A 359,074-nucleotide genomic window follows, 5' to 3' on the forward strand; every position below is an offset into this window, starting at 1 on the left:
CGTGCGCGTAGTGACGAGTCGGGGTGTCATATTCAACGTGTGAAGTGTTGATGGTGATACCACGAGCTTTTTCTTCTGGTGCGTTATCGATCTGGTCGAATGCACGTGCAGAACCGCCGTAGGTTTTAGCCAGAACGGTAGTGATTGCTGCAGTCAGGGTAGTTTTACCGTGGTCAACGTGGCCGATAGTACCAACGTTAACGTGCGGTTTGTTACGTTCAAATTTTTCTTTAGACACGGCTATATTCCTTACTCTTGTGCTCTCCCTTCAAAGAGAGAGCACGGGATCATTGTGTTTAAACCAGTGGCTTATTTGCCACGAGCTTCAATAACGGCCTGGGCCACGTTATTCGGCGCATCATCATACTTCAGGAATTCCATGGAGTAAGATGCACGGCCTTTGGTCAGTGAACGCAACTGAGTCGCATAACCGAACATTTCGGAAAGCGGAACTTCAGCATGAATCACAACGCCAGTAGCGTTAGATTCTTGGCCTTTCAGCATACCGCGACGACGGCTAAGGTCACCGATAACGTCACCAGTGTTCTCTTCCGGAGTTTCTACTTCAACCTTCATGATAGGCTCAAGCAGAACTGGTTTCGCTTTCTTAAAGCCATCTTTAAAGGCGATAGAAGCGGCCAGTTTAAACGCCAGCTCAGAGGAGTCAACGTCATGGTAAGAACCGAAGTGCAGACGCACGCCCAGATCTACTACCGGATAACCGGCCAGCGGACCTGATTTCAGCTGTTCCTGGATGCCTTTGTCAATCGCACCGATGAATTCACCAGGAATTACACCGCCTTTGATTTCGTTGACAAACTCATATCCTTTCGGATTCGTGCCAGGTTCTAATGGATACATGTCGATCACAACGTGACCATACTGACCGCGACCACCAGACTGCTTAGCGTGTTTACCTTCAACATCAGTAACTTTAGCGCGAATCGCTTCACGATAAGCAACCTGCGGCTTACCGACGTTAGCTTCAACGTTAAACTCACGACGCATACGGTCAACCAGGATGTCCAGGTGAAGCTCACCCATACCTGCGATGATTGTCTGACCAGACTCTTCATCAGTCCAAACGCGGAATGATGGGTCTTCTTTCGCCAGACGGCCCAGAGCCAGACCCATTTTTTCCTGGTCAGCTTTGGTTTTTGGTTCTACCGCAACGGAGATTACCGGCTCAGGGAATTCCATACGCTCCAGAATGATCACATTATCTGGATCACACAGAGTGTCACCGGTAGTCACGTCTTTCAGACCGATCGCTGCAGCGATATCGCCTGCACGAACTTCTTTAATTTCTTCACGCTTGTTCGCGTGCATCTGAACGATACGACCCAAACGTTCACGCTGTGATTTCACTGGGTTAAATACAGTGTCACCTGAGTTGACAAGACCGGAATAAACACGGAAGAACGTCAGGTTACCCACGAATGGGTCAGTAGCGATTTTGAACGCCAGAGCAGAGAACGGCTCAGCATCGTCAGAATGGCGAACTGCCGGAGTGTCTTTACCGTCATCCAACAAACCGTTGATAGCTTCAACGTCGGTCGGTGCAGGCAGATACTCAACAACAGCATCCAGCATTGCCTGTACGCCTTTGTTTTTAAACGCAGAACCACAGGTAACCAAGATAACTTCATTGTTCAGAACGCGCTTACGCAGAGAAGCTTTGATCTCTTCTTCAGTCAGCTCTTCGCCACCAAAGAATTTCTCCATCAGCTCATCAGAGCCTTCAGCAGCGGACTCAACCAGTTTCTGACGCCATTCTTCAGCCAGTTCTTGCATATCAGCTGGGATCTCTTCGTATTCGAAGGTCACGCCCTGATCGGCTTCGTTCCAGTTGATTGCTTTCATCTTCACCAGGTCAACAACACCGGTGAATTTCTCTTCCGCGCCGATCGCCAGTTGCAGAGGCACCGGAGTTGCGCCCAGACGTTTTTCAATCTGATCAACAACTTTCAGGAAGTTAGCACCCATACGGTCCATTTTGTTAACGAACGCGATACGTGGAACTTTATATTTGTTTGCCTGACGCCATACGGTCTCAGACTGTGGCTGAACACCACCAACAGCACAGTAAACCATTACCGCACCATCAAGAACACGCATAGAACGTTCAACTTCGATGGTGAAGTCAACGTGCCCTGGGGTGTCAATGATGTTGATGTGGTGTGGTTCGAACTGCTTAGCCATACCTGACCAGAAACAGGTAGTCGCAGCGGACGTGATGGTAATACCACGTTCCTGCTCCTGCTCCATCCAGTCCATGGTGGCTGCGCCATCATGAACTTCACCGATTTTGTGGTTTACACCGGTGTAGAACAGAACACGTTCGGTAGTGGTTGTCTTACCGGCGTCGATGTGAGCACTGATACCAATGTTACGGTAGCGCTCAATGGGTGTTTTACGAGCCATTTGATTCCTCTATAACTAGGACGTTCAAGTTCAGTTAACCCAAGCGGGTTGGCTTCTTGAAGCGCCCGCTTGGTTAGCATAACTACTGCGAAGTGATTACCAGCGGTAGTGGGCGAACGCCTTGTTGGCTTCAGCCATACGGTGAACGTCTTCACGTTTCTTAACTGCAGTACCTTTGTTCTCTGCAGCATCAGAAAGTTCGTTCGCCAGGCGGAGAGCCATGGATTTATCACCGCGTTTACGAGCAGCTTCAACGATCCAACGCATTGCCAGAGCATTGCGACGAACCGGACGGACTTCAACTGGAACCTGATAAGTTGAACCACCTACGCGGCGGGACTTAACTTCGACAGTCGGACGAACGTTGTCCAGAGCGACTTCGAAAGCTTCCAGGTGGCCTTTACCGCTACGTTGAGCCAGGGTCTCAAGAGCAGTGTAGACGATTGCTTCTGCAGTAGATTTTTTACCATCTACCATCAGAATGTTGACGAATTTTGCCAGCAGTTCGGATCCGAACTTAGGATCTGGCAGGATTTTACGTTGACCAATGACGCGACGACGTGGCATGGAAATACTCCGTTGTTAATTCAGGATTGTCCAAAACTCTAAGAGTTTATTTTGACAGTAAAGTGAAAATGTTTGGCCTTACTTAACGGAGAACCATTAAGACTTCGGCTTTTTAACGCCGTATTTAGAACGAGATTGCTTACGATCCTTAACGCCTGAACAGTCCAGTGCGCCACGGACGGTGTGATAACGCACACCTGGCAAGTCTTTTACACGACCGCCACGGATCAGGATCACGGAGTGTTCCTGCAGGTTATGACCTTCACCGCCGATGTAGGAGGTAACTTCAAAACCGTTAGTCAAACGCACACGGCAGACTTTACGCAGTGCGGAGTTTGGTTTTTTAGGAGTGGTAGTATATACACGAGTACATACGCCACGTTTCTGCGGGCAAGCTTCCAGCGCTGGAACGTTGCTTTTAGCAACCTTCGTAGAGCGTGGTTTGCGTACCAGCTGATTAATTGTTGCCATTAAAAAGCTCCTGGATTTTGGTTCATAAACTACTTTGTAAACGCGTGATAAATCGCCCCATAAAAAGCATTAGCTAATATGGGGACGCAGAATTTTAGGGCTGACCTAAGAGGGTGTCAAGAAATATACAGCACATCGATGTTTCACCATGCTGTTTGCTGGGCATGTTTCTCAGTCAGCGCGACGAAACCAGTATAGTCGATCAACGTGATTTTGTGTGAAATTTGACCAACCAAACCGCGAGCCGCCAAATCTTCGCTTAAAACATAAATAGACTGCACATGATGACTCATCAGGTTGCATGCCTCACTGCCATCAAGTGCGGCCAGTACACCGTCCTGCATCAGCAAAAGCGCATCGTCTTGGGTGATCATATTAATAAGCAATGCAAAATCACAATGTTGCGGGGAATTGGCAAGCGTAAAAAGCATAGGATTTCCTGATTTAAAACGTCATGACCACATCATAATCAGCCAACCGCTGGCGAATTTCAGCAACGGGTAACGTCTCAACATTCAGAACCCATTCATGACCAGCAGACAGGCCCCGCGTCTTTAAAGACTCTTCACAAACAAAACACTGATCAACATCGTAAAGAGATAACACGCCGAACGTGGCAATATAATTACGCGCTAAAATTTTTTCCGGTTGCTGCACTGGCATTAACTGGAAAACACCGTCAGACATGAAAAACACACCGATGCTTTCAGTCAGCGCTGAGGTCGCCAGCAAAGCATCCAGCCCTTCCCGCCCTGCGGACGTTCCGTGTGGGCCCTGCGTGAATACAAACGCTATCTTCTTCATTCTTGCTCCCTGTATTCACACATCAGAACTGTACCAGACGATCACAGGTCAGCGAAGCTTCAGCCAGACTGCCCAACCCGGTCAGGGTAAAACCTGGTTGTAAGTTAGTCTGCCCATGCCCCTGATTATGGGCTTCCGTTTCATCTATCACACCGCGACGCAACGCGGCGGCCACGCACACATTCAGCGCCACCTGATAATCTGCGGCCATACGCTGCCAGGCCCGGACCAGATCGAATTCATCGGAGGCCGGCGCGGAAAGCAAATTACCATTAAGCACACCTTCGCGATAAAAAAATACGCTGTCGAGGTGATGGCCGCTGGAGATCAGCGCCAGTGCAAACTGGTACGCGGCGCTGGCTTGCTGAGTGCCGTATGCAGGGCCGGTGACCAGCAGGCAGTAACGCAGTTTCAACGTTCGTTCCCCACCAGCTCACCGCTTTTAAACTGGCGGATATACAGGTAGACCGTATGCTTGGAAATGTTGAGGCGATCAGCAACCTGATTGATGGCATCTTTGATATCAAAAATACCTTTTTCATAAAGATTCAGTACAACCTGACGGTTTTTCGCATTGTTCGACACATTACGATCAGCATTGACTTCTTCAATCGTAAATTCCAGCGTTTGGGCAACCAGATCATCCACGGATGAAGCGAAGTTAACGGACGAGGCAACTTCCTGCGTCTCCGGCGGCATAAACGTCTGAATAATTTGCGAGAAAGGTACGTCAAGATTCATGTTAATGCACAGCAGGCCAATCACACGCTGCTCACGGTTGCGTATGGCAATGGTGACAGATTTCATCAGCACGCCACTTTTCGCACGGGTGAAATAGGCTTTGGACACATTACTGTCAGCACCGGTCATATCATGCAGCATGCGCAGTGCCAGATCAGTAATCGGCGAGCCGATTTTACGACCAGTATGCTCACCATTAGCAATCCGAACCGCTGAACATTTCAGGTCTTCCAGAGAATGCAGAACAATTTCGCAATGCTCACCAATCAGCATTGCCAGCCCATCCACCACAGCCTCGTAGGAAGACAAAATCTCGTGATCAACCTGGCTGAAAGGACGTTGGTCCAGCAAATCCAGTTCGCCGGTTTCGCCAGTTATAAGCGAATTAGACATTGAAGCTACCACCCTCTATATCGCGCCTTCCAACGGGAGTCAGGACGCATTATTCATCAATTCAGGGGCGTTACTGTATCAAAAATACAGAATAAACGGCCTGACGATTATATGGATCTGTGACGTTATGCCGGGGAGACAAAAGCGTCAAGTTATCATCATAGAGTAACCGCAATAAAAAGAAGGGCTGGTTCAAATAAAAGTCACATGCCAAAAAAAAACCGCCGCGTTAAGCGACGGTTTTTATGCAGTAACTCAGCACGACTTAGTTTGCTTTTGGTGCAGCTTCTGCTTCAGCAGGTTTTTCTGCAGCTTTTGGATCAGCTTTAGGCGCGGCTTTCACATCCAGCAGTTCAACGTCGAACACCAACGTGGAGTTAGCCGGGATCCCCGGAACGCCAGTTTTGCCGTAAGCCAGTGCCGGAGGGATGACCAGCTTGATTTTGCCGCCTTTCTTGATGTGCTTCAGGCCTTCGGTCCAGCCAGGGATAACACCGTCAAGACGGAAGGACAACGGCTCACCACGGGTGTAAGAGTTATCGAACTCAGTTCCGTCCGTCAGCGTACCTTTGTAGTTAACAACAACGGTATCGCTGTCTTTAGGTGCTGCGCCGGTACCTGGTTTTTCAACCTGATACAGCAGACCTGATTCAGTCTTCTTCACGCCTTTTTCTTTGGCGAAATCAGCACGGAATTTGTCGCCTTTGTCAGCGTTAGCTTTGGCATCCTGCTCCATCTTAGCCTGCGCGGATGCTTTCACACGACCTTCGAAGGTTTGCAGAGTCTGCTCAATTTCCTGATCAGACAGTTTGCTTTTATTTGCAAACGCATCCTGAACGCCAGAGATCAACTGGTCTTTATCCAGTTTGATGCCCAGCTTTTCTTGCTCTTTCAGGGAGTTGTCCATGTAGCGACCCAGAGATGCACCCAGAGCATAGGCAGCCTGCTCGTCATCACTTTTGAATTTGGCCGTGTCTGTTGCTGCCGGAGCAGTTGCAGCAGGGGCGGCGGCTGGCGCAGTTGCAGCAGCGGCCGGTGCTGTGGCTTCAGCAGCCATAACCTGAGTGGCATTCAGGGCGATCGCCATGGTGGTTGCCAGCAGAGTTACTTTAAACAGTGATTTCATCCATTTCTCCAAGACCAGAAGTGTATGACCTCTGGTAATAATTACGAAAGTTCGGCGGTTACTATAACTGTCCGTCTCACGACAAAACAATCTCTATACACGTCATTAGCGTCTTATTCCGACCTTTTTTGCATCAATAAGTTTCGTCACAGGATCGGCATATACGGATAAAGCGTCAGGGAGGTCAGGTAATCCTGTGGCTTTACGGGTAGAATCGCCGGTCTACAATACAGGATGAGGTTCCGGTCAATGCTCAACATGATCAACGTGGGCCACACAGTGAGGTAATGATGATGAACTCAAACACCGTTGAACAACGTCTGGAGATGCTGGAAAACAAGCTGGCTTTCCAGGAGATTACCATTGAAGAGCTGAACATGATTGTCACACAACATCAGCTGGAAATGAGCAGACTGCAAGATCACCTGCGTCTGCTGACCGACAAACTCCGTGCCAGTCAGCCATCAATGATTGCCGATCAGTCGGAAGAAACCCCTCCGCCGCATTATTGATGCTGATTTCAACGTAGCAAAAAGGCGCCCGGGGCGCCTTTTTCTTTAACTGCTAAACGTGCAACGCGATTAATGACAACCGCAACCGCCGTTTCCGCCGCAACCACCTTTCTTACCGTGATCATGACCGTGGTCGTGATCATGGTCGTGGCCGTGACCACCGCAGCAACCTTCACCATGTTCATGATCATGATCATGATCGTGGCCGTGTTCGCCGTGAACGTGGCCGTGAGCCAGTTCTTCTTCGGTTGCTTCACGGATAGCGACAACTTCAACGTGGAAGTTCAGATCCTGACCGGCCAGCATGTGGTTTCCGTCAACCACAACGTGGTCACCGTCAACTTCAGTGATTTCAACAGGCACCGGGCCCTGGTCGGTGTCAGCCAGGAAACGCATACCGACTTCCAGCTCATCAACACCCATGAACACGTCTTTAGGCACGCGCTGAACCAGGTTTTCGTCGTAGTTGCCGTAAGCATCGTTCGCACCAACATGCACGTCAAAAACGTCACCAATGGCATGGCCGTCCAGCGCTGTTTCCAGACCGGAGATCAGGGAACCATGGCCGTGCAGGTAATCCAACGGTGCGCTCACCGGAGATTCATCAACCAACACACCGTCTTCTGTACGAACCTGATATGCCACGCTGATGACCAGGTCTTTTGCTACTTTCATGATAACTCCTACCGTTGGAAACTCAATTTGTTGTCTGCGGGCGTTTCGTAACGCACGCAACTTCGCTTAAGGCTAATTCAGTGACGGCCACTTTTCGATGAGATCATCCTGAAAAGCGCGACCGGATAAATTTGGCGAAGAGTGTAGCGGAAATCCGCGTCTCTGTACTAACAGCATAAAAAAACACGAGCCATAACGCTACTTCGGATCGAAAATACCAATCACCTGCTCTTCCGGCCGGAGCTTTTTGCTGACCTGCGCATCCGTCTGACGCTGATGGTGTCCGCACTTCACACACTCCACCACTTCCACCTGATCTTCCTGCCATAAAGCCAGCGTATCCATCGCCTTACATTTCGGACACACCGCGCCAGCGATGAACCGTTTACGGGTTATAGCCATATTACTTCTCCAAAAATTGCCGACATTGCGTCCGGTCAGTTTTCGATCAACAACCGAATTTTTTTCGCTACCGGACTATTCATCATCGTCCCAGCCATCAAGCTGGCGGCGTTCGTTATGCATTTCGCTCTGGAAGATATCTTCCAGTTCGCGCCGGGCTTCTTTCACACGGGAAATTTGTGCCACATCGCCACGGTTTTGCGGCACCAGTTCGCGCAACATACGCATATCGAGACGGCGAAAATGCTGTTGTGCACGGTACGCACTGTGCGGATGCATGCCCAGCGTCACGAGCGCTTTCTTACCTAACTCCAGCGCACTGGAAAACGTCTCGCGGGAAAAATTCACGACGCCCGCCTGCAAAAGCTCATGCGCTTCAACACGTCCGCGGGCACGCGCCAGAATATTCAGATGCGGAAAATGTTGCTGGCATAAATGCACGATCGCCATCGTATCCTCCGGTTCATTGGAGGTAATAACGATTGATTTTGCTTTTTCCGCACCGGATGCCCTGAGGAGTTCCAGTTCGGTCGCATCGCCGTAATACACTTTGTAGCCGTAAGTGCGCATCAGCCCGACGGCGCTGATATCGCGCTCCAGCACAGTAATGCGCATTTTGTTGGCCATCAGCAAACGCCCGATCACCTGTCCGAAACGCCCGAAGCCAACAATAATCACCTGCGGCTCGTCATCCTGCACAAAGTGTTTTTCATCGCTCTCTTCGCCGTCGTTATAACGCTTCACCAGAATCCGGTCGACCCACTGCATCAGCAGCGGCGTGGTCATCATGGATAACGTCACCACCACCAGCAACAACGAAAGTTGCGAGGAAGAAATGACTTTTTGCGCACCCGCCGCTGAGAACAGCACGAAAGCAAATTCCCCGCCCTGACTGAGAACGGCAGAGAATTGCAGCCGGACCGAAGTACGTAAACCAAAAATACGGGACAGCCCGTACAACACGCCGGTTTTAACAGCCACCAGAATAATCACACCCGCCAGCACCAGTAAAATGTGGGTGTAGAGCACGCCCAGATTCAACGCCATACCGACAGAAATAAAGAACAGCCCGAGCAGTAAACCCTTAAACGGCTCGATGGCGATTTCCAGTTCGTGCTGATATTCGCTTTCCGCCAGCAAAATCCCGGCGATAAATGTCCCGAGCGCCATCGAAAAGCCCAGCGTATCCATAAACAATGCCGAACCGAGCACCACCAGCAACGCGGCGGCGGTAAACACTTCCCGCACGCCGGAGGCCACAATCAGCCGGAAAATAGGTCGCAGCAGATAGCGTCCGCCGATCAGCATCCCACCAAACGCCAGGACTTTCAGGCCAATCATTTCCCAGTTATTGCTGCCTTCGGAGCTGCCAGCCAGAATCGGAATCAGGGCCAGTGCCGGGATCACCGCAATATCCTGGAACAGCAGCACGGCGAAACCGAGCTGGCCGCCTTCATTACGCGTCATGCCTTTATCACGCATCAGTTGCAATGCCATCGCCGTCGATGACATCGCCAGCCCGATACCGCCAATCACCGCCGCCTGCCAGGAAAACTTCGTGAGATACAACAGGCCGCCGAGCACCAGCGCGGTCAGGATCACCTGCCCGGCACCAACGCCAAAAATTTGCCGCCGCAGCGCCCATAATTTTCCGGGGTTCAGTTCCAGGCCGATGATAAACATCAGGAAAACCACACCCAGTTCAGAGAAGTGCAGGATTTCATCCACGTCACGGATAAAACCTAAGCCCCACGGACCGATGGCAATGCCAGCCAGCAAATAGCCGAGCACCGCGCCGATACCTAAACGTTGCGCCAGCGGCACCGCGACCACCGCAGCGAATAAAAACAGCAGGATTGCCGTAGGTATATTTGAAACATCCATCAGACGATCCCTCCGTGCGGTAACGGGGATCGCAGCCATTCACCGTAGGCTTCAGCGTGGCTTTGCAACACATCAGGTTTCTGACGTCGTGCCCAGTAAATAATGATTGGCGTCATCCAGTGCATATGACACATCGCCGAAGTCAGTTCAAACGGGCGCATAATGTCGGACATCGGATAGCGGTTATAACCGCCTGCACGGTATGCGCCTTCCGGCTCACCGGTGGTGACGACCGAACGCCAGTATTTGCCGTTAAGTGCATTCCCGCCAGCACCGCTGGCAAACCCCCGCGCCAGCACGCGATCCATCCATTCTTTCAATAATGCCGGGCAGCTATAAGTATAAAGAGGGTGCTGGAAGACGATCACTTTGTGTTCGCGCAGCAACTGTTGTTCACGGTGGATATCAATAAAAAAATCAGGATAGTGAGCGTATAAATCATGCACGGTGACATGTTCAAGCTGCTGTGCCTGCTGTAACAAAACGCGGTTGGCGACTGAATCGGGTGATTCCGGGTGGGCGTAAAGCAGCAAAACCTTTGGTGGCTGCGACATCAATACCTCCAAAGCGTCGTCAGGGTGCGGTTTTTCCGTTACCATGCTTCGCAAAGACAAAATGGGACGCGATACGTCTTGTTTAAATCATTATCATGACAATTTAACATACTCTCAACACGGCGCTTTATGATTGTTTTCTCCTCCTTACAAATCCGACGCGGCACTAACGTGCTGCTGGACAACGCGTCTGCGACCATCAATCCCGGCCAGAAAGTCGGGCTGGTGGGCAAAAATGGCTGCGGTAAATCCACCCTGATTTCACTGCTTAAAGGTGAAATGAGCGCCGACGCAGGCAACCTGACTTTTCCGTCCAACTGGGCACTGGCCTGGGTCAATCAGGAAACACCGGCTCTGGACGAGCCTGCAATAGAGTATGTTATCGACGGTGACCGCGAATTCCGTCAGCTGGAAGCACAATTACAGCACGCCAACGACCGCGATGACGGCCACGCCATCGCCACGCTGCACGGTAAACTTGATGCAATTAACGCCTGGACCATTCCGGCGCGTGCGGCGAGCCTGCTCAGCGGGTTGGGATTTACGCAGAATCAGTTACAGCAGCCGGTCAAATCCTTCTCCGGCGGTTGGCGCATGCGTCTCAACCTTGCGCAGGCGCTGATTTGTCGTTCCGATTTACTGCTGCTTGACGAACCGACCAACCACCTGGATTTAGACGCGGTGATCTGGCTTGAAAAGTGGCTGAAAAGCTACACCGGCACGCTGGTGCTGATTTCTCATGACCGTGATTTTCTGGATCCTATTGTCGATAAAATACTGCATATCGAACAGCAGACGCTGAACGAATACACCGGTAACTACTCGTCTTTCGAACGCCAGCGTGCGACCAAACTGTCGCAACAGCAGGCTTTGTTTGAAAGTCAGCAGGAAAAAGTGGCGCATCTGCAAAGTTATATCGATCGTTTCCGGGCGCAGGCGACCAAAGCCAAACAGGCGCAGAGCCGTATTAAAATGCTGGAGCGCATGGAGCTGATAGCCCCGGCGCACGTAGACAATCCTTTTCATTTTAGCTTCCGCTCACCGGAAAGCTTGCCCGATCCGCTGCTGCGGATGGAAAAGGTCAGCGCCGGTTATGGCGACACCACGATTCTGGAGTCGATCAAACTGAATCTGGTGCCGGGTTCACGTATCGGTTTACTCGGCCGTAACGGTGCAGGTAAATCGACGCTTATCAAACTGCTGGCCGGAACCATGCCGCCGCTTCACGGGGACATTGGGCTGGCGAAAGGCGTCAAACTCGGTTATTTCGCTCAGCATCAGCTGGAGTTCCTGCGCGCAGAAGATTCGCCGCTGCAACATCTGGTGCGTCTGGCGAATAAAGAAACCGAACAGCAATTGCGCGATTATCTCGGCGGATTTGGTTTCCACGGCGATAAAGTGACGGATCCTACCGGGCGGTTCTCCGGCGGTGAAAAAGCGCGCCTGGTGCTGGCGCTGATTGTCTGGCAGCGCCCTAACCTGCTGCTGCTTGATGAACCGACCAACCACCTGGATCTCGACATGCGTCAGGCACTGACCGAAGCGCTGATCGACTTTGAGGGTGCGATGGTTGTCGTGTCGCATGACCGCCACTTATTGCGTTCCACTACTGACGATTTGTATCTGGTACACGGCGGCAAAGTGGAACAGTTCGACGGCGATCTGGAAGATTATCAGCAATGGCTGGTGGACATTCAGCGTCAGGAAAGCCAGCAGGATGCACCGGCTAAAGACGGCGGCGTTAACAGTGCGCAATCGCGTAAAGATCAGAAACGTCGCGAAGCCGATTTCCGCAACCAGACTCAGCCACTGCGCAAGCAAATCACCAGGCTGGAAGCACAGATGGAGAAACTGGGTACCGAACTGGCAGCAATTGAAGCCCGTCTGGCCGACTCCGCCATTTATGACATCAGCCGTAAGGCCGATCTCACGGAGTGTCTGCAACAGCAGACCAAAGTGAAAGGTGCGCTGGAAGAGACTGAAATGACCTGGCTCGATGCCCAGGAACAACTGGAAGAAATGTCTAAAACTTTTGATATCGACAGCTGATCGTATGCTCACAAACGGGAAAGGAGCCGTGATGGCTCCTTTTTGGTCTGTAAATTAATGCCAGATTAACAGCACACAGGCGGCGGTCAGAATACCCATCGCAATGTTAAAAGTGTACCACGCACGCTTGCTGCGCAGCAGGCGACCAATCACCGTGCCGAAGCCAAGCCAGATAATGCCCGATACCAGGTTCACCAGGAACATCCCAAGGCTGATACCGGCAATCGAAGGATTATAGGCGGCGCCCGCCAGACTGAAGCTCGCGACCGCACCCAGTCCCATCAGCCAGGCTTTCGGATTAAGAAATTGCAGCAACCAGCCCTGATACAAACGGATCGGTTTTGGCGGCGGCGCACCGGTTTCCAGTTTTTCATAGGCAGACGTTGCAATCTTCCACGCCAGCCACAGCAGATACAGGCTACCGGCGATTTTGAGAAACAGGTGTAACGCAGGATAAATCGTGATGAGACCGCCGACACCAAAGGCCACCAGCAGCAAAATACTTTGCATACCAAGCATAATGCCGACCATCAGCCAAAGTGAACGGAAGAACCCAAAGTTAGCGCCAGACGTGGTGAGTAACATATTGTTCGGGCCGGGGGTAATGGCGGCGACCCATAAAAATCCAAGCATCGATAAAAATAAACCAGGTTCCATTTAATTTGGGTTCTCCGACCCGAAAGATGTGCGATAGCATTGAAGCTAACAGCGTGATATTGATCGCACAAGAGCCTCTTAAGAGAAATTTATTCATCTTATGGTTGAAACCTTTCGCCCCTTACGCGGGGCCAGTAATCCGCACATCCAGACGCTACTCCCGCGACTGATAAGACGGCATGCAACACTTAAACCTCACTGGCAAAGGCTGGATACGCCGGACGGCGATTTTCTGGATTTAGCCTGGAGTGAAGATCCGGCACAGGCGCGACATAAACCTCGCATGATCCTGTTTCACGGCCTGGAAGGCAGCTTTTACAGCCCGTATGCGCACGGCTTATTGCAGGCGTGGAAAGACAAAGGCTGGCTTGGTGTGGTCATGCATTTCCGCGGATGCGGCGGTGAACCTAATAAGCTGCTGCGTATTTATCATTCCGGTGAAACCGAAGATGCCCGCTTTTTCATTCACTGGCTCAATGAGACCTATGGCGAAGTCCCGACCGGCGCGGTAGGTGTGTCACTCGGCGGCAATATGTTGACGTGTTATCTCGGGCAGGAAGGCGAAAATTGTACGTTGAGCGCCGCCGTGGTGGTCTCCGCACCGCTGATGCTGGAACCTTGCGCTTACCGGCTGGAACGCGGTTCATCACGGATTTATCAGCACTATCTGCTCGGTCAGCTCAAAGGCAATGCCTCGCGTAAGCTGGCAAAATACCCTGGGACATTGCCCGTCACGCTGGCGCAACTGAAAGCCATGCGTCGTCTTCGTGAATTTGACGATGCTATTACCTCAAAAGCGCACGGATTTACCGACGCGCTGGATTATTACCGCCGGTGCAGCGGTCTGCCGTTACTGGCACAGGTCAGAACCCCCCTGCTGATTATCCACGCCAAAGACGATCCGTTTATGACACCCGACGTCATCCCGAAAGCAGAAGATTTACCGGATTGCGTGGAATATCAGTTAACGGAACATGGCGGACATGTCGGCTTTGTGTCCGGCAGCATACGTAACCCCCAAATGTGGCTGGAACAACGCATTCCGGCCTGGATCGCCCCCTATTTAGAAAATAAGACTAAGGAAAAAACAGAGTGATTATTCCCTGGCAGGAACTGGATCCTGAACTGCTCACCAGCGTGGTGGAATCCTTCGTATTGCGCGAAGGCACCGATTACGGCGAGCAGGAAAGATCGCTGGAACAAAAAGTCGATGACGTGAAACGTCAGCTGAAAAGCGGTGATATTGTGCTGGTATGGTCAGAGTTGCATGAAACGCTGAATATTATGCCACGCGGTCAGTTCCGCGCCGGGCAGGAAGAAGTGCCGCAGGACGGGTAGAGCCGCTCGAAAGCAGGTTGTGACAACCTGTCACTTCGCGAATAAATATGGTAACAATAGGCTTAATTATGCGCAGCACGGCACTACATTTTCAACCACAGAAAAGACCGCGTCACGCCAGCCTGTATCCCCTTTCTGGAGAAAAGCATTTATGTCAGCCAAACATCCTGTTATTGCCGTTACCGGTTCGAGCGGTGCAGGCACCACGACCACCAGCGTGGCGTTTCGTAAAATATTTCAACAGCTTGGCTTACGCGCTGCGGAGCTGGAAGGCGACAGTTTTCACCATTTCACCCGTCCTGAAATGGATGCGGCGATCCGTAAGGCACGCGATCTCGGGCGCCACATCAGTTATTTCGGGCCGGAAGCCAATGACTTTGGTTTGCTGGAAAAAAGCTTTATCGAATATGGCAAAACCGGCACCGGCCGTTCACGTAAGTATTTGCATACTTATGACGAAGCGGTTCCCTATAATCAGGTGCCGGGCACGTTTACGCCATGGCAGGCGTTGCCGGAACCAACGGATATCTTATTCTATGAAGGCCTGCACGGCGGTGTAGTGACAGACAAAATTGATGTCGCCGCCCAGGTCGATTTGCTGGTCGGCGTTGTGCCTATCGTTAACCTGGAGTGGATCCAGAAACTGGTGCGCGATACCGGGGAGCGTGGCCATTCACGTGAAGCAGTGATGGATTCCGTCGTGCGTTCGATGGATGATTATATCAGCTACATTACGCCGCAGTTTTCCCGCACCCACATCAACTTCCAGCGTGTGCCGACTATCGACACCTCAAACCCGTTCGCAGCAAAAGCCATTCCGTCACTGGATGAAAGCTTTGTGGTGATCCATTTCCAGGGACTGGACGACATCGATTTCCCCTATCTGCTGGCAATGTTGCAGGGGTCATTTATCTCGCACATCAAAACGCTGGTGGTACCAGGTGGGAAAATGGGGCTGGCGATGGAGCTGATCATGGCGCCACTGGTGCAGCGCCTGATGGAAGGTAAGAAAATCGAGTAAACTTTATTCCGCTGCAATCACTTCAAAGCTGTGGGTGATGGTGGCCGCTTTACCCAACATCAGAGACACTGAACAGTATTTTTCGGCAGAAAGGCTGACCGCACGTTCAACAATCTTATCGGTCAGATCCTTACCGGTGACGATAAAATGCAGATTGATATGCGTGAACAGACGCGGCGCTTCTTCGCGGCGTTGTGAAGTCAGCTTCACTTCACAATCACGCACGTCATTACGGCCTTTCTGTAAAATAGATACCACGTCAATTGCACTGCAGCCGCCTGCGGACATCAGTAACATTTCCATCGGGCTTGGGGCTTTATCGCCCGCGTTACCATCCATTGAAATCTGATGACCCGACGCTGACTCACCTAAAAAGGTCAGCCCTTCAACCCATTTGACACGTGCGTGCATGAACTATTCTCCCGGTGAATAAACTTTTAGAAATCTGCTCTCAGAGTACCCTTTAGACCAAAATCTGGCAACGTAACCCGATCGCCATCATGCTGAAGCGAGACAACAGAAGACAGCATCTCAAACCTGTGCTACAAACAAAGCCGAAACATACTTTCCAGTAAATTGCGGTGACGGTTTTTGCGGTTTAAGAACAGAACCCACGGTGTTAACAGCAATAAACAGGCTGTTGCACTCCGACATCCGCTTGCAGCATTTCTGGGGAGTTATATGCTGAAAGGGCGCTTTGGATTTGAAGTGCCATACAGGGAACTCTGAGCCCTGTGATTTTGGGCAGCGATAACAACAGAGGATAATAGCTAATGGTTCTCGGCAAGCCACAAACAGACCCGACTCTTGAATGGTTCCTGTCTCACTGTCATATACATAAGTATCCTTCTAAAAGTACGCTGATTCACCAGGGTGAAAAAGCCGAAACGCTTTACTACATCGTGAAAGGGTCAGTTGCTGTCCTGATTAAAGATGAAGAAGGCAAGGAAATGATACTGTCCTACCTTAACCAAGGTGACTTCATCGGTGAGCTGGGACTCTTCGAAGAAGGTCAGGAACGTAGTGCCTGGGTACGTGCTAAAACTGCCTGTGAAGTGGCTGAAATTTCGTATAAAAAGTTCCGCCAGCTGATTCAGGTTAACCCGGATATTCTGATGCGTCTCTCCGCGCAGATGGCCAACCGTCTGCAAGTGACGTCAGAGAAAGTCGGCAACCTTGCCTTCCTCGACGTAACCGGTCGTATCGCTCAAACGTTGCTCAACCTGGCTAAACAGCCTGATGCAATGACCCATCCGGACGGGATGCAAATCAAGATTACCCGTCAGGAAATTGGCCAAATCGTCGGTTGTTCACGTGAAACAGTCGGACGAATCCTCAAAATGCTGGAAGATCAGAGCCTGATCTCCGCACACGGGAAAACGATTGTCGTTTACGGCACACGTTAATCCCTCGAAAATTGGCGCGGCAGAATACTGTCGCGCCTTTTTTATGGGCTAAGCTTTACCCATGACGTTATGGCGAAAACTGTTTTACCATCCTGAAGTGAATTACGCGCTGCGCCAGACGCTGGTGTTGTGCCTGCCTGTTGGCATTTGCTGGCTGTTTGGCAACTTGCAAATGGGTCTGCTGTTTTCCCTCTGCCCGGCCTGCTGTAACATCGCCGGTCTGGATACCCCGCACAAACGCTTTTTCAAACGTCTGATCGTCGGCGGTTCACTGTTTGCCGTGAGCAGCATTCTGCTGCAACTGATGCTGGAAAACTGGTACGTTCCGCTGCCGCTGATCATGCTATCGCTGGCGTTATTGCTCGGCGTTACCGGTGAAATCAGCCCGTTACATGCGCGCCTGTTACCCGGCGCGCTGGTAGCCACTATTTTCACGCTGAGTATGGTCGGTGTGCGCCCGATGTGGCAGGCACCGGTGCTGTTCGCAGCAGGCACAGCCTGGTACGGGGTGTTTAACTGGGTGTGGTTTCGTATTTCGCAAGAACAGCCTATGCGCGAAACGCTCAGCCAGCTTTATCTGCAACTCGCGGATTATTTCGAGGCCAAGTACAGTCTGCTGACGCAACATACCGATCCCGAGACGGCGTTGCCGCCATTACTTACCCGTCAGCAGCAGGTTATCGATCTGATTGCCCTGCTTTATCAGCAATTACACATGCTGCCACAACACGGACATCATCATCACCATAAGCGACTGTTTCAGCTTTTTCAGGTTGCTCTCGATTTGCAGGAGCACATTACCGTCAGCCTGCATCAGCCGGAGGAAGTACAGAAACTGGTTGAGGAAAGCCATGCAGAAGCGGTAATCCGCCGCAATGCGCAGGTGATTTCCACCCGTCTTCGGGTGATTGCCGGCGATATTCTTTATCACCGTTTATCTGAGCGCTTTACCATGGCCAATGAGCTGGCTGCGCTGGAGAAAATCGCCGCGCGTAACCCGGACAATCCGGTTGGCCAGTTTTGTTATTACCATTTCAGCCGCATTGCGCGCCTGCTGCGGACCCAGCGCCCGTTATACCGGCGCGATCTGATGAGCACCCAGCCACGTCTGCCCTTCTGGACTGCGCTAAAAAGCTATCTTTCTTTCAAATCCGTGGCCCTGCGTAATGCCGCGCGTCTGGGCATTATTTTAGCGATTGGCAGCAGCCTGGGGCTGTTCTTCAATTTGCCCAAACCGTACTGGATTTTGCTGACTATCATGCTGGTCAGCCAGAACGGCTATAACGCCACGCGGGTCAGGATCCAGCACCGTGCGCTCGGTACGCTGGCCGGTTTGCTGATTGCTTCAGGATTGTTAAAACTGGCGCTACCGGAAAGCACCACGCTGCTGTGCATGCTGCTGATCACCTTGTTGTCCTATACGGTTTTACGCAAAAATTACGGGCTGGCGATGGTCGGCATGACGGTGACGGCAGTGTATACCCTGCAACTACTGGCGATGAACGGTGTGCATTTTCTGATACCAAGACTGGTCGATACGCTGCTCGGCTGTGCGCTGGCCTTCGGTGGCACCCTCTGGCTATGGCCGCAATGGCAAAGCGGTTTGCTGCGCCAGAACGCGCATCAGGCGCTGGAAACGTATCAGGACGCTATCCGTCTGCTGCTTGAGGAAAACCCCGACACCGCAAAACTGGCGTATACCCGTATGCGGGTCAATCAGGCGCACAATAAGCTGTTCACTTCTTTAAACCAGGCGATGCAGGAGCCCGGCTTTAACTCGCATTATCTGGCAGACATGCGGTTATGGGTGACACACAGCCAGTTTGTGGTCGAACATATCAACGCGATGACAATCCTCGCACGCGAACATTATATGTTGCCGGAAAAACTGGCGACGGAATATTTGCAGACCTGCGAAATCGCACTGCAAAGCTGCCAGCAACGACTGCTCTATGACGGGCCGGGCAGCGAGAATAATCTGTTTAATGCGCCGGAACTTCATCCGGATATGCCGCTGACCGAAATGGAACGCCACCTGCGGCGCGTGATTTCACATCTCAGCGTAATGCATACGATCTCGTCACTGGCGTGGAAGCAACGACCACATCATGGGATCTGGCTGACGCGGCGGGCGTGAAAGGGGAGACACCTTTCAAATCCCCCTTTTTACTGGCTTGCAGCCAGACTGCTTTTTGAAATGGAGAAACTTTCGGCTTTTCAATTGCCGTGATCGCTTAACTCACCGCGCCGAAACCGACCAAAGAGGGCTAGTCATAGCCCTCTTTGGTCGGTTTCGGCGCAAGAGACCATGTGATAAATGTTAGTGGGAAACCGAAATTTTCTCGATCAAGCGTTTAAAGACGGGGCCGTGGGGATCACCCCCCACAAACTTTCCCCACCGCCTTCTCAAACCTTTCCATCCCTTCGCTGATGTCAGCGAAATCAATCACCAGTGAAGGCGCAAACCGCATCACGTTTGGTCCGGCGACCAGCATCATCAGCCCGGCTTCTGCGGCGGCGGCATGGAATTCTCCGGCACGGTTTTTATACGCATCGGCAAGCTCGGCGCCGATCAGCAGCCCCTGACCACGGAACTCGTTGAAGATGTGATATTTCTGATTGATGGCATCCAGCGCGCTGATGAATTTCTCGCGGCGTTCGTTGATGCCAGCCAGTACATCAGGTGTATTGATGATATCCAGCGCAGCTTCAGCCACCGCACAGGCCAGCGGGTTGCCGCCGTAGGTGGTGCCGTGTTTGCCCGGCTCCATAACGGAAGCCACTTCTTCAGTTGCCAGCATGGCACTGACCGGGAAACCGCCGCCGAGCGCTTTGGCTGTGGTCAGAATATCGGGCGTCACGCCGTAGTGCATATAGCTGAACAGCTTGCCGCTGCGTCCCATACCGCTTTGTACTTCATCCAGAACCAGCAGCGCCTGATGTTTGTCACAAAGCTCGCGCAGGCCTTGCAGAAACGCCTGGGTAGCGGGGGTAACGCCGCCCTCCCCCTGCACCGGCTCAACCACAATGGCGCAGGTGTGGTCGTCGATCACCGCCTTTACGGCATCCAGATCGTTGAACGGCACATGCACAATGTCAGCGGGTTTCGGGCCGAAGCCGTCGGAGTATTTCGGCTGGCCACCCACGGAAACTGTGAACAACGTGCGACCATGGAAGGCGTTATGGAAAGCGATGATCTTACTTTTGTACGGGCTGTGACGGTGTGAAGCATAGTAACGCGCCAGTTTAAAAGCCGCTTCGTTGGCTTCAGCGCCGGAGTTAGCGAAAAATACACGGTCGGCAAAAGTGGCATCGATCAGCTTCTGCGCCAGTCGCAGGGCGGGTTCATTGGTAAATACATTACTGACATGCCAGAGGGTTTCGCCCTGCTCATGCAACGCTTTCACCAGTGCCGGATGGCAATGCCCGAGCGCTGTCACAGCAATACCCCCTGCGAAATCAACATATTCATTCCCTTGCTGATCCCAAACGCGACTGCCTTTACCTTTCACCGGAATGAATTTCGCCGGTGAATAAACCGGTAAAATGACTTTATCGAATGTACCCCGATCTACCGCTGATTTTTCTGACATTACTCGTCTCCCCACTGCCATTAATATGAAAATATAATCACAAAATATGCATAAAAAATCACAGACAGGCAAACGAAAATCGCACCCGAGGCGGAAGTAATTTTTTCAGCAATATTAACTGATTAGATTTTAAGGAAATTATCCAGAAGCTGGTGCCCCTGCTCGCTCAGAATGCTTTCAGGATGAAACTGAACGCCATGCAGGGGCAAGGTTTTGTGCATGATGCCCATAATGTCGTCGCGATCACCACTACGTTCTGTCCATGCCGTGACCTCAAAACAGTCGGGCAGCGTCTGTGGCGCGACCACCAGAGAATGGTAGCGCGTCACGGTCAGCGGATTATTCAGCCCGGTAAAGACGCTTCTGCCGGTATGGCGGACAGGTGAGGTTTTGCCGTGAATGGCCTGCCGCGCACGGACGATTTTCGCGCCGAACGCCTGCGCCATCGCCTGATGCCCGAGGCAAACGCCAAGAATCGGTAAACGGTGGGAGAAATGGACAATGGCGGGCAGGGATATGCCCGCCTGATCAGGCGTACACGGGCCCGGAGAAATCACCAGATGTGAAGGAGAAAGTTGTTCAATGTCGGAGAGGGTAAGCTGATCGTTACGCATTACTTTCACTTCTGCGCCCAGCTCGCAAAAATATTGATAGAGGTTGTAGGTGAAGGAATCGTAATTGTCGATCAGCAGCAGCATAATATACCCGGTAAAAGTCGCAGAATTTACCGGGCAATTCTACGCATTTTTCAGCGCGGGCTCAGTATTTTGTCGCTTAATGTTCTTCCGGGATTTCACTGACAACGGCATTAAAAATTGCCACCAACCCTGATTCATCACCAAATACCGCTGTTTTATTGGCTGCCAGCCAGCTTTCCCGATCCACTTTAGACCAGTCAATGTCGTAGCCAGCATGAATGACCAGTTGCTCGATAAAAATGCGCAGCGCACGACCATTCCCTGTGCGGAACGGATGCAGCAAATTCAGCCCGGTATAATAATGAGCCAGTCGCTCAGCAAGATTATCCAGCGGTAAGCCGATCAGAAATTTCTCCTCTTCCAGTTCCTGCATCAGCGCATTGCCCTCTTTTTCAATGTATTCGAAATGGCAAAACGGCGTGTCATCCTTATAAATATCAATCTCACGGAACTCGCCTGCCCAGGTATAAATATCCTGGAACAAGGACAGATGCACCGCACACAGATGCGGCAATCCCATCACTGAAGGCCCAAGCGGCATCGCTGACGCGCGCAGGGCAGTAAACGCCAGTTCAGCCTGCAACAGCCGATGCTCTTCACGTATTTCCAGCCGGTTTTTGAGCACATTGATGCCGGGATAATAATAAGGGTCGGCACCGGCCACGAGTTTATCGTTCATAGTGCTTCCTCAGTTCGGTGAGACGTTGTGAAATTTGTTCGTTGTCTAACGTGATAACCTCAACCTGCAAACCATCAAGCGCACTGCTGGCCTGAAAGTTCTGCCGCTGACGTTCGCGAAAAAGTTTTTCCTGCTGCCTGAGTGTCAGTTTCTTCGCCATCATTTCCTCCCTGGGTACAGCTATTCGGGTATATACCTGGTGGAGTTAAGTATAGACAGAGAAAAAAGGGCGCCAGCCTCAGCGCCCTAAACTCGGATTATTCAACAGCGATAGGGGTCTCGTTCACATCTGTTTTATGATCTGCCTGAAGTGTTTTCACCCGATCCTCAAGCTGTTTCACCGCCTGCGCATCCGGCAGAAGTGAATATTTCAACTCAAAGACCGTGCTCTGGCCGGGTTGCAGTTGTTTCACGCGGCCTTGTTTACGTTCGATAGTCACCGGATAGGCATAGTTAGTGCCCGGTTCGATACCCGTAACGTAACCCTGCTTCAGGGTGTCGGTATTTTTCCACAGCGTCAGCAGCGGCAACTGATGGGTATCGAATTCAATCGATGCGCCCTTGTTCCCCGCTTTGTTCACTACGCCGGCAATCGTTTTACCCTGCGCATCCGCCAGCGGCACCATGTTAAAGACCATCTCATCAAAGCCTTTGGTCGGCCCGGCGTAAGTCTGCCAGTCTGCTAAACCTTTTTTGGCGTAATCATTGAACGGAGAGATTGATTTCAGCGGCGCAATGAAACGGGCACCCTGCTCAAGGATCGGCTGACCGAAATTACTGTGATAAATAATCTGATAGTCGTGCGGATAATCCGACTGGTTAGTCAGGGTGTCGTGAATAGTCCACGAATGGCTACCCGGCACGTAACGCAGTTCAGTCCAGGTTTCCAGCTTGGCTTTCTTAAAGGTATCTTCTTTCAGCAAGCCACGCACTGTGATTTCATGAGGGGCTTTATCGGCGATCTCAACCACCACTTTCGAGGCGGGTGTATTGCCTGCCCGGCCGTGCAACGTATAAATCATGCCGTCGGCAGTAACAGGATGTCCGGTCCATTCAAAGCCGCAACGCACCATCATTTCGTTGAAACCTTCCAGCCAGCCCACACCGTTACGGCTTTCAAGATTGATGTACGCAGGATTGACCACTTCCTGAACCGGAGAATCCCAGCCTAAGCGAATGTTATCGCCGGTCACGTGCAATAAATCCATCCCGCGCGTCGGGCTGAGAGCGATGGTCAGTCCCTTGCTGGTAATGGTAATAACTTTTGACCCTTCCTGTTTGCCACCGTGTAACACTTTTTGTTCGATGCTGAAATCGGTTCCCGCAATGTTCAGCTTTTTGCTATCAGTCTTCCAGTTTCCCAGTTCTGTACCGGCTTCAGCATCCGTCAGCACGATAGTTTGTGCAGCAGCTTGCCACGAAAAAAGCCCCAGAACGATCCCGGTTGCGAGTAATTTTTTCACAATAACCCCTTTTTGCTGAATTGATTTAGCCCAAAAGCAATTCAGCCTACAAACTCCGTCAGGCGAAAAATGTGACAGCCTTCAAGTTGAGCGTTTTTGAGGCTAAATGGCAGATGGTAACGTGCCCGGCCTCGCAAAAATTGTTTAGTTGAGGGAAAATTTGCACATGAAATTGAGATCTGAAACAAGAATGAAGGTTCATAAGCTGATGCGTTTCAGCTTAAGCGTGTTAGCAGACAGGCAATAAAAAGCCCCCGGAACCGGAGGCTTAGAAAAACAGTATTCTGGAAGAAAGGCTGAGAAATTAAGGCAGCACTTTCGCAGACAGGATCACAATCGGCGTCGTCGGCACGTTCTGATAAGGCCCGACATTATTGGTTTTGACCTGAGACATTTTGTCTACCACATCCATCCCTTTGATGACTTTACCGAATACGGCATAGCCGAAATCACGCTGACCGTGATCGAGGAAGGCGTTATCTGCCACATTGATGAAGAACTGGCTGGTCGCGCTGTCTTTATCGGCAGTACGCGCCATGGCGATGGTGCCGCGCAGGTTGCGCAGGCCGTTATCCGCTTCGTTCTTGATGGGCTCTTTGGTCGCTTTCTGCTGCATGTCAGCCGTAAAACCGCCCCCCTGAACCATGAAACCTGGGATCACGCGATGAAAAATGGTGTTGTTGTAATAGCCGCTCTGGGCGTAATCAACGAAATTCTTTACAGAAACCGGTGCCTTCGCACTGTCGAGTTCCAGTTCGATATTCCCTGCTGAAGTGGTCAGCATGACGTGGGTTTGAGCGGCCGCAAGAACGGGCGACATTGCAGTCAGGGATAGCAGCGCAGTGAGGGCCACTAAAGTACGTTTAAACATGACAGTTCCTTTCTCCAGAATACAAACAACAGATCTTACTGATTCTAAAGAGCCTTTACGCTCAGCGCCAGACCTTTACTTTTATTTACGCTTGAGAATAAATATTCTAATTATTTCAAAATATTACACCCTGTTTTTAACGGTCTTAACTGTTGAAATCTACAGGGTAATCTTCATGAAGATGGATGACCGTTTTTGCGAGCTGTGTTTGCGCGATCAGTACCCCTTCGCGCACGGAATATTGTACCGGCGTCTGGCGGCGTACGGCATCAAAACCACTTTGCGCCGGCAGGATCACCAGGCTGGCAGCATTGCCGCTTTCAAGACCATAACCTTCCAGATTCATAGTCCGGGCGCTGCAGGTGGTGATGAGCTTCAGCCCGTCATCAATTTGCTGATATCCCATTAACTGGCAGACATGCAGCCCCATATGCAGTACCTGCAACATATTCGCGGTACCAAGCGGATACCACGGGTCAAACACATCATCATGCCCGAAACAGACATTGATCCCCGCCTCCAGCATTTCCTTCACACGCGTTATACCGCGGCGTTTCGGATAAGTATCAAACCGCCCCTGCAGGTGGATATTGACCAGCGGGTTGGCGACAAAGTTGATACCGGACATTTTCAGCAAGCGGAATAAACGCGAGGTATACGCCCCGTTGTAGGAATGCATTGCCGTGGTATGACTGGCGGTGACGCGTGGGCCGATATTTTCCCGCAAGGCCAGCGCGGCCACGGTTTCGACAAAACGCGACTGTTCATCGTCAATTTCATCGCAATGGACGTCGATCAGCTTGTCGTATTTTTTCGCCAGTTCGAAGGTTTTATGCAGTGATTCAACGCCGTATTCGCGGGTGAATTCGAAATGCGGAATAGCGCCTACCACATCCGCGCCCAGCCTCAGCGCTTCTTCCAGCAAGGCCTCACCGTTCGGGTACGACATAATGCCTTCCTGCGGAAACGCCACAATTTGCAGCGTGATCCACGGCGCGACTTCGGCTTTCACTTCCAGCATGGCGTTGAGCGCCGTCAGCGTCGGGTCAGACACATCCACATGAGTGCGCACATGCTGGATGCCGTTGGCAATCTGCCACTTCAGGGTTTGCCATGCGCGCTGTTTAACATCTTCATGCGAGAGCAGCGCTTTGCGTTCAGCCCAGCGCTCAATGCCTTCGAATAACGTGCCGGACTGATTCCATGCTGGCTGACCGGCAGTCTGGGTGGTATCAAGATGGATATGCGGTTCGATAAAAGGGGGGATTGCCAGCCCGCCTTCAGCATCAAGGATATGTTTGCCGTAATCGGCATTGTCCAACTGGGGGACAATCTGGCGTATCACGGTGTCGTCGATGTCTATCTGCCATAACCCTTCACGGCCAGGCAACCTGACATTTTTAACGGTACGCAAAAGAGTTTTCTTCACGCATTACCTCACCATTTTTAGAAAGACTGTGTTGTGGTTTTTTAAAAGCCAATCCTAGAACAATAGCCTGAAAGTGTTTATAAATCGAAAGGTTACACAAAAACCCAATGAAATCAGTTAAATACCCCCTAAGGAGTATATTGGGATCGGCTTGATTTGCATCAATACCCCCTGTTACGCGCGGGTTATGTTTAGCCTCAGAAAATCAATATTGAGGCAATTATGAGCAAAGTCAGAATCGCGATGATTGGCAACGGCATGGTCGGCCATCGCTTTATCGAAGATTTACTGGATAAAGCAGAACCGGATCAGTTCGATATCACGGTGTTTTGTGAAGAGCCGCGCGTGGCCTATGACCGCGTCCATCTTTCCTCTTATTTTTCCCACCATACTGCGGAAGAGCTGTCACTGGTTCGCGAAGGATTTTACGAAAAGCATCATGTCAATGTGCTGATTGGCGAAAGGGCAATTACGCTCAACCGCAGTGAAAAAGTCATTCACTCCAGCAGCGGTCGCACGGTGTATTACGACAAACTGATTATTGCTACCGGCTCCTACCCGTGGGTGCCGCCGATTACCGGTTCTGATGGTCAGGATTGCTTCGTTTACCGCACCATTGAAGACTTACATGCCATCGAGGCCTGTGCCCGTCGCAGTAAACGCGGTGCGGTGGTCGGGGGCGGTTTGCTCGGCCTCGAAGCAGCCGGGGCACTGAAAAACCTTGGCGTAGAAACGCACGTTGTCGAATTTGCGCCTGGCCTGATGGCGGAACAGCTTGATACACAGGGTGGCAGCCAGCTTCGTCAGAAAATCGAAAGCATGGGCGTACGCGTTCATACCGCCAAAAATACGCGCCAGATTGTTCAGGGCGGCAGTGCTGCCCGTAAAACAATGGAATTTGCCGACGGTACTTTCCTCGAAGTCGATTTCATCGTGTTCTCCACCGGTATCCGACCGCAGGACAAACTGGCACGTCAGTGCGATCTGCAGATCGCCCCGCGCGGCGGCATCGTGATTAATGATCAGTGCCAAACCAGTGACCCGGACGTCTATGCCATCGGCGAATGTGCCTCGTGGAATCAGCGGACTTTTGGACTGGTCGCGCCGGGTTACAAAATGGCGCAGGTCACCGCCGACCATTTACTGGGTCGCGATAACGCTTTCACGGGTGCCGACATGAGCGCCAAACTGAAACTGTTAGGCGTCGATGTGGCCGGTATCGGCGACGCCCATGCCCGTACGCCAGGCGCGCGCAGCTATGTCTATCTGGATGAAACCAAAGCATTGTATAAACGCCTGGTCGTCAGCGAAGATAATAAAACGCTGCTTGGCGCAGTGCTGGTCGGCGACACCAGTGATTACGGCAATCTGCTGCAACGGGTACTGAACAGTATTCCTTTGCCGGAAAATCCGGATGCGCTGATCCTGCCCGCTCATGCAGGCAGTGGCAGCGCAGTGATGGGCACTGATGCCCTGCCGGAAAGCGCACAAATCTGTTCGTGTTTTGACGTCACCAAAGGCGATATCATCAAAGCAGTTCAGGGTGGCTGTCTTACCGTGGCGGCGCTGAAATCAGCAACGAAAGCTGGCACTGGCTGTGGCGGCTGTATTCCGCTGGTGACGCAGATACTGAATGCCGAACTCAGCAAACAAGGCATCGAAGTTAACCATCATCTTTGCGAACACTTCGCGTATTCGCGGCAGGAGCTTTATCACCTGATCCGCGTTGAAGGCATCCGCTCATTCAACGATTTGCTGAATAAATACGGCAAAGGCTACGGCTGCGAAGTCTGTAAACCAACCGTCGGCTCGCTGCTGGCCTCCTGCTGGAATGATTATGTGCTGAAATCGCAGCACACGCCGTTGCAGGACACCAACGATGTGTTTCTCGCCAACATGCAAAAAGACGGCACCTATTCCGTTATACCGCGTTCGCCGGGTGGTGAAATCACGCCGCAAGGCTTGCAGGCAATAGGTGAAATCGCGGCTGAGTACAATCTCTACACTAAGATTACCGGTTCACAGCGTATCGGCATGTTCGGCGCGCAAAAAGACGATTTACCGGCCATCTGGCAGAAACTGATCAGTGCCGGATTCGAAACCGGTCAGGCGTACGCCAAAGCCCTGCGCATGGCGAAAACCTGCGTTGGCAGCACCTGGTGCCGTTATGGTGTGGGCGACAGCCTCGGTTTCGGCATCAGCCTGGAAAACCGCTACAAAGGCATCCGTACCCCGCATAAAATGAAATTCGGCGTATCCGGCTGTACCCGTGAATGCTCTGAAGCACAGGGCAAAGATGTCGGGATTATCGCGACAGAAAACGGCTGGAATCTTTATGTCTGCGGCAACGGTGGCATGAAACCACGGCACGGTGATTTACTGGCCGCCGATCTGGATAATGACACCCTGCTGCGTTATCTCGACCGTTTCATGATGTTCTACATCCGCACCGCCGATAAGCTGCAACGCACCTCGGTCTGGATGGATAACCTCGAAGGCGGTATCGGCTACCTGCGCAAAGTCATCATCGATAACAAACTGGGGCTTAACGATCAACTGGAAGCCGAACTGGCACGCCTGCGTGAATCGGCCGTTTGCGAGTGGCAGGAAACCCTGAACGACCCGGCTGCGCAAACCCGCTTCAGCCATTTTATCAACAGCAGCCAGCGTGACCCGAACGTGCAGTTTGTCGGTGAGCGTCAGCAGCATCGTCCGGCGCGTCCCGACGAGCGTATTCCGGTGAGACAAATCGCCGGCGGGGAGGAAGTATTATGAACCAGTGGTTAACACTTTGTTCCGTCGACCAGATCTTACCCGCCTGCGGTGTATGCGCGCTGGCAGGCGATCAGCAGGTTGCGCTATTCCGTCCTTACGCTGATGAGCAGATTTTTGCCCTGTCGAACATTGACCCGTTTGCACAGGCCAGCGTGCTGTCACGGGGGATTATCGCGGAACATCAGGGCGAGTTGTGGGTCGCCAGTCCGCTGAAAAAACAGCATTTTCGTCTGACCGACGGAGTCTGCATGGAAGACGAACAGTATTCAGTTCCGGCTTACGAGGTCCGTGTACAGAACGGCAATGTGGAAATCAATACCGCCAGCCTTCAGTCTGTAGCCGGCTAAACTGCACGCCTTCCACGCCGCCTCCGGGCGGCGTTATTATCTGTTCCGCCACATCAGTTTGATAGAGAAGCGTCCATGGATTATTTGCCCCTCTTTTGTCAGTTAAAAAACAGAGCCTGTTTACTGGTTGGTGCCGGTGATGTTGCTGAACGTAAAGCGCGTCTGCTGCTGGAAGCTGGCGCAGAACTGACGGTGAATGCCCTCACCTTTACGCCGCAATTTCAGATGTGGGCAGACGAAGGTAAAGTCCGCCTGTTACGCGGTGAATTCTCACCACTGCTGGTGGATGAAAAATGGCTGGTGGTCGCCGCGACCAATTCCGACCTGGTAAATCAGGAAGTCAGCGAAGCCGCAGATCACCGGCGCGTGTTCTGTAACGTGGTCGATGCACCGGAAAGTGCCAGCGTGATTATGCCGTCAATCATTGACCGGTCTCCGCTGATGATCGCCGTGTCTTCCGGCGGCAATGCGCCGGTGCTGGCGCGTTTACTGCGCGAACGTCTGGAGTCCATTCTGCCGCAGCATCTGGGCAAACTGGCGCAGATTGCGGGCGGATTGCGGGCGCGGGTCAAGACATGCTTCCCTGATGCCTCCGAGCGCCGTCGCTGGTGGGAAAAACTGTTTAACCATCATCGCCTGGCGCAGTCGCTGGCGAATAATGACACTGCGCAATCCCATGAATATCTTGAAGCATTATTCCATGAACCCGTGGATAAACATGGCGAGGTCATTCTGGTCGGTGCCGGACCGGGCGATGCCGGATTACTGACACTCAAAGGCTTGCAGCAAATGCAACTGGCCGATGTGGTGGTTTACGACCGTCTGGTTTCCGACAGTGTGCTGAATCTGGTTCGTCGTGACGCAGAGCGGATTTTCGTGGGCAAGCGCGCGGGACATCATTGTGTACCGCAGGAAAGCATCAATAAAATCCTGCTGGAACAGGCCCAGATGGGCAAACGCGTTGTCCGGCTGAAAGGGGGCGATCCCTTTATCTTTGGTCGTGGTGGCGAAGAACTGGAAGCGCTGAAAGCCGCAGGCATCGCATTTTCCGTGGTGCCGGGCATCACGGCGGCCTCCGGTTGCTCCGCTTACAGTGGCATTCCGCTGACCCACCGCGACCATGCACAAAGCGTGCGGCTGATCACCGGTCATGCGAAGCAGGACGGCATTGTGGACTGGGCCTGCATGGCGCAAAGCCAGCAAACGCTGGTGTTTTATATGGGGCTCACGCAGGCCGGAGAGATTCAGCGCCGTCTGCTGGAAAACGGTCTGGCTGCAGAAACACCTGTCGCACTGGTAGAAAACGGCACCAGCCAGCAACAGCGGGTGGTGACAGGGATGCTCACAGAGCTCGATAAGCTGGCGAAAGAGGTGCGCAGTCCCAGTCTGATTATTGTCGGCAGTGTGGTGAGCTTACGTCAGAAACTTAACTGGTTTGCCAGCGAAACCGTGGTGGTACAACAGAATTGAGCACACCGCTTTCCTGAGGTCTTAAAGCAAAAAACCACGTCCGCAGACGTGGTTTTGATTTAACAATCGAAGTAGAAATTATGGAAGCGTGACGAAGCCAATCGCTTCATAAGCTTTCTTCAGTGTCACGCTGGCACGGGCACGGGCTTTCTCAGCGCCCTCTTTCATTACCTGTTGCAGATAAGCCTCGTCGCTGCGGAAACGGTTAAAACGTTCCTGCACGTCGGTCAGCATGCCTGAAACCGCTTCGGCAACCGCACCTTTCAGATGACCATACATCTGGCCTTCGAATTCCGCTTCCAGCTCCGGAATGCCTTTGCCGGTCACACCGGAAAGAATATCCAGCAGGTTAGAAACACCCGGCTTGTTTTTAATATCGTAACGGATGACAGGCGGCTCTTCAGAATCCGTCATCGCGCTTTTAATCTTCTTGGTCACCGCTTTTGGATCTTCCAGCAGGCCGATCACGTTTTTACGATTGTCATCCGACTTAGACATCTTCTTGGTCGGTTCCTGCAATGACATAACCCGCGCACCGGATTTCGGAATAAACGGCTCCGGCACAGTAAATACATCGCCATACAACGCGTTGAAACGGCTGGCAATATCTCGGCTGAGTTCCAGGTGCTGTTTCTGATCTTCACCGACCGGTACCTGATGGGTCTGGTACAGCAAAATATCCGCCGCCATCAATACCGGATAATCGAACAGACCAGCGGTAATGCTTTCGCTGTTGGATGTCTCATAGCGCGCAGATTTATCTTTGAACTGCGTCATACGGCCCAGCTCACCGAAATAGGTATAGCAGTTCAGCGCCCAGCTTAGCTGGGTATGTTCAGGAACATGAGACTGCACGAAGACAGTACTTTTCTTCGGATCAATACCGACCGCCAGATACAGCGCCAGCGTATCGAGGGTTGCTTTACGCAACTTCTCCGCATCCTGACGTACGGTGATCGCGTGCAAATCGACGATACAGTAAATGCATTCGTAATCGTCCTGCATTTTGACCCATTGACGCAGCGCACCCATGTAGTTGCCAATGGTCAATTCGCCGGAGGGCTGTGCGCCACTAAATACGATGGGTTTACTCATTTTATGCTTCCTGATCTTTTAAAGATGACAGCCCTAACGTGGGCAAAAGGTCGGCGAAATTATCCAGTACGCGATCGGGTTTGGTCAGCGCGATAGTTTCACCGTAGTTATAGCCATAAGTCATGCCCACACACGGACAGCCAGCGGCTTGTGCAGCGTGAATATCATTGCGGGAATCCCCCACAAAGACCATTTCACTGGCACGCAATCCAAGCAGTGCCAGCGTCATATAGACCGGCGCCGGATGCGGTTTTTTCGCCACGACATCATCACCGCCAATCACGACCGTGAAATAGCTGTCGATGCCTAACGATTGCAGTAAAGGCGCAATGAAAGGCGTCGGTTTGTTGGTCACCAGCCCCATGGGCATGCCTGTGGCTGCCAATGCTGCCAGCGTCTCTTTGACTTGCGGGTATAAGCGGCTGCCACCTGCGGCGGTATCGGCATAATAATGATCAAATTTATCGCGCACCGTCTGCAGGAAAGCTGGCGATAAATCGCCTCCGGCCCAGCGGACGGCACGTTCTACCATGACATCAGCGCCATTGCCAATCCAGGTACTAAGACGCTCAACGCCTGCGGCAGGTAAACTGAAATCACGCAGCGCCATATCCATCGCTTCGGAGAGACCCGGCGCGCTATCGACCAGCGTACCGTCGAGATCAAAACCTAAACCGCGCGCCTCAAGGAGCTCAGACATGCGAGACCTTAGCCAGTTCACTGCGCATATGGTCGATCACCGTACGGTAATCCGGCTGATTAAAGATAGCGGAACCGGCGACAAACATATCTGCACCCGCTGCGGCGATTTCACCGATATTTTCGGCCTTCACTCCGCCATCAACTTCCAGACGAATGTCATAACCGCTGGCGTCAATGATCTTGCGAACCTGACGCAGTTTATCCAGTGTGCCCGGAATAAACGACTGACCTCCGAAGCCTGGATTCACCGACATCAGCAGGATCACGTCGAGTTTATCCATCACGTATTCGAGATAGCTCAGGGAGGTCGCCGGGTTAAACACCAGACCGGCTTTACAGCCATGGCTTTTAATCAGCTGCAGTGAGCGGTCAACATGTTCAGACGCTTCGGGATGGAAGGTAATGTAAGAGGCACCGGCTTCGGCAAAATCCGGGATCAGGCGATCAACCGGTTTAACCATCAGATGAACATCAATAGGTGCGGTAATGCCGTAGTTACGCAACGATTTAAGAATGGCTGGCCCCATCGTCAGATTGGGAACGTAGTGGTTATCCATCACATCAAAATGGACAACATCTCCGCCCGCTTCCAGGGCTTTGGCTGTATCTTCACCCAGACGGGCAAAATCAGCAGACAGAATGGACGGTGCAATCAAAAACTGTTTCATCCGCTTCTCCAAACGATAGGTTTACCCGATGATCACCGGCTGACCGGCCATCAGCGATATAGCGCTAAAAGTTCATTCACCATGCTGCGCTGGGCAACTTTACTGCTGATAGTACGGCGCGCTGACACACGGTGCAGCTGTTTCGCCTGAGCGTACCATTCCAGCGTCAGAGGTGTTTCGTGGTTGGAAATCAGCACCGGCACATCGTTCTCATTAGAAAGCTGATACGCCAGACGAGCCAGGTTGCGCTGATCATCCATGCTAAAACTGTTGGTGTGGTACGCCGTAAAATTTGCTGTCGCAGAAAGCGGGGCATAAGGCGGATCACAATAAACCACCGAGCCAGACTGTGCTTTCAGCAAGGTGTCCTGGTAATGCTCACAAACAAATACCGCATGCTTCGCTTTTTCAGCAAACCAGTAGAGTTCTTCTTCAGGGAAATACGGCTTTTTATAACGCCCGAAAGGCACATTAAACGCGCCACTGAGATTATAACGACACAGGCCGTTGTAACAATGGCGGTTAAGATAGAGGAAAAGTACCGAACGACGATAAATATCGCTGCTGGCATTAAACTCAGCCCTCAGGACGTAAAAACGATCTGATTCGTTAAACTCTGGCGTGAACAGCACACGTGCATCACGCACGAATTCTTCAGTGCGTGTCTTCACAATGTTGTAAAGATTGATCAGGTCGTTGTTGATATCCGCCAGAATATAAGCGTCATACTCGGTATTCAAAAATACCGAGCCCGCGCCAACAAAAGGCTCAATCAGACAATCTCCCACCGGAAGATGACGTTTGATGTCATCAATCAGCGGGTATTTGCCGCCAGCCCACTTCAAAAACGCGCGGTTCTTCTTCATGCCGTCAGTTAGCTACTTATACAATTCACAGCCGCGGATTGTATCCTGTTTTTAGACAGCAAATCGCGTTGAGATCAGTTTCATTTTTTCAGGTCTTGCTGTACCTGATGTACAGGTTTGACCCACGGTTTTTTAGCCTGAACTTCCGCAGGCAGACTGGAAATAGCACGTTTGGCCTCTGCAGAAGAAGCATAGTTACCACTTACCAGTACAAACCACGGCTTCCCTTCGCGGGCGGTCTGATAAACCAAATAATTTTTCAGGCCCTGCTGTTTTGCAAACGCATTCAGTGTATTGGACTGAGAAGCACCGCTCAGTTGCAGGGTAAAGTGCGTACCTGGTGCAGACTTAATGCCCGACATGCTACCAGAAGCTGCGGCCGGTGCAGATGCAACCGGAGCAGATGACGCAGTGGACTTCGTTACCGGCGTTTTCGCTGTATGCGATGCCGTAGCGGCTGTTTTATGCTCAGCAGGCTTCGAAGTATGAGCAGGTTGCGCATTTCGCAAAGCTTGCGCAGGACGTGTATGGGTGGCTGACGGCTGAGAACCTGCCGGGGCCTGAGTACGTGCAGAACCATTAACGGTTGCGGGTGCGGTCGGCAAAGAAGTCAGTGACTGAGCTGCGGGTGCCATGCTGCCTTGTGCCACACCATCGACCTGATTTTGCTGAGAAGAGAGCGCATCACTCATATCACCCGGCAAATCGACACGTTCTTTCGCCTGACCATTATCCGGAACAGGCTGAGCTTCGGTTGGTGTCGGGGAAACTGGCGGTAAACCGATACTCTTCGGTTGCTGGCCATCGGCTGGCTGCTGACCGTCTATAGCTTGCGCTGTATTGGCCTGAGCCTGAGCAGAAGGCTGAGCAGGTGCCGCCGCATCATTACCCGCGAGACTAATGTCTTTCGGACCATTGTTCTGCTGAGCAGGCTGGCTGGAGGAAGATGACTTCATGGCAGAGCCGATACCGACAATCAGCAATACCAGCACCACAATACCGATGCCGATCATCACGTACTGACGGGATACCGCAACTTTTGGAATGGAAGGAGACGGTTTGCGCGCGCGCGGTGGGCGGCGATCGCTGGTGTCTGGTTTGAGATCGTCTTCCGGTGTTAAATCATCCATCTAAAACCTCCAACCCGGCAAAAGCCTCAAGAGGCTTTACGCGGAGCAACTATCCTGACTAAAAATATAAAGCTTTGCTGGCAAACGTAAAATCGATCGTTATGTGGCCACCATGATGACCACTGTCTTAACGGCAATCTTCAATCGAAGCCAGCACCATTTCATGCGATACGCCGGAGCGTACTTCCGACTGACCTATTGCTTTCGGCAAAACCAGACGCAGCTCGCCAGCCAGTACTTTCTTATCACGCATCATGTGCGGCAGATAGGACTGCGCCTCCATAACTTCAGGGCCGGTCACAGGTAAACCCGCACGGGTCAGCAAAGTTTTTACCCGGGCTATGTCACCCAGACTGAACTGCCCAAGGCGATGGGCCGTATAACAGGCCATCACCATACCGGCTGCCACAGCTTCGCCATGCAACCAGTTACCGTAACCCATTTCGGCTTCAATAGCATGGCCGTAAGTATGGCCCAGATTCAGCAAGGCGCGCATGCCGTTTTCACGTTCATCGGCGGCCACAACCTCGGCTTTCAGCTCGCAGCAACGGCGGATGCAATACGCCAGCGCATTCATATCCAGCGCCAGTAAAGCTTCCATGTTGTCTTCAAGCCAGACAAAGAAATCAGCATCCAGAATAATGCCGTATTTGATAACTTCTGCGAGACCCGAAGACATTTCACGGGCAGGCAGCGTTCGCAGACAGTCGAGATCAACCACTACCGACGCAGGCTGATAAAACGCGCCGATCATGTTTTTTCCGAGTGGATGGTTTACCGCCGTTTTACCGCCAACGGAGGAATCAACCTGAGAAAGCAGCGTGGTTGGCACCTGAACAAAGCGCACACCGCGCTGATAACTGGCTGCAGCGAAGCCGGTTAAATCACCGACGACGCCACCACCAAGGGCGATCAGAGTCGTATCACGTCCGTGCGGCTTTTTGAGCAACGCGGAGAACACATCATTGAGAACAGTCAGGGATTTGTATTGTTCACCATCAGGCAAAATAACCTGATCAACACGAACGCCTGCCTGCTCCAGCACTGAACGAATAGCGTCCAGATAGAGAGGGGCCAGGGTTTCGTTGGTCACTATCATGACCTGATCGCCTGCCTTTACCGGCATAAAAGAAGCCGGATCGTGGAACAATCCGGCAGCAATCGTAATGGGGTAGCTACGCTCCCCTAACGTTACGGTAATCCTCTCCATGTCGTGCTCTGTGACCTTCTTTAACTGACACCCTCAGGCAATGATGAACACCAATAATCAGTTACTTTCCAGCATATTGATAATCTGGTTGGCAACGACTTTGGCACTTTGATCATCGGTACGAATAGTGACGTCGGCAATCTCTTCATACAAAGGATTGCGTTCTCTCGCCAGTGCTTCAAGCACTTCACGTGGCGGAGCACTCACTTGTAATAATGGACGTTTTTTGTCGCGTTGTGTACGCGCCAGTTGTTTTTCGATAGTAGTTTCAAGATAGACGACAACGCCACGCGCTGACAAACGGTTACGGGTTTCACGTGATTTCACGGAACCGCCACCAGTCGCCAGAACAATGCCTTGTTTTTCGGTCAGTTCGTTGATCACTTTTTCTTCGCGGTCGCGGAATCCGTCTTCGCCTTCCAAATCAAATACCCAGCCCACATCAGCTCCGGTACGTCGCTCAATTTCGTGATCGGAGTCAAAAAACTCCATATTGAGTTGCTGAGCTAACTGTCGACCAATAGTGCTTTTGCCGGCACCCATAGGCCCAACCAGAAAGATATTGCGTTTCTCTGCCATGTTTTTCGGTATTACTAAGACAATTCGTTGATGATAACCCGCCCCGCCAATCAAATTAGCGGCGGGACCTAAACTGAAACCTCATGAGCGATATAGTGCGAGATCAGAAAAAAATTATCTCAACACTCTTGGTAGTTTGGCAACCGAATAAATCACTTTGCACGCCGCAGGAGGGAAACCGTACGTTTTTATCGGCGTGTCTGTCGTAATAAAAAGATCACGGTGCTCAATTCGGTAACCCTTGTAAGCTAAATCGACGGCAGCGTCAAACTCAGAAGCCTCTTGCGACACAAAAAGTTGCATACGCTCAACGTTATTGTGCAATTTACAGAGCGTCAGAATGCCCTTTTAACGGGTAAGGATTAAGGTCGGGGTGATGAAAATCACCAACTCACGCCGCTGTTCATGGGTGTACTGGTGTTTAAACAAGGAACCGACCCCGGGAAGGTCGCCGAGGACAGGCACTTTTGTGTCCGTTTTTTGGTTTTTACGCTGAAATATCCCGCCAAGCACGATAGTTTCTCCGTCTTTTACCGTAACCTGAGTTTTGATTTCCTGCTTATCAATCGCCAGCGCCTCACCTTCGGACTGCTTAATGCTCCGGCCCGGCATGTTCTGGCTAATCTGCAATGCCAGCTGGATACGACCGTCACGCTGAATTTTCGGCGTAACCTCCATTCCCAGCACCGCTTCTTTGAATTCAATCGACGTGCTGCCACTCGCCCCGCTGGAAACCTGATACGGGATTTCCGTACCCTGTTTAATGCTGGCAGTCTGCATGTGCGCCGTCAGCAACCGCGGGCTGGCGATAATATCGACCTTGTCTTCCTGCTCAAGCGCCGTCAGTTCAAGCTCAAGGATCCGCCCGCTGATATGTGCAAGATTAAAACCCGCAGTAAATATCGGATTTTCGACCGGCATGCCCATACTAAAATTATTCATACGCACGGCTTTTGTAATGGGTTCCTCACCGGTAAACCCCCAGCGCACACCCAGTTCGCGCAGGCTTTCACTGTTCATTGTGACTATATGTGCTGCCAGTTGAACCTGCTGAAGAGGTAAATCCATTTCCTTTATCCAGGGTGCCACAACATCCAGCGCAGCCTGCGTGTCACGTAATAAGAGTGTATTGGTGCGGGGATCTGCAGAGGCATTACCTTTTGAAGATAACAGCGAGCCTTTCTGCGCGTTCAGGCTAAGCGCCGTCTCTTTCGCATCTGCGTATTGCAGAGGAACGGTAAGGCTGATCAGCGGGCTGTGGAGCGCCTGCAGGTCGGCTGCCTCTTTCAACCGCTGTTGTACAACCTGCGGATCTTGTTCAGGCGACACAATTAAAACGTTGCCCTGCAACTGGCTGGTGAGATGGTTCATTTGCAGAATAATGTCGAGCGCCTGCTGCCACGGCACTTCTTTGAGCTTCACACTCATCTGCCCTTCAAGACCCGGTGCAGTGATCAGATTCAGTTGCCGGAAATCTGCCAGCGCCTGTAATACCAAACCGACCGGAGAGGACTGAAACTCCAGCGAAATCAAGGGTGGTACATCAGCTTTCACCGGGCTGAGGTATAAACACAGCAAACACAGTACAATCCGCTTAGTCACGTATTTCATTATTTCCCTTTCCCTGGAGAATCCTTGCCTTTACCCAGCCTGATAATCTGACGCAGTACACCGCAACGCGCATCACTGAGGCTGAGTTCAACCTGCGAACTGCTGAGTGCTTCAACCGTCCATTGCGGCACTCCAAATTGCGTACCCGTTTCGACTTTACTCCAGCGCCCTTGCGGTGAAAGCAGCCAGCCATAACGCTCCCCGCCGGCATCTGAAATCCCGCTAAGGCGCCATTCAGATACCGTAGAAAAATCAGCACAGGACGGCGTCTGTGGCACACTAAACGGATCACGTACGACATTCGGCGCGACGGCAGCGGTAAAAAATCCTGCCGCTGACGTGGTTTGAGTCAGTAACACTGAGGCTTTCATCCCGGCATCACCGGTGGTGTGTAAATTCAGCTCGCTGAATGCAGGCTGCCCGGGACGTTGCATCAGCGCATAAAGAAAATCCATCAGTCCGGCAAAAGTCACCTGCAATTGCAATTCACCCTGTGGTTCTTGTTTCGGTTGCAAAACTGGCTTCCAGCGAATCAGTACGGCCTGGGCGTCTTTCAGCGGCCGGGAAAACGCTTGCTCAAGCGGCAGGATTTCGTGTTGCAATGTCGCATTGCCGGCCAGTTCCTGCTCCAGGCTTTCCAACGGAACCCTGAGCATCAACGCCCTCTGAGCCTGGGAAAGGGTCTGCCGTGCGGTGTAAATCTCCCGTTTCAGTGTGTCGTGTTGCTGCCATAACCCGCGCAATACAAGCTGATACAGCGTCAAAGCCAGAATGAGCAGACATGCAGTCAGTATGCACACCCGCTGCCAGCCGGGTTTTTCCATCAGCGGATCAATATGCTCTGCCAGTAAACCGGTCATTGCACTACTCCCGGCGCAGGCAGGGCTTTTTCAGGGCGAAACTGCGTTTTCATCACGAAACTCAAGTTATTGTTGGGTTGCTGCTGTACATCAGAAAGACTGACTTTACTGAGCAACTCTCCTGCTGACAGCATTTCGCTCAATGCCACAATGTCGTGATATATCCGCCCTTCGCCTTTTAACGTCATCATTCCCTGATGCTCCGTCAGTTCCGTCAGCCAGAGTTCTTCGGGCATCTCTGACGCGAGTAACACCAACAATTGCAGATAATCCCGACTCCGTTGCACACGCTGGTGGCTTAAAAGACGCGATTCAGCCAGAACCTTTACCTGTTCCGATGCTGCCTCCACACGACGCTGACGGAGCGTAATCTTTTGAATATCTGAATGTAACGCTGACAGTTTCACCTGTAACAGCGCCCGTTCCTGCACCAGAAAAGTGGCCAGAAGCAAAGCACCGGCCACCACAGAGACAGGAACAGAAATAAAAATTTTCAGCCAGAAACGCATCAGCTTTTGACGGCGCAACTTTCGCCACGGTAATAAATTGACCTGTAGCATCAGTTATCTGCCTGCCGGATAGCCAGCCCGACGGCAGGCGCGAATGCACCGGGATTTGCCGGCAAAGGCGCGGACAATTGCACGATCGCGCTTAATGGCGACCAGCATTGCATTACCGCAGAGGACGATTCACCGCTGTAATAGTCCTCCGCATGGCATAACGCAGCCGCGCGATACTGTGTGCGAATCTTCTGAGAGACCGTGTTTTCAGCGCCGGCCTCTGCATAATCCAGCATGCCAAACTGGAACGGCAAACTGTGCGGCGAAGCCCAGAGAAAGAGATCATCAAGGGGATGGATCAGCAATGCATCACCCGGAACGCCTGCAGCACAGGCCGCCATCTGAAGGGCGCAGGGAGTCAGCTCAATAGTGTCCGGGAACAACCGGGCCTGCGCCATGCAGTGCATCCACTGTTCGATTTCCTGCTGCCTTGCCGCCGTAACCACCAACTGATTATCGCCCTGCGGGTCAGCCCGGTAGTCCATCACCAGATGCTCCATAGCCAGAGGAAACTGTTTTGCCGCGTTAGCGAAGATAAACGCACTGCGCTGCGGCTCACCCAAACGGGCATCGGGCGCGGCCATGCGTTGTTGCATAATACGTTGCGCAGGAAGGCTGATTCGTAATGAAAAAGACGTCGGCAGCGTTTTTCGCCAGCACGATAAAATGGCGATCAGCGGCGCGCTCTCATGTAATATCCCCTCCCGCAATGTGAAAGGAGGCAAAGGATGTTGCCACCAGTGACGTAATTGCCAGCCATGACGCCGCCGCTGAACGGCGATCGCACGGGCAAAACCGGCTTGAATATCCAGACCTACCTGCCATGCTTGTAGTCGCATTTTCGCCCAATCTCCATATCGTCAGGTAAATAAAAGAACGTATCCATGTTGCTGGCTTGCCTTTATACTACCGCGCGGTTGTTTATAAACTGCCCAATTGACACTTAATGGGAAATCTCAGGTGAAGTTCGTAAAGTATTTATTGATTCTTGCAGTGTGTTGCATTTTGCTGGGAGCCGCCTCGATCTTCGGTTTGTATAAATATATCGAGCCTCAGTTACCCGACGTCGCCACGCTTAAAGACGTGCGCTTGCAAACACCGATGCAGGTTTTCAGTGCCGAGGGTGATTTAATTGCCCAGTATGGTGAAAAGCGCCGTATCCCACTGAAACTCGACCAGATCCCACCGGAACTGGTGCATGCGTTTATCGCGACTGAAGACAGTCGCTTCTATGAACATCACGGTGTGGATCCGATCGGTATTTTCCGTGCGGCTTCCGTTGCGATGATGTCAGGCCACGCCTCACAGGGCGCGAGCACCATTACCCAGCAGTTGGCTCGTAACTTTTTCCTGAGCCCTGAACGCACGCTGACCCGTAAAATTAAGGAAGCATTTCTGGCCATCCGCATTGAGCAGATGATGTCCAAAGATGAAATCCTCGAGCTGTATCTGAATAAAATTTATCTCGGTTATCGTGCTTATGGCGTCGGTGCCGCTGCACAGGTTTACTTTGGTAAAGATGTCAGCCAGCTAACGCTCAGTGAAATGGCAGTGATTGCCGGGCTGCCCAAAGCACCGTCAACCTTCAACCCGCTGTATTCGCATGACCGTTCTCTGGCCCGTCGCAATACCGTACTGGCACGTATGCTGGATGAGAAATACATCACGCAGGCCCAGTATGATCAGGCGCGTGCTGAGCCGTTGGTCGCCAATTATCATGCTCCGCATATCGAGTTTTCGGCGCCGTATCTGACCGAAATGGTGCGTCAGGAAATGGTGAAACGTTATGGCGACAACGCTTATAACGATGGCTACATGGTTTACACCACCATTACCAAAAAAACCCAGCTTGCTGCCCAGGAAGCCCTGCGTACCAACGTGCTTAATTACGATATGCGCCACGGTTATCGCGGTCCGTCAAATCAGCTATGGAAAGTAGGTGAACCGGCGTGGGATCAGAACAAGATTGTCCAGTCGCTGAAAACGCTGCCGGTATATGGTCCGCTGTTCCCGGCCGTTATCACCGCAACGGATGATGCTCAGGCCACGGCGACGATGTCGAACCGCGCGGTTATCAGCCTGCCGTTCAGCGGCATGCGCTGGGCGCGACCTTATCGTAATGACAATGCTCAGGGCCCGACCCCGAAAAAAGTCACTGACGTGGTACGTCCGGGTCAGCAAGTTTGGGTACGTAAAGTGGGTGATGACTGGTGGCTGGCGCAGGTGCCTGATGTCAACTCAGCCATTGTTTCGCTCAATCCAAACGACGGTGCCATTGAAGCGCTGGTTGGCGGGTTTGACTTCAACCAGAGCAAGTTTAACCGCGCCAACCAGGCGGTTCGCCAGCTCGGTTCGAACATCAAGCCTTTCCTGTACACAGCAGCAATGGACAAAGGTCTGACCCTGGCGACCATCCTGAATGACATGCCAATTACCCGCTGGGATGCCGGTGCCGGTACTGACTGGCGTCCGAAGAACTCACCGCCAACGTATTACGGTCCGATTCGTCTGCGTCAGGGGCTGGGTGAATCCAAGAACGTGGTCATGGTACGTGCTATGCGTGCGATGGGAGTGGATTACGCAGCTGAATATTTGCAGCGTTTTGGCTTCCCGGCTGCGAACATTGTTCATTCCGAATCACTGGCGTTAGGTTCTGCTTCATTCACCCCGTTGCAGGTTGTGCGCGGTTACGCCACCTTGACCAACGGCGGTTATCTGGTTGACCCGTATTTCATCACCAAAATTGTGGATGAATCCGGTCAGGTGCAGTTTGAAGCCAAGCCTAAAATCGCCTGCCGTACCTGTAATATTCCCGTTATTTATGGTGATACGCAGAAATCTGCCGTACTGTCGGATGACAATGTAGAAAACGTTGCCACATCCACCACCAATAATAATACCAGTGTGCCAACGCCACAGCTTGAGCAGGTTCCACCGAACTCGCCGCAGGTTGATGCCGCACAGCAATACGCGCCACATGTGATCAGCACACCGCTGTCATTCCTGATCAGTGATGCGTTGAACTCCAACATCTTCGGCGAGCCCGGCTGGATGGGAACAGGCTGGCGCGCAGGACGTGACCTGAAACGTCACGATATTGGTGGCAAAACCGGTACAACCAACAGCTCGAAAGATGCCTGGTTCTCCGGATATGGCCCTGACGTGGTGACCTCAGTCTGGATTGGCTTTGACGATCACCGTCGTGATTTGGGTCGCTCAACGGCTTCCGGTGTGATTGCGGATCAAATCTCCGGTGCCGAAGGCGGCGCGAAAAGTGCTCAGCCGGCCTGGGATGATTACATGAAAGCCGTGCTGGAGGGCGTGCCGGAACAGCCGCAGACCCCGCCTCCTGGTATTGTGACGGTGACTATCGATAAGAGTACCGGTAAGCTTTCTGACGGCGGTGGCAACAGTCGCCCTGAATACTTTATCGACGGGACTCAGCCGACAGAACATGCTGTGCATGAAGTCGGGACAACCATCATGGATAACGGTCAGGAACACGAACTGTTCTGATGCCTGAGCTGTAAAGCAAAAAGCCGGTCTGCGAAATGCATGACCGGCTTTTTTAATAGTGTTTACCGCGGGATCAGCGGGCGTTACGCATCAAAAAATCATGCGCCAGGAATAATGCACTCACGTTGCGGGCTTCGCAAAAATCCGGATGCTGCAGCAGTTCCATCATACGTGACACTGGCCAGCGAGTTTGTGGCAAAGGTTCCGGTTCGTCACCTTCCAGACTTTTCATATACAAATCTTTGGCAATGACGATATTCATGCGGCTTGAGAAGTAAGAAGGCGCCATGGTCAGTTTTGCCAGCACATCAAAGTGCCGCGCGCCATGCCCCACTTCTTCCATCAGTTCACGGTTCGCCGCCTCAAGTACGCTTTCACCCGGGTCGATCAGTCCTTTGGGGAAACCCAGCTCGTAGCTTTCAATGCCTACGGCATACTCCTGAATTAACAGCAGTTCATCATCAATGATCGGCACAATCATCACTGCTTCACGATCGGAAGGACGCATGCGTTCATACACGCGTTCGACGCCGTTGCTGAATGTCAGATCAACAGATTCGATGGTGAATAATCGCGAACGGGCTACGGTTTCCACCTTCGTAATTTTCGGTTTTTGCAGGTGTTGTGTCATCTTATCCCCAACTTATTATTCACCTGACCAGAGGTGTTCTAATGGGTTCGTTTGTCTGTTCAAAGGCCACTAACGGTAGTCATTGTGCGTTAATGAACGCCAGCATCGCAATCTTTACTGAAAAACTGTCTTTGTCCCGTGTATTTTTCGGACAAAATATCATTAAAAAATCACCGTTATTCGCGCAAAAAAAACACGTTACCTCATGGCTGTCACATTTTTGCTTTAACAAAAACACTCTCACTTCAAAATAGGATTATACCGATACCCGCCGATTCCCAAATGCAGGTATTCTCTAGCATGGTATTTTTATGCGCACGATTCAGGCAAACAATAATAAAATTCCTATCAAAAAGGCGTTCATGCGCAAAATGTGCATTTCGTTTATGTATAATACTTTCACAGAGTTGACGTAAGTCACCCACGTCTGAACGGGGATCGGATGAGCACAGTAGTCGTGACACTGGTGTTGTTGTGTATCGCAATTATTGCTACAGCGTCTTATTTTTGGCTTGTATTGCGTCGCCGCCAACGCGACGAGTCCGTCGTGCGTTTCTCCACACCGAGTCAGCGCAAACTCTCTCAGAAAGAACGCGATGCAGTTGAACGCTATCTGCGGCAAAATGAAGGCCTCGGCCAGACGCCAATTACCCACCGCAATAATCTGATTATCCTGCGCGATAAACTGACGCTGACCACTAAAAGCGAAAATGTTTATAGCCTGACCCGCGCAATCACCCGCTATGGTGTAGCGAGTGAAGATCCTAACAAATGGCGTTACTTCCTCGATTCTACTGAAATTCACCTGCCGCCATTCTGGGAGCAATACATTGCTCAGGAAAATCAGGTCGAGCTGATCAAAACGCAGAGCCTGCCGCTGGTCATTTCACTCAACGGCCATACCCTGACCGACCACGTTTACGAAGGCCCCGCGCCGGTTTCAGCGGTGATACCTTCGCAGCCGCAAAATGCGTCTATCCGGCACGAAGAAAGCGAGCATATAGAACTGGTCAAAGTGCGCCGCGAAACGCGTGAAGAGCATGCGCTGACCCGGTCGAACGGCGTAAAAGAAGCGGTGGCCGTTTCCGCCATTCTGCTGCTGCTTTTTATCACGCTGCAAAGTCCGGTGATATTTCTACCCTGGTTGCTGACGCTTTCGGCAGGGTTAGCTGTCTGGGTTATCTGGCGCTTAGTGTCCGAACGTTTAGGTAAAAATCGCAAGGAAATCCATTGCCTGCGTGGCTTACCTAAACGCTGGGGTTTGTTTGGTGAATCCAAACAAGGGGATATCAGTAATATTTCACTCGGTGTGGTAGACCTGATTTATCCGCCTCACTGGCAGCCCTATATTGGCCGTGATCTCGGACAGCCTACGGATGTAGAAGTCTATATGAACAGCCACGTCGTGCGTCAGGGGAGTTATCTGACACTCCACGAGGAAGTGAAAAAATTTCCCCTCCAGCAGTGGGGAAGAAATCTGGTGCTCGCCACCAGCGCCTTCCTCCTGCTGCTGGCGTTACTGGTTTATGTGCCGCTTGGCCTGCCGCTCAAACTCAGCGTTGCCTGGTTGCAGGGAGCACAAAGTTCGCAGGTTAACAGCGTACAGGAACTCGAAAAGGCGGCTCTGCGCGTCGGCGATACCTTGAAAGTTCAGGGTTCCGGGATGTGTTATGTGCCACCGTCGGGCAGCCGTTCCGCAACGGGTTTTATGCCTTTTGATTGTTCAGCGATTTACTGGAATACCGCGACGCCTCTTCCGGTTCCGCAGTCAGAAATTATTGATGCCGCTACGGCGCTGCAAACAACGGTGAACAACCAGCTGCATCCCGGTCAGAACCAGACGCCTGAGCAAAACATTAATCCGCAGCTGGCCACCGCCATCGAAAAATCCGGGATGATCCTGCTTGATGATTTCGCAGATATCGTGCTGAAAACCGAAACGCTGTGCGGAAACAGCAATGATTGTGTTCGGCTGAAAAACGCGCTGGTGAATCTGGGCAATTCGAGCAACTGGAACTCACTGGTGAAGCGGGCACAGGCGGGCACATTGCAGGGGATTAACGTTCTGCTACGTCCGGTCAGTGCGCAATCGCTGAGCGAACTGGTGAATAACGCAACATCTTCTTTCTTTGTTCAGGAGACCCGTCGTGCTGCTGACAGGCTTAACAGTCCGCCACCGGGTGGGTTCCTGATAAGCAATGATGAAGGACGTCAGCTGATTGAGATGCCAGCTCCTCCGGTGAGTGTATTCGCTAACCCGCCGCAGGAACAGTGGAAGCAGTTGCAACAGTTATCAACACTCTTGCTGCATACCCCTTTCAGTGCGCAGGGCGTGATCACCAGTATCAGTATCGATGCTAACGGAACCCGTCACATTTCGCTGCACAGCGAGCCGGATATCTCAACGCTCTGGCGTTATCTGGGCACCAGCTTATTACTGTTATTGTTGATCGGTGTTCTGGTGGTTAATAGCCTGCTGTTTATCCGCCGCTTCATCAAAGATAAGCGCCGGATAGACGATATTCAGCAATACTATAATGCCTGCTTTCATCCCACGCTGATGCCCATACCCGCGCAAAAACTGGGTTGAAAAGCACCGGGCGTCCCTGCGTCCCCCGGTCAGATTATGCTACCCTGACGCCCTTCCCTGCTTTCATATATTTGTCCCTGCGGCTTCTCACAGCCGCAAGAACATGGAGTTTTCATGTCCCCTGATTTTGACTGGCAATGCATCGATACCGTTTTACTGGATATGGACGGTACATTGTTGGATCTGGCTTTTGACAGCCAGTTCTGGTTGCAGGATGTCCCGCTGGCCCTCAGCCAGCAGCGTGCGATCCCGCTTGAAAACGCACGCCAGTTAATTCATAACGAATACCTTGCCGTTCAGCACACCATGAACTGGTATTGCTTCGATTACTGGAGCGAAAAGCTAAGCCTGGATATCTACCAGATGACGACAAACATCGGCAAAAATGCGCGGCTTCGCGACGATACACTGCCTTTTTTAGCTCATCTGCGTGAAAGCGGACGGCAAACAATTCTGCTCACTAATGCACATCCGCACAGCCTTTCCGTTAAAATTGAACATACCGGATTAGATCAGCACCTTGATTTACTCCTTTCCACCCACACATTTGGTTATCCGAAGGAAGATCAGCGGTTGTGGTATGCCGTTCAGCAGCAAACGGGCTTTAATCCCGACAGAACCCTATTTGTCGATGACGGTGAACCTATCCTCAATGCGGCAAAAACCTTCGGCATCCGCTATTGTCTGGGTATAGAAAACCCAGATTCGACCATGGCAAATAAGTCATTTGAAGGACATCCTTCCATCAATGACTACCGCAGCCTGTTGCCTGCAATTCACCCTGTAACAGGCCCGGCGAAGTAATACCGGTATGCTCAGGGGAGGGTTATGAAAGGTAAAACGCAAGACGACGATAATGCAGTGCGCCTCGATAAATGGTTGTGGGCGGCTCGTTTTTATAAGACCCGTGCGCTGGCACGCGAGATGATTGATGGCGGCAAAGTGCATTACAACGGTCAGCGGGGGAAACCCAGCAAGCTGATGGAACTGAATGCCGAAATTACCTTGCGCCAGGGAAATGATACAAAAACGATCATCGTTTTGGGGCTCACCACTCAGCGCCGCAGTGCGGAAGAAGCACAGAAACTGTATCAGGAAACCGGTGCGAGCATTGCCAGCCGGGAAAAAATTTCCGAGGCGCGCAAAATGAATGCGATGCCGCACCCGGACAGACGTCCGGACAAAAAGGAACGCCGCAACCTGATCAAATTTAAATATGGCGATACTGAATAAATCTTCAATCTTTCGATGAAAGAGGAAGGATTTACGTTCGCTAAACAGAGAGAAAACTATGTCTAATCACGACCAACTGCATCGCTACCTGTTCAGTCATCACGCCGTTCGCGGTGAACTGGTCTCACTCAAAGAAACCTTCCAGCAGGTTATTGCCGGTCACGAGTATCCGGCCGAAGTGCGTACTCTGCTGGGTGAAATGTTGGTGGCGACCAGCCTGCTGACCGCCACCCTGAAATTTGACGGCGATATTACCGTGCAGTTGCAGGGCGATGGCCCGCTGAAACTGGCCGTGATCAACGGTAACAACAAGCAGGAATTGCGCGGTGTGGCACGTCTGCAGGGTGACATCATCGAAGGCAGTACACTGAAAGAGATGATTGGCAACGGCTACATGGTGATCACTATTTCTCCGACCGTTGGCGAACGCTATCAGGGCGTCGTGGGGCTGGAAGGCGAAAACCTGGCAGAATGTCTGGAAAACTATTTCATGCAGTCTGAACAGCTACCCACCCGCATCTTCATCCGTACCGGTGAAGTGGAAGGCCAGCCTGCTGCAGGTGCCATGTTGTTACAGGTTCTGCCAGCGCAAGATACAGACCCGGAAGAGTTCAGCCATCTGGCACAACTGACCACCACCATCAAAGCGGAAGAACTGCTGACTCTGCCGGCAAATGAAGTGCTTTATCGTCTGTATCATCAGGAAGAGGTCACGCTGTATGAGCCACAGGATGTGTGTTTCCGTTGCACCTGCTCCCGCGAGCGTTGTGCCGCCGCGCTGCTGACGCTGCCGGATGAAGATATTCACGAAATGCTGGAAGCTGATGGCAAAATCGAGATGCACTGCGATTATTGTGGCGCAGACTATGAATTTGATGGGATGGATATGGCGACGCTGAAAGCCAGCGGTGATGTCCATTCCGGAGATGATCACATTCATTGATCGTTGATACGCTCAGCCTGAGGGACTTTTCACTGAAAGGTCCCTTTTTTATTGCTTTTTCATAACCTCGCTTGCACACCTTTCGGGTTTTTCATCACAATTCTGGAAAAACATTCACATCTGCCGTTATTCTTTGAGACCTGTCGCGGCACAAAAGCGATATATACCTACAATAACAACTGATTTATCCCTATTGACGGGATCCAAGTTCAGCAAGGAGCAGGGAAATGCCAACCACTATCGGTATCACCGCCGAAACACTCTCCCAGTATGGGATCCACCAGAATAGCGAAATTGTCTATAACCCTGATTACGAAACTCTTTTTGCAGAAGAGACAGCCCCGGGCCTGGAAGGTTATGAACGTGGGCAGGTGACAGAGCTTGGCGCCGTGAATGTCGATACCGGCATTTTCACCGGCCGCTCGCCGAAAGATAAATACATCGTCCGTGATGACACCACCCGCGATACGCTCTGGTGGGCTGATCAAGGCAAAGGAAAAAATGACAACAAACCGCTGTCGCAGGAAATCTGGACATCATTGAAGACGCTGGTCGGCAAACAGTTATCCGGGAAACGTTTGTTTATTGTCGATGCATTCTGCGGTGCTAATGCTGACTCCCGCCTGAAAGTACGCTTTATCACGGAAGTCGCCTGGCAGGCGCATTTCGTCAAGAACATGTTTATCCGCCCGGAAGCGGGTGAACTGGAAAATTTCGAACCTGATTTCATCGTGATGAACGGCGCCAAATGCACCAATCCGGACTGGCAGACACAGGGCCTGAATTCTGAAAACTTCATCGCCTTCAACCTGACCGAGCGCATCCAGCTGATCGGCGGCTCGTGGTACGGCGGCGAAATGAAGAAAGGCATGTTCGCGGTCATGAACTATCTGCTGCCGTTGCAGGGTATCGCGTCAATGCATTGCTCGGCAAACGTGGGCGAAAAAGGTGATGTAGCGGTATTCTTTGGCCTCTCCGGGACAGGTAAAACCACCTTATCCACCGATCCCAAGCGTAAGCTTATCGGCGATGATGAACACGGCTGGGACGATGACGGCGTGTTTAACTTTGAAGGTGGCTGTTATGCCAAAACCATCAGACTCAGCCAGGAAGCCGAGCCGGAAATTTTCGGTGCGATAAAACGCGATGCCTTGCTGGAAAACGTGATGGTCAGCGAAGACGGAAAAATCGATTTCAACGACAGCAGCAAAACCGAAAATACCCGCGTCTCTTATCCGATTTATCATATTCAGAATATCGTAAAACCGGTATCGAAAGCCGGCCATGCCCGCAAAGTGATTTTTCTGACGGCCGATGCTTTTGGCGTACTGCCGCCGGTTTCACGTCTGACACCTGCGCAAACGCAATACCACTTTCTGTCAGGTTTCACCGCCAAACTGGCCGGTACCGAGCGTGGTGTGAATGAGCCTACCCCCACCTTTTCTGCCTGCTTCGGTGCAGCATTTCTGATGTTGCACCCGACGCAATACTCTGAAGTACTGGTGAAGCGTATGGAAGCCGCAGGGGCTCAGGCTTATCTGGTTAATACCGGCTGGAACGGCACCGGCAAACGTATTTCGCTGAAAAATACCCGCGCTATTATCGATGCGATCCTCAACGATACCCTTGATGAAGCGGAAACCTTCACGTTGCCGCTGTTTAATCTGGCAGTGCCGGTGGTTCTGCCAGGCGTTGACACGCACATTCTGGATCCGCGCAATACTTACGCCAGTCGTGAGCAATGGCAGGAGAAAGCCGAGCACCTGGCACAGTTGTTTATTAATAATTTCGATAAATACACCGATACTCCGGCCGGAGCTGCGCTGGTCAGTGCAGGGCCGAAACGTTAAATTTCAGACACTTTTAACAGGCGCGGGCTCCCGCGCCTTTTTTATTGCAACCGGCACCGCCGCATTTCAGAATAACAGTATTGCTGACAGAGGAGCCTGTTATGGCGACAATTACCGTTCGTAACCTGGATGATGAAGTGAAGGAATTACTGCGCATCGCTGCAGCCAGAAAAGGCCATTCGATGGAAGAAGAAGCACGTTTAATACTGAAACAGGCGCTGACCACTGCGGTGCCTGGTTTTGGTCTTGGCAGTCAGCTTCGACAACGTTTCTCTTCCCTGAGCGTGGAACACCTGGAACGACCACCGAAATGATTATCCTCAATACCGCCGTCATCCTTGAGATGATTAGCCCCGGACCGCAAAAGAACGTGCTGCAATGGCTGGATGCGCAGGACGCAACACAACTGTACCTGACCAGCCTGAACGTCGCGGCGCTTTTCACCTGGGCGGATAATCTGCCGGAGAACCAGCCGAAGGCCGCACTTTCCGATGCCTTACTGGAGATGTTAAACCAGGATTTCGCCGGGCGTCTGCTGTCATTTGATGCTGCCAGCGCACTGTATTACCCGGAGGTGCTGACATTATCAAAGGCGGCCAATATCGTGATGTCGGAGCGTGATATGCAGCTTGCGGCGATTTGCCTGCACCATCAGGCGAGGCTGGCTACGGATCACACGGAAGTGTTTGCCCATACGGGCGTGGTGTTAGTTAATCCGTGGGATACAGCGGAGACGCCGAGATGGCGGGAAGAAGCGGCAGAGTATTATGTGATGAGCAGGAAGAGTTGAGGGGTGGATTGCCGGCACTGGCCTTTCACTGCACGCTTCGCCCGCTGACTTTGCTTCCGGTGCTGCAGCGACAACCGTAAAACGCCCTCCCTGCCTCCCCTTCGCAGGGGGAGGAGCACAACTGCCTTTGAATTTAAGATCGTGCGGGCGGTTCAGAAACGTTCTGAATGACAGGTTGCAGACTTGAGGCTGCAATCCCGAATTAAGAAACCGAAACTTTCACCTGTCTGAATAAAAGGGACTATTAAGGCCCCCCTTAATCAAACCGGTTTCTGCTGAACCGCCACCGCTTTCAGCATCTCCACCGGCAACGGCAAATATGCGCGAATCCGCAATCCTCCCCGGTCACTTTTCCCGATATCCAGCGTGCCCGAATGGGCATCAATAATGCGCTGAACAATCGCCAGACCGAGTCCGGTTCCGCTGGTGGTTCGCGCACTTTCACCACGCACGAAGGGCTGGAACAAATGCTTAAGCTGGTCAGGTTCAATGCCCGGACCATCGTCTTCTACCTGGAACCAGGCCCGCTGCAGTTCGCGGCCACTGCTGACTTTAATCCAGCCGTCGCCATATCGGGCGGCGTTGACCATCATATTGACCACCGCACGTTTGATGGACAGCGGATGCACATTAACCAGCAATTCACCGTCGGCCAGATCAGAATCTATTTCACGCTCATACCCGCTTTCCGTCGCGATCACTTCACCCAAAATACTGTTGAGATCGGTGATTTCTGTCGGCATCTCCTGGCCGGTGCGCAAATAATCGATGAACTGCTCGATGATGGCATTGCACTCTTCTATGTCTTTATTGATCGACTCAGCGAGATAGCTATCATCATCACCCATCATTTCTGTCGCCAGACGAATACGCGTCAGCGGGGTACGCAAATCGTGGCTGACACCCGCCATCAGTAAAGTACGGTCATCAGCCAGCAATTTGACACCGGCTGCCATCTGATTGAAGGCTCGCGTAACAGAACGCACCTCAGACGCACCGTATTCACGCAGTGGTGGCGGAATAATACCTTTACCGACCTGCAACGCCGCATGTTCCAGCTCGACCAGGGGTCGGTTCTGAATACGGATAAACAGCCAGGCACCACCAATCGCCAACAACATAATCGCCAGCGTATAGCGGAATAACGGAGAGAAATCGCCCTGATGGATTTCGGTTAGCGGGACACGCACCCAGATGTCAGGCGACAACCAGGTTTTCAACCACACCACCGGGGTATTTTTATTGACCTCGACGCGCACGTCGGTAGGGCCACCGAGCTGCTGTGCCATCTGCTGACTGAGGAATTCGTAATGCTGCGCCCAGCGCAAACCACTCTCCTCTGCCGCAGAGTTGGTATAAAGAGAAATGCCCAGTTCGCGGTAGATTTCGCGACGAAATGCCGGTGGCACAGCCAGCAACGTCCCATCCTCCAGCTGCAACCGGTCGGTCATCAGCATACGCACTTCGTATGCCAGTACCTTATTGAACTGTTGAAGGCTGGGCAGAATGGCGAAATTCAGCACCACCAGATAGGTCGTCACCAGGCTGACGAACAGCAAGGTGACGATTAATAACAGGGTTCGGGCAAACGAGCTACGCGGTGAAAAGCGTATTCGCTTCATGCCTTACTGCCGTCCGGTACAAATACATAGCCCAGGCCCCAGACTGTCTGGATATAGCGCGGATGCGCCGGATCTTCTTCTACCATGCGGCGCAGACGGGAAATCTGCACATCGATAGAACGTTCCATCGCACTGTATTCACGGCCTCGCGCCAGATTCATCAGCTTGTCACGGGACAGCGGCTCACGCGGATGGCTTACCAGCGCTTTCAACACGGCAAACTCGCCACTGGTCAGCGGCATAGGTTCATCTTCGCGGAACATTTCGCGGGTACCGAGGTTCAGTTTGAATTTACCAAATGAAATGACCGCTTCTTCCTGAGAAGGTGCGCCTGGCAGTTCATTGGCCTGACGGCGCAGGACAGCACGGATACGGGCCAGCAATTCACGCGGGTTAAATGGCTTAGGAATATAGTCGTCGGCACCAATTTCCAGCCCCACGATACGGTCTACTTCTTCACCTTTTGCCGTAACCATAATGATCGGCATCGGGTTGCTCTGGCTACGCAGGCGACGGCAGATCGACAAACCATCTTCACCGGGCAGCATCAGATCCAGAACCATCAGGTGGAATGATTCACGGGTCAGTAAACGGTCCATTTGTTCAGCATTGGCAACGCTACGCACCTGGAAGCCCTGTTCAGTCAGATAACGCTCAAGAAGTGCGCGCAGACGCATATCGTCATCGACCACCAGAATCTTGTGATTTTCTTGCATTTAAATCTCCCAAAGGCGTGAATGCCTGAAGCTTGTATTGTTAGAAAAGTCAGCTAAAACAGACAGCGTTTAATGGTATATATTCTAGTCGAAATTGTAACAATGATTATGGATTTCCTAATTTATCAACAATATCAGAGGAATCTTCCGCACGCGAAGGATGGTTTGTTACCGTTTGTCCCCCTCATCCCCGTTACCGCTCCTGCGCTGGGTTGTTCACTACCTGACCATTTATGGCAAAAAGCCCCCTTCCGGATGACTTCAGTAAAGAAATTTGCGGAAATTTCATAGAATCTAATCATTCGTTTAATTAATAATAAAGAACTTATAAATAACACTCCCTTTTAAAAGCCGATCAATTAATGATCAATTGATCAAGGAAATAAATCAATCAAACATTAATGATCATTAATAACTATATATCCGCAGGGAAAATAAAAGTGCTTTAAATTCATAAGCCGCCATCCTCTATTCAATGGATAAAACTGTTGATAGAATCCGACGAGAAAAGGTGAGTCATAGGTTTTATTAAAATCTATTCAACTTATCTTTTGTTAACCTTCACTTTTTATTTCAGAATGGATGCAAAATGAAAACTAAGCTCAAACTCTTAGCGGGTGGGATATTTATGGCTATGGCAGTCAATAGCTATGCGATCGATGGTGCTATCAACTTTACAGGGGCGATTGTTGAAGAGGCCTGTGAAATCAATGGCGGTGAAGAACTCAGTATACCTTTAGGGACTTATTCAGCCGCACAGTTCCAGGAGATTGGTGATCTCTCACCAAAAATTCCTTTCACTTTACCTCTTGATAACTGCCCTGTCCCTTCAGAGTCTAATCCAACCCCTCATTTCCGTATATGGCTGGAATCCGATACCGTTACGGACACCACGGATTTGATTGCGCTTGGCAATGATTATGGCGATACCATGTCAGATGGCGTCGGTATCAGGATTGAGGATGCTAAAACCAATCAGATAATGAAAATCAACGGGTTACCAGACATGATCTATCCTATCCCCGCCAAAATCATGAATGTCGACCTGCTCGCATATTATGAGTCGTATAAGTTGCCAGGCGATATTACTGCCGGTGCGGCAGATGCACGTGTAAAAGTCACGCTCGATTACAGATAAGCAATTTTAATTTTGCCCTGTAGGAAAATACTTTTACAGGGCATTTTATTGAATGCTCATCTAATTACCGTATGAATATATTGGTACTGTAAGGATTTATACTTGCATGGGTAAAAAAAATTCACTCACATTGTTTTTCATTATAATCTCATTGTTCACATCACAAGCATCTTATGCTGGTGGTATTGTCGTGGGGCGAACCCGCGTTATTTACGATGCAGATAAAAGAGAAGCAAGCCTTTCTGTAAAAAATAATTCAGAAAGCAATCCTTTTCTAATACAGTCCTGGGTTGATGCTGACGGAGAAAAAAAACGCGGCCCCTTTATCATTACTCCCCCGCTATTTAGATTGAATGCCCAGCAGGAAACTAATCTTCGGATTTCCTATAACGGAACATCCCTTCCTGCTGACAGGGAATCCGTTTTCTATGTCAACGTTAAAGCGATACCTTCAACACCTAAAAATACAAAAAACGAATTAAAACTGGTGGTGAACACGCGGATAAAACTCTTTTACCGGCCAACAACACTGTCAGGAAAATCGTTTGAAGCACCCAAGATGCTTACTTTTACAAGAAACAACGGCCATCTCATTATTAAAAATCCAAGCCCTTATCACGTTGTGTTCAGTTCACTGAGCATTGGTCCAACCTTTTTAAAGGAAGTGGCGATGATTTCTCCTTTGAGCCAGTTGGATGTCGTGTTGCCAGCAAATACCTCAGGAAACAGCGTGAAATGGGATGCAATTAATGACTATGGCGGAACGACGGAACGATATGAAAAACCTTTGTAAACAGACCAATAAAGCCACGCCATAACAAACAACAACTTCCTAATAACAACACTCTTAAGTACGAGAAAATTATGCTCACGGATGATAAATTTTTACAGACGCGTTTCACTGGAAACGTTAAAAAACACTCAGCACCGCTCGTACTTAAATTGGGTAGCCTGCTTGCCAGCACGGCTTTAGGATTACTCGTCTCTCAACCCGCCCGCTCGGAGAATGTTTATTTCGATCCTCAGTTCATTGAGCGAAAAGCGGGTGATGTGGGGGTCGTGGACCTTTCTTTGTTTGAAAACAATGATCAGGCACAGTTGCCGGGGGACTACGACACGGCGTTGTATGTAAATACAAAACTAAAATTCCGTCATTCAATCAGTTATTTAGCAAAACCTGATGGCACCCTTGAACCCCAAATTACGCCTGAAATACTGCGAGCGCTGGGCGTCAATGTTGATGCTTTTCCAGCATTAAAAAATCAACAGCCGGATACCCCGCTGGGTTCACTGGCACAGTACATTCCTGCGGCGGATGTTAAATTTGATTTCTTCCTCATGCAGCTCAACTTCAGCATTCCACAGGCAGCGATCGTTCATAATGCTCAGGACTATATTGACCCTAAAAAGTGGGATGACGGTGCGCCGGCCCTCTTCTCAAACTATTCATATTCGGGCGGTCAGCGTAGCAATCGAAATGGCAGCGATGATTCCAGTCAGTATCTCAATTTGCAAAACGGTTTAAACGTGGGTCCGTGGCGCCTACGCAACTACACCACCTATAGCAACACCGGGGACGAGAAACGTTGGGATACCATCTCAACCTACGCAGAACGGGATATAAAAACCTTAAAGTCAAAATTCCAAATCGGCGAAAATTCTACCTCCGGGGAAATCCTCAGCAGTGTCCCTTTCTCAGGGGTTCAGCTTTTTTCCGACGATAATATGCTGCCAAACAGCCAGCGGGGTTTTGCACCCACAATACGGGGAGTGGCAAACACCAATGCTGAGGTCACTATTCGGCAGAATGATCACATCATTTATCAGTCCTTTGTACCACCGGGTGCCTTTGAGATTAACGATCTTTATCCTTCATCCTATAGCGGAAATCTTGAGATAACGGTGAAGGAAGCCGACGGCACGGAGCGTCGCTTTAATCAGCCGTTTTCCGCTATTCCGATCATGCAACGTCCGGGACGTTTGAAATATACCGCAACCGCAGGCGTTTACCGTGCAACCAATGCCGATGAAAAGGAGCCCACTTTCGCTCAGGGCACCGCTATCTATGGTTTTTCCAATACCGTCACTACTTATGGTGGCTCAGTGGTATCAGAAGATTACTTTTCAGCCCTTTTCGGGCTTGGTTATAACCTCCAGTGGCTAGGCGGTATTTCTGCCGATTTTACGCATGCCCGTACGACTCTCGACGATAATCAGACCACATCGGGTCAGTCGTATCGCATTCAATATTCGAAGAATATAGAAAAAACCGACACCAATTTCAGCCTGGCAAGTTACCGCTATTCGAGTGCCGGTTATTACGACTTTGACGAATCGACGCAGCACATTGATAAAGGGAGTACGTCTGGTCTGGATTACCACAAGCGCAGCAAAATCCAGTTCAATATCAATCAGACCTTATGGGAAGGTGCGAGCTTATATCTGTCAGGTTATGAGCAGGACTATTGGAACGACAGCGGCAAAGAGAAAAACCTCTCGCTCGGCTTCAACCACAGTCTCTTTGGCATCAGTTATAACCTGAGCTATTCCTACAGCAAATTACAGGGTGAGGATGACGATCAGCAGATATCTCTGAACGTACGTGTTCCTCTCAGTCGCTGGTTGCCTCAAAGCTGGGCTACTTACAATGTTTCTAACCAGAAAGGTGAAGGGACGCGTCATCAGGTTGGATTGAGCGGAACTGCGCTTGACGATCGCCGACTGAGCTATTCGCTACAGCAAAGTTATACGGACCGGGATAGTGAAAGTGGGAGCAACCTGTATTCATCCTATCGTTCTTCCTTTGGCAATCTCAATGCCGGTTATAACTACAGTCGCGACTCTCAACAATTGAGCTACGGCATTGCCGGGGGCATCGTGGCGCATTCTCATGGCATCACACTGTCTCAACCGCTTGGGGAGTCGTTTGCATTAATAGACACCAATGGTGCCAGTGGTGCCCGCCTGCAAAATCTTCCCGGCGTAAGAACTGACTGGCGCGGTTTTGCTGTAGTCCCCTATCTGACAGCGTATAACGAAAACCGCATCGCGATGGACACGACAACTTTGCCGGGTGATGTGGACCTCGAAAATACCTCTGCAGTCGTGATCCCCAATTCTGGCGCAATGGTTACCGCACACTTTGATGCCCGAGTGGGTGCGAGGGTATTGGTGACACTTACCCGTATAAACGGGACGCCCGTACCTTTCGGTGCCATCGCTGCGACTGAAAATCAAAGCAATATCGTAGATGAAGGCGGTGTCGTGTATCTGTCGGGTATTCCGTTAGAAAAAAACGTAATGCTTCATGTTAAATGGGGAAATACCGCCTCCCAGCAATGTCAGGCTCAACTCACCATTGCAGCTTCCACCTCTCAGGTGAACTCGCTGACGGCTCAGTGTATTTAAGGATTATTTATGCATACTAAAAAACAAACTCTGCACAATCTGGTACCCCTTATCAAGCTCTCACTGTTGGGTATCATCATGAGTAGTTTTTCATCCCTTGCACAGGCAGGGTCAGCCATATGCTCGCCAGAAGATGGCGCAGGCGCGAATTATGAGAATTTCCTGCACGAAGATATTCCCGCATCGGATAACGAGAGAGGGAAAAAGTATGAACGAAACATGAACGGAAGCATGCAGAATTACACCATTACCTGCAATTGTACTGACAACGATGCCAGCAGCAGTGGCGGTGTATTACTGATGTACACTGTAAAAACGGCCCTGCCTAAGGGAACTGAGCCGGGATATTACCAAATTAACGATCATATTGATGTCAAAGCACTGCTCGATCTGCCTCCGGCAACCGGTGTTACTGTACCAACAACGAAAACACTGGGTGATGCCACGCACCACACCGATGCCAATAATAACGGCGTATGCGCTCAGCAAAATACCCGTGCCAGCTTCGATGTTGGTGCAAAAGGCTCATTATCTTTTTCTATTACCACACCTTTCATGGGCGAACTGGACATTCCCCGAACAGAAATCGCTCAGATTTATTTATCCTCAGGTACTGCCATCGTGACCGCCCCCCCGCTTGGCCCGCCCGTTGCCCGTGTCTACATAAGCGGTAAACTGACCGTTCCCCAAAGTTGTGAAATCAATAAAGGTGAAACCATCACGGTCAATTTCGGTGCCATCGCCGCCAATAAATTTACCGCGCTTGGCCAACCGCCTAAGGGCTATATTCCTTCAACGTTCGACATCACTTATAACTGTACAGCACATGGATTGCCGCAGATCCCGACAGGCACACAACTAGCCATGCGGTTGAAAGGTGACGATCTGGCGGATCAGTATACGCTGGTAGCAAGGCGCCGCACTTCTGATAACAAAGCTGACATCGGTATTCGTGTTGAAAATGCTGCCGGCACCGCTATCCCGTTTGAATCAGGAAATCTCCCGATGAATCAAAATGGTGTCGGTAATATAGCCATGACAGCCTATCCGATTAACCTCATTGGTGGAGGACTGGATACCGGTGAGTTCAGTGCCATGGCAACGTTGAAAATAGATATCCGATAAGCAGCCACGTTCTTCAGTTCACAATCTCTATATTCACTAACCGGCTGTCCGCCCTTCCATGATCGTCGACCGCACGGATACGGTACTGGCCGTTATTGATGGGCCGCCAGTTAATAGCAGATTTGCTGGCAGAGCTGCCGAGGTAGATGTCATCGACAAACCAATACACCGTTTTACTGTCCGCATCCGTGACCGCATTAAAGGCAATCCGGTCACGACCTTGCAGTGACTGCCGCAGCGTGTAAGTGGTATTTTTCAGTGGTGATGTGATGCGCGGAGGATTACCGCTGACATCCACCCCCTCATCTTTGCAGTGATTGACCGGGGGTTTGCGTTTTGGCAGGCCTGCCTGTGCAAACACATTCGCCAGATCCGATGGCCAGAACTCAAACACTTCCGTACGGGTTTCGTCTTCCTCATAAGGTGGGCAGGCCACCTCACCGGTGAGTTTATCGAGACGTACCGGCCGGTAAACCGTATCAACTTTGATCGGCGACTTGCCCGGAATAAACCAGGTTTTCCCTTTTTGCTGGCACCACGGGGTTGGTAAATCACCACTGGCGAGGCAGATATCAACCCGCTTCAGCCGCTTCGGAAACGGGCGTTCAGGCTCCTGCAAATCAGGATAACTGGCGTTAATGTTGTCGATAATATTGAAAAATAACGGCGCCGCCGCCTCTGCGCCGACAAACACGTTGTTGCCTTTACTGTCAAAATTCCCTTCCCATACGACTAACACATAAGGCCCGAAAACCCCCACGCTCCAGGCATCACGAAAGCCCCAGGAGGTGCCGGTCTTCCAATAAACCGGCAGCGAAGACGGCGCCTGTGCCAGCGTATCGCCAGGTCGGCGGTGCTGGCGCAGCATGTCGAGTGTCATAAAACTGGCTTCCTCACTCAGCAAACGCACTGGCACCGTCTGGCGTGGATCGGACTTTTGCATCCGCAGTGGTTGCAACACACCCCGGTTCGCCAGCAGGGCATACAGTTTTGCCAGTTCCTGCATCGTCACCTCCCCGCCGCCCAGCACCAGCGACAAACCGTAGTGATTTTCGCCGGACATATTGGCGATGCCGGACAGACGCAGGAACTGATAGAACGTTGGCTGGCGAAGCTGTGACGCGACATAGACGGCAGGAATATTGCGACTGAAATTCAGTGCATCAGTTGCGGTCACCGGACCGAGAAAGCGGCGATCAAAGTTCTCCGGCGCGTAGGCACCAAACGCGGAAGGCACATCCTTCAGGATAGTCATCGGGTGCAGGACACCCTGTTCCATGCCCAGCGCATAAATGAAGGGCTTGAGCGCTGATCCCGGCGAGCGTTTGGCATTGGTGCCATTTACCTGCCCCTGAATCGCACGATTGTAATAATCCGCAGACCCAACCAGCGCACGCACACCCATATCACGGGTGTCGACCAGTAAAACGGCGGCATTGTGAATACCACGGTTTGTATTGCGGGTGATAAATGCATTGACCTGACGCTCGGTCAGCCGCTGCAAACCCGCATCCAGGGTAGTATCAATTCGGGTATCCGTGCGGATAACCTGCGGGTTTTGCTGACGTAACTGTTCAATGAAATGTGGGGCAATGTATGGCATCCGCTCGGGCTGGCGCATGGCCAACGGCAATCGGAATAATGAAAGCTGGCTGCTGTCTGTCGCATAATGCGCCTGCCAGCGCAGGAAAAGCCGATTACGTGCCTGCGTCAGCGCCGCACCGACAACACCGGTTTTAGGGTCGATACGGTTGCTCGGCGATTGCGGCAAAACTGCCAGCGTCATGGCTTCCGGTAACGTCAGGTATTTCGGGGCTTTGTTAAAATAGATCAGGCTGGCCGCGCCAATACTTTCAATATTTCGTCCGTACGGCGCGTTGTTCAGATAGGCTTCAAGAATGTCATGTTTGGAATAACTCAGCTCCAGTTGCACAGCACGCAACACCTGCATGAATTTACCGGATGGCGTGCGGGTATTCAGATGCCAGCGCATTCGCGCGAGTTGCATTGTGATGGTCGAGCCGCCCTGCATCTTTCCGCCAGCGATATAGCTGCGCCAGAAACCCCGCATCAGGCTGAACGGATTGAAACCGGGGTTATAATAGAACCCGCGATCTTCGTGCAGCAACAAGCTTTTCACCGCCAGCGGAGACACCTGTTCCAGCGGCGTCCACAGCCGGTAGCGATCATCGTTCGCCAGCGTGATACGCATCAGCGTGCCCTGCCGGTCATAGTAAACGGTGGAAAAAGGTTGCCCTTGCGAAAGAGGCGGATGCGGCCAGAGGCGACATGCCACCATAATCAGCACCAGTAAAAAAACCGCCATTGCTATGTTTTGCAGCTGACGTTTGGCTGTTTTAGAAAATGCGGGAAAGGTGATCATCTTGCTACTCAGAACAGGTTACGCCCCGCCGTAAACGACGGGGCTCTGCGTTTTGTTATTTTTCAGCCACTGCTGTGTCATCCGCCGGCACGACCACCAGTTTTTTATCACTGACGGACAAAGCCTGGACATCACGATTGTACATCGCCTCACCGTAGGCTGGCGGAATGAGGAAGCTGCCGGTATTGGTGGCTTTAATCTGATACACAAACTCCTGCACATCGGTACTGGCGCTGCCATAAATCACCACGCGATCTTCACGAATATCGCTGTAATCCGGTGTCCATGTCGAACCCGATGCCGCCAGTGGTGACTGCCAGGACGTAGAAGCCTCTGCGCCACTGTTTTCCTCATCACTGTCAGATTCCGGCTCCGGTGATGTTTGCTGCACCACTTCAAAACCACCCGGCAGCAAATCAACAATCGCCAGATTACTTTGTCCTTCCTGCGAATTAGCGCGAACTTTCAGATGTACATTGATCTTCTGCCCCAGCGTAATCTGCGTCACCGGCTTACCCTGCTCATCGGTGTAATCGCGGGTGATTTCCAGACCACGGGAAATGGCTTTCTCCGGCGCGGCCAGATCGTAGCCCGCCTGCGTCACCACATACCAGGCTGGCGCATTGTTGCTGTTTTCTACCCGGATAGCCTGCGCGTCAGCAGTGAAATTCGCTTTCGCAAACAGCCCCTGAACCTGAGAAATCAGCTGCGGTTCGACGTTTTTCGTTTTGCTGATCTGCGTGATTTTCAGCGCATCCGGTGCTGTCGCCTGCGCCGCCACCTGTGTGGAATAACTCTCCAGCGCCAGAATGCTCATCGCCGAGGAATACGTCGTATAGCGCTCTTCTTTCAGCGCTTTAACCATATTTTCCAGTACCTGCGGCGGAATGGCCGACACTTTTTCCGGGAAGTGACGGGTGATCAGATACAGCCGCGTCGCGTCCTGCACCAGCGGATCAAAATAACTTTGCGTCCACCAGGCTGTGTCATACGCCTTGCTCAGTTGCTTCCAGGTTGGCTGTAACAACGTATTCGCCTCATCATCCATTTTCAGCAAACGGTATGACGACGCCAGATACATCGCGCTCAGATCGGTTTCCCAGCTCTGTGGATAACGCTGCTGTAATGTGTCCTGCACCGAGGCCAGTAAACTGGTGGTGATTTCACCCTGACGGGTTAGCAGATATACCGCCCATGCCCGCAGACGCAGGGTATACAAATCATCGTTCTGATTGGCTGCCAGTTCGCGCAGCGCCGAATTGGCCTCTTCCAGCATGCCGGCAGGCAACGCGATGCCCGCCGCTTTGGCTTCCAGCAAATATTGCACCACGTACGGTGTGACAAACGGATCGGTTTGCGGCGATGAACGCCACAGGCCAATTGCGCCGCTGTCGTTCTGACGTGAACGCAGCACCGCCATCATGTCTTTCAGTTGCTTGCTGCTGTCCGCCGGACTGAGATTGCCGCGCATTTCCGGATGCATTGTTTCGAGGATCAACGGCACGGAGCGGCTGACAATCTGCTCAGAACAGTAATACGGATAATCCGCCAGATATTGGGATAAGCCGCGGGTCAGCACTAACGGCGAGTTGGATACCGCTGCCGTGCGCACCGCATAAGCATCAAACATCTGGCGCAGGTTATCGACGTTCTGACTGCTGCCGCTCATACGCCCCATCACTGACTGCGTGCGGAACGGCATCGCCGGGCGCACCGACGTACTGATCGTCCGGCGGCTGGTTTTATCTGCATACTTCGCTACAAACACCAGCGGTGCATCGCCCGGCAACGCTTTGGCGCGCAGGCGGAAGTTAATCACGCCTTCGCGTTTTTCTGCCAGTGACACGTTTTGATCGGCGTTACCCACCACTTCAAGCTGCGGCGGTACGGTCAGGTGAATCGCAACCGGGATGCTTTTGCCGTTCAGCCCTTCGAGGTTATTGCTGACCCCCACGCTGACATCAAACTCATCGCCCGGTGCCACCATCGACGGCACGTTTGGCGTCATGATGAAGTTGTCGCGCACGGTCGCCGAGGTCTGCGCTTTCCCTATTTTGTCCGGCGTGACGGAAATCGCCATCACGCGGATTTTACCGTTAAAGTAATCCGGCACCGGATAATTAAACTGCTTCTCACCGTTCACGTCGGTAATACCCGACCAGTACGCAACGGGCTTATCGCGCTTACGTTTGAACGGATTGACGTTCAGATCCAGCCCTTCACCGGCATCGCCGCCCGGCGCGGCGGCCAGCTGCATCAGCTTGCTGAATTCCGGCAGGATAAGATCCAGAATCTGCGCGCTTTCCACACCCAGTTCGCGTTTACGGAAGAAAAACTCCAGGGGATCTTTCAGGCGATAACGCGCCACCTGCAAGATACCTTCATCCACAGCAAACAGCGCCACCTGTTGCGGCCCCTCGGTTTTCACCGTCATGACCAGATTTTCGCCGGGTTTAATCACTTCAGGCGCGTTGACTTCAAGACTGTTCTGCCGTGCTTTGGTGCTGATTTTGAACGGCATCACCCCGTAGCTCAGCGGACTCATGAAGATTTCATTGGAATTCACATCACGCACGAACTGCACGTTAATGTAACCGTTGCCTTCCATTCCCGCCGGTACGCGAATTTTCTGCACCGAACTGGTGGTGTCGGTATGGAACCACTGCCAGCTGTACACTTTATCTTTCTCAATAGTGATCAGCCCGCTGCCGGTGTACGGCGCGTTAACGGATACCTCGATTTCCTCACCTGGCTGATATTCCGCCTGATTGAGTTTCAGCTTCAGTTCAGCATTTCTGTCCAGCGAACGGCTGAGATTGGCGTTACCGGCCACGGTATAGCCAATGCGGTTCAGCACATTGCCTTTCGCATCTTCAATGACCAGCACGAAATCACCGGGTTTATCCGTCGCCAGCGTCAGATTGTTGCCCTGCGCCGTCAGCGAAAGCGGTTGTTCCGACAACGGCACTTCCTTCATTTTCGACTGATATTTGTAAACGCCGGAATCCTGTTTGGTCAGCACTGAAATGTATTTCTGTTCAATCAGCGCGACTTTCAGGTCCGGCAGCGCAATCTGTTTTAGCGACGGGTCGATCGCAATAACGTTCAGATGTCGTGCGGCATCGCGGTTTATATAGCCTAAATCACCGTCGGCTTTTACGCCGATCAGAGAGTCATATGGCGATACCAGCACCCGCGCCGTCGCAGCCACGGAACGGCCACCACCGGCCACAAACGCCTCGGACAGCAGTTGCAGCTGGTACGTCGCGTCAGCATAAGATTTCAGATCCAGCGGGATATTCGCCGCGCCATTTTCGTCGGTCTTGCGGTCTTCCAGCTCGGTTTCAAAACCGTCGCTGTTCTGACGGTTCTCGTAAAAAGCGTAATCCGGGAATTGATCGAAGCTCGGATACATCGGGCGCAGCGTCAGTCTGGAGGTCACACGCCTGTCCTGCGCGGGCGTACCGAACAGGTTCTGTACGTCGATACTGGCCTGCAATTCTGACGGTTTCACCCAGCCCTGCCTGCGGTCCGGCGTCAGTTGCAGTTTCACCTTCAGTTGATCCGGCTCGAACTCTTTGACGTTGACCGAGGTATGGCCCAGCAAAGTGGAAGAGGCATTGTCTTTGCCAATCAGATACAAATAGATGTTCCATTCACCGGTTGGTGAATTATCGTCAGTGGTATAACTCAGCTCATTGAAACCGCTGGCACCGAGCGTCAGCGGAATAGTGCTCATCAGCTTGTCGCGCGGATCGTGAATTTCAGCCCGCACCGGCACACCCGCCAGACCGTTGCTCCAGTCGGCGGCGCGGGTAATCAGTCCGATATTGAAGGTGTCCCCCGGACGATAAACGCCACGATCAGAGAACAGATAGCTGCTCAGCGTGCGCGGGTCGTTCGGCGTGATTTCGCCATCGACATCAAAACGGGAGAAGTCGAGACCGCGATCGTTATTCCGGTCCGCCGGCAGGAAGGAGACATCGCCCTCCTTTTCCACCAGGAACATCACCGGCTGGCGTTCAAGGGTATAAACGTCCAGCGCAGGGAAGCGCACATGACCGTCAGCACCGGTGGTTTGCGTCAGAAGGGTAATGCCGTTTTTGGCAATCACGGAAACTTTCGCGTTCGCCACCGGCGCACCGCTGTGGATCGACTGCACAAACACATCACGTGTTTTATCCTGTGAACGCTTGGCAATAATCCCCAAATCGGTGACGACAACAAAACGTGAGTCGCCGACCGGTGCTTCTTCTTCGCCCTGCCCATCGTCCTGATAGACATTGCCGTCGTCATCGGTTTCCGGTTTATTTTCTTTCTTCTTCGGATCCCATTCCGACAGCGTCAGCAGGAATACGCCACGATGTGACGCCGGATCAGTGGAGAGGTAACGCGAAAGATCGACGCCCTGAAAATTCACGTCGCCCGGTTTGTCGTTATTGACCGCCGTCTGATAGGTAAAGTGCTCGGTAAAATATTCGTCATTCAGGCGGTTAAATTCCGCCGATGAATACTCACGGCTTTTGAATGACACAATGTGTTGCAGCTGGCTTGGGATCACCCGTTTTATGTCCAGACGCAGGCCCGGCACGTTGCGTGCCGCCACGCTGATTTGTTTGTCACCGCTGACCGATAACAGCGAGCCCTGCGACATAAATTGCAGGGATTTCGGATAATCCGGAACCGCGACGATGCGGTACACTTTTTCCGGCATTTTGTAGCCACCGGAAGAGGTCAGAATATTGTCAATTTCCACCAGCATGGCGCGGCGGGCAGGCGCATCGAAGCGGAAGCTGAACTGCGGCTGATAATCGCTTTCCGCATCATTAAGCTGGATATTCAGCGGCGTGGACTGCGCGAGTACATTGTTTTCGACGCTGTCAACGGCCCAGCTGGCATAATCATCCGGGCCTTTGGCCTCGTACTGATCATTTGGATTGTGCTGTGGCAATAGCCAGACTTTGACTGCCTGGCGGATATCTTTATCTTTCACCGCGTCGCTGAAACCGACGATCAGCGCCCGCTGACCTTTCGCCCCATCGGCATCCACCACCTGCGCACTGGCTTCATTCACCGCCAGGCTGTAAAGCGTCGGCACAGACACCACGGCATTTTTAGTCTGCGCAGTCGCATTCGACGGCACGGTCGATGTAATGCCTTCGCCAAGGATGACACGCACCGAACCGCCGTGATCGAGCGGTTTCAGCGGCTCGGAATGTACCCAGGCGTTGAGTTTTTTCTGGTCATAGACCACAGAGTAATTGAGTTTCGACTCAGTTTTCGCTTTACCTTCGGTCAGGCCAAGCGAAATCTGTTTTTCGAAACTGGCAACATCCACCGGTGCATTGAATTTAACGTTAAAAATCGCGCTGCGTTTTTGCGGGTCCTGGGGATCCTGATAGTACTCAGCCTGCCCCAGCTGATAATCGAACGCAGGGGCGGTGAATTCATAACGGGTTTTCGCCAGCTTGATTTGCGGCGCAAGCAGGACATCAGGCGTAAAATTCACGTCATATTTTCTGCCCATCGGCAGCGGATTTTTAGGGATGAAAATCAGCGTGTAGCCACTCACCCATTTCCATTCACCTTCGGCGGCAGGTTTCAGGGAAATTCCTTTTTCAACCACTTTGCCAACATCAGTTACGGGCGCGGCAGAATGGCGGAAATTGAAAATCACCTGCTGTGATGCAGGTTTTTGCGCGGCGTAATTCACAGCTTCAGGTCCGCTGACACGCACGCTGGTGTCCTGATACACCCTCGGGGCCGGGTCGATAGGCTGCGGGCGGCTGAGCCACCAGTGCCAGCCGTAAACGCCCGCCCCTGCGGCGCACAGCAAAACAAGAATCGCCAGGCTGATGGTTTTCGGGTAGTGATCTACGCCATTTTCCATGCGCGTAACACTGCGCTTAAGCCAGCCGGAAGTGGCTGCCCACCAGGCAGGCGCACGCCAGTCGATATTGCCGACCACCGGTTTGAAGACGCGACCCAGCAGGCTCAGTATAAAAGCCAGCACGCGGAAAAAACCTTTTATCAATATAAAAGGCAGACGAAGTAAGAATTTTAATAAATCCATTTGCTGCTGTACCTCTAATCCCTGTGAACTATCGCCAGAAGTGATATTTTTATGTGAATCAGGACTGTTATTAAATTCAACGCATTGCGCCGCAGGATAAAGATTATTTGCCCGCAAAGCCATCAGATATAGCGTAGCAGTAACGCAGAATTTCCGGCTGATTTCTGCGCTGCCAGCGGCGCCATTGTATGAAACAATAGCCGGAGAATGTTGAGGAAAGCGACAGGTGACATGAAAACCAAACTGATTACCCGTGAAGGCTACGACAAGCTCAAAACTGAACTGGACTTCCTGTGGCGCGAAGAGCGACCGGAGGTGACCAAAAAAGTCACCTGGGCCGCGAGTCTGGGCGATCGCAGCGAAAATGCTGACTATCAGTACAATAAAAAGCGGCTGCGCGAAATCGACCGCCGCGTGCGTTATCTGACGAAATGTCTGGAGCAACTGCGCATCGTCGATTACTCACCACAGCAGGACGGAAAAGTGTTCTTTGGCGCGTGGGTGGAGGTGGAAAACGACGACGGCGACATCAAGCGCTTCCGTATTGTCGGCTATGACGAAATTTTTGGCCGCAAAGACTACATTTCTATCGATTCGCCGATGGCGCGCGCCCTGCTGAAAAAAGAAGTGGGCGACAGTCTGGTGGTGACCACGCCGGTCGGCGACGCAACCTGGTACGTCAATGAAATTGAATACGTGAAATGATCAGCTAACTCCCAAAACACGCAGGTGGATGGCCTGATGACTGGCATTTTATGTCTTCAAACCGTATAACTGTGCCCTGCTTTTTTAAACGAAAAAACTGATACCAGACCTATGAATGATCAACTGAGCCGCATTATCGCAAGTGAATTGCAGGTTCGCCCGGAGCAGGTTGCTTCCGTGGTGCGTCTGCTGGATGAAGGTAATACCGTGCCGTTTATTGCACGGTATCGTAAGGAAGTCACCGGTGGGTTGGATGATACCCAACTGCGTCAGTTGGACACCCGTCTGGGTTATCTGCGGGAGCTGGAAGACCGTCGCCAGACCATTCTCAAATCCATTGAGGAGCAGGGAAAACTCAGCGACGATCTGGCGAAAGCCATCAATACCACGCTGAGCAAAACCGAGCTGGAAGACCTTTACCTGCCGTTTAAACCAAAGCGTCGCACGCGCGGACAAATCGCCATTGAAGCCGGACTGGAACCGCTGGCCGAACTGTTGTGGAACGCGCCGCAAAATGAGCCGGACGCTGCTGCCGCAAAATTTGTCGATGCAGACAAAGGCGTAGCGGACGCCAAAGCCGCACTTGACGGCGCACGTTATATTTTAATGGAACGCTTTGCAGAAGATGCCTCGCTGCTGGCAAAAGTCCGTGATTATTTGTGGAAAAATGCCCATCTGACCTCCCGGATGGTGGAAGGTAAAGAGCAGGAAGGCGCGAAATTTCGCGACTACTTCGATCATCACGAACCGATTTCCCAGGTACCTTCGCACCGTGCGCTGGCGATGTTCCGTGGCCGCAACGAAGGTATTTTACAGCTGGCGCTGAATGCCGATCCACAGCATGACGAACCGCCAAAAGAAAGCTATGCCGAACAACTGATCATCGACCATCTGGGTTTGCGCCTGAACAATGCGCCTGCTGACGTCTGGCGTCGCGCCGTGGTCAACTGGACATGGCGTATCAAAGTCCTGCTGCATCTCGAAACTGAACTGATGGGCACCGTACGTGAACGCGCAGAAGATGAAGCAATTAACGTTTTTGCCCGTAATATGCACGATTTGCTGATGGCCGCGCCGGCCGGTATGCGCGCCACCATGGGGCTTGATCCGGGTTTACGTACCGGTGTGAAAGTCGCCGTTGTGGATAACACCGGTAAACTGGTGGATATCGATACCGTTTATCCCCATACCGGTCAGGCGGCAAAAGCCGCGCAACAGGTTGCCGCGTTGTGCATCAAACACAACGTCGAACTGGTGGCGATCGGCAACGGCACCGCGTCGCGGGAAACGGAACGTTTCTTCCTCGAGCTGCAAAAACAGTTCCCGGCGGTAAAAGCGCAGAAAGTGATTGTCAGCGAAGCCGGTGCATCGGTGTATTCCGCTTCCGAGCTGGCGGCACTGGAATTCCCGGATCTGGACGTTTCTATTCGCGGAGCCGTCTCCATCGCACGTCGCTTGCAGGATCCGCTGGCTGAGCTGGTAAAAATCGACCCGAAATCCATCGGTGTCGGTCAGTATCAGCACGACGTCAGCCAGAGCCAGCTGGCGAAAAAACTCGATACCGTCGTGGAGGACTGTGTGAACGCCGTGGGTGTCGATCTCAACACCGCTTCCGTTCCTCTGCTGACCCGCGTGGCGGGCCTGACCCGCATGATGGCGCAGAATATTGTCAGCTGGCGCGATGAAAACGGTCAGTTCCGTAACCGCGGGCAGTTGCTGAAAGTCAGCCGTCTGGGGCCAAAGGCCTTTGAACAATGCGCGGGCTTCCTGCGCATCAACCACGGCGATAATCCGCTCGACGCCTCGACAGTTCACCCGGAAACCTATCCGGTCGTGGAACGCATTCTGGCAGCGACACAGCTGGCACTGAAAGATCTGATGGGTGATTCCAATGTGTTACGCGGCCTGAAAGCCAGCGAATTCACCGATGAGCAGTTCGGTGTGCCAACGGTCACCGACATTATCAAAGAGCTGGAAAAACCGGGGCACGATCCGCGTCCTGAGTTCAAAACCGCCACCTTTGCCGATGGCGTCGAAACCATGAACGACCTGATGCCGGGTATGATCCTCGAAGGTTCTGTCACTAACGTTACCAACTTTGGTGCGTTCGTCGATATTGGCGTCCATCAGGACGGTCTGGTTCACATCTCATCGCTTGCGAACAAATTCGTCGAAGATCCTCACACAGTGGTGAAGGCGGGTGACATCGTGAAAGTCAAAGTGATGGAAGTCGATCTGCAACGTAAACGTATCGCGCTGACTATGCGACTGGACGAACAGCCCGGCGAAGCACCGGCACGGCGTCCTTCCGCACCGGCGACAGATTCCCGCGATAATCAGAAGCGTCATTCACCGGGCAAACCGGCGGGGCGCAATGCGGCTCCTGCCGGTAACAACGCGATGGCCGATGCGCTGGCAGCTGCACTGAGTAAAAAACGGTAATTTTCCTTTTGCTCCTCTCCCTGTGAAAGCCGCTGATAATCAGCGGCTTTTTTTACGCCTCTTTTTTCGACACTTTTTAAACTCTCTCCTAATGAATCAATCACTGAGGTAAATCAATAAAACGCACATCCCGCAGGCATAGGATAGCGACGCGGTGGAGATACCCGCGAAGAGGCCCACCTCTTTTCTTTTGTCTCCATACGCGTACTAATTATGATAATTATTCTCATTTGTACTTCTTTGTGTATTCAGTGCACCGCCAGTTTCAGGCTGGCCATTTCGCACCAGGGACAATTTCAGAGCAATATTTTTAGCAACATAAATCGCCAGTCAGTGGAACCACCGGGCAAGGACGCACGGCGCAAAATCACTAAAACGCCGTCATCCATTAATGCCTGATCGCCTCGCGAGGAATTATGCAACTTCAGTCAAAACGTGCTTATAAAATTACCGGCTTTTCACACGAAATCAGCCCGGCTTACCGGCAGAAACTGCTGTCACTCGGGATGTTGCCGGGTTCATTTTTCAACATAATCCGCGTGGCGCCGATGGGCGATCCGGTACAAATTGAAACCCGCCGTACCAGCCTGGTGGTCCGCAGAAAAGATCTCGATCTGCTGCAACTCGAGATGATGGCCTGATCCCCCGTCAGGCCGGTGACAGTACATTTTTCGCGGCGGGCCTTGCGCTTGCATATTCACCTTTTCTCACACGCAGACTTTAACGTATGAAACCATTAACTATCGGCCTGATTGGTAATCCGAACTCAGGTAAAACCACCCTTTTCAATCAGTTAACCGGTTCCCGTCAGCGTGTCGGTAACTGGGCAGGCGTCACTGTCGAGCGCAAAGAAGGTCAGTTCGCCACCGCAGAACATCAGATTACGCTGGTGGATTTACCCGGTACCTACTCCCTGACCACCATTTCCGAGCAAACCTCGCTCGATGAACAAATTGCCTGCCATTACATTCTTAGCGGCGACGCGGATCTGATGATCAACGTCGTGGATGCCTCAAACCTCGAGCGTAACTTGTACCTGACGCTGCAACTGCTGGAGCTGGGCGTACCGTGCATCGTGGCGCTGAACATGCTTGATATCGCCAAAATCCAGAACATCAATATTGATATCCCTGCGCTGTCTGCCCGTCTGGGTTGCCCGGTGGTGGCGCTGATCTCTACCCGGGCCAGTGGCATCCAGGAACTGAAAGTTGCCATCGACGCATTGCCTCAGGTGGCTGCGCTGGAGCGTGTGCAATATCATCCGCTGCTGCAACAGGAAGTCGATGTGCTGGCCGCCGGCATGCCGCAAGACATGTCGCTACAACAACGCCGCTGGCTGGCGCTGCAAATGCTTGAAGGGGATATTTATAGCCAGACACACGCAGGCAACGCGCACGCTTTATTGCCGCAGGTGAAAGCCCGGCTGGCTGAGCAAAAACTGGAAGACCCGGCGCTGCTGATTGCCGATGCGCGTTATCAGAGTATCGCGACACTCTGCGCGGAGGTCAGCAATTCTCATCTCACGGCACCGAATAAACTGACGCAGGTGCTCGATCGGGTGATCCTCAACCGCTTTCTGGGCGTGCCGGTTTTTCTGCTGGTGATGTATCTGATGTTCGTACTGGCCATCAACATCGGTGGCGCGCTGCAACCTATTTTCGATATCGGCTCAGCTGCGATTTTCATTCAGGGTATGCAGTGGATAGGCTTTACCCTGCATTTCCCGCAGTGGCTGACCATTTTTCTGGCGCAGGGGATAGGCGGCGGTATCAACACCGTGCTGCCGCTGGTGCCTCAAATTGGCATGATGTATCTGTTTCTGTCATTCCTTGAAGACTCCGGTTATATGGCGCGTGCCGCGTTCGTCATGGACAGACTGATGCAGTCACTGGGTCTGCCGGGCAAATCCTTCGTACCGCTCATTGTTGGCTTCGGCTGTAACGTGCCGTCTATTATGGGCGCCCGCACGCTGGATGCACCGCGTGAACGTCTGATCACCGTGATGATGGCGCCGTTTATGTCATGCGGTGCACGTCTGGCGATTTTCGCGGTGTTCTCCGCGGCCTTTTTCGGACAGGACGGCGCATCCGTAGTGTTCTCGCTCTATCTGTTAGGCATCGTGGTCGCCATCCTGACCGGCCTGCTGCTGAAATACACCATCATGCGCGGCGAAGCCTCACCGTTTGTGATGGAACTGCCGGTGTATCACGTTCCGCATCTGAAAAGCCTGCTGCTGCAAACGTGGCAGCGTCTGAAAGGTTTCGTGTTGCGGGCCGGTAAAGTGATCGTCATCGCCAGTGTTTTCATCGGTGCACTGAACAGCTTCTCGTTCAGCGGCAAGGCGGTGGATAACATCAATGACTCGGCGCTGGCGTCAGTCAGTAAAGTCCTGACACCGGTGCTCTCACCGATGGGCGTCCATCCTGACAACTGGCAGGCGACCGTGGGGCTGGTGACCGGTGCCATGGCAAAAGAAGTGGTGGTCGGTACGCTGAATACGCTCTACACCGCCGAACACATCACCCATGAAGGTTTCGATGCGGCCAGTTTCAATCTGTTCGATGAACTGGGCGGTGCGGTGAAAGCAACCTTGCAGGGCCTGAAAGACACCTTCAGCATCAGCGTGCTGTCAAACCCGATCGAAGCCAGCAAAGGTGACGGCGAAATGGGCGTCAGCTCGATGGGCGTCATGAGCACCAAATTTGGCTCGGCGATTTCGGCTTACAGCTACCTGATCTTCGTATTGCTTTACGTGCCTTGCGTCTCGGTGATGGGGGCGATTGCCCGTGAAACCAGCCGCAGCTGGATGACGTTCTCCATCTTCTGGGGACTGAATGTGGCGTATTCGCTGGCCACGCTTTTCTATCAGGCGGCGACGTTCAGCCGTCATCCGGCACACAGCGCCGGTATGATCCTGAGCGTGCTGATTTTCAATGCCATCGTCTTAACCGCCCTGCGCAAAGCCCGCAGCCGGGTCAGCATCCATCTGCATCCGCGCAATGTGGCGGCCTGCTGTAAACCCGCTACCGGCAGCGACTGTCACTAGGAGATAAAATGACCAGTCTGATTCAGGTTCGCGACACTCTCGCACTGGCCGGACGGGCAGATGCCCGCCAGCTCAGCCATCAGCTTAATGCCCCACAGCCGCTGGTGCAGGCGATGCTTGAACGGCTGGTCGCCATGCACAAAGCAAAAGTCATCGAAGCCGATGACAACTGCCTGAGCGGCAGTTGTAAAAGCTGCGCCGACGGCAAGAAGTGCCTGACAATTTCTTACACCCTCATTCCCTGATACCGGCCTTTCCGCCCTTCCTGAATAGTCGCCCGGCGGCTATTCAGCTATCATTTCAGACCGCAACGGCCTACAACGCGCCGCAGGAGCCTGCATGATCGACAGTGAAATCACCTTCCGTAAACTCGAAATTTTTCTCGCCTATATGGAAAAGCAAAACATCACCCGCGCTGCCGAACAACTCGGTCTGAGCAGCGTCAGTGTGCATCGCGCCCTGCATTCACTGGAAGAAGGCTTGCGCTGCCCGTTGTTTATCCATCGTGGCCGCAATTTGCTGCCGCTGCCTGCCGCTGAAGCGCTGCTGGAGCACGCGACGCAGGTCATTGAGCAAATGGAGCACGGGATTCTGGCGACCCGGCGTGCCGCCGGTTATGGCGATAAGCGGCTGAAAGTCGGCACGTTATATTCACTGACACTGGAAACCATTCCGCGTCTGATCATGGGGCTGAAACTGCGCCGTCCGGAGCTTGAACTGGAGCTGGTGATGGGGTCCAACAATGATTTACTGCACAAGCTGGAAGACGGTCAGCTGGATGCCATTCTGATTTCGACCAGTGATTCCAACGTTGATGCCCAGCGTTACGATCAGTTGCCCCTGTTTCAGGACGATATTTTCCTCGCTGCCCCGGCCAGCGCTGAGCTGGCTTCAGAAGGCACAGCAGACTTACGCGATTTCAGACAGAAGAAATTCGTGTCGCTGGCCGAAGGGTTCGCCACCTATCACGGCTTTCAGGAAGCCTTTCAGGTCGCCGGTTTCGAGCCGGACATCGTCACGCGGGTGAATGATATTTTCTCGATGCTGAGTCTGGTGCAGGCAGGGGTTGGCTACACCCTCATTCCAGGCAGAATGAAAGGCGTGTATGAAAATACGGTGAGATTACTGCCACTGGCAGAAGCCTATCAGATGCGCCAGACCATCTCGCTGGTCTTCCCGCACAGCCGCGAGCACGACCCGAATTTGCTCGCCCTCGCCGCTGAAAGCCGGATGTATGCGTTAACGAGCAGAAAACGCTGACAAGCGCTCGCTGTTTTGCGCAATCAGCACAAGCGGCCAGTGCGTTTTATCAGGATGGTGGCTCCAGATAGCTGATTCCGGAATGCTCACGCCGTCATAACGCATTTTCGAACCGTCATAAGGGTAAAACTGTCCTTTTTCCGTATCATGTTGTTGAATCGTATTTCAAACCGTCTGGTCAGAGTGGCTGGACTGTACGACCTTTCAAGCACGATCATTTGCGAATCCCCGCGAATTAAAACTGGCATGATATCCCTTCATTCAGAGTGGCTGGACAATAGCACGTTGCACAATAATCAAACAATGCAATGTGTTTTCATCACCAACCTGTCATGCCTTTACTCAGCGTTCGTTTTCCCGTAACCGTGTTGCGAGACGTGCCGCAACCTGCGTGCCCGACTGACAGACAGACAGCGCTTCGCCCTGCTCCATCGCACGGCGTGTCAGGCCGGTCAGCACTGAGCCCGGCGGCATTTCTATCGCCAGCCGCACATCATGCTGGTAGGCCGCCACCATGGCATCCCGCCAGTTAACGGTACGCGCCATGTTCATTGCCAGATCGCCGGCGATTTTTTCCGGCTGCCAGTACACACGTCCGGTCGTTCCGCTGAGATAACCGCAGGCCGGACGGGAAAGATGAATCTGTTTAAACGCCTCCGCCAGTTTTGTCGCAGGCTCATCGAGCAGCGCACAGTGTGACGGCACACTGACCGCCAGCTGATGTGTTTTCTGCGCGCCCCGTGTTTTGGCGAGCTGCATCACCTGTGCCATGGCGGCATCGCTGCCCGCAATCACCAGTTGATCTTCCGCATTAATATTTGCCAGATACACCGGTGATGTGGCGCTGTTGACCTGAGCCACCAGTTCCTCAATCTGCGCCTGACGCAGGCCGGTGATCGCTGAAAGACCAAAGCCATGGGGATAAGCCTGCTGCATCAGTTCACCACGCAATGCCACCAGCCGGACGGCATCACCGAAGCCTAGCGCACCGGCAATCACCGCGGCTGGAAACGCGCCAATCGACAGCCCGCTGCAAAAATCCGCCTCAATCCCTTCGGCCTGACATTGTTTCGCCCAGACCACACCGGCAATCAATAAGCACAGTTGTACCGCACGGGTGGAACGCAAAGCATCGGTGCTGTCGAGCAACAGGACGTCTTCACCCAGTGCGAGACTTGCCTGTTCGATAAGAGAATGCGTGAGCGGATTATCCGGCAGGCGATGCAGCATCTGCGGCACCTGCGGCCCTTGTCCGGGGAAAGTAAATAAGATTTTCATCGTGCTCCTTGCTTCTTTTGGCCGGTATCACTCTGCCGGCAATTGCCACGGGTCGCGCACCAGCAACGGGCCGGACGCCGTTTTCAGCATGATGTCACCGCCACGCAGCCATTCGCTGAGCGCAAATCCACCCCGTGGTGTATTGATCTGAACATCGGCGCGGCAGGGCAGCCGCTGAAGCTGGTCGTAAAAATCAGAAAACTGAGAGGGTTCTGCCGGCGTGTCGCAGCGCACCAGTAAATCGAGATCGCTGTCGGCGTGCATCACCGGGAGATCACTCACCAGCGCATACGCACAACTGCCTGTCACCCCCCAGACGAAGGGCCATTGCAGACTGCACAACGTAATCAGCGCCTGCACCGGTTGCTGAGACACAAACGGCGAGTGTAAAAGCGCGTTGACGTCGCTGATCAGGGATTCCGGTGTGACAACCCGCATCACCGCCGCCGGATCAATCCAGGCGGCGGTCCGCTGAATGCGGGTCAGCCCGCGAATACCCACCGGAACCGCACCGTCAGCACGCTTATCGCGACGCACCACCAGCGGCAGCGCCGTGCGCCAGCAGGTGTTCACCCATTCGGGTAAACCGCCGTCGTTCTCAAGCGCTGAACGGTCACTGATCCAGACAAAATCATGGGCACGCGGGTCAGACATATTCAATCCTTGTTTAATGCAGGGCTGCCGTTAACGAGATAAACAGCGGCAGGGTCACGATACACAAAACGGAACTGATCAGCAGTGAGGCTTCAGCATCCGGAGACTGCACGCCGAAACGGTTACCGAACACGATACCGAAGAAACCGGCAGACAACGCAATCATCAGGATAGCGGTCACCGCAACCTGACCACTCAGGCCAAACGCCAGAACCAGACCCCAGGCGATGAACGGCTGGATCAGATTTTTCGCCACACAAGATAACAGCACCGGACCGTTAATTTTCAGTTTACGGGCTGACAGAATCACACCGGTCAGGAACAGCGCAGACGCGGTCGCTGACAAACCCAGCGGCTTAATCGACGCCAGGAAGATTTCCGGCATTTTAATGCCAATCGCTGACAGGATCACGCCCAGCAACGGTGCCCAGACGATCGGTTTTTTCACGGAACGCCACATCAGAACCGGCAGCAGTGTCAGGGAAGACCCCTGATTTTCACCACTGAGACGCGCTTTTTCACGTTCCAGAATCAGCAGGCAGAACGGTGTCATCAGCACGGAACCGCAGGCGATAGAGACCGCAACGGACAACGATGTTGATGGCGCATCACCCAGCACGCTGCTCAGAATAGGCAACCCCAGCGCCGCATAGTTTGGCAGGGCTACGGTCAGCGTCAGAACGGCAGCGTCCTGCGGCGATTTTTTAAAGACTTTGGTGCAGATAAAGTAAATCGCCGCATAGGTGATCCACATGGCCAGAACCAGCACCAGAATCAGCGGTGACTGCTCCACAATGCCTGACCACGGGGTCTGTACGGTGGCGGCAAACAGCGCAGCGGGTAAAGCAAAATCCATCACGAATATATTCAGTAAAGAGACATTCTGGTTATCCACCATTTTCGCTTTCCCGGCGTAAAAGCCGAGGATCATGATGACGAAAATAGGGGCAAGCGCGTGCAATATTACGTAAGTCATAGCGTTTTTCCTGAGGCAAACAATGATTGCTCAGTCGGCGCCGGTGCGATGGTTTTTTTAGTATGACAGTCCAGTAGCAGACAACAGCAGGCCCTCACCCTGACGGATATGTCAGGGCGGGAACCCGCAATGCGGCTGCGTCACGCTGTTTGCAGGTGCGTTACCGGTTGAGACTGAAAGTGTTAAAGAATTACCATTCCTGACGCATCTGCTGGCGAACGCGCTGCGAACTTGCGCGGTTTTCTGCACCCAGACGGTTGCTGAGGCTAACGCCTTCTTTGCGTGCGTCCTGGATATTTTGCCAGACAGCGTTTTCTACGCTGCTGATGTCATCGGGTGTGGCGTTGTCCGGGTCAGCGATGTCGAGTAATTGCGACAGCAGACCCAGCGTGGCGTAGTTTTCGATGTCGTAAGCCATCGGCGGGATGGTGGCAGCCAGTTTTTCCAGGGCATCCACAGAACGCAGGGTGATACGTGCGGCAGATTCTTTGCCCATTGCATGGATCATTACGCCGTTGTTTTTGAAGGCGATCAGTTTGTTGGCCTGATAACCGTGCGCCAGAAATGCGCCTGACATCGCTTTGCCGACAATCAACCCTACCACCGGATGTCCGGCCAGACGGGCTTTGGCATAAGCGCCTGCAGCACCGGCCAGCGCCTGATGGATCCCGAATGCTTCTTCGCGACGACCATACGCCTGACTTGGCACGTCAATCACCGCCACAATGGCACGTTTGGTACTGGCATTGGCGTCAGCGTCAATCACGTTGTTGACCACTTTTGCCAGATTCCAGCCTTCAAGCAGACCGACCTCGCCGCCCGCTGCACGCGGATACTGATTATTCTTGTCCGGTACCACGGCGATAAAACGCACGGACTGGTCATTTATTTTGCCGTCTGCCGCTTTCACGGAAGGGCAAAGACCGCTGACCGGAGTGGCGTCTTTGGTCAGTTCAGCGAACCAGTAATCACCCCGACTGGCTGCGTTACTCTTTACATTGCTCATGCGCGATCCTCCCGGTTAAACAAGGCTTCCGTCACTTCACGGCTGGCCTGCTGTGTGGTGTCAAAACCGGTCAGTTTTGGCAGGTAATAATCATATTTATCAGAACGATGACTCACCGGAACGCCTTTTTTGATGAAGGCCAGCATGCTGTCTTTCACCTCAGCGAGGGAGTCTTTCACCAGTGCATCAACAAAACCGCTGTGATAACGCACTTCGCCACCGGTCATGCTCCAGATGAACGGGCGGTCACGGGAATCGTATTCATCGATACCGGCTTCCTGTTCAATTACCTGCGGACCGTTCAGACCCAGGCGGGCTTCACGGGTGACAATCAGATAGCTGCACAATGCGGCGGCAATCGACATGCCACCGAAGCAGCCGACGGTACCGGCAACCACGCCGATCACCGGCGTATAGCGGCGTAAATCAACAATAGCAGCATGAATATCAGCGATGGCGGCAAGGCCCAGATTGGCTTCCTGCAAACGCACACCGCCGGTTTCAAGCAGCAGAACGGCCTGCGTCGGGATACCATTACGGTTATCTTCTGCCGCCATTTCCAGCGCAGCGGCCATTTTGGCCCCGGACACCTCCCCCATGCTCCCCCCCTGGAAGCTGCCTTCAATTGCCACAACCACCGCCGGCTGACCGTTAATCTGGCCTTTAGCAACGACCATGCCGTCATCGGCCTGCGGCACGATACCCTGCGGTTCCAGCCACGGTGACATAATGCGTTCAAACGGCCCGAGCAGTTCGCGGAACGTTCCGGCGTCCAGCAGTTTACGGGCGCGCTGACGGGCGCTCAGTTCGATAAAGCTCTGATCCTGAACGGAAGTATCAGTTGGCATGTTCAGCCTCCTCAAAGACCTGTTCGATACGCAGACGGGCCACCCCTGGTGTAGCGCCAAAATCATTGATGTCGAGATGGCCTGCCGGTAATTCACGCAGTGCGTTCAGACGGTTAAAAAAGTTCTGCCATAAGGTATGGCTGCCGTCGACGGACGTGGTGACGATAATTTTCAGCGTATTGGCTGTGTCAGGTTCATACAGCGCTTCTAAATCGCCGGACCCTACCACGCCTGCTTCGGCGCGGCCTGCCAGCGGTTTTGCCGCCGGGTAGTTAAATTCAAAACGTTCCATAACACCTCTTTGTACTGATGTTAGTTAATGCGTATCCGGTTCAGACCACGCTCACGCGGTCCAGGAACAGCGTCGCGGCCAGTAAATCAGCAGCACCGCCGGGAGATGTGTTGTCTGCCAGCATCCGGTGTTCGAGATGACGCAACAGCTGTTTACCTGCCAGTGTGCTCATCCCACCCGCTTCCAGCACGGCACGCGCACCCTGATGCATCGCTTGCAGGGCAGGCAAACCACCGCGGGACAATACGCAGGTATCTGCCAGCGAGGTCATCACCGCCAGTAAGGCATCGACCTGTGCTTCGCTTTCGCTCGCACCACGGGCCCGGCTGTCATGAAGCTGCGGCAGTGCACAACCGATAATGTGCGGGAAACCGCTTTGCGCCTCTTCGCGTGCACCCGGCACCTGATAACGCTGCACGGCGTGCGAACCTTTACTGAATTTTTTCGGACTGAAAGCATCGGGCAAGGCCGCAATTTTCGCGGCGCGCTGCGCAATATGCCCCGGCAGTAAACTTTCCGGCTGCATGGCGACGGCGCTGACCAGCAAGCCCATCGCCCAGATAGCGCCCCGGTGAGTGTTCACGCCGCCGGTTTCCGCCATCATCCGCGCTTCTCCCGCCCGGCCTAAACGTCCCACTTCCTGACGCAGGGCGATATCCGCCGGACGCTGCCAGCTGTGTAAGGCCAGCAAAGAGAAAGTGGACGTCAGGCTGCGTGCCGAACGCACCATCAGATTTAAACTTAAATCCTGATGAGCCCCGGCACTCCGGCTGTCTACCAGACCCGGTTTCGGACTCAGCCGCGCTTCGTCGATCAGCGCCTGCGTCGCCGTTTCTGCCAGCCTTTCGGCCAGTTCTTCCGCTGTCAGCACAGCGCCAATCGCTAAAGTTTGCGGCATCGTGATCACCAGCTACGGAATTTGGCTGGCGGGTTATACAAACCGCCTGACCAGTCAACCAGTTCGCTCACGCTGCCAGCCGCCAGTAAAGAGCGGGTGGCGTCAGTGCGGCGAATGCCCATGTCTTCCGGGAAGACCACCAGTTCCTGACGGCGCAGATCGGCAACGCGTTTGGCGTCAACACCCAGACCGATATCAGTGATACCGGCGACTGCCGCCACCATCGCACGGCGCTCTTCGAGAGAACGGGCGCGGTAAAGATAGGCGATGCCTTCTTCGGTCAGCACGTGGGTCACGTCGTCGCCGTAAATCATCACAGGTGCCAGAGGCATTCCGGATTCTTTACCCACATCGACGGCTTCCAGTTTCTCAACAAATGTCGGTTTACCACCGGCCTGGAAGGTTTCCACCATCTGTACAACCAGTTTTTTACCGCGTGCCATCGGGTCCGGCTCTTCAATCATGTCGAGCCAGGCTGGCGTGGAGTGACGACGACCGTGCGGGTCATGTCCCATGTTAGGCGCACCACCGAAACCGGCCAGACGACCACGGGTCACGGTGGAGGAGTTCGCCAGGCCATCAACCTGCAAGGTGGAACCGATGAACATATCTACGGCGTACTGACCTGCCAGCTGGCAGAACGCGCGGTTAGAACGCATGGAGCCGTCGGAGCCAGTGAAAAACACGTCAGGACGGGCGCGGATATATTCCTCCATTCCCAGCTCGCCACCGAAGCAGTGAACGGTTTCCACCCAACCGCTTTCGATGGCCGGGATCAACGTCGGATGCGGGTTCAGTGTCCAGTGTTTACAAATTTTGCCGCGCAGACCGAGCCGTTCGCCGTAGGTTGGCAGCAGCAGTTCGATGGCTGCCGTGTTAAAGCCGATACCGTGGTTCAGCGACTGCACGTTGTGCTTCGCGTAGATGCCTTTAATGGCCATCATGGCCATCAGCACGTGAACCGGTTTAATCAGACGCGGGTCACGGGTGAACAACGGTTCGATGAAGAATGGCTTGTCGGCGACGACCACAAAATCGATCCAGTCACCCGGGATATCCACGCGCGGCAGGTCGGTATCTTCATCAACCAGTTCGTTAACCTGCGCAATCACGATGCCGTTTTTGAAGGCTGCGGCTTCGACCAGCGCCGGGGTATCTTCCGTACTTGCACCGGTATACAGGTTGCCTTTGCGGTCAGCTTTGAAGCCCGCGATCAGGGCAATGTTCGGCACCAGATCAACATACAGGCGGGAATACAATTCGATGTAAGTGTGGATCGCACCGATTTCCATCTGACCGTCTTCCAGCAGTTGCGCGATACGCAGGCTTTGCGGGCCAGAGAAGGCGAAATCGAGCTTACGGGCGATACCGCGTTCGAAGAGATCCAGATGTTCAGCGCGGCTGACGCTCGGCATGATCATATGCAGGTCATGCAGCTTTTCAGGGTTCACTTTCGCCAGTGAGCGGGAAAGGAAGTCAGCTTGTTTTTGGTTGTTACCTTCCATCACCACGCGGTCGCCGGAGGCAATCAGCGTTTCGAGGATAGGGATGATTTTATCTGTGGGTAATACTTTACCCTCGGCCACGGAACGGACACTGTCGATACGCCGTTGTTTTTCATTGCGGCGGGTGTCCCACACTTTCGTGGTCTGCGGATGTTGCGGCATGCCAAACCTCCCTGGGTTGAGCTTGCTGAATGCTTCCCGGCGTGATGAAACGAGACGATGTTGGGAAGTTCAGTCAAGTGGCGGTTGCATCACATTTGACCTGTTTTGATAGCCTGCTAAGTGTAAGCAGCGAAGAATATTCCATCAATTAAGCGGCCTGACACTTCATTACCCTGAGAGTAACGATCTGCCGTATTTCTTTAAAAACAAATTGATACCGGACAAGGAAAGAGAAGGAGTGCACAGAAAATGAGAAATAAAAAAGGGATGCCCGCAGGCATCCCGGAAATCAGAACAGCTCAAAAGGGATTATTTGAAGACTTCAGCCGTTGCTGTGATTTTCTTCTTCTCCTGAGCCGCAATCACAACATAGTATTTGCCACCCTTTTCATCAGCCAGTTTGGACAGCTCTTCTTTCGCATCCATCGGCGCGGTGTATTCATTGCTGGTCGTGATCACGCCCAGGCTGGTGTAACCTTTATCTTTGGCTTCTTCTTTCGAGATCATCTCAGCCGCCATTGCGTTGAGTGAGAATAACCCCGTCAGAATTGCCGCAACGATAATTTTATTTGATTTCATGACTTTACCTCTAAATTGGATGAATAGTTCTCAAAGAAAGCAGTCAACATATGAACAGCAGGTGCATCTGCGCTGGCATGACCTTCATGGTTAAACACCAGTAAACTCCCCAGAGACGCAAACAGGCTCGCGCAACAATTTACGCCCGCCTTTCACCCCGTCATCATCGGCTTAAGTATTAGTCACCCTTGGGAATTAGCCAGAAAATTGAAAAAAATATTTACATTGGTTTTCAATCTGCAATCAGGAACCGCCCGACAATTTCACAAAACGTTTCCGGGTGGGAGATAAACGGCGCATGCGCGGCCTTTTCGATAATTTCCGAACGGGAACCGGGCAGAATCGCATCCAGCAGGGGTACCATTTTGCGGGGCACCAGTCCGTCCAGCGCGCCGTAAATCCGCAGAACAGGCAACGTCAGTACAGTCATCGGCTGGCGTAAATCCACATTGCGTAAGATCTCCAGCCCGCCATTAAGCACATCGACAGAAGGCACCGGCTGACCCAGCACAATGGATTTCAGCAGGCGCGCATCCTGACGTGCGCTGTCGCTGCCGAGCGTCTGCAGTGCCAGAAAGCGCTCGACCGTGCGCTGAAAATCTTCGCTCAGCTGATGCTGGAACCCCTTCAGCACATCGGGGCGGATACCCGGCCAGTCTTCATGAGCCGTAAAACAGGGTGATGACGCCACGGTAATCAGTTTTTCCACACGTTGTGGCACACTCAGGGCTATCTGGCTGGCCACCAGACCGCCCAGTGACCAGCCCAGTAATGAGGCTTTTTCCGGCATGGCGGTGAGCACGGTTTCTGCCATGTCTTCCAGCGTCATCGCCCCGAATCCCTCACTGCGGCCATAGCCCGGCAAATCAATCAGATGCAGACAAAAATGCGGCGCAAGTCGCTCTGCCGTGTAACGCCACACTTCGGCATTCAGTCCCCATCCGTGAAGCAGCACAAGATGGCGATCTCCTTCGCCGATAGTCTCCCGATAAAGCGTATTCATAGCGTATTGTCCGTGTCTGTCTGTTTGGCAAAAGGAACCCGCCACTATGCTAACAATTGCCAGCCGCTGTTGGCTATGCCAGTGTCCGCTGCATCTCCCGGTTCAGGGTATTTGCAGCCTGTGCATGAAACATCTGCCGGTTGCCCCGCCCTGCTGTCTTCGCTGCGGATTGCCTTCCGCCGGTGGCAAAACCGATTGCGGACGATGCCTGTTGAAACCGCCACCCTGGGACGCGATGATCTTCGCCAGTCCTTATGAAATGCCGCTGAGCGGGCTGGTTTTGCGGTTCAAATTCTCAGGACAACCGGAACTGGACACCACGCTCGCCCGTTTGCTGTTGTTACGCTGGCAGGAACGCTACCGGATCAGCAATCTGCCCAGACCCGATGTGCTCCTCAGTGTACCGCTGCATCAAAAACGCTATTTTTCGCGCGGGTATAATCAGAGTGAATTGCTGGCGAAGCCGCTGGCACGATGGCTACATTGTAAATATCTGCCCAATGCCCTGAGCCGTGACCGGCGTACACCGCCGCAACAAAGCCTGAGCGAGCGAGAAAGAAAGTGGAATCTGCGTAAAGCATTCACCTGCCATGTCAGCCTGCGCGATAAGCACGTGATGTTGCTTGACGATGTGGTTACGACCGGCAGCACGGTGCGGGAAATCAGCAAAATTCTGCGCAATCAGGGCGTTGCTTCGCTGCAAATAGCTTGTATTTGCCGGACTTTACAGGCTTGAGCACGTGCTGCTAACACACTGGCAACGTGAAGGGTGACGGGTAAAAACAAAGGGCGTATTATAACCAACCAGAGTAGTCAACTATTGAGCGAATGTTATGATCCTTATTACCGATGCTGCCCAAGAGCACTTTGCCAAATTACTGGCAAACCAGGAAGAAGGCACCCAAATCCGCGTATTCGTGATCAATCCCGGTACGCCAACCGCAGAATGCGGTGTCTCTTATTGCCCACCTGACGCCGTGGAAGCGACGGATACCGAACTGAAGTTCGAAAAACTGTCTGCTTTCATTGATGAATTAAGCGCGCCTTATCTGCAAGACGCCGTGATCGACTTCGTCACCGATCAGCTCGGTTCCCAGCTCACGCTGAAGGCACCGAATGCCAAAATGCGTAAGGTTTCTGATGATGCACCGCTGATGGAACGTGTTGAATATCAGCTGCAATCGCAGATTAACCCGCAGCTCGCCAGCCATGGTGGCCGTGTTTCCCTGATGGAAATCACCGATGACGGCATTGCCATTTTGCAATTCGGCGGTGGCTGCAATGGTTGTTCAATGATTGATGTCACACTGAAAGACGGCATCGAGAAAGAACTGCTGCAAAACTTCCCTGAGCTGAAAGGCGTTCGCGACCTGACCGAACACCAGCGCGGCGAACACTCGTTCTACTGATCGCCTGAGCACATTTCAGTCTCCATCATCAAGGGTTCAGCACTGCTGAGCCCTTTTTATTGCCTGTTTCCCCCTTCCGGATGTGCCCTTGATGGTACAACCAGACCCGCTGTCAGCGCCTGCGGATTGCGCATAAAACAGAGGCAGGGGAAAAGGAATCGTGTAATACAACACGTCTCAGACCTGCTTTTTGCCGCAGGCGTCAGGCACGGAACACACACTTCCCCGGATGTCATTTCTAAGGAAATCACTGTCTGTCCGGAGTCTGTTATGAAAAAAATCTTACGCGTTTTAGTGCCTCTCGCAGGTCTGTTCGCCCTGACACCGCTGGTGTCTCATGCGGCGTCCGGCCAGTCGAACGTCTCCTGTTCCTACAGTCACACGCTGGGCGACGATGCCATTCTGATGTTTGGTATGCCCAATCATGCGATGCTCCATGACTTCTTCGGTAACACCAGCACGGATGCGTATTCCACCTACGATACGTTGCAGGCAAAACCGGAAACCACCTGCGACAACAGGGCAGATTCCACCGCCTATTGGGCACCGACCATGAAACTGCCTTCAGGTGAAGTGGTGAAGCCGTCGTATCAGAAAACCTACTATCAGGCTAACTCGGTAGAAAAGTATCCGCTGACGCCTTTCCCAAAGGGGTTACAGTTGCTGGCAGGGGATCACGTGGGCACCGCACCCAATCCGCACGTCAGCTTCTTGTGTGCCAATGGGAACGGCTACACAAACACCGCCGATCAGGTCTGTGGTTTGCGCTCAGGCGGGGATGCCGTGCAATTCAACATCGGCATTAACTTCCCTAACTGCTGGGACGGCGTTCATCTGATACCGGTAAATGGACAAGCGAATGCCACGTATGACTCAAACAATGTCTGTCCTGCGGCTTTTCCGGTGAAAATACCTAAGGTCAACATGAACATTGCCTACGTGTTGCCGCAGATCACCTCACTGGATACCAGCAAAATACAGCTTTCGCTGGACCCTGAAATGGTCGGTGATCAACGCATCGAGAAGTGGGGCAGCATTTACACCGCCCATGGAGATTTTGTGAATGGCTGGCCTGAACAGTCAGCGAAATACATGACCGACTTGTGTATGAATCTGGCTTTCGATTGCAGTAACAGTATTCCTTTCAGTTACGAGCCTGCACTGGAAGACACGGTCGTCAGCAGTACCAACAGCAGCACCAATTACGGCACCAGCACGTTGCTGACCGCCAGCGACAACTGGAAAAACGGCGGTCATGCCAGTAACCCGGAAAGCCTGATCCTGTTTAAGTTTAAAATTCCTGCACTGCCGGAAGCCATCCCGGCCTCTGAAGAGGGATTGTTCGTCTACCGTCTGCGGGTGTTTGGTGGCAATGCGGCTTCCAGCGCCACCGGCAAGCTGAATGTCTACAGCACATCCACGGACTGGGATGGCAAAACAGTGAACTGGGATAACCATCCGGCAACGGATTACCAGTCAGCTGGCACCATCTCGATGAATAATAACCGTCAGTATCGCGACGCTATCGTGGATACGGCTGTTCGCCAGGCGCTGGCAGAAGGCAAAACGGAAGTCGCTTTCTACCTCGGTGGTGACCAGAATGGCGGAACCTATACCTTCGATTCCACCGAAACCAACCATCCACCGTTGTTGATCGTGAAAGGCTACAAGGCGGTAACAGAGAATTAATCACAGCGGCCTGAGGAAACTCAGGCCCTTTTCTGCCTCCTGGATTACCCCTTTCGCCGTTTGCTCAAATCGGCCAGCAGCGCATCAATATGCTCATCACCAAACATCTCCTCCAGCGTCCGCGACAACTTGCGTCGCCAGTTGGGGTATTCGGTATTGGTGCCCGGCACGTTCACTGGTGTGGACATGTCCAGCCAGTCTTCCGGTTGCAGGCCCAGTAATGCGCTGGCACTGCCCGCCAGGTAACGTTGTAAACCCCGGTTGAGCAGCGGTGTCATCGGCATATTTTCAGCACTGCGGCGGGTCGATTTCGGTACACATTGTTTCAGATGCAGCGCATTAAGAAGCCCCTGCTTGCTACGTTCGCGCTCCCCGCGCAGTTTTTCCAGCACGTGCGGATCCGGGTATATCCCCAGAGATGCGCCCAGTGTTAAATCACCGCCTTCCCAGTAGCCCCGCAACGTGGGTAAGTCATGCGTGGTCACGGTCGCCATCGCTTGCGAAACATAGTCTTCCGGCGGGTGGTACCGGAAGTTTTTATCGTGTTCGAAATACAACACCTTGTAGGAATACACGCCGCTGTCACGCAGACTGGCGAGGATTTCTTTCGGCACGGTGCCCAGATCTTCACCAATCACCATGCACCGATGCCGCTGGCTTTCCAAAGCCAGTACGCCGAGTAAATCCTCCAGCGGGTAACGGACATAGGCACCGCTGCCCGCGTCCTGGTCAGCAGGTATCCACCACAAACGCAGCAACCCCATCACATGATCGATACGCAATGCGCCGCATTCCGCCATATTTGCCCGTAGCAAATCAATAAACGGCTGATAGGCACGGGCTTTCATTTCGTGTGGATCAATGGGTGGAAGCCCCCAGTTTTGCCCCTGAGGTCCGAGAATATCGGGCGGCGCGCCGACCGTGGCATTCAGACAATACAGCGCCGGATCGGACCAGGTTTCCGCACCGCCTTGCGCCACGCCCACCGCCAGATCGCGGTATAAACCAACGGGCATCCCCAGCTCCACGCTGCGCTGATAACATTCAGACAGCTGCGTATGCGCCAGCCATTGCTGCCACTGATAAAACGCAATTTCACCGGCGTAACGCTCACTGAATTCATGTACGTCTGCACTTTTCGCATCGCGATAGGCATCCGGCCACACCGGCCATCCCCACTCGCCCAGCCCCTGATCCCGCAGATGCACATGCAATGCATCGAACAGTGCTTGTTGCCGCAGACTGTCACCGCCTTGCGCCACGAACTGACGGAAATCCTGCTTACGCGTACTGTTTTCCGGCAGCCCGCAAAACAGCCGCCATGCCAGTTTCAGCGCCGCCAGTTTCAGTTCCATCACCCGCGGATAATCAACAAACCCGGCGCTGCGCACCTGCAATAACGCATCACGCGTCTCAATAGAATGCCACCAGGTTTGTGCCTCGCTGCTGCTGGTAAATTCCTCCACGGCACTGACATCGATATAGGTCAGATTCAGCCAGCGGCGGGACGAGGGACTGTACGGGCTGGCACTTTGTGGATTCGCCGGGTAGAGCGCGTGTATCGGATTCAGTCCGACGAATGCCCCGCCGCGCTGGCCGACTTCTTCGACCATTTTTTTCAGGTCACCAAAATCGCCGACGCCCCAGTTATTCTCCGAGCGCAACGTGTAAAGCTGAACGGTCGCGCCCCACAGTTTTTTTCCTGCCAGCAATGCTTCAGGCTCATAACAGCGCGGCGGCACAACGATTATCCGGCAGGGCCAGACGTTGCCGTTTTGCGATAACGTCAGCAGGTGATAGCCGGCAGGCAGCAACACACCGAGATCCAGCGCCTTGCCTGCGGCGATCTCACCCTGTGTCTGGCTGCCATTTTCCTGCGTCAGTTGCCAGCTAAATACACCACTGACTTCCGGTGTCACCAGCACTTTTTTGCCTTGCGTAAATACTTTAACGGGCGGCACAGGTGTAACCTCCGGCACATAAGCCGGATCACGCCCCATAGCGGCCAGCAAGGCGACACGCGTGTCATCGGACACTATTTCCACGTCATCCGTCATATTAATGAAACTGTCTACAATGCCTGCCCGGCGCGCGGCCTCAGCAAGTTGCTTATTCTCCATATCGGCTCCTATCTTTTAGCCTGCCAGATGCGTTGCTGGTAATCGCGGACGGAGCGGTCGGCGCTGAACATACCTACGCGGGCCGTGTTGAGCAACGTACGGCGTGTCCATTCATCGGCATTACGGTAAAGCGTATCCACTTCTTTTTGTGCCTCGCAATACGCGGCAAAATCCGCCAGCACCAGATACGGATCACCGCCATCGAGCAGACTGTTCAGCATCAGATCGAAGGCTTTTTTGTCACCATTGGCATAAAAGCCGCTGGCAAGCTCATCGAGAATCGATTTGAGATGTTTGTCCTTTTTGACCCACGCTTTCGGCTTATAGCCTTTTTTCAGCTGCGCTTTCACTTCATCGACCGTCAGACCAAAGATAAAAATATTGTCCTCACCGACCTGTTCGGCAATCTCGACGTTTGCGCCGTCGAGCGTACCGATAGTCAGCGCACCATTCAGCGCCAGTTTCATGTTGCCGGTGCCGGAGGCTTCCTTACCGGCAGTTGAAATCTGTTCCGACACATCCGCCGCCGGGATCATCAGTTCTGCCACTGAGACACAATAATCGGGAATGAACACCACTTTAAGACGATCGGCGACGATCGGATCATTGTTGATCTTCTCCGCCACCTGATTGATCGCATAGATAATGTTTTTTGCGAGGTAATATCCGGGCGCAGCCTTCGCACCAAACAGAAAAACGCGCGGCACGATATCCAGCTTAGGGTTATCGCGTAACTGGCGATACAGCGAAAGAATGTGCAACAGATTGAGATGCTGACGTTTGTATTCGTGCAGACGTTTAATCTGCACATCGAAAATCGCCTCGGGATTAAGCCTGATGCCCATGCGCTGCCAGACATATTCCGCCAGCCGCACTTTGTTATCGTGCTTAATTTTGCGGTACTGTTTGCAGAATTTTTTGTCTTTGATGCCGTCTTCCAGACCTTTCAGCAGGTCAAGATTGTTGACCCAACTGTCGGTTTTCAGCCGTTCATCAATCAGTGCCGACAGCGCCGGATTACACTGTTTCAGCCAGCGGCGTGGCGTGATGCCGTTGGTCACGTTATGGAACTTTTCCGGCCACAACTGGTAATATTCCGGGAACAGATCTTTGACCACCAGATCTGAATGCAGCGCCGCAACACCGTTTACGGCAAATCCGGCAACCACGCACAGATTCGCCATACGCACCTGTTTGTCATGATGGACAGCAAGCTTCGCCCAGACCGCCTCGTCGCCGGGCCATTGTTTGCTGACCCGTTTCTTAAAGTCAGCATTAATCTGTTTGATAATCTGAAAATGACGCGGCAGCAGACCGCGCACCAGACGCTCGTCCCAGGTTTCCAGCGCTTCCGGCATCAGCGTATGGTTGGTATATGCGAAGGTACGGCTGGTGATACGCCACGCGTCATTCCAGCTCAGCTGATGTTCATCGATCAGTACGCGCAGCATTTCAGGAATGGCGATAGTCGGATGTGTATCGTTGAGCTGGATAACTTCATAATCTGGCAGCTCGCTGATTTTACGACCCAGGAAATGGTGACGCCGCAGGATATCGGCCACCGAGCAGGCACACTGGAAATACTGCTGCATCAGTCGCAGACGTTTACCGGCCTGATGGTTGTCGTTCGGATACAGGACTTTGGTGAGTTTGGCGGCATCGATACCCTGTTGTTCGGCTTTCAGAAACTCGCCGTCATTAAACTTTTCGAGATCAAACGGATGAGGGTGCGTGGCTTCCCACAAGCGCAACGGTTGCGTGATGCCGTTGCGATAACCCATCACCGGCAAATCCCAGGCTTCACCGCGCAGGGTAAATTCCGGTTCCCAGCGTGAAACGCCCTGCTCATTCTTTACAATTTTACCGCCAATACCGACATTTACCGCCAGCGAGCTATTATGGCGGAACCACGGATATTCGCTGCGATGCCAGTCGTCCGGTGATTCTTTCTGTTTACCATCGACAAAACGCTGGCGGAATAAACCGTACTGATAATTCAGGCCGTAACCGATACCAGGTTGCCCGACCGATGCCATCGCATCGAGATAACAGGCCGCCAGCCGCCCCAGCCCGCCATTGCCCAGTGCCGGGTCGATTTCTTCTTCCAGCAGATCGGTCAGGTTGATATCAAAAGATTCCAGCACAGTGGCAATTTTTTCATACCAGCCGAGATTAATCAGGTTATTGCCGGTCAGACGGCCGACCAGAAATTCCATCGAAATATAGTTAACGTGGCGGGTGATTTTTTTATTCTTACTGCTGACCGGCTCGCTTTGCGGGGGAAGTTGCTCAGCAACGGCGGCACTGACGGCATGCCACCACTGGTGACGGGTCATATCAGAAGCTGAAGTAAGTCCGAACGCTTGCCACTGGCGGGTGAGTGCTGACAAAAAAACATCTTGCTTGAACGTGATCTTCGACATAGGGCAGTCTCTTTTCTGTCTGAGGGGACGGAATACTTCCGTGAGAAAAAGCCTGATTGCAGTAAAAAGCGTGATCCCAATATCTATGTATAAACCCTATGCTGGAAAAATGCTCACTGCGGGAGAGGGGAAAAATGCATGAAATCATGTCGAAGGGGTGACGGAGATACCATTAATACCCCCTCCCTGCCTCCCCTGCGAAGAGGGAGTTGAAGTGGAGTTTTAATGGCCTCTCAATAGCTATTATTTCTGCCCGTAATACGCATCCGGCCCATGTTTACGGCTGAAGTGCTTGTGCAATAAATAATCGTCCATCGGCAATAGGTCGCGCCGGATTGTACCGGTGATCCACGCCATTTTAGCCACTTCTTCCAGCACCACAGCGTTATGTACCGCCTGCTCCGGCGTAGTGCCCCAGCAGAACGGACCATGCTGGGCAACCAGGATGCCCGGCATATGCAGCGGATCGGTGCCGGTCAGCGACGCGGCGATCACCTTACCGGTTTCCAGTTCGTACTCTCCGCCGACCTCCTGACGCGACAATGGTCGTGTGCACGGAACGGCACCGGCAAAATAATCCGCGTGCGTGGTGCCGAGCGGCGGGATGGCGATCCCGGCCTGCGCCCATGACGTCGCATAGGTCGAATGGGTATGCACAATACCGCCCAGCTGCGGAAAACGGGCGTACAGCTCAAGATGCGTTGCGGTATCTGAAGACGGTTTGTAATGCCCTTCCACGATGCCACCTTGCAGGTTCAGCACCACCATGTCACGGGCCTGCATTTTCTCATATTCCACACCGCTCGGTTTAATGGCAACCAGGCCGCGTTCGCGGTCGATACCGCTGACGTTGCCCCAGGTAAATGTCACGAGGCCAAAAGCCGGTAGCTCCATATTGGCTTCAAACACGCGTTGTTTCAGGGCCTCCGTCATAAGGTGTCCTCCATGTTCAGCCCGGCTTTTTGCATTTTATCGATCACCCAGGCGCGGGCGTTGCGCACTTCCTGTATCGGATCGGCAGCGGTTTCACTCCACATTTCGATAAGATACGGCCCGCGATAACCGCTTTTTTGCAACGTCGCAAAGCAGCGTTCGAACTCCACCACACCGCTGCCGAAGGGTACGTTTTTAAATATGCCGGGCTGCGTGTCTTTAATATGTACGGCAACGATATGCCCCGCGCCACTTGCCAGTTCCATCTGCACGTCGTTATCCCATGCCGACAAGTTGCCGATATCAGGGTAAAGCTGAAACCACGGATTGTTCAGATAATGTGTGTAGCCGAGCGCTTTGCTGATCGAATTCATCAGCGGATAATCCATGATTTCCATCGCCAGCGTGACCTGCGCACGGCTGGCCATTTCAACCGATGTCTGTAAGCCATCACGAAAACGTTCACGGGTATTTTCATTAGCCTGCTGGTAATACACGTCATAACCGGCAAGCTGGATCACGCGGATGCCTAAATCCTGCGCCAGCACGATAGCCTTGCGCATGATTTCCAGGCCCTGATTGCGGGTTTCATCGTCTTCGGCACCAAGCGGAAAGCGTCGGTGTGCGCTCAGGCACATCGACGGAATGCGGATGCCGGTATGCGATATTGCCTCCACCACCCGCAAACGTTGCCCGCGTGACCAGTCAAGCCGTGCCAGCCGGTTGTCGGTTTCATCCACCGACATTTCAACGAAATCGAAGCCCAGTTCTTTCGCCAGTGTCAGGCGCATCAGCCAGTCTTCGCCCGCAGGCAAGGCTTTTTCATAGATACCGAGCGGAACGGCTTTATGCATCATGCGGTGTTCCTTAGCCCCAGAGCTGGCGAATGGATTTTTTAAACTGACGTGCTGCATCAACCGGATCTTTGGCGTCGCGGATGCTGCGACCGGCGATAAAGACGTGCACAGGAATGTCTTTAAACAGCGGCAAATCTTCCAGTGCCAGTCCTCCGGTAATGGTCACTTTGAAACCCATGGCAGAAAGATGTTTAATCGCCGTGATATCAGCATCGCTCCAGGCCACACCGGCGGCCTGCGCGTCGCGGCTGCGGTGATAAACCACCTGCTGAATGCCTGCGTCACGCCATTCCTGCGCCTGCTCCCACGTCCAGTAACCGGTCAGTTCAATCTGCACGTCGCCGTTGAATTCTTTCGCCACTTCCAGCGCACCTTTGGTGGTGTTGATGTCAGCACAACAAATGACCGTCACCCAGTCAGCATTAGCTTCGAAGCACATCCGCGAGAGAATTTTTCCTGCATCCGCGATTTTGGCATCGGCCAGCACAATTTTTTCCGGATACAAAGCCTTAAGGTCGCGTACCGCACGCACACCTTCGGCGACGCACAAAATAGTACCGACTTCGATGATGTCGACTTCACCGGCGATCAGACGCGTGGTCTTGTAAGCGTCGTCCATTGACTGGTTATCCAGCGCCACCTGCAACATAGGTAATGAATGAGACATAATGAATTCCTTCTCTGCTAATGAATTAGTGAACCGCCGTGGCGGAGGTCAGGTCGATCAAATCCAGTACCTGTTGCGCGGTGGTACAGGCGCGCAGGCGGTCAAAATTGGCTTCATCATCAAAAAGGTTTACCACCTGCATGATGCCAATCTCCTGATGTGCGTTGGCATCCACTGCGGCCAGAGTGATAAGAATATCCACCGGATCGTTATCTTCGTGGTTGAACACCAGCGGTTTTTTCAGTGTCACCAGCGCAAAGCCAGTTTTAATCACACCTTCTTCCGGGCGACCATGTGGCATGGCAAGCCCGGGTGCGATCACGAAATACGGTCCGAAACGTCCGACACCATCCAGAATCGCCTGGTAATAACGCGGCTCAACCACACCCGCGACGACCAGCATATCGACGCCAATTTTCACCGCGTCCTGCCAGGTTTCTGCCTCAGCATTCAGGCAAATCGAGTTATTTTCAGCCAGTGAATCTCTCAGTTTCATGGCATGTTCCTTATTTTCTCAGATCAGCAGAAAAATGAGCGTTGATGACGGCCATCACTTTCGGGCCGAAGTCCGCCGCCGACAGCATATTGCGGACACCGACCACATATTTATTGCCGCTGACAGTAATTTCATCCGCCACGTGGGTAGACGCGACGATAATGTCCGCACTGCCCAGCTCTGATTTGTATTCACCCACCGCGCAACTGTTCATGGTGTGGTCCACACCCTCCTGTGTCAGGAACTGACCGATTTTCATCTTCATGATCATCGAACTGCCTTGCCCGCAACCGCATACCGCCAGAATTCGTACTGTCATGGGAACCTCATTGGTTTGTGAGAAGTCATTAGTGAGAAGGGGATTGATTAAGGGTTTGTTTTTCCGCGTCTTCTTCAGCGCGCAGTGCGCGACCGGCAAAAAACATATACAGCAGTGCGATCACCACGATAATGCCCATAAAAGCAATGCCGATACTGAAGAAGCCCTGCATCATTGGCGGTGCCAGAATCGACCAGTCGGCCATGCCCATCCAGGCACTCAGGCCGGTGAGTTTAATGGCCCATACACAGCCGAAAATTTCGATCATTCCCATCACCAGACAGATTTTCAGCGCTGCGCGCCAGCCGCCGAAGTGGTTGGCAAACACGCCGATTGTGGCGTTGGAGAAGAACATCGGGATAAAGCCGGGAATAATCATGATCGAAGAGCCCATGCCGAACAGAATGCCGACGGCAATCAGCTGGCCGATAGTGCCCCACATAAAGCCCCAGACCACGGCGTTCGGTGCAAAGCTGTAGATGGCCGCACAGTCGATGGCCAGAACGGCACCGGGAATTAAGCGTTGAGAGATGCCGTTAAAGGCTTCGGTCAGTTCAGCGACGAACATCCGCACGCCCTGAATGATGATGAAAATCGCCACCGCAAACATCAGACCGGTTTGCAGAATGTAGATGGTCCAGTGAGTTTTTCCGGCCATTTGCTGCAGGGTGTCGAGGCCGAAGGAACACAGGATGATGCCAAAGAACACCGTCATCACGATGGCGGTGGAGACGATATTGTCATGGAAGATATTCAGCCAGCCGGGCAATTTGAGGTCTTCCACGCTGTCTTCTTTTTTACCGAGATATGGCGCGATTTTATAGGCTATCCACGACGCAAATTGCTGCTGATGACCTATCGAGAAACCGCTGTTTTCAGTCACCGCCTGCGTCGGTTTGTACATCATGTTTGAGGTGATGCCCCAGTAGAGCGACACCAGAATGGCCGTTGACCAGATGGTCGTCCACATCGGATAGCCCATGATGAAGAAGAACACCGCAATCAGCCCCGCCTGCTGGAACATGATGTGCCCGGTGAGCATGATGGTGCGGATGCCGGTGATACGGCGGAATATCACCATCAGGATATTCAGTGCAAGGGCGATCAGCACCGCATATCCGACCCAGCTGTAAGCCTCACCCATGCGTTCGACTGTTGCCATCATTGAAGCGTAGGTGTCTGAAATGGCACCATTAATGCCATACACTTCCGAAATTTTCGCCACCACCGGTTTGAACGTCCCGGTCAGAATGCCGGAACCTGCCTGTAGCAACATGAAGCCGATGATGGTCTTGATCGTGCCCTTGATGATCACCGTGGCGCTCTTTCTGAGCAGGATGTAACCGAGCATGGTCACAATACCCAACAGCAGCGGCGCGTTGGTCATTACCTGATTAAAAAATACGGTGAAGATGGTGTAGAGGAATTCCATAAGACTCTCCGTCTGACCTTGTTTGATCTCTTCAACGCGCTCACACATCAAACTTCGCGCTAAAAAGTGAGGGACAGACGCACTCTAATGCTCACATCGAATCAGATAAAGATTCACAATGATTATTTGTGAGCAGTCTCGCAAGATATCGTCATGAGCATGAATTTATTTATGCATCCGAAACTTTATATTTATTCGATATTTCAGTTATATAACTCTATAAAAAACATCTCATCATACCCTAGATCCGGTCACTCCCCCTGCTGGCAGGCATTTCTTGCCATGGAAAAACCCGCTTTAAAATCATTGTCACAATGAATTTTCAATGATAACTTTCGCACAAATAAATCACATTTAATCATTAAATGATTTATTGTGATTCGATTTTCAAAGCAAATTCAAATGAGGAAATATTATGAGCAAAGTAGAAACGATCAGCCGCGAGTCCTGGATCCTCAGTACCTTTCCGGAATGGGGCACCTGGTTAAACGAAGAAATCGAGCAGGAAAAGGTCGCACCGGGCACGTTTGCCATGTGGTGGCTGGGCTGCACGGGGGTCTGGCTGAAATCAGAGGGCGGTGCGAATATTTGTGTCGATTTCTGGTGCGGCGTCGGCAAGCAAAATCACAGCAGCCCGCTGATGAAAACCGGCCACCAGATGCAGCGCATGGCCGGTGTGAAGAAGCTACAGCCGAATCTGCGCACCACGCCGTTTGTGCTCGATCCCTTTGCGATCAGGGAGATCGACGCAGTGTTATCCACTCACGATCACAATGATCATATTGATGTGAACGTCGCCGCTGCCGTCATGCAAAATTGTTCTGCCGACGTGCCCTTTATCGGCCCGCAAACCTGCGTGGACTTGTGGATGAGCTGGGGCGTACAGGCAAACCGGTGCATCGTGATGACACCGGGCAAAGTGGTGAGAATCAAAGATGTGGAAATCCATGCGCTGGATTCTTTTGACCGCACGGTGCTGATCACCCTGCCCGCCGGCCAGAAAGCTGCGGGCGTATTACCCGATATGATGGATCAGCGTGCAGTGAATTATCTGTTCAAAACGCCGGGCGGAAACCTGTATCACAGCGGCGACTCGCACTATTCCAACTACTATGCCAAACACGGCAATGAGTACCAGATTGACGTGGCACTCGGCTCGTACGGCGAGAACCCGCGCGGCGTGACCGACAAAATGACCAGCGTCGATATGCTGCGTATGGCGGAATCACTGAGAACCAAAGTGGTGATCCCGTTCCATCATGATATCTGGTCTAATTTCCAGGCCGATCCCCAGGAAATACGTGTGCTGTGGGAGATGAAAAAAGACCGTCTGAAATACGGCTTCAAGCCCTTTATCTGGCAGGTAGGCGGCAAATTCACCTATCCGGATGATAAAGATAATTTCGAATATCATTACCCGCGTGGTTTTGACGACTGCTTTAGCACAGACACGGATTTACCGTTCAAATCCTTCCTGTAAGACATCTTTCTAAAAGGCGGAGGCAACAGACTCCGCCTTTTTATTAACAATGTAATTGCCATTACTGCTCGTTTATAATCACGCGGTAATCACCTATTTACCTGCGGAGCCACCATGACTGAGCCACAACGCCACAATGCCATTCTCGATCTGCTACAACGCCAGGGGCAGATTTCCGTTGCCGATGTGATTGATCAATTTGATATTTCACCGGCCACGGCGCGTCGTGACATTACCAAGCTCAATGAACTGGGGAAGTTGCGTAAAGTGCGCAACGGCGCGGAAGCCGTTAATCAGCCACGTCAGAACTGGACACCGCTGAATATTCACCAGACGCACAATCTCAACGAGAAAATGCGTATCGCTAAAGCAGCAGCCGAACTGTGCCTGCCGGGTGAAAGCGTGGTGATTAACTGCGGTTCGACGGCATTTCTGCTGGGCCGTGAAATGTGCGGAAAAGACATTCAGGTCATCACTAATTATCTGCCGCTGGCTAATTACCTGATTGAGCAGGAGCACGACAGCGTGGTGATCATGGGGGGGCAGTACAATAAAAGTCAGTCCATTACGCTGGCACCTCAGGACGGCGACGCCAGTCTGTATGCGGGGCACTGGATGTTTACCAGCGGTGCCGGGCTGACCCCCGACGGCCTGTACAAAACTGATATGCTTACCGCAATGGCCGAACAGAAGATGCTCAATTATGTGGGAAATCTGGCGGTGCTGGTCGACAGCAGCAAAATCGGTCAGCGTGCAGGCATGTTGTTCAGCCGCACCGAACAAATTGATGTGCTGATCACCGGCAAAGAAGCGAATGATGAAATCATCGGACAGTTACGCCAAAAAGGCGTGAAAGTGATCCTGGTTTAACTTTATCCCTTCTCTTTGTCTGGTCTTAGTTGTGCCATTATTGGGTAGAATGTGGGCATCACCTTTTATGAGGCACGACCAGAATGGAACAATTTGAAGCAATCAGCGTAGAACAAGCCCGTAACCGCCTGACAGCTGGCGAAGCGGTGATGGTCGATATCCGCGACCCGCAAAGCTTCGGCGCAGCACATGCACCGGGTGCCTGGCATCTGAGTAACGACAGCCTGCCTGAATTTATTCAGCAGACCGATGCCAAAACACCGGTGCTGGTGATGTGCTATCACGGTATCAGCAGCCGGGGTGCCGCACAGTTTCTGATCTCTCAGGGTTTCGAATCGGTCTACAGCGTTGACGGCGGTTTCGAAGCCTGGTCAAAAACTTTTCCGCAAGATATTGAAGTCTGATCCTCTCTTTATTTGTCCCTGGCGCAAGCTATAGTCTTTATAACCAGGCTATCGGGTTTGCGCCGAAAATATTCTTAAGCCGAAAAAGCTACCTTTCTCCAGTGTTGATATAATTTCCGCCTACTATCGACAGGATTTCAAGATGAAAAATCTGAACACTTCACGTTCTTTAGGGTTGCGTACGCTCGCCGTTCATGGTGGACAGCAGCCCGATGCTCTGACCGGCGCCATTGCCACGCCAATCACCGCCGCATCGGCATTTTCATACCCGGATTTCGACAGCGGCGCACGCCGTTTCAGCGGTGAAGAACCGGGCTATATTTACAGCCGTTTCGCCAATCCGACCGTGGCCGTTTTCGAACAAAAACTGGCAGCGCTCGAAGGCGCAGAAACCGCCGTTGCCTGTGCCAGTGGCATGGCGGCGATCAGCGCCACGCTGTTTGCCCTGCTGGTTCCCGGCGATGAAATCATTCATATCGGCACGCTGTACGGCGGTACCGAAGGCGTAGTGCGTAATTTGCTGCCGCGATATGGTATCAAACCGGTTCACGTTGCGAATGTGAATGAACTGGAAGCCGCATTCACCAAAAATACCAAAGTGGTACTGGTGGAAACTCCCGCTAATCCGGGGCTGGATATCGCCGATCTGGCAGAAATCGCGCGTCTTTCCAAAGCGGCCGGTGCGGTCAGTGTGGCGGATAACACTTTCGCCACGCCGTACCTGACACGTCCGCTGGCGCTGGGTATTGATATCGTTCTGCATTCCGCGACCAAATACATCAGCGGTCATGGCGATGCGACCGGCGGTGTGGTGGCCGGTTCGGCGGCGTTGATCACGCCCATCCGTACCCTGAGTCTGAAACAATTTGGCGGTAACCTGAGCCCGTTCGAAGCCAGTTTGCTGATCCGCGGCCTGAAAACACTGCCGCTGCGCGTCGAAGCCAGTTCGCTGAGCGCACAGGCGGTGGCGGAATTCCTCGACAGCCACAGCGCGGTAGATACCGTGTTCTATCCGGGGCTGAAACAGCATCCGGGACACGCCACCGCCTCACGCCAGATGAAACTGTTTGGCGGCATCATGGCGATTGAGCTGAAAGGCGGGCTGAACGCCGCACGGACTTTCCTTGATAAGCTGAGCATTATCACGCAGGCGGTCTCGCTCGGCGACACCGATTCGCTGGCCTGCCATCCGGCATCCACCACGCACAGCGCCGTCGCGCCGGAAGTCCGCCGTCAGAGCGGTATCACCGACGGGCTGGTGCGCATCAGCATCGGTATCGAAGACACCGAAGACCTGATTGCTGATCTGCAACAGGCGCTTGAAGGGCTTTAAGGGCTTGATTTTGCAACACCGTCATCCGGCGGTGTTGCAAAAGACTTCGATCCTCATCACATCACTATAATTTTCTATTCGCAGATAACCGCACAGCATGCCTAAATTCCCCTCCTTTATCCTTCTGACGTTATAATCGACATCCCCCACGCTGGCAGATAAGGTATTGCCCTAAAATGACGGCAACAAATCAAACAATTAGGGAAACCGCTTAACGCTATGGTGCGCATTCTTAATCTGAACAACCCCCGCCTCGCTCAGGCTTTTGTCGATTACATGGCAACGCAGGGTTTTACGCTGACGATGAAACATGAAAGTCAGGAAGTGCAGCTCTGGCTGGAAGATGAATCCCGCCTGGAAGAAGCCGAAAAGCAGGTGGCGCTGTTTGTGCGCGATCCGCTGCATCCGCGCTATCAGGAAGCCAGCTGGAAAACCGGCAAGGCGCAGCCCAATTTGCGGATGTCACATACACCTTTTCTGAAAACCCTGCGCAGCCGCGCCGGCCCCCTGACGATTGGCATGATTGTGCTGAGTCTTGCAGTGTTTATCCTGCAACAGATGGTCGGCGACGAACTGGTGATGAACTGGCTGGCCTGGCCGGACAGTTCACGCGTTTTCCAGTTATGGCGCTGGTTCACTCCGGCTCTGATGAACTTCTCCTTTATTGCCCTGCTGATTAATCTGGCCTGGTGGTGGTATCTCGCCAGCCAGATTGAGATGCATCTGGGCAGCGGCAAACTGTTTACCGTGACTCTCATTTCAGCCCTGATCAGCGGCTGGGGCCAGTCAATGGTCAATGGTTCGTGGTTCGGTGGTTTGTCCGGTGTGGTTTACGCGCTGATGGGTTACGCCTGGCTGACCGGCCAGCTGAAACCGGAAAGTCGTCTGTACGTCCCCGGCGGATTACTGGTCATTTCGTTGATTTTCATGTTCATTGGTTATGCAACCGGCGGCGCGGCCGTGTCGAATGCCGCCCATGCGTTTGGTCTGGGTCTCGGCCTGGTCATGGCATTTGTTGATACGCGCACTCCGCGCAACAAAAAAAGTAAGTAGGGGATTCGGGTGAAACAAACACAACGCCATGATGCCATTATCGATTTAGTTCGCCAGCAAGGCTATGTCAGTACCGAAGAACTGGTGGAACATTTTGCAGTCAGCCCGCAGACTATCCGCCGTGATCTCAATGATCTGGCTGAACAGAATAAAATTCACCGTCACCATGGCGGCGCGGCCTTGCCGTCCAGCTCAGTGAATGCGGCATACAACGATCGTAAAGTGATGTGGTCGGAAGCGAAAGCGCGTATCGCCGAACGCGTCGCCAGCCAGATCCCTGATGGCTCAACGCTGTTTATTGATATCGGTACCACGCCGGAAGCCGTGGCACACGCACTGCTTAACCATAAAAATCTGCGCATCGTGACCAATAATCTGAACGTTGCGACACTGCTGACGGCCAAGGAGGATTTTCGTTTATTCCTCGCAGGCGGCGAAGTACGTGCCCGCGATGGCGGTATCATGGGCGAAGCAACGCTGGATTTCATCTCACAGTTCCGCCTTGATTACGGCATTCTCGGCATCAGCGGCATTGATATGGACGGTTCACTGCTCGAATTCGACTATCACGAAGCCCGTACCAAACGTGCCATTATCGAAAACTCCCGCTGCGTTATGTTGGTAACCGACCATTCCAAATTTGGTCGCAATGCGATGGTTAACCTCGGCAAAATGGATCTGATCCATTATCTGTTCACCGACAAACAGCCGCCGGACAGCGTGAAGCAAATCATCGATAAGTACGACGTACATCTCGAACTCTGCTGATTTTCCTGGATTTAGGGAGCGTCGCTCTGGCGCTCCTGCTTTTCTTCCCCCCATCCGCCAGACCAAAACGAACAATTTCGAAAAATTCCACGCGTAGCAGCGTTCGGTTTAGTCCTCCCTTTACCATTTTGCTCGAAACCGCCACAAAAATGTTACCTCCATCACGCATAATTGTTTTTATTTGGTTAACGCTTGGCTTGTATGTCGATTCTCGATTACAATCATGAGCGAAAACGAACATAAAAGAGCTATTGCGAACATCTGGAGGAAGATGACGTGGAAACCAAAGACTTGATCGTAATTGGTGGCGGTATTAATGGTACCGGCATCGCAGTAGATGCAGCTGGCCGCGGGCTGTCTGTTCTGCTGCTTGAAGCGCAAGACTTGGCCTGCGCGACCTCTTCGGCCAGTTCTAAACTGATCCACGGTGGCCTGCGCTATCTGGAACATTACGAATTCCGTCTGGTCAGCGAAGCGCTGGCCGAACGTGAAGTGTTGTTGAAAATGGCACCGCATATTGCTTTCCCGATGCGTTTCCGTTTACCGCATCAGCCGCATCTGCGCCCGGCCTGGATGATCCGCGCCGGTTTGTTCCTGTACGACCATCTGGGCAAACGCACCAGCCTGCCGGCCAGTAAAAGCCTGAAATTCGGCAGTGATTCTGTGCTGAAGCCAGAACTGACCAAAGGTTTTGAATACTCGGACTGCTGGGTTGACGACGCGCGTTTAGTGGTCGTCAATGCCCAGGAAGTGGAAGCGCGTGGCGGCGAAGTCCGCACACGTACCCGCGTGACCCGTGCATGGCGTGAAGACGGACTGTGGATGGTGGAAGCCGAAGAGATCGATACCGGCAAAACCTTTACCTGGCGCGCCAAAGGTCTGGTGAACGCCACCGGTCCATGGGTAAAACATTTCTTCGACGACGGTCTGAAGTTGAAATCACCCTATGGCATCCGTCTGATCAAAGGTAGCCATATTGTGGTGCCGCGCGCGCACAATCAGCCTCAGGCTTACATTCTGCAAAACGAAGATCACCGCATTGTGTTTGTGATCCCGTGGATGGATGAATTCTCGATCATCGGGACAACCGACGTGGAATATCACGGCGATCCGAAAGAAGTAAAAATTGATGATAAAGAGATCGGTTATTTGCTGAAAGTTTACAACGATCACTTTAAGAAACAGCTGACCACAGAAGACATTGTCTGGACCTACTCCGGCGTGCGTCCGCTGTGCGATGACGAATCAGATTCACCGCAGGCCGTCACCCGTGATTATACCCTCGACGTTCACGATCAGGATGGCAAAGCGCCGCTGCTTTCTGTATTTGGCGGCAAGCTGACCACCTACCGTAAACTGGCGGAACACGCACTGGAAAAACTGGTGAAGTACTATCCGAAAGCCGGCCCGGCGTGGACCAAAACGGCAATACTGCCTGGCGGGAAACTCAATGGTGACCGTGATACTTACAGTGCTAATTTACGTAACCGTTTCAAATGGTTACCGGAACCTCTGGCTCGCCGTTATGCGCGCACCTATGGCAGTCAGACAGAGTTGCTGCTGAATGGCGCAACCAGTCTGGCGTCGCTGGGCGAAGATTTCGGTCACGGATTCTACGAAGCAGAACTGCGTTATCTGGTGGAAAAAGAGTGGGTTTCACAGCTTGATGATGCCATCTGGCGTCGCACCAAACTGGGCATGTGGCTGGATAAAACCCAGCAACAACGCGTTGCTGAATGGCTGGAAACACACAAACAGCAGAAGAAACATTTGTCGCTGGCTTCTTGATTTAATCAGCTCCCCCCCTTCGCAGGGGGAGGAGCTGAAAGTCCCACCTTTATTCCCGTTCTACAACTTCACCGGCTTAATGTTCCAGATCTCATCGGCGTATTCCTGAATGGTACGGTCCGAGGAGAAATAGCCCATATTGGCGATGTTATGTAACGTGCGTCGCGTCCACTCCTCCGGCAGTTTATACAGCTCATCGACTTTATCCTGCGTATCGACATAACTGCGATAATCCGCCAGTACCTGATAGTGATCACCGAGGTTGACCAGCGTATCGAACAAATTGGTATAACGCTTCGGCTCGGCCGGACTAAAGACGCCAGTGGCGATTTGCGTCAGCACCTGATGCAGTTCGGCATCCTGCTCGAAATAGGTATGCGGGTTGTAGCCCTTGCGGCGTAATTCCTCGACCTGTGGCGTGGTGTTGCCAAAGATAAAGATATTCTCCTCACCCACATGTTCGAGCATTTCGACATTGGCACCGTCCAGCGTGCCTATCGTCAGTGCGCCGTTAAGGGCAAACTTCATGTTACTGGTGCCGGATGCTTCAGTGCCCGCCAGCGAGATTTGCTCGGAAAGATCAGCTGCCGGGATAATCAGCTGGGCCAGACTGACACTGTAGTTCGGAATGAAAACGATCTTGAGTTTGTTAGCCACACGCGGATCGTTGTTGATCACCGCCGCCACGTCATTGATCAGCCGGATGATCTGCTTCGCTGCGTAATACGCCGAGGCCGCTTTACCGGCAAAAATCACCGTGCGTGGCACCCATTCGGCGTCCGGTTCTTCGAGGATACGGTTATAGCGGGTGATGACATGCAACACGTTCATCAGCTGACGTTTATATTCATGGATGCGCTTAATCTGCACATCAAAAAGACTTTTCGGATCAACCACGATGTTCAGCTTCTGGGCAATATACAGCGCCAGCCGTTTTTTGTTGTCCAGCTTGGCCTTACGGATTGCCTGCAGGAAGCTCGGATAATCCAGATTCTGCTCCAGTTCCGCCAACTGGCTCAGATCAGAACGCCAGGTCTTGCCGATAGCATCATCAATCACCGCTGACAGCGGTTTATTGGCCAGCGCCAGCCAGCGGCGCGGCGTGACGCCATTGGTTTTATTACAAAAACGGTCAGGATAAACACGGGCGAAATCGGCGAACAGCGATTGCACCATCAGCTCGGAATGCAGTTCGGAAACACCGTTAACTTTATGACTGGCGATCACCGCAAGCCACGCCATTCGCACTTTACGACCGTTGCCTTCATCGATAATCGAGACCCGTGACAGCAGGCCATTATCATTGGGGATCTTTTCCGCCACTTCTTTCAGGAAGTGATCGTTAATCTGGAAAATAATCTCCAGATGACGTGGCAGGATCTTACCGATCATGTCTACCGGCCAGGTTTCCAGAGCTTCACTCATCAGCGTGTGATTGGTGTAAGAGAAAACGTGACACACAGTTTCCCACGCGGCTTTCCACTCGAATTTATGCTCATCGATGAGCAGACGCATCAGCTCAGGGATCGACAGCACCGGATGCGTGTCATTGAGGTGAATGGCGATTTTATCGGCCAGATTGTCGTAAGTATGGTGCGTGGTGTAATGCCGGTTGAGGATATCCTGCACGGTTGCCGACACCAGGAAATACTCCTGCCGCAAGCGCAACTCGCGACCGGAGTAGGTCGAGTCATCGGGATACAACACGCGGGATACGTTCTCAGAGTGGTTTTTGTCTTCCACCGCCGCGAAATAATCACCCTGATTGAATTTACCCAGATTGATTTCATTACTGGCCTGCGCGCCCCACAAGCGCAGCGTGTTGGTGGCGTCGGTATCGTAGCCGGGAATGACCTGGTCATAGGCGCAGGCAATGACTTCTTCCGTTTCCAGCCAGCGGGTTTTGATGCCTTCATGTTGCACACGTCCGCCGAAACGCACTTTATAACGGGTGTTATAACGCTGGAACTCCCACGGATTACCGTATTCCAGCCAGTAATCCGGCGCTTCTTTTTGCTCACCGTTGATGATGCTTTGCGCGAACATACCATATTCATAACGGATGCCGTAACCACGCCCCGGCAGCGCCAGCGTTGCCAGTGAATCAAGGAAACAGGCCGCCAGCCGCCCGAGGCCGCCGTTACCTAAACCGGGATCATTTTCTTCCCCGATCAGTTCTTCCAGATCAAAGCCCATTTCATCAAGCGCGTTTTTCAGGTCATCGTAAATGCCCATCGCCAGCAGCGCATTGGAAAGCGTCCGTCCAATCAGAAACTCCATCGACAGGTAATAAACCTGTCGTACGTCCTGTGAGGTTTGCGCCCGGTTAGAACGCAACCAGCGTTCCACCATACGGTCGCGCACCGCAAACAATGTGGCGTTCAGCCAGTCGTGTTGTGTCGCAATAGACGGATCTTTGCCGATGATAAACATCAGTTTATAGGCAATAGAATGCTTAAGCGCTTCGACACTGACTGTCGGTGAGTTGTAATTAAACGGTGAAGTCATAACGTTACATTCCCGATCAAGTTAGCTGCGTTCAGGGTCAGGACAGCAGGCGGTTGTACAGGGCAATATATTCCTGTGCAGCCACCTTCCAGCCGAAATCAATACCCATGGCGTGTTGCTGGACGTGTCGCCAGTGTTTCGGTCGGCTCCACAAAACAAATGCCCGGCGGATCGCATTTCCCAGCGATTTCCCCGTTGCTTCTTCAAAGACAAAACCACTGGCTGTTCCGTCGGCCAGATTTTCCAGCGCACAATCGACCACCGTATCAGCCAGCCCACCGGTGCGGCGCACCAGCGGTAATGTGCCGTATTTAAGGCCATACAACTGGGTTAAACCGCAAGGTTCAAATCGGCTTGGCACCATAATGACGTCCGCCCCACCGATAATACGGTGGGAAAACGCTTCATGATAGCCAAGTTGCACGCCAACCTGCCCCGGATTATCTGCCGCTGCCGCCAGAAATGCCTGTTGCAGCACCGCGTCACCCGCGCCCAAAAGCGCTAACTGGCCCCCGCGTTCGAGCAAGTCCGGTAAGGCTTCAAGCACCAGATCCAGCCCTTTCTGGCTGGTCAGACGACTCACAACCGCAAACACCAGACGCGAATCATCAACATCCAGTCCCATCGCCCTTTGCAGATAGGCTTTATTGACCGCTTTGGCGCGTAAATCCTCCGCATCGTAGCGTGCCGACAGCAACACGTCATCACGTGGCTGCCAGATGGCTTCATCGACCCCGTTAAGGATCCCCGTCAGTCGCCCCTGCATTTCACGTTCCAGCAGCAAAGATTCCATGCCGTAACCAAATTCGGGACGGGTGATTTCTTTTGCATACGTCGGGCTGACGGTCGTCACGTGATCAGAATAGAACAGACCGGCTTTCAGAAAAGATATCTGGCCATAGAATTCCAGCCCGTGCATCTGAAAGAACTCGCGCGGGATATACAGCTCATCGAGATGATGTGCACCAAACAATCCCTGAAACGCCAGATTATGTACGGTGAAAATCGTCCGAACGGGCGCATTGCGGGCGCGGATATAGGCGGAACACAGCCCGGCGTGCCAGTCATGAGAATGGACAATGTCAGGCCGCCACTGCGGATCGAAATTCAGGGCCAGTTCACAGGCCATCCAGCCCAGCAGCGCAAAGCGCAGATGGTTATCCGGATAGGCGAACGACGATTGATCGTGATACGGGCTACCGGGACGGTCATACAATCCCGGTACATCAATAATATAAATACCCACGCCATCAAAATAACCCAGTGAAAGGGTGACATCCCCGGCAAAGGTGGCCAGCGTACCAATCACCTGCGTTTCCCCCAGCCCTTTTTTGACGTCAGGGAAAGCCGGAATGAGTACGCGGACATCCGCGCCCTCCGCAATCTGAGCGGCGGGTAATGCACCGGCGACATCCGCAAGGCCGCCTGTTTTTAATAGCGGAAACAGCTCAGAACAAACATGTAAAACCTGCATTCGCGCTCCTGATTATCCCGGTCATCCCGGCGCTCACCAGGATGACGAAAATTCGTATTAATATCGTCTGTTTAAAGCTTCGCCAGCATTGCGCGGGTCACCAGCACTACGCCACCTTCCGAACGGTAGAAACGCCGGCTGTCTTCCTCGGCATTCTCACCAATCACCATGCCTTCAGGGATCTGACAAGCGCGGTCAATGACGCATTTGCGTAAACGGCATGAACGACCGACATTCACATCCGGCAGGATGATGGCCGAATCGATATTGCAGAAAGAATTGACCCGTACCCGCGGGAACAGTACGGAATGCACCACCACCGAACCGGAAACAATCACACCACCGGCTACCAGTGAATTCATGGTCATGCCGTGACTGCCGGAGCGATCCTGTACAAATTTGGCGGGCGGCAGCGGCTCCATATGAGTCCGGATCGGCCAGTCGCGGTCATACATATCCAGCTCCGGCGTGACGGAAGCCAGATCCAGATTGGCGCGCCAGTAAGCCTCCAGCGTACCGACATCACGCCAGTACGGCGGTGCCTCATCGTTTTGCGTGACACAGGAAAGACCAAACGGATGCGCACGGGCAACGCCCTGACGGGTCAGTTTGGGGATCAGGTCTTTGCCGAAATCATGGCTCGACTCTTCACTCGCCATGTCTTCTTCAAGCATGCGAAACAGATAATCTGCATTAAAAATGTAGATGCCCATGCTCGCCAGCGCCATATCGGGATTGCCGGGCATCGGCGGCGGGTCTTTGGGTTTTTCAACGAAACTGGTGATGTGATAATCCTCAGTGACGCCGATAACACCGAATTCACTGGCTTCGGCGCGCGGTACTTCCAGGCAGGCGACGGTACATTCACCGCCTTTCTGCACATGGTCGATCAGCATCCGTGAGTAATCCATTTTGTAGATATGATCGCCCGCCAGGATCACCACAAATTCGGCCTTGTAACGACGGATAATATCCAGATTCTGATAAACCGCATCGGCAGTCCCTTTGTACCAGTGCTCGGTACTGTGGCGTTGCTGCGCCGGGAGTAAATCCACAAATTCGTTCATTTCTTCATTGAGGAAAGACCAGCCACGCTGGATATGCTGAACCAGCGTGTGTGACTGATATTGTGTGATTACGCCGATGCGGCGGATGCCAGAGTTCAGGCAATTTGACAGGGCAAAATCAATGATGCGGAATTTCCCGCCAAAATGAACGGCGGGTTTTGCCCGGGTTGCGGTCAAATCTTTCAACCTTGAACCCCGTCCCCCGGCAAGGATTAATGCCACGGATTTCAGCGGCAACTGTCTTGCCAGCATGACCGGGTCCCGGTTATCTAATGTCGCCATATCTGACTCCTTCATTTTTATAATGACCGGCTCTGTGGAGTGAAATCTTGTAGGACACAGAGGGTTTTTGCTGCCGCCCGCCATTGCGAGCCTTCCATGACACGCCGGGGTTCCTCATCAAAAAGCACGCTGTTGAACGGTGCCACCGGCTGCCAGTTTCCCGACGGCAGGTGCAAATCTACCTCGTGCAGTGAGGCATTAACGATAACCAACCAGCGCTGTGACAGGCAGATTTGCAGCCACTGCTGCGGACCCTGCTCCCAGTCACCGGGACTCATTGGTTGCCCTTGTTGATTCAGCCATTGCACCTCCCCGCTGCCCTCCTGCCACCAGCGGTTTTGCGTCAGTGCCGGAATTTTCCGGCGCAGCGCAATCAGTGCGCTGGCATAGGCCATCAGGCTTTCATCAGCGCTTTCCCAGTCGAGCCAGGTCATCGGATTGTCCTGGCAATAAGCATTGTTATTACCCGACTGGCTATTACCGAGTTCATCACCGGCCAGCAACATCGGTGTACCCTGTGATAAAAACAGCGTCGCCAGCAAGGCCCGCTGGCTGAGACGGCGCTGCTGTAATATGTCATCAGGCGCCTCCAGCCCCTCCTGACCGTGGTTTTGGCTGAAATTTTCGTTATGGCCGTCGCGGTTTTCTTCACCGTTAGCCTGGTTATGTTTGTGGTTAAAACTGACAAGATCGCGCAACGTGAAGCCGTCATGTGCCGTCAGCATGTTGATGCTGGCGTAAGGTTCACGCTGTGCCGGGATGAACGTGTCGGCAGAGCCTGCAAAACGCCCGGCAAACCGACCGAGGGCAAGATCGCCATGCAGCCAGAACTGACGCATATTGTCGCGCCATACATCACTCCATTCGGCAAACGGTGCCGGGAAATTCCCCAGCTGGTAACCGCCGGTACCGATATCCCACGGCTCAGCAATCAGTTTGATTTTTGAGAGAACATCATCCTGCTTAATGGCCATGAACAGCGGTGACTGAGCGGAAAACTCCGGCGTTCTGCCGAGAACTGTCGCTAAATCAAAGCGGAACCCATCAACGTGACATTCGCGTACCCAATAATGCAGGCTGTCGATTGTCCAGGCGATCATCTCCTCATCCACCAGCCGCATTGTGTTACCGCAACCGGTCATGTTGTTGTCAGAGCCGTCGTCGTTGAGCCAGTACAGGCTGGCGTTGTCGATGCCGCGAAAAGAAATAAACGGACCGTCGATATCCAGCTCGGCGCTGTGATTAAACACCACGTCCAGGATCACCTCGATACCCGCCTGGTGCAGCGCTTTGACTGACGATTTAAATTCATTCAGCGCCGATACACCGCCCAGTCCGCTGGCATAACGCGGATCCACAGCGCAAGGCGCCAATACGTTGTAGCCCCAGTAATTGCTCAGTCCGAGGCGTTGCAGGCGCGGTTCGTCGGCATGATGCTGCACCGGCAACAGTTCTATTGCGGTAATGCCCAGATGCTGCAAGTATTCAAGCATCACCGGATGTGCCAGCCCGGCATAGGTGCCGCGTATGGCGGCCGGAATATGCGGATGCTGGCGCGTCAGGCCGCGGACATGTGCCTCGTAAATCACCGTTTCGCCCCAGGGTTTCGCCGGGGGTTTATCATCACCCCAGTCGAAATTTCCGGCGACCACCACCGACTTAGGCGCAACCACGGCGCTGTCTTTCTCGTCCGGAGCACCGGTGCCGCCGGTGAACCGTGCGTTGTCGAGCAGTACGCCGTCAATCGCGCGGGCGCTCGGGTCAATCAGCACTTTTTTCGGGTTAAACCGGTGGCCCTTTAGGGGATCGAATGGCCCGTAAACGCGGTAACCGTAGCGCTGCCCGGCTTTGAGATCTGGCACAAATCCATGCCAGAGGTTGCCGGTTCGCCCGGTCAGGGGCAGATGCTGCTCACTGCCGGTCTCATCAAAAAGACATAACTCCACTTTTTCCGCATGTGCGGAGTACAGGCAAAAATTGACGCCGTTATCTCTGAGATGCGCACCAAAAGGCGCGGGCAGACCGGGACCGGGCTGTTTCATTACGCCTCCCTTCGCAAATAAACCGTCGCCAGCGGTGGAATGGTCACGCTGATCGAATGGTCACGCTGATGATGGCTGATATTCTCACTGTAAATATCGCCGCCGTTGCCGACATTGCTGCCACGGTAGTAATGCGAATCTGTATTGAGGATTTCGTGATAGCGACCCGGACGGCTGATACCGATGCGATAATGCTCGCGCGGGACCGGCGTAAAGTTACTGATGACGATCACTTCACCGCCTTGTTCGTCACGGCGGGCAAAGGCGAAAATCGAGTTTTCATGATCGTCGACCACCAGCCATTCGAAGCCACGGGGATTGTAATCCAGCTCATATAACGGCGCGTTAGCCTGATAGACCAGGTTCAGGTCGCGTACCAGATGCTGTACGCCGCTGTGCCAGCTGGTCGGATCGTCGAGCAGGTGCCAGTCGAGGCTGGCGTCGAAATTCCACTCACGCCCTTGTGCAAATTCATTGCCCATAAACAGCAGTTTCTTGCCCGGGTGCGCCCACATAAAACCGTAGTAGGCACGCAGATTAGCGAATTTCTGCCAGACGTCGCCGGGCATTTTATCCAGCAAGGATTTCTTACCGTGCACCACTTCGTCGTGCGACAGTGGCAAGATAAAGTTCTCGCTGTAGGCGTAAAGGACGCCGAATGTCATGAGATTGTGATGATATTTGCGGTGAACAGGATCAAGCTGCATATAGGTCAGGGAATCGTGCATCCAGCCCATATTCCACTTGTAATGAAAACCCAGCCCGTTGGCATCCGGTGGCATGGTGACGCCAGGATAATCGGTCGATTCTTCTGCCAGCGTCACCGCACCACCGAGTTCGCGTCCGATGGTCTGGTTGGTGTATTTGAGGAAAGAAATGGCTTCCAGGTTTTCGCGTCCGCCGTAATAATTCGGGATCCACTCTCCGGGTTTACGGCTGTAATCGCGGTAAATCATGGAAGCCACTGCATCGACACGCAGGCCGTCGATACCAAATCGCTCAATCCAGTAAAAACCATTGCCTGCCAGGTAGTTACGCACTTCATGGCGACCGTAGTTATAAATCAGCGTATTCCAGTCCTGATGATAGCCTTCACGCGGATCGGCATATTCGTACAGCGCGGTGCCGTCAAACTGTGCCAGACCGTAGGCGTCGCTTGGGAAATGTCCCGGCACCCAGTCAAGAATCACGTTCAGCCCGGCGTTATGCGCCGCATCGACAAAGGCTTTAAATTCCATGGGCGTACCGAAACGACGGGTCGGCGCGTACATACCAAGCGGCTGATAACCCCAGCTTCCGTCGAACGGATGTTCATTGACCGGCATCAGTTCAATGTGCGTAAAGCCCATCCATTTAGCATAAGAAACCAGTTGCTCGGCCAGTTCGCCATAGCTCAGCCAGAAATTATCATCAGCATGACGACGCCATGAACCCAGGTGCACTTCATATACCGAAACCGGCTGATTCAGCGCATTGGCTTTCTTTCTGCTTTCTGAATGCGGCACGACGTCGGGTAATTTCCGTACGCACGAAGCGGTGTCCGGACGCATCTGCGCCTCGAAAGCATAAGGGTCGGCGCGCAAGCTGACCTGCCCGCGGCAGTCGATAATTTCGAATTTATACAGCTGACCTTCGCGGACAGCGGGAATAAAGAGTTCCCAGATACCGTTTTCGCGGCGCTGACGCATCGGGTGCCGGCGGCCGTCCCAGAAGTTGAATTCACCGACCACGGAAACCCGCATGGCGTTCGGTGCCCAGACGGCAAAACTCACCCCCTCGACGCCGTCCAGCGTTTGCAGATGCGCGCCGAGTTTTTCGTAAGGCCGCAGGTGTGTGCCTTCTGCCAGCAGCCAGATATCCAGTTCCTGCAACAGCGTGCCGAAACGGTACGGGTCATCAATCACCTGGAGATTCTCGCCCCAGCGGACCTCCAGCTGGTAACGAAACGCATTTTTACGGCGTGGGATCAGGCCGACAAAGAAACCGCGGTCGTCGTAGCGACGCAGTTCTGCCACCTGTTTACCTTTTTCTACATCAATGACCCAGACCTGATCCGCATCCGGCAACAGGGCACGAACTTCCAGCCCGGCAGCCACAGAGTGCATTCCCAACAGAGAAAAAGGATCAGCGTAGTGGCCAGATATGATTTGATTAATGACGTGCTGATCGGGAAGTACAGACATGTATTACGTCCTATGATTAATTAAATCAATAAATCCAATAAAATCAGTCAAGTATTCAATGCGAAACGTGATCCTAGTGTGCTCCCCTTTTTATCGCCGCTTTGTGATCCGGCTATGTTTCAGTTTTGCCAAAAGGTGCGTGATCACGCTTACGGTCACAATTTCCAAATAAGTGCTTATTTCAGCTTCTCAAAGAGGCAGAGCTCTTCTACTAAGCATAGACAAAGGTTCGAAAAATCAGCGTGAAGAAACCAATGAATTTTTCACAAAATGAAATTCAGAGAGTTGCGCTGGAAAAAGGCGGATAAAGGGGGAAGAGAATGATGGCAGAATTAAAAACGGGACACCGTGCTGGTGTCCCGTGAGAAGTCATCGTGAAGAAAACAGGGCAGTTTTCAACCTGGCGGCGGATTACAGAAGAATTCGCAACATACGTCGTAAAGGTTCTGCCGCGCCCCATAGCAGCTGGTCACCGACGGTGAACGCTGAAAGATATTGCGGGCCCATGTTCAGTTTACGCAGACGGCCGACCGGCGTGTTCATGGTGCCGGTGACTGCCGCTGGCGTCAGTTCACGCATCGATAATTCGCGGTCATTCGGGATCACACGAACCCAGTCGTTATGCGAAGCCAGTATCTGTTCGATTTCCGGCACCGGCACGTCTTTTTTCAGTTTCAACGTAAACGCCTGGCTGTGGCAGCGCAGCGCGCCGATACGGACACACAGCCCATCTACCGGAATAATGCTGGAAGTGCCGAGGATTTTGTTGGTTTCCGCCTGACCTTTCCACTCTTCTTTGGTCTGGCCATTGTCGAGCTGTTTATCGATCCACGGGATCAGACCGCCCGCCAGCGGAACACCAAAGTTATCGGTTGGCAACGTGCCGCTGCGGGTCAGCGCCGTTACGTTACGTTCGATATCCAGAATGGCGGAAGCCGGGTTTTCCAGCTCTTTCGCCACGCTGTTATGCAGCATTCCCATCTGGGTCAGCAGTTCGCGCATGTGCCGCGCACCGCCGCCGGAGGCCGCCTGATAGGTGGCGACAGACGCCCATTCGATGAGATCATGAGCGAACAGGCCGCCGAGCGACATCAGCATCAGACTGACGGTACAGTTACCGCCCACAAAGGTTTTGATGCCTTTATCAATGCCCTGACGGATCACGGCGTTGTTGACCGGGTCGAGGATGATTATCGCGTCATCTTCCATTCTCAGAGAGGATGCTGCGTCAATCCAGTAGCCAGACCAACCGATTTCACGCAGCTTCGGATAGATTTCATTGGTATAATCGCCGCCCTGACAGGTGATTATAATGTCCAGTGCGCTCAGGGCGTCCAGATCATAAGCATCCTGCAAGGTTCCGGACTGACCCGTGAAAGAAGGCGCGGCCTGACCGTGCTGAGAAGTGGAGAAGAATACCGGACGGATAGCGTCGAAATCGCGTTCTTCAATCATGCGTTGCATGAGTACAGAACCGACCATTCCACGCCAGCCAACGAAACCTACATTTTTCATAATATCTGTCCTGCCCTGAGGGTGATAACTGCTTAAAACGGCTTGAACGCGCGTTTGCACTCAGTGAGTGCCTGTTTTGATGCACTGCGCCCCATTAACGCGCGGGTCTACCACCTTACAAAATGTAGTAGAAGTGGCAAGTGAATTTAATCAATAGTGCGGCTTTTAATAGCAGCGCAACTTATACCCTCAATAATTCGAGTTGCAGGACAAAAGTTTCCGCTTTTGAACAGCGCTTGCGCTGGCCCTGCGAGTAACGCGACAAGCTCAGGAAGCCTGGGGAGCTTAGACAACTAAGTGACCGGCGTGAGTGAGCGCAGTTAACGCATCTGCGACTTGAAGTATGACGGGTATATAACTGGCATTTTTTCTGAGGTAGTTATGACCGAAATGATTTCAGCAACTATTTTGCTGTTTTTAATTATGGATCCGCTGGGTAATTTACCGATTTTTATGTCGGTATTAAAACATCTCGACCCGAAACGTCGCCGTGTGGTGTTGATCCGCGAAATGCTGATCGCACTCATCCTGATGCTGATCTTCCTGTTCGCCGGTGAAAAAATCCTGTCGTTTCTGAATCTGCGCACTGAAACTGTGTCGATTTCCGGCGGTATTATCCTGTTCCTGATCGCCATCAAAATGATTTTCCCGTCGGAAGAGAAAAGCAGCAGCGGACTGCCTGCCGGTGAAGAACCCTTCCTCGTCCCGATGGCGATCCCGCTGGTCGCCGGTCCGTCGATTCTCGCCACGCTGATGCTGCTTTCGCACCAGTATCCAAACCAGATGAGTCACTTAACGCTGGCGCTGTTTATCGCGTGGGGCATGTCGATGGCAATCCTGTTGCTCTCAAACCTGTTCCTGCGCCTGCTGGGTGATAAAGGCGTCAGCGCCCTCGAACGCCTGATGGGCCTGATTCTGGTCATGCTCTCGACGCAGATGTTCCTCGATGGGATCAGGGCGTATCTGAAGATTTAGCGACAGAAGAAATGAAAAAGGCGAGCCATCTGGCTCGCCTTTTTTACGCTATCCGTTTGCCGTCAGACGACCATCGACAGCAGCAGGCATCCCGCCAGACCGCACAGGGAAATGATGGTTTCCAGCACCGACCAGGATTTGAAGGTTTCGACAATGCTCAGGTTGAAATACTCCTTGAACAGCCAGAAGCCCGGATCGTTGACGTGCGAGAAAATCACGCTGCCGGACCCGACGGCGATCACCATCAGTTCAGGACTGACGCCGGTCGTGGCGATCAGTGGTGCGGCAATACCGCCCGCCGTAATCGCGGCCACGGTGGCAGAACCCAACGCGATACGCAGAACCGCTGCGATAGACCAGGCCAGCAGGATTGGCGACAGGTTGCTGCCGTGCATCAGAGCCGCGATGTATTTTTCAATACCGCTGTCCACCAGCACCTGTTTGAACGCCCCGCCACCGCCGATAATTAACAACATCATCGCGATGATTTTGATGGAGTCGGTCACAGTCGCCATCACATCTTCCATCTTGCGGCCACGGTTCAGACCAAAGGTAAAGATAGCGATCAGCACCGCAATCAGCGTTGCCATCACCGGGTCGCCGAAGAATTCAGCATACGCCAGCACCGGATGGCCTTTCGGCAGGATCATTTCGCAGAGCGCGCGAAACGCCATCAGAATGACCGGCACCAGGGAGGTGGCGACACTGACGCCAAAGCCCGGCATCTCTTCTTCCGTGAAGGTTTTCGGGTTAAACAGACCTTCCGGCACCGGTTTGTCGATACCTTTCAGGAAACGCGCATACACAGGACCGGCCAGAATAACGGTCGGCACCGCCAGCAGTGAGCCAAACAACAGCGTTTTACCCATATCCGCATGGAAAATCGTCGCAATTGCCGTCGGGCCAGGGTGCGGAGGCAGGAATCCGTGTGTGACGGATAACGCGGCCGCCATCGGAACGCCGACATACAGCAAAGGCAGACGCGCTGCCGCCGCCACAGTGAAGACCAGTGGCAACATCAGCACGAAGCCAACTTCATAGAACAGGGCAAACCCGACGATGAAACCTGTCAGCACAATCGCCCACTGAATGTGCTCACGGCCAAACTTTTCGATAAGGGTGGTCGCGATACGTTGTGCACCACCGCAATCTGCCAGCATTTTACCGAGCATGGCACCGAAGCCCATGATCAGCGCAAGACTGCCAAGCGTGCCACCCACCCCGTTTTTGATTGAGGTGATAACTTTATCGACCGGCATTCCCTGCATAATCCCCACCGCCAGCGCGACAAGAATCAGTGCAATGAAGCCATTAAGCTTAAATCGGATCATAAGTAACAACAGCAGTGCGACACCCACCGCTACAATAACTAATGGCATATTCTTCCCCTTATGCTGTCACTCAGGTATGGCTAAAAACCGGGTGATGCATTATTTTTAGTTTTCAAGATGTTGTAGGAATTAACAGTGCAACGGGTACAGACCGCGACCGCTAAAACAGCAGTGCATTCCTTTGTGATATTAGTCACATCTCCATTTGTTACCGGTATCATGATACCGGTAACATGCTAATATTAGGACTCACTACGCAGTCAAAATGTTCATTTTGGGATAGAGATCATACTTATGGCAGGACAAAGCATCATTCTGATGGGCGTGTCAGGCAGCGGTAAATCCACCGTCGGCGCGGCACTGGCCCGTGAAATTAACGCGAAATTTATCGACGGCGATGATCTTCATCCCCGCGCCAATATTGAAAAGATGGCCAGCGGCACGCCACTGAACGACGATGATCGTGCACCGTGGTTATTACGCCTCAACGACGCGGCTTACAGCCTGCGCCATAAAAATGAAACCGGCATCATTGTCTGTTCCGCACTGAAGCGCCGTTACCGCGACGCCCTGCGTAAAGACAACGAAGGCATGGTATTTATTTACATGAAAGGCAGTTTTGAGGTGATTGCCGAACGTCTGAAAGCACGCGCCGGACACTTCATGCCGACCGATTTGCTGCGCAGCCAGTTTGAAGCACTCGAAGAACCCGGCGAAGACGAGCCGGACGTGTTGCGCGTAAATATCGATCACAAGTTTGAAGGTGTGGTAGATCGCTGTATCGCGGCTTTGAAGACGGTACAGAAGTAAGACTTTCCCCTGCGAAGGGGGATGTTTAGACCGGAGAAGTCGGGAGTGGGCTTAATGGCAGCGCTGTCATCCGCAAAACCAACACCCCATCCCAGCCATCCCCTCGTGAGAGGGGAAGGCGCAAAGAAATCAGATACTTCCGCCCGCAGAAATCGTAAACCCTACATCCACCATTCTCGGCACCACTTCTTCGCCGCGAAGTCTCGCCAGCAGGCGTTCGGCGGAGATTTGCCCCATTTTTTCACGCGGCGTCAGGACGCTGGCGAGCGGTGGCTCCATCGTTTGTCCCATGTTGTGTCCATGAAAACCGGCAATCGCCATTTGTGAAGGAATTTTCAGTCCCTGACGCTGACATTCAAAGAATGCACCTGCCGCAAGGTCATCGTTGGTACAGAAAATACTGTCGATTTGTGGCCAGTCTTTTTGCGCCTGTCGCAATAACTCAGCACCACCACTGTAACTGGAAGAGCGGCTGGTCATCACACTGTAAGGCTCCAGACCGGATTCACGCATCGCCTGCTCGTAACCCTGCTGTTTAATAAGGGTACGTTCGTCCTGACGTGCGCCGAAATACACCACATGACGATGCCCGCGCGCGATAATTTGCTGGGTCATCTGCCGTGCGGCTTCAAAGTTGTTGAAACCGACCGCCAGATCCACGCAAGGCGATACGCAATCCATCATCTCTACCACCGGAATACCGGCTACTTCGATCATCTTCAGCGTACGCGCGGTGTGATGCCGCTCGGACAAAATCAGTCCGTCGATATTGTAGGAGAGTAACGAGGTCAGACGCTGTTCTTCACGTTCCTGGCTGTATCCGTAGTGCGCCAGCATGGTCTGATAGCCATGAATATCGGTCACGCTCTCAATGCCGCGCAGCACTTCCGCAAACACCTGATTGGTCAGCGACGGCAGCAGCACGCCGATAGCGCGACTTTTAGCGTTAGAAAGAATGTCAGGGGCGCGGTTGGGGATATAACCCAGCTCATCGAGTGCTGCTGAAATTTTTTCCTGCAACGCGCCGGAAACCTGTTCAGGATTACGCAAATAGCGGCTGACCGTCATTTTTGTGACGCCCACTTTGTCGGCAACATCCTGGAGTACGGGTCTTTTTTTCTTCATATTCATCAATGAGATGGTGCCGCTGAAAAGGTTAAAGGATCAGAGAGTGATGTTAGCAAACATTCGCGCAGGCGGATATCCGTTGCTGCGCGACATGAGAGGTTTGTCAGGAAGGTAAAGAGAGCTGGCCGCGAACCGGCGCGCTGATGTTGGCGGAAAACTGGCCGGTCAGCAGCGCCATCGCCCGTTGTGCCAGCGTTTCCAGCGGATAGGCAATGGCCGGAACGGCAGAAACACCCGGCGGCAACGTACTGTCGAGGCTAAACACCATCACGTTTCCCGGCACAGTGCGCCCATGATGCATCAGCTGACGAAGTGCGTCCTGTGCCGACGAGTCATCCGGCACCAGCAGGGCATTGAACGGCACATTCTGTGCCAGCAGTTGCGTCAGTGCATGTGAGCCGCTGTGAACCAGCCGGCGGTCGTAGGGCAGCAGGAATTTCTCCAGCGCCAGATGATATCCCTGCAGAATTTGACCTGCCGTATCATCATTTTCCGGGTTAATCAGGGCAATCTGTCTGCGCCCTTGTTTCAGCACATACTGACAGGCGGTTTCGGCCGCAAAGCTGCGGTCAAAATGAATACTGCGTGCAGAATCCGCATCCAGACAATCAATGGTAATGACGTTGTCGGGCAGCGTTGGCAAAGGAAAGCGTGCGCCGATCACAATCATCGCATCGCACAGGCCGCGCCCAATCTCGTCCACAGAATGCCTGAGACTTGCCGCGTCGGTGGCAAAACGCAGCAGCAGATACTTCTGATTCAGCCGCAGTTCTTTTTCCAGCGCGTGGAGATAACCGGTCGACTGATTGATGTTTTCGGTCGCGCAAATGACCCCGATACAACCGGTGGACTGCGTGGACAGCGACTGCGCGATCACACTTGGCTTGTATTGCAGTGTTTCAACCGCCTGCATCACAGCCAGGCGGCTTTCTTCTTTGACACCGCGGCTGCCACTCAGGACACGGGACACCGTCGCTTTCGAAACCTTCGCCAGCCGCGAAACGTCGTTAATGTTTGCCATGTCTTTCCTTGTGTTAGTCGAAACCGTTATTTTTAGAAACTGCTGCAAACCATTCGCCGCTTTTCTTCACCGTACGTTTCTGCGTTTCCAGATCCAGCTGGATGAAACCATACCGGTTTTTATAGGCATTCATCCATGACCAGCAGTCAATAAATGTCCACATGTGATAGCCGAGACAACCGCTGCCTTCCTGTAAGGCACGGTGCAACCATTTCAGGTGCCCGCTGACAAACTCGATGCGGTAATCATCATCAATCCGCCCTGCCTGTTCAAAGCGCAGTTCATTTTCCACACCCATGCCGTTTTCGGAAATGAAACAGCGCGGATTACCGTAGTTTTCCCGCAGATTAGTCAGAATATCGTAAATGCCCTGCTCATAGATTTCCCAGCCACGATGCGGGTTCATTTTACGCCCCGGCATGACGTAGTTATCAAAGAACCATTCCGGCATAAACGGACTTTCAGGATTAACCATACTGTCGCGGCACTGAATGCGGCGCGGCTGGTAATAGTTAATGCCGAGCAAATCTACCACGCCCTGTTTCAGCAGTTCTTTATCGCCCTGCTGACAGGCCGGAAGCTGACCGTGTTTTTTCAGCAATTCCACCAGTTCCTGCGGATATTCACCTCGCAGCGCCGGATCAAGGAAACTGCGGTTAAACATCAGATCAGCAATATTCGCGGCTTTCAGATCAGCCGGATTCTGCGAACGTGGATAAGACGGCGTGAGGTTAAGAATGATACCGATTTCGCCACCGGGATCACGGGCGCGATAAGCTTTTACCGCCAGGGAATGCGCCAGCATGGTGTGATACGCCACGGTGGCGGCACGTTTGAAATCCACCACATTCGGATAATGGAAATCATACAGATAACCACCTTCCACCGGCACCACCGGTTCGTTGAACGTAAACCAATGCTTGACCCGGTCACCAAACAGTTCAAAACAGGTATCGGCGTATTTTGCATACGCCTGCACCACGTCGCGGTTTTCCCAGCCGCCGATTTCCTGCATCGCCATCGGCATATCGAAGTGGAACAGATTGATAAACGGCTGCACACCCTGCGCCAGCATTTCGTCGATCACCTGATTATAAAACGTGACCGCTTCCTGATTCACGTCGCCACGTCCGTTGGGAATTAAACGTGCCCAGGAAATCGACGTGCGGAAGGTGTTGTGATTCAGCTGTTTCAGCAGCGCGATATCCTCGCGCCAGTTTTTATAAAACGTTGAAGTATCCTGCGGGCCGACGTCATTGTGAAAGCGTGTTGGCTGCTGTGAATACCAGTGATCCCACACCGTGGCACTTTTCCCGTGGCTCAGGGATTCACCTTCGGTTTGTGGCGCCGAACTGGCACTGCCCCACCAGAATTCTTTTGGAAATGCGTATTTCATCGTTATCCTCGCTGTCCGTTAGCTGTACGTTTTAACTGATATTTAACTGTTTGCCGGCACGGCATTGCCCGCCGTTTGTGCCGTGGCTTTTTCCGCTTCCTGTTTCAGCAACGTACGTTCATAGGCTTTCAGGAACGGGTAGTACATAACGGCTGATAACACCATACAGAACAGGCACATAATTACCGGACTGAATGCCCAGTTTGCGGCCCATGACGCACCAATCGGTGCAGGTGTTGTCCAGGGTGTGAGCGAGACCACTTGCGCGACCCAGCCGAGTTTTGTGGCGGTGTAAGCAAAAATAGCATTCAGCATCGGCACCAGCGTAAACGGCAGGAAGAATACCGGATTCATGATAATCGGCGTGCCGAACAAGATAGGTTCGTTAATGTTGAAGAAGCTCGGTACCACCCCCATCCGGCCAATAGTACGCAGATGCACGGCCTTGCTGCACAGCAAGAGAATCGCCAGCGGTAAGGTCGACCCTACGCCACCAATCAACAGATAGTGATCCCAAAATCCTTGCAGGTAAATATGTGGCAATGGCGCACCGGCCTGTAACGCCGTCTGGTTAAGCGCCAGATTGGTCATCCAGAACGGGTTCATGATGCCAGTGACAATCAGTGCGCCATGAATCCCTGCAAACCACAGCACCTGGCAAATAAACACTGAAATTAAAATCGCCGGCAGCGAATCCGATGCAGAGACCAACGGTGCCAGCAAATGCATGATGGCTTCAGGAATAATCATGCCGGTGGTGGACTGAATAAAGAGATTCAGCGGATGCAGCGTGGCGACAATCACCACCACCGGGATCAGAATTTCAAATGAACGTGCCACACCGGTCGGCACTTCTTTCGGCAGGCGGATGGTGATGTTGCGGCGTTTGAGCAACGCATACACTTCAGCGGCATAAATCGCTGTCAGAATGGCGGTGAAGATACCTTCGCCGGAAAAATATTGCGTGGAGATTTGTTTGTCATGATACGGCGCGGCCACCAGCAGAAACGCCATAAATGCCAGTAAACCGGTCATGATCGGGTCAAGCTTATAGTGCTTACCGAGGCTTGCACCGATACCTACCGAAATGAAAAACGTCATGACGCCCATGCTCAGATACCACGGCAACATCAGTTGTTCGCGGTATTTCAGCGACAAGTCCAGCCAGCCGCGCGCGAAGCTCATGGTCGTGTCCGGCGAGAAAGGCGGGAAGATAAAGACCAGCATGAACGAGCCAATAATCATAAATGGCAGCGCTGCGATAAAGCCGTCGCGGATGGCAATCACATGCCGCTGCTGACCGACACTGCCCGCCAGTGGCGTGATATGTTTTTCGATGACGTTAACCATCGCCTGATAGAGGCCACTCATACGCGGCTTCCTTCCTGTGCGATCAGACCAAAGGCAAAGTCGAGCACGTTATCACCGCGCTGCATGCCATAATCCATCATGTTGATGGTCTCGACCGGAATGTTGAATTCTGCCGCTCTGGCAGATAAATCAGCCTGCATGTAACGCACCTGCGGACCGAGCAGCACCACCTGATAATCACGGAATTTTTCATCAAACTCGCTGGCACCGAATGCGTCAATCTGCACCTCTTCTCCGCGTTCCGCCGCCACTTCTTTCATCTTCCGCACTAACAAACTGGTCGACATCCCCGCTGAACAACAAAGCATGATTCTTTTCATTTTGCTTCACTCCACGATGATTTATGTTCTGCCCGTTTTAACCTGCTGAGGGTATTTGAGGTGTTATGGAAACCGGTTTCCATCGCTATACCCTCGATGTGCGAACAGGCTCAAAATTTTGACGGGGGATTTGTTGCAGGTGTGAATGGCGTCACGAAGCGCAAAATTAAACAATGCAAAAGCGGGGAAAGAGGCTAAGGGAGAGAGCGGCATTGATACAAAAGAAAAAGGCGACCGGAGTCGCCTTAATAACCGTGAATCCTCAGACTGGCGGCAGATCGAACAACAAGATTTCGCTGTCTTCATCTGCATGAACGGACAATGCCGTTTCATCCCAGACAGCCAGTGCATCACTCTGCCCGGCTTTCTTACCGTTGATGGAAACGGTGCCTTTTACCACCTGGATCCACACGCGGCGATCAGCTTGTATCTGGTAAACCGACTGCTCATCTTTTTTCAGTGCCCAGCGGGACAACTCCATATCCTGGAACACCTTCAGCGAACCCTCGCGGGCATCCGGTGAAAGCACTAACTGGCGGCCCTGCGGCGCATCGAACATGCGCTGTTCGTAACGCGGTTCCAGCCCTTTCTGATTTGGGATAATCCAGATCTGATACAGGTGCAGCTTACGGTCGCTGTTACCGTTGTACTCCGAGTGCGTCACCCCGGTACCGGCGCTCATAATCTGGAACTCACCGGCCTGGATTTGTTCTTTATTGCCCATGCTGTCCTGATGTTCCACGGTGCCGTCGAGTACGTAGGTCAGAATTTCCATGTCTTTATGCGGATGCTTACCAAAACCCTGCCCCGCATCGATGAAATCTTCATTGATTACCCGCAGCGCGGAGAATCCCATAAAGTTCGCATCGTAATAATCGGCAAAAGAGAAGGTATGCCAGCTTTCCAGCCAGCCGTGACTTGCGTGACCGCGTTCTTGTGCTTTGCGTAAGTAAATCATGTTCAACTCTCCTCAATGTTTTCTCTAGTCTAGCCAACGGCTGAGAATAAGAAAGCGTAAAAACTTCACCCCTCTGTTCAAAAAATATGAACAAATGCAGGCGGCTCATTCCAAAGGATTTGTGGGAGATGAGGCAAATTTTCTTATGCCGGTTGCTTAATTGCCTATCCGTACAATACTCAAAGAATAAATTCCTTAAGGTAAATTAATGTGACTTCTGTTCCCGGAAATTATCATGATTAAGCGCTGCAAGTTAATCGCAGGGATCACCGGCGGTATTAATCATTATCAGGCGCATCACGTGATATTCACGCACGGTAAGCGGTTATTCACAGATAAGGCATTTTCCCGTCCGTCTTATTTTATTGAACAGAACAATATCATGATAAATACCACATCCGTTGTGCCAGGCCGTACAGGGCCACATATTGTGGTTGAAAATACGGAGATATAACAAAGTAAAAAAGCTCACCCTGAGCCTTAAAAGGATCCGCCCATGAAAACGTTAAATCGTATATCGGCACTGAAGGATTATAAATTACGGCAAGATCATAATGTCTTCGTTAATGGTTATTTTCAGGCCGGTGACGGCGGTGGCGGCCATTATTACTGGGACAAAAACTGCGTTCTGTCCGCCAATAACGGCACCGTCATCCGTTCTGATCACTCGGACACTGGACGCTGGCTGCTTATCCATCAGGGCGTGGGCGATTTCCGCACTTTCGGTGTTCTCAATGCTGATCAACCCGCCGACGATGCGCTGGATGCATTAGTCAATGACCCGGCCATCAGCCAGATCTTCGCTTTTTCAGATTTGCTCTTTCAGCGCCGTCATCGCTTCTCACGTTCAGACCTCGTTCTGGATTTCCAGAACAACCGAATTTTCACCACAGGCATTGCCAGCGCACCGGCCAATGACCCCTTTGCTGCTGTGCTATTTTTCCAGGGCACGTTGACCGGCATGCCTGTCACCTTCACGCAGACGGAAACGTTACAGGAGCAAACAGATATTTTCCCGGTAGCGGATTCGTCAGTTTTTCAGGTGGGCGACTGGTATGCGGTTCAGGTGACGGCGGTGAAAGGCGCGGCAGAACGGGAACTGCAAAAGCTGGTGGAAATTATCGCCATTCCTGACAGCACACATATTCAGATTGATTATTACAACGGCTGGGAATTGCTGGCCGGCAGGATAATCAGCTGGCAGAAAGTCGAACCGGTCAAATTCGTCACCGTCAAAAATATACAGTTCTTTGGGGCGGGTGCTGATCAGATCACCGGCAGCCATCCGGTGGCGTTTGAATACGCGGTGTATGCCAACGTCGAAGGTATCCATTCGACGGGCTCCTTCTGGCCGGTGGTAATGCGCCGCTGGAATACCCATTATCTTACGAAGCAATGTTCTCTCATCAATCCGCCGAACACAGCTTTTGGCGGTGCCGGATACCTGACCCAGCAAATCTATTGTCTTTACGGCCAGGTCAGTGATTGCAGCGTCGCCAACGCGCGGCATTTAAATGATTTCACGGCGTCGGCGTATTGTCTGGTCGAAAATTGTCATGCAAGCGGACAAAGCGCGGAAAAAGGGCCGTTTGTGACCCACGGTCAGTACGAACATGATCTCACCTATACCGGCAACTCAGGCCTGATGACTTTTGCCAATTCCGGTGCGACCTGGGGAGGCAGCGCCAAACGTATCAATGTACGTAAACACGTCTGCCCGTGGTTTGTCGCACGCACCGGCGTGAGTGAACTCACGCTGGAAGATGTTGTGGTGATGGCTAACGACACTATCCCGCAGTCCGGGATGTTGTGGGTGAATGCCGACGGTTTGCAGATGACCGGCTGTACCGCTGACCGCACGCTGATTATCAGTCAGGCATCGCAACGCGCTGCGCGCCCGAATGTCATCCGTCAGTGCCAGTTTTCTCTGCCGGAGGACGGCGCACCGGTAGTACAAAGCAACGTCACCGCCGCCCTCACCTTTACCGATACAGTATTTAACGACATCAACGGGCAGGCTTTTGACAGCACCGCACCGCTGAATTTTGTCCGCTGTACGTTTAATGCCACCACAGAATTTGCACCGCTCACCCTGAAATCCTCCACGCTGTCGGTTCAGGCATCACAGTTTAATCAGGCCGGTTTCGTCCTTTCCGGCACTGAGGCGAAGCAAATTGATATTCTTTCCTCGACGATGGTGCAGGCTACATTGGATTTCACTGCTTTCACCTCACAGCCCGCCGGTTCACTGATGTTTCTTAACAACCGCCTGTCAGGCAGCGCTGTCATTGCACAGCCTCCCGCCGGAGAACGGGTAATATGGCAGCAGAATATGATTTTTGCCTGAAACAGGCTCGCCAGAAATATGAAAGGTTTTTCGAAATAGTTTGAGTTGTGGAAAGGCGGCCAGCGAGCGAATCCCCGGGAGCATACACAAGTATGTGACCGGGGTGAGCGAACGCAGCCAACGCATCCACAGCTCAAAATATGAAGAAAAAAAAGCCAGCACCCGGCTGGCTAAGTAATACTGGAAGCAATGTGAGCAATGTCGTGCATTCATGGGGACCCGTTTGACCTTGGTGTGAGGCCATCCCCGGAACGCATGGCAATAATAATCATTATCATTCGCACTTGTAAAGCTTTATTTTTATCCAACATTCGATTGACACTTTTCCTAATCCTGATAAATCTGGTGGATATTCAACCGGTAACCACCATAAGAGGAGTGTCGCCATGAGCGAAATAGTCATTCGTCACGCTGAAGCCGCAGATGCAGAGGCGCTTCATCACCTATACGCTCAGGTTCCTGTTTACAGCGACACGCTACAACTCCCTTATCCATCTGCCACGCTATGGGCAGACAGGCTTGCTAATGCCACACCGGGTCGGTTTGCGCTGGTGGCGTGCATCGACGGCAAACTGGTGGGCAACCTCACCCTGATGGTCGAGCAGCCCTGGCGCCGCCGCCATGTGGCAACTTTCGGCATTGGTGTGGATACACAATTTCAGGGAAGAGGCGTCGGCAGCAAGCTGATTGCCGCCGCCCTTGAGTTGTGTGACAAATGGCTGCACGTGATCCGCGTCGAGCTGACGGTTTATGCCGATAATGATGCCGCAATCGGGCTGTATAAAAAGTTCGGTTTCAGCGTTGAAGGCCTTAGCCCGAGCTACGCAATGCGCGACGGCGAGCTGGTGGATACGCTGCACATGGGCCGCATCCGCCGCATCCCGCAACCGGCTTAACCGGCAGAGGCGCTGGTTTCATGTGCGGGCTGACGTAACAGCAACCGCACTACCAGCGCCATTGCCATCAGCACCAGTAACGCCGAGCCAGGATAAATCGCATCAATCCCGGCCTGTGCCATCAGCATTCCGGCCAGCGGGCCGGTAATCCCCAGTGATAAATCAAGAAATGCCGAATAAGTCGCCAGTGCGCTGCCCTGATTTTCCTGCGGCAACTTTTTGACTGCCACCACGCCCAGCGCCGGATACACCAGCGAAAAGCCTACGCCGGTAATGAAAGCACCGGCCATCGCTGCCCACGCTGTCGGGGCGAGAAATACCATCATCAGCCCGATAATTTCCACCACAAAACACACCAGCGCTACGCGTAATCCGCCAAAATGGTTGATACTGTTGGGTAATAACAGCCGCATACCGACAAACGCCACACTGAAAAATGTCAGGGAAAACGCTGCGCCCGGCCAACCTTTCGCGGCGTAAAACAGGGTGATAAAGGTGGCAATCACGCCAAACCCGGTCGAGGCCAGCGCCAGCATCATGCCATAAGGCAATATTTTCCCCAGCACCTGCCGGAACGGGATTTGCGTTGAGGCTTTCGCGACCACCGGCGGCTTGCGCCACGCGGTGACCAGTGCCGTCAGCGCCACCAGCATGATGCACACCGACAACAGTGTCAGGCCGCCGAAACTGAAAATCAGTACGCCAAGCGGGGCGCCAATCGCCATCGCGCCGTACGTCACCACTCCGCTCCATGAAATCACTTTGCCGATATGCAGGGAGCCGACCACGCTGATCCCCCACAATGTTGAACCGGTTCCGGCAAAACTTTGTCCGACACCCAACATCACGCGGCCGAGACATAATAACGCCAGACTGACCGCCGGCGCGTCGTCAAATCCCAGCGCCAGCAGATAGCACACGCCGCTGAGCAGACAGCCGCTCAGCCCGAACATCACCACCCTTTTTGGCCCGACTTTATCCGCATAACGCCCGGCATACGGACGGCTCAGCAACGTCGCGAAATATTGCAGGCTGATCACCAGTCCCGCCCAGAAGGCGCTGTAACCGAGATGCTCGTGCACATAACCCGGCAGGATCGCCAGCGGCAGGCCGATGGTCAGATAATTGGCAAAATTAAATACCAGAATGGAGAGAATTCGCAGCGTGGTCTTTGCCGGATGGGTGGCCGTTAAATCAGGCGAAGCAGCGTCAGGCATGGAAATTTGCATCTCACGAAAAGAGGGTTCAGGCATGTTACGAAGCCGTAAAGGAATATTTGACTTTATTAGTAATAGCGTCCTTTCGCAACAAATTGAACCGCTGTTTTACTCAGGCTTCCCGGTACTGCCATCAAAGTGACACATCACTGTCATGCGCGCTGATTATGGTCGGTAGACTTCAACCGGAGGACATCCTATGTTCAGCATGGATACCCTGTTTCAGGATCTCGACCCGCAGCATAAAACCCCTTCCTGGCAACGCCGTCTGTTAAAAATCCTGTTCCGCGAAAAAGAATTCCACCGTTTTGCCGATCAGTATCCGCACCTGAAAGGCATTGATATGGCCGAGCAGGTGCTTGAGCATTTTAATATCCGCTGTGAACTGACAGAGCGCGACCGGGAGCAGATCCCGAGCTACGGCCCGGTGGTTATCGTGGCGAATCATCCGATTGGCACGCTGGATGGACTGGCGATATTGCATGCGGTGGCGTCGGTGCGTCCGGATGTCAAAGTGGTGGCAAATCAGTTGCTGTCACTGGTGTCCTCACTCGGCAGCCTGATGATCCCGGTGGATAATATGGGCAACCGCACACGGCGCAATCAGGTCACTCAGATGCAGGAACATCTGGAAAATCAGGGCGTGCTGATTGTCTTCCCGGCGGGCGAAGTCTCGCGCATGAGTTCGAAAGGTGTGCGCGACGGAAAATGGCACACCGGTTTTATCCGCCTCGCCGCCAAAGCCCGTGCGCCGGTCGTACCGGTGCATATCAGCGGCAGTAACAGCATGCTGTTTTATATCAGCTCCATGATTTACCGCCCGTTCAGTACGCTTTTACTGGTGCATGAAATGTTTGGTCAGCGTGGCAATAGCCTGACGCTTAAAATCGGGGCGCGCATTCCTTATACCAGCTGGCATGACGGACAAATGCAGGCGGGCGATCTGGCGGCGCGTTTTCGTAAACATCTTTACCGCCTCGGCGCCGGCAAACCGGGTTTGTTCCATACCGAGACGTCGATTGCCCGCGCGGAAGACCGTGCAGTCTTGAAACACGCCCTGGAAGCCAGCGAAGTGCTGGGCAAAACGCCGGATGGCAAAATGATTTACCTGTATCGCCGCCACGGTGAAGACACTGTGCCGATTTTGCGCGAGCTGGGGCGCCTACGCGAAATTGCGTTCCGCGCCGTTGGGGAAGGCAGCGGACGCCGTCGTGATCTCGACGGCTACGATGACGATTACTATCATCTGGTTTTATGGGATCCGCAGGCGCTGGAAATTGTCGGCGCATACCGGTTTATCCCGACCGCAGAACAAGTCGCCAGCAAAGGACTGAACGGGATCTACAGCCAGAGCCTGTTTCAGTACGGCCATCAGATGGACCCGATTCTGGCGCAGGGTATCGAACTCGGGCGCAGCTTTATTCAGCCCGCCTACTGGGGTAAACGCGGGCTGGATTATCTGTGGCTCGGTATCGGGGCGTATCTGGCGAAATATCCGCAGACACGCTACCTGTTCGGACCGGTATCGATTTCCGGCGGAATGCCGCTGCCCGCCCGTGATTTACTGGTCGCGTTTTACCGCCTGTATTTCTCTCCGGCCTTACCGCTGGCGACATCCCGGCGCCCCTATCCGGCGTCGTTGCCCGACGTGTTAGCCCAGTTTTGCGGTGATGATTATCAGGAAGATTTGCAACGCCTGAAACGCCTGCTGGCAAATCTCGGCTGCAGCATTCCGGCGTTGTATAAACAATATTCCGAACTTTGCGAAACCGGCGGCGTGCAGTTCATTGATTTCGGCAGCGATCCTGAATTCAATAACTGTATCGACGGGTTAGTGCTGGTGGATCTCAGCCAGCTAAAACCGGCGAAGTTTGAGCGTTATATTGCGGTGCATCAGATAAATGAAACGCATGCAATGCATGAAAATTTATAGGAAGGCATCACGCAACTTCTTGATTTGATGTTTGGCAGGCGATCAGTCGTTACTGTATTATTCCCGGGCTGCGGCACATCCGCAGTCCGGGAATTGCAGCCCGGCTTGGAAAACAACAGTGCGATAATATATAGCTATCCTCTGTTGCAGCCTTGTCACATCCGTCGGAAATTATCTGATGTTCTATGGTGGCTCAGGCGGGGCTGACTTCGGTCAGACCGGGGTCCAAGCCGGTACTGCAATCTCCGTCTGGGCTACCACCCAAAAGAGTATTGCAGCTCTTCTTAGGGGTAGTAATCACTGCTTAACTTGGACAAGCAACATGAAACATGTTTCTCATAATCCTACCTTTCTACCGTTCCCCGATTGCTCAACGAGCCCGAACATTTGGGGAGGTGTGCAATGAAAACCTACCAATATGAAGATTGGCATTCCGCCGATATCATCGCCGGGCTACGTAAAAAAGGCACCACACTTGCCGCCGTTTCACGCGCCGCAGGTTTATCTTCCTCTACACTGTCCAACGCACTTTCCCGCCCATGGCCGAAAGGCGAATTATTGATTGCAGAAGCACTTGGCCTGGTGCCTGCGCAAATCTGGCCGAGCCGATATTATGATCACAGAGGCGCAGAGATCAGGAAAGTGCTCAGAAAATAAAAAATGAAGTCATTAAATAGTCGGGAGCGGCATTCCGGCGCTGTATAAACAAGACTCCGAACTTTGCGAAACCGGCGAAGTTTGAGCGTTATATTGCGGTGCATCAGGAGATGCAGAAAGCGTAATTCCCCTTTCGGAAGCCGGCTTAAAACCGCCAGTATCGTATGCCTCCCCGGCACCGGGGAGGCATTTTCGTGCAACACCCCCTGCCGTTTAATACATCCATCGAATCAATAAATAATTAATTTTTATTCACAGGGGATATTTAATTATTTTTTACAATGACGCAGACGTTTTTCTAGCAGGAAACTCCATTCCCCTCGAGCAATTTTTGCATTAGCCTTAATTCTTGTTTATAAATATAACGTAGCGGGTCAGCACCACCAATAACGTTGTGGGAGTCAACCAATACCAGGCATGGAAATGATCTGGGCGCGGCTTCAGAAAGAACACATGCCAATTCCTCATCAGTAAAGATAGAGGAATTCAGGGGATCGTTATTAATATTTAAATAATCTTTTATAAACCATTTTTCAAATGAGGCGTTATCAGTAAGGACTTTCATAAAACCTTTTCTGCTCTGTTCAGTGAATGCCATTATTAGGCCGCCCTCTGAGTTCATACACAATAGAAATTTTTAAAAATCGTGATTTGAAATATTTTGTGACCTACATCATGTATTTGATTAAAAGGATAATAATACTCTTGTGAGCAATAAATTTGACTATAATTTGATCAAAACTCTGGTCCTGGTTTATGAAACCAAAAGCATGAGTAAATCGGCGAAAGCACTGGGGCTTTCTTCCCCAACGCTGACCTATGCATTAAACAAATTGCGTGATTACTATAACGATCCGTTATTCATCAAATCCTCCAGAGGGCTTAAAGCGACGCCCGTTGCCAATCAGCTATATCCGAATTTCAAGAAAATTGACGAAGACATTGCGAACTCTGTGATGATAAGCGGCAAAAATTATCCTGAGGTTGCTGATGTTATCATCAGAACTAATACTATGGTTGAATATTTCCTGATGGATAAACTGCTAAAAAATAATAAATTGCGGGAAGGTATTAATTTCACGTTTAATAACCGGATCATGCTTGAAGAACAACGACTCACCGCACTGGTCTCACGGGAGGTGGATATTGATATTGGCTCGGCCATAAAGCATAACCACTCGTTTATTTCTACCCGTATCGCACAATCAAAAATTATTGGCTTATGCCGTCAGGGACATCCGCGGATTAAAGAAAATTTAAGCCTGGAACAGTGGATGAAAGAAGAGCATGCCGTACTCAGTTCTGCTGAAACACACGCCTATCTGCCGGAGAAATTATATGCAAATTTCCATCAGCGAAATATCCGTTACCGCTCAAACTCATTGCTTAATATGCTGCATTGCATAGAGAAAAGCGACTTTGTTATGTTCTTCCCGGAGTTCCTGCTGAAACATATTCCGCACTATTTTAATTTGCAAACGGTTGCTATACCCTGGATGGAAAAAGATACGCTGGATGTTTATGCCTATATTCATAGCAAGGCAAAAAATGACGAACGACTGCTGCATATAATTGATTTACTGAAAATGTAGAAGTGAGAAAACTCACCCTTGCGCGCAAAAACGGAAGGGATTCTTTGTTATTTCACCGCCTCTTCCGTCACCGGCAACGGCCTTTGAAATCGTCCGCCATTGCCATCTTCAGTAACAAATCATGGCCAACATAATTGCTCCAGTTGAAGGAATTTTGTAGAACCACTACCGCATTTTTATGCTTTTTATCGAAGCCAATATAACTGGAATACCCACCGATATAGCCGACCTGATAAGTAATAATCTGTCCATCTTTATAATCTGTGACCCAGGCGATGTTAGCGGCTTCCATTTCTCTCTGGAAATAAATCTTTTCCGTGGTCTGAATAGCGGCACTGAGAGCCGCAGATTGTGAATCATCAATATGCGCCCGCAAATATTTCAGCAAATCATCAGCATTACTGTAAAGGCTGGCCGCCGCCACCATATTGTTCGAGAAATGCCAGTCAGGCACCACGTCGCCACGGCGGATAAGTTTAGGCTGATCCCCTGCATGACCAATCGCGCGGTACGGATAGGCTTTTAACTGGCTGGCATAAAAACTGGTGTTACCCATTTTTAAGGAATCAAAAATAAAGGTATAAGATAATTGCTGAATATCTTCACCGGTTTTTAATTTCAAAATATAACCGAGCAGTGCATAGCCTAAATTAGAATATTGTGGCTGACGTAATAACGGCCTTTTAAAAGACGACAGGTCATCGACCACGGCATCGCTGTCCAGCTCATGATAGAAATTGTCGCCGGTATATAAATACTTAAGGAAACTTTCCAGCATATCTTTGGTCATGTTCTGACGGGGCAAACCCGAAGTGTGCGTCGCCAGTTGCAACAGGGTGATTTTTTTGGCGTCCTCGCTCAGCGGGGTATTTTTTGGCAGGAGATCCACCAGTTTGTCATCCCACTTAAGCTGTCCTTTATCGACCAGCCCCGCCACCACTTCTCCCGTCACACCTTTACTGACCGAACCGAGTGCAAACAGGGTTTCGCCATCAATCCTGTAACCGTTCACCGCGTTGGTATAACCATAGCCCCAGGTTCTGGCCGCGCCGTTATTTCTGATGATCCCGATCGCCATGCCGCTGGATTTTTCTTTGTGCAGGTACCGCCGGGCTACGGTATCCACCACGTCGTCAAGATTTTGGCCACAGGCCAGTTGCTTCACTTCATGCGGATTTTCTTTAACCTGCATATCGGAAAGTGTGCCGCACGCTGTCAGAAGCAGTGGAAGCATGATACTTAAGCCCGAAAACCGTCCCGTGATTCTTTTCATTTTATTGATTTATAAAGATAAATAGCACGGTGGCAATTATGCATAAACATCAGGTGACCTTGTGACAGAGAAAGAGACATGCCGGTTGGGCGTGGGCAGGTCGCAGACTGTGTTATTTCCTCGCGCTTTTCAATGAGAAATTGCCGTGTTCCTGATGTTCTTTTTAACAACCTTCCTGATCCGTCGGAAATGATTCAAAAACCGATCCAATGAGAATGAAAAATCTCTTTAGATGCATAAAAAATCATTCGCAACATTATTTATGAACATTTTATTAACGTAAATTATTGAATTAGATCGGTTTAATTAACGTTAACGCAATTTTTGCCGATAACCGTGATTCACATCCTGTCTTTTTCCTGAAGGCGGGACTTTTAAAATCAGGGGAAAATATGAACATCACACAACGTCTTTTACTGACGTTCTCGCTGCTTTCTGCGGCCCTTATCTCAATGGGCGTCGTCGCAATCATGTTGATTTCGGGTTTCCAGGACCGGTTTGAATATGTTCAGGTCAATACGATCCCTTCAATTAAGGATCTCAATAATCTTATTGATCAAAGCAATAAGCTTTCTCTCACCCTCTATAAACATCAGAGCCAGACCGATAACGGTAAAATGCCTGAAGTAGAAACCCGCATTCAGCAGCAGATTGCCGGGCTAAAAACGCTGACGGATTATTATCTGCAGCACAACATCTCAGATGCTGAAGATGAAAGGCTGACACACGTGGCTTTTGACAATATTCGTAAAGTGGAAGAGAAACTTCCCGCCTTTCTGACCTCTTCACGAGCGCATCAGGACGATGTCACTCTGGCAATGATTGAGGGCGACGACAGTATCGGCGGGGCTATCCGTCAGCTCATCGCCGATTATCGCAAACAGCTTACCTTAAATATCAACATCGGTGAGGGGCTGCGGGCCATCAACCACAGCATTTTCAACACCACATTGTGGGGAATGGGCGGCAGCGTGACGATCATTATTCTGCTGTTGGGATCCTTCGCACTGGCCACCATCCGTCGGGTACGAAAAAGCCTGCTGGACATCGGCGGGATTATGGCCGTCGCCAGCGAGCGGCTGGATCTGACCGTAAGCGCCGATGACAGCCGTCATGATGAAGTGGGCAATATGGCCCGCGCGTTCAATAGTCTGATGCAACGCGTATCCGGAGCGCTGCTGTCTGTGAGCGCGGCTTCCCAGTCCGTCAGCAGCGCCTCGGCACAAATCGCGGCCGGTAACGAAGATCTCTCCTCGCGCACCGAGCAGCAAGCAGCTTCTCTGGAACAAACGGCCGCCAGCATGACCGAGCTGAGCGAGACGGTTCGCCAGACGGCTGACAACACGCGTCAGGCCAGCCAGCTGGCGGGTAACATGAATGCACTGTCGGAGAAAAGTGCATCATCACTTGAGACGATGCTGGGTACGATGGGTGATATCCGCAGCAGTTCACGCAAAGTCACTGAGATCATCACGCTTATCGAGGGCATCGCCTTCCAGACCAATATTCTGGCGTTAAATGCCGCCGTGGAAGCGGCACGTGCCGGTGAGCACGGTAAAGGCTTTGCTGTTGTTGCCGGAGAGGTCAGAAATCTTTCTCAACGTTCGACCACCGCCGCGCGTGAGATAAAAGAACTGATCGACCTTTCCTACAGCCTGATCGAAGCCGGTGCCCATCAGGCGGGCGATGTCGGCGAGAACATGAACTCCATGGGTAATGCCATCCGTCAGGTGACTGATTTGGTCAATGAGATTGCCGCTGCGGCAACAGAGCAGAGTCAGGGGATTTCTCAGGTACATCAGGCGGTCAATCAGATGGATGACGTGACTCAGCAGAACGCCGCGCTGGTAGAGGAAGCCTCTTCAGCCTCACGCTCGTTGCAGGATCAGGCTGACGGCCTGGCGAGACTGGTCGGCGAATTCCGTCTCAGCGACGCCACGGCTCAGCATCAGTCCCGGGCAAAACCAGCGCGGGCACTAGCCGCCCTTCCACGCACGGAAAAACCGGGTGCGCACTCCACAAATGAGTCCGACTGGCAAAGCTTCTGATCAGGCTTTTGCCGTCGTCTCGTTACCGGGAGAACGTCATTATGGAAAATCTTCAGGAGCATGCCGGCCATCTGGAAAAACACAGGGCGCTGATCGAGAGCTTCGAACAGATGGCGGTGCTGGTGAATCAGCTTGCTACGGGAGAATACCGTTCACTGGATTTGTACATTAATAACTGCCGACATTTTCGCGATCGCAGTCTGGAAGTTCAGGCGGTGCTGGCAGATAAGCGTTTTGAAACCTACCTGATGCGCAATGATATTACGCTGTATTACAGCATTCACAGCGTAAATATGGCCTTCGGCATGATGACCAATATGCTGGAAAATTTGAAAGGTTTTTTGTCCTGAGAAGGTGTTACCGGGGGACTCCAAAACGCCAGTCAGGCTGCCGTTCACGACAGGAGACTATGAGTTCACAGTGACCGTATCCTAAAAGTACGTTTTAGCTGACCCCGCTACCTCAGAAAGGGTGCCGGGGTTTCTTGTGGTTCGTATTATTGGGTTTTACGCGTAGACTGCCCAACCTCACAAATCCGCTGTGATTATCCCGTAATAAAAACAATACCGCCCACAGGCGGCATTAGAACATCTGGACAGATAAACGCGGCAAGCCGCTAGCCTGCTTATGCAACCCAGCGGCCTTGCTCGCCGGCGTGAACCGCTCGCTAAACACGACATAGGGTCTGTCGGTCAGTGGCGACCACTACCCTATGTCGTGTTTTTCTGCTTTTGAGGGGGGGAGATTTTCCTGTTTGACATCAAAATTAGATTTTTTGTCGAGGTGCTCTGGATCACGAACTTTAATGTCTCAAATGCAGGTGAGATCACCAACTATTTATTCAGATCATCATTTTTATTATTGCAAAACACCATCAGATCCTGCGCACAGGCCCACGCCGAACTCCACGCCCACTGGAAGTTATATCCACCCAGCCAGCCGGTGACATCCACCACTTCACCGATAAAATACAAGCCCGGCACCTTAGCGGCGGCCATGGTTTTGGACGACAACTCTTTGGTATCGACGCCGCCAAGCGTCACTTCTGCCGTGCGGTAACCTTCGGTGCCGTTGGGCTGAACCTGCCAGTTTTGCAGTTGTTCAACCAGTTCCGCCTGCTGCGGCACATTCAGCTGTTTCAGCGTGACGTCCGGCAACTGACCCAGCGTTTGCAGGCACTCCACCAGACGTTTCGGCAGTTGCATCGCCAGCGTATTTTTCAGGCTCTGATTCGGGTGTTCCTGACGCTGCGTATTCAGAAACGCCGCCAGATCCACATCAGGAAGTAAGTTAACGCTCACAAACTCACCCGGCTGCCAGTAGCTCGAAAGCTGTAAAACTGCCGGACCGGACATGCCACGATGGGTGAAAAGAATGCTTTCACGGAAAACCGTGCCGTCTTGCGCAGTCAGAACCGCAGGCACTGACACGCCGGAAAGCGTCTGCAAATGATCGAGCAGCGGTTTGTGCAGGGTAAACGGCACCAGACCGGCGCGGGTCGGCAGCACTTTCAGGCCAAACTGTTCCGCCAGACGGTAACCGAAGGGTGTCGCGCCCAGCCCCGGCATGGAAAGCCCGCCGCTGGCAATAACAAGTGAGTGAGTGCTTACAGTTGAGCCATTCACCTTGATGACAAAGCCATTTTCGGTTTTCTGCACATCGGAAATCTCGCTGCGCAGGCGTACATCGACATTGCCCAGCTCGCATTCTTTATCGAGCATGCTGACGATTTGCTGTGCCGAGTCGTCGCAGAACAACTGCCCGAGGGTTTTCTCGTGCCAGGCGATGCCGTAACGGTTGACCATATCGATGAAATCCCACTGGGTATAACGCGCCAGCGCGGATTTACAAAAATGCGGATTTTCGGAAAGATAGGCAGCGGGTTCAGCATAAAGGTTGGTGAAATTGCAGCGTCCGCCGCCTGACATCAAAATTTTGCGTCCGGTTTTTTTGCCGTTATCCAGCAGCAGAACCCGGCAGCCACCTTGTCCGGCCTGCGCCGCGCAGAACATGCCTGCCGCACCTGCACCAATGACTACCACATCAACCTGTTCCACTTTCGGCCTCTCTTTTACGGAAATTCAACTACGTTTTACATAAGGTTCGCCCTGTTTACCGGGGCGTTGAGCCGCGGATTGTAAGGGACAGGCGCCTGTTAAACCAGCCAACAGACCGTTTCCTGAACGTCGTAAGTAAATGTTTCAATCACCAAAGGAGGAATAACTTTTTGATAAATAAAAACTTAACCAAATCCAGGGTAGATATTGGACTGTTTTTAGTCAAAAAAATGTCATATTTTCCTTTTCCCCTCCCCCTGTTCTCGCAGATAATGCGCGGCGTTCATGACCACTAACTGGCGTAACAATTATGCTGCATCTATTTGCCGGATTGGATATTCATACCGGTTCGTTATTGATTCTCGCGTTACTGTTTGTTCTGTTCTATGAAGCCATTAACGGCTTCCATGATACGGCCAACGCAGTGGCAACCGTCATCTATACCCGGGCAATGCGTTCGCAATTAGCGGTCGTGATGGCAGGGGTATTTAACTTCTTTGGCGTCCTGCTCGGTGGTTTGAGTGTGGCTTATGCCATCGTTCATTTACTGCCAACTGATTTGCTGCTCAACGTGGGTTCTGCTCATGGCCTTGCCATGGTGTTTTCTATGTTACTGGCGGCGATCATCTGGAACCTTGGCACCTGGTATTTCGGCCTGCCGGCGTCCAGTTCCCATACCCTGATCGGCGCCATCATTGGCGTAGGGCTGACCAATGCATTAATGACTCACACCTCTGTGGTCGATGCGTTAAACATCCCCAAAATGATCGGTATTTTTGCCTCACTGATCGTCTCCCCGCTGGTCGGGATGATTATGGCAGGTACCATGATTTTCCTGCTGCGCCGTTACTGGAGTGGCAACAAGAAACATGCACGTATCCACCTGACCCCTGCTGAACGGGAAAAGAAAGATGGCAAGAAAAAGCCGCCATTCTGGACACGTATCGGCCTGATCCTGTCGGCTATCGGCGTGAGTTTCTCTCATGGCGCTAATGATGGTCAGAAAGGTATTGGCCTGATCATGCTGGTTCTGATTGGTGTGGCTCCGGCGGGTTTTGTGCTGAACATGAGTGCAACCGGTTACGACATTACCCGTACCCGCGACGCCGTGACCCACCTCGGACAGTATTATCAGCAACATGCTGATGCCGTACCGCATGTGGTAGCACTGACACCGATAGTGCCTGCACCTGATGTTAATATCGCACCGACTGACGAGCCCAAAGTGTTCCACTGCGACAGCAGCCACGCACTTGACGCCATTGGTCGTGCGCAAAGCCTGCTGACTAATCTGCAATCTTATAGCGACCTGTCACCGGACGAACGCAGCCATATGCGTCGCCTGCTGATGTGTGTTTCTGATACTGCGGATAAGGTGGCGAAGCTGCCGGAAACTTCCGCCGCAGATAAACGCTTCCTCGGCGAGCTGAAAACCGACATTCTGCAAACCGTCGAATATGCACCTATCTGGATCATTATCGCGGTAGCGCTGGCGCTGGCGCTGGGTACCATGATTGGCTGGAAACGTGTTGCGACCACCATCGGTGAGAAGATTGGTAAGAAAGGCATGACTTACGCACAGGGGCTGTCAGCACAGCTTACTGCGGCAGTGTCCATCGGCGTGGCCAGCTACACCGGCATGCCAGTTTCCACCACGCATGTATTGTCGTCTGCCGTCGCGGGCACCATGATTGTCGATGGCGGCGGTGTGCAGTCGAAAACCGTGAAAAACATCGCGATGGCGTGGATATTAACCCTGCCGGTGTCGATTGTGCTTTCCGGTGTCCTGTACTGGATTGCCCTGAAGCTGATCTGATGCTTGTCTGACAGGCAGTAAAAAGGCGACCTTGCTCAGCAGGTCGCCTTTTTTGTTTCCTTATTCACTCATCCTCCCTCACGTTTCTTTCAGTTGCTAATACCAGATCAGCATCGCTAACATACTGATTAATATTAAACCGACCAGTGCCGTAGTCAGGATAAACTGACCGCGAACCCGCTCACAACGGCGAATAAACTCAGGATCGTGATGTTCAACGTAGCGCTGAGCATAAATATAGCGTACCAACCTTATTTGCTTGCCAGGCTGACCGTGAGCCGTAAAAAACCCTCCGCCATCGACGTACTGATACAACAGCGGATCGCACCCCCGCAGAACCACCAGCAATGCGCGCAAAGAAGAGTAATAGCGCAGCATATTCACTACACATACAAAACATAAAGCCCAAAACAGCGCAACGGGACTGATCATGATTCCCCCTCAAGGCGAACTGACACCGCGCAATGCGCCCGTCATGCTGGCACACACCCGGCGTTTCGCCCTGCCTTTCCGCAATTTCACACCCCCGGGCTACCTTCGCCCGCCCTCTTTTCGTACCACAGAAGATTGCCAAAGCAGGAGACGCCTGCATTATTGAGTGTAGGAAACGAATCCGAAACTGTTCATATTATTTATATCTATGGATTCTCAGATAAGGAAATGGGATCTGTATGCTTGATTTATTTAACCATTTTGGCGCTATACTGACGTCATGACATCCGCATGATGCTGATATTGCTATTAACCGACTTATGGAAGGAGTTTTCTTATGGCTTACAAACACATACTTATTGCTGTGGACCTGTCGCCGGAGAGCAAAGTTCTGGTCGAGAAAGCCGTTTCCATGGCGCGCCCGTATAACGCCAAAGTGTCCCTGATCCACGTTGATGTGAACTATTCAGACCTGTATACGGGTCTTATCGACGTTAACCTGGGCGACATGCAGAAACGTATTTCCGAAGAAACCCATCACGCGTTGAACGAACTGTCGCAAAATGCCGGCTATCCGATTTCGGAGACCCTCAGCGGCAGCGGTGATCTGGCGCAGGTGCTGGTAGATGCCATCAACAAATATGGCGTGGACTTAGTGCTGTGCGGCCATCATCAGGATTTCTGGAGCAAGCTGATGTCCTCAGCACGCCAGTTGATTAACACCGTTCATATCGACATGCTGATCGTGCCATTGCGCGATGAGGAAGAAGAAGCGTAAGAGGCGTTGCTGTTAATATTGTAAACAAGCCCGCTGGTTTTCACCTGCGGGCTTTTTTTGTCTTTTTGCCTGGAGAATACGGGTCGATTCCTGAACAAAGGATTAATCTGTATATACAGAATAGGTGATTATCAATATATAAATCACATCCCTCTGTTAATTATGAAGAATATTCAAACAGTATGGGTATATACGGAAGATGTTTTCATACAGGATGTATTATGAAAATCCAGTTTTCACCGGCAGTGAAAGAGAAATTGTTCGTAAAATACAATGTTGTGGAGAAAGAGGTCTTCGAATGCTTTGCTAACCGCGAGGGGCATTATCTGAAGGATACCCGCGAAAAGCTGGCAGCAACACTCCCAATTTAGAGGAAGATATTATGACGACCCGCCATGACGCTCAGGATAATGCAGAAATGTGGGATAATCGCGAGCTCGGAGCATCGGAGGAGCATGCAGAGGCAGTTAACCCTTCTCTGGCCGCTGAATTTGATGACATGATGGAGCTTCAGGCCATCTCAATAAGGTTGCAAAAATCGCTGCTGAATAACCTGAAAACCATCGCGGCACATCACCAGATTGGATACCAGCCGATGGTCAGGGATTTACTGACGCGTTTTGCGGAAGCAGAAATGAAAAAGATCCTGATTGACCAATTAAACAAGATCGACGAAACACAGCGGGATCGCGAAAAAACGGTGCCGGTTACTGAGTTTATTGAAGATTTGCGTAATCAGGCATGAAAATAAGAAACCAGAACGTATGTGCAGTGCTTTCTGGTTTCTTTTTCATCACCGTGCTGCCTTATAACGGCAGTTTCTATAATGACAGTTCTACAACGGCGTATAGATATCAAACCGGTGACTTTTGGTCACGACAGCGGCCTGGGCGGCGATATCAGCCATCGGCGGTGCGTAGTCCGGGCGTTTGACCACAATACGTTTAGTCGCTAAACGGCGTGCCGGTTCCAGCAGGCCATCCGCATCTTCATCCGGGCCGACTAATCCCTGAAATACCCGCATCTCTTTCTTCACCAGCGCACTTTTCTGTTTATGCGGATACATCGGGTCGAGATACACCACTTCCGGTTTTGGCGATAGTGCAGCCAGCGCTGTCAGGCTTGAGGCATGCAGCAACGTCATACGCTCGCGCAGCCACGGGCCGATTTCTGCATCGCGATAGCCGCGCGCCAGCCCGTCATCGAGCAGTGCCGCCACTACCGGATTGCGCTCCAGCATCCGCACCTTACACCCCAGGGACGCCAGTACAAACGCATCACGGCCCAGCCCTGCGGTGGCGTCAACGACATCCGGCAGATAGCTGCCTTTAATGCCGACGGCTTTGGCTACTGCCTCACCGCGTCCGCCGCCGAATTTGCGACGATGCGCCATCGTGCCGCCGACAAAATCGACATAAATCGCGCCGAGTTTTGGCTCGTCACGTTTGCGTAATTCCAGACGTTCAGGCGTCAGCACCAGCGCCATTACGGCATCCGGGTCAGACGTCAGATCCCAGCGCTGCGCCAGAACAGATAAGGCGCCTTCATCGGCGCCTTCTTCACACAGTAAACACACACTCACAGGCAGAGGTTATCCTTTGATTCCGTAGTGGCGCAGCATAGCATCCAGCTGCGGCTCACGCCCGCGGAAGCGTTTGAACAGCTCCATCGGCTCTTCGGAACCGCCACGCGACAGAATGTTATCCAGGAATGACTGGCCGGTTTCGCGGTTGAAAATACCTTCTTCTTCAAAGCGGGAATAGGCATCGGCAGACAACACTTCCGCCCACAGATAGCTGTAATAACCCGCCGCATAACCGCCCGCAAAGATGTGGCTGAAAGCGTGCGGGAAACGTCCCCACGACGGTGACGGTACCACGGCCACCTGTTTTTTGATTTCTGCCAGCGTTTGCAGGATTTGCGCACCTTTGGCCGGGTCGTACTCTGCATGCATACGGAAATCGAACAGACCGAACTCCAGCTGACGCAGGATAAACAGCGCCGCCTGATAGTTTTTCGCCGCCAGCATCTTATCCAGCATCTCTTTCGGCAGGGGTTCGCCGGTTTCAAAATGACCGGAGATAAACGCCAGAGCGTCCGGCTCCCAGCACCAGTTTTCCATAAACTGGCTTGGCAGTTCGACAGCATCCCACGGTACACCGGCAATACCGGCAACCCCCGGCGTGTCGATGCGGGTCAGCATATGATGCAGTCCGTGACCGAATTCATGGAACAGCGTGGTGACTTCGTTGTGCGTAAACAGTGCCGGTTTGTTGCCCACCGGACCGTTAAAGTTACAGGTCAGGTATGCGACCGGTTTTTGCAGTTCGCCGTCCGCTTTGCGCATACTGCCCACGCAGTCGTTCATCCATGCGCCACCGCGCTTGTGTTCACGGGCATAAAGATCGAGATAGAAGCTGCCGCGCAGGTCGCCGGTTTCATCGAACAGATCGAAGAAACGCACATCTTTGTGCCAGGTTTCCACATCTTTGCGCTCTTTGGCGGTGATACCGTAAATACGTTTCACCACTTCGAACAACCCTTCCAGCGCACGCTGTTCAGGGAAGTAAGGCCGTAACTGCTCGTCGTTAATGGAGAACAGGTGCTGTTTCTGTTTTTCGCCATAGAACGGCAAATCCCAGGCTTCCATCTCATCCACGCCGAAATGTTCTTTGGCGAAAGCACGCAACTGCGCCAGTTCCTGCTCGCCCTGCGGACGCGCACGTTTTGCCAGACCGCTCAGGAAATCGATCACCTGTTTCGGGCTTTCCGCCATTTTGGTGGCAAGCGACATATCCGCAAACGAATCAAAACCTAACAACTGGGCCAGTTCGTGACGCAGCGCCAGCTCTTCGGCCATGACCTCACTGTTGTCCCACTTACCGGCATTCGGCCCCTGATCGGAGGCACGGGTGGCAAACGCACGGTACATCTCTTCACGCAATTCACGGTTTTCGCCGTAGGTGATCACCGGCAGATAGCTCGGGATATCCAGTGTTAACAGCCAGCCTTCCTGCTCTTTAGATTCTGCCAACGCTTTTGCAGCGGCCAGTGCGCTTTCCGGCAGACCTTTCAGGTCATTCTCATCAGTGATGAGTTTGCTCCAGCCCATGGTGGCATCGAGCACATTGTTACTGTAGGTCGAACCCAGTTCAGACAGGCGCGCGGAAATTTCGCCGTAACGCTTTTGTTTGTCCATCGGCAAGCCAATGCCGGACAACTCAAAATCACGCAGCGCGTTATCGATGGCTTTTTTCTGAGCCACGGACAGTGTGCTGAAATGTTCGCTGTCTTTTAAATCGCGATACGCCTGATACAAACCGGCATGCTGCCCGGTCCAGGTGCTGAATTCAGACAGAATTGGCAGACATTGCTCGTAAGCTTCACGCAATTCCTGGCTGTTTTTTACGGCGTTGAGATGCCCGACCGGCGACCAGATGCGGCTCAGGCGATCGTCACTTTCGGCCAGCGGCTGACACAGGTTTTCCCAGGTATAAGGTGCGCCCTGCGCAACAACGCGTTCAATCGTCTGACGGCTTTCTTCGATAGCGGATTTCATCGCAGGGACAATATGTTCGGGCTTGATCGCAGAGAAAGGTGGCAGGGAGAACGGTGTTAAGAGCGGATTCGACGCATTTTGCTGTTCAGTCATAGGGCCAGTCCTTCGTAATAGCGTTTGGGGCTGATGCGCCTGTGGCGCACCACGCCGTGAATTCGGGTCGTCTTAAAGATGACGTAACTTCTAACATGCGGTCAAGTTACGGTGAAATCAATGGGTGGCGGCGGGATAGTCTTTAATGGATAATGCCGCGAAGCCGCAGGAGAAGCCGCACATGTTGAGTTACCGCCACAGTTTTCACGCAGGCAACCATGCCGACGTACTGAAACACACCGTTCAGAGCCTGATCATTGAATCTCTGAAAGAAAAAGAAAAACCCTTCCTTTATCTCGACACCCACGCGGGTGCCGGGCGCTATCAGCTGAGCGGCGAGCACGCCGAACGCACCGGCGAATATCTGGAAGGCATCGCGCGCATCTGGCAGCGGGACGATATTCCTGAAGAACTGGCGGCATATATGTCGGTCGTCAATCACTTCAACCGCAATGAAAACCTGCGTTATTACCCGGGTTCGCCGCTGATTGCCCGTCAGCTGTTGCGCGAAGATGACAAGCTGCATCTGACTGAACTGCACCCGAGCGATTTCCCGCTGTTGCGCAGTGAGTTTCAGAAAGATGACCGCACCCGCGTTGCCCGCGCTGACGGTTATCAGCAACTGAAAGCCCAGTTGCCACCGCCTTCACGCCGTGGGCTAATCCTGATGGACCCGCCGTATGAAATGAAAACCGATTATCAGGACGTGGTAAAAGGCATTCAGGAAGGCTACAAGCGTTTTGCCACCGGCACTTACGCGCTGTGGTATCCGGTGGTGATGCGTCAGCAAATCAAGAAAATGCTGCGTGATCTCGAAGCGACCGGCATCCGCCGTATTCTGCAAATCGAGCTGGGCGTGCGCCCGGACAGCGATCAGCGCGGCATGACCGCTTCCGGCATGATCGTGATTAACCCACCGTGGAAACTCGAGCAGCAGATGAACAACGTGCTGCCGTGGTTGCTCAAAGTGCTGGTGCCTTCCGGTACCGGTCACACCACGGTTAACTGGGTTGTGCCTGAGTAAAAGCCTGCATAAATTGCCGGAGCCTTTTTTCAAAGGTTCTGGCTATCAAACCTATCACAATCATTGATCCAATCTTTTCCACAACACGTTAAACTCTTAGCCAAATTTTGAGATTAATGACGCTGTATCAGTGTCTCCATTTTTCACAACTTACGGATAAAACGATGACCAAACATTATGACTATCTGGCAATTGGCGGCGGCAGCGGCGGTATCGCATCAATCAACCGTGCAGCCATGTATGGGAAAAAATGTGCGCTGATCGAAGCTAAAGAGCTTGGCGGCACGTGCGTCAACGTGGGTTGTGTTCCGAAAAAAGTCATGTGGCATGCCGCGCAAATCGCAGAAGCGATCCGCAACTACGGCCCGGATTACGGTTTTGATACCACCGTTAACAGCTTCAACTGGAAAACGCTGGTCGCCAACCGTACCGCTTACATCGACCGTATCCACACCTCGTACGACAACGTACTGGGCAAAAATAACGTGGATGTGATCAAAGGTTTTGCCCGTTTCGTTGACGATCATACCGTTGAAGTGAACGGTGAGCAGATCACCGCAGATCACATTCTGATCGCCACCGGCGGACGTCCGAGCCATCCGGATATTCCGGGTGCAGAATACGGCATCGATTCAGACGGTTTCTTCGATCTGACCGAAATGCCAAAACGCGTTGCGGTTGTCGGTGCAGGGTATATCGCGGTGGAGATCGCCGGTGTGATGAACGCACTGGGTGCCGAAACGCATCTGTTCGTGCGTAAACATGCACCGCTGCGGACTTTCGATCCGCTGATCGTCGAGACGCTGGTAGAAGTGATGGAAACCGAAGGTCCGGCACTGCATAAAGAATCCATTCCGAAAGAAGTGGTGAAAAATGCCGACGGCAGCCTGACGCTGAAGCTGGAAAATGGCCAGGAATTTGTTGTCGACAGCCTGGTCTGGGCGATTGGCCGCGAACCGGAAACTGACAACTTCAACCTGAAAGCGACTGGCGTGAAAACCAACGATAAAGGTTACATCGTCGTCGATAAGTTTCAGAATACCAGCGTAAACGGCATTTACGCCGTGGGTGATAACACCGGTGCGGTTGAACTGACCCCGGTGGCTGTTGCCGCGGGTCGTCGCCTGTCAGAACGCCTGTTCAACAACAAGCCGGACGAACATCTGGATTACAGCAACATCGCCACCGTGGTGTTCAGCCACCCGCCAATCGGCACGGTCGGGCTGACCGAACCGCAGGCGAAAGAGCAGTTCGGCGAAGACAACGTAAAAGTCTACAAATCAGCCTTCACCGCCATGTATACCGCCGTCACGCAACACCGTCAGCCATGCCGCATGAAGCTGGTATGTGTCGGTAAGGAAGAGAAAATCGTTGGCATCCACGGCATCGGTTATGGCATGGATGAAATGTTGCAGGGCTTTGCGGTCGCACTGAAAATGGGCGCAACCAAGAAAGACTTCGACAATACCGTCGCTATCCACCCGACCGGTGCCGAAGAGTTTGTGACCATGCGCTGATAGCGTCATGCTCTTGCCGGAAAAGTGTTATCTCCGGCAAACAAAAGGCTGAGGATCTTATGATCCCCGGCCTTTTTTTATAGCGCTATTTACACTGCAGGAAGCAAAGAACACAGCCGGTTATCACCGTAGTGATCTCAGTCCAGCAAAATCACTTTCGGGCTGTCTGCCTCGAATAAAGGTTTGCAGAGGATTTTATAACTGTCGCGGTCAAAATGCGGCACAGCAGTATCAAAGGCTTTGGCGGCTTCCAGCGTTTTCACTGTCCCCAGGTAAAACCAGTGATTAATGACGTGATAATCGGTCAGTCCGTTGGCTTCTTCGGCGATGGCAATCCGTCCCGGATACGGCCAGCTACGAATTTTCAGGGCGCTGAGTGCTTCCCGCAAACGTGCCTGATGGGCCTCCTGTGATTCTTTGCCACAACAGACTCCGGCGCATTTGCCCAGTGAAAAGCGGAAACATGCGCGATTTTTTGACAGCTTTTCCAGCCCCAGCGCGCCGTAACATAGCTTTTCCTGATCGGCGATCTCACGGATCTTTTCGACTGCCGACATCCTGGTTTTAAACAACCCAAACAGGTCTTCGCTGTGCGAAAAATCCACATCATCGCTGAAAACGATGCTGGCCGTCAGCCCCTGAAGCCGGATGGAACACAGCTTACGGGCAGTGCGCAGACGCTTATTAAACAAAGGTCGCCGGGTTTTGATCAGATCAGATTCCAGCAATAAGGCGCCGACTTCCCCGATCGTTTCAATAAATTCAATATCACGGGTCATATGCAGGAGTTTGGCTTCGCCAGGATTGCGGAAGTGCGACATGACCCGGCTGCGGATATTCACGCTTTTACCGATATACAGCGGAAAGGCATTATCATCACCGTAAAAAATATACACGCCGCTGCGGTTGGGCAAATTTTCTAAGGTATGACGAAGATGCTCAGGGTACTGATAGAGCTCGGTAAAAAGCTCTTTCTCGGGATTCCACAAAATAGCTGACCTGTTTTTCTCTGATAACTTTTCTCTGACACCTTTTTTGAAACTTTTCTAAAACAAAAAATGCCGTATAAAAAACAGACGGATAATACTGGTGATTTATACAGCCTTCAACCTTTGTAGGAAAAATCTTGTGTAAATATTGAACGTCAGGATTTACGCCTGGGTACGCAGCTCTATATATTCCTGACCATTCAGCAGGTTAGCTAAGGTTTTTTCACGGTTTTCCCGCTGTCCGGATTGTATCCACTGGTAAAGATTATCAATGTTATCGAAACGGACCAGCACGGTGTAGATAGTTTCCCCATGAACCGGCCGCAAGATTTTTACACTTTGGTAACCGGTAAAACTTGCCGCATCGGCCATCAGTTTCTCCAGCCAGGATTCATATTCCGTCAGCTTATCCCGCCGTACGCCATGGGTTATCACCAGAGTAATGTGGTCAGGTTGGTGCGGATAAGTCATCAGATATTCCTTCTCATTAACCGTTGTTCTGGTTAACTGAATGTTGCGTTATATTCATGAACGATACGAAATCAATACAGTCATTCATAACGGAAATATTTTGGGTTGTTGTTAAACAATTTTTGGGGTGGGGAAAATAATGCGATTAAGCCTTGAAGCGCTGCTGATCCTGGATGCGCTGGACAGACACGGCACTTTTGCCGCTGCGGCTGCCAGACTGTTTAAAACCGCTTCTGCACTGAGTTATACCGTGCAGAAAATGGAAAGTGATCTGAATATCAAGCTTCTGGACCGCTCAGGCCACCGCGCGACATTCACACCCACTGGCCGTCTGATGTTGGAAAAAGGCCGCGTACTGCTGCGGGCCGTCAGTGAGCTGGAACAACAGGCGCAGTACGTCGAAAGCGGCTGGGAAAGCAAACTGACCATCAGCGTCGATGCTTCCGTCCCGTTCGCGCTGCTTGCGCCGCTGATCGACCGTTTTTACGCAGAACATCAGCACACCCAGTTATTGTTCCGCCACGACGTACTGGCGGGTTGCTGGGAAGCGCTGAGTTACGGCGAAGCCGACATCGTATTCGGTGCCGTGCAGGAGCCGGTGACGCGCAGCGGCATTGAATACCGCCCGATCGGCTGGCTGGAATATGTGTTTGCAGTAGCAAAGCATCACCCGCTCGCCTCACTGCCGGAACCGCTGGTGCGTGAGCAAATCCGTCAGTATCGCGCGGTGGTGGTTCACGACACGTCCCGCCACGGTACAGGGGCTGATTTACGCGTGCTTGATGAACAGAAAATGCTGAGCGTTCATGATTTTAACGCCAAAGTTCACGCACAAATTGCCGGGCTGGGTTGTGGCTATTTGCCACGTTATCTGGCCACGCCGCATCTCGAAAGCGGTGTGCTGGTGGAGCGTCGTCTCGATACAGAAACCCGTCGCGATCAGGCTTTTATGGCCTGGAACGAAAATGCCACCGGCAATGCCGCCATGTGGTGGCGCGAAAACTTACAGAATTTCGACGGTATCGCAGCGGTGTATAGCCTGGAATAAAAAAAGCCGCATTATGCGGCTTTGTACTGCGACTAACGTACCGAAAGGTAATGATGTACCTGAGGTTTATTTTCTCCACGGTGATAACGTGTCACTTCGCTTTGCAAATCGGCATCGGCATGCGACACACGCTGATGCTGACGCAGATGCTCTTGCCAGGATTCCACCAGGAACCATTCCACCAGACGCAACGGATCATCGCTGTGCTCGGTGATCCCCCACGCATAAGCCCCGTCACGGCGGCGTGCCAGCGAAAGTTTGCGGATTTCAGCCAGAAACGCCGGACGATCTTCCTGTGCAATCATATATTCAATCTGGATCATCACCGGACCGCGATCGCCCTGCACATCCCCTTCCACGACCGGATTATCCCAGTGCCCGGCAGGTTGTAAATCCGCCTCGCCAGCGGGCAATTTCAGCCGCCAGCATACCAGCGCGGCGATAACTAATCCGCTGCCGGCGAGTAACAGCGCCCCGACCAGACCGGTTTCCCGGGCAATTAAACCCCAGAACAAACTGCCCGCTGCCATCGCACCGTTAAACACCATCAGGTACACCGCCAGCCCGCGGCCACGCACCCAGTCAGGCAGTACCGCCTGCGCCACACCGTTCATGGAGGTCAGCGCGATAATCCAGCCAATCCCTAATACCACCATCAGCACCACGGCCAGCCATTTTTCCGGTGATGTTGCCAGCAGCAACATGACGGCGGCGGACAGTAAGGCGGAAAGCAGCACCAGTCCGTCAGCGCTCAGTTTCCGGCGTAAACGGGGCAACAGCAGCGCACCGAAAATCGCGCCGACGCCCACTGCGCCAAGCAGAACACCGTAGAATCCGGCAGTACCGTGCAACATATTGCGGGCAATCAGCGGCAACATCGCCCAGATGGCGCTGGCGAAAGCGAAGTAAATCGCGGCACGCAGCAGCACGCGGTGAAGTTCCCGGCTGGCTTTGACATATCGCAGCCCTGCACGGAACGCACCCAGGAAGTGCTCCGATAACTCATTTTTCGCTTTAACCGGACGTTTCCACCACAGCAATGCGCCGATGACAAAAACATAGCTCATGACATCTGCGCCGTAAGCCGCACCGGCACCGAGGCTGGCCAGCAGCAAACCTCCGCCAGCGGGACCCACCGCCCGGGCAATGTTAATCCCCAGTGAATTCAGCGCGACGGCATTTCTCAAATCTGAACGGGGCACCAGTTCCGGCACAATCGCCTGCCAGGCAGGCCCCATCAGCGCGGCACCGATACCGCCGATAAAGGTCAGTGCTACCAGGTATTCCACGGTCAGCAAATTATTGTGTGACAACAGAAGCAAGGTTCCGCTGACGCCTGCCAGCAACAACTGAACAAAAATCAGCAGGCGGCGACGGTCAAGAATATCGGACAGCACACCCGCGGGGATCGCCAGCAAAAAAATCGGCAAGGTTGCTGCGGTTTGCATCAGCGCGACCGCCGCAGGGTTTGATGACAGCCCGGTGACTAGCCACGAGCTGGCCACATCACGCATAAAACTGCCGGTATTACCGAGAATGGTTGCCACCCAAATCGTGGCAAATAATCCTTGTTTCAGCGGTGAAAAAGCGCCGCCGGTCGCAACAGCATTCTGGCTCATACCCGCCCCTTAAGGTCATCCCAGGCAACATAGATAAAAGCGCCGGCCAGCCCGATATGCTCGAAGAAACCGTTCATCATCATGGCGCGTTCCTGTCCCGACACCTGCCAGAAGGCATTTGCCATAAAATTGGCGCTGAAAGTGAACAGCGCCAGCGCCAGCGCACCCGCCCGGCGAAAGCGTCCGGTAAGAATCAGTGCCGAAGCCGCCAGTTCCAGCACAATCACCGCAGCGGCCATGGGCGCGGCCGGTGACAAACCGAAATGTTGCATCTCGGCAATCGCGCCGGGAAAATCGAACAGTTTGACGATGCCACCCTGCAAATACGCGGCACATAAGGCCAGCAGGGCCAACCAGCGGATGACCGCGAAAGGGATAACAGGTGCCGACAGGCGGGAAACAGGGGCATGACGCATGATGTCTCTCCTGCCGGAACCCGCCTGAGCACGGTTCCGGCTTAATGGATAAATGAAGAAGGTTACGCTTTACGCTGCGGGGCTTTGTGCACCATGGTGTAGGCGTAATCGACACCCATACCGTAAGCACCGCTGTGTTCACGCACCAGATCCATAACAGCGTCGTATGTCTCTTTACGTGACCAGTCGCGCTGGTATTCGAGCAGAACTTGCTGCCAGGTCACCGGCACTGCACCAGCCTGCACCATACGGTCAATGGAACGTTCATGAGCGTCCACGCTGGTGCCGCCGGAGGTGTCGGTCACCACGTACACTTCATACCCTTCTTTCAGCGCCATCAGTGCCGGGAATGTCAGACACACTTCGGTCCACAGGGCGGAGATGATCAGTTTTTTGCGGCCTGTGGCTTCAACGGCTTTCACGAATGCTGCGTCTTCCCAGGAATTCATTGAGGTACGCTCAATCGGTTTCACATCCGGATGCACCGCCAGTAATTCCGGCCAGATATAACCGCTGAAGCTTTCCGTCTCGACCGAGGTGTAAATCACCGGCACGTTAAAAACTTTGCCCGCTTTAGCGAGAGCGACCGTATTATTTTTAAGCTGCTGGCGATCGATATTCGCAACGCCGAAGGACATTTGTGGCTGATGGTCGATGAAAATCAGGGTGGAGTTCTGTGGGTCCAGCAGATCGAATTTAGACATTTTCATTTCCTCTCAGAGTGTATTGTTAGATTGAGTGTTTGTATTTAACGTCGTGCTGTTGTGCTGCTGGAATTAACAATAGGTCAGGACATGAAAAGCGGATAGCGGAAAGAATTTGGCAACTTGTTCAGATTTTTTTGACAGGTATTACCCTCTCTATATGCCCGATAATACCCATTAATTTCAGCGCGATAGGAACAACAAAATCCTTTAACAACTTATCAAAAATATCCTGTTATCAATATTTCCCTGCCACGCCTAATGTTGTTTTCAACACAACACACGACCCGTATAAAACCTGCAAAATAATCGCTGAGGAAATCTATAAATGAGCACATTCAATACACAAGACGGCACTCAAATTTATTTTAAAGACTGGGGTAAAGGTAAGCCGGTATTATTCAGTCACGGCTGGCCGCTGGATGCTGATATGTGGGACAGCCAGATGAATTTCCTGGCCGATCGCGGCTACCGGGTTATCGCTTTTGATCGCCGTGGTTTTGGCCGTTCAGAACAACCATGGGAAGGTTACAACTACGACACTTTCGCCTCTGATATCAATGATCTGATTGAGCATCTCGATTTGCAGGACGTGACGCTGGTCGGCTTCTCCATGGGCGGCGGCGACGTCACCCGTTACATCAGCCGTTACGGTTCAGAACGCGTCACCAGCCTGGTCCTGCTGGGTGCGGTCACACCGCTGTTTATTAAAACGGATGATCATCCGCAGGGTGTGGATAAATCCGTATTTGATGGTATCAAAGCCGGTTTACTGAAAGACCGTGCACAGTTCATCAGCGATTTTGCGACACCGTTCTACGGCACCAATCAGGGGATGACCGTTTCTGATGGCGTGATGACGCAGACGCTCAACATTGCACTGATGGCGTCGCTGAAAGGAACTGTTGATTGTGTTACGGCCTTCTCTGAAACGGATTTCCGTCCGGACATGGCGAAAATTACCGTACCGACGCTGGTTATTCACGGCAGCGCGGATCAGATAGTACCGTTCGAAGCCACAGGCAAACTGGCAGCAGAAATGATTAAAAACGCAGAGCTCAAAATCTATGAAGGCGCACCGCATGGTTTTGCTGTGACGCATCAGGATCAGCTGAACGACGATTTACTGGCATTCCTGACCGGTACTGCTCAGCGGTAAACAACGTCATCCGCAGAAACGAAAAGGCATTCCCGCAAAGGAATGCCTTTTTCTTTTGAGCCTGTTTTAAGCACTTCTTTTAACAAAGCAGCCGTCAGACTACCGGCAGTCTATCCAGAATCGCCTGTGCGGTATTCACGTCCGTCACTAATGAATTAATCATGCCTGAACGCACGGCACCGATAATCCCTGCCGCTTTTTCCGGCGTTGCCGCCACGCCGATAGTCAGCGGCGTTTTGCGCAACTGTTCAACCGAGGCCGCAATCATTCGCTCCTCGCCTTCCCAGTGCAATAACTCGCCCGTTCCCGTGAAGTAATGGCGCAGCACATCGCCTGCGGCATCGCTCAGCGCCTGCTCGCCGGGTGTCGCGGTGGTGGATTCGCTCGGCTTCGGCGTATGCGTCAGGCCCACACCGACAATCGCCGCATCGAGCCTGTCCCACAGTGAAATGATTTCCTGCACACTCGGGTCCGAGAGAAACGCATCACGCAATTCCGCAGAAGAAAGATAAGGGGCATGCAGGAAATACGGCGTGCCTTCCATCTGTTCCGCCGCGCGGCGCACGAACTCGGTTATCTGAAAATGCGGCGCAGATTGTTGCATACCGCCGTTGAGCGCCACGGTCATGATCCCCGGCAGACGAGGCATACCGGCCAGCGTGACTTCGCGCACCGCCCTTCCCCAGCCAATACCGAGCACCGATCCCGCCCCTAAACCGGCGTCCTGTAAAAGAGAAGCCAGCGGCGTCGCCAGTGCGCCGAGCACATTGCCCGGCGGCGCATCCACAACATACGCCTGTTTGAGCCCGAGACGTTTTATCAGATCTGCCGTCATGTCTTCCGGTGACGATAATCCCACCACTTCGATGCGCACAATCCCCGCCGCGCGGGCTTTATTCAGCAACCGGGAGATGGTTGCCGTCGACACATCCAGCTTGCGTGCAATCTCCACCTGAGACATATCAGACTCGTAATGCAGCTTCGCTACCAGATGCATCATGGCACGCGTTGCTGCAATATCTTGCAAAATTGGCTCTTTCAGCTTGAAATTCCTTTCAGTAATGAATTACACTCAAATCGTCGATTGAGGGATTATTGCGCAACACCTGTAAAAATGCAATGTGCCGGATCGGGCTTCAACCCTTGTAATACGGCATGTTACGCGATTTTCCACCCCGTTTATCCAGGGGGTAAACACAGAACGTCCAGTGTAATCGAGATTTTTTCATCTGTAATAAATTTCACGCAAAGGAGAGTTCCATGTCAAAAATGTCCACCTCAGAATTACGCAGCTATCAGCAGATTTGCGGTAAAAATGGCGCAATGATGGTGATCGCCTGTGACCAGCGCGGCGCCATGCGCAGCCTGCTCGCCAGCGATCCGCAACAACAATCTGCCATTTCAGAGCACGAACTCGGGCTGATTAAAGCCGACATCACGCAATATCTTGCCAGCAAAGCCTCCTGCGTACTGGTCGATCCGGTCTGTGCCGTGCCGCAACTGGTGGACAACGGCATCATTGCCCGCGACACCGCGCTGCTGATTGGCCTGGATGCATCAGGCTGGGATAATTCGCCGGAAGGTTATCGTCTGTCACGGCTGGTGGAGAATGTCGATGCACGTCGTGTGCGTGAACTCGGCGCGACCGGCGGTAAAATCATGGTGTATCTGCGTTCCGATCAGGAAGCGGCAAACCGTCATAACATTGATATTCTGCGCCAGTGCATTGAAGATTTCGCCCGCGAAGACCTGCTGCTGGTGGTGGAGTTCCTGACCTATCAACTCGACAACGAAACCGGGGAAGAATATAAAGAAAAAGTCCCGTCTCTGATTTATGGCGGCACGAAGATTTGTCTGGAATGCGGGGCTAAGGTGTTGAAACTGCCCTATCCTGGCTCAAAACAAGCCTGTGCTGACATCACGAAACTCGCGGGCGACGTGCCGTGGGCCGTGCTTTCTGCGGGCGTTGACCATTCCACCTTCCTCAAACAAGTGGCGGATGCCATGAGCGAAGGCGCATCAGGCGTTATCGCAGGCCGATCATTGTGGAAAGACTGCATCTCACTGGACCGCAACGCGACAAAATCCCGTCTGGAATCGCTGGCTGTACCGCGTCTGAACGAACTTCAGGCCGTCATTGAGCAGCATTTCCATGCACCGGCACACAACCAGACACAACAGGTGGAACATGTCTGAAAACAGAAGCGCCTCACGAAATGGCTTTACCGGCAAACGCGTCATCCTGGTGAACGGGATCCCGGCGTCAGGTAAAAGCCGGCTCGCCGTTGAGCTTTCTGCATACAGCGGCTGGCTGCAACTGTCGCTTGATGGCATTAAAAACCCATTTCTTCAGCGATTAGAGAATGTTGACCGTCCTTTTAACCGCGTGCTCGGGCTGGCAAGTTATCAGGTTATCTGGGACATCATCGGCGGCGCGCCTCAGGGCAGCACTTTTATTGTCGATGCGTGGTTTGGTTTTCAGCCCAAAGAGGTATTGCAGGATTATCTGCAACGGGCGGGCGCATCACAGGTTGTGGAAATCTGGTGCCAGATTGATGCTGAACGTGCGGCCGAACGATTTTCCTCACGACTGGGCGAACGTTTACCGGGACATGTCGGGGCAGAATATATTCCCGAATTAAAAATTCTCGCCGGAAATGCACGACCAATAACCTCAGGGCCAGTGTATTCTGTGGACCAGAATGTTATCGGACAAAATAAGCCTGTGAACATTGTTGATATTCATACGTGGATAATTAATGCATTCCACACACAACTCCAATAAATACCTGAACAAAGGAAATATTTATTTACTGAAAAAGTAAGTTAATTCTGATATCGGGATATTGTTAACCCTCTACTATCATTCATTCTTTCAGGTTGTTTGAAATTATTATCGTTCATTGATGGCTAATAGGATTGGACAGATCACAGTTTTTATTTTAATTAAATATCATACTGAGAAAAGACCCTATTCATATGAAGAGGTATTATGTTAAGCGACTGGATTAATGAAAACAACACGCAAATCATTAGCAAAACAGATGACTGGAAAAGTGCAGTAGCAATTGCCGTACAACCGTTAATTGATTCGGGCGCAGCGGAAAATCGCTATCTTCAGGCTATATATGATATGCACCGGGAGATCGGACCTTATTATGTTTTGGGCGAAGGTATTGCGATGCCACACGCCCGGCCTGAAGAAGGGGTTAACCGGACGGCACTGTCTTTGGTCATTGTTTCAGAAGGCGTTGAGTTTGGCAGTGAAGGTAATGATCCGGTTTACGTTATCTTCGCGCTGGCCGCGGTGGACAGCCATTCGCACATCGAAATGATTGCCAGCCTTTCCCATCTGTTCTGCGATGACGAGGCAGCGGAACGATTAAAACGCAGTAAAAACAAGCAGGAAGCATTAGAGATTATCCGGCAGTTTTAGACGTGAAGTGAAAAAGATAAACATAACCCTTTATGAACACCTACAAAGAACGTAAGGAAAAATGATGAAAAAGCTATCAATCCTGGCGGTATGCGGTGCGGGTCTGGGCAGCAGTTTTGCCTGTGAAATGAGTATCGAAGCGGCACTGAAGGATCTGGGTGTGGAAGCCGATTTATCACATTGTGATATTTCCAGCGCCACGTCTTCAAGAGCTGACATTATTATGACCGGCGAAAATTTCAGATCGCAATTTCAGCATTACACCATTAGTGCCAATATTATTTATCTGAAACGACTGGTGGATAAAAATGAAATAAAGACCAAGCTGACGCCTATTCTTCAGGAGATGGGGCATCTGGCCACGTAATAACATGCCGTCTTAATTCACAATACGTATAAATTAAATCAACAGAACAATTACCGTGAACTCTACAGGGGACGCTTATGTCTTTCCTTCACTTTATTGTCAATGATGTATTAGGCCAGGCATCAATATTAATATCACTGATCGCCATGATTGGTCTGATAGCATTAAAGAAAAGCACCGGGCAAGTTATTACCGGCACATTAAAAACGCTTCTGGGTTTTTTGGTTCTGCTTTCCGGTGCAAGTATTATTGTTAATGCCCTGACCTTTCTGGGTGAAATATTCCAGAAAGGGTTTCATATGCGCGGGATTGTTACCGACGTCGGTTCTATTGCCGGTATCGCACAGCAAACCCTCGGGCGTGAAACCGCATTAATTATGGTTCTGGCGTTTATCGTCAATATCCTGATTGCCCGCCTGACCCGTTTCAAATATATCTTTCTCACCGGACAGGCCTCCCTGTGGATGGCCACGGTATGTTCCGTTATCGGGTATATGGGCGGTTTGCGCGGTACGGAACTGATCCTGACCGGCGGCATTATTGCGGGCATTATGGCCGTCGGGATGCCGGTGCTGGCTCAGCCGATCGTGCGTAAAATCACCGGTTCCGATGACATTGCACTCGGCCATTTTTGCACCATCGGTTATATCGTGCAGGCGGGTGTGGCGAAAATCACCGGCGATGTCAGTAAAAGCACCGAAGATTTCGAGCTGCCGCAATCTTTCTCTTTTCTGCAGGACACCTACCTGTCGATGATGGTGGTGATGATCCCGATTTACCTGATCCCGGCGATTGCCGCAGGTCCGGAAGTCGTCGCGCCTTACGCCAATAACGTCAACTATCTGGTCTATTCGTTCCTGCAATCCATTCAGTTTGTGGTCGGCGTTTATGTTCTGCTATCAGGTGTCCGCCTGTTGCTGGCGGAAATCGTACCGGCATTTCGCGGCATCGCCCTGCGCATTGTCCCGAACGCCATTCCGGCACTCGATTGCCCGGTGCTGTTTCCGTATGCACCGAACGCCGTCATTATCGGCTTCATTTCCACCACCATTGGCTCCGTCATCGGCATGTTCCTGTTTCCGAGCCTCGGGCTGGCGATGATTTTACCGGGCATGCTGACCAACTTCTTCGCGGGTGGCACAGCGGGTATCTTCGGCAATGCCGTCGGCGGGCGGCGCGGCGCAATTATCGGCGGCATCTTCCACGGCCTGTTTATCACCCTGCTGCCTGCGTTGCTGCTGCCGCTGCTGGGTAAGTTCGGCTTCTCGAACGTGACGTTCAGTGACTCAGACGTCATCAGCGTCGGGCTGGTATTCGGCCACATTCTTAACTTCTTCCACTAAGCGAACCGGAGAGCCTTCTTATGGATAAAAGTTTGGACACACGCATCGGACAAATTTTAGCGCAACAGATGCCGCCGCAGGCGTCGGCGAAAGCACTTAATGAACTGGGAAAACAGTATCAGGAACAGCAGGATCTGGACGCGGCCATTGCCTGCTGGGAGCAAAGCATGGCCTGTTATGGCAAACCCGGGTTTGCCCAGGCTCAGTTGATGAAAGCCTACAATGCCCGGCGACGTCAGTGCTCTGAAGCCGGTGACGGCAAAGGGCTGGAGCAATATTCTGAGAAAATCGATGCGCTGATGCAGCAAAGTAAGGATGCAATCCGCTACGGATTCTGAGGGAGCCAAAAGCCAGAACAGAGGTTCCGGCTTTTGTTTTTCACGTCTTTATTCTTCTCAATCCTTCCGTAGAATAGATTTTGCCCCCGTCGTGAGGGCCTAATAACGAAGGATTTACTATGCCGATGATCCGTTTGGAAATGTTGCCGGGCCGCACTGCTGAACAAAAACGCGATTTTGCCCGTGAAGTGACCCGCCTGGCGGTAGAAACGCTTAACTGTAAGCCTGAAAGTGTGGATGTGATAATCACTGAAATACCAAAATCACATTGGGCAAAAGGGGGCGTATTACCGGAAGAATAATAGGCGGGATTAAACGCCGTCAGCCAGCACAGAGAATGTGCTGGCTGAGCCGATAAAACGGCCAGAAACGTGATTACTTTTGCAAAGATTTCGTCCGCTGCGCAAAGCTCTTGCGCAATTTTTGCAGTTTCGGCGGGATCACCGCCATGCAGTAACGGTTCTGCTGTCCTGCGCCATCCCAGTAATTCTGGTGATAACCCTCGGCCACGTAGACTTCACCGAGCGGTTCAATGCTGGTGACAATCGGATCACTGTGATCATGTTGCGCACGCAGTATTGCCGCTTCCGCCTCTGCTTTTTGCTGGTCGTTAGCCGGGAAAATCGCTGAACGGTATTGCGTACCGACATCATTCCCCTGGCGGTTAAGCTGGGTCGGATCGTGCGTCGCAAAATGGATATCCAGTAAATCGCCGTAGGTCAGTTTTTCCGGGTCAAACCCTACACGGATGGCTTCCGCATGGCCGGTCGTGCCGGTGCAAACCTGTTCATAATTCGGATTCGGACGACGCCCGCCGGTGTACACACTTTCCACCGACTCCACGCCGATGACGTCTTTGAACACCGCTTCCGTACACCAGAAACAGCCGCCACCGAAAATAGCGTATTCGATTGTCATACAGACTCCTTCACTGAGGGGGTAGAAGAAATATGGGGACGAATAGCATTGAGATAAAGGTATGGCATTAAAAAAACAGAATGTGAAATTTTATCCCCGGTAAATGATATTATTTTGCACCCGCTTATTTCCCTGTAAATAGTGTTGATATTTCGTCTGATTGATCTGGCTTTTTTTTCGTGGCAGACTCACTGGCATTGAAATACATGGAATTCCCCTATGAAAGACGTCATTGAAGGTTTCCTCAGATTCCAGAAAGAAGCGTTTCCGCAACGCTCTAACTTATTCAAAAAACTCGCGTTAAACCAAAATCCTAAAACCTTGTTTATCTCCTGTTCTGACAGCCGGCTAGTGCCGGAATTGGTCACGCAGCGTGAACCGGGCGAACTGTTTGTTATCCGTAATGCCGGTAATATTGTGCCGCCATTCGGGCCGGAACCGGGCGGCGTTTCCGCCACGGTAGAATATGCCGTCATGGCGCTGGGCGTGAAAGATATCGTGATCTGCGGGCACTCCAACTGCGGCGCAATGAGCGCCATTGCGAACTGCACCTGTCTGGATCACATGCCGGCAGTCGCCCACTGGCTGCGTTATTCCGATGCCGCGAAAGCCATCAATGAATCCGTCGAACACGAAAACCCTGAGGCCCGCGTCAACGGTATGGTGCACCAGAACGTCGTTGCCCAGCTCAGTAACCTGCGCACACACCCTTGCGTTGCCGTCGCGCTGGCGAAAGGGGAAATTACCCTGCACGGCTGGGTTTATGATATTGAATCGGGTTCTATCGAAGCTTTCGATGCGAAAAGCGGCGCTTTTATTTCGCTGTCTGATAACCCTGAAGTCAGAGCCAGTTAATTAAAACATCCGGAACATTTGTAAATAATGTTCCGGATGATAAATCATCGACTTAAGTCTTATTATAGTGTTGTCTTCACCTCTGCCGTAATATCCCCCTGCCTGAACGACAGTTAACCGATTTCTCTTTTACGCCACAGCGAGAATAATTGATGTCTGTTATTACGTTAAACCGTCTGGCCAATTGTCCTGCCGCACAGTGGGATGCGCTGGTGCCTGCGCAGCAGCCTTTCCTGAGTCATGCATTTTTATCCGCGCTGGAAGACAGCGGCAGCCTGGGGCCACATTCCGGCTGGCGTCCGCAGCACCTTCTCTGGCAGGAAAACGGCGAAATCTGCGCCGCCATTCCCGGCTACCGCAAGCACCATTCTTATGGCGAATATGTGTTTGATCAGGGCTGGGCAGATGCCTGCCAGCGTTCAGGCATTGCTTATTACCCGAAATGGCTGGGCGCCGTACCCTTCAGCCCGGTGACCGGCGCAAGGTTGCTGGGTGAGGAATCGGCGGTGATCAATCTGTTACAGACATTGCCTGATTATCTGGAAGAGAATGGACTGACCGGTGCGCATATTAATTTTACTGACGAACGCGCCAACCGGCTGATGGGCGATCAGGCGGTCTGGCAGCACCGTCAGGGCCTGCAGTATCACTGGCAAAACCGTGGCTACCGGGATTTTCAGGATTACCTCGACGCGCTGACGTCGCGTAAGCGCAAACAGTTTCGCAAAGAGCGGGAACAGGTGGCGTCACAAGGAATCAATTTTGTCTGGCGGGAAGGTGCGCAGGTCACAGAAGCGCAATGGGATTTCGTCTATGCCTGTTACAGCAATACCTATGCAGTTCGCGGCCAGTCGCCGTATCTGACCCGCACTTTTTTCAGCCTGCTGGCGGAAAGAATGCCGCAGGCTATCCGCGTGGTGTTTGCTCAGCAAAACGGCCGCGACGTGGCGATGGCCTTCAGCTTAATCAGCGGCGATACGTTTTATGGCCGCTACTGGGGATGTGTAGCGGAATTTGACCGGCTCCATTTCGAGACCTGTTTTTATCAGGGAATGGAATATGCGATTGCCAGCGGACTGGCGCGTTTCGACGCGGGGGCACAAGGGGAACACAAGCTGCTGCGCGGTTTTGAACCGGTGATCACCGACTCCTGGCACTATTTACGGCATCCGGGTTTGCGCGATGCCGTGGAGGATTTTCTGGTGGAAGAACGTGCCGCCGTGCAGCGCTGGGCCGATGAAGCCCGTGAAGTGCTGCCCTACCGGCACGACGTCTGTTAAGTGCGGCCTTAATCCATACCGACAAAACCGCCGGTCTGGTGTTGCCATAAGCGCGCATAAAGACCACCGTGCGCCAGCAGCTCGGCGTGATTGCCCGTCTCGACAATCTGTCCTTTTTCCAGCACCACCAGGCGATCCATTTTGGCGATGGTCGATAAGCGGTGTGCAATCGCAATCACCGTTTTGCCGCCCATCAGCGTCTCCAGACTTTCCTGGATTGCCGCTTCCACTTCGGAATCCAGCGCCGACGTGGCTTCATCCATGATCAGGATCGGGGCGTTTTTCAGTAATACACGGGCAATCGCAATACGCTGACGCTGCCCGCCGGAAAGTTTAACGCCGCGTTCGCCGACATGCGCATCCAGCCCGGTTCTGCCCAGTGAATCATAAAGCTGCGGGATAAATTCATCGGCACGCGCCTGACGGATTGCCCGCTGCAACTCTTCTTCCGTCGCGCCCGGCCTGCCATAAAGCAGATTATCGCGGATTGAACGGTGCAACAGTGAGGTGTCCTGCGTGATCATACCGATTTGGGCGCGCAGGCTTTCCTGAGTGACCTCCGCAATATTCTGCTGATCAATCAAAATACGGCCACCGTCGATGTCATAAAGACGCAACAGCAGATTGACCAGTGTGGATTTCCCCGCGCCGGACGGTCCGATCAGACCGATCTTCTCGCCGGGGCGAATCGCCAGATCCAGATTCGGGATCACCCGGCCACCTTTGCCGTCATTCTCTTTTCCATAGTTAAATTCAATATGATCGAAATGGATCGCACCCTGATCCACTTTCAGCGCTTTCGCCTGCGGAATATCCGTTACCGTCAGCGGCCGCGCAATGGTGTGCAGGCCATCCTGTACCATGCCGATATTTTCAAAAATACCGTTCACCACCCACATGATCCAACCGGACATATTCACGATACGAATAACCAGACCCGTCGCCAGCGCGATAGCCCCGACGCTTATCAGCGACTGCGTCCACAACCACAGAGCCAGACCGGTGGTGCTGACAATCAGCAACCCGTTCAGCGTGGTGATCGACACATCCATCCCCGTGACCAGGCGCCCTGCCAGCTGGGTTTTCTCGGTCTGTTCAGTGATCGCTTCGCGCGCGTATTTCTGTTCAAGATCCGTATGGGCGAACAGTTTAAGCGTTGTGATATTGGTGTAACCGTCAACGATACAACCCATCAGCTTTGAACGCGCTTCCGATGATTGCACCGAGCGTTGTTTCACGCGCGGCACGAAATAACGCAGACAGATACCGTAGCCAAAAATCCAGATAATCAGCGGGATCATCAGCCGCCAGTCCGCCTCGGCAAACAGGAATAACGCACTGGCGGCATAAATGACCACATGCCAGATGGCGTCCACCGCCTGCACCGCCGAATCGCGCAGCGAGTTACCGGTCTGCATAATGCGCTGGGCAATGCGTCCGGCGAAATCGCTCTGGAAAAAGTTCAGGCTCTGTTTGAGGACATACTTGTGGTTCTGCCAGCGGATCATGCTGGTCATGCCCGGACTGATGGTCTGGTGAACCAGCAAATCATGCAGCCCGATAAATACCGGCCGCAGGATCATCGCGACCGCCGCCATCCAGAGAAGCTCGCCCCTATGGTCGGTGAAAAAACTGCCCGGCGGGGTGTCCTTGGTCAGGTCGATAATCTGGCTGAGATAGCTGAACAGCGAGACTTCGATCAGCGCACCGATCAGCCCCACCACCAGTAAAATAGCGAAACTCGGCCAGACCTGGCGCAGATAATAAACATAGAAAGGCAGTACCTGATCCGGCGGCTCAACGGCCGGTGCCTCACGGAAGATGTCGATCATTCGCTCGAAACGGCGAAACAGCATAGCGGATCCCCTTTATGATATCCCTGTCGGCGTTGCTGGTTTCCATGCCATTTCAACGCCGTAAAGGGCAAAGCTTAGTGCAAATCACGGGGAGTATGGCCGGTTATTTCTTCAGCACAGCATCTTTTTGTAACAGCGACAGGACAAACGCCAGCACCATCACGCACGCGGCTATCAGATACACCGAGTGCAGCGCCGAGCCAAAGGCCTGCAAATAATCAGCACGGATGGCGGCCGGTAATTCCTGCACCGCCTGCGCACCCAGCGAGCGCGGAAGCACCGTGCCTTCGGGGATCAATGCCCCCAGCTGATCACGCAGCACATGGGTAAAAATCGCACCAAACATTGCCACGCCGATGGAACCACCGATAGAACGGAACAGCGTCACCCCGGATGTTGCCACCCCCATCTGCTTCATCGACACCGCATTTTGCACCGCCAGCACCAGCACCTGCATCACCATGCCCAGCCCGAGACCGAGCACACCGATATAGAGATACAACATATGCACCGGTGTGCTGACTTTCAGAAAGCCCAGCAACACCATGCCGGCAAAACTCAGCAACGTCCCGATAATCGGGAAGATGCGGTAGCGCCCGATGCGGCTAATCAGACGTCCGCTGATAACCGAGCTGACCAGCAGCGCGGCCATCAGCGGCAACAGTTGCATCCCGGCTTGTGACGGCGACGAGCCTTTCACCACCTGCAAATACAGCGGCAGAAAGGTCATCGACCCCATCAGAGACATACCGATAATAAAGCTTATTGCACAACTCAGCAGGAACGTACGGTCACGGAACAGGCCCAGCGGAATAATCGGCTCTGCCGCCAGCGTCTCTTCATAAATGAAGCCACCGAGGGTCACAATACCGAACGCCAGAATGCACCACAGCTGCGGATCTGACCACTGATACACCGTGCCCCCTTCGCTGGTGAACAAAATAATGCAGGTCAGCGCCGCCGCGAGATAACCCGCACCGAGAAAATCAATTTCATGGCGGATACGCGCGGTCTGCGATTTCAGGGCCACACCAATCACCAGCAGGGCGAAGATCCCCAGCGGCAGATTGATATAGAAAATCCAGCGCCATGAAATATGCTCAACCAGAAAACCGCCAATCAGCGGCCCGATAACTGTCGCAAGGCCAAATACGCCGCCGAATAACCCCTGATATTTACCGCGCTCTGCAGGCGGAATCACATCACCGACCGCAGCCATACTGACCACCATCAGCCCGCCGCCGCCCAGCCCCTGTAAAGCACGCATCAGGATCAGCTGAGTCATGTTCTGCGCCAGTCCGCACAATACGGAACCGAGCAAAAACACGATAATCGCCGTTTGCAGCACAACTTTGCGGCCGAGCAGATCACCAAACTTACCGTACAGCGGCACCACAATCGTGGAGGCCAGCAGATATGAGGTCACCACCCACGAGAGCTGTTCCATCCCGCCGAGTTCACTGACGATGGTCGGCAGCGCAGTGGAGACTATGGTCTGGTCAAGTGCGGCCAGCAACATCACCAGCATCAGCGCAGAGAACAGCAGCTTTATCGAAGGCTTCTGTTGCACTACCTCGCCTGGTGCCGAATTTATTGTCGTCATGAATGAGATCCTGACTTGTAATTAATTAACGATATAATTAATATTGAAGCATCAAACTCATCTGGTCAATGGATCATCTTTCTTATGGCAGACAGAAAAATCTCAGAAACGCCAGGATCTGCAAAAAAAGATCCCACGGCAGCCGCGCGTCGTCCGGGTCGTCCCCGCAGTGGCAAAAAAGGCGCAGACAAGCGTGAACTGCTGCTGGACGCCGCCCTGAAACTGTTTGCCCAATACGGCATCGCCGAAACACCGCTGAGCATGATCGCCAAAGAAGCTGGCGTCACTACCGCCATGCTGCATTATTATTTCAAGACCCGTGAACAGTTGCTGGACGTGATGATCGACGAACGTTTTCAGCCGGTGCGTGCCGGATTTACGGACATTTTCGAAACGCATGCCGATGACCCGCTGATGGCGATCACCAACATGGCGCAATGCATGATTGATGCGGCAGAAAAATACCCGTGGGTAGCACCGCTGTGGGTACGCGAAGTCATCAGCGAAAGCGGTATGCTGAAAAAACGCATGGAAGAACGTAACGGCGATAAAAACCGGAAAATCGTACAGGAGTGCATTATCCGCTGGCAGGCAGAAGGACGGCTAAACCCGGATCTTAATCCGGCATTGTTGTTCATTTCCCTGTTCGGCCTGACGCTGTTCCCGATGGCTTCAATGAAAATGAGACAGGGAGGCGTATCGCCCATTTCCCCCGACATGTTGCGTAAACACGTCACCCTTTTGCTGTTCCACGGCGTTGCACCGCAGAAGCCGTAAGCCGGATCACGATAAGCGCGGGTCAAGCCGCGCAACTCTCTTAATTCCCTCTTTTTTGTAATGAAAAAAACTGTGCAGACTGTTTTATGATGTAAATAAAATGTTGCTGTTAATCAGGGAATACCGTTCAACATGAAGGGAATGCCACCGTTAATTCTTGCTTTGCTCGCCAGTTCGTTAGTACTCACTATCGGGCGTGGTGTCACGCTGCCGTTTATTACTATTTATCTGACCGAGCACTATCATCTGCTGCCCAAAAGCGTCGGAATTATTCTCGGTGCCAGTCTGGCGATAGGTATTCTCAGCAGTCTTTACGGTGGCTATCTGGTGGATAAGTTCAATCACCGGACGCTGATTACCGCCTCAGTCAGCCTGTTCGGGCTGAGTTTTTTGCTGTTGCCGTTTCTGCCGGATGTGACCGGCGTACTGCTGGTTCTGGCATTGCTGAATGCCTCTTACGCCCTGCTCAGCATTACGCTCAAAGCCTGTATCGCCAGCTGGTTACCGGTGGAAAAGCGGGTGAAGGCCTTCTCAATGAACTATACGCTGGTGAACGTCGGCTGGGCTGTGGGCTCATCGCTGGGTGTCTGGCTGGCGGGTTTCAGCCCGATGCTGCCGTTTGTGATTTCCGGCATGCTGGCACTGGGTACTGTGTTGTCCCTGACGTGGGGGCTACGTAATATTCCCCATAAATCGCCACAAGCAGAACAGGAACAGCAACCCCTGCCGAAACCCAACCTTCGCCAGACACTGAGCATTCTGGCTCATGACCGTCGCCTGATTTACTTCACACTGGGCAGCACACTGGGTTCGGTGGTGTTCGGGCAATTCGCCGGTTACCTCTCGCAGTATCTGATTCTGGTGACCAGTGCGGCCTTCGCCTATAAAATTATCGGCGCGGTGATGATCACCAACGCCGTGATTGTTATCGTCTTCCAGTACGCATTAAGCAGCAGGATGAAACAAAACAGTCTGCTGAAATGGCTGCTTCTCGGTACTCTGTTCTTCATCATCGGTCTGACCGGCTTTATGACTGCCGGACAATCGGTGTTGTTCTGGGTGGTCGCAATGGCGATTTTCAGTTTTGGCGAACTGATTGTTATCCCGGTGGAATACATGTTTATCGACTTTATCGCGCCGGAAAACATGAAAGGCAGCTATTACGGCATGCAGAACCTGAGCAATCTGGGTGGCGCGATAAATCCGGTCATGTGCGGTTTGCTGCTCAGTTACGCCGCCCCGCCGGTGATGTTTATCGCGCTGATCGCCGCCTCCGCTGGCGGGCTGATATTCTTCTGGATGGGGCACAGGCTGGCGGCTAATACAACGCGCGCGCCTGCTGTTTGAGGTTCTCCATCAGCCCGATATAAGGGTGCGGGCCATAGCTTATCCGGCTGACACCCGCCGCCGTGAGATCAGCCAGCGGCGGGGTCAGGTTGCTGGTCATAATATTCACCGGCAGCGCTGATACCTCACAGAGTTCGGCAATCAGTGTCAGGTCGCTCAAACCGGGAGCAAAAAAACCGCTGGCACCCGCATCCTGATAAGCGCTCAGCCGCTTTTTGGCTTCGGCCATCAGTGCAGGATGCCGTGACTGATCACTTTCCTGTAAAAAAATATCGGTTCGTGCGTTGATAAACAAAGCAATTCCCTGAGTTTCCGCCACCTGACGCAGTGAGCTCAGCATCCCGCATTGTTCACGGATGCCGTTCAGTGCGGATAATCCCATTCGCTGATCTTCAACATTAATGCCCACCACACCGGCCTGTAAAAGTGCGCTCAGATTATCGCGACGGTCAGCACCATAACCCGTCTCGAAATCCACCGTGAGCGGCAGACTGACAACACAGGCAATACGTTGCACCGTCTGCAACAAACGGGCGAAAGGCATGGCTTCGCCATCCTGATAGCCCTGCGCTGCCGCACACGACCAACTGCCGGTCGCGATGGCTTTTGCCCCCGCCTGTTCCACAGCCAGCGCACTTCCCGCATCCCAGATATTGTATAAAATGACCGGATTGTTTTTGCGGTGAAGCTGTGAAAATGCCAATGCCTGACGTTGCTGACTCATACTCTGCTCCTCATTTAGCGCCTCAGCGCCATTCTTCTTTCGTGTTCAATCAGCCACCGCTTTCGCCATAATCCGCCGCCATAACCGGTCAGCGAACCGTCGGCACCCATCACGCGATGACAAGGGATCAGAATTGAAATTTGGTTAGCGCCGTTAGCCCGGGCGACTGCGCGGCAAGCCGTTGACTGCCCGATATCGGCAGCCAGCGCGGAATAACTGCGTAACTCACCTGCCGGAATAGCTTTGAGCGCATCCCAGACTTTGCGGGTAAACAACGAGCCGAACTCCGCCAGCGGCGTGACGAATGTGTATTTTTCGCCTGCGAAATACGCCTTCAGTTCGTCTTCAACCTGATCAATTAGCGGATTACGGCCAAAAATGATTTCAGATGACGTCAGCTGTTTCAGCCGCTCGATTTCATTGGGCAATGCCGGACGATCAATAAACTCCAGCAGATACAGCGCATCCCCGCTGGCAATCGCCAGCATGGAACCGATCGGCGTATCCAGCCAGTCAGCTTTCAGAAACTGATGCTTTCTGGCCTGGCTGGGATTCAGCCCGATTTGCCGGCTTATCGCCGCACGGAATCCGCTCCCGGATTCAAAACTGGCATCCAGCTGGGCGTCAATGACCGGCTCACCGCCGGCCAGCGCATCGACACCTTTGCCGATCCTGCGCAAGCGCGCCATTTCCAGAAAAGTGATGCCAAACTGTCGTTTAAAGGCCCGGCGGACAGTGGAAGGATCAACGTTCATTGCCTGAACATCCCCTTCACTCCACTTTCTTTCCGGTTCTTTCTCGAGTGCAGCAAGCAATTTCAGCACCAGCGGGTCTTTTTCTCCGCCCTGCATCAGCGGCCTGCAGCGTTTACAGGGACGAAATCCTGCTTCCATCGCGCTGACCATCGACGGGTAAAATACCGAGTTCTCACGTTTAGGCTTTCGTGCCGGACAAGTCAGACGGCAGAAAATACCGGTGCTTTTAACGCCGACAAAAGCAAAGCCGTCATAGGCCGGATCACGGGCAATCAGCGCAGCATAAAGCACATTATCGTCAGGCAAATCGAAAAGCATGATTTCACTCACAGGCGGGATACGTGAGGAAAAGCATAGGGGAATTTCAGCAGAGGAAGCGACGTTTTTCGGGCGTTGATTTAAATATTTATGACAAGATAAACCATGCCCGGCCTGATACCGGGCATGGCCATGTTTACTCCTCCAGCCCGCGATTTTTCAGCATCGGTTCAATCGACGGCGCTTTGCCACGCCAGGTTTCGTAGAGTTTTTCCAGGTCTTCGCTGTTGCCGCGTGAGAGGATCTGATCACGGAATTTCTGACCATTCTCCCGCGTCAGTCCCCCCTGTTCGGTGATACCCGCAAAGGCATCATCGGCCAGCATTTCGGTCCACAGATAGGCGTAATATCCCGCCGCATAACCGTTACCCCAGATATGCTGGAAATAGCTGGAACGGTAGCGCGGTGGCACATACGCCAGATTCACCTTGTCTTTCGCCAGCGAATCCGCTTCAAACTTATCAACATCCTGCTGCGGTGCGTCCGCGCTCAGGCTGTGCCAGTGCATATCCAGCAGCGCGGCCGCCAGAAGCTCGGTCATGTCATAACCTTTGTTGAACTTACTGGCTTTCTCGATTTTGTCCTGCAAGGCCTGCGGCATCACCTGACCGGTCTGATAATGTTTGGCGAAGTGAGTAAATACTTTCGGATCACTCGCCCAGTGCTCGTTAAACTGCGACGGGAATTCGACAAAATCACGCGGCGTCGCCGTGCCGGAAAGGCCCGGATATTCCTGATCGGCAAACAGGCCATGCAGCGTGTGGCCAAACTCGTGGAACATCGTAATCACGTCATCCCATGACAGCAATGCCGGTTGTCCCGCAGCCGGTTTCTGGAAATTCGCCACGTTATATATCACGGGCTTGTTACCCAGCAGTTTCGACTGATCGACGTAATTACTCATCCACGCGCCGCCACCTTTATTATCGCGCTGATAGTAATCGGCGTAGAACAACGCCATCGATTTGCCATCCTTATCGAATACCTCAAAAACCCGCACGTCAGGGTTATATACCGGCAGGTCTTTGCGTTCTTTAAAGCTAATGCCATACAGCAGGTTAGCGGCATAAAACACACCGTTTTCCAGTACATTATTCAGCTCGAAATACGGTTTGATCTGCGCGTCGTCCAGATCGTATTTTTCCTTACGAACCTGCTGTGCGTAATGCTGCCAGTCCCAGGCAGCCATTTTGAAGCCGCCGTTCTGTTTATCGATTTCCGCCTGGATATCAGCGGCCTCACGCTGCGCACGGGCGGTCGCTGCCGGCACAATCTTATGCATAAAATCCAGTGCAGCCTGAGGCGTTTTCGCCATCTGGTCTTCCAGCTTCCATGCCGCATAGCTCGGGAAGCCCAGCACCCGGGCCTGCTCCGCACGCACTTTTGCCAGCTTCGCAATCAGTTCACGGGTGTCATTCGCATCGCCTTTTTCAGCACGATTGACGGAGGCTTCATACAACGCTTTACGCGTTTCACGATTATCCAGCGACTGCAATAACGGCTGCTGGGTGGTATTTTGCAGCACCAGAAGCCAGGCGTTATCCAGCTTGCGGTCTTTGGCGGCCTGCGCGGCAGCCGATAATTCGGCATCGCTCAGCCCGGCCAGCTGCGCTTTGTCTCTCACCGTCAGCCCGCCTGCTTTGGTCGCGGCCAGCAATTTGTTGGTGAACTGCGTGCTGAGTGTCGCGGCCTGCTGGTTCAGCGCCTTAAGTTTATCTTTATCCGCATCAGAAAGATTAGCGCCTGCCAGTTCGAAATCCTTAAAGGTCACCTCAATCAGGCGCTGTGATTCAGGAGAAATTTTCAGACTGCTGCGCTGATCATAGACAGCTTTCAATCGGGCAAAAAGCTTGCTGTTAAGATGGATGCTGTCATCCATTGCCGCCAGTTTTGGCGAAGTCTCTTCATCAATTTTTTGCAGCGTGTCGTTGGTGTTCGCACCGGTCATCGCACCAAAAACATTCAGCACGCGCCCGAGCATAACGCCGGATTTTTCCAGCGCTACGTAGGTATTTTCAAAGGTTGGTGGGGCAGTATCACTGGCGATTTTATCGACTTCAGCGAGTTTCTGCCGGATACCTTCGAGGATCGCCGGTTCGTAATCGCTGTCTTTATAGAGATTAAATTGTGGCGCCTGATATTCCAGCGGGCTGGGCTTCAGAAACGGATTATCGGCACTGATGGTGTTTTTCATGACGTGCTCCTGCGTTGATACCGGTGCAGATGGGGATTGTTCAGCGGACGCGTATTGGCCGTATGCCAGAGTAATAGCCAGAAAAAGAGGAGAAAGACGCATAGGGGATTTTCCTTTACCTGAGTTCCTTTAAGTCTTTGAGCATAGTAACAGGCAGGGGATTGGGCAAAATTAAGGGGGAGAAATTTACAGATAACCTTATGTTGCCCAATAAGAATGTACTTTATTCCCCCCGCCTCAGCCGGCAGCAGACGATCAGTCTTCAGCCCCTGAGTCGTCGGATCCGGAACTTAAATAATCGAGATCAGAGTCTTCATCAATCCCGCTTGAACTTAAGCTCCTGACTTGTGGCTTGTAATACTCATTGTTTATCGTGTATTGCTCAGATTGGATACCCACCATTTTCGGAACGCGAATTTCCGGCCGGTAAAAACTGTTAACGACGTTAGAAAGCTGGGCATCACTTCTGGCAGAAAGGATAATTTCCTGGTCAGTTGGCGGCAAAGTTCTGTTAGTGAGAATAATAGAATAAGCCAGCCCCAAAACAGAGAACATTTTCCCGTTAAAAATTATCGAAAGGCGGTTAAAGTCACGGGCTTCTAATAATCTGATCGCTTCCCTGCTCAGAGCCGGAATATGACACCTCGGCTTCACCAGAGCCACCTGGTCAGTTAAAACCAGCGACGAATTCCGAAAAACAGGATGAGAATAGGCTATTTTATAAAAAATACTGCCAAAGCGACTTGAAGATTTCAGTAAGGGTAATCCAACTTCTAAAGAAAAAAACACATAGCCATCATTTCCCAACATGGAAATATCGATAGGCTGAGTGTTGCGGGTATTAAACCTGATCCCCTTGCCCGTTAGTTCCTTCCTGGAATATAAAATCAGATCACCCGCCTTATTAACCACATCGGGGGAATTTGTACAGTGAACGGCATAGAAAGAGGACTGTGTAAGTACATTGAAAAAAATCTGCTCCTGAACGGTCAGTTTCCCCAGAGCAATACGTAATTCGTGGTAATTATGCAAGGAATAGCCATCGAGTGTTTTGTTACCTGACTTCCATAAAATGCCATTGCGCATCATGCTCTCACTCGTCTGAGAAGACCATCGGTTGCGTATATTATGTAAGAGCTTTTTGCCTGCGGCATTCTGAGTGAGAATTTTATTATCCGGCGTAAGCATATATTAACACTCCATGTTAAACAGAAAATAATAAACACTTTAAAATAAAAAAATATAATTAACCACTTACATAATCATTAACCACGCCGAAAATTCTATAGTAAACCTGAGCACAGCCGGAAAAATTATTATACGGAACTGAGTATTTCTGATAAATTATTCATAAACGAAATAAGAACTATAGGGATTGATAATGTTCACCAATCAACTATTTACTGACCAGCGTTTTAGCATGAAGCAATTTACCGGCGAAACGCTGGAGAACTGCCGTTTTTATCGCTGCCGTTTTGACAGCACCGATCTGTCGGAAACAGCGTTTGTCGATTGTCTGTTTTACGATGATGAAGAGCAAAAAGGCTGCTCTTTCCAGCATGCCAAATTGCAGGATGCCAGCTTCAAACGCTGTGATCTGACGATGGCTGATTTCAAAAACGTTCAGGCTTTAGGCTGTGAAATCCGCGAATGCAAAGCTACCGGCGCAGATTTCAGCGGCGCGAGTTTTATGAATATGATCACTTCACGTACCTGGTTTTGCAGCGCGTTCATGACCAAAAATAACTTCAGCTACGCCAACTTCAGCAAAGTCATCCTGGAGAAATGCGAACTGTGGGAAAACCGCTGGACGGGCGCAAATGTGCAGGGCGCAAACTTCAGTGGCTCCGACCTTTCCGGTGGCGAATTCACCGAATTCGACTGGAACAATGTCAACATCACCCATTGCGACCTGACGAACTCCGATCTGGGCGAGCTGAACATCCGTAAGGTCGATCTGGATGGCGTGAAAATCGATGACTGGCAGCAGAGTCATCTGCTGGAGAAATTGGGGATGATTGTGGTCTTTTCAAAGTGAGAGTATTCGAAATAAATATTGTTGACCGCGTTACGCCCGTTAATCTTTTTTCTTCTGTAAACGCTTTTCGAGTTGATCCGGTTGTTCCCGTTCAATCCGCTCGTTTTAAAATCGGCTGATCGTTGAAACTGATGCGCCTCTCCCCCGCCCTTCATCAGAATTTCACCGTAATATGCTATAACAGACATTCGCTTTAGCCACTAAATTAACCTCATGAAAAATAATGGCATTTATTCTCCTCAGGCGGCTGTCCCTGAGAAATCACGGGTGCTGGGCTGGCCTGATTTATTCTCACTGTGGTTCTCGCTCGGTATGGGTCTGATGGTGTTGCAGGCCGGTGCTATTCTGGCGCCGGGCCTCGGGCTGGCGGGCTCGCTGGCAGCTGTTGTGCTGGGGTCCGCCGTCGGCGTTGCCCTGCTGGCGCTGGCCGGGGTGATCGGCGGGCAGACAGGTATGTCATCAATGGCATCGCTGAAGCTGAGTCTGGGCAAGCGCGGTGTAGCGCTGCCGGTGCTGTTTAATCTGATCCAGCTGATCGGCTGGGGCGCATTCGAAATTGTGGTGATGCGCGATGCGGCCAGTCTGCTGGCGAAACGGGCATGGGGCGACGGCAGTTATTGGGCGAATCCGACGCTGTGGACGTTTATCTTCGGCGCCGTTGCCACGCTGCTGGCGGCCAGCGGGCCGCTGGCGTTTATCCGTCTGGTGCTGCGCCGCTGGGGGATCTGGCTGCTGTTGGCCAGTTGTGCGTGGCTGACCGGTTATCTGTTCCTGCATGCGGATTTATCGTCGCTATGGCATAAAGCCGGAGACGGTTCGATGCCCTTCGCGCTGGCCTGCGATATCGTGGTATCGATGGCGTTTTCGTGGCTGCCGCTGGTGTCGGATTACACCCGCTTCGGCAAATCTGCGCGGCAAAATTTCTGGGGGACTGCCTGCGGGTATTTCCTCGGCAGCGTGTGGATGATGGCTCTTGGCGTCGCGTATACGCTGGCGTTTGTCAGCACATCGGCAGATGCCAATGCGCTGCTGCTGGCACTCTCAGGCGTTGCGCTGGGTATTCCGCTGCTGCTGATTCTGGTGGATGAACACGAGAACGCCTTTGCGGATATTCACTCGGCAGCGGTTTCTGCCGGTACTTCAGTACCCGTCAGCGTCGGTAAACTGACGCTGGGTATCGGCCTGCTGTGTACGCTGATCGCCTGGTCGGTGCCGCTGACGCAATACGAGAATTTCCTGCTGCTGATTGGTTCGGTATTTGCGCCGCTGTTCGGCGTGGTGCTGACGCATCATTTTGTTCTGCGCAGGCAGAGCCACGAGAATCTGAATATCCGTTCTGTCGCGGCCTGGTTTACCGGCATTGCGGTTTATCATCTGATGGCAAACCTGCTGCCGGATATCGGCGCGACTATACCTTCACTGCTGGTGGCGGGGCTGGTGTGCTGGGGATTAGGGCGTAAAGCCTGAGTTAACACCAGAAAAAAACCGCTCACCTGAGCGGTTTGTATTTTCAGAAATCAGAACTTACAGCGCAGAACTTATAAAGCAATATTCGCAGGCTGTTTCGGCTCTTGTTTCGCGTGGGTATCGAGCGGACGCAACTGAACCACATCGGCCACCGGTGTCGTGTTCATCGACGGCGTTTCCAGTTGCAGAATACGGCTGGTTTCCAGCAGTTCTTTTTCGGTCGCTTCCACATTGCCGTTCAGTTTGGTGCCATAAGACGGGATAATTTCCCGGAATTTGGCCTGCCATTCTGCACTGGCTGCGCGCTCCTTAAAGACGGTTTCCAGCAATTTCATCATGATCGGTGCGGCGGTTGACGCGCCCGGTGATGCGCCCAGCAACGCGGCGATACTGCCATCTTTCGCGCTCACCACTTCGGTGCCCAGACGCAACACGCCGCCGTGCCTGCCATCTTTTTTGATGACCTGCACACGTTGTCCGGCGACCCAGCGTTTCCAGTCTTTCTGTTCGGCTTCGGGGAAAAATTCTTTCAGCGCGGCATGACGGTCTTCATCGCTGAGCATCACCTGCCCGACCAGATATTTCACCAGATCAAAGTTACCCATGCCGACATGCGTCATCGGTAACAGGTTCGAGCTGTTGACGCTGCCAAACAGGTCCCAAAGGGAACCATTTTTCAGGAATTTACTGGAAAAGGTAGCGAATGGCCCGAACAGCAGAACCTGTTTGCCATCGATAATACGGGTATCGAGATGCGGAACAGACATCGGCGGTGCGCCCACGGCCGCTTTGCCGTACACCTTCGCCAGATGACGTTTCACCACATCCTGATTCTCTGTCACCAGGAATTCCCCGCCGACCGGGAAGCCGCCGTATTCACGCGCTTCCGGAATACCGGATTTTTGCAGCAGCGTCAGAGACGCCCCGCCCGCGCCGATGAACACGAATTTCGCATTCACCACATGGTGTTTGTGGCTGTGTTTGAGATCGGTAATGGTGACGCGCCAGGTTTTGTCCGGATTGCGCTGGATATCACGCACTTCCTGACAGTTTGCCAGCGTGAAGTTGGATTGTTTCTGCAACGCCTCGACCAGCTGACGGGTCACCTCACCGAAGTTTACGTCGGTGCCTGCCGTGGTGCGGGTTGCTGCCACTTTTTGCGCCGGATCACGGCCTTCCATCACGGCCGGGATCCACTGTCTGATTTGTTCCGGGTCTTCTGAATATTCCATCCCGCGGAACAGCGTGCTTTCCTGCAGCGCAGCAAAACGTTTGCGCAGGAAATCGATGTTGTCATCGCCCCAGACAAAGCTCATATGCGGCACGCTGTTGATAAACGAGCGCGGATTATTCAGCACACCTTTCTTAACCTGATACGCCATAAACTGACGGGAAACCTGGAAGGCTTCGTTGATCGCCACGGCCTTGGTGATATCGACAGTACCGTCCGGCATCAGCGGGGTGTAGTTCATTTCTGCGAGCGCGGCGTGGCCGGTCCCCGCATTATTCCAGCCGTTGGAGCTTTCCTGCGCCACACTATCCATGCGTTCGATCATATGGACTGACCAGTCCGGCTCGAGTTCCTGGAGATAAGTCCCCAGGGTTGCACTCATAATTCCGCCGCCGACCAGCAATACATCAACGGATTTTTCGTCTTCTGCGGCCGCAGGCTCGCTGGCACCCAGTGAGTCACGGTTGAGAAGCATACCAAGTATCTTTCTCATGACGTCTGTTTCTCTAAATGTTCAGTTTTGTTATGAATCGTTGTTGTGACTATCGAACAAGAAATTAGCAAAAAAACACGCGGGATCGTTACTGAAACTTCATTTTTTCAAATCATGACTAAGAATATAACATTATCACTACAAAAATTAAAAAAGGATTTAACGTTTCAAAAAAACAGGCAAACGGGATGTCGGATAGCGCTTCAGGCCGCATCACAGCTGGATTTGAAGGGGATTGGCAAGGTCATTCCGGGGGCTTTCAGACGGTCAAAGAACGCGCTATTCGTGCTAAATCGGGTTTTGTGGGGAAAGCGAGATGTTAAAAAGGCGCGGTTGCCCGCGCCTTTGAAGGGTGGAGTGACGATACGGCTTAAAGCGCGACGTCAGCCACCACTTTTTGTTCTTTCTTCGGTGCAGAAGCATCCGCAGCCGGTGCCGGCTCTGCAGCTTTCGGTTGCGGATTGTCGAGCATCAGAACGCGGCTGGTGTCGCCCAGTTCTTTCTCGGTCGCCGCCACGTTGCCGTTCAGTTCGGTGCCATAAGACGGGATGATTTGCTTCAGCTTAGCCTGCCATTCCGGGGTGGCAACTTTGTCTTTAAACACTTTTTCCATCAGGTGCAACATGATCGGTGCTGCAGTAGATGCGCCCGGCGAAGCGCCCAGCAGCGCGGTAATGCTGCCGTCTTTCGAGCTGACCACTTCGGTGCCAAGACGCAGAACGCCGCCTTCTTTCTCATCTTTTTTGATGATCTGCACGCGCTGACCGGCTTCCCACAGACGCCAGTCTTCTTTCTTCGCATCCGGGAAATATTCACGCAATGCATCGAAACGGTCATCGTCGGAGAGCATCACCTGACTGACCAGATATTTCACCAGATCAAAGTTGTCGATGCCCACATGGGTCATCGGCATGATATTGGAGAAGTTGACGCTGCCGAACAGATCCCACAGGGAACCGTTTTTCAGGAACTTGCTGGAGAAGGTGGCGAAAGGCCCGAACAACAGAACCTGTTTGCCGTCCAGAATACGGGTATCAAGATGCGGAACGGACATCGGCGGGGAGCCGACTGACGCTTTACCGTACACTTTTGCCAGGTGGCGTTTCACCACGTCCGGGTTTTCGGTCACCAGGAACTCGCCGCCTACCGGGAAACCGCCGTAGTTATCCGCTTCAGGAATACCGGATTTTTGCAGCAGTGTCAGGGATGCGCCGCCTGCACCGATAAAGACAAACTTCGCTTTGATGACACTTTCTTTATCACCGTTTTTCAGATCGGCAACGGTTACGTTCCAGGTGTTATCCGGGTTACGTTTAATATCGCGGACTTCATGGCCGAGGCTCAGGGAGAAGTTAGGTTTCTTCTGTAATGAGGCCACCAGCTGACGGGTGATTTCACCGAAGTTCACGTCAGTGCCGATCGGGATACGGGTCGCCGCCACTTTCTGTGCCGGGTCACGTCCTTCCATTACCAGCGGGATCCACTGCTTGATTTGCGCCGGGTCTTCTGAATATTCCATGCCACGGAACAGCGTGCTTTGTTGCAGCGCGGCAAAACGTTTACGCAGGAAGTTGATGTTGTCGTCGCCCCAGACAAAACTCATGTGCGGCGTGCTGTTGATGAAAGAACGCGGGTTGTGTAACACGCCGTTCTCAACCTGATAGGTCCAGAACTGACGGGAAATCTGGAAGGATTCGTTAATTTCAACCGCTTTGGAGATATCGATGCTGCCGTCAGCTTTTTCCGGCGTGTAGTTCATTTCTGCCAGTGCAGAGTGACCGGTACCGGCATTGTTCCAGCCATTCGAGCTTTCCAGCGCCACGCCGTCCAGGCGCTCCACCATGTCGACTGACCAGTCTGGTTCTAATTCCTGAAGGTATGTCCCCAGCGTCGCGCTCATAATGCCGCCGCCGATCAGTAACACATCAACGGGCTTTTCATCTTCTGCGAACGCTGACTGGCTGAAAGCAACCACGTTAAGGCAGAGGATCATGGCGAGTATCTTTCTCATGACGTCTGTTTCTCTGAATGTTTAGTTTTAATTTTGCAGGTGAAAGCTATCCAGATTTCCCCTGGATAAACGAAATCAACAACCCGTTGCGGTGGGAAATAAACGATTATTTCCACAAATGATGAAAGGACAATAATGGGGAGTAACGAAAACCGCGGCTAAAAACGACAAATCAACCACATAAATGTTGCCGAATACTCATATTATTGAGATTTCGTAAACAATTTAACATTGTCGTTACGTGCATTAAAAATAGTTTAATACTTTAAATAATTACATAAGTTAGTGACGTGACGAAATTACTCACACCAGATTCGCCTGTAAAGCTGCGGCATGCGCGGCCAGAGTCGTTGCCGGGCTGTGGCCGATCAGCATGAAGTTGTAACCGGCAGTACGCCAGTAAACCACGTTCATACCCCGGCGTATTTCACGCTGCAATGACGTATTTTCAACGCTTTTGCTGCGCGTAATACACAACGCCATCGGGCCGTAACGCGCGTCAAGATAGGTAATTTGCGCAATATCATCATCGTCATAATGCAGCATACGGGCATCTTTAAGATCCGCGCCCTGCACCGCCAGCGCCGCAGGGCTCAGCGGGATCCCTAAGGTGTTTTGCACCCGCGCGAGCTGTATTTTTTGTTGCCCGGCAGAATCATAAACATCGGCCAGCGTCTGCGCGGTATACAGCGACATATAATCCGCCACGCGCGCCCGCCAGTTATCCTCAGAAGTAAAAAGTGTGGAGTAGCGTCCGGCCAGCAGCCCGACAGCCAGAAAACTTAACGACGCCGCAAGCAATGCGCGGCGGCTTAATCCAGGCGAACCGGTACCCCGTGCGTCAGGGATCGCATCGAGTGCGGCCTGCAATTTCCCGACCGGCGCTTCCTGCAACATCGCGCCAAACGCATCGTGGAACGGTAAATTGCTGCGTGACATCTGTGCCAGCCGCCGCGTCAGCACGTCATCCTGGCTCAGCTGTGCGTCAAACTTCGCGCGCTGAGATTCACTGAGCTGGTTATCGAGATAGGCAACCAGAACTTCATCAGCATAAGGCGCAGGCGCGATTTCACGGGTCATTTTTTCTCTCCCTGCTGCGGTTGAGTGGCGAGGTCTGCGTCTTTTGCCAGCGTCAGCCGCGCGGTCGCCAGACGGCTCATGATAGTACCGGCGGGCACAGACAGCGTCATCGCCGCCTCCTGATAGGTGAAACCTTCGACATACACCAGAAATACCGCATTGCGCTGGGCTTCAGGCAGGCGGTTCACCCGCTGCATCACCTGCGTGTGCCAGTGACGCTCTTCGAAAGACAGCGTATCAGCGGGGGTTTCCGTTTCGCTGACATCGGCAAAACCCTGTCCCTGACGGACGTGCTGCGCCCTGAGTTCATTCACCCATATGGAGTGCAGTATAGAAAAGAGCCAGCGGTCCGTGCCGGTGCTGTCCTTAACCTGCGCGCAGCGTTCCAGCGCCCGCACGCAGGTGGATTGCACCAGATCGTCTGCCACATCGTGCTTGCGCGACAATACCATCGCGTAGCGCCACAGACGTGACAGGCACTGGCTCAGTTCAGAACGTAAGTCTGCCGGTGAGATTTATCGTTTCTCCGTGATCAGGATTCCGGATGGCCGTCGATGGCTGCGCTCAGATCGCGATATTCTTCGCAGCCGGTTCCGCACAAGCCTTTGATGGTCGCCAGCTGGGCTTTGGCGAGATCAGGACGCCCTTTAATCATATAAGCCTCGCCGAGATATTCCCGGACTTTGGCGTAATGCGCGTCAAGGGCAATCGACTTATGATAGTAGCTGATGCCTTCGTCGGTACGCCCGAGTTTACGCGTGGCGTAACCACGATAGTTCCAGGCCTCTTTGGTGTTCTGATCTTTGAGCGTATCCAGCACCGTCAGCGCTTCCTGATAACGGCCGGTTTTCGCCAGATGATAGGCGTACTGGGTTTTATCCTGATCGGAGATCATGCTGCCTTTATCCACCATGCAGCTTTTGGTTTTGCTGTCGTAGATTTGCCCCTTCGGGCAATCCGGCGTTTTTTTAGCGTCGGAATCATCCCCCATTGCATTCGCTGCCGCGCTGAAAAACAGCAGATTGCCCGCCAGACACACAACTGACAACGCCTGCATTACCGTTTTTGTCTTCATAATGATGTCCTGTAGAGAATGAACTGATGACTTACGGGCGGCCCTGGCTGCCCGGTAACATGCGGCGCAGAATGCCGTCGCGAAGAACGTAATGATGGAAAAGTGCCGCCAGCGCATGCACGCCCGCAATAATAATCAGTGCCCAGGCCACATTGTTATGTAATGAGCCAAAGGTTCGGGTCATTATGCTGTCAAAATTAAATACGTCCGGGATCGGGAATAAACCGAAGAAATAGAAGGGTTCAGCCTGCGACCAGCGAAATAAAAAGCCCAGAATGATCTGCGTGATCAGCAATAAATAGAGCGCCAGATGGGTCAGATGTGCGGCGGCTTTCATCAGCGCGGGCATGGCGACGGGTTGCTGTTTACTGCGTCCGGTGCTGACCGTGAATAACCGCCACAGCAGACGCCCGGTGATAATGGCCGCCAGCAGAATCCCCACCGAAATATGCACGGATTGCAGCCCTTTACGCAGCGGTGTCCCGTGATCGAGGACTTCCCAGATATGTGCGCTGGCAAACAGAAAAATCACGGCCAGTGCCGTCAGCCAGTGCAGCAAAATCGTCAGCCCGTCGTAACGGTTGCGGAGAACAGAAGATGGAGTTTGCATAAAAACCGTGCCCGTAAGTGTTCGATATAAAGTAAACACCTGAGCACCGGTTTCTATTCGGTTAGGCGGGAAAAATAATTTTCCCCTGTTATGTATTGAGTGATAAAAAAGCTAAGGAAAAAATACACGTCAGCACGTGAAAAGATAGCCTCTATAAAGTCAGGGGGGGAAAATGGCCTGCCCGGCGCTGTAACTTCACTTTTTGATCCATAAAAATATCCGTTATTGGCAGATAAAGTTTTGTTCTGAGCCGCCGATAATCCGTAGCAGGCGCCCTGTATGGCAACGGCTGCGCCATAATTTTGCATTTATTTCTTATGAGGTGTGTCAGGTGAGCGAAGTGTCGAAAGAGTCGTTTGCGAAGCGGAACACGCTGGCAATCTTGTCCGTTCTGCGTGACTTAAAGAAGAACCAGACCCTGGTCATGGTCAGCCATTCACGCGGGCAATTTATCAGTAAGATTCTGGATGTTGATGCTGACAATCATCAGTTCCTGTTCGATCTGGGCAGCTCAGATTACGAGAACAATCTGGCCGCTGAGGCCGACACACTGACGTTTGTGGCGGAACCGGCCGGGGCCAAGGTTGAGTTTTCCTGCAGCAAAGCCCGCCAGGTCAGCTACGAAGGTTTACCGACATTTACCTGCGATATTCCCCCGGTGTTGTATTTTATTCAGCGTCGTGAATATTTCCGCGTGAGTGTGCCGTGGATACCGGATTACCGGTGCAGCGGAACACTGCCTGATACTTCTGAGTTTGCTTATCGCGTGCGTGATATTTCACTCGGCGGGCTGGGGCTGGAAATTGAAGGAGCAACGCCACCGGAAATCACCGAAGGGTCAATGTTGAAAGATTCGCTGATTCAGTTAGCGGAACTGGGAACCTTCACATTGGATTTGCAGTATCTCGGCGCGATGGTGCGTAAGACAGTGAGCAACAAAGGCGAAACCGTGACATCGCAACGACTGAGTTTCAGGTTTCCGCATTTATCGCCCGCACAGGAACGCGACCTGCAACGGGCGATTTTCGAGCTGGAAAAACAGCAACATATGAAAGCAAAGCGTTTCCAGCACGATTAACGTTTAGATAAACATACCGCCTGAAGCCTCGACGCGCTGGGCGGTCATCCAGCCAGCTTCATCACTGAGCATCAGCGCCACCATATCACCAATATCGTCCGGCAATCCGGCCCGGCCCAGCGCAGTGTTGCTGGCAACCAGTTTGTTCACATCCGGATTGTCCCGCACCATACCATTACTGAAATCCGTTTCAATTGCGCCAGGCGCCAGCACATTAGCAGTGATGCCCCGCGCGCCGAGTTCTTTTGCCTGATAGCGGGTCAGCACTTCGATGGCACCTTTCATCATGGCGTAGGCCGATGAACCTGGCAGGGCAAAACGCGCCAGTCCGCTGGAAATATTCAGAATGCGCCCACCGTCGGCCATCAGCGGTAACAGCTTTTGGGTCAGGAAGAACGGCCCTTTAAGATGGACATTCATCATCAGATCAAATTGTGCTTCCGTGGTATCGGCAAACGCCTCATGTAAACCGACACCGGCATTGTTGACCAGAAAATCAAAAGTGTCGCGTTGCCAGACCTGTTGCAATTGGGTTTTGATTTCCGCAGCGAACGCATCAAAACTGCCGGACTCGCCGGTATTGAGCTGCAACGCCACAGCTTTTCCCCCCTGCGCTTCGACAGATGCCACCACTTCCCGGGCAGCACCGGCCTGATGGTGGTAAGTCAGAATCACGTCAATGCCCTTTTTTGTCAGTTTTTCAACGGCATTCTTACCTAAACCACGGCTTGCGCCGGTCACTATAGCGATTTTACGGTTCATAACAGGCCTCATTCAATTTTGCTTCTGTTGCATCGGATGAAATACAGCCTATTGGATTACCGGAGAGTGATAAATGGTTCATAATGAATTTCACTGTCTCATTTTCAACAACAATCGGACAAGATGTGGATAAAATTCAATCAATGCAGGTTTTCGTGCGTGTCGCTGATCTGAGTAATTTTACCCGCGCCGCAGAAAGTCTGGGATTGCCAAAGGGCAGCGTGTCGCGGCTGGTGCAGCAACTGGAAACGCGGATGTCTGCACGTTTGCTCCATCGTTCAACGCGCCGTGTGCAACTGACGCAGGACGGCCAGGTGTTTTATCAGCGCTGCAAAGAGTTGCTGGCCAGCATGGATGAACTGGAATCGATGTTTCAGTCGAATCCGGCCAGTGTCAGCGGACGGTTGCGGGTCGATATGACCACCGGAATGGCGACGCATCTGGTGTTACCGCGTCTGGCGGAGTTTCTTAACCGCTATCCGGCACTGGAAATTGAACTGAGCTGCACCGATCACCGCGTGGATGTGGTGCGTGAAGGGTTCGACTGTGTGATCCGCTCCGGCACCCTGAAGGATTCCGGGCTGATTGCGCGTCCGCTCGGACATCTCAGCATGATTAACTGCGCCAGCCCGGGTTATCTGCGCCGCTATGGTACGCCGGATCATCCTGACCAGCTGGCGCAGCACGCCATGGTGCATTATGAACAAATCCTCGGCAGCCATACGTCGGTCTTTGAATATCTCGACGGCAAACAGGTAAGAACGGTCAAAAGCGGCGGTGCCGTCACGGTTAACAGCACCGAAACCTACGCCAGCGCCTGTATTAACGGTTTGGGTATCATTCAGGTGCCGCTGATTAGCGTGCGAGACGCACTGGCAGGAGGGCAGCTGGTGAGCATTTTGCCGCAATTTCGCGCGCCGCCGATGCCAGTGACGCTGGTTTATCCGCACCGCCTGAATTTGTCACGCCGCGTCAAAGTGTTTATGGACTGGCTGACCGACATCACCCAAACGTTCATCGCCTGAGCGGTTAAACCACCGCCCCGCCCCCTGAGCCGCTCAGGCGTCTATACTTAAAGGCGGATGCACTTTTAAGGACAACATGGATCAATGCCCAATCTTTCCAAACAAAAAGTTTCCACGCAAAAAACCGAAACGCAGGCAAAACCGACCCCGCTGATCAACATCAAAACCGGTAATCAGGCGGTGGATAAAAACATTGGCCGTTTCTCGCGGCTGGTGGAACGCATTCAGTCCTGGGGATGGGTGGCGCATCTAGTGCGTGCCACGGAACGCTTTAATGATCGCCTTGGCAGCCAGTTTGGCGCGGCCATCACCTATTTCTCCTTTCTGTCACTGATCCCGATTCTGATGGTGTCCTTCGCCGCAGTCGGGTTTGTGCTGGCCTCCAATCCTGATTTACTGGCAGAACTGATCAACAAAATCGTCAACAGCATCAGCGACCCGAATCTGGCAAATACGCTGAAAAGCACAGTGAATACCGCCATCCAGCAGCGTACCGCCGTGGGATTATCCGGTTTACTGATTGCGCTTTACTCCGGCGTAAGCTGGATGGGCAATCTGCGCGAGGCGATCCGTGCCCAGTCGCGCGATGTCTGGGAACGTAACCCGCAGGATCAGGAGAAAATTTACCGCCGCTATCTGCGCGATTTTATTTCACTGACCGGACTGGTGCTGGCGCTGATTATCACGCTGTCGCTGACCTCAATCGCCGGGGCGGCGCAAAAAACCATTGTCGATGCGCTGGGGCTGGGGGGTATCGACTGGCTTCGTCCTGTCATGACCAGCATCACGCTGGTGATTTCCGTTGCTGCCAACTACCTGCTTTTTTTGTGGATTTTCTGGATGCTTCCGCGCCATAAACCCCGTAAAAAAGCCCTGCTGCGCGGAACATTGCTGGCGGCGATAGGTTTTGAGGTGATTAAATTTGTGATGACCATGACGCTGCCAAAGCTGGCAACCTCGCCTTCCGGTGCAGCCTTTGGTTCCGTAATCGGCCTGATGGCTTTCTTTTATTTCTTCGCCCGGCTGACGTTATTCGTCGCCGCGTGGATAGCGACGGCGAAATACAAGGATGACGCGCCGGTAGCGGATCGTAAGCCAAAAGCCGCAGACGCAAACCAAAAATCGACCGGAAACGACAGTGAATACACGCCAGACAACCTCATCATGCCAGACGAAATGCATATAACCGGAGTTAATGCTGATAACAAAGCAGAAAAGCAGTGAATAACACCAAACAATCCTGTGCACTGCCCTGAAAACCAGAATAACTGACTGAGGGCCGCACTTTTATTTCGCGGTTTTGCAGTCAGTTACTCTGACTTTTATCCATTCATCAAACTTATGACTGGCGAAATCCTGCCCGGATAAAATAATCCCCCGATCGCGCTTTAAACGCTTTATTTCCCTGCTTCCGCTGCGTTGAAATACCGCCACGCTCTGCATAAGATGCCTTTTCGATATACATTTTTTTACATTAGATCCCTCCCACTCATTACAAATAAGAAACACTTATGCAAGCCACTATCACTCCAGAATTAGAAGCTGACGCGCAATTGGTGAGTCAGAACTCCCGCAGCAAAGTCATCGTGGCATCGCTTATCGGTACGGCCATTGAATTCTTCGACTTTTATATCTATGCCACCGCTGCGGTGATTGTTTTTCCGCATATTTTCTTCCCGCAGGGTGACCCGACGGCCGCCACGCTACAGTCTCTTGCCACCTTCGCCATCGCCTTTATCGCCCGGCCAATCGGCTCTGCGCTGTTCGGCCACTTCGGCGATCGCGTCGGGCGTAAAGTCACGCTGGTGGCTTCTTTGCTGACAATGGGCGTTTCCACCGTGGTGATCGGCCTTCTGCCGACTTACGCCACAATTGGCGTATTTGCACCAATGCTGCTGGCGCTGGCGCGTTTTGGTCAGGGGCTGGGGCTGGGCGGTGAATGGGGCGGCGCGGCGCTGCTCGCGACTGAAAATGCACCGGCGAAGAAACGTGCGCTGTACGGTTCTTTCCCGCAGCTTGGCGCGCCGATTGGTTTCTTCTTCGCAAACGGCATGTTCCTGCTGCTGTCCTGGCTGCTGACTGACGAACAGTTTATTTCCTGGGGCTGGCGTGTGCCGTTCCTGCTTTCGGCAGTGCTGGTTATCGTCGGTCTGTATGTGCGTGTTTCCCTGCACGAAACGCCGGTGTTCGCCAAAATCGCCAAAGCCGGGAAACAGGTCAAGGTACCGATCGGTACACTGTTTACCCGATACAAAAAAGCGACGATTCTCGGCACCTTTATCATGGTCGCCACTTACACGCTGTTTTACATCATGACCGTGTACTCACTGGGTTACGGCACAGCGGCCAAGCCGGTGGGTCTGGGTATTGCGCGTAATGAATTCTTGCTGATGCTGATGATCGGCGTGGTCGGTTTCGGTGTCATGGTGCCGGTTGCCGGTCAGCTGGCAGATAAGTTTGGCCGTCGCAAAACCATGATTTGTATTACGCTGCTGATGATTGTCTTCGCTCTGTGCTTCCCGACCATTCTGGGTGCGGGTTCTCAGGCGCTGGTGATGGTATTCCTGCTGTGTGGTTTCATGGTGATGGGGCTGACTTTCGGTCCGATGGGCGCGCTGCTGCCGGAACTGTTCCCGACAGAAGTTCGCTATACCGGCGCATCCTTCTCCTATAATGTGTCTTCGATACTGGGCGCGTCCGTTGCGCCGTACATCGCCACCTGGCTGGCAACCCATTACGGATTGTTCTATGTGGGCGTTTATCTGGCTTCAATGGCAACGCTGACGCTGATCGCACTGCTGTTGTCCAAAGAGACCGCCCATCAGTCATTGTAACTGACCCGGACACCGTGCCCGGTTTGCGCCCGGCACGGTGCCTTCTGCGAAGGTTTCTTATGCGCTTGCGTCGATTTATCCTGCCCGTCCTGATCCTGCTAATCGTTATTGCCGCGGCCTTCTGGTATTTCTGGCCTCACTCCTCCAATCCGAACGCCCTGTGGAACATCATCAGTACGAAATGCGTGCCTAATCAGCGCGGCAGCGGAAAGCCCGCTCCCTGCGCACAGGTGGATGAACAACAAGGGTTTGTGGTGCTCAAAGATCTGAACGGTCCGCTGCAATATTTGCTGATGCCCAGTGCGCGCATCACCGGTATGGAAAGCCCCGCATTGCTCGAACCGTCAACGCCGAACTTTTTCAGTCAGGCATGGAATGCGCGGCATTTTATGGCGGATAAATACGGTAAACCGATTGATGACAGCAATGTTTCGCTGGCGATTAACTCGCAATACGGACGTTCGCAGAACCAGCTGCACATCCATATTTCATGTCTTTTACCGCAGGTGAAAACCACGCTGAGTAAAGATGGCGGGGAGATGGGATATAACTGGCAGGAATTGCCCGATAAGCTGCTTGGCCACACCTATCTGGCGCGTAAAGTCACGCAGGCCGAACTGAATGAGAAAGGTGCATTCCGTCTTCTGGCGGAGGGCGTACCGGACGCACAGAAAAAAATGGGTCACTTCGGTATGGCGATGGTCAGTCTGCCGGGCGGCGATTTCCTGCTGCTGGCCAGTGAGCGTGACTTACTCAAACTCAATAATGCCTCCGCCGAGGAGATCCAGGACCACAAGTGCGCGGTGCTGGATCCGGTGCCTCAGTAAAGCAGATGCCCGAAGGTAAGCAGAGTCAGCTCCTTCCCCCTTCGCAGGGGGAGGAATTTACTTCTGTTTCATCTGCTGCAAGATCGGGCCACACTGGTTTTCTTCGTTATCGCTTGGAGAGATCAGCGCCAGCAACGCGGCGGCGGGTGCAACAACAGCACCGAGCGCGACAGCCGCAGCACCGCGGGCAATCAGCGGCCCCGGTTTCACTCCCGCATCCGGATTTTTATAGGTGCCGCGAACATACAGCGGTGAACGTAAGGTCAGGACACGCACCCCCTTACTTTCCGGGTTGACCGACAGATCCAGTCGTTCGGTCGCCATATTGGTGTTGCCGGTAATGTTGATCACCGCATTCTCGGTATCGAACACAAACAGCCGTGGCGTGACCACGCCGTTCCTCACATTGACGTTGGCGGCCGCACAGTTGATGGCCACCTCGTCATCACCGAACAGTTTGCTTACCACATAGTTACCGACATTCAGCCCCGCCAGTTCCATCAGACCACGGCTAATTACGCCGTCATTGATGAGGATTTTCATGTCGCCGTCACTGGTACCGAGCAGCGCGGCAACGGAGTTACCCGTACCGGTCAGCGTGGCGTCACCGTTCAGGTCGCCCAGACTGCGCTCCATCGACTGTACGCGTGGCAGCAGTTGTTTGAGCTTCAGCTTACGGGCATGGATATCGGCGCGCGCCTGCATCGGTGATTTGTCACCTTCGAGGCGGATAGTGGAATTCAGATTACCGCCAGCCACACCGAAACGTAGCGGGTCAAGCAGGATCACACCGTCATTCAGTTTCAGATGGGTGCTTAAATCGCTCAGCGGCAGGGACTCACCGTGCTCGATGCGTTTGGCGCTGAATTTCACATCAGCGTCCATCACACGCCAGCTTTTGGTATCGAATTTCTCTACCGGCAACACTTTGTCGGCAGGCTGACGGGTGGTTTCACCACGCTTAGCTTTATCTGTGTTGGAATCGGCACCAATCAGCGGAGCCAGATCAGCAAAGCGCAGCTGTTTTGAAACCACATCACCGGTCAGTTCAGGCCGCGGTTTGCTGGCCTGATAAGTCAGTGAGCCGTGAATATCGCTGTCACCGATTTTGCCGTTAAAGTTCTGATAACGGTAAACTGCGCCGTCTTTATCATGCAACGTCGCCGATAAATGGCCGTCTGTAGAATACGGCGGTGTTTGCGGCAGCAGCACGCCGGTCAGACCATACAAATCAGACAGCGTCTGGCCGGAGAATTTCAGGCGTAAATCCAGGCCGCCAAGATTCATCGGATCCTGCAATGTCCCCGCGACAGCCACCCGCGTATTCCCGGAACGCACATCTGCCTGCAACGGGAACAGCGCATCCGGGTCTTTCATCGCCAGCATGCCACCGATTTTGCCGCTGCCGGAAAGCGATTCGCCGTTGTATTTACCGTCAACTTTCCAGCCAAATACGTAAGGCGGGGTTTTGGTTTTTGGTGCATCTTTCTTATCACCGACCACTTCCGTGAACGGCAGCGGTTTACCCAGCGGATCAATCACGGCGCGGAAATCGGCTTTCAGTTTCGCGTCTTTATAGTCGATTTGCCCGCGATCAAACACGATATCATTGATCGTAAATGACCAGGCTGACGGCGGCTGTGCCGGATCCTGGGTATCGCTGTTGGCGAGATTGAACGTCCAGTTATTTTTGCCATTATCCAGACGCAGCAACGAAGCATCAGGCTGCTTCAGCCAGATACGCGGGATCAGCACTTCTTTATGCAATAAGGCGAGTGGCGCAATGCTGGCGTCAACGCGGGCGAGTTTCACCATCTGCGCATCTTTTTCACCGGTTTGCACGTCGGAAGGGTTGCCGAGTACGATATCTTCAGCATGAATGTGCGGCCAGGGCACCCACGCGCGCCACCCCGCTTCGTCTTTCTGACGCGACCAGTCCACGCCTAAATCGCCGCGGATCGCGAATGTACGGTTCAGTTCAGTGCTGACTTTTTGATTGATGGTCGGTTTGAGGCGGTTCCAGTCGAATGTCGCAATGAAAATCACGATAGCAATCAACGCAATGATAATCACACCCGCAACCCAGGAAATCACTTTACCTGTGCGCGTCATAAACCTGTTCCTTTCAGACAGTTAACGAATCCCAGAGTTTAACCATAGTAGAATTCTTAACAGCTTGCCGGAAACGGCATCCGCGAAGGGGTGAACAACAGGCAGGAAGGTCGGAAATAATGCTTTAAAATCAGTCAAATGGAGATGTATCACACCACAACAACTCAGCGGCACCTTTGAGGGTTCGCCTCAGCAGGTCAGGTGTGATTCATTATCCTTTAAAATGTATAGGCAGATTATTCAGATTATCGAAAACGGTGGGACGTGCCAGATAATAACCTTGTGCAGCCAGCGCATCAGAATTGCAGACCATTGCCCATTCCGAAGCCGTTTCAACCCCTTCAATAATCACGCCTTTGCTGTAGCGGTTCATCAGCGTCACCAGCGTGTAAAATAGCCGGGATCCCTCCTCACTCTGCCCAAGCAAAATAAACAGATCACGGGCGATTTTGATGTATTCGTAATGCCATGTGGTGAAGGAGGAGAAGTTAGCGATACCCTGACCGAAGTCATCGAGCCATAGCCGGTCAGATTGCTCGATTTGCGACAGCGGAATACTCAGCGCATTTTCGGCGCTTTCAACCAGTTCAAAACGCACATACGGCATCGCGCTGATTTGTGTGCGCAGCGCCGAATCTGTTTGCAGCATTTCCAGGACCTGACCATCGACGTTAATCGACGCCAGTAATTCGTGTTCGATGAACAGATGCTGACAGCGCTGCAACAGATCAAGTTGTTCCTGCACGATTTGCAGGCGTTTACCCACCGCAATCGCGACAAAATATTCTTCCGGTGAAATAAATTTGTGCGGGTCCGCAGGGTGAAATACCCCAGTCAGTAATTCAATTCCTAACAGCTTTCCGGTCGTGCGATAAATGGGCTGAAAACGGTACACTCTCTGACACTGACGCCAGTAAGACTGTGCTTTTACGCGCTCTATCGCGGTAAAAGAAGGCGTAATCAGCCCTAACATCATCTTAGTTATCATATTTTTCTGCCGTCATGAATAAGAGTCAGATCATCAGGGACGTGCGGCAACCTATGTTGCGTGACTACAATGTAATTCATGTCAACAACGTGTGTTCGCAGCACACTGTGTTTCATGGAGGCAAAGTAGCCTGATTTCCTGGCTTTCTTTAGTAGGGTTATCTATCGGCGCTGCGCGGAGAAACTTTAATCACTCTGCGCTCCCCTGCAATCTGTGTGCTGAATGCGTCAAAAGCCTGACTGGAAGTTCTTTTACGCACGTTCTACAGTGGGAGCGCTGAAACATTTCATTAACGCTCATTCACAATCCGGAGAAACAATGCCTTACGTTAATATCAAAATCACCCGCGAGGGTGCGACGGCCGAACAGAAGAAAGCGCTGATCGCCGGAGTGACGCAATTACTGGTGGATACACTGGGCAAAAATCCTGCGACGACCACAGTCATCATTGACGAGGTCGATACCGATAACTGGGGCCTGGGTGGCCGTCCGGTGACCGAACTGCGTCAGGAAAATAAGTAACGGCTTCAGGTGGAAGTGCTGTCGCTTCCACTTTTCCCTTCGTTTTACTGCCTTTTTTTGCCTGCCGCTTACAAAAAATAAAACCTTGTTTTAATTTGTTTGACTGACCGCATTCTTATGAAGAGACTAGAGCGTAATAATGACCGTCTTTTCTTTCCTTTCGTTTTAATGCTTCAGACATAGGCCAGGTACAATGACCAGCAAAAACATTGCCGTTATCGGCGAATGCATGATCGAATTATCTCAGAAAGGCGATGCGCTACACCGCGGTTTTGGTGGCGACACGCTGAACACGTCTGTTTATATTTCCCGCCAGGTGTCCCCTGATGCGCTGAAAGTACATTACGTCACGGCGCTCGGCAATGACAGTTTCAGCAATGAAATGTTACAGGCATGGCAACAGGAAGGGGTTCACACTGACCTGACCCAGCGCCTTGAAAACAAATTACCTGGTTTGTATGTGATTGAAACGGACAGCACCGGTGAGCGCACCTTCTATTACTGGCGCAATGATGCGGCTGCACGCTACTGGCTCGACAGCCCCCAATCCGAAGAGATTTGTCAGAAACTGGCAGAATTCGATTATCTGTATCTGAGCGGCATCAGCCTGGCGATCCTCAGCGATGAAAGCCGCGACCGTCTGATGACTTTGCTGAAAGCCTGCCGTTCACGCGGCGGTAAAGTGATTTTCGATAACAATTACCGTCCGCGCCTGTGGGCCAGCAAAGACCAAACGCAGGCCGCGTATAACGCCATGCTTTCCTGCACCGATATTGCCTTCCTGACCCTTGATGACGAAGATATGTTATGGGGCCAGAAGCCGTACGATGAGGTGATTGCGCGCACTCATGCGCTGGGCGTCAGCGAAGTGGTCGTCAAACGCGGTGCCGACAGTTGCATCGTCTCCAGCGCTGAAGGCGAACTGCATGATGTGCCAGCGGTGAAATTACCGAAAGAGAAAGTTATCGATACGACGGCAGCAGGCGATTCCTTTAGCGCCGGATATCTGGCGGTCAGACTCACCGGCGGCAGCGCGGCAGAAGCGGCAGTGCGCGGGCATGAGACTGCGAGTACAGTAATTCAGCATCGCGGGGCCATCATCCCGAGGGAGTTTATGCCAGACCGGGCATAAGGGTTTTTCACTTGCAGTGGGGCTGGGTCGTAAGACGGTGAAAGTTTCGGTTTCTTAAGTGCTGCGCTCACTTAACTCGCTGCGCCGAAACCGATAAAGAGAGGAAAGTGCTTTTCCTCTCTTTAATCTCTCCTCGCTTTTTTACTCCGCGCTACCGCTTGCTGGCTATGTTTCAGCAACCGCAGTGACAGGCTGGAAATCTTGCCGCTCTGCGGTTCCTTTTCTCGGTCTTCGAGCCATAGGTCTCGAAGCCGCTCCGTTCAGCAAGATTTCTGAATCGCCCGCACGATCTTAAATTCAATAGCAAGCTGATGTTTATCTTTTAGAAAAGCGGATTGGCGTGCTCAAAAATGGCACCGAATGAACGGTTCGAGACCTATGGCTCGAAACCTGAAATTCGGGAATCGCGCAGCGATGACATTTTGCGCCACTCGCTTAAGTAACAGAACATGTTCGTCGTGCCTGCGATAGCGCGCAGTAAAAAGACGTGGGAGATCCAAGAGGGGCCCGTCATGGCCCCTTTTGGGCGGTTTCGGCGCAGCACGATAAGTGATCACTGCACTTAAGAAACCGAAACTTTCACCCATCCCAACCGGGAATAAATAAGGGATTCTCCCTTATTGCGCACTCGTCGCAGCGGATGCCGCCGGCACATCCGCAGCAGGTGCCTCCGCCGCCGGAGAGGTCTCCGCCGGGGCCATCACTTTGTCATACACAGCCCGCAGTTCAGCTGCATTCATCTCCGGTTCCCCTTTTGGCTGCGCCACTAATAACGCCGGGTCACGGGAAAGCTGTTGCTTCAGTTCCTGGTTCAGCACCGGCAGGGTTAGTGTGGAAAGGAACTGCTGACGCAACTGCTGATACTGTTCCGGGGCGATATCCACCACGCCGTTTTGCTGGGAGCGCAAACGCTGGCTCATCAGCACATCGGTATCGGTACGGGCGTAAGTCGCGAACAGTTTGCTCAGCTGATCGTTTTTCTGGGCTATCAGGGCGTCAAATTCAGCCTGAGAAATGCCTTTATCGCGAACGACCAGAAGTTCTTCTGCCAGACGTTTAAACAGCTCCGCCAGCTTAGCCTGCGGTGCGTCGATGCGGATGGCACACTGGGCGCGCTGGTATTGCACATTGCAGTCGAAACCCAGCCCCGCTGCCGGTACGTCTTTTTTGGTTTCAAACGCACTTTTCAGCTGCTGCTGCAAATGCCAGAACAGCGCTTCGCGGGCCAAATCACTGCGCCAGTAGGCGGCAATGGCCTGAGAATCCTGAATGGGCTGCCAGGCGTTATCCCACATTAATGAGACACGATCCTGAGTCAGATTTTCATCCATGACAGTCATAGATTTGGTCGTGACTTCAGACAGCGTCGGCAACGTCTGCGGAGTCTGGCGACTGCCTTTCAGTGATGAAAACGTCCGGTTAATTTGTTCACTCAGGCCACGGCTGTCAACATTACCGACCACAAATAAGGTCATCGCATCCGGTGTATACCACTGATGATAAAATTTGATTAATGCATCGATATTGACGGGTTTAGTGGGCAACTGGTGGGGATTGTGGCCGACCAGCGTCGAGCCGGCCATACGTGCACGCCACCAGGCATCCTGCGTATTTTGTGGCAGTGAACCTACCGGATCTTCCGATTGCTGCCGGGCTGCACTGATCAGCGCCGGTGTGACAGTCATTTTACCGGCCGTATTTGCCAGCCAGTTCAGCGCATCTTTAAGAAGATCAGGGCGGTTATTTGGCAGGCTCAGATTGTACATCGTGAAATCATAAGAACTGACAGCCGGCGGCAATGGCCGCTGCGGATTAATGCTTTGCTGCCACAGAGACTGGAGCTGAGCCGTGCTGAAACCTTCACTGTGCATCAGCGCAAGACGGGGAAGGAAATGGGCGTAGCCCGTTTGCTGGGCTGATTCAGCCAGCGAGCCGGTGCGAACCACCAGGCGTAATTCAATGCGATCGCTCGGGCGTTGCGGTGTAGTCAGCAACTGCCAGGTAAATCCATTGTCCAGTTTCCCCTGCTGCCAGGCCGGATCTGGTTGTAATGCTTCAGCTTGCACATGACTTGCGGCTGTTGCCAGCAACAATCCACCAATGAGTAAACGGATTTTGGTGCCCTGCATGTGAACCCCTACGTAATGACAATCCAATTTTCAATATACTGTCCTGCCGGTGTCAGTCGACTGGCCCACAGGAATTGAATGCGTAAGTTTAAGGACAGAAAATACAGCCCTTCGTTAGACCGCGCATTTTTCGCAATGTCACGCAGCCCGCAAAAATATTATGGGAAATAACGCCCTGTGAGGCGTTTGAGGGACATATTATGAAGATAATCCACCGGTTACATCAAGTAACCGGTGGATATTAGGCAGGATTGGGGCTAAATAAATGCGTTTTTACACAGCTTTCTCACTATTTTCTGCCATACAGCCATCATTTCTCAGAAATTTCAGGCGGACTTCTCGGCTTCTGTCAGACCTTTCTGGCCGTTTAACGTCGCTTTTAACTGCCCTTCGTCCAGCTGATCACACCATTTAGCCACCACGATGGTGGCCACGCCGTTACCGACCAGGTTGGTCAGCGCACGCGCTTCGGACATGAAACGGTCAATGCCGAGAATCAGTGCCAGTCCCGCCACCGGTAAATGCCCCACCGCAGACAGCGTGGCCGCGAGCACGATGAATCCGCTGCCTGTCACACCTGCCGCCCCTTTTGAAGACAACAGCAGTACCACAATCAGGGTGATCTGATGCCAGATATCCATATGTGTATTGGTTGCCTGCGCGATGAATACGGCGGCCATCGTCAGATAAATCGAAGTACCGTCCAGATTGAAGGAATAGCCGGTTGGGATCACCAGCCCGACCACTGATTTTTTACAACCCAGACGCTCCATTTTATCCAGCATGCGTGGCAGCGCGGATTCGGAAGATGAAGTGCCCAGCACGATCAACAGTTCTTCTTTAATGTAATTCACAAATTTAAAGATGCTGAAACCGTTGAAGCGCGCGATAAGACCGAGCACCACCACCACGAACAGAACACAGGTCAGGTAGAAACACAGGATCAGTTGCCCCAGTTGCACCAGCGAACCGACACCGTATTTACCGATGGTGAACGCCATGGCCCCGAATGCACCAATCGGTGCGAGACGCATGATCATATTGATGATGCCGAAAATAACCTGCGAGAAACTCTCGATCACATTGAAAATCAACTGCCCTTTGTGACCCAGACGGTGCAATGCAAAGCCAAACAAGACAGCAAACAACAGGACCTGAAGAATGTTCCCGCTGGCGAACGCGCCAATCACACTGGAAGGGATCACGTCGAGAAGGAACGGAATGATGCCCTGGCTTTGCGCCTGCTCGGCGTAAACCGCCACGGCTTTAGCATCCAGCGCAGCAGGATCTACGTTCATTCCGGCACCCGGCTGAACGATATTAACAATCACCAGCCCGATGATCAGCGCAAGCGTACTGACAATTTCAAAGTACAGCAGCGCAATCGCCCCGGTACGGCCGACCGCTTTCATGCTTTCCATGCCCGCAATACCCGTGACAACGGTACAGAAGATCACCGGTGCGATGATCATCTTGATTAATTTAACAAAACCATCACCAAGTGGTTTCATTTGAGCACCCAGCTCAGGGTAGAAATGCCCCAGAAGAACACCGACGGTAATGGCTAAAAGCACCTGAAAATACAGGCTTCTGAAGAGTGATTTTTTCATGAATACCCATCCTGAAGTGAATGCGCCGCCTTCTGTTTTTGTAAGGTCAAAGGTAATGAGCGGCAGCAGGGAAATAACACACGCACAACATGATGGAAATATTTCGTTTCCCTCTGCAATCACGGTTCATGAAAAACCGGAGCGGAAAGCATTCAGCAGGAACTAATGTAAGTAAAAAAATCATCAGGCGGGAGAAATGCCGGACAGAAAGAGATTTTCCTGTCCGTTGTACCGGTCAGGAAAGCGGGCAGAATTTCCGTTCAAAGTCAGTTTTGGAAAGTGGCGCTGAAAATAAATACCCTTGCCCGAGCCGGATATTTTCCTTAAGTAGCCACTGACGCTGCTCCTCAGTTTCTACGCCTTCAGCGACCAGTTGAATATTCATGGCGCGGCCAATCGAGGCCACTATATTCACCATTACCTCATCCTGCGGCAGAACGCTGACGAAGCTGCGATCAATTTTGATCACATCAATAGGCAACGTACGCAGCCTGCTAAGGTATTCAAGCCCGGAATAGCCCAGACCAAAATCATCAAGCTCTATGGAAACACCCACGGCGCGAAGTTCGCTGAGCAACACCAGCGCGCGGTCAAGATCGTCAATGCGGGCCGTTTCCGTGATTTCCAGCACCAGCTGTCCCGGGTTAATTTTGTAGCGGCTCAGCAGGCTGCGCAGCTCCGGCAGGAAGTTACGCTGCTGTACCTGAGCGCCGGAGAGATTCACTGACAGTGGCAGGAGAATACCCCGTTGCTGCCAGTCCGCCAGGATCTGGCAGCCCAGCTCAAGAATTTTGTACCCGAGCAAACTCATAACGCCAATTTCTTCGGCCAGCACAATAAAATCACTTTCCAGCCCGTAACTCCCGTCAGCCATTTTACGGCGCAGCAGGGCTTCCGCCCCGACCACCGCGCCGGTTTCCATATTCACCTGCGGCTGTATAAACAACGTGAAATCATTTTGTTCCATCGCATGCAGGATTTCGTTTTCCTGCAATAAGCGTTTCTGAATTTTTGCGGTCAGTTCCGGTTCGAAGAACAGGATTTGGTTTTTCCCCTGCTGATAGGCCGAGACTCTGGCCGCACGACCGTTCACCATCAGTTGCTGCGCACTGACCGGGAATTCGCCGGTGTATTGCACGATGCCAATGCTGCCGGTCGGGTGCAGCGACATATTGCCAGCATGACTTTCCTGGGGTGCATTGATGCGTTCCATGATTTTCCGCGCCAGGCGCATCGCCATAAAGGGCCGGGGAATATCTCCCGCCAGCAAGGCAAATTCGTTGTAACTCAGACGTGCCAGCAGGCTGTTCTCGGGCAACGCTTCCATGATGGAACAGACCAGCGGGCAATCAACATGGCCGTCGTCACGCAAGCTTTCAATGCCGATTAACAGCAAGTGAAACCCTTTTTCCGGCTCGGCAGAATGCAGGCGGTGTTGCAGGTGCTGCATAAACTGTTCTTCATTGATGAGCATATTTTGTGAAGGCAGCCAGGCATTAGTGGCCTGGTCTTGAGGCTTCTCCCGCTGCTGTTGGTTGCGGTTGTAGCTGCGCACCAACATGCCGATTTCATCGTCTTCGTGGTGTTGCGGCAAGGTCAGCTGATGATATGGCACTTCACTTTCGGGCAGAGCTTCCAGCTCACTGGCAATTGCGCGAAGCGGTTTGACAATCAAACGGTTGATAACCCAGCTCAACGAAATGGTCAGGATCAGCGCCAGCAGCAGGTACGTCGTCAGCATGGTCGAAAGTGCGCTGACGATAAACTGATACATGCGATAGGAATCAGCCTGAAGCACCAGATAAGCCAGAGGCTTGGGAGCTTTAGGGCTGGCAGCCGCAGAATAGAGAGGAACGGAGATCGTCACTGGCAGATTGAAACCCCGGGTCACCCATTGTGGTACCGGCCGGCCGGGGGGGAAATGCGTATGCAGCGCGGCGATCTGGTTTGGCATCACGACGTCAGCGCGGCTCAGAATGCCCACGGGTTGCAGCGTATTCAGAATGTCCTGCGTTTCTTCCAGATCAACGTCCAGCACGGCTTGCGAAAGCGGAACACGGACAGAATGTGCAATATTTTCAAGTTGCTGGGCGTAATCATCCCTCCGCTGCTGTACAAAGTGGAACAGCTGGATGACGATAAAAATACAAATGGTGATGGCCGCAATGCTCGACACAGCCGCCATCTGTTTAATCGTTAATGAACGCCTGACCCGCAACTTTATTCTCCGTCAACCACTGACATGATTTTCCGCGCCCCCCGGGCTGAAACGGTACTTGTGCGCAGTATACCTTATAACGGGTTATTTCGAGGTTAAAGACGAAACTTTGACTATAAAAAACAACATGTTTGCTGCTACACATCTACACTGAATAGTGTTTATGTTATTTAACCAGAGAAAACATACATTACCCGGGTTAATCGAATAATGCGAAACGTAAGAACATCCTGGATACTGCGCGTCCGATGAAGTTTATGTGCTATTTATCACATTAAAAACCAAATTTTATACTATTTTAATGCAAACCTATGAAAAAATTTCATCAAAAAGCTTTTGCGACAGGCAGTTATGTTGGCGTTGTTTTTTATGGTGTAAATCCGATTTTTTGTAAAAACTGCTCTATGCTGTAAAAGACCTGATATATTAAGACCAGTCCTATTCCCCTATAAAACTTTAAAAATATTCATCTTTTTACACCCTGTGCTAACGGCCAATCATTGTCGTTTTGACGTCCAGAAAACACCGAAATATATAATCCTATCGGGCGGGATTTATGAATAAATATGATGACATTAAACGTTTTATGGATAAGGCGAAGTTGGAAAATATTGATTATAAAGAGCTTAATGAAAAATCAACGGGTGAATCCATTACTGGCTCAATGAATCAATGGACGTTGATTAAACAAGTCTCTGCCAGTGAAGAACCTGCCGGTCCGCTTGATAATGGCCGTACCACGCAGCCAACACCGCAATCCATTTCGGCGGATGAGTTTTCGCTTTCTGACGTTCACCCCGTCCATACGCAGCAGGAGCCGAACTCTTCTGCCGCACGACCTGTTACACACCAGCAAGCCACCCCCCTGTCTTCGGAGGTGCCTCATCCGCCAGCCGGTTTTGGCCTGCTTGATGCCCTGCGCGAAACGCTGCCACCGGTTCCGTCTCAGCCAGCACCGGTGACCATACAACCCGCGCAACCTCAGCCTGTTCACACGGCACCGGTATTGCATGCCCAGTCTGTCGTTCCTGACAGCGGGTCGGGTTTACTTGATTCATTGCGTAAAGCGATGCCCGCAGCGCCGTCGAAACCTGCCCCGGCGCAGGTTCAATCTGTGCCGCTTCAGGCATCTCAGTCAGTACCACAACCCGTCGCGCCGGTTTATCACCAGCCGCCGGTACACAATCCAACGCCCGTTCACAGTCCGGTGCCCGCGGTGTCCGCATCCCCGGCGTCTGCTGATGCTAACCAGCGCTTTAAACAAATGTTTAAACAACGGGCTCCGCAGCCTGCCAGCGCTTATTTACATCGCGACACACCGCTTCAACCCCTGTTAGAGATGATTGCCTCATGCCGTTAGTTTGCGTTTGTTCACCGAAAGGTGGGGTAGGAAAAACCACGGTGGCCTCCAACCTGGCCTATTCACTTGCCCGCAGTGGCAGTAAAGTGCTGGTCATCGATTTTGATGTACAGAACGCCCTTCGCCTTCATTTCGGGGTGCCTATTGCCGATACCCGCGGTTTTGTGGCCGGTTCGGGTAATGAATCCGACTGGAGCCAGTTTATCCTGAAAGCGGGCTCCAATACGTTTGTTTTACCGTATGGCGAAGTGACGGAAGATCAGCGACTGGAGTTCGAACATCAGCTTGCCAGCGATCCGCTTTTTTTACAGCGCGGATTAAATACGGTCCTGAATTATCCTGGCCTAATTATTATTGCGGATTTTCCTCCGGGCCCGAGTCCGGCATTAAAAGCGGTTCAGGCGATTGCTGATTTACATGTTGTGGTGATGCTGGCCGATACCGCGTCATTATCTTTATTACCCTTAATGGAAAAAAACAAACTCATTGGCACACCTTTGAATAATAAAAAGGGTGAGTATTACGTGGTTAACCAAAGTGATACCCGCCGGACATTAAGCCGCGACGTCACCCACTTTTTCGAACAGCGTTTAAATGAAAGATTATTAGGCACCATCCACAGGGATGAGTGTGTGCCGGAGGCCAATGCCTCGCAGCGCTCTATTATTGATTTCAGTCCGGTATCAGCTTCGGCATTTGATATTGAACTGATCAGCAAAAAAGTCGCCGCCATTTTAGGAATTAAAGTCGGTGATGGTGAATTACACGCCGCACCTAAATCTGGCAGTTATTAACTATCACTGTTAACAGCGACCCCAAAAGCGATGAATAAATTTCTGTTTTCTTTCCTTGTGCTTCTGTTGCTGCCGGTGGCAGCAGTGATCATTATTACCCCGATGGACAGCCAGAAGCAGTACATTTTTGGCCTGATCAGCATCGGGCTTTTATTTTTGCTTGGCATCAGTAAAAGCCGCAGGATTAGCGTGGTGATGGTCATCATGTCCATCATGATGTCGACGCGTTATATTTACTGGCGTGCGACAGAAACGCTGCATTTCAATTCAACAATAGAAGCTATTTTAGGGATTGGATTATTCCTCGCCGAACTCTATGTCTGGCTAATTTTATTGCTGGGCTATCTGCAAACGACCTGGCCGCTAAAACGCACCATCGAACCGTTGCCGGATGACACCACGCTGTGGCCAACCGTCGACGTGTATATTCCGTCTTATAACGAAAGCCTCGATGTAGTACGAGATACCGTTCTGGCGGCGCAGTGCATCGATTATCCGAAAGACAAAATCAAAATTTACGTGCTGGATGACGGTAAACGCGACGAATTTGCGGTGTTCTCTGCGGATGCAGGCGTGGGTTATATTACGCGTGATGACAACTCCCACGCCAAAGCCGGCAACCTGAACCATGCGATGAAACTCACCAAAGGCGAGCTGATTTGCGTATTCGACTGTGACCACGTGGCTACCCGCGCTTTCCTGCAGGCGACGGTCGGCAGCTTCCTGAAAGATCCGCGTCTGGCACTGATCCAGACGCCACACTATTTCTATTCGCCTGATCCGTTTGAACGTAACCTGTCCGCTGGCCGCACCATGCCGAATGAAGGTGCCCTGTTCTACGGCCCGGTTCAGCAAGGTAACGACAACTGGAATGCGACATTCTTCTGCGGTTCCTGTGCGGTTATCCGCCGTGTGGCCCTGGAAGAAGTCGGGGGTTTTGCGGTTGAAACGGTGACCGAAGATGCGCACTCGGCGCTGAAAATGCAGCGTCGTGGCTGGAATACCGCGTTTCTGGATATCCCGCTGGCAGCCGGTCTGGCAACTGAACGCCTGGGGCTGCACGTTATTCAGCGTACCCGCTGGGCGCGCGGCATGACGCAGATTTTCCGCGTGGATAATCCGTTGCTCGGCCGCGGCCTGAAATGGCAGCAACGCCTGTGCTACCTGAACGCCATGCTGCACTTCCAGTTTGGTTTGCCGCGCGTGGTGTTCCTGACTGCACCGCTGGCATTCCTGCTGTTTAATCTGAACATCATCTCCTCATCTGCCAGCCTGATTTTTGCTTACGCGCTGCCGCATCTGGTGATGTCGCTGTACATTAACTCCCGTATGAACGGCCGTTTCCGTTACACCTTCTGGGGTGAAATTTACGAAACTGTCATGGCCTTCCACCTGATCCTGCCCACGCTGGTGACGATGTTCGCGCCAAAACGCGGCAAGTTTAACGTGACGGATAAAGGCGGTTTGCTGGATGTCGGTTTCTTCGACTTCAACATCGTCAAACCTCACCTGATAGTCGCGCTCATGATGCTTGCAGGGATTGGATACGGCATCGTACGCGCCGTATTTCATGATTACTTTGCCATCGATCCCAGCGTTATTGCGCTGAATATCGCCTGGGGCAGTTTCAGTGTGCTGATTTTGCTGGCAGCGATTGCCGTGGCGAAAGAAACCCGTCAGGTACGCAAAACGATCCGTATTGATGTCGAGATCCCAGCGATTATTCACTACGCCAATGGTATTTCACTGCGCACAACCACTATCGATATGTCGATGGGCGGCGTGCAGCTGGTGACGCCGGACGTGCGCTATCTGGATGAAGAAATTGAAGAAGTGGAAATTCAGTTGTCTTCCGGTGCGGAAAGTTTCCCGGTGACACAAATCAGCGGAGACAAAGCGCGGTTACGTCTGCAATTTGAAAATCTGCCATTATCGAAACGTCGTGAACTGGTGCGCGTGGTCTTATGCCGTGCTGACGCCTGGATTGGTGAAGAATACCCGCCGGATAACCCGTTTAAATCCCTGCTAAGCATCATCCGTTGCGTGTTCGAGTTGTTCTACAACACGTGGAAGGAGCGCCGTGTTAAAAATAAACCCGCTGACGCCGCCAGCAAGAGTGAAGCAGCATGAACCGACCTTATAACCTGATGATTAAGTGCCGTTTATCTGCTGCGCGCAGTGTATCCCTGTTCAGGAAAATCACTGCCGGTTTGTTGCTGATGTTCAGCAGCCTGCCATTGTCGCAGGCGGAAGACGCGCCGGCACCGGCCGTTGATCCGGCCACCAGCCTGCCAGCCGCGCCGTCATGGCTACCGCCGGTCACGCCCGTACCGGGTGAAACGGCACCCGCCAGTGATGCCACGCCAGCCCCTGCTGCGGATACGCCGCAGTCTGATACCACACCGGTGAATAACAGCACGGCGATACCTGATGCCTCTGCCGCTGCGCCGGTGATGCCACTGGTTCAGCCGGTGACCAGCAATATCACCGTTGCCGAAATGGGCCAGCCAAACGGCCTGACGCTCAGCGGGGGTCAGTTGCAGTCCGGTATCATTTTCACCCTGCCCGCCGATGAGGTGGTGACCAACGCGCACCTGTCGCTGGCACTGAAAATTTCTCCGGCACTGATTGCCCGCGATACCACGCTCGAACTGATGCTCAACGGCCAGCCGCTGGGTAACCTGCCACTGAACCAGAGCAGCAACGGCGGCGACGTTTACGATCTCGATATTCCGTCGGCAATGGTGGTATCCAACAACAACCTGAGCTTCCGCGTACATGACAGCAACACCATGACCTGCGAGAAAGATCAGTCAGATAAATACTGGGTCACTATTTTGCCGACCACCAGCATCGGGCTGGAAGGTCAGCAACTGAATATTGGCCGGAATCTGGGTAACTTCCCGCGTCCGTTCTTTGATGGTCTGCAGATGCAGGAATCCAAAATTACCCTGGGTTTCTCTGCGTCTATGAAACCTGGCGATGTCAGCGCTGCGGCGATAGTCTCTTCTTATCTCGGCATGTTGTCCGATTATCGCAGCATAGATTTTCCGGTCATTCTTAACGACCTGCCGGATCAGAACGGCATTTTGTTTGGCAAGCCGGGCGATAAAATAGGTTCGCTGACCTTGCCGGCGAGCAAAGGTGCCTCGCTTCAGATTATCGATAATCCGATCAATCCGGTCTACAAACTGCTGCTGGTGCTCGGCAACGATGATAACGAACTGCGTCAGTCCGCGTATCGCCTGATCAGCGGCGGTATGCCGAACAACGTCGATCATCTGGATGTGGCCCAGCAAACTATTCCAACCAGCAAACTGTATGACGCGCCGCGCTGGATTGACACTTCCCGCCCGGTGACGCTGGGCGAACTGGCGGGTAAAGATCCGGATTCGCTGATTTCTAACGGCATTTATCACGACGGCATTCAGGTAGCTTTCCGCGCTGCGCCGGATCTGTTCATGTGGGACGGACACAATATTCCGGTGCGCATTGATTACCGTTTCCCGACGGAAAACTGGATTGATGAAGATAATTCAAGACTCAACGTTTCCATTAACAGCAACTTCCTGCGCAGCCTGACCGTCAACAAAGTGGGTCTGGTGGAAAACATCTGGCGTCGCCTTGGCGGTGACAGCCGTCAGGAACGTTATACGCTGCAACTCGCGCCCTACCTGATTTATGGTGACAACCAGCTGCAATTCTATTTTGATATCAAGCCGAAAAAAGAGGCGCCGTGCGGCATCCTGACCAGCGATAATATCAAGAGCCGTATCGATCCAAAATCCTTCATCGATCTGAGCGGAAGCTACCATTTTGCCCAGTTACCAAACCTGTCGTATTTCGTCGGTGCATCTTATCCGTACTCCAAACTGGCTGACTTCTCCGATACCCTGATGTTGCTGCCGCCAGCGCCGACGGCAGATGAAGTCCATACGTTGCTCAACCTGGCCTCCCGCGCCGGTAAAGCCACAGGCATGCCGGTGAATCATGTACAGGTGGCCTTTGGTCTGAAAGGTGATGAACAAAATAATCCGCTGTTTGACCGCGATGTTTTGGCCGTCGCCACGCTGGGCGACACCTCGTTTACTCAACAGTTACTCGCGGATTCCCCTTTCAGCATCAACGGTGGTGCGATGGGCGTAAAAACGCCGACCGATATCCAGCGCGTTGTCGCCTGGCTGACCGGTGACTGGTACCGCCAGCCGGTCGATGCAGACCGTTATCTGTCCTCAACCGGCGCATGGCGTGGCTTCGTCAGCTACCGTTCGCGCTGGTCTGCCGATCATGTGGTCGTGCTGGCAACCGGTACGGACGATCAGCAGTTGCTGAAAATCCATAACGATTTGAAATCACCCAAAATCAACGCCAATGTGCGGGGTGACCTGGCAATTATTACCGATGAAAATGGCATCCGCAGCTTCTCAGTCGGCCAGCAATTTCCGACCGGGCAAATGCCGTGGTACATGATGGTGCTGTGGTACGCCAGCAACCACATCGTGATCCTGTCATTGATTGCGACCCTGCTTTCTCTGGTGATTGGCCTGAGCCTGTTCGTCGTCCTGCGTCGTCATGCGGCCAAACGACTGGGTCAGAAATGAAAAGCATCGGCTTTATAACAAAAACAATGAAGATCGCACCGATATCGGGCGGCGACTCTCTGGCGATTACCGGAGCTGGAAAATGAAAAAACATAAACTGTCCCTGGCGGTGATCAGGGCTATTTATCTGGTAGGGATCGCCGGAGTAGCAAGTTTTAGTGCTGCCACCTTGGCAGCGGATACCGCCAATCCTGCTATGAAAGCGTTGTTCGATCAGGCCGCTTACTGGCATGAGCGTGCTCATGATGATCTGGCAAAAAATGCCTTACAGAAAGTGCTGCTGGTTGAGCCAAACAACGTGCAGGCGCTGTACCTGATGTCGCTGTATTCCATGCAGGGCGGGGATAAAACCGCAGCCAATCAGTGGCGTGAAAAACTGGCCGCCGTCTCGCCCGACGATCCGCGTCTGGCATCGCTCAACAGCGCTAAAGCCATGCAGTCAATTCCGCCGGCTCAGTTAGCTTCTGCCCGTCAGATGGCTGCGCAGGGCAATGTCAGCGGTGCACTTTCGGCGTACCGTACCATTTTTAACGGCAACCAGCCGCCAGACAGTCTGGTGACTGAATATTATCTGACCATGGCGGGTGATAAGTCGCTCCAGCCGCAGGCAATTGCCGGGTTGCAACAGCGCGTTGCCTCGCGTCCTGACGACACGCAGGCGCGTCTCGGTCTGGGCAAGGTGCTCACTTATCAGGAATCAACCCGCCGCGACGGCATCAAACTGCTGAGCACCATGGCCGGTTCCAGCACCGAAGCGGACCGTTCACTGCGTCAGGCATTGCTGTGGATGACGCCGCAGGAAGACGACCGTGATTTATATCAGGGCTATCAGGCGCGTCACCCGAACGATACCAGCGTGATGGCATACTTCCAGAAAAACATTGGCGGCGCGGCAAAAGGTCAGGGCTTCACCGCACTCAACAGTGGCGATGTCACCAGCGCGAAAGCTAAGTTTGAAAGCGTGCTGGCCGATAACCCGAACGACGCCGATGCGCTGGCAGGTTTGGGTTATATCGCTCAGCGCAGCGGTAATTTTGAGCAGGCATCACAATATCTGAGCAAAGCCGCCGCACAAGGTGGCCCGAACAGCGCCCAGCTGAGCAACCAGGCCCAGGATTCCGCGTTTTACGCTCAGTTAGCGAAAGCCAAAGAGGCCGCAGGTTCCGGCAGTTACGATGCCGCACTGGCTGCCGTCACCCCTCTGACGCAGGTCGGCGGCGAAAAAGGTCAGTCAGCCAGCCTGCTGCGTGCTGATATTCTGCGCCGGAAAGGCGATCTGGCTGGCGCCGAGCAACAATACAGTGCACTGGGCGATAACGCCGATGCCCGCGCCGGATTGTATTACGTGCTGCGTCAGCAGAACAAAACCGCCGAAGCTAATCAGGTGCTGAAGACGCTGCCAGCGGCCATTCAGACCAAGATGAATCCGCCAACCGTGGCGGATGTTATCGAGCCAATGCGTCGTCAGGCTGCACAAGCCATGGCGAGCAACGATCCGCAGCGTGCACTGAATATTCTTCAGCAGGCCCTTGAACGTCAGCCGTCTAATGTCTGGGTGAAACTGGATATGGCGCGCATCCTGCAATCGCAGGGGCAGACCGCGCAGGCGCAGTCGCTCATGGCGCCTTCTTCGCGTCCGGGTGCATCTTCTGCCGATTTGTACGCAGCAGCCTTATTCGCCTCAGAAACCAAAAACTGGTCCACTGCCAATGCCCTGCTCTCACGTATTCCACGTAGCAGCCAGAATCAGGGTATGCGTGAACTGGCACAACGCGCCAATTTCAATGCGCAAATGGCGGATGCGGAAAACTATCTGCAACAGGGTAATACTGCCGCTGCATCCAATACGTTGCGCGCACTGGCACAGAATCCTCCCGGAGCACCGGCGGATGTCGGTGCACTGGCGAAAAATCTCGCGGCGTCCGGTCAGCTTCCGCTGGCAGTGCAGCTGGTCCGCCAGAATATGCGTCAGGGCGTCAACGGCAATGCCGGGGATTACGCCGATCAGATCAGCGTGCTGAATCAGGCTGGCCTGAGCAACGAGGCGCAAGCCTTCCTGCAAAATCCGCAAATCCAGTCCGGCACCTCCCCGACCGCACTGGCGAGCCTGCGTGACGGTTTCGTGATCAATCAGGCTGACCAGTTGCGCGAACAGGGTCAGTACGCGGCAGCCTACGATAAGCTGGTCGTTGCGTTGCAGGCGGATCCGCAAAACCGTGACCTGATGCTGGCGATGGCGCGCCTGTATCAGTCAGGCAAACTCAATAAACAAGCCGGTCAGGTCTATAACTACCTGATGAGTAACGATACACCTACGCAGGATGCGCGTGTCGGTGCGATCAACGTTGCGCTGGGTGAAGGCGATAACCAGCGTGCGAAAACACTGATGGAAGGCCTGCACGGACCGCGTACGCCGGACCGTTTGTTACTCGAAGCGCGCGTCGCCGAAGCGCAGGGCGATCATCAGCAGGCGCTGGCGTTATTGCGGTCCGCGAAGGGGAAGATGATTGGTCTGGAAGGCACAGACAGTTCGGCACAGGTCGCGGGATTGCAGATCAGCGACAACCCGTTCATCAACCGCTCAACGCGTACCTCGGCCTCGCGTCCGGCGACACAATCCTCATACGGTACCGTGTTGCCATGGCAGGTATCGGACCAAGTCTCCACCCCGGGGAATATTCCGGTAGCAACCACCGCACCGACGGCGGTGACACAGCGTAATGCCACTGAAAAACAGATCGACGACATGCTTGACGATTTACAGGGCAAAACCGCGACCTGGGCACAAGGTGATATGTCGATTCGTGGCCGTGACGGTGAAAGCGGCCTCAGCCAGCTGACCGAAGCCAAAGCGCCGATGACCTTTGCTTTCGTGCCGTTTGATACCTCGCGTCTGAGTATCGGCGTCACGCCGGTTTCCCTCAGCGCAGGCAGCCCGTCCGGTACCGCTAACGCCCGGTTTGGTCAGGGCGCACTGGCACAGGCGCAGTCGGCACAGAAAGATGTGGCTGCCGCCGCAGCCGCAGCCGGTCTGGATATTGCTAACTACAGTACATTTGCCAAATTGCAGACAGCCGCAGCGACTAACGCCAGTACAAATTGTACATCGGCTAACGCCACCTCTGATCAGTGCGTGGCGTACAACACCATTGCGGGTACTGACCCCACGACTTATGCGGCACCGGCTGCCGGTAATCAAAGCGCGACAGGCGTGGAAGTTAACGCCGCACTGACCGGTGACAGCTATAAAGCCGATGTCGGCAGTACGCCACTCGGGCAGGATCTGAACTCGCTGGTCGGTGGCGTGCAATGGGCACCGAAACTGACTGACTTCACCACTCTGCGCGTGACCGCTGAACGTCGGGCCGTCACTGACAGTATTCTGTCCTACGTCGGCACTAAAGATAATTACAGCGGCAAAGAATGGGGACAGGTCACTAAAAACGGCGGCAGTGTCAATCTGTCATACGATGACGGCGACGCCGGTTTTTACGCCGAAGCGGGTTATTACAGCTATCTGGGTAATAACGTGAAGAGCAACAAATCGGTGAACGCCAATGCCGGTCTGTATGTCCGTCCGTTCCGTTATGACGATCGTGAACTGAAAACCGGCATCAACGTCGGTTACATGGATTTCGACAAAAACCTCAGTTATTACAGCTTCGGTCAGGGCGGTTACTTCAGCCCGCAAAACTATGTCAGTGTCTCCTTCCCGGTGGAATACACCCAGAAGTATGACGACTGGGATCTTAAATTGTCCGGTGCGGTGGGTTATCAGTCTTATTCTCAGGATAAGAGCGCCTACTTCCCGAATAATCCGGACCTACAGAAACAGCTGGAAGATCTGGTGGCGGCAGGCTATGGCACTGAAGCCTACTACAGCGGCAAAACGCAAAACGGTATCGGCTGGAATGCCGGCGTGGGCGGCAATTATCACCTGAACAAAAGCATGCAGATTGGCGGACAGGTTGGCTACGATACTTTCGGTGATTACAACGAAAGTAAAGCGCAGGTCTACTTCCGTTATCTGATGGGTCAAAATTAATCGCGGTGAGATAAAACCATGCAAGAACATAGCTATTCACAGGTCGCGCAGGAATATTATCGACAGCGTCATACCACACCCGGCTGGCAAAGCCTGGTGCAGGTGCTATTTTCAGGTATTCTGGCGTCCGCCGATGACGAAGATGGGCGCCGTTTTCTGACCCTGATGGGCAACAATCTGGCACGTCAGCATCCGTTGCCGGGTTCTGCGACACTTGGCGAGCTGGAAGACAATATCAATCAACTCCTCAGGCATTTTGACTGGGGAGTGGTGAAGCTGGAAGCGACACAACAACAACTGGCGCTGGTGCACATTGCCTGGCCGGTCTCACCGCAGGGGCAGGATGATGAGTTGTGGTCCATCGCGCTCATCTCCCTGTTTGAAGGACTGTATGCCGAGTGGTTGTTATCACAAGGCGGGCAACCCTATGTTCCGCTGCGCTGGCAGGAAATCACACCGGAAGGTGCGTTCGTTTTCCGTTATCAAAATGGTTTGTAAGGAATCTCTATGTTGTTATTTCGGCGCTACGGCCTGGTGCTGTGGCTCAGCCTTATTTTCGCGTTTTTCAGTTCCGCTGTAATGGCGCAGGAAGCCGGCTGGTCTGCTTATAAAAGTCGCTTTCTGATGCCGGACGGGCGAATCATTGATACCGCCAATAAAAATGTCAGTCACACCGAAGGTCAGGGTTTCAGTATGCTGCTCGCGGTATTTAATGACGATCAGGCTGCCTTCGACAAACTCTGGCAATGGGCAAACACCACCCTTTACCGTAAAGATATCGGCCTGTATTCATGGCGTTATGACCCAAACAGCACGCCGCATGTGGCAGATATCAACAACGCCTCTGATGGCGATACGCTGATGGCGTGGGCGTTACTGCTGGCAGGCGACAAGTGGAACGATGCCCGTTACACCAAAGCCTCTGAAAAATTACAAGCCGCGCTGATCAAATACAATGTGATTGATTATGCAGGTTACAAAGTCATGCTGCCGGGCGTAAAAGGCTTCAATCAGACCAGCAACGTGACCGTCAATCCGTCCTATTTCATCTTCCCGGCCTGGCAGGCGTTTTATGCGCACAGTCATTTAAAGGTATGGAAAGATCTGGATGAAAGCAGCACGGCGATGCTCAGCAAAATGGCGTTCGGTGATTTCCGCTTGCCGACCGACTGGGTCGAGCTGCAGGCCGATGGCACCCTGAAACCCGCCAGCCGCTGGCCAACGCGTTTCAGTTACGACGCAGTGCGTATCCCGCTGTACCTCGGCTGGGCGCATCCGGGCAGCCCGCAGATGGCACCGTTCATTCTGTGGTGGCAGAAATCCCCACGCGACGCGACACCGGCCTGGATTGACGTGATGACCGGCACCAAAGCGGGCTACAACATGTCGCCGGGATTATTAGCCGTGCGCGATTTCACCATGGCCAACGCTGCCGCCATCAGCCCGAACCTGGCCCCGAAAGACGATTACTACTCTTCCTGCCTGCAATTGCTGAGCTGGTGGGCGAGTCATAAAGGGTAAATAATCCCCTTTGAAATATGAAGGCCAGTCAGGGAAATCTGACTGGCCTTTTTTATTATGTGTAGACCTTTAATTAATATATTCACCATCGAAAATATATCCTATTTTCCCATTTGTCCCAGCCGTTATTTCCATAAGAACATTTTTTTCTATGCATCTGCTTTCTGATTTTATCTCATCGAAACAAATGAGATCATCTCTGGAAAATGAATGCCAGGATGTATAATCTGCCTCAGAGAATTTTTTAAAACCATCATTTACATCTAAAATAGCGATATAGTAAACGCCATTTTTATCACAGCAGGTAATCTGATTTGCGACATCATAATTCCTTTTAATTGACGTTCTGAATGTATATTAATCATTAAACTGAACAAATCATTCACGAAATAAATATCATCTATCTATATATATTATTTTCCAAATAGTCAGATAATTAGTGCTATCAGGGAGGGTAATATTATTCGCGTTTTTTAATCTGTTGTTGATCTGAGTTGCATTAATAAGAGTTTTCATCGTGAAAATCCCCCACAAAAAAGCCCGCTTTTGGACTGCAGTCCATTTCGCGGGCTTGTATTTTTCAGTGAGATGTCAGCAAGGCTACTGATTTACGGCAACAGTCTGCGTTGTGCCGGTTTCATCCTGATCGACGGCAAAGCAGGCGACGAGCTGATCGCCGTACTGTTTCAGCTGTGGCTGGAACTGTTTGCAGGTGCCAAACGCACGGCGGCAGCGGGCATTAAACGCACAACCGGCTGGCGGATTCAGCGGACTTGGCAGTTCGCCGGTCAGTTTGATGCGTTCACGGCGATCATCAGGATTCAGGCGAGGCGTCGCAGACAGCAAGGCCTGGGTGTACGGATGGCGCGGATTGCTGAAGATGGCGTCTTTCGGCCCCTTCTCCACGCAGCGGCCCAGATACATCACCATCACTTCATCAGCGATATGTTCCACCACGGACAAATCATGCGAGATGAAAACGTAAGACAGCCCTAAATCCTGCTGCAAGTCCATCATCAGGTTCAGCACCTGCGCACGCACGGAAACATCCAGTGCGGAAACCGGTTCATCGGCGATCACCACATCCGGATCCAGCATCAGACCGCGGGCAATAGCAATACGCTGACGCTGACCGCCGGAGAACATATGCGGATAGCGGTCGTAATGCTCGGTTTTCAAGCCCACTTTCGCCATCATTGCCAGCGCTTTTTCGCGACGTTCTTCGCGGCTAAGTTTGGTGTTGATCAGCAAGGGTTCTTCGAGGATCTGTCCGACTTTCTTACGCGGGTTGAGCGATCCGTACGGATTCTGAAACACGATTTGGATCTTCTGACGACGCAGCTTTTCTGCCGTGGCGTCAGGTTTCAGTAAATCCTGCCCGCGGTAATACAGCTCACCGCCGGTCGGCACTTCAATCATAGTCAGCAGGCGGCCCAGCGTGGATTTCCCGCAGCCGGACTCTCCCACTACCGCCAGCGTTTTACCGCGTTCGAGAGTGAAAGAAACGCCGTCAAGCGCCTTCACGGTACGTTCCTGGCCGAAGATGCCTTTCTTCACCGGGTAATGTTTTTTCAGGTCAATCGCATACAACAGCGGCTGAGGTTGGGTGTTATCAGGACTCATAAGTAGGTCTCCCGGCATCATCCAGCGGATAATGGCACTTCGACTGACGCCCGTTTGCGAGGTCACGCAGCGCAGGTTCTTCTTTACGACAACGGTCGGTTGCATACGGGCAACGCGGATTCAGCAGACAGCCGTTCGGACGGTCATACTTGCCCGGCACCACACCCGGCAAGGATTGCAGACGGGCTTTATCCACCGCAAATTCCGGCAGGGATCGTAGCAGCGCCTGCGTATACGGATGGCGTGGCGCACGGAAAATTTCCGTGGCTTTTGCCGACTCCACCACCTGCCCGGCATACATCACGATAATATGCTGCGCGGCTTCGGCCACCAGCGCCAGATCATGGGTGATCAGCATCAGCGCCATGTTTTCGCGTTGTTGCAGATCGAGCAGCAACTCGATGATTTGCGCCTGAATGGTCACATCGAGCGCGGTGGTCGGCTCATCGGCAATCAGTAATTTTGGCCGACAGGCAATCGCCATCGCGATCATCACACGCTGACTCATGCCGCCGGAAAGCTGGTGCGGATAGACATCAAGTCGTGAAGCCGGATCCGGAATGCCCACCAGATTCAGCAAATCAATGGTGCGCTGACGACGGGTCTTTTTATTGCCGCCCTGGTGTACTTTAATGGCCTCCATAATCTGAAAACCAACCGTGTAACACGGATTGAGGCTGGTCATCGGATCCTGAAAAATCATCGCGACTTCGGCACCGACAATCTGACGGCGCTCTTTTTCGCTCATGCCTTGCAGGTCACGACCACCGAACTCCAGTTTTTCCGCCATCACTTTACCGGGGAAGTCGATCAGCCCCATCAGCGCCAGTGAACTGACCGATTTACCGGAGCCGGATTCGCCGACAATCCCGACCACCTCGCCCTGTTTTACGCTGTAACTGATACGGTCTACGGCGCGGAACGGCGTCCCTTCGTCACCAAAGTGCACGGAGAGTTTATCTACGGTCAGCAACGTTTTACCGACCTGAATATCATTCGTTAATGTTGTTTCCATCTCCAACCCCTTACTGCTTAAGTTTAGGGTCGAGGGCATCACGCAGGCCATCACCCATCAGGTTAAATGCCAGCACCGTCAGCAGAATGATCACGCCGGGGAAGGTCACAACCCACCAGGCACTTTGAGCAAACTGTAAGACGTCCGACAGCATGGTGCCCCACTCCGGCGTTGGCGGCTGTGCGCCCATACCGAGGAAGCCCAACGCTGCCATATCAAGGATGGCGTTGGAGAAGCCGAGCGATGCCTGAACGATCAGCGGCGCTAAGCAGTTAGGTAAAATATTGACGAACATCTGGCGCGCAGAACCGGCACCGGCCACGCGCGAAGCGGTGACGTAGTCGCGGTTGACTTCCACCAGCACCGCCGCGCGGGTTAAGCGGACATAGTGCGGTAAAGCGACGAACGTCAGTGCCAGCGAGGCGTTGATAATCGACGGGCCGAAAATCGCCACCAGCACCAGTGCCAGCAACAGGCTTGGCAAGGCCAGCATGATATCGACCACACGCATGATGATGGCGTCAACCACACCGCCGTAGTAGCCGGCAAACAAACCGAACACTACGCCGAGGATCAGAGAAAGCACCACCACCAGACACCCGACCAGCAGCGATAAACGTGCGCCGTACATCAGCCGCGACAGTATATCGCGGCCCACGTCGTCAGTGCCCAGCAGGAATTTCCAGCTGCCACCTTCCATCCAGACCGGCGGACGCAGCAGCGCGTCACGGAACTGTTCAGCAGGCAGATGCGGAGCGATCACGTTTGCACCAATCGCGATCACCAGCATGATAATGATGTAAACCAGGCCAACAACGGCCCCTTTGTTACGCTTGAAGTAATGCCAGAATTCGCGCATCGGCGGCATCGGCACTGGCGCAGCCGTCACTAATTCATTAGCGACCGGCTCAGTGGTTTGAGACATTGTGCGCCCCTTATTTCTTGTGGCGAATACGCGGGTTGACCACGCCGTAGAGCACATCTACCAGCAGGTTAACCACAATGATCAGAGTAGCGACCAGCAACACCCCGCCCTGCACGACCGGATAGTCGCGGCGCTGGAGTGCGTCGATCAGCCACCGGCCGAGTCCCGGCCAGGAGAAGATAGTTTCGGTCAGGATCGCGCCGCCCAGCAGCGTACCGACCTGCAAACCAATGATGGTCACCACCGGCAACAACGCATTGCGCAGAGCGTGGACGACAATCACCCGCATGCGGCTGACGCCTTTGGCGCGCGCGGTACGGATGTAATCCTCACCCAACACTTCCAGCATGGAAGAACGGGTCATACGCACAATCACGGCCAGCGGAATGGTGCCCAGTACAATGGCCGGTAAAATCATGTGCATCACGGCATCAACGAAATCACCCGGTTCGCCCCAGAACAGCGTATCGATCAGCATAAAACCAGTCAGCGGCAGGCTGTCATCCAGGAAGACGGTGTCGCTTATTCGACCTGAGACGGGCGTCAGATTAAGCTGCACCGAGACCAGCATGACCAGCATGATCCCCCACCAGAATATCGGCATCGAATAGCCGGTCAGCGAGATCCCCACGGCCGTGTGGTCGAATATCGATCCCCGTTTTACCGCCGCCAGCACACCCACCGGAATACCGACAATGATCGCGAAAATCATCGCGCAAATGCCCAGTTCCAGTGTCGCTTTAAAGCGCGGTACGAATTCCTGCCAGACAGGGGTGCGGCTTTTTAAGGACGTGCCCAGGTCGCCATGCAGCACCCCGTTCACGTAGTGGAAATATTGTTGATAAAGAGGCTTATCAAGCCCCATTTCTGCCATCAGCTGGGCATGACGCTCGGGGGAAACACCGCGCTCGCCTGCCATGATGGTGACCGGGTCGCCTGGTATCATATGTACGAAGGCAAAAGTCAGCAAAGTAATGCCGATAAACGTTGGGATAACTAACCCCAGACGTCGGAGTATGAACTGCAACATATCCCGTACTCTCTGTATAAAATGCCCGGCGAACCGTAGCTCGCCGGGCTTATTGTGGCTCACATTTCTTTCTTGAGAATCAAGGCTGTACTGAATGGCCCGCGAGCAAGGCGGAGGAGCACAGCAATCAAGACATACCTTCAGGTAGGCGAAGATTGCGAGCACCACACAACGCAGCTCCCGGGTTATTCAGTAAGCGATCACTCCATTGAGACGTTTTCGAAGTGGTGTTTGCCGAGCGGATCTACGACATACCCTTTAACTTCTTTACGAACAGGTTCATACACAGTGGAGTGAGCGATGATCAGCGCAGGTGCCTGGTCATGCATCACAACCTGAGCCTGTTGGTACAGCGCAGCACGTTTGGCGTGATCAGATTCAGCACGGGCTGGCTGGATCAAATCTTCAAACGGCTTGTAGCACCAGCGGGAATAGTTGGAACCGTCTTTGGCAGCAGTACAGCTGAACAGGGTAGCGAAGAAGTTATCCGGATCCCCATTGTCGCCGGTCCAGCCCATCATCACAGACTGATGCTCACCGTTTTTCGCACGCTTGAGGTATTCGCCCCACTCGTAGGTCACGATGTTGGCTTTCACGCCAATTTTCGCCCAGTCAGCCTGGATCATTTCAGCCATACGACGTGCGTTCGGGTTATACGGACGCTGTACAGGCATCGCCCACAGATCGATAGTAAAGCCATCTGGGTGACCTGCTTCTTTCAGCAATTCTTTGGCTTTAGCCGGATCATAGGGGTAATCAACGATATCTTTGTTGTAGCCCCACATTGTCGGTGGGATCAGGTTTTTAGCAGGCTGGCCAGCCCCCTGATAAACCGCATCGATGATGGCTTTTTTGTTCACAGCCATGGTCAGTGCCTGACGCACTTTCACTTCATCCAGTGGTTTCTTCTCAACGTTGAAGGACAGATAACCCACGTTCAGACCCGGTTGTTGCATCAGGTTGATGGATTTATCTTTCTTCATTGCCGCGATGTCAGCCGGGTTCGGGTATGGCATCACCTGGCATTCATTTTTCTGCAGTTTCGCGTAACGCACGGAAGCATCAGGCGTGATGGAGAAGACTAAACGGTCGATCTGCGGCTTGGTGCCCCAGAAGCCCGGGAAGGCTTTGTAGAGGATGCGTGAATCTTTCTGATATTGCACAAGCTGGAACGGACCGGTACCGATCGGATCCAGGTCGACTTTTTCAGGCGTTTTCGCTTTCAGCATGTTGTCAGCGTATTCCGCAGACAGGATAGAAGCGAAGTCCATCGCCAGATCGGCCAGGAACGGAGACTCAGGGCGGTTCAGTACGAACTGCACGGTATTGTCATCCACTTTGACGATCTTGTTGATCAGATCACCCATGCCCATACCTTCGAAGTATTCGTAGCTGCCGCCAGAAACGCCGTGGTATGGGTTATTTTTGTCCAGCTGACGTTCGAAGGAATAAATCACGTCGTCCGCATTGAAATCACGGGTCGGTTTGAATTCCTTGTTGTCCTGCCACTTCACGCCTTTGCGCAGATGGAAGGTGTAAGTTTTACCATCAGCAGAGATGTCCCACTTCTCAGCCAGACCCGGCTGGATTTCCGTGGTGCCGATCTTGAATTCAACCAGACGGTTGTAGATAGGTACGGAGCTTGCGTCATACGTAGTGCCTGAGGTGAACAGCTGAGGGTTGAAGCCTTCAGGTGAACCTTCGGAGCAATACACTAATGTTTTTGCCTGGACACTGGCCGCAACGGTCAGCGCAATCAGGCCCATACTGAATTTCAGTAGCCCCGACTTACCTAAAGAGATTGTCATCGCTTCTGCTCCATCGATTAATGGTGATGTGGATGTGTGTGTTGTGTATACAGCTCACGTCACCCTTTGTTTTTATTTGCGGGTGACTGTGTTTGCTCGTGCGCTGCAATAGTCCAACCAGAGCATGGTGAACTGCCATTTTTTTCCTTCGAAGTGTAAAGATTACTTTACAAAATCTTACCGGAAATAATCACTGGTCTTCCTTGGGGCTATCAATTTGGCAACTCCTTTCCTTGACGTCAATATAACCATCAGGCATTTACACAGACTGTGAGTTACAACAAACAAACATAAAAAAACATTTTGTTAACCAAATCAGGATGAATGTTCAGTCTGAGCACGGAATAACCACACATTCCCCTTTATAAAAGAATATTCACGGGGGTTTCACCCATTTTAAAACCCTAAAAATTTCTGGCTAAATGATGAATATATGAACGGTTATTTTTGAGATAGGGGTGGAAACCAGCGGAAAATGCTGAGAAGTGCAGCAAACGGCGTCGACCCGTCAGTGAAAGCCGTTGAGCCAGCACCCTTAAAAAACCCCAAAATAGCGCAATTGCACAATGATGGTGCAGATGATTTTGCGTACTGCTTTTGGTTGTTTTTCCGGCATGAAGCCGGTAGCGGGTGGACAGGAATTGAAACCAATATGTTATAGGGTTTTTAAACTCTGGCTCATAAATTGCAAGCGGAAAAAGGCGAAAAAAAACCTGCTTTAAAAGCAGGTTTTTCAAATATGGTCGGCGAGAGAGGATTACGCGCATCTGCGATGCTTGCCCTGCGGGCCGTTGCTAAAGCAACGTGGTCTCGCTTCGCTCGGCTCAAACCTCCTTCGGAGGTTCTCATCCTCTTTACTACAGCCGAAAAAAAACCTGCTTTAAAAGCAGGTTTTTCAAATATGGTCGGCGAGAGAGGATTACGCGCATCTGCGATGCTTGCCCTACGGGCCGTTGCTAAAGCAACGTGGTCTCGCTTTGCTCGGCTCAAACCTCCTTCGGAGGTTCTCATCCTCTTTACTACAGGCGAAAAAAAACCTGCTTTAAAAGCAGGTTTTTCAAAAATGGTCGGCGAGAGAGGATTCGAACCTCCGACCCACTGGTCCCAAACCAGTTGCGCTACCAAGCTGCGCTACTCGCCGAATGGGGCGCATCTTACTGCGACCCCCTGGGAGCGTCAATGGCTTTTTGAAACATCCGAACTGACTGGCCAGAAATTATCCGATACGCCGCCAAAATGACCTACAACTTCTGTTCTGCCTGAGGTTTGGCACACCAGTTATTCGCCGGATTGATACCACCGTCTGGCGAGGTGTAGCCCAGGCAGCCCAAAATTGAATCGAATAACTCCACATGGCGTTTCTTTGCGCCCACACGTTGCTGCGCCTGTAACTGCTCAAATGCCAGTTTATGGTCCGGTTGTTCAAGGAAACTATCCGAAGCCCATACCATCATCGGCACGCGGAACTGCTCCGGCGGTGCCATCTCACGTGGTGTACCGTGCAGATGCGAATTCTCATCGATAGATTCACCGTGGTCCGAGGCGTAAAACACCAGCGCTTTCTTATCACGCAACTGATCAATCACGTTGTCGATAAAGGTATCGGTATACAACACGCTATTGTCGAAGGCATTAATCAGTTCCGCTTTGGTGCAGGTATTGCTCTTACACTCCGGTGTGTACCGGGCGTAACTGCGCGGATAGCGCTGGGAATACAGATAGTGCGAGCCTTTGGTATGCAGGATCACCAGATGCTTGCCTTTAGGATGCGTTGCCAGTGATTGCTGTAACTCATTGACCAGCAACATGTCATCCACCGGTTTGCCATCGTTGCGCTTTTCCGAGGCGATGATTTCGCGGAAGGAGAAATTATTGGTGTCAGCATTATTATAGAACCACAGCTCGCTTTGCATCGCGAACAGCTCAGAGGTGAAGCCCAGCGACTTCATGACTGCAAATATGTTCTGCTCTTTCAGTGTACGCTGCGGGTTATCCGCCGTACCGCCTTCACGCACGAACATACAGCGCAGTGACAACTTAGTGGCCGTATCGCAGGATGTCCCGCGAAACGCGACCAGATTCTTCTCTTTGGACAGGCGCGGCGTGGTATCGCGCTCATACCCTAAAATCCCCATGTGATCCCAGCGGGTGGTTTCACCGATGATAAACACCACATAGGTGTCATCAATACCGGCGGGTGGCATATAAGTAAATTCTTTTGCAGGATCAAAATAATGGCTGGCATCCTGACTTTCATCCACCTGCGTATAGGCGTACAAACCCAGTGCAGCCAGCCAGTTAGAGGGCAGATAAGAGTGCGCGACCACGCCGCCATAACTCGGCAGATCCACGTTAGTTTTCTTCTCATTGACGCTCTGGGCGTGATCCAGAGAACGCAGCGGTAACCAGACCAGCAATGCCGCCGCCAGCAGCACAGTTAAAGGCAACGCCCGCTGTCCCGGCGTTTTCATCTGCTCAATCAGTGTAAAGCGCAGATTGTTTTTCCAGATGAGGAACAGGGGGATTGCGCTGACCAGCGCCATCCAGATAAACAGGTGATAACCGATGATCTCTTTGCTCAGATCGATATCAGTGGTCATCACCGACACCACAATGCCGTAACCGATCACCACATTGAACATCACCATGTAATAACTGGCAGCAACGGAAATCAGCACCAGCAAGCTGGCGATAACGCGGAAGAACAGCCGCCCGCCCAGTGAGAGGAGACGCAGAACAAAGAAGGTGAATAAGACGATGGCGCAGACTTCAGTGACGGCCTGCACCAGTTCAGCTGATGTGAAATGATTGACCAATGCAGCAAAGCGGCGCTGGAACACAGAGACATTCAAAAAAATGCCAATGTAAATCGCTAACAATAAAGAGATATTTTGCTGCGATAGAGTCTTCACTCTATTCATGAAAAGTAACTTTCCTAACGTATTTTGAAAGATTTGGAATCATTGTGACATGTTTATAGCGGACTGGTTCACAGATTATGCTGAGAATGAGGTGTATATGGCGTTCAGAAGGGTTATGCCTGTCCGGCGACATCAATTTTTTTTGAATGTTTTCTGTTTGTCAGGGAATACACTCGGAAAAAGCAAAAAGGAGGCCGGAGCCTCCTGAGATTTTTGTTTTGATACATCACAACATTCCCCTGGTGAAGGCGTTGTGGAGTGGATCAGAACACTATTTAACGTTCAGCGTGACGTCGATATTGCCACGGGTCGCGTTGGAGTACGGGCACACCTGATGTGCTTTAGCCACCAGCGCTTCGGCTTCGCTGCGCTCAAAGCCCGGCAGGGTAATATCAAGCTGCACTTCAATACCATAGCCGCCAGGGATGGCTCCAATCCCTACCGCACCTTCAATTTTAGCGTCAGCCGGGATCTTAATTTTTTCCTGCGCGGCCACGGCTTTCAGTGCACCAAGGAAACAGGCGGAATAACCGGCAGCAAAAAGTTGCTCAGGGTTAGTACCGCCCCCCATGCCGCCCATCTCTTTTGGCACACCCAGTTTGACGTCAAGAACGCCGTCATCGGAAGTCGCACGGCCATCACGGCCACCGGTCGCGGATGCATGAGCACGATACACAACTTTTTCAATAGACATATTTCGTTCCTTATCGGTGATAAACACTTATTAGTTTTAAACGATTTAATCGCACACTACTTTATTAATACTATCCGACACTCCGAAGAAGCACTTGCGGAATCGTCTGTTTCATACGGCACTCAGACTTACGCTTTATCCTGAAGCTTAGCCCGTAATACTTCGAGCTGCTGTTTCAGCGCCACGATTTCGCCGACATCGCATTCTGTCGCACACAGAATGGCTTCGGGGATACCCTGCGCTTTTTCGCGCAACATCTTACCCGCAGCGGTGAGAGAAATAATCACCTGACGTTCGTCGGCTTTGGCGCGCTGACGCACCAGCAGATCTGCCGCCTCGAGGCGCTTTAACAGCGGCGTTAAGGTCGCTGAATCCAGAAACAGTTTTTCGCCAATTTCCGACACCGTGACTTCATCACGTTGCCACAGCACCAGCATCACCAGATATTGCGGATAAGTGAGCCCGAGCTGCCCGAGCAACTTACGGTAAACCTTATGCAGTGCCAGATTCGCAGAGTAAAGCGCGAAACACATCTGTTGATCCAGATGCAGCATGCGGTTTTGTGTCGGGTCGGTATCTGTTTTCATGTTCATGTCGCCAATATATATAGTGCACGATATTATCGCAAGCATATTTTATTGTTCATCTGCTTTGCCTGCATCAAAAACCTTCAATACGCTGCAACATGTACGGATAAAACGGGTTAGATGAAACCCGCATCAGTTGATCCATACTCACCACCAGTGCGCCATTTTCCCCGCGGGCCGCCAGTGTTCCCAGCCTGATGCCAAATTGCGCCGGGCCTTGAGGACTGCGCCCGTACAACGAATCGTCAGTCGGGAAAGGCAGCGAGACATGCGATAACGAATAGAACTCTGAAGGATAATTCAACCCCAGCGGGCTGACCGTCGCAGTACCTTGCCCCGCCGCGGTAGTTTTTGCGACAGCGGCGGCATCATCCGGTGAGGCATTGGTGACAACCGTTGTCTGATACGTGCGCGGTGGCGCAGGTAACAGGCGCTCTGCTGCAGCTTCAGAGGAAGGACGCAACAGCGGGCCGACATAAGCACTGCGGTTGATATCAAACAGCACCAGCTGGCTGCCGTTGGCGGGAAGCTGATTAAACAACGCCGTCACCACCGCACGGGAACTGACGGTGGAATCGACAACTGACTGAAACGCCAGCAACGGCGGTAACTGCGCCAGCTTGCCAGTTTGCGCATCCTTGCTGATCTGCTGCTGCAAAACATGAGTAAGCAGATAGGACTGACGGGCGGCTTTTACAGGGAAGGAATTGTATTTAAAAGGATTAAATTCCGGCATCAGGTTCAGCCAGGCCGTTTTGGCAAAGGCCGGGAAAATAGCCGGCCAGCCCGCATAGCCTGCAAAGCGCGCAAAACTCGTCACACCAATCATCGGGGAAATCAGCACCACGCGCGTAGGCCTCGCCAGTGCAGGGTTATCAAGGGCATCCAGCGTGTATTTCATCGCCAGCGCTCCCCCGTTTGAAAAACCCACCAGTTGCAGTGGCACATCTGTGCCAGCTGCGCGACGCGCCTCACGCACCGCCAGCCGGGTGGCCGCCAGCCACTGCTCCCAGTCCACCCGCGTCAGCCCGCCGGGTACGGTGCCGTGGCCGGGCAGACGGATACCGACAGCCACAAATCCACGGCGGCGATAATCCTGCGCAATATGCCTCAGGCTGTAAGGGGAATCCGTCAGGCCGTGTAACAACACCACAGCGCCGACCGGCTTACCGTCGGGCATCAGTTCATAAGAACGGTTCCAGTCCTGTGCAAAACGTTCCGGATAAATCGGGCTGCGGTCATAATAGCGGTTGAGCGGGATACGATCCCCGCTGTCCAGCTTATCCGTCACCTGCTGCTTCACTTCAACAAAAGCCTGTTGCTCGGCACGTAAATAGGCAGGCCAGTCGCTTTTATCAAGCTGTTCGGCGCTCAGCTCGTCCGGCACCAGTTTATGCCATGGCTCAAGCGGCGGCCCCTGTAAGGCATCATAAGTACGCACCCCGAAAAGCGTAATAACCACCAGAATCAGTGCCAGTAACAGTTTTTTCAGGCGTTCAGAGAGACGACGAAGTTGCATTAAGCAGGGGTTTCCTAAAAAAGTTTTGCAGAAAGACAGCCTCTTAAAGATATGTCCTTCAGGAGCATTATTGGGAAAATAATAATGCAATTACCTGGAACGGTGGCTGCACAAAGCGCAAATTTTCGCCCCATTTTTGTTCAGTTGCATTCCGTCCATGGTGCAACAAATATACAGCCCGGTTATATAACGAACCCTAAACCCATTAATATCAATAGCTAATGATTTGGCACAGGCTTTGCTTAGATGAATTCAATCTTGTATACCAGATGGGATTCAGAAAATGGCCTCAGTTTCAGACACCGTTGCGTCACCCTTTCGCGGCTTTACCTTACGGGAATGGCAGCAACATTATCGCAGCGCGCCGGACAGCCTGCGCACCACGCTTTCCCTGGTTTTGGCAAGCCTGAGTGAAACAGACACCGCCTGGATTTATCTCGCCACGGCAGAGCAGCTTGAAGCACAAATCACCCGTCTTGAAACCCTGCGCGATCAGGCTGAAGGTTCCCTGAGCGCCCTGCCGTTGTTTGGCGTGCCGTTCGCCGTCAAAGACAATATGGATATCGCTGGCTGGCCGACCACGGCAGCCTGTCCGGCGTTTGCTTATACCGCAGATGCGGATGCCACCGTTATCGCCAACCTGAAAGCCAAAGGCGCGGTGGTGATCGGTAAAACCAATCTGGATCAGTTTGCCACCGGTCTGGTGGGCACCCGCTCACCGTATGGCGCCGTACGTAATACATTCAATCCGGAGTACGTCAGTGGTGGTTCCAGTTCCGGTTCTGCATCGGTGCTGGCCCGCGGTCTGGTGGCATTTTCGCTGGGTACCGACACCGCCGGCTCCGGACGCGTTCCGGCTGGCTTTAATAATATTGTCGGGCTGAAACCGACCAAAGGCTGGCTGTCGAATACCGGTGTGGTGCCGGCCTGTCGCCTGAATGATACCGTCTCGATTTTCGCCCTGACCGTCGCCGATGCCCAAATCGTTGCCCACGCCGCTGGCGGATATGATGCCGCCGATGCCTATTCCCGTAAAAATCCACATACCGCGCCGGTGGCCTTACCGGCACAGCCGCGCATTGCCGTGCCCGATCGTCTGGAATTCTTTGGCGATACACAGGCAGAAGCGGCATTTAACCAGGCCCTCGATCACCTGCGCCACCATGGGGTGACACTGGAACCCATTGATTTCACGCCGTTCCGCGAACTGGCTGAACAGTTGTATTACGGTGCGTGGGTGGCAGAACGTACCGTGGCGGTTGGCGAAATATTTGAGGAAAGTCCGGAAGCGATGGATCCGGTCGTGCGCGGGATAGTGACTAATGGCGTGAACTATACCGCCTGTGACGCCTGGCGCGCCGAGTATTTACGGGCGGAACTGGCGCGCAAAATTCATCTGGCGCTGGAAGGATTTGACGCGCTGGTCGTGCCGACATCGCCAACCATCCGCACACAGGAAGAGTTGGTACAGGAGCCGGTGCTCTACAACTCGCAGTTCGGCATTTACACCAACTTCACCAATCTGGCGGATTTGTCAGCGCTGGCGCTACCTGCCGGTCTGCGTGCGGACGGCCTGCCCGCCGGTATCACCCTTATCGCTCCCGCCTGGCACGATGATGCGCTGGCGAATTTTGGCCGTCAGTGGCAGCGCAGCCTGAGCCTGCCGCTTGGTGCGACCGGGTTTACGATGAAACCTGAAGAATTCATGACTGCCACGCCGGTGAATGCTGCCTGCGTGCGCGTCGCCGTAGTCGGCGCTCACCTGACCGGTATGCCACTCAATTTCCAGCTCACCAGCCGCCATGCGGTGCGCGTCGAACAAACCACTACCGCGGCTACCTACAAGCTCTACGCCCTCGCCAACACCACACCGCCCAAACCGGGGCTGGTGCGGGCGGAAGGCGGCAGCACCATCATCGTCGAACTCTGGGATATCCCGCTGGCGCGCTTTGGTGAATTTGTCGCTGAAATCCCGGCACCGCTGGGTATCGGCTCTCTCGAACTGGCAGATGGCCGCATCGTAAAAGGGTTTATTTGTGAACCGTGGGCGATCAGCGGAGCCACGGATATCACGGCGTTTGGCGGCTGGAGAAGTTACCTCCACAGCCTCAATTCATCACCGGTAAAAAGCTGAGGAACGCACATGTTCAATATCGTATTGATTGCTAACCGTGGCGAAATCGCCTGCCGTGCGATCCGCACGCTGAAACGTCTGGGCATTACCAGCGTGGCCGTTTATTCCGATGCCGACCGCAATGCACCGCATGTCACACAGGCGGATATCGCCATCGCGCTGGGCGGCGAAAAGGCCAGTGATAGCTACCTGATGATCGACAAAATTCTGGCCGCCGCCAAAGAAACCGGCGCGCAGGCAATTTATCCGGGATACGGCTTTTTATCCGAAAGCGCAGAATTCGCCGATGCCTGCGAAGCCGCCGGGATTGCCTTTATCGGCCCGACCGCCGGACAAATCCGCGAGTTTGGCCTCAAGCATCGCGCCCGCGAATTAGCCGGAGCCGCAAATGTGCCGATGACGCCGGGCACCGGTTTGCTCGACAGCATTGATGACGCGGTGAAAGCTGCCGCTGAAATCGGCTATCCGGTGATGCTGAAAAGTACCGCGGGCGGCGGGGGGATTGGCCTGACGCGCTGCGACGATGAAGAGGCATTACGCGCCGCGTGGGACAGCGTGAAACGTCTCGGCGAGCAGTTTTTCCGTGATGCCGGTGTGTTTCTGGAACGCTTTGTCGATCGCGCCCGCCATGTCGAAGTGCAAATTTTTGGCGACGGCAAAGGCCGCGTGGTGGCCCTCGGCGAACGGGACTGTTCATTGCAGCGCCGCAATCAGAAAGTCGTGGAGGAAACGCCTGCGCCGAATCTGCCGCAGGCCAGCCGCGAAGCGTTACATCGCGCCGCCGTGCAGCTGGGTGAATCGGTCAGTTACCGCAGCGCCGGTACCGTTGAATTTATCTATGACGCCGCGCGTGACGAATTTTATTTTCTCGAAGTGAATACCCGTTTACAGGTTGAACATCCGGTCACCGAAATGGTCACCGGTCTGGATTTGATCGAATGCATGCTGAATGTTGCCGCCGGTATCCCGCTGAACTGGTCTGCCATGGAAAAAGCCCCGCAGGGCGCGTCCATGGAAGTGCGTATTTACGCTGAAGATCCGCTGAAGAATTTCCAGCCAAGTCCCGGCGTGCTGACTGAAGTATTTTTCCCCGGCGATGTGCGTGTCGACGGCTGGGTCTCTACCGGCAGCGAAGTGTCAGCATTTTATGACCCGATGATCGCCAAGCTGATTGTTCACGGCACCGATCGTCAGGATGCACTGGTGAAAATGTCCGCCGCGCTGGCCGCCACCCGCCTGCACGGTATCGCCACCAATATCGATTATTTGCGACAGGTGGTTGCCACGCCGGTATTCCGCGAAGGTCAGATGTGGACACGCATGCTCGACAGTTTTGCTTACGCGCCAAACGCCATCGAAGTGATTGCCCCCGGCACCTACAGCAGCGTGCAGGATTATCCGGGACGTCTCGGTTACTGGGATATCGGCGTGCCGCCTTCCGGCCCGATGGATGATTTCGCCTTCCGTCTCGCCAACCGCATTGTCGGAAATCATCCGGATGCCGCTGGCCTGGAATTCACGTTGCAGGGGCCGGTGTTGCGTTTTCATTGCGACACCGTTATCGCACTGACCGGTGCACGTTGCCCGGCAACGCTTGACGGCGAACCCGTGTCTTACTGGCAGCCGGTGGAGGTGAAAGCCGGTCAGACGCTGACGCTTGGCCGCGCCACGCAGGGTTGCCGCACTTATCTTGCCGTGCGTAATGGTTTCGACGTGCCGGTGTATCTCGGCAGCCGCTCAACCTTTGCGCTCGGGCAGTTTGGCGGTCACGCCGGCCGCACGCTGCGCGTCGCCGATATGCTGACCGTCTCGCAGCCGGCACTCGCGGCCTGCACTACGCCTGCGCCGGTCAGTTTACCGCAGGCAGCAGCGGAAAATATCGTGCCGCCTTACGGTGAACTCTGGAATATCGGGGTGCTTTACGGGCCACACGGCGCACCGGATTTCTTCACGAAAGAATCCATCGATGCCTTTTTTGCTGCCGAATGGCAGGTGCATTACAACTCCAACCGCCTCGGTGTGCGGCTGGTCGGTCCGAAACCGCAATGGGCGCGACAGGACGGCGGCGAAGCCGGTCTGCATCCCTCGAATGTTCATGACTGTGAATACGCCATTGGCGCGATCAACTTTACCGGCGACTTTCCGGTGATTCTGACCCGCGACGGGCCAAGCCTCGGCGGTTTCGTTTGCCCGGTGACCATCGCCAAAGCCGAACTGTGGAAAGTCGGACAGGTAAAACCGGGCGATAAAATCCGTTTCCATCCGATCAGTTTTGAGCAGGCGCAGGCGCTGGAACAGGCACAACAAGCCACGCTCGATTCACTGATGCCGGTCAACGCGGTAGCGCTGCCCGTGCCGTCCCTGCTGCCGGACAACACCGCTTCCGCCACGGTTCTTGCGGCTTTACCGGCGACGGCGGAACGCCCGTCGGTGGAATACCGTCAGGCGGGTGACGGCTACGTGCTGATTGAGTACGGCGATAACGTGCTGGATCTGGCGGTGCGCATGCGCATTTATCTGCTGATGAACGCCATCAGGGCCGCCGGTCAGCAAGGTATAGAAGAACTGTCGCCGGGCGTGCGCTCGCTGCAAATCCGCTACGACAGCCGCGTGCTGCATCAGACCGCGCTGCTGCAACATTTACTGACGCTGGAACACCATCTGGCCGATGTCAGTCAGCTGAAAATCCCGACCCGCATCGTGCATATGCCGATGGCGTTTGAAGATTCAGCGACGCTTGGCGCGGTCGAACGCTATCAGCAAACCGTGCGGGCCGAAGCGCCGTGGCTGCCCAATAACGTTGATTTCATCCAGCGCACCAACGGGCTGGCGAGCCGTGAAGAGGTGAAAAACATCATTTTCGACGCCAGCTATCTGATCCTCGGCCTGGGTGATGTCTATCTCGGCGCACCGTGCGCGGTGCCGGTCGATCCGCGCCATCGCCTGCTCAGTTCCAAATACAACCCGGCGCGGACCTTCACCGCCGAAGGCACGGTCGGCATCGGCGGCATGTACATGTGCATTTATGGCATGGATTCGCCGGGCGGCTATCAGCTGGTCGGCCGCACGCTGCCGATCTGGAATAAGTTCCTGAAAAATGAGCAGTTCAGGAATGGTGAGCCGTGGCTGCTGCACTTCTTCGACCAGGTGCGGTTCTACGAAGTTACTGAAGCCGAACTGGAAGTTCAGCGCGAAGCTTTCCGTGAAGGGCGCGCACAAATCCGTATCGAAGAGACGGAGTTCGATTTTGCGCGATATACGCAATTCCTTGCGGATAACGCCGCCGATATTGCTGATTTTCGCACCCGGCAAACTGAAGCTTTTACCCGCGAAGTGGCGCACTGGCACGAAGCGGAAAGCGCCGCCGTGGAAGCGGCTGCCAACGCCGTGCAGTTAGTGGAAGACGATGCAGATCAGGACGGGCATTTGGTCAGCGCCGACCTCAACGGCAATGTCTGGAAAATTCTGGTGCAGCCGGGGCAGCAGGTCGAAGAAGGCCAGCCGCTGATCGTGGTGGAGGCCATGAAAATGGAGCTGTCAGTGAACGCACCCTGCGCCGGCACTGTCCTGAAAATCAGTTGCCAGCAAGGCCGTCCGGTCGGGCCAGGTGATGCATTGTTGTGGCTGGACACCGCCGTCTGAAGCCGTTCAACACTGTTTTAAAAACCTAAGGGAATATTTTATGCAACTGACTGGCCCGAAATCTTCACGCAGTAAAAGCCGTCCGGAAGGGCTGGCGGAACGCATTTATCAGCAACTGAAAGACGACATTTTCAGTTTTCGCCTGCTGCCGGGTGACCGGTTCAGTGAAAACGACATTGCCGACCGGATGGACGTCAGCCGCACACCGGTACGTCAGGCGCTGTTCTGGCTGGAGCACGAAGGCTACGTCGAAGTGTTTTTCCGCAGCGGCTGGCAGGTGCGCCCGTTCGATTTCGACTTTTTCGAGCAGCTTTATGACTTGCGCATTGTGCTTGAACTGGAAGCGGTAAAACGGCTGTGCGCATTGCCGCCTGCCGCCCAGCCCTTGCAGCTGGCCGAACTGAAAGCGTTCTGGGTTGATCAGCCTCAGCTGGCAGATGGTCAGGTGGTATCGCGTTATGACGAAGCGTTTCACATGACGCTGGTGGCTGCAGCCGGTAACGCCGAAATGGCGCGAATCCACCGCGAGCTGACGGAGAAAATCCGCATCATCCGGCGTCTGGATTTCACCAAAGGTGAGCGGGTTAACGCCACCTATAAAGAGCATGCGGGCATTTTGCTCGCCATCATTCAACAACAAACCGGGGAGGCACAACGCCAGTTACACGACCACATTGCCGTCAGTAAAGCCGAGGTGCGAAAAATTACTTTGCATATGTTGCACCGGGCGCGGGCGGAGAGTGACGAGGGCAACCCGTCATGACTTTTTTAAATGTTGTTTCGACTTTCATCATACCCGCGTTCTCTTAACGTATTTAAATCACAGCATTTTACAGAGGATTCATCTATGCAACGTCGACGTTTTATTAAAGCCTTTGCTCTTTCCGCCACCGTAGTCAGCATGGGCCTGGCCTGGAGCGCGCAGGCTGCCGACACCATCAAAGTCGGTATCATGCATTCGCTTTCCGGCACCATGGCCATTTCAGAAACTCCGCTGAAAGACGTGGCGCTGATGACCATTGACGACATCAACGCCAAAGGCGGCGTGCTGGGCAAAAAACTGGAACCGGTGGTCGTCGATCCGGCTTCCAACTGGCCACTGTTCGCCGAAAAAGCCCGCCAGTTGCTGACGCAGGATAAAGTCGCGGTAGTGTTTGGCTGCTGGACCTCGGTGTCGCGTAAATCCGTGCTGCCGGTGTTTGAAGAACTGAACGGCCTGCTGTTCTATCCGGTGCAATACGAAGGCGAAGAAATGTCGCCAAACGTGTTCTACACCGGTGCAGCGCCTAACCAGCAGGCGATCCCGGCGGTGGAATATCTGATGAGTGAAGACGGCGGTGCGGCCAAACGCTTCTTCCTGCTCGGCACCGATTATGTGTATCCGCGAACTACTAACAAAATTCTGCGCGCCTTCCTGCATTCCAAAGGCGTGAAAGACAGCGATATCGAAGAAGTCTATACGCCGTTCGGTTACAGCGATTATCAGACTATCGTCTCCAACATTAAGAAATTCTCCGCAGGCGGAAAAACTGCCGTGATTTCCACTATCAACGGTGATTCCAACGTGCCGTTCTACAAAGAACTGGCAAATCAGGGTGTGAAAGCGACCGATGTGCCGGTAGTGGCGTTCTCTGTGGGTGAAGAAGAACTGCGTGGGATCGACACCAAACCGCTGGTGGGCGATCTCGCGGCGTGGAACTACTTCGAGTCCGTCGATAACCCGACCAACAAGAAATTCGTGGCCGAATGGAAGGCCTACGCTAAAGCCCACAAACTGCCAAACGCCGATAATGCGGTCACCAACGACCCGATGGAAGCGACTTATGTCGGTATCCATATGTGGGCACAGGCGGTGGAAAAAGCCGGTACGACGGACGTGGATAAAGTCCGCGCCGCCATGGCCGGGCAGACCTTCGCCGCACCATCCGGCTTCACGCTGACCATGGATAAAACCAACCATCACCTGCACAAACCGGTGATGATCGGCGAAATCGAATCCAACGGTCAGTTCAATGTGGTCTGGCAGACCGACAAACCTATCCGCGCCCAGCCGTGGAGCCCGTACATCGCGGGTAACGATAAAAAGCCAGATACTCCGGTAAAAACGACTCACTGATCATTCATGAGTCGCCATTAATACCCCAACCCTCCCCTTCGCAGGGGAGGGAGCAGATCGGCGCTTTTCACTCCTCCCCCTGCGAAGGGGGGGACTGGGGAGAGGGTTTAGCAACGAACTCCGGGCAACAGGAAAACATCATGACGCATTTTTTATCTCACTTCAGGCCACTGGTTTTCCTGCTTGGTTGCCTTCCGCTTCTGGCCGTGGCGGGGGCGGCGAATGACTTTGCTGCCGCCAGCCGCAGCCAGCAGGCCACGTTATTACAGCAATGGGCGGCTGATCCGCAGCCGGAAAGACTGCCCCTGCTCGAAGCACTGAAACAGGAAAACGTCGTTACCGACGAAGCGAAACATGCGTTTGTGCAAAAGGGTGAGCAGCTGGCACCGCTGGAAGGTGACGTGAAGCCGCAGGGCGAAGTCAAAAAAGTCTGGCTGAATAACCGTCTGCGTATCCTGATTGCCAATGCGCTTTCCGCACACCGTCTGGTGAGCACAGACAGCGCCGTCCGGTTGCAGGCCGCCAAATCTCTGCAACGCGAAGCGCAGGCCGATCAGTTGCCGCTGCTGACCCGTCGTCTTGAGCTGGAAAAGGACAGCACGGTGCACGACGCCCTTTCCATCGCGCTGGCGAATTTACAGCTGGCCGATACCCGTCCGCAGGTGCGCCTGAAGGCCGTTGAACTGCTCGGCACGTCGGGCGATCCGGACACGCAAGGCCGTCTGCAAAGCCTGACGGATCCGAAAACCGAGCCTGACGCTACGGTGCGCAACGCCGCGCTCGCCAGCCTGAAAGCGGTGCAGCATCGCCTGATGATTGGCGATTTGCTCGGGCAGGCGTTTACCGGTTTGTCGCTCGGCTCGATTCTGCTGCTGGCTGCCCTCGGTCTGGCGATCACTTACGGTTTGCTGGGCGTGATTAACATGGCGCACGGCGAAATGTTAATGATCGGCTCCTATTCGACCTATATGGTGCAGTCGCTGTTTCAGCACTACGCGCCGGGTCTGCTGGCGCTGTATCCGCTGGTCGCGCTGCCGGTAGCCTTTTTCATTACCGCCGGGATTGGCATGGCGCTGGAGCGCACCGTCATCCGCCATTTATACGGACGCCCTCTGGAAACCTTGCTGGCAACCTGGGGCATCAGCCTGATCCTCATCCAGGGCGTGCGCATGCTGTTTGGCGCGCAAAACGTCGAAGTGGCGAACCCCGGCTGGCTCTCCGGCGGCATTCAGTTGCTGCCAAATCTGGTGCTGCCGTACAACCGCATCGCGGTAATCATCTTCGTATTGCTGGTGCTCGGCCTGACCTGGTTGCTGCTCAATAAAACCCGGCTGGGCATGAACGTACGTGCCGTGACGCAAAACCGCGCCATGGCGGCCTGCTGCGGCGTACCGACCGGACGCGTCGATATGCTGGCGTTCGGTCTTGGTTCCGGCATTGCCGGTTTAGGCGGCGTGGCATTATCGCAGCTCAGCAATGTCGGCCCGGAACTCGGCCAGGGCTATATCATCGACTCCTTCTTAGTCGTGGTGCTTGGCGGTGTCGGACAACTGGCCGGTACCGTGGTGGCGGCTTTTGGGCTGGGCATCGTGAACAAAATTCTTGAGCCGGAGATCGGCGCGGTATTGGGGAAAATCCTGATCCTCGCGCTGATTATCCTGTTTATTCAGAAACGTCCTCAGGGACTCTTCGCCTTCAAAGGCAGGGTGATTGACTGATGAGCCAGCCTCTGACGATTACCGGCGTACAAAAAGCGCCAAAGATTGCGATTTCGGTGGGCACGCTGGTGCTTATCGGTCTGATTGTGATGCCGTTTCTGGCGCTGTTGCCCGCCAGTAATCCGCTGGCGATCTCCACCTATACGCTGACATTGATCGGCAAGATCCTCTGCTACGCGATCGTGGCGATCGCGCTCGATCTGGTCTGGGGTTACGCCGGTTTGCTGTCGCTCGGCCACGGGTTATTTTTCGCCCTTGGCGGTTATGCGATGGGCATGTATTTAATGCGGCAGGCCGCAGGCAGCGGACTGCCGGATTTTATGTCGTTTCTGTCGTGGACGGAGCTGCCGTGGTTCTGGGCGGGTACCCAGCATTTTGCGTGGGCGTTGTGTCTGATCGTACTGGTGCCCGGCGCGCTGGCGTTTGTTTTCGGTTATTTCGCCTTCCGCTCAAAAATCAAAGGTGTCTATTTTTCGATCATGACGCAGGCGCTGACTTACGCCGGTATGTTGCTGTTTTTCCGCAATGAAACCGGCTTCGGCGGCAATAACGGTTTCACCGGTTTCACCACCCTGCTCGGCTTTCCGGTTACCGCTACCGGTACCCGCGTGGGATTATTTTTAGCCACGGTTATGGTGCTGGTCGCCAGTCTGGCGCTCGGCTTTGCGCTGGCGCGCAGTAAATATGGCCGCGTGCTGACGGCGGTGCGCGACGCAGAAAACCGGTTGATTTTCTGCGGCTACGATCCGAAAGGCTTCAAGCTGTTCGTCTGGACAATTTCCGCCATGCTATGCGGCCTGGCGGGTGCGCTGTATGTGCCGCAGGTCGGAATTATCAACCCGGGTGAAATGTCGCCGACCAACTCCATCGAAGCGGCTATCTGGGTGGCCCTCGGCGGACGCGGCACGCTGATCGGCCCGATTATTGGCGCAGGCATCGTCAACGGCGCGAAAAGCTGGTTCACCGTCGCCATTCCCGAATACTGGCAATTTGTGCTCGGTGGCATGTTTATTCTGGTGACGCTGTTCCTGCCGCAAGGTGTGATTGGCCTGCTGCGCAAGAGGAAATCCTGATGGATCCGCTCAACATGACCGAAGACCTGTTTACCCGGCCGCAGCTGGCGGACCGACATCGCGAACAAACTGACCCGATTTTGCAACTGGAAAACATCAACGTCAGTTTTGACGGATTTAAGGCGCTGACCAATTTGTCGCTGAACATCGGCGTCGGTGAATTACGCTGTGTAATCGGCCCGAACGGCGCGGGAAAAACCACGCTGATGGATGTCATCACCGGCAAAACCAAACCGCAAAGCGGCCGCGTTTTTTACGATCAGCGTACCGATCTGACGAAGCTGGATCCGGTGCAGATTGCGCAGTCCGGCATCGGGCGGAAATTCCAGAAACCGACCGTATTTGAAGCACTGACCGTATTCGAAAATCTGGAAATCGCGCAGAAAACCCATAAATCGGTATGGGCCTGTCTGCGTGCCAAAATGAACAGCGAACAGCGTGACCGCATTGATGAAATGCTTGGTACGCTGCGCCTGGCAGCGGAACGCCACCGGCCAGCAGGCCTGCTTTCGCATGGCCAGAAACAGTTTCTGGAAATCGGCATGCTGCTGGTACAGGAGCCGCATCTGTTGCTGCTCGACGAGCCGGCGGCAGGCATGACTGATGCCGAAACCGAATACACCGCCGAGTTGTTCAAACAACTGGCGGGCAGACATTCGCTGATGGTAGTCGAGCACGATATGGGGTTTGTGGAAACCATCGCTGACCACGTCACCGTGCTGCATCAGGGCCAGGTACTGGCTGAAGGCTCGCTGCGTGAAGTGCAGGCCAACGAGCAGGTCATCGACGTGTATTTAGGACGCTGAGGAATCGCATTATGTTGCAGGTAAATGAACTGAATCAGTTTTACGGCGGCAGCCACATTTTGCGCGGCCTGTCTTTCGAGGCAAAAATCGGTGAGGTCACCTGCCTGCTCGGGCGTAATGGTGTCGGGAAAACTACACTGCTCAAGTGCCTGATGGGACTGATTCCGGCGAAGTCCGGCACCATCAGCTGGCAGGATCAGGTGATCAATAACCGCAAACCGCACCAGCGCGTGCAGGCGGGGATCGCTTACGTCCCGCAGGGACGCGAAATTTTTCCGCGCCTGACGGTGGAAGAAAATCTGCTGATGGGATTATCGCGTTTCTCCGGCAGTGCGGCAAAGCAGGTGCCGGATGAAATCTATCACCTGTTCCCGATCCTGCTGGAAATGAAACATCGCCGTGGCGGTGATTTGTCCGGCGGCCAGCAGCAGCAACTGGCAATCGGCCGCGCGCTGGCCTGTAAGCCGGGCCTGCTGATCCTCGACGAACCGACAGAAGGCATTCAGCCATCGGTGATCAAGGAAATCGGCGCAGTGATCAAACAGCTCGCCGCCCGGGGCGACATGGCGATCCTGCTGGTTGAACAATTCTATGATTTCGCTGCCGCTCTGGCCGACAGCTATCTGGTGATGTCGCGCGGCAGCATTGTGAAACGCGGTCGCGGGGCAGAAATGGAGGCGGAAGGAGTTCGGGGGCTGGTGGCAATTTAGTCGCACTGACTTTTTAGAAGACAAGCCGACATTTTTCCGCCACATTTAGACCCTTTTTAAGTCCGCACTGAAAAGAATAAGAGTATGAAAATCAAAAGTCAGGAAGCCCTGATGCGTCAGCGTAAGCGCTGGATCATGCTGGCGGTGCTGGTGGCGGTTATCGCCGGGTGCCATCAGTGGTGGAAACAGGGGAAGCTGGTTTCGGAGCAGTGGAGCCCGAATAAACAGTACGTGGTGCGCGAGTATAAAACCTTTGAATTTATCCCGCGCATGACCATGCCGGGCGATGGCGGTCATTACTCCGGCTACATGCGCGTATATAACCGTGACGGTAAGCAGTTTTACGAAGAGTATTCCGACCTTCTCGACTTTATCGAAGGCCCGTTCTGGGCGAAAGAAGGCGTCTACTGGATGGGCAATGAAAATCAGGACATCGTGCGGCTGCCGACGTCGCCGGTGGAGTGAAACTTCACTGATGAAACCTTAGGCTGTTTAGGATTAACAGCCGTACAATATTTCGAATGAATCGAACGAATCATTCGAAGGAAGTCAACATGAAGTCACTAAGCGCTAATGAAGTCAAAACTCAATTTGGTGATGTTCTTTTGAGAGTCCAGCGGGAACCTGTGTAAATCAATCGGAACGGCAAACCCGTAGATCTCTTCCGGTTTCTCCATCAGCACCATGTGACGTACTTTTTAACCACTCCTGCCGGGCTCGTATTTATGGTAATCATGCATAAGAGCCGATCGCCTGCCGATACTCTTTCCATGAGATTGCATGAGCCTGAAGCCAGTTATCAGGTTATGCTTCAGGATTAACAGACAAAAAAAGCCGCGACTTGCGCGGCTTTTAACATTTCAGCATCAGAGTAAATCTTTAACTTCTGACTTTACGGTAGATAAACAGCACAACGATTGCACCAATCACCGCGACAACGAAGCTGCCGAAGTTGAATCCGTCCACGCGACCAAAGCCGAAGAAGGTACTGATATAACCCCCTACAACAGCACCGACAACACCCAGAACGACAGTCAGAATGAATCCGCCGCCATCTCTGCCTGGCATGATCCACTTCGCCAGAATACCTGCGATCAGACCAAAGATAATCCAGGATAAAATTCCCATTTTTCGACTCCTCCGAATAAATTTCCGTTACCGTGAATATTGTTCAGCCAAGTTAGCCAAACAAGAGCAGAACGATTCAGGCCCTGCGAGCAGAACGCGTGTTTTACACGCATGCCCTCCTTCTTGAACTACAGATAAAGTCTAGCACCATTCTACAAAACCGCCCAAAATCAGCAGGAAGGGAAGAAATGCAGAGAAATCTAAGGCACTTTCAGACAGTGTCAGCACGAATGCGGTTTCGTCAGTTGCCTGCACGGGGACGTAAAATTGCGTAAAAAGTAGGCCAAATTTTTTGAACGAGATACTCAAATCAATCCGTTTTTCATCCCTGAAGATCACGCCTATTATACATTCATCGAAAGGCAACCACCTTTCACTCTCATAACCTGAATGGATAAATCATCATGAAAAACATCAAAATTTTTGCTGTAGCTGCCACCCTTTCCCTGATCTCTTTCGGCAGCTTCGCGGCTCAGCAGATTAATCAGCCAACAAATGACATGCAGAAAATCGGTGTAATTTCCGCCGCCAACTCCACCTCTATCAGTGGCCTGGAAGCGAAACTTTCTCAACAAGCACAGGAAGCCGGTGCCTCTTCTTACCGCATCATCTCCGTGACCGGTAACAACAAACTGCACGCTGACGCTGAAATCTATAAATAATCTCCTGCATAAAACCCGCTGAAAAGCCTGTGGAAGCCCGACTTCCACAGGCTTTTTTATTTGCCCGTATTTTTATGCCGAATTTCATTTAAATTCGTGATTGCATCTGTGCCGCACGTTTCACTATTCTGGGTTTTTCGCTCATCAGGAAAAGCCATGACCCTCACCGAATCCCTGCTTTCTTACGCGCTTGCCGCCGGTATTTTAACGCTTACGCCCGGTCTCGATACCGCACTGGTGTTGCGCACTGCTGCCAGTCAGGGCAGTAAAAAAGCGCTGTTTACCGCTTTTGGCATCAGCACAGGATGTCTGGTCTGGGGCGCAATGGTGGCACTCGGTCTCGGTGCCGTGCTGGCTGCTTCTGAAATCGCCTTCAATGTTTTGAAATGGATCGGTGCCGCGTATCTGGCCTGGCTGGGACTGCAGATGTTGTTCAAACCCCGCAGCGAAATGAACATGGATGCGCCGGAAAGCCGCCACAAAGCCTTGCGTATCGGAAACTCGCCGTTCGTTAAAGGTCTTTTTGGCAATGTGCTTAACCCGAAAGTCGGCGTGTTTTATGTCTCCTTCCTGCCGCAGTTCGTCGCCACCGGCTATCCTGTCGGGCCATATATTTTCGGCCTCGCCGCCATGCATGCGGTGATCGGGACGTTATGGTCAGTCACGATGATTTCGGCCACCCGCCCGCTGTCGCGCTGGTTGCGCCGTCCGGCAGTGGTCAGAACGCTGGATCGCCTTACCGGCACCGTATTTATCGCTTTTGCAGTTCGCCTCGCTACGACAAAACGTTAACAATAAAAGGAAAAATGTCATGAAGACCCGTCTCAGCCATGCCCCGACCGAAAGCGATCTCGAGGAGATCAAAACGGCACTGCGGGATTTCAACAGAAACTTTATCCCGAAACCGACATTCCGCGAGTTGGGTATTTTTGTGGAAGATGAAAATGGAAAGAAGCTGGCGGGTATCGTAGCGGAAACCGTCGGTTACTGGATGTACATAAAAATGCTATGGGTCGATGAATCGCTGCGCGGCAAAGATGTCGGCACGCAGCTGATTACAGAAGCAGAAGAAGAAGCCAAAGCACGGGGTTGCCGTTACTCGCTGGTTGATACGTTCAGTTTTCAGGCGCGGCCTTTCTATGAACGTATGGGCTATAGCATGCAAATGGCGCTGGAGGATTATATCCCTGACTCCCGTGCGCCGGACGATGCGCCCTCAACGCATACGCGGTTCTTTCTGACAAAAACGTTAAGCTGAAAGCGCCAGCCATTCCTTAACCGATGGCCGCTGCCATTGCGCATCTGCATACGCGGCCAGTTTTTCCGGTACCGGATCACCGTTCAGATGCAGACGGTTAATCATCAGCGCCAGATCCACGTCCGCAATACACCATTCGCCAAATAAATGTTCTTTGTCGCCCAACAAAAACGCGGCGGCGGCATACAGTTTTTCAGCCGCCTGCTGTCCGTTTGTACTGAGCGCCGGACGTTTCGCACCGGCAAACACCACTTCAGTTGAGCGCTCTTCGCGAATGGGCATCAGATCACTGCGCAGCCATGCCTGTACTTCACGGGCCTTGGCGCGGTTTTCAGGGTCAGCCGGGTAAATCGCCGGGAACGTCGGCGCCGGGAATAACTCTTCGACATATTCATCAATCGCAGAAGATTCGGATAAGACAAAAGCGCCGTTGGTTAATGTCGGTACGCGGCGGGTGATGGAAATCGCCGAATAATTTTCTTTCAGGTTTTCTGCATTAGCCAGATCCACCTTTTCCAGTTCAAAGGGAATGCCTTTTTCGGTTAACGCGACAAAAGCCGACATCACGTAAGGACTGAAAAAATTGGCGTCGGAATACAAAATTAGCGAAGGCTGGCTCATAGCAAACTCCTGAAAGAAAGAGAACAAAGGAGAAAAACATAGCGCAGAAAGAGGGAGGTGTCGTTAAAAACTCATTCAGATGATAAACCCGAGTGGAGTTGTTGGGATACGGGCAAATTTTCTCATTCTAAAAAATGCGTACATCATCTTATACATTCAGCTAATTTTCAGAAACTGATTAAACAAGATATTTTCCGCACCAAACTTTCGCACTTTTTTTAGCCATTGCCATTTGGCTTAAGTCAATATATCCTCTAAAAAACCGCCAAACAAACGGACTTCAAAGGGCGCCTTATGGATAATTCAGAAGAGATAGCACAGCGCATTACCGACATAATTATTTCACCTGATTCAGCTATTGGTTTGGTACATGGAATACTTTCCGTGCCAGTTGATCTGGGATATCTTGCGTATGGTTTTTTCGATACAGACTATACTTAACGATTTCGATAAATATGTTTCAGAAAGCGAACAAAACATACAGCCGATCTTTTTTCTCAGTTGTCGGCAGAACTGCAACTAATACAGTTATTGCCGGGAAAGTTGCTATCGCGATAGCTCAAGGAACAAGCTTTTTTGTGAAAGTAAGAGGCGGGGTCATTGGAAACATATTATTAGTCGGAGGAATGAAAGAACGCTGCAGTAGGTCAAATAGGCGCAATCCTTGGTGGTGCATCAGTCTGGTTTTCGTTATTCTTTGTATTTTATTTTGATACCTGGCTGGAGAGATTGCTCGCCATTTCAGCTATGGTATTTGTCATATGGATTATTGGTAAACTAATCGATAAATATTACCCGCAAGATAACTAAACATTAAAAATAAGGATATTTCATGTCAAATCCAGCATATTTATTTCTAACCGGAGTAGATGGTTCGCCCATTGTTGGTGGTTCGTTGAAGCCGAATACTTCAGTATCATTTTGGAAAATGTAAAAGTTACATCCATTGCACCAAATTTATACCCAGGCAACCAGACTGGAACACATTTTGAAACTATCCCACTACGCTATGAAAGCATTACATGGAAGTATGTAAACGGGAATATCATTTATAAAGATACCTGGAATGAACGCATAACCGCCTAATAGATCGGCGACAACCCACTACAGCCTCCCTCTCTGCTTCGGAAATCCAAAAACGACATATAAAGTCGGCATTTTTACGCCTCCAACCCACCTCATCCTTATTCATTGTAGCAATGAATAAGGATGAGGTCCGCCAAAGATAAACATTCGCATCCTGCGCCGGTCTCCCTATACTGCTGTTATGTCGGCTGATTCAGCACCTGTTCAGGAAACTCCTATGAAGTCATGGCTCTTACCTCTTCTGCTGCTTGCGCCGCTCTGCTCGCAGGCGGCATCCACGCCGAAAGAAATCAAAGCACGGTTCAGCCAGTTCAAGGTCGGGGATAAAACCATTTGCCTCGATGACGTGACTTACGCCAACAACAGCAAAATGAAAGTGATCGAGAACGGTTTTGTCGTCTCGAAGCGCAAGAATGTGCTGGTTTACCAGAGCAACACGTTATTTCTGCTCGGTAATGACGTCACGGTGAACATTAAGGCCGTGATTGAAAGCCGGGCGGGGAAAACAGGATTCAGTAACCAGTTTAAACAGGCGATGATCCGGGTCGACGGAATGGATGATCCGACACGCGCCAGTGAGAAGGCCAAAATCATTCAGTCTTTTGAAGACGTGATTGCAGATAAAAATAATGAAACCCCCTACAGCTCGGTGGCGCTGACGGATAAAGGCTACATCATCACGCAGATGGAAAGTCATTCCACCACCATCAGCGAATGCTACGTTACGCCGTATAAAAAATCGCCGAAGGAGTGATTCTGATGACCTTTTTATCCGCTATGCGTGATACTTTTTACCCGCAATTTTTTGATCAGCTGGTCAGCGATTACGCCAGAGAAAATGTCAGTTCAGGCCGCTGGCAGCAGGAAAATGCGCTGACACGATCACAAGGTGAAATAACGCGTTTGCTGCCGCAGGGCCTGGCCACACCGGATAATTATTTGTTTGAAATAAGAACAGAGGCCGACGGGGGAACTGCGGGGTATATTTGGTTTGCGGTCAGTGAGCGTCAGGGCGAGCGTAGCGCTTTTATTTATGAAGTGTCAGTGTTTCCGCAATTTCGCCGTCAGGGCCATGCCCGCGCAGCCTTTTTACAGCTGGAAGAAAAAGTGCGCGGACTGGGTTTGACATCTGTCGGCCTGAATGTGTTTTATAAAAACAGTGCTGCGCAGGCGTTATACAGCAGTCTGGGCTATGCGCCGACCAATCTGACGATGGTAAAAGCGTTAAGCGCAGAATGACAGCGCCGGTCAGCGCTGGTATTTAATAAAATCAGTCAGCCGCCCCACACGATCGTACAGTTTGCGGGCAGTATGATTCGAGGTTTGGGTCGTCCAGTAGACGTTAGCTTTATTGTTTTCATCGGCGTAGGCGTAAACCGCTTCAATCAGTTTTTTCCCGATCCCCAGTTTACGCGCGCCGTCATCGACATATAAATCCTGCAAATACACCACCTGCTGCATATGCCAGCCATGATCGTGATTGATACAGTTCACCAGACCGACCAGTTTCCCCTCATACTCCGCCACATAGCCAAACATACTGGCATACTCGGGCTGCGATAACCGCCGGAAGGTGTGATCAAACTGCGCCGGATCGAGCGTCGACTGATAAAAATCCAGGTAATCGCGCCATAACATTTCCCACTCCTGACGGTCTGCGGGCGTTAACGGACGGATCACCACATCTTGCGGCTGGCTCATCGGGACATTCTCCTGAGGAAATGAAAACGTTACGGACGTGACTGCGGATAATGTATCAGGTCGTGGAAACGTACGGAATGACCGCTTTCATTGCGGTAAGCGTGCGGGCAATCGGCGGCAAAACGCAAAGCTTCACCGGCACTGAGCAGGCGCGTCATACCGTCCACCGTCAGTGTCAGTTCTCCTTCGATAACAATGACATGCTCAATCACACCGGCTTCGTGTGGCGTGGATTCGCTGCATCCACCCGGTTCAAGATCGATAACAAACATGTCCATACGCAATGTGGTGTCAAACGGAAACAAAGGCACTACGCGCATTCCTGAGCTGTCGCTGTTAAACGTGGTCAGCAAACCGTGCCGGTGCAATGCCGCCGACTGCGCAGGCGGGGTTTCAAGAAACTCCGAGAACGAAACATTCAGGCCACTGGCGATTTTCCATAGCGTCGCAACGGTCGGGCTGGATTCGCCGCGTTCAATTTGCCCCAGCATTGCCTTGCTGACACCGGTGTGTTCTGCCGTCTGGCTGAGACTCCAGCCACGTTCGCTGCGAACGGCTTTCAGCTGGCTGCCAATATGGCGGGTGAGCTCCTGCATCCTGACTCCTCTGGCAATCATTTTTAGCGATCATGGTTGTGCGCTATAACGCACAATGATATTTTGAGCGCATCCGATGTACGCTATAACGCACAACAGCATACCGCCAGCAAGCGGTAACCAGAAGGAATTTCACCTATGGCCTCGCGTTTCAGTCCGCAGGATTTGACATTTTCGGCGGTAATCGCCGGATTTGTTGCGGTTTTAGTCGGTTATACCAGCTCCGCAGCGATTATCTTTCAGGCAGCGGAAGCGGCAGGGGCCAGCGCGGGACAAATTGGCGGCTGGCTGAGTATGCTGGGTCTGGGCATGGGGGTCACCAGCATCGGGCTATCACTGTATTACCGCACACCGGTGGTGACGGCCTGGTCGACACCCGGCGCGGCGCTGCTGGTCACCAGCCTGCCCGGCACCTCACTTAACGAAGCCATTGGCGTATTTGTCTTTGCCACCGGGCTGATCCTGCTGTGCGGCGTGACCGGCTTATTCGCCCGACTGATGCATTACATCCCGCAGGCGCTGTCAGCGGCGATGCTCGGCGGCATTCTGCTGCGCTTCGGGCTGGACGCCTTTACCTCACTGCAAAGCAATTTCGCCCTTGCAGGCACCATGTGTCTGGTGTATCTGCTGGCAAAGCGCGCCCTGCCGCGCTATGCGGTGGTGCTCGCACTGGCCGCCGGGCTGATCGTCGCCGGATTACAGGGTGATATTGCGCTGCACGGCCAGACGCTGACCTTCGCCGCACCGGCGTTTGTGATGCCGCATTTCACGCTTTCCTCAATTATCGGCATCGGCATTCCGTTTTTTGTGGTGACCATGGCCTCACAGAATGCGCCGGGCATCGCCACACTGAAAGCGCACGGCTATCATCTGCCTGTTTCGCCCCTGATTTCCTGGACGGCGCTGACTGCGTTAGTTTTAGCGCCGTTCGGCGGTTTTACCATCTGTATCGCCGCCATTACCGCCGCGATTTGTATGGGCGAGGACATTCATCCCGATCCTAAAAAACGCTATATGGCGGCCGTCTCGGCTGGCGTTTTCTATCTGATTGCGGGCGTGTTTGGCGGCTCCATCGGCATGGTCTTTACCGCCCTGCCACAGGCGCTGATCCACACCATCGCCGGGCTGGCGTTGCTCGGCACCATTGCAGGCAGCCTGTACCGCGCGCTGGAAAACGAGCGTCAGCGCGACGCGGCAATCATTACGTTTCTGATCACGGCTTCCGGTGTCACGCTGCTGGGTGTCGGTTCGGCATTCTGGGGTCTGGCGGGCGGTGTGATAACCCATCTGATCCTCAGCATGCCGGCGCGAAATCGTGATAAATCCGCCGGGAAAAGTTGAGTCCGTTCAAGTTATGGGTAACAGGTTTTCGTAACACGGCACAAGGTGACGACGATCACATTTTCTGACCGGTAAACCCTCTTTACTGGGCGCAATCAGGCCCTTTAAAGAGCGAGAATCCCATGACTATTGCCACACAATCCTGCGTCGTGACCGGGAAAAAAGACGTCTCGGTGATCCACCAGACCCTCAGCTATACCGGCCAGGGCACGCTGGTGAAAATCACCCGCGGCGGCATCTGCGGTTCGGATCTGCATTATTACGAACACGGCGCTGTCGGTGATTTCAGAGTGCGCGAGGCGATGGTGCTTGGCCATGAAGTGGTCGGTGTGGTGGAGAAATCGGATAACCCGCGTTTGCAGCCCGGTCAGAAAGTGGCGCTGAACCCGAGTAAGCCGTGCAAAGCCTGCAAGTACTGTCTGTCCGGTGACGAAAACCAATGCACCACCATGAAATTTTTCGGCAGCGCGATGTATTTCCCGCACATCAACGGCGCGTTCACGCAGTATAAAATCGTCGACAGCGACCAGTGCATTCCTTACGACAATCAGGTCAGTGACCGCCTGATGGTGTTCGCAGAACCGCTGGCCGTCGCCATTCATGCCGTAAACCAGGCGGGCGATATTCATGGTAAAACCGTGTTTGTTTCCGGCGTAGGTCCGATTGGCTGCTTAATCGTGCTGGCAGCAAAAGCCAAAGGCGCGGCGCAAATCGTGGTGACCGACCCGAGCGAACGTTGCCGTACGCTGGCACTGGCAGTTGGCGCAAATAAAGCACTGGACGCTGCACAAGGTGATTTCAGCGAATATCAGGCAGAGAAAGGCTTTTTCGATGTCTCCTTCGATGCCTCCGGCCATCCGTCTTCCATCCGCCGTTGTCTGGAAGTGACCCGCGCACGCGGCACCCTGGTGCAGGTTGGCATGGGGCCGGTAGTGAATGAATTCCCGCTGATGTCGCTGATTGCCAAAGAAATTAACTGGGTCGGCAGTTTCCGTTTCACAGAAGAATTTAATACTGCCGTCGAATGGCTGGCGAATAGAACCGTCGATCCGATGCCATTGCTGTCAGCAGAATTCCCGCAGGAAAGTCTGGTGGAAGCGCTGGAATACGCCCTGGATAAATCCAAAGCGTCAAAAGTGCAGCTGGTCTTCTAGCCCGGTCTGCAATACCAGTCACAATATCAAAACACCGTTTCATTTTATGATGTCCTCTGATTTTTATCCTCAGAGGACATTTGCATTATGGTAAAGGACAAGGCGAAAAAGCAGGTCGCGCTGCTGCTGGCTAACGGATTTGAAGAAGGCGAAGCGGTGATTGTGCTCGATATTCTTGAGCGGCTGGAGATTCAGGTCACCACGCTGGCCTGCCAGGAAAGCCTGACGCTGCGCACGTATCACGGCATTCAGATGCAGGCCAACGAACTGCTGTCCGCGCAGGGCGACCGCTTATTTGATGCTGTGGTAATGCCCGGCGGACCGGAAGGCTCAGTGGCGCTGGCGGCCAGTAAAGCGGTGGTGGAATTTGTCCGACGTCACGACGACGCCGGTAAACTGATCTGCCCGCTGTGCTCCGCTGCCGCGCGTGTGCTGGGCGGGAACGGTCTGCTGAAAGGCCGTCGTTACGTCTGTTCCGGCGATTTATACCAGGACGTGAAAGACGGCGTTTACGTCAATCAGTCCTTTGTGGAAGACGGTAACTTGCTCAGCGGAAAAGGATTAGGGCTGGCGTTTGACTTCGCCTTTCAGCTGGCGTACCGCCTGACCGGCGATGCTGAAACCACCAATTTCCAGGCTGATCACATCGATTATCACCACTGGCGCGCCGGCCAGAAGCGTTGATCAAAAAGTTGAACCGGGGCAGATGGCGCAGGTCGTCCGCCCCGGTCAGTATCCTGTCCGTTTTTGGCATTCTTCCCTTTCCAATTCAGGCGCACACTGATTTCACACTCACCAGATGGAGTCCGTAAATGACCCAAAGCGCCCTGTTAAATATCGACGTTCAGCGTTCATTTGAACAAAAAGACTTCTGGCAACAGGATGATTTACCGGCTTTCAGCGAAGCCCTCAACGGCCTGATCGCTGGCTGTCAGACCCGCAATGTACCGGTTATCGATGTATTTCACGTCAACCCTGATGGCGACTTTTCTCTGGCCTCCGGTCTGGTCACGCCAATGACTTTTCTCACACACCGGCCGCAGCATGTTGTGCATAAACATGTCCACAATGCCCTGACCGAATCCGGCCTCGATGGCTGGTTGCGCGAAAAAGGCATCACGCATCTGATTATCGCCGGTATGCGCACCGAGCAGTGCTGTGAAACCACGGCCCGGGTGGCGTCAGACCTCGGCTATTCAGTGACCTTTGTCACCGATGCGACACTGACGTTTCCGATGACGCACGCCAGTGGTATCACGCTGAGCGCACAGGAGATCAAATTGCGGACCGAACTGGTACTCGCCGACCGCTTTGCCACTGTCACTGACGTGACCGGTGCGCTGGCGCAACTCGACCGCACTGTGTGAAGATAGCGTTTTTCCCCACAGACGGATGAAGCACTATGCAGCGCAATGTCTACTTTGTGACGCTCCCCGGCGTGATGTCGTTAGATCTTACCGGCCCGGCGGAAGCGTTGCGCCTGAGCGGGCAATTTTCGCTTCATTATATCGGGCCGCAGCCGGAAGCGATGATGTCAACCGGCCTGATGGTCAGCCATTTGCAGCCACTGCCGCAAAGCCTGCCCCCGGGCAGTATTGTGATCATACCGGGTGTGGCAGAATCCGACGAAAACTTCTCCTCACCGGTCGCACAGACCGCCTGTGAGTGGCTGCATCAGCAAAAAAGCGCCATTGAAGCAGGAAATTTAAGACTGGTATGCATCTGTTCCGGCAGCCTGCTGGCCGGGCAAGCCGGTCTGCTCGACGGCTATCAGTGCACCACGCATCACGATGTAATCGGACGGTTGCGCGAGCAGGTACCTGCTGCCCAGGTGAAAGATAACCGGATATTTGTCGAAGACCGTTCGGTACTGACCAGCGCAGGCATCAGCGCCGGTATCGATCTGGCACTACATCTGATCGCCACACATCTTGGGCCGCAGGCCGCGCTGGATGTTGCCCGCGAAATGGTGGTCTATTTCCGCCGTGGCGGTGATGATCCGCAACTCTCTCCGTGGCTGCGTTACCGTAATCATCTGCACCCCGCAGTGCACCGTGCGCAAAACCTGATTGCTGCCGAGCCGGAATCGGCCTGGCAGGTGGAAGATGTTGCCGCCAGGGCGCACATCAGCGCACGCCACCTCACCCGTTTGTTCCGACAACATCTGGGCATCAGCGTGCGTGACTACCACGAGCAATTGCGTATCGCCGTGGCGCAACAACGCCTTCAGCAGGGATCCGGCATCGAAAAAGCCGCACTCGCTGCGGGCTTCTCATCCGCACGGCAATTACGCCGGGCGCAGGAACGGTGGCGTTAAAAGTATTCAGCTCACCCAGTTCCGGCGGTCTATTTTCCCCAGCCCCATCGCCAGAAATAATCCGCCGCCGAGTCCGCAGATAAACAAAAAGACCAGGTTCAGCAGCGGGTATTGCGGAAAGTCGAGATGCCGGCCGCGCAGGCCGGTGATGATCAGCGCATGAAAGCCGTAGATAGCCAGAGAGTGGCGGGAGATTAACGAAAATCCTGGCAGGAGACGTTGTGCCAGTGTGTTCTTGAAAACCACAAATAAAGACATCGCAGAGATAAATACCAGCGGACCATTGTAGATATAAAAGGTATCGGCGAAACTCTGATTAATCTGCATTTGCCGGTATGTGCCGGTGGCAATCGCCAGCGTGCTGAGAATGAACATGGCGCTGGCGACGAGCGTGATCGCCGTTTTTTCAGTCCTGAGCTGGCTGATGGCGCGGCCCAACAGGGCATATAGCACGTAATAGAAAGTGTCACCGCTAATGTATAAATCCAGCGGCAAAAGATGGATTTTGTGCCACGTCACGGCAGGAAGCTGCGGATTTGCCAGTACGCCGAACAGCATTGCGACAATCAGCAGGTATCTGCCGGATACGGCTTTAACATTAATCAGCGGGGAAAGCAGGTAAATCAGGATGATCGCGTAGAAGAACCAAAGATGGTAAAACACCGGTTTTTCCATGATAAGACGCAGAGACGGCCAAAACCCGATTTTTGTCATCGTGAGGATATAAATCAGCGAGACGGCGCTGTAGAACAGCAAACATAATGTGACTCGCAGAAAATGGCGTTTTTGCGCGCTCCTTTCCCCCAAAAACAGCGCACCGGAAATCATAAAAAACAGGGGTACGCAGACGCGCGAAGCGGAATTGAGCACGTTTGCCACCGTCCATTCAGGGGTATTTACCGCAGCGAAATTGACGACCAGCGACGTGCTGGCGTGGATCATCACCACCATCATGCAGGCGAGTGCGCGCAGATTATCTATCCAGCTGATTTTTTGGCTCATTCCCGGTAATTTCCTTCTTATCGATGGGCTGTTTGCAGCCTAGCCAGCTTTTGGACGGCTAACAAGGCAAAAGTGCCGATCTCAGATTGTGCTGAACGTGAACCTGAACATTGCGTTGCGCTCAAATAATCGGCAAAATAGTCCCTATTACTGCCTCGCTTGCGAAACCCGCCCGGACAGTCTCTTATTTTCTGCTAATTTTCAAAGAATTAGCCTTACGTCTGTGAAATAACTACAATGCATAATTCTCCAAATACTGCTTCCCTTCTGGGTCGGCAGGCGCTTTTGTTCCCTCTGTGCCTGGTGCTGTTCGAGTTCGCGACTTATATCGGCAACGATATGATCCAACCGGGCATGCTGGCCGTCGTGGCTAATTTTAATGCCGGCGAAGAGTGGGTGCCGACATCCATGACCGCTTATCTCGCTGGCGGCATGTTCCTGCAATGGCTGCTCGGTCCGCTGTCCGACAGGCGCGGCCGTCGTCCGGTCATGCTCGCGGGCGTGAGTTTTTTCATCATCACCTGTCTGGCGATTCTGTTTGCGCAAAATATAGAACAATTTATGGTGATGCGATTCCTGCAGGGCATCAGCCTGTGCTTTATCGGCGCGGTCGGCTATGCCGCTATACAGGAATCTTTCGAAGAATCGGTGTGTATTAAAATCACCGCCATGATGGCTAACGTCGCGCTGATTGCGCCGCTGCTCGGGCCTCTGGCTGGTGCGGCGCTAATCCACGTTGCGCCATGGCAGTCAATGTTTGTGATTTTCGCCCTGCTCGCCGCCATTGCGCTGTGGGGATTGTGGAAATCGATGCCGGAGACCGCTTCCCGCCTGGGCGAACCGTTCTCCATGCCAAGCCTGCTGCGTGATTACAAGCATGTGCTGAAGAACCGCCAGTTCCTGTGTGGTGCGCTGGCGATAGGTTTTGCCAGCCTGCCATTGCTGACGTGGATTGCACAGTCGCCGGTGATTTTAATCAGCGGTGAAGGGTTAGCGGCCTATGATTATGGCTTGTTGCAGGTACCGATTTTCGGCGCACTGATTATCGGTAACATCACACTGGCGCGCCTGTCCGGCAAACGTACCGTCGAATATCTGATTAAACTGGGCGCAGGCCCAATGGTGGTTGGTTTGCTGATCGCAGCTGCGGCCACGCTGTTTTCCGCACATGCGTATCTGTGGATGACTGCCGGTCTGAGCCTGTACGCCTTCGGGATTGGTGTGGCGAATGCCGGTCTGTACCGTCTGACGCTGTTCTCCAGCGACATGAGCAAAGGCACGGTTTCCGCCGCCATGGGCGTCATCAGTATGTTGATTTTCACACTGGGCATTGAACTGGCAAAAGTGGCTTATGTCGAAGGCGGTGCGGGGATGTTTAATACATTCAATTTGTTAAGCGGTCTCGCCTGGCTGGCGCTGGTGGTGGTATTTCTGCGCAGCCGACAGGTGGTTCTGCCGCCAAACAGCGTGGTGTGATTTCGTTCGTTTCACCGCTCTGTTTCAGAACAAGACATGGAAGATCGCTCTCCCATGTCTTTCGTTTACGTCTTTCTATTCTTGTTTATTTCTTGGATGGATCGCAGCGCGGCAAGGTGTTCATGAGAAGCCCGGGTGGTATCAATGCCTGCGATGCAGATCTCGCCACTGTCAGGGATATCCAGTCCGCCTGACAGGTTCATCAGGGTGGATTTTCCTGGATAGGTTTTACTGGCAACAATACCTGCCAGGATATCCGAAACCATATGCAGCGGCGCAAGGATGACGGGTTTCCTGCTCTGATGCAGCGGTTTAACGAATTGATCTAACTGATATGCACAATTTTCCAGCTGGCTGACGACACGCTGATTTTTGCCATAAGTTGCCGCGTAATCCAGGGCTTTCCGGCGTTGCGCAATCCAGGTGAAATCGACGATGCCGGTGTCGTTTAACAAACACCGTTTATTTTCATTGGCGACCAGCGTCAGTGTTTTTTGATGTTTCCCTATACATCGCAGAAAACGCATCACATGCAACATTCCAAAAATAATTTCTAATGGCAATAACTTATAAAGAGACAGTCCAACTTTTATTATCCGGCTATAAAATAAGAAAATTTTATAGTTTATAGCCGCCCCCAAAGACATGCTGTGCAAATAGATCCATACCGGAACAAAGCGCATTATATCTCCAGTGGTTTATGCCTGGTAAGCAGGGAGATAAGTTGATCACCAAAAGCTTTAAAATCGCGATCCTGATAGGCAAGCCATTGCTTGTTTACAATAAATGCCGGCGTTGCAGAGACGTCATAATAGTTACTGACAGCTGACATATATTGAAGTAACGCTTTGACCGCCGGCGATGCGTTGATTTCGTGATATTTCCCGACGTCAATACCATTATGTTCCAGCCAGTTATTTAAAACAGTGTCGTCAGCTAAATCAATGTTATCTTTGATCACAGCTGTATAGATTTTTTCCCGATATTGAGACTCCAGCCCCATCACCTCAAGTGTTGCAAATAACGGTGCGTAACGGGCTAAACCACTCTGACCAAAGGTGCCGCATCGGAATTGAGAACAATATATTGATAATAGGCAACGGTGCGACCTATTGAAACAGCAAAAATGAAAATCGTATATATCACAATATATAAAAACCGTTTAAACATGACTCTCTATCCTTAGATATGAACATCCGTCCACGGTCACGTTTAAAATATTACAATTAGCGCATTCATAATGTTTTATTATTGAATTAACATATAAAATATTTATATAGGCACTTTAAGTTAACCGCTAAATGAGAGCAATGCACATGATGTATTAAGTAATCTCACTGACGATGGCGTTTTTATATGCCATCGTCAGCCGGAAAAATCAATTACGGTCAGAATGCGCGATCATTCCTCAGAAAAGCCCCATCGGTTTACTCGAATAAGAAACGAGTAAACATTTCGTTTGCTGATAGTGATCCAACATCATTTTATGAGTCTCGCGCCCGATACCGGACTGTTTGTAACCCCCAAATGCGGCATGCGCCGGATAAGCGTGATAACAGTTGGTCCATACGCGCCCGGCCTGAATATTGCGGCCCATGTGATAGGCCACATTGCCGTCACGACTCCAGACACCTGCGCCTAATCCGTAAGCGGTATCATTGGCAATTTGCAGCGCATCGTCCATATCTTTAAACGTGGTGACGGCCAGCACCGGTCCGAAGATTTCTTCCTGGAAAACACGCATGTTGTTTTTACCCAGCAAAATGGTGGGTTGCAGGTAATATCCCTCGTTCAGCGAACCTTCGAGTTTTTTCTTCGCGCCGCCGGTCAGTACCTCTGCGCCCTCTTTTTTACCGATTTCGATATAATCCAGAATGGTTTTCATCTGTCCGGCAGAAACCTGCGCGCCCATCTGGGTTTCAATATCCAACGGGTTACCGGTTTTAATAGCCTCAACACGTTTGATCGCACGTTCCATAAAACGTTCGTAGATAGATTCCTGAACCAGCGCACGGCTCGGACAGGTACAGACTTCACCCTGATTGAAGGCAAACAGCGCAAACCCTTCCAGCGCTTTGTCGAAGAATTCATCCTCTTTATCCATCACATCGGCAAAGAAAATATTGGGTGATTTACCGCCCAGTTCCAGCGTGGCCGGGATCAGGTTTTGTGCGGCATAGCCGGCGATTTGCTGGCCGACCTCCGTCGAGCCGGTAAACGCCACTTTCGCGATACGTTTAGACGTCGCCAGATATTCGCCGATCTCACCACCCGCGCCGTTAACCACATTAATGACGCCCGCAGGCAAAATGTCCTGCACCAGCTCCATCAACAACAGAACGGACAGCGGCGTCAGTTTGGCGGGTTTGAGCACAATGCAGTTACCTGCCGCCAGCGCCGGTGCCATTTTCCAGCACGCCATCAGCAGCGGGAAGTTCCACGGGATAATCTGCGCCACCACGCCGAGCGGTTCGTGGAAATGATACGCAACGGTTTCGCTGTCGATTTCGCTGATCCCGCCTTCCTGCGCACGCACGCAAGAGGCGAAATAGCGGAAATGGTCGATGGCTAACGGCACGTCGGCGCCGCTGGTTTCGCGGATCGGTTTACCGTTATCCCAGGTTTCGGCGTTTGCCAGCAGTTCAATGTTTTGTTCCATGCGATCGGCGACTTTCAGCAGTAAATTTGCACGCTGCTGCACCGGCATTTTTCCCCATGCGTCTTTGGCCTTATGGGCGGCGTCCAGCGCCAGATCGACGTCATCGGTGCCGGAGCTGGCCACTTGACACAGTACCTCGCCGGTCACCGGTGTCAGATTGTCGTAATACTGTTTTTTCACCGGCGCGACCCATTCACCGCCAATGAAGTTGTCGTATTGTTTTTTGAGTTTAAGCGGGAAACCGTATTCTTCCGGTTTGACGGCATGAGGATTTTTATCATAAGCCATGATGGAACTCCTTTATGCAGCAGGGATTAGCAGAGCGCTGCATAAAGTCTAGGCAGTGAAAATCGAACCGGTGGGATGTAAAGAGAACTCTTCGAGCGGCTTCACACCTTTTTAGCTGCAAAGCTGGCGTTACCACTCCCGGGTGGGGTGGTGCGCGCGAAACTCTCGCGCTGGAACAGGCGTTCTGCCAGTTTTACCAGTTCAGGACGCTCAACACACCAGCCCGGCGCGATACGCCGGAAATTGAGATAGCCCAGACAACAGGCGACGGCAATATCGGCCACATTGAGGCTTTCAGAATTGAGCAATGTACGGCTTGCCGCATGCTTTTCCAGCGCATCCAGCCCGCGCAACAGTTTTTCCCTCTGGCGCAAAATCCAGGCTTCGTTACGTTTATCAGCATCGCGGCGACCTTCCAGCACCAGCGCCACGGCGGCATCAGTGACCCCGTCGGCCAGCGATTCAATTTGCCTCACACGTAACGCGTCCAGCGGTTGCCACGGCAACAGCGTGGGTGCGACATTCATCAGTTCGATGAACTGCACAATAATCGGCGAATCATAAAAAATTTCGCCATCATCGGCCACCAGCGCGGGGACTTTTCCGAGAGGATTGTACTGTGTGATTTTGCAGCCCGGTTCGTGGGGCGTGTCGTTAATGAAATCAAACGGGATGCCTTTTTCCAGCAACATCACCGAAATTTTGCGCACATACGGGCTGGTATAACTGCCGATCAATTTCATCAGACCCTCCTCGTTTTCGCCGGAACCTCTATTAAAACTAGCAGCCATGCAGGGGTTTACCAGTCACGGCTGCCGGTTTTACCGGTTATTCAGCGGGAAACAGGAACGGGTTGATGCCGCTGCCGGAAAAACCTTTGTCCTCCAGACGGTCATCAAGTAACAGCGTCGCAAGGTCGTCCGCTACCGCGTCTGCCTGCGGGTCTTTATCCTGATAAATCACTTTCAGGTAAGCATTGCAATCGTCGCAGGCTTCGGCTTTCACCGTGGCCTGTTCATCGCCGATGGACCAGAGGTTTACATGTTCCATTGCATCGCAGTTGCTGCATTTTGCGCGCACGACATGCCATTCACTTTCGCAAAGATTACAGTGCAGATAGCGCAGGCCGCTGTGGGCACCAAACGCGATCACCGCAGAAACGGGAACGCTGCCGCACACCGGACAGAACAGACGATTTTCGCCATAATCTGCCCGCCCGACACCGCGCAGTTGCGCCGCCATCTGTGCCCAGTACAGCGACAACGCAGCCCAGATAAACGGGGCTTTGTCAGCCGGAACGTGTTTGAAATCCTGGCAAAGCAGCTCTGTCGCCATCATTTCGCGCTGAAGATTCGGGGAGTGTTCAAGGCGCTCAAGCACACCGAGCACCGGCTCTGACGCGCCGTGTTTGAGCACCCTGATCAGCGCATCCAGCAATGTAAGCCAGTGCGGCGTTCGTGGAAACAACCGGCAATCGAGCGGCGGTTTACCCGCCGCTTTCGCTAATTCATCACGCAGGTCGACAGTGAGCGGGAAATCTTTCAGCACGCGCTGCTGGGCATCGCAAATCGCCGCAGCAAAATTCAGATATCCGTCGAGCGGGCTGTCTTCGGCCAGTTTACGCAGGCGATCGGCACGGCGCTGATACAGCGTTTTCAGATTGGCGAACAGTACCGGCGGGATATTCCCCGCCGTGGTTTTACCGTCTGCCAGCGCGTCCCGGGGAACAATCTGGATGCTCATCCGGCTTTCCTCTCATCTTTATCTTGTTCTTTCTTCAACGCTTCAGCACGCACCTGACGGTACCAGCGTGGATGGTGATACTTCGCCCATGACGCAGGCACTTTACCGCCGGTCATCGCCGGGATAGAGCCTTTCGCCCAGGTCGCAGCGTAGACATGCATGATAATCACCAGAATCAGGCCGATGCCGGCCAGCGAATGCACCAGCAGCGCCAGACGGATCAGCGGGATCGGGAAATAACCGGCAAACCACGGACGCCAGATAATGACGCCGCTGGCCATCAGAAGCACAAGACAACTGATCGCCGCCCAGAACACGCATTTCTGACCGAAGTTGTAGCGCCCGGTATCGCCGACCTCATGGTTGGTCAGCACTTTACCGATATTTTTCACCCACACAATGTCGTCTTTTTCCGGCAGGTTGTGCTTCCAGTAGCGCAAGAACATGCCGAGGAAAGAGATGAACATCACCACGCCGAAAAACGGATGCAGGATACGCGCCATCTGGGGTGTGCCGTAAATGTTCATCAGCCAGTTAAACGACGGGAAAAAGAAGCCGATGCCGCTGAGGGCGAGCGTCACAAAACAAAAGGCAACAATCCAGTGATTGAGACGTTCCGCCAGATTATAGCGCTGGATTAACTTCTCTTTTTTCATGGTCGTTTCTCCTCATCATCATGTTTTTCTTCCTCTTCTCTGTGCTCATCCTCTTTCACGTAGTTCGGCCCCACGCCCAGGAAATGGAATGCTGCGGCGGCGAAGGTTACTGCGAAGCCGACAGCAGCCAGTGGTTTCCAAACCCCTTTCCACAAGGTGACCGCCGCGCTGATGGCCGGATCTTTTGGCAGGCCGTGATACAACTCAGGATTGTCGGCGTGATGCAGCACGTACATCACGTGCGTACCGCCAACACCCTGCGGATCGTATAAACCGGCATGATCAAACCCGCGACCTTTCAGCTCGCTGACCCGTTCTGCGGCTAAATCCTGCATGGCGGTTTTCGTACCGAAATGAATCGCGCCGGTCGGGCAGGTTTTCACACACGCCGGTTCCTGACCCACACTCACACGGTCAACGCACAGCGTGCATTTATAGGCACGGTTATCCTGTTGGTTGATGCGCGGAATGTTGAACGGGCAACCGGCGATGCAGTAACCGCAGCCGATGCAATGTTCCGACTGGAAATCGACGATGCCGTTGGCGTACTGCAAAATCGCGCCTTCCGCCGGACAGGCTTTCAGACAGCCCGGATCGGCGCAGTGCATACAGCCGTCTTTGCGGATCAGCCATTCCAGCTTGCCGTTTTGTTCCACTTCAGAGAAACGCATCACCGTCCAGGATTTCGCACTGAGATCCATCGGGTTATCGTAAACGCCGGTGTTGATACCGACCTCATCGCGCAGGTCGTTCCATTCGGAACAGGCGACCTGACAGCCTTTACAGCCAATGCAGGTGGTGACGTCGATAAGTTTCGCCACTTCCTGCTGATGGTCACGGGCGCGCGGCGCTGGCGTCAACCCGTTGGTTGCGGACTTACGCAGTATGTCCTGAGATTGCATTGCCATAATTCGCCTCCGTTAGACCTTTTCCACGTTAACCAGGAACGCCTTGAATTCCGGCGTTTGCGAGTTAGCGTCACCGACTGACGGCGTCAGCGTGTTGGCTAAATACCCTTTACGCGTCGCACCTTCAAATCCCCAGTGGCACGGGATGCCAATGGTATCGACGTGCTTACCGTCGATGGTCAGCGGCCGGATGCGCCTGGTCACCACGGCTTTGGCCACGATGAATCCGCGCTTCGAAGACACTTTCACTTCATCACCCTGCGCAATGCCCTTCGAGGCGGCCAGACTTTCGCCGATCTCGATAAACTGCTCAGGCTGCGCAATGGCGTTGAGCAACGCGTGTTTGGTCCAGTGGCGGAACAATTCGGTAATTGAATAGGTGGTCGCCACATACGGGAAGTCTCGGGCGGTGCCCATATTCGGCAAATCACTGGCAAAAATACGCGCAACCGGGTTCGAGATAACGTCCGGATGCAGCGGGTTGGTGCCAATCGGTGATTCGATAGGTTCGTAATGCTCGGGGAACGGACCGTCGGCCATTTTGTCGGTCGCAAATAAACGCCCGACGCCTTCCTGTTGCATGATGAACGGCCCGACACCCGAACCCGGCGCAGCGGCGCTGTAATCCGGGACGTCAAAACCGGTCCACTTCGCACCATCCCAGCGGATGATTTCGCGTTTCGGATCCCACGGCTGTCCCTGCGGGTCGGCGGAGGCGCGGTTATACAGAATGCGGCGGTTGAGCGGCCAGCACCATGCCCAGCCGGACGTGCAGCCCAGACCGGACGGATCGGCGTTATCGCGGCGCGCCATCTGATTACCGGCTTCCGTCCAGCTTCCCGTATAAATCCAGCAGAAACTGGCCGTGCTGCCGTCATTTTTCAGATGGGCAAATGTTGAAAGTTGCTGGCCTTTTTTCGCCAACAGATTGCCCTGATCGTCATGAATATCGGCCAGCGCTTTGCCGTTGGCTTCGCGGGCGATCTCTTCCGGCAACGGGTCGAGTGGATCCTGATAATCCCACGCCATATTCAGCACCGGCAGCGGGTTCGCACCGCCTTCTTTCTGATACAGTTCGCGCAGTTTCATAAACAGACGGGCGATAATTTTGCCGTCATGCAGCGCTTCACCCGGTGGCTCAGAGGCCTGAAAGTGCCATTGCAGCCAGCGACCGGAGTTGACTATTGATCCGTTTTCTTCGGCGAAACAGGAAGACGGCAGGCGGAACACTTCGGTCTGAATATCGGCGGTTTGTACGTCGTTCATCGCGCCGTGGTTCTGCCAGAAATTCGAGGATTCGGTGACCAGCGGGTCGATCACCACCATGTATTTGAGTTTCGAGAGCGCGCGCGAAGATTTGTTTTTATCCGGGAATGCCGCCAGCGGATTGAAGCCCTGCACGATATAGCCGTTGAGTTTGCCTTCGGTCATCAGCTCGGTCTGTTGCAACACATCGTAGCTTTTGTCCCATTTCGGCAACCAGTCAAAGCCCCAGTCATTTTCCGCCGTGGCATGTTCGCCCCAGAAGCTTTTCATCATGCTGACGAAAAAATTCGGCGTGTTTTTCCAGAAATTGACCTGTCCGTCCACCAGCGGCACGGGGGTGATTTGTTGCAGATAATCAGTAAAACGGGTCTGTCTTTCAGACGGCAAAGGCATGTAGCCGGGCAGATTCAGAGACAACAAACCGAGGTCGGTATAGCCCTGAATATTAGAGTGACCGCGCAGGGCATTCACGCCACCGCCGGGCATACCGATATTGCCGAGCAGCAACTGGATCATCGCCGCACAGCGGATGATTTGTGCGCCGCCGGTATGGTGCGTCCAGCCCAATGCATACAAAATGGTCGACGTTTTGTCGCGCGCACAGGTTTCCGCCAGAATGGAACTGATCAGCAGGAAATCTTCTTTCGGGGTGCCGCACAGGCGCTCCACCAGTTCCGGCGTGTAACGGGATACGTGCGCTTTCAGCAGATTCCACACACAGCGCGGGTCCTGCAACGTTTTATCCTGTTTCGCGAAGCCTTTTTCATCAAGCTGATAGTGCCAGCTTTCCTTGTTATAGGCTTTTTTCGCTGCGTCAAAACCGCTGAACAGCCCGTCGTTAAATTCATAGTCTTCACGCACCAGCAGGCTGGCGTTGGTATATTCCCGGACGTATTCGGTCTGGATTTTATTGTGGGTGATCAGGTAGTTGATCATGCCCAGCAGGAAAACCGTGTCGGAACCGGCGCGGATAGGCGCGTAAATATCGGCCACGGCAGCACTGCGGTTAAAGCGCGGGTCGACCACGATGACTTTAGCGTTGTTTTTGGTTTTGGCCTCAATCACCCATTTGAATCCGACCGGATGCGCTTCTGCCGCATTTCCGCCCATAATCAAAATCACGTTGGCATTTTTGATGTCGACCCAGTTGTTGGTCATCGCGCCACGACCGAACGTAGGCGCTAATGCTGCAACGGTCGGGCCGTGACACAGCCGGGCCTGGCAGTCGATCGCCACCATACCCAGTGCGCGGGTGAATTTCTGATCAAGCAGACCGGTTTCGTTACTGGCCGCTGAAGAACACAGCATACCGGTGGTCAGCCAGCGGTTGACCGTGACGTTATTGTCATTTTTCTCGACAAAGTTGGCGTCGCGGTCATCTTTCATCAGGCGGGCGATACGGGAAATCGCCTCATCCCAGGAGATGCGCTGCCACTTATCGGAGCCGGGTGCACGGTACTGCGGATGTGTCAGGCGGCCTTCACTGTGGATGTAATCCAGCACACCTGCACCTTTCGGGCACAACGAGCCACGACTGACCGGATGATCGGCGTCACCCTCTACATGAAAGATATTTTCAGTGACATTTTTTGCGCCGTCGCCCTGGCTGTAAATCAGCATGCCGCAACCTACGGAACAGTAAGTGCAGTTGTTGCGGGTTTCACGTGAGCGAAGCAGTTTGTATTGGCGGGTTTCCGCCAGCGCCAGGGTCGGCGTGAATCCTAATAATGCTGCTGTGGTGCCGGCCATACCACCCGCACATATTTTGAATAATTGTCTTCTGCTGACTTGCATGAAAGACTCCTTCCCATCATTTAGACACACATTGCTTTTCAAATTGGCGCTTTCATGAACAACGTCGAAAGCGGTAAAATTAAGGTATAAAGTCCTGACTTTTTGTACGGCTTATGTAGCCGGAATGTTTATAAGGTTATTGCTAATGGATGTCCATCACGTAAACGAACTGGGCGAAAAAGATGACAAAAAAGTGACTCAGATCATCGGAGCGAGCCAAAAACCGGTGATGCAACGCACACATCTCAATGAACCTGAAGATGACTGGATTGCTCAGGAAGTGCCCGTCGCTCTGGTCTATAACGGCATTTCACATGTGGTGATGATGGCGTCGCCAAAAGATTTACAAGCCTTTGCGCTGGGCTTTTCATTGTCAGAAGGGATTATTGAATCCACCGGTGAGATTTACGGGATGGAGGTGACGCCAAACTGCCACGGTATAGAAGTTAATATCGAACTGTCGAGCCGCCGTTTTGCCGGGCTGAAAGAACGCCGCCGGGCTATGGCGGGCCGCACCGGTTGCGGAGTCTGCGGCATCGAACAGTTAGACGATCTGTTCCGCCCGCTCGCGCCACTGCCGTTTACCCAAACGTTTGAGCTGGCGAATCTGGATAATGCGCTGCATCAACTGAAATCCGTACAGGAAATCGGCCAGCTTACCGGTTGCACCCACGCCGCTGCCTGGATCACGCCGGAAGGTCAGCTACTGGGTGGATGCGAAGATGTGGGCCGTCACGTGGCGCTGGATAAAATGCTGGGTATCCGTGCCAGACAGAGCGACTGGAAATCCGGTGCCGCGCTGGTATCAAGCCGCGCCAGTTATGAAATGGTGCAAAAAGCCGCCATGTGCGGCATCGAAATTCTGTTCGCCGTCTCCGCCGCCACCACGCTCGCGGTCGACGTCGCCGAAAAATGCAATCTGACGCTGGTCGGTTTCAGCAAACCGGGACGGGCAACGGTGTATACGCATCCGCAGCGGCTGAGGTAAACTCAGCGCAGAATTTGAACAGTTATCCATCAGAATAATAAGGAAATCAAATGCGGCAGCCGTACCGACTGGAAAGCATAACTCTCAGGGATGTGGGCGTATTCGAGAATACGCATTTGGATTTCCCACCGATTAAAAGCGCAGAAGCTGATGCTGAAAAGGCAGAGATCCATATCTTCACCGGCCCGAACGGCTGCGGGAAAAGTACTCTGCTGTATGCGCTGGCGGCGGTATTTGATGAAGCAATGGAGACATGTCTTTAATTAATTCGCGGCTGGCGACAAAAGACAACCGTGTTCATTACATGTTTGACCATCAAAACGGTTCATATAGCGGGTATAAGTTTCTGGCTCAAGGCGGTGACAGCCTTGGTTATTCTGATTCAAGCTATTCAGAAATTATTTATGAATACCATCAATCTGCAAAAGCATTCCTTGATTCTGGAAGAGATTTTTGAAGTGAAGGAACAGTTTGATGTCGAAAACGTTTCCGCTGGTATTCAACCAAATGCTATGAAAATGTCCGCCAAAAGTTATTCGACGCAAGCCTTCAACATTGTGCATTTTGCGACGGACTGACCGGTGCTGAAAGCCGCCAGACCATCGAACATTTTAAGCCCAAGGAACGCCACGCCTTTCCGGAACTGGCTTTCCACTGGCAAAATCTTTATCCCTGCTGTGACCGCTGTCAGAGTGAAAAAGGTAACCGATATGATCCCGCACTGCTCAACCCTGATGATCTCGAATATCATTTTGATGATTACTTCGTGGCAAATTACCTGACAGGTGAAATTGAAGTGTCTCCGCTCGCCAGCACGGAAAACTGTCACAGAGCATGTGTTACTCTTGAGCTATATGGATTAAATCTGGATATCCGTACTGCGCGTCGTAAATGGGAAGCGCAGAAATCCGGAAACAGAACTCTTAGATGACTTCAGTTATCGCTATTTCATCAAGAACAGCTAAAAGCCCCTTTAAGCACCGCGTGCCTTTAGACAATTTAGGATTGTTTGCGGTTATCTGGTTCTAAGCCCCGAATAACAGGCGCTTACGCGTATCTATCCGCTGGCGGGGACAGAGATAATCATTTTCAATATCATTTAATTAACTATAATGATCCGACTGATTACGCGGTGCTCACAATGACGGTGCCGCCCTACACTACGGAGACGATGAACATGAGTTATTCACTGCCATCACTGCCTTACGCATACGACGCACTCGAACCGCATTTCGACAAAGAAACGATGGAAATCCATCACACTAAACATCACCAGACTTACGTTAACAACGCTAACGCTGCGCTGGAAAGCCTGCCGGAACTGGCTGCACTGCCGGTTGAAGAACTGATCACCAAGCTGGATCAGGTTCCTGCAGACAAGAAAGTCGTTCTGCGTAACAACGCAGGTGGCCACGCTAACCACAGCCTGTTCTGGAAAGGCCTGAAAACCGGCACCACACTGCAAGGCGAACTGAAATCTGCCATCGAACGCGATTTCGGCAGCGTTGACGCTTTCAAAGAAACTTTCGAGAAAGCAGCGGCAACCCGTTTCGGTTCAGGTTGGGCATGGCTGGTACTGAAAGATGGCAAACTGGCCGTCGTTTCTACAGCTAACCAGGACAGCCCGCTGATGGGCGAAGCCATTTCCGGCGCTTCCGGTTACCCGCTGCTGGGTCTGGATGTCTGGGAACACGCTTACTACCTGAAATATCAGAACAAACGCCCTGATTACATCAAAGCCTTCTGGGCTGTTGTAAACTGGGACGAAGCTGCAAAACGTCTGGCTGAAGCGAAGTAATTTCGCACTGCCGCCCAGCACGGGCAAGATGTCTTAGCCAATGGCGGGTCTGTGACCCGCTTTTTTATGTCCTGAATTTGTACGCATGCTCACTGTTTCACAGCGAATTATTCTTCTGTTTCCCACCATTATTAGACCCCGCTCGCATTAATCAAAAATACGCCACACATCCTATAAAGTTTATGAAAAAGCCTACCGATAGATTGTTCACAAAGGCGTCACAAAACCGCATGTCTATTTAAAAGGGATGTTTGACGGAGAATGATTATGAGTAACGGATCGGGTCTTTCGCAGTGGATGAACAATCTTAAGGTCGGCACCAAACTGGGTCTGGGTTTCGGCCTGGTGCTTTTGATCGCGGCCGTCATTACCACTGCGGGAATGATTAAATTTAACGACATCAGTCAGCGTGCGGAAAAAGTCGATTTCAGTAATCAGATGAATGCATTACTCAATGATGCCCGCCTCAGCCGTACGCTTTATCAGCTCAATTACAATCCGGTGTATCTCAAACAAAACCAGGACAACATTGACGCACTGTCGCAACTGATAACCCAGTCGAAAGACAAGCTGGACTGGGATACCGCCAGTCAAACAAATCTCGATCAGGTGCCGGTGAAAATCCATGAGTACCAGCAGGCGCAGGCCGCATTCAAAGAAGCCGTCGATCGCAAAGATGCGGTGCGGGCCAGCTGGAATCTTTCCGAGACGGAAGCCGTGGTGACGCGTTTACAGGATCAGTTACGCGTAGAAGATGCCGATCCTTCCATTCGGCTTTCACTGGCTGAAGTGATTCAGAAATTGATCAGTGTGCGTTATAACGTGCGCGGCCTGTTGCTGAACATTAATAAAGAAACTGAAGCCAAGCTGTTGAAGTCAATTGATGATACGCAAGCGAATGCTAAAAAACTCAACGCATTATTGTTGCCGGATCAGCAGGCCACACTTGCCCCGCTGATGAGTGCACTGGCAACCTATAAAAATCACGTTCAGGCGTTCATGCCGGCTTATGAAGATGAACAAAGAAATTCACAATTGCTGTCAGTAAAAGCCGCAGAGATGAACGCTCTGGTAGCGAAAATCTTTAAAAATGAACTGATTAACACGCATAAAGACATACGTGATGCGCAGAACATCATGATGGTGATTACACTGATCGTACTGCTGGTCGGGATTATCATTGCATGGCGAATCACCCGCCAGATTGCCCAGCCGCTGCGTGATACGCTGAAAACAGCAGAGGCGATTGCGCAGGGTGACCTGACTGTGGCGCATCCGACCACACGTCGCGATGAACTGGGCATGCTGATGAACGCGGTATCCGCAATGAGCCAGAACCTCAGCACCATGATTTATGAAATCCGCTCCGGTGTTTCACAGGTATCTCACGCGGCGGCGGAAATCGCTGCCGGGAATACCGATCTTTCCTCACGCACCGAACAGCAGGCTGCGGCCGTCGAAGAAACCGCCGCCAGCATGGAAGAACTGAGCGCAACGGTGAAACAGAACGCTGATAACGCCCATCACGCCAGCAAACTGGCCAGCGAAGCTTCAGGTACCGCGACGCTCGGTGGCAAACAGGTCGGCCAGGTGGTCGACACCATGCAGCAGATTTCCGGCAGCTCAAAACGTATTGCTGAAATTACCTCCGTCATCAACGGCATCGCGTTCCAGACCAATATTCTGGCGCTGAACGCCGCCGTTGAAGCCGCCCGGGCCGGTGAACAGGGGCGCGGATTCTCCGTCGTCGCCTCGGAAGTCCGCACACTGGCACAGCGCAGTGCGCAGGCAGCGAAAGAAATTGAAGGACTGATTGCCGAATCCGTTGAGCGGGTGAATACCGGTGCGAAGCTGGTGGAAAACACCGGACGAACCATGCAGGACATCGTAAAATCGGTCTCGCATGTGCGCGATATTATGGGTGAAATCGCCTCTGCTTCTGACGAACAAAGCCGTGGCATCAGTCAGATTTCGCAGGCGATTGTCGAAATGGACAGCACGACACAGCAGAATGCCGCGCTGGTTGAGCAGTCTTCCGCCGCCGCTGATTCACTCGAAGATCAGGCCGCGACGCTGACCCAGGCAGTCTCGGTATTCCGTCTGGCTGATAATGGCGACAGACTGGATGCGCCAGCATCCGCCGCGCTGCGCCGTCCGACTCTGGCACTGCCGGCACAAAGCAAAACCAGTCAGGATAACTGGGAAACGTTCTGATTAACGATTTAACCTGCGCACCCGTTTGTGTGCAGGTATTCCTTCTACTCCCGCTGTCGAATGCAGGTTATGCTTGAGCAAGTGACCTTTCAGCAGCGGAGAGCTTATGCATTATCCCGACGTATATATCGGTACCATCGAACATTATCCCGATTTTTCATCCAGTGCGATTGCCAAACGTCAGGTTGATGGCAGCATCGCTTTAACGCCGCTCGGGCTGGAAAATGATCAGCAAGCCGAAAAGGCTTATCACGGTGGCGCTGACCGCGCGCTGTGCCATTTCCCCCGCGAACATTACGCCTGGCTGCGCCAGCAATTTCCCGAAGAAGAAGACCGCTTTCATCCCCCTGCGTTTGGCGAAAATCTTTCAACGCTGGGCATGACCGAAGATAACGTGTTTATCGGCGATATTTTCCGCTGGGGCGACGCGCTGATTCAGGTCACCCAGCCGCGCGCGCCCTGCTACAAGCTGAATCATTTTCTCGACTGCAAAAACCTGTCGCCGTTGTTACAACAAAGCGGACGTTGTGGCTGGTTATATCGGGTCGTCAGTACCGGAAATGTCAGCGGCGACCGGCCGCTGGAATTGCTGACGCGCAACAGCGAGGTGTCTGTTGCAGAAGCGATTTCTATCGCCTTCAACATGCCATTTGATGAGGAACAGTATCGCCGTCTGATGTCTGCCGCAGGGATCTCCGCCAGCTGGAGTAAAACCATGCAAATGCGGCTGGTAAACCGCAAGATCGAAGATTTTGGACGACGATTGTTTGGGAAGTAATGTTAACGCCCTCCCCTTCGCAGGGGGAGGAGCAGGGCAAAACTTCACCCCCGGGAGTATGAGTTTAGAATTCTTTCTTAGAAAAACCGGTCACCGCTTTCAGGCCCATTTCGCGGCCCAGCGCCGTCATCGGGTGAACCACCACGATACCGCGTACGGTTTTCTTCAGCGTGCCCATATCAGCCTGTTCTTTCTTGGTGATTTCACGGCTGAACAGCTTTTCCAGCTTCTGCGCTTCGGTGCTGAGTTTTTTCTCACGCACGGCTTTCAGACGCGCGATTTCTGCTGCGAGCTTTTCTTTTTCTTCTTCGTGCTTAGCGATTAACTCGGCGTTACCCGCCTGAATCACGGTCGCATCTTTGTGATTCAGTGCATCCAGCATATCGCTGAGACGTTTGATCTCGGCTTTTTCAACTTCTTTCATGATTTCAGATCCGTTCATGCCGCAGCGGGCACGATTGTAAATGGGGAATAATAACCGTTAGTGTATCAGGAAGTGCGGGATTCTTCAGCTTGCTCCTGCGTTTCTGCCAGCCCCGGAGGCAAACCGCACATCTCACAGGCCCGCTCACCAATGCGGATCATTGCTGAAATATAGCGTGTATCAAAAACATAGCAGCACGACAAACGCAGGCCATTGGTGTAGCGGCCGCTGGGTGAATACAGTTGCCCCGGCGTCATACAAATTTTATCTTTCAGCAACTGGCGGAACAGCGTGACGCAGTCGACACCCGGCGGGAAATCCACCCAAATCACAAATCCGCCTGCCGGCTGTGTGGCACGGGTGCCTTGTGGAAAGTGGCGGGCGATTAGCGCGCGTGCCTGCTCAACCTGCGACGCGTAGCGCTTGCGTAAAGCCCGCAGATGATGATCGTAACCGCCTGACTCCAGAAACAGCGTCAGCGTTTGGGAAAGCAAAGCGGACTCTGCCATTGACGATACAGCTTTCAGTTTATGCAGCTTATCGGCAAAGCGTCCGCCTTCCACCCAGCCGATGCGAAAATCGGGGGCCAGCGTTTTGGTAAAGCTGGTGCAAAACAGGATCCAGCCGTCGCGGTCAAAGGCTTTTACCGCCGGAGACAATGTCGCGCCAAATTGAATTTCCGCGTACAACCCGTCTTCAATCAGCGGGACATGGTGATCGTTCATCAGCCGCGCCAGCCGTTTTTTTGCCGCCAGCGGCATAGTAAAGCCCAGCGGATTTTGCGCCGTCGGCATGGCGATCACCGCATTCAGACGTTTCTCGGTCAGCAGCATTTCCAGCACATCCAGCGACAGGCCAGTTTGCGGATCCGTGGGGATTTCCACCGCTTTCAGCCCGAGACTTGCCAGCATCGGCAGCAGGTAAAAATAGGTCGGCGTTTCCAGCCCGACGCTGTCACCGGGTTTGGTGGTGACGCGCAACGCCAGCTGTAACGCTTCCATGCAACCGTGCGTAATCGTGATATCTGCGGGCTCTAAAATCATACCGAGCGCCAGTGCACGGCGGGCAATTTGCTGGCGTAACGCCGGGCTGCCCGGCGGCAGCGCGTATTGCCCGATCAGATTGGGCTGACGACGCAGCAATGATGCCATAATTCGCCCCAGCTTGCCGGTCGGGTAAAAATCGTTCGACTGCGGGCAGGCCAGCGATAAGTTGGTATAGGTGGGGTCAATTTGTGAGGCGAACACTGTGTCGATCAGATCCAGCACTTCATCTGCGGGTTTTGCGGCTGCCGTTTGTGGTTGTTCCTGTGGCTGATGGTTCAGCGCAGGCAACGCGGCACGGACATAAAAACCCGACTGCGGGCGTGCCTCGATAAAGCCGCGATCTTCCAGCCGCCGGTAAGCCGCTACCACAGTGTTGATGCTGACTGACCAGGTTTGTGCGCTGCGCCGCACGGACGGCAAACGGCTGCCCGGCGCGAGTGTGCCACGGCGGATAGCGTCCGCCAGTTGTTCTGCCAGCTGGTTATATCGGGTGTCGCTGAAATCCGCGGTGTCAGTCATGGTGTCAGTTCCGTAAAAAGTGATGGGTACAGTTTTGGGTTACGCAATCTGTAACCATAACAATAGCGTATTTCTGGTTCTGTTACCTTCTCTGTTCAGCGTTTACTCTGGCTATCTGGAAAACAGGGGATGCAGGAAAACAACATGATCGATACCGCTTTTGTCAGTTACGTCACTGTGATGTCAATTACGCCCGGCCCGAATAATCTGTTGCTGGCGGCTTCCGGGGTGAATTTCGGGCTGCGCCGCAGCGTGCCGATGATGCTGGGCATTACACTTGGCTGCGTGGTGCAATGTGCGCTGATGACTTCCATGCTGGCGATTCTGCTTAGCTGGATGACGGTGGTGCGTCTGCCGATGGCGGCAGTGGGCTGCGCCTATCTGTTCTGGTTGTCGTGGAAAATTTACCGTTCCGGTTCGCCAAAAGAAGGGACCAAACAGCAACCGATGAACATGGTTAATGGTGCATTATTTCAGGCTGTGAACCCAAAAGCCTGGCTGATGGCGACTAATGTGGCGATCTTATTCACCCCGCCTGATGGCAACATGCTGCAACATACACTGCTGATTTGTATCGGCTTCGCGCTGATCAATCTGCCCTGCATTCTGGTGTGGGTAGTGATGGGTGACAGATTACGTCAGGCATTACGGATAGAATGGAAGCTGAAAATGTTCAACACGATCATGGGCGGCATGATGGCGTTAACCGCGCTTTGGCTGCTGGTGGGCGAAGTGCGTCATGCGCTTCACTAAAACGAATCCCCAAAATAGTTCGGGTTGCAAAAAGGCGGCAAGTGATGGAATCCTGATGAGCTTACTCAAGTAAGTGATTCGGGTGACTGAACGCAGCTAACGCATCTGCGGCCCGAAGTATGACGGGGATTCACTTTTGCACCGGAGAAAGCCTGGAAGGCTGCTGATTACTGATATGGGCAATCAGCCCGGTCACGGAAAGCACCATGGTGGAGCGGACGATTTGCTGATAACGCTGGCGTTGCATGGCGATCAGCGATTCGTCGGCTTCCCCGGGTTTCAGGAAGGTCGGTGCCGGCGGCAGTTCTGTCACACAATGCAATTCACCGAACGGGCCGAGAATTTCATCATCGGTAAAACGATACTCTTCGCCGTCGTAATTCAGCTCTTCACGCAACGCCATCAGTAATTCCGCATCTTCATACTCGTGACGGCTGATTACACCCAGCGCATAAATCAGTTTTAAGCGAACAGACAAATCACCAAGCGGGCCGGTGCCGGTCAGTAAAGGTTCGACTGCATATTTCACCGCGTAATCGTCTTTGCGGAAAACCTGCACGACCAGAATATCCAGCGCTTCCGCCAGTAACTCCACAGCGGTCATTAAAAAGCTGCGCACGGTTTTACCCGCATTGAGCTTTTCAAGGACACGGTTTTCAAACGCCTGAGCTTTTTCCATAGGGCTTACTTGCATTAAAGAGCCGGTGCCGACAGCGCCCCTGGCGTCATCCATGATGCGCGCATGTCGGACAGAGACATCCTGCCCGACAGGGCTTTCTTTGCCTGGTGTTGGCGAAATCAAAATAAACGCAGTATCAGCGCATCGATTCGTAGAGAGCGACGGCTTTCGCCACGACTTCGCCATCTTCTGGCAGACCTGAAATCTGGGCGAGGGCTGCTTTTGGCCCCACTTTCTCCAGCAATTCTACCAGTTCTTTCGCTTGCGGATCCTGCTCGCTGCGATAATGCATCGCGGCCGCAATTCCTCTCACCAGGTTGTCGTTCGGCAGGCGATATTCCTGCGTACCCAGCAAAGGTTTGATCAAACGATCGCCTGCGCTCAGTTTACGCAGTGGCTGACGGCCAACGCGTTCAACATCGTCATGCAGGTACGGATTTTCGAAACGAGTCAGAATCTTTTCGATGTACGCGAAATGTTTTTCCGGGTCAAAACCGTAACGGCGGATCAGCACTTCACCGCTCTCCTCCATCGCACCACGAACCACCAGACGCACTTTCTCATCAAGAATTGCATCACGAATTGTCGCATGGCCTGCCTGCTGACCCAGATAGGCGGTGATGGCATGGCCGGTATTGAGGGTGAACAGTTTACGTTCGACAAACGCCATCAGGTTATCGGTCAGTTCCATGCCGGCGATTTCCGGCAATTCGCCTTTGAACTGGGTTTTGTCGACGATCCATTCACTGAAGGTTTCAACGGTAACTTCCAGCGGATCGGTGGTGCCAGCAGCGGCAGGCGGAACGATACGGTCAACCGCAGAATCGACAAAGCCGATATGCGCTTCAACCCAGGCTTTTTCATCTTCCGGCAGCGCATTGAATACGTGCTGTTTGAACTGGCTGGTGCCGCGCACCATGTTTTCACAGGCAATAATGTTCAGCGGCTTTTCGTTGCCCTGCTGATGACGCAGCACCAGACCTTTGGCGACGTTTGGCGCGATTTTTTCCAGCACGGTCGGGCCGACGGCGGTGGTCACCAGATCGACTTCAGCGATCAGGTTGATGGCCTCCTGACCAGCGCTGTTCACGGCATTCACATTCGTGACAGGCTCAATGGTGGCCTGCTCACCGACAACGTGCACGTCATAACCTTTACGGCTGTTCAGCGCGTCCAGCAACGCAGGGCTGACATCCGCAAACGTCAGTTCAGCCCCGGCATCAGCAAGTAATTTGCCAATAAAACCGCGACCGATGTTACCTGCACCAAAATGTAATGCTTTCATAATATTTCCTTCAAATCGGGGGCCATACTTTATGGTAAAAAGCTTTGGGTAAAGCCGGGAGCCGCCCGGCTCCGAATCAACAAGCGGGTCTTTTATCAAGACCCGCTTAGTGACGCTCTACTGATTAACCGCTCAACGTTAGCCGCGAAGGATGGTCAGAACTTCTTCAACGCTGGTGGTGTTCGCCAGACGGTCAATAACCCCGTCTTCATCCAGCGCCGTGGTCAGTTTGGTGATCACGTTGATGTGCTCATTGTTACGCGCTGCAATACCGACGACCAGGCGTGCACGGTCATCTTCATCATCGCCCCAGCGGATACCCGCCGGATACTGGCAGAACACGATACCGGTTTTCAGTACGCGATCTTTCGCTTCAATGGTACCGTGCGGCACAGCAATGGATTCCCCCAGATATGTTGAGGTCAGTTGCTCACGTGCCAGCATCGCCTCCACATATTCTGCCTGAACATAACCGCCTTTCACCAGTTGTTCACCGGCAAAACGAATCGCGTCTTCTTTGGTGCCCGCATTCAGGCCGAGGAAAATGTTGCTTTCGCTGATGCGGAACAGGTTTTCGTTTTCATTGTCAGCCACAAGGCTGTCGCCCAGCGTAGTGGTCACTTTCTCTTTGTACTGGCTGGCTTTGTTCACTTCTACCAGACGGGAAGTCAGGTCCGTGTACAAGCCGCTGTCGAGGAAGTTAGTCAGCGAAATGTGCTGTGCATGTGGCACCTGACGCATGGCACGTTCGGTCAGGTCACGGTGAGTAATCACCAGATCCACGTCATCAGGCAGATTGTTGATTGCACTGTTGGTGACGCTGATGTTGGTCAGACCTGCATCCTGCACTTTTTTGCGCAGCACACCGGCACCCATGGCGCTTGACCCCATACCGGCGTCACAGGCAACGATGATTTTACGTACGGTAGACAGGTCACCCGCTACGCCTGCAACAGCCGGTTTGCCGCCTTTAGACTGGGCTTTCATATCCTGCATGCGACGTGTTGCTTCGTCCAGATCGTCGCCATCTTTCGCTTTGGTGGTTTTCAACAGGAATGCGGAGATAACGAAGGACACCGCAAATGCTGCCACAATCGCCGCAATGTTAGCGAAATACGTGCCTTTTGGCGTCATCGCAAGAACCGCAAGAATGGAACCCGGAGAAGCCGGAGATACCAGACCACCGTTGAGCAGCGTCAGGGTGAACACGCCGGTCATACCCCCCAGGATTACCGCCAGCAGCAGACGTGGGTTCATCAGAACGTATGGGAAATAAATTTCGTGGATACCACCCAGGAAGTGGATGATTGCCGCGCCGCCCGCAGATTGCTTAGCGCTGCCACGACCGAAGAACATGTACGCCATCAGGACGCCCATACCCGGACCTGGGTTCGCTTCGATCAGGAAGAAGATAGATTTACCGGTTTCAGTCGCCTGCTGGATACCCAGCGGAGAGAAGATACCGTGGTTGATGGCGTTATTGAGGAACAGGATTTTCGCCGGTTCAACAAAGATAGAGGCGAGCGGCAACAGGTTATGGATAACCATGATGTGCACGCCTGCAGCCAGCAACTTAGACAGGGCTTCAACCAGCGGGCCGATGGCCAGGAAAGCCAGGATTGCCAGCAGCATACCAATAATACCGGCCGAGAAGTTGTTAACCAGCATCTCGAAGCCGCTTTTGATTTTACCGTCAACCCAGCGGTCAAAACGCTTGATGCACCAGCCGCCTAACGGGCCTGCAATCATTGCGCCGAGGAACATTGGCATATCCGCACCAACGATAACCCCCATTACGGTGATTGCACCGACCACACCACCACGATCACCACCAACCAGACGACCACCGGTAAAACCGATGAGCAATGGCAGAAGATACGTGATCATCGGGCCAACCAGTTTCGCTAATGTTTCATTAGGGATCCAGCCGGTAGGAATGAACAGAGCAGTAATGATACCCCAGGCGATAAATGCGCCGATGTTGGGCATTACCATGTTACTCAGGAAGCGACCAAAGTTTTGAACTTTGATCTTAACGTCTGGTGAAAACATAAAACGCACCCCTATTGATACGCGCTGACAATAGAGCGCGTGATATCAGTTAATTATCGGTGACGGTTATTTCGGTTTTTGTGCCACTGCTTTAAAAATCCGTCCGTCGAATTGCTGTCTGCGAGGCGGACTCTACCATGTGATTATAGGCCTCGCGTAGCCACCCCACAGCTCGTGACGCAGATCACACATACGGGACCCTTACCCCCTGCATTTTGGTGACTTCGATCACAAAAACAGCCTGTAACCGAGCTACACTGGTGATTATTTAAGCGCATCACCTCTAATAATGTGACTTAAGTCACTTTTTGTTAACGAGTCTTTATCATTAAAACGTGATATTCATCACAAAGTATTTTTGGGCGGACTTGTGTATTTCGCTTAAAAAAAATTCAGACGTGTCTTAGGAAAGGAAAACTGAGTTTACAGAGGAAATGCTGAAAGAAAATTACAGGCGGGGGCGGAAAAACAAAACGGCGAACTGTCAGACAGCCCGCCGTGATGAAATCGTGTTTTACAGAGAAAATTACTTCCCGCCCTGCGCCTTCACAATGGCGGCCTGCAGTTCTTCGGCAGAAACGGCACCAGGCAGCACACTGGTGTTTTCAGCAGTTGCACCGCTGGTTGGCATCACCACGAAACCCGGGGTGCCGCTGAAGCCCAGCGTACGTGCCAGCTCATCGTTAGCGGCGATCGCTTCGTGTGTGGCTTTGCGCTGTGCATCGGTTGGCGCTGTCGCTTTGGCAGCTTTCACTGCACCGGCGATATCAGCATCTGTAAGTTTACCTTCATCATGACCCGTGCGGTAAATGCTGTTGTGATAATCGAAATACGCCTGGCTGCCTTTTTCTTTCCAGATGGCCATACCGGTTTCCGCAGCCGTGATGGAGGCTTTCCAGCGATCACCGAAGATTGGCCATTCTTTGAAGACGAAGCGCACGTTCGGGTTCGCTTTCACGGTCTGCTCAACCACCGGCGCCATGTGGCTACAATACAGGCACTGATAATCGAAGAATTCTACGAACGCGACTTTGGCATCTTTCGGACCATAGCTTGGGGTCGCCGGGTCGTTTACCAGCGTTTTGGCGTTTTCAAGCACGGCGCTCAGGGTTTGCTGTTGTTGCTGATCAGCCTGCTGCGCCTGCAATTTCTGGCTGACCTGCACCAGAATTTCCGGGTGCTGCAACATGTAATCCGCCGCAATTTTACCAATGGCTTCCTGCTGCGCCGGGGTGAAATCTGCGGTTGCGCTGTCGGCAGCAAAAGCCAGCGTCGGCGCCAGCACCAGAGAAGCCAACAGAGTCATCGTCTGACGTTTCATCAAAAATCCTTAAAGTGAAATACGGGGAAAATCGGACAGTTGCCTTCAAAAGTAGAGGAATTCAGCCGGATTTGCAGGCTAAAAATTGTCATTTTTTATAAATCTATGGGCAGGGTCCGGGGCAATAAAAAAGCCACGTACAAGATGACGTGGCTTTTTTGCAGATTTTAGTGTGGCTTAGTGGCTGAAATCGCCCTGCGCGACTTTTTGCGCCTGAAGCAATGTCTGCTGTTTGCCCACCAGATTAGACATCATGGTGTTGTACTGCGTAGCCTGTTGCTGCGTCGGGAACTGCACGCCGCCGTTAGCAAAGGCGACCTGAGTGCCCTGCTGTTGCAGGAAATCACCCACTGACACGATATCCTGCGTGAAGCTTTGCAGCGCAGGCACCAGCGGGGTCAGCACGTTAGCAGGCTGGGTCACCACACTGTTGTATACCTGGCTATAAACGGCTTTCAGATCATCCGGCTGTTTCAGTGCAGCCATCGCGGTATCGGCTTTGACTTTCGAATCACGCAACTGGGCATTGAGCATGCTCAGCGTACTTTCCGCCTGTTGCAACGCGCTGCGCTGCGTCATGTAATCCTGCGGCGTACGCACCTGACCAATCGCGCTGACCACCGGTACCAGGCTACCTTCAACGGCACCTTTCATCTGGCGGGAGAATGACAGAATGATGCCGTAGTCATTCGCGTAATTACCAAAACGTTGTTTCTGATCTTCACTCAGCGACGGCAGATTTTGCCCGCTGCGCATGACGGTATTTTGCAAATAATCGATAAAGGCTTTGCGTTGTTCCGGTTCTTTATCGCCGCATGCAGTGAGCTGAAACACCACCAGCAGTGCGATAATCGGCGCCAGCCAGCGAGACAATACACCGCTTCTGATCCCTACAGCCATGAGTCCTGACTCCTGATTTCAATGTTCTTCTTCCGGCCAGTTCCCTGCCGATATGCGGCTTTCCATGCCAGGTATCAACCCAAAATAATTCCAGATGCGGGAAGGCAGCAAGCACGCGAATCCCTATGAACTTACATAAGTAAGTCATTCTGGCGCAGCCGCCACCTGCAATCTGAAGTATGACGGGTATAGGATAGAACATCTCAGGCAGATGTGATACTCACAAAACAAGTACGTTGAGTTATCGTTTCCAGGCCCCCTTCGCTTTTTTTGCGTACAACGCTTACCTGTCATTTCACTATGTGGCTTTATCTCCTGAATGAATAATAGAAATAAATCTTCATACCTATTTCTATTTATTCATATTTATTAACAAGCTGAGAATTAAAGATTTATATTTATATAGATCACTAAAAATATCTTAATAAACAATTAAGTTAAGGCAATTCACCACCGTGATAAACTGAAGGTGGGATTATATAATCATTAACTTTAGGAGTAGGTATGTTCTCAGAAAAAGAAACGCAAGACAAAATCGCTGATATGCAAGATAAAAAACAAAAAATGCTACAGATAAAATCAAAATTAGAAAATGAAATCAAAGAGTTAGAAGAAAAATTCAGTCGTCAATGTGATTTCGCTAATATATCTCAAAACATGAGACATTATATTTTATTAGAAAAAAAGTGGAAGAATTAGCAAATAGGTGCTTCAGTAATTCGACGAGATACTGTAACACCTTTCATGAGGGATTATATAAAGAGAAAGATGAGATAAAGAAAAACCTGAAAAGCCTGCAAGGATATTCCTCTCTCTTAAATAAAACAAAAGTGACCGATAAAAATGCAGAATTACGATTAAAAGGTCAAAAAATTAAAGCAAGCCAACCTAAAAACGTGTTAAAAAAACTCTTTTACCAGGGGCGGTATGAGAGAGAAACTCAGGCATTGAATTATGCTTTATCTTGTTACGATATAAAACCTGCAGGCGAAAATTTCACACTCAATGACGCACATACTATTAATGGAAAAATAGATGATTTCCGCCATTTCAGCACACAACTTGATCAGCTTCATGAAGAAATAAAGAAATTCGGCTCAAATTATACACTTGCATTAATGAGTTTATCATCAGTAGCCAGATCTATTTCCGATAACCCTGCTTATTTAAAAATGAAAGAACTGTTCCTTGGATATAAAACTCTTTCCTGTATTTATTCAAGCAACAGAGGATCCAGCGAGATTAACAAAGCCCTTCGCGCAAAAAGAGATCCCCACCTCAGTGCAAGTGATGTGATCGAAGGCATGCGTAAATTCAATCACGATATTGAACACCGAAGCCTGAAAGAAGAAAGAGACAAAATTAAGTTCTATTGCAAAAAAATGTCTTACGCCACACTGTGTAAGATGGAAAAATTTATGTATCAACCTAAAGGAGTTAAGGGGACTTATTATCGTGGACAGGATCTGAATTCCAAATTGGCAATTAGCCAGTTTCAAAGTTATATGGACAATGGCACCACCGTAAGCCCGACGTCATTTTTCTCCACTTCCGGCACCCGATCCGTTGCTGAAAAATTCGCCAGAGGTGGTGTTAAGGTACTCTTCAAAATATCCGGGTTCTCCTGCGTGAGGATGAGCGGGGAGTATGCAGATCCTTCAGAAAATGAATTCGTTTTTACCCGTCTGGCAAAATTTAGCGTTAAGGAAGTCAGCGAAGACAGCTCCGGCATGTATCACATCAGCCTCCAAGAAGTCACCGTAGGCAACAATAATAAAGAAATGCCTTATTAAGATCAGAAAACAAAAAGCCAGTTCAAATACGATTTTGAACTGGCTTTTTCATTACCGAACTACCCTTACTGAAGCAGCGAAATATCCGCGACCTGCAGGAACAGCTCACGCAGTTTGGACAGCAGTGTCAGACGGTTAATCCGCACCGCTTCGTTCTCGTCCATCACCATGACGGTGTCAAAGAACGTATCGACGGTTTCACGCAATGCAGCCAGCTCCACCAGCGCTTCTTTGTACTGACCAGCCGCAAACAGCGGTTCCAGTTTGTCGCGCAACACCACCAGATGCGTTGCCAGTTTCAGCTCAGCAGGTTCTTTCAGCACCGATGCGTGGACGTGATCGAACAGGACATCCGTGGATTTGGCCAGAATGTTGGAGACACGCTTGTTGGCCGCAGCCAGCGTTGCCGCTTCGTCCAGCGTACGGAAGTAACTCACCGCTTTCACACGGGCATCGAAATCAGCCGGTTTGGTCGGACGGCGTGCCAGCACAGCCTGAATAGTATCGACCGCATGACCTTCTTCCTGATACCACGCACGGAAACGCCCGAGCATAAAATCAACCACATCATCAACAACCCTGGTGTTGGTCAGCTTGTCGCCATACAGACGCACCGCTTCTTCAGTCAGGGTTTGCAGATCGAGCGACAGGTTTTTTTCAACAAGAATACGCAGAACGCCCAGCGCGGCACGACGCAGCGCGAACGGGTCTTTGTCGCCTTTCGGATGTTGACCGATACCAAAGATACCGGCCAGAGTGTCCATCTTATCCGCGATAGCCAGCGCGCATGCCACCTGCGAAGCCGGTAATTCGTCGCCCGCAAAGCGTGGCTGATACTGTTCGTTCAGCGCAACGGCGACTTCTTCCTGCTCGCCGTCGTGGCGCGCATAGTGCATGCCCATCACGCCCTGCGTGTCGGTGAACTCGAAGACCATGTTGGTCATCAGGTCGCATTTTGACAGCAGACCGGCGCGTTTTGCGTTCTCAACGTTTGCACCGATTTTCTCAGCGATCCAGCCAGACAGCGCCTGAATACGGTCGGTTTTGTCGCGCAGCGTCCCCAGCTGTTTCTGGAACAATACGGTTTCCAGACGCGGCAGGTTATCTTCGAGACGTTTTTTGCGGTCGGTGTTAAAGAAGAACTCGGCATCAGCCAGGCGCGGGCGCACCACCTTCTCGTTACCGGAGATGATTTGCTGCGGATCTTTCGATTCGATGTTAGCCACGAAGATGAAGTTCGGCAGAAGTTTACCTGCGGCGTCATACACCGGGAAATACTTCTGGTCACCTTTCATGGTGTAAACCAGCGCTTCTGCCGGCACCGCCAGGAATTTCTCTTCGAATTTAGCCGTCAGTACCACCGGCCATTCCACCAGAGATGCGACTTCTTCCAGCAGGCTTTCGCTCAGATCAGCGATACCGCCAATCTCTTTCGCTGCTTTTTCAGCATCACGTTTGATCAGTGCTTTACGCTCTTCGTAATCAGCAATGACTTTGCCGCGTTCCAGCAGAATTTGCGGATACTGATCGGCATTATCAATCGTGAACTCCGGCTCACCCATGAAGCGGTGACCGCGAATAGTGCGGGCGGAATCAATACCGAGGATTTTCGCCGGAATCAGTTCATCGCCTAACAATAGGGTGACGGTATGCACCGGACGCACGAACTGCACGTCGGAATCGCCCCAGCGCATCAGTTTAGGGATCGGCAATTTGGACAATGAAGTTGCAATCATCGCAGGCAGCAGCTGTTGTGCGCTTTCGCCTTTGACGTGCGCACGGTAAACCAGCCATTCACCTTTGTCAGTGACCAGACGATCGGCCTGATCCACCGTGATACCGCAACCGCGAGCCCAGCCTTCAGCGGCTTTGCCCGGTTTGCCTTCAGCATCAAACGCCTGCGCCACAGCCGGACCGCGTTTTTCAACTTCGCGGTCAGCCTGTGACTCGTGCAGTCCGGAGACTTTCAGCGCCAGACGGCGCGGTGCTGCAAACCATTTTACATCGCCGTGTGGCAGATTCGCCGCATCCAGCTCCGCAGTCAGGTTGGCCGCAAATGATTCAGCAAGGCTGCGCAGAGCCTTCGGTGGCAGTTCTTCCGTGCCGATTTCCACCAGAAATGTTTTTTCAGTCATGGACTTATCTCACTTCTCGTTCTTTTTGCACATCGGGAAGCCCAACACTTCGCGGGAGGCGTAATACGCCTCAGCTACCGCTTTAGTCAGGGTACGGATGCGCAGAATGTAGCGCTGACGTTCAGTCACAGAAATCGCTTTACGGGCGTCAAGCAGGTTGAAGCAATGTGCCGCTTTCAGGATGCGCTCGTAAGCAGGCAGCGCCAGTGGCTTTTCGAGCGCCAGCAGGGTTTGCGCTTCTTTCTCGTGCTGTTCAAAACAGGTGAAGAGGAAATCAACATCGGCGTATTCGAAGTTGTAAGTAGATTGTTCTACTTCATTCTGATGGAACACGTCACCGTACGTCGTTTTGCCCAGCGGACCGTTGCTCCACACCAGATCGTAAACGCTGTCCACGCCCTGGATATACATCGCCAGACGTTCCAGACCGTAAGTGATTTCACCGGTCACCGGTTTACATTCCAGGCCACCGACCTGCTGGAAGTAAGTGAACTGTGTCACTTCCATGCCGTTCAGCCACACTTCCCAGCCGAGGCCCCAGGCGCCGAGCGTCGGGTTTTCCCAGTTGTCTTCAACAAAGCGAATATCGTGGATCAGCGGGTCGAGGCCCAGCTCTTTCAGCGAGCCGAGGTACAGCTCCTGAATGTTTTCCGGTGAAGGTTTGATCATCACCTGGAACTGATAATAGTGCTGCAGGCGGTTCGGGTTTTCGCCGTAGCGACCGTCAGTCGGACGGCGTGATGGCTGAACATAGGCTGCCGCAAAAGGCTCAGGGCCGAGTGCGCGCAGGCTGGTCATCGGGTGCGAGGTGCCCGCGCCGACTTCCATATCCAGTGGTTGAACAATGGTGCAGCCCTGCTGCGCCCAATAATCCTGCAGTGTCAGGATCAGGCCCTGAAATGTCTTGGTATCAAACTTTTGCATGTTGGTTTCGCACGCGAGAAAGTGGGTGTATACACAAAATACTTCGAGTTGCAGGAAGGCGACAAGCTCGTGAATCCCCGGGAGCTTAGATAACTAAGTGACCGGGGTGAGCGAGCGCAGTCAACGCATCTGCAACTTGAAATATGACGTGTATTAGAGAGTGCGACAGTATACCCGCTGAACGGAAGATAATCAGCCAGAATGACACATCCGTTCTGCCGGATTGGCTTTGGAGACGCAAGTATTTACCGCTTCTCAGCCAGTTTGTACGCTTCGTTGCCTTCGCGTTTACCCACGGCGACAACGGTCACCACGATTTCCTGCTCCTCTACCTGATAAACCAGCCGGTAACCAAGACTCTTTAATTTGATTTTATAGCGGTTGTTTTTAGGGCCGCATAAGCGGGCAGAAGCCACGTGGGGATTCTCCAGCCGCTCAGCCAGTTTCTTTTTAAATTGTTCCTTGATCGTTGGGGCAAGTGCTTTCCATTCTTTTAAAGCTGATTTGAAAAAGTTGAGTTTATAGGTCATCCAGTGTCAGCCTTATCCTTTCTTCACCCTGCCGCGCATCCATTATGCGGTTCAATTCGACGTCTTCTGCAAGACTCAGAAAATAGGCGTAAACATCGGGTGGAACACAATAAAAAGCGGGCTCGTTACGGTTAAGGATGGCCACCGCTTCGCCCTCACCTGCGCTAAACGTTCCCATCGGGTCACGTTTTAGCTCAGTGATACTTGCAGCTGAGGAAGTGAGTATTTCAAATGGCATCGTTTTTCTCCTTTCATGTTATGCCATCAGTATAGCTTTTAAAGACACCTTTTAAAGCACTCTTAAAGATACGTTTTAAAACCGTGCGCTCAGCCCGGCGTTGTAGGAGGTTTGTTCGCCGGAATCCAGTCCGGTAGTTTGTGAGATAGCGGCAAAGGCTGAAATGCTGTGGGTGATTTGCACGTTTAAGCCTGCCGTCATATCCACCCAGTCGTCGTCCTGCTCGCCGGTGGTACGGCTGAACCGGGTGCGGGTGGATTTAATCGCGCCGGTGGTGGTGTAAGTTTTATCCCCAAACTGGCGGTCATACGTGACCTGCGCATACGGATTGACGATGCCGAGTTCGGCATTGACACGCCAGCCGAGCGCACCAACTTGTGAATGGGAAGTCTGATCACCAAAACGCATTGATGTGCTGTTGTTACCCTTCTCGCTGTAGCCGTCGACGCTGCTGTAATCCCAGCTATATTGCGCCACCGGCCCGGTTTTCAGCACCGGCAGAACCGGGAAATCCCAGCCCGCCGTAACGCGCCCGCCGATCTGTTTGCCATCCGTTTCGCCACGCTCGGTACGGGTGGCGGGCCCGAGTGTAATGCGGCGTTTGATGTCGTCATAATTAAGCGAGCCGTAATGCACGTCCCCGTTGATCCAGCCATTTTCGGCGATTTTGATACCGGTGAATGCGGTCGCCATCCAGCCGCGCGTGCGGTAGCTGTAATGATCGGTCGGATCATCCTTATCATCGGAACCGGAAATCATCAGCCCCATCATCCAGCGATCAGTCATCTGATAATCCATGCCGATATTCAGCGAGTGAGACGTCAGATCGCCATCACCCAACCCCATCGACGGGCTGAATTTACTGTCCGCACTTTGTCCGGCATAACCGCCGAACATGCCGAATGTCCCGGCGTCGTTATCCTGGGTGCGCAGTTGCTGATAACGGCTGTCGAGCAATCCCTGAGTATTTCGTGCCAGCGACAGCGATCCCTGACTCAGTGCGGAGGCTTCGAGCGGACCATCGATAACCGACTGCATATACTGAGCCATCAGCGCGTGAGCCTGCGGGGTCGGGTGGAAATGGTCAGAAAACAGGAAGGCTTTGCTGCTGTCGAAACCCGGCAAATTCGAAGTGCATTCCGAGGCTGATGTGCCGACCGGGCAGGCCGTTCCGGCGGTATTGGCGAAACCGTACAACGCCGGATCAGCCACCACTTCGTTGAACAGTCCGTTGATATCCACACGCACAATGTTGCCGCCGGTTCTGGCCAGTGCGATATCTTCGGTGGTGTTATAGGTATCGGTCAGCCCGCCCGCCACGTCTTTCAGCGCGTCGTAAGCCGCTGCCAGTCCTTTGGCGAGAATGTCCTGCACCAGCGGAATATTCGAACCTTCTGCCGCAGCGGCCGCCAGCGCACTATGAATAGCCCCGGTGCGGGCGTCAGCGTTTGGCGTGTTTTGCGCATTCAGATACTGGTATGCGGCTTCCAGCGCCTGTTGCTGCACCGGCAGCAGTCCGACCTGAACAATACCTTCCATCAGCACAGGTGTCAGGCCAATGTTTGGCACCGTCGGTACCACCACTGTGCCGGCACCGGCTTTGAGTAAATCATTCACCTGTGAGGCAGCCTGCGTCGCGCTGTTCGTCGCAATCTCTGCCGCGGTGACCGGGTTCAGGCTGAGCGCTGCCGCTGCCAGATCATTGCCGCCAATCCAGTGAACATACAGGCCGTTAGGATCGGCTTTACCGCCGGTCGAAGCCAGATAGCTTTTCACCTGATCCTGGGTGGTGTAATCGGAATCCAGCCCCGGCACCGCCACGCCACCGCCTTCGGCATAGTTCAGACCCCCTTTTGAAGACGGGGTTAACGTGGTGCCGATATTGTTCGCCAGGATCTCGTCATAGAGCTGATGGGAACTGCTGTCGAAGGTCCAGCGGCCGATGTTACCCGTGTCGCTCAGGCTGTCACCAAAAACATAAAGCTGATCAAACGCCTGGGCGGGCATCTGTAAACCGAGACACAGCGCCACCGCGAGTGCCCCCCGGGAGAGTCGTAAAATGGATGTATTTCTGTCTGCCATAACGGTAATTTCCCTAAAATAATGGCGTTCAACGCAAGGATTAAACGTAAGGATTGCGTAATGATTGGCTTTAAATATTGTTCAGATCCGACCAGCGTCAAGGCGGGAGTTGAGAAATTGCGACGTTGCAGAGTTATCCGAGAAGCCACACACTGACGCCACGCATTTAGGCCCCTTATAAGGACGACAGAATGGCAACCACCCGATGCAGCTGGGTTTCGAAAGAACCGATTTACCTCGAGTATCACGACAAAGAATGGGGCGTGCCGGTGAAAGATGGCCGTGAATTGTTTGAAATGTTGTGTCTGGAAGGTCAGCAGGCCGGCCTGTCGTGGATCACCGTGCTGAGAAAGCGCGACAACTATCGCCAGAATTTCCATCACTTTGACCCGGTACGCATTGCAAAAATGACCGATGATGACGTCGAGCAGTTGGTGCTCGACGCCGGCATCATCCGCCATCGCGGCAAAATCAAAGCCATTATCGTCAACGCACAGGCGTATCTGGCGATGCAGGCCAATGGTGAAGACTTCTCTGAATTCATCTGGAATTTTGTTGGCGGCCAACCGGTCATCAATAATCCGCTGGGCCCGGAAGGTATTCCGGCCACCACCGCTGTGTCAGACGCCATGTCCAGGGCACTGAAAAAGAAAGGCTTTAAGTTTACCGGCCCGACAATTTGTTATGCCTTTATGCAGGCGGCAGGGCTGGTGAACGATCATCAGTCCTATTGCTTCTGCCACCCTGCGAATCAGCCGTCATGATCCGCGCTGCGCGGCCCGCCGATACCGAAGCCATTCTGATGCTCTGGCTGCGCAGTTCATTGCTTTCCCACGCATTTATCGCCGAGTCCTACTGGATTGAAAGCCTGCAAATGGTCAGGGAAGATTTTCTGCCCAAAGCCAGAACCTGGGTTGATTGCGACGAAAATGATCAGGTTTGCGGCTTCATCAGTGTGCTGAATCAGCAGTTTATCGGCGCACTGTTTGTCGAAGCCTCACACTACGGAGATGGCACCGCCCGGCGTCTGATGGCGGCGGCAAAAGAGGCATATCCGGTGCTGTTACTGGAGGTTTACCAGCAGAATCATCGCGCAGTCTCGTTCTACCGTAAGGAAAATTTTGAGATAACTGCCAACACCCGCCATCCCGGGACTGATCTGCCAACGTATATTCTGCGCTGGTATTGTCCCCTTTCAGAATAAGTTCCTAAAATACGAAAAAATACAAAAACGGATATCCGGAATTCTCCTACTGCTTAACCTGCCAAAATTGCGCATAAAGAGCGCCGGAACGCCGCAGGACTGATGTCCTCCCGTTGCATTTGTTTATGTTTTGACACCTTTTTTTGTGCAACTTGTTGGAAAGCAGGTAGTCATAATGCAGCGGTAAAGTTCTAAATAATAAACATCCTGAAGGAAATAAGATGAGCAAAAGATTACTTGTGGTTGCGGGCGTACTTTGTGTCACCCTGGGCCTGTCAGCCTGTACCACTAACCCTTACACCGGCGAATCAGAAGCAGGGAAATCCGGCATTGGCGCAGGTATTGGTGCCGCGCTTGGCGCCGGGGTCGGGATGCTGTCTTCCTCTAAACATGATCGCGGCAAAGGCGCCCTGATCGGTGCCGCAGCGGGTGCCGCACTGGGTGGCGGTGCAGGTTATTACATGGATGTGCAGGAAGCTAAACTGCGAGACAAAATGAAAGGCACCGGCGTCAGCGTGACGCGTCAGGGCGACAATATCGTGCTGAATATGCCGAATAATGTCACCTTCGACACCAACAGCAGTACGCTGAAACCGGCAGGCGCAAATACGCTGACCGGCGTGGCGATGGTACTGAAAGAGTATCCGAAAACCGCGGTTAACGTGATCGGTTACACCGACAGCACCGGTACCCGCGCACTCAACATGAAACTGTCGCAGCAACGTGCTGACGGCGTGGGCAGCGCACTGATCACCCAGGGCGTTGAAGGCAGCCGCGTACACACCACCGGCGCAGGCCCGGATAATCCGATCGCCAGCAACAGCACCGAAGCCGGCAAAGCGCAAAACCGTCGTGTAGAAATCACGCTGAGCCCGTTGCAATAAAGTTTGCAGACTCTCAGTCATCACGGGGCCAAATGGCCCCGTTTTGTTTGGCTTATGATATTCTCCCGCAACGTGCCTTCCAAACTGCGTTACGGGTGTCAGTATGTCTCTGAAAGCAATAGCGAAAGATCTCGGTATTTCCGTAACCACAGTCAGCCGTGCGCTGAACGGTTACGACGACGTTTCAGCAGAGACCAAAGCCCGGGTTCAGGCGGCGGCAAATGCGCGCGGATATCGTCCTAACACCCTCGCCCGCCGCTTAAAAATGGGTAAGATCGACGCCGTTGGCCTCATTTTCCCCTTCAGTTCCCATCCTTTAAGTAATTCTGCGTTTATCGAAATGGTCGGTTGTATCACGCGTGAGCTGGCCAAACATGAAATCGATCTGTTACTGGTGCCGGACGAACTGGGCACGTTTTCGTGGCAGCGTCTGATTGAAAGCAAACGCGTCGATGCGATGCTGGTGGCGCATACACTTGACAACGATCCCCGGCTGCTGGATTTGCAGCAACGTAATTTCCCGTTTCTGGCCCTCGGCCGCAGCGGGTGTCTGACACAGGATTATGCCTGGTTCGATTTCGATAACCGCGCCGGTATGCAGATGGCGGTGGATCACCTCGCCGCGCTCGGCCATCGGCGCATCGCGTTTCTCGGCGAAAATAATCAGCAATCTTTTATCGGCCAGCGCTATCAGGGATATCTTGACGGGTTGCGGATAAACGCGCTGCCGGTGAACACCGGCTATATGCATAAAATCAATCCAAGCCGTCGGGCCGGTTATCAGGCCACGCAGGCAATGCTGGCATTACCGGTGCCGCCTACGGCAATTGTCTGCGACTGCAATATGCACGGTGAAGGCGCAGCACTGGCGTTGCATGAAGCCGGTTTATTGCTCAGCGGCGGTGTGTCGCTGATTATCTTTGACGGATTGCCGTACGACAGCGTGCCGGATGTGGCAGTGACCGCCGTCCGTCAGGGCACCCGCGAAGCGGTGGGGCTGCAAATCGCTAATATGACAATGTCGCTTATCCGCAATGAACCGCTGAAGGATTTACAGGTTCTGTGGCAGCCGGAATTACAGGCGGGCGTTACCGCACATCCACCACGCTGATACTTCCCCTTTCGATTATTTTTCCACCCTATATCACAAATCTGACGCTACACATTTCCCATCCGAAACGTTTCGGATCCATAGTAATCCGACTAACCCGCTTTTTTGCAGACACAATTTTTCTGACGGAGTCGTGAAACTATGGAAAACCAGTTCGTCCATTTAACCGCCGCGCACACCAGCCTGATCGTCCGCTGCACCCCGTTCGCCGAAATCCTTTACTGGGGTAACCGCCTCAGCCAGTTTTCAGCCGATGACATCATTTCCCTGAGCCGCGCGGTGCCCAATGGCCGGATTGATGTGGAAGCGCCGGTGAATGTCAGCGCAGATACCGGACGTGGTTCCTTTGGTGCGCCGGGCATGGAAGGCCATCGCGACGGGCTGGACTGGTCACCGGTGTTTAATACCACGCAGGTGGAGCACGACGGCAATCAGCTGATTCTCCTCACTGAAGATCCCATCGCCGGCCTGCAATTTCGCAGCGAATTGCGTCTGGATGACAGCGGCATTTTGCAGACGCGCAATGCCCTGACCAATCTTAAACCCGGCGCCTATCAGGTGACGCGACTGGCCGTCACGCTGCCGCTGCCGGAACGTGCCGCCGAAGTGATGGCTTTTCATGGCCGCTGGATCAGGGAATTTCAGCCGCACCGTACCCTGCTCGATCACGGCGGCATCATTCAGGAAAACCGCCGGGGGAAAACCTCCTCCGAATATTTCCCGGCGATGATGATCGGTCATCCGGGTTTCAGCGAAGAACAGGGTGAGGTCTGGGGAATGCATCTGGGCTGGAGTGGCAACCACAGGCTGCGCGCTGACATTAAAGTCGACGGTCGCCGTCTGGTGCAAGCCGAAGCACTGTATTTTCCGGGTGAGCAAAAACTGGAACAAGGCGAAACGCTGGAAACCCCATGGCTGTATGCCGGCTTTTCCAGGACTGGCCTGAATGGCATGAGCCAGCAATTCCACCGCTTTGTGCGCGAACAGATTCTGCGCTTCCCGGATCAAAAACCGCGGCCTGTACACCTTAATACCTGGGAAGGGATTTATTTCAAACATGATCCTGACTACATCATGCAGATGGCCACCGAATCAGCGGCATTAGGCGTTGAACGCTTCATTATCGACGACGGCTGGTTCCGGGGACGTGACCATGACCGTGCGGCCCTGGGTGACTGGTATCTCGACGAGAAAAAGTACCCGCACGGCCTGAAACCGGTGATCGACCATGTCAAAAAACTCGGCATGGAATTTGGTATCTGGGTCGAGCCGGAAATGATTAACCCGAATTCCGATTTATACCGTGCGCATCCTGACTGGCTACTGGCATTACCCGGCTATCAGCAACCCAGCGGACGACATCAGTATGTGCTTGATCTGAACAACCGGCAGGTCTTTGACTATCTGTTGGAACGCATGAGCTGGCTGCTCGGTGAGCACGATGTGGATTATGTGAAATGGGACATGAACCGCGAAATTGTGCAGCCGGGGCATGAAGGCCGCGCGGCGCTGACAACACAGACGCAGCAATTTTACCATCTGCTGGATGTACTGGGCGAACGCTTCCCGCACATTGAGTTTGAATCCTGCGCATCCGGCGGTGGCCGCATTGATTATGAAGTGCTTAAACGCAGCCACCGTTTCTGGACTTCCGACAATAATGACGCGCTGGAACGGCAGAAAATCCAGCGCGGTATGAGCTATTTTTTCCCACCGGAAGTCATGGGAGCACATATCGGCAACAAACTGTGCCACGCCACCTCGCGCCAGCACAGCATTGAATTTCGCGGACTGACGGCGCTGTTCGGACACATGGGTATTGAGCTGGATCCGGTGAAAGAAGGTGAGGCCGAACGCGCAGGTTTCGCGAAATACACCCGGCTTCATCAGCAGCTTCGGCCGTTATTGCACAGCGGAAACGTATATCGGGTGGATACCCATGACAAGACGGTGCTGATTAACGGAGTGGTCAGTCAAAACGCCGATCACGCCGTATTCCTGATCAGCCAGCTGGCGATGCCCACCTGGTCATTGCCTGGTGCCTTGCGCGTGCCGGGGCTGAAACCCGCCGCACGTTATCGCGTGACGGTGCTGGACGAACCGCCATTGCTGGCAGGCGGCGGCAGCGGTCACACCATGCGTGCGCAACCGGCGTGGCTGCATGAATCTCCGGTATTGAGCGGCGAATGGCTGGCAAATGCCGGGCTGACGCTGCCGGTGCTGGATCCTGAAAGTGCCCTGCTTCTGGGCTTCGAAGAAGTCCGATAACAACAAAAATACGCCGGTACGACAGTGCCGGTTTTCATGGTTTCGGCAAGGAAATCACTATGACCCCTACACAAACCTCCGATCGTTGCTTCTATAAAAACAATACTAATTTCTGGATATTTGGCAGCTATTTCTTCCTCTATTTTTTCATCATGGCGACCTGTTATCCGTTTTTACCCATCTGGCTTTCTGACATTATCGGCCTGAGTAAAACGGAAACCGGCATTGTGTTTTCCAGCATGTCTTTGTTTGCCATTCTGTTTCAGCCGGTTTTCGGCATCATTTCTGACAAGCTCGGCCTGAAGAAACACCTTCTGTGGATCATCGCCGTACTGCTGTTTCTGTTCGCGCCGTTCTTTATTTACGTTTTCGCGCCCTTGTTAAAACTGAATATCGTGCTCGGCGCGATACTCGGCGGCGCCTATATCGGTTTCGTGTTTGCGGGCGGTTCAGGTGCAACCGAGGCCTATATCGAAAGGGTCAGCCGCAACAGTTCGTTTGAATACGGCAAGGCGCGGATGTTCGGCTGTTTCGGCTGGGGGATTTGTGCTTCAACGGCAGGCGTGCTGTTTAACATCAACCCGGATATTGTGTTCTGGATGGGTTCCGGCGCAGCGGTGATCCTGATGATTCTGCTGTTGATTGCCCGTCCGCAGGAAAACAAAAACGCGCTGGTTTTGAATAAACTTGGCGCCAATCAGTCGCAATTCTCGCTGAAAACGGCAGCTTTATTGCTGAAAGAACGCAAGCTGTGGATGCTGATTTTATATGTGGTTGGCGTGGCCTGTGTCTATGACGTATTCGATCAACAATTCGCCACCTTCTTCAAAACCTTCTTCGCTTCCCCGCAGCAGGGCACCGAAATGTTCGGCTATGTCACCACGGCAGGCGAGCTGTGTAACGCACTGATTATGTTCTGTTCACCGTGGATCATTAACCGTATCGGCGCAAAAAACACCTTACTGCTGGCGGGTACGATTATGTCTATCCGCATTGTCGGTTCGTCGTTTGCCACCACGGCAATCGAAGTGATTTTACTGAAGATGCTGCACGCGCTGGAAGTGCCATTCCTGCTGGTTGGCGTATTCAAATACATCACACAGATTTTTGATGTCCGGTTCTCCGCGACCCTTTATCTGATCGGCTTTAACTTTGCCAAACAGCTGGCGGCGATTTTCCTTTCGGCCTTCGCGGGGAATTTGTATGACCGGATAGGATTCAGCGATACTTATCTGATCCTCGGCGGTATCGCCTTCGGGGTCACGATCATTTCGGCATTTACCCTGAGCAGCCGGCCAAAGGCAGAAGCCACGCCGCCAATACACACGGCAGAAAGTTTGCGCTGACTGGCGGGTGCAGCCTTTCGGCACTCTGTGCTAGTCTCCGTGGGATAAGCATGAGGGGAGAAAGGCTGTGAGTAAAAAACAGGAACCGGGCGTGACGGTCCGCGCCACGATACGTGATGTCGCCAGTGCTGCCAAAACCGGCAAAACCAGCGTGTCGCGTTATCTCAACGGCGAAAAACACCTGCTGTCTGATGCGCTGAAAGAGCGTATCGGACGGGCAATCTCCCTGCTGGATTATCAGCCCAGCCAGATGGCCCGCAGCCTGAAAAGCGGGCAAACGCGCCTGGTGGGGCTTATCCTTGCAGATATTACTAACCCGTATTCGGTTGAAGTGATGCGTGGCGTCGAAGCCGCCTGTCGTCAGGAGGGCCTGACTCTGCTGGTGTGTAACACCAATAATGAGCTGGATCAGGAAAAGCATTACCTGCAATTGCTCAGCAGCTATCGCGTCGATGGTATCGTGGTGAATGCCGTCGGGATGCGCGAGGCGGCAATTTCCACGCTGCAACAGGCTAATTTACCGATGGTCCTGATTGACCGCAAAGTCGCGAATTTCGCCTGCGATGTCATCGGGTTGAACAACATTGAAGCCACACAGATGATGACCGGTCATCTCCTGAAGCAGGGTTTCGAAGCCCTGCTTTTTATCAGTGAACCTGCCACCATTAATACCCGTTTTGACCGCTTACACGCCTTCCTGAAATGTATGCAGCAATACCCGCAGAACATTGCTGAACAGGGCGAAATTGAGCTGAACAATACCCAAGGGCTCGATAATCTGTTGGAAGATTTTGTGGCACGGCATGCGGATAAACACAAAGCCGTGATGTGCGTGAATGGTGCACTGACGCTACAGGTCGCGCGCGCTATGCAGCGGCTGAATATCCGCTGGGGACCCGACATCGGTTTATCCGGTTTCGATGAGCTGGTCTGGGCTGATCTGGCGGGCGTGGGCATCACCACGCTCAGGCAACCCACCTATGATATGGGTGTTGCGGCACTCAGACAGCTGGTGACCCGGATTCAGGGCAATTCTGACCCTGTGGCTGAGCTGGAATTTTCCGGTGAGCTGGTTGTGCGTGGTTCAACAGCCGCGCGCTGATCCCTTTTCTTCTCCCGCTACCTGTCCGTTCTTCGTGAGCGGGATCATATTTTTGCGCTTTTGTTCTGTCGATTGGAACCGGTTCCAATTAGGTTGTATAAAACGAAACAAAACGTTAACAACAGCTCGACCTGTCATTTGTTCCACTAAAATGAGGTTTCGGAAATGATTGTCTGCACCGGTTTTACCGGGTGCTTTACAGGATAAATATTCATGAAAAGAGAAATCGTCATTGTCACCGCCGCCTACGGCAACAGTGTGGTAAAAGCCCGTGGCGGCCAGACAGCGCTGCTTTCAGTGATTGCTGATGCAAAGGCCGACGGCGTGGAAATTCGCCGCGAATTATTCTCTGCCGGAGAGCTGGATTCGCTGCCAACGCTGGCAGAAAAAATCCAAAATCATGGATTGTTTGCTGTGTACTCCGTGCCTTTTCCGCTGTTTTCACCAGGTGGCAAGCTTAACCCTGATGCACCACAATATTTTGAAGAGGCGCGGATTCTCAATGCACGCACAGTTAAGTTTTCTCTCGGCGAATTTGAGCCGGGCCAGGATCTGACGCCGTTGAAAGTCGTGCTGGCATCAAGCCCGGTGAAACTGGTGGTTGAGAATGACCAGTCACCGGATTGTGGCATTCTGTCGCGCATTAACGCCTTTATGTTTGCTGCTGAGTCGCTGCATCTGCCGTTAAGCATGACGTTCGACATGGCCAACTGGCTGTGGGTCGGACAGGATCCGGCGGTTGCTGCTGAACGTCTGGCGCGTCACGTGGGTTATGTGCATGTCAAAGCAGCCCAAAAACGTAGCGGGAAATGGCATGCCGTTGCACTCGATGACAGCGACGGCAGCTGGGAACCTTTATTAAAAATTCTGCCTCAGGATGTTCCGCGCGGTATCGAATTCCCGCTTGAAGGGGATGATCTGACCGCGGTGACGCGCTATTACGTAGAACTGTTACGTCAGTAAGCGGAGACGGGAACGTGCTGATGCACTATCAGGAGAACGCGTTATGAATCAGTCCAGGATCGCCACCCGCCGCTGGTGGTACATCATGCCTGTCGTGTTCATCACTTACAGTCTGGCGTATGTTGACCGCTCGAACTTCAGTTTTGCTTCGGCGGCCGGTATCAACGACGATTTGGGCATCACCAAAGGAATGTCGTCCCTGCTCGGGGCACTGTTTTTTCTGGGTTATTTCTTCTTCCAGATCCCCGGCACGATTTATGCTGAGCGCCGCAGTGTTAAGAAACTGATTTTCTGGTGTTTATTGTTGTGGGGGGGATTTGCCTCTTTAACCGGCGTGGTGACCAACATTCCTATGCTGGCGGTGATCCGATTCGCACTCGGCGTGGTTGAAGCCGCCGTCATGCCCGCTATGTTGGTGTATATCAGCAACTGGTTCACAAAATCCGAACGTTCCCGTGCCAACACTTTTCTGATCCTCGGTAATCCGGTGACAGTATTGTGGATGTCAGTACTTTCCGGCTATCTGATCAAATCGTTTGGCTGGCGAGAGATGTTTATCTTCGAAGGTATTCCGGCGATTATCTGGGCGGTTATCTGGTGGTTTACCGTCAAAGATAAACCCGAAGAAGTCAGCTGGCTGAGCGATCGGGAGAAACAGGCGCTGGCCGCGCAACTGGAAAAAGAGCAGAAAAATATTCAGGCTGTCGGCGGTTACCGCGAAGCCTTCCGCTCGCGCAATGTGGTGCTGCTTTGTCTGCAATATTTCTTCTGGAGCATTGGCGTGTATGGTTTTGTGCTCTGGCTGCCGTCGATTTTACGCGACGGCAAATCAATGGGCATGGTCGAAGCGGGCTGGTTATCCTCCGCCCCTTATCTGGCCGCCACGCTCGCGATGATTCTGGTGTCCTGGGCATCGGACAAAATGCAAAACCGTAAGTTGTTTGTCTGGCCGTTATTGCTGGTGGGCGCGCTGGCGTTCTTTGGTTCATGGGCCGCGGGCACAAATAATTTCTGGCTTTCGTACAGTTTACTGGTGGTCGCTGCTGCGGCAATGTATGCCCCGTACGGCCCCTTCTTTGCCATCATTCCTGAAATGCTGCCGAAAAATGTTTCCGGTGGCGCAATGGCATTAATCAACAGTCTCGGTGCGCTGGGCTCGTTCTTTGGTTCCTGGTTTGTCGGTTATCTCAACGGGAATACGGGCAGCCCGGCAGCATCCTTCATTTTCATGGCCGTGTCGTTACTGGTTTCCGCAGGCCTGACCCTGCTGGTGAGACCACGACAGGCCAACATTCAGCCGAAAGAAGTTTCCTTAACCCAAGGGAGTAAGTCATGAAGCCGTCTATTGTTCTATATAAAAAATTACCCGTAGATTTGCATCAGCGTCTGGAAGAGCATTTCACCATCACTGAATTTGATGGCATCACGGATAAAAATCGCGCTCAGGTTTTTGATGCGCTGCAAAACGCGGAAGGATTACTGGGTTCTGGCGGGAAAGTGGATAAGGAATTGTTTGACCATGCGCCGCGCCTGCGGGCTGTCTCAACAATTTCAGTGGGTTATGATAATTTCGATGTAAAAGAACTGACCCGTCGCCAGATCCCGATGATGCATACTCCGACGGCGCTGACCGATACCGTAGCCGATACGGTGATGGCGCTGGTGCTTGCCACCGCCCGTCGTGTGGTGAATGTGGCCGAGCGCGTAAAGGCCGGTGAATGGAATGAAAACATTGGCGAAGACTGGTTCGGCACCGACGTGCATCATAAAACCATGGGTATCGTCGGTATGGGCCGTATCGGTCTGGCGCTGGCACAACGTGCCCACTTTGGCTTCGATATGCCCATTCTGTACAACGCACGCAGTCAACATAAAGAAGCCGAAGAGCGTTTTGGCGCCCGTAAATGTGAGCTGGATGAACTGCTGGAAGCATCAGATTTCGTTTGTGTTCTGCTGCCAATGACGGAGCAGACTTTCCATCTGATTGGCAAAGAGCAACTGGCAAAAATGAAATCCAGCGCCATTTTGATTAGCGCTGGCCGTGGCCCTGTGATTGATGAGCCGGCACTGATTGATGCGCTGAAAGCCAAAACCATTTATGGCGCAGGTCTGGATGTATTTGAAACGGAACCGCTGCCAAAAGACTCACCGCTTCTGAGCCTGCCGAACGTGGTTGCCCTGCCCCACATCGGATCTGCAACTCATGAAACCCGTTATGACATGGCTGCCTGTGCCGTAGATAACCTGATTGCGGCGCTGAAAGGCGACGTCAAACAATTCTGCGTTAACCCGGAAGTTCTGCAGAAATAGGTGAGGGCAATGAAGCGGACCGGCCCGGGCCATGACCTGATGGCCGGTCTGTTAAGTTGGCGAAGGGTCAGAGGTATTTCATTAATATCTCTCTGATCTGCCTGTCAGCTTTTCTCGCATACACTTCCTGGTTAAATGCCAGAAGACTATTTTTCAGCACCGGGGTGGGGACATGGTCGGGTGTCAAAAGTTTGTAGATAATATTGCCATCATAGGGGCTACTGCCAGCGACCATCGACTCGAATTTGTTGAGCAATTCTTCGCCCCCCAGCGCGTTGGCGCGTTTATTTAAACCTTCGATAAGAGGCTCTTTCCAGGGTTGCTTGTCGTAATACGGTAAGCTCTTTTTCAATGACAGATAGTCGGAAAGACTTTGGTCGCCGGACATCATGCCGGTTTTACTGAAACTGGTAAGATTTTTGAACATCGTTGAAGGAAGCGTTTTAGTAATACAAATATGAATTTTTTTATTACCGGCCCCCCGGTTGTAACCGTGATTGATGACTTTACTTTCATCGGTTATTGAAGAGAGATGAAACTCCGAAAACAAGTCATTATGAGGAGGTCTTAAAAAAGAGCCTTTGAGTTTTATCAGTAAGCGATTAATGACATGTTCTTCCCGGCAGACAAAAACATACGCTGAATTACCCGGGGTATTTCTGTCTTCGATCAGTGTATTGATAATAAAAGTCTGGGCACAAGTGAAAAAGGTATCTGAGCTTAAATATGCAAAATAGAGCGCGCAATCTTCCGGTAAACATAAATTATAACTATCCAGCAATTTAATAATATCCTGCTTGGCGGATTTTTGTATGCTGATAACCTCTTGCTCCGGCATAGGCAAATAACCCAGAGATTTTTTTCTGAACCCAAGGCTATGAACACTGATGTTTTTTAAGCCTAAGCTGGAGAGAGCGGCTTTATAGTCACGATCAGATGAACCGTAATCACGAGTAATATCCATTTCGTCAATTAGAATAACAGTATCACAATTTATTATGTCCAACTGAAAGAATAAATCCGCCAACACGGAAGCTAAAGGCACGGGAGGCTTAATGCTATAGGGCGTCACAACAATCACACAATCCCTGTAATTCATTTTTTTGCCTTGATTGAATTTTTCCTCCCCCTCGATTTTAAAAGATTTTGATCTTGAACTAACCGTAAATAACACCCCCTCTGCCTGAGTGCTGCGCGCGATATCTTTTATTTTCTTTCCCAGGGCATAATCCCCGCCACCCGCCATAACTAAATTCAAAATAATTATACTTTTTTTCATTGCATTAACCTGGCTTATGTATTTTCGAATAATAATTATGCCATTCGTAAAAATGAAAACACAGGCGAGTTTTATTACTCTGTCAGTAAGCAAATCATAATAAGGTCAGGGGTATATATAATTTTCTGACATAATTTATCCCACTCTTTCCTGTAACACTCTGAAAGGAAATGCTGCGTTAAACCCCGGTGGTCGGATTGCACTACCCGGCCGCAGACGTTATGGTGGTCATCACATTTCGATAACATACAAAGCTTTCTATGACGTTTTCTGCTTTCGGTGACAAATTTACTCGTTTTTCAGGTATCACACGTCTGATGGGCGATATGAATGACGGTTTACGCACCCCTGGCGCGGTGATGCTGGGCGGCGGAAATCCGGCGCAAATTCCTGAGATGCAGGATTATTTCCAGACGCTGCTGACAGATATGCTGGCCGCAGGCAAGCTGACCGAAGCGCTGTGCAATTACGACGGGCCGCAGGGCAAAGATGTGTTGCGACATGCGCTGGCAGAAATGTTACAGAAAGAACTGGGCTGGCAGCTTGATGCGCAAAATATTGCGCTGACCAACGGCAGCCAGAGTGCTTTCTTTTATTTGTTCAACCTGTTCGCCGGACGTCGCGCCGACGGCAGTATGTCAAAAGTGTTGTTCCCGCTGGCACCGGAATATCTCGGTTATGCCGACGCCGGTCTGGATGAAAATCTGTTTGTGTCGGCCAAGCCTAACATCGAATTGCTGCCGGAAGGCCAGTTCAAATATCACGTCGATTTCGATCACCTGAATATCACTGATGACATCGGCCTGATCTGTGTTTCCCGCCCGACCAACCCGACCGGTAACGTCATTACTGACGAAGAACTGATCCGGCTCGATGCACTGGCGCAGCAGAAAGATATTCCGTTATTAATCGATAATGCCTATGGTGTGCCGTTCCCCGGCATCGTATTTACCGACGCCACGCCACTGTGGAACCCGAATATTATCCTGTGCATGAGCCTGTCAAAACTCGGCCTGCCGGGTTCCCGTTGCGGTATCGTGATTGCCGATGAGAAAATCATCAAAGCGATTAGTAATATGAACGGCATAATCAGCCTGTCTCCGGGCAGCGTCGGCCCGGCCATCGCCCACGAAATGATTGTACGCGGCGATTTATTGCGCCTCTCTGAAGAGGTGATCAAACCGTTCTACTATCAGCGCGTACAGGAAACCATTGCCACGCTGCGCCGTTACCTGCCGGAAGAACGTTGTCTGATCCACAAACCGGAAGGCGCGATTTTCCTGTGGCTGTGGTTTAAGGATTTGCCGATCACCACAGAAGTGTTGTATCAGCGGCTGAAACAACGCGGCGTACTGATGGTGCCGGGCGATTACTTCTTCCCGGGGCTGGAACACCCGTGGCCACATACCCATCAGTGTATGCGAATGAACTACGTCCCTGACGCCGAGCAGATCGAGCGCGGCGTGCAAATTTTGGCCGAAGAAGTGGAAAAAGCACACGCCGAAAATCAGTAACTGAGCGCGATTTATTGAGAACGGGTCGGCACAAAGAAAAAGGGAGGACATATTAATGTCCTCCCTTTCTTTATTGGGCTGAAACCGTCTTATTCAGACTGGTTTTCCAGCGCTGGTTTCTCAGTGCCGATCGCGATTTTTTGTGGTTGCAGCGCTTCCGGTACTTCGCGCACCAGATTGATATGCAGCAGGCCATGGGTAAATTCAGCGGCCGAAACGTGCATATGCTCTGCCAGCGTGAAACTCAGGGTGAAAGGCTTAATCACTAACCCCTGATGCAGATATTCCACCTGCGTTTCCGGCTGAGCCGGTGTGCCGCTGACCGTTAATCGTGGCCCTTCGACTTCAATATTCAGTTCACTTTGCTGGAAACCCGCCAGCGCCAGTGAAATGCGGTAATGGTTGTCATCCGACTTTTCAATATTGTAAGGAGGGAAAACCTGATCGGCCCCCTGCATTGAACTGGCTAATTTATCGAAACCAATCCACTGACGCAGCAATGGGGAAATATCATAATTACGCATAATGTAACTCCTTCTTTGAAGCGAGATGATTAATGCCATCATCCGTTTTGGATGTGACGGTACAGCCCCCTGACGGCGAGCCTAAACTTTTTCATTTTCTGGCGGTCAGTAAAGATGGCCGCTGGTGATTTATTGCCGCTAAATCAGCGGATTTCGATACGCCGTGGTTTGGACGATTCAGGAACGACACGTTCCAGATCGATATACAGCAAACCGTTCGACAAATTGGCGGCTTTTATTTGAATATGCTCCGCCAGCTGAAATTTGCGTTCGAAATTACGTTCGGCAATGCCCTGATATAAATAGGTCCGCCCGGTGTCGGCGGGTGCATGCGCACCTTTGACCAGCAGCATGTTGTCATGCGCAGTAATGTCCAGCTCTGATTCGGCAAAACCTGCAACTGCGATAGCAATCCGGTAATGGTTTTCGTCAACCAGCTCGACATTATATGGGGGATAGCCGCCACCCTGATTCTGACCCGATTCGATAAGATTAAACAAACGGTCAAAACCAATGGCAGAACGGTATAACGGGGATAAATCAAAATTACGCATGACAACTTCTCCTGATATTCAGCGAGTATTGTTGAGTCGTCCTCCTGGCGGACCGACCCGCGACACAGTGATGACTGAAAAACCCTTCCGGCGTTTCTCCTCCTGCGTCGTACAGTAAAAATGGAGACGAAAGGAAAATTTTCAAGCCAGAAAAAACAAAAAATTTGGCTGTGGTTTATATGATGAAGGCCAAAATACATAACGGACCGGAGCGAAAAGACAGAGAGAGCAGGCAGATTCCTGCAATATTTCAAATAGTAATTACACTTAATGGGATCGCAGCCACAGAGCTACAGCTTGCTTTGTTAATTTTTTGTGCTGAGTGGTATAAGTCACCTTGACGTACAAGCTCAGCCTGACAGCATAAGATGAGTTCTAACATGATGAAATTTGCATTAACGCCGCTGATGACAGGATGTGTTTTTTTAGCGACGAGCGGTTGCTCCAGCGTAATGAGTCATACAGGTGGCGATACCGGATATTATTCAGGCGCACGCGCTGATGTAAATATGATAAAAAGTGATGAAACCAGCTGGGCGATGACGCCGCTGCTGTTAATTGATTTGCCGTTCAGCGCAGTGCTGGATACGGTATTGCTGCCTTATGATTATTTTCGTAGCGGAAAAGTGACGACGCGGGATCGCGTCAAAGCCAGTGAAGAACACAATATTGCGTTGAGCAACGGTGTCGATATTGATCACATCCCGCCCATGACCACCACCGATCGCGGTCACAAGTCTTCGGCGCATAAAAAATAAGCGTAAAAAAACCGGCCAACATTATGGGACCGTTTCAAACCCTGGCCGGTTTACTAAAAGAGCTACTGAGCGTCGGTAACAAAAATCTGAGCGAATTCCCCACACTGGCGCATAAACGCCACTTTGCTGCCATCCGGTGAATACACGACCGCATCGGCGCAAGGCGTAATCTCCGTTCTCTGCGTTAACCGCTGCATTTCTCCGCTTTTAACATCAAGACGCATCACGCTGTTATCGCATACCAGTGCCAGCGATTTTCCATCAGGACTCCAGCTGAACGCAGACTGAACCCCCTGCCCGGTATGGCTGATTTGCACCGGTTCGCCCCCGTTCGGTGAAACCGTCCAGACCTGCACGACCCCGTTTTGGTCTTTCATCAGAAACGCAATCTGTTCGCCATCCGGCGATGTGCGTAGCCAGTGGCGTGGCTGGGTAGCGATGCCGTTTTCAGTAAAGGTGATGCGCCTTTGCTTTACGCCTGAAGGGGGAGCGGGCAACATTTCCGGCGTGCCCTGCAAAGGTTTATCACCCGACTGACGGTAATCCTGATCATGGTGTGGCAAATCCACCACATAGACTTCAGGATGCTTTTCGCCGCGGGCGGAAAGAGTATCGCCGATAAAGGCCAGTGCCCATCGCTGACGGCTGCCATCCGGTTTCAGATAGCCTTCATGCCCGATCCAGCCCTCTTCATAAGCCCGGTTGATTTCATCGCTGCCGGGCTGAGGACAGGGCGTGGTTTCGCTAACCAGAACGCTGAAATGGCTTCCATCGTATTCACGCGGGTGATGTTTTGGAGAAACTACCGGATAACCTGAAACAGCGACGCCAACATTACGCAGGTCGAGTGCCGGCGCACGTTCATGCAACACATGGTCATTATAGGTAAAACTCAGACGCGAACCGTCCGGGCTGAATACGTGAACATGTGAGCCACCGCGCAGGGCTCCGGCGGTAAAAGGGGCGGTGATGTCCATCGCATCCAGCGTCACGGCCTTTTCGCCTGCAGGCTCTGAAACGATGACACCGCGACGGTGATGAAAATCATACTGCCAGCTTTCATCCGGATTTTCCGGGCCATGAATAAACGCATAACGGGCAGGCAGATCCGGGCTGACGGTTACCACACCCACATGTGCGCCGTGATGTGCCTGATAAAGCACTTGTACCTCAGCCGTTTCGACATTCACCCGCTCAATGGTTGAGCCGGTAAAAGAACCACCATGCGGGCGCACGTCATACGCCAGCCACTGGCTGTCCGGCGTCCAGACGTTAATGTTAGTCAGCTGATGCCCGCGGGCATCAGAAGTTAATTGTTTTTCCATGGCCACGTGGCTCCTTCTGCCTTACAGGTTCAGACGTTCAGAACGAACTTCTCGATTGCAAACGCCACACCGTCTTCAGTGTTCGTTTTGGTGACGAACTGGCTGACGGCTTTTACGCTGTCCAGCGCATTTCCCATCGCAACGCCAATCCCGGCATATTCCAGCATCGCAATGTCATTTTCCTGGTCGCCGAGCGTCATCACACTCGCACGCGCAATACCCAGTTTTTCTGCCAGTGCCTTCACGCCTTCGCCTTTATTCACGCGCTTATCAAGGATTTCAAGGAAATACGGCGAGCTTTTCATGATGGTGTAGCGTTCTTTTGCCTCAGCAGGAAGCTGGCTGATAGCGCGGTCCAGCAGTTGCGGATCATCAATCATCATCACTTTCGGGAACGTGAGCGCCGGATCCATTTCCTCTGCCGGACAGAATTGCAGCGGAATGCCGGTGGTGTAGGATTCATGTACGCTGTATTTGCTGATATGGCGGTTAGCGGTAAACAGATCATTTTTTGTCAGGGCATGGAAATGCACACCAAGCTGACGGGCGAGCTGTTCGAAGTAATGATAATCATCAATTCTGAGGGCTATTTCGGCGATCACGCTGCCATCTTTGGCATTATGCACCAGCGCGCCATTATTGGTGATGCAATAACAACCGTCCTGCTGTAAATCCAGTTCCATCAGATAGCGCTGTACACCGATAAAAGGACGGCCCGTCGCCAGAACGATTTGCACACCTTTCGCCCGTGCTTCTGACAACGCTTTTTTAACGGCGGGTGTCACTTCATGCTGCGGATTGAGCAACGTCCCGTCCATATCAATTGCAATTAATTCAATAGCCATAGCATCCTCAGAGTTTAAGAAATCTTGCTCAATGCTAACGCGATTACCCGCTGTAAAGCCAGCCGGAATGCGGGGTGCGTCAGACGAAAAAAAAGTCCGAAACGGTTTCCCGGTTCGGACTTTTTATCAGCTCATGCCTTGATCAGATATCAATATTGGCCGCTTTCAGGGCGTTCTCTTCGATAAAGGCGCGACGCGGTTCAACCGCATCGCCCATCAGCGTGGTGAACAACTGGTCAGCCGCGATGGCATCTTTCACCGTCACACGTAACATGCGACGTTGCTCAGGATCCATGGTGGTTTCCCACAGCTGATCAGGGTTCATCTCGCCCAGACCTTTGTATCGCTGAATCGACAGGCCACGACGGGACTCTTTCACCAGCCATTCCAGGGCCTGCTCGAAGCTGGTCACTGGCTGACGGCGTTCGCCACGTTCGATGAAGGCATCTTCTTCGATCAGGCCGCGAAGCTGTTCGCCCAGTGCACAGATTTTGCGGTATTCGCCGCCCTGGATGAAGTCAGCATCCAGATCGTAATCCGTATCGACACCGTGCGTACGGATACGCAGAACCGGTTCGAACAGCTGATGTTCGCGGTTTTCACGCACGATCGCGCTGTAAGAACTGCCGTGCTGCTCTTTCTCATTGAGACGCGCGACCAGCGATTCCATCCAGGCCTGAACTTTCGCCTGATCAGTCAGATCAGACCCCGGCAGCGTTGGCTGATAGATCAGGTTATTCAGCAAAGCACGCGGATAACGACGTTCCATACGGCCAATCATTTTCTGCACGCTGTGATGTTCAGCCACCAGTTTCTCCAGCGGTTCACCCGCCAGGGCCGGTGCATGGGCGTTGGCATGTAACGTTGCCCCGTCCATCGCGATGGAAATCTGATACTGATCCATGGCTTCGTCATCTTTAATATACTGTTCCTGCTTACCTTTTTTCACTTTGTACAACGGCGGTTGTGCGATAAACACATGGCCACGTTCTACAATTTCAGGCATCTGACGGTAGAAGAAAGTCAGCAGCAGAGTACGGATGTGTGAACCATCGACGTCGGCATCGGTCATGATGATGATGCTGTGATAGCGCAGTTTGTCCGGATTGTATTCGTCACGACCAATGCCGCAACCGAGCGCAGTAATCAGTGTCGCGACTTCCTGCGAAGAGAGCATTTTGTCGAAGCGCGCTTTCTCTACGTTGAGGATTTTACCTTTCAACGGCAGAATCGCCTGGTTCTTACGGTTACGGCCTTGTTTTGCAGAGCCGCCCGCAGAGTCCCCTTCCACTAAGTACAGTTCGGAATGAGCCGGGTCACGTTCCTGACAATCCGCCAGTTTGCCTGGCAAGCCAGCCAGATCCAGCGCGCCTTTACGGCGGGTCATTTCACGCGCTTTGCGGGCCGCTTCACGGGCGCGCGCCGCATCAATGATTTTACCGACAACGATTTTGGCGTCTGACGGGTTTTCCATCAGGTAATCCACCAGCTTTTCGTTCATCAGCGTTTCAACAGCCGTTTTCACTTCTGAAGAAACCAGTTTGTCTTTGGTCTGTGAAGAGAACTTAGGATCAGGCACCTTAACAGAAACAACAGCAATCAGGCCTTCACGGGCATCGTCACCGGTGGCACTGATTTTGGATTTCTTGCTGTAACCTTCTTTATCCATGTAGGCGTTCAGGGTACGGGTCATCGCCGAACGGAAACCGGCTAAGTGAGTCCCGCCATCACGCTGTGGAATATTGTTGGTGAAGCAGTAAATGTTTTCCTGGAAACCGTCATTCCACTGCAATGCAATCTCAACACCAATATCGTCCTTCACCGTAGAGAAATAGAATACGGTCGGGTGGATTGGGGTTTTGTTCTTGTTCAGGTATTCCACGAAGGCTTTGATACCGCCCTCATAATGGAAATGATCATTCTTACCATCACGTTTATCCAGCAAACGGATTGCCACACCAGAGTTCAGGAATGACAGTTCACGCAGGCGTTTTGCCAGGATGTCATACTCGAATTCAGTGTGATTCGTGAAGGTCTGGAAACTCGGCCAGAAACGTACCGTGGTACCGGTTACGTCAGTATCGCCAATGACTTTCAGCGGATCCTGAGGCTCGCCATGCACATAAGTCTGGGTGTGCACTTTGCCTTCACGGCGGATAACCAGTTCCAGTTTTTCTGACAAGGCGTTAACGACGGAAACACCCACGCCATGCAGGCCGCCGGAGACTTTATACGAGTTATCGTCGAATTTACCGCCAGCATGAAGCACGGTCATGATGACCTGAGCAGCAGAAACGCCCTCTTCTTCATGAATGCCGGTCGGAATACCACGACCATCATCCTGTACGGAAACAGAGTTATCCGCATGGATCGTGACCTGAATCTCTTTACAGTGGCCCGCGAGGGCTTCGTCGATAGCGTTGTCCACAACCTCGAATACCATGTGGTGCAGACCAGTGCCGTCATCGGTATCGCCGATATACATGCCGGGGCGCTTACGCACCGCGTCCAGCCCTTTTAATACCTTGATACTTGAGGAGTCATAAGAATTCGACATCAACGTTTCTCGCTCATTTTTAGTCCTGTGATAGAACGGCTATTTTACCTTGTTCCACGCGGAACATCTTGCCCTTTTCACCCATCATATCGGTCACTTGCTCAGCGCTTATCGCACTGACAAAAACCTGTGCCCGGGTGGCTTTCAGGCGATCGGCCAGCAACCGACGTCGGTCGGCGTCCAGCTCGGAGGCAAAATCGTCAAGAAGATACAGGCAACGCCGCCCGCTCTGTCGGGTGAGGAACTCACCCTGCGCCAGTCTCAGCGCACACATCAGTAATTTCAGCTGCCCGCGGGACAGTAAATCTTCCACCGGCGTGCCGTCGGCACGAATGCGGAAATCCGCTTTATGCGGGCCTGATGCGGTATAGGTTAAGGCTCTGTCGCGTTCAAAATTACGCTCCAGCAACTCGCCGTACTCAGTTTCCTTGTCCCATCCACGCTGGAAAGAAAAACTGAGGGCAAATTCAGGCAGGAATTGCGCGCAGGTCGCGCTGATATCAGCTGCGATCGCGTCGCTGTAAGCCGCCCGCCATTCGCTAATGCGTTCGGCTAACGGGATCAGTTCCTGATCCCAGGCACGAATTTGCGCATAACGACTCACCTGTCGCAGCGCGGCGTTGCGCTGCTTGAGTAACCGTCGCAGGTTGCTCCAGGCGATAAAAAAACCGGGGTCGTGATGAAAACAACCCCAGTCAATAAACGCCCGCCGGTACTTCGGCCCGCCATTAAGCAGGGTAAAGCCTTCGGGTGTGATAAGTTGCATGGGCAGCATCTGGGCCAGTTCCGACACTTTGTGGCCGTCACTGCCATCAATGCGCACTTTACTGTCGCCCTGACGACTTTTGCTCAGGCCAATCGACAATTCGCGATCACCACCGTCATCCACACGCGCATGGAGCACAAACTCCGGCTGCTCGTGACGGATAACACGTCCTGCCTGCAAACTGCGAAAAGCGCGGCCATGCCCCAGCGTATATACCGCTTCGAGCACACTGGTTTTACCGCTGCCATTGGGACCAACCAGAAAGTTAAAACCGGACGACGGATCCAAATCCGCCGCCTCGATGTTGCGGAAATCTTTTATCAGTAAGCGCGTTAAGGCCATCTACATCCATTCCAGGGCGTCATCGTCGCTGTCAGTTTGCGTGCGGACAGCGCACAGCAAGCGGAGCGTACTCAGGTACGTGAGCATTGCGAGCACTGCCCAAGCGCAAAATGACAAGTAAGACAGCCCGATCAGAGCCTCATTGGCATGACGACGTAGGCGGCCGACTGGCTCGCAGCGTCTTCGATCTGCACGCTGGAGACAGAGTCCGTCAGCAGCAGATTCACATCTTCGCACTTGAGGGCGTTGAGCACATCCAGTACGTAACTGACGTTGAAACCGATTTCCATTTCGGTGCCTTCATAGCCGACATCCAGAATTTCTTCTGCTTCTTCCTGTTCCGGGTTATTCGCGGTGATTTTCAGCTGGTTATGGCTGACATACAAACGCACGCCACGGAATTTTTCATTAGAAAGAATCGCTGCGCGGGCAAACGCCTGTTTCAGTAAATCACAGCCGGCTTGCAGCGTTTTGTCCGGATTCTTCGGCAATACGCGGCGATAATCCGGGAAGCGACCGTCAACCAGCTTAGAGGTAAAGATAAAATCGCCAACGTGAGCACGGATATTATTGCTGCCGATTTGCAGCTGCAATGTGGTGTCACCGCCGTCAAGCAGACGCACCAGTTCCATCACGCCTTTACGAGGCACGATCACCGAATGCGACGGCAGGGACTGGCCGATTGACATAGAACACACCGCCAGACGGTGGCCGTCGGTCGCAACAGTACGCAGCTCTTCACCTTCGGTTTCAAACAGCATGCCGTTTAAATAATAACGAACGTCCTGATGTGCCATGGAGAACTGCGTGGCTTCGATCAGGCGTTTCAGCGTAGCCTGCGGCAGGGTGAATTCTACTTCGCTTTGCCAGTCATCCAGATTTGGGAAATCTGTGGCTGGCAGAGTCGACAGCGAGAAACGGCTGCGGCCTGATTTTACCAGCATGCGATCGCCGTCGAGAGCGACGGAAATTTCCGCGCCTTCCGGCAATCCACGGCAAATATCAAAGAATTTACGTGCCGGCACCGTGGTGGCGCCCGCTTCATGTGGCTGAGACAGCGCGACTTTCGCCACCATCTCCATTTCCAAATCCGTCCCGGTCAGCGACAGCGCGCCATCCGTTACCTGTAATAACAGGTTACCCAGAATAGGCAACGTTGGTCGTCCACCCAGCGGGCTACTGACCTGTTGCAGTGGTTTCAGCAAATGCTCACGTTCAACAATAAATTTCATAGCGCTAGGAAGATAATGTTCTGATTAAGTTGGAGAAATCTTCTTTGATGTCGTGACTTTCTTCACGCAACTGCTCGATTTTACGGCAGGCGTGCAACACCGTGGTATGGTCCCGACCACCGAACGCATCGCCGATTTCTGGCAGGCTGTGGTTGGTCAGCTCTTTCGCCAGCGCCATCGCCATCTGGCGTGGGCGGGCTACCGAACGGGAACGCCGTTTGGAAAGCAGGTCAGCGACCTTGATTTTATAATATTCGGCCACTGTTTTCTGAATATTATCGATAGTGACCAGCTTCTCCTGAAGCGCTAACAAATCGCGCAACGCTTCACGAACGAAGTCGATAGTGATCGCACGGCCGGTAAAGTTGGCGTTGGCGATCACGCGGTTCAGTGCGCCTTCAAGCTCACGCACATTAGAGCGCAGACGTTTAGCAATAAAGAAGGCGACTTCACCCGGCAGCCGGATATCGTTCTCGTCCGCCTTTTTCATCAGGATCGCCACGCGGGTCTCTAATTCCGGCGGCTCGATCGCCACCGTCAGTCCCCAGCCGAAACGCGATTTCAGACGATCTTCAACCCCGTTGATCTCTTTCGGATAACGATCCGAGGTCAGGATGATCTGCTGATTGCCTTCCAGCAGGGCATTAAAGGTGTGGAAAAACTCTTCCTGAGAACGTTCTTTATTAGCAAAGAACTGAATGTCATCGATGAGCAACGCATCGACAGAACGGTAGTACCGTTTGAACTCTTCGATGGCGTTGTTTTGCAGGGCTTTGACCATGTCCTGTACAAAACGCTCGGAATGCATGTACACCACTTTAGCATTGGCTTTACGCGCCATGATGCCGTTACCGACCGCATGCAATAAGTGGGTTTTACCCAGACCGGTGCCACCATAAAGGAAGAGCGGGTTGTACGCGCCTCCCGGATTATCTGCCACCTGACGCGCCGCCGCGCGGGCCAGCTGGTTAGATTTACCTTCTACGAAGTTATCAAAGGTATGTTTCGGGTTGACGTTAGAACGATAGGACAGCTCGGGCTGAGCCGGTGAGCTATCCCAGCTTGGACGGGAAGGTGCCAGACGCGGAATGGCAGGCGCAGCCTGGGAACTGACACTGGCGGCGACAGGCTGACTGACACGCTGGATCACCGGCTTGCTGCCGACTTCAAAACGCAGCAACGGTGCATCCGGGCCACAGAAATCATTAAGCAAACCGTTAATATTGTTTAGGTATTTGTCACGAACCCAATCCAGGACAAAACGATTCGGGGCATACAGCGCCAACGTATTGTCGTTGAGTTCCGCCTGCAGGGGGCGTATCCACATACTGAATTCTGTGGCAGGTAGTTCATCCTGCAAACGGGCAAGACATTGCTGCCAAAGCGAAAGTGACACGGCGGACTCCACTCGAACAAGTATCAAAAAAGAAAAGGATCAGGATGTTTTTTAAATCATGATTTTTGGCACACGTTCCGCCCGTCAATGGGGGAAATTTCTCTTACCACCCTGTCAGTGGCGTAAAGTCACGTGCGAACCGCTTTTTGCGATTTTTGTCGAAAGCATCCCAGCCGGGATCGCGATCGGAATGGCGGATCATAACGCAATCCGGCACAGAGATCCTCCCCTTCCTGACAGTTTAGATCCTTTTTATCCACAGGCAGCAATCGGCAAGTGGGTAAGCTTAGCCGATCCTTTTTAAATTAGGCGATGTAATCATCACTCTGCTGAAAAAATAGGAGTCCGCTGAGCTAAATTTCAACACTCTGCGAGGAAGATCTCCCGCCTGTGGATAAGGATCAGCCGAGGATCCTTGCGATTTATGGCAGAGTCCGTATAATCCTCAGCCCTACGTGTGAAGCCTGTGTTCCTGATGGTCATAACCAGATGGATATTGCGGTGTGACCACGGGCAATTCTGGTAAACACTTGAACCATTTCTGGCAATGTAAATTGACTCAGGACTGTACAGTTATTACAATCCCGCTTCTTTATATGTTGCGACAAAGGCACCGGTCGTTTTTTCGCCGAAATGTCTTCGCGTTTACTGATCAGTAATAATTTAAGTTTAGGTAGAAATCGCCATGAAACGCACTTTCCAACCGTCCGTATTGAAGCGCAACCGTAGCCACGGCTTCCGTGCTCGTATGGCCACCAAAAATGGTCGTCAGGTTCTGGCTCGCCGTCGTGCGAAAGGCCGTACCCGTCTGTCAGCTTCTAAGTAATAAAAGCTAACCTATTTAGTGGTTAAGCTCGCTTTTCCCAGGGAGTTACGTTTGTTAACTCCCCGTCATTTCACTTTCGTCTTCCAGCAGCCACAACGGGCTGGCACGCCGCAAATCACGATACTCGGCCGCCTGAACGAGCTGGGGCATCCCCGCATCGGTCTCACCGTCGCAAAAAAACACGTCAAACGCGCACATGAACGCAATCGGATCAAACGCCTCACCCGCGAAAGTTTCCGCTTGAATCAGCATACGCTGCCGTCGATGGATTTTGTGGTAGTAGCCAAAAAGGGTGTCGCCGATTTAGATAATCGCGCGCTGACGGAAGCGTTGGAGAAATTATGGCGTCGACATTGCCGACAGGCTCCCGCATCCTGATAAAGCTGATACGTGGTTATCAGTTATTCATCAGTCCGTTGCTCGGGCCACATTGCCGCTTTCGACCAACCTGCTCTCAATACGGTATTGAAGCAATTGGTCGTTTTGGCATGTTAAAAGGCAGTTGGTTGACTTTGAAACGCGTATTAAAATGCCATCCTTTGAACCCAGGTGGTGATGACCCCGTACCGCCGAAAACCGACAATAACAGAGAACACTAACGATGGATTCGCAACGCAATCTTTTCCTCATCGCTCTGCTGTTCGTGTCTTTCATGATCTGGCAGGCATGGCAAACGGACCACGCTCCGCAACCGGCCAACCAGACCACGCAACAGACTGCGAACACTGCAAACGGTGATGCTGCTAATCAGGCTGTTCCTGATAGCGGACAGGGCAAATTAATTACAGTTAACAGTGATGTGCTGTCATTAACGATCAACACCCGTGGTGGCGACATTGAGCAGGCTCTGCTGAAGGCTTACCCGACGTCTTTGGGTTCTGACCAGCCTTTCCAGTTATTAGAAACGACTCCTAATTTCCTCTATCAGGCACAAAGTGGCCTGACAGGCAAAAACGGTCCAGACAATCCGGCTAACGGCGAACGCCCTCTGTTCCAGGCGAGCTCCGATACCTTCACGATGGCTGAAGGTCAGTCTGAACTGCGCATTCCGATGACTTACACGGCGGCAAACGGTGCAATTTATACCAAAACCTTCGTGATCAAACGTGGCTCTTACGCGGTAAACGTTGAATACAATATCAACAACACCACGGCAACCCCGCTTGACCTGACTATGTTCGGTCAGCTGAAACAAACCACCGAATTGCCTAAGCACCGTGATACCGGCAGTAATAACTTTGCCCTTCACACTTTCCGCGGCGCGGCATATTCCTCAAGCGATGACAAATATCAGAAGTATGCGTTCGATAAGAGCGATGCACTGAATGTCACGACTCAGGGCGGTTGGGTTGCAATGTTGCAGCAGTACTTTGCAACGGCGTGGATCCCATCAGCGAAAGACACCAACACTTTCTTCACGACCACCAATAACGGTATTTCAACGATTGGCTTTAAAGGCACACCGTTTACCGTTGCACCGGGCGCACAGCAACAAGTTGCTTCGATCCTGTGGGTTGGCCCGGAAATTCAGGACAAGATGGCTGCAATCGCGCCACACCTTGACCTGACGGTTGACTACGGTTGGTTGTGGTTCATCTCTCAGCCACTGTTCAAGCTGTTGAAATTCATTCAAGGGTTTGTCGGTAACTGGGGCTTCTCGATCATCGTTATCACCTTTATTGTCCGCGGTATCATGTATCCCCTGACCCGCGCACAGTACACGTCGATGGCGAAAATGCGTATGTTGCAGCCTAAACTGGCCGCCATGCGTGAGCGTATCGGGGATGACAAACAGCGCATGAGTCAGGAAATGATGGCGCTGTATAAGTCCGAGAAAGTGAACCCGCTGGGGGGCTGTCTGCCGCTGGTTATTCAGATGCCAATCTTCCTGGCACTGTATTACATGCTGTCTGGTTCCATTGAATTGCGTCATGCGCCATTCATCCTGTGGATCCATGACCTGTCAGCACAAGACCCGTACTACATTCTGCCGGTTCTGATGGGTATCACGATGTTCTTCATCCAGAAGATGTCGCCGACCACCGTAACCGACCCGATGCAGCAGAAGATCATGACCTTCATGCCGGTCATCTTCACCGTGTTCTTCCTGTGGTTCCCGTCCGGTCTGGTGGTGTACTACATCGTCAGTAACCTGGTAACCATTCTCCAGCAACAGCTGATTTATCGCGGGCTGGAAAAACGTGGCCTGCACAGCCGCGACAAGAAAAAGTCATAAGTGAAAGTCAGGACGGGTTTCGTCCTGACAGCTAAACTTGATGATAAAAAACAAAGGCGATCATTTGATCGCCTTTTGCATATCCGTAAAAAGACCAAAAGAGATGAATATGAGCACCTCAGATACCATCATTGCCCAGGCAACGCCCCCCGGCCGCGGTGGTGTAGGCATTTTACGCGTTTCCGGCCGCGCGGCGCGTGATGTGGCACAGGCTGTCTTAGGCAAACTGCCCAAGCCGCGTTATGCCGATTATCTGCCGTTTCAGGATGCCGATGGCAGTACGCTGGATCAGGGCATCGCGCTGTGGTTCCCCGGCCCGAATTCCTTTACCGGTGAAGACGTACTTGAGCTGCAAGGTCACGGCGGGCCGGTGATCCTGGATTTGCTGCTTAAACGCATCATTGCGCTTGAAAATGTACGTATTGCGCGTCCGGGCGAATTCTCTGAACGTGCATTCCTCAATGATAAACTCGATCTGGCGCAGGCTGAGGCCATTGCTGACCTGATTGATGCCAGTTCTGAGCAGGCGGCACGTTCAGCCGTTAATTCATTACAGGGCGCTTTCTCGAACCGTATTCATCATTTGGTGGAAGCACTCACTCACCTGCGGATCTTTGTCGAAGCGGCTATTGACTTCCCCGACGAGGAAATCGACTTCCTGTCTGACGGCAAAATCGAAGCCAAACTCAATACGGTGATGGGCGATCTTGATGCGGTGCGTGCTGAAGCGCGTCAGGGCAGTCTGCTGCGTGAAGGAATGAAAGTGGTGATTGCCGGGCGTCCGAATGCCGGGAAATCCAGCCTGCTGAATGCACTGGCCGGTCGTGAAGCCGCGATCGTGACCGATATTGCCGGCACCACCCGTGACGTTTTACGCGAACACATTCACTTAGACGGCATGCCTTTGCATATTATCGACACCGCCGGGTTGCGCGAAGCCAGCGACGAAGTTGAGCGTATCGGTATCGAACGTGCATGGAATGAGATCGAACAAGCTGATTTGGTACTGTTTATGGTCGACGGCACCACAACGGCCGCTACGGAACCTGCACAAATCTGGCCTGAATTTATGGCCCGCCTGCCAGCCTCTTTGCCTATCGTGGTTGTGCGTAATAAAGCTGATATCACTGGCGAAGCGCTGGGGCAGACACAAGTGAATGGTCACTCACTTATTCGCCTTTCCGCCCGTACCGGTGACGGCGTTGACCTGCTGCGCGATCATCTGAAACAGGTGATGGGCTTTAATCACAATATGGAAGGTGGATTCCTTGCCCGTCGCCGTCACTTACAGGCGCTGGAACAGGCTGCACAGCATCTGGTTCAGGGTAAAGATCAGCTGCTTGGTGCATGGGCGGGGGAATTACTGGCAGAAGAACTGCGTCTGGCACAGCAATCGCTGAGTGAAATCACCGGTGAATTTACATCCGATGATTTGCTGGGCCGTATTTTCTCCAGTTTCTGCATCGGCAAATAATCTGTCATGCGCAATAAAAACCCGCATTTTAACATGCGGGTTTTTATTGGCTTCAGAAGGTCGGGCCTTACCAGACTTTATAAATCCGCCCGTTCTGTGCCCCTTCCACACTGCGGCGGTACGCTTTTGCCACACGTGCTGCCGGGGCCGCTTCAAAGCCAGGGAAGAACGGGCCATAGCCTGCAAGGGATTCTTCTACCACTGTCGGGCTGACGGCATTAATACGCATCCCGCGTGGTAACTCAATCGATGCACCACGTACAAAGCCCTCGACTGCCGCATTCACCGTGGTGGCGTTGGCCCCCTGACGGATGGGCTCATCAGCAATAATCCCGCTGGTCAGCGTGATGGAACCACCATCATTGAGAAATGCCTGACCGATCAGCGCAATGCGTACCTGCCCGAGCAGTTTATCCTGTAAACCAATATTGAATTGTTCTGCAGTCATTTCTGTCAGCGGGCCGAAATGCAGGCTCCCTGTGGTTGTGATAATCGCATCGAGTTTACCCGTACGTTGGAAAAGCGTTTTTACGCTGTTTTCGTCGGTGATATCTACCTGAAAATCCCCCTGTGTTTTACCTGCCGTGATCACCTCATGATCACCGGCAAACTCACGCACTACGGCTTTACCCAATGTACCCGTCCCGCCAATCACTAAAATTTTCATCACAGACTCCTCAATAATGTTTGTGGGTTCATCTTTCACCAAACTGAGGGTTAGATATAGACTCGAATTATTCGTTCTGTTCTAACTCAGGGTTTGTAATATGGATAAGCTGCGGAATATCGAAGTCTTTGTCAGCGTAGTAGAAACCGGAAATTTCAGCACCGCGGCAGAAAAACTGGGGATCTCCGCAGTGATGGTTGGCAAGCACATTCAGCAGTTAGAAAAGTATCTGAATGCCCGCCTGTTGCAACGCACCACCCGCAGGCAAAGCCTGACCGATGCCGGTGAAGTATTTTATGAGAATGGAAAACGGGTGCTGGAACAGATGAAATTTACGGAAAGCGCGATGGAAAGCCTGCAAAGCGTACCGACCGGGCTGCTGCGGGTCAGCGCGCCGGTGTCACTCGGCTCCAGCGTGGTAGCGCCGATGCTGGCCCGTTATCTGCAAAAACACCCTAAAATCAATGTGGAGCTGATACTGAGCAATGCCCGGGTGGATTTGCTCGCAGAGGGTTTTGACGCGGCGATTCGCATTGGCGAAACAGGTGATGACCGGCTGGTCGCGAAGCCGCTGGCCCCCTATGAAATGGTGATCTGTGCTTCTCCGGAATATTTGCAGCGTTTTGGTATGCCCGCTTCGCCTGAAGATTTGAAAACGCACCCGTGCCTGGTGCATACCGTCTGGAATCAGAGCGAAGGCTGGCATCTGGCGAATGCAGAGCACACCACGTCAGCGTGGCCTGTCCATAGCCGTTATGTATCAAACGACGGCCATGCATTACGCGCCGCTGCGCTGGAAGGCGCCGGTTTGCTGTTGCAGCCCAAAGTTCTTCTGGCCAGTGATATTACCAGCGGAAAACTGATCCCTGTGCTTGAGGCTTTTATCCCGAAGCCACGTCCGGTACATCTGGTGTATCTGCCCGATTTCAGACCACGCGCCAAACTCACCAGCCTGATTAATTTTATGACTGAACACACCTTTTACTGAGGCGCTGTTCAAAATAAAAAGCGGTGAGTGATCGCTCACTCACCGCCTGGTTCAACTTTCTATAGCAAACGTGATCAGAGCTTAAAGCCTGCAACCACGGTCTCCAGCTGAACGGTCTGATCCTGCATCGCCTGTGCGGCAGCCGAAACCTGCTCAACCAGCGCGGCATTCTGCTGCGTCGCATTATCCAGCTGAGTGATCGCGACGTTAACCTGCTCAATGCCGAGACTTTGTTCCTGACTGGAAGACATGATTTCGTTCATCAGTGTCGCAACATTATTTACGCCGCCCATGACTTCATCCATCGTCGTCCCGGCGGTCGCCACCAGTTCGCTGCCGGTGGAGATATCTGCCACCGAATCCTCGATCAGTTTTTTGATTTCACGCGCCGAAGTGGCCGACCGCTGTGCCAGACTGCGTACCTCGGATGCCACAACGGCGAAGCCTCGCCCCTGTTCACCGGCACGCGCCGCTTCAACCGCCGCATTCAGCGCCAGAATGTTAGTCTGGAAAGCGATGCCGTCGATCACGCTGATGATATCGACGATTTTATGAGAAGAACGGGTGATCGAACCCATGGTCTCAACCACTTGTTTCACCACCTCCGAGCCCTTCTCAGCAACAGCAGAGGCATCACGCGCCAGCTGGTTAGCCCCTTCCGCATTGGCAGCGTTCTGTTTCACGGTGCTGGTCAGTTGTTCCATTGAGGCTGCCGTTTCGACAATCGAACTGGCCTGCTCTTCGGTTCGTGCTGACAAGTCCAGGTTACCGCTGGCAATCTGACGCGAGGCCGAGGTGATCGCCAGACTACTGTCGCCGACCTGACGCAGAATCGACTGCAGGAAAGACAGGAAGCCGTTGAAATTCTGGTTGATCTGATTGAACTCAGGGCTTCGGCTTTCCGGCAAACGACGGGTTAAGTCGGCACCGCCGGCGGAAAGCTGGGCGATATTTCTATTCAGTGCTGCCAGCTGGCGCATGAAAATTTTAATTGCGGCGATCAGAACGATCAGTAACAACAAGACCATCGGGATTTGAACCAGTCCGAGGCTCGCCAGAATGCTGTGGCTGCGCGCCAGTAACTGGCTGGTCGGCATATCGGTGGCGATAAACCAGGGTCCCTGAATGTTACTCATGAATAGGGTGTGCGACGTGCCGTCATTGTCGTAGTCAGCGATCAGACTCGCCTGTCCGTTGATCTGATCCAGACTTTTGCGGATCTGCATCGCCAGTGGAGAAGTCTCACCCAGTGAAGCCAGTTTCGGCAATTTTTCATCGGTAGAATGGCTGGTACCGACGATCGTGCCGTCTTTTTCCACGATATAAATTTTCGCATGAACCTTTTTTTCCATCTCCGTCACCAGTTGGTTAAAGAAACCCAGTGTGAGGTCAATGGTTGCGACACCCCATTGTTTATCGCCTTTGTAAATCGGCATCGCACAGTTAGTCCGCGGCTGCGTGCTGGCGTCATCGAAATAAGCAGGCGCCCAGACACACTGGCCCTTTTCACCTTTTGAAGCCGCCAGATACCACGACTGATCGAAATAGTTGGGAGATTCAGCGCTGTTCCAGAAGGTATTGACCGTCAGCTGATTATTATTATTACGGGCAAAGAAAGTGCTGAATTTGATTTTGGCCGGATCGCGTTGATTCGGCAGTGGCCAGATCCCGCCGCCAAATACCGCAACGTCACCGTACTGATCAACCAGTGCCGGAAGTAAACGATCGATACTGTCGCTGTCCATTTGTGCGACAGTCTGGGTAATGGTCCGTACCTGAGACTCAACTTTATTCAAGCGGTCATTAATTGCCACCGCAACGTCATCCACCTGATTAGCCACCAGATTACTTTCTGTCTGCTTCAGCTGGGGAGCGATATACACCTGGATCACGATAAGCGTAACGATGACCAGCGCAATAAAAAACAAGCTGATCAATGCGATAAAGCGGGATTGCGTTGTTTTTAACATTTTTGGGCACTCACAGGCAAAGCAGCGAGATCGCTGCTTAATTAGTAACGGCATTTTCTGACGTTTCTTTATGTTGCTATAGTAGATATATCTGGCGTGAGAAGGGTATGCGTAAAAAACCAGAACATCATTCCAATGATATTCTTTCTCAATAAGGGACTTAGGCTGTGATGGCTTTCACTTTATGATGATGAAATATTGTCGGAAAAGGGAAAAAAGTGTGCAGTGCTGCGGGTTTTAAGCGGTTTTTAATGATTTCTCTTAATGTTATTCTTTAGCACAATTGAGAAAATGCGGTCGAACCATTAATCATGGAGTGAACAATGGCGTGCCATTTTGCAAGATGGGCAATGACGGATGCAGAACCGGATACACACCGGTTGCCCAAAGAGATCATATTATTCGCCAGACACCTTTCCGAAAAACAGCGCAAGCGTTTCTTAAACGGCCGCGTTCTGCTGGCTGAAATGATTTTCTATCTTTACGGCATCGCTGAGCTTCCCAACGTTATAACGCTGCCGAGCGGTCGTCCAAGTTTTGAATCCCCTGATCTGCCGGATTTCAGTCTGGCGTATGCCGGAAGTACCGTCGGTGTTTTAATCAGCAGCGAAGGAAAAGTCGGCCTCGATCTCGAAATCATTCATGCCCGCAGTGCGCTGGTGAATCCGCAACAGCAATTACAGCTTTCTGCCGTGGAGAAAACCTGGATTGCCATGCAATCGGATCCGGTGGAATCCTCGCTTCAACTGTGGTGTATCCGCCAGAGCATGCTGAAAATGTCCGGCCTGAACGATCAGAGCCCGCTTACGCTCAGCCTGAATCCTGCTTCGGGTCGTTTGCGGTCTACCATAACGCCCGAGGCGCAGGTGATGAGTGACATTGAAGGCTCAATTACCTGGGCCTGTGCGCAATCTCCCTCAATTATCCGTTTGCAATGCTGGCGTTATGAACCTGAAAACGGCTTTACCCGCACGCAAACCCTGTCAGTCGATCAGCAATCTGAATCACCACACTTCATGAAGTTCATCAGCCTGCCACCCGCTAAATAAAACTACACGTTTGTTTACGCCAGTTGTGATGTTTTCGTTTATGGTTACAGGCAATTCCTTTCGAAAAGTCACCCATAACAGGAGTTACCCATGTCAGCTCAACCACTGAAGTTTGTCACACTGTTAGGCAGTCTTCGTAAAGCGTCTTATAACGGAATGGTCGCCCGTACCTTGCCGAAAGTGGCGCCAGAGGGCATCAGTATTGAGGCGTTGCCTTCCATCGGTACACTGCCGCTTTATGATGCAGATATTCAGCAGGAAGAAGGTTTTCCGGCTGATATAGAAGCCATAGCAGAGCAAATCCGTCAGGCTGACGGCGTGATCATTGTGACGCCGGAATATAACTATTCTGTGCCAGGCGGCCTAAAAAATGCCATCGACTGGATTTCCCGTTTGCCGAATCAGCCACTGGCGGGTAAACCGGTGCTGATCCAGACCAGCTCAATGGGCCCGGTCGGCGGCGCACGTTGCCAGTATCACCTGCGTCAGATTCTGGTGTTCCTGGATGCGATGGTGATGAATAAACCTGAATTTATGGGCGGCGTGATCCAGAACAAAGTGGATGAGCAGATTGGTGAAGTGATTGATCAGGGCACGCTCGATTTCCTGCGCGGTCAGCTTACGGCATTTGCCGACTATACGCGTCGCGTCAGCAAGTAATCTACAGCCTCAGAAATGCAAACAGCCCGCAAAATTGCAGGCTGTTTTTTTTGCCGTCACGAAAATCAATGTCCGTCAACAAATGCGATTTTCAGCACAAACAGCAGGGCGACAACGACCACACACGGACTGATTTCTTTCCAGCGACCGGTACCCAGTTTCATTACCACGTAAGAGATGAAACCCAGCGCGATACCTTCGGTGATCGAGAAGCTGAACGGCATCATCACCGCCGTCACGAATGCCGGAACGGCTTCGGTCAGATCATCCCATGAAACGCGTGCGAGACTGGAGGTCATCAGCACGCCCACATAAATCAGGGCACCGGCAGCCGCGTATTCCGGCACCATACCTGCGAGCGGAGAAATGAAGATAACCAGCAGGAACAGCAAACCGGTGACGACTGCCGTCAGACCGGTACGCCCCCCGACAGAAACGCCGGAAGTGCTTTCAATGTAAGCGCCAACCGAAGAGGTGCCGATAAAAGCGCCTGCGACAGACGAGATGCTGTCGACATACAAGGCCTGTTTCATCTGCGGGAATTTACCTTGCGCATCCGCCAGACCCGCTTTGTCCGTCACACCGATGAGCGTGCCGGATGAGTCAAACAGGTTCACCAGCATGAAGGAGAAAATGACGCCTGCCAGTCCGATATTCAGCGCACCTTTCAAATCCACCTGGCCGACGACCGTAGTGATGCTCGGCGGCATCGACCAGAAACCGGTGTAATGCACGTCGCCGATCATCAGACCAATGACTGTCGTGACAATAATCGACACCAGTACCGAGGCGTGAAAATTGCGCGATGCCAGCACGGCAATAATGAAGAAGCCCAACACGCCGAGCAGCACGTTGTGTGAGGTCAGGTTTCCGATGGTCACGATGGTGTCAGGGTTCGGGACGATAATACCGGCGTTTTTCAGCCCCATCATGCCAATAAACAGCCCGATACCGGCGGTGATACCCACGCGCAGACTGACCGGGATGTTTGCAATCATCCAGTAACGGATGCGGAAAATGGTCAGCAGCAGCAAACCCACGGCACCCCAGAAAATCGCGCCCATCCCGATCTGCCAGGAAACGCCCATCGCGCCCACCACCACAAAAGCAAAAAACGCATTCAGGCCCATCGCTGGCGCCAGTGCCACCGGTAAGTTGGCGATAACACCCATCAGGATGCTGCCGAACGCAGCGATCAGACAGGTGGTCACAAAGACGGCCTGTTTATCCATGCCCGCGACGCCGAGAATTTGCGGGTTCACGAAAACAATGTAGACCATGGTCAGAAAGGTGGTTAAACCGGCGATAGTTTCGGTGCGTACGGTGGTGCCGTGCTGCGTCAGTTTAAACAGACGTTCGGCCAGTCCTTTACCCGCAGTCGCATTGCTCTGTGGTGTGCTCATTGGTGAGTTCCAAAATAGGGGAAAACAATCGGGGGGTATCCTAAGGATTTTAGCCCTAAAGCGCCAGCACTGGATGTATGGGATTAAATCTATCGTTGGGGTAGAGTGCCTGAATGCTTACCAATAGATGAAGTGTTCACAGGGAGAAAGTATGTCACAGGTTGAATGCGTCTTTTTTGATTGCGACGGTACGCTGGTAGACAGTGAATTATTGTGCTGCGAAGCCTATGTTGAGATGTTCGCGCATTTTGGCGTGACGGTTTCATTCGACGAAATGTATAGGAAATACAAGGGCGTTAAACTTTACGAAATCGTGGCTATCGTCAATAAAGAACACGGTATCGATGTGCCGAAAGAAGAGATGGAAGTGGTGTTCCGCCAGCATGTTGCGCGGCTTTTCGACAGCAAACTTGAGCCGGTTGTCGGCGCGCATGAGTTACTCGAACAAATTACCGTGCCGATGTGCGTTGTCTCCAACGGCCCGGTCACCAAAATGCAGCACTCTCTCGGGCTGACCGGCCTGCTCCCTTTTATGGGTGATAAACTGTTCAGTGGCTACGATTTGCAGCGCTGGAAACCTGATCCTGCCGTATTGTACAAAGCCGCAGAAGTCATGAAAGTGCCGGTTGAAAACTGCATTCTGGTGGAAGACTCCGTGGCGGGTGCACAGGCCGGGATCACTGCCGGTATTCCGGTCTTTTATTACTGCGCCGATCCGCATAATCCTCCGCTCGATCACCCGCTGGTCATCACTTTTCACGACATGAACGAACTGCCGGAGATCTGGCGTCAGATGGGATATAAGATCACGCGCTGAAAGGCTTATTCAGACATTGCATAAAGCTTGCGTGGGTGGTCAGTCCGAGCAGTTGCGCACTCTCGCAACCGTTCAGTGCATCAGCAAGATGGCTGAACATTTTTAATTCCTGCCGCCCTCTTGCATTCACACATACCACCAGGACGTTCTGTACCCGCTGACTTTCAATCAGCAGCGGGTTTTGCAGATGCACAAAAATGCCGATAAAGGGCTGCTCGCGCTGTCCCGAACAGTGCGGCACAGCCAGATGATTGATGATCAGGTTTTCGCCCTGCGCTTCCCGCGCCACAATAAGCTCTGCCTCGGCGATTGTCAGCGCGTCACGACGGACGAGATGCTGGCAGATTTCGCCGATCACTGTTTGCCAGTTATCCTGCGGCGCATTCGCATAGGTAAAAGACAGGTGTTGCGGAAAACACACGGCGCTGTGCTGGTACAGCATCAGTCCAGCCAGCCTGACACGCAGCTGTTCCAGTTCACGATGTCCGACTAATTCACTGACAGACCACACCGCCGGCGCATTTTTCAGCAGCGGATTTTCTATGTGCGGGTAATGCCGGTGATTGTTCAGCACCAGCGCCACCGGCTGATGATGCAGACTGGCAATCAGCTGTTCGGGATGCGTGGCGATAATCACATTCACGCCACTGATTTCCCGTTCGATAATTTCTTTGTTGAGCGTCGCCATCGACAGATATTCGCTGTAGATAACCAGATTGAGCGCAGCCGATTGCGTCCGTTCCAGCGCACAGGCGAAATATAATCCTGCCCAGTCGTCGTCATAAAACTCGATCTTCAGGCTCTGATTCAATTCGCGTACAAAAGACAAACTGAGGTCAAATGCCTGAGGATAGGTCGTTTTGATTTTACGAAAATCATGCAACGGCGCGACAGGCAGAATCGTCGGGCAGGCCACCGAGCGCTTAATATGGTCGGTCAGCTGACCAACCAGTTCCTCATCGATAAGCCCCGGTAACGGCGTTGCGACGCGCGTTAACACCGTGCGGATAGCCTCGGGTGTAATGCCGGAAAGCTTGTGCCGCAAGGGTTGCAGAATCTTCACCACCGAAAGGTGGGTTGCGGGCAGATATTCCACCGCCAGCCCCAGCGCCGCCAGAAAGAGCGGCGTACCGAAAGGATAATCCAGTGTGGTTAACAGTGAGCGGGCAGACACAATGCGCACACTGAAGGCATGCGCGCAATGTTCGCCACAACAGGCGGGGTTGCGGATAATCAGGTTCGCCAGCAATAAAACTTTTTGCCGGTCGTCGAGCAGAAGCGAATGACCATGTTTTGGCCGTGAGCCTATCAGCGGCTGCGTTCGGGATTTCTTGCGCACTGCGCTGATGAGATCGATGACGGCGGATTTACTCAGACGGAGTTTATCAGCCAGTGCTCCCAGTGGCAGACAGGCATTAAAGATCAGAGCCAGAAAGAGCGCGTCCTCCGCATTCCCCAGCAGACGCTCTATGTCACGCCCTTCTTCGACTAAAAGCTGATAACCCTCTGCGCCGGAGATAATTTTACCGGCTGCGCCCAGCCGGTAATTAATGTAGTCAATATCCCGCAACAGGGTACGCACAGAAATACGTGCGCACCTTGCCAGTGCCTGACCGCTGATCCGCTGGTGGCTGAGCGCGGATAAAATCTCTTTCTGTCGTGGATTCAACATCCCTGAGTTCTCCACAGCCCGTCAGCCGATAAATTGCGTCACCTGCTGATGAACGTCCTGTCCGTAATGATTTACCAGTGAAACGACCAGACGGATCAGCATGTTATAATCCGCAGCACAAATCACTGAGGCGTTTGCATGCAGATAGCGTGTCGGCAGACACAATGCAATCACCGGCCTTCCGCCGCCCATAACGTTATAACGCCCGCCATCCGTTGCGCCGGTTTTGAGTGTGCAAAACTGCAAATCAATACCCATTTCTGCTGCGGTATTCTTCACAAGCTGCGTTAATTTACGGTGAGCAATGTAACGCTTATCGAATAAAGAAATGGCTGGCCCTGCGCCGAGTTTCAGGGGAAAGGCGACAGGACAGAGGCCCGGTGTATCACCCGCCACCAGGGTGTCTATCACAATCGCGATATCAGGTTTCACGGCTTCCGCTGACGTCTGCGCACCGCGCAACCCAACTTCCTCCTGCACCGTCGCCACGGCATAAAGCTGGATATCCGGGTTCTGGCACTGGCGGAAAATCTCCGCCACTACGGCGCAGCCCGCACGGTTATCCAATGCTTTTGCCATAATGCCGTCATCACCAAACGTGCTGAAGAAGGGCTCAGGGCAAATAAAATCTCCCACCGCCACGCCACGCTCTCTGACGTGTTCTGCCGACGCCGCGCCAATATCAATGAACATTTTTTCTATTTTCACGGGATGGCATTTATCTTCCTCCGTCAGTGCATGAGGTGAGACCGAGCCGATAATGCCGGGGATTTTTTCCCCGCTGGCGGTTTTTATTTCCACACGCTGATTGAGCATACTCTGGTTCCACCACGAACCGACGGTATCAAAGTAAATGAAGCCTTCCGCATTGATATGCTTAACAATAAATCCCACTTCGTCCATATGCGCGATCAACGCAACCTTCGGCCCGCGCGTACCTTTACGGGCGATAAAACTTCCCAGGCCGTCAAAAGTAATTTCCTCTGCGTGAGGTTTGACGGCCTGATACAGAATTTCACGGATTTCCTGTTCATCACCGCTGACGCCGGAGGCCAGTGCCAGTTTTTCCAGTAAACCGTCTTTTAAAATGTCAGATCGCATCTGTTGCTGTCCTTAACGTCTGGCGCTTCATCCACCAGTTTTTGAAAATAACGATGAAGGCCACGTTGAGCAGCAGCCCGATACCCAGCACCAGATAAAAGCTGTACCACGGCGACATCAGACCAATCAGCGGATCGAAAACCCCAAGTCCGGGTGCCAGCCGCCGGAGACCAAAGACCATCACCAGCATTCCGGCAATGCCGCCGCTCAGCGTGTTGGCGGTGATCATCGGCAAAGGAGCCGCAAGTGCATAGGGAATAGCCGGTTCGGTGGCTACCGTGGCGCCTACCACCAGCGTGCTGACCGCAGCACCCCGCTCCTGTTCGGTAAACAGACGAGGGGCGAGAAATGTCGCCAGTGCGGCAGACATCGGCGGCATCAGCGCGACCACACCGACAATGGCATACCAGTCATAAATGCCTTTATCGAGCAGTGAAAAACAGAAAAACCACGCTGTTTTGTTGACCGGCCCGCCCATGTCAAACGCCAGCATCGCGCCGACCAGACAGGCTGCGCCGAGTTTCATCGACATCGGGATGGTATTGAGCAGATGCAGCAGGAGTTCCATCATGCCGGCCATGACGGGCCCGATCAGGTAGTAAGTCAGCAGGCCAAACAGCGCCAATGTCACGAACGGGATCAGCATTGAGCCGAGCAATGGCTGAAGTGAATTTCCAAGTCGGACTTTACGCAATGCACGGACGAAATAGCCGATGCTTAACCCGAGGACCACCGCGCCGAGAAAACCTGCGCCGGAACTGGTGCCCAGCATCGCGCTGTCATTGGCCAGATAACTGACCAGGAAGGCCGGGGCAAACGCCGGTTTATCGCCTACCGAACTGGCAATGTACGCACCCATTACCGGGATCATGAATTTGAACCCCAGATAACCGATGGATTCCACAATCCAGGTAAAGGATGGCGAAACGTCATTGCCCTGCGCAATATATGGCAACCCCATCTGCACCAGCATATTGGCCAGCGCCACCAGCAATCCCCCGCCGATCACAAACGGTAAAGCTGCTGAGACACCCGCCATCAGATGATTCATGATGCTGTCGGCTTTCACCGGCTGCTGACCAAGCCTGACGCCGGATGCCTCCTTCATTAACATTGCTTTTTCTTCCAGCGTGTTGAAGACAAGCGGAATGTTTTTCAGCGCGTCAGAAATTTTCATTTCCAGTACGCGTTTTCCGGCAAAGCGACGGCGATCGTCTTCACTGAGGGTTCTGCCCAGCGCCAGAATGACAAAATCTGCGGCCTCAATCTCCTGCGCGGTCAGTGTATTTTCCACGCCGCTGGCGCCCTGCGTTTCAACTTTAATATCGTGTCCCAGCGAACGGGCTTTTCTTTCCAGTGCCTCAGCCACCATATAAGTATGCGCAATACCCGCCGGGCAGTTGGTCACGGCGACCAGTTTCCAATTGTTTTCCATTGCCGACGTCCTGTCAGGAAATAGCGTTGAAAATCAGCTCAACAATGCCGTGTTCATCACGGGTTTTGAGTGCTGCGATAAAATCTGGATTGACCATTTTCCGACACAGTTTAGACAGTAACAACGTGTCGGCGTCTGAACCATTTTCGGGGATCATCAGACACAGCCAGCAGGAAACCGGCTCATCATCTGAGGCATTCCATGTGACCGGATGCGCAGTTCTGGCTACCAGAATACCGGGGGATGTGACACAGGCAGAACGGGTATGCGGCAGCGCGACGCCGTCACCAAATCCAGTAGAGCCATGTAGTTCACGCACGGCGAGTGCCTGCGCAAAAATTTTAGGACTGTTAATTTTTCCAAGGCCAGCGGCCATTTCGGCCAGCTCATGGAGGATTTCAGCCTGTGTACGGCCGCGAAGGGAAAGGTTTATCGCCTGAGAAGAGAAAAGCGTCATGATGAAAACATCCATGTGAGAACAGGGTTTTCAGTATAAACAAAGCGCAGTGGGCGAATGATCGCCAATATGTCACGTCAGGAATGACATATTGGCAATGAATCAGTTTTCAGAGGCGGACGGGTCGTAAGCCTGCATCCGCTTTTCCAGCTCAGTCAGGGAGCGCAGGCCATCGGCCAGTGGCAAGGTTTTATCATTAAAGATTTCCAGTGACCACGGGCCCGTGAAACCTTTACGGTTCAGCGTGCTGACGAAATCTACCAGCGGTAAATCACCCTGGCCGGGATAACAGCGGTAACTGCGGCTCCACTGCTGCACGTTCATGTCCTTAAACGGCGCATCGGCCAGTTGCAGGAAACTGATTTTTTCCAGCGGCACTTCATCCAGACGGTCCAGATTGTCACCCACCGCTAAAATATGAAAACTGTCGAGCACAATACCCAGCGCCGGGCTATTCACCTCGCGCACCCGATCCCACGCCTGACGGTAGCGGTTGATATGCTTCCCCCATGCCAGTGCTTCATAGCCAATGCGGATAGCATACGGCTGCGCCATTGCGGCCAGCGCCGCGAGATCGGCAATCTGTACCTCGCGCTCCGGCGAACTGGCGGGATCAGTATTGCTGCACACCAGTAAATGGTCGCATCCCAGTTCGCTCATCAGATCGAACTGACGGCGTGCGCTGGCAAGTTTTTCAACCCGCTTCTCCGCAGGCACCCCTTCGAAATCACGGAAAGGTTGCAGCAGGAAAATGCGCAGGCCGAGGGAATCGGCCAGGTTACGGATAGCCGCCGGTTTGACCGGACTTTTAAGTAAATCATCTTCGAATATCTCTACACCATCAAACCCTGCCGCCGCAATAGCAGTGAGTTTTTCTGGCAAAGTTCCTGGTACTGAAACTGTCGCAATAGAATGTAACCGGGTTGTTGCAGGCAAAATGGCGTCCTTTAATTCAGGCTTCGATACTTACAGTAGTGAACCCTCATGCCACGTTCGTCAAGTGCGGCGAAGTTGTATGAACGCACAGATTGTATCTGGACGAAGCAATGGTTAATCTCTGTGGCGAGAATGGGGTTAATGAAGAGGATAAGACGCTGAGCAGCCAAAATTCCCCGGCGCCGGGACGTAAAAATGATCCGATAGGGCTCAGGCAGCGCATTTTCGACAGTGCTCTGGCTGAATTCGCTGAATCCGGTCTGATGGGCGCGCGCATGGAAAACATTGCCTCCAATGCCCGTACTACGAAACGTATGGTGGTCTATCACTATAAGACCAAAGAAGCCCTGTATATGCTGGTGCTGGAGCACGTTTATCGCGGTATTCGTCAGCATGAACTGGAACTGGACTTATCTTCCCTGCCACCGGCGGAAGCGATCGTTAAACTGGTGGAAGCCAGCTTTGATTTCCATGTCTCTCATCCGGAATTCATCCGTATTGTGTCCACGGAAAACATGCTGCGTGGCCGGTTTATCCGCCAGTCCACCAGCATCCGTGAAATTAACAAAACGGCATTAACGCTGCTGGAAGATATCCTTGAACGTGGTAAACAAAGCCATCTGTTTAAGGATGATGCGCAGGCGCGTGACGTTCACCGCCTCATCAGCAGCCTGTGTGTGCACCAGGTCGCTAACCAATATACGTTCGGCGCTTTGTTTGAAAATCCGGATGAAGGGGATTTACAGACCGCCCATTATCGCCAGCTGGCTGTCATGGTTGCCCTGCGATATGTGATGAAATAATTGTGTTGATCGGACGCTGGTATCGATCTGAAAGCAAAAAGGCCTCGTCTGAGGCCTTTTTTGTGCGGCAATCTCAGCAAACCGTTATTCTTTCGGCGCGTCTTTGCCGTCTGTCAGTAATTTATCCAGTGCGTCACCGCCGACATGACGGAAATCCTGACCTTTCACGAAGTAGAAAATGAACTCGCAAATGTTCTGGCAGCGGTCACCGATACGCTCGATAGAACGGGCGCAGAACAGCGCGGTCAGCACGCTTGGAATCGTCCGCGGATCTTCCATCATGTAAGTCATCAGCTGGCGCACGATGCCTTCATATTCCTGATCCACTTTTTTGTCTTCACGGTAAATACGCACCGCTTCGTCAAGATCCATACGTGCAAAAGCATCCAGCACATCATGCAGCATCTCTACGGTATGACGCCCCAGCGATTCCAGGCTGACCAGCAACGGCTGGTGCAAATGTGAGAATTTTTCCAGCGCCGTGCGGCAGATTTTATCGGCCACATCACCGATACGCTCGAGTTCAGAAATGGTTTTGATAATCGCCATCACCAGACGTAAATCGCTGGCGGTTGGCTGGCGCTTGGCAATGATGCGCACACAAGCTTCGTCGATCGCCACTTCCATCAGGTTAACTTTGTCATCGCCTTTGATAACGCGTTGCGCCAGTTCGGCATCCTGATTGTGCATCGCAGTGATGGCATCAGTCAGTTGTTGCTCAACCAGGCCACCCATCGCCAGAACCTGTGTGCGGATGTGCTCAAGCTCTGCATTAAACTGGCCAGAAATGTGTTTGTTTAAGTTCAGGTTATCCATTCTTTTTACCTCAACCGTAGCGGCCAGTAATGTAATCTTCAGTCTGTTTGCGCGCTGGTGAAGTGAACAGCGAGTCAGTGTCGCTGTATTCGATCAGTTCGCCCAGATACATAAACGCAGTGCGATCTGAACAACGCGCAGCCTGCTGCATGTTGTGGGTCACAATCACCACGGTGTAATCAGATTTTAGCTCGGTGATCAGTTCTTCGATACGACCGGTAGAAATTGGATCGAGCGCGGAGCAAGGTTCATCGAGCAATAAAACGTCAGGGCGGATCGCAATACCACGCGCGATACACAGACGCTGTTGCTGACCGCCGGACAGGCTATAACCGCTCTGGTGCAGCTTGTCTTTGGATTCATTCCACAGCGCGGCTTTAGTCAGCGCCCATTGCACGCGCTCATCCATGTCCGTGCGGGACAACTTCTCAAACAGGCGGACACCAAACGCAATGTTGTCATAAATTGACATCGGAAACGGCGTCGGTTTCTGGAAGACCATGCCAACTTTGGCACGCAGCAGCGCGATATCTTGCTTATCAACCAGTATGTTTTCGCCATCAAGCAGGATTTCACCTTCAGCATGCTGTTCCGGATACAACTGGTACATTTTGTTAAACGTACGCAGCAGCGTGGATTTGCCACAACCTGAAGGGCCGATGAATGCCGTGACTTCGTTCTTAGCAATATCCAGGGAAATATTTTTCAGCGCGTGGAATTTGCCGTAATAAAAGTTCAGATCACGAACCTGAATTTTGCTGTTGGATGCGTCAGTCATTCGACTCATTAAGACATCTCTCTTTTTCGTGCGCCGCATGGCGACGCCGGGTAAACAGTGACAGCAGCCGTTATCGCCTGCCATCAATAATGAATTAACTTATTGCTTTTTCGGGGCAAAAATCACACGCGCCAGGATGTTCAGTAACAGCACACAAACCGTAATCAGCAGCACGCCCGCCCAGGCCAGTTGTTGCCATTCGCCGAACGGGCTCATCGCAAACTTAAAGATGGTGACCGGCAGGTTAGCAATCGGCTGCATCATGTCGGTGCTCCAGAACTGATTGGAGAGCGAGGTGAACAGCAGCGGCGCGGTTTCACCGGCAATACGGGCAATCGCCAACAGTATCCCGGTAATAATGCCGGAAACAGAGGCTTTCAGCGTGATGGCTGAGATCATTTTCCACTTCGGCGTACCCAGCGCATAAGCCGCTTCACGCAGGCTGTCCGGCACCAGTTTCAGCATATTTTCCGTGGTGCGGATAACAATCGGGATCTGTAACAGCGCCAGCGCCAGCACACCCGCCCATCCTGAGAAATGCCCCATTTTTGCCACCATGATGGTGTACACAAACAAGCCCACCACAATCGATGGCGCGGAGAGCAGGATGTCGTTAATAAAACGGATGAATTCCGCCAGCCAGGATTTACGACCATATTCGGCGAGATAAATCCCGGCCATGACGCCCAGTGGCGTACCAATCAACGTGGCCCATAAAATCAGTAATCCGCTGCCCGCAATGGCATTAGCCAGACCACCGCCTGCCGTATTCGGTGGCGGGGTGTTCTGCATGAACAGCGCCAGCGACATTCCGTCAACACCTTTAACGATAGTGGTGAACAGGATCCACACCAGCCAGAACAGGCCAAACGCCATGGTCAGCATGGAGATCATCAGTGCCAGACGGTTTTTCTGACGGCGCCACGCCTGACGTTTTCGACGCGATTCCAGCAGCGCCGGGGTACTTTGCATGTCGAGTGTCGTCATCTTAACGGCCCTCTTTCTTAGCCAGACGCAGGATCATCATTTTCGACAGCGCCAGAACAATAAAGGTAATGACGAACAGGATCAGTCCCAGTTCCATCAGTGCAGAGGTGTGCAATCCGGCTTCCGCTTCGGCAAATTCGTTCGCCAGTGCGGAGGTAATACTGTTGCCCGGCGCGTACAGCGATGCGCTGTCGAGCTGGTAGGTGTTACCGATAATGAAGGTCACCGCCATGGTCTCGCCAAGTGCGCGTCCCAGGCCTAACATCACGCCACCAATCACACCATTTTTGGTGAACGGCAGCACGATGCGCCAGATCACCTCCCATGTGGTGCAACCAATGCCGTAAGCAGATTCTTTCATCATCACCGGCGTTTGTTCGAATACATCACGCATAACGGAAGCTATATACGGGATGATCATAATGGCGAGAATGACACCTGCCGCCAGAATACCGATACCGAAACCCGGGCCGGCAAACAGTTCGCCAACAATCGGGATACCGGAAAGCACGTCGCCCACCGGCGTCTGGAAATATTGCGCAAACAGCGGGGCGAAAACGAACAGACCCCACATGCCATAAACAATACTGGGGATAGCCGCCAGCAGTTCAATAGCAATCCCCAGCGGGCGCTTCATCCAGTTAGGTGCAAGCTCGGTGAGAAATAATGCGATGCCAAAGCTCACCGGAACAGCAATCAGCAGGGCAATAATGGAGGTTACAACCGTGCCATAAATCGGCACCAGTGCACCAAATTGTTGGTTCGGCGCATCCCAGGTTTTCGTCCACAGGAAGGATAATCCGAACTTTTCAATGCTCGGCAGAGAAGCAATAAACAGCGAGACGATAATGCCGCCCAGCATAAATAGCACTATCAGCGCTGCCAGTTTAACCAGCGCGCCGAAGATGATGTCACCGTTTTTGCCAGGTGCCTTGATAGCCGGCTTGTATTCAGCCATACCACTCTCTTTTAATTCAGATTTAATTCCCTCCCCGGCCGGAGAGGGAATGAAGCAGAGTTACTATACCCAAAATAATTGGAGTTGCACCAAGGCAGCAAGCAAGTGAATCCCGATGAGCTTACTCAAGTAAGTGATTCGGGTGAACGAGCGCAGCTAACGCCGGTGCAGCTTCAGGTATGACGGGTATTCCTAGTACAGTGCTTTACCGCTGCTGTCTTTGATGTTGGTCTTCCAGGCTGCACGGATCTGCTCTACAACAGAGGCTGGCAGTGCGGCATAGTCCAAATCAGTTGTCAGTTTGGTGCCATTTTTGTAGGCCCAGTCGAAGAACTTCAGCACTTCTGCGCCCTTCGCTGCATCTTGCTGATCTTTGTAAACCAGGATGAAAGTGGTGGAGCTGATTGGCCACGCATTATCACCTTTCTGATTGGTCAGGTCCTGAGCGAAGGTTTTGCTCCAGTCAGCGCCTTTAGCAGCTGCACTGAAGGAGGCTTCCGTCGGGCTGATAGCTTTGCCGTCTGCATCGACCAGCTTGGTATAAGCCAGGTTATTTTGCTTAGCATAAGCATATTCAACGTAACCGATTGAACCTGGCAGACGCTGTACGAATGCGGCCACACCGTCATTGCCTTTGCCACCGAGACCCGTTGGCCAGTTCACCGTTGAACCTGCACCGATTTTGTCTTTCCACTCGCTGTTGACTTTCGCCAGATAGCTGGTGAATACGAACGAAGTACCGGAACCGTCAGCACGACGCACCACTGCGATGTTGGTGTCTGGCAATTTCACACCCGGGTTCAGCTTAGTGATCGCTGCGTCGTTCCACTTTTTGATTTTACCGAGGTAAATGTCACCCAGCGTTGCGCCATCGAGTGTCAGCTGACCAGATTTGATGCCAGGGATGTTAACAGCCAGCACCACGCCACCGATCACGGTAGGGAACTGGAACAGGCCATTTTTATTCAGATCTTCTTCTTTCATCGGTGCATCAGATGCGCCGAAATCAACGGTCTTGGCGATGATTTGTTTTACACCGCCGGAAGAACCGATGCCCTGGTAGTTCACCTGAGTACCGGTTGCTTTCTGATATGCGTCAGCCCACTTAGCGTAGACAGGTGCGGGGAAGGTGCCGCCAGCGCCAGTCAGGTTAGTGGCAGCGAAAGCAGACATTGCTGTGAGGGAGAAAGTCGCTGCTACAAGACCGGCGACGGTGTTACGCATCAATTTCATGTTCCACTCCTGGTGGTTTTAAACTTCCCGACTGATGTCGACGTTAATTAAAGTGTTTGGCACAGGAGGAAAATAGGACAGTTTAGTGACAGTAAAATGTACGTTATATGACAGTTTTATGACACCGTTCACAATTCGAACCACCCGGGCAATATGAAGGTGTTTTAAGCGGGAAAAGCCGGTTATTACACCGGCAGATAATGAAAAACAGGTAAATTAACGCCCTTTTTTCTTACGACCAGGCTGGGCAAAACGCTTGCGGGATGCAGAATTAGTTTCAGGTTTTTCGGTATTTTTTGTTTTTGTGGCAGCCGGTTTTGTGACAACCGCTTTTTTAGCCTGAGTATGGTTTGCCTGCGTTTTTTTCGCCGGTTTATCTTCAGACGAGGAGTTTTCAATCAGCCTGAATAACTCGATCAATTCATCATCGGTTAAATCCCGCCATTCTCCCGGTGGAACACCTTTCAGGTTGATGTTCATAATACGCACGCGCTCAAGCTTAGTGACTTCATAACCGAAGTGCTTACACATACGGCGGATCTGTCGGTTAAGCCCCTGTACCAGCGTAATACGAAACACCATGGGTGCTTCTTTCTTTACTTTGCATTTCTTGGTCACCGTGCCAAGCATCGGCACGCCAGCACCCATACCTGCAATAAATTCGTCAGTGATCGGTTTATTAACGGTCACGATGTACTCTTTTTCGTGATCATTACCGGCACGCAGGATTTTATTGACCAGATCGCCATGGTTAGTCAGTAAAATCAGCCCCTGAGAATCTTTATCCAGACGGCCAATCGGGAAGACACGCTTGCTGTGATTGACGAAATCACGGATATTGTCCCGCTCCCCCTCTTCCATCGTGGTGATAATACCTACCGGCTTGTTCAGCGCGATAAGCACCAGATCTTCTTCATCACGTGGCTCGATAAGCTGACCGTTAACTTTCACCACGTCTGTGGCAAACACCTGAGCCCCCACTGCGGCACGCCTGCCGTTGATGAAAACATTTCCCTGTTCGATGTAACGATCGGCATCGCGGCGTGAGCAGATACCGCTCTCGCTAATGTATTTGTTAAGACGAATGGAGGAATTGGTCAGCATTCAGCGGGGTACCTTCAGAAAAACGCGAACTATACCTTATCCGGGGCGGGTTACGAAGCCTGAGAGGGGAGAATCGTGATCGGCTGCCGGGAAAGTGGGGAATCAGGCAAAAACATTCTGAAAATAGAAAAGCGCCCCGGGAGGCGCTTATATATCGCATAGCTGAAACCGGACAGTCTTATTCGACAGTCACAGATTTCGCCAGGTTACGTGGCTGGTCAACGTCGGTACCTTTAATCAGGGCAACGTAGTAGGACAGCAACTGTAGCGGAACGGTATAGAAAATAGGTGCGACAATTTCCTCAACATGTGGCAGCTGGATAATCTTCATGCCTTCACTGTCGGTAAAACCGGCATCCTGATCGGCAAAGACATACAGCAAACCGCCACGGGCGCGCACTTCTTCGATATTCGATTTCAGTTTTTCCAGCAATTCGTTATTTGGTGCCACCACGATCACCGGCATATCTGCGTCAATCAGCGCCAGCGGACCATGCTTCAGCTCACCCGCCGCATAGGCTTCCGCGTGAATATAAGAAATCTCTTTCAGCTTCAGCGCACCTTCCATCGCAATCGGATACTGATCACCACGGCCAAGGAACAGAGCGTGATGTTTATCAGAAAAACCTTCGGCCAGCGTTTCGATGGTTTTATCCAGCGACAACATTTGTTCGATACGCGCAGGCAACGCCTGGAGCGCGTGAACAATATCGTGCTCAACGTGCGGATTCATCCCTTTCAGGCGCCCCATACGCGCCACCAGCATCAGCAGAACGGTCAGTTGTGTGGTGAACGCTTTGGTTGATGCCACGCCGATTTCGGTGCCTGCTTTGGTCATCAGCGCCAGATCGGATTCACGCACCAATGAAGAACCGGCTACGTTACACACTGCCAGAGAACCGAGATAACCCAGCTCTTTTGACAAACGCAGCGCGGCCAGCGTATCTGCCGTTTCACCAGACTGAGAAAGCGTGATGATCAGGCTGCCCGGACGAACGGCAGATTTGCGATAGCGAAACTCTGAAGCGATCTCAACATCACAAGGCATGCCAGCCAGTGACTCAAACCAGTAACGCGCCACCATTCCCGAGTTATATGACGTGCCACAGGCGATAATCTGCACATGTTGAACACGCGATAAGATTTCGTCCGCTTTTTCGCCCAGCTCGCTGAGGTTCACTTCACCGTGGCTGAAACGCCCTTCCAGGGTGTTTTTGATTGCCAGCGGCTGTTCGTAGATCTCTTTTTGCATATAGTGACGGTATACGCCTTTATCACCGGCGTCGTACTGCACTTTAGATTCAATTTCTTCACGCTCAACGGCATGGCCGGTTTTATCATAAACGCTGACAGAACGGCGTTTAATTTCAGCCACATCCCCTTCTTCAAGGAACAGGAAGCGACGGGTCACAGGTAACAGTGCCAACTGGTCGGAAGCAATGAAGTTTTCCCCAACGCCACGACCAATCACCAGCGGGCTACCGGAACGGGCGGCCACCAGGACAGACGGGTCGCGCCTGTCCATCACTACAGTACCGTAAGCGCCACGCAGTTGCGGGATCACACGCTGTACGACTTCCAGCAGCGTACCGCCCTGAAGTTGTTCCCAATGCACCAGATGTGCGATCACTTCAGTATCCGTTTCAGAATCAAAACGGTAGCCGCGTTCAGTCAGTAATTCACGCAGAGGTTCGTGGTTTTCGATAATACCGTTATGCACGACGGCAATGTAATCAGATACATGCGGGTGAGCATTCGCTTCAGAAGGTTCGCCATGAGTGGCCCATCGCGTGTGAGCAATACCGGTGCCGCCCTGCAAAGGATGTTCGTCCAGTGCATCAGCCAGCATCTGGACTTTACCCAGACGACGTAAGCGGCCCATTTTTCCCGCAGCATCAATGACAGCCAGCCCGGCGGAGTCATAACCGCGGTATTCGAGACGACGTAAACCTTCCAACAGAATTTCAGCAATATCGCGTTGCGCTACTGCGCCTACAATTCCACACATCAGTTTTATTCCTAATGAAGGTCCTTTCGGGACCTTTTTTGATGCCTGACCTGATTTATCCACAAGCCCCGTTTTCCGGTGTACTTGCGGTTCCCCGAGCCTTGTAGAGAGTGGGGGATTATTATGAACAGCTTATTTTTTCTTTACCGGTTTCTGCCAGTCTGGTTTATGTAACTGAGGCACCCGGCTTAACACTAAACCCTTGTCCGGCACGTCGCGGGTGACCGTTGTACCGGCGGCGATGGTCACGTTATTCCCCACTGTCACGGGCGCGACCAGTTGAGAATCTGAACCCACAAAGACATCGTTACCGATGATGGTCTTATGCTTGTTTACACCGTCGTAGTTACAGGTGATGGTACCCGCGCCGATATTAACGTTATCCCCTATATCAGCATCACCAAGATAGGAGAGATGGCCCGCTTTTGAGCCTTTGCCGAGACGCGCTTTTTTGATTTCAACGAAATTGCCAACATGCGCACCTTCTGCCAGTTCAGCGCCGGGACGCAGACGGGCAAAAGGCCCGACCGTACAGCCGCTTTCCAGCACTGCATCTTCGAATACGCTGTACGGACTGACTTCGCAATCGTCGCCGATAACGCAATTTTTCAGCACACAGCCTGCGCCGATCTTGACGCGGTCACCCAGTTTTACGTGACCTTCGATAATGACATTGGTATCTATCAGTACGTCGATACCGTGCGACAGTTCGCCACGCAGATCAAACCGCGCCGGATCCATCAGCATTACGCCTTCGAGCAACAGACGCTCTGCCTGTTCACTCTGATATACGCGTTCAAGACGGGACAGTTGCAGGCGGTTATTCACACCATCCACCTCACTGTTACGCGCCGGATGCACCGTCGCGATGATATGTCCTTCGGCGTGCGCCATCGCAATAATGTCCGTGATGTAGTATTCACCCTGCGCATTGTTGTTGCTCAGTTGGCTGAGCCAGCGTTTTAATGACGCGCCATTGGCGACCAGGATGCCGGTGTTAATTTCACGGATTTTCAGCTGTTCTTCGCTGGCATCTTTTTGCTCAATGATGCCGGTAACGATGCCATTCTCACGGACGATACGCCCATAGCCAGTGGGATCATCCAGCACCACCGTCAGTAAACCTATGCCACCTTCCGGTTTGGCTTGCAGTAAATTATTCAGCGTATCGACGGAAATCAGCGGAACATCGCCGTACAGCATCAGGATATCTTCGTCATCGGCAAAATAAGGCGCCGCCTGCTGCATCGCATGACCGGTCCCCAGTTGCTCTGCCTGCAATACCCAGTTCAGATCACTGCCCGCCAGATTTTTCTTCAATAAATCGCCACCGTGACCATAGACCAGATGCACGTTGCGGGCGCCGACCTGCGTAGCCGCATCAATAACGTGCTGGACCATTGGCTTGCCCGCCAAGGAATGAAGAACTTTTGGAAGGTTGGAATACATGCGTGTTCCCTTGCCCGCGGCAAGGATCACCACACTCAGTGTGCTGTTCGACATAGGTAACCTGACAAATCCAATTTGAGTGACAAATGTAATCCGTTCAATGGACGGATTACTACATATTTCGCTTCAAAAACCACCCGAAAGCCGCAGCCAGCAAGGGTTGAACACGACATAGACTACAGCAAAAAAACGGAGGGTAAAGCGTCCACTAATCGTCCAAGTATTCCACTAAAATCGAAAATTAACCTTGGGGAAATGACTGAAAATACGCTTTTTTAAAAACAAAAAAAAAGCGACCCGAAGGTCGCTTTTTAAACTGATTTAGTTACATCGCTTTTCTGGTTAGTTCGATAACGCGAAGTTTCGCGATCGCCTTAGCCAGTTCCGCTGACGCCTGAGCGTAATCAACGTCGCCGTGAGAACCACTAATGTGTTCTTCTGCTTTGCGCTTAGCTTCAAGCGCTCGCGCTTCGTCGAGGTCTTGCCCACGGATTGCAGTATCAGCCAACACGGTCGTTGCATTCGGTTGCACCTCAAGGATGCCGCCGGAAAGATAGATATACTCTTCTTCACCGTGTTCTTTAACAATGCGCACCATGCCAGGCTTGATGGCGGTGAGCAGCGGAGCATGCCCCGGGAAAATACCCAGTTCGCCTTCGCTACCCGTCACCTGGATCTTTTGTACCATGCCGGCAAACATACGTTTTTCCGCACTGACAACATCCAGATGGTAAGCTTTTTCAGCCATGTCATCCTCTCTCACAACAAGCTAGCGTTACAGTTTCTTGGCTTTTTCCACTGCTTCATCAATGGTGCCAACCATGTAGAACGCTTGTTCCGGCAGGTGATCGTAGTCGCCGTCCATAATGCCTTTGAAACCACGAATGGTATCTTTCAGCGATACGAACTTGCCCGGAGAACCGGTAAAGACTTCGGCCACGAAGAATGGCTGGGACAGGAAGCGCTGAATTTTACGCGCACGGGATACAACCAGTTTGTCATCTTCTGACAACTCGTCCATACCCAGGATCGCGATGATGTCTTTCAGTTCCTGGTAACGTTGCAGAATAGACTGCACGCCACGAGCCACATCGTAGTGTTCCTGACCAACAACCAGTGGATCCAGCTGACGGCTGGTGGAATCCAGTGGGTCAACCGCCGGGTAAATACCCAGTGACGCGATCTGACGACTCAGAACCACGGTCGCATCTAAGTGAGCGAAGGTGGTAGCAGGTGATGGGTCAGTCAAGTCATCCGCAGGAACGTAAACGGCCTGTACGGAGGTGATGGAACCACTTTTGGTAGAGGTGATACGTTCTTGCAGAGCGCCCATCTCTTCCGCCAGCGTTGGCTGATAACCTACCGCCGATGGCATACGGCCCAGAAGTGCGGACACTTCGGTACCGGCCAGGGTGTAACGGTAAATGTTGTCAACGAACAGCAGTACGTCACGACCTTCATCACGGAATTTCTCCGCCATAGTCAGGCCGGTCAGTGCAACACGCAGACGGTTACCTGGTGGCTCATTCATCTGACCATACACCAGGGAAACTTTGTCGATAACGTTGGAGTCAGTCATTTCGTGGTAGAAGTCATTACCCTCACGAGTACGCTCACCCACGCCTGCAAACACAGAATAACCGGAGTGCTCGATCGCGATGTTACGGATCAGCTCCATCATGTTTACAGTTTTACCTACACCCGCACCACCGAACAGACCGACTTTACCGCCCTTAGCGAACGGACACATCAGGTCCATAACTTTGATACCGGTTTCCAGCAATTCCTGAGAGTTTGCCAGCTCTTCATAAGAAGGCGCAGCACGGTGAATCGCACGACGTTCTTCTTCGCCGATTGCACCTTTCATGTCGATTGGTTCACCCAATACGTTCATGATACGACCCAGAGTCGCTTTACCCACCGGTACTTCAATTGGGTGTTCCAGGTTGTTCACTTTCAGACCGCGACGCAGGCCGTCTGAGGTACCCATTGCGATACAACGAACAACGCCGCCGCCTAACTGTTGCTGTACTTCCAGCACCAGTTTGGAGGTACCGTTTTCTACCTCAAGAGCATTGTACACGTTCGGTACTGCATCCTGAGGGAACTCGACGTCCACCACGGCGCCGATTACCTGGATAATCTTTCCAGTAGCCATCTTGAATCCTCTACGTAATTCGTAAACCTAGCTTAAACCGCGGAGGCTCCCCCGACGATCTCGGTGAGTTCCTGAGTGATGCTGGCCTGACGAGCTTTGTTGTATACCAACTGCAGCTCTTTGATCAGGCTGCCGCCGTTATCGGTTGCGGCTTTCATCGCTACCATTCGCGCGGCCTGTTCGCTGGCCAGGTTTTCTACGACGCCCTGATAAACCTGGGATTCCACATAGCGACGCAGGAGAGTATCCAGCAGTGCTTTAGGGTCCGGCTCATACAGGTAATCCCAGGATTTTTTCGCCAGTTCGCCGTCTTCTGCAGGTGGCAGAGGCAACAACTGAACGATACGTGGTTCCTGGGACATGGTATTGACGAACTTATTGCTAACAACGCATAACTTGTCTAAACGACCTTCGTCGAAAGCCTGCAACATCACTTTCACCGGCCCGATCAGTTCTGACAGAGAAGGGTTATCCCCCATGCCAGTCACCTGAGCAACAACGTTGCCCCCAACGGAGCCGAAGAAAGAAGCTGCTTTGGAACCGATCAGTGCGAGATCAACTTCAACACCTTTTTCGGACCAGCCTTTCATCTCTGACAGCAGTTTCTTGAACAGGTTAATGTTCAGACCACCACAAAGACCACGGTCGGTAGACACCACCAGATACCCGACGCGCTTAATTTCACGCTCATCCAGGTACGGGTGCTTGTATTCCAGATTCCCAAGCGCAAGGTGACCAATCACTTCACGAATGGTTTCTGCATAAGGACGGCTGGCCGCCATGCGATCCTGCGTTTTACGCATTTTGGAGGCGGCGACCATTTCCATCGCTTTAGTGATCTTTTGCGTGTTTTGCACGCTGCTGATCTTACTACGTATCTCTTTTCCGCCGGCCATCTCTGCTTCTCCTCATTACCAAACGGCCTGCTGCTTATCTGCCAGAGGCAGGGCAGCAAGGCCGCGAGGTGTTACCAGGACTGGGTTGCTTTGAAGGTATCAAGGATATTTTTGAATTTACCCTCGATCTCATCGTTATACGCACCAGTTTGGTTGATTTGCTGCAGAAGCTCGCCGTGCTCACGGTCGGCGTAAGCCAACAGTGCCGCTTCGAAGCTACCGACTTTAGACAACTCAACGTCTTCCAGATAACCACGTTCTGCTGCGAAGATAATCAGAGACTGCGCAACGATTGACATCGGAGCGTATTGTTTCTGTTTCAGCAGCTCAGTCACTTTCTGACCGTGGTTCAGCTGTTTACGGGTTGCCTCATCCAGATCTGAAGCGAACTGCGAGAACGCAGCCAGCTCACGATACTGTGCCAGAGCGGTACGAATACCACCGGACAGTTTCTTCATGATCTTAGTCTGAGCAGCACCACCCACACGGGATACCGAAATACCCGGGTTAACCGCAGGACGAATACCGGCGTTGAACAGGTTAGATTCCAGGAAGATCTGACCATCAGTAATCGAAATTACGTTGGTCGGAACGAACGCGGAAACGTCGCCCGCTTGCGTTTCGATGATTGGAAGCGCAGTCAGGGAACCCGTTTTGCCTTTCACTTCACCCTTGGTGAATGCTTCAACATACTCGGCGTTTACACGCGCAGCACGTTCCAGCAGACGGGAGTGGAGATAGAAAACGTCGCCTGGGTAAGCTTCACGACCTGGTGGACGACGAAGCAACAGGGAGATCTGACGGTAAGCAACAGCCTGTTTAGACAGGTCATCATAAACGATCAGTGCGTCTTCACCGCGGTCACGGAAGTATTCACCCATTGCGCAACCGGAGTACGGTGCCAGGTATTGCAGTGCAGCAGATTCTGATGCAGTTGCAACAACAACGATGGTGTTTGCCAGTGCGCCGTGCTCTTCCAGTTTACGAACCACATTAGAAATAGTGGACGCTTTCTGGCCGATAGCCACATAGATACATTTGATGCCGGAATCACGCTGGTTAATGATCGCATCGATCGCCAGAGCGGTTTTACCGGTTTGACGGTCGCCGATGACCAGTTCACGTTGACCACGACCGATTGGGATCATGGCATCAACGGACTTATAACCTGTCTGCACAGGTTCATCGACGGACTGACGTTCGATAACGCCAGGTGCGATCGCTTCAACAGCTGAGAAGCCGTCGTGCTCTACCGGACCTTTACCATCAATTGGCGCACCCAGGGTGTTAACAACGCGACCTAACAGGCCACGGCCAACAGGAACTTCCAGGATACGGCCAGTACATTTTACTTTCATACCTTCGGCGAGGTCAGCGTAAGGGCCCATTACAACGGCACCTACAGAGTCGCGCTCCAGGTTCAGGGCGATAGCGTAACGGTTACCCGGCAACGCAATCATTTCGCCTTGCATGACATCGGCTAAGCCGTGCACGCGGATGATCCCGTCACTGACGGAAACGATAGTACCTTCATTGTGAGCTTCGCTCACCACATTGAACTGAGCAATGCGCTGCTTGATCAGTTCGCTGATTTCGGTGGAATTCAGTTGCATGCTCCAGTCCCCTTAAGACTGCAAGACGTCTGCCAGGCGTTCCAGACGACTGCGAACGCTGCCATCAATCACCATATCACCTGCACGGATTACGACACCGGCAAGAACAGACTTGTCAATTTTGCAATTCAGCTTAACTTTGCGAGACAGACGTTTTTCCATCGCAGCGGCAATTTTTGCCTGCTGTTCTTCCGTAAGCGGATTTGCTGAAGTTACTTCAACTTCAGCAACAGCCTCAAGAGAGGCGCGCAGTTCAATAAACTGCTCCAGTACTTGCGGTAGAACGCGTAAACGTCCATTTTCAGCCATCACCTTAATCAGGTTTTGGCCTGCGTCGTCGAGTTCGTCACCACATACGGCAATAAACGTTTTAGACAAAGTTTCAGGCGCGCTAGCACCGGAAAGCAGTTCTTCGATTTGTTCATTGCGCGTGACTTCAGCCGTGAACGCTAACATGGACTGCCAGCGGTCTAAGCTTTGGTGCTCAACGGCAAAGTCAAAAGCTGCTTTGGCGTAGGGGCGAGCTACAGTTACAAATTCAGACATCAGCCCCTCCCTCCTTACAGTTCAGCGACCAGTTTATCAACGATGTCGCTGTTAGCAGCTTCATCCACGGAACGTTCGATGATCTTCTCGGCGCCAGCAATGGCCAAAATCCCGACTTGCTTACGCAACTCTTCACGGGCGCGTTGGCGTTCGGCGTCAATCTCTGCCTTGGCTTGCGTCACGATCTTGTTACGTTCCTGCTCGGCTTCAGCTTTTGCTTCGTCGACGATTTGGGCTTTACGCTTGTTCGCCTGATCGATGATTACCTGAGCTTCAGCTTTGGCTTTCTTCAGTTGGTCGGTCGCATCGGCTTGCGCTAAGTCCAGCTCTTTTTTTGCGCGTTCTGCGGAAGATAAACCTTCAGAAATTTCTTTCTGACGTTTTTCGATGGCAGCCATAATTGGCGGCCATACGTACTTCATGCAGAACACGACAAACAGGACGAACGCGATAGCCTGGCCGAGGATTGTTGCGTTAAGATTCACAGCACAATGCCTCTTTCAAAGTGAATTATTTGATGTAGTTCGATTAACAGTGAGCAAGCTCAATGTTAGGCGACAGCAAACATCACGTACAGACCCAGACCAACCGCAATCATTGGGATTGCATCGACCAGACCCATAACGATAAAGAACTGTGTACGCAACAGAGGGATCAGGTCAGGCTGACGTGCAGCACCTTCCAAGAATTTACCACCCAAGATGCCGATACCGATTGCAGCACCGATTGCCGCCAGGCCCATCATCACAGCGGCAGCCATGTACAGCAGATCCATACTCAGGTTTTCCATGACAGTCTCCAGTTTGTTTCAGTTAAAACGCAGTAGTGTTGAAAGAAAATCAGTGTTTTTCAGATGCCATCGAGAGATAGACGATCGTCAGAACCATGAAAATAAAGGCTTGCAGCGTAATGATCAGGATGTGGAAAATGGCCCAAGGCACATTCAGGATCCACTGTGACCACCACGGCAACAGGCCAGCAATAAGGATGAAGATCAACTCACCCGCATACATATTGCCAAACAGTCGCAGACCCAGTGAAACTGGTTTAGACAGCAGGCTGACACCTTCAAGAATCAGGTTAATCGGAATGAAAACCGGATGATTGAATGGCTGCATTGTCAGTTCTTTGATGAAACCGCCAAAGCCTTTCATCTTAATGCTATAGAAAAGAATCAGAATGAATACGCCAAGCGCCATGGACAACGTGATGTTCACGTCAGCCGTTGGAACCACACGCAACGCAGGCAGACCAAGCAATTTTTCACCGATAGTCGGCAGCAAATCAATTGGCAGCAAATCCATCAGGTTCATCATAAACACCCAGACGAAGACGGTCAGCGCGAGAGGTGCAATCACTTTGCTCTTGCCGTGATACATGTCACGCACGCTGCTGTCGACGAAACCAACGACCAGTTCAACTGCGGTTTGCAGCTTCCCCGGGACACCGCTGGTGGCGTTTTTGGCTACGCGATGGAAAATAACCAGAAAGAGTACTCCGAGGAACACGGAGAAAAACATCGAATCGATGTTAATCGACCAGAATCCCGTCCCGATCTGAAGCTGAGTCAGATGGTGACTGATATACTCTTGTGGAGTAGAGATTTCTCCTGATGCAGACATGATGCCTCTTACCCTTTAGTAGTTAAGTACGGTAACTGTTAATGACGGCCGGTGCCAAAATCTGAGTCATCAACACCGATAAATAGGCCAACCCCAACGGAGCAAAAGCCGCTTTAAACAGGCCAAGTGCGATAATCATTAAGATCACCGTAGCCAGCACCTTCAGCGCTTCTCCAATTGCAAAGGACCAGGCAACCCGTCCAGAGACCGTTGTTTGCGCCTGATGACGCCATGCAAACAGCATGAACAGTATATTTGGTAACCAAGCGGCCAACCCACCCATAAGAGCCGATAGGGTCCATTCCAGGCTTTTTAAACCAAATACTGCACTGAGCAGAACAAAGGTCAATAACTGCAGTATCAATAGCTTTCTGGCAACCTTCACACTCTGTGTACTGTGTAAAATACCGGATACAGACATGACGTTTGTTCTCTCCGTATCGAGTACCTAGCTGGAGGTATACTGAATGCCGTATATCACTGCCTTTACTGTTTTGAGTCAAGCAGCAAAAACCGAGCAAATTATACGGGGCACAGGAACGAATTCAATGGATAAGTAGCGAAAAGGTGAACAATTATTTAAATTTTCCTCTTCATCACTATTTTGCCAACCAAACTATAGCTGAATTTGCCCTTTTTACTTTGGTTCGGTTATTTCATCACCCGACAAAGAAGCGTGCACTGGATCACATAATTAACGCTAATCCCTTTATATACCCAGCATGCTTTCAATGTCTTTAGCTAAACAGGCTTTTTAAAAGCCATATAAATCAAATTGTTAATGAAATACTGCTCGAATATCAAACTTATTTAAAAATAGGCTCGATTTATTTACACAACAACCCAACAAATAACAACATTTTCATTACAAATTGAATATCAGCAGCTTGATGCCCGTTCAATTTCAAAAGTGACTATTACGCTCCGGATTAAAATAAAAACATCTCAGAAATGCTATCAGGGTGTAAAAAAGCGGTGTTTGGGTGTTCTTCCCTGCTATATAATTAGCCTGCTCATTTTAACTAAGTTAACACATGTTTTTTTTAAATCTTTTTTGATAAATCGCAACTTTAGTTTGCGCTAAGAATTATCAGATGACGTTCGCCGTCAAGTTCGGGTACCTGCAGCTTAATGACTGACTTCAGAGTAATCCCTGCCGGCAGCGCAGCAAGTTCATCATCAGGACGTACACCCTTTAAGGCATAAAAATGCCCCTCACCTTTCACGGGCAGATGGTGACACCAGGAAAGCATATCCTGCATTGATGCGAAAGCACGGCTTATCACCCCATCAAAAGGTGGATTCGGCACAAATTCTTCCACACGACTTTGTATAGGCTCGATATTTTTCAGCCCCAGCTCATGCTGAACCTGACGCAAAAAACGCACGCGCTTACCCAGGCTGTCCAGCAACGTAAAGTGTGAATCAGGGCGAACAATGGCCAGAGGGATCCCCGGTAAACCCGGGCCGGTTCCAACGTCAATGAAACGGCTACCTTGCAAATGCTCGTTCACCACAATGCTGTCCATAATATGACGTACCAGCATCTGCATCGGGTCACGGACAGATGTCAGGTTGTAGGCTTTGTTCCACTTATGCAGCAGTTCAACATAGCCAATCAGTTGTTGTTTTTGCTGATCGGGTAACGCTATTCCTGCCGCAGCAAGCAGCGAGTCGAGTTTATTATGCACGGTGAATCCTCAGACAGAATCGATATGCCGGGAACAACCCGGTTTAAAAATGATAAAACATACAGAATGATGGGAAAAGTAAGAATCGACCGCCGCTTCGGGATACCAAGGGCGGTCATTAGAGCAGTCGTTTATGCGCTGCGGCGCAGCAAACCTTGTTTTTTAAGCCAGATCAGCAAAATTGAGATTGCAGCCGGCGTAATACCGGAGATCCGTGAGGCCTGACCAATGGAGGTTGGCTTGTGATCGTTAAGTTTGGCGATCACTTCATTTGAAAGGCCATTCACCTGCCGGTAATCAAGATCGACAGGCAGCACCGTATTTTCGTTACGCTGCTGTTTTTCGATCTCTTCCTGCTGACGGGCAATATAACCTTCATATTTTATCTGAATTTCCACTTGTTCTGCCGCCTGCGCATCCGGAACAGAAGGAGCGAACGGGGAAAGTCGGGTGATTAATTCATAGGTCATTTCAGGACGACGCAGCAGCTCTTCCGCACTGGCTTCTTTAGAAAGCGGGGCAGAAAGATGCGCGTTGATTTCATCAACCTGGGCATGATGAGGGTTCACCCAGATACCACGCAAACGCTGACGCTCCTGCTCGATCATTTCCAACTTTTCGTTGAAGCGTGCCCAGCGGGCATCGTCAACCAGGCCTAACTCACGGCCCTTTTCTGTCAAACGTAAATCAGCATTGTCTTCGCGCAGCATCAGTCGATATTCAGCACGTGACGTAAACATACGGTACGGTTCTTTAGTGCCAAGCGTACACAGATCGTCAACCAGCACACCGAGGTAAGCCTGATCACGACGTGGTGCCCAGCCGTCTTCTTCACTGGCGCAACGGGCGGCATTCATACCGGCGAGTAAGCCCTGCGCAGCGGCTTCTTCGTAACCCGTCGTACCGTTGATTTGTCCGGCAAAGAACAGACCCGCGATAAATTTGCTTTCCAGCGTTGGTTTCAAATCACGCGGATCGAAGAAATCGTATTCAATGGCATAGCCGGGACGAACGATCACCGCATTTTCCATCCCCTGCATTGAGCGGACGATCTGCATCTGTACATCAAATGGCAGGCTGGTTGAAATCCCGTTCGGATACACTTCGTTGCTGGTCAGTCCTTCCGGTTCCAGGAAGATCTGATGCGAATTGCGATCGGCAAAACGCATGACTTTATCTTCGATCGACGGGCAGTAACGCGGGCCGATCCCTTCGATGATCCCGGCATACATCGGGCTGCGATCCAGGTTGTTGCGGATCACATCATGGGTTTTTTCGTTGGTATACGTCATGTAACACGGGATCTGGCGCGGATGCTGCGACACATTACCCATGAACGAGAAGACCGGCGCCGGATTATCACCGTGTTGTTGTGCCAGTACGCTGAAATCAATGGTACGGGCATCGATACGCGGTGGTGTACCGGTTTTGAGACGGTTAACGCGCAGAGGTAGCTCTCGCAGTCTCTGAGACAAAGAAATTGCAGGAGGATCCCCTGCACGGCCTCCGCTGTAGTTTTCCAGACCGATGTGGATCTTTCCATCCAGGAAAGTGCCGACAGTCAGTACAACCGATTTAGCGCGGAATTTCAGCCCCATTTTGGTCACAGCACCAACGACACGATCGTTTTCAACGATCAGGTCTTCAACAGGTTGCTGGAAGATCATCAGGTTTGGCTGGTTTTCCAAAGCGGTACGGACAGCCTGGCGGTACAGAACACGGTCAGCCTGAGCACGGGTCGCTCTGACAGCAGGGCCTTTGCTCGCGTTTAGTATCCTAAACTGAATGCCGGCATGATCGATGGCCGTGGCCATCAGACCACCCAGTGCGTCGACTTCTTTAACCAGATGTCCTTTCCCGATCCCGCCAATAGCAGGGTTACACGACATTTGTCCCAGCGTGTCGATATTGTGGGTGAGTAATAAGGTCTGACGTCCCATGCGTGCAGAAGCCATTGCAGCTTCAGTACCTGCATGGCCACCACCTATGATGATGACGTCAAATTGATCCGGATAAAACATGCGACTGCACCTCGGCGTTCAAGCGAACTTTCTTTGTATGGCGTTGGGAGGAGGGATTCTACTCAAGTTTTGAGCTTCCACAAGCCCCCGGGGATCTTCACTAATTAAAAGAAGATCTTTTTTATTTAAAGATCTCTTATTAATACTTCTATTAGGATCGCGATCCTCTGTGCATAAGTCTTTTTTGTTTATTAAGATCAGCATGCTAAGAAGGATCGAATGCTGTGAATGATCGGTGATCCTGGACAGTATAAGCTGGGATCAGAAGTGAGAGTTATACACAGCATGAAAAGCGTACAGGGGTTGTTAGAGGGATAACTACGGGTTTTACCCTGCTTTTAAGCCTAGTTATCCACATCTGATCGCCTGAAATTTACACTTATTTGATCAAATTAATCCAGTTGATCACCCAAACCTCAGCGGGATCTTCAGGAATTTCGTATTGCGTCACGTCGATCTCAAGGCGATCACCGATCCTTTTTGCCCCTAATGACGTCAGTTTGTTATCCAGGGAATTGATCGCGCCACAGAAAGTGTCATATTCACTGCTGCCCAATCCTAAGGCACCAAAGCGAACTTTAGACAGATCCGGTTGCTGATCTTCCAACTGCTCCATAAACGGTTGCAAGTTGTCGGGCAGTTCACCTGCGCCGTGAGTTGAACACACAACCAGCCAGATCCCTTCCTGCGGGACTTCATACAGCTCCGGGCCATGAAATAATTGGGTGGAAAAACCGGCTTCTTCCAGTTTCTCTGCCACGTGTTCTGCAACATATTCGGCGCTGCCAAGCGTACTGCCACTGATCAGGGTAATGTCAGACATAATGCTCTCACCCGGGAAAAGGAGACTATTGTACGCTGTGAATGAGCTGGGATCTACCTGTGGATAATAGGGGTATAGAAATCAGATGTCAGGGCTGGATGGTGCGTGTGATGGGGTTCTGCAGAGAGATCAGGGTCTCGGTTGACTGGATCTCATCAATTGTTTGGATCTTGTTGATAAGTACATGCTGAAGGGAATCAATCGAACGACACATGATCTTGATGAAAATACTGTAATGCCCGGTGGTGTAATAGGCTTCAACCACTTCTTCTATATTCTCAAGCTTTTTCAGGGCAGAGGGGTAATCCTTGGCACTTTTTAAAATGATGCCAATAAAACAGCATACGTCGTAACCCAGCTGTTTGGGATTGACGGTAATATGCGCACCGGTAATGATGCCTGCCTGCTTCATTTTCTCTACGCGTACGTGGATCGTCCCCGGACTGACAGTAAACAATTTTGCCAGTTCGGCATAAGGCGTACGGGCATTGTCCATCAGGGCGTTGAGGATCCCGCGATCAAGCTCATCGAGCTGGTAAATTTCAGTCATGGTCATCTTTCTCTTGTGGGCTTAATTTCTCTGCCAGCGTCGCTGTACGCGGCTTTTAACCCCGGTATCAAAGCGCCAGATATGATCGAAAATTCGCAGGATGCCGGGCTTACCATAGTGTGACATTGCCAGGGCATGAAAGCGGTGATGTTTTTCGCGCTGCAGTGATCTGACCTTCATTTGTACTTCATCTGGCAACCGCTGGGCGATAAAGTCCGAGATCACCACGGCATCCGCATCTTCCCACTGCGGAGAAGCAAGTTTATCCAGTGTGGCATTCAGGCAGGCTGCCAGATCGGTACCGCCGCGAAAATGTTGTCCCAGAAAGCGCAGCGCCTGATCCAGGCCACCGTTAGATGTCAGTTCATAATGGATCACTTCACTGGCAAATAACATGATGTAACATCGGCGGTTATCCGCCAGAGCGATCTTCAGTAATGCCAGACAGAATGCTTTGGCGCACTGTTCGTTAAAGCCGCCCATGGAACCGGACGTATCGACGCAGACCACAAAAGGCCCGCGCGGTTGCGGTTCCTGCTGCTGATAGACCACCGGCCGTTTGACCACTTTCTCACGCCAGACATCCCCTTGCAGGCGATATGTCATCAAACGCTTTTCCAGCAAGCGACGATAGAATTCATATTCCATCTCAGGCAGCCCCAGCGTCACCAGCTCCGTCGGCATGAGGCGCAAAATATCATCGCTCTGATGAATGCCGTTCACTTCTTCCGGCACTATCGCGGGTTCGCGCACCATCAGCCGGTGCGTTTCCATTTTTGCATCTTCATGTGGACTGGTTTTGGCCGTCTGGCTGCGGCCCAGTTGTTCGGCCAGATGCATCAGTTCAGGCTGCTGCTGAAGGAAAGCGCCAAACCGTGCCAGTGACTGAATATCACCCCGCAGCCGCTTCCCTTTACTCATGTCCCACAAACGTCCGGCGGCAGTATCGTTCTCGGCTAATAAAGGGGATAACTCGCTGCTGAGCTGCAGACGTTGCAGCAATTCTTCCTGCAATTGCTCCTGTTCCTGTTCGAGCAACTGATGATGAACGTTCACCGTCTGGAAGGTCAGGTTCAGGCGCCAGCGCTGAAGGAATAAAGTATGAAAGCTATTGCCGGTTTTTGACGTACGCGAAGCTTCATTATTTTCCTGTAAGGTACGGGCTTCTGTAGCAAATGGAGAACTGAGTTGCACCAGTTCATCGATGAGGGAAGCGAGACCGGACTGAAAAGACGTGGCATCAAGCTGCTGACAGTGCTGGTAAAGGTAGAATTCTTTGGCCAGCTCATGAGGAACCGGCGTTTCGTGGATCCTCTGGCGCAGGCGCAATTTCCATTCCGGAAGATCCCGGGTTAATGCACGCTTCAGACGGGGAAATTTCTCGAAGAAAACGACCAGTGCAGGCGCCGCCAGCAAGCCGACAATCAGTTCTTCAATCAGTTCGGCTTCGCTGATCGCCAGCAGCAGATCCAGTGACTCGAGACTGAACATGATCAGTGACCGCTGAATGTCTGTTGCTGATGACGCAACTGTTCAGCCACCTGCAGCAGGCTGGCTTCAATTTTTGCCATCCATTCAGCCGGAACAAACAGGCAGTTTTGCTGCTGGCTGAATTCATGCCTCTGCTGCGCCAGTTTTGCGGTCAGGTCATTGAGCATATTTTTCATTTCGTCGGGAACAGCAATATGCGCATGGCCGGGCAGTGTCAGTGGTGTGCTCTGACGGCTCACATCCAGCACCAGAATTTGCTGTTTGTCATCGATTTCCAAATCCACGGTTTGTACAAAACCAATCCCGTTGAGTTTGGCTTTCATTACGCCCCCTTTATTGAGCCATTCTTCCAGGATGCTGCGTTCGAATAATAAGTGTGTGACTTTTATTTCATGCAGGTGCAAAGGCGTTTGCAATAACAAGGTCAGATTGGGGGTATTGAGTGATTCTGGCAGGCTGTATTGTGGCTTACGGCTGAAAATCCCGGCTTTCTTACTCAGTTTGATTGACTGACGCGTGCTCTGTTGTTGCTGATGTTGCATCCACTGCTGATTAAGCTGCTGGATTTTCATCAGCAATGCCTGCTGCTGATAAGCCTGCTCAGTGATGAGTTGCTCAATCTGATTGTGCAGGAGGTTATACGTATTGAGATCATGCCATAAACAATCTTTCAGCAGGATCAGATCCACCGGGGTAATCGCTTTTCTGCCACTGAAAAATGCACAGGCCTGCAACAGGCGCAGGGCTTTTTTCCAGCGACGGTCAGAAACATAAGGGGCAGTATCCAGGGCATCAAGGCGCTGGCGCAGCTGGAAGATCAGCTCAAAGCAACTGTCTGAAAGATTGACTTTGTCGATCTCCGGCTGCCATTGTTGGTATTCTTCATCACTGATACTCAGAGACTCTGCTACCGGATTAGTGCTTTCATTGTTACGGCTGGTCAGCAGTGAGCGAAAATTTTGCTTATCCTGCACTTTATCCAGCCACAGACGGATCAGCATGCGGTCATACAGTGCCTCAAGACCACCATCAGCTTCGGGTAATTCGTTGGAAGCGCTGACCAGCAGACGTAAAGGTATTGCTTCTTCACGCTCGCCATTACGGAACCGGCGCTCGTTGATGGCGGTCAGAAGCGTGTTGAGAATGGCGGGACCGGCTTTCCAGATTTCATCAAGGAAGACAATTTCAGCTTCCGGCAAATAACCTTCGGTCAGACGCAGATAGCGGCCCTCATCTTTCAGGGCCTGAATTGATAGCGGACCAAAGACTTCTTCCGGCGTGGAAAAGCGTGTCATAAGATATTCAAAAGCGCGGGCATGGCGGAACGCGAATTTCAGGCGACGGGCGATCAGACTTTTTGCAATGCCCGGCGGCCCCAGCAGGAAAACGCTTTCGCCGCACAGGGCGGCCAAAAGGCAAAGTCGTATGGCATCCTGCCGTTCGTACAGGCCATGTTCTAATGCGTTGGCAAGACGGGCTATCCGTTCTGCCAAAAGGGGAGATTGCGCCATACTGTCTCTTTCGGTATCCATTAAGTTATTGAATAGTGTACTGGCTGGTGACGATATTCCACGTTTATTTTTATCGTTATAGCTTGTTGATTACTAAAAATTTTCTATTATCAAAAATGCGACCTCGTTCATAAGAACGCCGGTTTCACTGCGCATTTAAGGGTAGGCAATCTGATTTATTCGTGCATACTGTGCGCCTTTTAGTGGGCATCATAAGTCTGAGCGCACACATCGCTTACGGATGTTCGAGCAAAAAAGAAACGAAATATGAGCACTGAACATAAACGGTCACTCCCAGCAGTAACCCTGGCCGCCATTGGTGTGGTCTATGGCGACATTGGTACCAGTCCTCTCTATACCTTAAGAGAGTGTTTTTCTGGTCATTATGGTTTTAACGTTGAACCCAGCGTCGTTTTTGGCTTTCTTTCTCTGATTTTTTGGATGTTAATCCTCATTGTTTCGCTCAAGTACCTCACTTATGTGATGCGGGCGGACAACGCAGGCGAAGGGGGTATTCTGACGCTGATGTCTCTGGCAGGCAGAAACACGTCGGCGCGAACCACTGCCGTTCTGGTCATTCTCGGCCTGATCGGGGGAAGCTTCTTCTATGGTGAAGTGGTGATCACTCCGGCTATTTCAGTACTTTCCGCAATGGAAGGTCTGGAAATCGCAGCCCCTTCGCTCGATCCTTATATCGTTCCTCTTTCTATTACTGTTCTGACGCTGCTTTTCATTATTCAGAAGCATGGTACCGGCATCGTGGGCAAACTGTTTGCACCGGTAATGTTGCTGTGGTTCCTGACGCTGGCGGTGCTTGGCGTCAACAGTATTATGCAGAATCCTGAAGTGCTGCGCGCCATGAACCCTATGTGGGCAGTTAACTTCTTTATCGAGCATAAGTCGTTCTCCTTCCTGGCGCTCGGTGCAGTGGTTCTGTCGATTACCGGTGTTGAAGCGTTATATGCCGATATGGGCCACTTCGGGAAATTCCCTATCCGTCTGGCCTGGTTCACCGTGGTACTGCCTTCTCTGGTGCTGAACTATTTCGGTCAGGGCGCATTATTGCTGAAAAACCCGGAATCGATTAAGAACCCGTTCTTCCTGCTGGCGCCTGACTGGGCATTAATCCCGTTACTGATTCTGGCAACACTCGCGACCATTATCGCCTCCCAGGCAGTTATTTCGGGCGTGTTTTCCCTGACCCGCCAGGCTGTACGTTTGGGCTATTTACCGCCAATGCGCATTATCCATACGTCAGAAATGGAAGCAGGCCAGATTTACATTCCGGCTATCAACTGGCTGCTTTATTTTGCGGTGGTTATTGTTATCGCCAGCTTCGAGCATTCGAGCAATCTGGCGGCGGCTTATGGTATTGCCGTGACCGGTACGATGGTGCTGACCAGCATACTTTCCTGTACGGTTGCGCTTAAAAACTGGCACTGGAAACCCTTCCTGGTCGGACTTTTACTGATCGGTCTGCTGTTTATGGATATCCCGCTGTTCGCGGCGAATGCCACCAAACTGTTCTCCGGTGGCTGGTTGCCACTGACGCTGGGTTTGTGCATGTTCATCGTGATGACCACCTGGAAGAGCGAACGCTTCCGCCTTATGCGCCGTATGAACGAGCATGGGAATTCCCTGGAGGCGATGATCGCCTCTCTGGAAAAATCTCCGCCGGTGCGTGTTCCGGGAACGGCTGTGTATATGTCTCGCGCCATCAACGTCATTCCGTTTGCATTGCTGCACAACCTCAAACACAACAAAGTATTGCATGAGCGCGTGGTTCTGCTGACGCTGCGCACGGAAGATGCGCCTTATGTGCATAATGTCCGGCGTGTCACCATCGAGCAGCTGTCACCGACGTTCTGGCGTGTAGTAGCCAGTTACGGGTTTAAAGAAACGCCGAACGTGGAAGAAGTATTCCATCGCTGTGGTCTGGAAGGATTACCGTGCCGGATGATGGAAACGTCATTCTTCATGTCGCATGAATCGCTGATCCTGACCAAGCGCCCGTGGTATCTGTACTTCCGTGGGAAACTCTTTATGGCGCTCAGCCGCAATGCCCTGCGTGCGCCCGATCAGTTTGAAATTCCGCCTAACCGGGTGATCGAACTCGGCACGCAGGTGGAAATCTGATCCCCATTTCTGCCGCTCAAAGGGTACCTTCGGGTACCCTGTTTTATTTCTGCTCCTGCCTTTCTTAAACGATAACTCAAATTTCCACGTTGTTTCCGAATCAGTCAGCGAAACGTTTCGACGCTGATCACAATTCCATCACTAGCTCGTTGCCATGTCCGCTAATCTTTATAAACTCTTCAATGAGCGAAACGTTTCGCTGTAGGAGTTCACAATGAAGAAGTCACCGCTGTTAAATGCCGAAATCTCACATGTTATTGCCCGGTTAGGCCACACCGATCAGCTGGTTATTGGCGATGCCGGTCTTCCGGTGCCAGCAGCTTGCCAACGCATCGATCTGGCATTAACCCAGGGAGTCCCCACCTTTTTACAAGTCTTAGAGGTAGTGACACACGAGATGCAGGTTGAGCGGGCTATCCTCGCCGAGGAAATCCAGACTAAAAATCCTCAACTCCATGAAGCGTTGCTCGCCCAATTGACACAACTCGAACAACACCAGGGAAACACCATTGCTTTGGATTACGTCAGCCATGAGGCATTCAAAGCGCAAAGCGAAAAAAGTCGGGCTGTGATCCGCAGCGGGGAATGTTCGCCTTATGCGAACATTATTCTGTGTGCCGGCGTAACCTTCTGAGGCTTTTATGCAACCTTTGCTGCAACTGACAGGCATTGATAAAGCCTTTCCCGGCGTGAAAGCCCTTTCCGGCGCGGCGCTCAGCGTCTATCCGGGACGAGTGATGGCGTTGGTGGGGGAAAACGGCGCGGGCAAGTCCACCATGATGAAAGTGCTGACCGGCATCTATCAAAAAGATGCCGGCTCAGTACGTTTTCTGGGTAAGGAAGCGACGTTCAACGGTCCGAAAGCATCGCAGGAAGCCGGGATCGGGATTATCCATCAGGAATTAAATCTGATCCCTCAACTGACTATTGCTGAAAACATCTTCCTTGGCCGTGAGTTTGTAAACGGTTTTGGCCGTATCAACTGGAAGAAGATGTATGCCGAAGCCGATAAACTGCTGGCGCGCCTGAATCTGCGTTACAAAAGTGACCGGCTGGTGGGGGATTTATCCATCGGCGACCAGCAAATGGTCGAAATAGCTAAAGTGCTTAGCTTTGAATCCAAAGTCATCATTATGGATGAGCCGACCGATGCCCTGACCGATACTGAAACCGCTTCTTTATTTAGCGTTATACGCGAACTGAAAGCTGCCGGCTGTGGCGTGGTGTATATCTCACACCGCATGAAAGAAATCTTCGAAATCTGCGACGACGTGACGGTATTTCGTGACGGGCAGTTCATTGCAGAGCGTCCGGTCAGCGAACTGGAAGAAGACACGTTGATTGAAATGATGGTGGGCCGCCGTCTGGAGGAACAATACCCGCGTATTAATCATGAACGCGGTGCGCTGCGCCTGCAGGTGCGTGATATCAGCGGACCGGGAGTGAACAACATCAGCTTTGATCTGTACAGCGGCGAAATCCTGGGGATTTCCGGTTTGATGGGTGCCGGCCGTACCGAACTGATGAAAATTCTCTACGGCGCGCTACCGCGTAAAAGTGGTTATGTGGCGCTAGATGGCCGCGAAGTGGTGACTCACTCTCCGCAAGACGGGTTGGCAAACGGTATTGTTTACATTTCTGAAGACCGTAAGCGCGATGGTTTGGTGCTCGGTATGTCTGTGAAAGAAAACATGTCACTGACCGCGTTGCGCTATTTCAGTCACACCGGCGGGCGCCTTAAGCATGCCGACGAACAGCAGGCTGTCGGCGATTTCATCCGCCTTTTCAATATCAAAACACCGTCAATGATGCAGACCATCGGCCTGCTGTCCGGTGGTAATCAACAAAAAGTGGCGATTGCCCGTGGATTAATGACGCGGCCGAAAGTTTTGATCCTCGACGAACCGACGCGCGGCGTTGACGTTGGTGCTAAAAAAGAAATTTACCAGCTTATAAACCAGTTCAAGCGCGAAGGGCTGAGCATCATTTTGGTTTCCTCAGAAATGCCGGAAGTGATTGGCATGAGTGACCGGGTTTTGGTGATGCATGAAGGTCATTTAAGCGGTGAATTCCCGATAGAACAGGCTACGCAAGAAGTGTTGATGGCAGCTGCTGTCGGCAAGCAATACGGCGTGACGCAGGAGTAATCAGATATGAGTTCTCAGACATTGCCAGCTAAAAAGCGCTGGATCAGTAAAGAGTGGTTGCTGGAGCAAAAGTCTCTGATTGCACTGCTGGTGTTGATTGCCGTGGTTTCTTCCATGAGCCCGAATTTCTTTACGGTTAACAACCTGTTTAACATCCTTCAGCAGACGTCCGTCAACGCCATTATGGCGGTGGGTATGACGCTGGTGATCCTGACGTCCGGTATCGATTTATCCGTCGGCTCTTTGCTGGCGCTTACCGGTGCTGTTGCCGCCTCGATTGTCGGACTGGAAGTGAATGCGCTGGTTGCTGTGGGGGCTGCGCTGGTGCTGGGTGCCGCTGTGGGTGGCGTCACCGGTATGATTGTGGCCAAAGGTAAGGTTCAGGCGTTTATCGCCACGCTGGTCATGATGTTGCTGCTGCGCGGTATCACAATGGTGTATACCAACGGCAGCCCGATCAGTACCGGTTTTAATGATGTCGCTGATGTATTTGGCTGGTTTGGTATCGGTCGCCCGCTGGGTATCCCGACGCCCGTCTGGCTGATGGCTGTGGTGTTTATTGCGGCGTGGTACATGCTGCATCACACCCGGCTAGGGCGTTATATCTACGCGCTGGGCGGTAACGAATCCGCTACGCGTCTGTCAGGTATCAGCGTCGATAAAGTTAAAATTATCGTCTATTCCCTGTGTGGGTTGTTAGCCGCTCTGGCCAGTATCATTGAAGTGGCGCGATTATCCTCTGCGCAGCCGAACGCGGGTACAGGTTATGAGCTGGATGCGATTGCCGCTGTGGTATTAGGGGGAACCAGCCTGTCCGGGGGAAAAGGACGCATTGTTGGAACGCTGATCGGTGCATTGATCCTTGGCTTCCTGAATAACGGTTTGAACTTATTAGGTGTTTCTTCCTACTACCAGATGATCGTAAAAGCAGTTGTCATCCTGCTGGCGGTTCTGGTGGATAACAAAAGCAACAAATAACCTCTCCTACAGGACTTATGACCATGAATATGAAAAAACTGGCTGTCTGGGTTTCCGCTGCAGCGATCACCGCTTCTTTCAGTGCGAACGTTCTGGCGAAAGATACTATTGCGCTGGTGGTTTCCACGCTGAACAACCCGTTCTTCGTCTCCATGAAAGACGGTGCGCAGAAAGAGGCGGACAAACTGGGTTATAACCTGGTGGTTCTTGACTCTCAGAATAACCCGGCGAAAGAACTGGCAAACGTACAGGATCTGACGGTTCGTGGCACTAAGCTGATGCTGATCAACCCGACTGATTCTGATGCGGTAGGCAATGCCGTTGCGATGGCAAACCAGGCGAAAATCCCGGTGATCACCCTTGACCGTCAGGCTACTAAGGGGGTTGTGGCCAGCCACGTTGCATCGGATAACGCCTTCGGTGGTAAAATGGCCGGTGATTACATTGCCAAGAAACTGGGTGAAAACGCTAAAGTCATTGAACTCGAAGGGATCGCCGGGACGTCTGTTGCCCGTGAACGTGGTAAAGGTTTTGCTCAGGCTGCTGAAAAACACCATTTCCAGATCCTCGCCAGCCAGCCTGCTGACTTCGACCGCACCAAGGGCCTGAACGTTATGCAGAACCTGCTGACTGCACATCAGGATGTACAGGCCGTGTTCGCTCAGAATGATGAAATGGCGCTCGGTGCATTGCGCGCCCTGCAAACTGCCGGTAAAACGGATGTGCTGGTTGTTGGCTTTGACGGCACCGAAGACGGTATCAAAGCGGTTAACAGCGGTAAAATGGGTGCGACCGTTGCGCAGCGCCCTGAACAAATCGGTGTGATCGGCGTTCAGACCGCAGACAAAATATTGAAAGGTGAAAAAGTGCCTGCTGTTATCCCTGTTGATTTGAAACTGGTTGCTCAGCCGTAATACTCTTTTTATCTACGCTGTAACTGCGCCTTCTGATGGAGGCGCTATTCGACTCAGGGATCTCCACATGAAAACCGGCAAACTGGTGGTACTCGGCAGTATCAACGCTGACCACATTCTGAATATCAACCAATTCCCGCAACCGGGCGAAACGGTTATCGGTAAGCAATACACCGTCGCCTTTGGCGGTAAAGGTGCGAATCAGGCCGTTGCAGCCGGTCGCAGTGGTGCTGATATTTCTTTTATTGCTTGTGTGGGAGATGATGATATTGGTGAGCGCGTTCGCAAGCAGCTGGCCAGTGACCATATTGATACGCAACCCATTGAAGCCATTAAAGACACTACCACTGGCGTAGCGCTGATTTTTGTGAATGCGGAAGGTGAGAATGTTATTGGTATCGATGCGGGAGCTAATAAAGCTGTCACCCCGGCATATCTTGATCGCTATAAACAGCAGGTCATCGGGGCTTCTGCTTTATTAATGCAACTGGAATCCCCTCTTGATACGGTGATTGCGGCAGCGAAGATTGCCAAAGACAACGGTACCCAGGTGATCCTCAATCCGGCTCCTGCATGCGAATTGCCGGATGAATTACTTGCGCGGGTGGATATAATCACCCCGAACGAAACCGAAGCTGAAAAGCTGACGGGAATTAAAGTTGACAGTAATGAAGCTGCCGCATGTGCTGCGAAAGCTTTGCATGAAAAAGGTATCGCAACCGTCATCATTACGCTGGGCAGTAAAGGCGTCTGGCTCAGCCAGAACGGCGAAGGAAAGTTGGTGGCGGGGTTTCGCGTGAAAGCCGTCGATACAATAGCAGCAGGTGATACTTTTAACGGTGCATTAGTCACCGCGTTGCTTGAAGGTAAAACGATGGATAGCGCGGTACGATTCGCGCATGCGGCGGCGGCGATTGCCGTGACGCGCCCTGGTGCCCAACCTTCCGTTCCGTGGCGTAACGAAATAGACGATTTCCTCGCACAACAGGAGGCCTGATTGGCCACCATGAAAGATGTCGCCCGCCTTGCGGGCGTTTCAACCTCGACAGTCTCCCATGTTATCAACAAGAATCGTTTTGTCAGTGAGTCCATCGCTGAGAAAGTGAATGCTGCCGTAGAACAACTTAACTACGCGCCTTCCGCATTAGCCCGCAGCCTCAAGCTGAATCAGACCCGTACTCTCGGTATGTTGCTGACGGCCAGCAGTAACCCTTTCTATTCGGAAGTCGTGCGCGGAGTGGAGCGCAGTTGTTATGAGCGTGGATACAGCCTCATTTTATGCAATACAGATAATGATGCAGAGCGTATGAACCGCAGCCTGGAGACGCTGTTGCAAAAGCGGGTCGATGGGTTGCTCATCATGTGTACTGAAAACCACCGGCCATCGAAAGATGCGATCAGCCGGTATCCGTCACTGCCGATTGTGATGATGGACTGGTCACCGTTTGATGGCGCGATAGATATTATTCAGGATAACGCGCTGCTGGGCGGCGAAATGGCGACGGCGTTTTTAATCCGTCAGGGATATCATCGCATCGCCTGTATTACCGGCCCGTTGGATAAAACGACTGCGCAGGAACGACTCAGTGGCTATCGTCAGGCGATGGAGAAAGCAGGTCTGAAGATTTTGCCCGGTTATGAAGTGAGTGGTGATTTTGAATTTGAAGGCGGATTAGCCGCAATGCAAAAGTTGCTGGCGCTACCTGAACCGCCTCATGCAGTTTTCGCCGGTAACGACGCGATGGCGGTTGGCGTGTATCAGGCTCTTTATCAGCGCAGATTGCGCGTCCCTGAGGATGTCGCCGTGATGGGTTACGATGATATCCAGTTAGCGCAATATATGATGCCGCCGCTGACAACAATCCATCAACCTAAAGACTCGCTGGGAGAACTGGCCGTTGATGCATTACTACATCGGTTGCAAGACCCGGATTCACAACCACAGGTATTAGTATTAACGCCGGAGCTGGTCGTGCGTCAGTCGGTGGGATCACTCATCGGTAAGTAACAGGCTCTGACATTCCAGAAGTGCTGCATTGGCATCACCGGCCAGAATGGCATCCGTCAGCCGCTGGTGATGCTCCAGCTTAATCACCTCATTGCCGGTAATTGCCCGAAAATAGCTCTGATACACTGAGCTGAATAAATTCGCGAAAGAAGTCAGGAACGGATTTTTCCCCGCTTCATAGATAAGCTGGTGAAATTGCGTATCTACTGTTATCCAACGTTCCCGATCGAAGTTGTTATGTAGCTGGCGCATCTCATACATATAGAGGGAGAGCTGATGCGTTTGCTCTTTACTGGCAGCGAGTGCCGCTAAGGCGCAGGCCTGAGGTTCGAGAGCTCTGCGCAAAACAATAAAATGTGCCATCACCTGATCGAAGTTTTCGCGGGTCATCCACCAGGTCAGTAATTCCTGATCGAGAAAGTTCCAGCTTGATTGCGGCATCACCCGGGTACCAATTCGCGGACGAGGTAAAAGCATCCCCTTGGCCGTCAGCGTTTTTACGGCTTCACGCACGGCCGTGCGGCTGACCCCAAAAATCTCTCCTAACTCATTCTCGCCGGGAAGAATGGCACCTTCCGGATATTCCCCAGACAAAATACGTTGTGCAATTTTCTCCGCAAGAAGATAAGAAAGGTTACGTTGAGCCGCTTGTTGATGCGCATTGAGTAGCATGTAAGGTATTCCTGAATGTCTTTCTCTTATTATAAAGGAGAGTTTACTCCAGGCTCCGGCTTAAAACGGGGATGTTTTTAGCGGAAAACGGTCGGTATTTATCCATTTCGGGCAAAATTGTTGGATTAATGACCGGTTGATAAAAAAAGTTAATTTAGGGGTTGCGGGCTTCTGAGAACTCCCTATAATGCGCCTCCACTGACCGGGAACAACGACTGACAAGTCGCCTGGCCAGAAAGAGAAAAAGAAGAATGTTCGAATGAATAATCTCTTGACTCTTCAGCGGGAAAACGTAATATACGCCTCCCGCGCCGCATAAGATTCCTTGCGAACCGCGGCATGCTCTTTAACAATTTATCAGACAATCTGTGTGGGCACTCACAAGACGATATCAGCCACTTCGGTGGCAAAAAATATCAAGTCTTAGAGTGACCAAGCAGTAATTCATTTAGTTGAATTATTACGAAGTAATCTCTGAGCACCGCTTAACGTGTTTAAGCAAATCGAACTTTTAATTGAAGAGTTTGATCATGGCTCAGATTGAACGCTGGCGGCAGGCCTAACACATGCAAGTCGAGCGGCAGCGGGAAGTAGCTTGCTACTTTGCCGGCGAGCGGCGGACGGGTGAGTAATGTCTGGGAAACTGCCTGATGGAGGGGGATAACTACTGGAAACGGTAGCTAATACCGCATGACCTCGAAAGAGCAAAGT

General features: G+C 52.4%; 317 protein-coding genes, 1 tRNA gene, 1 rRNA gene, 2 other RNA genes and 3 pseudogenes. 145 read left to right on the plus strand and 179 right to left on the minus strand.

Annotated features, from left to right (window positions below; genetic code table 11):
• The 9 genes from ETV65_RS15650 to fkpA all read right to left on the minus strand — a co-directional run.
• A partial coding sequence (locus tag ETV65_RS15650) for a GTP-binding protein (protein WP_238485749.1) occupies nucleotides 1–238 on the minus strand: 238 nt, incomplete at its 3' end.
• A 71-nt stretch (nucleotides 239–309) separates the two neighbouring features.
• Nucleotides 310–2,424, minus strand: coding sequence for an elongation factor G (gene fusA, locus ETV65_RS15660; protein ID WP_129953757.1), 2,115 nt, complete (start codon nucleotides 2,422–2,424; stop codon nucleotides 310–312).
• A 96-nt stretch (nucleotides 2,425–2,520) separates the two neighbouring features.
• A complete protein-coding gene (gene rpsG / locus ETV65_RS15665; RefSeq protein WP_005969574.1) occupies nucleotides 2,521–2,991 on the minus strand; it encodes a 30S ribosomal protein S7 in 471 nt (156 codons plus the stop codon).
• 96 nt (nucleotides 2,992–3,087) lie between these two features.
• A complete protein-coding gene (gene rpsL / locus ETV65_RS15670; protein ID WP_013573668.1) occupies nucleotides 3,088–3,462 on the minus strand; it encodes a 30S ribosomal protein S12 in 375 nt (124 codons plus the stop codon).
• Nucleotides 3,463–3,605: 143 nt separating this feature from the next.
• Nucleotides 3,606–3,893: a sulfurtransferase complex subunit TusB gene (tusB, locus tag ETV65_RS15675; protein WP_129953758.1), complete on the minus strand. Its 288-nt coding sequence runs from the start codon at nucleotides 3,891–3,893 to the stop codon at nucleotides 3,606–3,608.
• 13 nt (nucleotides 3,894–3,906) lie between these two features.
• A complete protein-coding gene (gene tusC / locus ETV65_RS15680; RefSeq protein WP_129953759.1) occupies nucleotides 3,907–4,266 on the minus strand; it encodes a sulfurtransferase complex subunit TusC in 360 nt (119 codons plus the stop codon).
• 22 nt (nucleotides 4,267–4,288) lie between these two features.
• The gene (gene tusD, locus ETV65_RS15685) at nucleotides 4,289–4,681 is read right to left on the minus strand and encodes a sulfurtransferase complex subunit TusD (RefSeq protein ID WP_129953760.1); all 393 of its coding nucleotides are present in this window, start codon (nucleotides 4,679–4,681) and stop codon (nucleotides 4,289–4,291) included.
• A complete protein-coding gene (locus ETV65_RS15690; protein WP_165383750.1) occupies nucleotides 4,678–5,400 on the minus strand; it encodes a transcriptional regulator in 723 nt (240 codons plus the stop codon). The genes tusD and ETV65_RS15690 overlap by 4 nt, the downstream gene beginning before the upstream one ends.
• 265 nt (nucleotides 5,401–5,665) lie before the next feature.
• Complete coding sequence (fkpA, locus tag ETV65_RS15695; RefSeq protein ID WP_129953762.1) at nucleotides 5,666–6,526, minus strand: FKBP-type peptidyl-prolyl cis-trans isomerase; 861 nt, start codon at nucleotides 6,524–6,526, stop codon at nucleotides 5,666–5,668.
• A gap of 293 nt (nucleotides 6,527–6,819) precedes the next feature.
• Here fkpA and ETV65_RS15700 point away from each other — a divergent pair, with 293 nt between their 5' ends.
• Nucleotides 6,820–7,038 carry a protein SlyX gene (locus ETV65_RS15700; protein ID WP_129954166.1) on the plus strand — a complete coding sequence of 73 codons (219 nt, stop codon included), beginning with the start codon at nucleotides 6,820–6,822 and terminating at the stop codon, nucleotides 7,036–7,038.
• 69 nt (nucleotides 7,039–7,107) lie between these two features.
• Here the strand turns inward: ETV65_RS15700 and slyD are convergent, their stop codons facing one another.
• The 4 genes from slyD to kefG all read right to left on the minus strand — a co-directional run bounded on the left by slyD (nucleotide 7,108) and on the right by kefG (nucleotide 10,553).
• Nucleotides 7,108–7,713 (minus strand): peptidylprolyl isomerase, encoded by a 606-nt coding sequence (gene slyD, locus ETV65_RS15705; RefSeq protein ID WP_129953763.1) that lies wholly within the window; start codon nucleotides 7,711–7,713, stop codon nucleotides 7,108–7,110.
• Nucleotides 7,714–7,911: 198 nt separating this feature from the next.
• On the minus strand, nucleotides 7,912–8,115 hold the full coding sequence (locus ETV65_RS15710; protein ID WP_129953764.1) for a YheV family putative zinc ribbon protein: 204 nt from the start codon (nucleotides 8,113–8,115) through the stop codon (nucleotides 7,912–7,914).
• A 75-nt stretch (nucleotides 8,116–8,190) separates the two neighbouring features.
• A complete protein-coding gene (kefB, locus tag ETV65_RS15715) occupies nucleotides 8,191–9,999 on the minus strand; it encodes a glutathione-regulated potassium-efflux system protein KefB (protein WP_129953765.1) in 1,809 nt (602 codons plus the stop codon).
• The gene (kefG, locus tag ETV65_RS15720) at nucleotides 9,999–10,553 is read right to left on the minus strand and encodes a glutathione-regulated potassium-efflux system ancillary protein KefG (RefSeq protein ID WP_129953766.1); all 555 of its coding nucleotides are present in this window, start codon (nucleotides 10,551–10,553) and stop codon (nucleotides 9,999–10,001) included. Before kefG ends, kefB begins: the two co-directional genes overlap by 1 nt.
• 129 nt (nucleotides 10,554–10,682) lie before the next feature.
• Here kefG and ETV65_RS15725 point away from each other — a divergent pair, with 129 nt between their 5' ends.
• Nucleotides 10,683–12,602, plus strand: a complete 1,920-nt coding sequence (locus tag ETV65_RS15725) for an ABC transporter ATP-binding protein (protein WP_129953767.1) — start codon at nucleotides 10,683–10,685, stop codon at nucleotides 12,600–12,602.
• 54 nt (nucleotides 12,603–12,656) lie between these two features.
• On the opposite strand, the gene ETV65_RS15730 is transcribed toward ETV65_RS15725, so the two are convergent.
• Nucleotides 12,657–13,259: a LysE family translocator gene (locus ETV65_RS15730; RefSeq protein WP_129953768.1), complete on the minus strand. Its 603-nt coding sequence runs from the start codon at nucleotides 13,257–13,259 to the stop codon at nucleotides 12,657–12,659.
• A 100-nt stretch (nucleotides 13,260–13,359) separates the two neighbouring features.
• Here ETV65_RS15730 and ETV65_RS15735 point away from each other — a divergent pair, with 100 nt between their 5' ends.
• From ETV65_RS15735 to ETV65_RS15745, 3 genes are all read left to right on the plus strand, one after another.
• On the plus strand, nucleotides 13,360–14,355 hold the full coding sequence (locus ETV65_RS15735; RefSeq protein WP_129953769.1) for a hydrolase: 996 nt from the start codon (nucleotides 13,360–13,362) through the stop codon (nucleotides 14,353–14,355).
• Entirely contained in the window at nucleotides 14,352–14,597 is a 246-nt protein-coding gene (locus ETV65_RS15740; RefSeq protein WP_129953770.1) for a YheU family protein, read from the plus strand. The genes ETV65_RS15735 and ETV65_RS15740 overlap by 4 nt, the downstream gene beginning before the upstream one ends.
• 151 nt (nucleotides 14,598–14,748) lie before the next feature.
• On the plus strand, nucleotides 14,749–15,618 hold the full coding sequence (locus ETV65_RS15745) for a phosphoribulokinase (protein ID WP_129953771.1): 870 nt from the start codon (nucleotides 14,749–14,751) through the stop codon (nucleotides 15,616–15,618).
• Nucleotides 15,619–15,621: 3 nt separating this feature from the next.
• Here ETV65_RS15745 and ETV65_RS15750 read toward each other — a convergent pair whose 3' ends face one another.
• On the minus strand, nucleotides 15,622–16,029 hold the full coding sequence (locus ETV65_RS15750; protein ID WP_013573635.1) for an OsmC family protein: 408 nt from the start codon (nucleotides 16,027–16,029) through the stop codon (nucleotides 15,622–15,624).
• A 362-nt stretch (nucleotides 16,030–16,391) separates the two neighbouring features.
• Here ETV65_RS15750 and crp point away from each other — a divergent pair, with 362 nt between their 5' ends.
• Both crp and ETV65_RS15760 read left to right on the plus strand, forming a co-directional pair.
• Nucleotides 16,392–17,024, plus strand: coding sequence for a cAMP-activated global transcriptional regulator CRP (crp, locus tag ETV65_RS15755; RefSeq protein ID WP_013573634.1), 633 nt, complete (start codon nucleotides 16,392–16,394; stop codon nucleotides 17,022–17,024).
• Nucleotides 17,025–17,085: 61 nt separating this feature from the next.
• Nucleotides 17,086–19,161: a YccS/YhfK family putative transporter gene (locus ETV65_RS15760; RefSeq protein ID WP_129953772.1), complete on the plus strand. Its 2,076-nt coding sequence runs from the start codon at nucleotides 17,086–17,088 to the stop codon at nucleotides 19,159–19,161.
• A 238-nt stretch (nucleotides 19,162–19,399) separates the two neighbouring features.
• On the opposite strand, the gene ETV65_RS15765 is transcribed toward ETV65_RS15760, so the two are convergent.
• The 7 genes from ETV65_RS15765 to ETV65_RS15795 form a co-directional block, all read right to left on the minus strand.
• A complete protein-coding gene (locus ETV65_RS15765; RefSeq protein WP_129953773.1) occupies nucleotides 19,400–20,617 on the minus strand; it encodes an aspartate aminotransferase family protein in 1,218 nt (405 codons plus the stop codon).
• Between the two features lie 122 nt (nucleotides 20,618–20,739).
• Nucleotides 20,740–21,315 (minus strand): aminodeoxychorismate synthase component II, encoded by a 576-nt coding sequence (locus ETV65_RS15770; RefSeq protein ID WP_129953774.1) that lies wholly within the window; start codon nucleotides 21,313–21,315, stop codon nucleotides 20,740–20,742.
• A gap of 76 nt (nucleotides 21,316–21,391) precedes the next feature.
• Nucleotides 21,392–21,994: a putative adenosine monophosphate-protein transferase Fic gene (locus ETV65_RS15775; RefSeq protein WP_129953775.1), complete on the minus strand. Its 603-nt coding sequence runs from the start codon at nucleotides 21,992–21,994 to the stop codon at nucleotides 21,392–21,394.
• A complete protein-coding gene (locus ETV65_RS15780; RefSeq protein ID WP_235173559.1) occupies nucleotides 21,984–22,157 on the minus strand; it encodes a YhfG family protein in 174 nt (57 codons plus the stop codon). The genes ETV65_RS15775 and ETV65_RS15780 overlap by 11 nt, the downstream gene beginning before the upstream one ends.
• Nucleotides 22,158–22,251: 94 nt before the next feature.
• Entirely contained in the window at nucleotides 22,252–23,457 is a 1,206-nt protein-coding gene (locus tag ETV65_RS15785) for an aldose 1-epimerase family protein (protein WP_129953776.1), read from the minus strand.
• A 304-nt stretch (nucleotides 23,458–23,761) separates the two neighbouring features.
• A complete protein-coding gene (gene ppiA, locus ETV65_RS15790) occupies nucleotides 23,762–24,328 on the minus strand; it encodes a peptidylprolyl isomerase A (RefSeq protein WP_129953777.1) in 567 nt (188 codons plus the stop codon).
• 145 nt (nucleotides 24,329–24,473) lie between these two features.
• Nucleotides 24,474–25,757: a cytosine deaminase gene (locus ETV65_RS15795; RefSeq protein ID WP_129953778.1), complete on the minus strand. Its 1,284-nt coding sequence runs from the start codon at nucleotides 25,755–25,757 to the stop codon at nucleotides 24,474–24,476.
• 222 nt (nucleotides 25,758–25,979) lie between these two features.
• Here ETV65_RS15795 and nirB point away from each other — a divergent pair, with 222 nt between their 5' ends.
• The 3 genes from nirB to cysG all read left to right on the plus strand — a co-directional run bounded on the left by nirB (nucleotide 25,980) and on the right by cysG (nucleotide 30,349).
• Nucleotides 25,980–28,532: a nitrite reductase large subunit NirB gene (gene nirB / locus ETV65_RS15800; RefSeq protein WP_129953779.1), complete on the plus strand. Its 2,553-nt coding sequence runs from the start codon at nucleotides 25,980–25,982 to the stop codon at nucleotides 28,530–28,532.
• Nucleotides 28,529–28,879, plus strand: a complete 351-nt coding sequence (gene nirD / locus ETV65_RS15805) for a nitrite reductase small subunit NirD (protein WP_129953780.1) — start codon at nucleotides 28,529–28,531, stop codon at nucleotides 28,877–28,879. The genes nirB and nirD overlap by 4 nt, the downstream gene beginning before the upstream one ends.
• A 75-nt stretch (nucleotides 28,880–28,954) precedes the next feature.
• Nucleotides 28,955–30,349, plus strand: coding sequence for a siroheme synthase CysG (cysG, locus tag ETV65_RS15810; RefSeq protein ID WP_129953781.1), 1,395 nt, complete (start codon nucleotides 28,955–28,957; stop codon nucleotides 30,347–30,349).
• A 78-nt stretch (nucleotides 30,350–30,427) separates the two neighbouring features.
• Here cysG and trpS read toward each other — a convergent pair whose 3' ends face one another.
• The 11 genes from trpS to pilM all read right to left on the minus strand — a co-directional run bounded on the left by trpS (nucleotide 30,428) and on the right by pilM (nucleotide 40,469).
• A complete protein-coding gene (trpS, locus tag ETV65_RS15815) occupies nucleotides 30,428–31,444 on the minus strand; it encodes a tryptophan--tRNA ligase (protein ID WP_129953782.1) in 1,017 nt (338 codons plus the stop codon).
• 1 nt (nucleotide 31,445) lies between these two features.
• Nucleotides 31,446–32,144 carry a phosphoglycolate phosphatase gene (locus ETV65_RS15820; RefSeq protein ID WP_129953783.1) on the minus strand — a complete coding sequence of 233 codons (699 nt, stop codon included), beginning with the start codon at nucleotides 32,142–32,144 and terminating at the stop codon, nucleotides 31,446–31,448.
• Nucleotides 32,137–32,814 carry a ribulose-phosphate 3-epimerase gene (gene rpe / locus ETV65_RS15825; protein ID WP_129953784.1) on the minus strand — a complete coding sequence of 226 codons (678 nt, stop codon included), beginning with the start codon at nucleotides 32,812–32,814 and terminating at the stop codon, nucleotides 32,137–32,139. Before rpe ends, ETV65_RS15820 begins: the two co-directional genes overlap by 8 nt.
• Before the next feature lie 50 nt (nucleotides 32,815–32,864).
• Nucleotides 32,865–33,680, minus strand: a complete 816-nt coding sequence (gene dam / locus ETV65_RS15830; RefSeq protein ID WP_129953785.1) for an adenine-specific DNA-methyltransferase — start codon at nucleotides 33,678–33,680, stop codon at nucleotides 32,865–32,867.
• An 80-nt stretch (nucleotides 33,681–33,760) separates the two neighbouring features.
• Complete coding sequence (locus ETV65_RS15835) at nucleotides 33,761–34,810, minus strand: SPOR domain-containing protein (protein WP_129953786.1); 1,050 nt, start codon at nucleotides 34,808–34,810, stop codon at nucleotides 33,761–33,763.
• Between the two features lie 127 nt (nucleotides 34,811–34,937).
• Nucleotides 34,938–36,020, minus strand: a complete 1,083-nt coding sequence (aroB, locus tag ETV65_RS15840; RefSeq protein ID WP_129953787.1) for a 3-dehydroquinate synthase — start codon at nucleotides 36,018–36,020, stop codon at nucleotides 34,938–34,940.
• Between the two features lie 57 nt (nucleotides 36,021–36,077).
• A complete protein-coding gene (gene aroK, locus ETV65_RS15845; RefSeq protein ID WP_014333540.1) occupies nucleotides 36,078–36,599 on the minus strand; it encodes a shikimate kinase AroK in 522 nt (173 codons plus the stop codon).
• A gap of 348 nt (nucleotides 36,600–36,947) precedes the next feature.
• On the minus strand, nucleotides 36,948–38,210 hold the full coding sequence (gene hofQ, locus ETV65_RS15850; protein WP_129953788.1) for a DNA uptake porin HofQ: 1,263 nt from the start codon (nucleotides 38,208–38,210) through the stop codon (nucleotides 36,948–36,950).
• Entirely contained in the window at nucleotides 38,210–39,070 is an 861-nt protein-coding gene (locus tag ETV65_RS15855) for a DNA utilization family protein (RefSeq protein WP_129953789.1), read from the minus strand. Before ETV65_RS15855 ends, hofQ begins: the two co-directional genes overlap by 1 nt.
• Entirely contained in the window at nucleotides 39,067–39,630 is a 564-nt protein-coding gene (locus ETV65_RS15860; RefSeq protein WP_129953790.1) for a PilN domain-containing protein, read from the minus strand. Before ETV65_RS15860 ends, ETV65_RS15855 begins: the two co-directional genes overlap by 4 nt.
• Nucleotides 39,630–40,469, minus strand: coding sequence for a pilus assembly protein PilM (pilM, locus tag ETV65_RS15865; protein WP_129953791.1), 840 nt, complete (start codon nucleotides 40,467–40,469; stop codon nucleotides 39,630–39,632). Before pilM ends, ETV65_RS15860 begins: the two co-directional genes overlap by 1 nt.
• Before the next feature lie 121 nt (nucleotides 40,470–40,590).
• Here pilM and mrcA point away from each other — a divergent pair, with 121 nt between their 5' ends.
• Nucleotides 40,591–43,146: a peptidoglycan glycosyltransferase/peptidoglycan DD-transpeptidase MrcA gene (mrcA, locus tag ETV65_RS15870; protein ID WP_129953792.1), complete on the plus strand. Its 2,556-nt coding sequence runs from the start codon at nucleotides 40,591–40,593 to the stop codon at nucleotides 43,144–43,146.
• 73 nt (nucleotides 43,147–43,219) lie between these two features.
• Here mrcA and nudE read toward each other — a convergent pair whose 3' ends face one another.
• Nucleotides 43,220–43,777, minus strand: a complete 558-nt coding sequence (gene nudE, locus ETV65_RS15875; protein WP_129953793.1) for an ADP compounds hydrolase NudE — start codon at nucleotides 43,775–43,777, stop codon at nucleotides 43,220–43,222.
• A 442-nt stretch (nucleotides 43,778–44,219) separates the two neighbouring features.
• Here nudE and ETV65_RS15880 point away from each other — a divergent pair, with 442 nt between their 5' ends.
• From ETV65_RS15880 to ETV65_RS15910, 7 genes are all read left to right on the plus strand, one after another.
• Nucleotides 44,220–46,367, plus strand: a complete 2,148-nt coding sequence (locus ETV65_RS15880; RefSeq protein WP_205951597.1) for an intracellular growth attenuator family protein — start codon at nucleotides 44,220–44,222, stop codon at nucleotides 46,365–46,367.
• Nucleotides 46,368–46,481: 114 nt separating this feature from the next.
• Complete coding sequence (gene yrfG / locus ETV65_RS15885) at nucleotides 46,482–47,171, plus strand: GMP/IMP nucleotidase (RefSeq protein ID WP_129953794.1); 690 nt, start codon at nucleotides 46,482–46,484, stop codon at nucleotides 47,169–47,171.
• 24 nt (nucleotides 47,172–47,195) lie between these two features.
• Nucleotides 47,196–47,600 carry a ribosome-associated heat shock protein Hsp15 gene (gene hslR, locus ETV65_RS15890; RefSeq protein ID WP_129953795.1) on the plus strand — a complete coding sequence of 135 codons (405 nt, stop codon included), beginning with the start codon at nucleotides 47,196–47,198 and terminating at the stop codon, nucleotides 47,598–47,600.
• Nucleotides 47,601–47,658: 58 nt separating this feature from the next.
• Nucleotides 47,659–48,543: an Hsp33 family molecular chaperone HslO gene (gene hslO / locus ETV65_RS15895; RefSeq protein WP_129953796.1), complete on the plus strand. Its 885-nt coding sequence runs from the start codon at nucleotides 47,659–47,661 to the stop codon at nucleotides 48,541–48,543.
• A 227-nt stretch (nucleotides 48,544–48,770) separates the two neighbouring features.
• A complete protein-coding gene (pckA, locus tag ETV65_RS15900) occupies nucleotides 48,771–50,393 on the plus strand; it encodes a phosphoenolpyruvate carboxykinase (ATP) (protein WP_129953797.1) in 1,623 nt (540 codons plus the stop codon).
• 101 nt (nucleotides 50,394–50,494) lie between these two features.
• The gene (locus ETV65_RS15905) at nucleotides 50,495–50,707 is read left to right on the plus strand and encodes a plasmid stabilization protein (RefSeq protein WP_129953798.1); all 213 of its coding nucleotides are present in this window, start codon (nucleotides 50,495–50,497) and stop codon (nucleotides 50,705–50,707) included.
• The gene (locus ETV65_RS15910) at nucleotides 50,704–51,183 is read left to right on the plus strand and encodes a type II toxin-antitoxin system VapC family toxin (RefSeq protein WP_129953799.1); all 480 of its coding nucleotides are present in this window, start codon (nucleotides 50,704–50,706) and stop codon (nucleotides 51,181–51,183) included. The genes ETV65_RS15905 and ETV65_RS15910 overlap by 4 nt, the downstream gene beginning before the upstream one ends.
• 260 nt (nucleotides 51,184–51,443) lie before the next feature.
• On the opposite strand, the gene envZ is transcribed toward ETV65_RS15910, so the two are convergent.
• Nucleotides 51,444–52,805, minus strand: coding sequence for a two-component system sensor histidine kinase EnvZ (gene envZ, locus ETV65_RS15915; protein ID WP_129953800.1), 1,362 nt, complete (start codon nucleotides 52,803–52,805; stop codon nucleotides 51,444–51,446).
• Entirely contained in the window at nucleotides 52,802–53,521 is a 720-nt protein-coding gene (gene ompR, locus ETV65_RS15920) for a two-component system response regulator OmpR (protein ID WP_009635740.1), read from the minus strand. Before ompR ends, envZ begins: the two co-directional genes overlap by 4 nt.
• A gap of 589 nt (nucleotides 53,522–54,110) precedes the next feature.
• Here ompR and ETV65_RS15925 point away from each other — a divergent pair.
• The 4 genes from ETV65_RS15925 to ETV65_RS15940 all read left to right on the plus strand — a co-directional run bounded on the left by ETV65_RS15925 (nucleotide 54,111) and on the right by ETV65_RS15940 (nucleotide 59,192).
• Nucleotides 54,111–54,659 (plus strand): fimbrial protein, encoded by a 549-nt coding sequence (locus ETV65_RS15925; protein WP_129953801.1) that lies wholly within the window; start codon nucleotides 54,111–54,113, stop codon nucleotides 54,657–54,659.
• 106 nt (nucleotides 54,660–54,765) lie between these two features.
• Nucleotides 54,766–55,452: a molecular chaperone gene (locus ETV65_RS15930; protein ID WP_129953802.1), complete on the plus strand. Its 687-nt coding sequence runs from the start codon at nucleotides 54,766–54,768 to the stop codon at nucleotides 55,450–55,452.
• 71 nt (nucleotides 55,453–55,523) lie between these two features.
• A complete protein-coding gene (locus ETV65_RS15935) occupies nucleotides 55,524–58,067 on the plus strand; it encodes a fimbria/pilus outer membrane usher protein (RefSeq protein ID WP_129953803.1) in 2,544 nt (847 codons plus the stop codon).
• A gap of 9 nt (nucleotides 58,068–58,076) precedes the next feature.
• Complete coding sequence (locus tag ETV65_RS15940; RefSeq protein WP_129953804.1) at nucleotides 58,077–59,192, plus strand: fimbrial protein; 1,116 nt, start codon at nucleotides 58,077–58,079, stop codon at nucleotides 59,190–59,192.
• 13 nt (nucleotides 59,193–59,205) lie between these two features.
• On the opposite strand, the gene pbpC is transcribed toward ETV65_RS15940, so the two are convergent.
• On the minus strand, nucleotides 59,206–61,575 hold the full coding sequence (pbpC, locus tag ETV65_RS15945) for a penicillin-binding protein 1C (protein WP_129953805.1): 2,370 nt from the start codon (nucleotides 61,573–61,575) through the stop codon (nucleotides 59,206–59,208).
• A gap of 55 nt (nucleotides 61,576–61,630) precedes the next feature.
• Nucleotides 61,631–67,648, minus strand: a complete 6,018-nt coding sequence (locus ETV65_RS15950; protein WP_129953806.1) for an MG2 domain-containing protein — start codon at nucleotides 67,646–67,648, stop codon at nucleotides 61,631–61,633.
• Between the two features lie 231 nt (nucleotides 67,649–67,879).
• On the opposite strand from ETV65_RS15950, the gene greB reads away from it, so the two are divergent.
• From greB to ETV65_RS15980, 6 genes are all read left to right on the plus strand, one after another.
• A complete protein-coding gene (gene greB / locus ETV65_RS15955; protein ID WP_129953807.1) occupies nucleotides 67,880–68,353 on the plus strand; it encodes a transcription elongation factor GreB in 474 nt (157 codons plus the stop codon).
• 111 nt (nucleotides 68,354–68,464) lie between these two features.
• Nucleotides 68,465–70,795, plus strand: coding sequence for a Tex family protein (locus ETV65_RS15960; RefSeq protein WP_129953808.1), 2,331 nt, complete (start codon nucleotides 68,465–68,467; stop codon nucleotides 70,793–70,795).
• Between the two features lie 416 nt (nucleotides 70,796–71,211).
• Complete coding sequence (feoA, locus tag ETV65_RS15965) at nucleotides 71,212–71,436, plus strand: ferrous iron transporter A (RefSeq protein ID WP_013573590.1); 225 nt, start codon at nucleotides 71,212–71,214, stop codon at nucleotides 71,434–71,436.
• 86 nt (nucleotides 71,437–71,522) lie between these two features.
• A complete protein-coding gene (gene feoB / locus ETV65_RS15970; RefSeq protein ID WP_129953809.1) occupies nucleotides 71,523–73,841 on the plus strand; it encodes a Fe(2+) transporter permease subunit FeoB in 2,319 nt (772 codons plus the stop codon).
• Nucleotides 73,842–73,849: 8 nt separating this feature from the next.
• Nucleotides 73,850–74,086, plus strand: a complete 237-nt coding sequence (locus ETV65_RS15975) for a FeoC-like transcriptional regulator (protein WP_129953810.1) — start codon at nucleotides 73,850–73,852, stop codon at nucleotides 74,084–74,086.
• A 94-nt stretch (nucleotides 74,087–74,180) separates the two neighbouring features.
• Nucleotides 74,181–75,101 carry a LysR family transcriptional regulator gene (locus tag ETV65_RS15980; protein WP_129953811.1) on the plus strand — a complete coding sequence of 307 codons (921 nt, stop codon included), beginning with the start codon at nucleotides 74,181–74,183 and terminating at the stop codon, nucleotides 75,099–75,101.
• Between the two features lie 342 nt (nucleotides 75,102–75,443).
• Here the strand turns inward: ETV65_RS15980 and mdcH are convergent, their stop codons facing one another.
• From mdcH to bioH, 10 genes are all read right to left on the minus strand, one after another.
• The gene (gene mdcH, locus ETV65_RS15985; RefSeq protein ID WP_129953812.1) at nucleotides 75,444–76,379 is read right to left on the minus strand and encodes a malonate decarboxylase subunit epsilon; all 936 of its coding nucleotides are present in this window, start codon (nucleotides 76,377–76,379) and stop codon (nucleotides 75,444–75,446) included.
• A gap of 27 nt (nucleotides 76,380–76,406) precedes the next feature.
• Nucleotides 76,407–77,033 carry a malonate decarboxylase holo-ACP synthase gene (locus ETV65_RS15990; RefSeq protein WP_129953813.1) on the minus strand — a complete coding sequence of 209 codons (627 nt, stop codon included), beginning with the start codon at nucleotides 77,031–77,033 and terminating at the stop codon, nucleotides 76,407–76,409.
• Between the two features lie 13 nt (nucleotides 77,034–77,046).
• Nucleotides 77,047–78,009 carry an AEC family transporter gene (locus tag ETV65_RS15995; protein ID WP_129953814.1) on the minus strand — a complete coding sequence of 321 codons (963 nt, stop codon included), beginning with the start codon at nucleotides 78,007–78,009 and terminating at the stop codon, nucleotides 77,047–77,049.
• Between the two features lie 190 nt (nucleotides 78,010–78,199).
• A complete protein-coding gene (gene mdcE / locus ETV65_RS16000; protein WP_129953815.1) occupies nucleotides 78,200–79,015 on the minus strand; it encodes a biotin-independent malonate decarboxylase subunit gamma in 816 nt (271 codons plus the stop codon).
• On the minus strand, nucleotides 79,012–79,863 hold the full coding sequence (locus ETV65_RS16005) for a biotin-independent malonate decarboxylase subunit beta (RefSeq protein ID WP_129953816.1): 852 nt from the start codon (nucleotides 79,861–79,863) through the stop codon (nucleotides 79,012–79,014). The genes mdcE and ETV65_RS16005 overlap by 4 nt, the downstream gene beginning before the upstream one ends.
• Nucleotides 79,853–80,155 (minus strand): malonate decarboxylase subunit delta, encoded by a 303-nt coding sequence (locus ETV65_RS16010; RefSeq protein WP_129953817.1) that lies wholly within the window; start codon nucleotides 80,153–80,155, stop codon nucleotides 79,853–79,855. Before ETV65_RS16010 ends, ETV65_RS16005 begins: the two co-directional genes overlap by 11 nt.
• Before the next feature lie 40 nt (nucleotides 80,156–80,195).
• Nucleotides 80,196–81,053: a triphosphoribosyl-dephospho-CoA synthase gene (locus ETV65_RS16015; RefSeq protein WP_129953818.1), complete on the minus strand. Its 858-nt coding sequence runs from the start codon at nucleotides 81,051–81,053 to the stop codon at nucleotides 80,196–80,198.
• 5 nt (nucleotides 81,054–81,058) lie between these two features.
• Entirely contained in the window at nucleotides 81,059–82,720 is a 1,662-nt protein-coding gene (gene mdcA, locus ETV65_RS16020) for a malonate decarboxylase subunit alpha (RefSeq protein ID WP_129953819.1), read from the minus strand.
• 309 nt (nucleotides 82,721–83,029) lie between these two features.
• Nucleotides 83,030–83,299 carry a YdgH/BhsA/McbA-like domain containing protein gene (locus ETV65_RS16025; RefSeq protein WP_129953820.1) on the minus strand — a complete coding sequence of 90 codons (270 nt, stop codon included), beginning with the start codon at nucleotides 83,297–83,299 and terminating at the stop codon, nucleotides 83,030–83,032.
• A 232-nt stretch (nucleotides 83,300–83,531) separates the two neighbouring features.
• Complete coding sequence (bioH, locus tag ETV65_RS16030) at nucleotides 83,532–84,302, minus strand: pimeloyl-ACP methyl ester esterase BioH (protein WP_129953821.1); 771 nt, start codon at nucleotides 84,300–84,302, stop codon at nucleotides 83,532–83,534.
• A 46-nt stretch (nucleotides 84,303–84,348) separates the two neighbouring features.
• Between bioH and gntX the strand changes: the two genes are divergently transcribed.
• From gntX to ETV65_RS16045, 3 genes are all read left to right on the plus strand, one after another.
• On the plus strand, nucleotides 84,349–85,038 hold the full coding sequence (gene gntX, locus ETV65_RS16035) for a DNA utilization protein GntX (RefSeq protein ID WP_129953822.1): 690 nt from the start codon (nucleotides 84,349–84,351) through the stop codon (nucleotides 85,036–85,038).
• A gap of 97 nt (nucleotides 85,039–85,135) precedes the next feature.
• A complete protein-coding gene (nfuA, locus tag ETV65_RS16040) occupies nucleotides 85,136–85,711 on the plus strand; it encodes a Fe-S biogenesis protein NfuA (RefSeq protein ID WP_129953823.1) in 576 nt (191 codons plus the stop codon).
• A gap of 270 nt (nucleotides 85,712–85,981) precedes the next feature.
• Nucleotides 85,982–87,400, plus strand: a complete 1,419-nt coding sequence (locus ETV65_RS16045) for a DUF1996 domain-containing protein (RefSeq protein ID WP_129953824.1) — start codon at nucleotides 85,982–85,984, stop codon at nucleotides 87,398–87,400.
• A gap of 44 nt (nucleotides 87,401–87,444) precedes the next feature.
• Here the strand turns inward: ETV65_RS16045 and malQ are convergent, their stop codons facing one another.
• From malQ to ulaA, 8 genes are all read right to left on the minus strand, one after another.
• Nucleotides 87,445–89,520: a 4-alpha-glucanotransferase gene (malQ, locus tag ETV65_RS16050; protein WP_129953825.1), complete on the minus strand. Its 2,076-nt coding sequence runs from the start codon at nucleotides 89,518–89,520 to the stop codon at nucleotides 87,445–87,447.
• An 8-nt stretch (nucleotides 89,521–89,528) separates the two neighbouring features.
• Entirely contained in the window at nucleotides 89,529–91,943 is a 2,415-nt protein-coding gene (gene malP / locus ETV65_RS16055) for a maltodextrin phosphorylase (protein ID WP_129953826.1), read from the minus strand.
• A 243-nt stretch (nucleotides 91,944–92,186) separates the two neighbouring features.
• Nucleotides 92,187–92,876, minus strand: a complete 690-nt coding sequence (locus tag ETV65_RS16060; RefSeq protein ID WP_129953827.1) for an L-ribulose-5-phosphate 4-epimerase — start codon at nucleotides 92,874–92,876, stop codon at nucleotides 92,187–92,189.
• The gene (locus ETV65_RS16065; protein ID WP_129953828.1) at nucleotides 92,873–93,733 is read right to left on the minus strand and encodes an L-ribulose-5-phosphate 3-epimerase; all 861 of its coding nucleotides are present in this window, start codon (nucleotides 93,731–93,733) and stop codon (nucleotides 92,873–92,875) included. The genes ETV65_RS16060 and ETV65_RS16065 overlap by 4 nt, the downstream gene beginning before the upstream one ends.
• A gap of 10 nt (nucleotides 93,734–93,743) precedes the next feature.
• Nucleotides 93,744–94,400, minus strand: a complete 657-nt coding sequence (locus ETV65_RS16070) for a 3-keto-L-gulonate-6-phosphate decarboxylase UlaD (RefSeq protein ID WP_129953829.1) — start codon at nucleotides 94,398–94,400, stop codon at nucleotides 93,744–93,746.
• 25 nt (nucleotides 94,401–94,425) lie between these two features.
• A complete protein-coding gene (gene ulaC, locus ETV65_RS16075) occupies nucleotides 94,426–94,896 on the minus strand; it encodes a PTS ascorbate transporter subunit IIA (RefSeq protein WP_129953830.1) in 471 nt (156 codons plus the stop codon).
• A 10-nt stretch (nucleotides 94,897–94,906) separates the two neighbouring features.
• Complete coding sequence (gene ulaB, locus ETV65_RS16080) at nucleotides 94,907–95,215, minus strand: PTS ascorbate transporter subunit IIB (RefSeq protein WP_129953831.1); 309 nt, start codon at nucleotides 95,213–95,215, stop codon at nucleotides 94,907–94,909.
• Between the two features lie 28 nt (nucleotides 95,216–95,243).
• Nucleotides 95,244–96,647, minus strand: a complete 1,404-nt coding sequence (ulaA, locus tag ETV65_RS16085) for a PTS ascorbate transporter subunit IIC (protein ID WP_129953832.1) — start codon at nucleotides 96,645–96,647, stop codon at nucleotides 95,244–95,246.
• Between the two features lie 415 nt (nucleotides 96,648–97,062).
• Here ulaA and ulaG point away from each other — a divergent pair, with 415 nt between their 5' ends.
• The 7 genes from ulaG to glpD all read left to right on the plus strand — a co-directional run bounded on the left by ulaG (nucleotide 97,063) and on the right by glpD (nucleotide 104,343).
• Complete coding sequence (gene ulaG, locus ETV65_RS16090; RefSeq protein ID WP_129953833.1) at nucleotides 97,063–98,127, plus strand: L-ascorbate 6-phosphate lactonase; 1,065 nt, start codon at nucleotides 97,063–97,065, stop codon at nucleotides 98,125–98,127.
• Between the two features lie 114 nt (nucleotides 98,128–98,241).
• On the plus strand, nucleotides 98,242–98,997 hold the full coding sequence (ulaR, locus tag ETV65_RS16095) for an HTH-type transcriptional regulator UlaR (RefSeq protein WP_129953834.1): 756 nt from the start codon (nucleotides 98,242–98,244) through the stop codon (nucleotides 98,995–98,997).
• An 83-nt stretch (nucleotides 98,998–99,080) separates the two neighbouring features.
• Complete coding sequence (gene glpE, locus ETV65_RS16100; protein ID WP_129953835.1) at nucleotides 99,081–99,401, plus strand: thiosulfate sulfurtransferase GlpE; 321 nt, start codon at nucleotides 99,081–99,083, stop codon at nucleotides 99,399–99,401.
• 142 nt (nucleotides 99,402–99,543) lie between these two features.
• Nucleotides 99,544–100,734 carry a PLP-dependent aspartate aminotransferase family protein gene (locus ETV65_RS16105; protein WP_129953836.1) on the plus strand — a complete coding sequence of 397 codons (1,191 nt, stop codon included), beginning with the start codon at nucleotides 99,544–99,546 and terminating at the stop codon, nucleotides 100,732–100,734.
• A gap of 219 nt (nucleotides 100,735–100,953) precedes the next feature.
• Nucleotides 100,954–101,787, plus strand: coding sequence for a rhomboid family intramembrane serine protease GlpG (gene glpG, locus ETV65_RS16110; protein ID WP_129953837.1), 834 nt, complete (start codon nucleotides 100,954–100,956; stop codon nucleotides 101,785–101,787).
• 9 nt (nucleotides 101,788–101,796) lie between these two features.
• Nucleotides 101,797–102,555 carry a DeoR/GlpR family transcriptional regulator gene (locus tag ETV65_RS16115; protein WP_013573556.1) on the plus strand — a complete coding sequence of 253 codons (759 nt, stop codon included), beginning with the start codon at nucleotides 101,797–101,799 and terminating at the stop codon, nucleotides 102,553–102,555.
• A 276-nt stretch (nucleotides 102,556–102,831) separates the two neighbouring features.
• Nucleotides 102,832–104,343, plus strand: a complete 1,512-nt coding sequence (glpD, locus tag ETV65_RS16120; RefSeq protein ID WP_129953838.1) for a glycerol-3-phosphate dehydrogenase — start codon at nucleotides 102,832–102,834, stop codon at nucleotides 104,341–104,343.
• A gap of 60 nt (nucleotides 104,344–104,403) precedes the next feature.
• On the opposite strand, the gene glgP is transcribed toward glpD, so the two are convergent.
• The 6 genes from glgP to asd all read right to left on the minus strand — a co-directional run bounded on the left by glgP (nucleotide 104,404) and on the right by asd (nucleotide 115,414).
• Nucleotides 104,404–106,851 (minus strand): glycogen phosphorylase, encoded by a 2,448-nt coding sequence (glgP, locus tag ETV65_RS16125; protein WP_129953839.1) that lies wholly within the window; start codon nucleotides 106,849–106,851, stop codon nucleotides 104,404–104,406.
• 37 nt (nucleotides 106,852–106,888) lie between these two features.
• Nucleotides 106,889–108,325, minus strand: coding sequence for a glycogen synthase GlgA (gene glgA / locus ETV65_RS16130; RefSeq protein WP_129953840.1), 1,437 nt, complete (start codon nucleotides 108,323–108,325; stop codon nucleotides 106,889–106,891).
• Between the two features lie 71 nt (nucleotides 108,326–108,396).
• Nucleotides 108,397–109,674, minus strand: a complete 1,278-nt coding sequence (glgC, locus tag ETV65_RS16135; RefSeq protein WP_129953841.1) for a glucose-1-phosphate adenylyltransferase — start codon at nucleotides 109,672–109,674, stop codon at nucleotides 108,397–108,399.
• A gap of 17 nt (nucleotides 109,675–109,691) precedes the next feature.
• Entirely contained in the window at nucleotides 109,692–111,716 is a 2,025-nt protein-coding gene (glgX, locus tag ETV65_RS16140) for a glycogen debranching protein GlgX (protein ID WP_129953842.1), read from the minus strand.
• Nucleotides 111,716–113,899 carry a 1,4-alpha-glucan branching enzyme gene (gene glgB / locus ETV65_RS16145; protein ID WP_129953843.1) on the minus strand — a complete coding sequence of 728 codons (2,184 nt, stop codon included), beginning with the start codon at nucleotides 113,897–113,899 and terminating at the stop codon, nucleotides 111,716–111,718. Before glgB ends, glgX begins: the two co-directional genes overlap by 1 nt.
• A 411-nt stretch (nucleotides 113,900–114,310) precedes the next feature.
• Nucleotides 114,311–115,414 (minus strand): aspartate-semialdehyde dehydrogenase, encoded by a 1,104-nt coding sequence (asd, locus tag ETV65_RS16150; RefSeq protein WP_129953844.1) that lies wholly within the window; start codon nucleotides 115,412–115,414, stop codon nucleotides 114,311–114,313.
• 381 nt (nucleotides 115,415–115,795) lie between these two features.
• Between asd and ETV65_RS16155 the strand changes: the two genes are divergently transcribed.
• Nucleotides 115,796–116,389 (plus strand): YhgN family NAAT transporter, encoded by a 594-nt coding sequence (locus ETV65_RS16155; protein WP_013573548.1) that lies wholly within the window; start codon nucleotides 115,796–115,798, stop codon nucleotides 116,387–116,389.
• Between the two features lie 62 nt (nucleotides 116,390–116,451).
• On the opposite strand, the gene gntT is transcribed toward ETV65_RS16155, so the two are convergent.
• Nucleotides 116,452–117,768: a gluconate transporter gene (gene gntT / locus ETV65_RS16160; protein ID WP_129953845.1), complete on the minus strand. Its 1,317-nt coding sequence runs from the start codon at nucleotides 117,766–117,768 to the stop codon at nucleotides 116,452–116,454.
• A gap of 246 nt (nucleotides 117,769–118,014) precedes the next feature.
• On the opposite strand from gntT, the gene ETV65_RS16165 reads away from it, so the two are divergent.
• On the plus strand, nucleotides 118,015–118,530 hold the full coding sequence (locus ETV65_RS16165; protein ID WP_129953846.1) for a gluconokinase: 516 nt from the start codon (nucleotides 118,015–118,017) through the stop codon (nucleotides 118,528–118,530).
• Between the two features lie 129 nt (nucleotides 118,531–118,659).
• Here ETV65_RS16165 and gntR read toward each other — a convergent pair whose 3' ends face one another.
• The 6 genes from gntR to ETV65_RS16195 all read right to left on the minus strand — a co-directional run bounded on the left by gntR (nucleotide 118,660) and on the right by ETV65_RS16195 (nucleotide 124,724).
• Nucleotides 118,660–119,655 carry a gluconate operon transcriptional repressor GntR gene (gntR, locus tag ETV65_RS16170; RefSeq protein ID WP_129954170.1) on the minus strand — a complete coding sequence of 332 codons (996 nt, stop codon included), beginning with the start codon at nucleotides 119,653–119,655 and terminating at the stop codon, nucleotides 118,660–118,662.
• 106 nt (nucleotides 119,656–119,761) lie between these two features.
• Nucleotides 119,762–120,679, minus strand: coding sequence for a LacI family DNA-binding transcriptional regulator (locus tag ETV65_RS16175; protein ID WP_129953847.1), 918 nt, complete (start codon nucleotides 120,677–120,679; stop codon nucleotides 119,762–119,764).
• Between the two features lie 13 nt (nucleotides 120,680–120,692).
• Nucleotides 120,693–122,075, minus strand: coding sequence for a glycoside hydrolase family 1 protein (locus ETV65_RS16180; RefSeq protein ID WP_129953848.1), 1,383 nt, complete (start codon nucleotides 122,073–122,075; stop codon nucleotides 120,693–120,695).
• A gap of 42 nt (nucleotides 122,076–122,117) precedes the next feature.
• Nucleotides 122,118–123,446, minus strand: a complete 1,329-nt coding sequence (locus ETV65_RS16185) for a PTS sugar transporter subunit IIC (RefSeq protein ID WP_129953849.1) — start codon at nucleotides 123,444–123,446, stop codon at nucleotides 122,118–122,120.
• The gene (locus ETV65_RS16190; protein ID WP_014333474.1) at nucleotides 123,443–123,766 is read right to left on the minus strand and encodes a PTS sugar transporter subunit IIB; all 324 of its coding nucleotides are present in this window, start codon (nucleotides 123,764–123,766) and stop codon (nucleotides 123,443–123,445) included. Before ETV65_RS16190 ends, ETV65_RS16185 begins: the two co-directional genes overlap by 4 nt.
• A gap of 262 nt (nucleotides 123,767–124,028) precedes the next feature.
• The gene (locus ETV65_RS16195) at nucleotides 124,029–124,724 is read right to left on the minus strand and encodes a pirin family protein (RefSeq protein ID WP_129953850.1); all 696 of its coding nucleotides are present in this window, start codon (nucleotides 124,722–124,724) and stop codon (nucleotides 124,029–124,031) included.
• Between the two features lie 235 nt (nucleotides 124,725–124,959).
• Here ETV65_RS16195 and ETV65_RS16200 point away from each other — a divergent pair, with 235 nt between their 5' ends.
• From ETV65_RS16200 to ETV65_RS16210, 3 genes are all read left to right on the plus strand, one after another.
• A complete protein-coding gene (locus ETV65_RS16200) occupies nucleotides 124,960–125,178 on the plus strand; it encodes a hypothetical protein (RefSeq protein ID WP_129953851.1) in 219 nt (72 codons plus the stop codon).
• Nucleotides 125,179–125,220: 42 nt separating this feature from the next.
• Nucleotides 125,221–127,071 carry a hypothetical protein gene (locus ETV65_RS16205; RefSeq protein WP_129953852.1) on the plus strand — a complete coding sequence of 617 codons (1,851 nt, stop codon included), beginning with the start codon at nucleotides 125,221–125,223 and terminating at the stop codon, nucleotides 127,069–127,071.
• Between the two features lie 386 nt (nucleotides 127,072–127,457).
• Nucleotides 127,458–127,967, plus strand: a complete 510-nt coding sequence (locus ETV65_RS16210; protein WP_129953853.1) for a GNAT family N-acetyltransferase — start codon at nucleotides 127,458–127,460, stop codon at nucleotides 127,965–127,967.
• Here ETV65_RS16210 and ETV65_RS16215 read toward each other — a convergent pair.
• The gene (locus ETV65_RS16215) at nucleotides 127,964–129,184 is read right to left on the minus strand and encodes an MFS transporter (RefSeq protein WP_129954172.1); all 1,221 of its coding nucleotides are present in this window, start codon (nucleotides 129,182–129,184) and stop codon (nucleotides 127,964–127,966) included. The genes ETV65_RS16210 and ETV65_RS16215 overlap by 4 nt on opposite strands.
• Nucleotides 129,185–129,383: 199 nt before the next feature.
• Here ETV65_RS16215 and ETV65_RS16220 point away from each other — a divergent pair, with 199 nt between their 5' ends.
• Together ETV65_RS16220 and ETV65_RS16225 are read left to right on the plus strand one after the other, a co-directional pair.
• A complete protein-coding gene (locus ETV65_RS16220; protein ID WP_129953854.1) occupies nucleotides 129,384–131,117 on the plus strand; it encodes a GNAT family N-acyltransferase in 1,734 nt (577 codons plus the stop codon).
• Nucleotides 131,118–131,519: 402 nt separating this feature from the next.
• Nucleotides 131,520–131,774, plus strand: coding sequence for a helix-turn-helix transcriptional regulator (locus tag ETV65_RS16225; protein WP_129953855.1), 255 nt, complete (start codon nucleotides 131,520–131,522; stop codon nucleotides 131,772–131,774).
• 298 nt (nucleotides 131,775–132,072) lie between these two features.
• Here the strand turns inward: ETV65_RS16225 and ETV65_RS16230 are convergent, their stop codons facing one another.
• Nucleotides 132,073–132,372, minus strand: a complete 300-nt coding sequence (locus tag ETV65_RS16230; protein ID WP_129953856.1) for a hypothetical protein — start codon at nucleotides 132,370–132,372, stop codon at nucleotides 132,073–132,075.
• Between the two features lie 109 nt (nucleotides 132,373–132,481).
• On the opposite strand from ETV65_RS16230, the gene ETV65_RS16235 reads away from it, so the two are divergent.
• On the plus strand, nucleotides 132,482–133,366 hold the full coding sequence (locus ETV65_RS16235; RefSeq protein WP_129953857.1) for a LysR family transcriptional regulator: 885 nt from the start codon (nucleotides 132,482–132,484) through the stop codon (nucleotides 133,364–133,366).
• 67 nt (nucleotides 133,367–133,433) lie between these two features.
• Here ETV65_RS16235 and ETV65_RS16240 read toward each other — a convergent pair whose 3' ends face one another.
• On the minus strand, nucleotides 133,434–134,600 hold the full coding sequence (locus tag ETV65_RS16240; protein WP_240782857.1) for a beta-lactamase family protein: 1,167 nt from the start codon (nucleotides 134,598–134,600) through the stop codon (nucleotides 133,434–133,436).
• Nucleotides 134,601–135,031: 431 nt separating this feature from the next.
• On the opposite strand from ETV65_RS16240, the gene ETV65_RS16250 reads away from it, so the two are divergent.
• Together ETV65_RS16250 and ETV65_RS16255 are read left to right on the plus strand one after the other, a co-directional pair.
• The gene (locus ETV65_RS16250; protein ID WP_129953859.1) at nucleotides 135,032–136,687 is read left to right on the plus strand and encodes a methyl-accepting chemotaxis protein; all 1,656 of its coding nucleotides are present in this window, start codon (nucleotides 135,032–135,034) and stop codon (nucleotides 136,685–136,687) included.
• A gap of 41 nt (nucleotides 136,688–136,728) precedes the next feature.
• A complete protein-coding gene (locus ETV65_RS16255; protein ID WP_129953860.1) occupies nucleotides 136,729–137,037 on the plus strand; it encodes a hypothetical protein in 309 nt (102 codons plus the stop codon).
• Between the two features lie 483 nt (nucleotides 137,038–137,520).
• On the opposite strand, the gene ETV65_RS16260 is transcribed toward ETV65_RS16255, so the two are convergent.
• Entirely contained in the window at nucleotides 137,521–138,744 is a 1,224-nt protein-coding gene (locus tag ETV65_RS16260; RefSeq protein WP_129953861.1) for an NAD(P)/FAD-dependent oxidoreductase, read from the minus strand.
• Nucleotides 138,745–139,054: 310 nt separating this feature from the next.
• Here ETV65_RS16260 and pitA point away from each other — a divergent pair, with 310 nt between their 5' ends.
• Complete coding sequence (pitA, locus tag ETV65_RS16265; protein ID WP_129953862.1) at nucleotides 139,055–140,560, plus strand: inorganic phosphate transporter PitA; 1,506 nt, start codon at nucleotides 139,055–139,057, stop codon at nucleotides 140,558–140,560.
• A gap of 96 nt (nucleotides 140,561–140,656) precedes the next feature.
• On the opposite strand, the gene uspB is transcribed toward pitA, so the two are convergent.
• Nucleotides 140,657–140,992 carry a universal stress protein UspB gene (uspB, locus tag ETV65_RS16270; protein ID WP_129953863.1) on the minus strand — a complete coding sequence of 112 codons (336 nt, stop codon included), beginning with the start codon at nucleotides 140,990–140,992 and terminating at the stop codon, nucleotides 140,657–140,659.
• Nucleotides 140,993–141,329: 337 nt separating this feature from the next.
• Here uspB and uspA point away from each other — a divergent pair, with 337 nt between their 5' ends.
• From uspA to ETV65_RS16280, 3 genes are all read left to right on the plus strand, one after another.
• Nucleotides 141,330–141,770 carry a universal stress protein UspA gene (uspA, locus tag ETV65_RS16275; RefSeq protein ID WP_014333460.1) on the plus strand — a complete coding sequence of 147 codons (441 nt, stop codon included), beginning with the start codon at nucleotides 141,330–141,332 and terminating at the stop codon, nucleotides 141,768–141,770.
• A 221-nt stretch (nucleotides 141,771–141,991) separates the two neighbouring features.
• Nucleotides 141,992–142,141 carry a hypothetical protein gene (locus ETV65_RS24940; RefSeq protein ID WP_165383751.1) on the plus strand — a complete coding sequence of 50 codons (150 nt, stop codon included), beginning with the start codon at nucleotides 141,992–141,994 and terminating at the stop codon, nucleotides 142,139–142,141.
• An 11-nt stretch (nucleotides 142,142–142,152) separates the two neighbouring features.
• Nucleotides 142,153–142,515, plus strand: coding sequence for a hypothetical protein (locus ETV65_RS16280; protein ID WP_129953864.1), 363 nt, complete (start codon nucleotides 142,153–142,155; stop codon nucleotides 142,513–142,515).
• 90 nt (nucleotides 142,516–142,605) lie between these two features.
• Here the strand turns inward: ETV65_RS16280 and rsmJ are convergent, their stop codons facing one another.
• Together rsmJ and prlC are read right to left on the minus strand one after the other, a co-directional pair.
• Nucleotides 142,606–143,352, minus strand: a complete 747-nt coding sequence (rsmJ, locus tag ETV65_RS16285) for a 16S rRNA (guanine(1516)-N(2))-methyltransferase RsmJ (protein WP_129953865.1) — start codon at nucleotides 143,350–143,352, stop codon at nucleotides 142,606–142,608.
• Between the two features lie 9 nt (nucleotides 143,353–143,361).
• Nucleotides 143,362–145,422, minus strand: a complete 2,061-nt coding sequence (gene prlC / locus ETV65_RS16290) for an oligopeptidase A (RefSeq protein ID WP_129953866.1) — start codon at nucleotides 145,420–145,422, stop codon at nucleotides 143,362–143,364.
• 181 nt (nucleotides 145,423–145,603) lie between these two features.
• Here prlC and ETV65_RS16295 point away from each other — a divergent pair, with 181 nt between their 5' ends.
• Both ETV65_RS16295 and gorA read left to right on the plus strand, forming a co-directional pair.
• Entirely contained in the window at nucleotides 145,604–146,446 is an 843-nt protein-coding gene (locus tag ETV65_RS16295) for a 23S rRNA (adenine(2030)-N(6))-methyltransferase RlmJ (protein WP_013573521.1), read from the plus strand.
• Nucleotides 146,447–146,610: 164 nt separating this feature from the next.
• Nucleotides 146,611–147,963 (plus strand): glutathione-disulfide reductase, encoded by a 1,353-nt coding sequence (gorA, locus tag ETV65_RS16300; protein WP_129953867.1) that lies wholly within the window; start codon nucleotides 146,611–146,613, stop codon nucleotides 147,961–147,963.
• Nucleotides 147,964–148,100: 137 nt separating this feature from the next.
• Here gorA and cho read toward each other — a convergent pair whose 3' ends face one another.
• Together cho and ETV65_RS16310 are read right to left on the minus strand one after the other, a co-directional pair.
• Complete coding sequence (gene cho / locus ETV65_RS16305; RefSeq protein ID WP_129953868.1) at nucleotides 148,101–148,952, minus strand: excinuclease Cho; 852 nt, start codon at nucleotides 148,950–148,952, stop codon at nucleotides 148,101–148,103.
• 162 nt (nucleotides 148,953–149,114) lie between these two features.
• On the minus strand, nucleotides 149,115–149,423 hold the full coding sequence (locus tag ETV65_RS16310; protein ID WP_129953869.1) for a transporter: 309 nt from the start codon (nucleotides 149,421–149,423) through the stop codon (nucleotides 149,115–149,117).
• Between the two features lie 139 nt (nucleotides 149,424–149,562).
• On the opposite strand from ETV65_RS16310, the gene ETV65_RS16315 reads away from it, so the two are divergent.
• Nucleotides 149,563–150,471 (plus strand): LysR family transcriptional regulator, encoded by a 909-nt coding sequence (locus tag ETV65_RS16315; RefSeq protein WP_129953870.1) that lies wholly within the window; start codon nucleotides 149,563–149,565, stop codon nucleotides 150,469–150,471.
• Nucleotides 150,472–150,503: 32 nt separating this feature from the next.
• On the opposite strand, the gene ETV65_RS16320 is transcribed toward ETV65_RS16315, so the two are convergent.
• The 3 genes from ETV65_RS16320 to ETV65_RS16330 form a co-directional block, all read right to left on the minus strand.
• A complete protein-coding gene (locus ETV65_RS16320; RefSeq protein ID WP_129953871.1) occupies nucleotides 150,504–152,090 on the minus strand; it encodes an MFS transporter in 1,587 nt (528 codons plus the stop codon).
• Nucleotides 152,087–152,506, minus strand: a complete 420-nt coding sequence (locus ETV65_RS16325; RefSeq protein ID WP_129953872.1) for a DoxX family protein — start codon at nucleotides 152,504–152,506, stop codon at nucleotides 152,087–152,089. The genes ETV65_RS16320 and ETV65_RS16325 overlap by 4 nt, the downstream gene beginning before the upstream one ends.
• A gap of 62 nt (nucleotides 152,507–152,568) precedes the next feature.
• On the minus strand, nucleotides 152,569–153,210 hold the full coding sequence (locus tag ETV65_RS16330) for a hydrolase (protein WP_129953873.1): 642 nt from the start codon (nucleotides 153,208–153,210) through the stop codon (nucleotides 152,569–152,571).
• A 328-nt stretch (nucleotides 153,211–153,538) separates the two neighbouring features.
• On the opposite strand from ETV65_RS16330, the gene ETV65_RS16335 reads away from it, so the two are divergent.
• On the plus strand, nucleotides 153,539–154,369 hold the full coding sequence (locus ETV65_RS16335) for an alpha/beta hydrolase (RefSeq protein ID WP_129953874.1): 831 nt from the start codon (nucleotides 153,539–153,541) through the stop codon (nucleotides 154,367–154,369).
• Between the two features lie 94 nt (nucleotides 154,370–154,463).
• Here the strand turns inward: ETV65_RS16335 and ETV65_RS16340 are convergent, their stop codons facing one another.
• Nucleotides 154,464–155,396 (minus strand): sugar-binding domain-containing protein, encoded by a 933-nt coding sequence (locus ETV65_RS16340; RefSeq protein ID WP_129953875.1) that lies wholly within the window; start codon nucleotides 155,394–155,396, stop codon nucleotides 154,464–154,466.
• 233 nt (nucleotides 155,397–155,629) lie between these two features.
• On the opposite strand from ETV65_RS16340, the gene ETV65_RS16345 reads away from it, so the two are divergent.
• The 7 genes from ETV65_RS16345 to ETV65_RS16375 all read left to right on the plus strand — a co-directional run bounded on the left by ETV65_RS16345 (nucleotide 155,630) and on the right by ETV65_RS16375 (nucleotide 160,155).
• A complete protein-coding gene (locus ETV65_RS16345; protein ID WP_129953876.1) occupies nucleotides 155,630–156,565 on the plus strand; it encodes a tagatose-bisphosphate aldolase in 936 nt (311 codons plus the stop codon).
• Complete coding sequence (locus ETV65_RS16350) at nucleotides 156,558–157,154, plus strand: AAA family ATPase (RefSeq protein WP_129953877.1); 597 nt, start codon at nucleotides 156,558–156,560, stop codon at nucleotides 157,152–157,154. Before ETV65_RS16345 ends, ETV65_RS16350 begins: the two co-directional genes overlap by 8 nt.
• A 207-nt stretch (nucleotides 157,155–157,361) precedes the next feature.
• Complete coding sequence (locus ETV65_RS16355; protein ID WP_129953878.1) at nucleotides 157,362–157,805, plus strand: PTS sugar transporter subunit IIA; 444 nt, start codon at nucleotides 157,362–157,364, stop codon at nucleotides 157,803–157,805.
• A gap of 64 nt (nucleotides 157,806–157,869) precedes the next feature.
• A complete protein-coding gene (locus ETV65_RS16360; protein ID WP_129953879.1) occupies nucleotides 157,870–158,172 on the plus strand; it encodes a PTS sugar transporter subunit IIB in 303 nt (100 codons plus the stop codon).
• Between the two features lie 77 nt (nucleotides 158,173–158,249).
• The gene (locus tag ETV65_RS16365) at nucleotides 158,250–159,515 is read left to right on the plus strand and encodes a PTS sugar transporter subunit IIC (RefSeq protein ID WP_129953880.1); all 1,266 of its coding nucleotides are present in this window, start codon (nucleotides 158,250–158,252) and stop codon (nucleotides 159,513–159,515) included.
• Between the two features lie 20 nt (nucleotides 159,516–159,535).
• Nucleotides 159,536–159,853, plus strand: coding sequence for a hypothetical protein (locus ETV65_RS16370; protein WP_205951598.1), 318 nt, complete (start codon nucleotides 159,536–159,538; stop codon nucleotides 159,851–159,853).
• A gap of 119 nt (nucleotides 159,854–159,972) precedes the next feature.
• Nucleotides 159,973–160,155: a 4-oxalocrotonate tautomerase gene (locus ETV65_RS16375; RefSeq protein ID WP_129953881.1), complete on the plus strand. Its 183-nt coding sequence runs from the start codon at nucleotides 159,973–159,975 to the stop codon at nucleotides 160,153–160,155.
• 73 nt (nucleotides 160,156–160,228) lie between these two features.
• On the opposite strand, the gene msrA is transcribed toward ETV65_RS16375, so the two are convergent.
• On the minus strand, nucleotides 160,229–160,771 hold the full coding sequence (gene msrA / locus ETV65_RS16380; protein WP_129953882.1) for a peptide-methionine (S)-S-oxide reductase MsrA: 543 nt from the start codon (nucleotides 160,769–160,771) through the stop codon (nucleotides 160,229–160,231).
• A gap of 219 nt (nucleotides 160,772–160,990) precedes the next feature.
• Between msrA and ETV65_RS16385 the strand changes: the two genes are divergently transcribed.
• Together ETV65_RS16385 and ETV65_RS16390 are read left to right on the plus strand one after the other, a co-directional pair.
• Entirely contained in the window at nucleotides 160,991–161,626 is a 636-nt protein-coding gene (locus ETV65_RS16385) for a carbonic anhydrase (protein WP_129953883.1), read from the plus strand.
• A 152-nt stretch (nucleotides 161,627–161,778) separates the two neighbouring features.
• Nucleotides 161,779–162,906 (plus strand): GNAT family N-acetyltransferase, encoded by a 1,128-nt coding sequence (locus tag ETV65_RS16390; protein ID WP_129953884.1) that lies wholly within the window; start codon nucleotides 161,779–161,781, stop codon nucleotides 162,904–162,906.
• An 8-nt stretch (nucleotides 162,907–162,914) separates the two neighbouring features.
• Here ETV65_RS16390 and ETV65_RS16395 read toward each other — a convergent pair whose 3' ends face one another.
• Entirely contained in the window at nucleotides 162,915–164,762 is a 1,848-nt protein-coding gene (locus ETV65_RS16395; RefSeq protein ID WP_129953885.1) for an ABC transporter ATP-binding protein, read from the minus strand.
• Nucleotides 164,763–164,865: 103 nt separating this feature from the next.
• Nucleotides 164,866–166,365, minus strand: coding sequence for an MDR family MFS transporter (locus tag ETV65_RS16400; protein WP_129953886.1), 1,500 nt, complete (start codon nucleotides 166,363–166,365; stop codon nucleotides 164,866–164,868).
• Between the two features lie 84 nt (nucleotides 166,366–166,449).
• On the opposite strand from ETV65_RS16400, the gene ETV65_RS16405 reads away from it, so the two are divergent.
• Nucleotides 166,450–167,142, plus strand: a complete 693-nt coding sequence (locus ETV65_RS16405; RefSeq protein ID WP_129953888.1) for a TetR/AcrR family transcriptional regulator — start codon at nucleotides 166,450–166,452, stop codon at nucleotides 167,140–167,142.
• 132 nt (nucleotides 167,143–167,274) lie between these two features.
• The gene (locus ETV65_RS16410; RefSeq protein WP_129953890.1) at nucleotides 167,275–168,489 is read left to right on the plus strand and encodes an MFS transporter; all 1,215 of its coding nucleotides are present in this window, start codon (nucleotides 167,275–167,277) and stop codon (nucleotides 168,487–168,489) included.
• Here the strand turns inward: ETV65_RS16410 and ETV65_RS16415 are convergent.
• The 4 genes from ETV65_RS16415 to ETV65_RS16430 form a co-directional block, all read right to left on the minus strand.
• A complete protein-coding gene (locus ETV65_RS16415; RefSeq protein ID WP_129953892.1) occupies nucleotides 168,461–169,213 on the minus strand; it encodes an isocitrate lyase/phosphoenolpyruvate mutase family protein in 753 nt (250 codons plus the stop codon). The genes ETV65_RS16410 and ETV65_RS16415 overlap by 29 nt on opposite strands.
• A gap of 14 nt (nucleotides 169,214–169,227) precedes the next feature.
• Nucleotides 169,228–170,286: a trifunctional transcriptional activator/DNA repair protein Ada/methylated-DNA--[protein]-cysteine S-methyltransferase gene (locus ETV65_RS16420; RefSeq protein WP_129954176.1), complete on the minus strand. Its 1,059-nt coding sequence runs from the start codon at nucleotides 170,284–170,286 to the stop codon at nucleotides 169,228–169,230.
• A gap of 136 nt (nucleotides 170,287–170,422) precedes the next feature.
• Nucleotides 170,423–172,582 (minus strand): peptidyl-dipeptidase Dcp, encoded by a 2,160-nt coding sequence (gene dcp, locus ETV65_RS16425; protein WP_129953894.1) that lies wholly within the window; start codon nucleotides 172,580–172,582, stop codon nucleotides 170,423–170,425.
• Between the two features lie 153 nt (nucleotides 172,583–172,735).
• Nucleotides 172,736–173,668: a hypothetical protein gene (locus tag ETV65_RS16430; protein ID WP_129953896.1), complete on the minus strand. Its 933-nt coding sequence runs from the start codon at nucleotides 173,666–173,668 to the stop codon at nucleotides 172,736–172,738.
• A 193-nt stretch (nucleotides 173,669–173,861) separates the two neighbouring features.
• Here ETV65_RS16430 and ETV65_RS16435 point away from each other — a divergent pair, with 193 nt between their 5' ends.
• Both ETV65_RS16435 and cytX read left to right on the plus strand, forming a co-directional pair.
• Nucleotides 173,862–174,518 (plus strand): Qnr family pentapeptide repeat protein, encoded by a 657-nt coding sequence (locus ETV65_RS16435; protein ID WP_129953898.1) that lies wholly within the window; start codon nucleotides 173,862–173,864, stop codon nucleotides 174,516–174,518.
• Nucleotides 174,519–174,731: 213 nt separating this feature from the next.
• On the plus strand, nucleotides 174,732–175,985 hold the full coding sequence (gene cytX / locus ETV65_RS16440; protein WP_129953900.1) for a putative hydroxymethylpyrimidine transporter CytX: 1,254 nt from the start codon (nucleotides 174,732–174,734) through the stop codon (nucleotides 175,983–175,985).
• Nucleotides 175,986–176,056: 71 nt separating this feature from the next.
• Here the strand turns inward: cytX and mqo are convergent, their stop codons facing one another.
• The 6 genes from mqo to ETV65_RS16470 all read right to left on the minus strand — a co-directional run bounded on the left by mqo (nucleotide 176,057) and on the right by ETV65_RS16470 (nucleotide 182,485).
• Nucleotides 176,057–177,709, minus strand: coding sequence for a malate dehydrogenase (quinone) (gene mqo, locus ETV65_RS16445; RefSeq protein WP_129953901.1), 1,653 nt, complete (start codon nucleotides 177,707–177,709; stop codon nucleotides 176,057–176,059).
• Between the two features lie 370 nt (nucleotides 177,710–178,079).
• On the minus strand, nucleotides 178,080–179,720 hold the full coding sequence (locus ETV65_RS16450; RefSeq protein WP_129953903.1) for a malate:quinone oxidoreductase: 1,641 nt from the start codon (nucleotides 179,718–179,720) through the stop codon (nucleotides 178,080–178,082).
• 303 nt (nucleotides 179,721–180,023) lie between these two features.
• Nucleotides 180,024–180,800: an anti-sigma factor gene (locus ETV65_RS16455; RefSeq protein WP_129953905.1), complete on the minus strand. Its 777-nt coding sequence runs from the start codon at nucleotides 180,798–180,800 to the stop codon at nucleotides 180,024–180,026.
• The gene (locus tag ETV65_RS16460; RefSeq protein WP_235173521.1) at nucleotides 180,797–181,252 is read right to left on the minus strand and encodes a sigma-70 family RNA polymerase sigma factor; all 456 of its coding nucleotides are present in this window, start codon (nucleotides 181,250–181,252) and stop codon (nucleotides 180,797–180,799) included. Before ETV65_RS16460 ends, ETV65_RS16455 begins: the two co-directional genes overlap by 4 nt.
• Nucleotides 181,253–181,332: 80 nt before the next feature.
• Nucleotides 181,333–181,875 carry a hypothetical protein gene (locus ETV65_RS16465; protein WP_129953908.1) on the minus strand — a complete coding sequence of 181 codons (543 nt, stop codon included), beginning with the start codon at nucleotides 181,873–181,875 and terminating at the stop codon, nucleotides 181,333–181,335.
• A 31-nt stretch (nucleotides 181,876–181,906) separates the two neighbouring features.
• Entirely contained in the window at nucleotides 181,907–182,485 is a 579-nt protein-coding gene (locus tag ETV65_RS16470; protein ID WP_129953910.1) for a cytochrome b, read from the minus strand.
• 331 nt (nucleotides 182,486–182,816) lie between these two features.
• On the opposite strand from ETV65_RS16470, the gene ETV65_RS16475 reads away from it, so the two are divergent.
• Nucleotides 182,817–183,563: a flagellar brake protein gene (locus ETV65_RS16475; protein WP_129953911.1), complete on the plus strand. Its 747-nt coding sequence runs from the start codon at nucleotides 182,817–182,819 to the stop codon at nucleotides 183,561–183,563.
• 3 nt (nucleotides 183,564–183,566) lie between these two features.
• Here ETV65_RS16475 and ETV65_RS16480 read toward each other — a convergent pair whose 3' ends face one another.
• Nucleotides 183,567–184,325: an SDR family oxidoreductase gene (locus ETV65_RS16480; RefSeq protein ID WP_129953913.1), complete on the minus strand. Its 759-nt coding sequence runs from the start codon at nucleotides 184,323–184,325 to the stop codon at nucleotides 183,567–183,569.
• Between the two features lie 125 nt (nucleotides 184,326–184,450).
• Here ETV65_RS16480 and ETV65_RS16485 point away from each other — a divergent pair, with 125 nt between their 5' ends.
• The 4 genes from ETV65_RS16485 (at nucleotide 184,451) to ETV65_RS16500 (ending at nucleotide 189,011) form a co-directional block, all read left to right on the plus strand.
• Nucleotides 184,451–185,350, plus strand: a complete 900-nt coding sequence (locus ETV65_RS16485; protein ID WP_205951599.1) for a LysR family transcriptional regulator — start codon at nucleotides 184,451–184,453, stop codon at nucleotides 185,348–185,350.
• An 84-nt stretch (nucleotides 185,351–185,434) separates the two neighbouring features.
• Nucleotides 185,435–186,574, plus strand: a complete 1,140-nt coding sequence (yhjD, locus tag ETV65_RS16490) for an inner membrane protein YhjD (RefSeq protein ID WP_129953917.1) — start codon at nucleotides 185,435–185,437, stop codon at nucleotides 186,572–186,574.
• Between the two features lie 287 nt (nucleotides 186,575–186,861).
• A complete protein-coding gene (locus ETV65_RS16495) occupies nucleotides 186,862–188,184 on the plus strand; it encodes an MFS transporter (RefSeq protein WP_129953919.1) in 1,323 nt (440 codons plus the stop codon).
• A gap of 59 nt (nucleotides 188,185–188,243) precedes the next feature.
• Nucleotides 188,244–189,011 (plus strand): CDP-diacylglycerol diphosphatase, encoded by a 768-nt coding sequence (locus ETV65_RS16500; protein ID WP_129953921.1) that lies wholly within the window; start codon nucleotides 188,244–188,246, stop codon nucleotides 189,009–189,011.
• Between the two features lie 57 nt (nucleotides 189,012–189,068).
• Here ETV65_RS16500 and ETV65_RS16505 read toward each other — a convergent pair whose 3' ends face one another.
• Together ETV65_RS16505 and pdeH are read right to left on the minus strand one after the other, a co-directional pair.
• A complete protein-coding gene (locus tag ETV65_RS16505; protein WP_129953923.1) occupies nucleotides 189,069–191,123 on the minus strand; it encodes an AsmA family protein in 2,055 nt (684 codons plus the stop codon).
• A 211-nt stretch (nucleotides 191,124–191,334) separates the two neighbouring features.
• A complete protein-coding gene (gene pdeH / locus ETV65_RS16510) occupies nucleotides 191,335–192,111 on the minus strand; it encodes a cyclic-guanylate-specific phosphodiesterase (protein WP_129953925.1) in 777 nt (258 codons plus the stop codon).
• A gap of 318 nt (nucleotides 192,112–192,429) precedes the next feature.
• On the opposite strand from pdeH, the gene ETV65_RS16515 reads away from it, so the two are divergent.
• Both ETV65_RS16515 and ETV65_RS16520 read left to right on the plus strand, forming a co-directional pair.
• On the plus strand, nucleotides 192,430–192,633 hold the full coding sequence (locus tag ETV65_RS16515) for a 4-oxalocrotonate tautomerase family protein (protein ID WP_129953927.1): 204 nt from the start codon (nucleotides 192,430–192,432) through the stop codon (nucleotides 192,631–192,633).
• Nucleotides 192,634–192,826: 193 nt separating this feature from the next.
• Nucleotides 192,827–193,765, plus strand: coding sequence for a sugar kinase (locus ETV65_RS16520; protein ID WP_129953928.1), 939 nt, complete (start codon nucleotides 192,827–192,829; stop codon nucleotides 193,763–193,765).
• 617 nt (nucleotides 193,766–194,382) lie between these two features.
• Here ETV65_RS16520 and ETV65_RS16525 read toward each other — a convergent pair.
• The 3 genes from ETV65_RS16525 to hmsP form a co-directional block, all read right to left on the minus strand.
• Nucleotides 194,383–195,894 carry a pitrilysin family protein gene (locus ETV65_RS16525; protein ID WP_129953930.1) on the minus strand — a complete coding sequence of 504 codons (1,512 nt, stop codon included), beginning with the start codon at nucleotides 195,892–195,894 and terminating at the stop codon, nucleotides 194,383–194,385.
• Between the two features lie 326 nt (nucleotides 195,895–196,220).
• Nucleotides 196,221–197,504 carry a dicarboxylate/amino acid:cation symporter gene (locus ETV65_RS16530; protein ID WP_129953932.1) on the minus strand — a complete coding sequence of 428 codons (1,284 nt, stop codon included), beginning with the start codon at nucleotides 197,502–197,504 and terminating at the stop codon, nucleotides 196,221–196,223.
• Nucleotides 197,505–197,739: 235 nt separating this feature from the next.
• A complete protein-coding gene (gene hmsP / locus ETV65_RS16535; RefSeq protein WP_129953934.1) occupies nucleotides 197,740–199,722 on the minus strand; it encodes a biofilm formation regulator HmsP in 1,983 nt (660 codons plus the stop codon).
• A gap of 556 nt (nucleotides 199,723–200,278) precedes the next feature.
• Here hmsP and ETV65_RS16540 point away from each other — a divergent pair.
• The 7 genes from ETV65_RS16540 (at nucleotide 200,279) to ETV65_RS16570 (ending at nucleotide 212,043) form a co-directional block, all read left to right on the plus strand.
• Nucleotides 200,279–201,082: a cellulose biosynthesis protein BcsO gene (locus ETV65_RS16540; protein ID WP_129953936.1), complete on the plus strand. Its 804-nt coding sequence runs from the start codon at nucleotides 200,279–200,281 to the stop codon at nucleotides 201,080–201,082.
• A complete protein-coding gene (gene bcsQ / locus ETV65_RS16545; protein WP_129953937.1) occupies nucleotides 201,073–201,876 on the plus strand; it encodes a cellulose biosynthesis protein BcsQ in 804 nt (267 codons plus the stop codon). Before ETV65_RS16540 ends, bcsQ begins: the two co-directional genes overlap by 10 nt.
• A gap of 30 nt (nucleotides 201,877–201,906) precedes the next feature.
• Entirely contained in the window at nucleotides 201,907–204,006 is a 2,100-nt protein-coding gene (gene bcsA, locus ETV65_RS16550; protein WP_129953939.1) for a UDP-forming cellulose synthase catalytic subunit, read from the plus strand.
• Nucleotides 204,003–206,477, plus strand: a complete 2,475-nt coding sequence (gene bcsB, locus ETV65_RS16555) for a cellulose biosynthesis cyclic di-GMP-binding regulatory protein BcsB (RefSeq protein WP_129953941.1) — start codon at nucleotides 204,003–204,005, stop codon at nucleotides 206,475–206,477. Before bcsA ends, bcsB begins: the two co-directional genes overlap by 4 nt.
• An 82-nt stretch (nucleotides 206,478–206,559) precedes the next feature.
• Nucleotides 206,560–210,522 (plus strand): cellulose biosynthesis protein BcsC, encoded by a 3,963-nt coding sequence (locus tag ETV65_RS16560; protein WP_129953943.1) that lies wholly within the window; start codon nucleotides 206,560–206,562, stop codon nucleotides 210,520–210,522.
• A gap of 18 nt (nucleotides 210,523–210,540) precedes the next feature.
• The gene (bcsD, locus tag ETV65_RS16565; RefSeq protein WP_129953944.1) at nucleotides 210,541–211,020 is read left to right on the plus strand and encodes a cellulose biosynthesis protein BcsD; all 480 of its coding nucleotides are present in this window, start codon (nucleotides 210,541–210,543) and stop codon (nucleotides 211,018–211,020) included.
• A gap of 9 nt (nucleotides 211,021–211,029) precedes the next feature.
• Complete coding sequence (locus ETV65_RS16570) at nucleotides 211,030–212,043, plus strand: glycosyl hydrolase family 8 (RefSeq protein ID WP_129953946.1); 1,014 nt, start codon at nucleotides 211,030–211,032, stop codon at nucleotides 212,041–212,043.
• Between the two features lie 600 nt (nucleotides 212,044–212,643).
• On the opposite strand, the gene dppF is transcribed toward ETV65_RS16570, so the two are convergent.
• From dppF to ETV65_RS16635, 12 genes are all read right to left on the minus strand, one after another.
• Complete coding sequence (gene dppF, locus ETV65_RS16580; RefSeq protein WP_129953948.1) at nucleotides 212,644–213,666, minus strand: dipeptide ABC transporter ATP-binding subunit DppF; 1,023 nt, start codon at nucleotides 213,664–213,666, stop codon at nucleotides 212,644–212,646.
• Complete coding sequence (gene dppD, locus ETV65_RS16585; protein ID WP_129953950.1) at nucleotides 213,656–214,681, minus strand: dipeptide ABC transporter ATP-binding protein; 1,026 nt, start codon at nucleotides 214,679–214,681, stop codon at nucleotides 213,656–213,658. Before dppD ends, dppF begins: the two co-directional genes overlap by 11 nt.
• 10 nt (nucleotides 214,682–214,691) lie before the next feature.
• The gene (dppC, locus tag ETV65_RS16590; RefSeq protein WP_129953952.1) at nucleotides 214,692–215,606 is read right to left on the minus strand and encodes a dipeptide ABC transporter permease DppC; all 915 of its coding nucleotides are present in this window, start codon (nucleotides 215,604–215,606) and stop codon (nucleotides 214,692–214,694) included.
• Between the two features lie 10 nt (nucleotides 215,607–215,616).
• A complete protein-coding gene (gene dppB / locus ETV65_RS16595) occupies nucleotides 215,617–216,636 on the minus strand; it encodes a dipeptide ABC transporter permease DppB (protein WP_129953953.1) in 1,020 nt (339 codons plus the stop codon).
• A gap of 200 nt (nucleotides 216,637–216,836) precedes the next feature.
• The gene (gene dppA / locus ETV65_RS16600) at nucleotides 216,837–218,444 is read right to left on the minus strand and encodes a dipeptide ABC transporter periplasmic-binding protein DppA (RefSeq protein WP_129953955.1); all 1,608 of its coding nucleotides are present in this window, start codon (nucleotides 218,442–218,444) and stop codon (nucleotides 216,837–216,839) included.
• Nucleotides 218,445–219,184: 740 nt separating this feature from the next.
• A non-coding RNA gene (locus ETV65_RS16605) (RtT sRNA) lies at nucleotides 219,185–219,314 on the minus strand.
• A 32-nt stretch (nucleotides 219,315–219,346) separates the two neighbouring features.
• Nucleotides 219,347–219,476, minus strand: a non-coding RNA gene (locus ETV65_RS16610) — RtT sRNA.
• A gap of 32 nt (nucleotides 219,477–219,508) precedes the next feature.
• Nucleotides 219,509–219,585, minus strand: a tRNA-Pro gene (locus tag ETV65_RS16615).
• A 100-nt stretch (nucleotides 219,586–219,685) separates the two neighbouring features.
• Nucleotides 219,686–221,365: a kdo(2)-lipid A phosphoethanolamine 7''-transferase gene (gene eptB, locus ETV65_RS16620; RefSeq protein ID WP_129953957.1), complete on the minus strand. Its 1,680-nt coding sequence runs from the start codon at nucleotides 221,363–221,365 to the stop codon at nucleotides 219,686–219,688.
• 271 nt (nucleotides 221,366–221,636) lie between these two features.
• Nucleotides 221,637–222,059 carry an organic hydroperoxide resistance protein gene (locus ETV65_RS16625; RefSeq protein ID WP_013573432.1) on the minus strand — a complete coding sequence of 141 codons (423 nt, stop codon included), beginning with the start codon at nucleotides 222,057–222,059 and terminating at the stop codon, nucleotides 221,637–221,639.
• Nucleotides 222,060–222,187: 128 nt separating this feature from the next.
• On the minus strand, nucleotides 222,188–222,646 hold the full coding sequence (locus ETV65_RS16630) for a MarR family transcriptional regulator (RefSeq protein ID WP_129953959.1): 459 nt from the start codon (nucleotides 222,644–222,646) through the stop codon (nucleotides 222,188–222,190).
• 73 nt (nucleotides 222,647–222,719) lie between these two features.
• Entirely contained in the window at nucleotides 222,720–224,165 is a 1,446-nt protein-coding gene (locus ETV65_RS16635) for an alpha/beta hydrolase (RefSeq protein WP_129953961.1), read from the minus strand.
• Between the two features lie 283 nt (nucleotides 224,166–224,448).
• Between ETV65_RS16635 and atzF the strand changes: the two genes are divergently transcribed.
• The 10 genes and pseudogenes from atzF to ETV65_RS25225 form a co-directional block, all read left to right on the plus strand.
• Complete coding sequence (gene atzF / locus ETV65_RS16640; protein WP_129953963.1) at nucleotides 224,449–226,299, plus strand: allophanate hydrolase; 1,851 nt, start codon at nucleotides 224,449–224,451, stop codon at nucleotides 226,297–226,299.
• Between the two features lie 9 nt (nucleotides 226,300–226,308).
• Nucleotides 226,309–229,941, plus strand: coding sequence for an urea carboxylase (gene uca / locus ETV65_RS16645; RefSeq protein WP_129953964.1), 3,633 nt, complete (start codon nucleotides 226,309–226,311; stop codon nucleotides 229,939–229,941).
• Between the two features lie 40 nt (nucleotides 229,942–229,981).
• Nucleotides 229,982–230,704 (plus strand): GntR family transcriptional regulator, encoded by a 723-nt coding sequence (locus tag ETV65_RS16650; RefSeq protein ID WP_129953966.1) that lies wholly within the window; start codon nucleotides 229,982–229,984, stop codon nucleotides 230,702–230,704.
• Between the two features lie 84 nt (nucleotides 230,705–230,788).
• A complete protein-coding gene (gene urtA / locus ETV65_RS16655) occupies nucleotides 230,789–232,057 on the plus strand; it encodes an urea ABC transporter substrate-binding protein (protein WP_129953968.1) in 1,269 nt (422 codons plus the stop codon).
• Between the two features lie 140 nt (nucleotides 232,058–232,197).
• Nucleotides 232,198–233,775, plus strand: coding sequence for an urea ABC transporter permease subunit UrtB (gene urtB, locus ETV65_RS16660; protein ID WP_129953970.1), 1,578 nt, complete (start codon nucleotides 232,198–232,200; stop codon nucleotides 233,773–233,775).
• Nucleotides 233,775–234,848 (plus strand): urea ABC transporter permease subunit UrtC, encoded by a 1,074-nt coding sequence (gene urtC / locus ETV65_RS16665; RefSeq protein ID WP_129953972.1) that lies wholly within the window; start codon nucleotides 233,775–233,777, stop codon nucleotides 234,846–234,848. Before urtB ends, urtC begins: the two co-directional genes overlap by 1 nt.
• Nucleotides 234,848–235,654, plus strand: a complete 807-nt coding sequence (urtD, locus tag ETV65_RS16670; RefSeq protein WP_205951600.1) for an urea ABC transporter ATP-binding protein UrtD — start codon at nucleotides 234,848–234,850, stop codon at nucleotides 235,652–235,654. Before urtC ends, urtD begins: the two co-directional genes overlap by 1 nt.
• Before the next feature lie 11 nt (nucleotides 235,655–235,665).
• Entirely contained in the window at nucleotides 235,666–236,364 is a 699-nt protein-coding gene (gene urtE / locus ETV65_RS16675) for an urea ABC transporter ATP-binding subunit UrtE (protein WP_129953974.1), read from the plus strand.
• An 84-nt stretch (nucleotides 236,365–236,448) separates the two neighbouring features.
• Nucleotides 236,449–236,829: a hypothetical protein gene (locus tag ETV65_RS16680; RefSeq protein ID WP_129953975.1), complete on the plus strand. Its 381-nt coding sequence runs from the start codon at nucleotides 236,449–236,451 to the stop codon at nucleotides 236,827–236,829.
• Nucleotides 236,830–236,918: 89 nt separating this feature from the next.
• Nucleotides 236,919–236,993 (plus strand): annotated as a pseudogene (locus ETV65_RS25225) (antitoxin); the annotation flags it as partial.
• A 250-nt stretch (nucleotides 236,994–237,243) separates the two neighbouring features.
• Here ETV65_RS25225 and ETV65_RS16690 read toward each other — a convergent pair.
• Entirely contained in the window at nucleotides 237,244–237,492 is a 249-nt protein-coding gene (locus tag ETV65_RS16690) for a GlsB/YeaQ/YmgE family stress response membrane protein (protein WP_129953977.1), read from the minus strand.
• Between the two features lie 404 nt (nucleotides 237,493–237,896).
• Here ETV65_RS16690 and ETV65_RS16695 point away from each other — a divergent pair, with 404 nt between their 5' ends.
• The 3 genes from ETV65_RS16695 (at nucleotide 237,897) to ETV65_RS16705 (ending at nucleotide 239,412) form a co-directional block, all read left to right on the plus strand.
• Entirely contained in the window at nucleotides 237,897–238,154 is a 258-nt protein-coding gene (locus tag ETV65_RS16695; RefSeq protein ID WP_129953978.1) for a YdgH/BhsA/McbA-like domain containing protein, read from the plus strand.
• 156 nt (nucleotides 238,155–238,310) lie between these two features.
• Nucleotides 238,311–238,946: a LysE family translocator gene (locus tag ETV65_RS16700; protein ID WP_129953980.1), complete on the plus strand. Its 636-nt coding sequence runs from the start codon at nucleotides 238,311–238,313 to the stop codon at nucleotides 238,944–238,946.
• A gap of 19 nt (nucleotides 238,947–238,965) precedes the next feature.
• A complete protein-coding gene (locus tag ETV65_RS16705) occupies nucleotides 238,966–239,412 on the plus strand; it encodes a GNAT family N-acetyltransferase (protein WP_129953982.1) in 447 nt (148 codons plus the stop codon).
• On the opposite strand, the gene yfcF is transcribed toward ETV65_RS16705, so the two are convergent.
• Nucleotides 239,404–240,033, minus strand: coding sequence for a glutathione transferase (yfcF, locus tag ETV65_RS16710; protein ID WP_129953984.1), 630 nt, complete (start codon nucleotides 240,031–240,033; stop codon nucleotides 239,404–239,406). The genes ETV65_RS16705 and yfcF overlap by 9 nt on opposite strands.
• A gap of 294 nt (nucleotides 240,034–240,327) precedes the next feature.
• Between yfcF and ETV65_RS25020 the strand changes: the two genes are divergently transcribed.
• From ETV65_RS25020 to ETV65_RS16730, 4 genes and pseudogenes are all read left to right on the plus strand, one after another.
• Nucleotides 240,328–240,474 carry a hypothetical protein gene (locus tag ETV65_RS25020; protein WP_205951601.1) on the plus strand — a complete coding sequence of 49 codons (147 nt, stop codon included), beginning with the start codon at nucleotides 240,328–240,330 and terminating at the stop codon, nucleotides 240,472–240,474.
• Between the two features lie 453 nt (nucleotides 240,475–240,927).
• Nucleotides 240,928–241,119, plus strand: a pseudogene (locus ETV65_RS16720) (type VI secretion system tube protein Hcp); the annotation flags it as partial.
• 217 nt (nucleotides 241,120–241,336) lie between these two features.
• Entirely contained in the window at nucleotides 241,337–241,873 is a 537-nt protein-coding gene (locus ETV65_RS16725; protein WP_129953986.1) for a hypothetical protein, read from the plus strand.
• Between the two features lie 5 nt (nucleotides 241,874–241,878).
• Nucleotides 241,879–242,358, plus strand: coding sequence for a GNAT family N-acetyltransferase (locus ETV65_RS16730; protein WP_129953988.1), 480 nt, complete (start codon nucleotides 241,879–241,881; stop codon nucleotides 242,356–242,358).
• A gap of 9 nt (nucleotides 242,359–242,367) precedes the next feature.
• Here ETV65_RS16730 and ETV65_RS16735 read toward each other — a convergent pair whose 3' ends face one another.
• Both ETV65_RS16735 and ETV65_RS16740 read right to left on the minus strand, forming a co-directional pair.
• Complete coding sequence (locus ETV65_RS16735) at nucleotides 242,368–242,820, minus strand: GNAT family N-acetyltransferase (RefSeq protein ID WP_129953990.1); 453 nt, start codon at nucleotides 242,818–242,820, stop codon at nucleotides 242,368–242,370.
• A gap of 29 nt (nucleotides 242,821–242,849) precedes the next feature.
• Nucleotides 242,850–243,416: an XRE family transcriptional regulator gene (locus ETV65_RS16740; RefSeq protein WP_129953991.1), complete on the minus strand. Its 567-nt coding sequence runs from the start codon at nucleotides 243,414–243,416 to the stop codon at nucleotides 242,850–242,852.
• Nucleotides 243,417–243,554: 138 nt separating this feature from the next.
• Here ETV65_RS16740 and ETV65_RS16745 point away from each other — a divergent pair, with 138 nt between their 5' ends.
• From ETV65_RS16745 to ETV65_RS16765, 5 genes are all read left to right on the plus strand, one after another.
• A complete protein-coding gene (locus ETV65_RS16745; protein WP_129953993.1) occupies nucleotides 243,555–244,757 on the plus strand; it encodes a benzoate/H(+) symporter BenE family transporter in 1,203 nt (400 codons plus the stop codon).
• A gap of 122 nt (nucleotides 244,758–244,879) precedes the next feature.
• On the plus strand, nucleotides 244,880–245,911 hold the full coding sequence (gene idnD, locus ETV65_RS16750; protein ID WP_129953995.1) for an L-idonate 5-dehydrogenase: 1,032 nt from the start codon (nucleotides 244,880–244,882) through the stop codon (nucleotides 245,909–245,911).
• Between the two features lie 87 nt (nucleotides 245,912–245,998).
• Nucleotides 245,999–246,595, plus strand: coding sequence for a DJ-1/PfpI family protein (locus ETV65_RS16755; protein ID WP_129953997.1), 597 nt, complete (start codon nucleotides 245,999–246,001; stop codon nucleotides 246,593–246,595).
• Nucleotides 246,596–246,723: 128 nt separating this feature from the next.
• A complete protein-coding gene (locus ETV65_RS16760) occupies nucleotides 246,724–247,278 on the plus strand; it encodes an isochorismatase family protein (RefSeq protein ID WP_129953999.1) in 555 nt (184 codons plus the stop codon).
• 35 nt (nucleotides 247,279–247,313) lie between these two features.
• Nucleotides 247,314–248,228, plus strand: a complete 915-nt coding sequence (locus ETV65_RS16765) for a helix-turn-helix domain-containing protein (protein ID WP_129954001.1) — start codon at nucleotides 247,314–247,316, stop codon at nucleotides 248,226–248,228.
• A 6-nt stretch (nucleotides 248,229–248,234) separates the two neighbouring features.
• Here ETV65_RS16765 and ETV65_RS16770 read toward each other — a convergent pair whose 3' ends face one another.
• Nucleotides 248,235–249,230 carry an acyltransferase gene (locus ETV65_RS16770; RefSeq protein WP_129954003.1) on the minus strand — a complete coding sequence of 332 codons (996 nt, stop codon included), beginning with the start codon at nucleotides 249,228–249,230 and terminating at the stop codon, nucleotides 248,235–248,237.
• A gap of 237 nt (nucleotides 249,231–249,467) precedes the next feature.
• Between ETV65_RS16770 and ETV65_RS16775 the strand changes: the two genes are divergently transcribed.
• Nucleotides 249,468–250,706 (plus strand): MFS transporter, encoded by a 1,239-nt coding sequence (locus tag ETV65_RS16775; protein WP_129954005.1) that lies wholly within the window; start codon nucleotides 249,468–249,470, stop codon nucleotides 250,704–250,706.
• Nucleotides 250,707–250,771: 65 nt separating this feature from the next.
• Here ETV65_RS16775 and ETV65_RS16780 read toward each other — a convergent pair whose 3' ends face one another.
• The 8 genes from ETV65_RS16780 to fdnG all read right to left on the minus strand — a co-directional run bounded on the left by ETV65_RS16780 (nucleotide 250,772) and on the right by fdnG (nucleotide 260,020).
• Nucleotides 250,772–251,389, minus strand: a complete 618-nt coding sequence (locus ETV65_RS16780; RefSeq protein ID WP_129954007.1) for a hypothetical protein — start codon at nucleotides 251,387–251,389, stop codon at nucleotides 250,772–250,774.
• Nucleotides 251,389–251,709 carry a DsbA family protein gene (locus ETV65_RS16785; protein WP_129954008.1) on the minus strand — a complete coding sequence of 107 codons (321 nt, stop codon included), beginning with the start codon at nucleotides 251,707–251,709 and terminating at the stop codon, nucleotides 251,389–251,391. The genes ETV65_RS16780 and ETV65_RS16785 overlap by 1 nt, the downstream gene beginning before the upstream one ends.
• Before the next feature lie 405 nt (nucleotides 251,710–252,114).
• On the minus strand, nucleotides 252,115–253,653 hold the full coding sequence (locus tag ETV65_RS16790) for an aldehyde dehydrogenase family protein (protein ID WP_129954010.1): 1,539 nt from the start codon (nucleotides 253,651–253,653) through the stop codon (nucleotides 252,115–252,117).
• Between the two features lie 101 nt (nucleotides 253,654–253,754).
• Nucleotides 253,755–254,396 carry a glutathione S-transferase gene (locus ETV65_RS16795; protein ID WP_129954012.1) on the minus strand — a complete coding sequence of 214 codons (642 nt, stop codon included), beginning with the start codon at nucleotides 254,394–254,396 and terminating at the stop codon, nucleotides 253,755–253,757.
• 85 nt (nucleotides 254,397–254,481) lie between these two features.
• On the minus strand, nucleotides 254,482–255,396 hold the full coding sequence (gene fdhE / locus ETV65_RS16800) for a formate dehydrogenase accessory protein FdhE (protein WP_129954014.1): 915 nt from the start codon (nucleotides 255,394–255,396) through the stop codon (nucleotides 254,482–254,484).
• The gene (gene fdoI, locus ETV65_RS16805; RefSeq protein ID WP_129954015.1) at nucleotides 255,393–256,052 is read right to left on the minus strand and encodes a formate dehydrogenase cytochrome b556 subunit; all 660 of its coding nucleotides are present in this window, start codon (nucleotides 256,050–256,052) and stop codon (nucleotides 255,393–255,395) included. Before fdoI ends, fdhE begins: the two co-directional genes overlap by 4 nt.
• Nucleotides 256,049–256,960 (minus strand): formate dehydrogenase subunit beta, encoded by a 912-nt coding sequence (fdxH, locus tag ETV65_RS16810; protein ID WP_129954017.1) that lies wholly within the window; start codon nucleotides 256,958–256,960, stop codon nucleotides 256,049–256,051. The genes fdoI and fdxH overlap by 4 nt, the downstream gene beginning before the upstream one ends.
• Before the next feature lie 12 nt (nucleotides 256,961–256,972).
• Nucleotides 256,973–260,020, minus strand: a complete 3,048-nt coding sequence (fdnG, locus tag ETV65_RS16815) for a formate dehydrogenase-N subunit alpha (protein WP_129954019.1) — start codon at nucleotides 260,018–260,020, stop codon at nucleotides 256,973–256,975.
• A gap of 145 nt (nucleotides 260,021–260,165) precedes the next feature.
• Here fdnG and fdhD point away from each other — a divergent pair, with 145 nt between their 5' ends.
• The 6 genes from fdhD to yiiM all read left to right on the plus strand — a co-directional run bounded on the left by fdhD (nucleotide 260,166) and on the right by yiiM (nucleotide 265,798).
• Complete coding sequence (fdhD, locus tag ETV65_RS16820; RefSeq protein WP_129954021.1) at nucleotides 260,166–261,008, plus strand: formate dehydrogenase accessory sulfurtransferase FdhD; 843 nt, start codon at nucleotides 260,166–260,168, stop codon at nucleotides 261,006–261,008.
• A gap of 50 nt (nucleotides 261,009–261,058) precedes the next feature.
• Entirely contained in the window at nucleotides 261,059–261,271 is a 213-nt protein-coding gene (locus tag ETV65_RS16825) for an ATP-binding protein (RefSeq protein ID WP_129954023.1), read from the plus strand.
• Nucleotides 261,272–261,412: 141 nt separating this feature from the next.
• Nucleotides 261,413–261,586, plus strand: coding sequence for a hypothetical protein (locus ETV65_RS24945; protein WP_165383753.1), 174 nt, complete (start codon nucleotides 261,413–261,415; stop codon nucleotides 261,584–261,586).
• A gap of 599 nt (nucleotides 261,587–262,185) precedes the next feature.
• Nucleotides 262,186–262,806 (plus strand): superoxide dismutase [Mn], encoded by a 621-nt coding sequence (gene sodA, locus ETV65_RS16830; protein ID WP_129954025.1) that lies wholly within the window; start codon nucleotides 262,186–262,188, stop codon nucleotides 262,804–262,806.
• A gap of 267 nt (nucleotides 262,807–263,073) precedes the next feature.
• Nucleotides 263,074–265,020, plus strand: coding sequence for a methyl-accepting chemotaxis protein (locus ETV65_RS16835; RefSeq protein WP_129954026.1), 1,947 nt, complete (start codon nucleotides 263,074–263,076; stop codon nucleotides 265,018–265,020).
• 106 nt (nucleotides 265,021–265,126) lie between these two features.
• A complete protein-coding gene (gene yiiM, locus ETV65_RS16840; protein ID WP_129954028.1) occupies nucleotides 265,127–265,798 on the plus strand; it encodes a 6-hydroxyaminopurine reductase in 672 nt (223 codons plus the stop codon).
• A gap of 64 nt (nucleotides 265,799–265,862) precedes the next feature.
• Here the strand turns inward: yiiM and ETV65_RS16845 are convergent, their stop codons facing one another.
• Complete coding sequence (locus ETV65_RS16845) at nucleotides 265,863–266,222, minus strand: YibL family ribosome-associated protein (RefSeq protein ID WP_129954030.1); 360 nt, start codon at nucleotides 266,220–266,222, stop codon at nucleotides 265,863–265,865.
• A gap of 65 nt (nucleotides 266,223–266,287) precedes the next feature.
• Nucleotides 266,288–267,787 carry a PLP-dependent aminotransferase family protein gene (locus ETV65_RS16850; protein WP_129954032.1) on the minus strand — a complete coding sequence of 500 codons (1,500 nt, stop codon included), beginning with the start codon at nucleotides 267,785–267,787 and terminating at the stop codon, nucleotides 266,288–266,290.
• Nucleotides 267,788–267,931: 144 nt separating this feature from the next.
• Between ETV65_RS16850 and ETV65_RS16855 the strand changes: the two genes are divergently transcribed.
• A complete protein-coding gene (locus tag ETV65_RS16855) occupies nucleotides 267,932–268,540 on the plus strand; it encodes a LysE family translocator (protein WP_129954034.1) in 609 nt (202 codons plus the stop codon).
• 130 nt (nucleotides 268,541–268,670) lie between these two features.
• Here ETV65_RS16855 and ETV65_RS16860 read toward each other — a convergent pair whose 3' ends face one another.
• The 5 genes from ETV65_RS16860 to ETV65_RS16880 all read right to left on the minus strand — a co-directional run bounded on the left by ETV65_RS16860 (nucleotide 268,671) and on the right by ETV65_RS16880 (nucleotide 274,777).
• Entirely contained in the window at nucleotides 268,671–269,219 is a 549-nt protein-coding gene (locus tag ETV65_RS16860; RefSeq protein WP_014411435.1) for an MltR family transcriptional regulator, read from the minus strand.
• Nucleotides 269,220–269,355: 136 nt separating this feature from the next.
• Nucleotides 269,356–270,504: a mannitol-1-phosphate 5-dehydrogenase gene (locus tag ETV65_RS16865; RefSeq protein ID WP_129954035.1), complete on the minus strand. Its 1,149-nt coding sequence runs from the start codon at nucleotides 270,502–270,504 to the stop codon at nucleotides 269,356–269,358.
• Between the two features lie 138 nt (nucleotides 270,505–270,642).
• The gene (locus ETV65_RS16870; RefSeq protein ID WP_129954037.1) at nucleotides 270,643–272,556 is read right to left on the minus strand and encodes a PTS mannitol transporter subunit IICBA; all 1,914 of its coding nucleotides are present in this window, start codon (nucleotides 272,554–272,556) and stop codon (nucleotides 270,643–270,645) included.
• A 526-nt stretch (nucleotides 272,557–273,082) separates the two neighbouring features.
• Nucleotides 273,083–273,877, minus strand: a complete 795-nt coding sequence (locus ETV65_RS16875; RefSeq protein ID WP_129954039.1) for a DsbA family protein — start codon at nucleotides 273,875–273,877, stop codon at nucleotides 273,083–273,085.
• Nucleotides 273,878–274,054: 177 nt separating this feature from the next.
• Nucleotides 274,055–274,777, minus strand: coding sequence for a DUF3053 domain-containing protein (locus ETV65_RS16880; protein WP_129954041.1), 723 nt, complete (start codon nucleotides 274,775–274,777; stop codon nucleotides 274,055–274,057).
• A 504-nt stretch (nucleotides 274,778–275,281) separates the two neighbouring features.
• Here ETV65_RS16880 and ETV65_RS16885 point away from each other — a divergent pair.
• Both ETV65_RS16885 and ETV65_RS16890 read left to right on the plus strand, forming a co-directional pair.
• Nucleotides 275,282–275,476, plus strand: a complete 195-nt coding sequence (locus ETV65_RS16885) for a hypothetical protein (RefSeq protein WP_129954043.1) — start codon at nucleotides 275,282–275,284, stop codon at nucleotides 275,474–275,476.
• Nucleotides 275,464–276,570, plus strand: coding sequence for a hypothetical protein (locus ETV65_RS16890; protein ID WP_129954045.1), 1,107 nt, complete (start codon nucleotides 275,464–275,466; stop codon nucleotides 276,568–276,570). Before ETV65_RS16885 ends, ETV65_RS16890 begins: the two co-directional genes overlap by 13 nt.
• Before the next feature lie 65 nt (nucleotides 276,571–276,635).
• Here ETV65_RS16890 and glyS read toward each other — a convergent pair whose 3' ends face one another.
• From glyS to ETV65_RS16915, 5 genes are all read right to left on the minus strand, one after another.
• Nucleotides 276,636–278,705, minus strand: coding sequence for a glycine--tRNA ligase subunit beta (gene glyS / locus ETV65_RS16895; protein WP_129954047.1), 2,070 nt, complete (start codon nucleotides 278,703–278,705; stop codon nucleotides 276,636–276,638).
• Nucleotides 278,706–278,714: 9 nt separating this feature from the next.
• Complete coding sequence (glyQ, locus tag ETV65_RS16900) at nucleotides 278,715–279,629, minus strand: glycine--tRNA ligase subunit alpha (protein ID WP_014333298.1); 915 nt, start codon at nucleotides 279,627–279,629, stop codon at nucleotides 278,715–278,717.
• Between the two features lie 245 nt (nucleotides 279,630–279,874).
• Entirely contained in the window at nucleotides 279,875–280,159 is a 285-nt protein-coding gene (locus tag ETV65_RS16905) for a type II toxin-antitoxin system RelE/ParE family toxin (protein ID WP_129954049.1), read from the minus strand.
• Nucleotides 280,149–280,397, minus strand: coding sequence for a plasmid stabilization protein (locus ETV65_RS16910; protein ID WP_013573376.1), 249 nt, complete (start codon nucleotides 280,395–280,397; stop codon nucleotides 280,149–280,151). The genes ETV65_RS16905 and ETV65_RS16910 overlap by 11 nt, the downstream gene beginning before the upstream one ends.
• Nucleotides 280,398–280,472: 75 nt before the next feature.
• Nucleotides 280,473–282,479 (minus strand): autotransporter domain-containing protein, encoded by a 2,007-nt coding sequence (locus ETV65_RS16915; protein WP_129954051.1) that lies wholly within the window; start codon nucleotides 282,477–282,479, stop codon nucleotides 280,473–280,475.
• 191 nt (nucleotides 282,480–282,670) lie between these two features.
• Here ETV65_RS16915 and ETV65_RS16920 point away from each other — a divergent pair, with 191 nt between their 5' ends.
• From ETV65_RS16920 to ghrB, 10 genes are all read left to right on the plus strand, one after another.
• Nucleotides 282,671–283,243 carry a DNA-3-methyladenine glycosylase I gene (locus ETV65_RS16920; protein WP_129954052.1) on the plus strand — a complete coding sequence of 191 codons (573 nt, stop codon included), beginning with the start codon at nucleotides 282,671–282,673 and terminating at the stop codon, nucleotides 283,241–283,243.
• The gene (locus ETV65_RS16925) at nucleotides 283,240–283,683 is read left to right on the plus strand and encodes an N-acetyltransferase (protein WP_129954054.1); all 444 of its coding nucleotides are present in this window, start codon (nucleotides 283,240–283,242) and stop codon (nucleotides 283,681–283,683) included. The genes ETV65_RS16920 and ETV65_RS16925 overlap by 4 nt, the downstream gene beginning before the upstream one ends.
• Nucleotides 283,684–283,904: 221 nt before the next feature.
• A complete protein-coding gene (locus ETV65_RS16930) occupies nucleotides 283,905–284,567 on the plus strand; it encodes an OmpA family lipoprotein (protein WP_129954056.1) in 663 nt (220 codons plus the stop codon).
• A gap of 103 nt (nucleotides 284,568–284,670) precedes the next feature.
• Nucleotides 284,671–285,678: a substrate-binding domain-containing protein gene (locus ETV65_RS16935; RefSeq protein ID WP_129954058.1), complete on the plus strand. Its 1,008-nt coding sequence runs from the start codon at nucleotides 284,671–284,673 to the stop codon at nucleotides 285,676–285,678.
• A 141-nt stretch (nucleotides 285,679–285,819) separates the two neighbouring features.
• Nucleotides 285,820–287,946, plus strand: a complete 2,127-nt coding sequence (locus ETV65_RS16940) for an alpha-galactosidase (protein WP_129954060.1) — start codon at nucleotides 285,820–285,822, stop codon at nucleotides 287,944–287,946.
• A gap of 59 nt (nucleotides 287,947–288,005) precedes the next feature.
• Nucleotides 288,006–289,292, plus strand: a complete 1,287-nt coding sequence (locus ETV65_RS16945) for an MFS transporter (RefSeq protein ID WP_129954062.1) — start codon at nucleotides 288,006–288,008, stop codon at nucleotides 289,290–289,292.
• A gap of 67 nt (nucleotides 289,293–289,359) precedes the next feature.
• Nucleotides 289,360–290,394 carry a LacI family DNA-binding transcriptional regulator gene (locus tag ETV65_RS16950; RefSeq protein WP_129954064.1) on the plus strand — a complete coding sequence of 345 codons (1,035 nt, stop codon included), beginning with the start codon at nucleotides 289,360–289,362 and terminating at the stop codon, nucleotides 290,392–290,394.
• A 213-nt stretch (nucleotides 290,395–290,607) separates the two neighbouring features.
• Nucleotides 290,608–291,357, plus strand: a complete 750-nt coding sequence (locus ETV65_RS16955) for a sugar phosphate isomerase/epimerase (RefSeq protein ID WP_129954066.1) — start codon at nucleotides 290,608–290,610, stop codon at nucleotides 291,355–291,357.
• A gap of 43 nt (nucleotides 291,358–291,400) precedes the next feature.
• Nucleotides 291,401–292,693, plus strand: a complete 1,293-nt coding sequence (locus ETV65_RS16960) for an MFS transporter (protein WP_129954068.1) — start codon at nucleotides 291,401–291,403, stop codon at nucleotides 292,691–292,693.
• Nucleotides 292,690–293,667, plus strand: coding sequence for a glyoxylate/hydroxypyruvate reductase GhrB (gene ghrB, locus ETV65_RS16965; protein ID WP_129954070.1), 978 nt, complete (start codon nucleotides 292,690–292,692; stop codon nucleotides 293,665–293,667). Before ETV65_RS16960 ends, ghrB begins: the two co-directional genes overlap by 4 nt.
• A gap of 67 nt (nucleotides 293,668–293,734) precedes the next feature.
• Here ghrB and ETV65_RS16970 read toward each other — a convergent pair whose 3' ends face one another.
• Nucleotides 293,735–294,946, minus strand: a complete 1,212-nt coding sequence (locus ETV65_RS16970) for a hypothetical protein (RefSeq protein ID WP_129954072.1) — start codon at nucleotides 294,944–294,946, stop codon at nucleotides 293,735–293,737.
• Between the two features lie 260 nt (nucleotides 294,947–295,206).
• Here ETV65_RS16970 and ETV65_RS16975 point away from each other — a divergent pair, with 260 nt between their 5' ends.
• Nucleotides 295,207–296,460 carry a valine--pyruvate transaminase gene (locus tag ETV65_RS16975; RefSeq protein ID WP_129954074.1) on the plus strand — a complete coding sequence of 418 codons (1,254 nt, stop codon included), beginning with the start codon at nucleotides 295,207–295,209 and terminating at the stop codon, nucleotides 296,458–296,460.
• Nucleotides 296,461–296,549: 89 nt separating this feature from the next.
• Here ETV65_RS16975 and ibpB read toward each other — a convergent pair whose 3' ends face one another.
• Both ibpB and ibpA read right to left on the minus strand, forming a co-directional pair.
• Complete coding sequence (ibpB, locus tag ETV65_RS16980; protein ID WP_129954076.1) at nucleotides 296,550–296,984, minus strand: small heat shock chaperone IbpB; 435 nt, start codon at nucleotides 296,982–296,984, stop codon at nucleotides 296,550–296,552.
• A 143-nt stretch (nucleotides 296,985–297,127) separates the two neighbouring features.
• Nucleotides 297,128–297,538 carry a small heat shock chaperone IbpA gene (ibpA, locus tag ETV65_RS16985; protein ID WP_014333282.1) on the minus strand — a complete coding sequence of 137 codons (411 nt, stop codon included), beginning with the start codon at nucleotides 297,536–297,538 and terminating at the stop codon, nucleotides 297,128–297,130.
• A 380-nt stretch (nucleotides 297,539–297,918) separates the two neighbouring features.
• Between ibpA and ETV65_RS16990 the strand changes: the two genes are divergently transcribed.
• Entirely contained in the window at nucleotides 297,919–298,296 is a 378-nt protein-coding gene (locus tag ETV65_RS16990; protein WP_129954078.1) for a YceK/YidQ family lipoprotein, read from the plus strand.
• A 62-nt stretch (nucleotides 298,297–298,358) separates the two neighbouring features.
• Here the strand turns inward: ETV65_RS16990 and ETV65_RS16995 are convergent, their stop codons facing one another.
• The 6 genes from ETV65_RS16995 to dnaA all read right to left on the minus strand — a co-directional run bounded on the left by ETV65_RS16995 (nucleotide 298,359) and on the right by dnaA (nucleotide 306,759).
• The gene (locus ETV65_RS16995) at nucleotides 298,359–299,621 is read right to left on the minus strand and encodes a DUF3748 domain-containing protein (protein WP_129954080.1); all 1,263 of its coding nucleotides are present in this window, start codon (nucleotides 299,619–299,621) and stop codon (nucleotides 298,359–298,361) included.
• Nucleotides 299,622–299,650: 29 nt separating this feature from the next.
• The gene (yidA, locus tag ETV65_RS17000) at nucleotides 299,651–300,466 is read right to left on the minus strand and encodes a sugar-phosphatase (RefSeq protein WP_129954082.1); all 816 of its coding nucleotides are present in this window, start codon (nucleotides 300,464–300,466) and stop codon (nucleotides 299,651–299,653) included.
• A gap of 142 nt (nucleotides 300,467–300,608) precedes the next feature.
• Complete coding sequence (gyrB, locus tag ETV65_RS17005; protein ID WP_129954084.1) at nucleotides 300,609–303,023, minus strand: DNA topoisomerase (ATP-hydrolyzing) subunit B; 2,415 nt, start codon at nucleotides 303,021–303,023, stop codon at nucleotides 300,609–300,611.
• A gap of 19 nt (nucleotides 303,024–303,042) precedes the next feature.
• Nucleotides 303,043–304,131, minus strand: coding sequence for a DNA replication/repair protein RecF (gene recF / locus ETV65_RS17010; RefSeq protein ID WP_129954086.1), 1,089 nt, complete (start codon nucleotides 304,129–304,131; stop codon nucleotides 303,043–303,045).
• Nucleotides 304,132–304,262: 131 nt separating this feature from the next.
• Nucleotides 304,263–305,363, minus strand: a complete 1,101-nt coding sequence (gene dnaN, locus ETV65_RS17015; RefSeq protein ID WP_129954088.1) for a DNA polymerase III subunit beta — start codon at nucleotides 305,361–305,363, stop codon at nucleotides 304,263–304,265.
• A 4-nt stretch (nucleotides 305,364–305,367) separates the two neighbouring features.
• On the minus strand, nucleotides 305,368–306,759 hold the full coding sequence (gene dnaA, locus ETV65_RS17020) for a chromosomal replication initiator protein DnaA (protein WP_129954089.1): 1,392 nt from the start codon (nucleotides 306,757–306,759) through the stop codon (nucleotides 305,368–305,370).
• Nucleotides 306,760–307,444: 685 nt separating this feature from the next.
• Between dnaA and rpmH the strand changes: the two genes are divergently transcribed.
• The 5 genes from rpmH (at nucleotide 307,445) to mnmE (ending at nucleotide 311,295) form a co-directional block, all read left to right on the plus strand.
• Entirely contained in the window at nucleotides 307,445–307,585 is a 141-nt protein-coding gene (gene rpmH / locus ETV65_RS17030; RefSeq protein WP_009637487.1) for a 50S ribosomal protein L34, read from the plus strand.
• An 18-nt stretch (nucleotides 307,586–307,603) separates the two neighbouring features.
• Nucleotides 307,604–307,963 carry a ribonuclease P protein component gene (gene rnpA / locus ETV65_RS17035; protein WP_071823635.1) on the plus strand — a complete coding sequence of 120 codons (360 nt, stop codon included), beginning with the start codon at nucleotides 307,604–307,606 and terminating at the stop codon, nucleotides 307,961–307,963.
• The gene (yidD, locus tag ETV65_RS17040; RefSeq protein ID WP_095924029.1) at nucleotides 307,927–308,184 is read left to right on the plus strand and encodes a membrane protein insertion efficiency factor YidD; all 258 of its coding nucleotides are present in this window, start codon (nucleotides 307,927–307,929) and stop codon (nucleotides 308,182–308,184) included. The genes rnpA and yidD overlap by 37 nt, the downstream gene beginning before the upstream one ends.
• 2 nt (nucleotides 308,185–308,186) lie before the next feature.
• The gene (yidC, locus tag ETV65_RS17045; RefSeq protein WP_129954093.1) at nucleotides 308,187–309,821 is read left to right on the plus strand and encodes a membrane protein insertase YidC; all 1,635 of its coding nucleotides are present in this window, start codon (nucleotides 308,187–308,189) and stop codon (nucleotides 309,819–309,821) included.
• Nucleotides 309,822–309,930: 109 nt separating this feature from the next.
• A complete protein-coding gene (gene mnmE, locus ETV65_RS17050) occupies nucleotides 309,931–311,295 on the plus strand; it encodes a tRNA uridine-5-carboxymethylaminomethyl(34) synthesis GTPase MnmE (protein ID WP_129954095.1) in 1,365 nt (454 codons plus the stop codon).
• 67 nt (nucleotides 311,296–311,362) lie between these two features.
• Here the strand turns inward: mnmE and ETV65_RS17055 are convergent, their stop codons facing one another.
• Nucleotides 311,363–311,962 carry a short chain dehydrogenase gene (locus ETV65_RS17055; protein WP_129954097.1) on the minus strand — a complete coding sequence of 200 codons (600 nt, stop codon included), beginning with the start codon at nucleotides 311,960–311,962 and terminating at the stop codon, nucleotides 311,363–311,365.
• Nucleotides 311,963–312,062: 100 nt separating this feature from the next.
• Here ETV65_RS17055 and ETV65_RS17060 point away from each other — a divergent pair, with 100 nt between their 5' ends.
• Nucleotides 312,063–312,950, plus strand: a complete 888-nt coding sequence (locus ETV65_RS17060; RefSeq protein WP_129954099.1) for a LysR substrate-binding domain-containing protein — start codon at nucleotides 312,063–312,065, stop codon at nucleotides 312,948–312,950.
• Nucleotides 312,951–313,024: 74 nt separating this feature from the next.
• Here the strand turns inward: ETV65_RS17060 and ETV65_RS17065 are convergent, their stop codons facing one another.
• Nucleotides 313,025–314,920: a methyl-accepting chemotaxis protein gene (locus ETV65_RS17065; RefSeq protein ID WP_129954101.1), complete on the minus strand. Its 1,896-nt coding sequence runs from the start codon at nucleotides 314,918–314,920 to the stop codon at nucleotides 313,025–313,027.
• 323 nt (nucleotides 314,921–315,243) lie between these two features.
• Here ETV65_RS17065 and ETV65_RS17070 point away from each other — a divergent pair, with 323 nt between their 5' ends.
• Nucleotides 315,244–315,969, plus strand: coding sequence for a hypothetical protein (locus ETV65_RS17070; protein WP_129954103.1), 726 nt, complete (start codon nucleotides 315,244–315,246; stop codon nucleotides 315,967–315,969).
• A gap of 90 nt (nucleotides 315,970–316,059) precedes the next feature.
• The gene (locus ETV65_RS17075) at nucleotides 316,060–316,629 is read left to right on the plus strand and encodes an NADPH-dependent FMN reductase (RefSeq protein WP_129954105.1); all 570 of its coding nucleotides are present in this window, start codon (nucleotides 316,060–316,062) and stop codon (nucleotides 316,627–316,629) included.
• A gap of 65 nt (nucleotides 316,630–316,694) precedes the next feature.
• Here the strand turns inward: ETV65_RS17075 and ETV65_RS17080 are convergent, their stop codons facing one another.
• Nucleotides 316,695–318,032 (minus strand): NCS2 family permease, encoded by a 1,338-nt coding sequence (locus ETV65_RS17080; RefSeq protein ID WP_047609954.1) that lies wholly within the window; start codon nucleotides 318,030–318,032, stop codon nucleotides 316,695–316,697.
• 151 nt (nucleotides 318,033–318,183) lie between these two features.
• Between ETV65_RS17080 and yieH the strand changes: the two genes are divergently transcribed.
• A complete protein-coding gene (yieH, locus tag ETV65_RS17085) occupies nucleotides 318,184–318,849 on the plus strand; it encodes a 6-phosphogluconate phosphatase (protein WP_129954107.1) in 666 nt (221 codons plus the stop codon).
• On the opposite strand, the gene ETV65_RS17090 is transcribed toward yieH, so the two are convergent.
• The 5 genes and pseudogenes from ETV65_RS17090 to ETV65_RS17110 all read right to left on the minus strand — a co-directional run.
• A complete protein-coding gene (locus ETV65_RS17090; protein ID WP_129954109.1) occupies nucleotides 318,839–320,521 on the minus strand; it encodes a PTS sugar transporter subunit IIA in 1,683 nt (560 codons plus the stop codon). The genes yieH and ETV65_RS17090 overlap by 11 nt on opposite strands.
• 21 nt (nucleotides 320,522–320,542) lie before the next feature.
• On the minus strand, nucleotides 320,543–321,622 hold the full coding sequence (locus ETV65_RS17095; protein ID WP_129954111.1) for a peptidase: 1,080 nt from the start codon (nucleotides 321,620–321,622) through the stop codon (nucleotides 320,543–320,545).
• On the minus strand, nucleotides 321,612–323,057 hold the full coding sequence (locus ETV65_RS17100) for a PTS fructose-like transporter subunit IIBC (RefSeq protein ID WP_129954113.1): 1,446 nt from the start codon (nucleotides 323,055–323,057) through the stop codon (nucleotides 321,612–321,614). The genes ETV65_RS17095 and ETV65_RS17100 overlap by 11 nt, the downstream gene beginning before the upstream one ends.
• A gap of 13 nt (nucleotides 323,058–323,070) precedes the next feature.
• Nucleotides 323,071–323,514, minus strand: coding sequence for a fructose PTS transporter subunit IIA (locus tag ETV65_RS17105; protein WP_165383754.1), 444 nt, complete (start codon nucleotides 323,512–323,514; stop codon nucleotides 323,071–323,073).
• A gap of 129 nt (nucleotides 323,515–323,643) precedes the next feature.
• Nucleotides 323,644–324,450, minus strand: a pseudogene (locus ETV65_RS17110) (sugar phosphate isomerase/epimerase); the annotation flags it as partial.
• 110 nt (nucleotides 324,451–324,560) lie between these two features.
• Between ETV65_RS17110 and ETV65_RS17115 the strand changes: the two are divergent.
• Nucleotides 324,561–325,253 (plus strand): TetR family transcriptional regulator, encoded by a 693-nt coding sequence (locus tag ETV65_RS17115; RefSeq protein ID WP_129954119.1) that lies wholly within the window; start codon nucleotides 324,561–324,563, stop codon nucleotides 325,251–325,253.
• A gap of 84 nt (nucleotides 325,254–325,337) precedes the next feature.
• On the opposite strand, the gene phoU is transcribed toward ETV65_RS17115, so the two are convergent.
• The 23 genes from phoU to ravA form a co-directional block, all read right to left on the minus strand.
• A complete protein-coding gene (phoU, locus tag ETV65_RS17120) occupies nucleotides 325,338–326,069 on the minus strand; it encodes a phosphate signaling complex protein PhoU (protein WP_112290873.1) in 732 nt (243 codons plus the stop codon).
• A gap of 10 nt (nucleotides 326,070–326,079) precedes the next feature.
• Nucleotides 326,080–326,856, minus strand: a complete 777-nt coding sequence (gene pstB / locus ETV65_RS17125; RefSeq protein ID WP_015699287.1) for a phosphate ABC transporter ATP-binding protein PstB — start codon at nucleotides 326,854–326,856, stop codon at nucleotides 326,080–326,082.
• Between the two features lie 90 nt (nucleotides 326,857–326,946).
• Nucleotides 326,947–327,834, minus strand: a complete 888-nt coding sequence (pstA, locus tag ETV65_RS17130) for a phosphate ABC transporter permease PstA (protein WP_129954121.1) — start codon at nucleotides 327,832–327,834, stop codon at nucleotides 326,947–326,949.
• Nucleotide 327,835: 1 nt separating this feature from the next.
• Nucleotides 327,836–328,792: a phosphate ABC transporter permease PstC gene (gene pstC, locus ETV65_RS17135; RefSeq protein ID WP_129954123.1), complete on the minus strand. Its 957-nt coding sequence runs from the start codon at nucleotides 328,790–328,792 to the stop codon at nucleotides 327,836–327,838.
• Between the two features lie 192 nt (nucleotides 328,793–328,984).
• The gene (pstS, locus tag ETV65_RS17140) at nucleotides 328,985–330,025 is read right to left on the minus strand and encodes a phosphate ABC transporter substrate-binding protein PstS (protein WP_129954125.1); all 1,041 of its coding nucleotides are present in this window, start codon (nucleotides 330,023–330,025) and stop codon (nucleotides 328,985–328,987) included.
• A 216-nt stretch (nucleotides 330,026–330,241) separates the two neighbouring features.
• Entirely contained in the window at nucleotides 330,242–331,129 is an 888-nt protein-coding gene (gene rluF, locus ETV65_RS17145; RefSeq protein WP_129954127.1) for a 23S rRNA pseudouridine(2604) synthase RluF, read from the minus strand.
• 178 nt (nucleotides 331,130–331,307) lie between these two features.
• On the minus strand, nucleotides 331,308–333,137 hold the full coding sequence (glmS, locus tag ETV65_RS17150) for a glutamine--fructose-6-phosphate transaminase (isomerizing) (protein ID WP_129954129.1): 1,830 nt from the start codon (nucleotides 333,135–333,137) through the stop codon (nucleotides 331,308–331,310).
• A 132-nt stretch (nucleotides 333,138–333,269) separates the two neighbouring features.
• Complete coding sequence (gene glmU / locus ETV65_RS17155; RefSeq protein ID WP_129954131.1) at nucleotides 333,270–334,640, minus strand: bifunctional UDP-N-acetylglucosamine diphosphorylase/glucosamine-1-phosphate N-acetyltransferase GlmU; 1,371 nt, start codon at nucleotides 334,638–334,640, stop codon at nucleotides 333,270–333,272.
• A 271-nt stretch (nucleotides 334,641–334,911) separates the two neighbouring features.
• Nucleotides 334,912–335,334, minus strand: coding sequence for a F0F1 ATP synthase subunit epsilon (locus tag ETV65_RS17160; protein WP_101077831.1), 423 nt, complete (start codon nucleotides 335,332–335,334; stop codon nucleotides 334,912–334,914).
• Nucleotides 335,335–335,361: 27 nt separating this feature from the next.
• Nucleotides 335,362–336,744, minus strand: a complete 1,383-nt coding sequence (atpD, locus tag ETV65_RS17165) for a F0F1 ATP synthase subunit beta (RefSeq protein WP_013577684.1) — start codon at nucleotides 336,742–336,744, stop codon at nucleotides 335,362–335,364.
• Nucleotides 336,745–336,776: 32 nt separating this feature from the next.
• A complete protein-coding gene (gene atpG, locus ETV65_RS17170) occupies nucleotides 336,777–337,640 on the minus strand; it encodes a F0F1 ATP synthase subunit gamma (protein ID WP_013577683.1) in 864 nt (287 codons plus the stop codon).
• 71 nt (nucleotides 337,641–337,711) lie between these two features.
• On the minus strand, nucleotides 337,712–339,253 hold the full coding sequence (atpA, locus tag ETV65_RS17175; RefSeq protein WP_013577682.1) for a F0F1 ATP synthase subunit alpha: 1,542 nt from the start codon (nucleotides 339,251–339,253) through the stop codon (nucleotides 337,712–337,714).
• A 12-nt stretch (nucleotides 339,254–339,265) separates the two neighbouring features.
• Nucleotides 339,266–339,799 carry a F0F1 ATP synthase subunit delta gene (gene atpH, locus ETV65_RS17180; RefSeq protein WP_015699277.1) on the minus strand — a complete coding sequence of 178 codons (534 nt, stop codon included), beginning with the start codon at nucleotides 339,797–339,799 and terminating at the stop codon, nucleotides 339,266–339,268.
• A gap of 14 nt (nucleotides 339,800–339,813) precedes the next feature.
• Nucleotides 339,814–340,284, minus strand: coding sequence for a F0F1 ATP synthase subunit B (gene atpF, locus ETV65_RS17185; protein ID WP_120133800.1), 471 nt, complete (start codon nucleotides 340,282–340,284; stop codon nucleotides 339,814–339,816).
• A gap of 65 nt (nucleotides 340,285–340,349) precedes the next feature.
• Nucleotides 340,350–340,589: a F0F1 ATP synthase subunit C gene (atpE, locus tag ETV65_RS17190; RefSeq protein ID WP_004093904.1), complete on the minus strand. Its 240-nt coding sequence runs from the start codon at nucleotides 340,587–340,589 to the stop codon at nucleotides 340,350–340,352.
• 49 nt (nucleotides 340,590–340,638) lie between these two features.
• On the minus strand, nucleotides 340,639–341,421 hold the full coding sequence (gene atpB / locus ETV65_RS17195) for a F0F1 ATP synthase subunit A (RefSeq protein ID WP_129954133.1): 783 nt from the start codon (nucleotides 341,419–341,421) through the stop codon (nucleotides 340,639–340,641).
• Nucleotides 341,422–341,443: 22 nt separating this feature from the next.
• A complete protein-coding gene (atpI, locus tag ETV65_RS17200) occupies nucleotides 341,444–341,842 on the minus strand; it encodes a F0F1 ATP synthase subunit I (RefSeq protein ID WP_129954135.1) in 399 nt (132 codons plus the stop codon).
• 649 nt (nucleotides 341,843–342,491) lie between these two features.
• Nucleotides 342,492–343,112 carry a 16S rRNA (guanine(527)-N(7))-methyltransferase RsmG gene (gene rsmG, locus ETV65_RS17205; protein ID WP_129954138.1) on the minus strand — a complete coding sequence of 207 codons (621 nt, stop codon included), beginning with the start codon at nucleotides 343,110–343,112 and terminating at the stop codon, nucleotides 342,492–342,494.
• A gap of 131 nt (nucleotides 343,113–343,243) precedes the next feature.
• Nucleotides 343,244–345,133 (minus strand): tRNA uridine-5-carboxymethylaminomethyl(34) synthesis enzyme MnmG, encoded by a 1,890-nt coding sequence (gene mnmG / locus ETV65_RS17210; RefSeq protein ID WP_129954140.1) that lies wholly within the window; start codon nucleotides 345,131–345,133, stop codon nucleotides 343,244–343,246.
• Nucleotides 345,134–345,512: 379 nt separating this feature from the next.
• Nucleotides 345,513–345,956 carry an FMN-binding protein MioC gene (gene mioC / locus ETV65_RS17220; RefSeq protein ID WP_129954142.1) on the minus strand — a complete coding sequence of 148 codons (444 nt, stop codon included), beginning with the start codon at nucleotides 345,954–345,956 and terminating at the stop codon, nucleotides 345,513–345,515.
• Nucleotides 345,957–346,044: 88 nt separating this feature from the next.
• Nucleotides 346,045–346,506 (minus strand): transcriptional regulator AsnC, encoded by a 462-nt coding sequence (gene asnC / locus ETV65_RS17225; protein ID WP_129954144.1) that lies wholly within the window; start codon nucleotides 346,504–346,506, stop codon nucleotides 346,045–346,047.
• Nucleotides 346,507–346,527: 21 nt separating this feature from the next.
• Entirely contained in the window at nucleotides 346,528–347,997 is a 1,470-nt protein-coding gene (gene viaA / locus ETV65_RS17230; protein ID WP_129954146.1) for an ATPase RavA stimulator ViaA, read from the minus strand.
• Between the two features lie 2 nt (nucleotides 347,998–347,999).
• Entirely contained in the window at nucleotides 348,000–349,508 is a 1,509-nt protein-coding gene (gene ravA / locus ETV65_RS17235) for an ATPase RavA (protein WP_129954148.1), read from the minus strand.
• Between the two features lie 267 nt (nucleotides 349,509–349,775).
• Here ravA and kup point away from each other — a divergent pair, with 267 nt between their 5' ends.
• From kup to rbsR, 7 genes are all read left to right on the plus strand, one after another.
• The gene (gene kup, locus ETV65_RS17240) at nucleotides 349,776–351,644 is read left to right on the plus strand and encodes a low affinity potassium transporter Kup (RefSeq protein WP_129954150.1); all 1,869 of its coding nucleotides are present in this window, start codon (nucleotides 349,776–349,778) and stop codon (nucleotides 351,642–351,644) included.
• 214 nt (nucleotides 351,645–351,858) lie between these two features.
• Nucleotides 351,859–352,278 (plus strand): D-ribose pyranase, encoded by a 420-nt coding sequence (gene rbsD / locus ETV65_RS17245; RefSeq protein ID WP_129954152.1) that lies wholly within the window; start codon nucleotides 351,859–351,861, stop codon nucleotides 352,276–352,278.
• Nucleotides 352,279–352,285: 7 nt separating this feature from the next.
• Nucleotides 352,286–353,791 (plus strand): ribose ABC transporter ATP-binding protein RbsA, encoded by a 1,506-nt coding sequence (gene rbsA, locus ETV65_RS17250; RefSeq protein WP_129954154.1) that lies wholly within the window; start codon nucleotides 352,286–352,288, stop codon nucleotides 353,789–353,791.
• A gap of 6 nt (nucleotides 353,792–353,797) precedes the next feature.
• A complete protein-coding gene (rbsC, locus tag ETV65_RS17255) occupies nucleotides 353,798–354,769 on the plus strand; it encodes a ribose ABC transporter permease (protein WP_129954156.1) in 972 nt (323 codons plus the stop codon).
• Between the two features lie 23 nt (nucleotides 354,770–354,792).
• Nucleotides 354,793–355,683: a ribose ABC transporter substrate-binding protein RbsB gene (gene rbsB / locus ETV65_RS17260; RefSeq protein ID WP_129954158.1), complete on the plus strand. Its 891-nt coding sequence runs from the start codon at nucleotides 354,793–354,795 to the stop codon at nucleotides 355,681–355,683.
• A 67-nt stretch (nucleotides 355,684–355,750) separates the two neighbouring features.
• On the plus strand, nucleotides 355,751–356,680 hold the full coding sequence (rbsK, locus tag ETV65_RS17265; protein WP_129954160.1) for a ribokinase: 930 nt from the start codon (nucleotides 355,751–355,753) through the stop codon (nucleotides 356,678–356,680).
• Nucleotides 356,681–357,691: a ribose operon transcriptional repressor RbsR gene (gene rbsR, locus ETV65_RS17270; protein WP_129954162.1), complete on the plus strand. Its 1,011-nt coding sequence runs from the start codon at nucleotides 356,681–356,683 to the stop codon at nucleotides 357,689–357,691.
• On the opposite strand, the gene ETV65_RS17275 is transcribed toward rbsR, so the two are convergent.
• Nucleotides 357,674–358,363 (minus strand): FadR/GntR family transcriptional regulator, encoded by a 690-nt coding sequence (locus ETV65_RS17275; protein ID WP_129954164.1) that lies wholly within the window; start codon nucleotides 358,361–358,363, stop codon nucleotides 357,674–357,676. The two genes, rbsR and ETV65_RS17275, sit on opposite strands and share 18 nt — an antisense overlap.
• Before the next feature lie 512 nt (nucleotides 358,364–358,875).
• Between ETV65_RS17275 and ETV65_RS17280 the strand changes: the two genes are divergently transcribed.
• Nucleotides 358,876–359,074, plus strand: a 16S ribosomal RNA gene (locus ETV65_RS17280); the annotation flags it as partial.

The sequence above is a fragment of the Rahnella sp. RFA10(1/100) genome, from assembly GCF_004195115.1.
GTDB lineage: Bacteria > Pseudomonadota > Gammaproteobacteria > Enterobacterales > Enterobacteriaceae > Rahnella > Rahnella perminowiae.

Bases quoted from the DNA above. Each gene is read 5' to 3' on its own strand.
- pstA (WP_129954121.1), bottom strand. From the start codon at position 327,834: ATGACGACACTCGACATGCAAAGTACCCCGGCGCTGCTGGAATCGCGT.
- ETV65_RS16845 (WP_129954030.1), bottom strand. From the start codon at position 266,222: ATGAAAGAAGTTGAAAAAGCCGAGATCAAACGTCTCAGCGATATGCTG.
- ETV65_RS16410 (WP_129953890.1), top strand. From the start codon at position 167,275: ATGAAGGGAATGCCACCGTTAATTCTTGCTTTGCTCGCCAGTTCGTTA.
- ETV65_RS16375 (WP_129953881.1), top strand. From the start codon at position 159,973: ATGCCGATGATCCGTTTGGAAATGTTGCCGGGCCGCACTGCTGAACAA.
- ETV65_RS17160 (WP_101077831.1), bottom strand. From the start codon at position 335,334: ATGGCTGAAAAAGCTTACCATCTGGATGTTGTCAGTGCGGAAAAACGT.
- ETV65_RS16070 (WP_129953829.1), bottom strand. From the start codon at position 94,400: ATGTCTCATTCATTACCTATGTTGCAGGTGGCGCTGGATAACCAGTCA.
- mdcH (WP_129953812.1), bottom strand. From the start codon at position 76,379: ATGAAAATCTTATTTACTTTCCCCGGACAAGGGCCGCAGGTGCCGCAG.
- yidD (WP_095924029.1), top strand. From the start codon at position 307,927: ATGGCGTCGACATTGCCGACAGGCTCCCGCATCCTGATAAAGCTGATA.
- ETV65_RS16045 (WP_129953824.1), top strand. From the start codon at position 85,982: ATGAAAAAAATCTTACGCGTTTTAGTGCCTCTCGCAGGTCTGTTCGCC.
- ETV65_RS15735 (WP_129953769.1), top strand. From the start codon at position 13,360: ATGGTTGAAACCTTTCGCCCCTTACGCGGGGCCAGTAATCCGCACATC.
- glpE (WP_129953835.1), top strand. From the start codon at position 99,081: ATGGAACAATTTGAAGCAATCAGCGTAGAACAAGCCCGTAACCGCCTG.
- uspB (WP_129953863.1), bottom strand. From the start codon at position 140,992: ATGATCAGTCCCGTTGCGCTGTTTTGGGCTTTATGTTTTGTATGTGTA.
- ETV65_RS16210 (WP_129953853.1), top strand. From the start codon at position 127,458: ATGAGCGAAATAGTCATTCGTCACGCTGAAGCCGCAGATGCAGAGGCG.
- ulaG (WP_129953833.1), top strand. From the start codon at position 97,063: ATGAGCAAAGTAGAAACGATCAGCCGCGAGTCCTGGATCCTCAGTACC.
- glgC (WP_129953841.1), bottom strand. From the start codon at position 109,674: ATGGCGACATTAGATAACCGGGACCCGGTCATGCTGGCAAGACAGTTG.
- ETV65_RS15990 (WP_129953813.1), bottom strand. From the start codon at position 77,033: ATGTCTGACCCGCGTGCCCATGATTTTGTCTGGATCAGTGACCGTTCA.
- urtD (WP_205951600.1), top strand. From the start codon at position 234,848: ATGGATCCGCTCAACATGACCGAAGACCTGTTTACCCGGCCGCAGCTG.
- ETV65_RS16635 (WP_129953961.1), bottom strand. From the start codon at position 224,165: ATGCAACTTCGTCGTCTCTCTGAACGCCTGAAAAAACTGTTACTGGCA.
- ETV65_RS16825 (WP_129954023.1), top strand. From the start codon at position 261,059: ATGCGGCAGCCGTACCGACTGGAAAGCATAACTCTCAGGGATGTGGGC.
- ETV65_RS16405 (WP_129953888.1), top strand. From the start codon at position 166,450: ATGGCAGACAGAAAAATCTCAGAAACGCCAGGATCTGCAAAAAAAGAT.
- ETV65_RS16395 (WP_129953885.1), bottom strand. From the start codon at position 164,762: ATGCTGTTTCGCCGTTTCGAGCGAATGATCGACATCTTCCGTGAGGCA.
- ETV65_RS15725 (WP_129953767.1), top strand. From the start codon at position 10,683: ATGATTGTTTTCTCCTCCTTACAAATCCGACGCGGCACTAACGTGCTG.
- ETV65_RS15980 (WP_129953811.1), top strand. From the start codon at position 74,181: ATGATCGACAGTGAAATCACCTTCCGTAAACTCGAAATTTTTCTCGCC.
- ETV65_RS16430 (WP_129953896.1), bottom strand. From the start codon at position 173,668: ATGCTTACGCCGGATAATAAAATTCTCACTCAGAATGCCGCAGGCAAA.
- ETV65_RS16240 (WP_240782857.1), bottom strand. From the start codon at position 134,600: ATGCTTCCACTGCTTCTGACAGCGTGCGGCACACTTTCCGATATGCAG.
- ETV65_RS16520 (WP_129953928.1), top strand. From the start codon at position 192,827: ATGACCAGCAAAAACATTGCCGTTATCGGCGAATGCATGATCGAATTA.
- glyQ (WP_014333298.1), bottom strand. From the start codon at position 279,629: ATGCAAAAGTTTGATACCAAGACATTTCAGGGCCTGATCCTGACACTG.
- ETV65_RS16775 (WP_129954005.1), top strand. From the start codon at position 249,468: ATGCATAATTCTCCAAATACTGCTTCCCTTCTGGGTCGGCAGGCGCTT.
- ETV65_RS16935 (WP_129954058.1), top strand. From the start codon at position 284,671: ATGTCTCTGAAAGCAATAGCGAAAGATCTCGGTATTTCCGTAACCACA.
- pstB (WP_015699287.1), bottom strand. From the start codon at position 326,856: ATGAGTCGAATGACTGACGCATCCAACAGCAAAATTCAGGTTCGTGAT.
- ETV65_RS16705 (WP_129953982.1), top strand. From the start codon at position 238,966: ATGAAGACCCGTCTCAGCCATGCCCCGACCGAAAGCGATCTCGAGGAG.
- ulaC (WP_129953830.1), bottom strand. From the start codon at position 94,896: ATGAAACTGAGAGATTCACTGGCTGAAAATAACTCGATTTGCCTGAAT.
- ETV65_RS17080 (WP_047609954.1), bottom strand. From the start codon at position 318,032: ATGAGCACACCACAGAGCAATGCGACTGCGGGTAAAGGACTGGCCGAA.
- ETV65_RS15910 (WP_129953799.1), top strand. From the start codon at position 50,704: ATGATTATCCTCAATACCGCCGTCATCCTTGAGATGATTAGCCCCGGA.
- pstC (WP_129954123.1), bottom strand. From the start codon at position 328,792: ATGGCTGAATACAAGCCGGCTATCAAGGCACCTGGCAAAAACGGTGAC.
- ETV65_RS15820 (WP_129953783.1), bottom strand. From the start codon at position 32,144: ATGTCTGAGCTCCTTGAGGCGCGCGGTTTAGGTTTTGATCTCGACGGT.
- ETV65_RS16350 (WP_129953877.1), top strand. From the start codon at position 156,558: ATGTCTGAAAACAGAAGCGCCTCACGAAATGGCTTTACCGGCAAACGC.
- ETV65_RS15730 (WP_129953768.1), bottom strand. From the start codon at position 13,259: ATGGAACCTGGTTTATTTTTATCGATGCTTGGATTTTTATGGGTCGCC.
- rpmH (WP_009637487.1), top strand. From the start codon at position 307,445: ATGAAACGCACTTTCCAACCGTCCGTATTGAAGCGCAACCGTAGCCAC.
- ETV65_RS16165 (WP_129953846.1), top strand. From the start codon at position 118,015: ATGGCAGGACAAAGCATCATTCTGATGGGCGTGTCAGGCAGCGGTAAA.
- ETV65_RS16945 (WP_129954062.1), top strand. From the start codon at position 288,006: ATGACCCCTACACAAACCTCCGATCGTTGCTTCTATAAAAACAATACT.
- ETV65_RS16765 (WP_129954001.1), top strand. From the start codon at position 247,314: ATGCAGCGCAATGTCTACTTTGTGACGCTCCCCGGCGTGATGTCGTTA.
- glpG (WP_129953837.1), top strand. From the start codon at position 100,954: ATGGTGCGCATTCTTAATCTGAACAACCCCCGCCTCGCTCAGGCTTTT.
- ETV65_RS16975 (WP_129954074.1), top strand. From the start codon at position 295,207: ATGACGTTTTCTGCTTTCGGTGACAAATTTACTCGTTTTTCAGGTATC.
- fdhD (WP_129954021.1), top strand. From the start codon at position 260,166: ATGGATGTCCATCACGTAAACGAACTGGGCGAAAAAGATGACAAAAAA.
- glgA (WP_129953840.1), bottom strand. From the start codon at position 108,325: ATGCAGGTTTTACATGTTTGTTCTGAGCTGTTTCCGCTATTAAAAACA.
- ETV65_RS16760 (WP_129953999.1), top strand. From the start codon at position 246,724: ATGACCCAAAGCGCCCTGTTAAATATCGACGTTCAGCGTTCATTTGAA.
- ETV65_RS16970 (WP_129954072.1), bottom strand. From the start codon at position 294,946: ATGAAAAAAAGTATAATTATTTTGAATTTAGTTATGGCGGGTGGCGGG.
- bioH (WP_129953821.1), bottom strand. From the start codon at position 84,302: ATGAATACGCTTTATCGGGAGACTATCGGCGAAGGAGATCGCCATCTT.
- ETV65_RS16925 (WP_129954054.1), top strand. From the start codon at position 283,240: ATGATCCGCGCTGCGCGGCCCGCCGATACCGAAGCCATTCTGATGCTC.
- tusB (WP_129953758.1), bottom strand. From the start codon at position 3,893: ATGCTTTTTACGCTTGCCAATTCCCCGCAACATTGTGATTTTGCATTG.
- rbsA (WP_129954154.1), top strand. From the start codon at position 352,286: ATGCAACCTTTGCTGCAACTGACAGGCATTGATAAAGCCTTTCCCGGC.
- fdoI (WP_129954015.1), bottom strand. From the start codon at position 256,052: ATGAAAAAAGAGAAGTTAATCCAGCGCTATAATCTGGCGGAACGTCTC.
- ETV65_RS16530 (WP_129953932.1), bottom strand. From the start codon at position 197,504: ATGAAAAAATCACTCTTCAGAAGCCTGTATTTTCAGGTGCTTTTAGCC.
- ETV65_RS16880 (WP_129954041.1), bottom strand. From the start codon at position 274,777: ATGGCTGTAGGGATCAGAAGCGGTGTATTGTCTCGCTGGCTGGCGCCG.
- ETV65_RS16360 (WP_129953879.1), top strand. From the start codon at position 157,870: ATGAAAAAGCTATCAATCCTGGCGGTATGCGGTGCGGGTCTGGGCAGC.
- ETV65_RS16155 (WP_013573548.1), top strand. From the start codon at position 115,796: ATGACCGAAATGATTTCAGCAACTATTTTGCTGTTTTTAATTATGGAT.
- ETV65_RS15940 (WP_129953804.1), top strand. From the start codon at position 58,077: ATGCATACTAAAAAACAAACTCTGCACAATCTGGTACCCCTTATCAAG.
- urtE (WP_129953974.1), top strand. From the start codon at position 235,666: ATGTTGCAGGTAAATGAACTGAATCAGTTTTACGGCGGCAGCCACATT.
- ETV65_RS15975 (WP_129953810.1), top strand. From the start codon at position 73,850: ATGACCAGTCTGATTCAGGTTCGCGACACTCTCGCACTGGCCGGACGG.
- mqo (WP_129953901.1), bottom strand. From the start codon at position 177,709: ATGAGAAAGATACTTGGTATGCTTCTCAACCGTGACTCACTGGGTGCC.
- ETV65_RS16940 (WP_129954060.1), top strand. From the start codon at position 285,820: ATGGAAAACCAGTTCGTCCATTTAACCGCCGCGCACACCAGCCTGATC.
- yrfG (WP_129953794.1), top strand. From the start codon at position 46,482: ATGTCCCCTGATTTTGACTGGCAATGCATCGATACCGTTTTACTGGAT.
- ETV65_RS16745 (WP_129953993.1), top strand. From the start codon at position 243,555: ATGGCCTCGCGTTTCAGTCCGCAGGATTTGACATTTTCGGCGGTAATC.
- ETV65_RS16650 (WP_129953966.1), top strand. From the start codon at position 229,982: ATGCAACTGACTGGCCCGAAATCTTCACGCAGTAAAAGCCGTCCGGAA.
- ETV65_RS16930 (WP_129954056.1), top strand. From the start codon at position 283,905: ATGAGCAAAAGATTACTTGTGGTTGCGGGCGTACTTTGTGTCACCCTG.
- dppA (WP_129953955.1), bottom strand. From the start codon at position 218,444: ATGACAATCTCTTTAGGTAAGTCGGGGCTACTGAAATTCAGTATGGGC.
- ETV65_RS16310 (WP_129953869.1), bottom strand. From the start codon at position 149,423: ATGACTTATCCGCACCAACCTGACCACATTACTCTGGTGATAACCCAT.
- ETV65_RS16320 (WP_129953871.1), bottom strand. From the start codon at position 152,090: ATGAGCCAGAATGCTGTTGCGACCGGCGGCGCTTTTTCACCGCTGAAA.
- ETV65_RS16885 (WP_129954043.1), top strand. From the start codon at position 275,282: ATGTTCTCAGAAAAAGAAACGCAAGACAAAATCGCTGATATGCAAGAT.
- ETV65_RS16280 (WP_129953864.1), top strand. From the start codon at position 142,153: ATGACGACCCGCCATGACGCTCAGGATAATGCAGAAATGTGGGATAAT.
- ETV65_RS16355 (WP_129953878.1), top strand. From the start codon at position 157,362: ATGTTAAGCGACTGGATTAATGAAAACAACACGCAAATCATTAGCAAA.
- ETV65_RS16730 (WP_129953988.1), top strand. From the start codon at position 241,879: ATGACCTTTTTATCCGCTATGCGTGATACTTTTTACCCGCAATTTTTT.
- ETV65_RS16225 (WP_129953855.1), top strand. From the start codon at position 131,520: ATGAAAACCTACCAATATGAAGATTGGCATTCCGCCGATATCATCGCC.
- viaA (WP_129954146.1), bottom strand. From the start codon at position 347,997: ATGTTCAGTCTCGAGTCACTGGATCTGCTGCTGGCGATCAGCGAAGCC.
- ETV65_RS24945 (WP_165383753.1), top strand. From the start codon at position 261,413: ATGAATACCATCAATCTGCAAAAGCATTCCTTGATTCTGGAAGAGATT.
- ETV65_RS16190 (WP_014333474.1), bottom strand. From the start codon at position 123,766: ATGAAAAGAATCATGCTTTGTTGTTCAGCGGGGATGTCGACCAGTTTG.
- msrA (WP_129953882.1), bottom strand. From the start codon at position 160,771: ATGACAATCGAATACGCTATTTTCGGTGGCGGCTGTTTCTGGTGTACG.
- ETV65_RS16465 (WP_129953908.1), bottom strand. From the start codon at position 181,875: ATGAAGACAAAAACGGTAATGCAGGCGTTGTCAGTTGTGTGTCTGGCG.
- tusC (WP_129953759.1), bottom strand. From the start codon at position 4,266: ATGAAGAAGATAGCGTTTGTATTCACGCAGGGCCCACACGGAACGTCC.
- ETV65_RS15880 (WP_205951597.1), top strand. From the start codon at position 44,220: ATGAGCACAGTAGTCGTGACACTGGTGTTGTTGTGTATCGCAATTATT.
- ETV65_RS16295 (WP_013573521.1), top strand. From the start codon at position 145,604: ATGTTGAGTTACCGCCACAGTTTTCACGCAGGCAACCATGCCGACGTA.
- ETV65_RS16025 (WP_129953820.1), bottom strand. From the start codon at position 83,299: ATGAAATCAAATAAAATTATCGTTGCGGCAATTCTGACGGGGTTATTC.
- gntT (WP_129953845.1), bottom strand. From the start codon at position 117,768: ATGCCATTAGTTATTGTAGCGGTGGGTGTCGCACTGCTGTTGTTACTT.
- yhjD (WP_129953917.1), top strand. From the start codon at position 185,435: ATGCCCAATCTTTCCAAACAAAAAGTTTCCACGCAAAAAACCGAAACG.
- dam (WP_129953785.1), bottom strand. From the start codon at position 33,680: ATGAAGAAGAACCGCGCGTTTTTGAAGTGGGCTGGCGGCAAATACCCG.
- dppC (WP_129953952.1), bottom strand. From the start codon at position 215,606: ATGTCTCAAACCACTGAGCCGGTCGCTAATGAATTAGTGACGGCTGCG.
- ETV65_RS16695 (WP_129953978.1), top strand. From the start codon at position 237,897: ATGAAAAACATCAAAATTTTTGCTGTAGCTGCCACCCTTTCCCTGATC.
- crp (WP_013573634.1), top strand. From the start codon at position 16,392: ATGGTTCTCGGCAAGCCACAAACAGACCCGACTCTTGAATGGTTCCTG.
- slyD (WP_129953763.1), bottom strand. From the start codon at position 7,713: ATGAAAGTAGCAAAAGACCTGGTCATCAGCGTGGCATATCAGGTTCGT.
- idnD (WP_129953995.1), top strand. From the start codon at position 244,880: ATGACTATTGCCACACAATCCTGCGTCGTGACCGGGAAAAAAGACGTC.
- ETV65_RS16500 (WP_129953921.1), top strand. From the start codon at position 188,244: ATGCGCTTGCGTCGATTTATCCTGCCCGTCCTGATCCTGCTAATCGTT.
- ETV65_RS16835 (WP_129954026.1), top strand. From the start codon at position 263,074: ATGAGTAACGGATCGGGTCTTTCGCAGTGGATGAACAATCTTAAGGTC.
- ulaA (WP_129953832.1), bottom strand. From the start codon at position 96,647: ATGGAATTCCTCTACACCATCTTCACCGTATTTTTTAATCAGGTAATG.
- prlC (WP_129953866.1), bottom strand. From the start codon at position 145,422: ATGACTGAACAGCAAAATGCGTCGAATCCGCTCTTAACACCGTTCTCC.
- trpS (WP_129953782.1), bottom strand. From the start codon at position 31,444: ATGAGTAAACCCATCGTATTTAGTGGCGCACAGCCCTCCGGCGAATTG.
- ETV65_RS16420 (WP_129954176.1), bottom strand. From the start codon at position 170,286: ATGCTTTTCGATTTGCCTGACGATAATGTGCTTTATGCTGCGCTGATT.
- ibpB (WP_129954076.1), bottom strand. From the start codon at position 296,984: ATGCGTAATTATGATATTTCCCCATTGCTGCGTCAGTGGATTGGTTTC.
- ibpA (WP_014333282.1), bottom strand. From the start codon at position 297,538: ATGCGTAATTTTGATTTATCCCCGTTATACCGTTCTGCCATTGGTTTT.
- rbsC (WP_129954156.1), top strand. From the start codon at position 353,798: ATGAGTTCTCAGACATTGCCAGCTAAAAAGCGCTGGATCAGTAAAGAG.
- glmU (WP_129954131.1), bottom strand. From the start codon at position 334,640: ATGTCGAACAGCACACTGAGTGTGGTGATCCTTGCCGCGGGCAAGGGA.
- ETV65_RS15950 (WP_129953806.1), bottom strand. From the start codon at position 67,648: ATGGATTTATTAAAATTCTTACTTCGTCTGCCTTTTATATTGATAAAA.
- ETV65_RS16915 (WP_129954051.1), bottom strand. From the start codon at position 282,479: ATGGCAGACAGAAATACATCCATTTTACGACTCTCCCGGGGGGCACTC.
- urtA (WP_129953968.1), top strand. From the start codon at position 230,789: ATGCAACGTCGACGTTTTATTAAAGCCTTTGCTCTTTCCGCCACCGTA.
- ETV65_RS16495 (WP_129953919.1), top strand. From the start codon at position 186,862: ATGCAAGCCACTATCACTCCAGAATTAGAAGCTGACGCGCAATTGGTG.
- kup (WP_129954150.1), top strand. From the start codon at position 349,776: ATGAGCACTGAACATAAACGGTCACTCCCAGCAGTAACCCTGGCCGCC.
- ETV65_RS16315 (WP_129953870.1), top strand. From the start codon at position 149,563: ATGCGATTAAGCCTTGAAGCGCTGCTGATCCTGGATGCGCTGGACAGA.
- ETV65_RS16435 (WP_129953898.1), top strand. From the start codon at position 173,862: ATGTTCACCAATCAACTATTTACTGACCAGCGTTTTAGCATGAAGCAA.
- rbsB (WP_129954158.1), top strand. From the start codon at position 354,793: ATGAATATGAAAAAACTGGCTGTCTGGGTTTCCGCTGCAGCGATCACC.
- ETV65_RS16400 (WP_129953886.1), bottom strand. From the start codon at position 166,365: ATGACGACAATAAATTCGGCACCAGGCGAGGTAGTGCAACAGAAGCCT.
- ETV65_RS16990 (WP_129954078.1), top strand. From the start codon at position 297,919: ATGATGAAATTTGCATTAACGCCGCTGATGACAGGATGTGTTTTTTTA.
- ETV65_RS15690 (WP_165383750.1), bottom strand. From the start codon at position 5,400: ATGTCTAATTCGCTTATAACTGGCGAAACCGGCGAACTGGATTTGCTG.
- ETV65_RS15700 (WP_129954166.1), top strand. From the start codon at position 6,820: ATGAACTCAAACACCGTTGAACAACGTCTGGAGATGCTGGAAAACAAG.
- atpD (WP_013577684.1), bottom strand. From the start codon at position 336,744: ATGGCTACTGGAAAGATTATCCAGGTAATCGGCGCCGTGGTGGACGTC.
- atpH (WP_015699277.1), bottom strand. From the start codon at position 339,799: ATGTCTGAATTTGTAACTGTAGCTCGCCCCTACGCCAAAGCAGCTTTT.
- bcsD (WP_129953944.1), top strand. From the start codon at position 210,541: ATGCAAGAACATAGCTATTCACAGGTCGCGCAGGAATATTATCGACAG.
- ETV65_RS16005 (WP_129953816.1), bottom strand. From the start codon at position 79,863: ATGCCAACTGATACTTCCGTTCAGGATCAGAGCTTTATCGAACTGAGC.
- ghrB (WP_129954070.1), top strand. From the start codon at position 292,690: ATGAAGCCGTCTATTGTTCTATATAAAAAATTACCCGTAGATTTGCAT.
- dnaN (WP_129954088.1), bottom strand. From the start codon at position 305,363: ATGAAATTTATTGTTGAACGTGAGCATTTGCTGAAACCACTGCAACAG.
- glgB (WP_129953843.1), bottom strand. From the start codon at position 113,899: ATGTCTGTACTTCCCGATCAGCACGTCATTAATCAAATCATATCTGGC.
- ETV65_RS16560 (WP_129953943.1), top strand. From the start codon at position 206,560: ATGAAAAAACATAAACTGTCCCTGGCGGTGATCAGGGCTATTTATCTG.
- ETV65_RS17105 (WP_165383754.1), bottom strand. From the start codon at position 323,514: ATGACGCTTTTCTCTTCTCAGGCGATAAACCTTTCCCTTCGCGGCCGT.
- ETV65_RS16010 (WP_129953817.1), bottom strand. From the start codon at position 80,155: ATGGAACGTTTTGAATTTAACTACCCGGCGGCAAAACCGCTGGCAGGC.
- mioC (WP_129954142.1), bottom strand. From the start codon at position 345,956: ATGTCTGACATTACCCTGATCAGTGGCAGTACGCTTGGCAGCGCCGAA.
- ETV65_RS16470 (WP_129953910.1), bottom strand. From the start codon at position 182,485: ATGCAAACTCCATCTTCTGTTCTCCGCAACCGTTACGACGGGCTGACG.
- ETV65_RS16415 (WP_129953892.1), bottom strand. From the start codon at position 169,213: ATGAGTCAGCAACGTCAGGCATTGGCATTTTCACAGCTTCACCGCAAA.
- ETV65_RS16205 (WP_129953852.1), top strand. From the start codon at position 125,221: ATGAAAACGTTAAATCGTATATCGGCACTGAAGGATTATAAATTACGG.
- ETV65_RS16725 (WP_129953986.1), top strand. From the start codon at position 241,337: ATGAAGTCATGGCTCTTACCTCTTCTGCTGCTTGCGCCGCTCTGCTCG.
- ETV65_RS16345 (WP_129953876.1), top strand. From the start codon at position 155,630: ATGTCAAAAATGTCCACCTCAGAATTACGCAGCTATCAGCAGATTTGC.
- pilM (WP_129953791.1), bottom strand. From the start codon at position 40,469: ATGCGACTACAAGCATGGCAGGTAGGTCTGGATATTCAAGCCGGTTTT.
- fusA (WP_129953757.1), bottom strand. From the start codon at position 2,424: ATGGCTCGTAAAACACCCATTGAGCGCTACCGTAACATTGGTATCAGT.
- ETV65_RS16735 (WP_129953990.1), bottom strand. From the start codon at position 242,820: ATGAGCCAGCCGCAAGATGTGGTGATCCGTCCGTTAACGCCCGCAGAC.
- ETV65_RS16795 (WP_129954012.1), bottom strand. From the start codon at position 254,396: ATGAAATTGATCGGCAGTTATACCAGCCCGTATGTGCGCAAAATTTCG.
- pstS (WP_129954125.1), bottom strand. From the start codon at position 330,025: ATGAAATTGATGCGTAACACCGTCGCCGGTCTTGTAGCAGCGACTTTC.
- ETV65_RS17090 (WP_129954109.1), bottom strand. From the start codon at position 320,521: ATGTTGAATCCACGACAGAAAGAGATTTTATCCGCGCTCAGCCACCAG.
- ETV65_RS16325 (WP_129953872.1), bottom strand. From the start codon at position 152,506: ATGCGTCATGCCCCTGTTTCCCGCCTGTCGGCACCTGTTATCCCTTTC.
- yiiM (WP_129954028.1), top strand. From the start codon at position 265,127: ATGCATTATCCCGACGTATATATCGGTACCATCGAACATTATCCCGAT.
- envZ (WP_129953800.1), bottom strand. From the start codon at position 52,805: ATGAAGCGAATACGCTTTTCACCGCGTAGCTCGTTTGCCCGAACCCTG.
- kefB (WP_129953765.1), bottom strand. From the start codon at position 9,999: ATGGATGTTTCAAATATACCTACGGCAATCCTGCTGTTTTTATTCGCT.
- ETV65_RS16960 (WP_129954068.1), top strand. From the start codon at position 291,401: ATGAATCAGTCCAGGATCGCCACCCGCCGCTGGTGGTACATCATGCCT.
- atzF (WP_129953963.1), top strand. From the start codon at position 224,449: ATGGCCTCAGTTTCAGACACCGTTGCGTCACCCTTTCGCGGCTTTACC.
- gntX (WP_129953822.1), top strand. From the start codon at position 84,349: ATGCTAACAATTGCCAGCCGCTGTTGGCTATGCCAGTGTCCGCTGCAT.
- ETV65_RS16920 (WP_129954052.1), top strand. From the start codon at position 282,671: ATGGCAACCACCCGATGCAGCTGGGTTTCGAAAGAACCGATTTACCTC.
- ETV65_RS15925 (WP_129953801.1), top strand. From the start codon at position 54,111: ATGAAAACTAAGCTCAAACTCTTAGCGGGTGGGATATTTATGGCTATG.
- sodA (WP_129954025.1), top strand. From the start codon at position 262,186: ATGAGTTATTCACTGCCATCACTGCCTTACGCATACGACGCACTCGAA.
- ETV65_RS15710 (WP_129953764.1), bottom strand. From the start codon at position 8,115: ATGGCTATAACCCGTAAACGGTTCATCGCTGGCGCGGTGTGTCCGAAA.
- ETV65_RS15995 (WP_129953814.1), bottom strand. From the start codon at position 78,009: ATGACTTACGTAATATTGCACGCGCTTGCCCCTATTTTCGTCATCATG.
- ETV65_RS15750 (WP_013573635.1), bottom strand. From the start codon at position 16,029: ATGCACGCACGTGTCAAATGGGTTGAAGGGCTGACCTTTTTAGGTGAG.
- nudE (WP_129953793.1), bottom strand. From the start codon at position 43,777: ATGACACAACACCTGCAAAAACCGAAAATTACGAAGGTGGAAACCGTA.
- ravA (WP_129954148.1), bottom strand. From the start codon at position 349,508: ATGGCGCAATCTCCCCTTTTGGCAGAACGGATAGCCCGTCTTGCCAAC.
- mnmG (WP_129954140.1), bottom strand. From the start codon at position 345,133: ATGTTTTATCCGGATCAATTTGACGTCATCATCATAGGTGGTGGCCAT.
- asd (WP_129953844.1), bottom strand. From the start codon at position 115,414: ATGAAAAATGTAGGTTTCGTTGGCTGGCGTGGAATGGTCGGTTCTGTA.
- ETV65_RS17075 (WP_129954105.1), top strand. From the start codon at position 316,060: ATGTCAGCTCAACCACTGAAGTTTGTCACACTGTTAGGCAGTCTTCGT.
- ETV65_RS16215 (WP_129954172.1), bottom strand. From the start codon at position 129,184: ATGCCTGACGCTGCTTCGCCTGATTTAACGGCCACCCATCCGGCAAAG.
- ETV65_RS15760 (WP_129953772.1), top strand. From the start codon at position 17,086: ATGACGTTATGGCGAAAACTGTTTTACCATCCTGAAGTGAATTACGCG.
- ulaB (WP_129953831.1), bottom strand. From the start codon at position 95,215: ATGACAGTACGAATTCTGGCGGTATGCGGTTGCGGGCAAGGCAGTTCG.
- ETV65_RS16905 (WP_129954049.1), bottom strand. From the start codon at position 280,159: ATGACCTATAAACTCAACTTTTTCAAATCAGCTTTAAAAGAATGGAAA.
- gntR (WP_129954170.1), bottom strand. From the start codon at position 119,655: ATGAAGAAAAAAAGACCCGTACTCCAGGATGTTGCCGACAAAGTGGGC.
- ETV65_RS15855 (WP_129953789.1), bottom strand. From the start codon at position 39,070: ATGACCGGTTTACTGGCAGAGCATATTGATCCGCTGATGGAAAAACCC.
- ETV65_RS16955 (WP_129954066.1), top strand. From the start codon at position 290,608: ATGAAAAGAGAAATCGTCATTGTCACCGCCGCCTACGGCAACAGTGTG.
- ETV65_RS16460 (WP_235173521.1), bottom strand. From the start codon at position 181,252: ATGGTATTGTCGCGCAAGCACGATGTGGCAGACGATCTGGTGCAATCC.
- ETV65_RS16220 (WP_129953854.1), top strand. From the start codon at position 129,384: ATGTTCAGCATGGATACCCTGTTTCAGGATCTCGACCCGCAGCATAAA.
- glgX (WP_129953842.1), bottom strand. From the start codon at position 111,716: ATGAAACAGCCCGGTCCCGGTCTGCCCGCGCCTTTTGGTGCGCATCTC.
- ETV65_RS16385 (WP_129953883.1), top strand. From the start codon at position 160,991: ATGAAAGACGTCATTGAAGGTTTCCTCAGATTCCAGAAAGAAGCGTTT.
- atpG (WP_013577683.1), bottom strand. From the start codon at position 337,640: ATGGCCGGCGGAAAAGAGATACGTAGTAAGATCAGCAGCGTGCAAAAC.
- urtB (WP_129953970.1), top strand. From the start codon at position 232,198: ATGACGCATTTTTTATCTCACTTCAGGCCACTGGTTTTCCTGCTTGGT.
- ETV65_RS16790 (WP_129954010.1), bottom strand. From the start codon at position 253,653: ATGGCTTATGATAAAAATCCTCATGCCGTCAAACCGGAAGAATACGGT.
- ETV65_RS16200 (WP_129953851.1), top strand. From the start codon at position 124,960: ATGATTAAGCGCTGCAAGTTAATCGCAGGGATCACCGGCGGTATTAAT.
- hofQ (WP_129953788.1), bottom strand. From the start codon at position 38,210: ATGAAATACGTGACTAAGCGGATTGTACTGTGTTTGCTGTGTTTATAC.
- asnC (WP_129954144.1), bottom strand. From the start codon at position 346,506: ATGACTGAAATTTACCAGCTCGATGAGCTTGATCGCGGGATCCTCAAC.
- ETV65_RS15780 (WP_235173559.1), bottom strand. From the start codon at position 22,157: ATGATGGCGAAGAAACTGACACTCAGGCAGCAGGAAAAACTTTTTCGC.
- ETV65_RS24940 (WP_165383751.1), top strand. From the start codon at position 141,992: ATGAAAATCCAGTTTTCACCGGCAGTGAAAGAGAAATTGTTCGTAAAA.
- ETV65_RS16540 (WP_129953936.1), top strand. From the start codon at position 200,279: ATGAATAAATATGATGACATTAAACGTTTTATGGATAAGGCGAAGTTG.
- ETV65_RS15930 (WP_129953802.1), top strand. From the start codon at position 54,766: ATGGGTAAAAAAAATTCACTCACATTGTTTTTCATTATAATCTCATTG.
- ETV65_RS16770 (WP_129954003.1), bottom strand. From the start codon at position 249,230: ATGAGCCAAAAAATCAGCTGGATAGATAATCTGCGCGCACTCGCCTGC.
- ETV65_RS16995 (WP_129954080.1), bottom strand. From the start codon at position 299,621: ATGGAAAAACAATTAACTTCTGATGCCCGCGGGCATCAGCTGACTAAC.
- malQ (WP_129953825.1), bottom strand. From the start codon at position 89,520: ATGGAGAATAAGCAACTTGCTGAGGCCGCGCGCCGGGCAGGCATTGTA.
- ETV65_RS16480 (WP_129953913.1), bottom strand. From the start codon at position 184,325: ATGAACCGTAAAATCGCTATAGTGACCGGCGCAAGCCGTGGTTTAGGT.
- ETV65_RS16780 (WP_129954007.1), bottom strand. From the start codon at position 251,389: ATGCGCTTTGTTCCGGTATGGATCTATTTGCACAGCATGTCTTTGGGG.
- fdhE (WP_129954014.1), bottom strand. From the start codon at position 255,396: ATGAGCATCCAGATTGTTCCCCGGGACGCGCTGGCAGACGGTAAAACC.
- ETV65_RS16250 (WP_129953859.1), top strand. From the start codon at position 135,032: ATGAACATCACACAACGTCTTTTACTGACGTTCTCGCTGCTTTCTGCG.
- ompR (WP_009635740.1), bottom strand. From the start codon at position 53,521: ATGCAAGAAAATCACAAGATTCTGGTGGTCGATGACGATATGCGTCTG.
- ETV65_RS16690 (WP_129953977.1), bottom strand. From the start codon at position 237,492: ATGGGAATTTTATCCTGGATTATCTTTGGTCTGATCGCAGGTATTCTG.
- yidA (WP_129954082.1), bottom strand. From the start codon at position 300,466: ATGGCTATTGAATTAATTGCAATTGATATGGACGGGACGTTGCTCAAT.
- ETV65_RS16740 (WP_129953991.1), bottom strand. From the start codon at position 243,416: ATGCAGGAGCTCACCCGCCATATTGGCAGCCAGCTGAAAGCCGTTCGC.
- ETV65_RS16855 (WP_129954034.1), top strand. From the start codon at position 267,932: ATGATCGATACCGCTTTTGTCAGTTACGTCACTGTGATGTCAATTACG.
- cytX (WP_129953900.1), top strand. From the start codon at position 174,732: ATGAAAAATAATGGCATTTATTCTCCTCAGGCGGCTGTCCCTGAGAAA.
- ETV65_RS16680 (WP_129953975.1), top strand. From the start codon at position 236,449: ATGAAAATCAAAAGTCAGGAAGCCCTGATGCGTCAGCGTAAGCGCTGG.
- ETV65_RS16105 (WP_129953836.1), top strand. From the start codon at position 99,544: ATGAAAAATCTGAACACTTCACGTTCTTTAGGGTTGCGTACGCTCGCC.
- ETV65_RS16065 (WP_129953828.1), bottom strand. From the start codon at position 93,733: ATGATGCATAAAGCCGTTCCGCTCGGTATCTATGAAAAAGCCTTGCCT.
- aroB (WP_129953787.1), bottom strand. From the start codon at position 36,020: ATGGAGAGGATTACCGTAACGTTAGGGGAGCGTAGCTACCCCATTACG.
- glyS (WP_129954047.1), bottom strand. From the start codon at position 278,705: ATGACTGAAAAAACATTTCTGGTGGAAATCGGCACGGAAGAACTGCCA.
- yfcF (WP_129953984.1), bottom strand. From the start codon at position 240,033: ATGAGCCAGCCTTCGCTAATTTTGTATTCCGACGCCAATTTTTTCAGT.
- yidC (WP_129954093.1), top strand. From the start codon at position 308,187: ATGGATTCGCAACGCAATCTTTTCCTCATCGCTCTGCTGTTCGTGTCT.
- urtC (WP_129953972.1), top strand. From the start codon at position 233,775: ATGAGCCAGCCTCTGACGATTACCGGCGTACAAAAAGCGCCAAAGATT.
- rluF (WP_129954127.1), bottom strand. From the start codon at position 331,129: ATGCTGACCAATTCCTCCATTCGTCTTAACAAATACATTAGCGAGAGC.
- ETV65_RS17055 (WP_129954097.1), bottom strand. From the start codon at position 311,962: ATGAAAATTTTAGTGATTGGCGGGACGGGTACATTGGGTAAAGCCGTA.
- ETV65_RS16450 (WP_129953903.1), bottom strand. From the start codon at position 179,720: ATGAGAAAGATACTCGCCATGATCCTCTGCCTTAACGTGGTTGCTTTC.
- ETV65_RS17115 (WP_129954119.1), top strand. From the start codon at position 324,561: ATGGTTAATCTCTGTGGCGAGAATGGGGTTAATGAAGAGGATAAGACG.
- ETV65_RS16870 (WP_129954037.1), bottom strand. From the start codon at position 272,556: ATGTTTTCACCAGACGTTAAGATCAAAGTTCAAAACTTTGGTCGCTTC.
- ETV65_RS16875 (WP_129954039.1), bottom strand. From the start codon at position 273,877: ATGAAACGTCAGACGATGACTCTGTTGGCTTCTCTGGTGCTGGCGCCG.
- ETV65_RS15960 (WP_129953808.1), top strand. From the start codon at position 68,465: ATGAATGATCAACTGAGCCGCATTATCGCAAGTGAATTGCAGGTTCGC.
- rpe (WP_129953784.1), bottom strand. From the start codon at position 32,814: ATGAAACAGTTTTTGATTGCACCGTCCATTCTGTCTGCTGATTTTGCC.
- ETV65_RS16185 (WP_129953849.1), bottom strand. From the start codon at position 123,446: ATGAGTGGCCTCTATCAGGCGATGGTTAACGTCATCGAAAAACATATC.
- fdnG (WP_129954019.1), bottom strand. From the start codon at position 260,020: ATGCAAGTCAGCAGAAGACAATTATTCAAAATATGTGCGGGTGGTATG.
- ETV65_RS17095 (WP_129954111.1), bottom strand. From the start codon at position 321,622: ATGCGATCTGACATTTTAAAAGACGGTTTACTGGAAAAACTGGCACTG.
- ETV65_RS17070 (WP_129954103.1), top strand. From the start codon at position 315,244: ATGGCGTGCCATTTTGCAAGATGGGCAATGACGGATGCAGAACCGGAT.
- gyrB (WP_129954084.1), bottom strand. From the start codon at position 303,023: ATGTCGAATTCTTATGACTCCTCAAGTATCAAGGTATTAAAAGGGCTG.
- ETV65_RS16175 (WP_129953847.1), bottom strand. From the start codon at position 120,679: ATGGCAAACATTAACGACGTTTCGCGGCTGGCGAAGGTTTCGAAAGCG.
- rpsG (WP_005969574.1), bottom strand. From the start codon at position 2,991: ATGCCACGTCGTCGCGTCATTGGTCAACGTAAAATCCTGCCAGATCCT.
- atpA (WP_013577682.1), bottom strand. From the start codon at position 339,253: ATGCAACTGAATTCCACCGAAATCAGCGAACTGATCAAGCAGCGCATT.
- ETV65_RS15835 (WP_129953786.1), bottom strand. From the start codon at position 34,810: ATGGATGATTTAACACCGGAAGACGATCTCAAACCAGACACCAGCGAT.
- gorA (WP_129953867.1), top strand. From the start codon at position 146,611: ATGACCAAACATTATGACTATCTGGCAATTGGCGGCGGCAGCGGCGGT.
- rbsK (WP_129954160.1), top strand. From the start codon at position 355,751: ATGAAAACCGGCAAACTGGTGGTACTCGGCAGTATCAACGCTGACCAC.
- ETV65_RS15745 (WP_129953771.1), top strand. From the start codon at position 14,749: ATGTCAGCCAAACATCCTGTTATTGCCGTTACCGGTTCGAGCGGTGCA.
- mdcE (WP_129953815.1), bottom strand. From the start codon at position 79,015: ATGAGCAATGTAAAGAGTAACGCAGCCAGTCGGGGTGATTACTGGTTC.
- bcsQ (WP_129953937.1), top strand. From the start codon at position 201,073: ATGCCGTTAGTTTGCGTTTGTTCACCGAAAGGTGGGGTAGGAAAAACC.
- kefG (WP_129953766.1), bottom strand. From the start codon at position 10,553: ATGTCGCAGCCACCAAAGGTTTTGCTGCTTTACGCCCACCCGGAATCA.
- recF (WP_129954086.1), bottom strand. From the start codon at position 304,131: ATGGCCTTAACGCGCTTACTGATAAAAGATTTCCGCAACATCGAGGCG.
- dppB (WP_129953953.1), bottom strand. From the start codon at position 216,636: ATGTTGCAGTTCATACTCCGACGTCTGGGGTTAGTTATCCCAACGTTT.
- ETV65_RS16505 (WP_129953923.1), bottom strand. From the start codon at position 191,123: ATGACGCGCACAGGTAAAGTGATTTCCTGGGTTGCGGGTGTGATTATC.
- malP (WP_129953826.1), bottom strand. From the start codon at position 91,943: ATGTCGAAGATCACGTTCAAGCAAGATGTTTTTTTGTCAGCACTCACC.
- ETV65_RS15935 (WP_129953803.1), top strand. From the start codon at position 55,524: ATGCTCACGGATGATAAATTTTTACAGACGCGTTTCACTGGAAACGTT.
- ETV65_RS16570 (WP_129953946.1), top strand. From the start codon at position 211,030: ATGTTGTTATTTCGGCGCTACGGCCTGGTGCTGTGGCTCAGCCTTATT.
- ETV65_RS15765 (WP_129953773.1), bottom strand. From the start codon at position 20,617: ATGTCAGAAAAATCAGCGGTAGATCGGGGTACATTCGATAAAGTCATT.
- ETV65_RS17100 (WP_129954113.1), bottom strand. From the start codon at position 323,057: ATGGAAAACAATTGGAAACTGGTCGCCGTGACCAACTGCCCGGCGGGT.
- ETV65_RS16455 (WP_129953905.1), bottom strand. From the start codon at position 180,800: ATGACCCGTGAAATCGCGCCTGCGCCTTATGCTGATGAAGTTCTGGTT.
- ETV65_RS16910 (WP_013573376.1), bottom strand. From the start codon at position 280,397: ATGCCATTTGAAATACTCACTTCCTCAGCTGCAAGTATCACTGAGCTA.
- ulaR (WP_129953834.1), top strand. From the start codon at position 98,242: ATGACTGAGCCACAACGCCACAATGCCATTCTCGATCTGCTACAACGC.
- aroK (WP_014333540.1), bottom strand. From the start codon at position 36,599: ATGGCAGAGAAACGCAATATCTTTCTGGTTGGGCCTATGGGTGCCGGC.
- rbsD (WP_129954152.1), top strand. From the start codon at position 351,859: ATGAAGAAGTCACCGCTGTTAAATGCCGAAATCTCACATGTTATTGCC.
- ETV65_RS15860 (WP_129953790.1), bottom strand. From the start codon at position 39,630: ATGCTACAGGTCAATTTATTACCGTGGCGAAAGTTGCGCCGTCAAAAG.
- ETV65_RS16180 (WP_129953848.1), bottom strand. From the start codon at position 122,075: ATGAAATACGCATTTCCAAAAGAATTCTGGTGGGGCAGTGCCAGTTCG.
- ETV65_RS16195 (WP_129953850.1), bottom strand. From the start codon at position 124,724: ATGATTTACTTACGCAAAGCACAAGAACGCGGTCACGCAAGTCACGGC.
- yieH (WP_129954107.1), top strand. From the start codon at position 318,184: ATGTCACAGGTTGAATGCGTCTTTTTTGATTGCGACGGTACGCTGGTA.
- ETV65_RS16365 (WP_129953880.1), top strand. From the start codon at position 158,250: ATGTCTTTCCTTCACTTTATTGTCAATGATGTATTAGGCCAGGCATCA.
- ETV65_RS15775 (WP_129953775.1), bottom strand. From the start codon at position 21,994: ATGAACGATAAACTCGTGGCCGGTGCCGACCCTTATTATTATCCCGGC.
- ETV65_RS15770 (WP_129953774.1), bottom strand. From the start codon at position 21,315: ATGCTGCTGCTGATCGACAATTACGATTCCTTCACCTACAACCTCTAT.
- nirD (WP_129953780.1), top strand. From the start codon at position 28,529: ATGAACCAGTGGTTAACACTTTGTTCCGTCGACCAGATCTTACCCGCC.
- ETV65_RS16370 (WP_205951598.1), top strand. From the start codon at position 159,536: ATGGATAAAAGTTTGGACACACGCATCGGACAAATTTTAGCGCAACAG.
- hslR (WP_129953795.1), top strand. From the start codon at position 47,196: ATGAAAGGTAAAACGCAAGACGACGATAATGCAGTGCGCCTCGATAAA.
- rpsL (WP_013573668.1), bottom strand. From the start codon at position 3,462: ATGGCAACAATTAATCAGCTGGTACGCAAACCACGCTCTACGAAGGTT.
- bcsB (WP_129953941.1), top strand. From the start codon at position 204,003: ATGAACCGACCTTATAACCTGATGATTAAGTGCCGTTTATCTGCTGCG.
- ETV65_RS16015 (WP_129953818.1), bottom strand. From the start codon at position 81,053: ATGCCGCAAACTTTAGCGATTGGCGCTGTGCTGACAGCGGAAGAACTG.
- pckA (WP_129953797.1), top strand. From the start codon at position 48,771: ATGCCAACCACTATCGGTATCACCGCCGAAACACTCTCCCAGTATGGG.
- dppD (WP_129953950.1), bottom strand. From the start codon at position 214,681: ATGGAAACAACATTAACGAATGATATTCAGGTCGGTAAAACGTTGCTG.
- ETV65_RS17275 (WP_129954164.1), bottom strand. From the start codon at position 358,363: ATGCTACTCAATGCGCATCAACAAGCGGCTCAACGTAACCTTTCTTAT.
- nirB (WP_129953779.1), top strand. From the start codon at position 25,980: ATGAGCAAAGTCAGAATCGCGATGATTGGCAACGGCATGGTCGGCCAT.
- glgP (WP_129953839.1), bottom strand. From the start codon at position 106,851: ATGACTTCACCGTTTAATTACAACTCACCGACAGTCAGTGTCGAAGCG.
- ETV65_RS16390 (WP_129953884.1), top strand. From the start codon at position 161,779: ATGTCTGTTATTACGTTAAACCGTCTGGCCAATTGTCCTGCCGCACAG.
- ETV65_RS16335 (WP_129953874.1), top strand. From the start codon at position 153,539: ATGAGCACATTCAATACACAAGACGGCACTCAAATTTATTTTAAAGAC.
- ETV65_RS16630 (WP_129953959.1), bottom strand. From the start codon at position 222,646: ATGAAAACAGATACCGACCCGACACAAAACCGCATGCTGCATCTGGAT.
- phoU (WP_112290873.1), bottom strand. From the start codon at position 326,069: ATGGATAACCTGAACTTAAACAAACACATTTCTGGCCAGTTTAATGCA.
- nfuA (WP_129953823.1), top strand. From the start codon at position 85,136: ATGATCCTTATTACCGATGCTGCCCAAGAGCACTTTGCCAAATTACTG.
- mdcA (WP_129953819.1), bottom strand. From the start codon at position 82,720: ATGCCGCAACATCCGCAGACCACGAAAGTGTGGGACACCCGCCGCAAT.
- atpB (WP_129954133.1), bottom strand. From the start codon at position 341,421: ATGTCTGCATCAGGAGAAATCTCTACTCCACAAGAGTATATCAGTCAC.
- ppiA (WP_129953777.1), bottom strand. From the start codon at position 24,328: ATGTTTAAACGTACTTTAGTGGCCCTCACTGCGCTGCTATCCCTGACT.
- feoA (WP_013573590.1), top strand. From the start codon at position 71,212: ATGCAACTTCAGTCAAAACGTGCTTATAAAATTACCGGCTTTTCACAC.
- ETV65_RS17065 (WP_129954101.1), bottom strand. From the start codon at position 314,920: ATGTTAAAAACAACGCAATCCCGCTTTATCGCATTGATCAGCTTGTTT.
- ETV65_RS16865 (WP_129954035.1), bottom strand. From the start codon at position 270,504: ATGAAAGCATTACATTTTGGTGCAGGTAACATCGGTCGCGGTTTTATT.
- feoB (WP_129953809.1), top strand. From the start codon at position 71,523: ATGAAACCATTAACTATCGGCCTGATTGGTAATCCGAACTCAGGTAAA.
- bcsA (WP_129953939.1), top strand. From the start codon at position 201,907: ATGAATAAATTTCTGTTTTCTTTCCTTGTGCTTCTGTTGCTGCCGGTG.
- ETV65_RS16525 (WP_129953930.1), bottom strand. From the start codon at position 195,894: ATGCAGGGCACCAAAATCCGTTTACTCATTGGTGGATTGTTGCTGGCA.
- greB (WP_129953807.1), top strand. From the start codon at position 67,880: ATGAAAACCAAACTGATTACCCGTGAAGGCTACGACAAGCTCAAAACT.
- ETV65_RS16700 (WP_129953980.1), top strand. From the start codon at position 238,311: ATGACCCTCACCGAATCCCTGCTTTCTTACGCGCTTGCCGCCGGTATT.
- uspA (WP_014333460.1), top strand. From the start codon at position 141,330: ATGGCTTACAAACACATACTTATTGCTGTGGACCTGTCGCCGGAGAGC.
- dppF (WP_129953948.1), bottom strand. From the start codon at position 213,666: ATGAGTCCTGATAACACCCAACCTCAGCCGCTGTTGTATGCGATTGAC.
- atpI (WP_129954135.1), bottom strand. From the start codon at position 341,842: ATGTCTGTATCCGGTATTTTACACAGTACACAGAGTGTGAAGGTTGCC.
- dcp (WP_129953894.1), bottom strand. From the start codon at position 172,582: ATGCGTCTTTCTCCTCTTTTTCTGGCTATTACTCTGGCATACGGCCAA.
- hslO (WP_129953796.1), top strand. From the start codon at position 47,659: ATGTCTAATCACGACCAACTGCATCGCTACCTGTTCAGTCATCACGCC.
- eptB (WP_129953957.1), bottom strand. From the start codon at position 221,365: ATGAATAGAGTGAAGACTCTATCGCAGCAAAATATCTCTTTATTGTTA.
- ETV65_RS25020 (WP_205951601.1), top strand. From the start codon at position 240,328: ATGGATAATTCAGAAGAGATAGCACAGCGCATTACCGACATAATTATT.
- ETV65_RS16785 (WP_129954008.1), bottom strand. From the start codon at position 251,709: ATGGGGCTGGAGTCTCAATATCGGGAAAAAATCTATACAGCTGTGATC.
- uca (WP_129953964.1), top strand. From the start codon at position 226,309: ATGTTCAATATCGTATTGATTGCTAACCGTGGCGAAATCGCCTGCCGT.
- ETV65_RS17060 (WP_129954099.1), top strand. From the start codon at position 312,063: ATGGATAAGCTGCGGAATATCGAAGTCTTTGTCAGCGTAGTAGAAACC.
- ETV65_RS16850 (WP_129954032.1), bottom strand. From the start codon at position 267,787: ATGACTGACACCGCGGATTTCAGCGACACCCGATATAACCAGCTGGCA.
- pbpC (WP_129953805.1), bottom strand. From the start codon at position 61,575: ATGATCACCTTTCCCGCATTTTCTAAAACAGCCAAACGTCAGCTGCAA.
- cysG (WP_129953781.1), top strand. From the start codon at position 28,955: ATGGATTATTTGCCCCTCTTTTGTCAGTTAAAAAACAGAGCCTGTTTA.
- ETV65_RS16625 (WP_013573432.1), bottom strand. From the start codon at position 222,059: ATGTCTATTGAAAAAGTTGTGTATCGTGCTCATGCATCCGCGACCGGT.
- ETV65_RS15905 (WP_129953798.1), top strand. From the start codon at position 50,495: ATGGCGACAATTACCGTTCGTAACCTGGATGATGAAGTGAAGGAATTA.
- atpE (WP_004093904.1), bottom strand. From the start codon at position 340,589: ATGGAAAACCTGAGTATGGATCTGCTGTACATGGCTGCCGCTGTGATG.
- mnmE (WP_129954095.1), top strand. From the start codon at position 309,931: ATGAGCACCTCAGATACCATCATTGCCCAGGCAACGCCCCCCGGCCGC.
- fdxH (WP_129954017.1), bottom strand. From the start codon at position 256,960: ATGGCAATGCAATCTCAGGACATACTGCGTAAGTCCGCAACCAACGGG.
- ETV65_RS16755 (WP_129953997.1), top strand. From the start codon at position 245,999: ATGGTAAAGGACAAGGCGAAAAAGCAGGTCGCGCTGCTGCTGGCTAAC.
- ETV65_RS16860 (WP_014411435.1), bottom strand. From the start codon at position 269,219: ATGGAAAAAGCTCAGGCGTTTGAAAACCGTGTCCTTGAAAAGCTCAAT.
- ETV65_RS16330 (WP_129953873.1), bottom strand. From the start codon at position 153,210: ATGTCTAAATTCGATCTGCTGGACCCACAGAACTCCACCCTGATTTTC.
- ETV65_RS16255 (WP_129953860.1), top strand. From the start codon at position 136,729: ATGGAAAATCTTCAGGAGCATGCCGGCCATCTGGAAAAACACAGGGCG.
- ETV65_RS16230 (WP_129953856.1), bottom strand. From the start codon at position 132,372: ATGGCATTCACTGAACAGAGCAGAAAAGGTTTTATGAAAGTCCTTACT.
- ETV65_RS16515 (WP_129953927.1), top strand. From the start codon at position 192,430: ATGCCTTACGTTAATATCAAAATCACCCGCGAGGGTGCGACGGCCGAA.
- pitA (WP_129953862.1), top strand. From the start codon at position 139,055: ATGCTGCATCTATTTGCCGGATTGGATATTCATACCGGTTCGTTATTG.
- fkpA (WP_129953762.1), bottom strand. From the start codon at position 6,526: ATGAAATCACTGTTTAAAGTAACTCTGCTGGCAACCACCATGGCGATC.
- glmS (WP_129954129.1), bottom strand. From the start codon at position 333,137: ATGTGTGGAATTGTAGGCGCAGTAGCGCAACGCGATATTGCTGAAATT.
- pdeH (WP_129953925.1), bottom strand. From the start codon at position 192,111: ATGATAACTAAGATGATGTTAGGGCTGATTACGCCTTCTTTTACCGCG.
- ETV65_RS16060 (WP_129953827.1), bottom strand. From the start codon at position 92,876: ATGACGGAGGCCCTGAAACAACGCGTGTTTGAAGCCAATATGGAGCTA.